This window comes from Streptomyces winkii (assembly GCF_032248595.1).
In the GTDB taxonomy this organism is placed as follows: Bacteria; Actinomycetota; Actinomycetes; order Streptomycetales; family Streptomycetaceae; genus Streptomyces; species Streptomyces winkii.
This window is the reverse complement of sequence record NZ_JASTTH010000002.1, coordinates 402,297-863,669: the sequence shown is the minus strand read 5'-3', so window position 1 is coordinate 863,669 and position 461,373 is coordinate 402,297. Positions and strand designations below refer to the sequence as shown.

The following is a 461,373-nucleotide window of genomic DNA, read 5'->3' as shown; positions in this document are numbered from 1 at the left end:
ACGTCAAGCCGGGCTACGGTGCCACAGGCTTCTACTGGCACTCGGACTTCGAGACCTGGCATGCGGAAGACGGAATTCCGAACATGCGGACCGTCTCGGTCTCCATCGCGCTGACCCGGAACTACGACACCAACGGCGGCTTGATGATCATGCCGGGGTCGCACAAGACCTTCCTCGGCTGCGCGGGCGAGACGCCGAAAGACAACTACAAGAAGTCACTTCAGATGCAGGACGCGGGCACACCGTCCGACGAGTCCCTGGCCAAGTTCGCCGACGCCCACGGCATCAAGCTCTTCAAGGGCGAGGCCGGTTCGGCGACCTGGTTCGACTGCAACTGCATGCACGGGAGCGGTGACAACATCACTCCGTACCCGCGGAGCAACGTGTTCATCGTCTTCAACAGCGTCGAGAACAAGGCCGTCGAGCCCTTCGCGGCGCCTGTCCGCCGTCCCGAGTTCATCGGGGCGCGGGACTTCACGCCGGTGAGGTGACGCGGCACGCCGTCGCGCACTGAGCCCGCTGGAAAAGGGGGGGACGCCGCATGACGGCCTCCCCCCTTTTCCGGCGGCCCCCTTCCGGTGTGCGGCCTCCGCTGTGGTTCTCTGCTGTGGGCGTACGTAGGGCCGTGTCGCGGCCCCGCCGGAACACGGCCCTACGGGAACCCGATTCACAGCGCGAGGGAGGGCACGCACGCCATGGCCGGAACTGCCGCCGCCTATCAGGCCGATGAGGGCGGCCCGCTCGACGTCGACCGCGCCTTCTACGACCGCGTCGCCGCGGACGCCGGCCGTGAACTCGTGGACCGCTTCACGGTGCCCGTACGCTCCGGCCGCGCGTGGGAGGTGCCAGCCGGGCACGTCTGCCGCCTGGTCACGGTGGACGGGCCCCAGGTCGGCGACCTGAACGTATGGAACCGGCACGACCCGCGGGAGCGGCTGTGGGCCTCCCGCACACGGCAGTTGCAGCGTGCGCACGTGAGCCTCTACGACCGGCTGTGGTCCACGCTGCCGTTCCTGCGGCCGCTGCTGACCGTCACCGGCGACACGCTGGCCTCGTACGGGCGCGACGCCGAGGGCGGCAGGGTGCACGACCTCCTCGGCACGCGCTGCGACCCTTACGTCAACCGCATGCTCACCGGCGAGGACTTCGACTTCCACTGCCACTCGAACCTGGTACGGGCCGTACTCCCGTACGGGCTCACCGAGTTCGACGTGCACGACGTGCTGAACGTCTTCCAGTGCACCGGACTCAACGACGACGACCGGTACTTCATGAAGGACTGCCCCGCGCGGCCCGGCGACCACTTCGAGTTCTTCGCCGAACTCGACCTGCTGTGCGCGCTGTCGACGTGCCCGGGCGGCGATCTGTCCGTACCGATGTGGGGACCGGGCTCCGACGTGGACCCGGCGGAGTTCTGCCACCCCATCGGCGTCGAGGTCTACCGCGTCGATCCCGCGCTGCTGACGGACTGGGCACCGCCGGAACCCGCCGCGTACCGCGGTCTGCACGGCATGACTTGCCCCCTCGGCCCCTGAGGGCGTGGGGACCCTCCCCCCCCCCGGCCCCGGAGGGCCCGGCGGACCCCCGGGCCCGAACCTCCCCGCCCGAACCTCCCGCGCGCCCCGAGGAGTTGCGGGAGGCCCGGCCGCGTGAGGCAGGACTCCGTGTTACGCGGCTGTCGTTCAGTTCTCCCTGCGGCCGTCCACGCGGCGCGGCAGCCCCAGCGGGTTCGCGTCACGCAGCTCTGGCGGAAGCAGCGCCTCCGGCGCGTCCTGGAAGGCGACCGGGCGCAGCCAGCGCTCGATGGCCGTGGCCCCGACGGAGGTCGAGGTGGAGGTCGTTGCCGGATACGGCCCACCGTGGTGCTGGGCCGGGGCGACCGCCACCCCCGTGGGCCAGCCGCCCACCAGGATCCGGCCCGCCAGCGGCGTCAGCGCCGCGAGCAGCCGCGCGCCCTGCCCGCCGTCCCCCGCCGCCTCGGCGCCGCTGAGGTGCAGCGTGGCGGTGAGGTTGCCGGGCAGCCGGGAGAGCGCGGCCGTGACCTCGTCCTCGTCCCGGTAGCGCGCGACCACGGTCACGGGGCCGAAGCACTCCTCCAGCAGCAGCTCGTACTCCGGCTGCCCGAGCTTGGCGGCCGGGACGGTGAGGAAGCCGGCGCTGACCGAGTGCTCGTCCTCGCCCGGGCCCGCGGGCACCGGCGCCTCGACACCGTCCAGTCGGGCACGGGCGCCGACGCCCGAGAGGAACGCCTCACGCATTCTGCCGTCCAGCAGCGGGCCCTGGGCGGCCTTGCCGAGGGCGGCCCGCAGCGCCTCCAGGAGCCGGTCGCCGTCCGCGCCCTCAGGGGTGAGGACGAGACCCGGCTTGGTGCAGAACTGGCCGGTGCCCATCGTCATCGACCCCGCGAGCCCTTCGCCGATCTCCTCGGCGCGCTCGGCCGCGGCCGCGCCCGTGACGACCACGGGGTTGAGGGAGCCGAGTTCGCCGTGGAAGGGGATGGGCGTGGGCCGTGCGGCGGCGGCGTCCAAGAGCGCGCGCCCGCCGCGTACGGAACCGGTGAAGCCGGCAGCGGCCACCAGCGGATGCTTGACGAGCTCGACGCCGGCCTCGAAGCCGTGCACGACGCTCAACACATCCTCGGGCAGCCCGACTTCGGCCGCGGCGCGGCGCAGCGCGGCGCCCGTCAGCTCCGAGGTCGCCGGGTGGTCCGGGTGGGCCTTGACGACGACGGGGCAGCCGGCGGCGAGCGCGCTCGCGGTGTCGCCGCCGGGCACGGAGAAGGCGAGCGGGAAGTTGGACGCGGCGTATACGGCCACGACGCCCAGCGGGATCTTGTAGCGGCGCAGGTCGGGGCAGGGCGGCGTCGCGTCCGGGTCCTTGTGGTTGATCGTGACGCCCAGATACGCGCCGTCCTCGATCTCGTCGGCGAAGGCACGCAACTGCGCCTGTGTACGGGCCAGTTCGCCGGGCAGCCGGGGCCGTCCGAGGGCCGTCTCGGCGTCCGCCGTGGCGATGATCTTCTCGCTCGCCGCGTCGAGCTGTCCGGCGGCGGCCCGGAGCAGCGCGGCGCGTACGGTGCGGTCGGAGAGCGGCTCCCTCGCGGCGTGGGCGGCCCGGACGGCCGCATCCACCTCGCCTGCCGTGGCCTCCGTGCCGACCTGTTCGCGCTGCTTTCCGGTCCGGGGGTCGACGCTCCACACTGGTGCTGCTGCCACCGCGATTTCCTCCTGCCGCGTGCTTGTCTCCGCAGAGAAGGCGTTCGATATGCTGAACATCATCTCTGTCAGTGAACCTGCCGGGGAGCCTAGGAGCGGCGCAACAGAGGGGTCAAGGACGATGTCAGCTGGCGAGACGGGAGCATCGCAGGTCAAGTCCGCCGTGCGCACCGTGGAGCTGCTCGAGTTCTTCGCGGGAAGGCCGGGGATGCACTCCCTCGCGGACGTCCAGGAGGCCGTCGGCTACCCAAAGTCCAGTCTCTACATGCTGCTTCGCACGCTCGTCGATCTGGGCTGGGTGGAGACGGACTCCACGGGCACGCGGTACGGCATCGGCGTGCGTGCCCTGCTCGTCGGCACCTCGTACATCGACGGCGACGAGGCCGTGGCGGCGGCCCGCCCGACCCTCGACCGGCTCTCCGACGACACCACGGAGACCATCCACATGGCGCGGCTCGACGGCACGAACGTCGTCTATCTCGCCACCCGCCAGTCCCAGCACTATCTGCGTCCCTTCACGCGGGTGGGGCGGCGACTGCCCGCGCACTCCACGTCGTTGGGCAAGGCGCTGCTGGCGACGTACGAGGACGAGCAGGTGCGCAAGATGCTTCCGGAGACGCTTGCCTCGCTCACCGCGAACACTCTCACCGACCGCGAGGCGCTCATCGAGGAGCTCGCCCTGGTGCGCGAGCAGGGCTACGCGGTCGACCGGGAGGAGAACACGCTGGGGTTGCGCTGCTTCGGCGTCGCCATCCCCTACCGGACGCCGGCGCGGGACGCGATCAGCTGCTCGGTTCCGGTCGCCAGGCTCACGCCCGCGCACGAGCAGATGATCAAGGACGCGCTCTTCGACGCGCGCGACCGGCTCACTCTGGCCACGCGGCGGCTCTGAGGCGGCAGTCCGGGCTCACGCCTGACGTGGAGGACGCGGGCCGGAGCCGCGATCCCGCGGGCTAACGTGGGTGCATGGCTGAGCTGTTGCACATCACGGAGCGCTCCCTGTGGGAGGAAGCCCGCGCGTCCGGCACGTACGAGATGTCCACGCGCGGCCGCACCTTGCAGGAGGTCGGGTTCATCCACTGCTCGCTGCGGCACCAACTGTCGCGGGTCGCCCGGATGTTGTACGGCGGGTGGGACCCGGAGCGGCTGGTGGTGCTCGTCATCGACAGCGAGCGGATCTCCGCGCCGCTGCGCTACGAACCGCCGGAGCCGGGCGAGGTGTGCACGGGCGATGCCGGCGGGACCGCCGCCACTGCCGAAGCGGGCGGGACGGACCGTACGGGCGCGGCGGCGCCGGAGGAATTCCCGCACATCTACGGGCCGTTGCCCGTCTCGGCCGTCGTCGCCGAGGAGCCGTGGCACTGGGACGACGCCCCGGCGGCATGACGCTGAGTTCCGGCCTCACACGTCCTGCGTGACAGCGGGCGGCCCGCGCTCCCACCCGGACGCGGGCCGCCCGTCCCCCGTCCCCCCTCAATGGCCCGTCAGGAGGCCGCGGCTCCGGTCGCCCCCGCCGCTCCCTTGCCCACGGGCTGGACCGCGCACTGGTCGGAGAAGCCCTGACCGGTCAGTCCGAGGGCGGCGTTGATGCGGGAGCGGTGGTTCTCGACGGCGACGATCGCCGTCAGCTCGACGAACGCGCTCTCGCCCAGCCTGCCGATCAGCTCCTCCGCCATCGCGTCCGTCACGGTCGGCTCGGTCTCCGTCAGCGCCTCGGCGAACTCCATGACCAGAAGCTCCAGTTCGCCGAAGCGCTCGCGGTGCTCCCGCCAGGCCGGCACGTACCGGATCTTCTCCATCGGCATGCCCAGGTCCTCGGCCAGCCAGTATCCGAAGTCCACGCACCAGGAGCAGCCGATGCGGGACGCGCTGACCATCTCGGCGAGGTGCTTGAGGCCGGGGTCGAGGGCGCGCCACTTCGCGATGCGGGACTCGTAGAGGGCACCGGCGCGCAGCACCCTCGGGTTGTGCGCGGTGGCCCTGAGCGGGTCCATGACCCTTCCGTACTTGCGGCGCGAGTACCACTCGGCCATGCGCAGGAAGAGGCTGCGCGGCGGATCGAGCGAGATGCGTGCCATGGCTGGCGCTCCTTCGTCCCTTGGTTCGCGGGTGTCCCTGCCGGACCGTGTGCCGTGGTCCGGCTGACACCTCTACGACGGAACGGACCCCCTCGGATGTGACACGCGCCGGTGGGTCACCCGGCCGGATCTCCCGAGACGGGTCCGCGCAGGGCCTCCCGCACGGCCGCGAGGTCGGAGTCCGGGGCCAGCCCGGCGTGGTAGAGGCGCAGCTCGTCGGCGCCCAGGGCACGTGCGTGCGCCGCGTCGGCGGCGAGGGTGCCCGGGGAGCCGCCCATGCCGGAGACGACGGTGAAGTTCGCCGCGACGGTGAAGTCCTCCGGGGCCGTGAACGGTGCGCGTGCGAGCGGTGCGTGCGCGAGCGGTGCGTCCGTGAGCGGTGGGGTGCCCGCGGCCCCGGGCTCCCGCCCGGTGTCCGCCGCGGCCCCGTCGTCCCCCATGGCAGCGGCGGCCGCGGCAGCCGCGAACGGGCCGATGGCAGCCGCGCGTTCGGCGGCACCGCCGCCGCAGGGCACCACCACACCGTCCGCGTCCCGTACGGCCTCGGCGGGAGCGACGCCCGCGTTCGCCCCGAGCCGGTGCGGCGCCGGATCGGCGTGCAGCGTCACCCTGAAGTCCCGCCCGGCGTCCGTACGTTCACGGGCGGCGGCCCGGACGGCGGCCACGGCCTCGCGGCGCAGCCGCCGCGCCGCGTCCGCGCGCCACGCGGCGCACAGGGCGGCCGCGCCGGCGCCGAGCAGCTCGCACACCCCGTCCCACTCCTCGTCCCGGCCCGCGCCCGGGCCCTCCGCCGGACCGGACCCGCCCCAGACCGGCTCCAGGGCCGCCGCGACACGGGCCCGCAGCTCCTCCGGGTCGGCGCCGAGACCGGCGTACCCGGCGCGGCACACCTCGCAGAAGCACAGAGACATCAGGTACTGGGCGGCACCGCTCAGCGGGACGCCTCCTGTCTTGTCGTGCGCGTGCAGATGTGCCAGCCCGTACCAGCCGCACGACTCCAGTTCGGTGCCGTCGGTGAAGGGGCGCACGGCGGCCTCCGCCGCCAGCGTCACGGCGTACTCGCGCACTTCGGGACGGGCGATGCACGGGGCCCAGGGGTAGCGGTCGCCGTACGCGTTGCGGACCGCGATGTGCGGATGCTCCTGGCCCAGGCGGGAGTTGTGCGCCAGCACCACCCAGGAGTGCACCGACAGACCCGCCTCGGCCAGGGCGTGCGCCGCCTCGCCGTACGGGCCGTCCGGGTGGCCGCACTCCACCCACCGCTGCTCGTACGGGCGCAGCTCGCGGCCGCTCCAGCGCTCCGGGGCGGGCGGATAGAGCACCGCGGCGTGCCGTGCCGTGACGATGCGGTGCCGGGGATGGCGCGGCGTGAGGGCGCGCACCGAGTGGTATGCGGAGGCCAGGGTGACCTGGCGGACGCCGAGGGCCGCGAGGCGCTCCGGCGCGGCCGGATCACCGACGACGTCCCAGGGGTAGAGGAACGCCCCGGCCCGCATCAGCGGCTCCCGCCGTCACCCCGCACCGCGGTGCCGCCGACGGGCCCGTCGGCGGCGACCAGCGCGAGCCCGCGCTCGATCAGCCCCTCCAGCTCCTTCACATGGGCCGCCGACGGTTCGCACAGGGGCGGACGCACCTCGCCCACGTCCAGCCCGCGCAGCCGCACGCCCGCCTTCACCAGCGAGACGGCGTATCCCCGGCCGCGGTCGCGCAGTTCGACGAAGGGCCGGAAGAAGCCGTCGAGCAGGCCGATGGCCCGGGCGTCGTCCCCCGTGACGAGCGCGCTGTGAAAGGCGAGCGCGATCTCGGGGGCGAAGCAGAAGACCGCGGAGGAGTAGAGGGTCACGCCCAGGCTCCGGTAGGCGAGGGCGGTCTGCTCGGCGGTGGGCAGCCCGTTGAAGTAGCGGAAGGCGCGGGCCTTTTCGGCCGGCACCTCGGTGCGGACGGTGCTGACGATGCGCTGCATCAGGTCGAGGTCGCCGAGGCCGTCCTTCAGCCCGATGATTCCCGGGGTGCGGGCGAGCCGCGCGACGGTGGACGGGGCGAAGACGGCGTTGTCGCGCTGGTAGACGACGACGTCCAGGCCCGTGGCCCCGGCCAGCGCCGTGTAGTGCTTCAGCAGCCCTTCCTGCGACGGAACGACGAGATAGGGCGGCATCGCCAGCAGGCCGTCCGCTCCGGCCTCCTCGGCGAGCGAGGCGAACTGGCAGGCGAGCGCCGTGCCGTAGCCCGCGCCCGCGACGACGGGCACCCGGCCGCCCGCCTCTTCGACGGCGGCTGCCACGCAGTCGCGGAACTCCTGGGGCGTCAGGGCGTGGAACTCACCGGTGCCGCAGCAGGCGAAGACCGCGCCCGCGCCGGCGTCGATGCCCGCGCGCACGTGCGTGCGGAACGCGTCGAGGTCGAGTGCGCCGTCCTTCCCGAACGCGGTGACGGGGAAGAAGAGCAGGCCTTCGAGGCGCGCGGCGAGCGTGCGGGACCCGGGCGCCGCCGCGCCTTGCGACGATGACGACGAGGGTGACGAGGACGAGGGTGAGGTCATTGCGCGCTCCTGCTTGCGGCGGTACGGAGACGGGCCAGGGCGGCGGAGGTGTCCTCACCCCCGACAGCTGTGCACGTTTCTGATCTGCGTCCACATCTCTGAACATCAGAAACCGTAGGTCAGCCCGCCCGCGCCGGTCAAGCGCACTGATCGCGCCCCGAGTTCGCGATCGACATCACGGCAGTGAGACCGCCACCGCTCCGCCGTTCTTGACCGTACGGGCGGGCGCTCCATAGCGTGTCTCCATATATGAACCTCGTCCATGGACGGAGATCTTGCCGATGCCCGCGCCCCGCACCGTCCTGCTCACCGGCGCCGCAGGGGGCCTCGGCACCCTGATGCGCGGGCTGCTCCCCGGCTACGGCTACGGGCTGCGCCTGTTCGACATCCGTCCCGTCGACGGCGAACCTGACGCCGTCACCGCGGACCTCACCGACGCGGACGCCCTGCGCGAGGCCGTGCGCGGCACCGACGCGATCCTCCATCTCGCGGGGATCTCGCTGGAGGCTCCGTTCGAGAAGATCCTGCACTCCAACATCGAGGGCACGTACCGGCTTTACGAGGCCGCACGCCAAGAGGGCGTGCGCCGCGTGGTGTTCGCCTCCTCCAACCACGCCGTGGGATTCACCCCGCGCCCGCCCGAGTCCGGCCCGCCGATCCCCGTGGAGACTCCGCGCCGCCCGGACACCTACTACGGGCTCTCCAAGTCGTTCGGGGAGGATCTCGCCCAGCTCTACTGGGACCGGCACGGCATCGAGACCGTGTCCGTGCGCATCGGTTCCTGCTTCCCCCGGCCTACGTCGGTGCGCATGCTCTCGCTGTGGCTGAGTCCCGCGGACGGCGCCCGCCTCTTCCACGCGGCGCTGACGGCGCCGGACGTACGGCACACCGTGGTCTACGGCTCCTCCGCCAACACCCGCCTGTGGTGGGACCTTTCGGCCGCCCGCGCGCTGGGCTACGAGCCGCGGGACGACTCCGAGGAGTACGCGGCCGAACTCATCGCAGAGCAGGGGGAACTGGACCCCACTGACCCCGAACACTCCCGCATCGGCGGGCACTTCTGCACACGGCCTCCCACCTGGCCGTACTGAAGCGCGAGTCGGGGGGCATGATGGACCAGAACCGGTCACGCAGTTCGCTCACGGGGAGGGCCCTCCATGTACCTCATCGCAGACACCGATCCGGACTCCGCGCTGTCCGGCCTGGTGGACTCGGGGCTGCTCAGCTGGCTGATCCTCGGTCTGATCGCGGGCACGGTCGCCAAGGTCATCCTCCCGGGCCGCGATCCGGGCGGGCTCCTCGGCACGATCCTCATCGGGATCGCCGGCGCGTTCATCGGCGGCTGGCTCTCCTCCACGTTCCTGCACCGCTCGGTGGACCACGACTTCGTCGACCCCGCCCTGTGGGTCTCGGCCATCGCGGGCTCGCTGGTGCTGCTGATCGGGTACCGGATCTTCTTCGGCCACTCCCGGGAGCGCCGCCGCTGACGGGCGCCCCTCAGCGCGCCAGATCGCCCCACCCCTCCCCCGTACGTTCCTCGAACACGTCGGTGCTGGACGGCAGTACGGGCACATAGCCCGAGTCGATCAGCCGGGGAAGGTAGTCGCGCAGCGCGGCGACGCTCTGCGAACGGTCGCCCCCGCCGTCGTGGGAGAGCAGGATCGCGCCGGGCCGTACGGATTTCATGACGGTCGAGGTGATCTTGCGGGTGCCGGGTTCTTCCCAGTCGCACGTGTCGACCGACCAGCCGAGCGGGCTCATGCCGAGGGACGCCGAAATCTCCAGGGCCCGTCTGTCCCACTCTCCGAAGGGGGCGCGCGCCAGGGCGGGTGCCGTGCCCACCGCCTCGTCGACGACGTCGCTGGTGCGCGCGAGTTGCTCGTGTATCTCCCGGGTGCGCATCCGCGTCAGCAGCGGGTGGCTCCAGGAGTGGTTGGCTATCTCGTGGCCGCCGTCGGCTATCGCGTTCAGCAGCCAGGTGTGTGCGGCGGCGTCCCTGCCTATGACGCAGAAGGTCGCCTGCACGCGGCGCCGTCGCAGCACCTCCAGCACCTGCGGGGTGTAGACGGGGTCCGGGCCGTCGTCGAAGGTGAGGGCTATCTCGCGCCCTTCGGAGCCGAGCGTGTAGGCGACGGATGTGCTGCCGCGCGTCTGAGGGTGCAGCCGGCCCGCCTCCGGCCGCAGCCGGTAGGTCTGGGGACGAGATGCCATCCGCTCGCTGCGGAGCGACTGCCGGGCGGCTCCCTTCGCGTCGGCCCCGCCGTGGGCCCCCGACGAGCCGGAGGAACCGGGTCCGCCACCGACGGCGTGGGCCCGGTTCGCCACACAGGCGCCCGCTATGAGGAGCCCGCCGAGGAAGACGCGTCTGGTGTTCCTGTCGGTGTGCCCGTACCTGTTCGTGCGTGATTCCGAAGTAGTCATGCGTGACGTACTGCCACGCCGCAGAGTAGTCACACGTAATCAGACAGTGACACCACTCGTATGCCGCACTGCTCCTGCCGCCCGGCGGGGACGCCGTCTGCTAAGGCCGCGACCAGCGGCGCACCATCCCTGCCACCTCCTGCCCGCTCCTGTCAGCCCGTGCAGCCCGCCCGGCCCAGGGCATTGCGCGCCATCGAGCGGGCTGCGGCGACCGGCTCGGCCACGACCCGCAGCCCGTTGAGCACGGTTGCCCCCTCGTGCAGGAGCACCAGCTCGTCGGCGAGGCCGTCCGCGTCCTCCGCGCCCGCCTCCACGGCCAGCTCCCGCAGGAACTCCCGCAGCCAGCGCTTCTGTTCCGCGATCACCTTCCGGCCCGGGTGCCGCGGATCGGGCAGCTCCGCCGCCGCGTTGACGAAGCCGCAGCCGCGCGGGTTCTCGCGGCGCATCCACACCTCCAGGGCGTCGAAGGTACGCAGGATGCGCTCTGCCGCGCTCGCGCCTCCGCCCCCTTGGACCTGCCCGGTCAGCCACTCCCGCCAGCGCTCGTCCCGTCCCCGCAAGTACGCCGCCACCAGGGCCTCCTTGGAGCCGAAGCGGTCGTAGAGCGTCTTCTTCGTGACGCCGGCCTCCCTGGCGATCAGGTCGACGCCGACAGCCGTGATGCCGCGCCCGTAGAACAACTCGGAGGCCGCGCCGAGGATCCGGCGGGCCGCCGGCGTGAGCTCCGCCGCCGTCTGCGTCATCGCTCCATCTCCCCGCACCCCTTGCAGTAGACCGATCTGTTTAGTTCACTCTAACCCCGACAGAGTAAACAGATCGGTCTACCTCCGGCGGGCCGCGGAGGACGGGAGCTACGGATGCCGCCTGCGATACGCACGCACCTCATCGGGGCCGGGCTCGTCGTGATGTGGAGCTCCGGCTTCATCGGCGCGGAGCTCGGCACCCGGGAGGCCCCGGCCGACACCCTCCTGCTGTGGCGCTTCATCGCCGCCGCCGCGCTGCTGGGCGCCGCGGGGCTCGTACTGCGTGCGCGTACGTACGGACGACGGCGGCCGGCGGGCACCGCGCGGATGCCGCCGCGCGCCCTGGCCAAACAGGCCGCGATCGGGCTGCTCTCCCAGGGCGTGTACCTCGGAGCGGTCTACTGGGCGGCGGAGTCGGGCGTGCCGGCCGGAACGTCCGCGCTGACAGCGGCACTTCAGCCGCTCGTCGCGGGCGCGCTCGCCGGGCGGCTGCTCGGGGAGACGGTCACCCGGCGCCAGTGGGCCGGGCTCGTGCTCGGCCTGGCGGGGGTCGCCGCCGTGGTGCGGGACGATCTCGCCTCCCCCGCCTCCACGGCACCCCCGCTCGCCTATCTCCTCCCCCTCGTGGGCATGGCGGGCCTGCTCGCCGCGAGCTTCCTGGAGCGCCGTGCCCGGCACCAGCCCGGACCTGCCGAGGCGCTGCCGCTGCACTGCCTGGTGAGCGCGGTGGTCTTCACGGGGCTCGCAGCCGGCACCGGGCATCTGGTCCCGCCGCCCACGGCCGCGTTCTGGATGGCGGTCGCCTGGGTCGTGGTGCTCTCCACGGTCGGGGGCTACGGCTTCTACTGGCTGAGCCTGCGGCACAGCGGCGTCACACGTACCAGCGCGCTGATCTATCTGACGCCGCCCACGACTGTGGTGTGGGCGTACGCGATGTTCGGCGAACGCCCGGGCGCCGTAGCCGTCGCGGGGATGGGCATAGCCGTGGTGGGCGTACTCGTCGCGGTGCGCCCGCAACGCGTCCGCGAGGCGCCTCCGGCAAAGGAACCGCAAAGCGGGGCCGCTCGTTACGACCGGCATGACGGCAATGACACCCGGTTCGAACCTCCCGCTCAGCACGGCTCAGGTGGCGGTGGAGGTGACTGCACCGTCCCGCCTGGACGTCTCAGGACTGCTCATCGCGGAGAACGGAAAGGTCCGCTCCGATGACGACTTCGTCTTCTACAACCAGCCCTCCGCCCCCGGCGTGACGCACAGCAGCGGTGCCGCCGACACCATCACGGTCGACACCGCCAAGGTGCCGGCGGATGTGCAGAAGGTCGTGGTCACCGCGAGTCCCGACGCCCCCGGCGCCACCTTCTCGGGCATGGAGCCGACGGCCACGGTCCGGGACGCCGCCACGCGGGAAGTGATCGCCACCTTCACCCCGCCCGCGCTCGGCGCCGAGACGGCGCTCGTCGTGGTCGAGGTCTACCGGCGCGGCGACGCGTGGAAGGTGCGGGCGGTCGGCCAGGGCTATGCGAACGGACTGGGCGGCATCGCCACCGACTTCGGCGTCAACGTCGAGGAGCCGGCCGCGCCCGCGGCCACCCCCGCACCCGCTCCCACCCCGCAGGCGCCGCCGCCCCAGCCCGCACCGCAGGCGGTCCAGGCCCCCGCGCCCACCCCGGCCGCACCGGCACCGGCGGCCCCGGCACCCGTCGGTGCCGGAAAGATCAACCTCGACAAGGGCAAGGTGAGCCTCCAGAAGAACCAGACGGTCTCGCTCACCAAGGGCGGCCGCCCCATGCTCAGCAGCGTACGGATGGGCCTGGGCTGGGAGCCCGTCTTCCGTGCGGGCCGCCGGGCGAAGGAGATCGACCTGGACGCCTCCGTCATCGCCTACGACGCCCAGCGCAAGAAGGTGGACGCCTGCTACTTCGGCAAGCTGGCCATCCTCAACGGCGTCATCCAGCACTCCGGGGACAATCTGACGGGAGAGGGCGGCGGCGACGACGAATCCATCACCGTCCACCTCGGCGATCTGCCGCCGCACGTCACGGGGCTGGTCTTCACGGTCAACTCCTTCTCGGGGCAGAAGTTCACCGAGGTGGCCAAGGCGTACTGCCGTCTCGTCGACGCGGGCAGCGGCCAGGAACTCGTCCGCTTCGACCTCAGCAACGCCGAGCCGCGCACCGGCGTACTGATGTGCAAGCTCGTGCGGCAGTTCTCGGGCGAGTGGGACATGACGGCGCTCGGTGAGTACGTCGACTCCCGTACGGTCCGCGGCATGGTCAAGCCGGGCGGCGCCGCTCTCTGAGCCTTTAGCGCCGCGAATCCGGGGTACCGCGAAGGCATAGAGACACGAGTGCGCGTACGCCCGCGGGCCTCCGGTCCGCGGTGTCCCGGCCCGTTCCGCGGCGTCCCCAAACCGGACCCGGGGCGTCCGCTCCGGGAGGCGGGCTGCACCGGGGGCCGGGCGGGGTCGTCTCGTACGTGCGCGACGTGCACAGGCACCGAAGCAGCCGAAGGAGGCGCTCACATGGCCATCGCCACGGTGAATCCGGCCACGGGCGAGACCCTGAAGACGTTCGAACCGCTCAACGTCGGCGAGATCGAGGAGCGGCTCTTCAGGGCCGGCCGCGCCTTCCGCGAACACCGCCTCACCAGCTTCGCGCAGCGGTCCGCCCTGATGCACCGGGCGGCGGACCTGCTGGAGGCGGACCAGGACGGCATCGCCCGCACCATGACGACCGAGATGGGCAAGCCGCTGGCCGCGGCCCGCGCCGAGGCGGCCAAGTGCGTCAAGGCGATGCGCTGGTACGCGGAGCACGCCGAGGCACAGCTGGCCGACGAGCACCCTGCGCCCGACGACGTGAAGGACTCGGGCGCGGCCCGCGCGTTCGTGCGCTACCGGCCGATCGGCACGGTGCTCGCCGTGATGCCCTGGAACTTCCCGCTCTGGCAGGTCGTGCGCTTCGCGGCCCCCGCCCTCATGGCCGGAAACACCGGACTGCTCAAGCACGCGTCGAACGTGCCGCAGACAGCGCTGTACATTGAGGAGCTCTTCCGCCGCGCCGGGTTCCCCGAGGGCGCCTTCCAGACCTTGCTCGTCGGCTCGGACGCGATCGCCGGCCTGCTGCGCGACGAGCGGATCGCTGCGGCGACCCTCACCGGGAGCGAGCCCGCGGGCCGCTCGGTCGCCTCGATCGCCGGGGACGAGATCAAGAAGACCGTGCTGGAACTCGGCGGCAGCGACCCGTATCTGGTGCTGCCCTCGGCCGATCTGGACAAGGCCGTACGCACCGCGGTCACCGCCCGCGTGCAGAACGCCGGGCAGTCCTGCATCGCCGCGAAGCGCTTCATCGTGCACACGGACGTCTACGACGCGTTCACGTCCCGGTTCGTTGAGCGCATGTCCGCGCTGAAGGTCGGCGACCCCATGGCCGAGGACACCGACGTCGGCCCGCTCTCCAGCGCACAGGGCCGCTCCGACCTGGAGGAGCTCGTCGACGACGCCACGCGCCGCGGCGCCACCGCCCAGTGCGGCGGCGGGCGCCCGCTGCACCTCCCGGACGGCTGGTACTACGAGCCGACGGTGCTCACCGGCATCACCGAGGACATGCGGATCCACCGCGAGGAGGCCTTCGGGCCCGTCGCGTCCGTCTACCGCGTGGACGGCCTGGACGAGGCGATCGAACTCGCCAACGACACGTCGTTCGGCCTCAGTTCAAACGCCTGGACGCGTGACGCGGGCGAGCAGGAACGGCTCACCCGCGACCTGGAGGCCGGGGGCGTCTTCTTCAACGGCATGACGGCCTCGCACCCGGGCCTGCCCTTCGGCGGGGTCAAGCGCTCCGGTTACGGGCGTGAGCTGGCCGGTCACGGGATCCGGGAGTTCTGCAACGCGACCACGGTGTGGTTCGGGCCCGAGGAGTGACAATGGTCGTGTCCGGCCCGTAGGAGCGCCGGAAGGGGCTCGGGGCCGGCGCCCGCAAGGCCGGGTCCGGCGGGGACCGGACGGGCGGGCCGCATCCCGTTGTAGGGCGGCGTACCGCGGTCCGCTCGCCCGGCCCCCGCCGTGGGGAAGCCGGGCCTGGACGGGACCGCCGCCGTACGGGCAGGTTCGCGTCGACCCGGACGGGCGGGCGCAACGCCGATGGCCGGGCCGTAGGGGCGCAGCCCCTGAGGGGAGCCCCTCGGGCGCTCCCGGACCCGCGGGTAGGGTCGGCACCGCCTCGCGCGCCGCAGGCCCGCGGCGCCCCGGCAGATCCGCCGTCGCATCCGCCCGTCGCAATCCGCCCGTCCCCACCGGAGGTCGAGCCCGCCATGGCCGTACGCACCGAGAGGCAGGGGCCGGTCACCACCGTCGTCCTCTCCCGTCCCGCGGCACGCAACGCCGTCGACGGCGAGACCGCCGCTCAACTCGCCGACGCCTTCCGTGCGTTCGAGGCCGACCCGGAGGCGATGGCCGCGGTCCTGTGGGGCGAAGGCGGCACGTTCTGCGCCGGAGCCGATCTGAAGGCCATCGGAACCGAGCGCGCCAACCGCGTCGAGCCGGACGGCGACGGGCCCATGGGCCCCACGCGACTGCGCCTCTCCAAGCCCGTGATCGCGGCGGTCAGCGGCCACGCGGTCGCCGGGGGCCTCGAACTGGCCCTGTGGTGCGATCTGCGCGTGGCCGAGGAGGACGCGGTCTTCGGCGTCTTCTGCCGCCGCTGGGGCGTCCCGCTGATCGACGGCGGCACGGTGCGCCTTCCCCGGCTGATCGGCACGAGCCGCGCCCTCGACCTCATCCTCACCGGCCGGCCGGTGCCGGCACCCGAGGCGTACGACATGGGGCTCGCCAACCGGCTCGTGCCGCACGGGGAGTCCCGCACCGCGGCCGAGGAGCTCGCCGCACAGCTGGCCCGCTTCCCGCAGACGTGCCTGCGCGGAGACCTCGCCTCCGTACACGAGCAGGAGGGCCTGTCCGAGGAGGACGCGATGGCGCGCGAACTCCGGTACGGGCAGGCCTCGTTGCTGGAGGCCGCGGACGGGGCGGCGCGCTTCGCGGCGGGCGCCGGCCGCCACGGCGACTTCGAGTCCATCTGACGGCCCCCGGGCCCTGCGGCACACGCTTCCCGCCGCGGGGCCCGGAAGGGCCGGAAGCAGCGCGCGGGGCTCCGGTCAGGCCAGCCGGCTGCGGGCCTTGAAGGCCGCCTTGCGCGCGTCCTTGGCCGTCTGCTTGTCGGGGTGCACGCGCCCCATCGCCTCCAGGACATAGCCGGTCGCCGGGTGGTCGACCTTCCACGCCTTGTCGAAGAACCCCGCGTGCTGGTCGACCAACCCCTGTACCAGGCCCTGGAGTTCGGTGGCCTCGCCCGCCGTCGCCAGCTGGGCGGCGATCGTGTCGACCGTCAGCCAGAAGACCATCTCCTCGTCCGGCTGCGGCACGTCCTGCGCACCGTGCTCGACGAGCCACACCCGCGCCAGCCCGCCCAGTTGCCGGTCCTCCAGCACGTCGCGCAGCGCGGGCTCCGCCCCCGCGCCGATGAGGGAGAGGGCCTGCTGGCAGGTGAGGCGGCGGGAGGGCGCGTCCTCGTCGCTGCCCCGGGCGGCGTCGAGCAGTTCGCGGGCCGACTCCAGGGGCGTACGGGCGGCAAGCCAGGATTCGATCTCGGCCTGCGCGTTCTGCTCGGTGTAGGAGGTCAGGGCGCCCAGCAGCCGCTCCGCGTCCGCTCCGGCGAGGTCGCCGACGGCGGGCGCCTCGACGCCCGCCTCGCGCAGCCGCGTGCGCACGCCGTGCACGCCGAGCGGGGTGAGCCGCACCATGCCGTAGCGGGAGACGTCCTCGTCGTCGAGGCTCTCCGGCAGCTCGACGTCCTCGTCGGTCTCCTCGGTCAACGCCTCGTCCACGGGCTGGTATTCGACGAGCCCGGTGGGCGCGAGCATCCGGAACTGCTCGTCGAGCTTCATCATCGCCGACGAGACCTCTTCGAGTACGGCGTCCGTCGGCTCCTCCATGTCGTCCGGGACGATCATCGAGGCGGCGAGCACGGGCAGCGGCACCATCGCGCCCGCGGAGACCGCCTGGTCGGTGGCGGTGAGGACGTAGAGGTTGCCGAGCGCGCCGTCCAGGAAGTCGGCTTCCTTCTCCGGATTCCAGTCCAGGGAGTCGAGGTCGATGGCCTCCGGGTCGATCTGCCCGTCCTCGCCCGTGACTTCCTCGATCCCGCCGACCAGGTCCTCGAAGCTCGGGGTGGCGGCGTCGGCGAGCACGCTCTCGAGGCCGCCCTGCCAGATCTCCAGGACGTCCTCCGGGCTACCGCCGCGGAGTTGGGCCAGCTCCTCGCCGGGGCGTGCCGTGCCCACGGGCTCCTCGGTGAGGGTGACCGCCGGGCGCTGCGCTGCGGCGGGCTCACCTTCCGCACTGGCGTCCGCGCCGCCCGCGCCCTCCGCGCGGTCATCCTCGCCGTCGTCGGCTCCGCTCTCGCCCGCGTCCTCGCCGCCGTCCTCCTCGACCTCCAACAGTCCCGTGTCCACGGCCAGTTGCCACGCCTGGGCCGTGTGCATCTCCCCGTCCTCGTCTTCGGAGAGGCCGAGATGAGCCACCGCCTCCTTCAACTGGGCCGCGAGCAGCTCTCCTCCGGCGCCGACGGGCACCCCGGACGCGCCGCCGTCCTTGGCGCCGCCGTCCGCTCCTCCCGCCCAGTCCGCGAGGCTCGCGGCCCAGGAGAAGAGCGGTGCGGCCAGTGCGTCCCGCGCGAGTTCGGCTTCGGAGGTCAGCCGCACGGGCGGCATGGCGGGACGGTCGCCGCCGGTCGTTTCACCGGACATCAGCGCGTTCATCTCCTACGGGGGCTACTGACTGCGGAAAGGATGCGGCCCCCAGCGTAGACGGGATGTGTCCCGCACTGCCCGAATCGCACGCCCGCCGTTCTCGTGCCTCCCGGTCATGCGAAGGCAACGCTGCGTGTCATCGGACGTCGTCCGGACGGGAGTTGTGTGAGCCGGTGCTCAATGACCCACATCCGCTTGACAAGTGAGATGAGCACGACAGACTTTTACGCGCGTAGAGATTACCCGTCCGTAATGAAGTCCGGACCTGGAGAGAACGCCGTCCGCCACCCCCCTCCGGAGGCACCGTTGTCGTCCCGTCTCGCCCGTACCTCCGCCCTCACCGTCGCGGCGGTGTGCGGCTCAACTCTGCTCGTCATGACCGCGGTCTCCGCGTCAGGGAACACGGTCGAAGAGCCACGTCTCCACGACATCCAGGGCAACACCCGGGTCTCGCCCTTCGCGGGCAAGCAGGTCACGGATGTGCCCGGAGTCGTCACGGCGGTCCGCGGCTTCGGCAAGGCGCGCGGCTTCTGGCTCCAGGACCCGAAGCCGGACGACGATCCCGCCACCAGCGAGGGCATCTTCGTCTACACCGCCGGTGAGACGCCCGACGTCAAGGAGGGCGACTCGATACAGATATCCGGGAAGGTCGACGAGTTCTACCCGGGCGGCGAGAAGGCCGGCGGCCAGTCGGTGACGCAGCTGACGGACGCGAAGTGGAAGGCCGCCTCCAAGAAGAAGCAGAAGCTCCCCAAGGCGGTCGCCCTGAACGCGGAGCGCGTCCCGGACGCGTACGTGCCCGAAGGCAAGGGCGACGACGGGAACATCGAGTCGCTCAAGCTTCAGCCCACCAAGTACGCGCTGGACCTCTACGAGTCCCTCGAAGGCATGCGCGCCGGCCTCAAGGACGCCCCGGTGACCGGCCCGAGCAGCGAGTTCGACGAGCTGTGGGTCACCGCCGACCCCAAGGAGCACCCGACTCCGCGCGGCGGCACCCTCTACGGCGGGTACGACCAGCAGAACGGCGCCCGGATGAAGGTCAGTTCGCTGCTGCCGCGCGAGGAGCACCCCTTCCCGAAGGCCGACGTCGGCGACGCGCTGAGCGGCACCACCGAAGGGCCCCTGGACTACGACAACTTCGGCGGCTACACCGTACGGGCCACGACCATGGGCGAGTTGAAGGACAACAAGCTCAAGCGGGAGAAGACGGCCAAGCAGGGCAAGGACGAACTCTCCGTCGCCACCTACAACGTGGAGAACCTCTCCCCGAAGAGCGAGGCCGCGAAGTTCGACCGGCTCTCCGAGGCCCTGGTGAGCAACCTCTCCTCGCCCGACGTCGTCGCCCTCGAAGAGGTGCAGGACAACTCGGGCCCCAACGACGACGGCACCGTCGCCGCCGACGAGACCCTCAAGAAGCTGACCGCGGCCATCAAGAAGGCGGGAGGCCCCGCGTACGAGTCGCGCCAGATAGAGCCGGAGAACAACGCCGACGGCGGAGAGCCCGGCGGCAACATACGCGTCGCGTTCCTCTTCAACCCGGACCGTGTCTCCTTCGCCGACCGCAAGGGCGGCGACGCGACCACGCCGGTGAAGGTGACCGACGACGGCGGAAAGGCGAAGCTGTCGGCCAACCCGGGCCGCATCGAGCCGCAGGACGAGGCCTGGAAGGACAGCCGCAAGCCGCTGGCCGGTGAGTTCACCTTCAAGGGCCGCCAAGTCTTCGTCGTCGCCAACCACTTCAGCTCCAAGGGCGGCGACCAGCCGATGGAGGGCCGCAACCAGCCGCCCGTGCGCGAGTCCGAGAAGCAGCGCACCGCGCAGGCGAAGCTCGTCAACTCGTTCGCCGAGAAGGTCGAGTCCGTCGACAAGAACGCCGCGATCATCGCGGCCGGCGACTTCAACGACTTCCCCTTCTCCCCCAGCCTCGACGCGATGCGCAAGGGCGGCGTCTTCACCAGCCCCATGGACGATCTGCCCGCCGCGGAGCGCTACGGCTACGTCTTCAACGGCAACTCGCAGGTGCTCGACCACGCGGTGACCAGCCCGGGAACGGGCAAGGTCAAGTACGACATCGTGCACATCAACGCCGAGTTCCACGACCAGGCCAGCGACCACGACCCGTCAGTGATCCGCCTGAAGCCGTAAGCACGCGGGAGCGGGTCCGCCCTGACCACGCGGACCCGCACACCGCCCCGTCGGCGGGCGCCCCCGAGAGTGGGCGCCCGCCGCTCTCTGCGTCCTGCGCGGGACAGCGGTTCCGCCGTGACCGGCCTCCGCCGGGATCGTTCCCGGCCGCTGCCTACCGAGGCGTTCCCCCGCGAGTCCACGGCTCCGGCTGCGGCGTCTTCGGAGCGCTGATCCCACCGGGGCGGGGCACGGTCCCGCTCGTGCCGGGCGTGCCGGTGCCGTAGCGGTCGTCGGGCCCCTCGTCCTCGCCCCGCTCCCCCTCGTCCAGGAGGTCCCGTACGAGCAGCGCGGCACCGGCGACCGCGCCCGGCATCAGCAACACCGCGAGCAGCGGCACAAGGAAGAGCAGCACCAGCGGCACGCCGAAGCCCAGCGCCAGCGCCCTGCGCGTACGCAGAATCCGCAGCCTCTCCCGTACGGGGACGCCCCGGCGCTGCATCGCCACCGAGACCAGTTCCAGGGTGAGGAAGAAGCCCGAGACGCAGAAGCCGAGCGCCGGGACGACGGTCTGGCCGACCACGGGCAGGAAGCCGAGGAGGAAGAGCGGGACGGTGAAGAGCAGCATGCGCCACAGCACGTACAGGCTGTCGCACAGCGAGATCCACACCTCCAGCAGCACCGGACGGCCCGGGCCGGGAGGCGCGCCGCCCTCCGACTCCTCGACCTGCTCAGAGAGCTTCTCGTAGAACGGGTCGCCGATGACCAGCGTGACGGCGGTGAAGGTCAGCACCGAGAGCAGCAGCCCGGCGACCCAGAGGAGCACGGCGAACAGGACGCGCAGGGAGTCGCGCCACAGCTCGTCCCAGCCGTCCGCGAAGGGCGTGGCCCAGGCGGCGATGTCGTCGGCGAAGAAGCCGAGCGCGGTGAGCGCCGCGGCGTAGAGCACGAGGCTCACCAGCGCCGGCAGCAGACCGAAGCCGAACCACCGTCCGTGGCCTGCGACCCACCGCTGCCCACGCCCCAAGTACCGCATCCCCGCGGCCAGATCACGCATGCCCGTAAGCCTATGGCCTACGGGCATGCGCGCCGCAACGGAGTCCGGATCAGCCGTCCGCCGGATGAGCGGGCGGGGTCAGTTGTGGCTGTGGAGCGCCTCGTTCAGCCCGCCCCAGGAGCCGCTGCGCTGGAGGACCTCGACCGTGCCGGTCGTCGAGTTGCGGCGGAAGAGCAGGTTGTCGGCGCCGGAGAGCTCCAGCGCCTTGACGATCTGCCCGTCCGGGAGCGATACGCGCGTCCCCGACGTGACGTACAGCCCCGCCTCGACGACGCAGTCGTCGCCGAGGGAGATGCCGATCCCCGCCTCGGCACCGAGCAGGCAGCGCTCCCCGATGGAGATCGTCTGCTTGCCGCCGCCGGAGAGGGTGCCCATGATCGAGGCTCCGCCGCCGATGTCGGAGCCGTCGCCGACGACGACTCCCGCACTGATGCGGCCCTCGACCATGGACGTGCCGAGGGTGCCCGCGTTGAAGTTGACGAAGCCCTCGTGCATGACCGTGGTGCCCTCGGCCAGATGCGCCCCGAGCCGGGCGCGGTCGGCGTCGGCGAGGCGCACGCCCTTCGGCGCCACGTAGTCCGTCATGCGCGGGAACTTGTCGACGCTGGTGACGCTCAGATGCGAGCCCGCGGCGCGGGCCGCCAGCCGCACCCGCTCCAACCCGTCGACGGCGACGGGCCCGAGGCTCGTCCAGGCGACGTTGGCGAGCAGCCCGAACTGGCCCTCCAGGTTCAGCCCGTGCGGCCGCACGAGGCGGTGGCTGAGCAGATGCAGCCGCAGATACACGTCGTGGGTGTCCGCGGGCTTGTCGTCGAGCGAGCCGATGACCGTACGCACGGCCACGGTCTCGACTCCCCGCACCGGGTCGGTGCCCAGCGCCTTCGGCGCCGCCTCGCCCAGCGCCGCGGCCGCCCGCTCCGGGCTCAGGCGCTCGCTGCCGGCGGGCCCGTCGGGCTCCGCGACGAGTTCGGGGGCGGGGAACCAGGTGTCGAGAACGGTCTCTTCGCCGTCGCTTCCGCGGGAGATCGTGGCGAGCCCGACGGCGACGGCGCCGGTCGTACGGGTCGTGGTGGCTGCGTGCGTCATGCCGGGCACGTTAGCCGCCCGTGTGCGGGCGAGGCCAACCGGTCTCAGCGGGCGGGAGGGCGACGGCGGCGGTCCCGCCGCGCCTCAGGTCTCGCCGGTGACGCGCGCCAGCGCCGCCCGCACCGCGGCGCGGTCGAACGGCCGGTCCGTGAGCAGCAGTTGCAGCAGCAGCCCGTCGATCAGCGCGACGAGGACACTGGCGGTGGCGGTGTCCGCGGTGTGCCGCCCGATGACGTCCACCATGTCGTCCAGCCAGGCCGCGGCGACGGGTTGCAGAGCCGGGCGGCGCAGCGCGGCGAGGTAGAGCTCGTACTCCACGCGCATGCGGCCGCGGTCCCCGCTCGCGTACTGCTCCAGCAGCCGTGTGAGCACGTCGGCGAGGGGCTTGCGGGCCCGCGGCCCGCTCCCCGCGGGCGCAGCCACGCCGCCCGCCTCGGACAGCGCCTCCTCCCAGTCCTTCATGGCGCTGCGCGGACCGCCGCAGACCTCCTCCAGGGCGGCGACGAGCAGATCGTCCAGGCCCGCGAAGTGGTACGTGGTCGACCCGAGCGGCACGCCGGCCTCGGCGGCGACGCTCCGGTGGCTGAGCGCCCCGATGCCCTTGAGCTCGACGATGCGGATGGCGGCCTCGATGATGCGGTCGCGGCGCTCGGGATCGTACCGGCGTGCCATCAGTGAATGCCTCCGAGGTTGAGCACGACGACTCCGGCGATCACGAGCACGATGCCGATCATCTTCGCCAGGGTGACCGACTCGCCGATGAAGGCGATGCCGATCGCCGCGATGGCCGCTGTGCCCACTCCGGCCCAGATGGCATAGGCGGTGCCGACGGCCATCGTCTTGAGTGTCTGCGCGAGGAGTATGAACGCCACGGCATAGCTGACACCGGTGATGAGGGACGGCACGAGCTTGCTGAAGCCGTTGCTGTACTTCATCGCGGTCGTGCCCAGAACTTCCGCCAGGATCGCGCCGGCGAGCGTCACGTAGACCATGTGTACGAGCGTACACAACGATGCGTACGGGTGTACACGACATATCGGGCGACTTGGCCGCCCACTGCCGTCACCGCTGCTCAGGCGGCGGTCAGTCCGGGAACTCCACCGGGCTCCGATGCAAAGAGACGGCCATGCCCCGGGATTCCGGGACATGGCCGTGCTGCACGCGAGTTCGCGTATGGGAGGCGGGGGCCGCTGAAGCGGCCCGGCTCGGGCTCAGACGTTGAAGCCCAGCGCCCGCAGCTGCTCCCTGCCGTCGTCGGTGATCTTGTCCGGGCCCCACGGGGGCATCCAGACCCAGTTGATCTTCAGCTCGTCGACGATGCCCTCCGTCGCGGACTTCGCCTGGTCCTCGATGACGTCCGTCAGCGGACAGGCCGCCGAGGTGAGCGTCATGTCGATCGTGGCGACGTTCGACTCGTCGATGTGGACCCCGTAGATCAGGCCCAGGTTGACGACGTCGATGCCGAGCTCCGGGTCGACCACGTCGAGCAGCGCCTCACGGACCTCGTCCTCGCTCGCGGGCTTCGTGGTGGTCTCGGTCATGCGGTCTTCTCCTTTACCGAGTCCTCGCCCAGCGCCTGGGCGGTGGCGTCCTTCCATGCCATCCAGCTCAGCAGAGCACACTTCACACGCGCCGGGTACTTCGAGACCCCGGCGAAGGCGACGGCGTCCTCCAGCACGTCCTCCATGGCATCGTCCGGCTCGATCCGGCCGCGGGACTGCATGAGCTCCAGGAAGGTCTCCTGGATCGTGCGCGCCTGGCCCAGCTCCTTGCCGACCAGCAGTTCGTTCAGCACCGAGGCGCTGGCCTGGCTGATCGAGCAGCCCTGGCCCTCGTAGCTGACGTCGCTGATCGTCTCGCCGTCGTAGCGCACACGCAGCGTGATCTCGTCACCGCACGTGGGGTTGACGTGGTGCACCTCCGCGTCGCCCTCACGCAGCCCCTTGCCGTGCGGGTTCTTGTAGTGGTCCAGGATCACTTCCTGGTACATGGAGTCCAGCTTCACGAGTCAGTCCGTCCGTCCAGTCCTGCGGCCACGCCTCGTCCTAGGCGAAGAAGTTCCGTACGTGTTCCACGCCCTCGGCCAGGGCATCCACCTCGGCCGGCGTGGAGTACAGATAGAACGACGCCCGCGTGGTCGCAGGAATTCCGTACCGCAGACAGACGGGCCGTGCGCAGTGGTGCCCGACGCGGACGGCGATGCCCAGCTCGTCGAGCACCTGGCCCACGTCGTGCGGGTGGATGTCCCCGAGCGTGAAGGAGATCGCCGCGCCCCTGTCCTCGGCCGTGGTGGGGCCGATGAAGCGCAGGTCCGGGATCTCGCTCAGCCTGCCCACGGCGTACGCGGTCAGGGCGTGCTCGTGCTCCTGGATCCGGTCCATGCCGATGGCGGTGAGATAGTCCACGGCCGCGCCGAGGCCGACCGCCTGCGCGATCGGCGGGGTGCCCGCCTCGAACTTGTGCGGGGCCGGCGCGTACGTCGACGAGTTCATCGTGACGGTCTCGATCATCTCGCCGCCGCCGAGGAACGGCGGCAGGTCGTCCAGCAGCTCCTGCCGCCCCCACAGCACGCCGATGCCCGTCGGACCGCACATCTTGTGCCCGGTGAAGGCCACGAAGTCGGCCTGGATCGCCTGCACGTCGAGCGCCATGTGCGGCGCCGCCTGCGAGGCGTCGACGACGACGAGGGCGCCGACCTCCTGGGCCCGTCGCACGATCGCCTCGACGGGGTTGATCGTGCCCATGATGTTGGAGACGAGCGTGAAGGAGACGACCTTGGTCTTCTCCGTGATGATCTCGTCGACGGCGGACAGGTCGAGCCGGCCGTCGTCGGTGAGGCCGAACCACTTCAGCTTCGCGCCCGTACGCTGCGAAAGCAGCTGCCAGGGAACGATGTTGGAGTGGTGCTCCATCTCCGTGATGACGATCTCGGTGTCGTGCTGCACGCGGTAGGGCTCGTCTGCCCAGCCCAGCATGTTGGCCACGAGGTTGAGCGACTCCGAGGCGTTCTTGGTGAAGACGACCTCGTCGCGGCTGGGCGCGTTGATGAAGGCGGCGACCTTGTCGCGCGCGCCCTCGTACAGCGCGGTGGCCTCCTCGGCGAGGACGTGCACACCGCGGTGGACGTTGGCGTGATGCCGCTCGTAGTAGTCGCTCAGCGCGTCGAGCACCTGGCGCGGCTTCTGCGAGGAGGCCGCGTTGTCCAGGTACACGAGCTTCTGCCCGTCGTGGACCGTGCGGTCCAGGATGGGGAAGTCCTTGCGGATCGCCTCGGTGTCGAGCAGACCCGGAAGCGTCACGTCGCTCACGAGGCGGCGCCTCCCTTCACGTACGCCTCGTAGCCCTCTTCCTCCAGCTTGTCGGCCAGTTCCGGGCCGCCGGACTCGGCGATCCGGCCCTTGGCGAAGACGTGCACGTGGTCGGGCTTGATGTAGCGCAGGATGCGCGTGTAGTGGGTGATCAGCATGGTGCCGACCTGGCCGTTCTCACGGACGCGGTTGACACCCTCGGAGACCACCCGCAGCGCGTCCACGTCGAGGCCGGAGTCGGTCTCGTCGAGGATCGCGATCTTCGGCTTGAGAAGCTCCAGTTGGAGGATCTCGTGCCGCTTCTTCTCACCGCCGGAGAAGCCCTCGTTGACGTTCCGCTCCGCGAAGGACGGGTCGATCTGGAGGCGTTCCATGGCCTCCTTGACCTCCTTCACCCACAGCCGCAGCTTGGGCGCCTCGCCGCGCAGCGCCGTGGCCGACGTACGCAGGAAGTTGGAGACGGAGACGCCGGGCACCTCGACGGGGTACTGCATCGCGAGGAAGACGCCGGCGCGGGCGCGCTCGTCCGGGGTCATCTCCAGGACGTCCTCGCCGTCCAGGGTCACCGAGCCGCCCGTGACGGCGTACTTGGGGTGGCCGGCGAGGGAGTAGGCGAGCGTGGACTTGCCGGAACCGTTCGGCCCCATGATCGCGTGCGTCTCGCCCTGCTTCACGGTCAGGTCGACGCCGCGCAGGATCTCGTTCGGACCGTTCTCGGTTTCGACGGAGACGTGCAGGTCGTTGATCTCAAGCGTTGCCATGGGGACTTCAGGACTCCTGTGTGACGGAGACGAGCACGGCCGCGTCGGGCCCTTCGCCTTCGATTCTGACGGGGTATACGGGGATGGGGCGGGTCGCGGGCAGGCCCGAGGGTTTGCCCGTACGCAGGTCGAAGCTGGAGCCGTGCAGCCAGCACTCGATCTGGCAGTCGTCGACCTCGCCCTCGGACAGCGAGACGTTCGCGTGCGAGCAGATGTCGTTGACCGCGAACACCTCTCCCTCCGTGCGGACGAGCGCGACCGGCACGCCTTCGAGCTCCACCCGCTTGGGGGTGTCCTCCTCCAGCTCGCCGAGCGCCGCCACTCGCACGAAGCCTTCGCCGCTCATACGGACGCCTCCAGCTCCGCCTCGATCTTCTCGATGAGGCGCTGCTCCACGTCCGGCAGGCCGATCTGCTGGACGAGTTCGGCGAAGAAGCCCCGCACGACCAGCCGCCGCGCCTCCTGCTCCGGGATGCCGCGGGCCTGGAGGTAGAAGAGCTGCTCGTCGTCGAAGCGGCCGGTGGCCGAGGCGTGGCCCGCGCCGACGATCTCGCCGGTCTCGATCTCGAGGTTGGGCACCGAGTCGACCCGCGAGCCGTCCGTCAGGACGAGGTTGCGGTTCAGCTCGTACGTGTCGGTGCCGGTGGCGGCGGCGCGGATCAGCACGTCGCCGATCCAGACCGCGTGGGCCTCCTCGCCCTGGAGGGCGCCCTTGTAGACCACGTTGCTGCGGCAGTTGGGCCTGTCGTGGTCGACGAAGAGGCGGTGCTCCTGGTGCTGGCCGTTGTCGGTGAAGTACAGGCCGTAGAACTCCGCCTCACCGCCCGGGCCCGCGTAGTTCACGCGGGGGTGGAGGCGCACGACGTCGCCGCCGAAGGTGACGACGACCGACTTGAAGGTGGCGTCCCGGCCGACCAGCGCGTTGTGCTGGGAGCAGTGAACGGCCGTGTCGTCCCAGTCCTGCACGGAGACCACGGTCAACTTGGCGCCGTCGCCGAGGACGAACTCGACGTTGGCCGCCCGCACGCCGTCGCCGGTGTGGTCGATGACGATGACCGCCTCGGCGAAGTCCTTGACGTCGAAGATCGTGTGCCCGTAGGTGACGCCGCCCTCGCCGTGCAGGGAGACCCGCACCGGCTCCTTCAGCACGGCTTCCTTGGGCACCGTGACGACCGAGGCCTTCTCGAAGGACGAGAACGCCTGCGCGGCGACCCGGTCGACCGGCTTGCCCGCCCGGCCGACGCGGGCGTCGTCGCGCGCCACGGTCTCCACCGTCACGCCCTCCGGCGCGTCGACCTCGACCTTGAGCGAGCCCGACGCCTCGGCCGTGCCGTCGTGCAGCCCCTTCAGCCGCTCGATCGGAGTGAAGCGCCACTCCTCCTCGCGGCCGTGCGGCACGGGGAAGTCCGCCACGTCGAAGGAGGGCGGTGCGCTCATCCGCGTGGCGACGGTGGACTCAGCCGCCACCGCGATGCCGCCCACGGCGGTGGAACCCGCTGGAATCTTCTGAGCCTCGGCCATAACTGTCGTCGTGCTCTCTTTCTGCCTTCGGTCGCCTCGCCCGGCTCTGGGCTGTGTGCGGTGCCGGGATCGGTCCTCCCGGCCCCGCACACTCGGTGACGTGCGGAACGGGTGCGCGCTCGCAGCCCGCGCGCTGGGCGATGGGACGGTGCGTGCCGGTCAGCCGACCGCGCCCTCCATCTGAAGCTCGATGAGCCGGTTGAGCTCGAGTGCGTACTCCATCGGCAGCTCCTTCGCGATGGGCTCGACGAAGCCGCGGACGATCATCGCCATGGCCTCGTCCTCGGACAGCCCCCGGCTCATCAGGTAGAAGAGCTGGTCGTCGCTGACCTTGGAGACGGTGGCCTCGTGGCCCATCGTCACGTCGTCCTCGCGCACGTCGACGTACGGATACGTGTCCGAACGGGAGATCGTGTCCACGAGCAGCGCGTCGCACAGCACGTTGGACTTCGATCCCTCGGCGCCCTCGGCGATCTCGATGAGGCCGCGGTAGGACGTACGGCCGCCGCTGCGGGCGACGGACTTGGAGACGATGTTGGAGGACGTGCGGGGCGCCATGTGCACCATCTTCGCGCCGGCGTCCTGGTGCTGGCCCTCGCCCGCGAAGGCGACCGAGAGCGTCTCGCCCTTGGCGTGCTCGCCCATCAGGTAGACGGCCGGGTACTTCATGGTGACCTTCGAGCCGAGGTTGCCGTCGACCCACTCCATGGTCGCGCCCTCGTAGGCCACCGCACGCTTGGTGACCAGGTTGTAGACGTTGTTCGACCAGTTCTGGATCGTCGTGTAGCGGCAGCGGCCGCCCTTCTTGACGATGATCTCGACGACGGCGGAGTGCAGCGAGTCCGAGTTGTAGATCGGAGCCGTGCAGCCCTCGACGTAGTGCACGTAGGCGTTCTCGTCGACGATGATCAGCGTCCGCTCGAACTGGCCCATGTTCTCGGTGTTGATGCGGAAGTAGGCCTGGAGCGGGATGTCGACGTGCACGCCCGGCGGCACGTAGATGAAGGAACCGCCCGACCACACCGCGGTGTTGAGCGCGGCGAACTTGTTGTCGCCGGGCGGGATGACGGTGCCGAAGTGCTCCTGGAAGATCTCCGGGTGCTCGCGCAGCGCCGTGTCCGTGTCGAGGAAGAGGACGCCCTGCTGCTCCAGGTCCTCACGGATCTGGTGGTAGACGACCTCCGACTCGTACTGCGCGGCGACCCCGGCGACCAGGCGCTGCTTCTCCGCCTCCGGGATGCCGAGCTTGTCGTAGGTGTTCTTGATGTCCTCGGGCAGGTCGTCCCACGTCTGGGCCTGCTGCTCCGTGGAGCGGACGAAGTACTTGATGTTGTCGAAGTCGATGCCGGAGAGATCCGAGCCCCAGTTGGGCATGGGCTTCTTCTGGAAGAGCCGGTGCCCCTTCAGGCGGAGCTTGAGCATCCAGTCCGGCTCGTTCTTCTTCCCCGAGATGTCGCGGACGACCTCATCGGAGAGACCGCGCTTCGCCGCGGCGCCGGCCGCGTCGGAGTCGGCCCAGCCGTACTCGTAGTTGCCCAGCCCTTCGAGTTCGGGGTGAGCAGTCTCCGTAGGTGAGGTCATGCGGGGTTCCTCCCGGCGGTGTTCGCTGGTGCTGTGGTGGCGTTGCTCGCCTTGGTCTCGCTCTTGCCTGTCTTGCTCTTGTCGGTCTTGCTCACATGGGTCCTGCCTGCCTCGTCGCCGGACGCGGCGGTCCTGCCCGGGGCCTCACCGGCGGCGGAGCCGACTGCCTTGCTGCCGGTCTCTGTGACGGTACGGGGCCGCGGCGGGGATCCATCCAGGACTCTCCGCTCCGCGGACACGGCTGATCCCAGGGTCTGCGGCACGAAGGTGGTGCACACCCCGTCGCCGTGGGCGATGGTCGCCAGCCGCTGGACGTGGGTGCCGAGCAGTCGGGAGAAGACCTCCGTCTCCGCCTCGCACAGCTGCGGGAACTGCTCGGCGGTGTGCGCCACCGGGCAGTGGTGCTGGCAGAGCTGCTCTCCCGCGGGGGCACCGGCGGAAGCGGGGGCGCTGCGCGCAGTGGCAGCGTACCCGTCCTTGGTCAGCGCCTCGGCCAGCGCCCGGGTGCGCTCCTCGCGCGGCACCCGCTCCAGCTCGCGTCTGTACTGCTCGGCCTGCGCCGCCACGCGGGCGCGGGCGAAGTCCGCCACCGCCGCGGCGCCGCGCTCGCCGCCGCCGGCGCTCTGCGCTATCCACCGCAGAGCGTCCGCGGCGAGCTTGTCGTAGTCCTGGTCGAAGGCGTCCCGGCCGCAGTCGGTGAGCGCGAAGACCTTGGCGGGGCGGCCGCGGCCCCGGGAGCCGTAGACCCGCTTCTCGCGGGGCTCGACGACTCCCTCGCTCACCAGTGAGTCGAGGTGGCGGCGGACTGCCGCCTGGGTCAGCTCCAGACGCAGCGCCAACTCCGCGGCGGTGGAAGGGCCGTGGTCCAGAATGGAGCGGGCGACCCTGTTGCGCGTGCCATGCTGCTCGTCGTGGCCGGACGCCCCGGACTGACCCGCGGACGCTGCGGACTGACCCTCCGGCCCGGACACCGACGAACCGCCGGCGGCCGCTCCGGCCGCCGATCGCGTCTCGTGCCCCTCAGCCGTCTTTTTCACAACGTCATTGTTGCGTAATTCTCCGGGACGCGGCAAGCCGCGTCCTGACCTGGCTGGATGGCCTGCGTCACGTAAGGGCAGCCTTACCGGCCGCCCACGGCCCGCGCCGCCGCCCGGCACAAGACGTCTGTCACGCATCCCAACCCCGGACCGCGCAAGGCACTTGGGAATCTCTAGACTCCCCCATATGGGAAGCGGTGGGGCTCTCGAGGTCGCGGGCCTGGTGAAGCGGTACGGCAAGAAGACAGCGGTCGACGGAATCGGCCTGTCGGTCCCGTACGGCACGGTCACGGCGGTCCTCGGCCCCAACGGGGCGGGCAAGACCACCACCGTCGAGACCTGCGAGGGCTACCGCAGAGCGGACGGCGGCACCGTACGGGTCCTGGGGCTCGACCCCGTCGCCGACGCCCGCCGGCTCCGTCCCCGCATCGGGGTCATGCTCCAGAGCGGCGGGGTGTACTCGGGCGCCCGCGCCGAGGAGATGCTCGCGCACATGGCCGGCCTGTACGCGAATCCGCTCCCGGTCGACGCGCTCGTCGACACCCTCGGTCTGGGCAGCTGCGGCCGTACGCCCTACCGGCGCCTCTCCGGCGGACAGCAGCAGCGGCTCTCGCTCGCCATGGCCGTCGTCGGACGCCCCGAGCTGGTCTTCCTCGACGAGCCGACCGCCGGTCTCGACCCGCAGGCACGCCGGACCACCTGGGACCTGGTGCGCGCTCTGCGCACCGACGGCGTCACCGTCGTCCTCACGACGCACCACATGGACGAGGCCGAGGAGCTGGCCGACGACGTCGTCATCATCGACCACGGCCGCATCGTCGCCCAGGGCTCGCCGGACGACCTGTGCCGCGGCGGCGCCGAGAACTCGCTGCGCTTCACCGGACGCCCCGGGCTCGACCTGACGTCCCTGCTCAAGGCCCTTCCGGACAAGACCGCCGCGGCAGAGCTCGTCCCCGGCGGCTACCGCGTCACCGGCACCGTCGACCCTCAGCTGCTGGCCACGGTCACCTCGTGGTGCGCGCAGAACGGCGTCATGCCCGACCGGATCTCCGTCGAGCGCCGCACGCTGGAGGACGTCTTCCTCGAACTCACAGGCAAGGAGCTTCGTTCGTGAGCGCCGGCACCTTCACTCCCGCCCCGGCCGCGGCGCCGCTGTGGCGCATGATCGGCGCGCAGGCCGCCCTGGAGACGCGGATGCTGCTGCGCAACGGCGAGCAGCTGCTCCTCACCGTCGTCATCCCGACGCTGCTGCTGGTGCTCTTCAGCGCGGTCGACGTCGTCGATCTGGGCGGCGGCTCCCGCGTCGACTTCCTCACCCCCGGCATCCTCGCGCTGGCCGTGCTCTCCACCGCGTTCACGGGCCAGGCCATCGCCACCGGGTTCGAGCGGCGGTACGGCGTGCTCAAGCGGCTCGGGGTCTCCCCGCTGCCCCGCTGGGGGCTGATGACGGCGAAGACCTGCTCCGTGCTGGTCGTCGAGGCGCTCCAGGTGCTGCTGCTGACCGCGGTCGCGCTCGCCCTGGGCTGGTCGCCGCAGGGCGGGCTGCCGGCGGTGGCGCTGCTGCTGCTCCTCGGGACGGCCGCGTTCTCCGGACTCGGGCTGCTCCTCGCGGGGACGGTGCGGGCCGAGGCCACCCTCGCCGCCGCCAACCTGGTCTTCATCCTGCTGCTCGTGGGCGGCGGCGTCATCGTCCCGCTGGAGCGGTTCCCGGAGGGCGTGCAGGGGGTGCTCGGCCTGCTGCCGATCTCCGCGCTCTCCGACGGTCTGCGCGACGTGCTCCAGCACGGGTCCGGAGTGCCCTGGGGCGGGCTGGGCGTGCTGGCCGCGTGGGCGGTGGCGGGGCTCGGTGCCGCGGCGGCCTTCTTCAAGTGGGAGTGATTCTTCGAGCAGGAGTGAGCGCTTTCCTGGTACGGGAGCCCGAAGAACCGGGAGGGCGCGGCCTCCGGCCGAAGTGAGCGCCCCCGCCCACGAGTCGGGTCGGCCCCACCCCTCGTGAATGCGCGCACAAGCTCGCCCGTACGATGTCTCCCGTGCCTCTCGTGCCGAACCTGCTCGAACTCGTACGCAATCCGATCGCGTACATCGCCAAGCGCTGGACGCCCGACCCGCGCACCGTCCGGCGGGCCGCGCTCTCGGCCCTCGTGATGGGCGTCGTCATCGTCGTGACCGGCGGCGCCGTGCGGCTGACCAGCTCCGGGCTGGGCTGCGACACCTGGCCCAAGTGCAGCGACGACAGCCTCTACGCCACCTCCGAGATGGGCGTGCACGGCGCGATCGAGTTCGGCAACCGGATGCTGACGTACGTGCTGAGCGCCGCCGTCGGCTGGGCCATCGTCGCCTCGCGCGCCGCGAAGCCCCGCCGCCGCGGCCTGAGCCGGCTGGCCTGGTCGCAGTTCTGGCTCGTGATGGGCAACGCCGTCATCGGCGGGGTCACCGTGCTGACCGGGCTCAATCCGTACACGGTCGCGGGGCACTTCCTGCTCGCCACCGGGCTGCTCACCGTCGCCGCCCTGACCTGGCTGCGGGCCGGCGAGGGCGATGCGCCGCCACGCCCGCTGGCCGGCCCGTCGGTACGGAAGCTGGTGCTGGTCCTGACGGCCGCCGCCGGTGCGCTGGTCACCGCGGGCACCGTCGTCACGGGTGCGGGGCCGCACGCGGGCGACAGCAGCAAGGTGCCGCGCATGCCCGTGAACCTGGAGACGGCCGCACAGGTGCATGCCGCCCTGGCCTGGATCGTTGTCGCGCTGACGCTGGCGGTCTGGCTCGTGCTGCGTGCGTTCGACGCACCGGCGGGCCCGCGGCGGAGGGCGGGCGAGCTGCTGATCGTGCTGCTCGCGCAGGGCGTCATCGGTTACGTCCAGTACTTCACGGAGCTGCCCGAAGTCCTGGTCGGGCTGCACCTGCTGGGGTCGGCGCTGGTGTGGATCGCGGTGCTGCGGCTGCTGCTGTCGCTGCGGGAGCGCGGGCCGGTGCCCGGCGCCGCGACGGAGGGCGATGCCGCGACGGGGCGGGAGTCCGGTGCCGCCGTGGCCGCGGCACCGGCCGCGACGCAGGCCCGGGTGCCCGCTCCCGCCACCGGGGACGGCGGGCAGGACAGGTCCGCGGCCGCGCCTCACCGCTCGTAACTCCGGCAGAGGCGGCCGGACTTGGGCCGGACCGGGCGTGCGCCTCAGAGCCCGGTGGCCCGCTCGTGCCGCGGCTCGTACATCCCGACCTCGCCCCCTCCCGGCAGCCGGAACCTCGTCAGGCGGCCCCACCCGGCATCGGTGACCGGCTGCGTGAACTCGACTCCCTTGGCGCTCAGTTCGGCGACGGTCGAGTCGACGTCGTCGCACATGAAGTAGAACTCGTGCGCTTCGGCGCCGTCCGCGGGGTGTACGGCGGCCTCGGCGGGCGGCAGCTTGAAGATCAGCCAGCCGCCTCCCGCGTCCACGTGCGGATACTCCAGCACATCCCTGAAGAAGGCGCGGTCGGCCTCCGCGTCGCGGCTGTAGATGACGACGTGTCCACCATTGATCATGCGGCGACCCTAGGGCCCGCCACTGACAGCGCCGCCTCCCGTGGGAACCCCGCCGCTCGCCGGCGGGCTCGGGCTGCGAGGGTGACGGCCCCGTGTGGTCTCGGTCTCGCGGCCGGGCGGGCCGTGGCCGCGCCGTATACCCGCCGGTAGCATCGTGGCATGGCAGACAGCAGCAAGCGGGCGGCCAAGCTCGCCAAGGAGATCACTGCGTTCGCGCAGCGGCACGGCGGCAGCGCGGAGGGGCAGATCGCGTACGTCGGGCAGACCGGTGCCCGCATCTCCCTCGTCGGCGCCGACGGGAGCTGGGGCGATCTGATGGCCCCCTCGGTGGAGACGGCGCGGCTGGCCACCGAGCGGGCGGGCATCACCGTGCACGAGTCCTTCGCCGGAGAGATGGCCGAGAAGGTGAAGACGGGCCCCTACGAGTGGAACCGCATGGCGGGCATCCAGCTCGGCGGGCAGGCGGCGAGCTCCGCGGGAGCCTGAGCCCGCCCGCTCCGAGCGCTTCGTGCCGGGGCCGGAAGCGGTGAGGGCCCGGACCACCGTCACTGGTCCGGGCCCTCACGCTTGTCCAGTCCGTGTACGGCCCGGCGCCTCGCGCCGAGCCCGCCGCCTCAGCGCAGGAAGGGATCGATCGCGACCGCGACGAACAGCAGCGAGACGTACGTGATCGACCAGTGGAAGAGGCGCATCTCCTTCAGCTTCGCGCCCGTCGCCCCGGACTTGGCCCGCGCCAGCAGCCCGTGCGCCTCCCACAGCCACCAGCCGCCGGACGCAAGGGCGACCGCGGTGTAGAACCAGCCGACGTACCCCAGCGGCCACAGCAGCAGCGAGACCGCGACCATCACCCAGCTGTAGAGCACGATCTGGCGTGCCACCGCGGAGTTGGTCGCGACGACCGGGAGCATCGGCACGCCGACGCGCGCGTAGTCCTCGCGCACCTTCATCGACAGCGGCCAGTAGTGCGGCGGCGTCCAGAAGAACATGACGAGGAAGAGGATGACGGCGGCCCAGCTGACCTCGTTCGTCACCGAGGACCAGCCGATGAGGACGGGCATGCAGCCCGCGATGCCTCCCCACACGATGTTCTGCGAGGTGCGCCGCTTGAGCACCAGCGTGTAGACGAGTACGTAGAAGAGCAGTGCGCCCAGGGAGAGCGCCGCCGAGAGCCAGTTGACGAGCAGTCCGAACCACAGCGTGGAGACGACCGCCAGGCTCAGCCCGAAGACCAGCCCCGCACGCGGGGTGACGGCTCCGGTCACCAGCGGGCGGTTCTCCGTGCGGTGCATGAGCGCGTCGATGTCGCGGTCGGCGTACATGTTCAGGGCGTTGGCGCCGCCCGCCGAGAGATAGCCGCCGACGCACGTGGTCACGACGAGCAAGAGGTCCGGGACGCCCTGCGCGGCGAGGAACATCACCGGAATCGTGGTGATGAGGAGCAGTTCGATGATGCGCGGCTTGGTCAGCGCGACGTACGCCCCGAGCCGGGCTGCGAACGACCGCTCCACGGTGCTGGTCTCGAGCACCCCCGCAGGACGGGATCCGACGGCCGTCACGAACACCCCTGATCACTTCATGAATGCGAGCGCGGACGCTGCACGTGAACGGTGCACATTCCGTAAGGCTCGCGCGTACCACGCCACTTTAGACGGCCCCGTGGTCCGCACCGCGCGGGGGGTCCGGCGGCGCTCCCCGCGCCTCCCCGGACCGGGTGCGGACCCGATGCGGAAGGGGTGCGGACCGGGCCCCCGGTCCGCCCGTATCTGCGGAACAGGCCCCGGTCCCAGGGGAATCGCGCCCCGCGACGAGTTGTTGCCGTAAGTGTCGGTGCGCCGTTGGTGAGCACCCGGAGAGATGGGCGAAGCACAGGGGTACGCTCGACACCGCCGGTGAGCGCAACGGCACCGGACACCGATTCGCGAGAGGAGCCCTGACCCAGGGTGAGCACGAAGCCGACCACAACAGATCTCGAATGGACCGATCTGGACCAGCGGGCTGTCGACACCGTCCGGGTTCTGGCCATGGACTCCGTGCAGAAGGTCGGCAACGGCCACCCGGGCACGGCCATGGCGCTCGCTCCCGCGGCCTACCTGGTCTTCCAGAAGCTGATGCGGCACGACCCGTCCGACCCCGACTGGCCGGGCCGCGACAGGTTCGTCCTCTCCGTCGGCCACTCCAGCCTGACGCTCTACATCCAGCTCTACCTCGCGGGTTACGGCCTGGAGCTGGACGACCTCAAGAGCTTCCGCACCTGGGGGAGCAAGACGCCCGGCCACCCCGAACACGGCCACACCGTGGGCGTCGAGACGACGACCGGTCCGCTGGGCCAGGGCGTCGCCAACGCCGTGGGCATGGCGATGGCGTCGCGTTACGAACGCGGCCTGTACGACCCGGACACGGCCGCCGGACAGTCCCCCTTCGACCACACCATCTGGACGTTCGCGAGCGACGGCGACCTCCAGGAGGGCGTCTCCGGCGAGGCGTCCTCGCTCGCGGGCCACCAGCGGCTCGGCAACCTCGTGGTGATGTGGGACGACAACCACATCTCCATCGAGGGCGACACCGAGACGGCCTTCTCCGAGGACACCGTCAAGCGGTACGAGTCGTACGGCTGGCACGTCCAGCGCGTCGACCCGCTGCCCAACGGCGACCTCGATCCGCGCGCGCTGTACAGGGCGTTCAAGGCGGCGAAGGCCGAGACCTCGCGTCCGTCCTTCATCGCGGTGCGCTCCGTCATCGCCTGGCCCGCGCCGGACGCGCAGAACACCGGGGCGGCGCACGGTGCGGCCCTCGGCGAGGAAGAGGTCGCCAAGACCAAGAAGGTCCTGGGCTTCGACCCCGAGCAGCACTTCCAGATCGGCACGGACGTGCTGGAGCACGCGCGCAAGGCGTGGGACCGCGGCCGCGAGATGCGCGCGGAATGGGAGAAGCACTTCGCGGAGTGGCGTTCGGCGAACCCCGAGCGCGCGGCCGAGTTCGACCGCATCCGCGCGGGCGACCTGCCCGACGGCTGGGAGAAGGCGCTGCCCTCCTTCGAGGCCGGCAAGGACATGGCCACACGCAAGGCCTCCGGTGCCGTGCTCAAGGCTCTCGGCTCGAAGATCCCCGAGCTGTGGGGCGGTTCGGCCGACCTGGCGGGCTCCAACAACACGACGTTCGACGAGAGTTCGTTCCTGCCGGAGGGCAACCCGCTGCCGGGCGCGGACCGTTACGGCCGCACCCTGCACTTCGGCATCCGCGAGCACTCCATGGGCGCGACCATGAACGGCATCGCGCTGCACGGCAACACCCGCGTCTACGGCGGCACCTTCCTCACCTTCTCCGACTACATGCGTCCCGCGGTCCGCCTCGCGGCGCTGATGCAGGCGCCGGTGACGTACGTGTGGACGCACGACTCGATCGGCCTCGGCGAGGACGGTCCGACCCACCAGCCGGTCGAGCACCTGCCCGCGCTGCGCGCCATCCCGGGCCTGAACATCGTCCGTCCCGCCGACGCGAACGAGACGGCGATCGCCTGGGGCGAGGTGCTGCGCCGGCACGCCGACAAGCCCGCACCGCACGGTCTGGCGCTGACCCGGCAGAACGTGCCGACTTACGAGCCGAACCACGAGACCGCCAAGGGCGGTTACGTGAGGTTCGAGGCGGACGGCGGCGAGCCGCAGGTGATCCTCATCGGCACGGGCTCGGAGGTGCAGCTGGCCGTCGAGGCCCGCGATGTCCTCCAGGCGGAGGGTGTGCGTACGCGGGTCGTGTCGATGCCGTCCGTCGAGTGGTTCGAGGAGCAGGACCAGGCGTACAAGGACACCGTGCTGCTGCCGACCGTGCGGGCGCGGGTGGCGGTCGAGGCGGCCGTCGGTCTGACCTGGCACCGGTACGTCGGTGACGCGGGACGGATCGTCTCGCTGGAGCACTACGGCGCGTCCGCCGACTACAAGACGCTCTACCGGGAGTTCGGCCTCACTGCCGAGGCGGTCATCAACGCCGCCCGGGAGTCACTGGAGGCCGCGTCCCGCTGACGCCCCGCCCCCGGCACTACAGCGAAGCTACGACAAGCAGGAGATGCAATTCCCATGACAGACGCTCTCAAGCGCCTCTCCGACGAAGGCGTCGCGATCTGGCTGGATGACCTGTCCCGTCACCGGATCACATCGGGCAACCTGGGCGAACTCATCGACGAGCAGCACGTGGTGGGCGTCACCACGAACCCGACGATCTTCCAGAAGGCGATCTCTTCCGACGACAAGTATGACCAGCAGGTCTCCGACCTCGCCTCGCGCGGCGTCACGGTCGAGGAGGCGCTGCGCATGATCACCACCTCCGACGTGCGGGACGCCGCGGACGTGCTGCGCCCCGTCTTCGACGCCACCGGCGGCAAGGACGGCCGCGTCTCCATCGAGGTCGATCCGCGGCTGGCCCACAAGACCAAGCCGACCGTCGCCGAGGCGCGTCAGCTGGCCTGGCTGGTGGACCGTCCCAACACGTTCATCAAGATCCCCGCGACGAAGGCGGGCCTCCCCGCGATCACCGAGACCATCGGCAAGGGCATCAGCGTCAATGTCACGCTGATCTTCTCGCTGGAGCGGTACCGCGAGGTCATGGACGCCTTCCAGGCCGGGCTGGAGAAGGCCAAGGCCCTCGGCATGGACCTCTCGGCGATCCACTCCGTCGCGTCCTTCTTCGTCTCCCGTGTCGACACGGAGATCGACAAGCGGCTGGACGCGATCGGCACCGACGAGGCCAAGCAGCTCAAGGGCAAGGCCGCCGTCGCCAACGCCCGTCTCGCCTACCAGGCGTACGAGCAGGTCTTCGGCCCCGCCGACGCCTCCGCCGAACCGCCCGAGCGCTGGCGGGTGCTGGAGCGCGCCGGCGCCAACAGCCAGCGCCCGCTGTGGGCCTCGACGGGCGTGAAGGACCCCTCGCTCCCGGACACCCTCTACGTGACCGAACTGGTCGCGCCGAACACGGTCAACACCATGCCGGAGGCCACCTTGAAGGCCGCCGACGACCATGGCGAGATCACCGGCGACTCGGTGCGCGGGAGCTACGCGGACGCCCAGGCGGTGCTCGACGACATCGCCGCACTCGGCATCTCCTACGACGACGTCGTGCAGGTGCTGGAGGACGAGGGCGTCGAGAAGTTCGAGGCGTCCTGGAACGAACTGCTGTCTTCCACCGAGGCGGAGCTCAAGCGCCTCACGCCGAAGGAGGCGTAAGGGAGTTGACCGACGCAGCCAATCCGCTGCGTGACGCTCTGGACCGGCGGCTCCCGCGCATCGCGGGACCGTCCGGACTGGTCATTTTCGGCGTCACGGGTGATTTGTCACGGAAAAAGCTGATGCCTGCCGTCTACGACCTCGCGAACCGCGGCCTGCTCCCGCCGGGTTTCTCCCTCGTCGGCTTCGCCCGCAGGGACTGGGAGCACGAGGACTTCGCGAAGGTCGTGCACGACTCCGTCAAGGAGCACGCGCGCACCCCGTTCCGCGAGGAGGTCTGGAAGCAGCTGTCCCAGGGGATGCGCTTCGTGCCCGGCGTCTTCGACAACGACGACGCCTTCCGCAACCTCAAGTCGACCATCGGGGAGCTGGACAAGTCCCGAGGTACGGGCGGCAACTTCGCCTTCTATCTCTCCGTGCCGCCGAAGTTCTTCCCCACCGTGGTCTCCCAGCTGAAGAAGCACGGCCTCTCGGAGAGCGGCGAGGGCTCGTGGCGGCGCGCCGTCATCGAGAAGCCCTTCGGGCACGACCTGCCGAGCGCCCAGCAGCTGAACGCGGTCGTGCACGACGTCTTCAACCCCGACCAGGTCTTCCGCATCGACCACTACCTGGGCAAGGAGACCGTCCAGAACATCCTGGCGCTGCGCTTCGCCAACACGATGTTCGAGCCGCTGTGGAACCGCAGTTACGTCGACCACGTGCAGATCACCATGGCCGAGGACATCGGCATCGGCGGCCGCGCGGGCTACTACGACGGCATCGGCTCGGCGCGGGACGTCATCCAGAACCACCTGCTCCAGCTCCTCGCCCTCACGGCCATGGAGGAGCCGGCGTCCTTCGGCGCCAGGGCCCTGGTCACCGAGAAGCTCAAGGTGCTCAACGCAGTACGGCTTCCCCGGGAGTTGGGCAAGCACACCGTCCGCGGGCAGTACGCGGCGGGCTGGCAGGGCGGCGAGAAGGTGCGCGGCTATCTGGAGGAGGAGGGCATCGACCCGAAGTCGAACACCGACACCTTCGCGGCGATGCGCCTGGAGATCGACAACCGCCGCTGGGCGGGCGTGCCGTTCTATCTGCGTACGGGCAAGCGCCTCGGCCGCCGCGTCACGGAGATCGCGGTCGTCTTCCAGCGCGCCCCGCACTCGCCGTTCGACGCCACGGACACCCAGGAGCTCGGCCAGAACGCCCTGGTCATCCGCGTCCAGCCGGACGAGGGCATCACCATCCGGTTCGGCTCGAAGGTGCCCGGCACGCAGATGGAGATCCGCGACGTGACCATGGACTTCGCGTACGGCGAGTCCTTCACCGAGTCCAGCCCGGAGGCCTACGAACGCCTCCTGCTCGACGTGCTGCTCGGCGACGCGAACCTCTTCCCGCGCCATCAGGAGGTCGAGAGGTCCTGGGAGATCCTCGACCCCGTCGAGCACTACTGGGACAAGCACGGCAAGCCCGAGCAGTACGCCGCCGGCACTTGGGGCCCCGAGGCCGCCGACGAGATGCTCGCACGCGACGGACGGAGCTGGCGCCGGCCATGAACATCGACCTCACGGACACCACTTCCGGCCAGATCAACACGACCCTCGTCCAGGCCCGCCGTTCGATCGGCTCCCCCGCCGTCGGCATGGTCCTCACGCTGGTCATCGTCACCGACGAGGGCAACCACTACGACGCGCTGAAGGCCGCCAGCGAGGCGTCCAAGGAGCACCCTTCGCGCATCCTCGCCGTCATCCGGCGTCCCGGCCGCTCGCCGCGCGACCGCGCCACGGCGAGGCTCGACGCCGAGGTGCGGGTGGGCAGCGACTCGGGCACCGGGGAGACCGTACTGCTGCGCCTGCACGGCGAGTTGGCCTCGCACGCCTACAGCGTCGTGCTTCCGCTGCTGCTGCCCGACGCGCCCGTCGTGGTGTGGTGGCCCGAGGACGCGCCCGAGAAGCCCTCCGAGGACAAGCTCGGGACTCTCGCCCAGCGGCGCATCACCGACGCCGCCGCCGCGGAGGACCCGATGGAGGCGCTGAGGCTTCGCGGCGAGACGTATGCGCCCGGCGACACCGACCTGTCGTGGACGCGGCTGACGCCGTGGCGGAGCGTCCTCGCCGCGGGCCTCGATCAGCAGTCGCTGAAGGTGCGTTCGGCGGTCGTCGAGGGCGAGGCCCAGAACCCGTCGAGCGAGCTGCTCGCGATGTGGCTGACCGAGCGGCTGAACGTGCCGGTGGAGCGCAAGGTCACCGACGGCCCCGGCATCACCGCCGTACGGATGGGGACGGCCGACGGCGACATCTGCCTGGACCGGGCGGACGGCTCGCTCGCCGAACTGGCCGTCCCTGCCCAGCCCGACCGCCATGTGGCGCTGCACCGGCGCGGCACGGCCGAGCTGATCGCGGAGGAGCTGCGCCGTCTGGACCCGGACGAGGCGTACGCGTCGGCGGTGCAGTTCGGCACGAAGAAGTCCGCCAAGGGCACGGGTTCCGGCAGGGGTTCGGGCTCGGGCGGCGGTAGCGGTACGGGCGGGCGGGGCGGCGGGCCGCCGCGGGGCCGTGCGCAACCCGAGCAGGAGTCGGCGAAGCAGCCCGGCGCGGCGAAGAAGGCGGCCAGGTCGCCCGCGAAGAAGGCGTCGAAGAAGTGACCGCCGCCGCCCAGGTCTTCGTGCACCGCGACAAGGACGAGATGGCCCGGGCGGCCGCCGCGCGGCTCGTCGCGCGCATCGTCGACGCCCAGTCGGCACGCGGAAGCGCTTCGGTCGTGCTGACGGGCGGGCGCAACGGCAACGGCCTCCTGTCCGCCCTCGCCTCCTCGACCGGCCGTGACTCCATCGACTTCTCACGGCTCGAACTGTGGTGGGGCGACGAGCGGTTCCTCCCCGAGGGCGACCCGGAGCGCAACGTCACACAGGCGCGCGAGGCGCTCCTGGACTCCGTGCCGCTCGACCCGGCGCGCGTGCACGTCATGGCGCCGTCGGACGGCGCGTACGGCAACGACGTGGAGGCCGCCGCCGAGGCCTACGAGGCCGAACTGGCGTCCGCCTCCCGCCCGGAGGACCACGCGTCCGTCCCGTCCTTCGACGTGCTGCTGCTGGGCGTGGGCCCCGACACGCACGTGGCCTCGCTCTTCCCCGAGCACCCGGGCGTGCGCGAGACGGAGCGCATGGTCGTCGGCGTCCACGGCGCCCCCAAGCCGCCGCCCGTACGCATCTCGCTGACGCTGCCCGCGATCCGGGCGGCCCGCGAGGTGTGGCTGCTGGCGGCGGGCGAGGACAAGGCGCACGCGGTGGCTCTCGCCCTGTCGGACGCGGGCGAGGTGCAGGCGCCGGCGGCGGGAGCGTACGGACGCAGCCGTACGCTCTGGCTCCTCGACGACGCGGCGGCGGCCAAGCTCCCGAAGGACCTCTACCCGCCGCTGTCCTGACTCCCGTCGGGGACGCCTCTCAGGCCGGGGCGAGCAGGCCGAGGCCCGAACAGCCCGTGCCGTCCGCCGGTCGGGAGTGAACGTCCAGTACAGGAAAGCGAGTTCGGCCGGCAGCGGAACGGGAGCGAGGCAGGCCGCCGCGGCGAGGCGTCCGCGCCCGGTGCCCGTCGTCCGCTCACCGCGTGTCCGCAGACCCCGGGCGGGCATCCAGCACAGCAGCAGCGCTGCGGCGGCACAGGCCGGCGCCGCGCATGCGGTGACGTACATCCGCGGCGAGGGGCCAAGGTATTCGCAGTCCTGGAAGGTGTCCCCTCGTGAGGTCGCCGAAGGCGAGCGGACAAGACGGCGCCCTGCGACCGGGGAGACCGGCCGCAGGGCGGCGTCGTCATCAGAGGGTGGTGAGCGGGATCAGGGCTGGCCGTCGACCGTGTCTTCGGCCGGGCCGGGGTAGTAGGCCGGGAACGCCGCGGCCGGCTGCCTTCCGGTCTCCACGGGAGACTCCGTCAGGTCCGCCGCCTCCGAGAACCCACCGTTCGGCGGGTGCACGACGGCCTCCGTGACGTCCAGGGCGGTACGGTCTACGGCCTCCGGCTCCTCGTCGCCCAGGGTGGACTGCCCCTGCGTCATGTCGGGGAAGAGTTCGCGGAAGGCGACCGCGCCCCCGTACTCGTCGATCATCCGCTGCGAGTTCTCCCTCGCGAACAGGATCCCTTCGGTCCGCACCGACAGCGCGGACCCGTCGGCCCGGCTCATGAGGTCGCGGACCAGCGGGCGGATCTGCTCGGACAGCCGGGTGCACGCGCCGGCGGGGCTGACGACCTCACCGAGGATGACCCACCAAGCACCGGCGGCGGCACCGGTGTTGGCGATGAAGTCGGGAATCACCGTGACCCCTCGCTCCAGGAGACGCTGCTCGGCCTCGGGAGTGGTGGGGACATTGGCCGCCTCCACGACGAGACTCCCCTTGATCCGGTCGCAGTTGGCGGCCGTGATCGTGTGGCCGACGGCGGCCGGAACCAGCACGTCCACGTCCAGGTCCAGCCACTCGTCGCCGGGCCGCTCCACGTCGTCCTCGCGTAGTACGGACCGGTCGATGACGCCGCCCGTGCTCCGCGCGGACAGCAGGAGTTCGACGTCCAGACCCCGCGAGGTGTTGAGGATCAAGCCGTGTGCGTCCGTGATCCCGACGATCTTCACCCCGGCTTGCGCGAGGTAGAGCGCGGTGGATCCGCCCATCGCACCGAAGCCCTGCACGACCGCGCGTGCCGTCGCGGCGGGGACCGACCGGTGCTCCAGGGCCGCCAGAGCGGCCTCCGCGACGCCGAAGCCGCCGATCAGCTCCGACAGCAGCAGGCCCTCCGTCCTTGTGGTGAAGGCCTGTTGGATGCGCGAGCGCGCCTCGGCCGCGTCCGGGGAACGGACGACGGCGGCGTGGAAAGAGGTCTCGTCGATGCCGACCCTGGAAAAGGCCCGGTCGAGCTGCTCCTGCTGCGTACCGAGGTCTCCCGCGGTTACCCAGAACCGTTCGAGAAGCGGCCGGACCGCCTGGAGGAACCGCTCCCGCACCTCGTCGGCTCGCGGGTCCTCGGAGTCGAAATCGATGCCGCCCTTTGCGCCGCCGACGTGAATTCCGAAAGCGCCCATCTTCAGGGTCATCTCACGGGCGAGTTCACTCACCTCACCGATTGTGCATCCCGGCCGCATACGCAGACCGCCGGTGGCGATGCCCGTCACCAGCTCGTCGATCACGACGAAGCCGCGGGCGGGGGTCTGTTTGTCGCGCCATGTGATCTGGAGGTAAGGCTCATGCTCAAGCACCTGCAACGGCGTCTCGACAGCGGTCTGTGTCACTTGGCACTCACCCTTTCCAGTCACTGATAGGCACTTGCTCTCATGTGCGGGACTTTCTGCGGACTCACCTGACAGACCGGCTGCTTCGGCCGGCTCCGTGAATTGCGCAGAATTCTTCCGATCAAGCGAGCTCCTGCCCGTACAGCCGCCGTGAATTGACGGTTGTACGGGCAGGACGAATTACGCTCGCAGGGCGCACTTGTGGCGAGCCCTCAACACGGCGCAATAAGGTTCGGATCGATGTTTTACGCAGAGAACGCATCCTGTTGCGTTGTGCGTAGCGCCCACTGTGAGGTCCCGCTTCACCCCTTGTCAAGGCATGTCTTGGGCCCGGCACCCTGGCGTTTTTCCGCTACCGGTCCGTGAATTCGAACAGGAAAGAAAGGGCGGCTCGGCGCGGCCGCCCTTGCGCAAGAAAAAGGCTGATGGGAAGCCGTCCCCGCCTCGCCGTCGCGTACGAATCCAGCACCCGGGCGCGAAGGCGCAGCGGGCCCGCCTCCCACCGGGCCCCGCACCGCGAACCCAGTGCCGGCGATCAGCGGCCGCGCAGCCTCCGGTAGCGGCCGACGAGCGACGAGGTCGAGGCGTCGAGACCCTCGACGTCCGCACCGCTCGTCAGCGCCGGTTCGAGCCGCTTGGCGAGGACCTTGCCCAGCTCGACGCCCCACTGGTCGAAGCTGTCGATGTCCCACACGGCGCCCTGCACGAAGACCTTGTGCTCGTAGAGCGCGACGAGTTGCCCGAGTACCGACGGGGACGGCTCCTCGGCAAGGATCGTCGTGGTCGGCCGGTTGCCGGGGAAGGTCCGGTGCGGCACCTGCGCCTCGGGGACGCCCTCCGCTCGTACCTCCTCCGCGGTCTTGCCGAAGGCGAGGGCCTGCCCCTGTGCGAAGAGGTTCGCCATCAACAGGTCGTGCTGCCCGGCCAGTTCACCCAGCCCCGGTGCGGGGCGCGCGAAGCCGATGAGATCGGCGGGGATCATCTTGGTGCCCTGGTGCAGCAGTTGGTAGTACGCGTGCTGACCGTTGGTGCCGGGTGTGCCCCATACGACCGGGCCCGTCTGCCAGTTGACGGGACGGCCCTCGCGGTCCGTGGACTTCCCGTCGGACTCCATGTCCAACTGCTGGAGGTAGGCGGTGAACTGCGAGAAGTAGTGGCTGTAGGGCAGCACGGCGTGCGACTGAGCGTCGAAGAAGTTGCCGTACCAGATGCCCAGGAGCCCCATCAGCATCGGTGCGTTGGCCTCGAAGGGCGCCGTGCGGAAGTGCTCGTCGACCAGGTGGAAGCCGCTCAGCATCTCGCCGAAGTGGTCGGCGCCGACGGCGACCATGAGGGAGAGCCCGATGGCCGAGTCGTACGAGTAGCGCCCGCCGACCCAGTCCCAGAACTCGAACATGTTCTCCGTGTCGATGCCGAACTCCGCGACCTTCTCCGCGTTCGTCGAGACCGCGACGAAGTGCGCCGCGACCGCCTCCTGCGCGCCGCCGAGCCCCGCGAGCAGCCACTCGCGGGCCGCCTTGGCGTTGGTGATCGTCTCGATGGTGGTGAAGGTCTTCGACGCGACGATGAAGAGCGTCTCGGCGGGGTCGAGATCCCGGACGGCCTCGTGCAGGTCGGCGCCGTCCACGTTGGAGACGAACCGGAAGTCCAAGTCCCGCTTCGTGTAAGGACGCAGCGCCTCGTACGCCATCTTCGGACCGAGGTCGGAGCCGCCGATTCCGATGTTGACGACGTTGCGGATCCGCTTGCCCGTGTGCCCGGTCCACTCGCCGTCGCGCACCTTGCCCGCGAAGAGCGCCATCCTGCCGAGCACCGCGTGCACGTCGCGCGCCACGTTCTGCCCGTCGACCGTGACCCCGGACGAGACGGGCGCCCGCAGCGCCGTGTGCAGGACGGCCCGGTCCTCGGTGATGTTGATCTTCTCGCCGCGGAACATGGCGTCCCGCAGGTCCGCGACGCCGGTGGCGGCGGCCAGATCCGCCAGCAGCCGGAGGGTGTCGTCGCCGATCAGATGCTTGGAGAAGTCCAGGTGCAGATCGCCCACCTGGAGGCCGTACCGCTCGGGGCGTCGCTCGTCCTCGGCGAAGAGCGTGCGCAGATGTGTGTCGCCGAACTCCTCACGGTGCTTGGCCAGCGCGTGCCACTCGGGCAGCTGATCGAGCCGGGTGCGGCGTGCTGCGTTCATCGGCGGTCGTCACCTTCTCCTCGTCCTGAATACGCCGCACACCAACCTAATTCACGTGCGATCCGGCCTCGCGCACCGCACTGGCGACCGGGATGCGGGCAGCAGAAGACGGCGGACGGCGAAGGACGGAGAGGAGCGAGAGGAGGGACGAGGACCGGGAGTCAGATCTCGCCGCGGAGCTTCGCGAGGGCCTCGGCCAGGATCGCCTCGCCGTCCTCGTCGCTGCGCCGCTCGCGCACGTACGCGAGGTGGGTCTTGTACGGCTCGGTGCGCGGCGGGTCCGGCGGGTTCTCCTCGTCCGTGCCGGCCGGGAAGCCACAGCGGGGGCAGTCCCAGGTCTCGGGGATCTGCGCGTCGCTGGCGAAGCTGGGCTGAGTCTCGTGCCCGTTGGAACACCAGAAGGAGATGCGCAGGCGCGGCGCCGACTCGCCTCGCTCGGCCTCCCCCATAGGCCCCGCCCCGACCCGGCTTCCCCGGATCGCGTTGCCACTTGCCACGGTCGTAACTCCCTGCCTCGCGGTGCCGCGGAACATCGACGATGAGTCCGTCGCGGGCGCCCTAGTGTACGTAGGGCCCAACGCGCGTCCAGTGACCGGAGTTACTGCGTCGGCTCCGGACGCGAGCCTCATGATAGGCCGGGTTCGCGAACTTGCGGCTGTCCTTGCAAGGCCGGAGGCGGGCACCGGGGCGGCGGCAGGGCGCGGCGGCGCGCGAGCCGGCAGGCGGGACGGCCGCATGGCCCGGCAGGACCGTGGCACGGTGCCGGCGCGGGCGAACAGGGCACGGCCCCGCATGCCCGCGCGCGCTGTCAGCTCAGCTCTGGAGCTTCATCAGCAGGCCGAGCACGACGATGATCGCGAACCAGAGCAGCCCGACCACCACGGTCAGCCGGTCCAGGTTGCGCTCGGCGACCGACGAGCCGCCGACGGACGACTGCATGCCGCCGCCGAACATGTCGGAGAGGCCGCCGCCCTTCCCCTTGTGCATCAGAACCAGCAGCGCCAGCAGGAAACTGAAGACGATGAGGGCGATAGAGAACCCCATGATCACGGCTGGACCAACTCTCTCGGACTTCGCGGGAAGACTTCACATCTGCGGGGGCCGGACGGCCCGGCCCCCGACAGCCTACGATGCGGCACGGCCCGCCGTCATACGACGGCCCTTTCGGGCTTGACCGTCACCGGCCTGTGCGGGCCGTGCCACCGGATCACTGGTCGCGGAAGCGGACGATCTTCACGAACTCGTCCGCGTCCAGCGAGGCACCGCCCACCAGCGCCCCGTCGATGTCGGGCTGCGCCATGATCTGGGCGATGTTGCCGGACTTCACCGAGCCGCCGTACTGGATGCGCACGGCGTCGGCGACCTCCTGCCCGTACAGCTCGACGAGGCGGGCGCGGATGGCGCCGCAGACCTCCTGGGCGTCCTCGGCACCGCAGGTCTTGCCGGTGCCGATGGCCCACACCGGCTCGTACGCGATCACGACGGTGGCGGCCTGCTCGGCGGTCACGTCCTTCAGCCCGCCGTCGACCTGGACGAGGGTGTGCTCGACGTGGTTGCCCTCCTCGCGCACCGGGAGCTCCTCGCCGACGCACAGGATCGGCGTCAGGTCGTGCGCGAACGCGGCCTTCACCTTGGCGTTGACGACCGGCTCGTCCTCGCCGTGGTACTGGCGGCGCTCGGAGTGGCCCACGGCGACGTACGAGCAGTTCAGCTTCGCGAGCATCGGGCCGGAGATCTCGCCCGTGTAGGCGCCGGAGGCGTGGGCGGAGACGTCCTGGGCGCCGTACTTGATCTTCAGCTTGTCGCCGTCGACCAGGGTCTGGACGGAGCGCAGATCGGTGAAGGGCGGCAGGACCGCGACCTCGACGGCCGCGAGGTCCTTCTCCGTCAGGGCGAACGCGAGCTTCTGGACGTGGGCGATGGCCTCCAGGTGGTTGAGGTTCATCTTCCAGTTGCCCGCCATCAGCGGGGTGCGGGTCGTCACGGGTCAGTCCTCCATTGTTCGGCAGCGGCTCATGTCACCGGTCGCGGCAGCGGCTCCGTCATCGGCCGCACGTGCGTGGCTCACGAGTCCTCCAAGGCGGCGAGGCCCGGCAGCGTCTTGCCTTCGAGGTATTCGAGGCTGGCGCCGCCGCCCGTCGAGATGTGGCCGAACGCGTTCTCGTCGAAGCCGAGCAGCCGGACGGCGGCGGCGCTGTCGCCGCCGCCGACGACGTTGAAGGAGCCGCTGTCGAGCAGCGCCTGCGCGACCGCCCTGGTGCCCTCGGCGTAGTCCGGGTGCTCGAAGACGCCCATCGGGCCGTTCCAGAAGACGGTCGCGGCGTCGGCGAGCTTCGAGGCGTAGAGCCTGCGTGAGTCCGGCCCGATGTCCAGGCCCATCAGACCGGCGGGGATCGCGTCCACGGTCACGGAGATGGGCGCTGTCGGCGACTTGGTCTTCAGGTCGGGGAAGCTCTCGTCGACGAGGACGTCGACGGGCAGCACGAACTCCACGCCCAGCTTCTCCGCCTGCTCCAGATAGCCCTGGACCGCGGGGAGTTGGTCTTCCTGAAGCAGCGAGGCGCCCACCTCGTGCCCCTGGGCCTTGAGGAAGGTGTACGCCATGCCGCCGCCGATGAGGATGCGGTCGGCCTTCTGGAGCAGGTGCTCGATGACGCCCAGCTTGTCGGAGACCTTCGCCCCGCCGAGCACCACCGCGTACGGACGCTCGACGTCCTCGGTGAGCTTCTTCAGCACGCCCACCTCGGTGGCGATGAGACCGCCCGCGGCGTGCGGGAGGCGGGCCGGAAGGTCGTAGACCGAGGCGTGCTTGCGGTGGACGGCGCCGAAGCCGTCACCGACGTACAGGTCGGCCAGCGCGGCGAGTTCACCGGCGAAGGCCGCGCGCTCCGCGTCGTCCTTGCTGGTCTCGCCCGGGTTGAAGCGCAGGTTCTCCAGCAGCGTCACCTCGCCGTCGGCGCTCGTCTCCACCGCGGCCTTCGCGCTCTCGCCCACGGTGTCGGACGCGAACGTGACGTCCCTGCCGAGGAGTTCGCCGAGCCGCTTCGCGACCGGCGCGAGTGAGAACTGCGGGTCGGGCGCCCCCTTGGGCCGGCCCAGGTGCGAGGCGACGACGACGCGGGCGCCGCTCTCGGCCAGCTTGCGGATGGTGGGTACGGCAGCCCTGATGCGGCCGTCGTCGGTGATGCCCCTCTGTTCAACGGATGCGTCCCCGTCCAGCGGGACGTTCAGGTCGGCGCGGACGAAGACCCGCTTGCCGCCCACTCCCCCGGCGATGAGTTCGTCGATCGTCTTCATGCTTGCTGGTGCTCCCCTTGGAGTTCGGGCCTCGGTGACTCTGGTGCCGCCTCATGGCGCAGGGCTCGCAGGACGCGTCATCGCGCCCTGCGAGCCCTGCCACGGTCTGCCATCTCTCGGCGCTGCTCGGCTGCTCAGCTGCTCCTGCGGGAGCGCTCAGAGCTTGTCGCCGACGAAGGTGGTCAGGTCGACGAGACGGTTGGAGTAGCCCCACTCGTTGTCGTACCAGCCGACGATCTTGGCCTGCTTGCCCTGGACCATCGTCAGCGACGAGTCGAAGGTGCAGGACGCGGGCCAGTTGACGATGTCCGAGGAGACGATCGGGTCCTCGGTGTAGTCCAGGATGCCCTTCAGCTGGCCCTCGGCGGCCTTCTGGAAGGCGGCGTTGATCTCGTCCTTGCTCGCCTCGCGGTCGAGCTCCAGGACCAGGTCGGTGACGGAGCCCGTGGGCACCGGCACCCGCATGGCGATGCCGTCCAGCTTGCCCTTGAGGTGCGGGAGTACGAGCGCGGTGGCCTTCGCGGCGCCGGTCGACGTCGGGATGATGTTCTCGGCGGCGGCGCGGGCGCGGCGCAGGTCCTTGTGCGGGAAGTCCAGGATGCGCTGGTCGTTCGTGTAGGCGTGGACGGTCGTCATCATGCCCTTGACGATGCCGAAGTTCTCGTCCGCGATCTTCGCCATCGGCGCCACGCAGTTCGTCGTACACGAGGCGTTGGAGATGACGTGGTGCTTGGCGGAGTCGTACGCGTCCTCGTTGACGCCCATGACGACGGTGATGTCCTCTTCCTTGGCCGGGGCCGAGATGAGGACCTTCTTCGCGCCGGCGGCCAGGTGCTTGGCCGCGTCCGCACGCTTGGTGAAGATGCCGGTGGACTCCACGACGATGTCGGCGCCGAGCTCGCCCCAGGGCAGCTGGGCCGGGTCGCGCTCCGCCATCGTCTTGAAGGTCTGGCTGCCCACCGTGATCGTGTCGTCGGTGTGGCTGACCTGCTGCTTGAGGCGCCCCAGGATGCTGTCGTACTTCAGCAGGTGCACCAGGGTCGCGTTGTCGGTCAGGTCGTTGACACCGACGATCTCGATGTCCGCCCCCTGCTCGAGCAGTGCGCGGAAGTAGTTGCGACCGATGCGGCCGAAGCCGTTGATGCCTACGCGGATCGTCACGAACCGATCTCCTCGTTGGTACGCCGGTACGGACACCGGCAAAGCTGTATGGGATGTCCCCGACCGCTCCCGACCCTACCGCGCCCCACTCTTCACGGTGACATCGGCCACCCTGCGTCCGAGGGCTGAGACCGCACGCGGACAGAGCGGGGAACGGGGGACGGAAGCGAGCCGGGACCAGGGCCGGATCACCCTCGGGCACGCCAGGGCGTCAGCCCACCATCTCCTCGGTGAGGCTGGTCTCCGTGCCCGGGATGCCGAGGTCCTGTGCGCGCTTGTCCGCCATCGCGAGGAGCCGGCGGATGCGGCCCGCGACGGCGTCCTTCGTCAGCGGCGGATCGGCCAGCGCGCCCAGCTCCTCCAGCGACGCCTGCTTGTGGTCCATGCGCAGCCGGCCGGCGGCGGCGAGGTGTTCGGGCACGTCGTCCGCGAGGATCTCCAGCGCGCGCTGCACGCGTGCGCCCGCCGCGACGGCCGCACGCGCCGAGCGGCGCAGGTTGGCGTCGTCGAAGTTGGCGAGGCGGTTGGCGGTGGCGCGGACCTCGCGGCGCATCCTCCGCTCCTCCCACGCCAGTACGGACTCGTGGGCGCCCAGCCGCGTCAGCAGCGCGCCGATGGCGTCGCCGTCACGGACGACGACGCGGTCCACGCCGCGCACCTCGCGGGCCTTCGCCGCGATCTGGAGCCTGCGTGCCGCGCCGACCAGTGCCAGCGCCGCCTCGGGCCCGGGGCAGGTGACCTCCAGCGAGGAGCTGCGGCCGGGCTCGGTCAGCGATCCGTGCGCGAGGAACGCTCCGCGCCAGGCGGCCTCGGCGTCACAAGTGGCCCCCGAGACCACCTGCGGCGGAAGGCCGCGGATCGGGCGCCCCCGGCTGTCCACCAGCCCGGTCTGGCGTGCGAGCTGGTCGCCTCCGGCCACGACGCGCACGACGTAGCGGCTGCCGCGGCGCAGCCCTCCGGGCGCCATCACCACCAGGTCGGAGCTGTGCCCGAAGATCTCCAGTACGTCCTTGCGCAGGCGCCGCGCCGCGATGCCCGTGTCGAGCTCCGCCTCGATCACGATCCGCCCGCTCACCAGGTGCAGGCCGCCCGCGAACCGCAGGATCGACGAGACCTCGGACTTCCGGCAGCAGGTCCGGGTGACGGGGAGCCGGGAGATCTCGTCCTTCACCGCAGCCGTCATCGCCATGGGCCGATCCTTCCATGCATCCGAAAAATACGGTCGTACGCGGCGGCCAGCAGCTCCGGGTCGTGCCTGGCTGCGTCTCCCCCCGGGCTTTCGCCCTGGGAGACGCCTCCGGCCGCCGCGACCGGTGACAGCTGAGCCGTCGCTCCGAGCCGCTCGGCGGCCTGACACAGGGAATCCTGGTCGGGAACGGCGTCCTCGTCGGCCAGCACCACGTCGAAGGCGAGTTTAGGGGCGTGTCGGGCCAAAACGTCCAAATGACGCTGCGGGGAGAAGCCTTCTGTTTCACCGGGCTGTGGCGCGAGGTTCAGCGAGAGCACCTTGCGGGCCTTGGTCTGCGTCAGCGCGTCCAGCAGTTCCGGGACGAGCAGATGCGGGATCACCGAGGAGAACCAGGAGCCCGGGCCGAGCACGACCCAGTCCGCGTCGAGCACGGCCTTGACGGCTTCGGGGACGGCGGGCGGGTCGTGCGGCACGAGGTGCACCTGCTGCACCTCGCCCCGGGTGAGCGCGACGGTGGCCTGGCCGCGCACCGTCGAGACCTCGTCCGGGCGGTCCTGGTCGTGGCCGCGCACCAGCGCCTGGAGCTCCAGCGGTACGGCGGACATCGGCAGCACCCTGCCGTGCGCGCCGAGCAGCTTGCCGACGAGGTCGAGGGCCTGGACGTGATCGCCGAGCTGCTCCCAGAGCGCGACGATCAGCAGGTTCCCCACCGCGTGGTCGTGCAGGTCCCCGCGGCTGACGAAGCGGTGCTGGACCACCTCGGCCCAGGTGCGGCCCCACTCGTCGTCGCCGCACAGCGCGGCGAGCGCCTTGCGCAGGTCGCCCGGCGGCAGTACGCCCAGCTCGTCGCGGAGCCGGCCGCTGGAGCCTCCGTCGTCGGCGACGGTGACGACGGCCGTGAGGTCCCCGGTGATGCGGCGCAGGGCGGTCAGCGATGCGGACAGGCCCGCGCCGCCGCCGAGTGCGACGACCTTCGGCTGGGTCCCGCGCCGTGCAGCGCGCGAGCCGACCGGACGCCGCAGCCGGATGGTCCTACGAGGCATTCGCGCTTCTCATGTCCTCATTCCCGTCCCATGTCGCGGTGGACGACGACCGTCTCCACGCCCGCTCCGGACAGCCGCCTGGCCAGCTTCTCCGAGACGGCGACACTGCGGTGCTTCCCGCCCGTACAGCCGACGGCGATCGTGACGTAGCGCTTGCCCTCTCTGCGGTACCCGGCGGCGATCAGCTGGAGCAGTTCGGCGTAGCGGTCCAGGAACTCCTTGGCGCCGGGCTGGTCGAAGACGTAGTCCGAGACCTCCTCGCTGGTGCCGTTGTACGGGCGCAGCTCCGGAACCCAGTGCGGGTTGGGGAGGAAGCGGCAGTCGGCGACGAGATCGGCGTCAACGGGGAGCCCGTACTTGTACCCGAAAGACATCACCGTGGCGCGGAGTTCGGGCTCTTCGTCGCCGGCGAACCGGGCGTCGAGTTTGGCCCGCAGCTCGTGGACGTTGAGGCCCGAGGTGTCGATGACCATGTCGGCGTCGCCGCGCAGCTCGCGCAGCAGGTCCCGCTCGGCCGCGATGCCGTCGACGATCCGGCCGTCGCCCTGGAGCGGGTGCGGGCGGCGCACCGACTCGAAGCGGCGCACGAGCGCCTCGTCGCTCGCCTCCAGAAAGACGATGCGGCGCTTGACCTGGCGCTGGGAGAGGTCCGCCAGGGACTCCTTGAGGTTGTCGAAGAAGCTCCGGCCGCGGACGTCGACGACGACGGCGATGCGCGCGACGTTGCCCTGCGAGCGCGCGCCCAGGTCGACCATCGTGGGGATCAGCTCGGGCGGGAGGTTGTCGACCACGAACCAGCCGAGGTCCTCCAGGCACTTGGCAGCGGTGCTGCGGCCCGCGCCGGACATGCCCGAGATGATCACGAGCTCGGGGATCACGGCTTCGCCGGGCGCCTCCGCGACCGGGGGCGCGTCCGTGTCCGTGACCTGGCCCGCGGCGGCGGCAGGTGCCGTGCCCGTACGCGCCGGCTCTCCGGACCCGCCGGCGTCTCTGCGCTGTTCCCGTTCGTCCCGGCTGCTCATGCTGATCGCCCCCCGTCCTCGTGGCTCACTCTTCTTCAACGATCTCACCAGTCGCTGTGTTCACGGCCGGGCCGGGGGACTTCGTGACAAGCGCCGCCGCGACGGACTCCGCCGTCTTGCGGCCCACGCCGGGCACCTCGCAGATCTCCTCGATCGTCGCCTCACGGAGCCGCTTGAGCGAGCCGAAGTGCTTCAGCAGCGCCTGCTTGCGGGAGGCTCCGAGGCCGGGGACGGCGTCGAGCGGGCTCGCCTTCATCGTCCTGGAGCGCTTGCTGCGCTGATATCTGATGGCGAAGCGGTGCGCCTCGTCGCGGACCCGCTGGAGGAGATAGAGGCCCTCGCTCGTACGGGGCAGCACGAGGGGATCCTCCTCACCGGGCAGCCAGACCTCTTCGAGGCGCTTGGCCAGACCGCACACGGCGACGTCGTCGATGCCCAGCTCGTCCATGGCGGTGCGGGCGGCTGCGACCTGCGGGCGGCCGCCGTCCACGACGATCAGCTGGGGCGGGTAGGCGAACTTCTTCGGCCGTCCGTCCTCGTCGCGCGGCCCGGCGGCTGCCCGGTCTCCCCCTTCTCCGTCGCCCCGCTCGGCGGGCGGCGCGTCGGCGGGCTCCGGGCCCTCGCCCTCTGCGGGCACGTCGCCTTCGCCGCCCCACTCGCCCGTGCGGCGCTTCTCCTGGAGATAGCGGCGGAAGCGGCGGCTGACGACCTCGTGCATGGAGCGGACGTCGTCCTGCCCGGCGACGGACTTGATCTGGAAGCGGCGGTACTCGCTCTTGCGGGCGAGGCCGTCCTCGAAGACGACCATGGACGCGACCACGTCGTCGCCCTGGAAGTGGGAGATGTCGAAGCACTCGATGCGCAGCGGCGCCGAGTCGAGACCGAGGCCCTCGGCGATCTCCTCCAGCGCGCGCGAGCGCGTCGTGAGGTCGGAGGCGCGCTTGGTCTTGTGCAGGGCGAGTGCCTCCTGGGCGTTACGCCTGACCGTCTCCATGAGGGCGCGCTTGTCGCCGCGCTGCGGTACGCGCAGGCTGACGGCGCTGCCCCGGCGGTCCCCGAGCCACTGGGCGGCGGGCTCCGCGGGCTCGGGCAGCTCCGGGACGAGGACCTCCTTGGGGACGCCCTCTCCGCTCTCCTCCCCGTACAGCTGCTGGAGCGCGTGCTCGACCAGCTCGGGGGTGCCGATCTCCTCGACCTTGTCGGTGACCCAGCCGCGCTGGCCGCGCACACGGCCGCCGCGTACGTGGAAGATCTGGACCGCGGCCTCCAGCTCGTCCTCGGCGACGGCGATCAGGTCCGCGTCGGTGGCGTCGGTGAGGACGACGGCGCTCTTCTCCATCGCGCGCCTCAGCGCGTCCATGTCGTCGCGCAGCCGCGCCGCCCTCTCGTACTCCATGTCCTCCGACGCCTGGGTCATCTCGCGCTCCAGGCGGCGCAGGTACGAACCCGTGTGCCCGGCGACGAAGTCGCAGAACTCCTCGGCGAGTTGGCGGTGCTCATCCGCGGTGACGCGGCCGACGCAGGGCGCCGAGCACTTGCCGATGTACCCGAGCAGGCAGGGGCGGCCGATCTGGGCGGAGCGCTTGAAGACGCCGGCGGAGCAGGTGCGTACGGGAAAGGCACGCAGCATCAGGTCGACGGTCTCGCGGATCGCCCACGCGTGCGCGTACGGACCGAAGTAGCGCACGCCCTTCTTCTTCGGGCCGCGCATCACCTGGACCCGCGGATACTCCTCGTTGAGGGTGACCGCGAGGGACGGATAGCTCTTGTCGTCGCGGTACTTGACGTTGAACCGGGGCGCGAACTCCTTGATCCAGGAGTATTCGAGCTGGAGCGCCTCGACCTCCGTCGAGACGACGGTCCACTCCACGGAGGCTGCGGTGGTGACCATCGTGCGGGTGCGCACATGCAGACCGGCCAGGTCCTGGAAGTAGTTCGCGAGCCGGTGGCGGAGGCTCTTGGCCTTCCCGACGTAGATCACCCGGCGGTGCTCGTCACGGAACCGGTAGACCCCCGGCGAGTCGGGGATCTCACCCGGTTCGGGGCGGTAGCTGGAGGGGTCTGCCATGCCGCACAGCCTACGTCGGAGCGCTGACGCTCCCCGTGCCCGGAGGCAGGGGCTGCCCCTCCGTGCCAGGCACAGCAGGGGACACCTGCCGTGCCTGACGCCGGGTCCGTGCCCGCAGCTGCCGCCCCGTCAGACGGTCCGCCGGACGGCTCCGTCAGACGCGCGCCGTCACCAGCCGCGCTCGCGCCACTCCTGGAGGTGGGGCCGCTCGGTGCCCAGGGTCGTGTCGCCGCCGTGACCGGGGTAGACCCAGGTCTCGTCCGGGAGTTGGGCGAAGAGCTTGGTCTCGACGTCGTCGATGAGGCTCGCGAAGGCCTCGGGGTCGTCGTGGGTGTTGCCGACGCCGCCCGGGAACAGGCAGTCGCCGGTGAACAGATGCGGATGGCCGTGCGGGTCGTCGTAGACGAGGGCGATGGAGCCGGGCGTGTGGCCGACCAGGTGGCGGGCCGTCAGCCCGACCTCGCCGACGCGCACCGTGTCGCCGTCCTCGACCGCTACGTCCGTGGCGACCGGGATCCCCTCGGCGTCGAAGCGGCCCGCGTACGTGCGTGCGCCCGTGGCCTCGACGACCGGCGCGAGGGCCTGCCAGTGGTCGCCGTGCCGGTGGGTGGTGACGACGGAGGCGATGCCGTCGGAGCCGATGAGTTCGAGCAGTGTCCCGGACTCGTTGGCCGCGTCGATCAGCAGCTGTTCGCCGGTCCTCCGGCAGCGCAGCAGGTAGGCGTTGTTGTTCATGGGGCCGACCGCGACCTTGGAGATCATCAGGTCGGTCAGCTCGTGCACGTCGGCAGGTCCCCCGACCTGCACCTCTCCGGTGTAAGCCATGACGGACAGCCTAGGCGCTGCCCCACGGGCCGGCGCCAGAGCGGTGGCACGGCGGATTCACGTACGGGCGGCGGGCGTCCGCCCCGGCTGCCCGTCCCGGGACTCCGTGTCAGGCGTACTGGAGAGCCGGTTCTCCGGCTCTAGAGAGCCGGGAGGTCGGGGAGCGGGTCGCGCGCCGAGAGCCCCGCGCCGGAGCTGCGCCCGGTGAGCCAGGCGACCAGGGCGGTGGGGCTTCCGGCGACGACGACGGTCTTCCCGTCGCCCTCGTCGGGGGCGCCCGTGTGCCAGCTGACGCCGTCCTCCGTACGGAGCTCGATGGGTGCCGGGACGCCGGGGTGGCCGGAGAACCGCCGCGCCATGTTGGCGAGTTCGCGCTCGATGAAGGTGGCGGGCAGATCGTCCATGGAGTAGCCGATGCCGAGGTCGACGTGGTGGAGTTCGACCTCGATCCAGCGGCGGAACGGCAGGGAATAAGCGTGGTCCGTCACGCCGTTACGCAGTTCTACGGTGCGCTCCCAGTCGGAGTCGCGCTGTGCGGCGAAGGCACCGTCGAGGCGGGCCCCGCTCTCCCGCAGGTCCACCAGGTGCTCGGCGGCGCCGCGGTGGGCGTCGCGCTCGATGTCGCCGTCGCGGGCCTCCGTACTGGCGTACATGGGCCGGCCGGCGAAGACGTTGAGCAGGGCGTCGGCGTTCCGGGCGAGATGGGCCAGGACATGGCCGCGTGTCCAGCCGGGCAGCAGCGAGGGCTTGGACGCGGTGGCGTCGTCGAGCTGCTCGATCTCGGCGAGCAGCCGGTCGGTTGCGCTCCGTACGGCGGCCGCGTCGGCGACCGGGTCGGGAGCGGAGACTGCGGGGTTCGCTGGCGGCGTCATGATCTCCAAGCTAGCCCCGCCACTCCATCGGGTGGAAGACGGCGCAAGCCACGGGACTTCTCTTCTCCCGAGGGGACACAGAATCGAATACACGTGCTATAAGCTCTGAGAGCGGTACCGAAACGGTCCGGGACACACTCGGACGGCACCGCCTCTAGTCTTGAGCGGGGGGCTCCTGCGCAGTCGGGGCACCCTGCTTCTCACACGAAAGGTGCCAACAGGCGTGGCCTCTGACCGTCTCCTTGTCCGTGGCGCTCGCGAGCACAATCTCCGGAATGTCTCGGTCGACCTCCCGCGTGACTCGCTCATCGTCTTCACCGGTCTGTCCGGGTCAGGCAAGTCCTCCCTTGCCTTCGACACGATCTTCGCGGAGGGGCAGCGCCGCTACGTCGAGTCGCTGTCCGCGTACGCCCGGCAGTTCCTCGGCCAGATGGACAAGCCCGATGTGGACTTCATCGAGGGCCTCTCCCCGGCGGTCTCCATCGACCAGAAGTCGACCTCGCGCAACCCGCGCTCGACGGTCGGCACGATCACCGAGGTCTACGACTACCTCCGGCTGCTCTTCGCCCGTATCGGCAAGCCCCACTGCCCGGAGTGCGGCCGGCCCATCGCCCGCCAGTCGCCGCAGGCCATCGTCGACAGGGTGCTGGGCCTGGAGCCGGGCAGCCGCTTCCAGGTGCTGTCGCCGCTGGTGCGCGAGCGCAAGGGCGAGTACGTCGACCTCTTCAACGAGCTTCAGAGCAAGGGCTACAGCAGGGCGCGCGTCGACGGGCAGACGATCCAGCTGTCCGAGCCGCCGAAGCTGAAGAAGCAGGAGAAGCACACGATCGAGGTCGTCGTCGACCGCCTCACCGTCAAGGAGAGCGCGAAGCGGCGGCTGACGGACTCCGTCGAGACGGCGCTCGGCCTCTCCGGCGGCATGGTGATCCTCGACTTCGTCGACCTGGACGAGGACGACCCGCAGCGCGAGCGGATGTTCTCCGAGCACCTCTACTGCCCGTACGACGATCTGTCCTTCGAGGAGCTGGAGCCGCGCACCTTCTCCTTCAACTCCCCCTTCGGCGCCTGTCCCGACTGCACCGGCATCGGCACGCGCATGGAGGTCGATCCGGAGCTGATCGTCCCGGACGAGGAGAAGTCGCTCGACGACGGCGCGCTGCACCCGTGGTCCCACGGGCACACGAGGGACTACTTCGGCCGCCTCATCGGAGCGCTCGCGGACGCGCTCGGCTTCCGTACGGACATCCCCTGGGCCGGGCTGCCGCAGCGCGCCAAGAAGGCGCTGCTGTACGGGCACAGGACGCAGATCGAGGTGCGCTACCGCAACCGGTACGGACGGGAGCGCGCCTACACCACCGCCTTCGAGGGAGTCGTCCCCTTCGTCAAGCGCCGCCACCAGGAGGCGGAGACCGACAGCAGCCGGGAGCGCTTCGAGGGTTACATGCGCGAGGTGCCCTGCCCGACGTGTGAGGGCACGCGGCTGAAGCCGATCGTGCTCGCGGTGACGATGCAGGGGAAGTCGATCGCCGAGATCTCGGCGATGTCGATCAGCGAATGCGCGGACTTCCTGCGGGAGATGACGCTCAGCGACCGGGACAGGAAGATCGCCGAGCGGGTCCTCAAGGAGGTCAACGAGCGGCTGCGCTTCCTCGTCGACGTCGGTCTCGACTATCTGACGCTCAACCGGGCCGCCGGAACTCTCTCCGGCGGCGAGGCACAGCGCATCCGGCTCGCCACGCAGATCGGTTCGGGTCTGGTGGGTGTGCTGTACGTGCTGGACGAGCCCTCGATCGGGCTGCACCAGCGCGACAACCACCGCCTGATCGAGACGCTGGTGCGGCTGCGGGACCTGGGCAACACGCTGATCGTCGTCGAGCACGACGAGGACACCATCAAGGCCGCCGACTGGATCGTCGACATCGGTCCGGGCGCGGGCGAGCACGGCGGCAAGGTCGTGCACAGCGGTCCGCTGAAGGAGCTGCTGGCGACGCCCGAGTCGGTGACCGGCGACTATCTCGCGGGGAAGAAGAGCATCCCGCTGCCCACGGTGCGCAGGCCCGCCGATCCGGAGCGGCAGCTGACGGTTCGCGGTGCCCGCGAGAACAACCTCCGGGACATCGACGTCTCCTTCCCGCTCGGCGTGCTCACGGCGGTCACCGGCGTCTCCGGGTCGGGCAAGTCGACGCTCGTCAACGACATCCTGTACACGCACCTCGCCCGCGAGCTGAACAACGCCAAGTCGGTGCCCGGCCGCCACACGCGGGTCGACGGCGACGATCTGGTGGACAAGGTCGTACACGTCGACCAGTCGCCGATCGGGCGCACGCCGCGCTCCAACCCGGCGACGTACACAGGGGTCTTCGACCACGTGCGCAGGCTCTTCGCGGAGACGACGGAGGCGAAGGTGCGCGGCTACCTGCCGGGGCGCTTCTCCTTCAACGTCAAGGGCGGCCGGTGTGAGAACTGCTCCGGCGACGGCACCATCAAGATCGAGATGAACTTCCTGCCGGACGTGTTCGTGCCGTGCGAGGTGTGCCACGGGGCGCGCTACAACCGGGAGACGCTGGAGGTCCACTACAAGGGCAAGAACATCTCCGAGGTGCTGGAGATGCCCATCGAGCAGGCCATGGACTTCTTCGAGGCGGTGCCCGGCATCGCCCGCCATCTGCGGACGCTCAACGACGTGGGGCTGGGGTACGTACGGCTCGGGCAGCCGGCTCCGACGCTCTCCGGCGGCGAGGCGCAGCGCGTGAAGCTGGCGAGCGAGCTGCAGAAGCGGTCCACGGGCCGCACCGTGTACGTGCTCGACGAGCCCACGACCGGGCTGCACTTCGAGGACATCCGCAAGCTCATCTCGGTGCTGGAGGGCCTGGTCGACAAGGGCAACACGGTCATCGTCATCGAGCACAACCTGGACGTCATCAAGACCGCCGACTGGGTCGTCGACATGGGCCCGGAGGGCGGTTACGCGGGCGGCCTGGTCGTCGCCGAGGGCTCTCCCGAGCAGGTGGCGGCGATTCCGGCGAGCCACACGGGCAAGTTCCTGCGGGACGTGCTGGGCGACCGGGTGAGCGACGCACCGCCGATGACGGCTCGCGGCAGGACGGGGGCGCGGAAGGGCGCCTCGTCGGCGGATGCGGGCGGCAGCGGCGGTGCGCGGAAGCGGGCGCCGAAGGCGAAGCGGTAGGGCGCTTCCCGGCGTTCGGGGCCGGGCGGCACCATCGGCCGCCCGCAGCAAGCGCGTTCACCGGAGGCTCCGTGAAGCGCTTTCGGTGAGGCACCGGTTCACCCCCGGCGGCGGGGAGCCGGCGGAACTTCCGCGGGCTCCCCGCCGCCGCGCGTATGGCCTCCGGCTCCCGTTCCTCCTCCCTCCCTCCTCCCTCCCTCTCGCTCCCTGCTGCGCGGCAACTGGGCCGCGCCGTAAGGGAGTTGGGGGACTTTGTTCGCGTCGAATTTCATCCGGACATCTGGTGCGGACCGGTCACCGCTGAGACCCTTTGCGGCGCTGTGCGCAGAAAGCGCATGGAACACCCGTGTTTACAGGGGATGTTGTGATACGAGTCAACGTACGCAGAAGAGTCCTCGCCCGGTCGCTGCTTCCCGCAGTGACCGCTTTTTCGTTTCTGACGGCCGTTCAGCCGCCGTCGGCGAACGCGGCCCCCTCGGCCGCACCCGTGGCCGCCCCCGCTCCGCCCGCGGCCGCGCGGACCGGCGCACCCCGGCAGACGGCGTCGGCCGCCTCCCCCGCGGGCATCCCCGACGGGGACGGCATGGAGCTGTCCCGTACGAGCCGTCCCGTCGCTCCCGGTGCGCGGCTCACGTCCTTCCAGCGGCTGGAGTCCGACAAGTGGCTGCGCGCCGACGCCCTGAGCGTGAAGCTCGGCGGCGGCAGCGGCCACGGAGACAGCGGCGGCAGCAGCGCAAGCGACCGTGACGGCGGCGGTGGCGGTGGCGGTGCCACCGGCGGCACCCGCGCCGACTACCTCTCCTCCGGGGAGGTCTCCACCCGCAAGCCGCTGAGCGAGCAGGCCGAGGCCCACGACCCGGGTAAGGGCCGCAGCACCGTCGCGGCCATCAACGCCGACTTCTTCGACATCGACGAGACGGGGGCGCCGCTCGGCCCCGGCGTGCGCGACGGGCACGCGACGCACTCGCCCGCCGCCGGCAACAGCGAGTCCCTCGGCTTCGGTCCGGACGCCGCGGGCCGCGTCCTCGGTCTCTACTTCGACGGCACCCTCACCCTGCCCGACGGCAAGCAGCCGCTGACGGCGTACAACGCGGCCAACGTCCCCGAGAACGGCATCGGCGCCTACAACTCCCGCTGGGGCAAGGCCGATCGGGCCCTCACCACTGACCACGACCCCGAGGCCGCCGAGGTGCTGCTGCGGCACGGCCGCGTCACGCGGATCCTCGACGAGCCGGGCACCGGCCCGATAGCGGACGGCACGACCGTCCTGGTCGGGCGTGACGCGGGCGCGAAGACGCTGGACGGGCTGGAGGTGGGCGACCGCGTCTCGCCCGAGTACCACGTCCGTACGGACGACGGCAGCCCCGTACCGCGGACGGCGGTCGGCGGCCGGGGCCTGCTCGTCGTCGACGGCAAGCCGCAGAACTGGGAGGGCAGGCCGAACAACGCGACGGCTCCGCGCACCGCGGTCGGCTTCTCCAAGGACGGCACGACGATGCACGTGATGTCGGTGGACGGACGCCAGGCTGCCTCCGGCGGCGTGACGCTCACCGAACTCGCCCTGATGATGAAGGACTTGGGCGCCTACAACGCCCTCAACCTGGACGGCGGCGGCTCCTCCACCCTCCTCGCGCGCGAACCGGGCGCCGAGCGCCTCCAGTTGGAGAACGCGCCGTCCGACGGGGAGGAGCGCGAGGTGCCCAACGGCCTCGCGCTCACCGCGCCCGAGGGCAGCGGAGCTCTGAAGGACTTCTGGGTGGAGACGGCCGCCGACCCCGCCGCCGCGCCCACCGCCGACAACATGCCCGTGGGGCATCCGGACCGCGTGTTCCCGGGCCTGACACGCAAGTTGACCGCTGCGGGATACGACGAGTCCTACGGCCCGGCCGAGGGCGACCCGCGCTGGACGGCCTCCCGTCCCGGCGTCGGACGGGTCGACGAAGCCGGCGTCTTCCACGCCCGCCGGGCGGGCTCGACGCAGGTCACCGCGTACCAGGGCGACGCACGCGGATCGACGCACCTGTCCGTCGTCGGGGACCTGGACCGCATCAGCCCCACCCGCGAACGGGTCGGGCTGGCGGACGGCGCCGCCGAGGGCTCGTTCGGCGTCGTCGGCTTCGACGCCCGGGGCACGAGCGCGCCCGTCGACCCCGCCGACGCCCGTCTGGAGTACGACCGTTCGCTCTTCTCCATCCGTCCCGACAGCGCGCGCGGCGGCTTCACGGTGACCGCTCGGCCCGGTCAGGAGTCGGCGGCCGGCATCGTCACGGTCCACGTCGCGGGCCGTACCGCGAAGGTCGCCGTGACCGTCGGTCTGCACGACGAGAAGACCGCGGGCTTCGACGACGCCGCGGACTGGAAGTTCAGCGCCGCCCGGGCCGAGGGCTCACTCGCGGCCGACCCGGACGGCAAGGAGGGCACGGGGCTGCGGATGACCTACGACTTCAGCCGGTCCACGGCCACCCGCGCCGCGTACGCGACTCCCCCGGCGGAGGTGCCCGTTCCGGGCCAGCCTCTGAGCTTCACCATGTGGATCAAGAGCGACGGCAAGGGCGCCTGGCCCTCGCTGCATCTGAAGGACGCGGCCGGAACCGACCAGGTGCTGCGCGGCGACCATCTCACCGAGGAAGGCTGGCAGCAGATCACCTTCGAGGTCCCGGAGACCGTCCAGTACCCGCTCCGGCTGCACCGCTTCTATCTCGCCGAGACCAGACCCGCCGAGCAGTACACGGGCGAGGTCGTCCTGGACGAGCTGACGGCGCGCGTCCCGCCCGACGTCGACCTGCCGGAGGTTCCGCGTCCGCACGATCCGCTGATCTCGACGGCGTCCGACGTCGGCGGCCGGGACTGGCGCTTCGCGGTGATGTCGGACGCGCAGTTCGTCGCCCGCGATCCGGACGGCGCCGTCGTACGGCAGGCCCGCCGCACACTGCGTGAGATACGGGCGGCGAAGCCCGACTTCGTCATCGTCGACGGCGATCTCGTCGACGAAGGGTCGAAGGAGGATCTGAGCTTCGCCCGCCGGGTGCTGGAGGAGGAGCTGGGAGACGCCGTCGACTGGTACTACGTGCCGGGCAATCACGAGGTGATGGGAGGCAGCATCGCGAACTTCAACGCCGAATTCGGCCCGGCGCAGCGGACGTTCGACCACAAGGGGACCCGCTTCATCACGCTCGACACCTCGTCGCTGACGGTCCGCGGCGGCGGGTACGGGCAATTCCAGGAGCTGCGGCGGCAGTTGGACGACGCGGCCGGAGACCCGTCGGTCTCGTCGGTGGCGGTCGTGCAGCACGTGCCGCCCCGCGATCCCACCGGGCAGCAGGCGAGTCAGCTGACGGACAGGATGGAGGCCGACCTGATGGAGGACTGGCTGGGCGACTTCCGCGCCCGTACGGGCAAGGGTGCGGCGTTCGTCGGGGCGCACGTGGGCGTCTTCGACGCCTCCCGCGTCGACGGCGTGCCGTACCTGGTCAACGGCAACTCCGGTAAGGCGCCCGCGGCTCCTCCCGGCCGTGGCGGATTCACCGGCTGGTCGCTGCTCGGCGTCGACCAGGACGCTCCTCGGCCCGGGCCCGCCGGTGGAGGCGGTGGCGGGGCGGACGACTGGATCGCCGTCCAGACCCGGCCGCACGTGGACGCCCTCACCCTGGACGCCCCGGTCGAACTGCACGTGGGCGAGCACGGGAAGGCCGCGGCGACCGTCTTCCAGGGCGAAGGCGAGTCCGCACGGAAGGTCCCCGTGGGGTGGCCCGTCAGCGGCGACTGGTCGGGCTCCGGCGGCTTGTGCGTCGAGGACGGGACGGCGTCGGGCCGGCATTCGGCGAGCGGCCGGTGCACCGCCTCGTACGATCCGCGCACCGGCGCGCTGACCGCCCACCGGACCGGCACGGTCGAGCTGCGGGTGGCGGTCAACGGTGAACTGGCGGAGAGGCAGGTGAAGATCACCCGCTGACGCGGCCCCGACTGGGCGGTCCCCGGCCCGGCTCCCGGCCCGGCTGCCGGCTCTCGGCTCTGGGCTCGGGCGGCCGGGCACCGCTCAGACCTCCACGTCCTTCTTGGCGCCGCGCGTGGCGGCCAGGCTCGTGAGGGTGGTGACGACGAGGACGCCGCAGATGACACCGAGCGAGACGGGGATGCTGATCTCCGGCACATGCACACCGGACTCGTGCAGTGCGTGCAGCACCAGCTTGACGCCGATGAAGCCGAGGATGACCGACAGCCCGTACGACAGGTGCACCAGCTTCTGAAGCAGACCGCCGATGAGGAAGTACAGCTGCCGCAGACCCATCAGCGCGAAGGCGTTGGCGGTGAAGACGATGTACGGGTCCTGGGTGAGGCCGAAGATCGCGGGGATGGAGTCCAGCGCGAAGAGGACGTCCGTCGAGCCGATGGCCAGCATCACGATCAGCATCGGCGTCATCAGGCGCCGGCCGTTCTCGACGACGAACATCTTCGTGCCGTGGTACCGGTCGGTCGACGGGAAGCGCCGCTCGATCATCTTAAGGAAGCGGTTCTCCTCGTACGCCTCCTCGTCCTTGTCCTCACGGGCCTCCTGGATGAGCTTCCAGGCCGTCCAGATGAGGAACGCCCCGAAGACGAAGAAGATCCACGAGAAGGCCGAGATCATCGCGGCTCCCGCGGCGATGAACACCGCCCGCAGGACGAGCGCGACCAGGACGCCGACCATCAGCACCCGCTGCTGGTACGCGGCCGGAACCGCGAACTTCGCCATGATCAGGACGAAGACGAAGAGGTTGTCGACGCTGAGGGACTTCTCGGTGAGGTAGCCCGCGACGAACTCGCCGGACGCCTCCGCCGTCCCGAAGGCCCAGAGCCCCAGCCCGAAGAGACCGGCCAGGACGATCCAGACCGTGGTCCACACCCCGGCCTCCTTGAGGGAGACCTCGTGCGGCTTGCGGCCACCGATGAAGAAGTCGGCGGCGATGAGGGCGCAGAGGCCCACGATCGTCAACAGCCAGACGTTCAGGGAGACATCCATGTACGCATCCTCCGGCTCGCGTGCTCGCATCCGCCGGAGGTCTCCTCCACCCGGGGCGCACCGTGGGGCGCTGCGCTGGCCGGGCCGGCGGCCCGGGACCGGTCACGTCCGATCCGTATTGACGGGCACACCGCTGAGGTGCCGGGAGTACTCCCCTCCGCACAAAGGACAGTAAAGCAATACCAAAGAAACGTAAAGAGATGCTGGTCAGGGGCGCGGGCAGCGGGGCGGCTTCACGGTGAGCGACCCGGAGCCGGGCGACACACGGCGGTTGCCGGGCCGCCGGTGGGCGGCCCGGCAAGGCCCGGGTCAGTCGTCAGCCGTCAGTCGTCAGCCGCGGGTGCCCCGCGCCGACGCGACCTGGCTCAGCACCTGCGTCAGGACGCGGCTGCCGTGCGGCACGAGCGGAGGCTCGTACGTCCAGTGGTGGCCCACCCACGGATCGGCGAGATGGTCGTCGGGGACGGGCGTGATGCGCAGCAGGCCGCGCCACAGCGGCGAGAGCACCGGGCCGTACGCGCTGGCGTCCTCGCGGTCGGCGACCATCATGAGGTGCACGCCGACGGACGGCCCCTCGTCGGCGAGATAGCGCAGCTGCGTGACGGCGCGGTCGTCGAACCCGTGCGGGAAGTCGTGCACGACGAGCAGCTGTTCGGCGATGTCGAGGTCGGGAGGCAGGGCGTCGGTGGCCCCGCTGCGGACCGCCATCTGCACCAAATCGACGCGGCGGGTGAGCTGTTCGAGAACGGCGCTCACTCCCGCGGCGCCGGCGGCGGGCGGCTCGGTCAGCACACCGCTCTCGACGAGCGGGGCGAGCCCGGCCGAGGCGGAGCCCGCGGGGTCGATCACGTGGAGCGTGAACTCGCCCGCGGGATGGATCGCCGCGAGGCGCGCGGCGACGGCGGTCGCGGTCTCGGCCGCGAGGCGGCGGAGCTCGTCCGAGCTCACGACGGAGGCCGCAGCCGGACCCGCGGCGGAGGCGCCCGCACGGCCGCCGCGGCCGCTGTCGATCCACAGGCCGCGCTCCAGCGGCAGGCGCACCAGCATGGGAATCCGCAGCCCGGCGCTCTCGGGCAGGGCGAGGTCGCCGAGGCGCATCGCCATCGGCGTCTCGGTGGGCGGCCGGTAGCCGTGCCAGACGGGGTTGTCCCAGCGGGCGTAGGCCGGGGGAAGCGCGGGCTCGACGACGTCGGACTCCGCGCTCAGCTGGCCGAGATCACGGTCGAGCACCTCACGGGCCTGGGCGACGAGCCCGGCCTGCCGGGAGCGCGCCTCGGTGCGCGCCGCGTCCGCGGCCGGGCCCACGCGGGTGCGCGGGTCCGAGAGGACCTTGTCCAGCTCCTGTTCCATCCGGGACTCGGCGAAGTCGACGGCGGAACGGTAGGCCGCGACCGTACGGGCCAGGTCCTCGAACATGTCCCAGACCTGGTTGTAGAGGCGCTCGTCCATCGTCCAGCCGTTGGCGTCGCCCGCGACGGGAACGTGCGGGCCCGCTGCGGCGGGCCCTGCGGACGGCGCCGTCGGTGCGGACTGTGGCGCCGGTGCCGACGCCCCGGGGCTGGGAGCGGCGGACGGGACCGAGGACGTGGTCGAGGACGCGGCCGGGGACGGCGGCGCTTCGGCCCGGCCCGGATGCCGGTAGCTGATACGGCCGTCGCCCTGGGCGGCGGCCGCGCCGCCCTCGGCGGCACCCCTGGCCCCGCCGACGGTGGCCTCGCGGGAGCGGCCCCTTTCCGTACGGGGCGGAGGCGGAGCCACGGAGCGGGCCAGGCCGGCGGCGACCGCTTCGTTGATCGTGGCGGCCAGCTCCTGTGCGCGGTCCAGCCCTTGGTCGGCGAGCATCGCGGAGAGACCGCCCGCGTAGCCCTGCCCGACCGCGCGGACCTTCCAGCTGCCCTGGCGGCGGTAGAGCTCCACGGCCAGAACGGCCGACTCGGCTTCGAGACCGACGAGCGTGCAGCTCGCGATCCCCTCTCCGCCGAGCTCGGTCACGGCCACGAACGGAGGCGCCAGCTCGCCGAAGCGGGCGGGCCCGCCCGTGCCCACGGGCAGCGCGAGCAGCACGTTGACGCGGTGCACGTCGTCGGGGAGGGCGTCGAGGTCCACGGCGAGCCGGTGTTCGGCCGCGGCCTGCCGCGACACCTCCAGACCGGGCAACTGCGGCTGAGCCGGGTGGACTATCCACCCCGCCTCCCGCATCGTGCCGCCCTCGTCGTTGAGCGTCGCACCGGCGATCACCGGCCGCTCCACCGACACCCGGATCTCCAGACGGGGTCCGGGCAAGGGGTGGTTCTGCCCCCGCACCAGCTCGGCCGTCATCCTCGCTCCCCCTTCTCGCCTGACGGCTCTACCTGACCGCGACGACCGCGGTCGCCGCCGTCTTTGCGCGCGCCGCGCCCCTGCTGTCCGTGCCGCTGCCGCGGCTCAGAGGTGGGGCACCATCGCGGGCATCAGATCCTGGAACGTACGTCCGTTGGTCGGCGCCCCGACCGCCGTCATCTGCCAACCGCTGCCCTGGCGGTGCACCTTGGCCATGATCTGCGCGGTGTACTGACCGCCGCCGGTCAGCGTGTAGCGCGCCAGCTCCTGCCCGTTGGTCTCGTCGACGAGACGGCAGAAGGCGTTCTCCACCTCTGCGAAGGTCTGCCCCGTGAAGGAGTTGACGGTGAAGACGATCTGGTCGATGTGGACCGGAACGCGCTGAAGGTCCACCATGATCGCCTCGTCGTCACCGCCCTGCCCGGCGCCGCCGACGAGGTTGTCGCCGGTGTGCCGCACGGAGCCGTCGTCGCTCACGAGGTGACGGAAGAAGACCACGTCCTTGGGCTCCGTGCCCGCGAACAGCACCGCGGAGGCGTCGAGATCGATCTCCTTGCTGCGCTTGCCGAAGAGACCGCGCCGCGGGGCAGCCTTCCAGCCGAGTCCCATCCGCACTGCCGACAGGCTGCCTCCGTCGTCCTTCTGGAGACTGATGGCCTGTCCCTTGGACAAGTTCACGGACACGTACTTACCCCTCTCGACTTTCGCTGCCGTCCGCTCGCGACGGCGGTCACGCTCCGACCCTAGTCATGTACGCGAAGCGCCCGTTCAGGGCCTCCGGCTTTGTGTCGCTCTTGCAACACTCACGAGTCCCGCCGCCCGCCCGCGGCTACTTGAGGCCGGCCTCCCTCATCTGCCGCAGCTCCTTCTTCAGCTCCGAGACCTCGTCGCGCAGCCGGGCCGCCACCTCGAACTGGAGCTCCGCCGCGGCGGCCCGCATCCGCTCGGTCATCTCCTCGATGGTCTCGGCCAGTTCGGCCGCGGGGCGGTCCGTGAGAACCTCGGCGCCGCGCTCCTTGCGGCCCGCGGACTTCGCCGGCGTGGGAGCCTTGCCCCTGCCCGTACGGTCGCCGCCCGGACGCTTGTCCTGCCGGTACCCCGTGCCGAGCAGCTGCTCGGTGTCGACGTCCTCGCGGGCGATGTCGGCGACGATGTCACCGATCTTCTTGCGCAGCGGCTCGGGGTCGATGCCGCGTTCCTTGTTGTACGCGATCTGCTTCTCGCGGCGGCGGTTCGTCTCCTCGATGGCCTTCTCCATGGCGGGAGTCGCCTTGTCCGCGTACATATGCACCTGGCCCGAGACATTGCGCGCCGCGCGGCCGATCGTCTGGATCAGGGACGTGCCGGAGCGGAGGAAGCCCTCCTTGTCCGCGTCGAGGATGGCCACCAGAGACACTTCGGGCAAGTCGAGCCCCTCACGCAGCAGGTTGATGCCCACGAGCACGTCGAACTCGCCGGAGCGCAGCTCCCGCAGCAGCTCGATGCGGCGCAGCGTGTCGACGTCGCTGTGGAGATAGCGGACCTGGATGCCCAACTCCAGGAAGTACTCGGTCAGATCCTCCGCCATCTTCTTGGTGAGGGTCGTGACCAGCACCCGCTCGTCCTTCTCCGCGCGTGTGCGGATCTCGTGCACCAGGTCGTCGATCTGACCCTCGGTGGACTTGACCACCACCTCCGGGTCGACGAGGCCGGTGGGGCGGATCACCTGCTCCACGTGGCCGTCGCTGCGCGAGAGTTCGTACGGCCCCGGCGTCGCCGAGAGGTAGACCGTCTGCCCGATGCGCTCCAGGAACTCCTCCCACTTCAGCGGCCTGTTGTCTATCGCGGACGGCAGCCGGAAGCCGTGCTCGACCAGGGTGCGCTTGCGGGCCGCGTCTCCTTCGTACATCGCGCCGATCTGGGGCACCGTCTGGTGCGACTCGTCGATCACGAGCAGGAAGTCGTCGGGGAAGAAGTCGAGCAGCGTGTGCGGAGCGGTGCCGGGGTCGCGGCCGTCGATGTGGCGCGAGTAGTTCTCGATGCCCGAGCACGTGCCGATCTGGCGCATCATCTCGATGTCGTACGTGGTGCGCATCCGCAGGCGCTGCGCCTCCAGCAGCTTCCCCTGCTTCTCCAGGGACGCCAGCTGTTCCCCCAGCTCCGCCTCGATGCCGGCGATGGCCCGCTCCATGCGCTCCGGGCCGGCGACGTAGTGGGAGGCGGGGAAGACGTAGAGCTGCTCGTCGTCCGAGATGACCTCTCCCGTGACGGGGTGGAGCGTGGAGAGCGCCTCGATCTCGTCCCCGAACATCTCGATGCGGACGGCCAGTTCCTCATAGACCGGGAAGATCTCGATGGTGTCGCCGCGGACCCGGAAGGTGCCGCGCGTGAACGACATGTCGTTGCGCGTGTACTGCACCTCGACGAAGCGGCGCAGCAGTTCGTCCCTGTCCGTCTCCTGGCCGACCCGGAGCGGCACCATGCGGTCGACGTACTCCTGAGGGGTGCCCAGGCCGTAGATGCAGGAGACCGAGGCGACGACGACCACGTCGCGCCGCGTCAGCAGCGAGTTGGTCGAGCTGTGCCGCAGGCGCTCGACCTCCTCGTTGATGGACGAGTCCTTCTCGATGTAGGTGTCCGTCTGCGGGACGTACGCCTCCGGCTGGTAGTAGTCGTAGTACGAGACGAAGTACTCCACCGCATTGTTCGGGAGGAGTTCACGGAACTCGTTCGCCAGCTGTGCGGCCAGGGTCTTGTTCGGCGCCATGACCAGCGTCGGCCGCTGGAGCTTCTCGATCATCCAGGCAGTCGTGGCCGACTTTCCGGTGCCCGTCGCACCGAGCAGCACGACGTCCTTCTCGCCCCCGCCGACGCGCTGCGCCAGCTCGCTGATCGCGGTGGGCTGGTCACCGCTGGGCTGATAGGGGCTGACGACCTCGAAAGGCGCCACCGTACGTTCGATCTGAATCTCCGGCCGCATGTTCCCAACCGTACGACCCGCCACTGACAACGGCCTCACACAGAGGGACGGAAGCGTCGCACCCCGTTCACACCCACGACACTCCGCTTCTGCTTCCGTGTATCGCACAACGGGAAGCCTTTAGCTGACAGTGTTCGCACGAACGCGAGGAGTCCCCGTATGTCGATGCGCCGTGCCGTAGCCGCCGCCACCGGCGTGCTCCTGGGTATGTCAGCCCTCACCCTCACCGCGTCCCCGGCCCACGCGGCCGCCCGCCAGGACACCACGAGCGACCGTGCACCCGTCACGATCGCCCACCGCGGGGCTTCCGGTTACGCACCGGAGAACACGCTCGCGGCGGTCAGCAAGGCCGACAAGCTCGGCTTTGACTGGGTCGAGAACGATGTACAGCGCACAAAGGACGGCGAACTCGTCGTCATGCACGACACCACGCTCGCACGTACGACCAACGTCGAATCCCTCTACCCGAACCGCTCGCCCTGGAACATCTCCGACTTCACGGCCAAGGAGATCTCGCGCCTGGACGCCGGAAGCTGGTTCAGCGACGACTACAAGGGTGAGAAGGTCCCGACCCTCGAGCAGTACCTCAAGCACATCACCAAGAGCGGCCAGAACCTGCTGCTGGAGCTGAAGTCGCCGGAGACGTACCCCGGCATCGAGCTCCAGACGCTCAGAGAGCTGCGCAGCGAGGGCTGGCTGGACCGCTCGCACCTGAAGAACAGGCTGATCGTGCAGAGCTTCAACGCCGACGCGGTCAAGACCACGCACGCCCTCGACCCGCAGGTGAAGACGGGGTTCCTGGGCAATCCCAAGGTCTCGGAGCTGGACTCGTACGCGAAGTTCACCGACCAGATCAACCCGACGCACTCGGCGGCGACGAAGGACTACGTCGACGCCGTGCACGCGCGGAAGGGTCCGCTGGGGAAGCCGATGCAAGTCCTCACGTGGACGGTGAACGACGCGTCGACGGCGCGCTCCGTCGACAAGGCCGGGGTGGACGGGATCATCTCCAACTTCCCGGACGTCGTACGGGACGCGACGCGGGGCTGAGGCAGAACGTTTCGGCGAAGGGGCCGGGTCCGCACCGCTGTTCCCGGCCCTGCCGTGCCCCTTCTTCCGCTTCTTCCGTTCTCTTCCGCTCGTCAGGCCATTGTCAGCGGTGGCCTCTAGGGTTCCCGCATGAGTGAGACAACGGCGAGTACGGCGGTCCGTGCGTCCAGCTGGACGCTGCGGGAGTCCCCTGTCGGCCCCCTGCTGCTCGCCGCGACCGGCGAGGGCCTGGTCAACGTCGTCTTCCACGCCGACGCGGCCACGGCGGACCGGGCCCTCATACGGCTCACCGGCCGGCTGGGGGCGCCGCCGGTCCGGCTGGAGGAGCCCGCGGACCGGGAAGACCCCGCGGGCTCCGGCGCCGAGGTCCTCGAACTCGCCGTGGCGGAGCTCGACTCCTATTTCCGCGGTGAATCCCGCGAGTTCACCGTCGCGCTCGACTGGTCTCTGTCGGGCGGCTTCAACGAGAAGGTGCTCCGGGAGCTGCTGGCCTCCGTGCCCTACGGAGCGACCGCCGGCTATCAGGATCTCGCCGACCGGGTCGGCGAGCCGGGTGCCGCCCGGGCCGTCGGCGCGGCCATGGGGTCGAATCCGCTGCCGGTGGTCGTCCCGTGCCATCGCGTCGTCGAAAGCGGCGGCGGGCTGGGCGGGTTCGGCGGGGGCCTGGAGACCAAGCGCAGACTGCTCGCCCTGGAGGGCCTGCTTCCGGAGCCGCTCTTCTGACCCGTCTTCTGACTGTCCTCTGGCCTGTGCTCTGGCCTGCTGACGCGGGCGTCGGGGCCACTGCCCGAAGCGGGCACCGAGGCGGGAAACCCATAGGCGTGCGCGCCGGAGCCTGCCACACTGCCGGACGTGACCGACACCAACAACAGCGCGGACGCACCTGACATACCTTCCGCTCCGTCCGGCGGCCCTTCCGGCGACCACCCGCTGCCCGGCCAGGCGGAGCTGATCCGGCTGCGCCGCCGTACCGCGGCCGTGCTGGTGGTCAGTCAGATGCTGGGCGGTCTCGGAGTCGCCGTGGCCGTGACGGTGGCGGCGGTGCTGGCGAAGGAGATCAGCGGCTCCGAGGCGCTGTCCGGACTCGCCTCGACCTCGGCCGTCGCCGGGACGGCGCTTCTCTCGCTGCCGCTCGCCTCGCTGATGGCGGCGCGGGGCCGCCGTGCCGGTCTGACCCTCGCGTATCTCATCGGGGCGATCGGGGGCGCCGTCGTCGTCGCCGGAGCCGTGCTCCGCGACTTTCCGCTGGTGCTGCTGGGCACGACCGCCTTCGGGGCGGCCAGTTCGGCCAACCTCCAGGCCCGCTACGCGGCGGCCGACCTCGCCGAACCGGGGCAGCGCGCCCGTGCCATCTCCCTCGTCGTCTGGGCCACCACCCTCGGAGCGGTCCTCGGCCCGAACATCGCCGCACCGGCCGGGGACGCGGTCACGGGGCTGGGCGTACCGGCGACCGCCGGAGGGTTCGTCTGGGGTTCGGCTGTCTTCCTCGTCACCGGCGTACTGATCCATGTGCTGCTGCGCCCCGATCCGCTGCTCACTGCCCGGGCGCTCGCCGAAGCGGCAGACCCGGCCGGGGCGGGCGACGCGGCCGACTCGGCCACGGACGGCACCGGGGCGGTGCGGTCCGCGACGGAGACGAAGCGGTCCCGCCGCGCGGAGCGTTCCCTGCGTGCCGGCCTCGCGGCCGTCGCCGCCTCCGCGCACGCCCGCCTGGCCCTGGTGACGATCGCCGCCGCGCACACCGCGATGGTCTCGATCATGGTGATGACGCCCGTCGACCTCGGCCACCACGGTGCGGGCATCGAGCTGATCGGCCTCGTCATCAGCGCGCACATCGCGGGCATGTACGCGTTCTCCCCGCTGATGGGATGGCTCGCCGACCGCTTCGGACGGCACGCCGTGATCCTGCTCTCCGTCGCGCTGCTGTGCTGCGCCGCCGCGATCGCCGGCACCGCGAACGGTCACCACGCCCAGTCCGGGGCCGGCCTCTTCCTGCTCGGCCTGGGCTGGTCCGCGGGGCTCGTCTCCGGCTCGGCACTGCTGACCGACTCGGTGCCGCAGGCCGCCCGTCCCGCCGTACAAGGGCTTTCGGATCTGACGATGAACGCGGCGGCGGGCACCGGGGGCGCGCTCTCGGGGCTCGTCGTCTCGCAGGCCGGTTACGGGTGGCTCAGCGCGCTGTCGGCGGCGCTGCTGCTGCCCGTCCTCCTACTGGCGCTGCCCGGCTGGAGGCGTCGCGCCGCGGTCACCGCGGATACAGCTCGAAAGTGACGCAGTCGCGGCCGCCGAACCGCTCCGCGCCCAGCCCGACGGCCCATTCGGTGAAGGAGCGCGCGTAGCTCTCCACGGGCTCGTCGCTCAGCGCGGCGATGTACGCGCGATGCCGGGCCAGCGAGGCCACCGCCCGCTCGACGGCCGCCTCCCCCACAGGCACCGCATGCGTCGGTTTCGCCGACCCTGCGACGGCCACCCACCGCACGCCGCCCCAGGGTTCGGTGCCGCCGGGCTCCAGCTGCTCGGTGAAGATCCACCTGTTTCCGGCGTCCCCGACGGCGTCCAGGACGGCACGGCCCACCGCCCGGTGATCCGGGGTGTTCCAGGCCGTACCGCCCCAGGTCTCCCGGTGGTTGAGCGTGATGACGAGTTCGGGGCGCCGCCTGCGCACCACCGCGGCGATGTCCCGCCGCAGCGGCACCCCCTCCTCGATCACGCCGTCCCTGTGGCCGAGGAACTCGACCGAGGCGACGCCCACTTCGCGGGCGCTCGCGTGCTGCTCGGCCTCGCGCACCCGGGCGCTCTCCGCGGGTTCCATGCCGTCGATGCCCGCCTCGCCGCGCGTCACCATGAGATAGGCGACCTCCTTGCCGGCGGCGGTCCATTCGGCGACGGCTGCGGCTGCGCCGTACTCCATGTCGTCGGGGTGCGCGACGACGGCGAGGGCGCGCTGCCAGTCCTCGGGCATCGCCTCCAGTCGCCCGCCTGTGTCCGTTGCCACGTCGGTTCACCTGCCTTCCGGCTCGGCCGGCCCGTGCCGGGGAACGGCCGCCCGGGTCAGCGCTGTTCGAAGGGGACCCATTCCAGCTTCTCGCCGGTGCCCTCGCCGGGACGTGTTCCCCACTTGCGCCGGCCGTCCCGCTCCATCATCGGATCGAGGCTGACGAACAGGGTGATCAGCAGCAACAGCAGCACCGGCCCGATGAGTACGGGCGTGAGCGTGCCCAGGGCCGAGGTGCTGCCCGCCGCACCGTCGTAGCTGTACAGGCGTACCGACATCCCCGCCATGCCCGTGTAGTGCATGCCCACGAAGCCGAACCCCATGATCAGCGCGGCGGCGAGGGAGGCGCCCATGTGCCGCACGCGCGCGCACCACAGCGCCAGGGACGTCACCACGACGGCGACGGCCGCCGAGATCGCCATGATCCGGTCGTCGTAGCGGACCGCGCCCGCGACGCGCATGCCCATCATCCCCACGTAGTGCGTGGAGGCGACTCCGAGCCCGAGAATCAGGCCGCCCCCGAGCACCGCCAGCCACGCATGGCGCCGCCGGGAGACGAGGAAGAGGGCGATGGTGGAGACGACGACGGCGAGCAGGAGGCTTCCGTACGTCGTCAGCATGTCGTAGCCGATCGGCGCCTCGCCCACGCTGAATCCGATCATCGCGACGAAGTGCATGATGAAGATGCCGACTCCGATGGCGATGGAACCCAGGGCCAGCCATGCCGCTCTCTCGCGCCGTTCGGCGCCGGGCGCCCGCATGGCGCATCTGAGTCCGACGGCTGCGCCCAGGCAGGCCGCGGTGTAGGCCAGCAAGGGCGTGACGGGTCCGTACGTGAGAACATCCGGCTGCGCCGCGGCTGTACGGAGCATCGTCCGTCATCCCCATCAGGAAGCGTGAGTGAACGGCCACAGGACCGTCACATGGTCAACACCTGCGCGGTGGACTCATGTTAGGGTCCCGCGCGCTCTTGCGTGCCCCATTCCGCCAAGCCGATGGGAGCGCTTTCTGCCCGTGCTCGCCGCTTCCCTGTCCGCCCCGTTCACCTCCATCCGTATATCTGCTGAAGGCGGTGCACGACGCGGTTGAACCGCGCCCGGTCCAGCGCGCACGCCTCCCGCCGCATCCCCGCCGGGTGTACGCGCAGCACACGCTCCGTGCCGACCCACGAGTCGCGTCCGCTGCGGTCCCACGGCCCTGCTCCGAGCGGCAGCCAGCCGCGCTGCCCGTCGCGTTCGCGCGACGTCAACTGGACGGCGAGCAGCGTGCCTTGGCTCTCGCGCGCCACGATCAGCACGGGACGGTCCTTGCCCCTGCCGTCGTCCTCCTCGTAGGGCACCCACGTCCAGACGATCTCGCCGGGATCGGGGTCGCCGTCCGGGTCCGGGGCGTAGGAGGTGCGCACGCGGCCGACCTCTGACGGCTCGACCTCCTCGGTGGCCGTGGGGCCGCTCCTGCCGGGGTCGCCGGGTGCGTCGTCGCGGATCACGTTGCTTGAATGGCTCATGCCGGGAACCTATCGCCGTCCCGGAAGCGGGCCGACGACGGAAGGGCGGGGCGGGATGGCACGTGCTCTCGTGGTGCAGAACACTCCCAGGGGAGGGCCGGGGCGCCTCGGGCGCTGGCTCGGCGAACAGGGCCTCGCGCTCGACGTCGTACACGCCTACGACGGCGGGCAGTTGCCGCGGAACCTGGCGGAGCACCGGAGCCTGATCGTCCTCGGCGGCGGCTACATGCCCGACGCCGACCAGCGTGCTCCGTGGCTCGGGCCGGTCCGCGGCCTGGCCGAGGAGGCACTGGCATCGGCGGTGCCGGTCCTCGGCATCTGCCTGGGCGCGCAGCTCCTCGCGCACGTCGCCGGCGGCACGGTACGGGCGGAGCACGGGCTGCCGGAGTCGGGCAGCACCGAACTGACGCTGCGGCCCGAGGCGTCGGACGATCCGCTCTTCCGGGGGCTGCCGGCGCGGGTGAGGGCGATCGAGCACCGCGTCGACGCGATCACCAGGCTTCCGCGGGACGCGCAATGGCTCGCGAGCAGTGAACGCTGCCCCGTGCAGGCGTTCCGTCTCGGGCCGTGCGCGTGGGGCGTCCAGTTCCATCCCGAGGCGACGGCGGAGACCGTACGGGGCTGGGACGCCGAGGCCCTGCGCGAACAGGGCTTCGACCGCGAGGAGTTGGTCCGCGAGGCCGAACGCGACGAGGCGGAGGCCGCGGCGAACTGGCACGCGGTCGCCTGCCGCTTCGCCGGCGTCGTCGTGAACGGCGGCTGATCCCCGGCCACTTGGCCGTTGCCCCCATGGCCGCTGCGGGACGTCAGTCCGGCGGCGGAGGCACGCGCCGTGGCGGTCCGCTCCACGCCGGATTCCGCGACCCCGCCGTGCGTACGAAGACATCGGCGGTCTCCTGCGGGGCCACCTCCGCGTCGTAACGGGCGAACGCGGGCAGCTTCCAGCGTTCGTCCGCGGGCGTCTGCCGCTCCAGCGCGGCCTCGGAGAGCCCCATGTGCACGGAGAGGTCGAAGGGGAACCCGCGCCCGAGCAGCAGGGGTCCGTGCAGCAACATCACGCCGCCCGGGGGAATTTGGACGTACGGACTGCGGGTGGGGCGGTCGTCGGCGACGGTGCGCAGATCGGGCAGTACGCGTCCGTCGCCGCCGGCGTCGAGCGGGCCGAAGACCTCGCGCCAGAGGGCTCCGGTGTCGTACCAGATGTCGTAGTACGCGTCGGGGTCGCGCTTGCCGAATTCGAGGCGCAGGGAGGCCGCCCGCACGAAGCCGTCGGCGTCGACGACCAGCGACGGGAGCCCGCGAAGCCGCAGTTCAGCGGCGAGGCGCTCCGCGAGTGCCCCCGGACGCGCGGGCGGGGGGCCGTCGACGGCGACGCGCCGCCACGCGCTGCCGTCACCGGGGGCCGCGGCCTGCTCCGCGACGTGGTCGGCGAGCTCCTCGGTGAGGAGCTCCCAGCTGATCGGTTCGAGTCGCACGTACTCATCGTGACGCGCGCCTCCGCCGGACGGGCGGAGGGGGCAGACGCGTCGGGGGGCAGCCTTCCTGGCGGCGGCTGCGCTCACGGTTGAGTGCGCACAGGTCTCAATTCCATTGACATCTCCACTATTTCATCATTAGTTCTGCCCAAGTCCTCTATAGCGGGGCACACTTGCTGCCTCACTTTCTCAGAGGGGGTCCCGATGTATCCCGGTCCGCCACAGCCCAGTCCGCAGCCGCGTCCCGGCCCGCCCCGCAGACCGGCGTGGGCACGCAAGCGCGTGCTCCTGCCGGGGCTTTTCCTCACCTGGTTCTTCGGCTTCGCGCTGGGCACGGCCGGGGAGTCCGGCTCCGCTGCCCCGGAGGAGAGGGCGGTGGCGTCCGCGACGCCCCGTCCCACGGCCACCGCGACCGTCACCGAGACGGCCGCGCCCGAGGCCGAGCCGGCGCCGACCGTCACCGAGACCGAGAAGGTGAAGGTGCGGACGACGGTCACCGTCACCGCGAAGCCGCACGACAACGGCACGTCCGGGTCGGGATCGGGTTCGGGGTCGGGCGGCTCCGGTTCCGTGCACTACGGAAACTGCTCCGAAGCGCGCGCTGCGGGCGCCGCCCCCGTACACCGGGGAGAGCCGGGTTACGGACGCCATCTGGACCGCGACGGGGACGGCGTCGGCTGCGACGTCTGATCCGCGGGACCGCCTCCGGACACCGGGAGCCCGTACGGATCAACCGGAAACGGCGGGCCGTCGGCGCCCGGCGCGGCTCCCCCCTCGGGTCTCCCGTTCCGGTGGATCACGCGCCCGCAATGTCCCTATCCTGGGTGAGTGATCAACCGGCGTCGACTCGATGACCCACCGGAGGTGTCCGGCCGATGTACCGCAAGCGTGTGATCGTCTCAGGAGCCGTGCAGGGCGTCTTCTTCCGCGACACATGCCGCGCGACGGCCACCGCGCAGGGCGTGCACGGCTGGGTCCGCAACCTCCCGGACGGGAGCGTCGAGGCCGTCTTCGAGGGCGAGACGGGCGCCGTCGAGCAGCTCGTCGACTGGGCGCGCGAGGGCCCGCCGACGGCCCATGTCGAGCAGATGGAGGAGTACGAGGAGCAGCCGGAGGGGCTCACCGGGTTCGAGGTCCGGCCGACGCCGCCGTCCGGCCCGGAGCCCGCTTCCGCTCCTCCGCCCGCCTCCGGCTCATCTCCGCCGCCCCACTACCCGTGAGCGTGACGCCGGCGCACATCCGGCTGCGCTTCGCCGACGGCCTGCTCTTCTTTCTCGCCGCCCGGCACCGCCGTTCCGGCAGCGTCGAGTTGCCGCACGACGGCACATCGACGCTCGGCCATGCCGTCCAGTCGCTCGGCGTCCCGCTCACGGAAGTGGGCGAACTGACCGTCCACGGGCCGGGCGAGGCCACCGGACGCGCGGTCGGCCCCGGGTACCGGCCGCGCGAGGCGGAGACCGCGTACGTCCCAACCGCCCCTCGCCCGCAGGCCGTTCCGGCTCCGGGCCCGCCCCGCTTCGTCCTCGACGTGCATCTGGGCGCGCTGGCCCGGCGGCTTCGCCTGGTCGGCCTCGACGCCGCGTACGGCAACGACGCCTCCGACGACGAGTTGCTCGCCCAGGCGGGGCGCGAGCGCCGCGTGCTGCTCACACAGGACCGGGGGCTGCTGCTGCGCCGTGCGCTGTGGCTCGGCGCGTATGTGCGTGGCGCCCGCCCCGACGATCAACTCCTCGACGTACTGGACCGGTTCGCACCGCCCCTGAAGCCGTGGACGCGCTGCATGGCCTGCAACGGGACGCTGGCGCCGGTCGCCAAGTCGGAGATCGCTCCGCTGCTCCGGCCGGGCACGCGGCGTACGTACGACAGCTTCATGCGCTGCGTCTCGTGCTCCCGGGTGTTCTGGCGGGGCGCGCACAGCGGCAGGCTGGAGTCGCTGGTGGACAGGGCGGTGGGGGCCGCGGCGGAGACCGAGAGGGGGCGGGGCGTCACGGTCGGCGATGCCCCGGCCGACGGCGGTGCGGCGACCGACCGCGGGGCGAAGGCCAACGCTCCTCGCCTCGCAGGCGGTTCGGAACCGGCATAAGGCGCAAAACGCCTTCGACCGACTCCCGGAGACCTCAACACGCGTACAGCGTCCGCCAGTTGCGGCCGTCCGACGAGCACGTCAGGGTGCCCGCAGACGGCGCGCGCCGCGCTCCAGGTCACAGCACCGGACCTATTTTCCGCGGAAGCATCACCCGCGGGGCCGGTGTGCTACACGATGCGGTATGGCCGCGACAGGTGCGGCCCCAACCTCCCACTGGAGCTCGGATGAAAAGACGCGTCATAGCCGCATACGGCGGCGCTGCGGTTGTGCTGGCCGGACTGATAACGGCCATACCGGTGGCGGCGAACGCCGGATCCACCGATGCCGCCGCCGGCAGCAAACTCAAGTGGACCGACTGCGCCACAGAGGACTACCCCAAGCTGGAGTGCTCCAAGGTCCGCGTACCGCTCGACCACGAGAAGCCGGGCGGCAAGAAGATCACCATCGCCCTCTCCCGTGTCGAGCACACCGCCGGGAAGTCCCAAGGGCCGCTGCTGGTCAACCCCGGCGGCCCCGGTGGAAGCGGGCTGACTCTCGCGGGCTTCGTCGCCAAGTCGCTGCCGAAGAAGGTCGCGTCGCAGTACGACGTGATCGGTTTCGACCCTCGCGGAGTCGGCAAGAGTGAGCCCGCACTCGACTGCAAGCCCGGCCACTTCGACCCGGTGCGTCCCAACACCGTGCCGCGAAACTCGAAGGAGGAGCAGGCCAACATCGAGCGGGCCAAGGGCTTCGCCGACGCGTGCGGCAAGAAGCACGGCAAGCTCCTGCGGCACATCAACACGGTCAACGCGGTCAAGGACATGGACAGCATCCGGACCGCGCTCGGCACCAAGAAGATCAACTACTTCGGGTACTCGTACGGCACCTACCTCGGCGCCGTCTACGCCAAGCTGTACCCGGACCGTGTACGCCGCGCAGTGCTGGACAGCATCGTCGACCCCGACGGCGTCTGGTACGAGGACAACATCGACCAGGACTACGCCTTCGACGCCCGCCAGAAGGCCTTCGCCGCATGGGTCGCCAAGCACGACGCGGACTACAAGCTGGGCAAGGACCCGGCGGCCGTCGAGAAGGCCTGGTACAAGATGCGGGACGCGCTGCTGAAGAAGCCCGCGGGCGGCAAGGTCGGCGCCTCCGAACTCGAGGACACCTTCATCCCGGGCGGCTACTTCAACGGCTACTGGCCCGATCTGGCCGCCGCCTTCGCGGCGTTCGTCAACGACAAGGACACCGCCCCGATCGTCGACGCCTACAAGGCGATGGGCGCGGTCGACGCCGAGGGCGACAACGGCTACTCGATCTACACCTCGGTGCAGTGCCGTGACGCGTCCTGGCCGAGGGACTGGGGCACGTGGCACAAGGACACCGAGACGGTGTACAAGAAGGCGCCCTTCATGGCCTGGAACAACGCCTGGTACAACGCTCCTTGTGCGTTCTGGCCCGTGAAGTCCCAGAAGCCGCTGGACGTCTCGAACAAGAAGCTTCCGCCGGTGCTGCTCTTCCAGGCCACCGACGACGCGGCCACCCCGTACGAGGGCGGCGTCAACATGCACCGCAAGCTGGGCGGTTCGAGCCTGGTCGTCGAGGAGGGAGGCGGCAACCACGGCATCACGCTGGGCGGCAGCAAGTGCCTCGACGGCTTCCTCTCGGACTACCTCGCGTCCGGCAAGGTCCCGGAGGGCAAGGGCGGCGGCGACGCCGACGCCACCTGCAAGGCGCTGCCCGACCCGGAGCCGCTGAGCCCGGAGGAGGCCAAGTCCGCCGTGCCGGCACCGTTCGGCTCCACCGGCACCGCCGACCGCGGCGCCGAGCTGCACCATCTGCTCGGAGACCGCGGCTGAGTTCCGGCGGCCGGCGGTCCGCGAGGGCCGCCGGCCGGGGCCGGTTCCACGGATCACCGTGATGAGCGCTCCGGGCGCGGCGGCACGAGCCCCGCTGCCCGGAGCGCTCACGTGATCGGTCCTTCTCCGGTACGGGCACGCGCCCCCGGCCCCCGGCGGACGACGGCCGGTGACTCAGCTGTCCGGCTGCCGTCCCTGGCCGTCTCCGCCTCCGCCTCCGCCGAAGCTGATCGGCCCGGAGAAGTCGCGGCCCTGAATCAGCGGTCCGCTGATGCGGGCGTTCCCGGAGACGGTGTTGTGCACGCCACCGCTGTCGATCCGGAGGCTGTACCCGTGCTCCCGGGCCCAGGATTCCAGGGCCGCGGCGAAGTTCTCGTCCCGCTCGCTCTCCTCGATCACCCTCGTGGTGAGGACGCGGACCTGATCCTCGTCGTCCGCGCCCTCGGGCAGCGCGATCTCGTCTCCCGTACGTCCACCGCCGATGCGGCGGCACAGGGCGAGCAGCGATTCCCAGGCGTGGCGGCCCGCCTCCGTGCCGGCGGAACTCGCCGCGGCGCTGACTGCGGCCGCGATCGCTCCGGCTGAAGCCGTGTCCATGCTTCGTCTCCCCCTCGTACGTAAGTCCGCCTCGTAAGTCCGCCTCGTAAGTCCGCGTGGACGCACGGTACTTGATGCTGACGCACGGTGCTCGATGCTGTCGCCGTGCCGGTCCGGGTGGCGGGCCGCCGGATCGCCGGTGCCGGCCTCGGACCAGGTCGCACCGGGCGTCAGCCCGCCATCAGGGCCGTCAGCGCCGCCGCCGGGTCGCTGTCCGAGGGGCCCTCGGGCCACCAGTCCTCCGTACCCGAGGGGCCCGGCGCCTCGCTGCGGTACGGGTACCAGCGGTTGTCGCGGCCGTAGCGGAGCTGGAAGGTGCGGGTGGGGTCGGTGAGGCGGTTGCGGTCGATGGTCATGCGCGGCAGGTCGGCCGCGGCCAGCGCGCCGCGTGCGCGGTCGAAGTCGCCCGCGGGCGGGTCCCATGCGGACTCCAGCAGCGCCAGCCCCTCGCCTCCCTGCCGCCAGGCCGCGGCGGCGCGGGCGAGTTCGAGCGCGGTGAGACCGCTCTCGCGCGCCAGGCGGGCGAAGCGGGCGGAGAAGGTGCCGCGCCCGGTGAGCCCGGGGTGGGTGGCCGCCAGGCGGATCGCGTCGTCCCGCGGCGGCAGCGGGCCGAGGGCGGCGGGCCCCTTCGTCAGCGCCGCATGGGCGCGTCTCGCCGCGTCGGTGGCGAGGAACGTGAGGGCGACGGGGTCGGGCGCGCCGGGGAGTTCGGGAAGGAGGGGCGGTTCACCGGGCGCCTCGGGCGGGTCGAGGGGTGCGGGCAGCGGCGTACGTACGGACGTGGCCAGTGCGTCGCGGGCCGGAACCCCGGCGGGTGCGGCGGCCTCGCCCGCCGCGGCGGCATCGGCGTGCCCGCCCTCCCCGGTGTCCGCGACGCGCCCCGCCTGCGCCGCCCGCGCGCTCAACTTCGCGTTGCGACGGGCGAGTTCGTCGTCCAGCTCCTCCTCGCCCCGTCCTCGCAGAAGCAGCAGCACAAAGGGATCGGCGTCGAGGAAGCGCGCCGTCTGATAGCACAGGGCGGCCGCGTGCTTGCAGGGACGGCCGGCGTCCGGGCAGGAGCAGCCCGGGTCCAGATCGCCGGGCCCCGGCAGCAGTCGCACTCCCGCCTCGCGAGCCGCGTCCACCAGGGCGTGCGGCATGTCCTTGTCCAACAGGGCCGCGAGATGGGCGGGTTGATCGCAGACCGTGTCGAGGAAGCTGCCCCATTCCCGGTCGGTCAGCGTCCGCATCCGGATCACGGAGCGGTACGGGCGCGGACGGCTGCCGGTCACGGGCGCGGCGATCCGGCCGGGCGTGACCGTGATCGTGCCGACGTGTCCGCCGCGCGCGTATGTACGGCCCCGGGAGAGCCGCCCCGCGTCCAGCGCCGACTCCTCCAGCGCGCGCACCCATGCCTCGCCCCACCGGGTCTCCGCGAAGGGGCCCCGCGCGCCCGGCCGGGCAGGAGCGGGCGGAAGGCTGCGCGTGCGGGCCGTCGCCGTACGCTCCGTCGCATGCGGACCTGCTCCGCCGCCCGCCGGCCCGCCGGTGCCGCTCACGCCGTCCTCCTCAGGGAGACGAGGTCGGCGAGCTCGGCATCGCTCAGTTCGGACAGGGCCGACTCGCCACCGCCCAGCACCGCGTCGGCCAACTCCCGCTTGGCGTCGAGCAGCAGGGCGATCCGCTCCTCGACCGTGCCCTCGGTGATGATGCGGTGCACCTGCACGGGCTGCGTCTGGCCGATGCGGTAGGCGCGGTCGGTGGCCTGCTCCTCCACCGCCGGATTCCACCAGCGGTCGTAGTGGACGACGTGTGCGGCGCGGGTGAGATTGAGGCCCGTCCCGGCGGCCTTCAACGACAGCAGGAAGACCGGGACTTCGCCGTCCTGGAAGCGGCGCACCATCTCCTCCCGCCGTTCGACCGGCGTGCCGCCGTGCAGCAACTGCGCCGCCACGCCCTGCTGTCGCAGGCGGCGCTCGATGAGCCGCGCCATCGCCACGTACTGCGTGAAGACCAGCGCCGACCCGCCCTCGGCGAGGATGACCTCCAGCAACTCCTCCAGCAGCTCCAGCTTTCCGGAGCGGCCCGCGAGCACGGGGCTCGCCTCCCGGCCCGGTGCCGCCGCGGCCTCCTTCAGATACTGGGCCGGGTGGTTGCAGATCTGCTTGAGCGCGGTCAGCAGCTTCATCACCAGGCCGCGGCGCGCCATGCCCTCCGCGGTCTCGATCCGGCCGAGCGTCTCCCGTACGACCGCCTCGTACAGCCCGGCCTGTTCCCGTACGAGCCGCACCGCGTGGTCCGTCTCGGTCTTCCGCGGGAGTTCGGGGGCGATGCCCGGGTCGGACTTGCGGCGCCGCAGCAGGAACGGCCGCACCAGGCGCGCCAGGCGCCGCGTCGCCTCCTCGTCCTCCCCGCTCTCGACGGCGCGCGCGTGCCGGGCGCGGAAGGACTTGAGGGGGCCCAGCAGCCCCGGAGTCGTCCAGTCCAGGATCGCCCACAGCTCGGAGAGGTTGTTCTCGACGGGCGTGCCGGTGAGTGCGACGCGCGCGGAAGCCGGCAAGGTGCGCAGCGCCCTGGCCGTCGCGGAGTGCGGGTTCTTCACATGCTGCGCCTCGTCGGCGACGACCAACCCCCAGCGGTGGGCGGCCAGTTCGGACGCGCCCGCGCGCATCGTGCCGTAAGTGGTGAGGACGAATCCGCCGGTGCCGGAACCAGAGCCGGAGCCGGAATCGGACCCCGGGCCCGGCAGGCTCCGCCGGGAGCCGTGGAAGCGGCGCACCGGCACCTGCGGGGCGAACCGTTCGATCTCTCGCTGCCAGTTGCCCAGCAGCGAGGCCGGACAGACGACGAGGGTGGGCTCGCGCGAGCCCCGCTGCGCGCGGTGCAGATGGAGAGCGATCAGCGTGACGGTCTTGCCGAGCCCCATGTCGTCGGCCAGGCAGCCGCCCAGCCCGAGGGACGTCATCATCTCCAGCCACGCCAGACCGCGCAGCTGGTAGTCGCGGAGTGCGGTGCGCAGCCCCTCCGGCTGTGCGAGCGGCGGCAGTTCGCGGGTCAGCCGTGCGCGCAGCTCCGCCAGCGCCCCCGCCGGCACGGCCTCGACCAGCTCTCCGTCGGCCTCGGCCGCACCGGTCAGCGCGGCGGACAGGGCGTCGGCCGGCTCCAGCAGGCCCAGATTGCGCTTGCGGGCCTTCCGTACGAGCTCGGGGTCGACCAGCACCCACTGGCCCCGCAGCCGGACGACGGGGCGGTGCGCCTCTGCCAGGGCGTCCATCTCCGCCTCGCTGAGCTGCTCGCCGCCCAGCGCCAACTGCCAGCGGAACTGGAGGAGTTCGCCCGCGTCGAAGAAGCCGAAGCCGTCGGAGGCCGACCCCGGAGCGGGACGGATGACGGCCGTCGCGGTCAGTTCGCGGGCCACGTCGCGCGGCCAGTGCACGGCGACCCCGGCGGCGGCCAGCCGGGTCGCGGCCCTGCCGAGCAGATCGCTCACCTCGTCCTCCGCGAGCGGCAGCACATCGGGTACGGGCCGCTCCAGCAGCCGCGCGAGCGGTGGCCACACGCGGGACGCGCGGCGCAGCGCGAGCAGCGTGTCGATACGGGCGCGGGGGCCGAAGTGGTCGGCCCCGGCCCACAGTTGGGCCGCGTCCGCGACGAGCACGGGGTCGGCGAGGCTGTGCACCTGCACGACGGCCGCCGAGCCGGGGCGGATCCGCCCCGCGCCCGCGCCCTCCTCGCCCGCGCCTTCCTCGCGGATGTCCTGGTCGCGGGTGCCCCCGTCCCACAGGTCGCGGGCGGAGAGATCGAGGCGGAGCGAGATCCGCACGCCCACGTCCATGCCCGCGGCGACCTCCGCGGCCCACTCGCGCGCCCCCGGCAGCCGCTGCGGTGCCTGCGCGGCGAAGGGCTCACCCACCGCGTACCGCGCCGCCGGTGTACGGGGCAGGGTGTCGGCCACGGCGTCGAGGAACGACCTCAGCAGGCTCTCGGGAGCGTGCAGCCGCAGTGGTGTGCCGCCGCCCGGAACGGGCACCGGGTGCGCCTCGGCGGGCATGGCCGCGGCGATCGCCCGCACGTGCGCGACGTCCTTTGCGTCGAGCGGCCCGGCACGCCATGCGTCGGCGTCGCCGCTGCCGAGGCCGGGCAGCAGACGGCCGCGCGCCACGAGGTGCAGGGCGTGCAACGCGGCGGCGCCCCAGCAGGCCGCGGCCGGGTCGGCGCCCGGATCCCGCCGCGCGCGGACCAGCACGGGCAGGGCCTCGGCGACGCCCACGCTCAGCGCCGGAACCGTGCGGCCACGGGCGCCCTTTCCATGTCGCCGCGCGACGGTCAGCTCGTGCGGCGCCGCACCGGGAACACCGGCGTCGCCGGGATCGGGCAGCGCCGCACCGTCCGGACGCCAGAAGACGACCCTGCCCGTGCGCGACGGCTCTCCCGGCAGGAAGACCACCGCACACCGGGCGAGCCTGTCACCCGGGGGCACCGCCATCCGCGCCACCGCTTTCGCTCCGACGTGCCGTGCGGACCGTGCGCTCCCCTGTGACGCACGGTCCCCACTCGAACGCGCCTGAGTCTAGGACCCGCCACTGACAACGCCCCGGCGTCTTACGGGCGCCCGGCCGCCCACGTCCTGCCGGGTCCCGCGGGCGCGTGCGCGGAGTACGGCCGTCAAGGAGCGGCGCACGCCGCCAACGGCCGTGTCCTCTCTGCGAGTCGGCGGCCTCCTCGCTCACGGAGCGACCCGCCGAGTACGCGTGGTACGCCGGGCACGCGTGGTACGACACCTCGCCGCGCGGCGGCGCCCGTCACCGCGTCACAGCACCCACATCATGTAGAGGCACAGCGCGACGCCCCCGCCGCCGCCGATGAACAGGTACTTCATCACGGCCGCCGCCCGCGTCCCGCGGATGCGGGTTCCGACGGCGAACGCCTGCCCCGTGCCGGGGAGGATGCCGGTCGCGGCGAACGGCACACCGAGGGCGGCGACGATCCAGCCCAGGAAGAACAGCACGTTCCACCGCCAGATCTCCCGGAAGCCGACGGGCACGAAGCCGTGCCCCGACTGCTGCACCTCGATCGTCTCGCCCCGCGCCACCTTCCGCGTCACCTCGGCGTCGCGCACGGGCCGGGAGCCGTCCTCGGGACGGAACGTGCCCGAACAGACCGTCGTGTCACTGGAGTTGCGGCTGCCCTGCTCGACCCAGCAGGTCTGCGCGGTGATGGTCCCGTGCCGTCCGGCCAGTCCCGAGGCATACGCGGCGCTGTAGACGGAGAAGCACACGCAGGCCAGGGCTCCGAGGAAGAACAGCCCGCCCAGGGCCCTGCCTTTCCAGCTCGGGGCCGGCAGAGCCGCGTACGGACTGGTGAGGCCGAGTTCGGGGTCGGGGCCGGACTGCCCGCCCGCTGCCCCGGTGTTCCCGACGAGTCCCCGTCGACCGGCGTCCGCCATGCGCTCCCCCTGCCCCTGTGCTGCCACCGCCGCGCTGACGGCGCCGCCCGCGACGGTCGCGGACGGCGTGCGGTGGGCACACCCTAGCGGCGGCGCCCGTCAGGACGAGCGCGGAGGGTCGAAGTCCGCGGCCTCGACGAAGTCGGGGCGCGGGTCCAGGGCGGCGGCCAGCCGGAAGTGGCGCCGCGCCTCGTCCTTGCGGTCGGCGCGCTGCAACGTACGGGCGAGTGCGAAGTGCGCGAACGCGTTGTCCGGCTCGCGCTCCAGTACCGTCTGGAACTCCATCTCCGCCGGGCGGAGTTGGGCGCCGAGAAAGAATGCGCGGGCGCGCAGCAACCGCGCCGCCGTGTTCTCCGGGTGGGCCGCGATGACCGTGTCGAGCAGCTTCAACGCGCCACGCGGGTCGCGCGCATTGAGCAGCTGCTCGGCAGCGCGGAACTCGATGACCAGGGTCTCTGGGGTGGCCTCGGACACGGAGCCTGCCTCCTCACCGGTGCCGGTGTGCGGTTACGGGGCACAGGCGCGGGAACGCCTCATCCCCTGTAGCTATTCCCAGTCGCAACCGCAGGCACTCCGCTCCCACCGGAGCGGACTAGGACCGGTGACGACCCGGCGAGCCCCCTTACGCCCGGCGGCGCAGCTCCTGCCACACCTCGCGCACGCGTCCCTCCAGCTCCTCCATCGGGCCGTCGTTGCCGATCACGATGTCGGCCAGCGCGAGCCGCTCCTCGCGTGTCGCCTGCGCCGCCATACGGGCGGCGGCCTCCCCCTCCGTCATGCCGCGCAGCCGCACGAGCCGGTCGAGCTGCGTCTTCGGAGAGGCGTCGACGACGAGGACGAGGTCGTAGAGCGGTGCGAGCCCGTTCTCCGCGAGCAGGGGCACGTCGTGGACGATCACCTCGCCACCGTCCCCGCCTCGCTCGGCTCCGGCCCGTTCGGCCTCGGCCGCTTCCGCCTGACGCTCCAGCTCGGCCGAGCGCTCGCCGACGAGCGGATGGACGATCGCGTTCAGCGCCGCGAGCCGCTCCGTGTCGGCGAAGACGATGGACCCGAGCTTGGCGCGGTCCAGGCTGCCGTCCGGTGCGAGGATTTCTTCGCCGAACTCGGCGACGACGGCCGCCAGCCCCGGAGTGCCGGGCTCCACGACCTCCCGCGCGATCTTGTCGGCGTCGACGATCAGGGCGCCGTACTCGTCGAGCAGCCGCGAGACCTCGCTCTTTCCGGCTCCGATTCCGCCCGTCAGTCCGACCTTCAGCATGACGGTCACGCTATACGGTGCGCTCCGTCCGGCCACGGCCAGGCCGGGCCGGGCCGACCGGTCAGCTCGCGCGGTCTCCGCCCGGCCCGTCGGCGCCGCCGCCACCACTCTCGCCGCCCGTGCCGCTCCCGCCGCCGTCGCCTTCGCGTTCGGCGAGGAAGCGTTCGAAGACCGCTCCGAGCTCGTCGGCCGAGGGCAGTTCGCTCGGCTCCGCGACGAGGCTGCCCCGGGTCTCGGCGCCGGCGACGGCGTCGTACTGCTGCTCCAGGCCCCGCACCACCGCGACGAGATCGTCGTCGCCCTCGGCGAGCTGCCGCTCGATCTCGTTCTGCGTCTTGAGCGCCTCGGTGCGCAGGGCGTGCGCGACGTCCGGCAGCACGAGCCCCGTCGCGGACGTGATGGCCTCGACGATGACGAGGGCCGCGTCCGGATACGGGGACCGCGCGACGTAGTGCGGCACGTGCGCGACGACGCCGAGCACGTCGTGCCCCGACTCCGCGAGGCGCAGCTCGATGAGGCCCGCGGCGCTGCCCGGGATCTCGGCCTCTTCGAAGAGGCCCCGGTGGCCGGGGATCAGATCCGTACGGGTGCCGTGCGGGGTGAGGCCCACCGGACGGGTGTGCGGGACCCCCATCGGGATGCCGTGGAAGTTGACGGACATCCGCACGCCCAGCCGCTCGGTGATCTCGCGGACCGCCGCGGTGAACGCCTCCCACTGCACGTCCGGTTCGGGCCCGGAGAGCAGCAGGAACGGCGCACCGGTCGCGTCGCGCACGAGGCACAGATCGAGCTGCGGCGCCTCGTAGGAGACCCAGCGGTCGCTGCGGAAGGTCATCGTGGGGCGGCGGGCGCGGTAGTCGACGAGGCGGTCGGCGTCGAAGCGCGCGACCGTCACGCAGGGCTGGCTGTCCTTCAGACGCTCGACGATCTGCTCCCCCGCTTCCCCCGCGTCCATGTAGCCCTCGAAGTGGTACAGCATCACCAGACCGGCGCTGTCGGGCTCGCCGTTGACGGCGTCGACGGCTTCGAGCCCGGTCTCGTCCCACGTGTACACGCTCTGCCCACTGTGCGGTTCAAGCACTGCTGGCGCCCCTAACTAGTCGCGTTCATACTGCACAACGGCGCGCAGGGGGCCGGGCATTCCTGCGGCGGGCCAAGTCCCACAGGTGGCGGGGCGCCCGATGCGCGGAACCGGTGCGATGAGGAGGCCGCACACAGAAGAAGCGGGGCCCGCTCCCGAAGGAGCAGGCCCCGCTCTCCGTGCTGTCAGCCGCCGCCCTCAGCGGGCGAAGCGTCAGCTCAGCTCTGGCCGCCCGCGAGCTTCTCGCGGAGCGCCGCCAGCGCCTCGTCCGAGGCGAGGGCACCGGAGTCGTCGTTCGTCTCCGAGGAGTACGAGCCGCCGGACCCGCCGGCCTGGGCACCGCCGCCGCCGGAGTTGCCGCCCTGCTGCGGCTGGGCGCTGCCGCCGCCACCGGAGCCGCCGCCCTCGGCCGCCGCCTGCTCGTCGGCCTCGCGGGACTTGATGACCTGCGCCTGGTGCTGCTCGAAGCGCTGCTGCGCCTCTGCGTACTGGCGCTCCCACTCCTCGCGCTGCTTCTCGTACCCCTCCAGCCAGTCGTTGGCCTCGGGGTCGAAGCCCTCGGGGTAGATGTAGTTGCCCTGGTCGTCGTAGGACGCGGCCATGCCGTAGAGCGTCGGGTCGAAGTCGACCGTGGTGGGGTCGGCGCCGAAGGACTCGTTGGCCTGCTTCAGCGAGAGGCTGATGCGGCGGCGCTCCAGGTCGATGTCGATGACCTTGACGAAGATCTCGTCGTTGACCTGGACGACCTGCTCCGGGATCTCCACGTGGCGCTCGGCCAGCTCGGAGATGTGGACCAGACCCTCGATGCCCTCGTCCACGCGGACGAACGCGCCGAACGGAACCAGCTTCGTGACCTTGCCGGGCACGACCTGACCGATCTGGTGCGTACGGGCGAACTGCTGCCAGGGGTCTTCCTGCGTCGCCTTCAGCGACAGGGAGACGCGCTCGCGGTCCATGTCGACGTCCAGGACCTCGACCGTGACCTCCTGGCCGACCTCGACGACCTCGGAGGGGTGGTCGATGTGCTTCCAGGACAGCTCGGAGACGTGCACCAGACCGTCCACACCGCCCAGGTCGACGAAGGCACCGAAGTTGACGATGGAGGAGACGACGCCGGAGCGCACCTGGCCCTTCTGGAGGGTGGTGAGGAAGGTCTGGCGGACCTCGCTCTGCGTCTGCTCCAGCCAGGCACGGCGGGAGAGAACCACGTTGTTCCGGTTCTTGTCGAGCTCGATGATCTTGGCTTCGAGCTCCTTGCCGACGTACGGCTGAAGGTCGCGGACACGGCGCATCTCGACCAGGGAGGCCGGCAGGAAGCCCCGCAGGCCGATGTCGAGGATGAGGCCGCCCTTGACGACCTCGATGACGGTGCCGGTGACGATGCCGTCCTCTTCCTTGATCTTCTCGATGGTGCCCCAGGCACGCTCGTACTGAGCGCGCTTCTTCGAGAGGATCAGGCGCCCCTCCTTGTCCTCCTTCTGGAGCACAAGGGCTTCGATCTCGTCACCGACGGCGACGACCTCGTTGGGGTCGACGTCGTGCTTGATCGACAGTTCGCGGGACGGGATGACGCCTTCGGTCTTGTAACCGATGTCGAGCAGGACCTCGTCCCGGTCGACCTTCACGATGACGCCGTCGACGATGTCGCCGTCGTTGAAGTACTTGATCGTCTCGTCGATCGCGGCGAGGAAGGCTTCCTCGGAACCGATGTCGTTTACCGCAACCTGCGGAGTGGTGGCGGTGGTCTCGGTGCTGCTCGTCATGTGTGAAAGGGTCTCCGGGTACGGACATGAAGTCGTAGGTCCTGCTACGCCGAGAGCCCGTTATCGCACCGCGCATGCAAGCCAGCCGGACACAGCCTTGAGAGCCACAAACCCGAGGGGATACACCACCGATGCGAGCGCGGCCTGCTCCGTCCGAGGCACGCAGGCCCGCAGCGCAACTTGTAGCATACGGGGGCCGCTGGGCATGGTCAATGCGCGAAAGAGCACAGCTGGGGTGGAACGTCCCATAACCGGCGCGGCCGTCACAGCGTGCACCCCTCGAGGCACCTTGAGCCACTGAACGGCGCCCAGAGCCCCCACAAACGACAAGCTATGAGTGAGAGTACGACGGCGGCCCCGATGATCCAAGACGACCGCGGCGGGAACGGCACGGCGGAGCCGGCCGAGCCGGCAGCCGTACGCAGGCAGGCCACGGACGCAGAGAGCAGCAGCGCGAACCGCGGCTGGTGGGACCGGAACGCCGACGACTACCAGGACGAGCACGGCGCCTTCCTCGGCGACGCCCGCTTCGTGTGGTGCCCGGAGGGCCTGGACGAGGCGAAGGCCCGGCTGCTGGGTCCGGCCTCGGCGCTGCGTGACCGGCGCGTACTGGAGGTGGGTTCCGGAGCCGCGCAATGTTCACGCTGGCTGGCGGCGCAGGGCGCCCTTCCCGTCGCTCTGGACCTCTCGCACCGGCAGCTCCAGCACGCGCTGCGCATCGGGGACGGCCGCGGCGGAGGCGCCGGCTTTCCGCTGGTGGAGGCGGACGCCGGGGCGCTGCCGTTCGCCGACGGCGCGTTCGACATGGCCTGCTCCGCGTTCGGCGCGCTGCCCTTCGTGGCCGATCCGGTGCGGGTGCTGCGGGAGGTGCGGCGCGTGCTCAGGCCGGGCGGGCGCTGGGTCTTCTCCGTGACGCATCCGCTGCGCTGGGCGCTTCCGGACGAGCCGGGGCCGGAGGGGCTGACGGTGCTCAGCTCCTACTTCGACCGGACGCCGTACGTGGAGGAGGACGAGCGCGGCCGCGCCGTCTACGTCGAGCACCACCGCACCATGGGCGACCGGGTGCGGGACGTGGTGAGTGCGGGGTTCCGGCTGCTCGACGTCGTCGAGCCGGAGTGGCCCGACTGGAACACGCAGGAGTGGGGCGGCTGGTCCCCGCTGCGGGGGCGGCTGATCCCCGGGACGGCGATCTTCGTGTGCGAGCGCGACGAGCGCTAGCCGCCGCATGCTCCGTCCGGCACAGCGGCCCGGCGGCGGGCCGCCGGGCCGGCTCGTACCGCTGCGACTGCGGCAAGGGCTATACGGCTACGGCTTGGTGACCGTGAGCGGGATGTCGTACGTGGAGCCGTCCGCGGTGGTGAGGCGGAGGGTGAAGGTGCCGGTGTGGCCGTCCGTGTGGACCGTCGGGAGCTTCAGCACTCCCTTCTCGCCGAGCAGCCCGCCGGTGGACTCGGTGCGGGAGCGGACCTCGTTGCCCAACAGGTCCTTGAAGTAGGGGCCCTTGGTGTTCTCCTCGCCGTCCTTGTCGATCATGGTGGCGGTCACCGGCACGCCCGCGGCGGCCTCCTTCTTGTGCGCGAGCTTGACCTCGATGTCGTCGAACTCCGAGTCCGCCGGGGCCTTCAGCGGCCCGCCGGGGTCCCGGGCGAAGGTGTACTTCGGGGAGACGGTGGCGCTCATCGTCGCCGCACGCAGGTCGCGGCCCACGGCGGTGGCGGTGACCGTGAACTCGCCTGCCTGCTTGCCCGCGCTGATGACGGGTGCGGAGGCGATGCCGTCGCGGCCGGTGGTGGCCGTGGCCTCGGTGGCACTGCCGGGGAAGCGGGCGCCGGTGCGGCCCTTGATCGTGTACTTGACGCGGACGCCGTCGACGGCCTTGCCGGCGCTGTCGGCCACGCGTATGCGGGGGCGCTGCTCGAAGGTCCCGCCCGTGTAGGCGGAGAGCGGGCCGGCGAGTACGGGCTTGATGTCCGCCGGAGTGCCGGGCTTGGGGGCGGGCGAGTGGTCTCCGCCGTCGCCCTTGCCGGGCTTGTGGGAGCCGTGGCCTCGGCCCGGCGCGTCCTTGCCCTTGCCGCCGCGGCCCGCGCCGGCGCCCGGTGAGTCGGGCAGCGATCCGGTGCCGTCGGGGACCTTGTGTGTGCCCTTGCGGTAGAACTCGTACCAGGCCAGCACGGTGCGCAGGTAGGCGCGCGAGTCGTTGTAGCTGAGGACCGCGCGGTGCAGACCGCTCTTGGCCCTCAAGTCCCGCTCGCCCGCGCAGAGATAGCCGGCGGCGGCCAGCGCGGCGTCGTGGACGTTGGCGGGGTCGCGGCTGCCGTCGCCGTTGCCGTCGACGCCCCAGCGGTGCCATGTCGAGGGTATGAACTGCATCGGGCCGACCGCGCGGTCGAAGCGCCGGTCTCCGTCGAGACGCCCGCCGTCGGTGTCGTTGATGCGGGCGAAGCCCGAGCCGTTCAGCACGGGGCCCAGGATCGGCTTGAGGGTGGTGCCCGCCTTGTCGACGGCTCCGCCGCGGGCCTGGCCGGACTCGACCTTGCCGATGGCGGCGAGGAGTTCCCAGCGCAGACCGCAGGCCGGATCGGAGGCGCCGAGGGAGCGTGCGGCCTTCTTGTACGCGGCGAGCACCGACGCCGGAATGCCGGACTCCGAGGGGGTGATGGGCGAACTGCGGGGCGGCGCGGGGGATTCCAGGGGCGGCAGCTCGGTGTGGTACGAGTCGTCGCCGGGCGGGTCGGCCTGGGCGTCGTCCGCGCGCTCCTTGCCGGGCCCGTCGACGCGGTGATCCACTTCCGCGCCCGGAGCCTGCGAGGCGGTGAGCGCCGCCATCGTCGCCGCGGCTATCGCCGTGCCTGTCACTCCGCGGCGGATCGTTCGCCCCCCGCCGCGAAATCCGCGATACCGCGCCATGTGCCGGACCCCCTGCTTCTGCCCAACGGTCGCCAACACGGCGACACTACGGCAACTGCCCCTCCGCGTCTGCGGGTCGGGGGCATTCCCGCGGGGGCCGGCCGGGAGGGGTCAGTGGGCCGCCGATTCCCAGTCGTCGCCGACGCCGACCGACACATCGAGCGGGGCGCGCAGTTGGACGGCGCCGGCCATCTCGCGGCACACCAGCTCCTCGACGGCGTCGCGTTCGCCGGGGGCGACCTCCAGCACGATCTCGTCGTGCACCTGGAGCAGCATCCGGGAGGCGAGCTTCTCCTTGCGCAGCGCTCCGTCGACGCGGAGCATCGCCATCTTGACGATGTCCGCCGCGGTGCCCTGGATCGGCGCGTTGAGCGCCATCCGCTCGGCCATGTCGCGGCGTTGGCGGTTGTCGCTGTTGAGGTCCGGCAGATAGCGACGCCGGCCCATGATGGTCTCGGTGTAGCCGGTGGCGCGGGCCTCGGAGACGGCGCGGTGGAGATAGTCGCGCACCCCGCCGAACCGCTCGAAGTAGTCGTCCATCAGCGTGCGGGCCTCGTCCGGCGTGATGCCGAGCTGCTGGGAGAGGCCGAAGGCCGACAGCCCGTACGCCAGGCCGTAAGACATGGCCTTGATCTTGCGGCGCATCTCCGCGTCGACCTGGTCCTCGGTGACGTCGAAGACCTGGGAGGCGACGGTCGTGTGCAGGTTCTCCCCGGAGGTGATGGCCTCGATGAGCTTCTCGTCGTCGGACATGTGGGCCATGACGCGCAGTTCGATCTGGCTGTAGTCCGCGGTCATCAGGCTCTCGTAGCCCTCGCCGACGCGGAAGGCGCGGCGGATGGCGCGGCCCTCGTCCGTACGGATGGGCACGTTCTGCAAGTTGGGGTCGGTGGAGGAGAGGCGGCCGGTGGCGGCGACGGTCTGGCTGAAGCTGGTGTGGATGCGGCCGTCGGGGGCGATGGTCTTGATCAGGCCCTCGACGGTGGTGCGCAGCTTCTGCTGTTCGCGGTAGCGCAGCATCAGCACCGGCAGTTCGTGCTCGGTCTGTCCCGCGAGCCACGCCAGCGCGTCGGCGTCCGTCGTCCAGCCCGTCTTCGTCTTCTTCGTCTTGGGCAGGCCCAGCTCGCTGAAGAGCACCTCCTGGAGCTGCTTGGGCGAGCCGAGGTTGAACTCGTGCCCGACGGCGGCGTGTGCGTCCTTCACCGCCTGCTGGGCGGCGTCCGCGAACTGCTGCTCCAGGCTCGTCAGCCACTCGCGGTCCGCGCAGATGCCGGAGCGCTCCATCCTCGCCAGGACCGCCGAGGTGGGCAGCTCCACCTCGCGCAGCAGATCGGCCGCGCCGACCTGGGCGAGCCTGTCCTCGAAGACCTCGCCGAGGTCGAGGATCGTGCGGGCCTTGACCATCAGCGCCTGCGCCTCGGCCTGTTCGTCGACGCCGAAGGCGAGCTGCCCGCCGCCGGCGTCGGCCGGGCCGAGCTCGCGGCCGAGATACTCCACCGACAGTGCGTCCATGTCGAAGGAGCGGCGGCCCGGCTTGTCGAGATACGCGGCGAGCGCGGTGTCCATCGTGACGCCCGCGACGCTCCAGCCGTGCTCGGCGAAGACCCGCATGATCGCCTTGGCGTCGTGGACGACCTTGGGACGGGCCTCGTCTGCGATCCAGGCGGAGAAGGCCTGCTCCTCCGCCTCGTCCAGCTGCGCCGGATCGAACCAGGCCGCGGGCCCGGTGGGCGTGGCGAGGGCGATCTCGCTGACACTGCCGGAGCCCAGCTTCCACACGTCGACCGTGGCCAGGCCGAGGGGCGCCGCGGAGTGCTCGTCCAGCCACGCCACCAGCTCCCCGGCGGCGAGCACGGTGCCGTCGATCTCCACGCCGTCCGCCGCCGGTGCGGCCTCTTCCTCCTGAGCGCCGGGATCGACGGCGAACAGCCGCTCCCGGAAGTTCTGATGGCGGAACTCCAGGGCGTCCAGCACCACGTTCAGCGTGTCGCGGTCGTAGGCCACGCGCTCCAAGTCACCCGGGCCGCAGCTGAGTTCGACGTCGCGGACGAGCTCGGTGAGATGCCGGTTGAGCGTGACCGACTCCAGGTGCTCGCGCAGCTTCTCGCCGGCCTTGCCCTTCACCTCGTCGGCGCGGCTTGCCAGTTCGGCGAAGGAGCCGAACTGGCTGATCCACTTCGTGGCCGTCTTCTCACCGACGCCGGGGATGCCCGGGAGGTTGTCGGACGGGTCGCCGCGCAGCGCCGCGAAGTCCGGATACTGCGCGGGCGTCAGCCCGTACTTCTCGAAGACCTTCTCGGGGGTGAAGCGCGTCAACTCGGAGACGCCCTTCGTCGGATAGAGCACCGTGACGTCGTCGCTGACGAGCTGAAGGGCGTCGCGGTCGCCGGTGACGATGGAGACCTTGAAGCCCTCGGCCACCGCCTGCGTGGTGAGGGTGGCGATGACGTCGTCCGCCTCGAAGCCCTCCACGGCGAAGCGGCGCACCCGCATCGCGTCGAGCAGCTCGCCGATCAGCTCCACCTGGCCCTTGAACTCGTCCGGCGCCTTGGAGCGGTTCGCCTTGTAGTCCGCGAACTCCGCGGAGCGCCAGGTCTTGCGGGAGACGTCGAAGGCGACCGCGAAGTGCGTCGGCTCCTCGTCACGCAGAGTGTTGGACAGCATCGAGGTGAAGCCGTAGATCGCGTTGGTCGTCTGGCCCGTGGTGGTGGAGAAGTTCTCCGCGGGCAGTGCGTAGAACGCCCGGTAGGCGAGCGAGTGCCCGTCCATCAGGAGCAGGCGCGGTGCGGTCTTCTTCGATGCCTTCTCAGTCACGTTCCCGATCCTCCCACGGCCCACCGACAACCGGCTCCCACGCCCGCGGTGAGCACGCGTGAGCGCGCAGCGCGGGCACTCGGCACGGGCACTCGGCGCGGCCGGGTCGCACCCGCCGTAACGGCGCGTGGCACCATCGCCGTATGCGAAAACCCCCGGTCGAGGACCCCGTCCAGGACGCTCCGGACGTCTCCGCCCCGCTGGATTCCGCCGCCGGTACGAGGGCGGTGACGCGCTCGCTGCGCACCGCGCAGGAGCAGATGGGCGTGCGCCGGACGGCGCTCACGCTGCTGCGCGTCAACCAGAAGGACGGCTTCGACTGCCCCGGCTGCGCGTGGCCCGAGGAGGACAAGCGGCACACGGCCGAGTTCTGCGAGAACGGCGCGAAGGCCGTCGCCGAGGAGGCGACGCTGCGCCGCGTCACGCCCGACTTCTTCGCGGCGCACCCGGTGGCCGACCTGGCCCGGCGCTCCGGCTACTGGCTGGGGCAGCAGGGCAGGCTCACGCAGCCGATGTATCTGGCGGAGGGAGCCGACTCGTACGAGCCGGTGCCCTGGGAGCGCGCCTTCGACATCGTCGCGGAGGAGCTGGACGCGCTCGGCTCCCCGGACGAGGCGCTCTTCTACACCTCGGGACGCACCAGCAACGAAGCGGCCTTCCTCTACCAGCTCTTCGCCCGCGAGTTCGGCACGAACAACCTGCCCGACTGCTCCAACATGTGCCACGAGTCCTCCGGCGACGCGCTGACGGAGACCCTCGGCGTCGGCAAGGGCAGCGTGCTGCTGGAGGATCTGCACCGGGCGGATCTGATCATCGTCGCCGGGCAGAACCCGGGCACCAACCATCCGCGGATGCTCACCGCGCTGGAGAAGGCCAAGGCCGCCGGAGCGAGGATCATCACCGTCAACCCGCTGCCGGAGGCGGGCATGACGCGGTTCAGGAATCCGCAGACGGCACGCGGCCTGGCCGGTTCCGGCACCGCGCTGACCGATCTCTTCCTCCAGATCCGCCTCGGCGGCGACCAGGCCCTCTTCCGTGCGCTGAGCCGCCTGATCATCGAACGGGGCGGCGTCGACGAGGAGTTCACCACCCGGCACACCCACGGGTACGAGGAGTTCGCCGAGGCCGCCCTGGGCACCGACTGGAACGCCGTGCTGGAGGCCACCGGGCTACGGCGGGACGAGATCGAGCAGGCCCTGGAGATGGTGCTGGCCTCCCGGAACACCATCGTGTGCTGGGCGATGGGCCTCACCCAGCACAAGCACTCGGTGCCCACGATCCGCGAGGTCGTCAACTTCCTGCTGCTGCGCGGGAACGTGGGCCGCCCCGACGACGGCACCTCCGCCGGAGCAGGGGGCGTGTGCCCCGTGCGCGGCCACAGCAACGTGCAGGGCGACCGCACGATGGGCATCACCGAGCGGCCCTCGCCGGACTTCCTTCGGGCGCTGGAGCGGGAGTTCGGCATTACCGCCCCCCGTACACACGGACTGGACGTCGTGCGGTCGATCCAGGCGCTCCGCGACGGCCGCGCCAAGGTCTTCTTCGCCATGGGGGGCAACTTCGTCGCCGCCTCCCCCGACACCGCCGTGACCGAGGACGCGATGCGCCGCGCCCGGCTCACCGTCCACGTCTCCACGAAGCTCAACCGCTCGCACTGCGTCACCGGCGCACGCGCGCTGATCCTGCCGTGCCTCGGCCGCACGGAGCGCGATCTCCAGGGCGGCGGCGAGCAGTTCGTGACGGTGGAGGACTCGATGGGGATGGTGCACGCCTCCCGCGGACGGCTGGACCCGGCGAGCCCCCATCTGCTCTCCGAGCCGGCGATCGTCGCGCGCCTCGCCCGCCGCGTCCTGGGGACCGACTCGCTCACGCCGTGGGAGGACTTCGAGAAGGACTACGCCACGATCAGGGACCGCATCGCCCGCGTCGTCCCGGGATTCGAGGACTTCAACGAACGCGTCGCGGACGGCGCGGGCTTCACGCTCCCGCACGCGCCGCGCGACGAGCGGCGCTTCCCCACCGCGACCGGCAAGGCCAACTTCACCGCCGCGCCGCTCAGCTGGCCCCGCGTCCCGGAAGGGCGGCTGCTGCTCCAGACCCTCCGCTCGCACGACCAGTACAACACCACCGTCTACGGCCTCGACGACCGCTACCGGGGCATCAGGAACGGGCGCCGCGTCGTCCTCGTCAACCCGGACGACGCGGCGGAACTGGGCCTCGACGACGGCTCGTACGCCGACCTGACGAGCGAGTGGACGGACGGCAGCACCCGCACCGCCGAGGGCTTCCGCGTCGTGCACTACCCCACGGCCCGCGGCTGCGCGGCGGCCTACTTTCCCGAGACGAACGTCCTCGTGCCGCTGGACGCCACCGCCGACACCAGCAACACCCCGGCGAGCAAGTCACTGGTGATCCGCATCACTTCGGCATAAGCGCACGCTCAGCGACCTGATAGGACGGTGCCGGACAAGCCGACCGTCGTCGGGCCCGCCGGGGGCCGGTCCGACGAGCGACCAGGGTGATCGGAGCCGCTGCCGATGGGCGAGCACACCAGGACCACGTTCCCGCAGGAGATCCTCGACCAGTGGGCCGGCCTCGGGCTGGACCTGCCCGGCCTCTTCTCCGCCGGGCACCTCGGCGAACGCATGGACCTGCGCATCCTCTACGCCTCGCCCGAGAAGGTCACCGGCACGCTGCCCGTCGAGGGCAACACGCAGCCGTACGGGCTGCTCCACGGCGGCGCCTCCGCGGTGCTGGCCGAGACTCTCGGCTCGGTCGGCGCGATGCTGCACCGCGGGCCCGGCGGGATCGCCGTGGGCGTCGACCTCAACTGCACGCACCACCGCGGCGTCCGCTCCGGTCTCATCACGGGGACGGCCACGCCCGTGCACCTGGGACGCTCCACGGCGACGTACGAGACCGTCGTCACCGGTGAGGACGGCAGGCGCGTGTGCACGGCCCGGCTGACGTGTCTGCTGCGTGACGCCTCCCCCGATGCCGACACCCTGGCCACACCGCCGGAAGGCCGCTAGCTTCCCGCACATGGGAGGCACAGGACGCAGACGGGGCGGGGCCTCGGACGGTCCGCGAAGACCCGGTGGCCGCTTCCGTGGCCCGTCACGATCCGGGCCGCCGCCGCAACAGGGGCCCGGGCAAGGGCCGCAGCAGGGCCCGCAGCCGGGGCCGGGTCCCGTGCCGCGACCGGGACCGGGGTCCGCGCCGGGCCGCGCGCCCATGCCGGGCCGGGGTACGGGGCCGGGTCCGGGGCCGGGTCCGGCGCCATGGCGACGCGCGTGGCAGGACCCGTGGCAGTCACAGGGATCGCCGTACGAGCAGGCGTCGCCGTACGAGCAGGGATCGCCCTACGGGCAAGGGCCGCGGTACGGACAGGGACCGCCGTACGCGCAGAGCCCATGGCAGGGCCCCGTACCGGAGCTGATGCGCGCGCCCGTACGGGAGCTGATGCCGGGGCCGGGACCGGACCCGCGAGGCGATCTGCTGTCCTCGGGGCGGGAGAGCCGCGGCGTCGCCGACCGCTGGTACGGGCTGCCCGTCCGCACGCGCCGCACGGCCGCCGTCGCCGTGTGCCTCGCGGTGCTCGGAGCCGGCGGGTACGCCGTCGCCTCGCAGCCGCACGGCCCCTGGTGGCAGACGCAGCAGCAGCCCGGGCCCGAACCGGACTCGGCCCTGCCCTCCGCGGCGGCCCGGCGCATGCCCTACCCCGCGCAGACCGCCCGCATCACCTTCGACCGCCTCGCCGTCGCCGACCGGGCCCGCCGCACCTTCACCATCGAGCTGGAGGCGCGGTCCACCTCGCCGCTCAGCGTCCTCGACGTCGACCAGGGCTACGAGGCCGTCGATCTGCGGCTCGTGGGGCGGCCGCCCGTACCCGTCGAACCCGGCCGTACCCGGACACTCACCCTGACCGCGAAGGTCACCAACTGTGACCGCGCGCCGCTCCGTGCCCGCTCACCCTTCCTGAACGTCACGCTGCGCAACGACCGTGCACGTCAGGAGTTGAGCGTCATCCCAGGCAAGCGCTATGCCGACGCGCTCACGCTCGCATTCCGGACGCTGTGCCGGCCCGACGCCCCGGCCGGCCCACCCGAACCCTGAACCGATCTGCTGCTTCGTGCTCCCGAAACGTGTCCGCTACACGCGCGTCACACGCCACATCTCCGACAGCGAGCCCGTGCGGACCCACCGTGACCGGACTCAATAACAAGAACGTCACACCTTTGCCTGGCCCTCTGGGCGACTCGTTCCCACGGCCATAGAGTCACCGCCAGTCACCGCGCAGCCGGGTGTGCAGTGAGAACCCTGATCCGTTCCACGCTCAGGGTGCCCGGCGCGCGACACGGCCCTTCATCTCCGAAGGCCGCGCCAGGGGAAAGGACTGATCGTGCGCCACCGTTCATTGCTCATCATCACCACCGCCGCGGTCGCCGCGGGATCACTCACGCTGTCGGCGTGCGGCTCACGCGGCGAGGACAGCGGCAAGAGCGGCGGGGAGAAGACCGTGACAATCGGTCTCGACGCCCCGCTCACAGGTGATCTCTCCGCGCTCGGCCAGGGCATCAAGAACTCCGCGGAACTCGCGGTCAAGACGGCCAACAAGGAAAAGACCGTCGAGGGCGTCAAGTTCAAGCTGGACCCGCAGGACGACGCCGCGCAGCCGTCCGCCGGGCAGCAGAACGCCAACAAGTTCGTCGCGGACGACAAGGTTGTCGGCGCCGTCGGCCCCCTCAACTCCAACGTCGGCCAGTCCATGCAGAAGGTCTTCGACAAGGCGAAGATGGTCGAGGTCTCGCCCGCCAACACCGCGCCCGAGCTGACGCAGGGCACCGCCTGGCGCTCCGGCAAGAAGGAGCGCCCCTTCGAGACGTACTTCCGCATCTGCACCACGGACGCCATCCAGGGCCCGTACGCGGCGCAGTACATGTACAACGAGAAGAAGCTCAAGAAGGTCTTCGTCATCGACGACAAGAAGACCTACGGCAAGGGCCTCGCCGGCACCTTCAAGACGGAGTTCGAAGACCTCGGCGGCAAGGTGGTCGGCACCGACCACGTCGACCCGAAGGAGAAGGACTTCACCGCGGTGGCCAACAAGGTCGCCAAGGCCAAGCCCGACTTCGTCTACTACGGCGGCGAGTACCCGGCCGGCGCACCGCTCGCCGACCAGTCCAAGCAGGCCGGCCTCAAGGGCCCCGTCGTCGGCGGCGACGCCCTCTTCAGCGCCGAGTACATCAAGCTGGCCAAGAAGAACTCCGAGGGCGACATCGCCTCCTCCGTGGGCGCGCCCCTGGAGACCCTCGACAGCGCCAAGGAGTTCGTGAAGAACTACAAGGCCGAGGGCTACAAGCTGCCCTACGAGGCGTACGGCGGCTACGCCTACGACTCCACCTGGGCCATCATCCAGGCCGTCAAGGCCGTGGCCGAGGACAACGACGGCAAGCTGCCCGAGGACATGAACGAGACCCGCGAAAAGGTCGTCGAGGCCATGCAGGGCGTCAAGTTCGACGGCGTCAGCGGCAAGGTCGGCTTCGACAAGTACGGCGACACCACCAACAAGCAGCTCTCGCTGTACGAGGTCAAGAAGGGCGAGCACAAGCCCGTCAAGACCGGCACCTTCCAGGACTGAGCCGGGCAACCGCCCGTTCCGTAAGCCCAACTACGCCGCGGGGGGGGGCCCCCCCCCCCCCCCCCCCGCGGCTGTATCCAGACACCCCACGGAGGCCCCGCGGTGAACGACCTGCCGCAGCAACTGGCCAGTGGACTCATCCTCGGCGCGATGTACGGCCTCATCGCGATCGGCTACACGATGGTCTACGGCATAGTCCAGCTCATCAACTTCGCCCACGGCGAGATCGTCATGATCGGGGCCTTCGGCGGCCTCACCGCATGGCTGATGCTCCCGAAGGGCACCTCGCTCATGTTCGCCCTGCCGCTGATGCTCCTGATGGCGGTGGCAGTGTCCGTGCTCGTCGGCATCGGGGCGGAACGCTTCGCCTACCGGCCGCTGCGCAACGCACCCCGGCTCGCCCCGCTCATCACCGCGATCGGCCTGTCGATCATGCTCCAGCAGCTGATCTGGAGCTTCTACCCGGACGCCAAGAAGGCCCGCAGCTTCCCCCAGTTCCCCGGCGACTCCGTCGGCTTCCTGGGCGCCAACATCCAGCGCGGTGAACTCTTCCTGCTGATAGCGGCACCGATCTGCATGATCGCCCTCGGCTTCTTCGTCGCCAAGACCCGCACCGGCCGCGCCATGCAGGCCACCTCGCAGGACCCCGACACCGCCAAGCTGATGGGCATCAACACCGACCGCATCATCGTCACCGCGTTCGCCATCGGCGCCGCGTTCGGCGGGGTCGCCGCCATCGCCTACGGCCTCAAGTACGGCCAGATCGACTTCAAGATCGGCTTCATCCTCGGACTCAAGGCCTTCACCGCGGCCGTGCTCGGCGGCATCGGCAACATCTACGGAGCCATGGTCGGCGGCATCGTCCTCGGCCTCGCCGAATCACTGGCCACCGCGTACATCGAGAACATCCCCGGCATGGAACTCTTCGGCGGCGGCGCCTGGAAGAACGTATGGGCGTTCGTGCTGCTGATCCTCGTGCTCCTCGTACGACCACAAGGCCTGCTCGGCGAACGCATCGCGGACAGGGCGTGATAGCCATGGCAACCACCAACCCCGAAACGGGCACCACAGCCGCGGACACCGCCCCCGCCGTACCCGCCGGCTCCACCGGCGCACCCGGCACCCTGCCCCTGCCGCCCAAGGCGGCACGCGTCATCACCGCCGCCGGAGCCGCGGCCACCTTCGTGAGCACCCTGCTCGCCTGGACCTGGACCGCCGAATTCCCCGGCGACCTCACGTACTACGGCTCCCCCGTCGACCTCCAGACGCTCACGCTCGTCGGGTCGCTCCTCACCCTCGCCGCACTGCTCGCCGGCAACGGCGTACGCGGACTGCGCTGGCTCACACCCGGCGGCAAGACGGCACCCGTCGTGCTGCTCGCCATCGGCACACTCGGCGTCGCCTGGTTCACCGCCGGAGCCATCGCCGTCGTCCTCGGCGGGCTCGTCAACTTCGAACCGGGCATGTGGGTCGCGGTACTCGCGAGCCTCGTCACCGTCGTGGGCGCCCTCGGCCTCCGCGCCGACCAGCCCCTCGACCCCGCCGACCCCGCACAGCGCGACCCCGGCGCCTGGCAGCGCTTCCGGCACTCCCTCAAGGCACCGGCACCCGCCGGGACCGCGAAGGAGCTCCCCGGCTGGGCCGAACTGCTCATCATCGCCGTCAGCTTCGGAGTCGGCCTGTTCGTCTTCACCTACGGCATCGACACGCCGTACGGCGAACTCTTCGTCGGCTTCATGATCCTCGTCGGCTTCGGCGCCACGGCACTCGCACGGGCGGGACTCAGCCAGCGGCTGTCCAAGCTCACGGGCAAGCACCGCAACGTCACCTTCACGGCGGCATTCGTCGCCGCGGCGTGCTTCCCCTTCACCCAGAGCAGCGACCAGTACACCTCCGTCGCCGCCAACATCCTCATCTTCGCCACCGTCGCACTCGGCCTGAACGTCGTCGTCGGCCTCGCCGGCCTCCTCGACCTCGGATACGTGGCCTTCCTCGGCGTCGGCGCCTACGCGGCGGCACTCGTCTCCGGATCGGACACCTCCGTACTCGGCGTCGAATTCCCCTTCTGGGCCGCCGTCCTGACCGGCGCGGGAGCCTCACTCGTCTTCGGCGTCGTCATCGGCGCCCCCACGCTGCGGCTGCACGGCGACTACCTCGCCATCGTCACCCTCGGCTTCGGCGAGATCTTCCGCATCGGCATGGAGAACCTCGACGGCTCCTCCGGGCCCTCCGTCACCAACGGCGCCAACGGCATCGCCAACATTCCCGACCTGGTGATCCTCGGCTTCGACCTCGGCGAGGACCACACCGTCTTCGGCGTCGAACTCGGCCCGTTCGCCAACTACTACCTGCTCATGCTCGTCTTCACGATCATCATCGTGACGATCTTCCGCCGCGCCGACCGCTCCCGCATCGGCCGCGCCTGGGTCGCCGTACGCGAGGACGAGACCGCCGCACGCGCCATGGGCATCAACGGATTCCGCGTCAAGCTCATCGCCTTCGCACTCGGAGCCACCCTCGCCGGCATGGCCGGCACCGTACAGGCGCACGTCACCTCGTCCGTGACACCGGAGCAGTACCAGTTCGTCGAAGTGGTGCCGCCCAACTCGGCGTTCCTGCTCGCCGCCGTCATCCTCGGCGGCATGGGCACCGTCTCCGGACCGCTCGTCGGCGCCTCACTGCTCTACCTCATCCCGGCCAAGCTCCAGTTCATCGGCGACTACCAGCTCCTCCTCTTCGGACTGGCACTGGTACTGCTGATGCGCTTCCGCCCCGAAGGCCTCCTCGCGGACCGCCGCAAGAAGCTCGAATTCCACGACACCGGCCAGCTCGACGTACCGACCGGCGGCCCCGGCCTCAGCAAAGCGGAGGCATGACGATGACCACCACCACGACAACCGGCGTGCAGGACGCCGCGCCCGCCGGACGCACCGACGTACTGCGGGCCACCGGAGTCACCATGCGCTTCGGCGGCCTCACCGCCGTACGCAACGTCGACCTCAACGTCGACAGCGGCGAGATCGTCGGCCTCATCGGCCCCAACGGCGCGGGCAAGACGACCTTCTTCAACTGCCTCACCGGTCTGTACATACCGACCGAAGGCCAAGTCGCCTACAAGGGAACCGTGCTGCCGCACCGCTCCCACCTGGTCACCAAGGCAGGCATCGCCCGCACCTTCCAGAACATCCGCCTGTTCTCCAACATGACGGTCCTCGAGAACGTCCTCGTCGGCCGCCACACCCGCACCAAGGAAGGCCTGCTCTCCGCGCTCCTGCGCGGCCCCGGCTTCCGCAAGGCCGAACGCACCTCCGAGGAACGCGCCATGGAACTCCTGGAGTTCACCGGCCTCGCCGCCAAGCGCGAACACCTCGCCCGCAACCTCCCGTACGGCGAGCAGCGCAAGCTCGAAATCGCCCGCGCACTCGCCAGCGAGCCGGGACTCCTGCTGCTCGACGAGCCCACCGCCGGCATGACGGCCGGTGAGACCAGCGCCACGCGCGACCTCGTCCTCGCAGTACGGGAGCAGGGCACGGCCGTACTCGTCATCGAGCACGACATGCGCTTCATCTTCAACCTCTGCGACCGCGTCGCCGTCCTCGTACAGGGCGAGAAGCTCGTCGAAGGCTCACCGGAACTCGTCCAGGCCGACGAACGCGTCATCGCCGCCTACCTCGGCACGCCCTTCGAGGGTGAACCGGGCGAGGCCGAGGCCGCCGAAGTCCGCGAGGCGGAGACGCGCGGCGAGGGGACGACGGGGACCGGGGCCGGGACCGACGAGAACCCGAAGGGAGAGCAGCACTGATGCCGCTCCTCGAAGTAGAAGACCTCCGCGTCGCCTACGGCAAGATCGAAGCCGTCAAGGGCATCTCGTTCAGCGTCGAAGCGGGCCAGGTCGTCACCCTCATCGGCACCAACGGCGCCGGGAAGACCACCACGCTGCGCACCCTCTCCGGACTGCTCAAGCCCCTCGCCGGAAAGATCACCTTCGACGGCGAAGTGATCAACGACATGGGCGCACACAAGATCGTCGCCAAGGGGCTCGCACACTCCCCCGAAGGCCGCCGCATCTTCCCGCGCCTCACCATCGCCGAGAACCTCCAACTCGGCGCCTTCCTCCGCAAGGACTCCGCGGGCATCCACCGCGACATGGAACGCGCCTACACCCTGTTCCCCATCCTCGGAGAACGCCGCGGCCAGGCCGCCGGCACCCTCTCCGGAGGCGAACAGCAGATGCTCGCCATGGGCCGCGCGCTGATGTCGCAGCCGAAGCTGCTCATGCTCGACGAGCCCTCCATGGGCCTCTCCCCGATCATGATGCAGAAGATCATGGAGACCATCACCGAACTCAAGGCACAGGGCACGACGATCCTCCTCGTCGAGCAGAACGCCCAGGCCGCGCTCTCCCTCGCCGACCACGGCCACGTCATGGAGATCGGCACCATCGCGCTCTCCGGCACGGGCCAGGAACTCATGCACGACGAGTCGGTACGCAAGGCGTACCTCGGCGAGGACTGAACACGGCAGACGCAGCACACCGCACGAGCACCGCACATGTGAGTGGGGCCGACCCGGAACGGGCGGCCCCACTCACATGCTCAGAACCTCTTCGCCGAACTCAGCGGCTGCTTCCGGTGGTTCTGCTGCTTCAGGTGAATCTGCTGCTTCCCCTGGTACTGCTACTTCCCCCGGTACTCCTACTTCCCCCGGTACTCCTACTTCCCCTGGTTCTGCTGCTTCTGCTGCCTGCGCTCCTCGGCATCCGCGATCACGGCCTCCGCGACCTGCTGCATCGACAACCGCCGGTCCATCGACGTCTTCTGTATCCACCGGAACGCAGCGGGCTCCGTCAGCCCGTACTGCGTCTGAAGCACACTCTTCGCCCGGTCCACGAGCTTCCGCGTCTCCAGCCGCTGAGAGAGGTCCGCGACCTCCTTCTCCAGCGCCCGCAGCTCCGTGAATCGCGACACCGCCATCTCGATCGCGGGCACCACGTCGCTCTTGCTGAACGGCTTCACCAGATACGCCATCGCGCCCGCGTCCCGCGCCCGCTCCACCAGCTCACGCTGCGAGAACGCCGTCAGCATCAGCACCGGCGCGATGCTCTCCTCCGCGACCTGCTCCGCCGCCGAGATCCCGTCCAGCACCGGCATCTTCACATCGAAGATGCACAGATCCGGACGGTGCTCCCGCGCCAGCTCCACCGCGCTCTGCCCGTCACCGGCCTCGCCGACGACGGAGTAACCCTCCTCCTCCAGCATCTCCTTGAGGTCCATCCGGATCAGCGCCTCGTCCTCCGCGATCACCACTCGCGTGGTCAGCGGCGGCACATGCGCGCTCTCCTCCGGGGCACCGGAGGCTTCGGCGCCGGAGGCTTCGGGCTCGGGGATGTCCGCGGTGCTCACTGGGCTCCTCGTTTCCGCACAGGTGGGAGGTACGAGAGTACCGGGGTCCTGTAAGGTGGTTGCACAGCAGGTGCGAACCTTCATTTCGCGCTTCGCCCCGGTAGACCAACGGCAGAGTCGATGGATTCAAAACCCATACAGTGTCGGTTCGAATCCGACCCGGGGCACTTCGTCTTTGATTCCAAGGTTGCCAGCGATATCGCTGATCTTCGCTCGCACGAAGGACCGTGAGCCCGATTCCCTGCACGTCGCACGTGCTCTCGTCAGGCTCGCGTCCATGTACGACGTCACAGTGCGTAAACAGGTCCTCGCCCTCGTCGAGCAGGGACACAGCCTCAATTCGGTGAGCAAGCAGACCGGCATCTCAGGTGCGGCCATCCGGTCCTGGCAGACCAGGCTGACGCCCTTGACCGGCGATCCGGTCCGGTGCGTCAGATGCTCGGCCCCACCGGGGCCACCGGCGGATGCCGCCAACTACGCGTATCTGCTCGGCCTTTACCTCGGTGACGGCTGCGTCAGCCGCCTCGCCCGGACGTACTCGCTGCGCATCGCGTGCTCCGACGCCTGGCCAGGCCTCATCGAAGAATGCGTCCGGGCGGTGAAGGCGATCCGCCCTCACAACAAGGTCTTCCGCGTTCAGGCTCAAGGCTGCGTCGCGGTCAGCGCCTACAACCCGCACTGGCCATGCCTGTTCCCGCAGCACGGGCCCGGCAGGAAGCACGAGCGGCGCATCGAACTCCGGGGCTGGCAGCAGGAGACAGTGGACGCACACCCCTGGCAGTTCATCCGTGGACTCGTCCACTCCGACGGCTGCCGCATCACCAACTGGACGACACGGACAGTCGGCGGCAGACGCAAGCGCTATGAGTATCCCCGGTACTTCTTCACCAACAGGTCCGACGACATCAGAGGGATTTTCACCGACACGCTGCGGAGAGTCGGTGTCGAATGGACGACCCTCGCCCGCGGCAGCGACCCGCTCAACATCTCCATAGCCCGCCGCGCCTCCGTCGCGCTGATGGACGCTCACGTCGGGCCCAAGTACTGAGCCGCGAGGCTCGATTTACCGCGGTGCGGGGCGTCGCCGCGGTGCGGCAGCATTGCCCGCATGTCACCACTGACGCGCGATGAGGCGCAGACGCGAGCCGGGCTCCTCGATGTGGAGCGGTATGTCATCGATCTGGATCTGACGTGCGGCGAGGAGGTGTTCGGGTCCACGACGGCGGTGCGCTTCCGTGTGAAGGAGGGCGGGGGCGGCGCCGATTCGTTCGTGGAGGTGCGGCCCGCCGAATTGCGGGGCGTGGAGCTGGACGGTGTGGCGCTGGATCCGGCGAAGGCTTTCGCGGACGGCCGGTTGTGGCTGCGTGGCCTGGCGGAGGGGGTTCACGAGCTGCGTGTCGAGGCGCGGATGCGGTATTCGCGGGTCGGTGAGGGGATGCACCGGTTCACGGACCCGGCGGACGGGCGCGTGTATCTGTATTCGCAGTGCTTTCTGGACGACGCCCCGCTGGTGTTCGCGTGTTTCGATCAGCCGGATCTGAAGGCGGTCTTCGAGGTGGGGGTGACGGCGCCGGACGAGTGGACGGTGCTGGGGAACGGGGTCGCGCGGAAGGTCCGGCCGGGTCGTTGGGTGTGTGCGCCGACGCGGCGGGTGAGCACGTACATGGTGGCGGTCGTGGCGGGGCCGTATCACTCGGTGCGTACGGAGCACGCGGGGTTGCCGTTCGGGCTTCATGTGCGGCGTTCGCTCGCGGAGTTCCTGGAAGCGGATGCCGAGGAGTTGCTGGACATCACGCGCCGGTGTTTCGACCGGTACCACGAGTTGTTCGATGAGCCGTATCCGTTCGACTCGTACGACCAGGCTTTCGTGCCGGAGTTCAACGCGGGCGCGATGGAGAATCCGGGGCTGGTGACGTTGCGGGACGAGTATGTGTTCCGGTCGGCGGTCACGGAGTTGGACAGGCGTACTCGTGGTGTGACGGTTGCGCACGAGATGGCGCACATGTGGTTCGGGGACATGGTGACGCTGCGGTGGTGGGACGACATCTGGCTGAACGAGTCGTTCGCGGAGTACGTGGGCTATCAGACGCTGCGTGAGGCGACGCGCTTCTCGGGGATGTGGACGGATTTCGCGGCGGCGCGCAAGGGGTGGGGTTATGACGCGGATCAGCGTCCGTCGACTCATCCGGTGGCTCCGGAGCCGGAGTCGGTGCCGGACACCGCTTCCGCGCTGCTGAATTTCGACGGGATCTCGTATGCGAAGGGTGCGTCGGCGCTGCGGCAGCTGGTGGCGTGGCTGGGTGAGAAGGATTTCCTGGCGGGCGTCAACAGGCATTTGACGCGTCATCGTTTCGGCAATGCGACGCTGGCGGATTTCATCGATGCGCTGGCGGGGGCGTCGGATCGTGACGTGCACGGATGGGCGGAGCGCTGGCTGCGTACGACGGGGGTCGACGTGTTGTCGCCGCGGGTGGCGGAGGGCAGCGGACAGTGGTCGGTGGCGCTGCGGCACGAGGGTGGCCGTCCGCACCGGGTGGGGCTGGGCCTCTACGACGTGGCGCCCGCCGATCCGGCGCGTCTGGTGCTGCGGGAGCGTCTTGAGCGTGAGGTGGAGTCGGACGAGGCGGAGTCGGTGGTGGTCGCCGGGGGGCCGCGTCCTGATCTGCTGCTGGTGAACGACGGGGATCTGACGTACGCGAAGGTGCGTCTGGACGAGGTGTCGTGGGCGACGGTGCGTGGTGCGCTGTCGGGGCTTCCGGATGCGTTGTCGCGTGCGGTGGTGTGGAACGCGGCGCGGGACATGGTGCGGGACGGCGAGTTGCCGCCTGGTGAGTTCCTGGAGGCGGTGCGGGTCCATGCTCCGGCGGAGTCGGAGGTGGCGGTGCTGGAGGGCGTGCTGTCGTTCGCGTGCGGGACGGTCGCGGAGCGTTTCGTGCCCGCGGAGCGCCGCGCTGGGGCGCTGGAGTTGCTGGGGGGTGTGTGCCGTGAGGTGCTGGCGGCCACGGTGCCGGGAGCGGTGCCGGAAGCGGGAGGGTCCTCGGTGCCGGGGGCGGGTGCCGCGGCCGGCGAGGGGGCGGCGGGTCTGCGGTTGACGGCGGTGCGCCAGTTCATCGACTGCGCTTCGGACGCCGGGGAGTTGTACGGCTGGTGGGAGGCGGGTTCGGTGCCGGGTGGTCCGGTGCTGGACGCGGAGTTGCGGTGGCGGTTGCTGCTGCGGCTGTCGGTGCTGGGTGCCGTGGGCGGTGCGGAGATCGACGGTGCGCTGGCCGCTGATCCGAGTGCGGCGGGCGAGGAGGGTGCCGCTCGTTGCAGGGCGGCGTTGCCGGATGCCGGGGCGAAGGAGGCGGCGTGGGAGGCGATGTTCGTCTCGGACGAGTTGTCGAACTATCTGCTGCGGGCGACGGCGCAGGGGTTCTGGCAGGCGGAGCAGCGGGAGTTGCTGGACGAGGGCGGCTTCGCGGAGCGGTATTTCTCGGATGCGGTGCCGGTGGCCGCGCGGCGCGGTGCGGCGGTGGCGTCGATCGTGGGGCGGCTGGCGTTTCCCCGTACGGTCGTGGACGAGTCGCTGTTGCGGCGGGGGGCGGACTGTGTCGCGGGCGAGGACGTGACGCCCACGTTGCGGCGGGAGTTGGTGGATCAGCTGGATGATCTGCGGCGTGCTCTGCGGGTCCGGGGCGGGTGATCCGGAGGGTCCCGAGTGGCCGGGTCGGCGGATGGCGGGGCCCAAATGGGCTCCTGAGACGGGGAGTTGGGGCGGAGCCCCCGCCGGTCGTGCCGGCTCGGCCTCCCGTACGCGCCGCGTCGTCGTGTGGGGCTTTTCTCAGGTCTTAACTTTAGCCTTGACCAACGATTGGTCCAGGCCTACGGTCCTCTCACCATCCTGACACTGTCGAGGAGTTGGACCTCCCATGTCCCCCACACCCCGCTCGCCCCACGGCGTCCAGGAGCCCGGCGAGAAGCCGGCCGCCGACGGCGCCCCCGCGGCACAGCCGCGGCCCTTCGTCCGTCGCCGTACGGTGCTGGCGACGCTGGCCGCCGCCGGTCTCGGCGGCATCGGCGTCGCCGCCGCTCCCCGGGCCGCCTCCGCCATCTCCGGCCTGTCCGGCCGGTCGGGCGCCTCCGCCGCCGATCCCGACTTCGGCCCCAACGTCTCCGTCTTCGGCCCGGACACCCCCGCCGAGGAGATCCAGGCGAAGGTCGACTCGGTCTTCAAGAAGCAGGAGAAGGCCCAGTTCGACAAGGCGCGCCATGCGTTCCTCTTCAAGCCGGGCTCGTACGACGTCGATGTGAACGTCGGCTTCTTCACCCAGGTCGCCGGGCTGGGCCTGACGCCCGGCGATGTGAAGGTCGCCGGCGCGGTGCACGCCGAGGCCGACTGGTTCGACGGGAACGCCACGCAGAACTTCTGGCGCTCGGCCGAGGGCATCTCGGTGACGCCGAAGGGCGGCAAGGACCGCTGGGCGGTCTCCCAGGCCGCGCCGTACCGCCGCATGCATGTGAAGGGCGATCTGGAGCTGGACGACGGCGGCTGGTCCAGCGGCGGTCTGATGGCCGACACCGTGGTGGACGGGGAGGTGCGCTCCGGTTCGCAGCAGCAGTGGCTCTCGCGCAACACGGAGTGGAAGAGCTGGAAGGGCTCGAACTGGAACATGGTGTTCGTGGGTGCGAAGAACGCCCCGAGCGGCGACGGCTTCCCCTCTCCCCCGTACACGACCGTGGAGGCGACGCCGAAGGTGCGGGAGAAGCCGTACCTGTACGTCGACAAGGACGGCGGCTACCAGGTGTTCGTGCCCGCGGTGCGCGAGGACTCGACCGGCGCGAGCTGGTCGGGCGGCGCTCCGAAAGGCGATTCCATCCCGCTGGGCGACTTCCACGTCGCGAAGGCCGACGAGTCGGCGTCCACGCTCAACGCGGCGCTGAAGGACGGCAAGCACCTGCTGCTGACGCCGGGGATCTACGAGTTGGACGAGCCGCTGGCGGTGACGGAGAAGAACACCGTCGTGCTGGGGCTGGGCCTGGCGACGCTCATGCCGACGAGCGGCAAGGCGGCTCTGACGGTGGCCGACGTGGACGGCGTCAAGCTCGCCGGGTTCCTCGTCGAGGCGGGCGAGGAGAACTCGCCGACGCTGGTCCAGGTCGGCCCGAAGGGCTCGGACGCGGACCACTCCGCCAACCCGACGTCGCTGCACGATGTGTTCGTGCGCATCGGCGGGGCGGGCGCCGCGAAGTCGGAGACGAGCCTCGTCGTCAACAGCTCCCATGTCATCGCCGACCATCTGTGGCTGTGGCGCGCGGACCACGGCGACGGCGTGGGCTGGGAGACCAACCCCGCCGACACGGGGCTGATCGTCAACGGCGCCGACGTGACCGCGTACGGGCTCTTCGCGGAGCACTACAAGAAGTACCAGGTGATCTGGAACGGCGAGCGCGGCCGGACGTACTTCTTCCAGAACGAGATGCCCTACGACCCGCCGGACCAGGGCTCGTGGATGAACGGTGACACGCGCGGCTACGCGGCCTACAAGGTCGGCGGCTCGGTCACCGACCACCAGGCGTTCGGGCTGGGGAGCTACTGCTTCTTCAACGTCAACAAGTCGGTGGTGGCGGACCGTTCGTTCGAGGTGCCGCGAGCGGAGGGCGTGAAGCTCCATCACCTGACGTCCGTGTCGCTCGGCGGCACGGGCACGATCCAGCACGTCGTCAACGACACGGGCGGGCCCGCGAACGGCGACTCCAACGTGGCGACGGTGACCGCCTACCCGTAGCCGGCGGCGTGCCCCCAGCACGCGGATCCGGTCGCGGACGGCGTGAGGCTCCCCGGGACGAGCGGGTTCCGGGGAGCCTTCGCCGTGAAGATCACCCCTTCGGGCGAACCAGGCCCGTATCGAGATCAACAGCCGCCGTACGCACGTAGGTTAGGGCCACCTCATCACTTCTTCCCGGTCCGGCGGGCACCGCTTGTGTGCCCGCCGGACCGGGGGTTGTGGGATTGCGACGGCGAAGGATTCCGCTCATGCCGCTCCCGCCCGTGTCCGCCCGCGCCGACGGTGCCCGCGCCCCGCTCCTCTCGGGTGGCACCCAAGGGGCAGCCGCGCTGCGTCCGTTGACGAGCGCGGTGCTCGACGCGCTGGAGGAGGGTGCCGCGCGGCGCTGCGGGCCCCTGCCGCGCGGCGGGCCGCGGCGCGTGGCCTCCCGGGTCGGCGCGGTGCTCAGCGGCGGTGTGCTCCCGGAGCGCGGTACGGGCGAGCGGGAGGCGCTGGCCTCGCTGGTGCGGATGGTGGCGGAGGGAGCCGCCGATCCCGCCGATCCGCTGTGCGCGGCGCATCTGCACTGCCCTCCGCTCGCGGTGGCGGCCGCCGCCGACCTCGCGGCGAGCGCCGTCAATCCGTCCCTGGACTCGTGGGATCAGGCGCCTGCCGCTTCGGAGTTGGAGGCGCGGACGTGCCGGGCGCTGGCGCGGCTGGTGTACGGGGAGGCGGGGCGCGGCACCGTGCGGCGGGGCGGCCCGGCGGAGGGAGGAGCGGGCGCGGTTCCGGACGCGCTGGTGACGACGGGCGGCACGGAGTCGAACCAGCTGGGCCTGCTGCTGGCCCGTGAGCGGCTGGGCCGGGACGTCCGCGTGGTGTGCGGCACCGGCGCGCACCACAGCGTGCACCGCGCGGCATGGCTGCTGGGCCTGCCCGAGCCGGTTCGCGTTCCGTCGCCGGGAGGGGTCCTCCGCCCGGCGGCGCTGCGTGCGGCCCTGGCGGCCCAGGAGCCGGGCGCTCCGGTCCTCGTGGTGGCGACGGCGGGCACGACCGATGCGGGTGCGGTCGATCCGCTGGCCGAACTGGCCGCGGTGGCCGGTGAGTTCGGGGCGAGGCTGCATGTGGACGCGGCGTACGGCGGCATGCTGCTCTTCAGCCGGCGGCTGCTCGGACGGCTCGCTGGTCTGGAGCGGGCGGACAGCGTCACTCTCGATCTGCACAAGCTGGGGTGGCAGCCGGTCGCGGCGGGCCTCTTCGTGGTTCCCGACGGGCGGGACCTGTCGCCGCTGGACCACCGCGCCGACTATCTCAACGCCGGCGACGACAGCGACGCGGGCCTTCCGGATCTGCTGGGCCGTTCGCTGCGTACGACGCGCCGTCCCGATGTGCTGAAGATGGCCGTGACGCTGCGGGCATTGGGGCGCAGTGGGCTGGCCGATCTCGTGGAGCGCACGTGTGCGGTGGCGCGTTCGCTGGCCGAACTGGTCGCGGCCGACCAGCGGTTGGAGCTGTTCGCCATGCCGGAGCTGTCGACGGTGCTGTTCCGCCCGGCGGGTGCGGACGGTGCGGCGGTCGCTTCGGTCAGGCGCCGTCTGATGGCGGAGGGGCGGGCCGTCCTGGGCCGGGCCGACATGGGCGGGGGCTCGGGCCTCTGGCTCAAGGCCACGCTGCTCAACCCGTACACGCGCATCGGCGATCTGGAAGCCCTGCTCCAACTCGTGCGCGACGCCGTGCCGTTGCGGGCACGGGCCGCGCCGGCTCCCTCAGCCCGGTCTCCCCGGTCCGCGCCCGTCACGAGCACAGGCGCCACCAGCACAAGCGTCACCGGCATCACCAGCACCACAAGGAGTCACCGGTCATGACGACAGCCGACGAGTCCCGCACCGCCGGACCGGATTCCGCGGCGACGCTGACCTCCACCGTGCCGGGGCAGCGCCGTGTCGACGGGGGCGGCGGCGCTCCGCAGATGCCTCCGCTCGATCTGGTGGGCATCGGCGTCGGCCCGTTCAACCTCTCCCTGGCCGCCCTCGCGCACGGCGTTCCCGGCCTGCGCACCGCGTTCTACGAGGAACAGCCGGGCTTCCACTGGCATCCGGGCATGCTGATCGAGGGTGCGACGCTCCAAGTCCCCTTCCTGGCGGACCTGGTGACGCTCGCCGACCCGGCGAGTCCGTGGTCCTTCCTCAGTTACCTCAAGGCGCACGAGCGCCTCTTCCCGTTCTACGTCGCGGAGCGCTTCCACATCGAGCGCACGGAGTACGACGCGTACTGCCGCTGGGTCTGCGAGGGGCTGGACGGCCTCCACTTCGGCCATCGCGTCGACGCGGTGCGCTGGCATCCCGAACTGCGCCTGTTCGAGGTCGACTTCACGCGGCTGGAGGCGGACGGACCGGCGGCACAGGGCCGTTCGTACGCGCGGAATCTGGTGCTCGGTGTCGGCACCGCTCCGCACGTGCCCGAGCCGCTGCGTTCGCTGACGTCGTCGGTGGGCGCGGGCGCGCCCGTCATCCACTCCTCGGACTATCTCGGCCACCGGGAGCGGCTGCTGGAGGCGGGGCACGTCACGGTCGTCGGGTCCGGCCAGTCGGGTGCGGAGGTCTTCCTGGATCTGCTGCGGCGCCGCCCCGCCGGGCGCGAGCGGCTGCACTGGATCACCCGCAGCGCGGCCTTCGCGCCCATGGAGTACAGCAAGCTGGGCCTGGAGCACTTCACCCCGGACTACACGAGCTACTTCCACGGCCTGCCCGAGTCCGTGCGGGACGAACTGGTCCCGCGCCAGTGGCAGTTGCACAAGGCCGTCGACCACGGCACGCTGGCCGCCGTCCACGACGAGCTGTACCACCGCACGCTGGGCGGCGGCTGGCCGGACGCGGTGCTCACGCCCGGTGTGGCGGTCCGTACGGCCGGGCGCATCGGCGCGACACGGGTCGAGCTGCATCTGGAGCACACCGAGCAGGACGTACGCACGCGGCTGGCGACGGACGCGGTGGTGCTGGCGACGGGCTACCGCGAGCGCCCGCTGGGAGGCGTGCTCGCGTCGCTGGAACCGTGGCTGCGGCGCGACGAGGCGGAGCGCATCCGCGTCGACGAGCACTACCGGCTGGTGACGGACCGGTCGGTCTCGGGCGCGGTCTACGTGCAGAACGCGGAGCGGCACACGCACGGTGTGGGCGCGCCCGATCTGGGGCTGGCGGCGCACCGCAGCGCGGTGATCCTCAACTCCCTGACGGGGCACGAGCGTTACCGGCTCCCGAGGCGCACCGCGTTCACGACGTTCGGTCTGCGCCCCGAGGGCGCCCTGGCCAACGGCTCCCCCGGAATCGCCCGGCACGCCGACCCCCAGCACACCGGCTTCCGCCCTCTGCGCATGACTTGACGCCGGTCCGGCCACTGTCCGGCCATGGAAAAGCCGCCCCGGACCGGCCGGCCGCCAATAGGGCGGAAGCGCTGACAGCGCGCCGCGCGAATGGAAGACTGCCGGGATGTTCGATCACATTTCGATTCAGACAGCGGACCCGGCCGCCGCGGCCGCCTTCTACGACGCCGTGCTGGCGCCTCTCGGAGCGACGCGCGTCCTCGACTTCGGACACGTCGTCGGCTACGGCAGCACCGCACCCGCCTTCTGGCTGGGACCCGCCGACTCGGGGCGCGAGGCCCGCGAGGTGCACATCGCCTTCACCGCGCCGGACCGCGCCACCGTCGACGCCTTCCACGAGGCCGCGATCGAGGCCGGCGGGGAGGTGCTGCACGCGCCGCGGCTGTGGCCCGAGTACCACGAGACGTACTACGGGGCGTTCGTGCGCGACCCCGACGGCAACAACGTCGAGGCGGTCTGCCACCGCCCCGAAGGGCCCGAGTGATCATCGGTGATCCCCGGCGCACGCCGACCCGGCTCTGCGAGAGTGGCCGCATGACGAACGCACCCGGCCACTCCGCAGCCGCCGGCCCCCTCCCCTACGGCACCCCGGACGAGCCGCGGGTGGCCGTACGAGGCGAGGCGAGCCTCGAGTTCGACCCCGAGATCGCCCGCATCACGGTGACGGTCGGCGCGCGCGGCACCGACCGGCGCGAGGCCCTGGAGTCGCTGACGCGCCGCAACTCCGAGGTGCTGGAGCTGATCAAGGGGTACGGCGAGGCCGTGGAGAAGCTGGCGACCGGCACCTTCTCCGTCTCGCCCGAACTGACGGAGAAGGGCCGCCGGGAGCGCGTACGCACATACAACGGCCGCGTTCAGATCTCCGCCACCGTCGCCGACTTCACGGCTCTCGGCGAGATGACCACGCGCCTCGCCGACCTGGAGCTGACGCGCGTCGACGGGCCGTGGTGGGCGCTGCGCAAGGACTCCGCCGCACACCGCGAGGCGCGCCAGCAGGCCGTACGGGAGGCGGTCACGCGCGCCCGTGAGTACGCGGCCGCGCTGGACGCGGAGCTGGTCGCGCTGGTGGAGCTCGCGGACCTCGGCGCGGAGAACAGCACTCCCGCCGCTCCCTCGCTGCCCGGGGCGCGCGCCGCCGGTTACGGGGGCGCGCCGCCCGGGGGCTCGGCCCCGGCGCTGGATCTGGAGCCTCAGCGGCAGCGCGTGCAGGCGCAGGTCAACGCCCGGTTCCTGATGAGCCGGCCCTCGCTGTGAGCAACGTCACGCCGTGAGCGGTTCAGTGGATCCCCGGGCTCGCTCGGAGCGTCTGGGAGCGCCCGCGGTTCCCATGCCCGGGCGCGATGAAGTCCCGAACAACGCGCTCATCGGAGCGTGACCCGTCTCACTTTAGAAGTTGTCAATGGCCGCCTCCGTAAAGGACGTTGACGAATACTCCGGGAGGCGGTCTCTACCTGTGGGTAAGCCGTAGGCTCATGGCATGCGCCGCGCAAGGATCGTCAGCACACTCGGCCCCGCCAGCAACTCGTACGAGCAGATCAAGGCGCTCGTCGACGCCGGAATGGACGTGGCCAGGTTCAACATGAGCCACGGCTCTCACGCCGAACACGAAGAGCGTTACCACCGGGTGCGCAGGGCCTCCGAGGAGGCCGGCCGCGCCGTCGGAGTCCTCGCCGATCTTCAAGGTCCGAAGATCCGCCTCGGGACTTTCCGCGAAGGACCGGTACTGCTTGAACGCGGCGACGAATTCTCCATCACCGTCGAGGAGGTGGAGGGCGACCGCTCCTGTTGCGGCACCACCTACTCCGGCCTCGCCTCGGACGTCACGCGCGGCGAGCGCATCCTCGTCGACGACGGCCGGGTCACGCTGGAGGTGACCGCCGTCGAGGGGCCCGTCGTGCAGACGGTCGTCGTCGAGGGCGGCATGGTCTCCGACCACAAGGGGCTCAACCTCCCCGGCGTCGCCGTCTCCGTGCCCGCCCTGTCCGAGAAGGACGTCGCCGATCTGCGCTGGGCGTTGCGCACCGGCGCCGACGTCATCGCCCTCTCCTTCGTGCGCAGCGGCGACGACGTGAAGGAGGTCCACCGGATCATGGCGGAGGAGGGACGGTACCTCCCCGTCATCGCGAAGCTGGAGAAGCCGCAGGGCGTGACGAACCTGGAGTCCGTCGTCGACGCGTTCGACGGCGTGATGGTGGCCCGCGGCGATCTCGGCGTCGAGATGCCGCTGGAGTCGGTGCCGCTGGTGCAGAAGCGTGCCATCAAGCTGTGCAGGCGCAACGCCAAGCCCGTCATCGTCGCCACGCAGATGCTGGACTCGATGATCGAGGCGTCCCGGCCGACGCGCGCCGAGGTCTCGGACGTCGCGAACGCCGTCATGGACGGCACGGACGCGGTGATGCTCTCCGGCGAGACCAGCGTCGGCAAGCACGCGGCCGAGACGGTCAGGACGATGGGGCGCATCGTCGAGGCCGCCGAGGCGGAGGAGCTCGCCAAGGGCCTGCCGCCCCTGACCGAGCACGGCAAGCCGCGCACCCAGGGCGGCGCCGTCGCGCGGGCCGCCGCGGAGATGGGCGACTTCCTCGGCGCGAAGTATCTGGTGGCCTTCACGCAGTCCGGGGACACCGTGCGCCGCCTCTCCCGCTACCGCTCGCCGGTCCCGGTGCTCGCCTTCACCCCGGACCCGGCCACGCGGGCGCAGCTCAGCCTCACGTGGGGCGTCGAGGCCCTGACCGGTCCCACGGTGCAGAGCACGGACGAGATGGTCGACCAGGTCGACGAGCAGCTGCTGAAGCTGGGGCGCTGCGAAAGGGGCGACCTGGTCATCATCACCGCGGGCTCGCCGCCCGGAGTCCCCGGCTCGACGAACCTCGTGCGCGTCCACCACATCGGCGAGGACGACGCTCCCAGGCCCTGAGCGCGGGGACGTACGGGGGCGGCGCGGGCGAGCGCCCGCGTGACCGCACTTCGCGACCGGCAGTGCGCCACCGGCCGCGGCAGCGCCTCAGCTGCGGGCGATCGTCTCGTGGTGCCGGATCACCTCGGCGATCACGAAGTTGAGCAGCTTCTCCGCGAAGGCCGGATCGAGCTTGGCGCTCACGGCCAGCTCTCTCAGCCGCGCGATCTGACGCGCCTCACGGGCGGGATCGGCGGGCGGCAGATCGTGGTCGGCCTTGAGGCGGCCGACGCGCTGTGTGCACTTGAAACGCTCGGCGAGCATGTGCACCACCGCGGCGTCGATGTTGTCGATGCTGTCGCGCAGCTCGGTCAGCTCGGCGCGCACCGACGCGTCGACGCCCTCGGTGGTGTCGGGGGCCGGGCCGGAACCGGAGCCCGAGCCCGAGGAGCCGGAGCCCGCTCCGGAATCCCGGTCCGTAGCCCTGCCCGTGCCCGTGCCGGTGCCGCTGGTCTCGCCGTGGGTCTTCGCCATGCCTGCCGTTTCCAGGTCGCGGGGATGGTGGCCTGCTCCGACCCTATGCCGACCGCACGGCCGCTCCCGCGCCCGTACAGTGACAGTGACCGAGAGAACTCCGGGGGTGGTGGCCATGACGGCACAGGGCGCACCGACCGGGCCCGCCGCGGACCCTGTCGAGCGCGGGTTCCCGCACCTGACGACCGTGCGGGCCGCGATCACCGCGCTCTACAAGCGCCTCTCGTGGGACACCGTGCGGATCTTCGACGTCAGCGTCCCGCCCAGCGACGTCGCCTTCTCCGACTCCGAGGACCTCTACGCCGGGGTGCAGCGGGTCGCACGCGTCATGGTGCAGCAGTTCCGGCTGCCGGACGCCCGCATGATCGTCAGCTTCCGCGAGATGGAGCACGCGGCGCACGTCGAACTCGCCGCGGGCCCCGAGTACTTCATCGAGCTGAACGCCCGCTTCAAGCGCCACCGCCGCGACATCGGCGCGGCTCTCGCGCACGAGGTGATGCACGTGTATCTGCACCGCCTCGGCCTCGCCTTCCACGGCACCCGCGACAACGAGATCCTCACCGACACCGCGACCACCTACCTCGGCGCGGGCTGGCTCCTGCTGGACGCGTTCCGGCAGGACCAGGTCTCCTCGCAGAAGCTCGGCTACCTCACGCCCGAGGAGTTCGGCTACGTCCTGGCCAAGCGCGCCGCGGCCTTCGGCGAGGGCCCCGAGGTGTGGTTCACCAGCCCGCAGGCGTACGAGGCGTATCTGAGGGGCAGCGGCCTGGCCCGGTCCGACGAGACGCGGCCGCCGCTGGCCGCCTCCGGCTGGGCGGGCCGCCGCCGCTACACGCGGGACCGGCGCCATGCGCTGGCGCGGCCGGGCAGCACCCCGTATCCGCCGGACGCCGACGCCTACTCGTACACCTTCGAGAGCCGCTCGCCGCTGCGGGTCTCCTTCCCCTGCCCCACCTGCCAGCAGCGCATCCGCGTCCCGGTGCGCGGCACGATGCGGGTGCGGTGCGGGCTGTGCCGCTCGGTGCTGGACTGCGACACCTGACGGGACGGCCGGCGAGCGGCCCGGCCAGGACCGCGGACGGGACCTCCGCCCCTCGGCCCCTCAGCCCTCAGCCCTTCCGCGCGCCGCCCGTGTCCACGGCCACCTCGAAGTGCACCGTGCGGCCCGCCTTGCGGCGCAGCAGCACTCGGTGCATGAAGGGCACCAACGCCCCGTGCAGGAAGGGGTACTTGGCACGCAGCACCCTCGCCGCGTGCCGGTCCTCGGCGCCGCCGCGCTCCAACCGCCGCAGCCGCACGGGCAGCCGGCGCCCCGGACGCCTGCCGAGCGTGGTGCACGGCGCGACGAGCGCGCGCGGATCGCGGCCCAGCCGCCGGGTCTTCACGGAGTTGGCGAAGCTGCGGACGTAGGCGTGGTCGCCCTCCACGGCGATGCTCACGGGTGTGCCGCCGCTGCCTCCGTCGCGCCGGTACGTCGTCAGCAGGACGGTCTTCTGCCGTACGTACGGGGCCAGTTCGGCCCGTGCCGCCGTCTCCACGCCTCCGGTCACCCAGCCCAGCTGACGCAGCCGTACGGCGAACGCGGCCGCGGCGGCCAGCCCCGCACCGGCGATCACGGGGATCTCCCAGCCGTGGCCGCCGTGCCCGATGTCGGCGACGTGATTCCCGGCGTGCGCGGCGCTGAGGACGACGAATCCGGCGAGCGCCGTGAGCAGCGCGTCGTACCAGACGCACGCGAGCAGCAGCGCCGCCGCGACGCCGAGCTGGAAGGCGCCGACGTCCTGCACGAAGTGCTCCCCGCTGCCCGCGCCCGCGCCCCCGGCGTGCGCCGACGGCACGGGAAAGCCGACGGCCTCCGCGAAGGAGTGCGGCGCCGCGAGCGCCCACACACCGCCCGCGGCCATGCCCGCCCCCGCGAGCAGCGCCACCGCCACCACGAACCAGCGCCCGCGAGCACCGCCCGCCGCGCCGCCCCCAGCATCCCTGACACCGTCCTGCACCATGTCCGCCTCGCCTTCCTCGACCCGGCGGGCCCGCCCGCGTCCGCCGCACCGCCGCCGGCCCTCACTGAACTAGGACGGCCCGGAGCGGCAGTTCGTGACACGCCGGCGCGCAGTCGGGGCCGGATGACGTACGTTCGGCGTCATGAGCCCTTCCATCGCCACCAACACCCGTGTCGAGCTGGCCGGTCTGCTCGACTTCGTACGTCCCCGCCACCGCGCCGTCCTCATCACCCGCCGCTCCGACGGCGCTCCGCAGGCCTCGCCCCTGACGTGCGGAGTGGACGACTCGGGCAGGATCGTCGTCTCGACCTACCCCGAGCGTGCCAAGACCCGTAACGCCCGCCGCGATCCGCGCGTGAGCGTCCTCGTCTTCTCGGACGAGTGGAACGGTCCGTGGGTGCAGATCGACGGCGACGCCGAGGTCATCGACGTCCCGGACTCCGTGGAGCCGCTCGTCGAGTACTTCCGCAACATCTCCGGCGAGCACCCCGACTGGGACGAGTACCGCTCGGCGATGCTCAAGCAGGGCAAGTCCCTGATCCGCGTGACGCCCCGGCACTGGGGGCCGATTGCGACGGGCGGCTTCCCGGCGCGGCTGGCCGACTGAACGTCCGGTTCCGCCTTCCTGCCAGCACGTATGCGGACGGTGACCGCGCGTCGCCGGGTCCGTGGGGCTTCGGCACCGCGTGCCGGTCTGATCCGTCGGGCTGCGAGGTGCGCCGACGCGGGTCAGAATCGAAGTGCGGGGGGCCTTACGGGAGGCGGTAGCACCCCGGGGCCCGTTGTGCCCGGTTGCCCGCTGCGCCCGAGTCGTACAGGGGAGTTGACGCAGAGATGACCACGACAGTGCCCATGGCCACGGTTGCGCCGTCACGGACGCTGAGTGCACGCACGGCGGGCGAGGACGAGCTGCCACTGCCGCCGGGTGTGTGGCTGGAGGCGCCGCTGTGGCTGCTGGCGGGTGTCGAGAACGAGGAAGAGACCAGCCACGAGCCGAACATCTGGCGGGGCATCGACTGACGGTAACGAGCGCCGGGCGCGGAATGCCGCGCCCGGACCGCTGCCCTGGGGCCCGGCTTCGGCCGCCCCCCCGGCAGCTGACGGGACGGGGCCCTGCGCCCGTCAGGGCTTGCGGGCCGCGCCCGCGTAGATGAAGGCCTCCGCGTCGGTGATCGTGGAGGGCGCGTCGGGCCGCCAGCGGTGCGTCGGCGTCAGGCCGGGCTCGATCATCTCCAGCCCGTCGAAGAAGGCCGCGATCTCCGCAGCGCTGCGGATCTGCACCGCGGTGCCGCCCTCTTCGTAGATCTTCGTCACCTGCTCCAGATGACCTTCGTCGTCGAAGTCGGCCGTGGCGTGCGAGAGGACCAGGAAGCTGCCGGGCGCGAGCCGTCCGAGCATGGCGCGCACGATCTCCCGCGGCCGGTTCCCGTCCGGGACGAAGTGCAGCAGCGCCAGCAGCGACAGCGCGACCGGCCTGTCCAGGTCGAGGGTCTCGCGCACCTCGCGGGTGTCGAGGACCGAATCGTGACGGAAGTCCGCCTGTACGTAGGCGGTGCGGCCCTCGGCGGTGCTGTGCATGAGGGCGTCGGCGTACTCCAGGACCAGCGGATCGTGGTCGGCGTAGACGACGCGGCACTCCGGGGCCGTCTCCTGCGCGACCTGGTGCAGGTTGGGCGAGGTCGGTATGCCGGTGCCGATGTCGAGGAACTGCCGGACGCCGTGCTCCCGGGCGAGGTGGCGCGTGACGCGGTGCATGAAGTCCCGGTTGGCGCGGGCTCCCGTCTCCGCGACGGGGAAGACCTTCTTGACCTGCTCAGCGGCGTCCCTGTCGACCGGGAACCAGTCCTTGCCGCCCAGGTAGTAGTCGTAGAGGCGTGCGGCGTGCGGCCTGCTCGTGTCGATCTCCGAGAAGCCGCTCACCGGTTGAACTCCTTGCGCAGGCGGTCGAGGTAGTCACGCGTGTCCGGCAGGAGTTCGGCCGCGAGGCGCGAGACGCGCGTGTAGGCCTCCAGATGGGCCACCACGTCGGGACGCTGGTCCAGATAGACGGCGCTGGTCAGTCCGACCTCGGTGTAGACGATGTCCTGCAACTCCGGTTCCCGGAAACGGAAGTAGGTCAGATGGCCGCTCGTCCCCGAGTGTGCTCCGGCGGCCAGCGGGAGGATGCGCAAGGTGATGCGGGGATCCTCCGCCGCTTCCATCAGGCGTGCGATCTGTGCGCGCATCACGGCGGGCCCGCCGACCTCGCGCCGCAGCGCCGCCTCCTCCAGCACCACCCACAGGGTCGGCGCCTGCGGCCGGGCGAGCAGCGCCTGTCTGCGCAGCCGCAGATCCACGCGGTGTTCGAGGGCGTCCTCCGACTCGTACGGGAAGCCGGCCCGTATGACGGCCCGTGCGTAGTCGCGGGTCTGCAACAGGCCCGTCATGTAGTGCGGTTCGTAGACCCGGATGACCTCGGCGGCCGTCTCCAGGGAGACGTAGGCGCGGAACCAGTCGGGCAGCGCCGTCTTGTAGTTGTGCCACCAGCCGGGCTCGTTGGCCTGCTCGGCCATGTCCGTGAAGTCCCGGGTCTCCTCGTCGGAGACCTGGTAGTGGCGCAGCAGCTCCCGCACGTACGGGATCTTCAGGCTCACTTGGGCGTTCTCGATGCGGCGGATCGTCAGGTGGCTGACGCTCAGCGCCTTCGCGGCCTCCTCCAGCGATATCCCCCGGCTCTCCCGCAGTTCCTTCAGCCGCTTGCCGAGGACGATACGCAGCACCGTGGGCGCACTCTGGCCGCTCGGCAGTGCCTCGCTCACGCACAGGCTCCTGTCCGCGACGTGCTGCACGGAGGAGCAGACAGATGCTCAAGTTCCCCAGGCCGCCGCGTAGTTGTGATGGTGATCGGAGAAAAGGACGAAGTGGGCCCGAAACTATCAGAGCTGTCCGCACACGTGGCAGGCCCCGCACCACGAGGGAGTGGTGCGGGGCCTGCCTGCCGGGAGCCAACCGGCGGTCTGTGTACGTCAGTTGTGCCAGGCCGCGGGAGGTGCGCGGTTCCCCGTGCGCGTCCCCGGGGCCGTACGGGCTGTCTGACGCCGCGTCAGCCTGTCAGGAGAGGAGCTTCTTCCCCGTCGCCGCGTCGACGACGGTGCGCTTGCCCAGTTCGCTCTTCAGCTCGACCTTCGACTTGTCGGTGACGAGTTGCTTGGTGCAGAAGTCGGCCTTCTTGTCCTCCTTCGACCAGCCCGAGACGATCACGAGCTTGTCGGTCTCGTGCACGTGCGCCCCGTACTTGGTGTCGCAGCCCCCGTGGCCGACGGTCACGGTCAGCGAGGTCTCCTTGCCCTTGACCGGCCGCTGAGCGGCTTCGAGCGGCAGCATGTCCCGGTGCCTGCCCTTGGTCTTGTCCACCTTCGGCCATTCCTGCTCGATCTGCGCGGCGCGCTTCTCGAAGCGGGTCTGCTTCTCCGGGGGCTCGCTGCTGACGGTCTGCTCGCTGCCCCCGCACGCCGTCGCCGTCAGCGCCACGGCGGCCATCGCCGGAGCCAGTACGAGCGCGGCCCTGCGTCGGGTGGTACCTGTCGTGCTGCGTCGCATCTTCGATCTACCTCCTGCTTCACCGCTCTGACGGAAGAGGGGCGCGGGAGGTTCCCCCTGTGGTCATACGAGCTGCCGCGGGTGCGTTCTCGCTGGTCGAAGCGGGTGTGGCCGCACGGCGGGCCGACAGGGCTTGCCGTGCGGCCCCAGCACTGCGTCCGTGCTCCGCTCCCCGCCGCCGTTCCTGCCGGCCGTCGTTAATCCGTCGTGCGCGTCGCGCGGGCGCCGTAGGGTCGATGGGCGTGGCGAGCGACTTCAACGGTCAGCCGCCGGCGCGAGCGGCACAGGCCCGGGATCCAGTATGGGTTCGGCCAGGACCCCGGCCGAATTCGTATGCGCCGGGCCCGCGTTGACGTACTGAGAACGCAGCGGCTGCTGCGGTGGCGGCATCTGCCGGTGTGCCGGGCCGGCAGCACGAACGGCCTTGAGGGAGAGGGAAGGAGGGGATCGCCGTGAGATTCCGAACCTAGCCGCCCGCCCGGAGAGTCCGGGAGCACGGGCGGCGGTTCCGGAAGGAACGCGATGTCCCGTACGGACAAGACGAAGCCGCTGTGGGTCCGCCACGCGGAGCACCGCCCCCGTCCCGTCCACGATCACCGCCACGGCGACTGCGATCTGCCGCCGAAGCCGGCGCGTGAGGAGACGGACACCCGCTGCCGCTGGGAACGCCCCGACGCGCTGCTGTTCACCCACACCTGCTGCTCGGGATGCAGCAGGCGCGGCTGTGTGAAGGAGTGGCAGGACATGGTCAGGGCGAGCAACCGCAGGGAGCGTTACGAGGGGCGGCGTCAGGCTCGCCGCGCCGCCGCCGAAGCGGCCGGAGAGCGCGAGGACTGAGACCGCACCGCTACGCGCGCCTGCCCCGCCTGACGCACCCCCCGACTCGGCCTCCACGGGCACCTGTTGGCACCAGCCACCGGTGCCGCCCGGCCAGGGCGGCGACGCACGGTACGTAAGCACACCACGGCACCCGCCCCGGTCGGGAGGGGCGAGCACCGTGGCCGTGCGGAACCCCCGGCCGCTGGAAGCGGAGGCTGAGGCTCAGACCGCCATCGCGCGGTCCGTCGGGCCGATGGGCGCCGGAAGAGCGCTGGTGCCCATGAGGTAGCGGTCGACTCCCTTGGCCGCCGAGCGGCCCTCGGCGATGGCCCAGACGATCAGGGACTGGCCGCGGCCGGCGTCACCGGCGACGAAGACACCGTCGACGTTCGTGGCGTAGTTGCCGTCACGGGCGACGTTGCCCCGCTGGTCGAGCTCGACGCCGAACTGCTCCACCAGGCCGTTCTCCCGGTCCACACCGGTGAACCCCATGGCCAGGGTGACCAGTTGGGCCGGGATCCGCCGCTCGGTGCCGGGCTTCTGCTCGGGCCTGCCGTCCACCATCTCCACCTCGACCAGGTGCAGCCACTGGACGTTGCCGTCCTCGTCGCCCTCGAAGTGGGTGGTGTTGACGGAGTAGACCCGCTCGCCCCCCTCCTCGTGCGCGGAGGTGACCTTGTAGAGCATCGGGAAGGTCGGCCACGGCTGGTGCGGCGCCCGCTCCTCGCCCGGCTTGGGCATGATCTCCAGCTGCGTGACGGAGGCCGCGCCCTGCCGGTGCGCCGTACCGACGCAGTCGGCGCCGGTGTCGCCGCCGCCGATGACGACGACGTGCTTGCCCTCGGCGCTGATGGGGGAGACCGTCAGGTCGCCCTCCTGCACCTTGTTGGACAGCGGGAGATACTCCATCGCCTGGTGCACGCCGTTCAGTTCGCGGCCGGGCACCGGCAGGTCCCGGGCCGTGGTGGCGCCCGCCGCGATGACGACGGCGTCGTGCCGCTTGCGCAGCTTCTTCGCGTCGATGTCGCGGCCGATCTCGACCTCCGTGCGGAACTTGGTGCCCTCCGCGCGCATCTGCTCGATGCGCCGGTTGATGTGCCGCTTCTCCATCTTGAACTCGGGGATGCCGTAGCGCAGCAGGCCGCCGAGCCGGTCGGCCCGCTCGTAGACGGCGACGGTGTGCCCGGCGCGCGTCAGCTGCTGCGCCGCCGCGAGCCCTGCCGGGCCGGAGCCGACGACCGCGACCGTCTTGCCCGAGAGGCGGTCCGGCGGCTGCGGCGTGACGTGGCCGTTGTCCCACGCCTTGTCGATGATGGTGACCTCGACGTTCTTGATGGTCACCGGCGGCTGGTTGATGCCCAGCACGCACGCCGACTCGCACGGCGCGGGACACAACCGCCCCGTGAACTCGGGGAAGTTGTTCGTCGCGTGCAGCCGCTCTATCGCGGCCCCCCAGTCCTCGCGGTAGGCGTAGTCGTTCCACTCGGGGATCAGATTGCCCAGCGGGCAGCCCTGGTGGCAGAAGGGGATGCCGCAGTCCATGCAGCGCCCGGCCTGCTTGCTGACGATGGGCAGCAGCGAGCCCGGGACGTACACCTCGTTCCAGTCCTTGACCCGCTCCTCGACGGGACGGGACTGCGCGACCTCGCGGTCGGTGTGCAGGAAGCCCTTGGGGTCAGCCATTGGTCGCGGCCTCCATCATCTTCTCGTGCGTCTCGGACTCGCTGAGTCCCGCGCGCTCGGCGGCGTCCTTGGCGGCGAGCACTGCCCTGTACGTGGCGGGGATGACCTTGCCGAAGCGGGTGAGGGCCGCGTCCCAGTCGGCCAGCAGCGCCTCGGCGACGGTCGAGCCCGTCTCCCGGTGATGGCGGCGCACCACGTCGTGCAGCCACTCCTTGTCGACGTCGTCGAGGTGCTCGTGTCCGTAGACGGCGTCCCGCAGGCCCGCGTTGACGTTGTCCTGGTCGAGGTCGATGACGTAGGCGATGCCGCCGGACATGCCGGCGCCGAAGTTGCGTCCCGTCTCCCCCAGTACGACGGCGGCGCCGCCCGTCATGTACTCGCAGCCGTGGTCGCCGACGCCCTCGGAGACCACCAGCGCACCGGAGTTGCGGACGCAGAAGCGCTCGCCCACGCGCCCGCGAAGGAACATCTCGCCGCCCGTCGCGCCGTAGGCGAGGGTGTTGCCGGCGATCGTGGAGTACTCGGCGAGGTGGTCCGCCGACCTGTCGGGGCGCACCACCAGCCGGCCGCCGGAGAGGCCCTTGCCGACGTAGTCGTTGGCGTCGCCCTCCAGCCGCAGCGTCACGCCGCGCGGCAGGAACGCTCCGAAGGACTGGCCCGCGGAGCCGGTGAAGGTGATGTCGATGGTGTCGTCGGGCAGCCCGGCGCCGCCGAACTTCTTCGTCACCTCGTGCCCGAGCATCGTGCCGACGGTCCGGTTGATGTTGCGGATCGCGATCTGGCCGCGTACGGGCTGCGCCTCCTGCGCGGAGTCGGCGGACAGCGCGTCGGCGGACAGCTTGATCAGCTCGTTGTCGAGCGCCTTGGCCAGGCCGTGGTCCTGCTCGGTGGCCTGGTGGCGCACGGCGCCGCCGGGCAGTTCGGGGACGTGCAGCAGCGGCTCCAGGTCCAGGCCCTGGGCCTTCCAGTGGTCCACGGCGCGGCTGACGTCGAGGAGCTCGGCGTGCCCGATGGCCTCGTCGAGGCTGCGGAAGCCCAGCTCGGCGAGGAGTTCGCGGACCTCTTCGGCGATGAACTGGAAGTAGTTCACGACGTATTCGGCCTTGCCGTTGTAGCGCTCGCGCAGCACCGGGTTCTGCGTGGCGATGCCGACCGGGCAGGTGTCCAGGTGGCACACGCGCATCATCACGCACCCGGAGACGACCAGCGGCGCCGTCGCGAAGCCGAACTCCTCGGCACCGAGGAGCGCGGCGACGACCACGTCGCGGCCGGTCTTCAACTGGCCGTCGGTCTGTACGACGATGCGGTCGCGCAGCCCGTTGAGCAGCAGCGTCTGCTGCGTCTCGGCCAGGCCCAGCTCCCAGGGGCCGCCCGCGTGCTTGAGCGAGGTGAGCGGGGAGGCGCCCGTGCCGCCGTCGTGCCCGGAGATGAGCACGACGTCGGCGTGCGCCTTGGAGACGCCCGCGGCCACGGTGCCCACGCCGACCTCGGAGACGAGCTTGACGTGGATGCGGGCCTGCGGGTTGGCGTTCTTCAGGTCGTGGATGAGCTGGGCGAGGTCCTCGATCGAGTAGATGTCGTGGTGCGGCGGCGGCGAGATCAGCCCGACGCCGGGCGTGGAGTGCCGCGTCTTGGCGACCCACGGGTAGACCTTGTGGCCGGGCAGCTGGCCGCCCTCACCGGGCTTGGCGCCCTGGGCCATCTTGATCTGGATGTCGTCGGAGTTGACGAGGTATTCGCTGGTGACGCCGAAGCGGCCGGAGGCGACCTGCTTGATCGCGGAGCGGCGCGCCGGGTCGTACAGGCGCACCGCGTCCTCGCCGCCCTCGCCGGTGTTGGACTTGCCGCCCAGCTGGTTCATGGCGATGGCGAGCGTCTCGTGGGCCTCCTGGGAGATGGAGCCGTAGGACATCGCGCCGGTGGAGAACCGCTTGACGATCTCGGAGACGGGCTCGACCTCCTCGATGGGGATCGAGGGCCGCTCGTCCTTGAGCTGGAAGAGACCGCGCAGCGTCATCAGGCGCTCGGACTGCTCGTCGACGCGCTGCGTGTACTGCTTGAAGATGTCGTAGCGGCGGGCGCGCGTGGAGTGCTGGAGGCGGAAGACCGTGTCCGGGTCGAACAGGTGCGGCTCTCCCTCGCGGCGCCACTGGTACTCGCCGCCGATGTCCAGGGCCCGGTGAGCCGGTGCGATGCCGGTGGCCGGGTACGCCTTGGCGTGCCGGGCGGCGACCTCCTTGGCGATGACGTCCAGGTCGGCGCCGCCGATCTTCGTGGTGGTGCCGTGGAAGTAGGTGTCGACGAAGGACTCGTCCAGCCCGACGGCCTCGAAGACCTGGGCGCCGCGGTAGGAGGCCACCGTGGAGATGCCCATCTTCGACATCACCTTCAGCACGCCCTTGCCGAGCGCCTTGATCAGGTTGCGGATGGCCTCCTCGGCCTCCATGTCGCCGGGCAGGAAGGTTCCGTCACGTACGAGGTCCTCGACGGTCTCCATCGCGAGGTACGGGTTGACGGCCGCCGCTCCGTAGCCGATGAGCAGCGCGACGTGGTGCACCTCGCGCACGTCGCCGGCCTCTATCAGCAGGCCGACCTGGGTGCGCTGCTTCGTACGGATGAGGTGGTGGTGGACGGCGGAGGTCAGCAGCAGCGACGGGATCGGCGCGTGCTCGGCGTCCGAGTGCCGGTCGGAGAGGACGATCAGCCGGGCGCCGGCCTCGATGGCGGCGTCCGCCTCGACGCAGATCTCCTTCAGACGCTCGGCCAGGCCCCTGCCGCCCTCGTGCACGCGGTAGAGACCGGAGAGCGTCGTGGCCTTGAAGCCGGGCAGATCGCCGTCGGCGTTGATGTGGATGAGCTTGGCCAGCTCGTCGTTGTCGATGACCGGGAAGGGCAGGGTCACGCTGCGGCACGACGCGGCGTTCGGCTCCAGCAGGTTGCCCTGCGGCCCGAGCGAGGAGTGCAGGGAAGTGACCAGCTCCTCGCGGATCGCGTCCAGCGGCGGATTGGTGACCTGCGCGAACAGCTGCGTGAAGTAGTCGAAGATCAGCCGCGGACGGTCGGAGAGCGCGGCGATCGGCGAGTCCGTGCCCATGGAGCCGATCGGCTCCGCCGCGGTCTTGGCCATCGGCGCGAGCAGGACGCGCAGCTCCTCCTCGGTGTAGCCGAAGGTCTGCTGACGGCGCGTGACGGACGCGTGCGTGTGCACGATGTGCTCACGCTCGGGCAGATCGGCCAGGTCGATGAGCCCGGCCTCCAGCCACTCCTCGTACGGGTGCTCCCCGGCGAGCTGCTCCTTGATCTCGTCGTCCTCGATGATGCGGTGCTCGGCGGTGTCGACGAGGAACATCCGGCCGGGCTGGAGGCGCCCCTTGCGTACGACGCGGGACGGCTCGATGTCGAGGACGCCGACCTCGGAGCCGAGGACGACCAGCCCGTCGTCGGTGACCCAGTAGCGGCCGGGACGCAGCCCGTTGCGGTCGAGGACGGCGCCGACCTGGGTGCCGTCGGTGAAGGTGACGCACGCGGGGCCGTCCCACGGCTCCATCATCGTGGAGTGGTACTGGTAGAACGCCCTGCGGGCGGGGCTCATCGAGTCGTGGTTCTCCCACGCCTCGGGCACCATCATCAGCACCGAGTGCGGCAGTGACCGCCCGCCCAGGTGCAGCAGCTCCAGCACCTCGTCGAAGGTGGCGGAGTCGGAGGCGCCGGGGGTGTTGACGGGGAAGATCCGCTCCAGGGCCTTGCGCTGCTCGCCCTCGTCGCCGGCGCGCGCGAAGAGCTCGGAGGAGAGCTGCGATTCGCGGGCGCGCATCCAGTTGCGGTTGCCCTGCACCGTGTTGATCTCGCCGTTGTGCGCGACGAAGCGGTACGGGTGCGCCAGCGGCCAGCTCGGGAAGGTGTTGGTGGAGAAGCGCGAGTGCACCAGCGCGATGGCGCTGGCGAAGCGGCGGTCGGACAGGTCGGGGAAGAACGGCTCCAGCTGCCCGGTGGTCAGCATCCCCTTGTAGACGAGGGTGCGGGCCGACAGCGACGGGAAGTAGATCCCGGCCTCGCGCTCGACGCGCTTGCGCAGCACGAAGGCCAGCCGGTCCAGCGCGATGCCCGTGCGCGGGGCGCCGGTGTGCTTGTCCGTGCCCGCGTCCGCCACGAACAGCTGGCGGAAGGACGGCATGGTCTCGCGGGCGCCCGGGCCCAGCAGCTCGGGCGCGACCGGCACCTCGCGCCAGCCGAGGACGGTCAGCCCCTCTTCGGACGCGAGCGTCTCGATCTGCGAGACGGCCTCGGCGGACTCGGCCTCGTCGGCGGGCAGGAAGGCGATGCCCACGGCGTAGCTGCCGGCGTCCGGCAGCGGGAAGCCGGCGGTCTCGCGCAGGAACGCGTCCGGGACCTGGAGCAGCAGGCCGGCGCCGTCGCCGGTCTCGGGGTCGGCTCCGGTGGCGCCGCGGTGCTCCAGGTTCCGCAGTACGGTCAGCCCCTGCTCGACGAGGGCGTGGCTGGGTTCACCGGTCAGGGTCGCCACGAAGCCGACACCGCAGGCGTCGTGCTCGTATCGGGGGTCGTACATGCCCTGCTTGGCAGGGTGAGCGGCCTGAAACGATGCGCGCATCGGCTCTCCCGTCGTCGTCGTGGCTTGCGATCCCCCTGGGGCGCCTCCTGGCGAAGCCAGGGGGGACGACCAGGGGCGGGCTCCCCCGGCAGGCGCCTGGGGGGCTTGGGTCCCCCCGGGTTCGCACCTTCCTGGGGGTGCCTCCCTGGGGGAAAGCCGAGGGGAGGGAGCCAGGGGAAGTGCCAGGGGGAGCCGAGGGACGACGTTGGCCCTCCGTAGGACAAATTTCCGTGAAGATTACATCGTGGACCAGACCCCGAAAAAATGATGCGGCGTCTCGGATCGTGGGCGTGACGACCACATTTCGATACCAGAAGGGTTGGTCCCCAGGACCTGCGGCGGGGGTGCGGGTGGCCCCTGCACAGCAGCGAGGTGCGTGGACCCGTTGCGGGCGTCGTTGCTCGCGGGCCTTCCGGCTTTTGCCCCGCCCGGGGTGGCCTGAAACCGAGAGGTAACAAAGAGATCGTACCGGGACTGCCGCCGAACGGGCCACACGCTCACCTCGCTACCCGAGGGCGACGCCGAAGGCCGCGCCCAGTCCGTACGTCACGGCCGCCGCACCGGCGCCCAGCGCCAGCTGCCGCAGCCCGCTGAACCACCACGCCCGGGCAGTGACCCTCGCCACCATCGCGCCGCAGGCGAAGAGCCCCGCGAGGGCCAGCACCACCGCGTACCACAGCGACTGGGCACCCAGCAGATACGGCAGGACGGGCAGCACCGCGCCCACGGAGAAGGACAGGAACGAGGAGACCGCGGCCGTCGTCGGGGACGGAAGGTCGCCCGGATCGACGCCGAGCTCCTCGCGGGCGTGCGTCTCCAGCGCCTGCTCCGGGTCCTCGTGGAGCTGCCGGGCGACCTCCCTCGCGAGCCCGGGCTCCACGCCGCGCGACTCGTAGACCGCCGCGAGTTCCTTCAGCTCGTCCTCGGGGTGGCGCCGCAGCTCGCGGCGCTCGATCTCCAGCTCGGCCTGGACGAGTTCGCGCTGCGAGGCGACCGAGGTGTACTCGCCCGCCGCCATCGAGAAGGCGCCCGCGACGAGACCCGCCAGGCCGGAGATGACGATGACCCGGTTCGAAGCCGAGCTGCCCGCGACGCCCGCCACCAGGCCGAGGTTGGAGACGAGACCGTCCATCGCACCGAAGACCGCCGGGCGCAGCCAGCCGCCCTGGATGTCCCGGTGGGTGTGGGCCTGCTCCGTACCGCCAGTTTCGTCCCGCTCCATGACCGCCATGTCTGTCCGCTTCCTCCTGCCGCGGCGGAGCCGTGATCGAGCCGGCTCTCGCCCTTCCAGCCCTTCGAAGGTATGCGCGATACGAGCGCCGCCGCCAGCAAGGAAGGCCGAACTTACCTGGTAGGGGCGGGCGTCCGGGCACGGCGGAGAGGGCCCCGCCGAGAACCCTTCCGCAGGGGTTGACGCGAGCTGTCCGTGGCCGCAGGATGCCTGTCCGTGGCTGTAAACGTTTCCAGCACACGCGTTCCCGGGCTCTCCGGCCGTAGGGCTCACGCCCGGTTACGCCGCGTCGGTACGGCGCCGGACGCACCGTTGGCGGCCACGAGCACGAGGTACACAAGGGGCAAAAGGGGCAGAAGCCCGGAAGGGCCGAACGGGGCGAAGCGGCCGAAGGGGCGGGGAGTTGTCGTGACGACAGGCGGGCCTCCGACCGTCGAGACGATCGCCGAGCGGGCCGGTGTCTCCATCGCCTCCGTCTCGCGCGTGCTCAACGGGCACGGGGCGAGGCCGGAGACCGTACGCCGCGTGGAGCGCGCCGCGGCCGAGGTCGGCTACGTGCCCAACGCGGTGGCCCGCTCCCTCAAGGGCGGGCGCACCCGGCAGCTGACCTTCGCGATGCAGGACATCGGCAACCCCGTGTACGTCGAGATGGTCCGCCAGATCCAGACGATCACCAAGGCCCGCGGCTACCGACTGCTGCTGCATTCGACCGACGCCGTCGCCGAGGACGAGCTCGCCGTCGTGCGCAGCCTCGCCGACCGTACGAGCGACGGGCTGATCCTCTGCCCCATCCGCATCACCCCCGAGCACTTGAAGGCGCTGCGCACCGCCGCCCAGCCCGTCGTCGTCATCGGCTCGCTGCCCGACGACGCTCCGGTCGACAGCGTGCGCGCGGACTCCGTCACCGGCGCCGAGCTGGCCGTGAGGCATCTGGTGAGTACGGGGCGCCGCCGCATCGCGTTCGTCAACGGGCCCGCCGACACCGTGCCCGGAAGCAACCGGCTCCGGGGCTATCGCAGGGCCCTCCACGGATGCGGGCTCGACGCCGACCCCGGCCTCGTCGTGACCACGGAGTTCACCGTCGAGGCGGGCGCACGCGCGCTGCACCGGCTGCTGGACACCTGGCCGGACAGGCCGGACGGAGCACAGGGAGAGCGGCCGGAGCGCGGGTCCGCCGCGGGCCCCGGCGTCGACGCCGTCTTCTGCGCCAACGACCAGCTGGCCCTGGGTGCCGCGCAGGCGCTGCACTCCCGCGGGCTGCGCATACCGGAGGACGTCGCTGTCGTGGGCATGGACGACACCGTCCTGTGCGCGGCCGGATGGCCGCCGCTGACCAGCGTCGACCTCGGCTCCGCCGAGCGCGGGCGGATCGCCGCGGAGATGCTGCTGGAGCGGATATCCGGCGGGTCCGGGCAGGAGCCGGTCACGCGCGCGCGGGTGCGGACCGTCGCGCCCCGCCTGGTCGTCCGGGCCTCCTCCGCGCCCGCCGTCCCCTCCGCTCCGCCCGCGCCGGACGCCGGGGAGGCCACCCCGTGAGCCTCACCGCATCCGGCACCCCCGCCCGGCAGGCCAAGGGCGCGGGCACCCCGCCGCCCCGTACGGTCTCTCAGCGCCGAAGGGCCCTCGGCCTCGACCGCGACGCATGGTTCCTGCTGCTGCCCGCCCTGCTGCCGATCCTGCTGCTGAGCGCCGGACCGCTGCTGTACGGGCTGTCGCTGGCCTTCACCGACGCCCAGTCCGGGCGTACGGCGGTCACCGGGTTCACCGGCCTCGCCAACTTCGCGGACCTGCGCCTGGACTCCCTCTTCTGGGACTCCTTCCGGATCGGACTCGTCTGGGCCGTCTGCGTGACGGCGTTGCAGTTCCTGCTGGCGCTCGGGCTGGCCGTCCTGCTGAACCAGAACCTCCGCTTCCGCTGGCTGGCCCGTACGCTCGCGCTCGTTCCGTGGGCGATGCCCGAGGTCGTCGTCGGCGTGATGTGGCGGCTCGTCTACCACCAGGACGCGGGCATCCTCAACGCCACGCTGCGCGACCTGCATCTGATCTCCACGAGCGTCGACTGGCTCGCCGGCGTCTCCCTCGCGCTGCCCGCCGTGATCGTGGTCGGCGTATGGGCGGGCATGCCGCAGACAACAGTCGTGCTGCTGGCGGGACTTCAGAACGTGCCGCTGGAGCTGCACGAGGCGGCCGCGCTGGACGGGGCCGGGCTGTGGCGCCGGTTCCGGACCGTGACGTGGCCCGCGCTGAAGCCCGTCGCGCTGGCGATCACCGCCCTCAACTTCATCTGGAACTTCAACTCCTTCGGCCTGATCTACGTGCTCACCGGGGGCGGGCCCGGCGGCTCGACGCGGCTGCCGATGCTCTTCGCCTACGAAGAGGCCTTCCGCTACGGGCAGTTCGGCTACGCCGCGGCGATGGGCCTGGTGATGGTGGCCGTCGTCGCCGTACTGCTGGCGGTGTTCCTGCGCAACCGTCTGAAGGAGGACGACCGGTGATCACCACGCGATCGGGCGCCGCCACGGCCGGCCGGTATCTGGCCCTGCTCTGCTACCTGGTCTTCCTCGCCTTCCCGCTTCTGTGGCTGGTCTCCACGGCCTTCAAGTCCCCGCAGGAACTGGGCTCGGTGGACCCGTCGTGGCTGCCCCGGCACCCCTCGCTGGACAGCTTCACCGCCGCCTTCGACCAGCAGCCGCTGGCGCGTTCGGCGCTCAACAGCCTCGTCGCGGCGTCCTGCGCGGCGGCCGTGTCGGTGACGATCGCGGTGCCCGCGGCGTACGCGATGGTCAGATACCGCTCGGTGGTCAGCAGGGCGGCGACGGGCTGGATCCTGGTCAGCCAGATGTTCCCGTTCGTGCTGGTCATCATCCCGCTGTTCCTGGTGCTGAAGAGCTTCCACCTCATCGACTCCCTCACGGGCCTGATCCTCGTCTACGTCGTGTGGAACCTGCCGTTCGCGCTGTGGATGCTCCAGGGCTATGTGCGGGCCGTGCCCGCCTCGCTGGAGGAGGCCGCCGCCATCGACGGCTGCGGGCGCCTGCGCACTTTGGTCAGCGTGGTCTTCCCGCTGCTCACCCCGGGCCTGGTGGCGACGGTGATGTTCTCCTTCGTCACCGCCTGGAACGAGTTCTTCTTCGCCCTGGTCCTGCTCAAGTCGCCGGAGAAGCAGACCATGTCCGTGATCCTCACCCACTTCATCGGCGCGGAAGGCGCCGCCGACCTCGGACCGCTGGCGGCGGCCGCGCTCATGGCGACCCTCCCGAGCCTGCTCTTCTTCGCGCTGCTCCAGCGGCGCCTGGTCAGCGGCATCATGAGCGGGGCGGTGAAGGGCTGATGCGCCGCCGCGACTTCCTCACCGCGTCCGCCGCCGCGGCCGGAGCCCCCGCCCTGCTCGGCGGCTGCGCCGGCTCGCCGGAGGACGGCTCGGGTCCCCTGGACTATCTGAGCCTCGCCTGGCAGAAGGAGTCCATCGAGGTCAACAAGGCGCTGGTGGCCGAGTGGAACAAGCGCAACCCCTCGATGCGGGTCCGCTATGTGCAGGGCGCGTGGGAGAGCGTCCACGACCAGCTGCTGACGTCCTTCGAAGGCGGCGAGGCCCCCGACATCATCCACGACGAGGCCAACGACCTCACCGACTTCGCCCACGGCGGGTACCTCGCGGACCTGGGTCCGCTGCTGCCCGAGGGACTCAAGAAGCAGATCTCCAAGGCGAATTGGGACACCGCCACGATCGCGGGCGGCATCTACGGGGTGCCGTTCCTGCACGATCCACGCGTGCTCGTCGCCAACCGGAGGCTGCTGGAGAAGTCCGGACTGCGGATACCGACGGTCCAACGCCCTTGGAGCTGGGGGGAGTTCGAGGACGCCGCGAAGCAACTGACCAGGCCAGGGCGTACGTACGGCGTCGCGTGGTCGATGAAGGAGCCCGTCAACCAGTCCGTGAACCTCGCGATGAGCACGGGCGGCGCCGTCTTCCACCGCGAGCGCGGCAAGGACGTCGTCCGCTTCGACGACGCCGACTCACGCGTCTTCGAGCTGATCCGCCGTCAGGTCAACGAGGACCGTACGGCGGCCAGAAGCGCACTCGGCATGGCCGGCTCCGACACCCTTCCGGGCTTCTTCGCCGGGCGGTACGCGATCGTGCCGCTCAACTTCTCCTTCCGGCAGCAGGTCCAGCAGCAGGCCCCGGACGGCTTCGAATGGGTGACGCTGCCGATGCCCGCCGGGCGCGGCGCGGCAGGCGGGGGACAGCTTCAGGGTGTGAGCCCGCAGACCCTGTCCGTCTCGCAGGACACCTCGCGGAAGAAGGCAGCCATGGCGTTCATCGCGTTCATGACCCGGCCCGGCCACATGGCGCGTCTCGCCCTGGGCGACTGGCTCGTGCCCACCGGACGTGAGGCGCTGCGCGACCCCGCCCTCAACACCGACGAGCACGGCTGGAGCACCGGCCTGCGCATCGCCTCCGACCTGCGCGCCTCGCCCGTGCTCGGCGTGCGCGGCTATCCCGAATGGAAGGACAAGGTCGCCACGCCCGCCCTCCAGGAGTACTACGCGGGCGGCATCGGCCTGCGGGCGCTCCGCGACAAGCTCGTCGTCGACGGCAACCGCATCCTCGCCAGGTACCAGCGCTGAACCGGCCTCTCCGTACTCGTCGCAGCTCACCCGTCGCAACTCGCCCCTCGCAACTCGCAACTCGTCACCCGTACAGCCACAGCACAGATCGGCATCCCGCACCATGAGCGCAGCCCCCGCCTCCTCCTCCGTCTCCCCCGCCGCCTCCGCGCCGGAGTGGCTCCCGGACGCCCCGGTGCCCCCGGCCGCCGCCCTGCCGCCGGCGGCGCTGTGCGACCGGGCGCGCGGCGGGATGCTCGGTCTCGCGGTCGGCGACGCGCTGGGTGCTCCGGCGGAGAACATGAAACCGTCCCGGATCAGGGAACGCTGGGGCCGCATCGAGGGCTTCGTGGAGGAGGAGCCGGCGGGCACGGACGACACCGAGTACGCCATCTTCTCCGGGCTGATGCTCGCCGAGCACGGCTCGGACCTGACCCTCGCTCACGTCGAGGAGGCGTGGCACCGCTGGATCGCCGCCCCCGACGAGGGCTCCTTCCGGGGCGCCGGGTTCAGCGAGCGCGGCACGCTGGAGAACCTGCGCCGCGGCCTGGCCGCTCCCATCTCCGCGCAGCACCGGCACGCCTGGAGCGACGGACTGGCCATGCGTGCCGCGCCGTTCGGGATCTTCGCCGCCGGGCGTCCGGCCGAGGCCGCGCGCCTCGTCGCCCTCGACGGCACCGTCAGCCACGACGGCGAGGGCATCTACGGAGGGCAGGCCGTCGCCGCCGGTGTGGCCGCCGCGATGGTCGGGCGCGGCACCGACGCCGTGATCGCGGCGGCGCTGTCCGTCGTGCCCGAGGACTCCTGGACGGCGCGCTCCCTGCGGCGCGCCGTCGCCACCGCCCAGCGCGCCCGCCACGACCGGGACGCCACCCGGCTCGGACGGGAGCGCGCCGTGCGCTCCGCCGTGGTCATCGGCGGCTACCCGTGGATGGACCTGGCCCCGGAGGCGGTCGGGCTCGCGTTCGGCGCCTTCGCCGTCGCCCAGGGCGACTTCAGGGACTCCGTGCTGACCGCCGTCAACATGGGCCGCGACGCGGACACGACCGCGGCGGTCGCGGGTGCGCTCGCGGGCGCACTCGGCGGTGCCGGGGCCGTGCCCGGGGAGTGGGCGGCGGCGATCGGGCCGGCGCGGGGCAGCTGCCTGCCGTCGATGGCGGGCTACCACGTCCTGGACATCGCGGAGTTGCTCACTCCCGCCCCGTCCCTCCCCCATGGGGTCTCCTGCGGGGACGACCGCCGGGGCCGTGGCCGTGACGGCCTCGACGGTGGCCGTGACCGCCTCGACGGCGAGGGGCGGACGCGGCGATGAGCGCGGCCGGAACCGACGGCAGGGTCGTGAGGGCACGCGAGGTCCACGAGCACCGCGAGGCCGGGGAAGGACAGGAGGACGGCGAGATCGGCGGACGCCACGAGGGCCGCGCCGCCCGGGAGTTCGGCCAGGACCGCGAGCGCGGCAGCGCCGCGGAGGACGCAGGCGGCGACGACGGCGCCGGCGACCCGCGCCGTATCGAGGGGCTGCTCCTCGGCATCGCGGCGGGCGACGCCGCGGGCTGGCCCGCCGCCCGGCACCGCGCCTCGCGGATGCCCGACTGGACGCGGCGCCTCACCCGTGAACTCGACACCTTCGCCGAACAGAACGCCACCACCACGCTCCCCGTGCCCATCGCGCTCAACCAGCCGCCCGAACCGCTGCGACTGGGTCCCTCTGACGACGCCGAATGGGCCGCGTTCACCGCCGAGTCGGTGCTGACCGCCGCCGGGGCGCTCCTGAGCGACCTGGGCCGGGACCGCAGGATGCGAGCCGCCGTCGACCTGGCCTGGAACGAGCTGGCGGCGGAGGTCGCCGCCGCCGCGGGCCGCGCTCCCGAGGTGGAGTCCGCGGTGCTGCCGCTGCGTGCCCGCATCTCCGTACGGGCCGGGCTGGGGAATCTCGCGACGGGCCTGCGGCCCCCGGCGACCGGCCATGACAACCCGCACTACTTCGACGACGCCGCATGCGTGCGCGCGGCCGTACTGGCGACGGTGCACCCCGGAAATCCCACCGCCGCCGCCGACCTCGCCGAGTGCGACGCCCGCTACACGCAGGACGGCGACGGCGTGCACGGGGCCCGGGCCATGGCCGCCGCCGTCGCCGAGGCGCTGGGCGGTTCAAACGCCGAGGCCTGCGTCGCGGCGGCCCTGGAGCAGCTGCCCTCCGGTACGGAGATCCTCCGCAACGCGCGGCACGCCGTGCGGCTCGCCCGCGAGGCCGCGGCCGACCGCCCCGGCCCGGCGGGCAACGCCTTCGCCCTGGTGCCGGTGCTGGAGCACGAGATCGTCGACCACATCTACAGCTACGGCATCGCCGCCGCCGAGACCGTGCCCGTCGCGCTCGCGCTCTCCCTCGCCGCCCGGGGCGCCGTCGCCGAGGCGGTGCCGGCGGCGGCCTGCCTCTCCCGGGTCGCGGACTCCGCTCCCGCGCTGGCCGGCGCGCTGACCGGGGCCATCGGCGGCGGTGCCGCGCTGCCCCGAAGCTGGCGGGAGGCGTGCCGCACGCTCTCCGGATGTGCGCTTCCGAGGCTGGCCGGTACGGACCTCGTCGAGCTCGCCGACCTTCTCGTACGCACCGAACTCACCGCTCCCGAGGGCGCGTTCGGGGGCGTGCCGGAGGAGACACCCGTGGAAGGGATGAACTGCGCATGACGCACACACCCGCGTCCCCACGTACGCACGCACCCCCGAACACGCCCACGCTGGAGGAGCGGGTCACCGGCTGCCTCGTGGGAGCCGCCGTCGGCGACGCGCTGGGCGGCCCCGTCGAGGGCTGGAGCCCGGAGCAGATCGTGGAGCGCCACGGCGGACGCGTGCGGGGCATCGTCGGCCCGTTCCACGAGGACTGGCGCAACGCCCGGCCCATCGCGCCGTACCACAAGGGCGACGGGCACGTCACCGACGACACCCTCATGACGCACGCCCTGGTGCGGGTCTACGAGAAGGTGCGCGACCACCTCGGCGCGTACGACGTCGCGGAGAGACTCGTGCCCGATCTGATGGGCGATCCGCGCTGGATTCCCGAACTCGAGGCCGAGGCCCTGCCGTTGCAGCGCATCTTCCTCGCGGAGAAGTGGATGGTGGCGCGGCTCCACTACGGCCACGTGGATCCGCGGGAGGCCGGGGCCGGAAACATCGTCAACTGCGGTGCGGCGATGTACATGTCGCCGGTGGGCCTGGTCAACGCCGGTAATCCCGCGGCGGCTTACGCCGAGGCGCTGGACGTCGCCGGCGCCCACCAGTCCTCCTACGGGAGGGAGGCCGCCGGGGTGTTCGCCGCGGCCGTGGCCGCCGCCTGCCTGCCCGGCGCGACACCCGAGTCCGTCGTCGAGGACGTGCTGGCGCTGGCCAAGGACGGCACCCGGGACGCGATCACGGCGGTGTGCGAAGTGGCCGCGCGGCACAGCGAGTTCGAGGGCGCGCTGAAGCCGCTGCGGGAGGCCGTCACCCCGTACGACACCGTCGGCCCGGACTACCGCAGCCCGTCGCTCGGTGCGCGCCGCCCCTCCCGGCTGCACTCCATCGAGGAACTCCCCATCGCCCTGGGCATGTTGCTCGTCGGGCGCGGCGACTTCCGCCGTACGGTGCTCGGTTCGGTCAACTACGGCCGGGACTGCGACTCCATCGCGACGATGAGCGGCGCGGTTCTCGGAGCGATGCGGGGTGCGGCGGCCGTGCCGGAGGAGTGGAGCTCGGAGGTCGCCCGCGCCAGCAGGCTCGATCTGCACACCCCGGCGGCGTCGCTCGCGGCGGTCGCCCGCGAGATCTTCGACCGCGACCGCGAGCGCCGCCGGGCACACGAGGCCGCGTTCGAGGCGATCGCGGGACACGGGGCGGAGAACGCGGAGAACGCGGCGAACGCGAGGGACGCGGAGAACGCGGCGAACGCGGCCCGTACGGCCGAGGCCGCGCGTCCGGCCGACCCGGTGGAGACGGGGTCGTGATGCGCCTGACGTGGATCCAGCCCGAGGACCTCGTCGGCCACGAGATGCGTCAGGCCGCCGAGGACGGGCGTGACGCGTCGGCTGTCGCCCGCGTGTGGGCCGACGCGGGCGGCTCACCGGCGCCGGCGCGCGCCGGTGCGTCCGAGACCCCCGCGGACGGGAAGCTGCGGTCCACCGCGCTGCGGCTCCTCGACGAACTCGCCCTCCTCCCCTGCCCGTTGGCCGCCGACGAGCCGACGGAACTCGCCGCGCTCAAGGCGGCCTGCCCCGACTGGCCCGAGCCGCGGGGCCGCGGATCGTCCGGGGAAGCCCACGCGCGCACCGGCCTGCGCGAACGGCTGGAGGCGGCCTGGCTGGGCAGGGCGGCGGGCTGTCTCCTCGGCAAGCCCGTCGAGAAGCTGCCGCTCCACGGCATCCGCGAGATCGCCCGCGCCACCGGCAACTGGCCGCTGGACGACTGGTTCACGCAGACCGGCCTCCCCGCAGACCTCGCCCGGCGCATGCCCTGGAACCGGCGCAGCGCCTCCACCTCGCTCGCCGAGAACATCGACGGCATGCCGGAGGACGACGACCTCAACTACCCGCTTCTGGGGCTGCTGTTGCTCCAGCGCCACGGTCACGGCTTCACCTCCGCGGACGTCGCGTCGCTGTGGCTCGACGAGCTGCCCGCCGGCCGTACGTTCACCGCCGAGCGCATCGCGTACCGCAACCTCCTCGACGGCCTGATCCCCCCGGAGACGGGACGCCGCCACAACCCGTTCCGTGAGTGGATCGGCGCGCTGATCCGCGCCGACGTCTTCGGCTGGACGAACCCCGGCGACCCCGCGACAGCGGCCGAACTGGCCTGGCGGGACGCCACGTTGAGCCACACCGGCAACGGCGTGTACGGAGAGATGTTCGCCGCCGCCGTCATCGCCGAGGCCGCCTCGGGCGACGCGCCGGACGCCCTGGCGTGCCTGCGCACCGGCCTGCGGGTGGTTCCCGCACGCTCGCGCCTCGCGCGCGCCGTCACCTTCGGGATCGAGGCGGCGCTCGCCGAACCGACCGGCACCGCCGCCGGGTTCGAGGCCGTCGTCGACCGCGTCCACGGCGAGTACGGGCACCACCACTGGGTGCACGTACTGCCCAACGCCGCACTGCTCGCGGCCGCACTCACCCACGCCGGCGGCGACTTCACCGGCTCCATCTGCCGTGCCGTCTCCGGCGGTCTGGACACCGACTCCGTCGCCGCGACCGCGGGCTCCGTCGCCGGGCTGCTCGCGGGCTCGCCCGGCGCGCTGCCCTCCCGCTGGACCGGCCCGCTCAAGAACCGCCTCGCCACGGGCGTTTCGGGCTTCGACGGCACGGGCTTCGACGCCCTCGCCCGGCTCACCTGCGATCTCGCACTCCCCCGCCCCGCCACGGACCGACAGGAGACCCCCCTACCGTGACTCCCACGACGCCACCGCCCCCCGGCCCCGACCCCAGCCGGTCCGCACCGTCCATCGCGGTGCTGGGCAGCACCAACATGGATCTCGTCGCCTACGTCGCGACGGCGCCCCGGCGCGGCGAGACCGTCACAGGCCACGCGTTCCGCACCGTCCCGGGCGGAAAGGGCGCCAACCAGGCCGTCGCGGCGGCCCGTTCGGGCGGCTCGGTCTCGATGATCGGCGCCGTCGGGGAGGACGACTTCGGAGTGCGCCTGCGGGCGTCGCTCGACGACGACGGCGTGGACACCCGCGCCCTGCGCACCGTCGAGGGCGAGAGCGGCACCGCGCACATCGTCGTGGACGACGACGGGGGCAACGCCATCGTCGTCGTGCCCGGCGCCAACGGCACCGTCGACGGCCTCGCGCCGGGCGACGAACAGCTCATCCGCGCCGCCGACGCGCTCCTGCTCCAGCTGGAGATCCCGCTCGCGGGCGTTCTCGCGGGCGCCCGCGCCGCGCACGAGCACGGCGTACGCGTCGTCCTCACGCCCGCGCCCGCGCAGCCGCTGCCCGGCGAACTCCTCGCCGTCACCGACCTGTTGGTCCCCAACGAGCACGAAGCGGCCGTGCTCACCGGCAAGTCCGACCCGCACGACGCGGCGTCCGCGCTGCTGGCTCTCGTGCCCGAAGTCGTCGTCACCCTCGGCGAGCGTGGCTCCCTGCACGCCGTACGGGACGCGGAACCGGTGCATGTGCCCGCCCCCCGCGTGAAGGCCGAGGACACGACCGCCGCGGGCGACACCTTCGTCGGCGCGCTCGCCGTCGCCCGCGCCGAGGGCCGGGCCATGCCCGGTGCCCTCGCCTGGGCATCGTCCGCCGCCGCCCTGTCCGTGCAGCGACCGGGCGCCTCCGCGTCCATGCCGTACCGCTCGGAGACCGACGCGCTGGCCGCCACGCTCGACGGCTCCCGGACCCAGCGATGAACGACGCGCACGGCATGCCCGGCGGCACGACCGGCGACATGGCCCACGACATGACCGGTGCTCCGGAGAGAGGCCGCGCGCCGCTGGAGGGCCTCCGCGTCCTCGACCTGGCGACGCTCTTCGCCGGCCCCCTCGCGGCCACCATGCTCGGCGACTTCGGCGCCGACGTGATCAAGGTCGAGCATCCGCGCAGACCCGACCCGTCACGCGGGCACGGGCCCGCCAAGGACGGGGTCGGCCTGTGGTGGAAGCTGCTCGGCCGCAACAAGCGCAACCTCACCCTGGACTTGTCCACGCCCGGCGGCCGCGATGTGCTGCTGCGCCTCGCGGCCCGGTCCGACGTCGTCATCGAGAACTTCCGGCCCGGCACGCTGGAGAAGTGGGACCTGGGCTGGGAGCAGCTCTCGGCCGCCAACCCGCGCCTGGTCCTGGCCCGCGTCACGGGCTTCGGGCAGTTCGGGCCGTACGCGCGCCGCCCCGGCTTCGGCACCCTCGCCGAGGCCATGAGCGGCTTCGCCGCGGTCACGGGCGAGCCGGACGGGCCGCCGACGCTGCCGCCGTTCGGGCTCGCCGACTCGATCGCCGCTCTGGCCACCTCGTACGCCGTGATGGCCGCGCTGCGCAGCCGGGACCGCGACGGCCGGGGCCAGGTCGTCGACATGGCGATCATCGAACCGATGCTGACGGTGCTGGGCCCGCAGCCCCTCTGGTACGACCAGCTCGGCTACGTACAGCCCCGTACCGGAAACCGGTCCGCGAACAACGCCCCCCGCAACACGTACCGCACGGCGGACGGCGCGTGGCTCGCCGTCTCGACCTCGGCGCAGTCCGTCGCCGAGCGGGTGCTGCGCCTGGTGGGGCACCCCGAGTTCCTCGACGAGCCGTGGTTCGCGACGGGCGCCGGGCGCGCGGCGCACGCCGACGAGCTGGACGAGGTGGTCGGCGGCTGGATCGCTCGCCACGAACGCGCCGAGGTCGTGGCCGCCTTCGAGCAGGCCGAGGCGGCCGTCGCGACGGTCAACGACATCCGCGGCGTCATGGACGACGAGCAGTACCGCGCCCTCGGGTCGATCACCGAGGTCGAGGACGAGGAGCTGGGCACGGTCCGCATGCAGAACGTCCTCTTCCGGCTCTCCGAGACGCCCGGTGCGATCAAGTGGGCGGGACGGCCGCACGGGAGCGACACCGACGCCGTCCTCGCCGAACTCGGCCTGAGCGAGCGGGAGATCGCCGCTCTGCGGGACGGCGGCGCGCTGTGAACGGCGGACGCCTGCACCCCGCCGCAACCGGCGGCGCCACGCCGGACGGACGGCCCGAGCCCCTCCCGCTGACCTGGCTCTACGCCCCCGGAGACCGCCCCGACGTCGTGCGCAAGGCCCTCACGTCCGGCGCGGACGCGGTGATCGTCGACCTGGAGGACGCGGTGGCCCCCGAGCGCAAGGCGTACGCGCTGCGTGCCGCGGCCGAACTGCTCGCCGACCCGCGTCCAGGGCCGGTGCCCGTCCATGTCCGGGTCAACGCCCTCGACGGGCCGCTGGCCGCGGCCGAGGTGCGCACGCTCGCCGGGCTGCCGGGGCTGGCAGGGCTGCGGCTGCCGAAGGTCGACGGCGCCGGGGACGTCGTACGGGTCGTCCAGTGGGCGCGGGAGTCCGTGACCTCGCAGAGCACGGCCGACGGGCACGGTCCGGCGCCCTCCACGGAGGACGTCCCGGCGCTCCACGCGCTGCTCGAATCCGCCCTCGGCATCGAGAACGCCTTCGCCGTCGCCACGGCTCACCCCGCCGTGCGCGGTATCGCGCTGGGAGAGGCCGATCTGCGTGCCGTGCTGGGCGTCACCGGGGAGGCGGGGCTCGCATGGCCGCGCAGCCGTGCCGTGGTCGCCGCCCGCGCGGCGGGGCTGGCGCCTCCGCCGCAGTCCGTCTATCCGGACGTCGCCGACACCGAGGGACTCGCGCGCTCCTGCGCCGAGGGCCGGAGCCTGGGCTTCCTGGGGCGTACGGCGATCCACCCGTGCCAGCTGGAGATCATCGAGCGGGCGTATCTGCCCACCCGTCAGGAGATCGAGGCCGCGGAGGAGATCATGAAGGCCGCGTCGACCGGTGCGGGGGCGCTGGCGCTTCCGGACGGACGGTTCGTCGACGCGGCGGTCGTCGCGGGGGCGCGCAGGACGCTGTCGCTCGCGAGGCGCCGGAACTGACGTGGGCGCGCGCCGGGGAACGCCCGGCGCACGCCATGCGTCAGGAGGCTCCGCTGGAACTCTCCGGGGTGGACACCGCGGAGGTGGGACTGCTTCCGTCCCCTTCCGCGTCTCCGTCCGCGTCCTTCTCTCCGGCGCTCTTCGCGGTGGCGGGAGAGGCCGGGGAGGCCTTGGCCCCGGCCTTGTGGGCGCGCCTGCCGGCAGGGGCGGACGGGGAGGACGAGGAGCCGTCGCCGGCGCTCTCCGGCTCGACGGTCTTCTCCCTGCCCGGCCGCAGCCGCGCGGAGATGACGATGCCGGCCACGGCACCCACGAAGACGAGGATCGACGTCCAGTCGTTGAGCCGCAGCCCGGCGATGTGGTGGGCGTCGTCGACGCGCAGGTACTCCACCCAGAAGCGGCCGACGGTGTACGCGGCGACGTACAGCCCCAGGGCGCGGCCGTGCCCGAGCTTGAAGCGGCGGTCGGCCCAGATCACCAGGAAGCCGACGCCCACGCACCACAGGGACTCGTAGAGGAACGTCGGGTGGTAGGTGGCCAGGCTCGGAGTGTCGACGGGCCTGTGCTGGGCGTCGATCTCGACCGCCCAGGGGAGATCCGTGGCCCGCCCGTACAGCTCCTGGTTGAACCAGTTGCCCCAGCGGCCGATGGCCTGCGCGAACGCGACGCCCGGCGCCACCGCGTCTGCGTACGCCGGGAGCGGGATGCCGCGCCTGCGGCAGCCGATCCAGGCGCCCAGGGCACCGAGCGCGACCGCGCCCCAGATGCCGAGCCCGCCGTCCCAGATCTTGAAGGCGTCGACCCAGTTGCGGCCCTCGCCGAAGTAGAGCTGGTAGTCGGTGATCACGTGGTAGAGACGTCCGCCCACCAGGCCGAACGGCACGGCCCACACGGCGATGTCGGCGACCGTGCCCGCACGGCCGCCGCGCTCGATCCAGCGGCGGCCGCCGAGCCACACGGCGACGAAGACGCCGATGATGATGCAGAAGGCGTAGCCGCGCAGCGGAACCGGGCCGAGATGAATCTCGCCGGCCGAGGGACTGGGGATGAATGCAAGGATCTCCATGGCGGTCCCGACGCTACCTTGACGGGACTCGCCATCGGCAATGCACCCTGTGCAACAGCTCCATAACGGCCGATCGGCCGCACGGTCCGCGCGGGCCCGGCGCCCCGACCTCACTGAACAGGGGCCGCAGCCCGGCCGGGCATCGCCCCGGTGAGACCTTCGCCACACACGTCGCCGCGGCCGTGAACGGACGCGCCCCGCCGATCGGTGTGCGGACGGCGCTCGCACACCGGCGGCGGGCGCCCTTGCGACCCGTCCCCGGATGCGCGCGGCCCTGCCGTCGCCGCGCGCCGGGCGAGACTCACGTCACATCGTCCCGTGTCACACCCGGCCGGGCTGCCCCGTCTGTGAGGTGTAACCACCGACAGCGGAACAGGAGTTCACGATGAACGCTCGCTTGAACCTCTTCGGCGCTCCGGGGACGGCCAAGATCCTCAGCAGCCTCACCTCGGCGAACAAGGTGATCTCGGACTCGACGCTGCCGACCGCGACCCAGCATCTGGTCACGCTCCGCGCCAGCCAGATCAACGGCTGCGGCTTCTGCACCGACATGCACACCAAGGACGCCGCGCACGCCGGGGAGTCGTCTCTGCGCATCAACCTCGTCGCGGCCTGGCGGGAGGCCACGGTGTTCACGGACGCCGAGCGGGCCGCCCTGGAGCTGGCGGAGCAGGGCACCCGCATCGCCGACGCGGCGGGCGGCGTCACGGACGAGGCGTGGGCGAACGCCGCCAAGCACTACGACGAGGAGCAGCTCGCCGCCCTGGTGTCCCTCATCGCCCTCATCAACGCCTTCAACCGCATGAACGTCATCGTCCAGCAGCCGGCCGGCGACTACGAGCCGGGCCAGTTCGGATGACCCGGAGCCCGTGACGCGAACGCCGGTCCGGCGCCGGTGTGACGGCAGCGCGCACCCCGGGCACCTCTCGCAGGTGCCCGGGGTGCCGTTCGCGGCCCGCACGGGCCGCTCGTACTAACTCGCCGCCGCCACCTTCTTCTTGAGCGACGCCGGGGTCAGCGGCTCGCCGCGGCCGTAGATGTTCTCCCCGTCGAGCAGCACCGTCGGTGTCGCCTGGTGGCCCGACTTCTTGAACGCGGCGCCCGTCTTCTTCACCCAGCCCTCGTGCGTCCCGGAGTTCACGCACTCGCGGAAGCGCGGGCTCTTCAGCCCGTCGACCTTGCCGGCCAGGGCGATGAGCCGGCTGTCGCTGCCGAACGCGTCGTCCTGCTCCGGGGGTTGGTTCTTGTACAGGACGTCGTGGTACTCGCGGAACCTGCCCTCGTCCCTCGCGCACGCCGCCGCGTTCGCGGCACGCTTCGAGCCCTTGCCGCCCAGGTTGTCGTCGATGATCGTGACGAGGTGGTACTCGGCCTTGAGCCTGCCCTGTTTCTCCAGCCCGCGGATCGTGCCGCGGAACTGCTTCTCGAACTGGCCGCAGGCCGGGCAGCGGAAGTCCTCGTAGACGGTGAGCGTGGCCGGGGCGTCACCCTTGCCCACGGCGATCGGCTTCGCGTCCACCGAGCGGCCCTTGTCCGCGGTCTGCTGGGCGATCATCGCGCCCACTCCCGCGCCGGCCGCGAGCAGGACGACGACGATCCCGCCCGCCTTCAGCTGCCTGCCCCGCTTCCGCACCGTGCGGTCCCGCTCGCGCGCGGCCCGCATGCGCTGCGTCGCGGTGCGCTTCCCCTCGTGGCGTTCCTCGTTCATCTTCTGGCTCTTCACACCGTGAGCCAACGAACGGGAGGCCGGGCCGCCTGCGCGACCGCCCCGCGTTTCGCCCGAAAGAGCGAGACGCGGGGCGGGTGGAGCGCGCGGTGCGCCGGACTACGCCGTGGGCCGCCGCCGTACGCCCGCGGCGAGTTCGGCCGCGAGCGTCCGTACGTCCGCGAGACCGGCAGCGAGATCGTCCGGGTGTGCCAGCAGCCTCTTGACGAAGGCCGAGCCGACGATGACGCCGTCCGCGAACGCGGCGACCTCCTCCGCCTGCGCCGCGTCGGAGACGCCCAGCCCGACGCAGACGGGCAGCCGCGTCGTCGCCCTCGTGCGTGCCACCAGCTGCTGCGCCTCACGCCCCACGGACTCCCTGGTCCCGGTGACGCCCATCAGCGAGGCGGCGTAGACGAAGCCGCTGCCCGCCGCCGTGATCTTCGCGAGCCGCTCGTCCTTGCTGCTCGGCGCGACCACGAACACCGTTGCCAGCCCGTGCTGTTCGGCGGCCTTGCGCCAGCCCTCCGACTCCTCCACCGGCAGGTCGGGCAGGATGCAGCCCGCGCCGCCCGCCGCAGCGAGTTCCGCCGCGAACCGGTCGACGCCGTAGCGGTCCACCGGATTCCAGTACGTCATGCAGAGCACCGGCTTGCCCGTGGCGGCATGAGCGTCGCGCACGGTGCGTACGACATCGGCGATGCGGACGCCGCCGCGCAGCGCGATGTCGTCGGCGGTCTGGATGACCGGACCGTCCAGCACGGGGTCGCTGTGCGGCAGTCCGACCTCGACGATGTCGCAGCCGCTCTCCAGCAGCGCCACACACGCCTCGACGCCGCCGTCCACGGTCGGGAACCCCGCGGGCAGATAGCCGACGAGGGCGGCGCGGTTCTCAGCGCGCGCCCCGGCCAGCACGGACTCCAGCAGTTCGATGCCGCCGGCGGCCGGTCCCGTCTGCGCGGCCGTCTCCGCGACCGCCGCGGTCGTTGCCGCTCCGGTGTCCTTCGCGCTCACTTGTCCGCCCCCTCGTCGTACAGGCCGAAGTACCGCGCGGCGGTGTCCATGTCCTTGTCGCCGCGCCCGGAGAGATTCACCAGGATCAGCCCGTCGGGGCCGGTCTCCCGGCCCAGCTCCAGCGCACCCGCGAGCGCGTGGGCGCTCTCGATCGCCGGGATGATGCCTTCCGTCTCGGACAGCAGACGCAGCGCGCGCATCGCCTCGTCGTCGGTCACGGGGCGGTACTCGCCGCGTCCCGACTGCTTCAGGTACGCGTGCTCCGGGCCGATCCCCGGATAGTCGAGGCCGGCCGAGATCGAGTACGGCTCGGTGATCTGCCCCTCGTCGTCCTGGAGTACGAAGCTGCGCGAGCCGTGGAGGATGCCCGGCTCGCCCACCGACAGCGTCGCGGCGTGCTCGCCGGAGTCGATGCCGTGCCCGGCCGCTTCGAGGCCGACCAGCCGCACGTCCTCGTCGTTCAGGAACGCGTGGAAGAGCCCGATGGCGTTGGACCCGCCGCCGACGCACGCGGCGACGGCGTCCGGCAGCCGCCCGGCGCGCTCCATGATCTGACGGCGCGCCTCGACGCCGATGACCCGGTGGAAGTCCCGCACGAGCTGCGGGAAGGGGTGCGGGCCCGCGACGGTACCGAAGAGGTAGTGGGTGCGGTCGACGTTGGCGACCCAGTCGCGGAACGCCTCGTTGATGGCGTCCTTGAGGGTGCGGCTGCCGGAGGCGACCGGCACGACCTCGGCGCCGAGCATGCGCATCCGCGCCACGTTCAGCGCCTGGCGCCGCGTGTCGATCTCGCCCATGTAGACGGTGCATTCGAGACCGAAGAGCGCGCACGCGGTGGCGGTGGCGACGCCGTGCTGCCCCGCGCCGGTCTCGGCGATGACGCGGGTCTTGCCCATGCGCTTGGTCAGCAGGGCCTGGCCGAGCACGTTGTTGATCTTGTGCGAGCCGGTGTGGTTGAGGTCTTCGCGCTTCAGGAAGACCCGGGCTCCGCCTGCCTGTTCGGCGAAGCGGGACACCTCGGTCAGCGGGCTGGGACGGCCCGTGTAGTTGACCATCAGGTCTTCGAGCTCGGCCGTGAAGGCGGGGTCGGCCTTGGCCTTCTCGTACTCGACGGCCACCTCGTCGACGGCGGCGACGAGCGCCTCCGGAATGAACTTGCCGCCGAAGGCGCCGAAATAGCCTCCGGGATCGGGGACCCGGCCCTCGGGGTCGGGGACAAAGAAGTCGGACATCCGACGTGCTCCTCGTGAATGTGCAGATGTACGGAAGTTGTACGGAAGCAGGGACGGCCTTCACCGTGCGCGTCGGACACCGCGGCATCGCGGCACCGCGCTCCTTGCCCGGGCGCTGTCACACGTGGAGCGGGAAGCGGACGGCGGGCGACCGCTCGGCCGTCCCGTCACGTCCGTCCGTCTGTGCGTGTGCGTCTCTGTTCCGTGGGGTGCGGCTCAGCGGCCCGCCGGGCGGGTCGCGGCCGTCCGCGCGCGTGCGGCCCCGCGCCATCGGCGGCCGTTGATCTGGCCCGGCTCACAGCCGATGTGGTAACGCACCCGCCGTCCGTGCACGCGCCGCGCCGGCGCCCGGCAGCCGCGCGGACGGCAGCCGCGCGCCAGCGAGGCGTACGCGCCGCACTCCGGGCGGAGCTGTTCACAACTGACGGCCGGGCGGGGGGTCATGAGGAGGTCAGCCCCTCCCGTGCCCGTGCCGCAGCGCGGGGTGGGCTCCGGCGGCGACGAGGTCCGCGACGGCCGACCTGGGGTCCTTGCCGGTGACCAGCGACTCGCCGACGAGCACCGCGTCCGCGCCCTCGTTGGCGTAGGCGATCAGATCGTGCGGGCCCCGCACGCCCGACTCTGCGACCTTGACGATGTGCGCGGGGATCTCCGGCGCGATCCGGGCGAAGTTGCCGCGGTCGACCTCGAGCGTCTTGAGATTGCGCGCGTTGATGCCGATGATCCGGGCCCCGGCGTCCACCGCGCGCTGCGTCTCGTCCTCGTCGTGCGCCTCGACCAGTGGGGTCAGCCCGATCGACTCGGCCCGCTCGATCAGCGAGACCAGCGCCTCCTGTTCCAGCGCCGCGACGATCAGCAGCACGATGTCCGCGCCGTGCGCCCGGGCCTCCCACAGCTGGTAGGAGGAGAAGACGAAGTCCTTGCGCAGGACCGGGATGTCGACCTTGGCCCGTACGGCCTCGAGGTCCGCGAGCGAGCCGCCGAAGCGGCGCTTCTCGGTGAGGACGGAGATGACGGAGGCGCCGCCCGTCTCGTAGTCGGCCGCCAGCGCGGCCGGGTCGGCGATCGCGGCCAGCGCGCCCTTGGAGGGGCTGGAGCGCTTGACCTCGCAGATGACCCGGACGTCCTCGCCCTTCAGGGCCGCGATGCCGTCCTTGGCGGGCGGGGCCGCGGCGGCGCGCTCCTTGAGCTCGTCGAGGCCGACGTGCGCCTGCCGCGCGGCAAGGTCCTCACGCACCCCTTCGATGATCTCGTCGAGCACACTCACCGAGCGGCCTCCTTCGGGTCCGGGCCGGTCTCCGCGCGACGGGGCGGAGCAATGGTCAGATCGGGCACTGCGATGCTATCGGGCGGGAGCCGGAGGACTCGCATCCGCCTGGCTGGAATCCCGCATTCCGGACAAACCGTGTTCATGGCCTGCCGGTTGTGCCCGTACGTACCGGAGGAGACGTACGGACGGGACGTACGGACTGGGCCGGACCGGCTCATGGCGCGAGCGCGGCTCCCACCGGGAGGTTCCGTACGACCGTGAAGGCCAGCGCGAGGATGCCCAGGGCCCACCAGTGCCTGGTGCTCAGCGGCACCGTCACCGGCTGGGAGCGCAGCACGCGCACCACCCAGAAGACCATGAAGGCCGCGAAGGCGGCGAAGGCCGCCACGGCGAGGGCGTTCATGCCGAGCGCCGTCGCGAAGTCGCCGTGCACGACGGCGTGGGCGCAGCGCAGGCCGCCGCAGCCGGGGCAGTAGAGGCCGGTGAAGCGCAGCAGCGGGCAGACCGGGTAGTGCCCGGGCTCGCCCGGGTCCACGGTCCCCACGTATGCGAAAGCCGCGCCGACGGCGGCGAGAGTGCCGGCCGGCGCGGCGAGGCGGGACACCGGAACCGTGGTCCGGCGCCCCGCGGGTACGGGTCCGTGCCCGCTCAGGACGACTGCTCCTGCGGCTGGGCCGAGGCGCCGTTGTTCGCCGGCTCCTTCGGCTGGCCGAGGCCGGCGGCCTTCATCAGCAGCCCGACGACACCGCCCGCGACGACCACGACGAGGCCCGCCACGAAGCCGACCGGCTGGGCCAGCACCGTGAAGATGCCGGAGATGCAGAAGCCGACGAAGGTGATCGTCACGCCGGTCCACGCGGCCAGGGTGTGACCGTGGCTGTTGCCCGCCATGTGTGTGCTCCTCGTAGTTCAACCGACTGGGGCGTCTCGCCCGCCATTCTTCCCCCTGCCCCGCGAGGGCGACGACCCAGGGGTGGCACACGCGCCGGCGGCGCGCGGTCAGGCGCTTCCTTCGCGCGCGCCGTCCGCGCGGGCCGGGGCTCCCTCGGTGAGGCCACCGGTCGGGTCCTCGCCGCGGTCCAGCGCCTTCCACAGGTCTTCGGGACGGTCGGGGTCCACCGGCGCCCCGGCGCCACCGCGGGGCCGGCGCGAGGGCCGCTCGGTGCGCTCGTATCGCGTGCTCCCCGACATCGACGGCCAGGCCGGGCCGTAGCGCAGCGCCAGCACGCCCGCGAGCAGCAGCAGTGCTCCGCCGCCCGCGGACACGTACGGCCAGGCGCTGACGTGCACGGCCTCGATGCCGGTACGGGCCAGGCCGCTCGCCTCGGCGGCCTTCTGCTTGAGCGCGTCGGTGCCGTCGGCACCCAGCAGCCCGGCGGCGAGCGTGCCGGTGCCGCAGAGCGCGAGCAGCGCGGCGACGAGGACGCGGCCCGCGCGCCGGACCGCGAACACCGCGACGAGAGCGGCGAGTCCGACGAGCGCGAGGGCGCTGGGCAGGCCGGTGACGTCGCCGCCCTCGGCCTTCACGGGAAGTCCGCCCTGCGCGAAGGACGCCGTGGCGTGACTCCAGACCTGGCCGTCGGCGAGCAGCGCGAGCGCGGCTCCGGCGGCGCCGCACAGCAGAGCCGGCGCGAGGGCGCGGCGGGCGGCGCGGGCACGGGCTCCGTGTGCCTGCGTCCGGGCTTCGCCGGCGGCGGATGCTGAGGGCGCCGGCTGTCCGGCGCGGCCTTCGTCGCCCTGTTCGGGGTCCGAGGAGCGTGCCTGTGGTACGGAAGTCACCCGTCCACGCTACCGCCGAGCCGTTCGGCGGAGGCGACCGCCCTGAGGACGCCCGCCGCCTTGTTCCGGCACTCGGTGTCCTCCGCGACGGGGTCGGAGTCGGCGACGACGCCGGCGCCCGCCTGCACATAGGCGGTGCCCGCGCGGAGCAGCGCGGTGCGGATCGCGATCGCCATGTCGGCGTCCCCGGCGAAGTCGAGGTAGCCGACGCAGCCTCCGTAGACGCCGCGGCGGGTCGGCTCCAGCTCCTCGATGATCTGGAGGGCGCGGGGCTTGGGCGCCCCGGAGAGCGTCCCCGCCGGGAAGCACGCGGTGAGCGCGTCGAAGGCGGCGCGGTCGGGGGCGAGCCGTCCGGTGACGGTGGAGACGATGTGCATGACGTGGCTGTAGTGCTCGACGGACATGAACTCGACGACCTCGACGCTGCCCGGCTCGCACACCTTGCCCAGGTCGTTGCGGCCGAGGTCGACCAGCATCAGGTGCTCCGCCCGCTCCTTGGGGTCGGCGAGCAACTCCTCGGCGAGCGCCGTGTCTTCCTGGGGTGTGCGGCCGCGGGGGCGGGTGCCGGCGATGGGGTGCATCATCGCCTGGCCGTCCTCGACCTTGACGAGCGCTTCGGGGCTCGAACCGACGACGTCGAAGCCTCCCCCTGCGCCTCCGGCGTGGGAGGTGCCCCCGTCACCGTCCGCGAAGCGGAACAGGTACATGTACGGGCTGGGGTTGGTGGCGCGCAGCACCCGGTAGACGTCGAGGGCGCTCGCGGAGCACGCGGTCTCGAACCGCTGCGAGGGGACGACCTGGAACGCCTCGCCCGCGCGGATGCGCTCCTTGATGTCCTCGACCCACGCCTGGTACGTGGCGCCGCCCGAGCGTGCCGTGAACTCCGGCAGTTGGGAGGGAGGCAGGACGGCGGGCGGGGCGGGCGCGGGGCGTGCCAGGTCCGCGGCCATGGTCTCCAGCCGGGAGACCGCGTCCGCGTACGCCTCGTCGACGCCGGTGTCCAGGTCGTTGTGGTTGATCGCGTTGGCGATCAACAGCACAGTGCCGTCACGGTGGTCGAGGACGGCCAGGTCGGAGGCGAGCAGCATCGTCAGCTCGGGCAGGGCGAGGTCGTCGACGGTGGTTGCGCTGTCGCCGACCTTCTCCAGGCGCCGCACGATGTCGTATCCGAGATAGCCGACCATGCCGCCGGTGAAGGGCGGCAGGTCCGAGTCCTCGTGAAGGTCGCGCGGCGTGTGCAGGGCCTCGACCGTCTCCCGCAGCGCGCGCAGCGGGTCGCCCCCGACCGGCACGCCGACGGGCGGCGTGCCCAGCCAGTGCGCCGAGCCGTCGCGCACGGTGAGCGTCGCCGCGCTGCGTACGCCGATGAAGGAGTAGCGGGACCAGGTCCTGTCTCCCCCCACGCCTCCGGCGTGCGAGGAGCCTCCGGGGGCGCTCTCCAGTAGGAAGGTGCCCGGGCGTTCGCCGGTGAGCTTGCGGTAGAGCGCGATGGGGGTGTCGCCGTCGACGAGGAGGCGCCGCGTCACGGGGATGACGCGGCGGTCCTTCGCGAGCGTGCGGAATGTGTCGAGGTCCGGAGTCGTCATGATCGGTGACCTTACTGGCCGTCACCCCTCCTCGGCGGGCTCGCCCACGACCGTGAGCGACCCCGCGTCGAAGCAGGTGCGGTCGCCGGTGTGGCAGGCGCCGCCGACCTGGTCGACCTTGACCAGCACGGTGTCGCCGTCGCAGTCCAGGGCCACGGACCGTACGTGCTGGACGTGGCCGGAGGTGTCGCCCTTGACCCAGTACTCCCGGCGGCTGCGGCTGAAGTAGGTGGCGCGGCCGGTGGTGAGGGTGCGGTGCAGGGCTTCGTCGTCCATCCAGCCGAGCATCAGCACCTCGCCCGTGTCGTGCTGCTGGGCGACGGCGGGGAACAGGCCGTCCGCGTTGCGCTTGAGGCGTGCGGCGATCTCGGGGTCGAGCGAGGTCGCGGAGGATCGTGCGGGCATGGGGACCATTCTCGCGCATGCCGCGCGCGGACGTGCACGTGCCGCAGGTGTCCGCCGCCGGCGGCGATTCCGCCGGGCCCCTATAGAGAGAATCTATGGCGATTCTTGGATTTTTCTATTCGACATGGCGAGCCTCTTTCACTCATTGTGAAGCAGAGACTCCGGCGAGGAAAATCGGGAGGAGTGCGGCAGATGACACCGATGCTGACGCCCGGCGAAGCCGACCCCTGGGCCAAGCCCGTGAAACCACCGCTTCCCCGCAAGGAACTCAAGGGCCTCCAGCGGCGCCGCAACGGCCCGGCACTTCGCTACATGGCCGGGCATCTGGCGGTCGGCGCGGTCACCACGGGCCTGATCGCCTGGAGTTGGGGGACCTGGTGGATGCTCCCCGCCATGTTCGCACAGGGGATCGTGGTGGTTTTCCTGTTCGCACCGATGCACGAGTGCACGCATGGCACGGCTTTCCGTACGCGCCGGCTGAACAGCACCGTGGCGACTTTCTGCGGCGTGCTGATGATGCGGCCCGCGCTTTATTTCCGTTATCGCCACGCCGCACACCATTCCTACACACAGGACCCCGAGCGAGATCCGGACCAGGTGCCGATGCCCGACGGCATTTCCGGTTATCTGGGCGAGGTTTTCGGAATGGAATTCTGGCCCAAGGTGGTGGGCACGCTGTACCGCGGCTGCACCGGGCGCTTCAACGACCGCGAGCGCTTCTTCCTGCCGGAGTCCGAGCGTCCCCGGGTGATCTGGGAGGCCCGGCTGATGGTCGGCCTGTACGTGCTGGTCGCGGCCGTGTGCGCCGTCACCGGGACGTGGCCCGCGCTGCTGGCGTTCTGGCTGCTCCCCCGTGTCGCCGCCGAGCCCACGCTCCGTCTCGTACGCATGGCCGAGCACACCGGCATGGCGGAGGGCGCGGACCCGCTGACCAACACCCGGACCACGCTGACCAATCCGGTGATCCGGTTCCTGTACTGGAACATGCCGTACCACGCGGAGCACCATCTCGCGCCCTCCGTCCCGTTCCACAACCTGCCCCGGCTGCACCAGGCGCTTCCCGAGGCGCCCGCCAAGCGGCAGTACGTCGTGAGCAAGGGGTACGTCCGGGCCCACCGCGACATCGTCGGCAACCTCGGGAACGGATCCGGTTCGACGGTGCCCACGAGTACGTCCGCGGCGGTGGCCGGCTGAACCGGCCCCCGCGCGCGGGCACTTCACGCGGCGCGGCGGCCAGGCCTCGCCGCCGCGCCGCTTCCCCCTCCCCTCCGCTTCTCCGATCCCCGCAAGGAGCTTCCGTTGTCCGGACACCTCTCGCTCGGCATCGACATCGGCACCACCAACGTCAAGGCGTGCATCCTCGACACCGCGGACGGCAAGGTCGTCGCCTCCGCCGCCGCGGAGCACCCGCTGCACCACCCGCATCCGGGGTGGGCCGAGCAGGATCCGGACGACTACTGGCGTGCGGTCTCCTCCTGCATCTCCCGCTGTCTGAGCGACTATCCGGGTCCGGCCTCCGACGTGGCGGGGGTCTCGATCTCGGGACTGGTCGGCGTCACGCTCCCCGTCGACCGTGACGGGCGGCCGCTGCGGCGCGCGATGATCTGGATGGACAGCCGCTCGCAGCGCGAGTGCGAGGAGATACGCGAGCAGGTCGGCGAGAACCGGATCAAGGCGGTCAACGGCAACCGCGTCGCGTCCTGGTTCATCGAGCCGAAGGCGATGTGGCTGCGGCGGCACGAACCGGACGTCTTCGCCGCGATCCACAAGCTCCTCTCCCCCGCCGGCTACTGCACGATGCGGCTGACCGGCGAATACAGCATGAACCACGGCGACGCCGGGCTCTTCTACCCGTACGAGCACCGTCACGCCCGCTGGGACCACTCGCTCACCGAGGCGCTCGGCCTCTCCCCCGGCATCTATCCGGACATCCACACCTCCGACACGGTCATCGGCACCGTCACGCCGCAGGCCGCCCGCGAGACGGGCCTGCACGAGGGCACGGCCGTGGTGGCCGGCGGCACCGACATCGGCGCCGCCGCGCTGGGGGCGGGAGCCACCGAGGCCGGGCAGGCGTACTACTCGATGGGCACCGGCTCCAATCTCGGCGTCCTCGTGCCGCGGGACGAGCTGCCCGAGGAGTACCGCATCCTCAAGTGGCCCCACGTGCTGGACGGGATGACGCTGTTCGACGCGCCGATGGCCTTCACCGGGGCCTCCCTGAAGTGGTTCCGCGACAAGTTCGCCGACCCGGAGAGCGCGCTGGCGGAGCGCATGGGCCGCAACGTCTTCGACCTCGTCACCGCACAGGCCGAGCGCATCACACCGGGCGCGGACGGGCTCATGTACCTGCCGTATCTTGGCAATTCGCTCTCGCCGCGCTGGGACGGGCAGGCGTGCGGCGTCTTCTTCGGGATCCAGCCGTTCACCGGTCGCGCGCACGTCATCAGGGCGCTGATCGAGGGCGTCGCCTTCGATCTGTACTCCAACGTGCGCATCGCGGAGGACGGCGGCGCCGACTTCCCCGAACTCGTGCTCAACGGAGGCCCGACGAAGAGCCCGCTGTGGAACCAGATCACCGCCAACGTCACCAACCGCCGGCTGCTGATACCCGACGTGGACGAGGCCGCGCCACTGGGCGACGCCGTGATCGCGGCATCCGGCGCCGGGCTCTACGAGGACATGCGTGAGCCCATGAAGGACCTCGCGCCCGTGCGCGGCGTCGTCGAACCCGATCCCGAACTGCACGCCATGTACGTCGACTTCTTCGAGCTGTGGTCGCAGCTGTACGACGACCTCAAGTCGAGCATGAGCCGCCACAACGCGCTCGTGAACCGCTACAGCGACCCGGAGCCCAGCGCCATCAGCGGTGCGGGCGGGAGCAGTTGACGCCGGGCGGGCAGAGGGATCAGGCCGGACAGGAGGGGACCGGCGGCCCGAAGGCGGGCCGCCGGCCGGCGAGTTGCGAGGAGCGAGCGAGATGAGCGACCCCGAAGAGGGCTGGGGCTGGTGCGCCCTGACGGAGGCGTCCGAGGTGGAGGAGGAGGACGTCGTCTGCGTCACGGTGCACGGTCACGCGTACGCCGTCTTCAACATCGGCGGCGACTACTACGTCACCGACGACTGCTGCACGCACCAGGAGGCTTCACTGTCCGAGGGTTACGTGCAGGACGACACCGTCGAATGCCCGCGCCACCAGGGGGTGTTCCACATTCCGACGGGCAAGGCCATGGGCCCTCCGCTGACGCGGCCCTTGCGCGTGTATCCGGCGCGGGTCGACGATGGCCGGGTCTGGATCCGCGTGCCTGGGCAGGGGTGACACAGCAGATGGCCGACGTCCTGTCCGACGCCCTGGCCGCCGCGGCGGCCCGTACGGACGGGCCGCAGGCCCCGGCGCTCCTCAAGGCCGGTTACGGCGGCGGGACCGGTGCGACGGGTGCGAACGGCGCTGAAAGTACGGCCGATTCCAGCGATTCCAGCGATTCCGGCGGCACGGCGCCGGCGGGCGCCGCGCGCCCCAACGCGCTGCCGTACGTGAGCTTCAACCAGCTGCGCTCCTTCCACGCCGTGGCCGTCGCCGGAAGCATCACGGCGGCGGCCACGCTGCTGCACGTCAGCCAGCCGACGGTGACGATCCAGCTGCGTCAGCTCGAAGCGCACTACGGCGTCGAACTGGTGCGCCGCACACCGCGCAGCGTGCGCCTCACCGAACTCGGCGAATCGCTGTTCACCATCACCAAGCAGCTCTTCGCCCTGGAGGGCGAGGCCGTCGAGCTGCTCAACTCGGCGGGCAGCACCCTGCGCGGCAGGCTCCGGGTGGGCGGAGTGGCGCCGTACTTCGTGATGCGGCTGCTGTCCGCGTTCAACAAGGCCCATCCCGGGGTGACCCTGTCGCTGCTGCTCGACAACTCGGCCACCGTGATGCGGCGGCTCATCGAGCAGGAGATCGACGTCGGCATCGTCGGCCAGACCACGCTCGACAGCCGCCTGCACGCCCTGCCGTACAGCCGCCAGGACGTGGTGCTCTTCTGCCGCGACGACCATCCATGGGCCGGGCGCGAGGGAGTGGAGCTCGCCGAACTCGCCGATGCGGCACTGGTGTTGCGCGAGAAGGGCTCGACCTGCCGGCTCACCCTGGAACAGGCGCTCCAGGAGCGCGGCATCGTCCCGCGGGTCACGCTGGAGGTGTGCCGCGAAGGGGTACGGGAAGCGGTCGTCTCCGGGTTCGGCGTGGGCATCACGACCGACGTCGAGTACGTGCCGGACCGCCGCACGCGCATGCTGCGCATCCTCGACGCCGAGATCTTCACGGAGGCCTTCGCCGTGTGCCTGCGCGAGCGCCGTACGGTCTCGGTGACCCGCGCCTTCATGACGACGGCGGAGGAGTTCTTCGACCGCGGCCGCCAATGCCGTTGACCCCGGTACGCCGCGCCTACGGCACGGCCGCCTTCCAGTACGGCGACCTGTACCGGGCAGCCGGGCAGGACCGTTCCCGGGACGTGATCGCCGTACTGCACGGCGGCTTCTGGCGCCCCCACCGCGGCCTGGAGACGACGGCTCCGCTGTGCGCGTACCTGTCGCAGCGGGGCATGGACGTGTGGAACGTCGAGTACCGGCGCGTGGGGCAGGGCGTGTGGTCGGACACCCTCCACGACTGCGCTGCGGGCGTCGCTCATCTCGACGTGCTCGCCGAGGAGTTCGGCCTCGGCCTCGACCGCGTGCACCTCGTGGGGCACTCGGCGGGCGGGCAGCTCGCGGTACGTACCGCGGCCCGCGGCGGCGGCACGGCGGCCCGCGTGCGCAGCGTCGTCTCCCTCGCGGGCGTACTCGACCTCGGCCACGCGGCACGTATGCGGGTCGGCGACGACGCGGTGTCCGGGTTCCTCGGCGGGCCACCGGAGGAATTCCCGGAGCGCTACGCGTCCGCCGATCCGGTCGCCTGCCCCGTGCCCCGTGCGAAGGTCTGGTGCGTCCACAGCGAGACGGACACGAGGGTCCCCTTCGAGCAGAGCGAGCGCTACGTGGAGGACGCGCGAGCCCGCGGCGGTGACGTGCGGCTCGTCACCGTGCCCGGCGCGCACTCCGATCTCATAGACCCCCGCAGCACGGCCTGGCGCACGGCGGCGCGCCACTTCGACTTCTAGGAGGAGTTCGTGATCTCGTCCCCCGCCGCGGTCCTGCACGCGCCAGGAGAGCAGCTCTCGGTCGAGACCATCGAGGTCGAACCGCCGCGTGCGGGCGAAGTCCTGGTCGAGATCGCGGCAAGCGGCCTGTGCCACACGGACACCACGGCCTTCGACGGCTCGAACCCCAGCTGCGTGTACCCGGCCGTCCTGGGCCACGAGGGCGCGGGCCGTGTCGTCGAGGTCGGGCGGGACGTCACCACACTCGAGGCGGGGGACCACGTGATCCCGTTGTACGGGCCGGAGTGCGGCAGTTGCCGGATGTGCCGCAGCGGCCGTACGAACCTGTGCTGGACCATCAAGAAGACGAGGGACCAGGGCGTGATGCCGGACGGGACGCCTCGCTTCCGCCTGGGGGGCACGCCGGTGCACCACTTCATGGGCACCTCGACGTTCTCGCGCTGCTCGGTCGTGCCCGAGATCGCCCTGGCACGCATCCGTGCCGACGCCCCGCTGGGGTCCGTCTGCCTCCTCGGCTGCGGTGTGACCACGGGCGTGGGCGCGGCACTCGACGACGTGCGCGCGGGAGACCAGGTGGTGGTGTTCGGCCTGGGCGGCATCGGCATGAACGTCGTACAGGGAGCGCGGCTCGCGAGCGCCGGCCGCATCATCGGCGTCGACCTCTCACCCTCGAAGAAGCCGCTGGCGGAAAGCCTCGGCATGACGGACTTCGTCGACGCGAGCGCGTGCGCCGGCGGCTCCGAAGTCGTGGCGGCTGTCAAGGACTTGACGGACGGCGGCGTCGATGTCGCCTTCGAGTGCGCCGGCTCCGTCGAGGTCATGCGCCAGGCCCTCGACTGCTGCCACGCCGGATGGGGCACGTGCGTGCTCCTGGGCGTGGAGCCGAAGGACGCCGAACTCTCCTTCCCGCCCGTGCTCGCCCGGTACGGACGCACCGTCAAGGGCAGTTACTTCGGCGGCGTCAAGGGGCGCAGCGGCCTGAACCGCTTCGTCGACCTGTACCTCGACGGCCGGCTGGAGATCGATTCCCTCATCACCCACCGCATGCCGATCTCGGGGATCAACCAGGGCTTCGAGATGATGCTCACCGGCCAAGCGCTGCGCTCAGTGGTCGAATTCGAGTGACTGCCGGCCGCACACGGCCGGCAAATGACCGCCGCGCCGTACGGCCCGCCGTACCCTTGGCCGCATGTCGACCCATGCCAAGCGTGAACGTCTCATTCTGGCGGATCTGTTGGAGAGCGGCGGGCCGGAGGCCCCCACTCTGTGCGAAGGCTGGAGGGCCCGCGACCTCGCCGCGCACGTGGTGGTGCGGGAGCGCCGCGCGGACGCCGCCGGAGGTCTCCTGCTCAAGTCGCTCGCGGCCCGACTCGACCGTGTGCAGGGCGAGTTCACGGCCAAGCCGTACGAGGAGCTGATCCAGCTCATCCGTACGGGGCCGCCGCGGATGTCCCCGTACGCGCTCAAGCAGGTCGACGAGGCCGCGAACACCGTCGAGTTCTACATCCACGCCGAGGACCTGCGCCGCGCCGCGCCCGACTGGACGCCGCGCGAGCTGGACTCCGTCTTCCAGGACGCGCTGTGGAAGCGGCTGGAGAGCATGGCGCGGGTCTTCGGCCGCAAGTCGCCGGTCGGGCTGGTCCTCCGCCGCGCCAACGGCCAGACGGTCGTCGCCCGCAAGGGCACGCCGGTCGTGACGGTCACGGGCGAGCCGAACGAGCTCGTGCTGTACGTCTCGGGGCGCCAGCGTGTCGCGCGCGTCGAGGAGGAGGGCGAGAAGGAGGTCGTCGCACGGGCTCACGACGCGGACCTGGGCATCTGAGACGCGGCAGTGCGGTGCGGCCGCGGTCCGTCAGACCGCGGCCGTGCCGATGAGTCCCTCGCGCGTGACGAGCTGTGCGAGCTCCTCCTCGGTCAACTCCTCCGTGCCCGCGGGGCGTTGCGGGAGGACCAGATAGCGGCTCTCGGCGCTGGAGTCCCAGACCGTGACCTCACGTCCGGGCGGAAGGTCCAGCCCGAACTCGGCGAGTACGGCCCGCGGTTCGCGCACCACACGGGAGCGGTAGGCCTCGCTCTTATACCAGGACGGCGACGGCCCGAGCAGCGCCACCGGATAGCACGAACACAGCGTGCAGACCAGCACGTTGTGGCGTTCCGGTGTGTTCGCAACGACCTTCAGACGCTGCTCCTGAAGCCCGCCCGCCATGGACAGCCCGACCTCGGGCAGGGCCGCGTTGGCGTCGGCCAGCAGCCGCTCGCGGAAGCCCGCGTCGCACCAGGCGCGGGCGACGATGCGGGCGCCGTTGAGCGGTGACGCGCCGTCCAGGACCGCGGTGAGGACGGCGTCCAACTCGCCGTCGCTCACTCGCCCTTCCGCGATGAGCCGCTCCTCCAGGCGGCGCACACGCGCCGCGACCGGATTGCCGGTGTGCGTTCCGCTCATGGCGCTGCCTCCTCGTACGGCTCCAGATACGACTGCCACAGGTCGAGTGTCACTTCGTGGTCGCCGTCGCCCCACAGGTCGCGGGCCGCGAACGCCACGGTGTAGACCGGCTCGACACGAGGCTCGGCACGGCGCCGCGCCACGTCGTCGGCGAGCGGCCAGCTGCCGGTGACCTCGACGATCCGCCCCGTACGGCCGCGCGCGTAGCGCGGCAGCCGGGTATGCCGGTCGGGGTCGGCGGCGAACGTACGGACGGCGTCGCCCGGCGCGAAGAGCGCCGCCGGGGGCTCACTCATCGCCGCTCCGCCCGCCGGTGAGCTGCTCGATGGCGTGGAGCCAGCGCTCGTAGTACGAGGCGGCCAAGTACTCCTGCGGAGGCATGCGTTCGATCGCGTCCCGGAACTCGTCCAGGGTGTAGGCGCCGCGCCGCACGAGCGCGACGTTCAGCGCGTAGACCCGCGCCTCCCAGTCCGCGTGGAAGGCGGGCTCGTCCTGCTCCGTCACGACGGGCCCGAAGCCCGTCTGCCCACCGACGTCGTTGACCCTGCTCATGGCCGCAGCCTAGGCGCACAAGCCCCCTCCGGAAACCGCCCCGCACCTCCGGGCGCGCCCGGTCAGCCCTGACCACCGCGGCTCCGACCGCCATCCGGCCCGGGCCCGGCCCGCGCACGTGACCCACCTCGAATCGCCAACTCGGCGGAGCGCGTCGGCATTCGGCCACCGGCCGGTCACCGGTTCCGTCGCAGACCTGGTCAACTTCTCCTGCCAATCGTCTTGAATTCGAAGACTGCTGACGTATCTTGACTAACCACCCTGACCACCTGCCCTCCTGCGGACCGGCTCGTGAAGTGCGTGCTTAACCTCTCCCGACCGGCGAACTCGCTCCTGCCTGCTCCTGCTTGAGGTTTCGATGAAGCACATATCGGACGTGGCCGTCTGGCTCGTGCCGTTTCTGGCGGCGGTCGCGATCGCGGCCGGGACCGTGGCGATCCGCCACCGCAGGGAAGCGGCGCGGAACGCGCAGCGGGTTCGCGTCCTCGAGAAGCAACTCCGCGTGCTGGAGGAGGAGACGCTGCACCTCGTCCAGCACCGCCTTCAGGCGATGGCGGACGCCCAGTGGCGCGGTCCCCGCACCGGTGTCCCCGGCCCGCTGCACGACAGCCTGGCCGGTACGGACTTCGCGAACGCCCACGACTCCGTGCTGGAGATGTTCAGCCACGCGTGCGAGAGCGCCGAACAGGCCTCGCAGAGCCTGCTGTTGGCCGTCGCCCGGAAGCTGCAAGGGCTCGCGAACGGGCAGCAGCTCAAGATCAACGAGATGACGGAGCGCCATGACGACTCCGCCTTCCTCGAAGACCTGATGCAGCTCGACCACACGAACGCGCAGATCCTCCGCCGGGCCGTCGGCATGGCCGTGGTCTGCCGGGCGTGGCCGGGCCGGCAGCACAACGCGACGTCGCTCCACGACATCGTCCGCGGCGCCATCGGCCGGATTCTCGACTACAAGCGCGTCCACATCGTGCGTATCGGGGACACCCGGGCCGTGACGGGCCGCGTCGTCGAGCCGCTGGTCATGACGATCGCGGAGCTGCTGGAGAACGCGACCCGCTCCTCGCACCCGCGGACCCCCGTACAGGTGCACGTCCAACTCACGCACAGCGGGCTGGCGTTCGTGATCGAGGACGCCGGCGTGGGGCTCAACGCCGCGGAGCAGGAGAAGGCCACGCGCCTGCTCAACGACGACTCCCTGGGCATCGCGAAGCTGGGCGACCCGCCGCGCTTCGGGCTGGCCGCGTGCGGTGCCCTCGCCCGGCGCTACGGCTTCACGGTGTCGGTCGACACCGCCTCGGCGTTCGGCGGCGTACGTGCCGTGGTGAACCTTCCCCGGACGCTGCTGACGGACCCCGTGGAACCGCCCGCGTCGCCTGCCGTCGCCACGGCCGCGCCCCGCGCCGAGGCGGACTCGACGGAGGCCGCGCCCGTACGCGGCGACGGGGAGGCCGCGAGGCCGAGCGCCACCACCGCGCACGGGCTGCCCAAGCGGACGCGGAGGACGGCGGCCCCCAGCGCGCAGAACACCGCGGAGCGGTCCGCAGCCCCTGACGCCGCGCCTCGCACGCCGAGCCAGGCGGCCGCGGTGATCGGCGCGTTCCAGCGCGCAGGCAAGGCGGCGGCCGACCGCCTCGGCCCGTCCACGGAAGGGACTCCCGAGCCATGACCAAGAACCCGGACGCCTGGATGCTCAACCAGGTGCTGGACCAGCCCGAGGTGCACGACGCGATCCTCATCACCGCCGACGGCCTGGTGAAGGCGTTCTCCCCGGGCCTGGACCAGGACCAGGCCGACAGCATCGCGGCCGCCCTCGCCGGTGTGCAGTCCACCAGCAGCGCCACCGCGATGTTCTGCCGCGCCCCGGCCGACTCGTGGCGGCAGAGCCTCGTCGAGTTCGACGGGGGATTCGTGGTCACCATCCGCGCGCACGACTCGACGTTCCTGTCCGTGGCGACCTCCGGGGCGGCGGACGTCGGGCAGGTCGCGTACCGGATGCACGAGGTCGTCGCCCAGCTCGGACGGGAGATGGGCACAGCACTCCGCCAGGACGTCGGCAGCGGCACATGACCCACAGGCACAGGCATGATCTGGTGAGGTCGTTCGTGCTGACCGGCGGGCGGGCTCAGCCCACCGGCACCGCCGACGAACTCGACATGCTGACGATGGTGACCGCGGTCTCCGGCGCGTCCCGGGCAGGGTTGCAGCCGGAACATCTGCGGGTGATCGACCTGTGCCGCGGCGGCAGCCTCTCCGTCGTCGAGGTCGCCGGCCACCTCGGTCAGCCGCTGACCATCACCCGCATCCTGCTCGGCGATCTCATCGACGCCGGTCTGCTGGAGGTCAAGTCGGGCCTGAAGCACTCCGGAACCCGCTCGGCCGACGGCACGCCCGCCGACCCCGACCGTCTGCGCACCCTGGAGAGGATGCTCCATGGCCTCCAGGCTCTCTGACGGCGTCTACGTCCGCGACACCGTCCAGATCACCGCCAAGCTGATGGTGGTCGGTCCCTTCGGCGTCGGCAAGACGACGCTGATCGGGGCCGTCAGCGAGATCGAGCCGCTGCGCACGGAGGAGCTCATGACGCAGAGCGGCGCCGCTGTGGACGACCTGGCCGGTGTGCCGGCGAAGGAATCCACCACCGTCGCCCTCGACTTCGGGCGGCTCACGCTCGCCGACGACCTCGCCCTGTATCTGTTCGGCACGCCCGGCCAGCAGCGCTTCACGGGGATCTGGGAGGACCTCTCCCGCGGCGCCTACGGGGCGCTCGTACTCGCCGACTCACGGTTCCTGGACCAGTCGTTCGAGGCACTGAGTCTCGTGGAGAAGAGCGCGCTGCCGTACATCGTCGCTCTCAACACCTTTCCCGACAGCCCGGACTACCCCGGCGCTGAACTGCGCGAGGCGCTCGACCTCGACCCCGGCACACCCCTGATCTCGTGCGACGCGCGGGAACGCCGGTCCGCCAAGAACGCGCTCGTCACACTCGTCCAGCATCTGTACGAAGGCCACCAGGAGTCGTCGTGACCCCGCCGTCCTCGCCGGCGTCCCCTTCCGAGCCCGGCCGTCCGGCGGCGGCTCCGGGATGCCCGGCACACGCAACGCCCGCCGCTGCCGCCCAGCCGTCCGCTGCCGCCCAGCCGTCCGGGGCAGCTCAGGTGTCCGGTGCGGCTCAGCCGTCCGGGCTGCCGAAGCTGTACGACGACGCCTTCGCCGCCGATCCCAACGCGACCTATGCGCGGCTGCGTTCGCAGGGCGGCCCCGCGCAGTGGGTCGAACTCGCGCCGGGCGTGGAGTCCGTGCTCGTCACCGGCTACCAGGCGGCCCTGGAGGTGCTCCGCAGCCCCTACTTCAGCAAGGACGCCAACCGCTGGACGGCGCTCGCCGACGGACGCGTTCCCAGCGACAGCCCGATCCTCCCGATCATGGGACCCCGCAAGAGCCTGTGGTTCGCCGACGGCCAGGAGCATCTGCGGCTGCGCACCCCCGTCGACCGCGCCCTGGGCGGAATCGACCCGCACAAGCTGAGGTCCTGCGTGCAGCGCAGCGCCACCCGGCTGATCGACGAGTTCGCGGCGGACGGCACCGCCGACCTCGTCTCCCAGTACGCGGCGCGGATCCCCGTCATGGTCCTCACGCAGCTCTTCGGCTGCCCCGACCATCTCAACGGCCGCATCTCCACCGCCTTCCTCCAGATGGTCAACGCCGTCGAACCCGCCGCCGCGCAGGAAGGCCTGCGGGACCTGGTGGCCTGCCTGACCGAACTGATCGAGATCAAGCGCCGTACGCCCGGCGACGACGTGACGACGCGGCTGTTGCAGCACTCCTCCGACGTCACCCAGGAAGAGCTCATCGACCAGCTCGTGGTGATCACCGGAGCCGGCCAGGTGCCCGGCACCGCCTGGATCTCCACCGCCACGATGATGCTGCTCTCCGACGACCGCTTCGCGGGCGACCTGACGGGCGGAAGCCTCACCGTCACCGACGCCCTCAACGAGGTGCTGTGGCTCCACGCGCCGCACTCGAACTACTCGTTCGTGTACGCCATCGAGGACTACACGCTGCGCGACCCCGACACCGGCGAGGAGACCCTCATCCCGTCCGGCGTGCCCGTGACGATCAGCCACGCCGCCGCCAACCTGGACCCGTCGCTGCCCACGAGCCAGGCCCAGCGGGCCGTGAACACCGCGCATCTCGCCTTCAGCGCGGGCCCGCACGCGTGCCCCGCGCAGGACACCGCGGGCGTCATCGCCGAGGTCGCCGTCGACACGCTTCTCGACCGGCTGCCCGAGATGGAACTCGCCGTCCCCGCGGACCAACTCGCCTGGCGTCCCGGCCCGTTCATCCGCGCCCTCACCGAACTGCCCGTACGGTTCACGGCCGTCGGCGCGGCGGGGAGCACGCCGTCCGGTACGGGAGCGGAGTCCGCGGCGCCGATGCCGCCCGGTCAGCGCACCGGGCAGGGGCCCGGCCCGGCACCGGAGCCGCCCGCCCCCGCGGAGACGGCCGCACCCCCGAAGCGCCGGAGGGGCCTGCTGGCACGGCGCGGGCGCTGACCGGCGGCCGGCGCGCGCACCCTCGCCGGGCGCTTCACCGCACGGGCGAACCCGCCTCGCGCAGCGCGTCCTTGACCTGATCGATCCGCAGATCGCCGAAGTGGAAGACGGAGGCCGCCAGCACGGCGTCCGCGCCCGCGGCGACCGCGGCGGGAAAGTGCTCCAGTCGGCCCGCGCCGCCCGACGCGATGACGGGCACGGAGACGTGCCTGCCCACGGCCTCGATCATCTCCGTGTCGTAGCCGTCCTTGGTGCCGTCCGCGTCCATGGAGTTCAGCAGGATCTCTCCCGCGCCCAACTCCGCGGCCTGCCGCGCCCATTCGACGGCGTCGAGGCCCGTGCCGCGCCGCCCGCCGTGCGTGGTGACCTCGAACCCGGAGGGTGTGGAGGCGTCCTCGCCGCAGCGCCGCGCGTCCACCGACAGCACCAGCACCTGGCTGCCGAAGCGCCGGGCGATCTCCCGGATCAGCTCGGGCCGTGCGATCGCCGCGGTGTTCACGCCGACCTTGTCCGCTCCGGCGCGCAGCAACCTGTCCACGTCGTCGCCGCTGCGGACGCCGCCGCCGACGGTCAGCGGGATGAAGACCTGCTCGGCGGTGCGCCGCACCACGTCGTACGTCGTCTCGCGGTCCGCGGAGGAGGCGGTGATGTCGAGAAAGGTCAGCTCGTCGGCGCCCTCCTCGTCGTAGATCTTCGCCATCTCGACGGGGTCGCCCGCGTCCCGCAGGTTCTTGAAGTTCACGCCCTTGACGACGCGTCCGGCGTCCACGTCCAGGCAGGGGATGACTCGTACGGCCACGGACATTGCTGTGCTGACTCCTTGCGGGATCGGTGCGCCGGCGAAGCGGACGCCGGTGAAGTCGGGTGCGGGAAGGGCTCCTTCAGGCGGAGTCGCCGCGGAAGGCCTCCATCTCCACCTCCACCAGGACCCGCGAGTCCACGAAGCCGGAGACGACGACGAGGGTCGCGGCGGGCGGGGTGTCGCCGAAGATCTCGCGGTGGGCACGCCCCACGTCCTCCACGTCCCGCGCGTGCGTGAGGTACATCCGCGTGCGGATCACCGACGACGCGTCGAGGCCGAAGGTCTCCAGCGCCTCCAGCGCCTTGCCGAAGGCCGCCTTGGTCTGCTCGTACGGGGAGCCCTCCCCGAGCAGCTTCCCGTCGGCGAGCGGCAGCGTCCCCGCCACCAGCACCCGGTCTCCCGCCGCGACGGCGCGCGCGAAGCCGATCGTCTCCTCCCAGGTGCTCCCGGAGCGGTCGCGCTGCACGTCGAGGTCACGCCGTTCGGACGGGCTCATGACGACACGGCCTCCAAAGCCTCTTCAAGTGTGAACGCCCCGGCATAGAGGGCCTTCCCCACGATGGCGCCCTCGACGCCCTCGGGTACCAGCGTGGCGATCGCGCGCAGATCGTCAAGGGAGGAGACCCCGCCCGACGCGACGACGGGACGGTCCGTCACAGCGCAGACGTTTCGCAGCAGTTCGAGGTTGGGGCCCTTGAGAGTGCCGTCCTTGTTGATGTCGGTGACGACGTAGCGGGCGCAGCCCTCCGAGTCGAGCCGGGCCAGGGTCTCGTAGAGGTCGCCGCCGTCCCGCGTCCAGCCGCGACCGCGCAGCGTCGTGCCCCGTACGTCCAGGCCCACCGCGATCTTGTCGCCGTGCTCGGCGATGACCTTGGCGACCCATTCCTGGGTCTCCAGCGCCGCCGTGCCCAGGTTGACGCGACGGCAGCCGGTGGCGAGCGCGGCGGCGAGGCTCGGATCGTCGCGGATGCCGCCGGACAGCTCGACGTCGATGTCCATCGCGCCGGCCACCTCGGAGATGAGGGCGCGGTTGTCGCCCGTGCCGAAGGCCGCGTCGAGGTCGACCAGGTGCAGCCAGCGGGCGCCCGCGCGCTGCCAGTTGAGGGCGGCTTCGAGCGGGTCGCCGTAGGCGGTCTCGGAGCCGGACTCGCCGTGCACGAGGCGCACGGCCTGTCCGTCGCGTACATCGACGGCGGGCAGAAGTTCCAGCGTGGGCGCGGACGAAGGCGTGGACACGGGGGCGCTCCCGGCTTGTGTGGTTGGGCGGGGTGGTCGGATCGGAGAGGTCGGAGGGGCCGGCGGGCTTGGTTCGGGGCTCGGGGACTCAGATTCCGGGATTCAGGCTCCGGGATTCAGGCTCCCGGGATTCACAGGGACGCGGCCCAGTTGGACAGCAGCCGGGCGCCGGCGTCCCCGGACTTCTCCGGGTGGAACTGGGTCGCCCACAGCGGGCCGTTCTCCACGGCGGCGACGAACGGCGCGCCGTGCTCGGACCAGCTGACCTTGGGCGGGGTCATCGCCGCGCTCGTGACGGTCAGTTCCCAGTCGTGGACGGCGTAGGAGTGGACGAAGTAGTAGCGCTCGGTGCCGGGCAGCCCGTCGAAGAGACGTGAGCCCTCGGCGGGCGTGACGGTGTTCCAGCCCATGTGCGGCACGGCGTGGTCGGCGTCCGCCTTCAACGGGCCCACGGTGCCCGGCCATTCACCCATGCCCTCGGCCTCGACGCCGTGCTCGATGCCGCGCGAGAAGAGGATCTGCATGCCGACGCAGATGCCCAGCACGGGACGCCCGCCCGCGAGCCGCCGCTCGATGATCCAGTCGCCGCGGGCCTCGCGCAGCCCCTCCATGCACGCGGCGAAGGCACCGACGCCAGGCACCAGCAGCCCGTCCGCCGACATGGCCGCGTCGTAGTCCCGGGTGATCTCCACGTCCGCGCCCGCCCGTGCGAGGGCGCGCTCTGCCGAACGCACGTTGCCGAAGCCGTAGTCGAAGACGACGACCTTCTTGCGCTCTCCCCCGCGCTCCGGGCTCACGACCACACCCCCAGCCGCAGGATCCCGGCGAGCAGCGCCAGCGCGGATCCCGCGCCGAGCACCGCGACGACGCCCTTGGGCAGCTTCTGCTTCCAGAAGGAGATCGCCCCGCCGAGCAGGAAGAGCCCGACGAAGATGAGAACCGCCGACAGGCCCGTCACAGCGCGCCCTTCGTCGACGGAATCCCGCTCTGCCGCGGGTCGATCTCGCTGGCGTGACGCAGCGCGCGGGCCAGGGCCTTGAACTGGCACTCGACGATGTGGTGCGCGTTGCGCCCGTACGGCACGTGCACGTGCAGGGCGACCTGCGCCTGCGCCACGAAGGACTCCAGGATGTGCCGCGTCATCGTCGTGTCGTACTCGCCGATCATCGGCGCCATGCCCTCGGGTTCGCTGTGCACGAGGTACGGGCGGCCCGACAGGTCGACCGTCACGTGCGCCAGCGACTCGTCGAGCGGCACGGACGCGTTGGCGAAGCGCACGATGCCGCTCTTGTCGCCAAGGGCCTGCTTGAAGGCGGCGCCGAGCGCGAGCGAGGTGTCCTCGATGGTGTGGTGGCTGTCGATGTGCAGATCGCCCTCGGTCTTGACCGACAGATCGAAGAGGCCGTGGCGGCCGAGCTGGTCGAGCATGTGGTCGTAGAAGCCGACGCCGGTGGAGACGTCGGCCTTGCCGGTGCCGTCGAGGTTGATCTCGACGACGACCGAGGTCTCCTTCGTGGTGCGCTCCGCGCGGCCCACGCGAGCCAGAGTCATCGAGGGGTCTCCTTTGTCACTGCGCGTACCGCGTCGAGGAACGCGTCGTTCTCTTCGGGGGTGCCCGCGGTCACCCGCAGCCGGCCCGGCACTCCGTTGTCGCGCACGAGCACGCCGTGCTCCAGCAGGGACTGCCAGAAGGCATGGGCGTCCTCGAACCGGCCGAACTGGACGAAGTTGGCGTCGGATTCGGTGACTTCGAGCCCCATGGCGCGCAGCTCCCGCACCAGCCGGTCCCGCTCCTCCTTGAGCCGCTCGACGTAGCCGAGCAGCGTGTCGGTGTGTTCGAGCGCGGCCAGCGCGGTCGCCTGCGTGACCGCCGAGAGGTGGTACGGCAGGCGCACCAGCTGCACGGCGTCGACGACGGCGGGGTCGGCCGCGAGATAGCCGAGCCGCAGCCCCGCGGCCCCGAAGGCCTTCGACATCGTACGCGTGACCACGAGGTTCGGGCGGCCCTCGATCAGCGGCAGCAGCGACGGGCGGTGCGAGAACTCCCCGTACGCCTCGTCCACGATCACCATCGACGGCCGTGCCGCCTGCGCCGCCTCGTACAGCGCCACGACCGTGTCGCGCTCGACGGCCGTGCCCGTGGGGTTGTTGGGCGAGCACACGAAGACGATCTCGGGCCGGTGCTCCGCGATCGCGCGCACCGCCGCCTCCGTGTCGACGGTGAAGTCCTCGCGGCGGGGCCCGGACAGCCAACCGGTGCCCGTGCCACGGGAGATCAGACCGTGCATCGAGTACGAGGGCTCGAAGCCGACGGCCGTGCGGCCAGGCCCGCCGAAGGTCTGGAGCAGCTGCTGGATCACCTCGTTGGAACCGTTCGCCGCCCAGATCTGGGAGCGGGTGACCGGGTGGCCCGCGGTACGGGTCAGATACCCGGCCAGCGCGGAGCGCAGCGCGAGCGCGTCCCGGTCCGGGTAGCGGTTCAGGGTGCGGGCGGCGTCGGTGACGCGCTCCGCGATCCGCTGGACCAGCGCCTCGGGCAGCGGGTAAGGGTTCTCGTTCGTGTTCAGCCGTACGGGCACGTCGAGCTGCGGGGCGCCGTACGGGGTCTTACCGCGCAACTCGTCCCGGATGGGGAGCTGTTCGATGCCGGTCACTTGCTCTGCGGCACCCTTCCCTCGGATCCCTCGGATCCCTCGAATCTTGCCTTGAGTGCCGCCCCGTGCGCGGGCAGGTCCTCCGCCTCCGCGAGCGTGACGACGTGGTGCGTGACCTCGGCGAGGGCCTCGCGCGAGTAGTCCACGACGTGGATGCCGCGGAGGAAGGACTGCACGGACAGGCCGGAGGAGTGGCACGCGCAACCTCCCGTCGGCAGCACGTGGTTGGAGCCCGCGCAGTAGTCACCCAGCGAGACGGGGGCGTACGGGCCGACGAAGACCGCGCCGGCGTTGCGCACCCGGGCCGCCCACTCCGCCGCGTCGGCGGTCTGGATCTCCAGGTGCTCCGGGGCGTAGGCGTCGACGACCGCGAGGCCGTCCTCCAGGGAGTCGACGAGCACGATGCCCGACTGCCGCCCGGCCAGCGCCTCCGTGATCCGCTCCCGGTGCCGCGCGACGGCGACCTGCTTCTTCAGCTCGCTCTCGACCGCCTCGGCCAGCCCGGCGGACGGGGTCACCAGCACCGCGGCGGCGACCGTGTCGTGCTCGGCCTGGCTGACGAGGTCGGCGGCGACGTGCGCCGGGTCGGCGGTGTCGTCGGCGAGTACGGCGATCTCGGTGGGCCCCGCCTCGGAGTCGATTCCGATGCGGCCCTTGAGCAGGCGCTTCGCGGCGGCGACATAGATGTTGCCGGGCCCCGTCACCAGCTGCGCGGGCGCGCACTCGTCGGTGCCGTGGGCGAACATGGCGACGGCCTGCGCGCCACCGGCCGCGTACACCTCGTACACCCCGAGCAGCGCGCACGCCGCGAGCACCGTCGGGTGCGGGAGGCCGCCGAACTCGGGCTGCGGCGGCGAGGTGACGGCGAGGGAGCCCACTCCGGCCTCCTGGGCGGGCACCACGTTCATCACGACCGACGACGGATACACGGCACGGCCGCCCGGCACATACAGGCCGACCCGCTCGACCGGCACCCACCGCTCGGTGACCGTGCCGCCGGGCACGACGGTCACGGTGGAGTCGCTGCGCCGCTGCGCGCGGTGGACGATGCGGGCACGGCGCACGGACTCCTCCAGCGCCTCCCGCACCTGCGGATCAAGCTCCGCCAGCGCCTCGTCCAGGGCCTCCCGGGGGACGCGGACGCGCTCCAGCGTCACGCCGTCGAACCGCCGCGCGTAATCCAGGAGCGCCGCCGTGCCGCGATGCCGGACGTCCTCGCAGATCGGCCGCACCTTCTCCAGGGCGGCCTCGACGTCGAGCTCGGCGCGTGGCAGCAGATCACGGTCGATTCCGCCGCCGGCGAGGACGGCGGAACCGCGCAGGTCGATTCGGGAGATCACGGGTCCAGTCTCTCAGACGGCGTCCGGCCACCGGTCGCGCGTATCAGTGAGTGATACACACCCCTGGAGACGATCGTCGCCTCTGGAGTTCATACAGTCACTCAGCGGGAAAGAAGCGGACGGACCCCGGGCACCGCCGCCCGGGGGCACTGACGAGACGGGCGGGACCGGCCCGCGAGCCGACGACGAGGGGGAAGTGGACCAGTGAGCGAGCCGGTGGACTCCAGAGAGCCGCCATCCTGGCTGACGAGGGCCGAGTGGGGCATGTGGCAGGCCTTCCTCAACGGCAGCGAGTACGACCTGCGCAGCGGCGAAGCGGAGCTCGACGACCCCAACGGCGACCACGACTGGGGTCCGGAGCGGACGGTGCGCGCCCGCGTCATCGCGCTGCTGCTGCTCCACGGTCCGCCGCCGCTGCTGGGCCGCGTCGCCTCGCTGCACATCTACGGCGCCCGCATCACGGACGTGCTCGATCTCTCCGGCGGCATCATCGAGCCGTACTTCGAGATGCGGCAGTGCCGCTTCGAGTGCGAGGTGCGGATGTCGGAGGCGCGGATGCACACCGCGCGCCTCGTCGACTGCTACATACCGCGCCTGGAGGCGGCCCGGCTCAACACCGACGGCGATCTGCACCTGCCGCGCTGCTCGATACCCGAGGGCATCAAGCTCACCGACGCCACCATCGGCACCGACCTGATGCTCAACGAGGCGACGATCGGCAGCGGCCGGCGCATCCGCGCCGTCGCCGCCGACGGCATCACCGTCTCCCAGGAGCTCCAGGCGAGCTTGCTGGTGACCGACGGCGAGGTGAGCCTGCGCGGCGCGACGGTCGGCAGCTCACTGCACATGTTCGGGACGGTCCTGCGCAACACCAAGGGCCGCTACGCCCTGCACGCCCCGCAGATGACCGTCGAGCACGTCGCGAGCTTCGCCGACGCCAACCGGGGCCGCTCCGCGCAGCTCCAGGGCAGTTCCACGACGCCCGCCTCCGGCACCCCGGTGCCGTTCGCCTCCGACGGCGGCGGCCGCTGGCGTACGAAGCACTTCGAGTGCACGGGCGGAGTGGTGCTGGACGACGGGCGGTTCGGCTCCTCGCTCGTCATCGAGAACGCCCGCTTCGAGCTCAAACGCGACCAGGAGCTCTCCCTGCGCCGCATCCAGACGCCGGAGTTGAACTTCACGCCGCGCGCACCGGAGCGCGGCCTGATCGTCCTCTCCGGCGCCACCGTCGAGAAACTGCTGGACAGGGTGGGCAGCTGGCCGCGCGACCAGCGGCTGTGGATGGCCGGCTTCACCTACCAGCAGGCGATCCCGAAAGAGGGCCACTTCAACGTCCGCGAGCGGCTGCGGTGGCTGGCCGCCGCCACGCCGGAGTACTCGCCGCTGCCGTACGAGCAGTTGGCGCTGATGTACCGCAACAGCGGCGAGGACACCAACGCCCGTGCCGTACTGCTGGCCAAGCAGCGCCGCCGCCGGGAGACCCTCCCCCTGGTCGGGAAGGTCTGGGGCTATTTACAGGACTGGACGGTCGCCTACGGATACCGCCCGGCGCAGGCCGCGCTGTGGATGGCGGTGCTGTGGGCGGCGAGCGCCATGTACTTCGGGGCGCACCAGCCGGCTCCGCTCAAGGACAGCGAGTCGCCGCACTGGAACGCCGCGCTGTACGCGCTCGATCTGCTGCTTCCCGTCATCACCCTCGGACAGGACGGCGCATGGGACCCGAAGGGCGGACCGCAGTGGGTCGCGGCCGGGCTGATACTCCTCGGCTGGATCCTCGCGACGACCGTGGCGACCGGCGCGACGCGGCTGCTTCGCCGTCAGTGAGACGGCCACCCCGAAGCGCGTGCCCGGCCGCGGCAGCACTCGTGATCGATCGGGAGCACCCTGCACGCCCTGAAGGCTTTAGGCTTACTCGTTGTGACAACCGCGCTTCCGCTCTTCCCGCTCAACTCGGTGCTGTTCCCTGGCCTGGTGCTGCCGTTGAACATCTTCGAGCGGCGTTATCGCGCGCTGATGCGGGACCTGTTGAAGATTCCGGAGGACACGCCCCGCCGCTTCGGCGTCGTCGCCATCCGCGACGGCCGGGAGGTCGCACAGACCTCCACCGGGCTGCCGGACGGGGCGCCGCCGCCGGGCGCCGAGCCGACGGCCGGATTCGGGCCCGACCCGATGGCGTCCTTCTACTCCGTCGGCTGTGTCGCCGACGCCTCGACGATCCGCGAACGTGCGGGCGCGGCGGGCGGGCTCGCTTCGGGCGGTCCCGCCGGGGGTGGCTCCGGTACGGCAGGCAGTACGGACGACGCCTCCGTGGAGGAGGACGAGGCGTCCGCGGACGGCCCGGGTTACGAGGTCCTGGCCACCGGCACCACCCGCTTCCGGCTGCACTCGGTGGACACCAGCGGCCCGTATCTCATGGGCGAGGTCGAGGAGTTGCCGGAAGAGGAGGGCGACGGGGCGGGGGCGCTCGCCTCCGGAGTGCTGCGCGCCTTCCGCGGCTACCAGAAGCGGCTGGCGAGCGCGCGGGAGCGGACGCTGGCCGCCGGGCAGGAGCTGCCCGAGGACCCGTCGGTCGTCTCGTACCTGGTGGCCGCCGCGACGATCCTGGACACCCCGACGAAGCAGCGTCTGCTCCAGGCCCCGGACACTGCGACGCGGCTCGCGGACGAGCTGAAGCTCCTGCGGCGCGAGACCGCGGTGATCGGGAAGCTGCCCTCGCTCCCGGCGGCCGACCTCACCCGCGACCCGACCAGCCCGAACTGAGCGGACGTCAGAAGGCCCCGGCGGATGCGCCGGACGGCACGGAGCAGACGGGCAGCGCGACGGCGAAGAAGAACGCGATGGCGAAGAAGAGACAGAAGCAGAAGCAGGCGGCGGCGACTCCGGCGACGCTCGCCGCCGCACGCGCGGGCATCGACTTCGCCACGCACTCCTACGAGCACGACCCGTCCGCCGCCTCCTACGGTGCGGAGGCCGCCGAGGCGCTGGGCGTCGAGCCCGAACGCGTCTTCAAGACCCTCGTCGCCGAGGTCGACGGAGCCATGACGGTCGCGATCGTGCCGGTCTCCGCATCCCTCGACCTGAAGGCGCTCGCGGCAGCGGCCGACGGCAAGCGGGCCGTCATGGCCGACCCCGCGGCCGTCGAGCGCAGTACGGGCTATGTGCTGGGCGGGATCTCGCCGTTGGGCCAGCGCAGGCGGCTGCCCACGGTGCTCGACAGCTCCGCGGCGGCGCACGCGACCGTCTGCGTCTCGGCGGGGCGCCGCGGTCTGGAGATCGAGCTCGCACCCGCCGACCTGGCCGCCCTCACCGGTGCGGCGAGCGCGGCCATCGCCCGTACGAGTGGTGTGACCTGAGCGGACCGGAGGGCCGAATCGAGCGGGCGTCACCGCCCGTGACACCGCACCCCTGACACCGCACCCCTGACATCGCCCCCTCGACCCGGCACCTCCGACGTCAGAGCCCGCGACGGCCCGCGATCACCAGTGCTGCTGTGGTTCGCCGTCCTTGGGAGGCAGCGGTGCGGCGGGCTCCGGATCGCGGTGCCCGAAGACGCCCGTGAGCACCAGATGCGTCGCGAGCGTGATGAACGGCCAGACCAGCAGGGCGCCCTTGGCCTGGAGCTTCAGAGGTCCGTCGAACGTCTTGTTCTCACCCGCCGCCTTCGCCGACGCCGCCAGGTCACTCGACGGCCCGAGCCACACGCCCAGCTGCCAGGCCAGCACCGACCCCAGCAGCGCCCCGACCGCGAGCCCGACGACGACCCCGATCCCGCCCCCGCGGCCGCGCAGGAAAGCCACCACGCCTGTCACCAGGCCGAAGGCGACGGCCAGCAGCACGAACGTGCCGTCCGCCCCGATCGCCTCCTCGCCCTCCGGATCCTTGAGGAACACGCCGTTGTCGACGCTGACGAGCGGCACGCGCGGCGCCAGCCACAGCCACAGCAGCCCGAGCCCCACCCCGAGCACGATCAGGATCAGCACGCACAGCGACCCCGTCCGGACCTCGCGGCGCATGTCGGGCCGCTCCTCGACGCCGGGATCCTCGGGGTGGACCGGCCCGTAGGCCCCGTCGGACGCGTACGCCGCGGTGTAGCCGTAGCCCCGCGGGGCGCTCGGATAGCCGGGCACGCCGGCGGAACCGGAGGCGTCGGGGGCATCGGAAGCGCCGTACGGATAGGCGCGGTGATCACCGTCCGCGGGGTCGCCGCGCCGGTGCGATCCGGGCTGGCCGCCGCCGTACCGGCCGCCGTGGCCGTGGTACGAGGGGGACGAGCGACGCGAGTGGTCGGGGTCGGGTGAGGAAGGCGTTGGTGCGGTCACGACGCCATCGTGCCAGTCCCGGGCACCAGTTCGGGCGCCGGGCGCCAGATGGCCCGCTCTGCGTGCCTTGCGGCTCGCGAGCGGGGCTGCTGCGCGCTTCGGTTCCGCGGAGCCACGTACACCCGCGGCGCACGCCCGAACTGCGCCTCCGCCCGGCGACACCCGCCACGGCGGAAACCGGGCTCAGCGGACCGCCGCGCGCCGGTACGCCCACGTCGCCAGCGCCAGCGACACCACCCCGACCGCGGCGCAGACGCCCAGATCCAGCGCCGCGTGACCCCAGTCCGGCCGTGCCTCGAAGGCGCGGGCCAGCGCCTCGACCCCGTAAGTCGAGGGCAGCAGATCCCGGAGCAGTCCCACCGGCTGCGGCAGCCGCCCGCCGGGAAGGACGCCCAGCAGCAGCGCGGCGGACATGCCCAGCTGACCGCAGAGCGTGGCGATCTCCGGCTTGGGCGCGAGCAGCCCGAGCGCCGCGCCGAGTCCCGCCAGTGCGGCGCCCGCCAGCGGCACGACCGCGACGAGCACCCACAGGCCGCTCAGCGGGAGCTGATACAGGACCCCGCCCGCGACGGCGGTGACGACGACGCCCGGCACCGTGAACGACGCGTACGCGCCCGCGGCGCCCAGGACCACGGCGGCGGCGGGCACCGGCAGCGTCGCGTAGTGGTCGAGGCCGCCGCCCGCGCGCAGCTGCCCGAAGTACTGGGCCAGCAGGTTCAGCGCCACGAACGCCACGACCAGGACGGCCGACCCGGCGACCACGGCCCGCGACTCGGCGCCGCCGTCGACGACGCCCCTCATCAGCACCATGATCCCTAGCGACTGGAACGTGGCGACGAACAGCAGCGGGATACGGGCGACGCGTGCGCGCGAGAGCTGCGCACGGTAGACGGCGGCCAGTGCGGATCCGAGGCGTGCGCGGGGAGCGAGAGGGGCGGGAGGTGCGAAGGGAACGGACGGCGAGCCGTCGCCGCCGACGGACCCGGTCCCGGTTCCGGCGCCCGGACCGCGGTCCGTGCCCTGCGCCTCCCGCACGGCCCGGTCGCCCTCGCCTCTCTGCCCCGACCGCGCCGCGTGCGCGGCGTGCGCTGAAGCGGCCGTACTCACACCTTCACCAGACCCTTTCCGCTGCCGCCCAGCGCCAGATACACGTCCTCCAGGCTGGGCGTGGCCAGCGAGAAGTCGTCGAGCGCCGCGAAGGCCCGCCCGGTGGTGACGACGTCGACAGCGGCGCGGGCCTCGTCCGGTGGCAGGCGCAACGTCCAGCGGCGGCCCGAGACGCTCGCGCGCCCGGCGAGACCGGCGACCCGCGGCACGTCGAGCGGCGCACGGTCGCGCCAGACCAGTTCGAGCCGTACGTCCCCGCCGACGAGGGCCTTCAGTCCGCCGGGGGTGTCGCAGGCGATGACGCGGCCCCGGTCCAGGACGGCGACCCGGTCGAGCACGGTCTCGGCCTCCAGGACGTTGTGCGTCACCAGCACCACCGTCGCCCCGCGCTGCGCGCGCCTGCGCTCGACTGCCGTCCACACCGCGCGCCGCGCGAGCGGGTCCATGCCGGTCGTCGGCTCGTCGAGTACGAGCAGGGGCCGCTCCCCCACCAGCGCCGAAGCGACGCACGCCAGCCGCCGCTGCCCGCCGGAGAGCTTCCTGAGCGGACGGCCCGCGAGGGAGGCGAGGCCCAGCTCGTCCAGGACGTCGTCACGCTCGCGGCGGGCCGCCGCGGCGTCCAGCCCCCGCAGCCGGCCGGTGGTCTCCGCGGCCAGGGCGACAGTCAGTTCGTCGAGCGCACCGGACTCCTGCCCGAGGTGGGCGAGGATCCGCGCGGCCCGCTCGGGATGCCGCACCAGGTCGTGCCCGAGGACCTCGACGGTGCCGGAGTCGGGCCGCATCAGACCCGTCAACTGCCGTACGACGGTGGACTTGCCGGCCCCGTTGGGGCCGAGCAGCCCGAAGATCTCGCCCTGCCGCACCTCGAAGCCGACCCCGTCGCATGCCCGTACGGCCCCTTCCCGGACGGACGGGTCGTGCGGGGCCGAGGGCCCGGTGCGCAGGAGGTTCCGGGGAAAGGCACCGCGCCGGCGCCTGCTCGCCGGATAGGTCTTGACGAGGCCGGCTATGCGCACGGCGGCCCGCGTCGGCGTCCGTACGCTCTCCGCCGTCTGCTGCCGTGTGCCGGTTCCCACGAGCGACGAGCCTACGCTCCGGTGGCCGCGGCGTTTCCGGAAGGGTCGTTCCGGGCGGATGGGGCCAGAGCCGCCAGGGCTTCTAGCGCTCCGCGGGGGACGTGTCCTCGTCGGGGGCGGTCTGCCCGGCCTGCCCGTTCTGCCCGGCCGCGGGGGCGTCGACCTCGCGCCAGAAACCCGCCCGGATCGCGTACCGGTCGTGCTCGTCGATCTGGTCGTCCTTGTGCGCGAGCAGCCCGAAGCGCGCCGCGTACCGGAGCAGCTCCCCGTCGATGCGGTGCGGGATGCGCGGATACTCGCGGGCCAGGGTCTGCACGTGTCCGGACGACGAGAGCCGCTCCAGCCACCGCCGGGCGAAGACCTGGCCGACCTCGAAGGGGTCGCCGCTGACCGCGGTGATGTCCTCCTCGCGGTCCGCCCAGCGCTGCTCGGCCGTGGTCAGCTGGGCCAGCATCGGCAGCGCGGCGACCTCCGCGGACTCCCCCGGCGTACCGCGCTCGACCCAGCCGCGCTCGGAGGACCAGCGCAGCGTCGCCCCGGGCGGGGTGCCCTGCCCCTGACCGGGCTGCGGCGGCGCGGGACGGCCCAGCCCCGCGAGGTCCTTGGGGGTCGGCACCCCCGTGGCGCCTCTGCCGGCGTCGGCCGCCTCCCCCTCGTCGCTCTCCGCCGGTGCCGCCGCCTCGGTGGACGCGTCGCCGGGCATGGCCGGCGCCTCGGGCGCATGGCCGGAGGGCGGCGCTACGGGAGACGGATGCCCCGGCGCCACGGGGGACACGGGCGGTACGGGCGCGCTTCCGTTCTTCGCCGACTCGGGCAGCGGCGCGGAGAGAATCGCGGCGATCTCCGGGCGGGACGCCGACTGGGGGTGGTAGGCGCCGGCCGACGGCTCCGTGGCGCGTACGGCCTCCGTGATCCAGCTGCGGTCCAGAACGCGGCGCTCGTCGGCCTCCGCCACCAGGTCCTCGGACTGGTTGTAATCGCCGTCCGCCGCCTGCACGGCCCACAGATGCACGGCGACGCCGTGTTCCTTGGCCGACATCAGCCCCGGGAGGAGATCGCCGTCCCCCGTGACGAGGACGATGTCCGAACACGCGCGGTTACGGGCCAGCTCGGTGAGCTCGGCGTGCATGGCCGCGTCGACGCCCTTCTGCGCCCAGCGGCCGTCGCTTCTTGTCAGCGCGCCGAGCCGGACGGTGACCCGCGGCATCACGCGGAGTCTGCGGTGCTCGGGCTGCGGCACGCGGTCGGGGGCGCCGTCGAACCAATAGATGCGGAGCAGGTCGCATCCGGTGTCGGCCTCGGCCCGCTCCCGCAGTCCGCGGATCAGGGCCGCGTGATCCACGCTGATCTGGGAGCGCATGGGCTCTCCCGCCAGCAGACTCGCGGCGGCGCCCAACAGATATCCGGCATCCACCAGAACGACGCAGCGGTCCACGATCCACCCACTCTCGGTCACCGACCCCGGCCGTGGCCGTGGTCGTGTGTTTCGCCTTCGAGTCTGCCCGACCGTACAGGGCTTATCGGCCGTGCACGGTCATCGGCGTGGCGGCACAGATGAGGTGGGGACGCAACAGCGCGAAGAACCGCCTCACTCACGGTGATTGTCCGACATGCGCGCTTCATACCCCCATGCCAGGCTGATTTCGGCCCAAAGTTCAACGGTCCCCAGGAGGCGATCATGGCCAAGGGCAGGAATCAGGAACGCAGTCAGAAGAAAGCCGGCAGCGGCGAGCGCGACGAGAACAGGAGCGAGAGCGGCCCCGCGGAGGGTCAGCCGTCGCGCCCGTCGTCGGGCAGAAACGTCAGCCCTGCCGACGTCGCCCGCAAGCACCAGCGGCGCTTCGGACACAACTGACCCTGCCTGGCGCAGAGGTCGACAACAATCCGTTTGATTCACCTGTGCCCTTGGGCACCGCACGTCGGCTCGTACGAAGAGAAGGGCGGCCCCAGCCCCGGGGCCGCCCTTTTCCATGCCGTCATGGCCCGCCCTTGCCGGGCTCACCGGACGGGCGCCGGACGGGAGTTGGCGGCGGACAGCGGGAAGAGCCCGCGTCCCGCCGCCGTACTGCCCGGCAGCCGCGCCTCCGACCGCCCGGCCTCAGCCGGCCATGCAGGAGGGGCCGAGCAGTTCCTTGAGGTCTCCGAAGAGAGCCGGCGCGGGCGTGACCCGGTGCTTGTCCAGCCGCAGCACGGTGGTCTTGCGCGCGCCTTGCAGCCGCACCCGCACCTCGCTCGAACCGCGGTGGTGGGTGAGGACTTCGCCGAGCTTCTCCACCAGCGGCGGTGTGATCTTCACGGAGGGGATGGTGATGGTCACGGGCGCGCTCGCCGACGCCTCGCTCAGGTCGGGGATCATCAGCTCCATCGCGACCAGACGCGGCACGTCCTCCCGCTTGTCCAGCCGCCCCTTGACGAACACGACGGCGTCCTCGACGAGTTGGGTGGAGACGAGCTGGTAGGTCGCGGGGAAGAACATGCAGTCGATGGAGCCCGCCAGATCCTCCACGGTGGCGATCGCCCACGCGTTGCCCTGCTTGGTCATCTTGCGTTGCAGCCCGGAGATGATGCCGCCGATGGTGACGATCGCGCCGTCGGAGTGCTCACCGCCGGTGAGCTGGGAGATGGCCGCGTCCGCCTTCTCGTTCAGCACGTGCTCCAGGCCGAAGAGCGGGTGGTCGGAGACGTAGAGGCCGAGCATCTCCCGCTCCTGAGCGAGGAGATACGTCTTCTCCCACTCCTCCTCCGAGAAGGTCACGTCGAGGCCGAAGCCCGGTGCGTCCTCCCCCTCGTCGCCGCCGAGGTCTCCGAAGAGGTCGAACTGGCCCTCGGCCTCCTTGCGTTTGACCTGCACGACGTTGTCGATCATCGGCTCGAACTGCGCGGTCAGGCCCTTGCGCGTGTGCCCCATCTCGTCGAACGCGCCCGCTTTGATGAGGGATTCGACGGTGCGCTTGTTGCACACGACCGCCTCGACCTTGTCGAGGAAGTCCGGGAAGGAGGTGTACTTGCCCTTCGCCCTGCGGCACTTGACGATCGAGTCCACCACGTTCTGGCCGACGTTCCGCACGGCCGTGAGGCCGAAGACGATGGTCTTGTCGTCCCGAGAGGTGAAGTTCGCCTCCGACTCGTTGACGTCCGGCGGCAGCACCCTGATGCCCATCTTGCGGCACTCGTTGAGATACACCGCCGACTTGTCCTTGTCGTCGCGCACCGAGGTGAGCAGCGCCGACATGTACTCCGCGGGGTAGTTGGCCTTCAGATACGCCGTCCAGTACGTCACCAGGCCGTACGCCGAGGAGTGCGCCTTGTTGAAGGCGTAGCCCGCGAAGGGCACCAGAACGTCCCAGACGGCCTGGATGGCGTCGTCCGAGAAGTTCTTGTCGCGCATGCCCTTCTGGAAGTTGACGAACTCCTTGTCCAGGACCTCCTTCTTCTTCTTGCCCATCGCGCGGCGCAGCAGGTCGGCCTGGCCGAGCGAGTAGCCCGCGAGCACCTGGGCGGCCTTCTGCACCTGCTCCTGGTAGACGATGAGGCCGTAGGTGACGTCCAGGACCTCCTTGAGCGGCTCCTCCAGCTCGGGGTGGATCGGGGTGATCTCCTGCTGGCCGTTCTTGCGCAGGGCGTAGTTGATGTGGCTGTTCATGCCCATCGGGCCCGGGCGGTAGAGGGCAGAGACGGCGGAGATGTCCTCGAAGTTGTCGGGCTTCATCATGCGCAGCAGTGAGCGCATGGGGCCGCCGTCGAACTGGAAGACGCCCAACGTGTCGCCGCGGCAGAGCAGTTCGAAGGTCTTGGGATCGTCCAGCGGCAGATCCAGCAGCCTGAGGTCGACGCCCTTGTTGTTGCGGATCATCTTGACGGCGTCGTCCATGATCGTGAGGTTGCGCAGGCCGAGGAAGTCCATCTTCAGCAGGCCCAGCGCCTCGCAGCTCGGGTAGTCCCACTGCGTGACGACGACGCCGTCGTTCTTCGGCGAGAAGACCGGCACGTGGTCGATCAGCCGCTCGCTGGACATGATCACGCCCGCGGCGTGCACGCCCATCTGCCGCACCAGGCCCTCGATGCCCCGTGCGGCGTCGATGACCTTGGTGACGTCCGGCTCGTTCTCGTACATCGCGCGGATCTCGCCCGCCTCGCTGTAGCGCGGGTGATCCTTGTCGGTGATGCCGGAGAGCGGGATGCCCTTGCCCAGCACGTCGGCGGGCATCGCCTTGGTGATCCGGTCGCCCATCGCGTACGGGTAACCCAGCACGCGGGCCGAGTCCTTGATCGCGTTCTTCGCCTTGATCGTGCCGTAGGTGCCGATCATGGCGACCTTGTCCGCGCCGTACTTCTCCGTCACGTAACGGATCACGTCGCCGCGCCTGCGCTCGTCGAAGTCGATGTCGACGTCCGGCATGGTGACGCGCTCGGGGTTGAGGAACCGCTCGAAGATCAGCCCGTGGGTGACCGGGTCGAGGTCGGTGATGCCCATCGCGTACGAGACGATCGAGCCGGCGGCCGAGCCGCGGCCGGGGCCGACCGCGATGCCGTTGTCCTTGGCCCAGTTGATGAAGTCGGCGACGACGAGGAAGTAGCCGGGGAAGCCCATCGAGATGATGACGTCCATCTCGTAGTCGGCGAGCTCCTGCCGGTCCTGGGGGACGCCGCCGGGGTAGCGGGTGGCCATCCCCCGCTTGACCTCCTCCTTGAACCAGGACACCTCGTCGTACCCCTCGGGCACGTCGAACCGGGGCATCAGGTTCTGCGTCTCGAACATGCCCGTGGTGTCGATGCGTTCGGCGATCAGCAGCTGCGTGTTGCGGCAGCCCTGCTGCCAGGGGTCCGAGGAGTCGATCGCATACATCTCCTCGGCCGACTTGATGTAGTAGCCCGCGCCGTCGAAGCTGAAGCGGTCGGGATCGGAGAGGTTGCTGCCGGTCTGGATGCACAGCAGGGTGTCGTGCGCCGCGGACTCGTGTTCGTAGGTGTAGTGCGAGTCGTTGGTGACGACGAACGGGGCGTCGATCTTCTTGGCGACCTCTTCCAGGCCCGCACGCGCGCGCTTGTCGATGTCGATGCCGTGGTCCATCAGCTCGACGAAGAAGTTCTCCTTGCCGAAGATGTCCTGGAACTCTCCGGCGGCCTTGATCGCCTCCTCCGTCTGCCCGAGGCGGATCTTCGTGCTGACCTCGCCGGAGGGGCAGCCGGTGGTGGCCATCATCCCCTTCGCGTACTCGGCGAGCAGCTCCCGGTCCATGCGGGGCTTGCGGAAGAAGCCCTCCAGCCCGGCACGGGACTGGGCGCGGTAGAGGTTGTGCAGCCCCTCCCGGTCGCGCGCCCACATCGTCATGTGCGTGTACGCGCCGTTACCGGAGACGTCGTCGCGCTTCTGGTGCGGCGTGCCCCACTTGACCGGTCGCATGTTGCGGCGGTGGTCCGGGGCGACGTACGCCTCGATGCCCATGATCGGGGTGATGCCCGCGTCCGTGGCCTGGTGGAAGAAGTCGTAAGCGCCGTGCAGATTGCCGTGGTCCGTCATCGCGATGTGCGACATGCCCATCGCGTCACAGGCCTTGAACATGTCCTTCAGCCGCGCCGCGCCGTCCAGCAGCGAATACTGAGTGTGCACATGCAGATGTGTGAACGGCTTGTCTGTCACGGCGCGGGACACCTCCGGGCACGGATGTTGCTGGACGGGTCCGGAGTCTACGACCCGCCACCGACAACCGGAGCCGGCGCCCGCTCGGCCCCAACTCCCCAGCGCCGCCGAGCCGTACGGGCCGCCGCCGCGGCACCGCCTGCCCCTCCCCCGCGGGCGCCCGCGGGGGCACATGCGAGAGGATCCCGGTGCACCTGCCCGTCAACATCTGTACGTCGGCACCCCCGGAAGGACGGCACTCCATGGCAACGCAGCAGACCGGCACGGCGGACGCCCGCGCCGAGCGGATCCTCGAGGTCTTCGACACCGCCTTCGGAGAGCTGCTGGCCGCCGATCCGGCCGCCTTCCAGGTCAAGTTCCGCAAGATGGCGGCCTCCGCGTTCGCCTTCTACCGCGGCACCGCCTGCCTGTTCTACGCGGACGCCACCGACGGCGACCCGGACGGCGCGGGCCGCACCGGCCCGTTCCTCGACGAGCAGACCGGCAGGGTCTGGATCCACGGCGATCTGCACGCCGAGAACTTCGGTACGTACATGGACGCCAACGGGCGGCTCGTCTTCAACGTCAACGACTTCGACGAGGCGTTCGTCGGGCCCTTCACCTGGGACCTGAAGCGCTTCGCCGCCTCCGTCGCGCTGCTCGGCTACAGCAAGGCGCTCAGCGACCAGCAGATCACCGGGCTGGTGCACGCGTACGCGCACGCCTACCGCGAGCGCATCCGCGCCCTCGCCGGGGGCGCGGGCAGCGCCGCCGCGGCGCCCTCGCTCACCCTCGACACGGCACAGGGCCCGGTGCTGGGCGCGCTCCGCTCGGCGCGCGCCAACACCCGCTTCGGACTGCTGGAGAGCATGACCGAGATCCGCGACTGGGAACGGCGCTTCTCGCCCGGGGGCGGCGCCATCGAGCTGGACGGAGCGGTCCGTACCGAGGTGCTGGACGCCTTCGACGCGTACATCGCGACGCTGCCCGGCACGACCCGCTTCCGGTCGGACGCCTACCGCGTCAAGGACGTCGTCGGACGCCGCGGCATCGGCATCGGCAGCGCGGGCCTGCCGTCGTACAACATCCTCCTCGAAGGCCACAGCGACGCCCTCGAGAACGACCTGGTGATCTACATGAAGCAGGCGCAGACCCCGGCCGTCGCCCGCCACATCACCGATCCCGCGATCCACGGCTACTTCCGGCACGAGGGGCACCGCACGGTGATCTCGCAGCGCGCCCTCCAGGCGCACGCCGACCCGTGGCTGGGCTGGACCGAGCTGCGCGGCACGGGCCAGCTGGTCGCCGAGGTCTCGCCGTACGCCGTCGACCTGGACTGGTCGGATCTGGACGACCTCGACGAGATCACTCAGGTCGTCGGCGACCTCGGCCGCGCCACCGCCGCGATGCACGCCGCGGCCGACGACGAGAGCGGCCACTCCCTGGTGCCGTTCTCCACGGAGCGCGCCATCGACGCCGCCATAGCGAAGGACGAGGAGGGCTTCCGGGAGATGCTGGCCGACTTCGCGCACGACTACGGCACCGGGACGCGGCGCGACCACCAGATCTTCGTCGACCTCTTCCGCAACGGCCGCATCCCCGGCCTGTAGGCGCGGGGGCGCACGGCAAGCCCCGGGAGCCCTCGGGCACCGGCCGGCGCGTCGGCGGGAGTGTCAATTCACCGCCGACATTTAGAGACCCCTTACGCCTCCGCATGGCACACTTCCGGCGATGGACATGGATGCGGCAGGCATACGGACAGTGCGGGCGGTGGTCTTCACCGTACTGTGCGTCACGCTGTCCGCCGGCTCCCACGTCCTGCTCTCCGGAGTGCCCCTCCCGCTCGGGCCGCTGCTGGCCGTCACCGGCGTGATCTTCCTGCTGGCCTTTGCGCTCGCCGACCGCGAGCGCGGCTACGGACGCATCGCCTCCGTCCTGATCCCGCTGGAGCTGCTGGCGGACACCGTCTTCACCACCGGTCAGCACACCTGTTACGGGCAGGTGGGCGGCCCCGTCACCGGACCGCTGCGCACCGTCGGCGTCGATCTGCTCTGCGGCGGAGGCGGCGTCGGCACCCCGCTGGCGCACGCCGCCGCGCAGAACGGCGGACACGGCGCCGCCGAAGCGCTCGCCCGGGGCTCCCAATCGGGCGGTGCGCTGGGGCAGTTCGGCTCGTCCGGCCCGCTCGGGCCGCTGGAGGCCACGCCGTCGGCCACGCCGTTCCTGCTGCTCGCCGCGCACGTCACCGTCGGGCTGATCGCCGCCGCCTGGCTCCGCCGCGGTGAGGCCGCGCTGGCCGGGCTGCTGCGCGCCGCCTCGGTGACCGCGTTCCGGCCGCTGCGGCTGGCGTTCGCCGCCGGGCGCCGTACGTACGAACACCGGGGCAGCGTGCCGGCCCTGCGGTCCCTGCCGGTGCTGGGCCCGCGCACGCTCCCCCTGCTCACCCACTCCGTGCACCGACGAGGACCGCCGCCGCTCGCGCTCGCCGCCTGAGTCCAGCCGCAGAGCCTGACGGACCAGGCAGCGCGCCGAGCCGCCTTGAAGCAGTCCACCGTCGACCCCACGCATATCGCGTACGCAACCACGGAGAAGGAACCCATGAGCAAGCGCAACAGCCAGGAAGCCAAGCGCGCCGCCCGCGATCGGCTGCGCGCGGAGCGCGAACGGCAGGCCAAGAAGGACAAGATGCGCCGGCAGGCGCTCGTCGGCGTCGCGGTCGTCGGCGTCCTCGCCATCGCCGGCGGCATCTTCTTCGCCGTCACCAAACTGACGGCACCCTCGGGCTGGGAGGCGGCCAAGGAGCAGAAGCTCGTCAAGCCGGCGAACGCCTCGGGCAAGAACGGGGACTTCATCCTCGTCGGCGGTGGGAGCGCGAAGAAGACCGTCGACATCTACGAGGACCTGCGCTGCCCCGCCTGCGCGCAGTTCGAACAGGGCGCGGGCAAGATCCTCGTCAAGGGCGCCGACGAGAACAAGTACAAGCTCAAGGTGCACCTGGGCGACCTGATCGACGGCAACCTCGGCGGCGACGGCTCCAAGAACGCCATCAGCGCGCTGGGGGCCGCGCTCAATGTCGACAAGGACGCCTTCGTCGAATACAAGGACAAGCTGTACTCACCGCAGTTCCACCCGGAGGAGACCCAGGACAAGTTCGCCGACGACGACTACCTCCTCAAGGTCGCCGACAGCGTCCCGGCGCTGAAGAGCGACGCGGGCTTCAAGAAGGCGGTCAAGGACGGCACTTACGACAAGTGGGCGCTCGGCATGGTCGCGGACTTCAAGAAGGGCAAGGTCCAGGCGACGCCCACGATCCGTATCGACGGCAAGGACGTCGACCAGCGGCAGCTCCCGGCCGAGCTCCAGAAGCTGGGTGTGAAGCTCACATCGGGCGGCTCGGGCGACCAGACGCAGAAGCAGTAGCAGAAGCAGAAGCGGAAGCGAACGCGGCGCCACCGGAGGCGATCGACCGGGCGCCCCGACTCCCCTGTGGCCAGGGACGGTTGGGGCGCCGGTGCGCTTCGCCCTCCCCGTCACGCGGTGGAACGCGCCCCGACGGGCAGTTGAACTCTTGCGAGCGGCCTGCCCGTTGGGGCTACTTGTGCGTAACATCAAGGTTCGTGACGAACACACATAGTGAACCCCCCACTTCGGCTCCGGCCGGGAGACCCCCGTCCGGACGCCCCAGACGCCGCACGGTCGTTGCGGCCACCGCCGCCTCCGCGGCCCTGCTCCCCCTCGCCGGCGGCACGGCCAGCGCGCGAGCCGCCGAAGCCCCCGCCTTCCTGCACGGCGTCGCATCCGGCGACCCGCTGCCCGACGGCGTCCTGCTGTGGACGCGCGTGACCCCCTCGCCGGAGGCCGTGCCCGGATCGGGCAAGGGTGCCCCGGTCGCGGTGGACTGGGAGGTCGCGGTGGACGAGGACTTCCGCAAGGTCGCGGCACACGGCACCGCGAAGGCCGAGGCTTCCGCCGACCACACCGTCAAGGCGGACGTGCGGGGGCTCGCCGCCGACACCGCCTACTTCTTCCGCTTCACCGCCGGCGGCGTGCACTCCCCCGCCGGCCGCACCCGCACCGCTCCCGCCGAGACGTCCGAGGCCGGCAACCTCCGCTTCGGGGTCGTCTCGTGCGCGCACTACGAGGCCGGCTACTTCGCCTCGTACCGGCATCTGGCCGCGCGCGACGACCTGGCCGCGGTCCTGCATCTGGGCGACTACATCTACGAGTACGGACACGAGGAGTACCCGCTGAAGGCGGAGACCGTCCGCACCGTCCAGCCGCTGCACGAGACGATCACGCTCGCCGACTACCGCGTCCGCCACGCACACCACAAGCTCGACCCCGATCTCCAGGCCATGCACGCGGCCCATCCGCTCGTCGCCATCTGGGACGACCACGAGTTCGCCAACGACGCCTGGTCCGGCGGCGCCGAGAACCACACGGAGGGCCCGGGCGGAGAGGGAGCCTGGGCGGACCGTCAACGCGCCGCCAAGCAGGCCTACTTCGAATGGATGCCGGTGCGCCCCTCCACCGAGGGCACCACCTACCGCCGCCTGCGCTTCGGCCGCCTCGCCGATCTGCACCTGCTCGACCTGCGCTCGTTCCGCGACCAGCAGGCGAGCATCGGCGACGGCGACGTGATCGACGACCCCGACCGCACCATCACGGGACGCAAGCAGCTGGACTGGCTCAAGTCGGGGCTCTCCTCCTCGACGGCTCGCTGGCGCATGGTCGGCACCTCGGTGATGATCGCCCCGATGGCCTTCGGCTCCGTCCCGGCCCATCTGCTGGGCCCGCTCGCGGAGTTGCTCGGCATCCCGAAGGAGGGCCTGGCCCTCAACGTCGACCAGTGGGACGGCTACACGGACGACCGGCGGGAGCTGCTGGAGCACCTGCGCGACCAGCGCATCGACAACACCGTGTTCCTCACCGGCGACATCCACATGGCGTTCGCCAACGACGTGCCGGTCAAGGCGGCGACGTATCCCGAAGACGCCCCTGTGGCAACGGAGTTCGTGGTCACGTCCGTCACGTCCGACAACCTCGACGACGTCATCCACGTCGCGCCCGACACCGTCTCGTCGGTCGCCGAGGCGGCGATCAAGGCCGCCAACGGCCATGTGCGGTGGCTCGACATGGACTCGCACGGCTACGGCGTCCTCGACGTCGACGCCGAGCGGGCGCACATGGACTACTTCGTCCTCTCCGACAAGGAGGACAAGGGCGCCACGAGCGAGGTCCGCCGCTCCTACCGCACCCTCTCGGGCACGCAGCGCATGGAGGAGGCGGACGGGCCGCTGGGCGGATAGCGCCCGCCGCCCGCTCGACGCCGGACGCCGACGAGACGCCGGCCGGGTCCCGCCGCCGCACCGCCCGCCCGCGGGGCCCGGCCCGGCGCCCGTCAGCCCACGCTGTCGAGGAACCCGAGCGCCGCCCGCCAGGTGCGCTCCGCGGCGTCAGCGTCGAAGTCGTCCAGGTCCTCGTCCGTGAAGAGGTGTCCGGCCCCCGGGTACCGGAAGATCTCGACGTCCGCCCCGGCCCGCCGCATGCGCAGATACCAGGCGTTCAGCCAGTCGTGCGGCTCGAAGGCGTCCGGGTCGGCGACGTGCAGCTGTACGGGGAGATCGTCCACGGCCGCGTCCTCGGGAAGGTCCGACGTCCCGTGCAGGAGCAGCAGCCCCCGCGCGCGCTCGTCGGCGAGGGCGAGGTTCTGGGCGACCGAGCCGCCGAGCGAGAAGCCCGCGTAGACCAGGCCGCGCTCGGAGAGCGGCGCCGTGACGGTGACGGCGCGCATCAGCAGCTCGTCCCTGCCGATCTCGTCCTTGAGCTCCGCGCCCTCCTCGACCGTGGCCGCCGTGCGCCCCTCGAACAGATCGGGCGTGTGCACCTCGTGGCCCGCGGCCCGCAGCCGGTCCGCCGCCTTGTGCACGGCGGGTCGCAGCCCGTAGACGGAGTGGAACAGCACGACGGTGGCCAAAATGTCACTTCCCTCACATAGCGCCGGGTGGACCGACCGGGGCGGGTCCACCGCACATCGTGGCAGGTACGGTCGGCAGTGCCCGTCAACCCCCGAGGAGTCATCGCGTCATGGAGAACGTGCTCCGGCCGCTCATCGTGTTCGGCGGTGCGATCGTGCTCGCGTTCGCCGTCGCCTGGGCCGTCGACCGGCTGCTGCGCCGCATCGACGCGCGCCGTCCCGAGACGCCGATGTGGGGGCTGCTGCGCCGGGCCCGCGTGCCGCTCCAGGCCGTCGTCTTCGTGGCGCTGCTCAACGGTTTCTACGACCAGGCGGGCATCGCGTACGACCACCAGCCGACCGTCAATCTGTGGCTGCACATCATCCTCATCGCGGCGACGTCGTGGCTCGTCCTGCGGGTTCTGGCCGCCGTCGTGGAGACGACCACCGCGCGCTACGCGGGCGTGGCACACGACCCGGCGCGCGCCCGCCGCGTCAAGACGCAGCTCACGCTCATCCAGCGCCTGGTCACCACGGTCGTCGTGGTCATCGCCGCATCGGCGATCCTGTTGCAGTTCCCCGCGATGAGGACGCTGGGCACCTCGATGCTCGCGTCGGCGGGCGTGCTGGGAATCGTCGCCGGCATCGCCGCGCAGGCCACCCTGGGCAACCTCTTCGCGGGGCTGTCGATCGCCTTCGGCGACATGGTGCGCATCGGCGACGAGGTCGTCGTCGACGGGGAGTTCGGCACGGTCGACGAGATCACGGTCTCCTATCTGGTGCTGCGGACATGGGACGAGCGGCGCGTGACGATGCCCGTCTCGTACTTCACGAGCAAGCCCTTCGAGAACTGGTCCCGCGGGGGCTCGCAGATGAGCGGCACCGTCTATCTCCAGCTCGACCACTCCGCGCCGGTCACGGAGCTGCGCAAGCGCACGGAGGAGCTCGTACGCGCCAACGACTACTGGGACGGGCGCAATTGGAGCCTCGTCGTCACCGACAGCACGCCCACCACCATCGAGGTGCGCGCCGTCGTCTCGGCCCGTACGTCCGACGACCTGTGGACTCTCCGCTGCGATCTGCGCGAGCAGCTGCTGGACTGGCTCCAGCGTGAGCATCCGTACGCGCTGCCCGGCGTCCGCGTCCTGCCGGCGGGCGACCGTCAGAGCGCGTACGCGAACGGATACGCGGAGAGCCGCGACCGGGACGGGAGCCGGCTCCACTGAGCGCGTGCGCCGCGGCAGTTCACCCTGCCTTCACGCTGCCCGCGGCCCGCCTCACACCCGGAAGCTGCGCAGATCGAGCTGGTGCAGCACCCGGTCGCAGACCTCGGGGTCGACGCCCGCCTCGCCGCGCGCGGAGAGGATCTCGTGCCGCGCGGCCGAGAGCAGCTCGTTGTTGAGCCGGTGGATCTTCTTCATCCGCGAGATCCGCCGCGAGTGCGCCTCGCGCCGCTCCTCGTCGACGATGTCCGGCGAGATGCGCGCGCCGACGTCGTGCGCCCGCCGCAGCAGCGCCTCGGAGACCTCCTCGGAGAGGTCCTCGTCCACTTCGATCTCCTTCAGCCGCCGCCGGGCCGCCTTCGCGCACCGCAGCGCGAGCTGCCGCTCCAGCTCCCGCTCGGCGGCGCTGTCCGCCCGTACGCGCAGCCTCCGCACCAGCCACGGCAGCGTCAGCCCCTGAAGCAGGAGCGTCGCGAGTACGACGGCGAAGGCGATGAAGAGTATGGCGTCCCGCTCGGGGAAGCTCCCGCCGCCCTCGACGGTCAGCGGCACGGCGAGCGCGAGCGCCACCGAGGCCACTCCGCGCATCCCGGCCCACCAGACGACCGTCGTCTCACGCCAGTTGAGCGGGATGTCCTCGTCGAGGTCCTTGCGCCGGTGCAGCCGCTTGGCCAGCCACGCCGCCGGGAGCAGCCATATGAGCCGCACGACGACCACCGCGGCGATCACGGCGAGCGCCGCCGGGAGCAGTTCGTTCCAGCGCCCGCTCACGGGGCCGACGACCACGGCCAGTTCGAGCCCGATGAGGCCGAAGGCGACTCCGGTGACGAGCATGTCGACGATCGACCAGAAGCTCTGCCCGACCAGCCGCCCCTGCACGTCGTCCGCGTCCACGGCCCGCCCGGAGGAGAGATAGAGCGCCGTCATCAGCACGGCCAGCACGCCGGAACCTTTCAGCTCCTCGGCCAGCACGTACGACGCGAACGGAACCAGCAGCGTGAGCCCGGTCTGCAACGTCGCGTCCGACAGGAACCCCGCGAGCTTGTTCGCCGCCCACCCCAGCGCCAGCCCGACGGCGACCGCGACGACCGCGGAGAGGAACAGCTCCCCCACGGCCCCACCGGCCGAGAACGTGCCCGTGACGGCCGCCGCCACGGCGACGTGGTACAGCGTGATCGCCGTGACGTCGTTGAAGAGGCCCTCGCCCTCCAGGATGGACACCAGCCGCCGCGGCAGTCCCAGCTGCCCGGCGACGGTCGTCGCGGCGACGGGATCGGGCGGCGCCACGAGCGCACCCAGGACGACGGCCCCGGCTATGCCGAGCCCCGGCACCAGCGCGTGCGCCACGCCCGCGACCACCGCCGTCGTCACGAAGACGAGCGCCACCGCCAGCAGGAAGATCGGCCGCTTGTTCGCCGCGAACTGTCGCCACGACGTACGGTGCACCGCCGCGTACAGCAGCGGCGGCAGCACCAGCGGCAGGATGAACTCCGGCGGCACCTGTACGTCGGGCACGAACGGCAGCAGCGCCAGCACACCGCCGAGCAGCGTCATCAGCACGGGCGCGGGCACGCCCATCCGGTCTCCGAGCGGGACGGTCAGAACGGCGCCCAGCAGCAGGGCGAAGAGCAGAGCGAGCTGATCCACGCCTAGGCGCTCTCCGCCCGGATCCGGTCCAGCGCCTGCTGAAGATCGTCCGGGTATGCGCTCTCATACCCGACCCGGCGCCCGTCCGACGGGTGCTCGAAGGAGAGCCGCACGGCGTGCAGCCACTGCCGCTCCAGGCGCAGCCGCTTGGCCAGCGTCGGGTCGGCCCCGTAGGTGAGGTCGCCGACGCACGGGTGCCGGTGCGCGGACATGTGCACGCGGATCTGGTGCGTGCGCCCGGTCTCCAGCTTGATGTCGAGCAGGCTGGCCGCGCGGAAGGCCTCGATGAGGTCGTAGTGCGTGACGGACGGCTTGCCCTCTGCGGTGACGGCCCACTTGTAGTCGTGCTGCGGGTGCCGCCCGACGGGTGCGTCGATCGTCCCGCTGAGCGGGTCCGGATGCCCCTGTACGAGCGCGTGGTACCGCTTGTCGACGGTCCGCTCCCGGAACTGCTGCTTGAGCAGCGTGTACGCGCGCTCCGACTTCGCGACCACCATCAGCCCGGACGTGCCGACGTCCAGCCGGTGCACGATCCCCTGCCGCTCGGCGGCGCCCGACGTGGACACCGCGTAGCCGGCGGCCGCGAGCCCGCCGATCACGGTCGGGCCGCTCCAGCCGGGGCTCGGGTGCGCGGCGACGCCCACCGGCTTGTCGACCACGACGATGTCGGCGTCGTCGTGAACGACCGTCATGCCCTCCACGGGCTCGGCCACGACCCGAACGGGCTCGGGCGGAGGCGGCAGTTCGACCTCCAGCCACGCCCCTCCGGAGACCCGGTCGGACTTGCCGGCCGCGGCTCCGTCCAGCAACACCTTGCCGTCGGCGGCCAGTTCGGCGGCCTTCGTACGGGAGAAGCCGAACATCCGGGCGATGGCGGCGTCGACGCGCTCGCCCTCAAGGCCGTCCGGCACGGGCAGGGTGCGGATTTCGGGGATGGTGCTCACTCGATCGAGTATGCCGGACGAACCCGTGCGCCCCGTCATCGCGTACTGCTGCCGGGACGGGCAGAGGGAGGGGACGCGGCACGTGCCGGAGGCTTGCCGCGGGTCAGTCGCGGTGGACTGTCCCGTCCGGGTCGAGGCCGCGGAAGGAGAGGATCACGATCAGAATGCCCCCGCACACGATCGCCGAGTCCGCAAGATTGAAGACCGCGAAGTGCGTGGGGGCGATGAAGTCGACGACGGCGCCCTGGAAGACCCCGGGCGACCGGAAGACGCGGTCGGTGAGATTCCCGAACGCGCCACCGAGCAGCAGCCCGAGCGCGATCGCCCACGGAGCGCTGTAGAGCCGTCTCGCGATCCGCGCGATCACGACGATCACGACGGCGGCGATCAAGGTCAGCACGATGGTGAGGGCCTCGCCGATGCCGAAGGCCGCTCCCCGGTTCCGTACGACGTCGAGCTGGAGCACCGTGCCGATCACCTGGATCGGCGCGTGATGTTCCAGGCCGGCCACCACGATCAGCTTGGTGATCAGGTCCAGCGCATAGGCGAGAGCGGCCACCGAGATCAGCACGCCGACCCGGCGCGGACCGCGGGAAGCGGTCCCTTGATCGTCGCCGCGAGCACCGTCCGCGGGCTCGCCCCTGGTCTCGTCAGGAGTACCGATTGTCCGCTCCACCTCTGTCACCCGACGAGGGTACGACACATGGGGTCGGTCGCGGCGCCCTTCACCCCCCTCCCGCCCTTCGCGCGGCACCTAGCGCCGCTCCTGCTGCTGCTTGCACTCCACGCACAGAGTCGCTCGCGGGAACGCCTGCATCCGGGCCTTGCCGATCGGATTGCCGCAGTTCTCGCAGAGCCCGTACGTACCGGCGTCGAGCCGCTCGATGGCCCGCTCGGTCTGGTAGAGCATCTCGCGGGCGTTGGCCGCGAGAGCCATCTCGTGCTCACGGGTGATGTTCTTGGTGCCGGTGTCGGCGTCGTCGTCGCCCGCACCGTCGCCGGAGTCGCGCATCAGACCGTCCAGCGCCTCCCCCGAGGCCACGAGCTCGTCGCGCAGCCGCTGGGCCTCGCTCTGGAGTTCGCCGCGGGCGTCCTCGACCTCTTGCGGCGTCCACGGCTCCTCACCGGCCCGGACGGCGAGCTCGCCCGGTTCCGCGGGGGCGGCGACCGCCCGCGCCGTGGGAACCTTCTCGGCCTTCGCCACCGGAGTCTTCTTCGCAGCCACCTTGTCGGCTCCTGTCGTCTGCTTCTTCGCCGTGGTCTTGTGGGCGGCGCGCTCGGGCGCCGCCGCCTTCTTCGCCGCCGTCTTCCTCGGGGCCGTCTTCCTGGCGGCGGCCTTCTTGGGCGCCGCCTTCTTCGGCGCCGTCTTCGTGGGTGCGGCCTTCTTGGCCGTGGTCTTCTTCGGCGTGGTCTTCTTCGGCGTGGTCTTCTTCGGCGTGGTCTTCTTCGGCGTGGTCTTCGCCGCCGTCTTCTTCGCGGACCCCTCCCCCTCCGCCGCGGTCCTTCCGGCCTTTCCGGATGTGGCCTTCCCCGCGGCCGTCGTCTTCTTACCCGCCGTGCTCTTCTTCGCCGCCGTCGTCCCGGATGCGGCCTTCTTCGCTGCGGTCTTCGTCGCCGCCTTCTTCGCGGCCGTCTTCTTCGGTGCGGTCCTGCCGGCCGCAGAGGTCTTCTTCGGTGCCGCGGCCTTCTTCGTGGACTTGTCAGCAGCTGCCGGGGTACTCGCGGCAGATCCTTTCGCCACCATGGCCGTGGCCCCTTCACATATTGTGATCTTGCTCGCGAAACGTGACCGGAACGATAAATCGACTCCGAACGCTCGACAACGGGGGCACGCCGGTCTTCAAATCGTTGTGCCCCGCCCGGCCCTGCGAAAACCGCCCCGACACAGCGCGCGGAGCCCCGTACACTGGGCGGAGCGACAGGCGATGAAGGGGACGAGTAGCGTCCGTTCGCAGCCGAGAGCGACCTGGGGACGGTGTGAGCCCAGGGGCCTGCACGGCGTGAAGATCACCCCGGAGCCGCCGGAAGAAAGCGCGGGACTGAGACCGGCGCGAGTAGAACCGGCAGCGCACCCCAATGAGGGGGCAGTGGGCCCGGCCCGCTGCCAAGGAGGGTGGTACCGCGGGTCCGCCGCCGTTCAGGCCGGCGCTCTCGTCCCTCCGACGGAAGCTGAGATGTCCGCCGGAGGAAGTTCCGATGCCGCAGTACCGCCAGGTGCCAGCCCAAGTAGACCTGCCCGCCCTTGAGCACGCCGTGCTCGACTTCTGGCAGGAGAACAAGGTCTTCGCCCGCACCCTCGAACAGTCCGAGGGGCGGCCCGAGTGGGTCTTCTACGAGGGCCCGCCGACCGCCAACGGGATGCCGGGCGCCCACCACATCGAGGCCCGCGTCTTCAAGGACGTCTTCCCCCGCTTCCGCACGATGCGCGGATACCACGTGGCGCGCAAGGCCGGCTGGGACTGCCACGGGCTCCCCGTCGAGCTGGCCGTCGAGCGCGAGCTCGGCTTCAACGGCAAGCAGGACATCGAGGACTACGGCATCGCGGAGTTCAACGCCCGCTGCCGCGAGTCCGTCACCCGGCACACGGACGCCTTCGCCGAGCTGACGACGCGCATGGGCTACTGGGTCGACATGGACGACGCCTACCGCACCATGAACCCGGAGTACGTGCAGTCGGTCTGGTGGTCCCTGAAGCAGATCTTCGAGAAGGGCCTGCTCGTCCAGGACCACCGCGTCGCGCCCTGGTGCCCGCGGTGCGGCACGGGCCTGTCCGACCACGAACTGGCCCAGGGATACGAGACGGTGGTCGACCCGTCCGTCTACGTGCGCTTCCCGCTGACCTCGGGCCCCCTCGCGGGCGCGGCGTCCCTCCTGGTGTGGACGACCACGCCCTGGACGCTCGTCTCCAACACCGCGGTCGCGGCGCACCCGGACGTCACCTACGTCGTCGCGACGAACGGCTTCGAGAAGGTCGTCGTCGCCGAGCCGCTCCTGGAGAAGGCGCTGGGTGAGGACTTCGAGGCGACCGGAGAGCGCTTCACGGGCGCCGAGATGGAGCGCTGGAGCTACGAACGCCCCTTCAACATCGTGGAGATGGAGGGCGCTCACTTCGTCGTCAACGCCGAGTACGTCACGACGGAGGACGGCACCGGCCTGGTCCACCAGTCCCCCGCCTTCGGCGAGGACGACATGCGCACCTGCCGGGCGTACGGCCTGCCGGTGGTCAACCCCGTCCGTCCCGACGGCACCTTCGAGGAGGGACTGCACCTGGTGGAGGGGCAGTTCTTCAAGAAGGCGGACGAGGCGCTCGTCGCCGACCTCGACGCGCGCAACCTGCTGCTGCGCCATGTCCCGTACGAGCACAGCTATCCGCACTGCTGGCGCTGCCACACGGCGCTGCTGTACTACGCGCAGCCGTCCTGGTACATCCGCACCACCCGGATCAAGGACGCCCTGCTGGAGCAGAACGAACTCACCAACTGGTATCCGGAGTCGGTCAAGCACGGCCGCTACGGCGACTGGCTCGACAACAACATCGACTGGGCACTCAGCCGCAACCGCTACTGGGGCACCCCGCTGCCCATCTGGCGTTGCGGCGAAGGGCACTTGACGTGCGTCGGCTCGCTCGCCGAGCTCACGGAGCTGACCGGCGCCGACCAGTCGTCGCTCGACCCGCACCGCCCGTACATCGACGAGGTGACCTTCGACTGCCCGGCCGAGGGCTGCTCGCTGGAGGCCGAGCGCGTCCCGGAAGTCATCGACGCCTGGTACGACTCGGGGGCCATGCCCTTCGCGCAGTGGGGATACCCGTACAGGAACAAGGAGCTGTTCGAGAAGCGCTACCCCGCGCAGTTCATCTCGGAGGCCATCGACCAGACCCGCGGCTGGTTCTACACGCTGATGGCCGTCGGCACGCTCGTCTTCGAGAAGTCCTCGTACGAGAACGTGGTCTGCCTCGGCCACATCCTCGCCGAGGACGGCCGCAAGATGTCCAAGCACCTCGGCAACATCCTGGAGCCGATCCCGCTCATGGATCAGCACGGGGCGGACGCGGTGCGCTGGTTCATGGCCGCGGGCGGCTCGCCGTGGGCGGCACGGCGCGTGGGGCACGGCACGATCCAGGAGGTCGTCCGCAAGACGCTGCTGACGTTCTGGAACACGGTGGCCTTCCAGGCGCTCTACGCCCGCACTTCGGGCTGGGCCCCGTCCGAGTCGGACCCGGTGCCCGACGCCAGGCCGCTGCTGGACCGCTGGCTGCTGAGCGAACTGCACGCTCTGGTGGACCAGGTGACGGTGGCCCTGGAGGGCTACGACACCCAGCGCGCCGGCAAGCTGCTCTCGACCTTCGTCGACGACCTCTCCAACTGGTACGTCCGCCGGTCCCGGCGCCGCTTCTGGCAGGGCGACCCGGCGGCGATGCGCACGCTGCACGACACCCTGGAGACGGTGACGCGTCTGATGGCCCCCATCGTGCCGTTCGTCACCGAGCGCGTGTGGCAGGACCTGGTCGTGCCGGTCACGCCGGGCGCGCCGGACTCGGTCCACCTGGCCGACTGGCCCGAGGCGGACCTGGAGAAGGTGGACCCGGAGCTGTCCCAGGACATGCTTCTGGTGCGCCGCCTGGTCGAGTTGGGGCGTGCGACGCGTGCCGAGTCCGGCGTCAAGACCCGTCAGCCCCTCTCCCGCGCGCTCGTCGCGGCGCACGGCTTCGAGACCCTCTCCCCGGACCTGCGCAACCAGATCACCGAGGAGCTCAACGTCACGGCGCTCGCCTCCCTTTCGGAGGTCGGCGGCTCGCTGGTCGACACCACGGCCAAGGCCAACTTCCGTGCCCTGGGCCGCCGTTTCGGCAAGGGCACGCAGGCTGTGGCCAAGGCGATCGCCGACGCGGACGCGGCCGCCCTCTCCGCCGCCCTCCGCGAGGGCACGGCCGCAGTCGAGGTGGACGGAGAGCAGGTGTCGCTCTCCCCGGAGGAAGTCATCATCACCGAGACCCCGCGCGAGGGCTGGTCCGTCGCGTCCGACTCGGGGGCCACCGTCGCCCTCGATCTGGAGATCACCCCCGAGCTGCGCCGTGCGGGCCTCGCGCGTGACGCGATCCGCCTCGTCCAGGAGGCGCGTAAGAACTCGGGGCTCGACGTGGCGGACCGCATCGCGCTGCGCTGGTCGACGAGCGACGAAGAGGTCGGCCAGGCGCTCGCGGACCACTCCGGGTTGATCTCCGACGAGGTGCTCGCCGACGAGTTCGTCCGGGCAGACGCCGAAGACGTCGCCGCCGCCGGGGAGTTGGGCTTCGGCCCCTCTTTCGAGGACGAGTCGCTCTCCCTCACCTTCCGCCTCCGCAAGGTCTGACGGGAGCGAGTCGCACACGGGCCGACAGGGCCGCCGCGAGGCCCCGGGAGCCGTGCCCTACCGCACGGTCTCCGGGGCCTTGTCGGCGCTTCGCCGCGGTCGTACGGCACACCCGCGACCGCGGAGCCGCCACAAAGCTTCTCAGCGTCCGGCTGACGGAGTGAGAGCCGCTTGCGGCCTCCCGGGGCCCGAGGTCCCGAACAGGCGGCGTACGAGCGTCTGAGGGCGCTGTGCGCGCTCACGTCGTGCAAGCGCCGGGCGGAGGGGCCCAGGGCTACCCGCGCACGGCAAGGGCCCGGGCCCGGAAGCCTGTCGCTTCCGGGCCCGGGCCCTTGCCTTCGTGCCGGCGAGTACCGCCGTCAGACGCTCAGTTGTCGTCCTCGTCGATCAGGAAGCCCCGCATCGGTGACGGAGCCTGCTGCGGCGCGGGGCCGCCCTGCGGACGTACGGGAGCCATCGGCTGCGTCATGGCCGGGGACATCTGCTGCTGCCCACCGCCGTAGCTCGGGCCGCCCTGGCTGTGGCCGCCGGGACCGCCCATGCTGTGCCCGTTGCCCCCCATCGACTGGTGACCGCCCATGGTGCCCACTCCGGCACCGGCAGGCGCGCCGGCCATCGACGGGGACGGCGGCAGGGAGGGCGCGGCAGGTGCGCGCGGAGGAGCCAGCGAGTCGTCCGCCTGGTTCTCCAGCTGACGCAGCTGGCTCTCCAGGTACGACTTCAGGCGCGTCCGGTACTCGCGCTCGAAGCCCCGCAGGTCCTCGACCTTGCGCTCGAGGGTCGCCCTCGCGGACTCCAGCGAGCCCATCGCGACGCGGTGCTTCTCCTGCGCATCCCGCTCCAGGGCGTCGGCCTTGGCGCGGGCGTCCCGCTCCAGACCCTCGGCACGGCTGCGCGCCTCACCGACGATCTTGTTCGCCTCGGAACGGGCTTCCGCAATGGCCTGGTCGGCGGTCTGCTGCGCAAGCGACAGCACGCGAGCGGCGCTGTCGTTGTTCTGCCCGCCACCCGGCATCTGCGGGCCGCCGGGACCCATCGGGCCACCGGGACCACCCTGAGGACCGCCCGGACCCATGGGTCCGCCGGGACCACCCTGAGGACCGCCGGGACCGGCAGGAAGCTGCGGCTGCCCACCGGGAAGCTGGGGCGGACCGCCCATTCCCTGCTGCGGGCCGTGCTGGCCAGGACCGCCAGGGCCGTGCTGACCGGGGTGCTGCCCAGGACCGCCGGGACCGTGCTGACCCGGCGGCACCGGCTGCGGACCTGATATGGCGGCGGGCACGGGACCCCCGCCTTGCCGGTCCTGCGGCTCCGGCTTACGCATCCCGCCCTGCTGCTGGTTCTGCGCGGCGGCACGGGTCGCTGCGGCGAGCTTCGCTCGCAGGTCCTCGTTCTCACGCAATAGGCGCGTCAGCTCGGCTTCGACCTCATCGAGAAAGGCATCGACCTCGTCCTCGTCGTAGCCTTCTCGGAGGCGGACGGTCGTGAACTGCTTGTTCCGCACGTCCTCGGGGGTCAGTGGCATCTCTTCACCTCAACGTAACTCGTCGGCATGTCGGCAAGACCATTTAGATCGTTCACAACCCGGCCACGACTTGGATCAGGATGTAGACGATGATCATCAATACGAAGAAGGACAGGTCGAGCGCCACGCCCCCGAAGCGCAACGGCGGAATGAACCGCCGGAGCAGCTTGAGTGGCGGATCAGTGACAGTGTAGGTCGCTTCGAGAACGACCACCATCGCCTTGCCGGGCTGCCATGAGCGGGCGAACTGGAAGACGTAGTCCATCACCAGTCGGAAGATCAACACGAGCAGGAAGCAGTACAGCGCGACTTGGACCACTTCGAGTGCGGTACTCACTGCGCTTCCCTCTCCCCTCGCCACGTTGGGCGCTCTCGTGCGACCTTACGGCCCGTTCCGTTGATCCTTGCGTCTTCAGCTCTGGTTGAAGAACCCGCCCTCTGCGATGCGGGCCTTGTCCTCCGCCGTGACATCGACGTTAGCAGGAGACAGTAGGAACACCTTCTGCGTCACTCTTTCAATACTCCCGTGCAAACCGAAGACCAGACCGGCAGCGAAGTCGACAAGTCTCTTCGCGTCCGTATCGTCCATCTCCGTCAAGTTCATGATCACGGGGGTACCCTCGCGGAAGTGTTCCCCGATGGTACGGGCCTCGTTGTAGGTCCGGGGGTGCAACGTGGTGATCCGGTACGGCTCCCGCTCGGAGACTACTTTTGGCATGATCACCGGGGCGCTCTTCTCCAGACTTTGGCGTTCAGGTGTGATGGATGACACGGGGGCAATTCTCCCGGATCGTCCATTTTCGATGACCGCCGGGGAAGACGGCTGCTCCCTCTCGCGCTGCGCGGGAGGGTGCATCACGCGGACCGGCTCGGCCGGTTCGTCCTTCTGCAGGGAGTCGTGCGGCTGAAGCGGCTCGTGCCGCCGGCGGTCCCGTTCCGGCTCCGGTTCGGGTTCGAACTCGTCGTCGGGGTCGAAACCCGGGCCGTCGTACCCATCGTCCTCCACGAGGCCGAGGTAGACCGCCATCTTGCGCATAGCGCCGGCCATTCTCTGCGTCCTCCGCTCTGTGGTGGGCCCCTGCCTTCGGCGGGGAAGCCCATGGCTCCGTCACCTGTGGTTGGATCCCCGCGGCCTTGTCCGTCTGTCGCTTCCGACGGAAATGACCATATTTTGTGCCGTGGTCCGACTTGCTTGGCGACGTTACCGGAGCCGGGGTCGCTCTCCGAGTACCGCACTGCCGACGCGCACATGTGTCGCACCGGCAGCGACCGCCTCTTCGAGATCCGAGCTCATCCCTGCTGACACCATGGTTGCAGCAGGATGCCTTGTACACAGGCTGGTTGAGATTTCCCGCAGCCGTTCGAAGGCGGCGGACGGCCGTCCCGCGTACGGACCGGTGAGCGGTGCGACGGTCATCACGCCTGCCAGGCGCAGCCCTTGGGCCGCTTCGATCGCGTCGCCGAGTGCGGCGACGGACTCCGGAGCCGCACCACCCCGTCCCCCGGCGGATTCTGACTCCGCGTCGAGTGCGACCTGGACGAGGCACTCCAGCCGCCGGTCGAGAAGTACGGCCGCGCTGCTCAGGGCGTTGACGAGCCGGGGGCGGTCGACGGAGTGGACCACATCGGCGTAACCCGCAACGGAGCGCGCCTTGTTGGTCTGGAGCTGACCCACGAAGTGCCACGTCACAGGGACGTTGCCGCACTCGGCGGCCTTCGCCGCCGCCTCCTGGTCCCGGTTCTCCGCGACATGCCGCACGCCCAGCTCCGCCAACAGCCGTACGTCCCGGGCGGGATAGGTCTTCGTGACGACGATCAGCGTGACGTCTTCACGACTGCGCCCCGCCGCGACACAAGCGCCTTCGATGCGCTCCTCCACCCGTGCGAGTTTCTCGGCGAGCTCGGCCTGACGGGCCGTGAGGTCCGTCACGGTTCAGTTCACCTCCAACCAGACATAACTCGCAAGACGGCCGGTCGTCTTTTCACGTCGGTACGAAAAGTGATCAGCAGACTCCAGAGTGCACACGGTGGACTGTTCCAGAGTTGTGACACCGGACGCCTTCAACTGCGCCCGTACGCCCGCCGCCATGTCGACCGACGGCGTGTCCCAACTCGTCGTGGCGTACGCCTCGGGGACCGCCGCGGCGACCGTCTCGCGCATCTCCTCCGGCACCTCGTAGCAACGGCCGCACACGGCGGGCCCGGTGCGGGCCACGATCCGCTCCGGGACCGCACCGCGACCGCGCATCGCCTCGACGAGCGCGGGCACCACTCCGGCGACGAGACCCGGCCGTCCGGCGTGCGCCGCTCCCGCGACGCGTGCGACGGGATCGGCCAGCAGCACGGGAGTGCAGTCCGCGGTGAGCACCGCGAGGGCGAGCGAGGGGCGCCGGGTGACGATGCCGTCGAGCGGAGGCGCGTCGTCGCCGAACGGCCCGTCCACGAGCGCGACATCGCGCCCGTGCACCTGGTGCATCCATACGACGTCGCCCGGGTCGAGCCCGAGCGACGTGGCGGCACGGGAGCGGTTCTCGCGTACGTGCGCGGGGTCGTCGCCGACCCTGCCGCCGAGGTTGAGGGACTCATAAGGAGCGGCGCTCACCCCGCCCCACCTGTCGGTGAAGGCGAAGTGCGCGCCGCTCACGGAGTCGTGCGTGTGTATCACTTCAGGAAATCCGGCACATCCAGTTCCTCGGCCTGGCTGTCCTGGTACGGACGCGCCGGCGGGACCGTCGGAGGCAGCGAGTCGCGGCCGGCGCCCGGCGATTCGCCCACCGGCTCCGGGTCGCTCTCGCGCGGGGTGACGCTGCCGAGGCCGCCGAATGACGGACGGTCGGCGTCGGGGTCGGTACCGGCGAGGGAGCCCGTCGAGGACGGATCGTCCTTGGGAGCGTGCGAACCGAGGGCCTTGTCACGGTTCTTGGACGGCGGCTGCCCGCCGTCGAAGCCCGCCGCGATGACCGTGACCCGCACCTCGTCGCCGAGGGCGTCGTCGATCACCGCACCGAAGATGATGTTGGCTTCGGGATGCGCGGCCTCGCTGACGAGTTGCGCAGCCTCGTTGATCTCGAACAGGCCGAGGTCCGAACCGCCCGAGATCGACAGCAGCACGCCCCTGGCACCGTCGATCGACGCCTCCAGCAGCGGCGAGGAGATCGCCATCTCCGCGGCGGCCACCGCACGGTCGTCACCGCGGGCCGAGCCGATGCCCATCAGCGCCGAACCCGCCTCCGACATCACGGACTTGACGTCCGCGAAGTCGAGGTTGATCAGCCCGGGCGTGGTGATGAGGTCGGTGATGCCCTGGACACCGGAAAGCAGCACCTGGTCCGCCGACTTGAACGCGTCGAGCACGCTCACCTGGCGGTCCGAGATGGACAGCAGACGGTCGTTGGGGATGACGATGAGGGTGTCGACCTCGTCGCGCAGACCGGCGATGCCGTCCTCGGCCTGGTTCGCGCGGCGGCGGCCCTCGAAGGTGAAGGGGCGGGTGACGACGCCGATCGTCAGCGCGCCGAGCGAGCGGGCGATGTTGGCGACGACGGGAGCGCCGCCGGTGCCGGTGCCGCCTCCCTCGCCGGCCGTGACGAAGACCATGTCGGCCCCCTTGAGGACCTCCTCGATCTCCTCACGGTGGTCCTCGGCGGCCTTGCGGCCGACATCGGGGTTGGCGCCTGCTCCCAGACCGCGTGTCAGTTCACGGCCCACATCGAGCTTGACGTCGGCATCGCTCATCAACAGGGCCTGCGCGTCGGTGTTGATCGCGATGAACTCGACGCCCTTGAGACCGACCTCGATCATCCGGTTGATGGCGTTCACGCCACCGCCGCCAATGCCGACGACCTTGATGACTGCGAGGTAGTTCTGCGGTGCTGCCACGTCGAAGGCCTCTCGCCTCGAGTTACGTATCCCTGTCGGGCGGTCCACGTCGACCCGAACCCTAAGCGTGAAGTTTAGGGTTACCGGTGTCTGTCTTCCCTGGAGTCTTGGGAACGGACACTAAGTCGACAAGTGGTGGGTGTTCAACGAACACGCCGAACCTCCCGTTTTTCTTTTCACCCTATGTGATCAGGCCCAGGGGTGGTCATCCAGGGTGCTGGCCTGCGGTGACGCCCGTCAACTCCCCGACGACGCAGGGGCGCTGGGAACACTGACATCGAAGTGCCGTGCGCCCTTGGACGCTTTCATCAGCGCGGTCAGTGACTCGGCCTTGGCGATCCCCTGTTCACCACTGCCCCACAGCACCGTACGGCCTCCCGTCAACTCCAGTGTGATGGAGTCGTAGGAACGCAACCGGACAGTGCGGGTGTCACGCGCCACGGAATCGGGAAGCGCGGTGACGACGCGGACGGCTTCGCGCCGCAGCCGTTCCTTGCCGAAGTGTCTCAGACCCGCGGAGCGCTGAACTTCCATCACCAGAAGCGGAACGCCCTTCGGTTGCTCCGGAACTACGTCGAAACGCACGCCTTCAACGTCCACTTCGACGAATTTCTCCTCATGTCTCATGGCCAGTTCCGGCTTCCGTTCGGACACTTCGATACCGATTCCGTGGGGCCAGGCCCGTACGACGCGCACCTCGTCGAGGCGGGGAAGCGCGGACTTGAGACGGCGCTCCGCCGCGCTCCTGTCGACGGACAGCAACGGGGTGCCAACCGGAATACGGGCCGCGTCGCGTACCTGTTTCTCGGTGAGCACCTGGGTGCCGCTGACGGAGACCCGTTCGACGAGTACCCAGTTCGATCCGTACAGGGCCCACGCGCCGAATCCCGTGAGCGCGAGCGCCAGCGCGAAGAGGACGAGCAGGGCACGCAGCCGGGCCCTCCGCGCCCCCGCCCGCGTCCGCGCGCCGCGCGAACCGGACGGTGGCGGGCCGGAGTCGGCCTCCGCCGCCGGGCGGGCCGCCGAATTCCTTCCGCGCCCCTCGGCGCTCTTCGTCGGCCCCGTGGATCCGGCCACGCTTCCCTGCCTTCTCTCACGCCCCTCGGCGTGCCGCGATCGCCTCGTACACCATGCCGACCAGAAGCTCGTCGGCGTCCGGCCGGCCGAACTCCGCCGCGGCGCGCGCCATGTCGTGCAGCCGGTGCGGATCGGTGAGGACCGGAAGCACGTTGCCCAGGATCCACTCCGGGGTCAGCTCGGCGTCGTCGACGAGCAGTCCGCCCCCGGCCTTGACGACCGGCTGTGCGTTCAGCCGCTGTTCGCCGTTGCCGATAGGCAGCGGTACGTACGCGGCCGGCAGGCCGACCGCCGACAGCTCCGCGACGGTCATCGCGCCCGCCCGGCAGAGCATCATGTCGGCCGCGGCGTACGCGAGATCCATCCGGTCCACATACGGTACCGGGACATACGGCGGCATTCCGGGCATGTTGTCCGGCTGCGGCAGTTCGTTCTTCGGGCCGACCGCGTGCAGCGTCTGGATGCCCGCGCGCTGAAGGTGCGGTACGGCGTGCTGCACGACCTCGTTGAGCCGGCGCGCGCCCTGCGAGCCGCCCGTGACGAGCAGCGTCGGCAGATTCGCGGCCAGGCCGAACGACGCGCGCGCCTGCGGCCTGGCGGCGGCGCGGTCCAGCGTCGCGATGGCGCGGCGCAGCGGGATGCCGATGTAACGGGCGTTGCGCAGCTTGCTGTCGGGGGTGGAGACCGCCACGTGGCGCGTGTAACGCGAGCCGATCTTGTTCGCGAGGCCCGGCCGTGCGTTGGCCTCGTGGATGACGATGGGCACGCCGAGCCGCTTGGCGGCGAGATAGGCGGGCAGCGCCACATAGCCGCCGAATCCGGCGACGCAGTCGGCCTTGGTGCTCTCCAGGATCTGCTCGGCGGCCTTGATGGTGCCGCGCAGCCGCCCCGGGACGGTGATCAGTTCGGGCGTGGGTTTGCGCGGCAGCGGTACGGCCGGGATGAGTTCGAGCTGATAGCCGCGTTCGGGCACGAGGCGGGTCTCAAGGCCGCGTTCGGTTCCGAGCGCCGTGATTCCCACGGTCGGATCCTGCCTGCGCAGAGCATCCGCGAGGGCGAGCGCGGGCTCGATATGGCCGGCGGTGCCACCGCCGGCGAGTACGACGTGCACTCTGATTCACCGCTCTCCGGACGGCCGCCGATCCGCGCGCCGTCTCATCGTGTTCGTTCTCACCCCTGCCAGCCTTCTCCGCAGGCGCTGCCGCAGAGCAGGCTGCCGCATGGCCAGAGCCGCTCTGGCCGCGGGGTCGCTCCGCGCGAACGCGATGAGCAACCCGATGGCGAACATCGTCGGCAGCAGGGCGGAACCCCCGTAGGAGAACAGCGGGAGCGGGACACCTGCGATCGGCAGCAGACCGAGCACCGCACCGATGTTGACCACGGCCTGGGCCGTGATCCAGGTGGTCACGCCTCCCGCGGCATACCTGACGAAGGGTTCCTCCGTGCGTCCGGCCACGCGGATACCCGCATAGCCTAGAGCCGCGAAGAGGGCGAGCACCGACAGCGTCCCCGCGAGACCGAGTTCCTCCCCGGTCACGGCGAAGATGAAGTCGGTGTGCGGTTCGGGGAGTTGGCCCCATTTTTCCACGCTGGCACCCAGCCCCGAACCGAACCATCCGCCCGATGCGAGCGCGTAGATCCCGTGCACGGCCTGCCAGCACTGGTCGTCCGTGCCGGGATCGGTCGCGCCGATGCAGGCAAGCCGGGCCATCCTGTTCGGGCTGGTCATGATGAGGAACGCGCCGATGAGGAAGGCGACCGCCATGACTCCGGCGAAGAGCCGGGTCGGCGCGCCCGCGAGCCAGAGCAGCCCGAAGAGGACGGCCGTGAGGATGATCGCGGTCCCCATGTCGCCGCCGAGCATGATGAGTCCGAGCAGCAGCAGCCCGGCGGGCACGAGCGGGATGAGCATGTGCTTCCACTGGTTCAGCAGCCGCCGGGACCGCTTGCGGGCGAGCAGGTCGGCGCCCCACAGCACGAGGGCCAGCTTGGCGAATTCGCTGGGCTGGAGCTGGAACGGGCCGCCCAGATAGATCCAGTTGCGGTTGCCGTTCACGGCGTGCCCCAGTCCCGGCACCTGGACCAGGCACATCAGGACGACGGATACGGCGAGCAGCGGGTACGCCAGCGCCCGGTGGAGTCTGATCGGCATGCGGGAGGCGGCCAGCAGCAGTACGGCGCCCACGATCGCGGCGATCAGCTGCTTGCGGAAGAAGTACGTGGAGGGCAGCCCCGATTGGAGCGCCTCGATCTGCGACGCGGAGAAGACCATCACCAGCCCGAGCACGGTGAGCAGCAGGCTGCCGCCGAGGATCAGGTAGTACGCGGTGAGCGGCCGGTCCCAGGCGCGCCTGGCCTTCGCGAACAGCGCCGGCGTACCGCGGCCCCCGCCGGGACGGGTGGGGCGCCGCGCGGGACGCCGCGGCCGCAGCGGACGTCCCGGAGGTGCCGACGAAGTGCCCTTGCCCGGACGGGACTTGGCGGGGCGTGAGCGCTGGACCTCACGCGCGAGGAGAGCCCCGGAGGCGTCGTGCGGCGCGGCGGAGCCCGGAAGCGCGGCGAGCGAGCGCGGCGCGGGACCCGCCGGCAGAGCCGGAACAGCCGCAAGTCGCGGAGAAGCAGGGAACGCAGGGAAGACCGGGAACGCAGGGAAGACCGGGAACGCGGGGAAGGCCGGGAACGCAGCGCGAAGGGAAAGGGACGGGAGAGCGGGGAGAGTGCGAGAACCGCGAACCGGCGCGGGCGTCGGCGCGGCGCCCCGGAGCGCTTTCGGCGCCCTCAGAGCCCGGCGCAGCCTCCCGCGCAACGCCCCTGCGGTGCGGCGGCTCATGGCGCGTACGGTGTGCCGCCGCCTGCCGGACTCTCCCGGAGGTCCGGCGGCCGGAGTGCCGACGGCCGCGGTGCCGCTGTCGGGCGTCATCTGTCGCTTCCCCTCCGTCTGCTCCCGCGACACGGTCCGCGGGACCGGCGGGTTACTCCACCTCGTGCGTGCCGGCCGCTGCCAGCGCGCGCACGGCGTCGGTGAATGCGTCACCGCGCGCGTTGTAATTGACGAACATGTCCATCGAGGCGCAGGCCGGTGCCATCAGCACCGTATCCCCGCGGCGGGCGAGCCGCGCCGCTTCCCGGACCGCCTCGGCCATCGCCCCAGTGTCGGTCCGTGCCAGGTCCACCACCGGGACATCCGGGGCGTGTCGCGTGAGGGCTTCGTGGATGAGGTGGCGGTCCGCGCCGATGAGGACGGCGCCGCGCAGGTGCGGCGCGGACTCCCGTACGAGTTCGTCGAATGTGGCGCCCTTCGCGAGACCGCCCGCGATCCACACGATCGAGTCGTACGCGGCCAGCGACGCCTGCGTGGCATGGGTGTTGGTCGCCTTGGAGTCGTCGACGTACGCGACTCCGTCGACGTCCGCGACGTGTGCGATGCGGTGGGCGTCGGGACGGAAGGCGCGCAGCCCGTCGCGTACGGCCGCGGGCGGCACGCCGTAGGCGCGCGCGAGGGCCGCGGCGGCAAGGGCGTTGGCGATGTTGTGCGGCGCGGCCGGCGTGATGTCCGAGACCTCGGCGAGCTCCTGCGCCTGCTCGCGGCGGTTCTCGATGAAGGCGCGGTCCACCAGGATGCCGTCCACGACGCCGAGTTCGGACGGGCCGGGGGTGCCGAGGGTGAAGCCGACGGCCCTGCACCCCTCGACCACGTCCGCCTTGCGCACGAGCGCCTCGGTCGCGGGATCGGCGCAGTTGTAGACGCAGGCGACCCGATTGCCCTCGTAGACGCGGCCCTTGTCGGCGGCGTACGCGTCCATGGAGCCGTGCCAGTCGAGGTGGTCCGGCGCGAGGTTGAGCACGGCGGCGGAGTGCGCGCGCAGGCTCGGCGCCCAGTGCAGCTGGTAGCTGGAGAGCTCCACCGCGAGCACGTCGGAGGGTTCGTCGGCCAGGACGACGTCGATCAGCGGGGTGCCGATGTTGCCCACGGCGGGCGCCCGCAGCCCGGCGGCGCCCAGGATGGAGGCGAGCATCTGCACCGTCGTCGTCTTGCCGTTGGTGCCGGTGACGGCGAGCCAGGGCGCGGGCCCGCCGGGCCGGCCGGACGGGCCTTCGTACGGAGTTCCGCGCAGCCGCCACGCCAACTCGACGTCGCCCCATACGGGTACGCCCGCGGCGCCGGCCTCGGTGAAGAGCGGGCTCTGCGGTTTCCAGCCCGGTGATGTGACGATCAGGTCGACGTCCGGGGGCAGGGTCTCGGCGTCCGCGAGCCGCACCGTCACGTCCTGGTCGCGGAGTTCGGCGGCACGCGCGCGGTGCGTCTCGCCGTCGCCGCCGTCGACGACGGTCACCCGCGCACCGATGCGCTTCAGGGCGCGTGCCGCGCTGACGCCGCTGACGCCGATGCCGGCCACCGTCACGTGCTTCCCCGCGAGATCGGGGGCGTCCGCGGTGCCCAACGGGTCGTGCCGGTCGTTCACTTGCTGGCCGCCCACCCTGCGTAGAAGATCCCGACGCCGAGGATCGCGCACATGCCCTGGATGATCCAGAAACGGACGACGACCAGGACCTCGGACCAGCCCTTCAGTTCGAAGTGGTGTTGGAGCGGCGCCATCTTGAAGACCCGCTTGCCCGTGAGCCGGAACGAGCCGACCTGGATGACGACGGACATGGTGATGAGGACGAAGAGCCCGCCGAGGATGGCGAGCAGCAGCTCCGTACGGGAGCAGATGGCGAGCCCCGCGAGGGCGCCGCCCAGCGCGAGCGAACCGGTGTCGCCCATGAAGATCTTGGCGGGCGAGGTGTTCCACCACAGGAAGCCGAAGCAGGCTCCCATCAGCGCCGCCGCGACGACCGCCAGATCGAGCGGGTCGCGCACCTCGTAACACCCCGGGCCCGCGGTGAAGGGGTTGGCGCAGGACTCCTGGTACTCCCAGACGCAGATGAAGACGTACGCGCCGAAGACCATCACGGACGCGCCGGTGGCCAGGCCGTCCAGACCGTCCGTCAGATTCACGCCGTTGGACATGGCGAGGATCATGAACAGCGCCCAGATCACGAAGATGACCGGGCCCATCGACCAGCCGAAGTCCTGCGTGAAGGAGAGCTTGGTCGAAGCGGGCGTCAGCAGGCGCAGGTTGGCGAAGTTCAGCGAGAGCACCGCGAACGCCGTGCCGACGATGAGCTGTCCGGCCATCTTGGCCTTGGCCCGCAAGCCGAGGCTGCGCTGCTTGACGATCTTGATGTAGTCGTCGAGGAAGCCGACCAGGCCCATGCCCGCGAAGAGGAAGAGCACGAGCACGCCGGAGAAGCTCGGCTGACTGCCCGTCAGCAGCTTCGTGAGTGCGTACGCCGCGACCGTCGCCAGGATGAAGGCGATGCCGCCCATCGTCGGCGTTCCGCGCTTGCTGTGGTGGTTCTGCGGCCCGTCGTCACGGATGAACTGTCCGTAACCCCGGCTCGCGAGCAGCTTGATCAGCAGTGGCGTCCCGATCAGGGACAGGAAGAGTCCGGCGACTCCCGAGTAGAGGATCTGGCTCATACCCATCGGGCGGCGACCTCACCCTCGTTGGTCCCGGGCTCCACGAGCGCGTCCGCGACGCGCTCCAGACCCACCGAACGGGAAGCCTTCACCAGTACGACATCCCCCGGGCGCAGTTCGCTCCGCAAGAGCTCGACCGCCGCCTCAGCGTCGGACACGTGCACCGACTCCTCACCCCACGAACCCTCGTTCTTCGCGCCCATGTCCAGCCAGACGGCCTCCTGGCCACCCACCGCCACGAGCTTGCTGACGTTGAGCCGGACGGCGAGCCGCCCGACCGCGTCGTGCTCGGCAAGCGAATCGTCGCCGAGCTCGGCCATCTCACCGAGCACCGCCCAGGTCCGCCGGCCCCTCCCCATCGCGGCCAGCGCACGGAGCGCGGCCCGAGTCGACTCGGGGTTGGCGTTGTAGGCGTCATTGACGACCGTGACCCCATCGGCGCGCTCGGTGACCTCCATCCGCCAACGCGAGAGCGTGCTCGCGGCGGAGAGCGCGGTGGCGATGTCCCCGGCGGGCATGCCCAGTTCGTGGGCGACGGCCGCCGCGGCGAGCGCGTTCGACACGTGGTGCTCACCGTACAGGCGCATGGTCACGTCACCGCACCCGGTTGGTGTTCGTAGCGTGAAAGCGGGCTGCCCCTGGTCGGTGAGCCGGACATTCTCGGCACGTACGTGAGCATCCTCGGCCTCGCCGAAGAGCAGGACGCGCGCGCTCGTGCGCTCGCGCATGGCCCGTACGAGAGGATCGTCGGCGTTGAGCACGGCGACGCCGCCGCCGGGTTCGCCGTCGGCCGCCGCCTCCGGCAGCGCCTCGACCAACTCGCCCTTCGCCAGGGCGATCTGCTCCCGGCCGCCGAACTCGCCGATGTGCGCCGTCCCGACGTTGAGGACGACGCCGATGCGCGGCGGCGTCAGCTGCGCGAGGTAGCGGATGTGGCCGATGCCGCGTGCCCCCATCTCCAGTACGAGATGGCGGGTGCCGGCCTCGGCCCGCAGCGCGGTGAGCGGCAGGCCGATCTCGTTGTTGAGCGAGCCCGGCGTCCACACCGTGGGGCCGAGGCGCTCCAGCAGCTGGGCGATGAGGTCCTTGGTGCTGGTCTTCCCGGCGGAGCCGGTCAGCGCGACGACCTGGGTGCCCAGCCGCTCGACCGCGTGCCGGGCGAGGGCCCCCAGGGCGCGGGTGACGTCGTCGACGACGAGGGCCGGCACGCCGACCGGCCGGGTGGCGAGCACGGCCACGGCTCCGGCTTCGACCGCGCTGCGGGCGAAGTCGTGGCCGTCGGCGCGTTCACCGGCGAAGGCTGCGAAGAGACTGCCGTGGGCCACTTCCCGTGAATCGATGACAACGGGTCCTGTGACCTGGGCGTCGGGGTCCGGTATGTCGCTCTGCTGCCCGTCGACGACAGCGGCGATCTCGGCGAGAGATAGGGGGATCATCGGTCTTCGGCGTCTGTCCCTTGGGTCGTCGTGCTGCTGTTCACCGCGGCCGGCAAGGCAGCCGCGGGAGACGGGGCAGCCGGCGCGGCCGCCGCTTCCGCCTCCCGTTTGTGCCGGATGGCCTCGCGCAGCACGAGGGTGTCGTCGAACGGTCTTACGACTCCCGCGATGTCCTGCCCCTGCTCGTGTCCCTTGCCGAGGACGATCACGGTGTCTCCGGGCTCGGCGCGGTCGACCGCGAGACGGATCGCGGCGGCTCTGTCCTCCTCCAGCAGTACGGTGCCGCGGTCGTACGCGGGCACTTCCGCGGCGCCCGCGAGCATGGTGGCGAGGATCGCGAGAGGGTCCTCGGTGCGGGGGTTGTCCGAGGTCAGCACCGCGGTGTCGGACAGCCGCGCGAGCGCGGAGCCCATGGCGGGGCGCTTGTGCGGGTCGCGGTCGCCGCCGCAGCCCAGCACGGCGTGCACGCGGCCCTCGGTGACCTTGCGGATCGCGAAGAGCACGGACTCGACGGCGTCGGGCTTGTGCGCATAGTCGACGATCGCGAGGTAGTCCTGTCCGGCGTCGACGCGCTCCAGGCGGCCCGGCACACCCGGTACGGTCGCGATGCCGTCGGCGGCGGTCTGCGGATCGATGCCCGCGGCGACGAGGGCGGTCAGCGCTGCCAGGGCGTTCGCGACGTTGAAGGGCCCGGCGATCGGCGCGGCCGCCCGTACCGCCTCGTCCTTGGGGCCCACGGCGGTGAACGTCGAGCCGAGCGGCCCCACTTCGACCTCCTCGGCCCGCCAGTCGGCGTCGGGGTGCCCCTCGGCGGAGAACGTGGTGACGGGCACCTCGGACTCGGTGATCAGGCGCTGCCCGTACTCGTCGTCGAAGTTGACCACGCCCGCGCGCGAGCGCGCGCGTGTGAAGAGCTGCCGCTTCGCCCGGAAGTAGTCCTCCATGTCCGGGTGGAAGTCCAGGTGTTCGGGGCTGAGGTTGTTGAAGACCGCGACGTCGAAGACGCAGCCGTCCACGCGGCCCAGCACCAGCGCGTGGCTGGAGACCTCCATGGCCACCGACGTCACGCCGCGTTCGCGCATGACGGCGAAGAGCGCCTGGAGGTCCGTGGCCTCGGGGGTGGTCCGCTCGGAGCGCAGCCGCTCGTCCCCGATGCGGGACTCGACGGTGCCGATCAGCCCCGTCAGCTCGCCGGCCTCACCGGCGGCCTTGCGGAGGCCGCCCTCCACCAGATAGGCGGTGGTCGTCTTGCCGGATGTACCGGTGATGCCGATCTGGAGCAGGTCCCTGCCGGGCTCGCCGTAGATCGCCGCGGCCAGCGCGCCCATGCGGCCGCGTGGGTCGGGCACGGTCAGCACGGGCAGCCCCGTGTCCGCGGAGCGCTGCGTGCCCGCGGGGTCGGTGAGCACGGCGACGGCGCCGAGGCTCGCGGCCTGCGAGGCGAAGTCGGCGCCGTGGAACCGGGCGCCGGGCAGCGCCGCGTAGACGTCCCCGGGGCGCACGGCACGCGAGTCGTGGGTGATGCCGGTGGCCGAGGCCTCCTCCGAGCCCTGCGGGGCGGCCGTGTTCAGCCCGCGTGCCAGCTCCGTGAGCGGAACGGGCCGTACGTGCGCGGGCCGGGGCGGCCCCGAGGTGACGTCCGTCGTCGACCCGGGAGCCGTCTCCGCAGAGACTGGGCGGCCCTCCGCCGAGGGCGAGAGGGAGTTCTGATCAGCTTGTGGCACGGCGGTGAGCGTACCGGGCGGGAGGGCTGTGCCGCGAAGCGAGGGGCTTCACGGAGGGGCGGCTTCCGGCCGGTCGTACGGGCCACCGGCGTGATCGGTGACGCGGTGCGCGGACTGCCGACGGGCGGTGTTTCCGGCTCATCAGCCCTTCTTCGAGCGGTCCTTCTCGGCGCTGACGGGCAGCGGGTGCGCCTTTGCGCCGGTCGGGGGGATCTGGAGGGACTTCAAGGCGAACTTCATGACCTTCTTGTAGACGGGGCCGCACACGTCGCTGCCGAAGTAGCTGCCCTTCTTCGGGTTCTGCACGGCGCAGTAGACCGTCACGCGGGGCTTGTCGGCGGGGGCGAAGCCGGCGAAGGACGAGGTGTACCCGTCGTAGCGGCCGGTGTCGGGATCTACCCGGTTGGCCGTACCGGTCTTGCCCGCGACGCGGTAGCCCGGGATCTTCGCCGTGGTGCCGGTGCCCTCCATATCGCTGACGACCGACTCCAGCATCCTGGAGAGGGTCTTCGCGGTCTTCTCGCTCACCACACGGCGCTTGCCCGGCTCGGGCGCGGCCGTGAAGCCCCCGTCGGGGCCGGTGGTTCCCCGTACGAGCGAAGGCACGTTCCGCACGCCGCCGTTGGCGATCGTGGAGTAGATCGACGCGGCCTGTACGGCGTTGAGCGAGAGGCCCTGCCCGAACGGGATCGTGTACTGCTGCGAGGCGCTCCACTTGCCGGGCTTCTCCAGGATTCCGGAGGTCGCGCCGGGCAGGCCGAGGCCGGTGGGGCGGCCGATCCCGAACCTGCTCATGTACCGGTAGAGGACCTTGTTGGCCTGCTTCTGCTCCTCTCCCAGCTGCTCGGTGGCGAGGATCGTGCCGATGTTGCTGGACTTGGCGAGCACGCCGTTGAGCGTCAGATGCCACGTCTCGTGGTCGACGTCGTCGGCGAAGGAACGGTCGGCGCGCTTGAGCCGGTTGGGGACGGTCACCTCGGTGAGGGGCGTGGCCTTGCCCTCTTCGAGCACGGCGGCCATCGACATCACCTTGCTGGTCGAGCCGGGCTCGTAGACGTCCTGCGCGGCGGCGTTGCCGAGCGCCTGCGGATCGGCCCGGGAGATGTCGTTCGGGTCGAAGTCGGGTGCGCTGGCCATGGAGAGGAGTTCGCCGGTGCGGGTGTCCTGCACGACCACGTAGCCGCTGTCCGCGTCGGAGTCGGCGACCTGTTCGCGGATGGCCTGCTGCGCGGCCCACTGGATGTCGCGGTCGAGGGTGAGCTGCACGTCCGCACCGGGGCGGGCCGGGTGCTCCCGTACGCCCGCGGTGGGAACCTGGCGGCCCCCGGACTGCGCATATGTGATCTTGCCGTCCTCGCCCGCGAGCTTCTCGTTCAGCAGGGCCTCGACGCCGGCGCCGCCCTTGCCCTCGGAGTTGACGAAGCCGAGTACGGACGACGCCAGCTCCCGGTTGGGGTAGACGCGCTTGGGGTGCTTCTCGCGGTAGACGCCCGCGAGCACGTCCGCCGCTTCGCCCTTGCCGCCGTCCGCGGACTTCGCCGAGCGGGCCGCCGTACTGGCCGAGCCCGCGGGCCTGCCCGCCTCGGCCGCCTTCTCGGCGACCTGCTTCTTCAGCTTCTTGATCCGCGTCCACGTGCGCGGCGACTGCTGGCGGGCGAGGAGGACGTAGCGGGTGTCCTTCTTCGCCAGCTTCTGCGTGAGCACCTGCTCGTCCTCGTGGAGTACGGGGGCGAGGAGAGCGGCGGCGCGTTCCGGGGCGTCCGGGACGCCGGTCTGCTTGCGCGTGAACAGGTACGGGTCGGCCGTCACGTCGTAGGCGTCGACCGTCGTGGCCAGTGCCGCGCCGTCGCGCGAGGAGATCGTGCCGCGCTCGGCGGCGAGCGGCACCGTGATGTAGCGGTTGACGGCCGCCTTGTCGGCGAAGGCGCTCGCGTCGACGGCCTGCACCTGGAGCAGCCGGGCGGTGAACGCCAGCATGATCAGCGTGAGGCCGAAGGCAATCAGCCGCAGTCGCGGTCTGGCGCGGGCGAGGCGCAGCCGTCCTCCGCCCTGGGCGGGCACGGGGGGCCGCCCGCCCCCGGACGGCGCGGTGGTCCTCGCGGCCTTCACGGACTTCGCGGGCTTGGCGGGGTTGGCCGACCTGCCGGGCGTCGAAGGCCGGACCGTCTTCGCAGACTTGGACGCCTTGGCGGACTTGGAGGACTTGGCCGACGCGGCGGGCCTGTTGGGCGCCGCGGGCCTCGCCGGCCTCTCAGGCCTCCCTGCCTTCCCCGGATCGCCGCCGTCGCCGTTCCCTTCGCGCGCCCCCCGGGGAGCCGGCCCGCCGGAGCGGCGCCCGTCGCCGCCCTCGCGGCGCGGGTCACGAGGACGTTCGCTCACCGCTCCTCCTGCTGCGGGTCGCCGGTGGCCGGCTGCGGCTTCCCCTTGACGGTGCCGTCGGGCGCCAGGAAGGCGGGCGTGCCACCGGGCACGAGGCCCAGCCCGCGGGCGCGCTTCTCCAGCGCCCCGGGTGCGGAGTACGAGTCGACCTCCTGCTGGAGCGACTGCTGCTCGTCCGTGAGTTCGTCGGTCTGCTTCTCCAGCTTGCTCAGCCGGAACGAGCCCTGGTTGACGGCGGCGTTGAGCAGCAGCAGACCGAGCAGCCCCGCGCCCAGTATCAGCACGACGAGCAGTACGAACGGGGTACGGGCAGCCGTCGAGGACCCGGCCGGCACGAGACGGGCGAGCCGGGAAAGCCGCTGCTGTGCACTCATGAGGTGTGCGCCTCCCTGATGCGCTCCGCGCCGCGCAGCCGGGCCGGTGCGGCACGGCGGTTCTCGGCGATCTCGTCCTCGGTGGGGAGTTCGGCGCCGCGGGTCAGCAGCCTGAGCCGCGGCTGGTACTGCTCGGGAACGACCGGCAGCCCCGGCGGCGCGGTGTTCCCGGCGCCCGCTGCCAGCACGCGCTTGACGAGCCGGTCCTCCAGCGAGTGGTACGACAGGACGGCGATGCGGCCGCCGACCGCGAGCGCGTCGACGGCCGCCGGCACCGCGCGCTCCAGCACGTCGAGTTCGCCGTTGACCTCGATCCGCAGGGCCTGGAAGGTCCGCTTCGCGGGGTTGCCCCCGGTGCGCTTGGCCGCCTGCGGCAGAGCGTCCCGGATCAGCTCCACGAGCCTCGCGCTGTGGCTGAACGGTTCCTTCTCCCGCTCCCGTACGACCGCCTCGACGATGCGCCGGGCCTGCTTCTCCTCGCCGTAGGCGCGCAGCACGCGCACCAGGTCGCCGGGCGGGTAGGTGTTGAGCACGTCGGCGGCGCTCATGCCGCGCGTCTGGTCCATGCGCATGTCGAGCGGGGCGTCCTGCGCGTAGGCGAAGCCGCGCTCCGCCTCGTCCAACTGCATGGAGGAGACGCCGAGATCGAACAGGACGCCCTGCACGCGCGGGACGTCCAGGCGGCCGAGCACGTCCGGCAGTTCGTCGTAGACGGCGTGTACGAGAGTGGCGCGCTCGGCGTACGGAGCGAGGCGCTCGCCCGCGAGCCGCAGCGCCTCCCGGTCGCGGTCGAGCGCGATCAGCCGCGCCGCGGGGAAGGTGGCGAGCAAGGCCTCGCTGTGCCCGCCGAGTCCGAGGGTGCAGTCGACGACGGTGGCGCCGGGCTCGGCGAGAGCGGGGGCCAGCAGATCGAGGCAGCGGCGCAGCATCACCGGACGGTGCCGCTCGCCGGGAGACTCCTGGGAGTGGCCGCGGGGATCGCGGGGACCGCCGAGGCCGCTGAAGGAGCCGCCCTCGGCGGGTTCCTGACCCGCTGCCACTTCCGCGCCGTCTGCGGGCTCTTCGCGGGCGGGCTGCTCTTCGGTCGTCATGCGCCCTTCCTGCCCACGTGCTGCTTGGTCCCCGCCCGCTCGAAGGGAAGCGGCCTGCCGGAGCCGGGGAAGAGGACACCGACGGCCATGAGCGGGAGGAGGCCGAGCCGCACGTACGCCCCTGCGCACTCGGGGAAAACCGGACCCCCGGAAGCGTCCCGCCTCCCACTTCGCGCCACTTTAGTCCACTCGTCCCTTCGGTCAACCAGCGCCGAGCCGCGTTGACCCGCAGGTGCGAGCGCCTGTGGAGCGCCTCACAGAGGCGGCGGAAAGTCCGATTGATCCTCACCCGAAGGGGGCTCTCCCGGGCGGCGCGGTCTAACGTCGTCACATGTCGACGTCACAGCGGAACCCTCAGCCGCACTCCGAGTCCACCGCCGACGACCAGCTCCGTCACGGCACCGTCACCGACCGCCTCGTGGAGGCCAACCAGCGCTACGCCGCGGGATTCGCCGATCCGGGCATGGACGCCCGCCCCGTACTGAACGTCGCGGTCGTCGCCTGCATGGACGCCCGGCTCGACCTGCACGAGGCACTGGGCCTCGAACTCGGCGACTGCCACACGATCCGGAACGCCGGCGGGGTGGTCACCGACGACATCATCCGCTCTCTGACGATCAGCCAGCGCGCCCTGGGCACGCGATCGGTGGTCCTCATCCACCACACCGGCTGCGGGATGCTCAACTTGACCGAGAACTTCCGGCACGAGCTGGAACTGGAAGTGGGGCAGCGGCCGTCCTGGGCGGTCGAGGCGTTCCCGGACCTGGACCAGGACGTCCGCCAGTCCATGGAACGTGTGCGTACTTCGCCCTTCCTCCTGCACACGGACGACGTGCGTGGTTTCGTCTTCGATGTGAGGACGGGGCTGCTCCGCGAGATCGACCCGGAGATCGCCCCGGAACCGTGACGCGAGAGCACGTGGGCGTGAAGAATGCGTGTACAGGCAGCAGATGAGAGCAGCGGCAACATATGGGGACGGGCCGAGGAGGGCCGGGTGACGACCTATGACGAGCGAGCAGACCTCAGCGATCTGAGCAGCACCGCGGATCGGGTGCGCCGCTCGATGGAGTCGGTGATCGAGGGCAAGCCCGACGTCGTACGGCTGTCGCTGACCGTGCTGCTCGCCGAGGGGCACCTCCTCATCGAGGACGTGCCGGGCGTAGGCAAGACCATGCTGGCCAAGGCCCTCGCCAGATCCGTGGACTGCTCCGTGCGGCGCATCCAGTTCACCCCGGACCTGCTGCCGTCCGACATCACCGGGGTGAGCGTCTACGACCAGCAGCGGCAGGACTTCGAGTTCAAGCCGGGCGCGGTCTTCGCCCAGATCGTCATCGGCGACGAGATCAACCGCGCATCCCCCAAGACCCAGTCGGCGCTGCTGGAGTCCATGGAGGAGCGCCACGTGACGATCGACGGCCAGACGTACGAACTGCCGTCGCCCTTCATGGTCGTGGCGACGCAGAACCCCGTCGAGATGGAGGGCACCTACCCGCTGCCCGAGGCGCAGCGCGACCGCTTCATGGTGCGGGTCTCCATCGGCTATCCGAGCCCGGCCGCGGAGCTGGAGATGATCGACGTGCACGGCGGTGCGTCGCCGCTGGAGGACCTCCAGCCGGTCGCCCACGCGCACGAGATCAGCAAGCTGATCGACGCGGTGCGCGGCGTCCATGTCGCCGACCAGGTGCGGCGTTACGCGGTGGATCTCGTCGCCGCGACGCGGTCGCACCCCGAACTGCGGCTGGGCGCCTCGCCGCGGGCCACGCTGCACCTGCTGCGCGCCGCGCGGGCGGGCGCGGCTCTCGCGGGCCGCGACTTCGTACTTCCGGACGACGTGCAGTCGCTGGCCGTGCCCGTACTGGCGCACCGCCTGCTGCCCACGTCCCAGGCGCAGTTGAGCAGACGGACCGCCGAGCAGGTGGTCGCGGAGATCCTTCAGCGCGTGCCCGTACCGACGGCGGCTCCGGGTGCCGCGAACGTTCCGCCTCGCCCGGACGGTTACGGACAGCAGCCGCCGCGGGGTTACTGATGTCCGGGAGTCCCGCGCCGGGCGCGGGGCCCGCGGAGCAGTCCGTCCGGAACGCCGGCTACGGCAGAGCCGGTCCCCGGCGGGAGCGGGGCGGCGGGCACGGCCCGGACGGCGGCGACGGCGGTGACGGCGGTGACGCCAAGAAGCAGCGCGGCACGCTGCGCACGGCGCTCGGCGGGCTCACGACCCGCGGCCGTTCCTTCCTGGCGGCGGGCATGGCGGCGGCGGTCTGCGCGTACGTACTCGGCCAGAGCGACCTGCTGCGGGTCGGCATGCTGCTGGCGGTGCTGCCCCTGGTGTGCGTGCTGGTGCTGTACCGGACGCGCTACCGGGTCGCCGGCTCCCGCAGGCTCGCGCCGGCGCGGGTCACCGTCCGCTCGGAGGCGCGGGTGCATCTCCGGATGGACAACGTCTCGCGGCTGCCGACGGGGCTGCTGATGCTGGAGGACCGGGTGCCCTACGTGCTCGGGCCGCGCCCGCGCTTCGTGCTGGACCGGGTCGAGCCGGGCGGGCAGCGGGAGGTGTCGTACCGGGTGCGTTCGGACATGCGCGGCAGCTTTCCGCTGGGGCCGTTGCAGCTGCGGCTGACCGACCCGTTCGGGATGTGCGAGCTGACGCGCTCCTTCAGTACGTACGACACGCTCACCGTGGTGCCGCAGACCGTGCCGCTGCCGCAGGTGCGGCTCACCGGCGACGCCACCGGTTACGGGGACGGGCGGCACCGCTCTCTCGCGCTCGCCGGCGAGGACGACGTGATTCCGCGCGGCTACCGGCACGGCGACGACCTGCGCCGCGTCCACTGGCGCTCCACCGCCCGCTACGGCGAGCTGATGGTGCGCCGCGAGGAGCAGCCGCAGAAGGCGCGCTGCACCGTACTGCTCGACACGCGCCGCGGCGCGTACTCCGGTTCGGGGCCGGACTCGGCCTTCGAGTGGGCCGTCTCGGGCGCCGCCTCGGTCTGCATGCATCTGCTCGAACGGGGCTATGCCGTACGGCTGTTGACGGACACCGGGACGATGGTGCCGGGTCCCGAGGGGATCGGCTTCGCCGGTGACTCCTCGGACACCGCCGGGCTGCTGCTCGACACGCTCGCCCTGCTCGAACACTCCGACCAGGAGGACATGTCGTACGCCTACGACATGCTGCGCGGAGCCGCCGGAGGCCAGGAGGGGCTGCTCGTCGCGTTCCTCGGCGACCTCGACGAGGAGCAGGCGGTCACGGTGGCGCGCATGCGGCAGCGTACGAACAAGGCGGTGGCCTTCTGCTCGGCGGGCGGTTTCGCGGCCGGGCCCGGCGGCGGTGACGTACCCCAAGGCCCGGGCGCCGGGGGCGAGTCGGGGGCGGTCGGCGCCGTCGCCGCGGACGGTCCCGGCGGCCCGGCGGACTCCGGCCCAGGCGCACCCGGCGGCGAGCAGGGGACCGCCACCATGGCGCCGCCCTCCACCTCCGCCGCATCGGCCGCCGCCGTCAGCGACGAGGAGCCCCTGCGCGTGCTCCGCGAAGCGGGCTGGACGGCGCTCAGGGGCGGCCCCGGCCAGGCCATGCCCGCCCTGTGGCAGGAGGCCGACGACGCCACCGTGAGGGGGATGGACCCATGAGCGGACGGGGACGGCTCGCGCTGTGCGCCACGCTCGCCACGCTGGCCGCGGCGTCGGCGCTGCTGCCGCTGGTGCAGCCGGCGACCTGGCTTCTCCAGGCGGCGCTGCTGCTCGGCGTGCAGACGCTGGTCGGTGCCCTGACGCGCCGGGTGCCGCTGGCCCGGCCGCTGACCCCGGCGGTCCAGGCAGTGGTGACGCTGCTGCTGCTGACGTTCTTCTTCGTACGCGACGAGGCGGTCGCCGGGCTGCTTCCGGGCCCCGCCGCCTTCACGGAGTTCGGGCAGCTGCTCGCCCAGGGGGGCCACGACGTGGGCCGGTACGCCATACCGGCTCCGGTGACGGACGGCATACGGCTCATGCTGGTCGGCGGCGTCGTCGTGATCGGCCTGCTGGTCGACTCGCTGGCGGTGACGTTCCGCAGCGCGGCGCCCGCCGGACTCCCGCTGCTGGCGCTCTACTCGGTGGCCGCCGGGCTCGCACCCGACGGCGCCGGCTGGCCGTGGTTCCTGTGCGCGGCGGGCGGCTATCTGCTGCTCCTGCTCGCGGAGGGCCGTGAGCGGCTCTCCCAGTGGGGCCGCGTCTTCACCGACCGCGGACGGCCGGGCTCCCCCGCGTACGAACCCGGCGGCGTGGAAGGCCCCGCGACCGCGCCCGTGCGCACGGGGCGCAGGATCGGTGCGCTCACGCTCGGCCTCGCCCTGATCGTGCCCGCCCTGATGCCGTCGCTGGGCAGCGGCCTGCTGGACGCCGCACGCTCCGGGAGCGGCGGAGTCGGGCCGAACGGCGGCACCGTCTCCGCGGTCAACCCGCTGGTGGCTCTTCAGGACAGCCTCAACCAGGCCGAGGACCGCACCGCGCTGACGTACACCACCAACACCCGCAACACACAGGAGATGTATCTGCGGATCGTCGCCCTGGACCAGTTCGACGGCTCCTCCTGGAAGCCTTCGGAGCGCCGCATAGACGCCGTGCCCGACCCCCTGCCCGCGCCGCAGGGGCTCTCACCGGACGTACGGACCGAGAAGGTCCGCAGCAACGTGATCGCCGCCGACTGGTATGCGCAGAACTGGCTGCCGATGCCCTATCCGGCCGACCGCGTGCGCCTGGACGGGCGTTGGCGATTCGAGCCGGAGGGCCGCACCCTCGTGGGCGACCGCGGACAGACGACGCGGGGCGCGCGCTACCAGGTGGAGAGCCTCCTCGTGGAGCCGACGGCGCGTCAGCTGCGGCGGGCTCCCGAGCCGGCGCGGGCGGTGCGCCAGGAGTACACGAAGGTGCCGCAGTCGCTGCCGTCGGTGGTCGAGCGGACGGCCCGGCGCGTCACCCGCAACGCGTCCGACGACTACGAGCGCGCGGTGCGCCTCCAGGACTGGTTCGCCTCCGACGGCGGCTTCACCTACGACACGCGCGTACGGGCCGGAAGCGGCACCGCCGCGATCGTCAACTTCCTTGAGCAGAAGGAGGGTTTCTGCGTCCACTTCGCCTTCTCCATGGCGGCGATGGCCCGCACCCTCGACATTCCGGCCCGGGTGGCGGTCGGCTTCACACCCGGCACCGCGGACGCGGACGGACGGATGAACGTCGGCCTCAAAGACGCCCACGCATGGCCGGAGTTGTACTTCGAGGGCGTCGGCTGGACGAGGTTCGAGCCGACCCCGACGCGCGGCTCCCCGCCTCCCTACGCGCAGCCGAACACCCCCGACCCCAGCGAGAATCCCGCGGAGCAGCTTCCGGACCGCGGGCAGAGCGCCGAGCCGACCCCCGTGCCCTCGGAGTCCGAGAGCTGCGGCACGGAGGCGAAGCGGCTCGACCCGCAGTGCGGGCAGTCGGCACCGGCACCGGACGGCGGAGGCGGAGACGGCGGTTCCGCGGCGGGCGACGTCGCGGGGGTGGCGGCCCTGTCGCTGCTGGGGCTGGGGCTGTTGATGCTGCCGATGCTGTGGCGCATCCGTACGAGAGCGAGACGGATCGGACTGCGGGGCAGGCGCCCGGCGGCCGGGAGCGATCCGGCGGTCGTCGTGCTGGACGCCTGGCGTGAACTGGTCGACAGCGGCTGGGACTACGGGGTGGTCCCGGACGAGTCGGCGACGCCGCGGAAGGCCGCGGAGCGCATCGTCCGGATCGGCGATCTGGGACCGGAGGCGGCCGAGGCGGCGTTCCGGGTGGCTCTGGAGGTGGAGCAGGTGCTGTACGCGCCGAAGCCGCGTCCGGGGGCCGGTGTGCGGGACGACGTGCGGCGGGTGCGGGAGGCGCTGCGGCAGGCCGCGCCGCGCAGTCTGCGGCTCCGTGCGCTGCTGCTGCCGCCTTCGGCCGTACGGGTGATGTGGACGGTCATGCGGGGCGTGACAGCGGTCCGTGACCGGTGGCTGACCGCGCTGCGGGTCCGCTTCGCGAAGTAGCGCGGACGGCGAGCGGCGAGGCCGCGACCTGGAGAGACGCGGTCGGGGCGGGCGTGCGGGGCAGAGAGCGCCGCGGGCCCACCGTGGGCGCCGTCCACGAGCGGCGGCGTGCGGCCCCGTCGCGGACCGGCTGCCGGCCGGGTGCAGAGACGGCTGTGGGGCTGTCTTCCGGAGTCCGGAGGACAGCCCCACAGCCGTCGGCAGGAGGACGCCGCATGGGCGCTGGTGCTGCGTTCTGTAGCTAGTGACCCTCGTCGCGGCGGCGCTGCCAGCGCTCCTCGATGCGGTTCATCATCGACCGGCGGGAGCGCGGCTGGCGGCGCGTGGGCGCCGAGCTGCCTCCGCTGCTGCTGCCCTGTTGCCCGCTCCCCTGGCCCTGTTGCTGCTGTTCGCCGTTCTTAGGGCCCTTGCGCCAGCCGGTGACCGCGAGGACGGCGCACCCGAGCATGACGAGGAAACCCACAACGCTGATCCAGATCTGCTGCGCGACCATTCCGGCCATGAGCAGGGCGATGCCCACCAGAAAGCCTGCGACCGCCTGGTAGACCCGCCTGCGGGTGTACCTGCGCAGCTCACTTCCCTCGAGCGCTGTCGCGAACTTGGGATCTTCGGCGTACAGCGCTCGCTCCATCTGCTCGAGCATGCGCTGCTCGTGCTCAGAGAGCGGCACGGAGTCCTCCTACTCGTCGGTCGCGGGGGCGACCGGGTGCGACCATCCAAGGATAGGCAGGGAATCGCCCCCGTGAAACCCGCCCCTCTGCGCCATTACCTCCCACCAGGGCCGAGACGGCGGACGTCGGCGCGGGACCGTTCAATCCGTGCATTCCCGCACCGCCTTTCCGCCATGCCGAACGGTGTGCCTCGATCATACGGCGGTCAACAGCTGATCGGGTGAGGTACGGACCACTGCGGTACCGATCGGTCACGTCCGCCCCGCCGACCTGCTCCGCACCGACCGAACCGGCTGTCCGGCCGGGTTTACCGGTCGGGGTACCGCGCCTCGGCGAGGACATGCAGCTGACTGGCGACCGCCTGGAACGCGGGCAGTTCGGAGGCGGCGCTCTCCAGCCGTACGAGCGCCTCCTCGGCGTCCGGCTCGGTGTCGACGAGTGCGCCGGGCACCAGATCGGCGAAGACGCGGACACCGTGCACAGCCGTGACGGCCAGGCCCGTGGCGTCGACCAGGGCGGTCAGTTGCTCGGCGGTGAAGCGCCGCGGCATCGGATCGCTGTCGCCCCAGCGGCCCTCGGGCGCGGTGAGCGCGTGCCGTGCCTCCGTGAAGTGGCCCGCGAGGGCGCGCCCGAGCACGGCGCCGCCCAGGCCCGCGGCGAGGAGGCTGAGGGTGCCGCCCTCGGGACGCAGCGCGGCGACGACGTTGCCCAGGCCCTCGGCGGGATCGTCCACGTGCTCCAGCACGCCGTGGCACAGGACCACGTCGTATCCGCCGCGCTCCACGACGTCGAAGAGGCCGTGTGCGTCGCCCTGAACGCCGCGGACCCGGTCTTCCACTCCGGCCTCGGCGGCGCGGTGTTCGAGCCCGAAGAGCGCGTTGGGACTCGGGTCGACGACCGTGACGTTGTGCCCCAATTCCGCGACGGGAACGGCGAAGTGGCCTGTGCCGCCTCCCGTGTCGAGGACTTCGAGGGACTCCTTGCCGCTGGCCTTGACCCGTTGGTCGAGGGCGCCTCGCAGTACCTCCCAGACCACGGCTGTACGGCGGGATGCGCTGGGGCGGGGCATGACGTGCTCCTCGGCTCAGGGGCGTGCAGGCACCACCCTATTGCCTCCGCGTCCAGGGTGTTTCCTCGCTGCCCCGCCGCCTGTCCTGCGTCTCCTCCGGCGGCGGTCCACTCATCCCGCACGGGGCCGCCGGTGGTCCGTTCGCATGCTCGGCGGGCGTATTCGGGCGGTGTGCGGTGCGGCGGGTGCGGCCGGCGCCGCTAACGGGGCCTGGGCGACGAGCTCTTCGTCGGACTGGGCCACCCGCGGCTGCGGCAGCGCGGGCTGGGAGACCAGCATCCGCTCGACCAGTCGCAGGAAGACCCCGGTGTCGCGCACGAGGTCGTCGGCTTCGCGCCAGGTGGCCGCGCCCTGGATACCCGCCTCGGCGCGGGCGCGCTTGCGCGCACCGGAGGCGAACAGGACGCTCCACTCGGCCAGTTCGGGTGCGGCCTCCGGCAGCACCTCCCATGCGCTGCGGATGGACCGCCTGCGCCGCTCGCTGCTCTCCGGGCGCCCGCGCACCGCGAGGACCGCGGCAGCCGTGCGCAGCGCAGCCAGATGTGCGGTGGCGAAGCGTTCGTTGGCCGTCTCCATGGCTGCGGCCTCGTCCAGGCCGTGCTGCGCCTGGGCGAGCAGATCGAGGGCGGCGGGCGGGGCGGCCGCGCGGCGCAGGACGGGGTGGACGTCGTTTGCCGGCGGGGAGTTCGGGGGCGTTCCCCGAGAGGGTCGCTGCACGGGAACCAACCTCCTGTCGTCTTCCGACTTCCGAATGAACCGGCGCATGTACACATCGTGAAGCACCCCACTGACAATCGCTCTGACCTGCATGAACGACCGTGCTCCGAGGGCAGGGTCGCGGCGCCGCGGGCCTTCCCCGGCGCCCGCGGTTGGACATGGCCTCGCGATGCGGCGTACTTTTAGACTGACCAGTCAGTGCAAAAGTGGGGGTGGAAGCGTGACCGGCGACGGCTCGGCACACGACTCCGGCGGAACCGAAAGCACAGGCCCCGGCGCGGAGTCGGGCCCGGAGACGACCGCGGAGGAGGCCGCAACGGACTCCGCCTCGGAGGCAGCAGAGGCAGCCGAGCCCGCCCGCGCGGGTGCCGGCGTACGCGCCGAGGACTTCGCCCTCGACGGCCCGCGCGGCCGGGTCTTCGCCGGTGTCCGCTTCGACGCGCCGCCCGGCTCGCTCGTCGCGCTGGAGGGCCCCTCGGGTTCGGGACGCACCTGTCTGCTGCTCTCGCTCACGGGACGCATGAAGGCGACCGGAGGCCACGCCGTGGTGGGCGGGCTGCGGCTGCCCCAACAGCCCGCGGCCGTGCGGCGGATCAGCGCCCTGGCGGCCGTGCCGGGCGTCACCGATCTCGAACCGTCGCTGTCCGCCGCCGAGCACCTGCGTGAACGCGTGCTGCTGCAAAGGCGGTTCGGCGGTTCCCTGCGCGCGCTGCTCCGGCCGCGCGCCGAGCGGGCCGCGGCGTCGCGCGCCCGTATCGACGCCGCTCTGGCCGCCGCCGGTCTCGACCTCGACGCGCTGCCGAAGGGGCCCCGCACCCGAGTACGCGACCTGGAGCGGCTGGAGGCACTCAGGCTCTCCGTCGCGCTCGCGCTGCTCGGCGAGCCCCGGCTGCTCGCCGTCGACGACGTGGACTTCAAGCTCTCCGGCCGCGAACGCGAGCAGGCGTGGTCGCTGCTGCGCTCCGTCGCGGCGTCCGGCGTCACGGTGCTCGCCGTGTGCAGCGAGGCACCGCGTGGAGCGGTGGTCGTACGCACCGGGACGCAGGCCACGCATCAACAACCCGCCGAGACCGGCGAGTCCGGCGTCACGAGCGAGAAGGAGGCGGCGGATGCGCTCGCCGAGACTGGCCGCGCTTGAGCTCAAGCGGTTCGGGAGGGGACGGCTGCCGCGCGCGGCGATGGCGGCGATGCTGCTGCTGCCGCTGCTCTACGGCGCCCTGTACCTCTGGTCGTTCTGGAATCCGTACGGGCGGCTCGACAAGGTCCCCGTCGCCCTCGTCAACGAGGACAAGGGAGCACACGCGGACGGCAAGCGGATCGCCGCGGGCGACTCCGTCACCGAAGGGCTGCACGAGAGCGACACGTTCGACTGGCACGAGACGGACGCGGCCGACGCGCGCAAGGGGGTCGAGGACGGGCGCTACTACCTGTCGCTGACCGTGCCGTCCGACTTCAGCGCGCGCATCGCCTCAAGTTCGGGCGACGACCCGCAGACCGGCGCGCTGAAGGTGCGCACGAACGACGCCAACAACTACGTCGTGGGGCAGATGTCCCGCACCGTCTTCTCCGAGGTGCGCGCCGCCGCCTCCAGCAAGGCCTCCCGCGGCTTCTACGACCGGATCTTCGTCTCCTTCTCGACTCTCCACGACCGCACGGCGCAGGCCGCGGGCGGCGCGGACAAGCTCGGCGACGGCATCGGACGCGCGAAGAAGGGAACCGGCGAGCTGAGGAGCGGGCTGGGCGAGGCCGGGCACGGCAGCGGCGAACTCAAGGACGGCACCGCGCAACTGCACTCCGGCGCGGGCAGGTTGGAGCGGGGCTCGAAGCAGGTCGCCGACGGTACGCAGAAGTTGTCCGACAAGGTCGACAAGGCGTCCGCCAAGCTGGGCCCGTTCCTGGACGAGCATGAGGACGAGATCGGCACCGCCGCCCGCGACGTGGCCCGTACGAGCAAGACGCTCAAGGAGAACCTCCGCGAACTGCCGGACGCGGCGCAGAAGGCCGAGACCGACTCCCGCAGAGCCGCCGACACCCTGCGCACGCTCTACCGTGTGCGCTGCCAGGGCCCGGTCGAACTGGACACGTCCTGCCCGCAGTTGAAGAAGGCCGTGGACGCCGCGGACAACGCGGCCGACGTCGCGAAGGACGTCAACGACGTCATCAAGAAGCAGGGCGGCCTCACCCGGCTCGGTGAAAGTCTCGACGAACTGCGCGCCCACGCGGACGCGCTCGCGGACCGCGCTCCCCGCCTCGGCGAGGACCTCGACAAGGCCGTCGCACAGATCCACGCGCTCAACAAGGGCGCACACAAGGTCCACGACGGTGCGGGCCGCCTCAACGGCGGCCTCGGCAGCGCCGAGAGCGGAGCTGCGGCTCTCGACGCGGGCGTCGGCAAGCTCACGAAGGGCGCGGGAGCGCTCGACGGCGGCATGTACAAGCTCGCGGACGGCTCGTCGCAGCTGTCGGGCGGACTGCACGACGGCGTGAAGAAGATCCCCGACTACGGCAAGAACGAACGCGAGGACCGCAGCGGCGTGATGGCCGACCCCGTCGGTCTCTCCTCCGCGAACGCACATGCCGCGCCCAACTACGGCACGGGTTTCGCACCGTATTTCATCCCGCTCGCGCTCTGGGTCGGTGCGATGATCGCGTACATGCTGCTCCAGCCGCTCAACAGACGCGCATTGGCCGCGGGCGCGCCCGCGACACGCATCACGCTCGCAGGATGGCTGCCGGTCGCCGGGATAGGGGCGCTTCAGGCCGGGGCGCTGCTGGGCGTGCTGCACTGGGGGCTGGGGCTCCAACTCGCCCGCGGCGCGGGCACGGTGGGCTTCCTGCTGCTGGTGACGCTCTGCTTCACGGCGATCGTGCAGTTCCTCGGCGCACGGTTCGGGCCGGCGGGACGCGTCCTCGTACTGGCGATGCTGATGCTCCAGCTGACGTCGGCGGGCGGCACGTATCCGATACAGACCAGTCCGGGCTTCTTCAACGCCATCCACCCCTTCCTGCCGATGAGTTACGTGGTGGACGGGCTGCGGCACCTGATCACCGGCGGCGAGGCGTGGCCGGTGTGGCGTGCCTGCGCGGTGCTCCTCGCGTTCACCGCGGGCGCTCTCGCGCTCACGGCCCTCACCGCGCGCCGCAGGCAGATGTGGACCGTGGACCGGCTGCACCCGGAGATCGCGCTGTGAGCCGGCTCCCCACCCGCGAGAGGCTCTTCCAGGCCGCTGTGACGCTCATCGCCGAGCAGGGCTTCTCCGCGACCACGGTGGACGAGATCGCCGAGCACGCGGGCGTCGCGAAGGGAACCGTCTACTACAACTTCGCCAGCAAGAGCGAGCTGTTCGAGGAACTGCTGCGGCACGGGGTGGAGTTGCTGACGGCGGATCTGCGCGAGGCGGCGGCGTCCACGGCGAGTTCGGGCGGCGGCCACGTCGACGCGCTCGACGCGATGGTCCGCGCCGGGCTCGTGTTCATCGACCGCTATCCTGCCTTCACGCGGCTCTACGTCGCCGAGCTCTGGCGCACCAACAGGGCGTGGAACTCGACGCTGCTGGTGGTACGGAGAGAGGCCGTCGCCGTCGTGGAGGAGGAGTTGCGGGCCGGCGTGGCGGAGGGCGAGCTGAGCGGCGACATCGACGTCACGCTGACCGCCGCCGCACTGGTCGGCATGGTGCTGGTCGCCGCACTGGACTGGAAGGCGTTCCAGCCGGAGCGGTCACTCGACGATGTGCACGGCGCCCTGTCGCTGCTGCTGCAAGGACGCGTCGGGGGGTGTGCGCAGCCCCGGTAGCCACCGGGACCACCCGGTCCTGGGGCTGCGCACGCCTTCCCCCGATATCCCCCGACCCCCGTTATGAACGCGGGGCCCCCGTGCCCCCGCGTCCCCCTGCAAGGGAGCCGCTCCGTTCCGCCGCCCCGTGTCGGCGGTGCCGGAGCCGCGCTCCCTTGCCACGTGCATCACTCTGCCGTCAGCGGGGGCCTTCTCCCATCCGCTGTGCTACTCAACCGTGCGGCTAGGTAGCCGTACTCAGCCATGGGGGCTGTCCCCCGGGCGGTACCGCTCAGGCCGCGCCGGGCGCCTCCGTCCGGCGCTCCCGCCCGCGTGCCGTGCCTGTGTGCCTGTGTGCCCTGTGCGGGGCCGCCCGCCGCGGAGGGCCCGGCGAGCCCCGGCTAAAGTCCCCCGTCATGGCACGGATTGCGGTGATCGGCGCCGGGCTGGGCGCCATGGCGGCGTCCGCACGGCTCGCCGCGGCGGGGCACCGGGTGACGGTGTACGAGCGTGCGGAGACATACGGCGGCGGGGTCCGGCGCCACGAGCGGGACGGCTTCCGCTTCGACACCGGGCCCGGAATTCTGCACCTTCCGGCGGTCTACCGCGACCTCTTCGTCAAGACCGGCCGGGAATCGCTGGAGAGCCGCGTCGAGCTCGTCCGGCTCGATCCGGCGATCCGGCACGTCTTCGCGGACGGCACCGCGGTCTCGCTGCCGTCCGGCTCCCGCGCGGGAGTCCTCGCGGCGCTCGACGCGGCTCTCGGCGCGGGCGCGGGCGAGCGCTGGACGGACATGCTCGGCCGGGCCCGTACCGTCTGGGACGCCACGAGACGGCCGCTCCTCGAAGAGCCGCTGACCGCGGGCCGCGTCGGCGAGCTGCGGGAGGTCCTCGCCCGCGACCCCTATCCCGCGCTGCGCGGCAAGGGGCTGCTGCGCCGCCGCCCTCCCACGCTCGCCGAGGCCGCCGGGAGCGAGCTGCGCGACCCGCGGCTGGCGGCGATGCTGAGCGCCTGCGCGTACGCCCACGGGCTGCACCCGCGAGAGGCCCCGGCGGGTGCTGCGGTGCTCGCGTACATGGAGCACACCTTCGGGAGTTGGTACGTGCGCGGCGGGATGCGGGTCCTCGCGGAGGCCCTGCACACGCGCTGCCGGGAACGCGGCGTGGACTTCCGCTTCGGCTGCGAGGTCGTGGACGTGGTCGAGGAGGACGGCAGAGCCGTGGGCGTGACACCGGCCGGGGCGCCGGACGTCCCCGCGGACGCCGTGGTCGTGGGCGGCTTCCGGGTACCGGGGACGGCCGAGGAGACGGACCCGGCGGCGGTGCCCGCCCTGTCGCGTCTGACGGTGCTGCTCGCGCTGCGCGGGGCGCGGCCGGAGGGGACGGCTCACCGCACGGTGGTGCACCGCGCCGACGCTCCAGCGCAGCCGCTGACGGTGCTGCGCCCGGACGATCCCTCCCTGTGCCCGGACGAAGCCCACGAGACCGCCGTGCTGTCGGTCGCCGTCCGGCCGGACGAGGTGCGCGGCGAGGACGACGCGTCACGGCTCGCGGACCGGCTGACCGCCGCGGCCGACGCCGCCGGACTCGGACTGGGCGCCCGTGTGCTGTGGCGCGAGGTGCGCACGCCCCGGGACGTCGAGGCGGAGACAGGGGCGCCCGGCGGTCTCGTGCCTGCCCCGGTGCTGGCCGGGACGCGCGGGCGCGGACGCGCCGGGCGCGAGGCGATGGATGTGCGTCCGCCCAACGGGACGGCGGTGAAGGGGCTTTACCGCGCCGGCGGCTGGGCGCATCCGGGCGGAGGCGCCGCGCACGCGGGGATGTCCGGGGCTCTGGTGGCCGGGCTGATCGTGGAGGGCGACGACTGGCGCGGCTCGTACTGACTCACGCCAACTCGCGTGGAGAGCCGGACAGTTGGACGGGGCGAACGGAACGACGAGGGGTCAGTAGTAGTAACCGTTCCCGGACCCGTACCCGTTGCCCCCGCCGTATCCATTGCCCTGCGTTCCGTACCCGTTGCCCTGCGTGCCGTAGCCGTACGGATCGCCGTTCTGGTACTGGTACGCCTGCTGCTGCTCGTATTGCATCTGGTCGTACTGCATCTGCTCATTGGGGTCGCGCTGCTGCGGCACCCAGGCGCCCGCGCCGCCGGTCGGCGCCTGCGGGAAGTAGGCCTGCCCGTCGGCGTAGGTCTCGCCGTTGCCGTACATGGAACCGTAGGCGTCCGCGCCGGAACCGCCCGCTCCGAGGCCGCCGCCACCGCCGAAGGTGTCGGAGATCCCGTACGGGGACTGCTGGGGACCGTACCCCTGCTGGTCGCCGAGGCCGCCGCCGTAGCCGCCGTACCCCCCGCCGTAGGTGTCGTATCCGCCGCCGTAGGTGTCGTACGAAGGGGCCGCGGGTGCGCCGCCGTTGCCGTTCGCTTCGAATGCCGCGTACGGATCGGAGTACGCGGCGTACTGCTGCTGGCCGGTCCCGTCCTGGTATATCCCGGCTTCCTGGTATCTCCCGGACTGCTGCCCCGGGGCCGGGTATCCGTAGCCGCCGTAGCCGCCGATCCCGAACTCGCCTGTCTCGTCCGGCATCGGGCCGGGCTGGTAGACGGGAACCTGCTGCTGGCCGGGCTCCTGCGGGCCGTAGCCGCCGACCGAGGGGAAGCCCCCGGTCTGGTAGCCGTCGGTCTCGGGGCTGAACGGACTGCTGAACGCCTGTGTCGAATCGAAGCCACCCGGGGCGGGGGGCCCGGGAGCCGCGAAGGCGTCGGCGGTGGAGAAGGCGGAGGTGTCGTAGCCGTTGCCGTTCGTCCCGTTGAAGCCGTTCGGCGCGCTCATCGGGTCGACGGCGGCGAAGCCCCCCGTGTCGTACCGGTTCTGGCCGTTGAAGCCGTTCGGCGCGCTCATCGGGTCGACGGCGGCGAAGGCGGCCGTCTCGTAGCCGTTGGACTCGAAGGAGTTCGGCTGAAGGGCGTTGGGCTGGAGAGCGTTGGGCTGGAACGCGTCCGACCCGTAGCCGCCCGACGCGGTCAGCGCCGGGACGGGCTCGGGCGCCTCCACGGCGTCGAACTGCGGAGGCATGTCGAACTCGGGCTCGGGCTCCGGCTCCTCGCGGCGGCGGCTGACGCCGGGCACCCCGGTGAGTGCCCAGCCCGCCACGAACCCGCGCCGGTACGAGAGCGTCACGAAGGTCTGGCCGGTGGCGAAGGCGGCGATCCCGATCCCGATCACGACGACCGAGGGGATGATCGCCCCCGCCACGACGCACAGGAAGCCGGTGAAGGCCAGCACGCGCCAGCGCAGTCGCGCCTTGTACTGAAGCAGCACCTCGCCCAACAGCCACAGCGCGACGATGCCGAACGCGATGTAGAGGACTGTCCAGCCCATGTGCGCCCCCTTCTCACTGCCTCGGCCGGCTACTTCGGCTCAGGATCGGTTGTGGAGTCCAAGATTCTGATGGATTTCCAACGTTGCCGTGGAGTTGTTGAGCGTAATGAAGTGAAGTCCGGGGACATCCTCGGCCATCAGCGTCGCACACATCTCCGTCGCGTACTCGATCCCGACCGAGCGTACCGCCGCGGGATCGTCTTCGACCGCCCGGAGTCGGTCCGCCAGTTCGCCGGGAATCGTCGCATTGCTGAGCTGTGCGAACGTCTCGATCTGCTTCACGTTGGTGACCGGGATGATCTCCGGGATGATCGGGGTCTCGCAACCCGCGGCCACCGCGCTGTCCCGCAGCCGCAGGTAGTCCTCGACGCGGAAGAACATCTGCGTGATCGCGTAGTCGGCCCCGGCACGGCACTTGGCGACGAAGTGGCGCACGTCGGTGTCCCAGTCGTCGGAGCGCGGGTGCATCTCCGGGAAGGCCGCGACGCCCACGCAGAAGTCGCCGGACTCCTTGATCAGTTCGACGAGTTCGGACGCGTACTCGAGGCCCTCGGGGTGCTTGACCCACTCGCCCATCGGGTCACCGGGAGGGTCGCCGCGGATCGCCAGCACGTTGCGGATGCCCGCGTCCGCGTACTGGCCGATGACGTTGCGCAGTTCCGACCTGGAGTGGTTGACGGCGGTGAGGTGCGCGACCGGGGTGAGCGTGGTCTCGTTGGCGATCCGCTCGGTGTTCCGTACGGTCCCCTCGCGCGAGGACCCGCCCGCTCCGTACGTCACGGAGACGAAGGTCGGTGAGACGGCTTCGATCCGCCGCAGGGCGTTCCACAGCGAGCGTTCGCCCTTCTCGGTCTTGGGCGCGAAGAACTCGAACGAGTACGAGCGCTGTCCCGTTGCGAGAAGGTCACGCACTGTCGCCGTGCTGTCTGTCCTGGTAGCTGAGATACCGATGGCCATGCCTTGCAGGCTATCGGCCTTGGCTAGGGGGCGACGGGGCGTGAAAAGCGCTTACGTCCGTTCCGTCCGCCCTTGTCGGCGTGGCATTTCCCGTGGTGTTCACGCTGGATACGCTCCCGGAACACGGCGCGCGGCGGGTGCGGGCAAGCGATTTCGGGTCCGCGTGGCCTGCGCCGGGCCGGGTTCGGGTCGGCGCCGGTGGACTGTCCGGCCCTGCCGGAGCGGGCTCAGCGCCGGGCGGCCGTCTCGTCGTCCGCCGCCCGTTCCCGCAGGCGCCCGGCGAGGTCCGCCGCGGCGGCCTCCGGGTCGTCCGCGCCGGTCAGGACGCGTACGACGACGACGCGCCTGGCCCCGGCGTCCAGCACCTCGTCGAGGTTAGAGGCGTCGATCCCGCCGATGGCGAACCAGGGACGGCCGGTGCCCAGCGAGGCCGTGTACCGCACCAGATCCAGACCCGGGGCGTGGCGGCCCGGCTTGGTGGGAGTCGGCCAGCAAGGACCGGTGCAGAAATAGTCCACGCCGGGCTCGGCCGCCGCCGCGGCGGCCTCCCGCTCGGCGTGCGTGGAGCGGCCGATGACGATGTCCTCGCCGAGCACGGCGCGGGCGGCGGGGACGGGAAGGTCGCCCTGGCCGAGGTGGAGCACGTCAGAGCCGCAGGCGTGCGCGACGTCCGCGCGGTCGTTGACGGCGAGCAGCTTTCCGTGGCGCCGGCAGGCGTCCGCGAAGACCGAGAGGTGTTCGAGCTCCTCGGCGGCCTCCATCGTCTTGTCGCGCAGCTGGACGATGTCGACGCCGCCGCGCAGCACGGCGTCGAGGAACTCCGGAAGATCGCCCTGCTCCTTGCGCGCGTCGGTGCACAGATACAGCCGGGCACCGGCGAGCAACCGGCGGGCGGTGGTGGCGCTCATGCGGGAGGTCCCCCCGGACGGGGGCGTGCGGACCGGACGCGGCAGCGCCGCGCCTGGCCCGCACGCCGATGGATGTGTGCGGTGTGACGCGTCTCCGGACGGTGGTGGCGCGTCGAGGCGGGAAGCGGTGAGGCCGTCAGGCGGTGAAGCACCGAGTGGTGCGGCGGTGAGCAAGCGCTGAAGCGGTGAGCCGGAATCTCGTGCTTCGTGGCCGTGCCCGCGCCTCGTACTCCGTACCTGGTGGCTTCGTGCTCCGCTGTGTGCCGGAAATCACACGGCGAGTGCCTGGGCGCGCCGTTTCACCTCTGTCCCGCGGTTCTCACGCAGGGCCTGGGCGGGGGTGCCGGGCAGGCTCTCGTCCTCGGTGAAGAGCCACTCCAGCATCTCCTCGTCGCTGAAGCCGTCGTCCTTGAGGAGCGTGATCGTGCCGACCAGGCCCTTCACGATGCGGCCCGATCCGATGAAGTCCGCGGGGACCTGCAAGGTCCGCTCCTCCCCTCTGCGAACCGCGATCAGCTGGCCCTCCTTGACCAGCTGGCGGGCGCGAGTCACCGGGATGTCCAGCTTTTCGGCGACGTCGGGCAGGGTGAGCCAGGCAGGGACGAGAGCATCGGTCTTTGCATCAATCTCTGTCACGCCACCAGCGTGCCATCCCGCTGAGACAGTCACTACTGTGTGGCCGCCGCCACTACGCCGCCGGTACGCCCGCGTGCACTCCCGCCGGTGGGGCCTCTGCCCTGGCGGTACGGCCCGTTCCACCGCCGTCTCCCCGCCCGGCCGGCCCGTGACGGAGCCGGTGAGCCCCGGCGGGCACCGTCAGAGAACGGCCTTCTTCAACGCCACCGCGGCGTCGGCCAAGCGCTCCGCGTCGAGCGGCGTACCGCGCTCGATGAGCCTTCTGCCCTGCGCCAGATCCCGGGGGCGGCCGACCGCGAGCAGTGCAACGAGCGCGCCCTCGCGCAGCCAGCACACGGACCAGGCGGCCTCGCGCGGGTCGCCGCGCCACACCAGCTCGTCCGCGCCCCCGTGGTGCCCCGCGTACTGGATGAAGCGGCCGAACTGCTCCGACCAGAAGTAGGGCACCGGATCGTAGACGGCGCGCTCCGCCTCGCCGTCCGGGAGCGTCCCGGCGATGATGTTGGCGGCCACGACCCGCGGTCCCTGGAGCGCGTTGTCCCAGTGGTGGACGAGCAGGCGCCGGCCGTACCGGGCCGAGGGGAAGGACGCGCAGTCGCCCACCGCGTACACGTGCGGGGCGGAGGCGCGCAGCTCCTCGTCCGCGACCACTCCGCCGTCGCCGCCCAGCTCGATGCCCGAACCGGCGAGCCAGCCCGTCGCGGGGCGGGAGCCGATGCCCACGACGACGGCGTCGGCCGGCAGCCGTGTGCCGTCCGCGAGCAGCACCCCGTCGGCGTCGACCGAGCGCACGGCGACGCCCGTGCGCAGCGCCGCACCGCTCTGCTCGTACCAGTCCCGCATGTGCACCGCGACCTCCGCGGGCAGCGCGCCCGGCAGAGGCTGTCCCGCCGCCTCCACGACGGTCACGGCGCAGCCCGCCTCGCGTGCCGCGGTGGTGAACTCCGCGCCGATCCAGCCCGCACCCACGACCACGACCTCACCGCGGGCGGCGAGTACGGGGCGCAGCCGGGCGGCGTCGTCCAGCGTGCGCAGCAGATGGACGCCGGGGACGTCCTCGGTTCCCGGCAGCGCGACGGGCTCGGCGCCGGTGGCGATGACGAGATGGTCGTAGGCCAGGGCTCCGGCGGCCGTCTCCACCAGGCTCTCGGCGGTGCGCAGGCCGGTCACCTCCCGGCCGAGCTCCAAGTCGACGCCGATGGAGCCGAAGTCGACGTCGAACGTCGCGTCGTCGGCCTTGCCGAGCAGCACCGCCTTCGACAACGGCGGCCTGTCGTACGGCTGATGGGGTTCGCCGCCGATCAGCCGGATGCCGCCCGGCCATCCCTGCTCACGCAGTTGTACGGCTGTCTGCACGCCGGCCATTCCCGCTCCGACGACGACGATCCGCTGCTCGCTCCGGCTGTCGCTCACACGATCAATCCTAGGACGGCGACGGCGCCCTCCGGGGCGGTCACCGCGGCGGCCGCCGGTCACACGACGGGAACGGCGCAGTAGGCTTGCGCAGGCAGGCATGTCACAACAGCGGCTCCGCGGCGGCCCGTACACGCTGCGGCCGGGCAGTACGAACCGTCCCGCCCCCGGCGGTGAGCCGCACGGCTGGCACGGCTGCGCGAGAGACTCGACACTCGGCAGACACAGCAGATACGCGGGAGTCCGGCGCACCGGACTGAGAGGGAGGCTGCGGCCTCCGACCGTACGAACCTGATCCGGGTCATTCCGGCGAAGGGAGAAGCAGCTTCCATGCGTCGCACCGGCACATCCCCGGCCGCCGTCGTACGGCGGGAGTCCGGCGAGCGGGCACGGCCCGACGTCGCCGTCGTCGGCGGCGGCATCATCGGCCTCGTCACCGCCTGGCGGGCGGCCCAGCGCGGACTGGACACCGCGGTCGTCGACCCCGAACCGGGCGGCGGCGCCGCGCGGGTGGCGGCCGGGATGCTCGCGGCCGTCACCGAACTCCACTACGGCGAGGAGTCCCTGCTCGCGCTCAACCTCGCCTCCGCGGCCCGCTATCCGGACTTCACGGCGGAGCTGGAGGAGGCCTGCGGGCACGAGATCGGCTACCGCCCGTGCGGCACGCTGGCGGTCGCCCTCGACGCCGACGACCGGGCGCACCTGCGTGAACTCCACGCGCTCCAGCGGCGTTGCGGGCTCGAGTCGCAGTGGCTCACGGGCCGCGAGTGCCGCCGCCTCGAACCGATGCTCGCGCCGTCCGTACGCGGCGGGCTGCGGGTCGACGGCGACCACCAGGCGGACCCGCGCCGCCTCGCCACCGCGCTGCTGCTGGCCTGCGAGCGCGCGGGGGTGCGCTTCCTGCGCGCGGCGGCACGGCGGCTCACGGTCACCGCCGGACGGGCCACGGGTGTGACGCTCGACGACGGCACCGGCGTCGAGGCCGGGCAGACCGTGCTGGCGACCGGCTCGTGGGCGTCCCGTCTGGAGGGCCTGCCGGGCGAACTCCTGCCCCCCGTAAGGCCGGTCAAGGGCCAGGTGCTACGGCTGCGCATGCCGCCGTCCTCGTCGTACGGGCCCTTCCTCTCCCGTACGGTCCGGGCGATCGTGCGCGGCGGGTCCGTCTATCTCGTGCCGCGCGCCAACGGCGAGCTGGTCGTGGGCGCGACGAGCGAGGAGCTGGGCTGGGACACGACGGTCACGGCGGGCGGGGTCTACGAACTGCTGCGTGACGCACACGAACTCACCCCGGGCGTCACCGAGTTGCCGCTGACCGAGACCTCCGCGGGCCTGCGCCCCGCCTCGCCCGACAACGCGCCGCTGCTGGGTCCCACGGCGCTGCCCGGCCTGCATGTGGCCACCGGGCACTACCGCAACGGCGTGCTCCTCACGCCCGTCACGGGCGACTCGATGGGCGAGCTGCTGGCGGAGGGCGAACTTCCCGAGCAGGCCCGCCCGTTCACGCCCGCGCGGTTCGGCGGTCCGGCCGCCGGGGCCGCCGGCGTCCTCTCCTCGAGCGAGCCGCAGGAGCGTTCAGCATGACGACACTCCCCCCGGGCGCCGCGACGGTCACCGTCTCCGTGAACGGCGCCTCCCGCGAGGTCCGTTCGGGCTCCACGCTCGACGAGGTCGTGGCGGAGCTCACGTCCGCACCTTCGGGCGTCGCCGCCGCCGTCAACGAGACGGTCGTGCCGCGCGGCCAGTGGCCGCGCACGCGGCTGGCGGACGGCGACCGCGTCGAGGTACTGACCGCAGTCCAAGGAGGCTGACCCATGACCGGAACCGCGGTCCACGCCACACCGCACCCCGAGTCCCACGCGTCCGCGTCGTCCTCCCCCGGGCCGGACCCGCTGGTCATCGGCGACCGCGCCTTCGGCTCGCGCCTGATCATGGGTACGGGCGGGGCGCCCAGCCTCGACGTCATGGAACGCTCACTCGTGGCGTCGGGAACGGAGCTGACGACGGTCGCGATGCGCCGCCTCGACCCGACGGTCCAGGGCTCCGTGCTGTCCGTACTGGAGAAGCACGGCATCGGAGTGCTGCCGAACACGGCGGGCTGCTACACGGCGGGCGAGGCGGTGCTCACCGCCCGGCTCGCCCGGGAGGCGCTCGGCACTGACTGGGTCAAGCTCGAAGTCATCGCCGACGAGCGGACGTTGCTGCCCGATCCCGTCGAACTCCTCGACGCCGCCGAGACGTTGGTCGACGACGGCTTCACCGTCCTGCCGTACACGAACGACGACCCCGTCCTCGCACGGAAGCTGGAGGACGCCGGCTGCGCCGCGGTCATGCCGCTGGGCTCCCCCATCGGCTCGGGGCTCGGCATCCGCAACCCGCACAACTTCCAGCTGATCACCGAGCGCGCCGGCGTTCCCGTCGTCCTCGACGCGGGCGCCGGTACGGCGTCGGACGTGGCCCTCGCCATGGAGCTGGGCTGCGCGGCCGTGATGCTCGCCTCGGCCGTGACGAGGGCGCAGGAGCCGGTGCTCATGGCCCGTGCGATGCGCCACGCGGTGGAGGCGGGCCGCCTCGCCGGGCGTGCGGGGCGCATCCCGCGCCGGCACTTCGCGGAGGCCTCCTCTCCGTCCGAGGGCGTGGCCGCGCTCGACCCGGAGCGCCCCGCCTTCGGCTGAGCGGGCGGAGCGGGCGAAGGTCCCTGGAGAGGAAGGGGACGAAAGTCCCGGGACGGAATTCGGCTCGGCCCCGACGAAAGGCGCTGCCGGAAAGGAGAGAGGGGAAGGCACGGAGACGCCGCCCGGAACCGGCGGAGCCGGAGAATTCCGCGTCCCGCCGGAGCGCCGTCGGACGTCCGTTCCGACCAAAGTCCCGAAAAGGACAAAAAGGGGCGATACGGATGATTCTCCTCGCCATTCGGCCCCATCGTCCGCTGCGTGGCGCATCACGGATTTCCGTCGCCGGGATGACTCGTAGACTCTGCGTCGATGGATACGAGCCTTCAGGACTCCTCCTCCGGCCCCGCCGGGGAGACGCCGCCGATCGGCCAGGTGCTCGACGGCCGGTACCGCGTCGTGTCGCGCATCGCCGTCGGCGGCATGGCGACCGTCTACCGCGCCGTCGACACCCGCCTCGACCGCGAGCTCGCCCTGAAGGTCATGCACCCCTCGCTCGCGGGCGACAGCGCCTTCGTGGCCCGCTTCATCCGCGAGGCCAAGTCCGTCGCCCGCCTCGCCCACCCCAACGTGGTCGGCGTCTACGACCAGGGCACGGACGGCACGTATGTGTACCTGGCGATGGAGTACGTCTCCGGGTGCACCCTGAGAGACGTCCTGCGCGACCGCGGCGCGCTGCGCCCCCGCGTCGCCCTCGACATCCTGGAGCCGATGCTGGCGGCGCTCGGCGCCGCGCACCACGCGGGCATGGTGCACCGCGACATGAAGCCGGAGAACGTGCTGATCGGTGACGACGGCCGGGTCAAGGTCGCCGACTTCGGTCTCGTACGGGCCGTGGACAGCCAGACGTCCGTGGGGTCGGACACGATCCTCGGCACCGTCTCCTATCTCGCCCCCGAGCAGATCGAGCAGGGCACGGCGGACACCCGCACGGACCTCTACGCGTGTGGCGTGATGCTCTACGAGATGCTCACCGGCGAGAAGCCGCACGCGGGCGGCACACCGGCGCAGGTGCTCTACCAGCATCTGCACGAGGACATGCCCGCCCCGTCCGCGTCCGTGCCCGGCCTCGCCCCCGAGCTGGACGCGCTGGTCGCGCGGGCCACGGCGCGCGCGGCGGACGGCCGCCCCCAGGACGCGGGCGCGATGCTCTCCGAGACCCGCGGCGTCCGCGGCCGCCTCACCGCCGCGCAGCTGGACGCCGTACCGCCGCGGGCGAAGGAGCCGCAGCCCGGGCTCGCCGAGGTCCTCGCGGCGGACACCGCGCTCGGCGAGGCGCGCCTGCGCTCCGCCCCCGGCCCGGGAGCGCCGCCGGGCACTCCCGGGACGTCCGGGTTCGAAGAGCAAACGAGCGTCCTGCCCCGCCCCGTCGCCGCCTCGTACGAGTACGGCCACGGGGACGGCGACGACATCGACCGCACGGCCCGCTTCGCCGCCCCGCCGCGCGGCGGCGGCCCCGACCGGCGACGGCGGCGCGGCGGCGGCCGGGTCTTCATCGGAGTGCTGGCGGCGATGCTGGTGCTGCTGGTGGGCACGGGCGTCTGGTACATCAACTCCGGGCAGTTCACGAAGACCCCCGCCGTGCTGGACAAGACCGAGTCCGACGCCAGGAAGATCCTCGGCGACTCCGGGCTCGAGGTGAGCGTCACCCGCGAGCACAGCGAGCGCGTCGAGCGCGGCCACGTCATCGACTCCAACCCGGACCCGGGCGAGCGCATCCGCAGGACCGGCAGCGTCACGCTCGTCGTCTCCAGCGGACCGGAGATCGTCAAGGTGCCCGACCTCGCGGGTACGCCGCTGACCGACGCCCGGCGCAAGCTCAAGGACGCGGGCCTGGAGGCCGGTGTCGTGAAGCACAAGTTCAGCGAGGAGACGGCCCGCGGCTCGGTGATCGCCAGCGATCCGGAGGCCGGCAGCAAGCGCCGCCCGGGCTCCCCCGTCGCGCTGACGGTCTCCAGGGGCGCGCCGGTCGACGTCCCGGACGTCGTCGGCGACGACGAGGACTCGGCGACGGACGATCTGCGCGAGGAGGGCCTGAAGGTCCGCATCGCCCCCCAGCGCGTCTTCTCCGAGGAGGACGAGGGCAGCGTCGCCCGCCAGACCCCGGCCGAGGGCAGCCCGGCGGCCGAGGGCGACACGGTGACGCTCACCATCTCCAAGGGCCAGGACACGGTGGACGTCCCGGACGTGGAGGGCCTGAAGCAGAAGCAGGCGGTCAAGAAGCTCAAGGACGCGGGCTTCGACGTCACCGTGCGCAGGATCTTCTTCGGCAACAAGGTGTTCTCGCAGTCGCCGGGCGGCGATGACGAGGCGCCCCGGGGTTCCAGCGTCACGATCTGGCTGCGCTGAGGCCCAGAACCCGGCCGGGCGCCGTGGTTACCGCGCACCCCTGAGCCGCCCCGAACTGCCCCCGGAAGGCACCCCCGTGAGCCCCGCCGATCGCTGACATGGCGCTCATACGCCCTCACCTGCCGTGAGACCGGCCGCTTCCGGTGTGACTCCCGACATAGGACCCATATCACTTACGACGGCGGTTAGTGCGCGGCGCTACCCCCGGTCCGCGGGGCGAAACGTGGTCGCACCGCTCTCCGCCCGCCCCCTCACGGCTCCCGAATAACGAGCCGGGATAGTACGTCACACTTTTGGGCTGTGTTTTCGGAGCCTTTAACAATTGCTCTCGGTCGCACGCGCCGGGGATTCGGAACTCGGCGTAAACCGCCTTTCCGGCCTCTGCGACGCAAGCAATGTTGAAAGGTTCGCTCAAATGCCCAGGATTCCCGGCTACGTCCGCAACCCCAAGTTCGCGCGTATCTCCGCCGCAGGCATATCGGCCGCCGGTGCGGCAGCGATCGCACTGACGGTTCTCCCCGGCACCGCCGACGCAGGCGACCAGAGCCAGTCCAGCGCCAAGAAGGTCAGCGCCTCGACGGCGGCCGCCGAGAGTACGAAGAGCTCCGGCTCCCCCAAGGTCGAGCTCCTCGGCGCCAAGCAGGGCACCCTGGACTCCGACGTCCAGCGCGCGAACGACGCCGTCGCCGCCCAGAAGGAGGCGGTCGCCAAGCAGAAGGCCGTCGCCGCCGAGCGCGCAGCGGCCGTCAAGGCGAAGGCCGCCAAGGCCCAGGCCGCGAAGAAGGCCGCCCAGGAGCGCAAGGCCGAGGCCGCCGCCAAGGCGTCCCGCGCCGCCGAGCGCCCCGCTGCCAAGACCTACCCCGACAACCTCGACGGCTGGATCCGCGAGGCCCGCGACGTCATGGCGAAGCACAACATCCCCGGCTCGTACGACGGCATCAAGCGGAACATCATCCGCGAGTCCGGCGGCAACCCGAACGCCGTGAACAACTGGGACATCAACGCCCAGAAGGGCACCCCGTCCAAGGGCCTGCTCCAGACCATCCAGCCGACCTTCGACGCGTACCACGTCAAGGGCACGCCCCACAAGATCACGGACCCGGTCGCCAACATCGTGGCCGCCTGCAACTACGCGGCGGACAAGTACGGTTCGATGGACAACGTCAACTCGGCATACTGATGGTGTGACGACCAAGCGAGAGCGCAACGCCATTGGCGGCCACGTCCCCGTAGCAGGGGGGCTGGCCGCCACTGGCATTTCCTACGCCGAAGACATCGGCGCCGAGGCCGTTCAGGTCTTCGTCGCCAATCCCCGCGGCTGGGCGACGAGTTCCGGTTCCCCGCAACAGGACGAGGAATTCCGTACGGCGTGCAGGGAGCGTGAACTCCCCGCATTCGTACACGCCCCCTATCTCATCAATTTCGGCTCCCACACCGAGGCCACCGCCGCCAACTCCGTTTCCTCGCTGCGCCATTCGCTCCGCAGAGGTCGCGAGATCGGTGCGTCCGGCGTCGTCGTCCACACGGGTTCGGCGACCGGCGGCCGCGACAGCGCGACCGCCCTGGCCCAGGTGGGGTCGCTGCTGCGGCCCCTGCTGGACGAACTCACTCACGACGACGATCCGTGGCTGCTGCTGGAGCCCACCGCCGGGCAGGGATACTCGCTCTGCTCGCGCGTGGAGGACCTCGCGGCGTACTTCGAGATCCTCGGCCGGCACCCCAGGCTCGGCGTCTGCCTCGACACCTGTCACGTCTTCGCCGCCGGGCACGATCTCGCGGCCCCGGGAGGGGTCAAGCGGACGCTGGACGAGCTGGAGTCGGTGACCGGTCCCGGACGGCTCAGGCTCATCCACGCCAACGACTCCAAGGATGTCGTCGGCGCCCACAAGGACCGCCATGCCAACATCGGCTCCGGCCACATCGGGCCCGGCCCGTTCGCCGAACTGATGACGCACCCGGCGACCGAGGGCGTGCCGCTCGTGATCGAGACCCCAGGCCGCAAGGAAGGCCACGCGGCGGACGTGGCACGGCTGAAGGCACTGAGGGAAGGCGCGGGCTGAGCACGCAGGAGGAGCACGGGCAGCACGGTCCGGCACCCTGGCCGGCCCTCGACGCACAACTGGCGGACCTGCTGCTCTGGGTCTCTCTGGCCTTGGCGTTTCGCCGTCGCCTTCGTCGTCACGACTCCCGTGAACCGGTGGATGATCGGCCGGGGCGGGGGCCACGCGGTGCTCCACGCCTGCCACTGACCGTCACGTACCACCTGTCGCCATCCGCCGTCGGCGGTCCGGCGGCTACAGCTCCGGCCCCTCGCCGGGCTCCTCCTGGTACGAGTAGCGCTGTTCCTTCCACGGGTCGCCGACGTTGTGGTAGCCGCGCTCCTCCCAGAAGCCGCGGCGGTCCGTCGTCATGTACTCGACGCCGCGCACCCACTTCGGGCCCTTCCACGCGTACAGCTGCGGCACCACCAGCCGCAGCGGGAAACCGTGTTCGGCGGTGAGCAGTTCGCCCGCGCGATGGGTGGCGAAGAGGGTGGTCTCGGCGGCGAAATCCGGCAGCCGCAGGTTGGAGCTGAATCCGTACTCGGCCCAGACCATGACGTGCGTGACGTCGTCGGCGGGAGGGGCCAGGCGAAGCACCGTACGGGCGAGGACACCTCCCCATTCGGCGCCCAGCATGCTGAACTTGGTGACGCAGTGAAGATCGCCGACGACGGTCTCATAGGGCAGCGCCGTGAACTCCTCGTGGTTCCACGAGTGCTTCTCCCCGTCCGCGGTCGCCCCGAAGACCCGGAAATCCCAACGTTCGGGCTTGAACTTCGGCACCGGCCCGTAATGCGTGACCGGCCAGCCGCGCTGGAGCCGTTGCCCTGGCGGAAGCGGTTGCTGCTCCCCCTCAGGACTCTGCGGCTGACCCATCTCTCCATGGTGACAGACCCCCCTGATGCCGCTTACCGGCACCCCGTGCACGGGGAGTTCGGGGGCTTTCCGCTCGCCAATTCGGGCGATTTCGGTAAGCCTTCGCTTACTGGACCGGGTGCCGACACGGTGCGAAGATGCGCGGGCGTCGCGCGCACGCACCTGGCACTTTTCCTTTCCTGGAAGGAGCCCGCAGCCATGCAGGGCGATCCCGAGGTCATCGAATTCCTCAACGAGCAGCTGACGGCCGAGCTCACCGCCATCAACCAGTACTTCCTGCACGCCAAAATGCAGGAGCACTTCGGCTGGCCGAAGCTCGCCCGCTACACACGGGCGGAGTCCTTCGACGAGATGCGTCACGCCGAACGGCTCACCGACCGGATTCTGTTTCTCGAAGGCCTCCCCAACTACCAGCGCCTCTTCCACGTCAACGTCGGCCAGACGCTGACCGAGATGTTCAGGGCGGACCGGCAGATCGAGGTGGAGGCGATCGACCGGCTTCGGCGCGGAGTGGAGGTCATGCGCGCCAAGGGCGACATCACCTCGGCGAACATCTTCGAGGACATCCTGGCCGACGAGGAACACCACATCGACTACCTGGACACGCAGCTGGACCTGGTCGAGAAGCTGGGCGAGCCGCTCTACATCGCGCAGCTCGTGGAACAGGAAGCCCCCTCGGACAACTGACCCCGGACGGCCGGGTCTCAGGCGGCTTCGGCGACCGACGGGACGGGCGCGGGTGCCTGGACGGGCGCGGACGCGGGAGTCTGTGCGGGCTCCTCGACGGCGGTCTCGACCTGACGCTTCGGGCACGCCCCGCGCCCGAGGATCCCCTGGATTCGGCGCACGCACGAGCCGCAGTCCGTCCCGGCCTTGCTGACCGAGGCGATCTGGCGCGGCGTACAGGCCCCGGCCTCTTGGTGCTCGCGGACTTGCCGGTCCGTGATGCCGAAGCAGGAGCAGATGTACACGCGGTCCTCCTTGGCGGGGCTCGTCGGCTCGTGCACCGGGTCTCGTTCACCGGGCGGCGGTCTCGGCAACGCAACGCTCAGCGCTCGGCACTGATGAGGTTAACCTAACCTTGGTAAAGCTAACCTTACCCGGCGCCCGGCGTCCACAACAGAGAGATGGGGCCCGCATCGCTGTGATGCGGGCCCCATTTCCGTTCGCGCCCCATCAGGCCCGCGGGCCTTGGGGGTTGAGCCGGCGGCTCACTGGTCGCGGTACATCTCCGCGACCAGGAAGGCCAGATCGAGCGACTGGCTGCGGTTGAGGCGCGGGTCGCACGCCGTCTCGTAGCGCTGGTGCAGGTCGCCGACGAAGATCTCGTCGCCGCCGCCGACGCACTCGGTGACGTCGTCCCCGGTCAGCTCGACGTGGATGCCGCCGGGGTGCGTGCCCGCGCCCTTGTGCACCTCGAAGAAGCCCTTGACCTCGTCCAGTACGTCGTCGAACCGCCTGGTCTTGTGACCGCTCGCGGCCTCGAAGGTGTTGCCGTGCATCGGGTCGCAGACCCACACCACCTGGGCGCCCGAGGCGCTGACCTTCTCCACCAGCGTGGGCAGCCGGTCCCGTACGGTGCCCGCTCCCATGCGAGTGATGAAGGTGAGCCGGCCCGGCTCCCTGTCGGGGTCGAGCCTGTCGATCAGCGTCAGGGCCTCTTCGGGCGTCGTGGACGGGCCCAGCTTCACGCCGATCGGGTTGCGCACCTGCGAGGCGAACTCGATGTGGGCGCCGTCCAGTTGGCGGGTGCGCTCGCCGATCCAGACCATGTGCCCGGAGACGTCGTACAGCTTGCCGCTGCGCGAGTCCGTACGGGTCATCGCCGACTCGTAGTCCAGCAGGAGCGCTTCGTGCGAGGAGAAGAACTCGACGGTCTTGAGCTCTTCCGGGTCCGTGCCGCACGCGTGCATGAACTTCAGCGCCTGGTCGATCTCGCGCGCCAGCGCCTCGTAACGCTGCCCGGAGGGCGAGCGCTTCACGAAGTCCTGGTTCCAGGCGTGCACCTGGCGCAGATCGGCGTAGCCGCCGGTGGTGAACGCGCGGACCAGGTTCAGCGTCGACGCGGACGCCTGGTACATCCGCTTCAGCCGCTCCGGGTCGGGCGTGCGGGCGGCCTCCGTGAACTCGAAGCCGTTGACCGAGTCGCCGCGGTACGACGGGAGAGTCACACCGTCCCTGGTCTCGGTCGGCTTGGAGCGCGGCTTGCTGTACTGGCCGGCGATCCGGCCGACCTTGACGACCGGCACGGACCCGGCGTACGTCAGCACGGCGCCCATCTGAAGCAGCGTCTTGAGCTTGTTCCGGATGTGTTCGGCGCTGACCTGGTCGAACGCCTCCGCGCAGTCTCCGCCCTGGAGCAGGAACGCCTGGCCCCGCGCGACGGCGCCCAGCCGGGCACGCAGCTGGTCGCACTCGCCGGCGAAGACGAGGGGCGGATAGGACTCCAGCTCGGCGACGGCCTCGCGCAGAGCCTCCTTGTCCGGCCAGTCGGGCTGCTGCGCCGCGGGCAGGTCTCGCCAGGTGCGGGCACCGGCGTCGGGGTTGGCGTTCACACTCACGCGCCCCAGGTTACGGGGTCGCGCCCGCCGTCCTTCGCCGTGCCCGGGTGCTGAGACGGAAACCACCCGCGCGCCCACCGCTGGGGTAGGCTCCCGCCATGTTCGCGCAGCGCACCGGCAACTGGTGGTGGACCGCTCACCCGGCGGCCCACTGACTGCGCGCGCACCACAGACAGCGACAGACGCGAAGGCCGCCCGAGGGGCGGCCTTCGGCGTGTGCACGGCCGTTCCCTCCTCGCGTGACCAGCGCATTCCACGGAAGGACCGCCGATGCACCAGGAACAGCACCAGCACCGATCCCGGCCCTCCGGGCTCTCCGTCCCGGCGCTCGTACGGAGGCTGCTGCGCGACGACGCACCGCCCTTCGCGCTGCTGCGCCGACGAGCGCCCGGGCGCCCGCACGACACCGTCGAGGTCCTGATCGGGCCGGTGCACGAGGCCGCCCGCCTCGCGGACATCCCGGACGGCGAGCACGGCGCCCTCGCGCTCGTACCGTTCCGGCAGATCCGGGAACGGGGCTTCGGCGTGCGAGACGACGGCACGCCGCTGGCCGTCCTCGTGCCGCGCGAGGTGTACGAGCTGCCGCTGGAGGACGTCGCCGAGCAGCTGCCCGCGCACCGCGTCCGGGTCGAGGACGGCGCTTTCGACGTCTCCGACGAGGAGTACGCAGGGACCGTGCGCCGCGTCGTCGAGGACGAGATCGGGAACGGCGAGGGCGCCAACTTCGTGGTGCGGCGCACCTTCGAGGGCCGCATCCCGGGGTTCGGCCGCGCCGACGCCCTCGCCCTGTTCCGGAGGCTGCTGCACGGGGAGCGGGGCGCGTACTGGACCTTCGTCGTGCACACCTGCGAGCGGGTCCTGGCCGGGGCCAGCCCCGAGGTGCATGTGCGGATGTCGGGCGGAACGGTCGTGATGAACCCCATCAGCGGCACGTACCGCTATCCGCCCGGCGGGCCCTCCGCCGAGGGGCTGCTGGACTTCCTCGCCGACCGCAAGGAGAGCGAGGAGCTGTCGATGGTCGTCGACGAAGAGCTGAAGATGATGTGCACCGTCGGCGACATGGGCGGCGTAGTGATCGGGCCACGGCTCAAGGAGATGGCGCATCTCGCGCACACCGAGTACGAGCTGCGCGGGCGGAGCACACTCGACGTCCGGGAGGTGCTGCGGGAGACGATGTTCGCCGCGACGGTCACCGGCTCGCCCGTCGAGAACGCCTGCCGCGTCATCGAGCGCCACGAGCACGGCGGACGCGGCTACTACGCGGGCGCGCTCGCGCTGATCGGCCGCGACGCCGGAGGCGCCCAGACCCTCGACTCGCCGATCCTCATCAGGACCGCGGACGTGGACGCGGCGAGCGGACGCCTCCGCGTCGGGGTCGGCGCCACGCTGGTGAGGGCCTCGCGGCCCGCGGACGAGGTAGGCGAGACGCACGCGAAGGCGGCGGGCGTGCTGACGGCGCTGGGCGTGCGCGAGGCGCCCGTAGGCCGCGAGCACACCGGGCAGGGGCCACGGCTGGCGGACGACCGCCGGGTACGCGCGGCGCTCTCCGACCGGCGGGCCGGCCTGGCGCCGTTCTGGCTGCGGATGCGGACCGGCGGTGAGCGGCCCGCGCCGGCCGCGGGGCACGGGCGGATTCTGGTGGTGGACGGCGAGGACACCTTCACCTCGATGCTCGCGTATCTGCTGCGTGCCACGGGCGCCGAGGTGGACGTGCGGCGCTTCGACGAGCCGGGCCTGCCGGAGGCGGCGATCGCGCACGAGGGCCCGGTCGTGCTGGGGCCCGGCCCCGGAGATCCGCGCGACGGAGCCGATCCCAAGATCCGCCTGCTCCGCGGGCTGGCCGGCCGCCTGCTGCGCGAGCACCGGCACGGGCTGCTCGGGGTCTGCCTGGGGCACGAACTGCTCGCCGCGGAGCTGGGGTTGGAGATCGTGCGGAAGGCACGGCCGTACCAGGGCGCGCAGGAGGACGTTCCGGTCTTCGGGCGTACGGAGACCGTCGGCTTCTACAACTCCTACGCGGTGCGCTGCGGCCCGGACCGGGCGCACGAGTGGGACCGGGCGCCGGCGCCGTACCGCATCGAGGTCAGCCGGGACGCCGGGACCGGTGAGGTGCACGCGCTGCGCGGCGCGACGTTCGCGAGCGTGCAGTTCCACCCGGAGTCGGTGCTGACCCTGAACGGCCCTGAGATCGTCGGGGAGTTGCTGGCGACGGTAGCGGCCGCCGCCGGCACGTCGAGCTGACGCACGCGTGGGCCCGGACCCCGCCGGGTCCGGGCCCACGCACCTGCCGCCCTCCGGGTCCGCCGCGGGGCGGCGGGCCGGGGACGGCGGCGGTGCTCAGCCGAAGAAGACCTCCGCCTCCTCGTACATCTCCGGATCGACCGTCTTCAGCGTGGAGGTGGCCTCCGAGATGGGCACCCGGATGATCTTCGTGCCCTGGAGCGCGACCATCTTCCCCCAGTCCTGGTCCCGTACGGCGTCGATCGCGTGCAGCCCGAAGCGGGTGGCCAGCCAGCGGTCGAAGGGCGTGGGGGTGCCGCCGCGCTGGATGTGCCCGAGCACCGTCGTGCGGGCCTCCTTGCCGGTGCGCCTCTCGATCTCCTTCGACAGCCACTCGCCGACGCCGGAGAGCCGCACATGCCCGAAGGAGTCGTGCGAGTCGTCCTTGAGCACCATCTCGCCGTCCTTGGGCATGGCGCCCTCGGCGACGACGACGATCGGCGCGTAGCTCGCCTTGAAGCGGGACTCGACGTAGCCGCACACCTCGTCGACGTCGAAGCGCCGCTCCGGGATGAGGATGCAGTTGGCGCCGCCGGCCAGACCGGAGTGCAGGGCGATCCAGCCCGCGTGCCGTCCCATCACCTCCACGACGAGGACGCGCATGTGGGACTCGGCCGTCGTGTGGAGCCGGTCGATGGCGTCGGTGGCGACGTTGACGGCCGTGTCGAAGCCGAAGGTGTAATCGGTGGCGGACAGATCGTTGTCGATCGTCTTGGGCACCCCGACGCACTTCACGCCGAACTCGTCGGTGAGCCGGGCGGCGACGCCGAGGGTGTCCTCGCCGCCGATCGCGATCAGGGCGTCGACGTCGAGCTTGACAAGGTTGTCCTTAATGCGCTGTACGCCGTTCTCCTCCTTGAAGGGGTTCGTGCGCGACGAGCCGAGAATCGTGCCGCCGCGAGGCAGCGTGCCGCGCACGGCGGGGATGTCGAGCTGAGTCGTGGAGCCCTCGAGCGGCCCCCGCCAGCCGTCCCGGAACCCGACGAAGTCGTAGTCGTACCGCTGGACGCCCTTCCGCACGACGGCCCGCATCACCGCGTTGAGTCCGGGGCAGTCGCCGCCACCGGTCAGCACTCCGACCCGCATGGGATCTCCCTTCTCACATCGCCGCGCGCGCTGTGCACTGCGCGGCCTTTCGCAACTGCCGCCACGCTAGCGGTGATCCACATCACGAGGGACAGGGCACGGATACGTTTTCCGATCAGTTACGGCACGGGGCGGCCCCGGACGTCGAGCCGCCGCCGGTCACTCCTCGTCGAGGCCGCGCCGGATCGCGTACCGCACCAGCTCCACACGGTTGTGGAGCTGGAGTTTGCCCAGCGTGTTCTGCACGTGGTTCTGCACAGTACGGTGCGAGATCACCAGGCGTTCGGCGATCTGACGGTAGCTGAGCCCCTTCGCGACGAGCCGGAGCACCTCGGTCTCGCGCTCGGTGAGCTGCGGCGCCGCGGGCTCCCCGGAACCTGCCGCGGGCTCGGGATCGGCGGCGAGCCTGCGGTACTCGCCCAGTACGAGACCCGCCAGGCCCGGGGTGAAGACCGGGTCGCCCAGCGCCGTACGCCGCACGGCGTCCTGCAACTCCTCCATGCTCGCCGACTTCACGAGATAGCCCGTCGCCCCGGACTTCACCGCCTCCAGCACGTCGGCGTGCTCGCCGCTCGCGGAGAGCACCAGCACGCGCAGCCCGGAGCCGGCGCCGACCAGCTGCCGGCACACCTCCACGCCGGGCATGCCGGGCAGGTTCAGATCGAGGACGAGCACGTCGGGCGCAGCGGCACGGGCACGGCGCACGGCCTGCGGGCCGTCGCCCGCCGTGGCCACCACGTCGAACCCGGCCTCGCCCAGGTCGCGGGCGACCGCGTCCCGCCACATCGGGTGATCGTCGACGACCATGACCTTCACCGGGGATCCGGGGCCCTCCGCGCCGCCCGTGCTCCCGGCCGTGTGCGGCGCGTCGTGCGGCGCCGCGTCTGATTCTTTGTCCGCGGCGTTGTCCGCGCCGCTGTCCGTCGCGTCGTGCGCCGTGCCGTCCGTCGTCCCGTCCGTCGCCTCGTCCGCGGCGTCGTCGTGGCCGCCGCTGTCCGCAGCGCCGCGCTGCGCGCCGTCCGCCGTGTCCCTCATCGCCCCCGCCGTCTTCTCCGTCACTTCCCGCGCGTCCGTCACTTCCCGCGAGTCCCTCTCTGCTTCGGCACCCGCAGCTCCACCTCCGTGCCCTGGCCGGGAACCGAGACCAGTTCGGCGTCGCCGCCCAGGTCGCGAAGCCGCCCCCGTATCGAGAGCGCGACTCCCATCCTGCCCTCGGCCTCCGCGTCGGCGAGGCGGCCCTCCTCCAGCCCCGGGCCGTCGTCCCGCACGGTGACGAGCACGGCGTCCGGCTCTTCCTCCAACAGGATCCACGCGTGGGCCGGTTCGCCGTCCTCTCCGCGTGCGTGCTGCCGCACATTGTCCAGGGCGGCACTGACAGCCGAGGCCACCTCCCGGGCGGCCGCAGGCGACAGCGGGACGGGCGCGCCCGGCTCGACGAACGTCACGCGCGCACCCGCGTACGGCGAGAGCAGCGCGCGCAGATCGCACTCGGAAGCGGCGGCGGTTCCTTCGCCGGACGCCGTGGACGCACCCCCACCCGCAGCCGCCGCACCCGCGTTCGCGCTCGTGCGCCGGCCCCGGCGGTCCGCCGCGCTCTTCCCCCCGCCCGTTCCGCCGCCCCTTCCGCTCCCTGATGGAGCCGGAGCGCTCTGCGCCGGGGCGGTCTCGCGCGATACGAGGCTGCGCAGCGCCACCTCCTGCTCTCCCGCCATCCTGCCGAGCTCGGCCGCCTCGCCGCCGATCGCGGTTCCCCGGCGCTGCACCATGGCCAGGACCTGGAGCACGCTGTCGTGCATGTCGCGGGCCAGGCGCTCCCGTTCACGCGTCGCCGCCTCGATCTGAAGGGCGTGCTCAAGGGTCCGCTCGCTGGCCCTCGCCACCTCGATGACGTAGCCGATGCCGATGCTCGCCACGCACACCAGCAGCACGTTGTGCAGCGTGGGCCGGCTGACCGCGCCCTGTTCGAGGATGTTGGCGGCCCCGACCACCGCCGCGGCCACGGCGCCCCAGCGCCAGCCGCCCTTGATCGCGAAGGCCAGCACGGGTCCCGCGACCCAGATGGACGGGAGGGTGGGGCCGATGCGGCCGTGCGCGTCCACGTACACCGAGCCGAGGATGCCGGCGACGGCGATGGTGATGTCGGCGGCGAGGAAGGCGTTCGTGCAGCGCCGCGCGGAGAGGACCCTCGGGATGGTCGCCAGCGTCCAGACCGTCAGCAGACCGAGATACACGGCGCCGGGCAGCGGATGGGCGAGGCGCCCGTACGCCCACACGAAGACCGCGAGCGCGTAGCCGAGCGCCAGCAGGCGGTAGCCGGTCAGTGCCCGCCACAGCGGACGTTCCACGGACATTCTCAGGACCATCTGCGCCGGCCCGCCCCCCTGGCTGTGCTGACTCTGCTGCTGTTGTCGTGTCTGTCTGCCGGGTGCGCGGCGTCTGCGTCCGCGCCGCCCGCCCGGCTACGGCCGGCGCCCTACGCCGCCCGGTCGCGCTCCTGCCGCCTGCGCCGCGCCGCCGCGAGCCTCGCGGCCGGCCCGTGCGGCCTCGGCCCGGAGGAGTGCGCGCGCCCGGCGTCGCCTCCCGGATTCTCCCCCGCCTTCCTCGCGGCTTCCTTCTCCGCCTCCCGCTCGGCCTCCTTGGCGGCCTTCTCCGCCTCGGCCTTGCGCTTGGCCTCCTCGGCGATCCGGCGCTTGGCCGCGGTGGCGTACATGTCGACGTACTCCTGGCCGGAGAGCCTCAGGATCTCGTACATGACCTCGTCCGTGAGGGCCCGTTGGATGAAGCGGTCGTTCTCCATGCCCTGATAGCGGCTGAAGTCCATGGGCTTGCCGATCCGGATGCCCGGACGCATCAGCTTCGGCACGACCTGACCGGGTGGCTGGATCTTTTCGGTGTCGACCATCGCGACGGGCAGGACCGGCGCACCGGAGCGGAGCGCGACCCGCGCGAGACCGCCCGGCTTGCCGCGGTAGAGACGGCCGTCGGGCGAACGGGTGCCCTCCGGGTAGATGCCGAACAGCTCGCCACGGGCGAGCACTTCGAGGCCGCTGCGGATCGCCGCCTCGCCCGCGCCGCGCGCGCCCGAGCGGTCCACCGGCAGCTGCCCGACCCCCTTGAAGAAGGCGGCCGTGAGTTTCCCCTTCACGCCGGGCGACGTGAAGTACTCGGCCTTGGCGATGAATGTGACCTTGCGGTCGAGCACCGCGGGAAGGAAGAAGGAGTCCGAGAAGGACAGATGGTTGCTGGCGAGAATCGCCGGACCCTCATCGGGCACATGCTCAAGACCCTCGACCCAGGGCCGGAAGGCAAGCTTGAGCCCGTTGCCGACCGACAGCTTCATCGCTCCGTAGAACAACCGAGGACCTCCTGATTCCGACATGGCGACCCTATCTCGCCATCACGGAAGCAGCGCTCGTGCGTCGGGCAGTGCTGAACTACCCGGCGTCCAGCCCCCACGCGTAGGCTGGCACTCGCCCGCCCGTGAGCGGGCGCCGCGGAAGCCAGCACCACCTTCACGACGCCGACCGACTCGAGACGACCGGCTGGAGGCCGACGTGTCCATCCTTCCCGGGGCCGAGCCCATGCACCACGACGGATCGGAGACGGGCGTCCTCGTGTGCCACGGATTCACCGGCTCCCCCCAGTCCGTACGTCCATGGGCGGACCATCTCGCGTCGAAGGGGCTGACGGTCTCCCTCCCGCTGCTGCCGGGGCACGGCACCCGCTGGGAGGACCTGGCCGTGACCGGATGGCAGGACTGGTACGCGACGGTGGACCGTGAGCTGCGTGCCCTCACCGCCCGCTGCGAGCAGGTCTTCGTGTGCGGCCTGTCGATGGGCGGCGCGCTCGCGCTGCGGCTGGCGGCACGGCACGGTGACGCGGTGAGCGGCATCTCCGTGGTCAACCCCGCTGTGACGTTCCCGCGGTGGCAGGGGTACGCGCTGCCGCTGGGCCGCTTCCTCGTCCGGTCCGCGAAGGGCATCGCGAGCGACATCGCCAAACCCGGCTCCGCGGAGGTGGGTTACGAGCGGGTGCCGACCCAGGCCGCCTACTCGGCCCGCGACTTCTTCCGCCGTGTGCGCGGCGAACTGCCGCAGGTGACACAGCCGCTGCTGGTCATGCACAGCCGGGTCGACCACGTGGTGCCGCCGGCCGACTCGGCGATCGTGCTCAGCACGGTCTCCTCCACCGACGTCACGGAGACGGTCCTCGAGGACAGCTACCACGTGGCCACGCTGGACCACGACGCGGAGCGCATCTTCGCGGACTCGTACGGATTCATCACCCGGCTCGCAGCGAGGAAGACGGAGACGGCAGGCGATGGAGCGTAATTCCGGCGCGGAGGATCACGGCCACGGAGAGGACGACCCGGCACACCCGGAACACGGCGGCGAGGAGCGCGCTTCCGGCGGACCGGGCCGCGAGGACGAGGCCGCGGACGACGGTGTCCCGCCGCTGCCCCTCGACGAGAACGCCGCCTGGGAGCAGATCGTCGCCGCGTACGGGGACCACCCGAAGGCCGAGGAGATGGAGACGGCGGCGGAGCCGGGCGGCGACGCACGTACCGGCACCGCGGCGCGGCCCGCTCCCGGCCCGCGGCCGGACGGCGACGGTGAGGGCGACGAAGGCGGCACGTCGGTGCGCAGCTTCACGGTCTACTCGGCCGGTTCGGGTCCGCGCGACTGGAGCCTGCCGTCCCCGGCCGACGACGAGCCCGGCAGCACGGGCGAGGAGGACGAGGGCCACTTCGTGCCTCCCGAGCCGCCGCCGCTGCCGCAGTCCGACACGACCTCGAAGTTCGCGTGGCTCGCGGTCCTGGGCGGGCCGCTGCTGCTGATCTTCTGCGTGCTCTTCCAGCAGGAACTGACGTGGTGGATCGCGACGCTGGGCGTCGGCGGCTTCCTGGGCGGCTTCGCCACTCTGGTCGCGCGGATGCGCGACGGTCGCGACGAGGACGACTGGGACGATCCGGGGCGCGGCGCGGTGGTGTGAGGGCCGCGGCGTGAGGGCCGCGGGCTGAGCCCGGGCGGGCTCCGCTCCACTTCCGGCCGGTCCCGCCGGTCCCGGCCGGTCCCGCCGTCCCGCCCGCCTGACCCGGCCGTCCGGTCGTGTCAACTGCCGCTTCAGCGAAGGCCGGTTGGGCAGATCAGTCCGGCCGGTCCGGCGGCACCCGCAGCACCGCCAGTACGGGCAGATGGTCCGTCGCCGCGCGCAGATCCTCCGGTGAGACGCCCTCCAGCCCGTCCGGTACGCCGCAGCCGAGCACCTCCACGCCCTCGGAGGCCAGCACCGCGTCGATGCGCTGGTGCGGGCTCCTCGCCGTGGACGTGTGCTCACCGCCCCACGGCGCGACGGCCCACCCGTCCTGGAGCGCGGCGGCGAGCCTGCGGAACGTACGGCCCCCGGGACGCTCGTTGAGGTCTCCCGCCGCCACCGTGTGCCGCGTGCCCAGGGCCGCCAGACGCTCCAGGAGCATGCGGCCCTGGGCCTGCCGCTCGTCGGTCTGGAGGCTCAGATGGCAGCTGAGCACGCCGAGCCGCGCCGCCGGGCCGAAGCCCAGTACCGCCGTGGCGAACCCCCGCCGGTGCAGGCCGGGGGTGTGCGGGAGCAGCACGTCCTCGGTGCGTACGACGGTGGCCCGCAGCGTCGCGAGGATCATGGGCCCCGTCGCGGGCGCGCCGCCCGTCACGTACACCAGCCCGCACTCGCGCGCGAGCCACGCGGCGTGCTTACGCCAGCGGAAGAAGCGCGGGGCCTCCTGCACGCACACCACATCGGGGGCGCACGCCCGGACGACCCGGGCGAGCGCTCTCCGATCGTCCCGCATGGAGCGGATGTTGTAGCTGAGCAGACGGACGACGGCAGAACCGTCCGGCTCCGTACGTCCTGCGGGCAGATCCGCGAGCGTCATCGGCGCGGCTCACACTCACATTCCTCGTCGGTCCACCGCGCCCGCCGGACGGGCGCGCCGTCGGCGCCTTCGCGGCCCGCGCTCAGCCCTGCCGGGCGAGGTCGGCGACACCCACCATGCCCGCCTTGCCGCCCAGTTGGGCCGCGAGCACCTCGGCGTGCGGACGCCAGCGGCTGCCGACGAGCCAGCGCCGGTAGGACTTGCGGATCGGGTCGAGCACGAGGTCGCCCTCGTCCGAGACGCCGCCGCCCACGATGAAGGCCCCCGGGTCGAAGAGCGAGGCGAGGTCGGCGAGCCCGGCGCCCGCCCAGCGCGCCAGCTCGCGGAAGGAGTCCACGGCGACGGGACAGCCGCGCCGGGCCGCCTCGCTGATGTGCTTACCCTCGACGCCCTCCGGGGTGCCGTCGCCGAGACCGAGCAGGATCGTGGCGTTCTCGGGCGTGGCCGTGGCGCGCTGCTGTGCGTACCGCACGAGCGCGCTGCCCGAGGCGTACTGCTCCCAGCAGCCCTGGTTGCCGCAGCCGCAGAGGAGGCCGTCCGGCACCATCCGGATGTGGCCGAACTCGGCCGCGACGCCGAAGCGTCCGCGGTGCAGCCTGCCGCCGATGATCACGCCGCCGCCGAGGCCCGTGCCGATGGTGATGCAGACGACGTCCTCGTGGCCGGTCCCGACGCCGAACTTGTACTCGCCCCACGCGGCGGCGTTGGCGTCGTTCTCGATCACGACCGGAAGATCGATGCGCTGCTCGACCTTGTCCTTCAGCGCCTCGTGCCGCCAGGTCAGATTGGGAGTGAAGAGTACGGTCGCCCGCTTGTCGTCGACGTAGCCGGGCGCACCGATGCCGACGGCGTCCACCTCGTGCTCGCGGCTGGCGTCCCGTACCGCGTCGGCGATGGCGTCGATCACGCCGTCCGCTGTGGGCGGGGTGGGCACGGTGCTGGTCTCCAGGATGTCGCCGTGCTCATCGACCACGCCGGCCGCGATCTTCGTGCCGCCGATGTCGACGCCGATAGTGAGTCCCATGTGTCCCTCGGTTTTCCGGTCCTACCCCGCTGCGCAACACCGTACCGGAGGGGCCGTGCCGCCCGATCGCTCGCGGTGACACGGGGCTTGGCGGTCAGGACGGGTTCTGGCCGTCGCTCCCAGCGCCGGGCGCGTCCGGCTCGTCGGCCTCCGCCGGGCCGGAGTCCCGGCCGGCCTCGCCGATCTCCCCCGGGGCCTTGCTCTCCCCTGGGCTCTCCCCCGGGTTCTCCCCCGGCTCCTTGTCGAGGTCGATCCGCTCGATGCTCGCGGACGCGCCCGATGTGCCGGACGGACGGAACGGGCCGGGTGTGACGCTCCCGCTGCTCTCGGCGGGTCCGCCCGCGCCGGAGCCACCGGCGGACCCGGACGTCCAGCGCCCTTCCGCCTCCGTCACGGCCGCGCGGTAGGCGGCGAGCAGTTCGCCGCCGGCGGCGGCGAGGTGGTCGAAGAACTGCGGGTTCCGCTCGACGACCGGCTCGATGGCGGCCTTCGCCTGCGCGATCAGCTGCTGTGCGACGCCCTGGGCGGCGACGGACGCCATCGTCACGCCGAGGGGCTTGCCCAGCTCGGACACCTTCTCGGAGACGGCGTCCGCGAGACGCCTCAGCTCCTCGGCGGCGCTGCCGTACTGCGGTCCGTACTCGGCGCGACGGCGGGCCTTCTCGGCGGCGAGGTCCTCCTCGCAGGCGGTGGCCCAGGCGTCGGCGTCCGGCACGTCCTGCGCGTCCTGCGCGTCGGGCTCGGCTTCGGCGGCATCGCTCATGGCGGCGCTCCTACGGCGGAAAGGGAGGGCTGTCGACTCCCGACCGACGTTACCGGAACGGCCGGGGCACCGAGAGGCCGCGGCGGACCCGCGAAGGGCTCGGGTACGGGCCCGGCACGGGCCGTACGGCCGAAGGGCCTTCACACCTTGCGGGTTCGCGGCCGCTCGGGCCCGTCGTCAGCGCCCCGTGCCCTCCGGCCACAGCGCCGGATCGGGCTCGCAGCGCACCCGCAGCTCGCCCCGTTCCAGCGAGGCCCCGACGACCCGGCACCGGCGCAGCGCCGAGGGCAGCGCGAACACCCGCCGGTACGGGCCGACGCCGAGCATCAGCTCGTCCCCGCGCCGTACGAGCTCCAGCTCCTCCTTGCGCACCGACGGCAGCGCCAGCCGCCAGACCAGGAGGCCGTCGCGGGCCAGCCGGTCCTCGACGGCGCCGTCCGTGCCGGGGGCGGCTCCGGTCCGCCCGTTCCCGGGTGCGGGCTCCGCGGCGGCGAGGCGCAGCAGGTCGCCCGCGCCGCGCGGTTCGCTTCCCAGGTGCGGGACTTCGCGGACGGGCACGCCCGCCGGTTCGTACTCCTCGCGCCACGCCTTGAGCACGGTCTGCTGCTGCCCGGACAGCGAGGCCGTCCAGGGGTCCCGACTCCCGGACGGGAACACCCTGTTGGCGACGACCGCCTCCAACCTCAGCCCGTACAGGCCGAGTCCGGCGCGGCCGAGGCGCACCGCCTCCGCGGCGAGCGGGCCGGGCTCGGCGACAAGGCGCACGACCGTGTCGGGAGACTCCAGCAGGCCCTGTACGTCGGCGAGTTCGCCCTCCCAGCGGGCGGTCGTCTCATACAGCGCGTCCGTGGGCATCGGCACGCCCGCGAGTTGTGCCAGCGCGGGACGCAGGGCTCGCGCCGCCTGCCGCTCGGCCGGGAGCAGCCTGCGCAGATACCGGCGCAGCTGCGCGGGCAGTGCCAGCGTGCGCAGCGCGGTGGGCGTGTGCGGCAGATCGACGACGAGGGTGTCCCAGCTCCCCGCGGCGTGCGCGGCACGCACCGCGCTCAGCAGCGCGAAGGCGGCGGCGCCCGGCAGTTCGGTCACCTCGTCCTCGTCCAGCGGGTCCGAGCCGAGCAGGTCCAGCACCTTCCGGCCGCGCTCCTGGAGGGCGACGGCGGCGGTGCGGAAGTGCTCCGCGGAGTCGGTACGGGCGGCGTGCAGAAGCCCGTCCGTGCCCGGCACCGCACTGCCCGTCCCACCCGATCCGCCCGGTCCGCCCGCTCCGTTCAGGGCTCCGGCGGGCATGCCCAGCACGGCCTCCAGGGTCGCGGGTCGCTCGCCGCTCAGGAGAAGTGTCCGCCTGCCGCGCATCGCCGCGGCGACGGCGCTCGCGGCGGCGACGGTCGTACGTCCCGCACCGCCCGCGCCTGTGATCAGCAGCGTCCGCGTGGCCCGCCGCCCGGCGCCGGGACCTGCGCCCGGCTCAGGTGCTCCGCGCTCCCGCGGCTCTCCCGTGCCGTCCGGCGCGGTTGCGTTCCCCGGCGCGCTCCGCGGTTCCGGAACGCGGCGGCGCTCCTCCTCGGGCCCCGGCACTCGCGCGTCAGCCTTTGGCGGCGTCCGCGCCCTTGCCGGCGCCACCGCCCGACTCGACCCGCTTCTTCAGGCCCGACAGCGCACGGTCGATGATGACCTTCTCCGCCTTGCGCTTGATCATCCCGAGCATCGGGATCTTGACGTCGACGGTCAACTGGTAGGTGACCTCGGTACGTTCACCGCCCTCGACCGGCGCCAGCCGGTAGACGCCGTCCAGTTCGCGCAGCATCTGCGACTTCACCAGCGACCAGCGGACCTCGTTCTCGCCGATCCACTCGTAGGCCAGGGTGTGTTCGTCCTTGATGGCGCCCGCGTCCAGCAGCAGCCGCACCTGCTCGGCCCGCCCCTGGGAGTCCTCGGAGAGCACCTCGGCCTCCTTCACCTCGCCGGTCCACTCCGGGTAGCGGGCGAAGTCGGCGATCACCCCCATCACCGCCGCGGGCGCCGCATCGATGGTGATGTTCGAGCTCGTGTGTTCCGCCATCGCCGTGGCTCCTCCATATGCTGGGCGCGACCCCCGATTGCCGCTGGCAGGCTACCGCGCGTGCCCGGCTCCGGGCGTACCCGGCCTCGGTCCGCGTACGGGCGGCCACGGCGCGTTCACCACTCCAGCACCCAGGGCGTCCCGGTCGCGTTGAAGTGCCCCACGTTCACGCACTCGGTGGGCCCGATCCGCATCCGCTGCACCAGCGGCTGGTGCACGTGCCCGAAGAGGTGGAAGCGCGGCCGTACGGAGCGGATCGCGCGCAGCAGGGCCTCGCTGCCGCGCTCGAAGCGGCGGGCGACGGTGTCGTAGCACAACTCCGGTACCTCGGGCGGGATATGGGAACAGAGCACGTCGACCTCGCCGAGCGCCTCGACCTTCGCCGCGTACGTCTCGTCGTCGATCTCGTACGGCGTGCGCATGGGCGTCTTCAGTCCCCCGCCCACGAAGCCGAAGCGCAGGCCCCCGATGTCGGCCGTCTCGCCGTCGAGGACGGTGGTGCCCTCTGCCGCGTACTCGGGCCACAGAGGCGGCATGTCGACATTGCCGTAGGTCGCGTACGTAGGCGCGGGGAAGGCGGCGAACAGCTCGGCGTACTGCTTGCGGACGGCCCGCTCCGTGGCCGCCGCCCTGTCCACGCCGGCCCACAGGCTGCGGGAGAACTCCCGTGCCTCGGCGAAGCGGCGCGCTGTGCGCAACTCCACTATGTGGTCCGCGCTTTCGACCCCGAACAGCTCGGGGAAGATGCCGCGCGAGTGGTCGGCGTAGTCGAGGAAGAGGATGAGATCTCCCAGGCAGACGAGGGCGTCGGCGCCGTCGCCGGCCGTCGCGAGGTCGCGGCTGTTGCCGTGCACATCGCTGACCACGTGGACTCGCATGGCCTCACCCTAGATCCGAGGGCTTCCGCGCGGCACCCCCGCTCCGGGCCCTCCCCACCTGCGGTAACTTCCCCGACACGGGCTACGTGGACTAGGCTTTCGCGACGCGCCCGAGTCGTGTGACGCATCAGACATCTCAGTGTTACCCCCTACCCCCATGACCCTACCGATGGGTAACGTCCGGGCCGTCAGACAACCGGGGGGCTCCCCACGCCCCCGGATCCGAGCCATCGGAGGCCGCCCCCCACGGCCGCCATCCTCCGGCGCGACCCGAGGAGCAAGAATCTTGCGCGAGTTCAGCCTTCCGGCCCTCTACGAGGTGCCGGCCGACGGCAATCTGACGGATCTCATTCGCCGCAACGCGGCTCAGCATCCCGATGTCGCCGTCGTCGCACGCAAGCAGGGAGAAGAGTGGGCAGACGTCAGCGCCGCCGACTTCCTCGCCGAAGTGCAGGCTGCCGCAAAGGGGTTGATCGCCTCCGGTGTCCAGCCGGGCGACCGGGTGGCCCTGATGTCGCGCACTCGCTACGAGTGGACGCTGCTCGACTTCGCGATCTGGAGCGCCGGCGCCGTCACCGTGCCGGTGTACGAGACGAGTTCGCCGGAGCAGATCGCCTGGATCCTCGGCGACTCGGGCTCGGTCGCGTGTCTCGTCGAGACGCCGGAGCACACGCGGGCCGTCGAGTCGGTGCGTGACCGGCTGCCCGCCCTCGCCCACGTCTGGCAGATCGAGCCCGAGCAGGCCGGCTCCGGAACGGGCGCCGTCGGTCAACTCACGGCGGCGGGCGCCGGGGTGGACGACGCGACGGTCGAGTCACGCTCCTCCAGCGCGCACGCCGACTCCCCCGCCACCATCGTCTACACCTCCGGCACCACGGGCCGGCCCAAGGGCTGCGTCCTCACCCACCGCAGCTTCTTCGCCGAGTGCGGAAACGTCGTGGAGCGGCTGCGGCCCATGTTCCGCACGGGCGAGTCCTCAGTGCTGCTCTTCCTGCCCGTCGCCCACGTCTTCGGCCGGCTCGTGCAGGTGGCGGCCGTGATGGCGCCCATCAAACTGGGCCACGTCCCCGACACCAAGACGCTCACGGACGAACTGGCCGCGTTCCGGCCGACGATGATCCTCGGTGTGCCCCGCGTCTTCGAGAAGGTCTTCAACTCCGCGCGGGCGCAGGCCCAGGCGGGCGGCAAGGGCAAGATCTTCGACAAGGCAGCCGAGACCGCGATGGCCTACAGCCGCGCGCTGGACGATCCCTCGGGCCCTTCGCTCGGGCTGAAGCTTCGGCACAAGCTCTTCGACGTGCTCGTCTACAGCAAGCTGCGCTCGGTGCTCGGCGGGCTCGCGACCCACGCCATCTCGGGCGGAGCACCGCTGGGCGAACGGCTCGGGCACTTCTACCGGGGCATCGGCTTCACGGTGCTGGAGGGTTACGGCCTCACGGAGTCGTGCGCCGCGACGGCCTTCAATCCGTACGACCGCCAGAAGATCGGCACCGTCGGCCAGCCGCTGCCCGGCTCCGTCGTGCGCATCGCGGACGACGGAGAGGTCCTGCTGCACGGCGAACACCTCTTCACCGGCTACTGGAACAACGAGCAGGCCACCCAAGAGGCCCTCGCCGACGGCTGGTTCCACACCGGCGACCTGGGCACGCTCGACGCGGACGGCTTCCTCGCCATCACCGGGCGGAAGAAGGAGATCCTGGTGACCGCGGGCGGCAAGAACATCGCGCCGTCGGTCATAGAGGACGGCATCCGCGGGCACGCGCTGGTCGCCGAGTGCATGGTCGTCGGCGACGGCCGTCCCTTCGCGGGCGCCCTGCTCACCGTCGACGAGGAGTTCCTGCCGCGGTGGGCCCAGGAGCACGGCAAGGCGGCGCTCTCCAACGAGGAGCTGCTGCACGACGAGGAGCTGCTGGCTGAGCTCCAGCGCGCCGTGGACGGGGGCAACGCCCTGGTCTCGCGCGCCGAGTCCGTGCGCAAGTTCCGTGTCCTGAGCACCCAGTTCACGGAGGAGTCGGGGCACATCACACCGTCGCTGAAGCTCAAGCGGGGCGTGGTGGCGAAGGACTTCGCGGACGAGATCGAGGCGCTGTACGTCTGAACACCGGGTGGGCGGGGCCCGTCCGGCGCTCAGGGCCCGGCATCTCAGGGGGCCTGCCCGTCCCGGAACCTGCCCGTCCCCGAACCGTCTCAGGGGGCCTCAGGGCGTCTCACAGCAGTGTCTTGAGGCGCTCCGCGAGCAGGTCCCAGCGCCAGCGTTCGACGACCCACTCCCGGCCCTTCTCCCCCATGGCGGCGCGCAGTTCGGGGTCCTTCAGCAGTGCGATGAGGCGGTCGGCGGCCTCCTCCGGGGCGCCGCCCCGCACCACCCAGCCCGTCTCCCCCTCCAGAACGGCGTCGGGTGCGCCGCCCGAGTCGCCCGCGACGACGGGCAGTCCGGTGGCCGAGGCCTCCAGATAGACGATGCCGAGGCCCTCCACGTCCAGTCCGCCCCTGCGGGTGCGGCACGGCATCGCGAAGACGTCACCGGCGCCGTAGTGCGCGGGCAGCTCCTCCCACGGGACCGCCCCGGTGAAGCGCACGGCGCGCTCCACGCCCGTCGCCGCCGCCAGCTTCTCCAGGTCGCCGCGGTACGGGCCGCCGCCGACCACCAGCAGTACCGCGTCCGGCACTTGGTCCAGGACGCGGGGCATAGCCCGGATCAGCGTGTCCTGCCCCTTGCGCGGCACCAGCCGTGAGACGCACACGACCACCGGCCGGCCGCCGAGCCCGAGCCTGTCGCGCACCGAGTCGCCGCCGGAGCCGGGGTGGAAGGTCTTCTCGTCGACTCCGGGCGGCAGTTGGACCATCCTGGCCGCCGCCTCGGGGGTGAGGGCGCTCGCGATCCTCGACCGTGTGTACTCGCCGAGATACGTGAGGGTGTCCGTACCCTCGCCGATGCGGCGCAACAGGCTCCGGGCGACGGGCAGTCGGGCCCACGCCGCCTCGTGCCCGTGCGTCGTCGCCACGAGGCGCCGCGCGCCCGCACGGCGCAGTGCGGGCGCCATCAGCCCGAGCGGCGCCGCCGCCCCGAACCAGACCGACTCGCAGCCGTGTTCACGCAGCAGCCCCACCGCACGCCGCGTCACCCGCGGCGTCGGCAGCAGCATGGTGCTGCGGTCCCGTACGACGGTGAAGGGCTGCTCCGCGTCGAACCGTGCGGTCTCCTCGGCGCCTTCACGGCTTCGCTTGAACGTGGAGGCGTAGACGACCACGCGGGAAGGATCCAGACGCAGCGCCATGCTGTGCAGGAACGCCTGGATGCCACCGGGCCGCGGCGGGAAGTCGTTGGTGACGACCAAGGTCTTGTGCATCGCCGTCGACAGTATCGTCCGGGTGACCGCACCGCCCCTGGACCGGCCGTGGCATGCGGCCGCCCGTGCCGGCGGGCATGATGGCGCGCGGGCAACCCAGCGAGGCAACGCGGCGAGGCAACACGGCGAGCGGGTAAGGCGGTTGGAGCGACCGCCGGGGCGAGCCCCGGCGGCAAGGGCAGCGGACGAGCAGCAGTCGACGGCAAGGTGGGTATGACGGAGAGCACGGCGGCGCCGCCCCCACGGGAGGACGAGGCGGAAGCGCCGCGGAAGGCAGAGTCGGAAGCGCCGCGCGACGGGCACGCCGGACGGCCCCAGAGCCGCGGCGGCCACAGGCGGCGCCAGGGTTCCCGCGGTGCGCTCGCCGCGCCCCTCCTGGTCTGGGCCGTCACGCGTGCCGTGCTGCTGCTGTGCACCTTCAAGGTCCTCACCGTGCCCGGCCCGGACTACACGAGCGACATCCACGTCATCTACCGGGGCTGGTCCGAGGTGTTGCGGTCCGGGCTCTTCCCGGAGAGCGACGTCACCTGGCAGTACCCTCCCGCCGCCGCCCTGGCGGTTCTCTCCCCCGCACTGCTGCCCTTCCTCGACTACGCCGCGGCCTTCTACCTGCTGGCCTGCGCCGCCGACGCCGCCGTCCTCGGTCTGCTGCTCGGCGCGTCGAGGCGGCCCGGGCGGCGCCGTGCCGGTGTGTGGAGCTGGGTCGCGGGGGTGGCGCTGCTGGGCCCCACCGCGTATGCGCGCTACGACCTGATGGTGACCGCCGTCGCCGTCGGCGCGCTCCTCGCGGGCGTCTCCCGTCCGCGTACGGCCGGGGCCCTCGCCGCGTTCGGCGCGACGCTGAAGATCTGGCCCGCGCTGCTGCTGCTCGGAGCGCCGCGCGGCCGTCCGACGCGCACCATGTGGACTGCCGCCCTGATCGCGGGAGTCGCCGTCATGGGGTTCTTCGCGGCGACGATGCCGGGCGCGCTCGCCTTCGTGGGATTCCAGCAGAGCCGGGGCACGGAGGTGGAGTCGCTCGGGGCGCTGGTCTTCCATGTGGCACGGCAGTTCGGCTGGGAGGGGCAGGTGCTGCTCAACTACGGCTCGATGGAGTTCGTCGGCCCGTATGTGAATCTCGTCAGCGACGCCGCGCTGGTGCTGACCGTCCTCGCCTTCGCCTGGCTGCTGCTGTGGCGGCTGCGCGCCCGTACGTGGACGCCTTCGACGCCGGCCGACGCCGCGCTGACCGCGGTGCTGCTGTTCACCACCACCAGCCGTGTCCTCAGCCCGCAGTACATGATCTGGCTGGTGGGTCTCGCGGCCGTCTGCCTGACGCTGCGCACGACCTGTCAGACGCTGCCCGCGCTGCTGGTGCTGGGGGCCACGGCCATGACGCTGCTGGAGTTCCCGCCGGGCTTCGCCCATGTCGTCGCCAGCGACTGGCTGGGCCTGCTGCTGCTGACCGTGCGCAACGGCCTTCTCGTGGCCGCGTCGCTGCTGGCGTGCGTGCGGCTGTGGCGCTCGACGCGGGCCGAGGCGGATCCGGACCCGGACGTCACGACAGCTCCTTCCGTACGTACGAGCGCCACTTCTCCGTGAACTCCGCGGTGTCCAGGCCCAGTTCGCTCTGCATGGCCTCGTCGACGGCGGTGCCCTGGCTCTTCTGCGCCGAACCGAGCCGCAGATAGAGCCCGATCAGCTTTTCCTTGCCCCACTCGTCCGCGATGAGGCGGCATGCGAGCCAGCCGCTCTCGTACGCACGCCCAAGTTCGTCCGCCTCACGGCCGAAGCGGAAGTCGCGGTCCGCGGGCAGCTCGCGGGGCAGCTTCCCCGCCTGGGCGGCTCGTACGAGCTCCGCCGCGGCCTCCTCGGGCTTGCGGTCGGTGGCGCCGTAGCCGACCCAGTCGGCGAAGCCCTCGGAGAGCCACAGCGGCGTGGCGCCGCTGGTGTGGGTGCGGGTGGCGACGTGCACGGTCTCGTGCGTGAGGACGACCTGACGGCCCTCGCCGCTCAGCTCCCCGTACGCGTCGGGGTTGACCACGATCCTGTCCGCGGGCGCGTCCGTGTGCTCCCCGGCCTCGCCCGTGGTGACGGCGGCGATGCCCTCGTAGGAGGAGGCGGGAGCGTCCAGCAGCCGCGCCATGTCCCGCAGCGAGGACGGCGATTCGACGACGACCCTGTGCGGCCAGGAGCGCGGCCAGGCACGGTCGACCTCGGACACCGCCTGGTCCGCCTTGCGGGCGAGCTCCTGGAGCGCCCCGCGATCGCGGTCCGCCCCGAGCACGAGGCTGTTCTCACCGTGCACCACGGTGACCTCGCCCTGCTCCCACAGCTGCCGCTCGCTGCCCGGGAGTTCGGCACTGACATACCACTTGCCGCGGCGTTCGGTGAACGCGAGGCGTTCGGTGGCGGAGACGGGAGCCTGGTCGTCGCCGCGCAGCTTGTAGCGCAGGCGCACGTCGGCCTGGAGGCGGCCGCCGCCGGTGTCCCCTCGTACGTCACCCACCCGATAGGACCACTGGGTCAGCGGCAGGCGGTGCAGGTTCCCGAACACCCGCCGCTGTGCGGCGCGGTAGTCCTTCTCGCGGCTGTCGACGGCGGCCAGAAAGCCGCTCTCGCTCCCGTCACGCACCGCCGCCGCCTGCCGGTCCAGCGCGCGCTGCAACGCGGTACGAGCACGGCTCTCGGGGCTCGGCTCGGTCCCCGCGCCGCAGCCGGACGCCGCGGTCAGCACCGCCGCCGCCAGCCCCGCGTTCAGCGCCCGGCGGACCGCGGCGCTCCGCGCCTCACACCACTTCCCAGGTCCCACCACGCGCACGATCGTACGGGCGCGCCCGCGGGTGGGCTCACGGACGGGTCACGGAGGACACCGGCATCATGCCCACCGGGTCGTAGCGCACGGGCGCGCCGGGATGCGGCGCGTGCACCACCTGGCCGCCGCCCACGTACATCCCGACGTGGCTCGCGTCGTCGCGGTAGACCACCAGATCGCCGGGGCGCGCCTGGCTCATCGGCACCTGCGTGCCGGCGCCGCGCTGCTCCTGCGAGGTGCGCGGAATGGACACCCCGGCCTTCCCGTACGCCCACTGCGTCAGGCCGGAACAGTCGAAGGAGCCGGGCCCGGCCGCGCCCCACACATACGGCTTGCCGACGGCGGACCGTGCGGCGGCGACGGCGGCCGCGGCCCGCTGCGACGACGCCTCGGCGCCGGCCCCCGGCAGGAACGAGCCGCCGCGCCCGCCCGCGCGCGAGGCGCGCTCACGCTCCGCCCGCTCGGCCGGGGAGAGTTCGTGCAGCAGCTCGCGCGCGGCGGCGAGCCTCTTCAGTACGGCCTTCTTCTGCCGCTTCCGCTCCGCGCGCTCGCGCTCCAGCATGCGCAGCTTGGCGCCGGCCTCGGTGCGCTGCTGGTTCAGGGAGCGCTGGGCGCTCTTGAGCCGTTGCAGCCGGTCCTGCTGGCGGCTGCCGATGCGGTCGAGGGTCGTGGCCTTGTCCAGGTAGCCGTCCGGGTCTTCGGTGAGCATCAGGGCGAGGGACGGGTCGATGCCGCCGGAGCGGTACTGCGCGCCGGCGAACGAAGCGAGCGCGGAGCGCAGGGCGTTGACGCTCTGCTGCTTCCTGGCGGCGCTCTCCTGTGCGTACTCGACCTGCCGTTGCAGCTCCCGCGCGCGCTCGGCCGCCGCGTTGTACTTCTCCGTGGCGGCCTCGGCCTGCTCGTAGAGCCTGTCGATGCGGGAGCCCGCCGTACGCTCCGTGGCGGCGCCGTGGTCGGCGGGACGGGCGCCGGCCGGTGCGGCCGGGGACAGCGCCGCGGCGGCGCCGGCCACCGCCGTCAGCACGGCGATCCGGCCGGGCCAACTTCGGCCACGCTGGGCGGGTTTTCGATGAGTCCGGTGAGAGACCACTGCGGACGCGCTCCTTCCGTTACGGCGCGGCGAATCTAGCCGCACCGTCAGGAAGGTTCCACGCACCGCGCGCGGCGCGGTAGCCCGGACAAATGCGCGAGCCCCGCCGATCGACGCAGGTCAACGGCGGGGCCGGGGATCATTCCGGCGTGCTCGCTTTCACCCGGACGAACGACGGCGCCCCGTACGCGAGATGACGCCCGTGTTGCCGGAGTTGCCCACGTTGCGCCGGAGTCCGCACTGGCGCGCACCGCCTCAGCGATCGGAGCCGTTCGGGCAAGAGGAAGAAGGCAGGAAGAAGTAAGCCGAGGGAACGGAGGCTCAGCCGATCCGCACGCCGAACTGGAACGGCATGTTGTTGATCGACTCGTAGCGCACACCGGCACCGGGCTTCGGGGCGTGCAGGATCTGGCCGTTGCCCGCGTAGAAGCCGACGTGGTGCTGGTCGCCGTAGAAGATGACGAGGTCGCCGGGGGCGAGTTCGCCGCGCCCCACCTGCGTGCCGGCACCGGCCTGGGCCTGGGAGGTGCGCGGAAGCGAGACGCCGGCCTGCTGGTAAGCCCAGGAGGTGAGGCCGGAGCAGTCGAAGGAGCTGGGGCCGGTGGCGCCCCACACGTACGGCGAACCTATCTTGCTCTTGGCAGCGGAAAGCGCGGCCGCGGCACGTTGCGAGGCGGAGGCGTCGCTGCCGAGGTCCACGCGGGAGGCGGAGGCGCGGTCGGCTCTCGCCTGCTGGGCTGCGAGCTTCGCGCGCTCGTCCGCGGTCAGGGAGTTGAGGATCGACCGGGCCTTGGAGAGCTTGGCCTGGATGTCCTTCTTCTTCTCGCCGAGCTCCTTGCGGGTGTCGTCGAGGTCCTTCAGCTTGTCCGAGGCCTCCTGGCGCTGCTGCGCCAGGTTGCGCTGCTTGCTCTGGATCTTCTTCAGCGCCTCGGCCTGCTTGCTGCTCAACTGGTCGAGCGTGGAGGCCTTGTCGAGGTAGCTGTCCGGGTCCGAGGAGAGGAAGAGCTGCACGGACGGGTCCACACCGCCGGTGCGGTACTGCGCTGTGGCCATCGAACCGAGGCCGTTGCGCATGTCGTTGAGGTCGTCCTGCCCGCGCGCCACGCTGTCCTGGAGGTTCGCGACCTCCTTCTCCAGCTTGTGCTGCTTCTCCTTGGCGCCGTTGTACTTCTCGGTCGCGCCTTCGGCGTCCTCGTAGAGCTTGTCGACCTTCTCCTTGACCTCCTTCTTGGAGGCCTTGGGCTCGGCTTGCGCCGCCTGGGAGGTCAGGGCGACGGCCGCGGCGGCGGTCGCCGTGAGCACGGTGACGCGGCGAGTGCGGCTGGGCTGCTTGGGTCGACGGTGGGACGCCACTGGGGCGAGCTCCTTCTTCCTCAGCCGCCTGCCGGACTGACACTCCGGCTCCACTTCGCGTCGGTCGGTGGCTCCGTGGAACGAGGCGGTCCTCCGCCGCCGCCCCGGATGGACGGCCAACCTTGCGGAGGTTCGGGGCCAGACATTAGCCACGGGTAATCGTCGGATCAAATCACTCTGAGAAAAAACCCGTCACAGGAGAGGATTCTTTACCCAGCTCGCACAGGGAGCGATGAGTGCGTTACGCAGAGGCGTGAACGAGACGCCTGTGCACGAGTGTTGAGCGAGTATGCCCATTACGGGACGGGACGGCTGCGCGCGGACGCCGTCCAACGGCTCTGCGCAGTACGTATGTCGGCGCTCCCACCCGGAACGCATCCGGCCGGCGGCTCGGCGAACGGCCCGAGAAGGTCCGCAGCAACGTGGTCGCCGCCCTGAGCCGTGACCACGGATCACCTCACGTTGTGGAACCGGTCACCTTCACGTGCGTCCGAGGCGGCGCAGCAGGAGAGCCGAGGAGACGGGGCGGGCACCGGCAGCAGCGCAGCCGTCCGCGACCTCGCGGTCCGAGGAGACGACCACGACGGCGCGGCCAGCGGGCTCCGCCCGTACGAGCTGGCGGATGAGTTCGTCCGCGGTCTGCCCCGGTTTGCTGAAGAGCACCCTCACCCCGCGCGGCGGCGCCAGCAGCACGGGCGCGGCGAGTTCGGCCCCGTCGAAGACGCAGGTGACCTCGGCGCCCGACTGTGCCGCGAGACCGGCCAGTCCGCCCAGCAGCCGCAGCCGTTGCTTGTCCAGCGGCATCGTGGGATAGCCGGTCTTGGTGACGTTGTAGCCGTCGACGACCAGATGTGACTGCGGCAGCGCGAGCAGCTGGTCGAGGAGTTCCGGATCGGTCTCCGAGAGCGCACGCGCGGCGATGTCACGGGGGGTCAACTGCCCCGGCTCGACGGCGTCGACGGTGTCGGCCGGACGGCTCGTCGTCGGCGGCAGCGCCAGCTCCCGGCGCAGGCCCTGCGCCGCGTCCAGCACGGTGTCCAGCAGCAGCCGCACCCGCATGTCCTGGACGCTGCGCCCCTCGCGCGCGGCCCGGCGCCCGGCCTCGAGCGCGGATTCCGCTTCCGAGAGCCGCGTACGGAGCCGGCGGCTCTCGCTCTCCGCGGAGGACTTCTCCGCGGCCGCGGAGGACCGCAGCTCCTCCAGGTCGGCGCGGAGCTTGCGGGCCTCCGCCTCGCCGCGTTTCACATCGCTCTGGGCGCTGCGCAACTTCCGCTGGGTGACCTCCAGTTCCTTGCGCAGGGACTCCAGTTCGCCGCGTCCGCGCTCGGCGTCCGTACGGGCGGCGGTGCGCGCGTCCGCCAGTTCGGCGCGGAGCCGGGCCAGTTCGCGCTGCGCCTGGTCACCGGCGCGCTCGGCCTGTGCGCGCTGGGCCTCTTCGCCGGCCGCGGCCACGAGCTTCGGCCAGTCCACGGGACGCAGTACGTACGCCACAGCCGCCACGTCGACGGGGTCGGCCGCGGGCGGGGGCGTGCCCGAGGTGAGCGCCTCGGTGAGTTCGGGGAATCGTTCGCGCAGCTGCTCGGCGATGCGCTCGCGGAAGGCGGGCTCACCCTCCAGCGCGGCGGCCATCGCGTTGGCGCCGAACTTGATGCGGCGCTGCGGGGTGAAGCGCGCGTACTGACGCAGCAGTGCGGGGAGTTCGCCGACGGTCAGGCCGCCGAGCGCGTCCCCTGTGAGGGCCACCACGCGGCGGCGCACCTTCTCGGGCAGCGGCCTGTCGAACGGCTCGGCTTCCTCGGAGCGCGGCGGACCGGCGGGCCCGGGCTCGCCACCGCCCTCACCGGGAACCGGCTCTGTGCCCGGCTCCGGCTGCGGCTCGGCGCCCGGTGCCGACGGCTCGCGCCCGGAGCCGCCGGCAGTACCATCCACCACCGTTCACACCTGCCGTTTCTCAGACCTGAGCGCCCGGCCGGTCCACGAGCTCGACCTGGTCGGCGGCGTCGCACCACCGGCAGCGCACGGATTCGATGCTCTCACTGAGCACCTCCTGCTCCTCGATCCGCGGCTCACCGGCCAGGTCCAGGTGGACGTACTCGACGACCTTGCTGGAGCGCGTCACGTCGAAGCGCGTCAGATTGCCGCAGAGCGTGCAGCGCCACCGGGTTCCGGCAGTGGGCTTGGGGACCGTCATGGTCTCGACCTCATTCCTTCGAGCGTTCACGGGCTTCGGGGCGGTGCGACCGCGTGTGCGCGCGGTAACCGGACGGAAGCGCAGCATCGCCTGCCGTAACCCTAAGACCTGCCGCACACCGCTTGTCCCGAGGAGCCTGCCCAGTGGCCGAGCTGTCATGAACCGCACCGAGCCGAAGCTTCCCGTTGTGACCTGTGCGCTCATCCTCCTGTGCACCGTGATCTTCCTCACCGGCCCGGCCTCGGGCTTCCTGCCGGGTTACGGCACCGGCTCCGCGCTGCACCGCGCGCAGGCCGCGTACTTCCACCACTGGGGCGTCGTCCCGCGCACCATGTGGAGCGGCGCCGTGCGTCCGTTCCTCACGCCGCTGACCGCGCTCTTCCTGCACGCGGGCTGGCTGCACCTGGTGGGCAACGTGCTGTTTCTCCACGTGTTCGGCGGCCCGGTCGAGACGCGCATGGGCCGCCTCCGCTTCGCCGTCCTCTACGTGAGCGTCGGCTACATCGCCATGCTCTGCTACGCGGCGGCGCACCACCAGTCGGCGGAGACCCTGGTCGGGGCGTCCGGCGCGGTATCCGCCGTGCTGGGCGCGTTCCTCTATCTCCATCCCACGGCACGGGTCACGAGCCTCTTCCCGTTCCTGTACTTCGCGCCGCTGCGCTTCCCGGCCTGGCTGGTGCTGATCTTCTGGCTCGTCCTCCAGTGGATCGCGGCGCGTGGCGACTCCGACGGGCCGGGCGTGGCCTACCTCGCCCATGTGGCCGGATTCACGCTCGGCTTCCTCTACGCCTGGGCGCGTTTCCGCCGTTTCCGTACGGCTACAGTGGGCACGCCCGCTCCGGCGACCCAGGGAGAGTCGACACCGTGATCACCTCGATCGTGCTCATCAAGACCAGCACCGAACGCATCCCGGAGATCGCCGAGCAGATCGCGGCGCTCGAGGGCGTCAGCGAGGTCTACTCGGTCACGGGTGCGCACGATCTGATCGCGATGGTGCGGGTGGCGCGGCACGACGACCTGGCGGACGTCATCCCCGGCCGGATCAGCAAGGTGCCCGGGGTGCTCTCCACCGAGACCCACATCGCCTTCCGCACCTACTCGCAGCACGATCTGGAGTCGGCGTTCGCGATCGGCCTGGACGCCTGACAGAGAGGCCCGGCCCGTGCCGGGCTCCTCCCCGGCAGCCGGGCCGATTCCCGCCTCGCCGCTCCGCTCGGGCCTCGGGCCGCTCGGGTCAGGGGGTGAGCGCGGGCGCGGCGGAGCCCGTGAACCCTCCGGGTTCCGGTACGCAGCGCCCGTCCTCCGTGCGGTAGCGCCACCGCGCGCCGTCGCGGACCAGTTCGCGAACAGCCCGCAGGAACCTCTCCACGTGCTCGTCGGGCGTGCCCGCGCCGATGCTCACCCGTACGGCGTTCAGCGACCGGCCTTCGGGGGCGCCGCACTCGCCCGCGGCCTCGCCGCCGTCTCCGAGCAGGGCGCCGACCAGAGGGTGGGCGCAGAAGAGGCCGTCCCGTACGCCGATGCCGTACTCGGCGGAGAGGGCCGCGGCCAGGTGCGAGCTGTTCCAGCCCTCGACGACGAAGGAGACGACGCCGACCCTGGCTTCGGCTTCGGCTTCGGCATCGGCTTCGGCAGCGGCAGCGGCCTCGGCCTCGGTAGCGTCCGTGCCGCCGTCCGTACCGAAGAGCGAGAGCACCTTCACCTCCGGCACCTCCCTCAGCCCCGCCAGCAGCCTCCCGGTCAACGCCCCCTCGCGAGCGGCCAGTTCGGGGAACCCCGCACCGGTGAGCGCGCGGCAGGCCGAGGCGATCGCGTACGCGCCGATCACGTTCGGCGATCCGGCCTCGTGCCGCGCCGGTCCGGTCTGCCACTCCACCGCCACACCGCCGTCCGCGTCCCGTGCGACCTTGCGGCTGGCGCCGCCGCCCGCCAGATAGGGCTCGGCCGCGCGCAGCCAGTCGGTGCGCCCCGCCAGCACGCCCGCCCCGAAGGGGGCGTACAGCTTGTGCCCGGAGAACGCGACCCAGTCGACGTCCAGTTCACCGATGTGCACGGGCCGGTGCGGGGCGAGCTGCGCCGCGTCCAGCACGATGCGGGCGCCGTGCCGGTGCGCCGCGGCGGCGAGCCGGCGTACGGGCCAGATCTCGCCCGTGACGTTCGACGCCCCTGTCACGCACACCAGTTTCGGGCCGTCGGGCGCCGCGCTCAGCGCGCTCTCCAGAGTCTCGACGGCCTGCCGCGGTGAGCGCGGCGCGTCCAGGAAGACGGTCGTCGTACCGGCGCCGCGCCACGGCAGCAGCGACGCGTGGTGTTCCGTCTCGAAGACGAACACGCGCGTGCCCTCCGGCAGCGCCGACGCCAGCAGGTTGAGGGAGTCGGTCGTGGAACGGGTGAAGACGACCTCGTCCGTCTCGCGGCAGCCGAGGAAGCGCGCAACGGTGACCCTGCTGCGCTCGAAGAGCGCGGTCGAGTGCTGCGAGAGGTAGCCGGCGCCGCGGTGCACGCTGCCGTAGTACGGGGCGTAGGAGGCGACGTCCTCCCACACGCTGCGCAGTACGGGCGCGCTCGCCGCGTAGTCCAGTGCGGCGTACGGGAGTTCACCACCCGTCACGAGCGGCGCGCGCACGTCCAGGCCCAGCACCGGCAGCGGCCCGGGGACGGCAGGGACGGTAGGGACGGCAGCGGGCACAGCGGGCACAGCGGCTGGAACGGCGGCCGAACAGCCCTCGGAGACGGACTCGTCGGCGGGCTCGGACACGGACTCATAGGCGCGCTCGGAGACGGGCCCGGAACGGCCGGCGGCGGACGTGACGAGCAGGCTCATGCGATGACTCCCTCGATACCGGGGACCCCCGGCCATACCGGCCGCCCCGGCAGGTTGGGGCCTCCCCGCCGGAGGCAGGGTGAGAGGGATCCGTGCTTGCCGCACGACCCTGCTGTCGAGCGGCCCGGTCATCACCCGGGGCACCCCACCACGGAAGGAGGGTTGCCGGACAGCGGGCCGGGGCCTTGATCGCTGTCGCTCGTGACCTGGCGGGGAGTATGGCACACGGTTCCGGCGGCGCCGGCCGCCGTCCGTATCCCGGACAGGCCTCCCGGACAGGCATCCCGGACAAGCACAGCCCGGGGCCCGGGGAGCGTGCCCCACGAGGGAGCACGGCGGCCGGCCGGCGCGGCCGGTGTCACATATGGCTGGCCGCCACCCAGCGCTCCAGCGCCGCACGCGCGGCGCCGCTGTCGACGGCCTCGGCGGCCCGGTCCATCGCCGCGCGGATCTGCTCGGCCAGCGGGGCGTCGCGCGGTTCGAGAGCGACGAGAGCGGCCGCCGCGTTGAGCAGCACGGCGTCCCGCACCGGACCGCCCTCACCCTCCAGCAGGCGACGGGCCACATCGGCGTTATAGGCGGCGTCGGCGCCCCGCAGCGCCTCGACGGGCACGATGTCGAGCCCGACGTCACGCGGGTCGAAGGACTCCTGCCGCACCGCCCCGTCGCGTACGACCCACACCGTGGAGGTGGCGGTCGTCGTCAGCTCGTCCAGCCCGTCGTCGCCGCGGAAGACGAGTGCCGAGGAGCCCCGTTCGGCCAGCACGCCCGCCATGATGGGCGCCATGCGGGCGTTGGCGACGCCCGTCGCCTGCGCCTGCACCCGGGCCGGGTTCGTGAGCGGGCCGAGGAAGTTGAACGAGGTGGGGATGCCCAGCTCGCCCCGCGCGTTGGCCACATGACGCAGCGACGGGTGGAACTTCACCGCGAAGCAGAAGGTGATCCCGGCCTCCGAGGCCACCTCGGCGACGCGCTGCGGGCTCAACTCCAGGTTGACGCCCAGCTTTTCCAGTACGTCCGTGGCGCCGCTCGCACTCGACGCCGCGCGGTTGCCGTGCTTGACGACCTTCGCGCCGCACCCGGCGACGACGATCGCGGACATCGTGGAGATGTTGACCGTACGGGCCCTGTCGCCGCCCGTGCCGACGATGTCGACCGTCGGGCCGGGCACCTCGATCACGTTCGCGTGCGCGTACATCGCCCGTACGAGACCGGTGATCTCCCCGACCGTCTCGCCCTTGGCGCGCAGCGCCACCGCGAAGCCGGCGATCTGGGCGTCGGTCGCCTCGCCGCTCATGATGTGGTCCATCGCCCACGCCGTGGCGTCGGCGCTCAGGTCCTCGCCGGCGAGCAGCGACGTCAGTACGTCGGGCCAGGTGTGCGGACCCCCAGAAGGAGAGCCGGCAGACGGAACGGCGCTCATGATCCCTCCTGAGGTCGTCGGTTCGGCGCTGAGCCCTCGCGCCGGCGTCCCTGCCGGAGCGGCGGCGCGCCAGGAGACGGCCGCGGGAGGACGGCGTGGTGGCGGCGGGCCTCCGGGCCCGGCCAGCCACCACCCTAGCGGCACACGCACCGCCCGGGACACGCGTATTCCTGCGGGTCGGGACGATCGGCCCCGGGCGCCCCCGCGGACGTACGAAGGGCCGGGCTCCCGCTCGGGAAGCCCGGCCCTCGTACGTGGCGTACTCGGCCCGCTGCGGCGCCGCCGCGGCGGCTCAGTGGTGCCCGTGGCCGCTCGTGAGCTCCTTGTACTCGTCGGCGGTCGGCTTGGGGATCTGCGCCTGCTCGCCGTAGTAGCCCTTGGAGAGGCGGGCGCGCAGTTTCTGCCCCCGGCCGACCTTCCGCCGGACGCCGTTCTCGTCGACCTCCGGGCCGGCCTCGTACGGCTTGTGCTGCACGTGCGAGGTGAGCGTGTGCAGCTGCTCCTGCGAGAGCTGCTCGTGCACCTCGATGAACTCGCCGTGCGGGAGCCGCTTGATGATGCCGGACTCGCGCCCGTGCAGCACTTTCTCCCTGTCCCGTCGTTGCAGGCCCAGACAGGCCCGCCTGGTGACGAAGAAGACGATCACCGGCACCACGAAGAAGGCGATCCGCACGAACCATGTGATCGAGTTGATCGACAGGTCGAAGTGCGTGGCCACCAGGTCGTTGCCGCCGCCGATCAGCATCACCGTGTACCAGGCGATCCAGGCCGCGCCGAAGCCCGTACGGGTGGGCGCGTTCCGCGGGCGGTCGGCGATGTGATGCTCACGTTTGTCGCCCGTCACCCACGACTCGATGAAGGGATAGACGGCGATCGCCGCGAGCACCAGTGGGAAGACCATGAGCGGGATGAACACGCCCATCACAAGCGTGTGCCCCCACAAGTGGATCTCCCAGCCGGGCATGATGCGGATCAGCCCCTCCGAGAAGCCCATGTACCAGTCGGGCTGCGCGTTGGTCGACACCTGATCCGGCCGGTACGGGCCCAGCGCCCAGATCGGGTTGACGGTGAAGGTCGCCGCGATGACGGAGATCACGCCGAAGACGAGGAAGAAGAAGCCACCCGCCTTGGCCATGTAGACCGGAAGCAGCGGCATGCCGACGACGTTCTTGTTCGTACGGCCGGGCCCGGCGAACTGGGTGTGCTTGTGGTAGAAGACCAGGATCAGGTGCGCCACCAGCAGCCCCAGCATGATCCCCGGCAGCAGCAGCACGTGGATCGAGAAGAACCGCGCGACGAAGTCGTGCCCCGGGAACTCCCCGCCGAAGAGGAACATCGACATGTACGTGCCGATGATCGGCATGGAGAGGATCGCGCCCTCCATGAACCGCACGCCGGTGCCGGAGAGCAGGTCGTCCGGCAGCGAGTAGCCGGTGAAGCCGGTGAACATGCCCAGCACGAACAGCAGGAAGCCGAACAGCCAGTTGATCTCGCGCGGCTTGCGGAAGGCGCCGGTGAAGAAGACGCGCATCATGTGCACGAACATCGCGCCGAGGAAGATCAGCGCCGCCCAGTGGTGGATCTGCCGCACGAGCAGGCCGCCGCGTACGTCGAAGCTGATGTCCAGCGTGGAGGCGAAGGCCTCCGACATGCGCACGCCCTGCATCGGCACGTAACTGCCGTGGTACTCCACCTCGTTCATCGACGGGTGGAAGAACAGCGTCAGATAGACGCCGGTCAGGATGATGATGATGAAGCTGTAGAGCGCGACCTCACCCAGCATGAAGGACCAGTGGTCCGGGAAGATCTTGCGCATGTTGGCCTTGGCCAGGGTGTAGATGCCCAGGCGGCCGTCGGCCCAGTCCGCGACCCGCTCGCCGGCGGGTGCCTTGCGCTTCGGGGCGGTGGTCTCGGTTGCTGTACTCATGCTCGACGCTCCCAGTAGGCCGGGCCCACGGGTTCCGCGAAGTCGCCCTGCGCCTCGAGGAATCCGTCGTTGTTGACGCTGATCTTCAGCTGCGGCAGCGCGTGGCCGGCCGGGCCGAAGAGCACCCGTGCACCGTCCGACAGGTCGAAGGTCGACTGGTGGCACGGGCAGAGCACGTGGTGCGTCTGCTGCTCATAGAGGCTGACAGGACAGCCGACGTGGGTGCAGATCTTGGAGTAGGCGACGATCCCCTCGTGGGACCAGTCCAACTCCCGCTTGTCCTTGATGTCTCCGGGTTCGAGGCGTACGAGCATCAGGGCCGCCTTGGCGATCTGCTGCTGGAAGTCCTCGTCCTCCTCCTTCAGCCCCTCGGGCATGGCGAAGGTCAGCGAGCCGACGCTGATGTCCTCGGGGCGCAGCGGCTCCTGGGTGTTCTCGTTGACCAGGAGCTTGCCCTTGGTCCACAGCGTGTGCTCCAACTTGTCCTCGGGCAGCGGCCCGAGGTCGCGCAGCAGGACGACGCCGGAGAGCGGCACCAGGGTCAGCGCCCCGAACATGGTCTTGCGGATCAGCGAACGGCGCCCGAGAGCCGACTCCTTGGCGCCCTGGGCGAAGTCCTCCATGACCTTCGAGCGCGTCTCCGGCTCGGCGGAGACGGCGTGCCGCTCGTCGATGAGCTCGTGGTCGGACATCAGGGTGCGCGCCCAGTGGACGGCGCCCGCGCCGATGCAGAAGAGCGCGACGCCGAGCGTCATCCCGAGGGCGAAGTTCAGCCCGCCGATGCGCCCCGCCGGCCAGACGTAGATGATCTTGTCGACGGGGATGAGCACGAAGCTCGCGATGAAGCCCAGCGTGGCCAGCATCGACGCGGTGAAGAGCATGGCCACGACGCGCTCGGAGCGCTTGGCGGCACGCTCGTCGATGTCCTGGATCCGTGGCTCGTGCGGCGGCAGGCCCGGGTCGGCGAACGGATCGTCCGCGACGGCTACCGCACCGTTGGCGTTTTCCTGCTCGCTCGGCAGGTGCTTCTCTGACACGTTCTCGTGTGATCCAGTCTCGCTCATGACTTCTTCGCCTTCGCCGTCCGCGCTGCGACCCAGATGGCGACGAGGATGAGGACGCCGAGGCCGAAGATCCAGGCGAAGAGGCCTTCGATGACGGGGCCCAGGCCGCCCAGCTTGTAGCCGCCGGGGTTGTCGGACTCCTTGCTGTTCACCGCCTTCAAGTAGGCGGCGACGTCCCGCTTGTCCTGCTCGGGCATCACCTTGTCGGGGAAGGACGGCATCTGCTGCGGCCCTGTCTGCATCGCCTCGTAGACGTGCTTCGGGTCCACATCGCTGAGGCTCGGCGCGTACTTGCCGTGCGTCAGGGCCCCGCCCTCACCGGTGAAATTGTGGCACTGCGCGCAGTTGGTGCGGAAGAGCTCGCCGCCCCTGGCGACATCGGCGCCGCTCGGGTCGTACTGGCTCTTGGTCGGCTTGACGGGACCGGAGCCCAACGAGGCGACGTACGCGGCGAGCTGGTCGATCTCGTGCTCGCTGTAGATCCTCTTCTTCTTCGGCACCTGGGCACCCGGCTGCTGCGCGGGCATGCGGCCGGTTCCGACCTGGAAGTCCACGGCGGCGGAGCCGACGCCGACGAGGCTCGGACCGTCGCTGCTGCCCTGGCCGCCCGTTCCGTGGCAGCTTGAACAGCCCACGTCGTAGAGCCTCTTGCCCTCCTCGATGGCGAGGGACTGGCTCGAGCCAGGGTCGGCCTTGGCTTCACCGGCGGGAGCGAACGCGGCGTACAGCCCCCCGGTGGCCGCCAGCGCGAAGATGAGAACGACGAGCGCCGCCAGCGGATGGCGCCGTCGTGCGGAGAGCTTTTTCACGGATTACCCCGGTGTCAGGATCTTCTGCGTCGATGCTTCTGCTTGTGTCTGTCACTGCCCGGCGCCCGCTCGCGCGCGCACCGGCGCCCGATCATTTACTTGATCAGGTAGATCGTGGCGAAGAGGCCGATCCAGACGACATCGACGAAGTGCCAGTAGTAGGACACGACGATGGCCGCAGTGGCCTGCTGATGGGTGAAGCGCTTGGCCGCGTACGTCCTGCCGAGCAGGAGCAGGAACGCGATCAGACCACCCGTGACGTGCATCCCGTGGAAGCCGGTGGTCAGGTAGAACACCGAGCCGTAGGGATCAGAGGAGAGCGAGATGCCGTCCCTCTCCACCAGCTCCGTGTACTCGAAGATCTGGCCGCCGATGAAGATCGCGCCCATGACGAAGGTGATGATGAACCAGCCCCGGAGCTTCTTCACATCACCGCGCTCCGCCGCGAACACGCCGAGCTGGCAGGTGAGCGAGGAGAGCACGAGGATCGTGGTGTTCGCCGCCGAGAAAGGCACGTTCAGCGCGTCGGCGTGCTCCTTCCAGAAGTCCGCACCCGTCACGGACCGCAGGGTGAAGTACATCGCGAAGAGGGCCGCGAAGAACATCAACTCGGAACTCAGCCAGATGATCGTTCCGACGCTGGTGAGGTTCGGCCTGTTGACCGACGGGTGCGCGTGCCCGGTTTCTACTGCTGTTGCTGTCGCCACGACCGACATTATGTCGGTCGCTCATACGGCCCTTACTGCCGGGGTGCCGTTCGGTGTGTCCAGCACGTGTGTCCAGCTCAAACAGGCCTCCGCAGCCCATACGAACCGGTGTTGGGGAACGGTGCGAGGGAGTAACATCCGCGCTGCGGCTCCATGCCGAAATGTGTTCACGTGCGAGACGTACAGCGGAGGAACGATGCAGCCGACCGCCACGGTGCTGGTCTACAGCGACAACGCCAACACCCGCGAGCAGGTCCGGCTGGCCGCCGGGCGCCGTCCCGCCGCCGACGTGCCGCCCGTCGAGTACGTGGAGTGCGCGACCCTCCCCGCGGTGCTCTCCACGCTGGAGAAGCACCGCATCGACGTGTGCGTCCTGGACGGGGAGACCGCACCGGCCGGGGGCATGGGCGTGTGCCGGCAGATCAAGGACGAGATCTTCGACAGCCCGCCCGTACTGCTGCTCATCGGACGCCCCCAGGACGCCTGGCTGGCGTCCTGGAGCCGCGCGGAGGCCGCCGTCTCGCACCCGGTCGACCCGGTCGCCCTCGCGAGCGCCCTCGCGGGGCTTCTCCGTGAGAACGACGGGACGTCTGCGCAGGTGCAGCCTCTCTGAGGAGTCTGGATCAGTGGGGCTCTGGATCTGTGAGGGCTCTGGCTCAGTGAGGGCTCTGGCTCAGTGAGGGTCTGTGAGGGTTCTGGATCTGAAGCGTCTGGGTCGGGAGGTTGCGGATCGCTGAGGGGTCCGGCCCGGCTCGCCCTTCGGCCGGGCCCGGTGGTCAGACCTGCGGGCGGAGCCTGCTGACTCCCGTGGCGGACCCGGCGGCGTCCTGGTCCTGGGTACCGCGCTGCACGGCGCTGCCTTCCTTCCACTTCGCCCAGGACAGGTTCCAGTCGCCGAAGCCGTTGCCGAAGGCCGGCATGGTGTCGCCGTCGGAGTTGACGTACTTGACGGGGACGCCGTTCCGTACGTGCTCGAAGAACCACTGGGCGTTCTCCGTGCTCATGCCGGTGCAGCCGTGGCTGCTGTTCGAGACGCCGTGGGAGCCGGACGACCACGGGGCTGCGTGAACGTACTCGCCGCTCCAGGTGAGCCGCGAGGCCCAGTGGACGCCGAGGTCGTAGGACTCGCCGCCGCCGATCCCGACGCTGCCGCTGCGCATCCGTACGAAGGACTCGCGGCCCAGGATCACCTTCGTCCCGTTGCGGGTCTCGAACCCGGCCTTGCCGGTGGTGATCGGCATCTCCTTGATGACCTTGCCGTTCTTGCTGAACTTCATGGACAGGCCCGAGGCGTCCGCGAGCGCCTCCACCCGGTCGCCGGTCTTCAGCTTGACGGGCTCGGCCTTGTCGCCGTAGAGGCCGTCGCGCACCTTCAGGCCGTTCAGACGGGAGCGGACGCTGATGGTGGAGTGCGCGGGCCAGTACTCCTTCGGGCGGTAGTGGAGCTCCTTGCCGTCCACCCAGTGCCAGGAGCCCTCGACGTGGGGCGAGGACTTGACGATGAGGCCGCCCTCGACGAGCTTGCGCTGCTTGGCGCCCTTGATCTTGTGGCTCAGCTCGGCGGTGATGGGCTGGCCGACGCCGTACGTGCCGCTGTCGGGCCCGAAGGTGACGCCGAGCCTCTTCGCGTGTGCGGGCTTGGTCTGGAAGTTCAGGGTCCGGCGCCCCTGCTCGCCGGAGCCGTTCTCGGTGCTGATGCGGACGGTGTAGCGCACACCGGCCGCGAGCGGCGTGGTGCTCTGCCAGCGCTTGCCGTCCTCCGAGAGCTTGCCGCTCAGGAAGCGTCCCGCCGTGTCGACGGCGGTGACGTCGGCTATTCGTCCTTCGTCTCCGGTGGCGGTCACTTTGAGGGGGCGGGAGGGGTCGACCACGGCTCCCTCCTCGCCCGCGCTGACGGATATCTGGTTGCTCGCGTCGTACGGGGCGCCCGCCAGGGGATTCCCGCCGCTGCCGACGCTGCACGAGGCCAGGCCCACTGCGAGGGGCGCGAGGGTGAGGGCACAGCCGGCTGAGATCCGGCGCTTCGTCCTGTTCGAAGAGTGATTCATAGGCCCAAGGTAGGAAGTGACGCCGTCGTGGGCCTGTTGGGCGCAGGCAAACGGGTCGGCCCCCGGTGATCACCGGGGGCCGACCCGTTTGCGGACTGCCTCTGCCGCGAGCCTCACCTGGCGCGAGGCCCGCCCTGGAGCCTTACTGGGTGCGATTCTCGCCGTGGTAGTACTCGAAGACCCAGCCGAAGAGGCCGACGAAGAGCAGCGGCGCGGAGACGAACACCAGCCACCATCCGAAGGCCACGCCCAGGAAGCCGAAGGCGGCGCCCAGCCCGAGGGCCAGCGGCTGCCAGCTGTGCGGGCTGAAGAACCCGATCTCGCCGGCGTCGTCCGCTACCTCGGCCTCCTTGTTGTCCTGCGCGCCGGCGTCCACGCGGCGGGCGGTGAAGGCGAGGTAGTAGCCGATCATCACGGCGAGACCGAAGGCGAGGAACAGCCCGGTGGTGCCGACGGGCTCCTTCGACCAGGCGCCGTAGATGATCGCCGTGGCGAGCAGGAAGACCGCCAGGCCGAGGAACATCTTGCCCTGGATCTTCACTTCGACTTCTCCTTACCGCCGGCGAGCGTCCGGGTGTCCGCGGTCCGCTGCTCGCCGAGCTGGTCGAGAGCGGCCACCTCGGGATAGTGCAGGTCGAAGGCCGGGGACTCGGAGCGGATGCGCGGCAGCTGGAGGAAGTTGTGCCGCGGCGGCGGACAGGTCGTGGCCCACTCGAGAGAGCGGCCGTAGCCCCACGGGTCGTCGGTCTCGACCTTCTTGCCGTACTTCGCCGTCTTCCAGATGTTGTAGAGGAACGGCAGGACCGACAGGCCCAGTACGAACGAGCTGATCGTCGAGACCGTGTTGAGGGCGGTGAAGCCGTCGGCGGCCAGATAGTCCGCGTACCGGCGAGGCATGCCCTCGGCGCCCAGCCAGTGCTGGACGAGGAAGGTGCCGTGGAAGCCGGTGAACAGCGTCCAGAAGGTGATCTTGCCGAGCCGCTCGTCGAGGATCTTCCCGGTGAACTTCGGCCACCAGAAGTGGAATCCGGCGAACATCGCGAAGACGACCGTTCCGAACACGACGTAGTGGAAGTGCGCCACCACGAAGTACGAGTCGGAGACGTGGAAGTCCATCGGCGGGGAGGCCAGGATGACGCCCGTCAGACCGCCGAAGAGGAACGTGACGAGGAATCCGATCGACCAGAGCATCGGTGTCTCGAAGGACAGCGAGCCCTTCCACATCGTGCCGATCCAGTTGAAGAACTTCACACCTGTCGGCACCGCGATCAGGAACGTCATGAAGGCGAAGAACGGCAGGAGCACGCCGCCCGTCACGTACATGTGGTGCGCCCAGACCGTCACCGAGAGGCCCGCGATCGCGATGGTCGCGCCGATGAGGCTGATGTAGCCGAACATCGGCTTGCGGCTGAAGACCGGGATGACCTCGGAGATGATGCCGAAGAACGGCAACGCGATGATGTAGACCTCCGGATGGCCGAAGAACCAGAACAAGTGCTGCCATAGCAACGCCCCGCCGTTCGCGGCGTCGAAGACATGCGCCCCGAACTTGCGGTCGGCCTCCAGCGCGAGAAGCGCCGCGGCGAGCACCGGGAAGGCCAGCAGCACCAGCACACCGGTGAGCAGCACGTTCCAGGTGAAGATCGGCATCCGGAACATCGTCATGCCGGGTGCGCGCATGCAGATGATCGTGGTGATGAAGTTGACGGAGCCGAGGATGGTTCCGAAGCCGGAGAGGGCCAGACCCATGATCCACAGGTCGGCGCCGATGCCCGGCGAGCGGACCGCGTCGGAGAGCGGCGAGTAGGCGAACCATCCGAAGTCCGCGGCACCGGACGGCGTGAGGAAGCCGCCGACGGCGATGAGCGAACCGAAGAGGTAGAGCCAGTACGCCAGCATGTTCAGGCGCGGGAACGCCACGTCCGGCGAGCCGATCTGGAGCGGCATGATCCAGTTCGCGAAGCCCGCGAAGAGCGGGGTCGCGAACATCAGCAGCATGATCGTGCCGTGCATGGTGAACGCCTGGTTGAACTGCTCGCTCGACATGACCTGGATGCCGGGACGGGCGAGTTCGGCGCGCATGAACAGCGCCATGACGCCGCCGAGGAGGAAGAAGGCGAAGGACGTGACGAAGTACAGCGTCCCGATCTTCTTGTGGTCGGTCGTCGTGGCCCAGTCGACCACCATGGCGCCGGGCGTCTTCTGCCGTACGGGCGGTGCTGCCTCGGGCGTCGCGGCGGCACCCTTGGGTTCGTTGAGGATGCTCACGGGTTATTCGTCTCCGCATTCCTGGCGTCGCCGGTGGTGGCGGTGCCCGACGGGATGTAGCCGGTCTGGCCCTTCTCGGCCAGGTCCTTCAGATGCTTCTGGTACCGCTCCGGGGACACGACCTTCACGTTGAAGAGCATCCGGGCGTGGTCGACGCCGCACAGTTCGGCGCACTTGCCCAAGTAGGTGCCCTCCTTGGTGGGGGTCACCTCGAAGCGGTTGACGTGACCGGGGATGACGTCCTGCTTCATCAGGAACGGCACCGGCCAGAAGGAGTGGATGACGTCGCGGGAGGTGAGGATGAACTGCACCTTCTCGCCCTTGGGCAGCCAGAGCGTCGGACCCGGGTTCTTGGTCTGCGGGTTGCGCTCGGACGGTGTCCCGACGGTGTACACGCCGTCGGCGCCCTTGGGGAAGGTCGTCCTCATCCGGTCCGGGATCGCGGAGAGTTCCTTGTCGCCGGTGTTGGTGGTGGAGGCCTTGCCGTCCACGTCCTCGATGTAGTTGAAGCCCCAGCTCCACTGGAAGCCCACCACGTTGACGACATGTTGGGGCTTCTTCGTCGTCGCCAGGAGCTTCGTCTCGTCCCGCGCGGTGAAGTAGAAGAGCACCGCGACGATGATGATGGGAACCACCGTGTACAGGGCCTCGATGGGCATGTTGTACCGGGTCTGCGGTGGGACCTCGACCTTGGTCCTGGAACGGCGGTGGAAGACCACGCTCCACAGGATCAGGCCCCAGACCAGGACGCCCACGGCGAGCGCTGCCGCCCACGACCCCTGCCACAGGGAGAGGATCCGCGGAGCCTCGTCCGTGACCGGGGTGGGCATGCCGAGGCGGGGAAAGTCCTTGTAGGTGCAACCGGTGGCGGTCGCCAGGACCAGGCCCGCGGCTAGCGCCTGCCGCAGCGTGCGCCGCATCGGGCGCCGCGGCATGGGGATACCGCCCACGCCCTTGGGGCGGTGGGGGAGGTCGGAGCCGTTGGGACTCACGTAGCGCCTTCCCGAGAGTCTCGCCCGCCCATGCCGGCTCGGCCTTTTGCTGGTCGGGCGCGGGCCCTGGCGCGGGCAGGGGTTTGGATGTTTATGCGGGGCAAACCTTACTGGACCGTTCCGGGGGCCTCGCGGGGAGGGTCCCCAACGCGCCGCGCACCCCTCAACAGGCGCTCTGTGACGCCTCGTCGGGGGTTGCGGGGGCCCGCGGAGCGGGTGCTCGGAGCGCTCGCGGGACCGCAGCGCGAAGCCCGGCGGAACCGGTTCGCAAAGGGTGCCGGGAGCGGAGCGCGGTGCCGGGGCCGGAGCGCAGGAGCCCCGCGCGGCCGGAGCGCGTTAGCGTTCCGGTGTGCCCTATTTCGACGCCGCGTCGTCCGTACCCCTGCATCCCGTAGCCCGCGAGGCCCTCGTCGCCGCCCTCGACGAGGGGTGGGCGGACCCCGCGCGCCTGCACCGCGAGGGACGCCGGGCGCGGATGCTGCTGGACGCCGCGCGGGAGACCGCCGCGGAGGCCGTCGGATGCCGTGCCGACGAGCTCTTCTTCACCCCATCGGGTACGCGTGCCCTGCACACCGGCATCGCGGGTTCGCTCGCGGGGCGGCGCCGCGCGGGACGGCGGCTGGTCGTCTCCGCCGTGGAGCACTCCGCCGTGCTGCACGCCGCCCACGCCCACGAGGCCGAGGGCGGCAGCGTGATCCGGGTGCCCGTGGACCGTACGGGCCGGGTCGCCGCGGAGGACTTCCGGGCGGCGCTCGGCGAGGACGCGGCGCTGGCCTGCCTTCAGACCGCCAACCACGAGGTGGGCACCGAACAGCCGGTGACGGAGGTGGCCGGGGTGTGCGCCGAGGCCGGTGTGCCCCTCCTGGTCGACGCGGCGCAGTCGCTGGCCTGGGGCAGGCCGGGCGCCGGCTGGTCGCTGCTCGCGGGCAGCGCGCACAAGTGGGGTGGCCCGCCGGGTGTCGGGCTGCTGGCCGTGCGGAAGGGCGTGCGCTTCGCGTCCCAGCAGCCCACGGACGAGCGGGAGTCGGGGCGTTCCCCCGGCTTCGAGAACATCCCGGCGATCGTGGCCGCGGCGGCGTCACTGCGCGCCGTGCGCGCCGAGGCGGAGGCCTCCGCGGACAGGCTGCGCGAGCTGGTCGACCGGGTGCGGGCCCGGGTGCCGGAGCTGGTCCCGGACGTCGAGGTCGTCGGCGATCCCGTGCGGCGCCTGCCGAACCTGGTGACCTTCTCCTGTCTGTACGTGGACGGGGAGGCGCTGCTGCACGCGCTGGACGCCCGGGGCTTCTCCGTCTCCTCCGGCTCGTCGTGCACGTCGAGCACGCTGACGCCGAGCCATGTGCTGCGGGCGATGGGCGTGCTCTCGGAGGGCAACATCCGGCTGTCGCTGCCGCCTACGGCGGGCAGTTCGGCCGCGAGTTCGGCGGAGGAGGACGTGGAGCGCTTCCTGGAGGTCCTCCCTGCGGCGGTGAGCGAGGTGCGCGGGAAGCTGGACGCCCCCGGCGGACCGGCGGCCGGGCAGCGTAAGGAACCGGAGCCGGAACCAAAGAGGGAGACGGCAGCGGAGGCAGGGACCGAGACGGCCGCCGGGCCGGGGCAGCCCGCGGGCGAGCCCTCCGCGATGACGGTGGACGCCCTCGGTTCGCTCTGCCCGCTGCCGGTCATCGAGCTGGCGAAGGTGATCGGGGATGTGCCGGTGGGCGGCGTGATCACGGTCCTCGCGGACGACGAGGCCGCACGTGTCGACATCCCGGCCTGGTGCGAGATGCGCGGCCAGGAGTATCTGGGCGCCGACGGCACCGAGTTCAGGGTGCGCCGGCTCAACTGACCCCGTACGGGCGGGACTCCATACGGGCGGACGGTGCGCGTTCACGGTCGTACGGCGGCGGGGCGGCTCCGGGCTCGACGCCCGCGGCCGCCCCGCCGTACACAGAACCGGGTGGATCAGCGCAGGTGCGCGGCGACCTCGGCGGCGGCCTCCTCGCCGTACTGCGTCGTGAAGCGCTCCATGAAGTGGGCGCGCTTCAGCTCGTATTCCTGCGTGCCGACCGTCTCGATGACGAGCGTGGCCACCATGCAGCCCACCTGGGCGGCGCGTTCGAGGCTCACGCCCCATGCGAGGCCCGAGAGGAATCCGGCGCGGAAGGCGTCACCGACGCCGGTGGGGTCGGCCTTGGCCTCCTCCTTGGGCACGCCGACGACGATGGGCTCCTCGCCCTCGCGCTCGATGCGGACGCCCTTCGCGCCCAGCGTGACGACCCGCGTCCCGACCTTGGCGAGTATCTCCTTGTCGCTCCAGCCGGTCTTGGTCTCGATGAGCTCCTTCTCGTACTCGTTGGAGAAGAGGTAGGTGGCGCCCTCCATGAGGGTGCGGATGTCCTCGCCCTCCATGCGCGCGATCTGCTGCGAGAAGTCCGCGGCGAAGGGGATGCCGCGCTTGCGGCACTCCTCGGTGTGCCGGGTCATCGCCTCGGGGTCGTCCGCGCTGATGCAGACGAGGTCCAGGCCGCCGACGCGCTCCGCGACGGTCTGGAGCTCGATCAGGCGGGCCTCGCTCATGGCCCCGGTGTAGAAGGAGCCGATCTGGTTGTGCGCCTCGTCGGTGGTGCAGACGAAGCGGGCGGTGTGCCGCAGCTCGGAGATGTGGACGGACTCGGTGTCCACGCCGTGCCTTTCGAGCCAGGCGCGGTACTCCTCGAAATCCTCGCCCGCGGCGCCGACCAGGATCGGGTTCGCTCCCAGCTGCCCCATGCCGAAGGCGATGTTGGCCCCCACGCCGCCGCGCCTGATCTCAAGCGTGTCGACGAGGAAGGAGAGCGAGACGGTGTGCAACTGGTCGGCGACCAACTGGTCGGCGAACCGACCGGGGAACGTCATCAGGTGGTCGTTCGCGATGGAGCCGGTGACTGCGATACGCACGGCGAAATCTGCTCCTGTCGGAGGACGCGGTCGGATGGCACCATCACGCTACCTGCTCCCTCCGCGGAACCGAACAGGACGGAACTACCAGATAGTAGGGCCTTCCAGGCGCCTCACCTGCTGCGTAGCGTCGACTCCATGCGGAATCTCGCGCGGCGCACGGTCGCGGAACCCGAATCGCTGGACCAACTGCTGGGCGACTGCGCCCGCATGGCACCGCACTGGCGGGTCCCCGTCTGCGACCTGCCCGTTCCCGCCGGCCCCGGTGTCCCCGGCGTCCCGGCGGCCTCCTCGGCGTCGTACGAGAAGCTGCACGGGGTGCGCGTTCCCGCGGCCTCGGAGCGTGTGCTGGAGGGCATGTCCGAGTACGGCCTCTGGTGACCGTACGGACGGGGTGACGAACAGGGGCTCGGCTCGTGTGCCGTCGGCCGGGGTTCCGTCAACGGCCGCCGTGCGCCGCTGAAATCACCGGGAACCTTCCGCACTTCCGCTCCGTCACAGGTGTGTCCGTCGCCGCCCTCTCACCGGCAGGGGTGTGGGGTGACGCGGCGGGCGGAGCCGAAGGAGCAATGCCGTGAGCACCGAACCGTCCCACGCCCCGGGTGATGGGGAGGCGCCTTCCGTGCAGGCCGTACGGCAGCGCCGGCACCGGCTGCCCGTGATCACGGTGGCGGCCGCCGTACTGGTGGCCGGCGGAGGAGGAGCCTGGTGGGCCTCGACCGCGAGCGGCGGCCCGGGAGGGCCGGAGAGCACCTCCGAGCCGCCAAGCCTCGCGCTGGACGGCCTCGTCTCCGGCGAGCAGAGCGGTGCGGACGGAGGCGGGCAGCCGGGCATCGCGCCGGGCGAGCCGCACCCGCAGGTCTATCTCGCCGACGGCGAGCTGCCGGACGGCCCGGACACGGCCCCCGTGTATCGCAATCCGGCCACGATCGATCAGGCCTCCGTCTCCGCGCTGGCCGAGAAGCTCGGCGTCACGGGGAAGCCGGAGAAGAAGGACCGCCGCTGGGTCGTCGGAGAGGACGGGAAGTCCCCGGGCGGCGCGGCGCTCACCGTGAACGACGACCGCATGGCCGGCAACTGGACGTACCAGTCCGGGGACCGGCCCGGAATGCGCTGCGGCAGGCCGCTGCCGACGGTGCCGGGCGCCGGCATCGTGCCGCCCGAGCGGGGCGACGTCCCGGATTCGTGCCCGGCCATGCCGGACTCCGGCAAGGGCGACCCCGTATCGGAGAAGAAGGCGAAGAGCGCCGTACGGCCGCTGCTGAAGACGCTCGAACTCGACGGCGCCCGGCTCGACGCCGGCGTGACGACGGGCTCGCTGCGGATGGTCACCGCGACCCCGGAGATCGGCGGCCTGACCGCGCAGGACTGGAACAGCACCTTCACGGTCGACGAGGACGGCAAGGTCGTACGAGGGCACGGCAACCTCGGCGAGCTGAGGAAGGGCGCCTCCTACCCGGTGATGTCGGCGGAGGAGACGCTGAAGCACCTCAACAAGCAAGGCTCGGCGGGCACTCGGGCCGGAGGCGGCACGGTGCGCGAGCCGTGGGCGGAGGGCGCCGTCCCACCCGGGAAGGCCCGGCCCGGAAAGCCCGGATCCGGAACGGCGGAGCCCGCGAAGCCCCACGCCGGGAAGCCCGAGCCCGGGAAGATCGCCCCGCGCAAGCCCCTGAAGGTGACCGGGGCCCAGTTCGGCCTCGTCACGCGCTACTCGGTGGGCAGGCCCGTGCTCGTACCGTCGTGGATCTACGAGGTGAAGCTGGGCGGCGACCACACCGCGAGCGTCGCCCACCCCGCGGTGGAGCCGGAGTACCTCAAGCCGGCACGGCCCGCGCAGCCCGGCACGGACCCGGGCGACGGCTCAGGCTCCAGCTCCGGCCCGGCTCCCGGCACAGGATCGGGCTCGGGCTCGGGCTCGGGCTCGGGCCAGGCTGAGCAGCCCGGATCGGGACCCTCGCAGGCCGTCAACTCCTATGAGGCGGACGGCCGCACGGTGAAGCTGACCTTCTGGGGCGGCGTCTGCGACGGCTACACGGCGAGCGCGGAGGAATCCGCGAAGACGGTGAAGGTAAGCGTTCGCGCAAAGGAGACCGACGGGAAGAAGGTGTGCGTCAAGATGGCCAAGCGCCAGACCGTGGAGGTCCGGCTGGACAAGCCTCTCGGCGACCGCGAGGTCGTGGACACGACCGACGGAGAAGGACTGCCGCGCAAGTGAAGCGGCGCGCACTGGGTAGAGATAGCTGAACGCGTCCGGCGGCACGACCGCCGGGAAGCGGCACAACGGCAAGGCACCGGGACGGCAGGACAGGCAAGTCCACACGACCGGCAGAACGACGGGACCTGGAGAGCACGGGGGCGAAGACGACGAAGGCGGCGGACCCCTGGTGGGGGGAGTCCGCCGCCTTCGTCCTCTACTTCGTCCCGTTCAGCCGGCCGGGCCCGGCGTCCTTCTCAGTTGAAGGAGTCGCCGCAGGCGCAGGAGCCCGTCGCATTCGGGTTGTCGATCGTGAAGCCCTGCTTCTCGATGGTGTCGACGAAGTCGATGGAGGCGCCGCCCAGATACGGCGCGCTCATCCGGTCGGTGACGACCTTCACACCGTCGAAGTCCTTGACGACGTCGCCGTCGAGCGAACGCTCGTCGAAGAAGAGCTGGTACCGAAGGCCGGAACAGCCACCGGGCTGGACGGCGACCCGCAGCGCCAGGTCGTCACGGCCCTCCTGCTCGAGCAGGCTCTTGACCTTCGCCGCGGCGGCGTCGGACAGGATGATGCCCTCGCTCACAGCGGTGTCGTCCGATACGGACATCTGCTTCTCTCCCGGGTTGTTCGGACTGCTCTGCCGCCGGGTGCAACCGGCTGCGTCCCGGATTCATTCCCGCGGGACACGGTCGTTTCTATGTCGTTCTCCTCAGCCATGCTCGCACACGCGGAGCGCGCGCAGGAATGCGTCACATCGACGCGAACGCCATCGTCAAAGTGACGTGAAGCGGTTATGATTCATAGCGTCAATTAGACGAAAAGCCGCTTGCGGCCATGGAGAAAAGGGAGGGTGGGTGCCGTGACCGCCCCACTGGATGTAGAGCCGACTCCGCTGGCGCTGATGCTCCTCGGCCGCGAGTCCGACCCCAGGAGTGAACGCGGCGTCGACTGCCCCGGGGATCTCCCCGCTCCCTCGGACCCGGATCTGGTGGAGCGTGCGCGCGCGGCCAAGGCGAAGCTCGGCGAGCGCGTCTTCGTGCTGGGCCACCACTACCAGCGCGACGAGGTCATCGAATTCGCCGACGTCACCGGTGACTCCTTCAAGCTGGCGCGGGACGCGGCGGCCAGGCCCGAGGCGGAGTACATCGTCTTCTGCGGCGTGCACTTCATGGCCGAGTCGGCCGACATCCTCACCTCCGGCCGCCAGCAGGTCGTCCTCCCCGACCTGGCCGCGGGCTGCTCCATGGCGGACATGGCCACCGCAGAACAGGTCGCCGAGTGCTGGGACGTGCTGACCGAGGCCGGGGTCGCGGAGGTGACGGTGCCCGTCTCGTACATGAACTCCTCGGCCGACATCAAGGCGTTCACGGGCAGGCACGGCGGCACCATCTGCACGTCGTCCAACGCACGGCGTGCCCTGGAGTGGGCCTTCGGGGAGGCGGAGGGCACGCCGGGCTCGCAGGGCCGGAGCAAGGTGCTCTTCCTGCCGGACCAGCACCTCGGACGCAACACCGCCGTCCGGGAGTTGGGCATGTCACTGGACGACTGCGTCGTCTACAACCCGCACAAGCCGAACGGCGGGCTGACCGCCCAGCAGCTGCGGGACGCGAGGATGATCCTCTGGCGCGGCCACTGCTCGGTGCACGGGCGCTTCTCCCTGGACTCCGTACGGGACGTGCGCGAGCGCATCCCGGACGTCAACGTCCTCGTACACCCGGAGTGCAAGCACGAGGTGGTGAACGCGGCCGACCAGGTCGGCTCGACCGAGCACATCATCAAGGCGCTGGAGGCCGCGCCGTCCGGTTCGAAGTGGGCCGTCGGCACCGAACTCAACCTCGTACGGAGGCTGGCCGAACGCCACGCGCCGGACAAGGAAGTGGTCTTCCTCGACCGCACCGTCTGCTTCTGCTCGACGATGAACCGCATCGATCTGCCGCACCTGGTCTGGGCGTTGGAGTCGCTGGTGGACGGCAAGGTCGTCAACAGGATCGAAGTCGACGCGGAGACCGAGAAGTTCGCGAAGCTCGCCCTGGAGCGGATGCTGGCCCTGCCGTAATCTGCGGCGGATGCTGCTGCGACCGGTGCAGGACACCGAGGAGGACGCCGAGGCCGTGCGGCAGGTGGCCGAGGCGTCCTTCGCCGCGTCGCACGAGCCGGAGGGCGGCCGTGCGGCACCGCCTCCGTCGGCGGACCCGCCCGCGGAGGGCGAACTGCCCGCCGTACCGCTCGACCCCGACCCGCCGCGCAGCCGGGAGCGCATCCGCCATCTGGCGCGTACGGACCCGGGCGGCAGCTGGGTCGCCGCGGACGCGGTAGGGCGCCCGGTCGGCGCGGCCCAGTCGCTGATACGGGAGGGCACCTGGGCCCTGGCGCTGCTCGTTGTACTTCCCGAGGCGCAGGGGCAGGGAGTGGGAACGGCGCTGCTGGAGCGGTCGATGCGGTACGGAAGAGCGTGTCTGCGCGGACTGATCTCCTGCACGCCGCACCCGGCGGCCGCCCGCACGTACCGCAAGGGGGGCTTCGAGCTGCATCCGGCGATGCGCCTGCACGGCGCCGTCGACGCCGCCCGGCTCGCCGCTCCCGACGGCCCCGTCGTCGTGGGCTCCGCGGCGCAGCGAGACCTGATGGACTCCGTCGACCGGCGGCTGCGCGGCGGCGCGCACGGCGTGGACCACGAGTTCCTGCTGCGCCACCACCGCCTCTTCGTCGCCGACGACCTCGCCGGCAGCGGCTACTGCTATCTGCGCGAGAACGGCCGGGTGGAGCTCCTCGCCGCCACGTCGCGCCGGCTGGCCACCCGGCTGCTGACCGCGGCGCTGCTGAGCGTCCCCGAGGGCGCACCCGTGTCCGTACGGGCCCTGACGGCGGAGCAGCAGTGGGCGCTGGACGTCGGGCTCGCGGCGGGGCTGGAGATCAGCACCGGCGGCTATGTCTGCGTCCGCGGGATGCGGCCGCCGACGCCGTACATCCCGTCGGGCGGCTTCCTGTAGGGGCACTCGGCGGCGAGGGCCTGCGAGCTTCGGCGAGTGCCGTCAGTGGGCGCCGGGCCGCACCAGACCGTTCTCGTACGCGGCGACCACCAGCTGCGCCCGGTCGCGCGCCCCCAGCTTCGACATCGTGCGGTTCACGTGCGTCTTGACCGTGAGCGGACTGACCGCGAGCCGCTCCGCGATCTCGTCGTTGTTGAGGCCGCCTCCCACCAGCGTCAGCACCTCGCGCTCCCGGCTCGTGAGCGCGTCGACCGGGCGCCCCGCCTCCCCGTCCCCGTGGCCCTCCTCGCCGGCGGTGTCCATCGTGGCGTACGGGCCTCCCTGCGCCAGGAAGGAGGCGATCAGGCCCTTGGTGGCGGCGGGCGAGAGCAGGGCGTCGCCCTTCACGGCCGTACGGATCGCGGCGAGCAGCTCCTCGGGCTCCGCGCCCTTGCCGAGGAAGCCGCAGGCACCCGCGCGGAGCGCCTGCACCACGTACTCGTCCACCTCGAACGTGGTGAGTATGACGACCCGGACCTCCGAGAGCGCCGGGTCGGCGCTGATGGCGCGCGTGGCGGCGAGGCCGTCGGTGCCGGGCATGCGGATGTCCATCAGCACCACGTCGGCGTCCGACGCGCGTACGGCGTCGACGGCTTCGGCTCCGTCGGACGCCTCCGCGACGACCGCCATGTCCGGCTCGGAGTCGACGAGCACGCGGAACGCGCTGCGCAGCAGTGTCTGGTCGTCCGCCAGCACCACGCGGATCGTCATGCGGAAGCGCCTTCCTCGGCTCGGGGCTCGCGGTGGCCGCCGCTCCCGTCACCGCCTTCGGTACGGGCCGCGGGGCCGTGGTGGCGGCCCAAGTCCCGCTCGGGATCCCGGCGCTGGAGGGGCAGTCGCACGTGGACGCGGAAGCCGCCGTCGGGCAGCGGCCCCGTCTCGCACACTCCGTGCAGCGCGGCGGCTCGTTCCCGCATTCCCATCAGGCCGTGGCCGCCGCCCGTCTCGGAGGCGGCAGGCTCGGAGGCGCCCGACTCGGCGGCCCGCGCGGAGGGCGCGCGTCCGTCCGGCGGCTCGGCGGCGGACGGAGGCTGAGCGAAGGGGCCGGTGGCCGCGGGCGCCTCGCCGGAGGTGCCGCCGCCGTCCCCGCCGCCTTCGTCCTGCGGGTCCCCGTCTCCGTCCCCGTCGCCTTCGCCGTCCCCGTCGCCGTCCCCGTCGTCGATGACCGTGACCTCCAAGGCGTCCGGCCGTGTGACGATCCCCACCTGGACGTGCGCACCGGTGCCCACGTGCTTCTGCACGTTCGTCAGGGCCTCCTGGACGACGCGGTAGGCGGTGAGGTCCACGGCGGACGGCAGCGCTTGACCGGTTTCCGCGGTCTCGCCCGCCGGGCCGGATTCGGAGGTCATGTCGACCGTGACGGCGAGCCCGGCCCGGGTGAAGCCGTCGACCAGCTCGTCCAGGACTCCGAGCCCCGGTGCCGGTTCCGTCGGCGCGGTGCTCTCCCCGGACTGCCGCAGCAGGCCGACCGTGGCCTGCAACTCGTTGAGGGCGTGCCGGCTCGCCTCCCGTACGTGCGCCAGCGCCTCCTTGGCCTGGTCAGGACGCTGGTCCATGACGTGCGAGGCGACCCCCGCCTGGACGTTGACCAGCGCGATGTGGTGAGCGACGACGTCGTGCAGCTCGCGGGCGATGCGCATGCGCTCCTCGGCGACGCGGCGCCTCGCCTCCTCCTCCCGCGTGCGCTCGGCACGCTCGGCGCGCTCGCGTATGGCGTCCACGAAGGCGCGGCGGCTGCGCACCGCCTCGCCCGCCGCGGCGGCCAGACCGGACCACGCGAAGGTGGCGAGATTGTCCTGCGCGTACCAGGGGCGGCTGCCGAGGAGCATGCCCGCGGCGGTGAGCACCCCCACGGTCACCACGCCCACGCGGACGCTGGTGACGCGGTCGGTGCGGTTGGAGACCGTGTACAGCGCGATGATCGCGGCGATGACGAGAGGCGTGCGGTGCCCCTCGTCGGGAGCGCCTCCCCGGGGGTCGACGACGAGCCCCACGACCGTGACCAGGCTCGTCATGCACAGCACGGGCATCGGCGCCCTGCGGCGCAGCACCAGCACCGCACAGGCGAGCGCCGCCAGCAGGGCCGTCCCCGGAGCGACTTCGCGGTGTCCGAAGCGCGGGCTGATCTCATGCCCCGCGGAGTCGGCGGCGGCCCCGATCATGATCGCGACAAAGGCGCCCAGGGCGATGAGGGCGTCCACGGCATACGGATGCGCGCGCATCCACTGCCGCACATCGGTCAGGGGGCCTGCTGCGGGCTTCGCCGTCATGATCGGGTGTGTGCCGGTCGGGCCTGCCGGACGCCGGAGGGCCCGGAAGGCTCAGTCGGGGATGCTCAGTTGGGGATGAGGCCGTCGTCGGTGAGCATCTCCCGTACCTCTTCGAGGGATGCGTCCGGCGCGGGCAGGATCAGCTCGGACGGCTCCAGCGCGTCGTCGGGGAGCGAGGTGCCCATGCTCCGCACGGCATTCAGGAGCGCCGTCAGCGTGCGGCGGAAGCCCTCGTCGTCTCCCGTCTCCATCTCGGAGAGCAGCTCGTCGTCCAGCTTGTTCAGCTCGGCGAAGTGGCTGTCGTCCAGCTTCACCTGGCCTTCCCCCATGATCCGTACGATCATGTCGCTCTCCTTCTGGCGCCGGGACCTCGGCTTCAGCTGCTACTCGGTGTCACTGCTCGTCGGGACCGGGGAGTCCGCGTCGCCGCGGCGCTCCCCCGCGCTGCCCGCCTGCCGCTACTTCTCGAACCTCGGTGTGTCCTGGGACTGCTGCCCCTGGCTCTGGGACTGGTCCTGGCCCTGGGACTGCCCGGTGCCGCTGCCGCCCTCGATGGCCTGCTGCCCGCCGCTCTCGCCGCCGGCCAGCTCGGCCTTCATCCGCTGGAGCTCCATCTCGACGTCCGTACCACCGGAGAGCCTGTCGAGCTCGGCGGTGATGTCGTCCTTGGCCATGCCGGACTGGTCGTCGAGGGCGCCGGAGGCCAGCAGCTCGTCGATGGCGCCGGAGCGCGCCTGGAGCTGCGCCGTCTTGTCCTCGGCGCGCTGAATGGCCATGCCGACGTCGCCCATCTCCTCGGAGATGCCGGAGAACGCCTCGCCGATCCGCGTCTGGGCCTGAGCGGCGGTGTAGGTGGCCTTGATCGTCTCCTTCTTCGTACGGAAGGCGTCGACCTTGGCCTGAAGACGCTGGGAGGCGAGCGTGAGCTTCTCCTCCTCGCCCTGGAGCGTCTGGTGCTGGGACTCCAGGTCTGTGACCTGCTGCTGGAGCGCGGCACGGCGGGAGAGCGCCTCTCGCGCCAGATCCTCGCGGCCGAGCGCCAGCGCCTTCTTGCCCTGCTCCTCCAGCTTGGAGGACTGACCCTGTAGCTGGCTCATCTGCAACTCCAGGCGCTTGCGCGACGTCGCCACGTCGGCGACTCCGCGGCGCACCTTCTGGAGCAGCTCCAGCTGCTTCTGGTACGAGTAATCGAGCGTCTCGCGCGGATCCTCGGCCCGGTCCAGGGCCTTGTTGGCCTTCGCGCGGAAGATCATCCCCATACGCTTCATGACACCGCTCATGGGCCTCGCGCGCCCCCTTCGTAACGGACTGAGCCTCAGCAGCACACCTTCAAGACCCAAGACTACGGGCCCTGGTTCCATTACCGCACTGTTCGGCGTCGGATGCGCTCCTCCTGAAGGACGATCGGGGCCCGGCGCCTCCGGCGCAGGGAGTAGGTGCGCCTCCGGTTTCCCGGCCGCGGGCGGACGATACGGGCCGGTCCCGGGGGTCGCGGAGCGGTCTCCCGTCCGCGGGCGGATCCCCGCGGACGCGGGACGCAAGGGCCCGGAGACTCCGCGGTGTTGCGAGATCGTTCCCGCCGGGGCCTGGGGGCATCAGTGCCGGGCACCGTAGGCTTGGGGCCGTGTTCCGAAGCCGTTCGAAGGACGGGCAGGCCGCTCCCGCCAGCAAGGCGACCGCCGCCGAGCCCCAGCAGACCCGTGACCCGCAGGCCCCCAAGGGCAGGCCGACGCCCAAGCGCAGCGAGGCGCAGTCGCAGCGCCGCACGCTCGCCAAGGCCCCTGCCAACCGCAAGGAGGCCGCCAAGCGGCAGCGCGAGGCACGGCGGTCCGACATGGCGCGGCAGCGGCAGGCGCTGGCGAGCGGCGACGAGCGGTACCTGCCGGCGCGCGACAAGGGCCCCGTGCGGCGCTTCGCCCGCGACTACGTGGACTCCCGGTGGTCCGTCGCGGAGTTCTTCCTTCCGCTCGCGGTGATCATCCTGATCCTGAGCATGATGCCGTCGCTCCAGCTGAAGAACATCTCGCTGCTGCTCTGGCTCTTCGTGATCGTGATGATCGTGCTCGACTCGATCGGGCTGGGCTTCCGGCTCAGGAGGGACCTCCAGGCGCGCTTCCCGGACGAGTCCAGGCGCGGCGCGATCGCCTACGCCCTGATGCGTACGCTCCAGCTGCGCCGGATGCGCCTGCCCAAGCCGCAGGTCGCGCGCGGCGAGAAGCCCTGAACGGGCGGCGGCGGAGGTCCGGGCGTCAGCTCCCGGGCCCCTTCACGTACGCCTTCCCGAACCCCGGCGTCCCGCGCCCCGGCGCGGAGACCGCCGTGAGGCCCGCCCCCGGGTTCTCCGTGGCGGCGGCGTGGACGTGAACGATCCCGGGCGGCTGGGGCAGCGCCTCCTCGCGCGCCAGCTCGACGAGCAGCTGTCGGCGGCGTTCGGTGCCGGGCAGAAGCTGCGGGTGCTCGACGTCGGCCTCGGCCGCGGCGTCCAGGCCCTGCGGCTCGCACGCGCGGGCCACACGGTGACCGGCCTCCAGTCGGACCCCGACCTCCGCGAGCTCTTCGAGAAGGAGCTCGCCGACGAGGACGGGGAGGTCCGTGGGCGAATACGGCTCCACGAGGGCGGCAGCGAGGACACCGGCGCCCACTTCCTGCCCGGCACCTTCGATGTCGTGCTGTGCCACGCCGGGCTGTCCCAGGCGCGCGATCCGGGCACCACGCTCGCCGGTCTCGCCCGGGTCCTGGGCGCGGGCGGTCTGCTGTCACTGCTGATACGCAACGACGCGGCGCTCGCCATGCGCCCGGGCCGCTCCGGCGACTGGGACGCCGCTCTGGCCGCGATCGGCTTCCCGGAGCGGACGGGAAGCGCCCTTCGTCTGGAGACGCTGAGCCGAAGCCTCGCGGGGATCGGCACACCGCTCCGGCAGTGGTACGGGGTCGGGGTGTTCGGCCACCACGACGTTCCGGACGACGAGACGAAGGCCGAGAAGATGCTCGACGCGGAGGAGCTCGCGGGACGCAGCGACCCGTACCGCTCGGTGGCGGCGATGCTGCACATCTGCGGAGTGCGGGGCGGCGCGGGCGGCGACGCGGCCGCGCCCACCGGCGGAACCGGTGGGCGCCGGGACTCCGCGCCGGGCGGTCAGACGTTCTCGCCCTCGTAGCCCTCCGGGGCGTGCAGGCTCATCGGGCCGTAGACCTTGCTGCCGTCGTCCAGCAGCGTCACCTGGTCGGTGCCGCCGTCCAGCAGCTCCTTCCAGACCTCGCCGATCCAGGACTCGGCGTCGCCCTGGGTGGGGAACTCCTCGGGCGCTACGGCAGGTTCGGTCTCCGATCCGTCGGCCTTCTCGAACCGCCACGTCCACGCCATGTATGCCTCCAGAGATCGACAGTTGCTGCCCGCAGACTAATCCTGAGTAGGCGGGCGCCGACCGGTCACGAGACGATCGGGGTGTGGAACTCACACTGCTCGGCACCGGAGCCCCCACGGGACTCCCCCGGCCCGACTGCCCGTGCGCCGTGTGCGCGGCGTGCGTCAGGGGCCGTACACACGCGCGCGCCGCCACCGCGGTCCTCGTCGACGGCACCGTGCTGCTCGACCTCACGCCCGGCCCCGCCTTCGCCGCCGCGCGCGCCGGCCGCTCGCTGCACGGCGTACGGCAGGTGCTGCTCTCGCACCCGCACGACGGCCCGGCGATGGAGTTCCCGGCGGGACTGCCCGCACCGGTGCGCGTCTCCGAGCGGCAGGACCTCGCCCTCATCAGCGGCCACCGCATACGCGCCGTCGCCCTCGATTCGCCCGGCACCGGCTACCAGGTGACGGGGCCCGCCGGCGAACGTCTCCTCTATCTGCCGCCCGGAGCGGCCCCCGCCGGTCTCGAAGAAGGACGCGAACCGGCCGCCTCCCCCTACGACATGGTGCTCCTCGACGTGCTCGGCCGCCCCGAGGCGCTCGCCCGCCTCCGCGGGGCCGGAGCGATCGGCCCGGCGACCGACGTCGTCGCCGTCCACATCGACCACGACGTGGTCCCCGGCCCCGAGCTGCGCCGTCGCCTCGCGGCGGCCGGAGCCCACACGGAGCCGGACGGCACGACCCTCGTCGTCGGCGACTATCCGGACGTCCCCGAGATTCCGCGCCGCACGCTCGTGCTCGGCGGAGCGCGGTCCGGGAAGTCCGCCGAGGCGGAGCAGCGGCTGGCCTCGTTCCCCGGGGTCGTGTACGTGGCCACCGGCGGCAGCCGCGCCGGAGATCCGGACTGGGCGGCCCGGATCAGCGCGCACAAGGAGCGCCGGCCCGCGTCCTGGCGCACCGAGGAGACCTGCGACGTCGTCCCGCTGCTGGACGAGCCGGGCCCTCCGCTGCTGCTGGACTGCCTCGCCCTGTGGCTGACCGACGCGATGGACTCGGTCGGAGCCTGGGACGACGAGCGCTGGACGACGGTCGGTTCGCGGATGCTGCGGGAGCGGATCGGCGAGCTGGTGGCGGCGCTGCGCAGGACGCGGCGCACGGTGGTCGCGGTGAGCAACGAGGTCGGCTCGGGCATCGTCCCCGAGACGTCGTCGGGGCGCCGCTTCCGGGACGAACTGGGCCGTCTGAACGCGGAGTTCGCGGCGGAGTGCGAACACGTGCTGCTCGTCACGGCGGGCATCGCGCAGCCGCTGCGCGGCTGACCGGACCACGGGGCGTGTCCGCAGGCCACCGCACCCCCGTACGCGGCGGGCCCGTACCGTACGCTTCGCCAACATGACTGACCGCACCCTGGACCTGGACGACTTCTCCGATCTCATCGAGCGCCCGCACGGGGCGCTGCGCCGGGACGCCGAGGAGCGGCGGGCGCGGACCGGCCTGCCGCCCGAAGCGCTGGGCAGGCTCGACGAGTTGGGCGAGTGGCTGACGGCGGCTCAGGGCCGGCTGCCGGTCCGGCCGTTGCGGCAGCCGCGTCTGGTGGTCTTCGCGGGCGATCACGGTGTGGCTTCGCTGGACGTCTCCTCCCGTCCCGCCGGCACCGCGCACGCGCTCGTACGGGAGACGCTGGACGGCGTCTCTCCGGCAGCGATCCTCGCCCGCCGCCTCGAAGTCCCGGTCAGGGTGGTCGACATGGGGCTCGACTGCGATCCGTCCCAGTTCCCGGACGAGGTGAGCCGGCACCGGGTGCGCCGCTCCTCGGGCCGCCTCGACATCGAGGACACGCTGACGGCCGAGGAGGCGGAGGCCGCCTTCCGGGCCGGGATGGCCGTCGCGGACGAGGAGGCGGACGCGGGCACGGACCTCGTGGTGCTCGGGGATCTGTCCGTCGGCGGCACGACGGCGGCCGGGACGCTGATCGCGGCGCTCTGCGGCACGGACGCCTCCGTCGTCACCGGCAGGGGCGGCGCGGAGATCGACGACCTCACGTGGATGCGCAAGTGCGCGGCGATCAGGGACGGTCTGCGGCGCGCCCGGCCCGTGCTGGGCGACCAGTTGGAGCTTCTGGCCGCGGTCGCGGGTGCCGACCTCACGGCGATGACCGGCTTCCTCCTCCAGTCCGCGGTACGGCGCACGCCGGTGGTACTGGACGGCGTCGTCTCCGCGGCGTGCGCGCTCGTCGCACAGCGGGTCGCGTTCCGTGCGCCGGACTGGTGGGTGGCGGGACACGCGGGCAGCGAGCCCGCGCAGGCGAAGGCGCTCGACCGCATGGCGCTCGACCCGCTGCTGGAGCAGCGCGTCGAGGTCGGCGGCGGAACCGGCGCGCTGCTGGCCCTGCCGCTGGTGCAGGCGGCGGCCGAACTCGCGGCGGAGCTGCCCGTACGGGAGGACGAGGCCGCGGAGGAGAAGGACGACGGGGAGGCGGACGGGGGCGGCGACGGCACGGCGGGCTCCCCGGCGGTCGACGCGACGTAGGCGACGTACGCGACATAGGCCTCCGGCCCTTCACCGAGCGTGCGGGTTGGGCCGTCGGTATCGCGCCGGACTCGAGGCGTCGTGGTCGACCGCCGTCTCGGCGGGCCCCATGGGCGGAATCCGGCGGAAGGCGCCGGGCGTGCACGAGCGGTGCCGTTGCGGACGGTGAGGCGCTAGCCTGCGCCTCGATGAACGCCACTCCACCGGACGGACCCGAAGAGGCCGGCGGACCGGACGCCTCCGGTCAGACCGCCGGCGGCTCCGGCGAGCCCGGAGCGACCGGGCAGGCCGCGGACCCCGGACAGGGCGTGGTACCGGAACAGGCCGCGGACTCCGGGCAGTTCGCGGAGCCCAGCGGGGCCGCGCCCGACGACAGGTCCCACTCCGGCGAAGGGTCCGTACACGCCGCCTCCGCCGAGGACGGCGAACTCGGGGACCCGGACCCGGGACCAGACCCGGACCCGGATGGGAACGGAGACCAGGACCAGGACCGGGATCGTGACCGCACCGGCCAGGACTCCGGCGGCCCGCAGGCCGCAGGCGCGGACGAAGCGCCGACCGCCACGACCGCAAAGGCCGACGGGGCCGCCGGGGCCGCCGTCTCCGCCGAGGACGGCATCCGCTTCGCCCTCGGCACGCTCACCGTCCTGCCGGTCCACGTCCCGCGCTGGGACCGCGATTCCGCGCGACGCGGCATGGAGTGGGCGCCGTTCGCGGGTCTGCTCGTGGGGCTGGCGGCCGCGGCCGCGGGCCTGCTGGCGCTGCTGCTCGGCACCTCGTCGCTCGTCGCCGCCGTCGTCTCGGTGGCGGTTCCGGCCGTGCTCACGCGCGGACTTCATCTGGACGGGCTCGCGGACGTCGCCGACGGCCTGGGCAGCGCCAAGCCCGCCGAGGGCGCGCTGCGCGTCATGAAGCGTTCGGACATCGGCCCGTTCGGGGTGCTCACGCTCGTCTTCGTACTGCTGGCGCAGGTCGCCGTCGTCAACGAGCTGTACGGCCAAGGGGGTTGGCCGCACGGCGCGCTCGCCGTCATCGTCTCCGCCGTCACGGCGCGCACCGCGCTCACCCTCGCAGCTCGTTCGGGTGTTCCTGCCGCACGCACCGACGGGCTGGGTTCTCTCGTCGCGGGCACGGTTCCCGTACGTACGTCGGTGGCGGTCGGCGCGGGCGTCGCGGTGGCGAGCGCGGTCGCCGGAGCGGTCGTCGGCTGGTGGAACCCGCTCTTCGGCGCCGTCTCGTACCTCTTCGCCGTGATCCTCGGACTCGCCGCCGCGGAGCTGCTGTTGCGTCACTGCCGGCGCCGGTTCGGCGGCGTCACCGGCGACGTGTTCGGTGCGCTCGCGGAGTGCGCGGCCACCGTGGCGCTCGTCGTGCTCGCGTTCGGCTGACCGCTCCCACGGCCGACCCACGGCCGACCCACGGCCGACCCACGACCGTCCCACGCGGCGCCGGTCCTGGGCCGGCCGACCGCGCCGCCGCCGTGCTCCGGGGCGTCAGCACCGGCCACAGCGCCGGGGGTTGGTGGCGCTGCGTGAGCGTATGGTCTCCCGCATACGACGTATTGCGCGGGCATACGATGCCCGATGTGCCGGAACCCCTTCACCTGTATCCGGCGATCCGCTGTTCCGGCGTCCGAAAAGGAAGAAGGTCCCTCTCACCGTGTCTGCTCTGACTCTCAGCACCTCGTCCGCCACGACTCAGCGCGCGGACGTCGTCGTGATCGGCGTCGCCAAGGGCGCCAAGGGCCCCGTGGTCGCCCTCGGCGGCGAAGCCGTGGACAAGGCGTACGGCGGGAAGCTCGCCGCGACCCTCGACGCGCTCGGCGCAGGCGGCAGCGAGGGCGAGACCACCAAGCTCCCGGCGCCGTCCGCCGGGGTCAAGGCGCCGGTGGTGCTGGCCGTGGGTCTGGGCGAGGCACCCGGGAAGCACGAGTCCTACGACCTGGAGACGCTGCGCCGCGCCGCGGGCACGGCGGCCCGTGCGCTGGCGGGCACGAAGAAGGCCGCGTTCGCGCTGCCCGTCGAGGACGCGACCTCGGTGGCGGCGGTGGCGGAGGGCGCACTGCTCGGCGCGTACGCCTTCACGTCCTACCGCAGTTCCGGCGACGGCGGCGCCAACGGCCGGAAGGGCGGCGCCGGAAGGGCCGCCGGCAGGAACGAGAAGAAGGACAAGGACGGCGCGAGCGCCCCGCTCGCCGAGATCACCGTCGTCGGCGCGAAGCCGCGGGACAAGGCGCACAAGGCCGCGGCGGAGCGCGCCGAGGTGCTCGCCGCCGAGGTCGCGCGCGCACGCGACCTCATCAACACCCCGTCCAACGACCTGACTCCGGCCGTCTTCGCCGACCGCGCGCGGGACGTCGCGAAGCAGCACAGCCTGGACATCGAGGTGCTGGACGAGGGTTCGCTCGCCAAGGGCGGGTACGGCGGCATCCTCGGCGTCGGCAAGGGCTCCGGCAACCCGCCCCGGCTGGTGCGGATCTCGCACACCCACCCCAAGGCGAAGAAGTCGCTCGCGCTCGTGGGCAAGGGCATCACGTACGACTCGGGCGGCATCTCGCTCAAGCCCGTCGGCCACAACGAGACGATGAAGTGCGACATGAGCGGCGCCGCCGCCGTCCTTTCCGCCGTCGTCTCCGCGGCCCGGCTCGGCCTGCGCGTCAACGTGACGGGCTGGCTGGCTCTCGCCGAGAACATGCCCTCCGGCACGGCCACTCGTCCGGGTGACGTGCTCAGCATGTACAGCGGCAAGACGGTGGAGGTCCTCAACACAGACGCCGAGGGGCGGCTGGTGCTCGCGGACGCGCTGACGCGTGCGTGCGAGGAGTCGCCCGACGCCGTCGTCGACGTGGCCACCCTCACCGGCGCGATGGTGCTGGCCCTGGGCAACCGCACGTTCGGAGTGCTCAGCAACGACGACGACTTCCGCAGCACCGTGCACGAACTGGCCGAGGACGCGGGCGAGGCGTCCTGGCCGATGCCGATGCCGACGCATCTGCGCAAGGGCATGGAGTCGCCGGTCGCCGACATCTCCAACATCGGCGAGCGGCCGGGCGGCGGTCTCGTGGCGGGCCTGTTCCTCAAGGAGTTCGTCGACGAGAACGTGCTCTGGGCCCATCTCGACATCGCGGGCCCGGCGTTCAACGACTCGGGCCCGTTCGGCTACACGCCCAAGGGCGGCACGGGCTCCGGGGTGCGCACCCTGGTGCGTCTCGCCGAGCGCGCGGCGGCGGGCGAGCTTCCCTGAGCCCGCCGGCTCGCGTGGGCCGGAGCCGCCGGGCTCCGGACCGGCGTGAGCAGCGTCACACTTTCCGTCCCTGATGAGGAGTACGACGGGCGGTCGCCCAGCGGTAAGGCCGAGTTCGCCGACAGCGATCGTGGCCGTACCGCTGGGTACACGGCCCCGCGTCCCGCTGTCCGCCGACAAGTGCGAAGATGGGTGCCCGGCAGGACAGGGCCCCGGCACGGCTTCACCAAGCCGAGTCCAGGGCCGAGCAGAACAGCGGCCGCAATACAGCCGCCCGGTCTGAAGGAGACCGGCTCCGGCGTACCCATGCATGGAGGACGTGACGTGGCGAACGACGCCAGCACCGTTTTCGACCTAGTGATCCTCGGAGGCGGTAGCGGCGGCTATGCCGCTGCCCTGCGCGGGGCGCAGCTGGGTCTGGACGTCGCACTGATCGAGAAGGACAAGCTGGGCGGCACCTGTCTGCACCGGGGCTGCATCCCCACCAAGGCCCTGCTGCACGCGGGCGAACTGGCCGACCAGGCGCGCGAGGGCGCGAAGTTCGGCGTGAAGAGCACCTTCGACGGCATCGACATGGCCGGGGTGCACAAGTACAAGGACGGCGTGGTCTCCGGGCTGTACAAGGGCCTCCAGGGGCTCGTCGCCTCCCGCAAGATCACCTATGTCGAGGGCGAGGGGCGGCTCTCCTCCCCCACGTCCGTCGACGTCAACGGCCAGCGCTACGAGGGGCGTCACATCCTCCTGGCGACGGGCTCGGTGCCCAAGACGCTGCCCGGCCTGGAGATCGACGGCAACCGCATCATCTCGTCCGACCACGGCCTGCTTCTCGACCGGGTTCCCGAGTCCGCCGTCATCCTGGGCGGCGGCGTCATCGGCGTCGAATTCGCCTCCGCCTGGAAGTCGTTCGGCACGGACGTGACGATCGTGGAGGGCCTGCCCCACCTGGTCCCGGCCGAGGACGAGAACAGCTCGAAGCTGCTGGAGCGCGCCTTCCGCAAGCGCGGCATCGCCTTCTCCCTCGGCTCGTTCTTCGAGAAGGCCGAGTACACGAACGACGGTGTGAAGGTCAGCCTCGCCAACGGCAAGGAGTACGAGGCGGAGGTGCTGCTCGTCGCGATCGGCCGCGGCCCGGTCTCGCAGGGCCTGGGCTACGAGGAGGCCGGGGTCGCCATGGACCGCGGCTTCGTCCTCGCCGACGAGTACTGCCGTACGAACGTGGAGACGATCTCCGCGGTGGGCGACCTCATCCCGACGCTGCAACTCGCGCACGTCGGCTTCGCCGAGGGCATCCTCGTCGCGGAGCGGCTGGCCGGGCTGAACCCGGTCCCGGTGGACTACGACGGCGTTCCGCGCGTGACGTACTGCCACCCGGAGGTCGCCTCCGTCGGCGTCACGGAGGAGCAGGCCAAGGAGGTCTACGGCGCGGACAAGGTCGTCACCCTCAAGTACAACCTCGCCGGAAACGGCAGGAGCAAGATCCTCAACACCACGGGCGAGATCAAGCTGGTCCAGGTCCGAGATGGTGCCGTGGTGGGCGTCCACATGGTCGGTGACCGGATGGGCGAGCAGGTGGGCGAGGCTCAGCTCATCTACAACTGGGAGGCGCTGCCGGCCGAGGTCGCGCAGCTCATCCACGCACACCCGACGCAGAGCGAGGCACTCGGCGAGGCCCACCTGGCCCTCGCCGGCAAGCCGCTGCACTCCCACGACTAGCCGTCTTCCCTGTGGGTCCCCCTGGGGGTCCTCCTGGCGGCACCTCCCGGCGAAGCCAGGGGGACCGGCCGGGCGGAGAAGCCAAGGGGAAGAGACCGCAGGGGAAGAGTCCGGGCGCTACCCGCATCCGCACCATTCCGTTAGGAGCAACCGAAACCATGGCGGTTTCCGTAACCCTGCCGGCGCTCGGCGAGAGCGTCACCGAGGGCACCGTCACCCGCTGGCTGAAAGCCGAGGGTGAGCAAGTGGAGGCCGACGAGCCGCTGCTCGAGGTCTCCACCGACAAGGTCGACACCGAGATCCCCGCGCCCGCCGCCGGGACGCTCTCCTCCATCAAGGTCGCCGAGGACGAGACAGTGGAGGTCGGCGCCGAGCTGGCCGTCATCGAGGACACGGCGGGGGGCGGCGCCCAGGCACCCGCCGAGGCCGCGGCACCGGCCGCCCAGCCGGAGCCCGAGCCCGCGCCCGCCCAGGAGGCACCGCAGCCGGAGCCCGCAGCCGCTCCCGCGGGCGGAGGCGGCGGCTCGGCCGAGGGCACGGACGTCGTGCTTCCCGCACTGGGCGAGTCCGTCACCGAGGGCACCGTCACGCGCTGGCTCAAGCAGGTCGGCGAGGACGTCCAGGCGGACGAGCCGCTGCTCGAGGTCTCCACGGACAAGGTCGACACCGAGATCCCCGCACCGGCCGCCGGCACGCTGCTGGAGATCGTCGTGGGTGAGGACGAGACCGCCGAGGTCGGCGCGAAGCTCGCCGTCATCGGGGCGGCGGGGGCGGCTCCCGCGGCCGCGGCCGCGCCGGCGCCGGCCCAGCCCGAGGCTCAGCCCGCGCCTGCGCCCGAGCCCCAGCCCGCACCGGCCGCGCCGTCTCCCGCGCCGCAGGCGCAGGCCGCCCCGGCCCCTGCCCCGGCTCCCGCTCCGGCGGCGCCGAAGCCCGCACCGGCTCCGGCTCCCACTCCGGTTCCGGCCGCGCCCGCCGCACCGGCGACCCCGGCCACGACCGAGGCCGACGGCGCGTACGTCACCCCGCTCGTCCGCAAGCTCGCCAACGAGCAGGGCGTGGACCTGAGTACGGTCAAGGGCACGGGCGTGGGCGGCCGCATCCGCAAGCAGGACGTCACCGCCGCGGCGGAGGCGGCCAGGGCCGCGGCGACCGCCCAGGCTCCCGCGGCCGCAGGTGCGACGGCCCCCAAGTCGCCCAAGCTGGAGCCCTCTCCGCTGCGCGGCCAGACGGTGAAGATGCCGCGTATCCGCAAGGTGATCGCGGAGAACATGATGAAGGCGCTGCACAACCAGGCGCAGTTGTCGACGGTGGTCGAGGTCGACGTCACGCGCGTGATGCGACTGCGGGCCCGCGCGAAGGACTCCTTCGCGGCGCGCGAGGGCGTCAAGCTCTCGCCGATGCCGTTCTTCGTCCAGGCCGCGGCGGAGGCGCTCAAGGCGCACCCGTCCGTCAACGCACGGCTCAACGACGACGGCACGATCACGTACCACGACGTCGAGAACATCGGCATCGCGGTGGACTCCGAGAAGGGCCTGATGGTCCCGGTCATCAAGGAGGCCGGGAACCTCAACCTCGCGGGCATCGCCCGCAAGACGGCCGACCTGGCGAAGAAGGTCCGCGAGGGCGGCCTGGGCCCGGACGACATGTCGGGCGGCACGTTCACCATCAGCAACACCGGTTCGCGCGGTGCGCTGTTCGACACCGTCATCGTGAACTACCCCCAGGTCGCGGAGCTCGGCATCGGCGCGACGGTCCGCCGTCCGATGGTCGTCGAGCACCCTGAGCTGGGCGAGACGATCGCCATCCGCGACATGGTCTACCTGACGCTCTCCTACGACCACCAGCTGGTCGACGGGGCGGACGCCGCCCGCTACCTCGGCGACGTCAAGGCCCGCCTGGAAGCAGGGGAGTTCGAGGGCGAGCTGGGCCTGTGACGGCCCACGGCTGAGCCGCCGGACGGCCACGCGGCGGCCCCGCACGGACAGCTCCGGCTGCTCCGTGCGGGGCCGCCGTCGCGGCAGCGGACCGAACCCCGCGGCGGCGCGCGGACCTCTGCGCGTACGATCGGAGCCCGGCAGAGACACCGGAGAACTCCGCATGCTGCGCATCCACTTCACCGGTACCGACCTCGCGCGCACGCACATCGCCGAGGGCCCCGATCCGCTCTGGGAGACGGTCTTCAGCCTGCACATGCTGCGCGCCCGTTACGGCCGTCTGCCGTTCGCGGAGTGGCGGCGCGAGGCGAGGGCCGAACTGCGCCGCCACGCATGCGCGGACGACGTGCGCCAGCTGCTGCCGCTCGTGCCCGACGCCAGCTACTTCCCCGACTTCCTCACGCCGCCCGAGGGCCTGCTGGGTCTGGAGGAGGGGGTCGAGGCCGTCGTCGCCACTCCGCGCGAGCGCATCTCGTACGAACTGGGCATCCTGCACGAGCGCGTGGGCGCGCCGAGCTGGGCGCAGGACCTCACCGACCGCTCCCCGCACACCCGCCGGCGCCTCGGGGAGATGATCTCCGGCTACCACGAGCGGGCGCTGACCCCGTACTGGCCCGCGATCCGGCGTCGTGCCGCGGCGGACCGTGCGGTGCGCGTCCGGGCCCTGCACACGGGCGGAGTGGGCGGCGCGCAGGGCCTGTTGGCGAGCTTCCGTCCCGCGATGCGCTGGCGTCCGCCCGTACTGGAGATACCCACGCACCCGGTGGACCGCGAACTGCACCTGGCGGGGCGCGGACTGCTGCTGGTGCCGTCCCAGTTCCTCTGGCACCGTCCGGTGCCGCTGGCCGATCCCGAACTCCCGCCCACGCTCCTGTATCCGCTCGACCGCGATCCGCGGTGGATGTCCGCCGGTTCGTACGGCACGGGGGAACCGGCCGCCTCGGGTGACGCGCTCGCCCGGCTGCTGGGCGGCACGCGGGCCGCGGTGCTGCGGGCGACGGCGACCGTGCCGAACACCACCGAACTCGCGCGGCGCGCGGGCATCTCACCCTCCGCGGCCAGCCAGCACGCGGCGGTGCTGCGCGACGCGGGCCTCATCGTCAGCCACCGGCACGCCAACAGCGTCTTCCACCAGCTCAGTCCGGCGGGCGGCGCGCTGCTGCGACGGCGGACCGAAGGCGACGCGGACCGCTGACCGCGCGCGGGCGGCAGAGCCCCCGCCTGCGGTTGCGGAGCAGGCGGGGCGCCCTTCGGGCGGCCGCGGGCCGGAGTTGCTTGCCGTTCCCGGCCGACGGCCGCCCCGGCAACAGGGACGGCCGGATCGCGGTCCCTGGCCGTCCTGCTGCCTCCCCCGGTAAACAGGACGGAGGTACGCCCTGTACGCGAAGGACTCTGACCGAGGAGCCCCCGCTGCGGCCAGCGTGATGAAGCCGAGGACACAACACGCAGGTCAGGACGGTGAGTTGGGGCGCCCGGCGCCCTTCGCCGATGCCCGGCCGATGCCCGGAGGCGGCGTTGTCAGTGCCGGATGCGAGCATGCCGTTCCAATGGAGGAGGCAGGATCATGTCCGATTCCCTGGAACGGTTCCGCTGGCTGGACGCCGACGAGAACGAGTGCCCGCTGGGCGGGATCTTCAGCGTGTCCTTCTTCCGCGGCCTCGACCCCGGCGAGGTGCTGCGCCGCTTCGGCGCCGTGTCTCCCAGGAGGCGGCGGCGGATGAGCTTCGGTGAACTCCGCGACAGGGTCGCGGGGTTCCTCTCGGAGAGCGACGGCGGAGACGGAGGGGGCTACGTCGCCGTCCGCAAGGAGGGCGAGTGGAGTGTGGCGCTGGAACTGTGGGGCTGGGAGGCCACGCTGCCCGACGTGACGGACGGGCTCTCGCTCGGCTGCGAGATGGTCGCCGTCACGCGCCACGACTACGCGGAGCACAGCTTCGTCCACGCGGTCGACGGGAACATCGTCACGGGCTTCAACCCGCACGTCCCGAGCTACCGGCACGGCAGCGACCCGGACGGGCTGAACTCCCTGATACGGGAGATCGGCTTCGATCCGGAGCACGAGGAGATGTGCCTCGACGAGCCCATGGCGATGACGTTCGCGCTGGCGGCCGGGATCACGGGTGTGCCGTTCACGCCCGGCACGCTGGAGCGGCCGATGCTCGTCGGCGATGTGAGGGACGTCTGGGACGTGAGGGACGTGTGGGCCGCGACGGCCTGAGCCGGGCAACGCCCCCGGAGGCCGGGCGCAGCCGGCCCGTACCGGCGGAGGTGCTCCTCATCGGTGGCCGCGCCGGGGCCGGCAAGTCGGCCGTGGGGTGGGAGGTTTCGGCGCAGCTGCGTGCGGCAGACGTCGCACACGCCATCGTCGAGGGCGACTTCATGGGGCAGGTCCATCCCGCGCCGGAGGGCGACCCGGACCGTACGGGCATCGTCGAGCGCAACCTCACCGCGCTGTGGGCCAACTACGCGGAGCTCGGATACAGCCGCCTGATCTACACCAACACCCTCAGCGTCATGCCCGAGACGGAGCCCGTCTTCCGGCGCGCGATGGGCGAGGACGTACGGATCGTCCGCGTCCTGCTGACCGCGTCCGACGGCACGGCCCGCGAGCGGCTCACGGAGCGCGAGCGCGGCTCGGAGCTGGCGGACGGGCTGCGCAGCAGCATCCGCAAGGCGCGGCTGCTGGACGAGCAGGCGCCCGCGGACACGGTGCGGGTGCGGACCGACGGCCGGTCCGTGGTGGACATAGCCCGCGAGGTGGTGGCCGCCACCGGCTGGGCCGGGTAGCGGCGCCCGCGGCGGGGACCTCGATCGCGGCTTCGCCGGGCTGTCACCGCCCTCGGGACGCGGCCGTAACCTGCGGGGCCGTATCGTCGGAGTCACCGTCCCCGAGCGGTCCGAGCCCCCGACCAAGGATGCCGCGCCTGTGACTTCACCTTCCTCCCCGACACCCTCCCCGGCCCCTTCCCGGGCCCCCTCCAGGCCTGCCGCCCCGGCCCCCTCCCCGTCGCGGCCGCCGCTGGCCCACTCGCTGCGCGAGCAGATCCGCGAGCACATCGTGGACGGCATCGTTAGCGGCCGCTGGAAGCCCGGGGAGCGGATCGTGGAGCGGCGGATCGCCGTGGAGCTGGAGGTCAGCCAGACGCCGGTGCGGGAGGCGCTGCGGGAGCTGGAGGCGCTGCGGCTGATCGAGTCGGCGACGAACAAGGGCGTACGGGTACGGGAGTTGTCGGCGGCGGACCTGGAGGAGATCTACCCGGTGCGCGCCGGGCTGGAGCAGATCGCGGCGGAGCTGGCCGCACCGCGGCTGGCGGGCGACGCGTCGGCGCTGCGGCCGCACGTGGCGGCGCTGTACGAGGCGGACCGCGCGGGCGACGGCGAGGCGCAGGTGCGGCACACGGTCGCCTTCCACCGGGAGCTGGTGCGGGCCTCGGGCAACAGCGTGCTGCTGCACACCTGGGAGTCGCTGGGCATCGAGGTCTGGACGGCCCTGTCGATCCGCTGGCTGGGCACGGTCCAGCAGTCGTACGCGGAGGAGCACGAGGCGGTCATGGAGGCCTTCGGCCGCCGCGATCCCCGCATCGCCGAACTGGTCAAGGCCCACGTCCTGGGCTGCGCGCCCGCCCCCCGCAGCGACGGCGGAGCCGGGGCCGCGGCCGGAGCCTGAGCCCCGGCCACCTAGCGCACGTAGCTCTTCAGGATCTCCGTATCCAGCTCGATGCCGACAGGCTCGGGGACCTTCACCTTCTCACCGAAGCGAGAGGTGTGGACGTCCCGGTAGCGAGCCCCTTCCCGGTCCGGTCCGCTGTGCACGATGACCGTGCAGGAGTCGCGATCGATCAGCAGATAGACCGGGATTCCCGCGGCCGCATAGGCCGACGGCTTCTCGAAGGGGTCCCGGCGGTCTGTGTCCTCGTCATAGGAGGTCACCTCCACCACCATCAGGACGCCGCTCGGATCCGCCCATTCCCCCTGGCCGGCCAAGTGAGCCACCGGAGCAAGAACACCGTCGGCCCGGGCGCGGCCCTTGCGGTACGGCCCGACCTTCAGGCCCTGTTCCGGGTGCAGGTCCAGATCGGGCCGGGCCTGGATGCACTGCCGGATCAACCACATAGTGATCGTCGCGTGGTCCCCGTCCGGCATACGCTTGACCCCGATCCGTCCGTCGATGAACTCCAACATGACGGTCTCGGGTGCTTTGGAGGCGATCTCCTCGAACTCCTCGACCTGCATCTGAGACGTGTGCTCGGCCATAACCGTCATGGTGTACCCCCTTTCAGGCGGAGGCCAGTATCAGCGGGAACGGAACGGGCCGGTGCCCCGTCCCGAAGGGATCACTCAGGCGAGTGACCGCTCTCGTCGGCCGCGAGCGGCTGTGTGATTCACGTGAGCGGCAGGACGTCCAGTACGTCGTCGGCGAGGCGGGCCGCGACCGGCTCGTAGGTGCGGGCCAGCGTGCGGAAGCAGGTCTCCGCCCTGATCGCGGGCCAGTCCGGCGGCAGTTGTTCCGCCGGAAGGTGCGGGTCCTGGCGGACGAGCCCGAGCCAGTCGGTGTGCAGCATCAGTTGCCGGGCCAGGTCGTCGGGCGCGGACGGCAGCGGGGACCGGGGCGCGGTGTCCCAGCGGCGGAGGAAGTCCCGGTATCCGTCGGCGATTCCGGACGTGTCGAAGGCCTTGCGTACGAGGTCGGCGGCCTCGGTCGGCTTGAACGCCTGTGCCTTCAGCACGGTGACGTGCTTCTCCAGGCCGAGCGGCGCGAGGATCGCGGCGGCGTCCTTCTCGCCCGGCGCTATCCACAGTCCGCTCTGCAGCGGTCCGAAGCCTTCCCATATGAGCCGTGAGCGCAGGTCGTGCCGCTCGCGGCGGCGGCTGTCGGGCAGGGAGAAGCCGACGAGTGTCCAGGTGCCGTCCCAGTCGCGGTTGACGGCGCCTTTCTCCCAGATGCGGCGGTGCCCGTCCTGGAGCACCTCCTCGGCGTGCGGGCTGAGGCCGAAGTAGACCTTCCGTCCCCGGCGGTGGCGCACCAACAGCTGCCGCTTGGCCATGCGGGCGAGCGTCGAGCGCACGGCCTCCTCGCCGACGCCGGCGCGGGCGAAGACGTCGATGATGCTGCCGGAGTAGACGCCCGCGCCGCGTCCGAGGACGTGGATGCCGAAGAAGCTGAGCATGAGGGACTGCGGACGGGCCGAGCCTCCGCGGGCCGTCTCCCGGGCCGGGCCATGCTCCTGCTCCTGCTCCTGCTCCTGCTCCTGCTCCCGGTCCCGGTCCCGGTCCCGGTCCCGGTCCCGGTCCGCCGTGTCTACAGGGTCGTCGCTGCTGCGTGTCACGCGGACGAGACTAGCTCCTGGAAGCCAATGTTGTGCACATTATTGACGGACGTCTCAGAACAGCCGTACTTTCCTTGCCGAACGGACGCAGTCACCGTGACGCGATCGTCAAGTCGCAATCAGCAAGTTGCGACCACCGAGCCGCGATCGCCGTGACGCAATCACCGAGAAGGGCACGTGCATGGACCTGTCCGGGAAAGCAGCCGTCGTGACCGGCAGCGGCCGGGGCCTCGGCCTCGCCTACGCGGAGGCGCTGGCCGCCGCGGGAGCGTCCGTCGTGGTCAACGACGTCGACGCCGCTGCCGCCGAAGCGGCCGTCGAGAAGATCACGCGTGCGGGCGGCCGTGCGGTGTCCGTGGTCGCGGCGGTGGGCGGGACGGCGGCCGCGGACGCACTCGTCGGCAAGGCCGTCGCGGAGTTCGGGCGGCTCGACGTGATGGTCACCAACGCCGGCGTCCTGCGGGACAAGGTGCTGTGGAAGATGTCGGACGAGGACTTCGACGCCGTCGTGGACGTGCATCTGCGCGGCACCTTCACCTGCGCCCGCGCCGCCGCCGTACAGATGCGGGAGCAGGGCGGCGGCGGGCGGCTGATCCTGGTCTCCTCCCCCGCCGGGCAGCGCGGCAACTTCGGGCAGACCAACTACGCGGCAGCCAAGGCGGGCATCGTCGCCATGGCCCGTACATGGGCGATGGAGCTGGCGCGCGCGGGCATCACGGCGAACGCGGTCGTGCCCGTCGCCGCCACGGAGATGACGAAGACGATCCCCGCCTTCGCGCCCGTCATCGAGGAGGCCGAGAGGACCGGGGCCCCGCTGCCCGAATGGCTCCGCAGGGACGAGGGGTTCGGGACGGTGGAGGACGCCGCGCCGCTCGTCGTCTTCCTCGCCTCCGACGCGGCGCGAGACGTGACGGGCCAGGCGATCGGCATCGGCGGCGACCGGCTCGCGCTGTGGTCGCACCCGCAGGAGAAGGCCGCGGCCTACGCCGACGGCGGCTGGAGCGCGGACGCGATCGCCGGCTCATGGGCGTCGGGAATCGGCTCCCGGCCGGAGACGTACGGCATCCCCGCACCCCAGGTACCTCAGGAGCGAGCGTGAGCGGCGCCTACGAACTCACCATCGACAGCGACGCGTTGACGGCCATCGACGTGCACACCCATGCCGAGGTCTCGGCCGGCGGCCACGGCTCGCTCAGCCCCGAACTCTTCGGTGCCTCCGCCGAATACTTCAAGTCGCACACCGAACGGCAGCCCACCATCGACGAGATGGCGGACTACTACCGCGAACGGCAGATGGCCGCCGTGGTCTTCACCGTCGACGCGGAACACGCCACCGGGCACCCCCGCATCTCCAACGAGGAGATCGCCGAGACCTGCGCCCGGCACTCCGACGTCCTGATTCCCTTCGCCAGCGTGGACCCCTGGAAGGGCAGGGCGGGAGTACGGGAGGCGCGCAGGCTCGTCACCGAATACGGCGTGCGGGGCTTCAAGTTCCACCCCAGCATCCAGGGGTTCGCCCCGGACGACCGGATGGCCTACCCGCTCTACGAGGCGATCGAGGAGTCGGGCCTCCCCGCCCTCTTCCACACCGGCCAGACCGGCATCGGCGCCGGCGTCCCGGGCGGCGGCGGAATCCGGCTGAAGTACAGCAACCCGATGCTGATCGACGAAGTCGCCGTGGATTTCCCGGAGTTGCGCATCATCCTCGCCCACCCTTCCTTCCCGTGGCAGGACGAGGCGCTGTCCGTCGCCACGCACAAGCCGTACGTGCACATCGATCTGTCCGGCTGGTCGCCCAAGTACTTCCCGCCCCAACTCGTGCGCTACGCCAACAGCCTGCTCAAGGACAAGGTCCTCTTCGGCTCGGACTACCCGGTCATCACGCCGGACCGCTGGCTCTCCGACTTCGACAAGCTCGAGATCAAGCCCGAAGTCCGCCCCAAGATCCTCAAGGAGAACGCGGCACGGCTGCTCGGGCTCACCAAGCAGGCGCCCGCCGGCACGACCGAAGGAGAGAGCGAGTGACCACCACAGTTCACGGAGTGGAGGAGCTGAAGGCCCTCAGCGGCAGGGACTTGGGCAGCAGCGACTGGCTGGAGATCACACAGGACCGGGTCGGCACGTTCGCCGACGCGACCGACGACCACCAGTGGATCCACGTCGATCCGGCGGCCGCCGCGGCCGGCCCGTTCGGCGGCACCATCGCGCACGGATATCTGACGCTGTCCCTCGTCATCCCGCTCTTCACACAGCTGCTGGAGATCAGCGGCGTCTCGATGAGCGTCAACTACGGGCTGGGCAAGGTGCGTTTCCCCAGCCCCGTACCCGTCGGCAGCAGGATCCGCCTGACGGGCAAGGTCGGCTCCGTGGTGGAGGTGTCCGGAGGCGGGGTCCAGATGGAGCTCGACTTCACCGTCGAGAACGACGGTTCGGACAAGCCCGCGTGTGTGGGCCAGGCCCTCTACCGGCACTACCCCTGAGCCACGGGCTCACGCTCCCCCGCAACTCACCGACACGGGAGGCCAGTCATGGCCGGCACCGCATCAGCACACACCCGATCCCCCGGCGGCGGCACCCAGTTGCGCCGCGCGGTCACCTCCAGCTTCCTCGGCAGCGTGATCGAGTACTACGACTTCCTCCTGTACGCCACGGCCTCCGCCGTCGTCTTCAGCAAGGTCTTCTTCACCGACCTGGACCCGCTGGCCGGCACGGTCGCCAGCTTCGGCACCTTCGCCGCCGGATATCTGGCCCGTCCCCTCGGCGGCGTCGTGTTCGGGCACTTCGGGGACCGGCTCGGCCGCAAGCGCATGCTCGTGATGACGATGACCTTGATGGGCACCGTCAGCTTCCTCATCGGGGTGCTCCCGACGTACGAGCAGGTGGGCAGCTGGGCGGCGGTCATGCTCGTGCTGCTCCGCGTCCTCCAGGGCGTCGCGGTCGGCGGCGAGTGGGGCGGCGCGGTGCTGATGTCCGCCGAGCACGCCACGTCGCGGCGCGGGCTGTGGACGAGCTTCACCAACGCCGGTGCGCCCTCCGGGATGGTCCTGTCCACCGCGGCGCTGACCGGGACCGGTGCCGTCGTCGGCGAGGAGGCCTTCCTGGCCTGGGGATGGCGCATCCCGTTCCTGCTGAGCATCGTGCTGCTGGCCGTCGGCCTGTTCGTACGGCTGCGGGTCGAGGAGACGCCCGTCTTCGCGGCGTCACGCGCGGAGCGCGACGGCGGAGCGCCCCTTCTCCGCGTCCTGCGGCACCATCCGCGCAGCCTGCTGCTCGCCGTCGCGGTCGGGCTCTCGGCGTTCGTCGCGCAGGGGACGCTCACGACGTTCCTCATCGCCTACGGCGTCCAGGGCGGCCACCCCCGGCAGACGGTGCTCAACGCGCTCACCCTCTCCTCCGCGCTCGCCGTTCCCGCGATCGTCGGCTGGTCGGCGCTCTCCGACCGGGTGGGCCGGCGGCCCGTCGTCCTTGCCGGGGCGGCCCTCATGGGCGTCTTCGCCTTCGCCCTCTTCCCGATGGTGGACGCGGGCAGCGCACTGCTGCTGACGACCGCGCTGATTCTGGGGCAGTCCGTGATCCACCCGATGATGTACGGGCCGCTCGCGGCGCTGTACGCCGAGCTGTTCAGCACCCGCAGCCGCTACACCGGCGCCTCGCTGGGCTACCAGCTCGCCGGGCTCGGCGCGGGCCTGGCCCCGCTGCTCTTCGCCGAGATGCAGCGCGCGGCCGGCGGCGGTGGAACCCTCCCGGTCTCCGTGGTCGTCGCCGCCTGCTGCGCGCTGACCGTCGCGGGCGTCCTGCTGCTGTCCGAGACCCGCGACCAGGACCTCGCCGAGAAGTCCCGTCCCCTGGCGAGGAGTTGAGGAATGCAGAACCAGGGCATCGGATCGTGGCCATTGCGCAGGGCCCAACTCTCGCCCGGCCGCACGGCGTTCGTCCACGAGGGCACGCACCTCACCTATGCCGGGGTGTACGAGCGCAGCACCCGGCTGGCGTCACAGCTGCGGGACGCGGGCGTGCAGCCGGGCGACCGGGTCGCCTATCTCGGCCCGAACCACCCGTCTTTCGCCGAGACGATGTTCGCCACGCACATGCTCGGCGGCGTCTTCGTGCCCCTCAACTTCCGTCTGGCGGGCCCCGAACTCGACTACGTCCTGGGCCACTCGGGGGCGTCCGTGCTCGTCGACGCCACCGGCGCGGCCCCGGCGAGGCCCCGTACCGTCGTGGCACTCGACGACTACGACGCATGGCTCGCCGCCGGCGACCCGTCCCGCGTCGACACCCCCGTTTCGCGTGACGACCCCGCCTTCATCCTCTACACCTCGGGGACCACGGGCAGGCCCAAGGGCGCCGTGCTCACACACGCCAACGTCATCTGGAACACCCTCAATCTGATGGTCGGCCTCGACATCGCCTCGGACGAGGTGACGCTGATCAACGCCCCCCTCTTCCACGTCGCCGCGCTCAACCAGACCCTCCTGCCGACGTTCCTCAAGGGCGGCCGCAGCGTGATCATGCCGAAGTGGGACGTCGACGCCTGCTACGACCTCATCGCGGAGCACCGCATCACCTGGATGTTCGGCGTGACGACGATGTTCGCCGCCTTCGCCCAGTCCCCGCGCTGGGCGGGCGCCGACCTCTCGTCGTTGCGCACCCTCATGTCCGGCGGCGCGCCGATTCCCGAGACCCTGATCCGTACGTACCAGGAACGGGGGCTGGTCTTCTGCCAGGGCTACGGGCTCACCGAGACCTCGCCGGGTGCGACGTGGCTCGAAACCGCCGAGAGCGTCGAGCGGGCAGGCTCGGCGGGCCTGCCGGTCTTCTTCGCCGATGTGCGCCTCGTACGGCCCGACTTGACGGACGTCGAACCGGGCGAGAGGGGCGAGGTCCTCATCCAGGGCCCCAACGTCACGCCCGGCTACTGGAACGACCCCGAGGCGACGGCCGCCGCCTTCTCCGAGGGCGGATGGTTCCACTCCGGGGACATCGCGACGCGCGACGAGGACGGTTACGTCACCATCGTCGACCGGGTCAAGGACATGTACATCTCGGGCGGCGAGAACGTCTACCCGGCCGAGATCGAGGCCGTCCTCTTCGAACACCCCGCGGTCGCGGGCTGTGCCGTCGTCGGCGTGCCGCACGAGAAGTGGGGCCAGGTGGGCCGCGCGTTCTTCACCCTCCGCCCCGGCGCGCACACCTCCCCCGACGCCCTGCGCTCGTTCCTCGCCGGCCGCCTCGCGAAGTACAAGATCCCCGCCCACTTCGACGAAGTGGACTCGCTGCCGCGCACGGGCTCGGGAAAGGTGCAGAAGCAGAAGCTGCGCGACCTGCCCCTCCCGTGATCTCCTGTCCGGCGAGTGCCCGGGACGACAAGGAGGTGAGCATGCCCGCACCGGACGTGGCGGCGTTCCGCGAGAAGCTGGGCCTGGAGTCCCTCATCGATGTCCACACCCACTTCATGCCGCAGCGCGTACTGGCCAAGGTATGGGCGTACTTCGACGCGGGCGGCCCGCTCCTCGGGCGGCCCTGGCCGATCGAGTACCGGCACGAGGAGGAGCAACGCCTCCGGCTGCTGCGGGAGTTCGGCGTCAGGGCGTTCACGTCCATGCTGTATCCGCACAAGCCGGGCATGGCGCGTTGGCTCAACGACTGGGCGGCCGACTTCGCCGCCCGCACCCCGGACTGCCTGCACACGGCGACGTTCTTCGCCGAGCCCTCCGCTGCGGACGACGTACGCAGGGCGCTCGACCAGGGCGCCCGGGTCTTCAAGAGCCACCTCCAGGTCGGCGCCTACGACCCCAACGACCCGGCGCTCAAGGAGGTCTGGGGTCTCCTCGCCGAGGCGGACGTGCCCGTCGTGACGCACTGCGGCTCGGGTCCCGCCCCCGGGCCCTTCACCGGGCCCGGGCCGATCGCGACGCTGCTCGCCCGCAATCCTCAACTGCCGTTGATCGTCGCGCACTTGGGCATGCCGGAGTACGAGGACTTCCTCGGCCTCGCCGAACGGTACGAGAAGGTCATGCTGGACACGACCATGGCCTTCACGCCGTTCGTCGAGGCCTCGTCCCCCTTCCCGCGCCGCGCGCTGCCGCGCCTGGCGGCTCTCCAGGACCGCGTCCTGCTCGGCACGGACTTCCCGAACATCCCGTACACGTACGCGGACGCGCTCCAGGCGCTCGACTCGACGGGCCTGGGGCCGGACTGGCTCCGGGCGGTCTGCCACGACAACGCGGCGCGGCTGTTCGGGATTTGAGCGATGCGCGGCCCCCGGGGCGCGGGGCGCGTGCGCTGGGTGGCCTGACCGGGGCGGGGCCTCCGGCGCGGCCGCGTGTCCGTGTCCGCCGGGACGGGGCCTCCGGCGCGGCCGCTCCGGGACGGCATGATTTACGGCCGTCGCCCCTGGAGCAGTCTTCGAACCCTCTGCGGAGCGGGCCGCAAATCACGCTTGAGTGTCCCGTCACAACCGCGCCTCCGGCCCCGCCCCTCCCCCTCGTCGGCGTCTGCGCCCCGTCTCCCCGTCCCTGCCGAAGGACGACAACATACGGAAGCGACCCGTGAAACGACGGCGCGGCAGCCGGGGACGGTGGGAGGGGGTGGGGTCGGAGGGGTGGCCGATCCCCGGACACTCAAGCGTGATTTGCGGCCCACGCAGAGCTCGACGAGTCCGCTCGGTGCGGCGGCGGCCGTAAATCATGCCGTCCGGGGCGGTCACCCCGCAGGCCCCGCCCCCGGAGCGGCCACGCACCCGAACCCGGATCCGATCCGCCGCCTGCGAGCGACACCGCGTGCCGACTTCCGAGGCACGGAATGCCAATTTCAAGGGAGGCTTTGATCGATCATCGATCGCAGGCGTACAGTCGAACCGCTGGGCCGACCCTGTCCTGCCATTCAGGAGAGACCCGCACCCGCAGGGCCCCGCGCGGGAGGCCGGCTCATCGCGTCCCGCGGAGGCCCTGCACCCGGGACGCCCCCGCGTCCCGGCCCGGAACCACCGCGTTCCATCCCCTCCGTCGCACCGCCTTCCCGTCCGTCCCGTCCGTCCCGTCCGTCCCGTCCGGAAGGTGGCCACCATGCCCCGTCCCGTACGCAACCGTCCGAGCGAGCTCGACCAGCTCCTGGACCGCGACCCGCAGGAGACCGCCGAGTGGCGGGAGTCCCTGGACGCCGTCATCGCGCATGCCGGCCCCGAGCGCGCCGCATACCTCATGCGGCGGGCCCTGGATCACCTTCCCGACGGCGGCCTGCGCCCGCTGGAGACGGACTACGTCAACACCGTCCCGACCGCCGCCGAGCCGGACTTCCCGGGCGACCTGGAGATGGAGTCCCGCATCACCGCCTGGAACCGCTGGAACGCCGCCGCGATGGTGACCCGCGGCAGCCGCTACGGCCTCGGCGGCCACATAGCGACGTTCGCCAGCGCCGCGTGGCTCTACGAGACGGGCTTCCAGCACTTCTTCCGCGGCAAGGAGGACCCCGCCTCGGGCGGCTCCGGCGACCAGCTCTACATCCAGGGCCACGCCTCACCCGGCATCTACGCCCGCGCCTTCCTCGACGGCCGCCTCACCGAGGCCGACCTCGACCGCTTCCGCCAGGAGACCGGAGGAGCCCCAGGCGAGGGCCGCGGCCTTCCCTCCTACCCGCACCCGCGCCGCCTCCCCTGGCTGTGGGAGTTCCCCACCGTCTCCATGGGCATCGGCCCCATCAACGCCGTCTACCAGGCGCGCTTCAACCGCTACCTGACGAACCGCGGCATCAAGGACACCTCCGCCTCCCACGTGTGGGCCTTCCTCGGGGACGGCGAGATGGACGAGCCGGAGTCGACGGCCGCCCTCGCCCTCGCGGGCCGCGAGCAGCTCGACAACCTCACGTTCGTCGTGAACTGCAACCTCCAGCGGCTGGACGGCCCCGTACGGGCCAACTTCAAGATCGTGCAGGAGCTGGAGGCCCAGTTCCGGGCCGCAGGCTGGAACGTGGTCAAGTCGCTGTGGGGCGCCGCCTGGGACGAGCTGTTCCAGCTCGACGTCACCGGTGCCCTGGTGCGGCGGCTTCGCGAGGTGCCGGACGCGCAGTTCCAGACGTACGCGACCCGCGACGCCGCCTACATCCGCGACCACTTCTTCGGCGCCGACCCGGCCCTGCGCGAGATGGCGAAGCTGCTGCCGGACGAGAAGATCGCCGCCTGCTTCCAGACCTCCCGCGCGGGCCACGAGCCGCGCAAGGTGTACGCCGCGTACAAGGCCGCCGTCGAGCACAAGGGCGCGCCGACCGTGATCCTGGCGCAGACGGTGAAGGGCTGGACGCTGGGCCCGGGCTTCGAGTCCCGCAACGCCAACCACCAGATGAAGAAGCTGACCGGCAAGGAGTTCCGCGCGATGCGCGACCTCCTCCGACTCCCCATCCCGGACAGCACGTTGGACGACGAGCTGGTGCCGTACGTGCACCCGGGCGAGGACTCCCCCGAGGTGCGCTACCTCCAGGAGCGCCGCGCCGCCCTCGGCGGTCCGGCACCGGCCCGCAAGGTGCACCCCGTCGCCCTGCCCGAGCCGTCGGCGAAGCCCTTCGAGACGCTGAAGAAGGGCTCCGGCAGCCAGGAGATCGCCACGACCATGGCGTTCGTACGGCTGGTCAAGGACCTGATGCGGGAGAAGGAGACCGGCAGGCGGTGGGTGCCGGTGGTGCCCGACGAGGCACGCACGTTCGGGATGGAGTCCCTCTTCCCGTCGGCCGGCATCTACTCACCGCTCGGCCAGAACTACGACCCCGTCGACCGCGACCAGCTCCTGTACTACAAGGAGGCGTCGGACGGTCAGATCCTCAACGAGGGCATCACGGAGGCCGGTTCGCTCGCCGACTTCACCGCGGCGGCGACGTCGTACGCGACGCACGGCGAGCCCATGATCCCCTTCTACATCTTCTACTCGATGTTCGGCTTCCAGCGCACCGGCGACCAGTTCTGGTCGCTGGCCGACCAGTTGGGCCGCGGCTTCGTCATCGGCGCCACCGCGGGCCGTACGACGATGACCGGCGAGGGGCTCCAGCACGCCGACGGCCACTCGCCGCTGCTGGCCTCCACCAACCCGGCCGTCGTCACCTACGACCCGGCGTTCGCCTACGAGGTCGGCGCCATCGTCAAGGAGGGGCTGCGCCGCATGTACGGCCCGGACCCGTCCCGTAACGAGGACGTCTTCTACTACCTCACCGTCTACAACGAGCCGAAGGCGCAGCCTCCGCAGCCCGCGGGCGACGGCGTCGAGGAGGGCATCCTCAAGGGCCTCTACCGCTTCAGTGAGGGCGAAGGCCCGAGTTCCCCGGCCGGAGACCCGGGCGGAGAGAGCGAGGCCGGAACGCCCCGTATCCAGCTGCTCGCCAGCGGCACGGCCATCCACTGGGCACTGGACGCGCAGCGGATGCTGGCCGAGGAGTGGGGCGTCACCGCGGACGTCTGGTCGGCGACGTCCTGGAGCGAGCTGCGCCGGGACGCCCTGGAGTGCGACGCCGCGCAGCTGCGCGGCGAGGAGCGCGTCCCGTATGTGACACGCGTGCTGGAGGACGCGCCCGGGCCGGTGCTCGCGGTCAGCGACTGGATGCGGGCCGTCCCGGACCAGATCAGCCAGTGGGTGCCGCAGGACTGGACGTCGCTCGGCACGGACGGCTTCGGGCTCTCCGGCACCCGTGAGGCGGTGCGCCGCCACTTCGGGGTCGACGCCGAGTCGGTGGTCGTCGCGGCGCTCGCGCAGCTGGCGCGGCGGGGCGAGGTCAAGCACGAGACGGTGCGGCGGGCGGCGGAGGCCTACGGGCTCGGCTGACCGCCCGCCGGAGGCCGGTCCGCCGTGGCGGTGCGCCACAGTGGTTCACCGCCGTACCGGCGCGGCGGCAGAATGCCGGCATGCGCGCGGCCCGGCTGATCAAGATGGTGCTTCTGCTCCAGACGCGCCGTGCCATGACCGGGGCCGAGCTCGCGGCTGAGCTGGAGGTCTCCGAACGTACGGTCACCCGTGACGTGCTGGCCCTGTCGGAGGCCGGGGTGCCCGTGTACGCGGACCGCGGACGCAGCGGCGGCTACCGCCTCGTCGGCGGATACCGCACGCGGCTGACCGGGATCGGCCGCAGCGAGGCGGAGGCGCTGTTCCTGTCCGGAGTGCCGCGTGCGCTACAGGACATGGGCCTCGCGGACGCCGCGTCGGCGGCCCGGCTGAAGGTCTCCGCGGCGCTGCTGCCCGAGCTGAGCGACGCCCACCGCTCGGCGGCGCAGCGCTTCCACCTCGACGCGCCCGGCTGGTGGCATCCCCCGGAGGAACCGCCGGAGCAGCTGCCCGCGCTGGCGGAGGCGGTATGGGACGACCGTACGGTGCGGATGCGCTACCGGCGCCCGGGGGCGGAGGTTGGGGGTACCTCCCGGGCCGCAAGGCCCAGGGAGAGGGAGTTGGAGCCGTACGGCCTCGTACTCAAGGCGGGCGTCTGGTACTTGGCGGCCCGCGTCGTCGACGGCGGCGACCGGCGGGTGTACCGGGTCGACAGGGTCACCGGCGTCGAGGAGACGGGTGAACGCTTCGTGCGGGACGAGGAGTTCGACCTGCCGGCCTTCTGGGAGGAGCGCTCGGCGGCGTTCGCGCAGTCGATCCTGCGGGACGAGGTGGTGCTGCGGCTGACACCGGCGGGAGCGCGGAGGCTGCGGCACGCGACCGACCGCCGGGCCGCGGAGGAGGCGCTGGCAAAGGCCAGTCCGCCGGACGCGGGCGGCGCCGGCGGCGAAGGCCGTGAGGAGGCGCGGCCCGACGGCGGGGACGACCGCGTCACCGTCGTCCTCGCCGTCGAGTCACTCGACGTCGCCTACAGCCAGCTCCTCTCCCTCGGCCCCGAGTGCGAAGTGCTCCAACCGGCCGCGCTGCGCGCCCGGTTCGCGGACGCGGCGCGCCGCATGGCGTCCCGCTACGGACCCGGCGGTGCGGAGGACGCGCCTCAGCGGTAACCGGTCACGTCGGCGGGCTTGCCCGCCTCCTCGACCTCGGTGATGTACCGCCACGCGTCGGGGGACGAGCCGTCGGTGTCGGTGAAGCCGTACTCCTGCGCGAGTCCGCCGCTGGAGAGCGAGCGCCCGTTGAACCGGCTCACGTCCGGGTCGGCGGCGAGAGCCGTGACGGCGCGCCCGACGAAGACGGGCGACTCGGAGATCGCGAAGTGCGGGTTCTGGGCGGTGCCTTCGAGCCAGTTCTCCTCGGTGACCTTGAACGCCGTGTCGAGCATGAACTCGGAGCGCAGCCAGCCCGGGGTGAGGCACACTGCGCTCGCGCCGTACTCCGGCAGCTCCTCGGCCAGTGCGCGCGCCATGCGCAGCGGGCCGTACTTGGCCAGGTCGTAGTAGAAGGGCTTGCGGTACCGCGGGCCGTTGAACTCCTCGGTCCCGTCCGTGACTTCGACGACCAGCCCGCCGGGGCTGCGGATGAGGAGCGGGATCGCGTACCGGCTGGTGACGATGTGGCTCTCCACCCCCAGCCGGAGGACGCGCAGGCCCTGCTCCAGGTCGTGCTCCCACATCTTCTTGTCCCACTGGACGAGGTGGTCGCCGCCCCAGATGTCGTTGACGAGGACGTCCAGGCGGCCCTGTTCTCTGTCGATCCGCTCGACCAGATCGCGTACCTGCTCCGGCTCCAAGTGGTCGGTGGGCACGGCGATTCCCTCGCCGCCCGCCTCGCCGACGAGTTCGGCGGTGCCCTCGACGGTCTCGCTCGTGCGCCCGATCTCGCTGGCTCGCTCGCGCGTGGTGCGGCCCGTCACATAGACGGTGGCGCCGGCTCTTCCCAGCTCCACGGCCATGGCCCGGCCCGCTCCGCGCGTCGCTCCGGCGACCAGCACCACCTTGCCCGCCAGTGCCCCTGCTGTGCTCACGCTGTCTCCCTCCGTACCGCTCGCTGCCGCCGCCCGGGTGCCGGCGTACGCGGAGCACGCTCGCACGGATACCGGACATCCCTTGTCGGGCTTTCCGTGGGTTCGCGCATGCGGTCGCCGAGTGCGATCGCCACGGGTGATACATGGGATGGTCACAGCAACCGCACATTGAGACCTTGACGCGCCCCGGTAACGACAAGGCGGCATCCGAGGGAGTCCGCGTGCGTCTGGCGGGTACAAGGCGGATGCTGTGTTCGTGATGGACGAGACCGAGTTCTGGGCGCTGATCGATTCGACCCGCGAGGACGCCGAGGGCGACCCCGAGGAGCAGGCCGACCTGCTCATCGAGCGGCTGACGCGGCTCGATCCGGACGCCGTGACGTTCTTCGCCCGGCACTTCGAGTCCCGCTACAACCGCGCCAACCAGTGGGACTTGTGGGCCGCGGCGTGGATTCTGCTGGACGGCGTGAGCGACGACGCGTTCGACGCGTTCCGCTGCTGGCTGATCGGTCAGGGCCGCGAGGTCTTCGAGAGCGCGGCGCACGACGCCGACTCGCTCGCCGACGTGCTGGAGGGCTTCGACGAGGAACTGGACGGCGACGCCGAGGATCTCGGCTACGCCGCCGACGAGGCGTACGAGCAGCTCACCGGCACCGTGATGCCCGACCTCGGCCTGCCCGAGCCGCCCGAGGACCCGGTCGGCGTGTCCCTCAACCTGGAGGACGACGCCGCCCTCGCCGAGCGTCTCCCCAAGCTCTGGGACCGCTTCCGCGGCTGAGTCCCTCCGCCGCTCCTCCTCCGTCCTCGGCCGGCGGCGCCCCAACATCCATGACGCGCGCGGCGCTTCAGCAGCGCCTCCGCAGACGGCAGGATGGCCCCATGCGTATCGCGGTCTCCGGTTCCTCCGGCCTCATCGGCACGGCTCTCACCCGCTCCCTGCGCGCGGACGGCCACGACATCGTCCGTCTCGTGCGGCGGGCCTCGCAGGACGCGCGGCGCTACGAGAGCGCGGGCCGCGCCCCGGCGCCCGGCGGCCCGCCGCCCTCGGAGGTGGTGTGGGACCCGAAGGGCCAGTACGTGCAGACCGCGGGTCTCGAAGGCTGCGAGGCCGTCGTCCACCTCGCGGGCGCGGGCGTCGGGGACCGGCGCTGGACGCCCGCGTACAAGAAGGAGATCCGCGACAGCCGTGTGCTGGGCACTGCCGCCGTCGCCGACGCGCTCGCCTCGCTCGACGAGCCGCCCCGCGTCCTGATCGTCGGCACCGCCGTCGGCTACTACGGCGACACCGGCGCCCGTGCCGTCGACGAGAGCGCCCCGCCCGGCGACGACTTCCTCGCGAACCTCTGCGTGGAGTGGGAGGAGGCGGCGGCCGCGGCGTCGGAGGCCGGCATCCGTACGGTCTTCGCCCGCACCGGCCTGGTCGTCGCCCGTGAGGGCGGCGCGTGGGGCCCCTTGTTCCGCATCTTCAAGGCGGGCCTCGGCGGGCGGCTGGGCAGCGGCGACCAGTACTGGAGCCATATCGCGCTGCACGACCACATCGCCGCGCTGCGTCATCTCCTGGACCGGGACGATCTGTCGGGCCCGTTCAACCTCACCGCCCCCGAGCCGGTCACCAACCGGGAGGCCGCCGCGGCGATGGGCCGCGTCCTGCACCGGCCGGCGCTGCTGCCCGTACCGGCGCCGGTGCTGCGCGCCGCGCTGGGCGAGTTCTCCAAGGACGTGCTGGGCAGCCAGCGCGTCCTGCCCACGCGGCTTCTGGAGTCGGGCTTCAGCTTCGCGTTTCCCGGCGTCGAAGACGCGGTACGCGCCGCATTGCGCTGACGGGACGGCCGGGCCTTAGGGCCTGCCCGGGTGCGTGCCGCCCGGGAACGGCCCGCGTGCCGTGCCGCCGGCCCGATCGAGAGCGGTGTGCGACCGCTGTGCGACCGTGCTCTGCCCGTGTGCCACTGACCGCAACCGGGCAGCTGCGTAGAGTCCGGATCCTCACGGTTCACCAGCGCCGGTCCGGGCAGTACGGAGGCAGGACGGCCCTGCACCGCGCGCCGACCACGGGAGGCATCGTGCGCTCCAGCGAGACAGCACGCTCCGGCCCCATACACACCCCCGACGCCGACGTCGTCGTCATCGGCGCGGGCCTCGCGGGCCTCGCCGCCGCACACCACCTCACGGACGCGGGCCTGCGCGTCACCGTGCTGGAGACGACCTCGCGGGTGGGCGGCCGGATGGCCACGGAGGAGGTCGACGGCTATCTGCTGGACCGCTCTGGGCGGCTGCTCTGCCCCGACTGGCCCGAGTTCCGTCGGCTTCCCGCGCTCGCCGCGCTGGAGCTGCATCCCTTCGCTCCGGGCGCGCTGCTGCGCGCCGACGGCCGTACGCACCGGATAGGCGACCTGCGCCGCACCATGGGACGCCTCCCCCTGGGCCTCGCCTCCCGGCCGGCGCCGCCGGGCGTCCCGCGGCCCCCTCATGCGGAGGCAGCGTCACGCACCGTACGCACCGACCGCATCGACCGGCGCACGAGGAGCGCACTCACCACGGCGCGCGCTCTCACCAGCGCCCGCAGCCGTGCCGCCCGCGGCGTCTCCCGCCAGGAGCCGAGCCGGGTCGTCGCCGGGAGAAGGCAGGGCAGGACCGGCGCCCTCGACCTCGCGCGGCTCCGCAGCGCGCTGGCCCGCTTCGCGGCCGTACCGTCCGACCGGCTGCTCACCCGCACCGAACTGCCCGCCGCCCAGGCCCTGTCGGCGCGCGGGCTGCCCGCACGCACCGTGGGTTCGCTCGTACGTCCGCTGCTGTCGGCGCTGCTCTCCGACCCCGCGCTGACGACGTCCAGCCGCGTCGCCGATCTCACGCTGCGCGGGTTCATACGGGGCGGCTGCTGTCTGCCGGCCGACGGCATGGTGTCCGTGCCGGAGCAGCTCGCCGCCACGCTGCCGGAGGGCACCGTCCGTACGGACGTCACCGCCGAGTCCGTCACGACGAACGCCGTGACCACCCGCGACCACGGCACCCTGGCATGCCGCGCCGTCGTCGTCGCCACGGGCGCGGCCGACGCGGGCGAGCTGCTTCCCGGGCTGCGGGTGCCGGACTTCCACCCCTTGACCGTCCTGCACCACGCGGTCGAGGAGACGCAGCCGCTGTCGCCCTCGCTACTGGTCGACGGGGACGCGGCCCGGCAGGGCCCCGTGTCGCACTCGTGGGCGGCCTCGGCGATCGATCCCGGGCGGGCACGGCCCGGGCGCGCGGGCCTCGTCACGTCCGTCGTGCTGGGCGCGGCGGCGGGTGAGCCCCTCGCCGAGCTGGAGGCCGCCTCCCGCGCGCAGTTGGCCACGCTGCACGGGGTGCCGGCCGGGCGCTGGAGCCTGCTCGCCGCACACCACGACGCGCAGGCCGTGCCGGCGATGCCGGCTCCGCACGATCTGCGGCGCCCGGTGCGGGTGCTCCAGGGTCTGTACGTGTGCGGCGAGCACCGCGACACCAGTACGGCTCAGGGCGCGCTCGTCTCGGGACGGCGGGCCGCACACGAGGTGCTGCGCGACTTCGGGCTGCCGCTGCCCACGGCCGGAGGACCGCTCACGACGGCCGCCTGAAGGGCGCGATCGGGGCTCACACCGGCAGCCGTACGGTGAAGTGCGCGCCGCCCTCGGGCGCGTGGGCCGCGGCGATCGTGCCGCCGAGACGCTCCACGAGCTGCGCCGCCAGGGCGAGTCCGAGTCCGGTGCCCACGGGACGGCTGCCGTGGTAGCGGCGGTGGAGCCTGCCGCGTTCGAAGGCCACGAGCAGATCCTCGTCCGACAGACCGGGGCCGCCGTCGCGCACCGAGAGGGCGAAGTGCCCGCGGGGGACCGCCGTCCCGGGCGGGCCCGCGTCACCGGCGGCACCGCCGGAACCCGCGGAACCCCCAGAACCCGCGGCGTCGCCGGACGGGGCGAGTGCGACCACCAGCGGCGCTCCCGGCGCCACCCGTCCCGCGTTCTCCACCAGGATGTCGAGGACCTGCCGCAGCCGTCCCGGGTCGGTGCGCGCCAGGAGCGGCCCCGGCGGCAGCTCCGTCTCCAGCCGCGTGCCGGACCGTTCGAGCGAGGGGCGCCACGCGGTCACCGCTCCGGACACCAGCGCCCTGACGTCGACCTCCTCCACGTCGAGCGTGAAGTCGTCGGCCTGCAACCGTGCGAGCGCCAGCAGATCGGACACCAGGCGGTCGAGGCGCCCGGCCTCGGTCAGGATGGTGCGGCCGGCGTCCCGCGCGACGTCCTCCCCGGCGGTCAGCACGCCGTCGGCGAGGGCCTCCGCGTAGCCGCTGATCGTCGTCAGCGGTGTGCGCAGTTCGTGCGAGACGGACATCAGGAAGTCCCGCTGCCGCCGTTCGCTCAGCTCCAGCGCCGCGGTCAACTCGTTGAGCGCGCTGGAGAGTTCGCGTACCTCGTCGGGCGGGTCGAGCGGCATCCGGCAGCCGCGGTCACCCCGGCGGATGCGGTCCGCGGTGCGCGCGGCCTGCCGCAGCGGCCGGGCGAGGCGGCGGGAGAGCAGGACGCCCGCGAGGGTTCCCGCGGTCGCTCCGGCCGAGAGCGCGAGCGCGAGCCCCACCCCGACCGTCTCACCGCGCGCCTCCTCCAGCGGCTGGGCGAGCACGACACCGCCGGCCACTCCGACGGGGCGCGCCTCGATCAGCACCTCACCGCCGTCCCTGCCCGTGAAGCGGGTGTGCGCGGGCTTACCCTCCGCGAGCCGCCGCGCGGTCGCGGCCGGGACCCAGTCGCGGTCCGGGGTGTGGGCGCGTACGAGGGAGAAGCGGATGCCGTTGCCGCGCATCAGATGCGCCAACTGCCGTACGCGGTCCGGGCGTCCGGTGCGCGCGGCGAGCATCGTCGCCGCGAGGTCCGCCTGATCGCGCAGCGACTCCCGCGCCTGCGCCGTCGCGGCCTGCCGTACGAGCGGCACGGCCGCCGCCGCGGTCGCGAGCACCGACACGAGCGCGACGAGCAGCGTGACGAGCACCGTGCGGGACGTCATGCGCCCGGCGCGGCCGCGCAGCAGCCTCAGTGTCGCGGCCGAACCGGCCGACCCGGCCGACGCGGCCGAACCGGCCTGTCCGCCGGGTGGGACCGGCCCGCCCGGTCCGCCCGACTCGCCCGCCCCCGCGGCCGGTTCACTCTTCGACGCTGTATCCGACACCGCGTATCGTCCGGATCGTTCCCGCTCCGCGCCCCAGCTTGGCCCGCAGCTGTGCGATGTGCACGTCGACCGTGCGCGCGCCCGCGTCGGAGCGATGGCCCCAGACGGCCGCCAGCAGATCGCTGCGCGTGCAGACACGCCCCGGCCGCGCCATCAGATGGGCCAGCAGGTCGAATTCGGTGGCCGTGAGCTCGACGAGCTCCTCCTCCACCGAGGCCTTCCGGCGCGGCACGTCGACCTTGAGGGGACCGACGCACCGCACGGATTCGGCGACGGCACCAGAGGTGCGCCGCAGCACCACGCGCACGCGGGCCACCAACTCCCGCGGGCTGAACGGCTTGGTGATGTAGTCGTCGCCGCCGAGCTCCAGGCCGAGCAGCCGGTCCACCTCCTCGTCGCGCGCGGTGAGGAACAGCACGGGCGTCCAGTTCTGCTCGCTCCGCAGCCGTCTGCACACCTCGGTGCCCTCCATGTCGGGCAGCATGATGTCGAGGATCAGCGCGACGGGGCGGTGCCGGCGGGCGGCGGCCAGCGCCGACTCGCCCGTCGACTCCGTCATCACCGTGAAGCCCTCGCGTACGAGATACGTGCGGACCAGTGCGGCGATGGCGGGTTCGTCCTCGACGACCAGTACGAGGCCGCGGTTCTGCCCTGCCAGGGTCCTCCTCCTCCGTACTGCGGCGCCGCAGTCCTTCGCCCGACTGCGGCGCCACGGCGGGTCGTTCGGCCGCGCCGCGTTCAGCCGGGTGCGGGCGCCCGCGGAATCTCCTCGCGGCACTCCGCTCCCGCACACCCTTGCAGGTCGTCGAGGCGGGCGTCGAGGAAAGCGCGCACCTTCCCGTACTCGGGGTCGGCGTGGCGCGAGGTCAGCTCGTGCGGGTCCTCGGCCAGGTCGTACAGCTCCCTCCCGCCCCGGACGTAGCGGATGTAGAGATAGCGGTCCGTGCGGATCGCCTCGTAGGCCGCGGAGCTCTGGCCTCGGCGCCGATCGCCGTTCTTCTCCGGCACCGGAGGCGACGCCTCGCCGTCCTGGTCCAGGTCCCCGGCGCCCGCCGCCCTGCCGGCGGAGGAGTCGTCGTGGGGCGGCGCACCGGCCCCCGCCGAACTCCCGCCGCCCGTACGGTCCTTCACCGGCGAGCGACGTGCGCCTTCCGCGATCTCCTGAAGCACCGGCCGTCCGCTGCGCTTGCCCGGATCGCGCCCGTACGGCAGCAGGGAGCGGCCGTCGAGGGAGAGGTCCGGGTCGGCTCCGCCGATGTCCGCGATGGTGGCGGCCAGATCGGCGTTCTCGGTCAGCTCCTCCGAGTGCGCGCCGCCGTCGAGGCCGGGACCGCGCATCAGCATCGGCACCTGCCCCGACGCCCCGTGCGCGAGGAACTTCCCCGTCGGGACGCGGTGCTGGCCGAAGAAGAAGCCGTTGTCCGAGGTGAACAGCACGTATGTGTTGTCCAGTTGGCCGGTGGCCTTGAGGGTGTCCATCAGCTTCTGCACGGCCTCGTCCACGGCGAGCAGCGACTCCAGCCGCCCTCGGTAGCTCTCCGTGATCTTCCGCGTGGTCCCGGCGTCGAGGTCGGGGCGCTCCTGGAGGAAGGCGGGCTTGTCCCGCATGTCGTCCTCGCCGTACGCGGGGTCGTCGGGCAGCTTCTCGTCGGCGAACTCGCCCTTGTGGCGCGGCGCGGGACGCGGGGCCTCGCCCACGTTCGGCCCGTCGCCCTTCTTCTCGCGCGGCTTGCCGGACTTCTCCGGGGCGGGTCCCTTGGGCGCCGCCTTCTTGCCCTCGGAGTGCGGTGCGAGGAAGGCGAGGCTGAGGAAGAAGGGCTTGTCCTCCTTGGCCTTGCGCTCGATGAAGTCGACGCCTTTGTCGCGGTACACGTCCGTCTGGTAGAGGTCCGGGTCCTCCTCGTCGAACTTCCCGTAGGTGTGCAGCTTGCCGTTCTCGTTGAGCCGGTAGCCCCACATCCTGTACGTCGACGCGCTCACCGCGCCGCGCCACTCGTCCCACCCCGGCGGCACGTGCGTGGGGTCCTTGTCGCCGTAGCCGTTGGGGTACTTGCCGATGTGCGAGGTGACGTATCCGGCCTTCTGCATCCACACCGGCAGCGTCTTCTTCTCGTCGAGCTTGTCGTAGCCGCCCTGCGGCGCCTTGTTGTGCCGTACGCCGTTGTTGTGCGCGAACTGCCCGCTCAGATACGTCGATCGCGAGGGGCAGCACAGCGGCGTCGACGGGTGGTAGCGGTCGAAGGTCACGCCCTTCTCGCCGAGCAGCTGCCGGGTGTGGGTCATGATCCGCATCGACTCCAGCCACTGGTCGTCGGTCATCACCATCAGCACGTTGGGCTTCTTCTTGCCGTCTCCCGCGTCCGCCTCCGCGCTGCACCCGGCCATCGCGGGAAGCAGCAGAAGCAGGGCGATCACGCCTGCCAGCACACGTTGCGTGGAGCTGCGCCGCATCGCCGTCCCCCTCTCCTCGTGGTCCTTGTCGGGGGCCAGCATCGGCAAGCGATGTTCGAGGAGTGTGAAGACGGCGTACGGGGACCGTCAGCACCATGACGCACTCCCCCAACATCCCTTGCGACCAGGGACGTTGGCGGCGGCGTTGTCAGTGCCCGGCGGTATTCTGGGAACCAGAACCCGATGCGCGGTCCACACCCGTTCACCGGGTCGGCACACACACGCGGCGCGTGGCACACCTGCCCGCGCGGCACGTCAGCACGGCCGACAAGTCAGCACGTCAGCACCTCACCCACGGCACGACGTCCCGGAGGTCGCCGATGACCGCAGCCACAGCCCGCCCCCTGACGCCCCCTCTGCCGCTCGCCTTCCCCGCCTCGTCCACCGGCCGCCCGCCGAAGAAGCGGCTTCCGGCCGGCCGCCCGCGGGAGTGGTATGTCTCGCACAACCGGCAGCTGAAGGCGATGCGCATAGCCATCGCCCTGCTCGACTCCGGTGTGTACGCGCCGAGTCAGGCAGGTGACCGCACGATCCGCCGTACAGCGGCCCGCATCGGCGTGCATCCGCCGTCCGACACGACGTGCGAGCTGGTGCGCTCGCTGCTGCCGTAGACCGCGTCCCGGGCGATCAGCCCGGCGTACGTCGGCCGCGGCCGTCTCACGAGGCGGCATCGGCCTCGTCGGGCTGATCGTCCGCTGTCCGCCGCCGTCAGGCGCCGGAGCCGGGGCCCGGGCCGCTCTCTTCGCCGTCCCCGCGGCCCCGGCCCTCGCGCCACTCCTCGACGACCCGGTCCACGTCGTACGGGGTCAGATTCAGCGGCGGGCCGGACATCGGCCGGCGGAAGGCCTCGCGGATCTTGTCGTTGACCGCGTTCACGATCCGCCGCACCTCCGCCTCCGACTGTGCGCGGGAGGCGGCCCTGAGCGCGTCCTCGGCCTCCTTGCGGAGCGCGAGGGTCGGCGGCAGCTGCGTCACGCCCTCGTCGCGCAGCTTCCGCTTCAGCCACCAGTTCTCGTCGTACGGCGCGTCCCCGTCCCGGAGGGGCTCGCCCGCGCCCGGGAGGTCCTCGAAGGCACCGCGCTCCTCCGCCTCGCGGATCTGCCTGTCCACCCACGATTCGAAGCTGATTCCCGGCGGCTTCCGTTCGGTCATGTCTCCATTCTCCGGCATCTCGCCCAGGATCTGACGGCGGGCTGACGCTGACGTCGTGGGTCTGCTCGGTCCCGTCGGTCGGGCAGAGGACCCGTGCCGTCGGCGCCGTGCGTGCCGCGACGAGAGCCGTCCGCCGGAGCGGACGTTCCGTCCTTCCCTCGTCCGCGGCCCGCCGAACCGGTCCTCACCTGGTTCCCCGGCCGCCCAACCTCGTTCTCCGGCAGTACAGTTGACACAGCGTGCGGCCGGTCGAACGCTGCGTCCCGGACCAGGAGGGGAAGTCTGTGAGCAGTCTCAACAAGGGTCTCGAAAAGGTCGAGGTGAAGCTGAAGTGGGACCCGAGTCCCATGGGGGCGCCCGTGCACGATCTGGACATCGTCGCCGCCACGTACACCGGCGACGATCCGTACGGTGACCCGGATTATCTCGTCCACTTCGACCAGCGCGCCCCGGACGGCACGATCACGCTCAACCGGGACAGCCGCACCGGCCAGGGGTTCGGCCCCGACGAGGCCATGACGCTGGAGCTGGAGCGGCTCGCGCCGACGTACACGCGCGTCGTCGTGGGCGTGGCCATCCAGCAGGGCGGGGGCCGGATGACGTTCGGCGACGTGTCGAACACCCTCGTGCAGATCAGCGAGGGGTACACGAAGCTGGCGGAGAACGACTTCGCGGGTATCCCCGCCTCCACCGCGGCGACCGTCGCCGAGTTCGTCCGCGGGGAGGACGGCGCCTGGGAGCTCCACGACGGGGTCACCGGCTTCGACACCGAGCCGGCGTCCTTCGCGCAGGAGATGGGCCGCAGGCCCGCCTGACGCCGCGGGCCGTCCGCGTCCGCCACGCCGCCCGGCGTGCGGCGACGTGCGACGTGCGACGTGCGACGTGCGACGTGCGACGAGGCGCGGCGACAGGCGGCGACGCACGCCCGGGGCCGCTGTGCGAAGACAGGCGCTCCCTGGGAGAGACTTGGCGCATGACCGATTCGCCGGGGTCTTCCCGAAGTGAACTGACCGGGCGGACCCCGTGGGCCAGCCTGCACGGGCCGCTGCGCCGCTTCCTGCGCACGGAGACGGGCAGCGCGGCGGTTCTGCTCTCGGCCACGCTCGCCGCGCTGGTCTGGGCGAACATCGACTTCGCCTCGTACGAGCGGCTGTGGTCGACGCGGCTGTTCATCGGCGTCTCCGACGAGCGGATCTCGCTGGATCTGCACGACTGGGTCAACAGCGGGCTCATGACGTTCTTCTTCTTCGTCGTGGGGCTGGAGGCACGCCGCGAGTTCGACATGGGCGATCTGCGCGAGCGCCGCCGGGTGACCCTGCCCGCGCTCGCGGGGGTCGGCGGCATGATCGTGCCCGTCGCGATCTATCTCGCGCTCAACACCGGCCATGCGTCCGCACAGGGCTGGGGAGCGGCCATGTCGACGGACACGGCCTTCGCGCTCGGCATGCTCGCCCTGGTGGGCCCGCGGTTCCCGCGGCGGCTGCGTGCCTTCATGCTCACCTTCACCGTCGTCGACGACGTCATCGCGCTGGCCGTGATCGCCTTCGTCTACTCCGAACACGTCGCCGCCGTACCGCTGTTGACGGCGTGCGGCCTCCTCGTCGTGGTGCTGGTGCTGCGGTACGCGGAGATCTCCTCCGGGTTCGCCTACGCCCTGCTCGGCATCGTCATGTGGGTGGCGATGCTCAAGTCGGGGGTCGACCCCGTCGTCACGGGCCTCGTGCTGGGGCTCCTGACATACGCGTATCCGGCGGCCCGCGACGACCTGGAGCGCGCCAGCGGGCTCTTCCGGCTCTTCCGCGAGCAGCCGACGGGAGAGCTCGCGCGCACGGCACGCGTCGGCCTGGCGGCGGCCATCTCCCCCAACGACCGCCTCCAGAACCTCTTCCACCCGTGGACGAGCTATGTGATCGTGCCGCTCTTCGCCCTCGCCAACACGGGCGTGCCGATCACGGGCGAGCTCCTCTCCCGCTCGTTCGCCTCGCCGATCACGCTCGGCATCCTCATCGGCTTCGTCGTGGGCAAGCCGATCGGCATCGTCGGCGTCTCGTGGCTGGTGACGCGCCTGAGCGGCGGCCGGCTGCGTCCGCCGGTGGGCTGGGCCGCGGCCGTCGGCGGCGGGACGATCGCCGGCATCGGCTTCACCGTCTCCCTTCTCATCGCCGGACTCGCCTTCCACGGCGCGCAGTTGGACGAGGCGAAGATCGGCGTGCTCAGCGCGGCGCTGTGCGCCTCCGCCGCGACGTGGCTGGTCTCGCGCGCCACTGCGCTGCTGCCGCACCACATCAAGGGCCGCGCGCTGCTCGGCACGTCCGCACCCATCCTGGACCTGACCACCGAGGTCGACGACGAGCGCGACCACGTGCGCGGGCCGGCCGACGCCGCCGTCACGCTCGTCGAGTACGGCGACCACGAGTGCCCGTACTGCGCCGGCGCTGAACCCGTCATCCGCGCGCTCCTCGGCGGCCGGGACGACGTGCGCCACGTGTGGCGCCACCTGCCGCTGACCGACGTCCATCCGAACGCGCAGCTGCGGGCGGAGGCGGCCGAAGCGGCGGCACAGCAGGGCGCCTTCTGGGAGATGCACGACTGGCTGCTGACCAATCAGGAGGAGACGAGCGTCCCCATGCTGGTGCGGCAGGCGAAGGTGCTCGGCCTGGACGTCGACCGCTTCCGTGAGGACCTGCGCGAGCGCGTCGGGGCGACGCGGATCGCCGAGGACGTCGAGTCGGCCGACGACAGCGGGGTGTCGGGCACACCCACGTTCTTCGTCAACGGCCGCCGCCACCACGGCTCGTACGACAGCGCGAGCCTGCACGCGGCCGTACGGGCGGCGCGGGTGCGGGTCGATATCGGCGGGTAGCGCGTGTTACTGCGACGGCGTGCCCGAAACCGTCCATACCCTGCGAGAACATCGAACCGAAGCAGGGAGAGACCGGACACATGCGACGCGAAGACCTGCCCACGCCCGACACGGGCATCCTCCTGACCCACTTCCTGACCGTGCGGGACGTGGCACGCTCCCGCGCGTTCTACTCGGACGTCCTCGGCGGCACGGTGGTGCTGGAGGAGAACCCGTGCATCGTCAGGCTCGCCAACGGCTGGATCATCATGAACCCTGGCGGGGGGCCCACCCCCGACAAGCCCGACGTGACGCTGCGGCCGCCCGAGGACCCGGACACCACATCGAGCTTCCTCAACATCCGCGTGGCCGACATCCAGGAGTGCTACCGCGAATGGGGCGCCAAGGGCGCCGAGTTCCTCACCCCTCCCATCGACCGCAAGGTCGAACTGCGCTGCTACGTACGCGATCCCGACGGCTACCTCATCGAGGTGGGGCAGGCGACGGGGCTGCGGGAGGGCGTCCTCGCGGACCCGCCCGCGGGAAGGGGCTAGGCGTGTCCGCAAAGTAGCGCCGTCCGGCCGGAGGCCGGGGCTGTCGGCACCCGGTGCGTGCTGGGGCACCTCCCAGACCGGAGTCTGGGGGAGGGACTTCGCGGACACGTCCTAGAACGCGCCGGGAAGAGATCAGGGCACGACGAGGGCCGTGCCCGCGCGGAGGTTCCAGCGGCCGGACCGGCCGCTGAACTCCGTCGCCGTCAGCGGTGCGACGTCCACGCGCCACAGCCCCGAGGCGGGCGCACCCAGGGCGAACACCACCGCGGCCCGCACGACGTCGGGCTCCACGACCGCCAGTACGCGGCCGGGCAGCCGGGCGAGCTCCGTCAGCCACTCCCCTGTCCTGGCGCAGAGCCGCACGACGGACTCGCCGCCGTGCGGCGCGCTCGCGGGGTCCGCCAACCACTGTGCGACGGCGTCCGGTTCGGCGGCGCTCACCTCCTCCAGCGTCCTGCCGCGCCAGCGGCCCGCCGAACAGCCGGCCAGCCGCTCGTCGGTGAGTCCGGACGCGCCGGGAACGCCCAGCTCCTCGGCGGTCTGCACACAACGGGCAGACGGTGAGACGGCGTTGCACCCGGCCGCGGACAGCAGCGCGGCGGCGGCGGTCCGCGCGGCCCCGGTCTCCCGCACTCCGGCGTCGCTCAGCGGCCGCCCGTCGTCGAAGCGGAACTCCTCTGAGGACTCGCTGCGCGCGGGCGAGATCAAAGTCACTCGCGTGGTCATCTGCCTCTCCTCGCCCGTGAACGGCCGCTCTCCGTACGGGAGTCGACGGCACCGGGGCCGGCTGCCCGGGATGTGCGGCCTTGGCCGGACACGTGGTGTCGGGGTACCTTCCGCTCGTATCGATCGACGACGGCAGGGCGGAAGCCGGTGAGATTCCGGCGCGGTCGCGCCACTGTATGCCCCTTCCGGTCCGCTGCCGTGCGCAGCGTACGGGCGGGGGCGAGCCAGACCCGCTGTGCCGTCACGAGCTCCACCGACAGGGACGCGAGTTCCCAACAGGAGGTCTTGCCATGGCACAGTCCATCGCCCCGCCCAGTTCCGCGACTCCCGCCTCCGGCGCCGCCGTTCCGACGACGCTGCCGGCCAAGGCGATCCTTCCGTGGGCTGTCTTCTTCGGTCTGCTGATGCTCGTCCTGCTGTACTTCGTCGGCGCCGAGCAGGGGGCGACGTCCCTCATCTCCGGCACGGGCGTGCACGAGTGGGTCCACGACGGACGCCACCTTCTCGGCTTCCCCTGCCACTGAGCGGGGAGGAGCACGATGAACTCCGCCACAGTGAGGACTCTCCTTGTGCGCGGCATGCTCGCCGGTCTCGTCGCGGGCCTGTTCGCCCTGGTGACGGCCTCGTTCCTGGGCGAGCCCCAGGTGGACGCGGCCATCGCCTTCGAGGAGGCCCACGCGCATTCGCACGAGCACGGTGCGGAAATCGTCAGCCGCGGCATGCAGTCCACCGCGGGCCTCGCCACGGCAGTCCTGGTCTACGGCGTGGCTCTGGGCGGCATCGCCTCGCTGGCCTTCAGCTTCGCGCTGGGGCGCGTGGGCCGCTTCGGCCCGCGCGCGACGGCGGTGCTGCTGTCGGGCGCCGCGTTCGTGTGCGTGTATCTGGTGCCGTTCCTGAAGTACCCGGCCAACCCGCCTTCCGTGGGCGACCCGGCGAGCCTCGACAAGCGCACGGCTCTGTACTTCCTGATGGTGCTGCTGAGCGTGCTGCTGGCCGTCGGGGCGACGATCCTCGGCAAGCGCCTGGCACCGCGCCTGGGCAACTGGTACGCGACGGTGGCGGCCGTGCTCGGCTTCGCCGTCGCCGTCGGGCTCGCCTATGCGTTCCTGCCGTCCCTCAGCGAGCTTCCCGAGCACTTCCCCGCCCTGCTGCTGTGGCGGTTCCGGGTCTCGGCGCTCGCCGTTCAGCTGGTGCTGTGGGCGGCCTTCGGGCTGACGTTCGGTCATCTCGCCGAGCGTGCCCTGGGGTTCGCCGCACGCCGTCACAAGGAGGCGCCGGCCGCGGCGGCCACCGCCGCGAACTGAGCCGGGCGGACCGGGACTTGGTTCCGGCACGGGCCGGTTCACCTCGGTCTCTTCCGGTCCGCCGTCCACCGGTACGGGGCGGGCTGTGCGGTACGGCACGGGTGCCGTACCGCACAGCCCGCTCTCACGCCTCACCCGCCGGCCGCGACCTCCGCACGTACGGTCCGGGCCGCCTCGGCCATGTGCTCCAGCGCCTCGCGCACCTCGGGCCAGCCGCGGGTCTTCAGACCGCAGTCCGGGTTGACCCACAGCCGCTCCGGCGGGATCGCGCCGAGGCCCTTGCGCAGCAGCGACGCCATCTCCTCCGTGTCCGGCACCCGCGGCGAGTGGATGTCGTAGACGCCGGGGCCGACCTCGTTCGGGTAGCCGGCGGTGGCGAGTTCGTCCGCGACCTGCATATGGGAACGGGCCGCCTCCAGGCTGATGACGTCGGCGTCGAGATCCGCGATGGCGGAGACGATGTCACCGAACTCCGCGTAGCACATGTGCGTGTGGATCTGCGTGTCCGCGCGTACGGCGCTCGTCGCGAGCCGGAAGGACTCCGTCGCCCACGCCAGGTAGGCGGGGCGCCCAGCGGCCCGCAGCGGCAGCGTCTCGCGCAGCGCGGGCTCGTCGACCTGGATGACGGACGTGCCCGCGGCCTCCAGATCGGCGACCTCGTCGCGCAGCGCGAGGGCGACCTGGCGCGCGGTCTCGGCCTGCGGCTGATCGTCCCGTACGAACGACCACGCGAGCATGGTGACCGGCCCGGTGAGCATGCCCTTGACGGGGCGTGCGGTCTGCGACTGGGCGTAGCGCGTCCACTCCACCGTCATCGGCTCGGGACGTGAGACGTCGCCGGCGAGGATCGGCGGCCGGACGTAGCGGGTGCCGTAGGACTGCACCCAGCCGTGCTGCGTCGCGATGTATCCGCTCAGGCGCTCCGCGAAGTACTGGACCATGTCGTTGCGTTCGGGCTCACCGTGTACCAGGACGTCCAGCCCGGCCCGCTCCTGGAAGGCGAGCACGTCGCGGATCTCCGCGGCGATGCGCCTGTCGTAGCCGTCCGCGTCGAGGCGGCCCGCCCTCAAGTCGGCGCGTGCGGTGCGCAGTTCGCCGGTCTGGGGGAAGGACCCGATGGTGGTGGTGGACAGCGGCGGCAGGTTCAGCCGCGTGCGCTGCGCGGCGGCGCGCTCCGGATAGGGCTGCGGACGACGGCCGTCGGCGTCGGTGACGGCCTCGCTGCGGGCCCGTACCGCGGGGTCCCGGGTCAGCGCGGCGGACGAACGGGAGGCCAGCGCCGCGGAGTTGGCGTGCAGCAGCGCCGCGATGGCGTCGGTGCCCTCGCTCAGCCCCTGCGCCAGGGCGACGGCCTCCTCCGCCTTCTGCCGCGCGAAGGCCAGCCAGCGCGCGACCTGCGGGTCCACGTCGCGCTCGACGGCGGCGTCGAGCGGTACGTGCAGCAGCGAGCAGGACGGTGCGACGTCGACCCGGTCGGCGAAGCCGAGCAGCGAGGCCAGCGTGGACAGCGACCGCTTCAGATCGTTGATCCACACGTTCCGTCCGTCCACCACGCCCGCGACCAGCCGCTTGCCGGGCAGCCCGCCCGCGCGCGCCAGATCCTCCAGGTTGGCGGCGGCCGGTCCCGTGAAGTCCATGGCCAGCCCCTCGACGGGCGACTTGGCCAGTACGGGGAGCGCGTCGCCGAGCCGGTCGAAGTAGGAGGCGACCAGCAGCCGGGGCCGGTCCGTGAGTTCGCCGAGCTCCCGGCAGGCGCGCGCCGCGGCGTTCAGCTCCGCGGACGTACGGTCCGCCACCAGCGCGGGCTCGTCCAGCTGCACCCAGCCGGCACCGGCCGCGCGCAGGTCGGCCAGCACCTCGGCGTAGACGGGAAGCAGCCGGTCCAGCAGGGTCAGCGGTTCGAAGTCCGCGGCGACCCCGGGCGCGGGCTTGGCGAGCAGCAGATACGTGACGGGCCCCACGAGCACGGGCCTGGCCTCGTGGCCCTGGGCGAGGGCCTCCGACACCTCGCCGGTCTGCTTGGCCGAGTCCGCCGTGAAGACGGTGCCGGGCCCCAACTCCGGGACGAGGTAGTGGTAGTTCGTGTCGAACCACTTCGTCATCTCCAGCGGCGCGACGTCCTGCGTGCCGCGCGCCATGGCGAAGTAGCCGTCGAGCGCGTCCGCTTCGAGGGCAGTCCGGTGCCGCTCGGGTACGGCGCCCACCATGACGGTGGTGTCCAGCACGTGGTCGTAGAGGGAGAAGTCTCCCGTGGGCACTTCGTGCACCCCGGCGTCTCCGAGCTGCCGCCAGTTGTCCCGGCGCAGCCCCGCCGCAGTCTCCCGCAGGGCTTCGGCGGAGACGCGGCCCTTCCAGTAGCCCTCGACGGCCTTCTTCAGCTCACGTCCCGGGCCCTGGCGCGGGTAGCCGTGGACTGTGGCGCGCCACGTCCTCGGCGTGCCGGACGCGGACGTCCCTTGACGTGACGCGGGTGACGAGGCTGACGAGGACGCATTCGATGCGCCCGCTGCGGAATTCGGTGTCACTCAACTCTCCTTCGCGAGTCCCGCGGTGACCCGGAGGTACGGGGAGGAGGAGAGGCGACGGCGGCACACACACCACCGCGTGCTGCTCGCCTGTACCGCCGACCCGCCCTCGAGGTCACCGAGATCGCCGCACACGATCCGTGTGCGGGCAGTGGCAGGTCTTCGGACTCGCGGGCTCGCCGTGTCCGTGATCCACGGACCGGCTCCTACTGGCCGTCGCTTCCCGGGCCGCTCGGGCCCAGTGCGTATGACGGCGTTCGTTCCCACTCACCGCTGCGGGGCAGTTCCGGAGTCGCACCGGATTCCCTCTTGCGACGCGCCTGCCTGGCGGACAGGCCGAACCGACTGCTTCTCCAGCGTACGGGGGTGTGTGCCGTACCGGCAAAGGATCGGGACGCGGGGCAGATCATGCGCCGCTGCGGTTCAGGAAGGCCGAGCGGGGCCCGAGGGGGCCGTCGCGGAAGCGGGAGTCGGGACCCTGTCCGGCTCCGCCGGGCGCCCTCTCGCAGGGCCGTCCGGGTCGCGGCGGTGTGGCGCGGGCCGTGGAGCGGCCCGCCGGTTCCAAGCTGCTGCCGGAGACTCGGCGCCCCGCCGGTACGCAGGCCCGCGGGGCGGTCCCCTCCACGAACGCGACTGGAAACGACTGGAGAAGATGACCATGCCACCCCGCACCGCGCCCGCATCCACGGAAGCCCCTGAAGTCCCGGAAGCCGCGGCCGCACCCGACGCCTCCACTCCCGCTGAGACCCCGGCCGAGACCACCGCCGACGCGGCCCAGCTGCCGCCGGAGGCGAACCCCGCCGACCCGCACTTCTGGCAGCTGCCGCACTCCCAGCGGCACGAGGTCTTCGCCATGCTGCGCGAGCGGGAGGCGCCCACGTACTTCGCATATCCGCAGCACGCTCTGCGCAAGCGGCAGCAGCCGGGCTTCTACGCGCTCGTCAGACACGAGCACGTGCAGGAAGCCAGCCGCAACGCGGCGGTGTTCGGGAGCGCGCCGGGCGTCACCACTCCGCATCCCGCGCGCTGGGTCAAGGCCCTCTTCGGGGAGTCCATGGTCAATCTCGACGGCAAGGACCACGCCAGGCTGCGGAAGATCATCTCGCGTGCGTTCAGCCCCCGGCTGCTCGCGGGCGCCGAGAAGGACATCGAGGAGGTCGCCGCCACCGTGGTGGGCGACGCGCTGCGCAAGGACTCCCGCGAGTTCGTGACGGCCGTGGCCTCGCTGGTGCCGTTCGAGGTGGTCTGCAACATGATGGGCATCCCGCAGCGCCACCGGCCCCGCATCCTCGCGCAGCTCAACGACGCGTCGGAGAACATCGGCGTACGTCGCGGAGCCGGCGCCAGGTTCCGCATCCCCGGCAAGGGGCTCCGCGCGCTGGCACGTATGCACGTCATGATCGCCATGCTCGCGCGGGAGCGGCGCCGTAACCCCACCGACGATCTGATCTCGGCCCTCGTGACCGCCGACGTCGACGGGCAGTGCCTGGGCAACCGTCAACTCGGCGCGTTCTTCACGCTGTTGATGGTCGCCGGGGTGGAGACCACGCGGAACGCGATCTCGCACGGGCTCGCGCTGCTCAGCGAGAACCCGGAGCAACGGGAGCTGTGGGAGAGCGACTTCGAGAAGTACGCGGACACCGCGGTGGACGAGATCGTGCGCTGCTCGACGCCCATCATCCAGTTCCGCCGCACGCTGCGTACCGACCACGTCATGGGCGGCCGTACGCTGCGCAAGGGCGACACGGTGGCGCTCTACTACGCCTCCGCCAACCGCGACGAGGCCGTCTTCCCCGACGCGGGCACCTTCGACATCACCCGGGACCCCAACCCCCACCTCGGTTACGGCGGAGGGGGACCCCACTACTGCCTCGGCGCGCACCTCGCCCGCCAGGAACTCAAGGCGCTCTTCCGGCTGTTGCTCACCGACTCCGTCGGCATGCGCGCGGTCGGGCTGCCGGATCTCGTCCCCTCCAGCTTCGACAACCGCATCCGGTCGCTGACGTTCGAGGCCGCCGGTACGGACGGTGCATGACACCCGGCCCGGCCCTGCATGAACGGAGCGAGGCTCCTCGGCCGTCGCCGCGGTGATGTACACCGGGGCGAACGGCCGGGAGCCTCGCAGCGGTCGGGGATGAAGCCGGTCGCCCGGCTCATCCGGCTGGATCAGACGTAGGCGTAGGCCGCCGTCCCTGTACCGAGCCCGCTCGGCGTCACGACCAGCACGTCGGCCGGACCGACCGAACCCGCGGGCGTCACCGCCGTGATCGTCGTGTCATTCACCACCACCAGGCTTGTGGCAGGCGCCCCGTCGAACGTCACCAGGAGCGTCCCGGTGAACCCGGTACCGGTGATCGTCACAGGCGTGCCGCCGGCCGCCGGACCCGACGCGGGAGCCACGGAGATCACCGTCGGCGCCGCCGCGTAGGTGTAGACACCCACGCCGGTACCCGTGCCGCTCGGCGTCGTGACCACGACGTCCGCCGGACCGGGCAACCCCGCCGGAGTCTCCACCGTGATCGTCGTGTCGTTGACGACGACCAAGTCCATCGCCGGCGCCCCGTCGAACGTCACCAGGAGCGCCCCGGTGAACCCGGTACCGGTGATCGTCACGAACTGGCCGCCGCTCAGCGGACCGGACGAGGGAGAGACCGAGACCACCGCCGGCGCCGCCGCGTAGGTGTAGGCACCCACGCCGGTGCCCGTACCGCTCGGCGTCGTCACCGCGACATCCGCCGGACCGGCCGAACCAGCAGGCGTCAGGGCCGTGATCGACGTGTCACTCACCACCACCACACTCGTGGCAGCAGCACCGTCGAACGTCACCGACGTCGCACCCGTGAACCCGGTGCCCGTGATCGTCACCGGCTGACCGCCGGCCACGGGACCCGACGCGGGAGAGACCGAAGTCACCGTCGGCCCCGCCGCATAGGTGTAGACACCCGGGCCGGTGCCCGTACCGCTCGGCGTCGTCACCGCGACATCCGCCGGACCGGCCGAACCAGCAGGCGTCACCGCCGTGATGGTGGTGTCGTTCACCGTGACCACGCTTGTGGCAGCGGCACCGTCGAACGTCACCGACGACACGTTGACGAACCCGGTACCCGTGATCGTCACCGGCTGACCGCCACCCAGCGGACCCGACGACGGAGAGACCGAGACCACCGTCGGCGCCGCCACGTAGGTGTAGACACCCGTCCCGGTACCGGTTCCGCTCGGCGTGGTCACTGCCACGTCCGCCGGACCGGCCACACCCGCAGGCGTCACCGCCGTGATGGTGGTGTCGTTCACCGTGACCACGCTCGTCGCCGCGAGACCGTCGAACGTCACCGACGACACATTGACGAACCCCGTACCCGTGATCGTCACCGGCTGACCACCGCCCAGCGGACCCGACGACGGAGAGACCGAGACCACCGTCGGCGCCGCCACGTAGGTGTAGACACCCACGCCGGTACCCGTACCGCCCGGAGTGGTCACCGCGACATCCGCCGGACCGGCCGAACCCGCAGGCGTCACCGCCGTGATCGTCGTGTCGTTCACCACCGAGACGCCCGTAGCAGGCGCCCCGTCGAACGTCACCGCCGACGCATCGGTGAACCCGGTACCGGTGATCGTCACCGCCTGACCGCCGGCCAGCAGACCGGAGGACGGAGACACCGACGTCACCGTCGGCGCCGCCACGTAGGTGAAAACACCCGTCCCGATGCCCGTGCCGCTCGGCGTCGTGACAGCCACATCCGCGGGACCGGCCGTCCCGGCGGGAGTCACCGCCGTGATCGTGGTGTCGTTCACGACGGTCACGCTCGTGGCAGGTGCACCGTCGAACGTCACCGCCGACACGTTGACGAACCCGGTACCCGTGATCGTCACCGCCAGACCGCCACCCAGCGGACCTGACGGCGGAGAGACCGACGTCACGGTGGGCGCCGCCACATACGTGTACACACCCACGCCGGCACCCGTACCGCTCGGCGTCGTCACCGCGACATCCGCCGGACCGGCCGAACCCGCAGGCGTCACCGCCGTGATCGTCGTGGGGTTCACCACCACCACACTCGTGGCCGCGCCACCGTCGAACATCACCGACGACACGTTGACGAACCCCGTACCCGTGATCGTCACCATCTGGCCGCCGCCCAGCGGACCCGACGACGGAGACACCGACGCCACCGTCGGCGCCGCCACATAGGTGTAGACGCCCGTCCCGGTGCCCGTACCGCCCGGAGTGGTCACCGCGACATCCGCCGGACCGGCCGAACCCGCAGGCGTCACCGCCGTGATCGTCGTGGCATTCACCACCACCACACTGGTCGCGGCAGCACCGTCGAACGTCACCGACGTCGCACCCGTGAACCCCGTGCCCGTGATCGTCACCGACTGACCACCGGCCAGCAGACCGGAGGACGGAGACACCGACGTCACCGTCGGCACCGCCACGTAGGTGTAGACACCCGTCCCGGTGCCGGTGCCGCCCGGCGTGGTCACCGCCACATTCGCGGGACCAAGCGTCCCGACCGGAGTCACCGCCGTGATCGTCGCGTCATTCACCACCACGACACTTGTGGCCGCAAGACCGTTGAAGGTCACCGCCGTCGCACCCGTGAACCCGCTACCCGTGATCGTCACCGACTGCCCACCGGCCAGCGGACCTGTCGGCGGCGAGACCGAGACCACCGTGGGAATCGGCGCGTACGTGTACACACCCGGGCCGGTGCCCGTACCGCTCGGGGTCGTGACCGCGACATCCGCCGGACCGGCCGACCCCGCAGGCGTCACCGCCGTGATCGACGTGTCACTCACCACCACGACGCTCGTCGCAGCAACGCCGTCGAAGGTCACCGACGACACGTTGACGAACCCGGTACCCGTGATCGTCACCGACTGACCACCGGCCACGGGACCCGACGCGGGGGACACAGAGGTCACCGTCGGGACGCCGACGTACGTGTAGACGCCCGTCCCGGTGCCGGTGCCGCCCGGCGTGGTCACCGCGACATCCGCCGGACCGGCCGAACCCGCAGGTGTCACCGCCGTGATCGTCGTGGCATTCACCACCACGACGCCGGTTGCCGCGGCGCCGTCGAACGTCACCGACGTCGCACCCGTGAACCCGGTGCCCGTGATCGTCACCGGCTGACCGCCGCCCAGCGGACCGGACGAGGGCGCGACCGACGTCACCGTCGGCGCCACCACGTATGTGTACACACCCGTCCCGGTGCCGGTGCCGCCCGGTGTGGTCACCGCGACATCCGCGGGACCGACTGTCCCGGCAGGCGTCACCGCTGTGATCGACGTGTCATTCACCACCACCACACTCGTGGCCGCGGCACCGTCGAACGTCACCGCCGTCGCACCCGTGAACCCGGTGCCCGTGATCGTCACCGCCTGGCCGCCGCCCAGCGGGCCCGACGCGGGAGAGACCGACGTCACCGTCGGGACCGGCACGTAGGTGTAGACACCCACGCCGGTACCGGTGCCGCTCGGGGTCGTGACCGCGACATCCGCAGGACCGACCGCGCCGGCGGGAGTCACCGCCGTGATCGACGTGTCACTCACCACCACCACACTCGTGGCAGCAGCGCCGTCGAACGTCACCGACGACACGTTGACGAACCCGGTACCGGTGATCGTCACCGCCTGACCACCCGTCAGCGGGCCCGACGCGGGAGAGACCGACGTCACCGTCGGGACCCCGACGTAGGTGTAGACGCCCGTCCCGGTGCCCGTACCGCCTGGGGTCGTCACCGCCACATCCGCCGGACCGGCCGAACCCGCGGGCGTCGCCGCCGTGATCGTCGTGGCATTCACCACCACGACGCCGGTGGCCGCGGCGCCGTCGAACGTCACCGACGTCGCGCCCGTGAACCCGGTACCTGTGATCGTCACCGCCTGACCGCCGCCCAGCGGACCCGAGGACGGAGACACCGACGTCACCGTGGGGATCGGCGCGTACGTGTACACACCCACGCCGGTACCGGTGCCGCCCGGAGTGGTCACCGCGACATCCGCCGGACCGGCCGAACCCGCGGGCGTCACCGCCGTGATCGTCGTGGCATTCACCACCACCACACTGGTCGCGGCGGCACCGTCGAACGTCACCGACGTCGCGCCCGTGAACCCGGTACCTGTGATCGTCACCGCCTGACCGCCGGCCAGCGGACCCGAGGACGGAGACACAGACGTCACCGTGGGAACGGGCGCATAGGTGTACACACCCACGCCGGTGCCCGTACCGCTCGGCGTCGTGACCGCCACATCAGCCGGACCGGCCGTCCCGGCAGGTGTCACCGCCGTGATCGTCGTGGCGTTCACCACGACGACGCCTGTGGCAGCAACGCCGTCGAACGTCACCGACGACACGTTGACGAATCCGGTACCGGTGATCGTCACCGACTGACCACCGGTCAGCGGGCCCGCGGAGGGCGAGACCGAGACCACTGTCGGCGCCGCCACGTAGGTGTAGACACCCGTCCCGGTGCCCGTACCGCCCGGAGTCGTGACCGCCACATCAGCCGGACCGGCCGAACCCGCAGGCGTCACCGCCGTGATCGTCGTGGCATTCACCACCACCACGCTCGTCGCCGCGACGCCGTCGAACGTCACCGACGTCGCACCCGTGAACCCGGTACCTGTGATCGTCACCGACTGACCGCCGCCCAGCGGACCGGACGACGGAGAAACCGACGTCACCGTCGGCGCCACCACGTACGTGTACACACCGACCCCGGTGCCCGTACCGCCCGGAGTGGTCACGGCGACATCCGCCGGACCGACTGTCCCGGCGGGCGTCACCGCCGTGATCGTCGTGGCATTCACCACCACCACGCTCGTCGCCGCAGCGCCGTCGAACGTCACCGACGTGGCACCCGTGAACCCCGTGCCCGTGATCGTCACCGACTGACCGCCGCCCAGCGGACCCGACGAGGGAGAAACCGACGTCACCGTCGGCGCCACCACATAGGTGTACACACCGACCCCGGTGCCCGTACCGCTGGGCGTCGTGACCGCGACATCCGCCGGACCGGTTGAACCCGCGGGCGTCACCGCCGTGATCTGCGTGGACGAAACCACCACCACGCTCGTGGCCGCGGCACCGTCGAACGTCACCGACGACACGTTGACGAACCCGGTACCCGTGATCGTCACCGCCTGACCACCGCCCACCGGTCCGGACGGCGGCGAAACCGAGGTCACCGTCGGCAGTGGCACGTACGTGTAGACACCCACGCCGGTACCGGTGCCGCTCGGAGTCGTGACCGCGACATCCGCAGGACCGGCCGAACCCGCGGGCGTCACCGCCGTGATGGTGGTGTCGTTCACCACGACCACGCTCGTGGCCGCGGCGCCGTCGAACGTCACCGCGGTCGCGCCCGTGAACCCGGTGCCCGTGATCGTCACCGACTGACCACCGGCCAGCGGACCCGACGAGGGAGAAACCGATGCCACCGTCGGCGCCACCACGTACGTGTACACACCGACCCCGGTGCCCGTACCGCCCGGAGTGGTCACCGCGACATCCGCGGGACCGGCCGACCCGGCGGGCGTCACCGCCGTGATCGTCGTGGCATTCACCACCACGACACCCGTCGCAGGCGCCCCGTCGAACGTCACCGCCGTCGCGCCCGTGAACCCCGTGCCCGTGATCGTCACCGACTGACCACCGGCCACCGGACCGGACGACGGAGAAACCGACGTCACCGTCGGCACCGCCGCATACGTGTACACACCCACGCCGGTGCCCGTACCGCCCGGAGTGGTCACCGCGACGTTCGCCGGACCGACCGAACCCGCAGGCGTCACCGCCGTGATGGTGGTGTCGTTCACCACGACCACGCTCGTGGCCGCGGCACCGTCGAACGTCACCGACGTCGCACCCGTGAACCCCGTGCCCGTGATCGTCACCGACTGACCACCGGCCAGCGGGCCCGACGACGGAGAAACCGACGTCACCGTCGGCACCGGGAAGTACTGGTACGCGATGCCGTTGCTTGTGCCGCTGGGCGCCACAACGGTCACCAGCACCGAACCGGTCCCCGGCGGAGCCACGGCATCGATCGTCCTGTCAGTGAGCACGGTGAAACTGGTGGCGTTGGTGCTGCCGAACTTCACAGCCGTGGCACCGGTGAAACCGACGCCGGTGATCCTTACCGTCGTGCCGCCCGAACTAGGTCCGGCCGTCGGGGAGATGGTCTGGATGACCGGCCCCGCCGGCGACCCCGCGTATGTAAAGGCCTTGCCGTTGCTGGTGCCGCTGGGATTCACCACCGTGACCAGGACCGAACCGGTCCCGGGCGGAACGGTGGCGTTGATCACTCCGTCGGTGATCACAGTGAAAGTGGCGCTGGTGCTGCCGAAGTTCACGGCAGTCGCACCCGTGAAACCGGAACCGATGATCCTTACGAGGGCACCGGGAGATGCAGTGGAGGGCTGGATGAGATTGATCGTTGGTGCTGGCACTTGCAGCCTCCTCCGAAGGGAAGATTCCAGGCCGGAGGCTCCACTCGCCCGGACCCGCCCCGTCAACTCGCCGCCCGTGCCCGGGTGGTGCACGGCAGGAGAGGGGCGTCTGGACAGTTGAGTCAGTTGAGTCGGGTGGAGCCCACTACCTCTTGCCGCAATAGAAACGAACGGGAGACACACCCCGAAAGGAGTGAAATCGGGTAGATGATGCATACGTGGTGAATACGACAATCCCACGAAGGATCGAGTGCATCAGTTCACGCCGGAGTACGCCCCTGCACCAGCTCTTGCCGCTTCCCCCAAGTGCCCCCGCTCGCAAGGCAGTTCGGGACGCGGGTACGTGAAGGACCCCAGGAACCGCCTCACCGCGCGGCACATCCGGTCGCCGTCGACTCCCGCCCGTCGAGGCGCCGTTCGGGCCGACGGCGCGCCCGTCGCCGTTCAGCGGGGACCGGGCACCGCTTCCGCAACGGGTGCCTGAAGGCTCCCCCGGCGGCCTTCGAAAAATTCACGCCGGGCCGCTTCACGGGCCCGGCGTGGCCGTGTTCACTGACGTATGTCCCTCATCAGATCCATGTCCTTCATCCGTTTCATGTCCCTCATGTCTTCATCGCGTTCTTCGTGTACGAGTCACCAGGTTCCGTTCCGCCATTTCGTGCCGAACACGGTAAGCGGTCGCTCGTCAACGGCGACTCACGAGTAGATTTTTTGCTTCGCATTGCGGCACAACCGTTTTCCAGCGGTACCGACTGCACTACGTTGTCAGGCGCGTACACCCCGCGAACCGGTCGGGTCAGACCAGCCCGTCTGACGGTTCTCCCGTTACGGGTCAGATCTGCGCCGTGAGCGATGCCCGTACGGAGGGCAGCCCGCGCTCACTGGAGACGCCCGCCCGAAAGCTTCGACTTCGCGTGGCGACGGACAGTTGAACAGCGAGCTCAAGCACCGCCCAGGACCAGGCGCCACTGCTCACCGCTCCTGACCGCCGGCGGCTGCTCCGCGACAGCACTTCCGGCTCCACTGCGAATTGGTGGATCGGCGACTTCAGCACCCGCGTTAGCTGCCTTGAAAGAGAAATCATGAAAAGACCTCGCATTGCGGTATCCCCCCTCGCGGCCGTCGCGTGCGCGCTCGCCATTACGGCGACCGCGTGCAACGGCCTGAACAGCGCGTCCGGCGAACAGGAGTTCAGCGGCAAGACCCTCACGGTCGCCGGCTCCTGGGCGGGCGCCGAGGGCAAGAACTTCAAAAAGGTGCTCAACGGCTTCTCCAAGAAGACCGGCGCCAAGGTGAAGTTCCTCTCCAGCCGCGCGCAAGGCCGTGACGATTTCGCCTTGTTCATCCGCGATCTGCGCAAGAGCGGCAAAACGCCCGACGTGGCGATGGTGCCGCAGGTGGGCGTGCTCCAGCAGTTCGCGCAGAAGGGTTGGCTGGAGCCGCTGCCGCCGAACGTCGAGCTGGAGGCGGCCCGCAACTTCGCGCTGGTGTGGCAGAACTACGGCAGCGTGCGACGGATCTTCTACGGTCTCTACTTCAAGGCATCGCACAAGTCGACCGTCTGGTACGACCCGAAGGCCTTCAAGAAGGCCGGCATCGAGCCCCCGAAGGACTACACGGAGATGGTCGACAGCGGGGCGAAGCTCGCACAGCAGCAGGGCACCTCGGCCTTCTCGGTGGCGGGCAAGGACGCCTGGCCGCTGACCGACTGGTTCGAGAACATCTACCTCGCCCAGGCCGGGCCCGCGAACTACGCGAAGCTGGCGACGAACGAGATCGGCTGGACCGACCCCACCGTCATCAAGGCCCTGAAGACCTTCGGCAAGCTCTTCAAGGACAAGGACATGGTCGCCGGCGGCGGAACCGAGGCGCTGCGCACCGACCTCAACGAGTCCGTCGGCGCCGTCTACGGCAAGGACCCCAAGGCCGCGATGGTCTACGAGGGCGACTTCGTGGCCGGGATCATATCCGGCGCGTTCAAGCGGAAGGTCGACGAGGACGCCGACTTCTTCTCCTTCCCGCCGGCTTCCAAGGGCAAGCAGCCGCCCGTGATCAGCGGCGGTGACGCGGCGGTCGCCATGAAGGAGGGCAAGAACAAGGACATGGCCATGTCCTTCATCGAGTACCTGGCCAGCCCGAAGGCGGCGGAGATCTGGGCCAAGGAGGGCGGGTTCCTCTCCCCCAACATCAACCTGAACCTCAACGCCTACCCGGACGAGACGACCCGCAAGGTCGCCAAGTCCCTTGTGGACGCGGGCGAGGCCGTGCAGTTCGACATGTCCGACCAGGCGCCCGGCGACTTCGGCGGCAAGCCCGGGGCGGGCGAGTGGCAGCTCCTCCAGGAGTTCATCCGCGATCCGTCCAACCCGAAGGCGACGGCCGAGAAGCTCGACCAGGCGGCAGCAAAGGCTTACCTGGACGCATCGGCCACGGGCACTACGGGCTGACGTCCGGGCACCGCCACGCTCAGACCGTCACGCCGCCGCTGCCGGCACGGCGGCGGCTCCTCGCCGCGCGCTCGCGAGCACCGCCATGTGACGACCGTGTGACGTGTCACAGACAACGCATGCCTGTGTGTGGGAGCTTCAACTCCGTTACTCATCAGTAGAGTTGGTGAGATTCCGAGGGTGAGGTCCGGTCGGGATGCGGACCACACCGGCAGCCGCCGCGACTCCCGCGGCCGTACGCCGGGTGGTACCGCGGGTGCGGCCCGGACATCGGGCTCGGGACGGCCGGACCGCGGCGGGAGAGGAACGGATGAGCACTTCGGAAGCCACCACACTGGAGGAGCTGGTCGACACCGACCGGTATCCCCTCATGGACCTCGACAGCGCCGGAGGACGCGCCGTCCTCTCCCGGGCCAGGAACGACCTCCTGGCCGAAGGCTGCACCGTCCTGCCGGACTTCATCCGCCCGTCCTTGCAGGAGACGCTCCAGCAGGAGGGCGCCCACATGGCGCCGCGGGCGCACTTCGACGTCGCGACGGTCAACGTCTACAACATGGCCGTCGGCCCGGACCTCCCCGAGGACCACCCGGGGCGCATGGCCTTCGAGCGCGGCAACGCCTTCGTCCCGCGCGACCGCATCCCCTCCGGCTCCCTCATCAGCCGCCTCTACGCCGACGAGGTGTTCCAGCGCTTCGTCGCCCGCTGCTTCGAACTCGACGAGCTGCACGAGCTGGCGGACCCGCTCTCCGGGCTCGTGCTCAACGTCGTCGAGCCGGGCATGGAGCACCCCTGGCACTTCGACACCAACGAGTTCACCGTCAGCATGCTCACTCAGGAGGCGCAGGAGGGCGGCGTCTTCGAGTACTGCCCGAACATCCGCTCCGCGCAGGACGAGAACTTCGACGGCGTACGGGACGTACTCCACGGCAGGGGCGGCGAGTCGACGCGGCGCCTGACCCTGCGGCCCGGCGATCTCCAGCTCTTCAAGGGCCGCTTCTCCCTGCACCGCGTCAGCCCCGTGCGCGGCGCGCTCGCGCGCCACTCGGCGATCTTCGCGTACAGCGAGCGCCCCGGGGTGGTGGGAAGCGTGTCACGGACCCGGCAGCTCTTCGGACGGGTGCTGCCGGCGCATCTGGAGGCCGAGGGCCGCGCGGTGCGCGGCGACCGGCTCCTCGACTAGGCGTGTCCGCAGGCCCGGCGAACGAGAGTTGACGCCCGTCGCGGCGGAGGGCCGCCCGGCCGCGCGGGCCCCTCCACGCCGTGCCGGGGACCCTGTGAGCCCTCCTCGGCGCTGCGCCGGGGACTCCCAGCGCCCTCAGCCCCGCACCCGCACCCGCCGCGAATCCTCCCCGCCACCCCACAGGAGCAGATCCGTGCGCTTCGACGCCACCGGAAAAGTCACGCTCGACCACATCTACAACCAGCCCGATCCCCGTGCGTACTTCAGGGAGTTGCGCAAGCTCGACTACTGCGTGCCGCAGCAGGCCAAGCCGTACTTCGCGAAGCTCATCGAGGAGTACCGCGACGCGGCGCAGGTGGCGGTGCCCAAGGTGCTGGACATCGGCTGCTCGTACGGCATCAACGCCGCACTGCTCAAGTACGACGTGACCATGGACGCGCTCTACGCCCGCTACTGCGACGAACACCTCGGCACCGGCGGGCAGTCCGGCGGCGGCCGGCGCGCCGAGGAGACCCCCGAGGCGCTGCTGGCCCGCGACCGCAAGCTGGCCCGCGCGCACAGACCGGCGCGCCCCGTCAGCTTCGTGGGCCTGGACACCTCGGGCAGCGCGCTCGCGTACGCGCTGGAGGCGGGCTTCCTCGACGACATCGTGCACGCCGATCTGGAGCAGGACGACCCGTCGCCGCGGCAGCGCGCGCGGTTCGCCGGCACGGATCTGGTGATCTCGACGGGGTGCATCGGTTATGTCACCGAGCGCACTCTTACGCGTATCGTCCGCTCCATGGGCGGCCACCGGCCGTGGATGGCGCACTTCGTGCTGCGCATGTTCCCGTTCGACCCCGTCGAGCGGGCGCTGGAGGAGCTGGGATACAGCACCGTATGCGTCGACGACGTCTTCCGGCAGCGCCGGTTCGCCTCGCCGCAGGAGCAGACGCAGGTGCTGGAGACCATGAAGGAAGCCGGAGTGGACGCCGACGGCCTGGAGGCGGACGGCTGGCTCCACGCGCGGCTGTATCTTTCCCGTCCGTCCGGCACCGCCGGATGGCCCTGGTCCCCGGAACGCCTCGCGCGGGAAAGCGCGTCCGCACTGGAGAGGCGGGCCGGCGCACCGGCCACACCACCCACCGACGAACCGAAGTGAGAGCGGAATTGAACACCAGTCAGGGAAGCGCGAACAGGACGAGCGCGACGACCAACCCCACCTTCGCGCAGGAGGACTCCCTGCCGCGCGTGCCGCTGCCCACGCTGGAGGCCAGCTGCGAGAGGCTCATCGCCTGGTGCGCCCCGCTGCTCTCCCCGGACGAACTGGCCGCGACGGAGGCGGAGGTGGCCGCCTTCCTCTCCCCCGAGGGGCCGGGCCGTACGCTGCACGCGGCGCTGGAGGAGTACGACTCCTCGGAGGGCGTGCACAGTTGGCTCGACACCTTCTGGCCGTACCGCTATCTGGGGCGGCGTGACCGCATCGCGCTCAACGCCAACTTCTTCTTCCTCTTCAGGGATTCGGACGAGGCGCAGGTGGAGCGGGCCGCCGGACTCGTCGCGGGCGCCCTCGACTTCAAGCGGCAGATCGACGAGGAGCTGATCCCGCCCGTCGTGCAGCGGGGGAAGCCGCAGTCGATGGAGCAGCTGAAGTACCTCTTCTCCAGCACCCGGATTCCCGGGGCCGAGCAGGACACCTCCCGCACGCCGTACTCGCAGGAGCGGCCCGGTCCCTCGCGGGCGCGGCACATCCTGGTCTTCTACCGGGGCAACACCTTCCGCATGGACGTCATCGGCGAGGACGGTGCGCCGCACAGCCTGGAGGACCTGGAGGCGGGGCTGCGCGAGGTGATGAAGGCCGGCGCCGAACCGGCCGCGGACGGCTCACGGGTGGGTCATCTGACCACCATGGCCCGCGCGGAGTGGGCGCGGGCGCGGGCGTCGCTCCTGGACTGCGCCCCGGGCAACGCGGAGGCGCTGCGTACCGTCGAGGACGCGCTGTTCTGCGTCTGCCTGGAGGACTTCGCCCCCTCGGGCGTCCAGGAGGCGTGCGACGAGCTGCTGTACGGCGACCGCGGCAACCGCTGGTTCGACAAGGCCGTCTCCTTCGTCGTCTTCGAGGACGGCCGTGCCGGGCTGAACGTGGAGCACTGCCAGCTGGACGGCACCACCATCCTCAGCTTCGTCGACGCGCTGCTGCCCGTGCCGGCGGCGGTGCACTCCGAGCAGTCCGGCGCGCGCACGCAGGGCCCGCCGGCCGCGGAGCCGGTGGAGTTCGAGCTGGACGACGCCCTCCGGGACCAAGTCCGGTCCGCCGCCGAGGCGTTCGCGGAGTACGGGCGGAGCACCGCCACGCGCACCGTCTCCTTCGGCGACTTCGGCAGCAACCACGCGAAGGCGCTCGGCGTCTCGCCGGACGCCTTCGTGCAGGCCGCGTACCAGCTGGCCCACAAGCGCGCCAAGGGTCATCTGGGCGCCACGTACGAGTCGATCGCCACGCGGCAGTACAAGCACGGCCGTACGGAGGCGATGCGGGTCGTGACCCCGGAGATGGTCGCGTTCGTGGAGGCGATGGAGGACCCGGAGGCGGACGAGGCGACGCGGCGTGCCGCGCTGCGCGCCGCCGCGGCCGCGCACGTCGAGCGTGCCAAGGAGTGCCAGGCCGTCGAGGCGCCCGAACAGCACCTGTGGGAGCTGGAGTTGATCCAGCGACGGCGCGGTGCGGAGCTGGGCGTGCGGGAGCAGCCGTCGCTCTTCCGCAGCGCGGGCTGGCTGACGATGCGGGACGACTACCTGAGCACCAGCTCGGCGCCGTCCACCAACATCCAGTTCTTCGGGTTCGGTTCGACGAGCAGCCGCTGCATCGGCGTCGCGTACGTGCTGCTGCCGGAGCGCTTCAACCTCTATCTGAGCACGCCGCTCACCGTGGCGGACCAGATGCACGCGTTCGCCGGGGAGTTGCGTGAGGCGGTGACCGAACTGCGGGAGCTGCTCGCCGAGTAGCGCACCGCGGGAGGGCGCTCACGCCGGGCCGGTACGGGCAATTCCCGTACCGGCCCGGTCTCGTGCGGCTCGTGCCGGGCCCGGCGTCGTGCCGCCCGGGAGAGGGAGAGCCTCAGCTGCGCGGGCCCCGCGTCGCGGTCCCGGTCCCGGAGCCCGGGCCCGAGCGCCCCGACGTCAGCGACGCGTGGAGCGGTTCGAGCCCCGCGAGGAGGCTGTCCAGGGCGAGTTCGAAGCTGTCGCTGTCGATCTCCTCGGCGTGGGCGGGGATCAGATGGGCCTGCACGAGGTTGGGGTAGCGCTCCAGATATACGCGGGTGTCGTCGGCGAAGCCGCTGGCGAAGGGCGTGGTGGCGGCCCCGATGACGAGGTACTTCACGGAGGCGGCGATCATCGTCGCGTGGCGCGGGGGCCAGCCGTCGCCGACGAGCCCGCCGTGCACGGCGTCGGCCATGGCCAGGAAGTCCTCGCGCCTGCCCGTGCCGGCGGCCACCACGGGGGCGGCGTTGGGGTGCCCGCTGAGGGCCGCGTGGTACGACCTGCCCCATGTCTCCAGGCCCGCGCGCCAGCCGCGCTCGAAGGCGGAGGTGTCGACCTGGCGCGTGAGCAGGTTGGCGACGGCGTCCAGTACGGCGTCCTTGTTCGGGTAGTGGCTGTAGAGCGAGGCCGCCCGCACATCGAGCCTCAGCGCCAGGTTGCGCATCGAGAGGGAGCCGATGCCCTCGGCGTCGATCAGCTCCAGCGCGGCGTCGCGGATGCGCTCCCGGCTGAGCAGGGGGGACTTCGGGCGTGGCATCGGAGGGCTCCTTGTGAAAACTAACGCCGTAAGGTTAGCGTGCGCGTACGAGGAAACCTAACGCTGTTCGCGAGGACGAGGAGAGCTCCGTGCCGCCCGTGACGCCCCAGACCCCGCTCGGACTCTTCGGCACCGAGGCCCTGATCGGCGAGGAGGACCGTGCGATCCGGGACACCGTCCGGCAGTACGTCACGGAGAAGGTGAAGCCGAAGCTCACCGACTGGTACGAGGCCGGTTCGCTCCCGGCACGCGAACTGGCCGGGGAACTCGGCTCGTTGGGCGTCCTCGGCATGCACCTCGACGGATACGGCTGCGCCGGCACGTCCGCCACCGCCTACGGGCTGGCCTGCATGGAGCTGGAGGCGGGCGACTCGGGGCTGCGCTCGCTCGTCTCCGTGCAGGGCTCGCTGGCGATGTTCGCCATCTGGAAGTACGGCAGCGAGGAGCAGAAGCAGCAGTGGCTCCCGGACATGGCGGCGGGCCGGGCCATCGGCTGCTTCGGCCTGACCGAACCGGACTTCGGCTCCAACCCGGCGGGCATGCGCACCCGTGCGGTGCGCGACGGCTCCGGCTGGGTGCTCGACGGCACGAAGATGTGGATCACCAACGGGTCGGTCGCGGACGTCGCGGTGGTCTGGGCGAGGACGGAGGACCCGGAGACGCCGGGCAACAAGGTCCGCGGATTCCTCGTGCCCGCCGGCACCCCGGGATTCTCGGCACCCGAGATCAAGAAGAAGATGTCGCTGCGCGCGTCCGTGACGTCCGAACTCGTCCTGGACGGCGTCCGGTTGCCGGGGTCGGCGATGCTCCCGGAGGCGGCCGGGCTCTCCGGGCCCCTCTCCTGCCTCAACGAGGCCCGCTACGGCATCGTCTTCGGAGCGCTCGGCGCCGCACGCGACTGTCTGGAGGCGACCCTCGAATACGCGGCGCAGCGCGAGATCTTCGACAAGCCGCTCTCCGCCTACCAGCTCTCCCAGGCCAAACTCGCCGACATGTCACTGGAGTTGGGCAAGGGCATGCTGCTGGCTCTGCATCTGGCGGCGCTGAAGGACGGCGGCACGCTGCGGCCCGAGCAGGTCAGCCTCGGCAAGCTCAACAGCGTCCGCGAGGCGATCGCCATCGCCCGGGAGTGCCGCACGATGCTCGGCGCGGCCGGGATCACCCTGGAGTACCCGGTGATGCGGCACGCCAACAACCTGGAGTCCGTGCTGACTTACGAGGGCACCTCCGAGGTGCACCAGCTGGTGATCGGTCAGGCGCTCACGGGCGAGGCGGCGTTCCGCTGACGTCGGCGGCGTCGGCGGCGTCGGCGGCGTCCGTGCGGCGCGCGATCACCTGGACGCTGCGGGTGGTCTCCCCCCGGTGCAGCGTGGCGGTCGCGGTCGAGCGCTCCTCGACGATGTCGAAGCCGTGCGCGTGCAGCAACTCCCTCAGCTCCTCGGGCCGGTGGTGCCGGAAGAGCCCGCCGTCGGGCGTGGAGAAGACTCCGTAGGGACGGAGCGGGTCCGCGGCCGACGCCTCCTCGTAGCGCCGCACATGGTGCTCGTCGTTCTGCAACGGTACGTCGCTGAGGTAGAGCACCCCCGACGGCCGTACGAGACGGGCCAGTTCGGAGAGGAGCGCCTTCTGGTCCGCGTCGCCGGTGACGACCCCGAGGATGACGAAGAGCAGCGCGGCGTCGAAGCTGCCGTCCTCGAACGGCAGGGGCAGCGCGTCGAACCGTACGAGCGGCAGCTCCGGGTGCTCGTTCCTCCCTCGCTCGATCAGCGCCCGCGACGGGTCCACGCCGTGGACGTCCCGGTAGCCGAGCCGTGCCAGCTCCGCCGTCAGCCGGCCGTAGCCGCACCCGTAGTCGAGAATCCTCGCGTCCCGTGGCACGTACCGCTCCAGCAGCGCGCGGTCGAGCGGGTGGGTGAAGGTCTTCGTCGCGCCGGTTCCCTCCCAGAATCCGTGCACGGCGGGACGGGCGGATCGCTCGGATCGGGACATGCCGGAAGGCTACCGGGGCGGCTCGCCGCTCCGACGCGCGAAATCCGGCCTCGGCCGCCTCGGTCGTCGTCTCGGCCGCCTCGGCCCGTCCAGGGTGCGCCCCGCCGCAACTGCCGCGGGCCGCACCGCCGTTGACGGAGGGCGCGGCCCGCGGCGTCACTCGGCCCCGGCGGGACCACGGCTCAATGGAGCACCGGCTCAGCCGAGGACCGACAGCGCCTGGTTGAAGGTCTTCGACGGACGCATGACCGCCGACGCCTTCGCCTCGTCCGGCCAGTAGTAGCCGCCGATGTCGGCGGGCGAGCCCTGCACCGCGATCAACTCGTCCACGATGACCTGCTCCTGCTCGCCCAGCGTGCGGGCGAGCGTGGCGAACGCCTCCGCGAGCTCCTTGTCCTCGCTCTGCTCCGCCAGCTCCTGCGCCCAGTACAGGGCGAGATAGAAGTGGCTGCCGCGGTTGTCGAGCCCGCCGAGCCTGCGCGTCGGGGACTTGTTCTCCGCCAGGAACGTCGCCGTGGCCCGGTCCAGGGTGTCGGCGAGGATCTGCGCGCGTGCGTTGCCGGTCGTCTGCGCGAGGTGCTCGAAGCTCACCGCGAGCGCGAGGAACTCGCCCAGGCTGTCCCAGCGCAGGTAGTTCTCCTTGACGAGCTGCTGCACGTGCTTGGGCGCGGAGCCGCCGGCGCCCGTCTCGAAGAGCCCGCCGCCGTTGATCAGCGGGACGACCGAGAGCATCTTCGCGCTGGTGCCCAGCTCCAGGATGGGGAAGAGGTCGGTCAGGTAGTCGCGCAGCACGTTGCCGGTGACGGAGATGGTGTTCTCGCCGCGGCGGATGCGCTCCAGCGAGAAGGCGATCGCGTCCACGGGCGACATGATCTCGATGCGCAGGCCCTCCGTGTCGTGCTCGGGGAGGTACTGCCTGACCTTCGCGATGAGGTTCGCGTCGTGCGCGCGGCCCTCGTCCAGCCAGAACACCGCGGGGTCGCCGGTCGCACGGGCACGGGTGACGGCGAGCTTGACCCAGTCCCGTACGGGCACGTCCTTGGTCTGGCACATGCGGAAGATGTCGCCGGTGCCGACGGCCTGCTCCAGCACGGCGTTGCCGTCGCCGTCGAGGACCCGGACGGTGCCGGTCGCGGGGATCTCGAAGGTCTTGTCGTGGCTGCCGTACTCCTCAGCCTTCTGCGCCATCAGGCCGACGTTGGGCACCGAGCCCATCGTGGACGGGTCGTACGCGCCGTTGGCCCGGCAGTCGTCGATCACCGCCTGGTAGATCCCGGCGTAGCTGCTGTCGGGGATGACGGCGAGGGCGTCCTGCTCCTGGTCGTCCTTGTTCCACATGTGGCCCGAGGTGCGGATCATCGCGGGCATGGACGCGTCGACGATGACGTCGCTCGGGACGTGCAGATTGGTGATGCCACGGTGGGAGTCGACCATCGCCAGATCGGGGCCGGCCGCCAGCTCCGCCTCGAAGGACTCCTTGATCTTCGCGCCCTCGGGCAGCGACTCCAGGCCCTTGAAGATGCCGCCGAGGCCGTCGTTCGGGGTGAGGCCGGCCGCGGCGAGCGTCGCACCGTACTCGGCGAACGTCTTCGGGAAGAACGCGCGGACGACATGGCCGAAGATGATCGGGTCCGAGACCTTCATCATCGTGGCCTTCAGGTGCACCGAGAACAGCACGCCCTCGGCCTTCGCGCGGGCGACCTGCGCCGTGAGGAACTCGCGCAGCGCCGCGACGCGCATCACCGCGGCGTCCACGATCTCGCCGGCCAGCACGGGCACGGACTCGCGCAGGACGGTGGTGCTGCCGTCGTCGCCGGCCAGCTCGATGCGCAGGCTGCCGTCCTCGGGGACGATCGCGGACTTCTCGGTGGAGCGGAAGTCGTCGTCGTCCATGTGCGCGACGTTGGTCTTCGACTCCGGCGACCAGACGCCCATGCGGTGCGGGTTGGACCGTGCGTAGTTCTTCACGGAGGCGGGCGCGCGGCGGTCGGAATTGCCCTCGCGGAGCACCGGGTTGACGGCGCTGCCCTTGACCTTGTCGTAGCGGGCGCGGATGTCGCGCTCCTCGTCGGTCTTCGGCTCGTCCGGGTAGTCGGGCAGCGCGAAGCCCTTCTCCTGGAGCTCGGCGACGGCCGCCTTCAGCTGCGGGATCGAGGCCGAGATGTTCGGCAGCTTGATGATGTTGGCCTGCGGCGTCTTCGCCAGCTCACCGAGGTTGGCGAGGGCGTCCTCGACGCGCTGCTCCGGTGCCAGCCACTCGGGGAACTGGGCGATGATCCGCCCGGCCAGGGAGATGTCGCGGCTCTCGACACCGACCCCTGCCGTCGAGGCGTACGCCCTGACCACGGGCAGGAACGAATACGTCGCCAGGGCCGGGGCCTCGTCGGTGTCCGTATAGATGATGGTCGAGTCAGTCACCGGTACTCCGCTCCACGTGCTCCATGTCTACATCGTCTCGATATCAAGATATCTCGTCTCCGCACCCGCCCGGACACCCGCCCCCGCGGTACGCGATGCGGGGAGCGACGGTGCCGGCGCCGGTGCCGTCGCCGGTGAGGCCCGCAACAATCTGCTGCCTCTGATCCGGCAGGTCAACGAGACCGCTCCCCCGCTCCCGGCGACCCGGCATCCGTCCGGTTCCGCCGCCCGGTGCGGTGCCCGTGCGGTGCGGCCGACTCCCTTGCCGGGGCGGGCAGTTCGGCGAACGGCCCCCCGATGCCGGGCAGTTGACCGTCGGCGGCGGAGTCACGCGACGGAGAGATCACCGTGACCGTCCGAGTGCCGGGCCCGAGTGCGTTCCCCAAGTACCGCCGCGCGCACAGGAGTCGCGGCCCCGGCGTCACACCCCGACCAGGGACGATGCGACGGCGGCGGTACGGCGGGAGGTCCTCACGGGGCGCCCGGGACGCGGCACGGCTCAGCCGAAACATCACCGCTCGCAAGTTGACAACTATCGCAGTTGTGACCGAAGGCGGGGCTACGTTGGTACTGACCTGCCAGACGTGCGCCCTGAGGCGCGCCGACGGTATCGCGAGGGAACAAACGTCGCGACGGATTCCACTGAGGGGGCCGGCGATGGCAGCTTTGAGGTGCTCCAAGTGCGGAGCACGCATCCAGGTGGACGGCACGTCGTCATGCACGTGCGCGCCCATCATCGCCGGTGAGGTGAAACCGGCAACCTTCCAGGCGTTCCGGCCGAGGCTGAACGAGGCCGAGCCCGCGCGCACCGAGATCGGCCCGCCCGTCTCGTCGCGCGACGAGCCGGGCCGCAGGGGCCGGAGCCGCAAGAGCGTCGTCGTGGGACTGGCCGCGGCCATGACACTGGGGACGGTGGCGTTCAGCGTGGACGCCATGAGCGATTCGGGCCACGAGGACCAAGGCAGCGGCAGACCGGCCGTCCAGGTCTCGCCCGACCCGGACATCGTCGCGCGGGAGGCCTTGCAGGACAACGCGCCCACGCCCGACCAGCCGCAGTCCGGCGGCCCCTCGCAGGGCGAGGACAAGGGCATGGGGCAGCACGGGGGCGGGGCCGAGCCGGGACGCCCCGGCTCACAGCCCCCCGGGCAGCATGACGAGGACCCCGCGCCGTCACCGCCGGGAGACGCGTCGGGCGGTGCCTCACAGGGCGGCGGTTCGGCCGACGGCGGCTCCGCGGACGGGGGTTCGGCGGACGGCGGCGCGACGGGCGGCGGCTCCACCGGCGACCCGGGAGGCGGCGACCCGTCCAACGGCGGCGCACAGGGCGGCGGAGGAGACGACGGCGGCGGAGACGACGGCGGCTCCGGCGGGCTGCTGGGCGGCATCCTCGGCGCCCTCGGCGGGCTGTTCGGCGGCGGCGACGGCGGCCACGACGACCACGGCGGCGGGTACGGCGGACACGGCTACCCCGGCGGCGGACATCACGGCGGCGGGTACGGCGGCCACCACGGCGGCGGGTACGGCGGCCACCACAGCGGCGGGTACGGCGGTCACCACTGAGGTCTGTCGGGGCTGATCTCCCCTGGCTGCGCCGGGGGAACCCCGGAACACGGCTTGGACCGGCACCGCCCGTCCGCACCATCGGGCCGCCAACACCCGGGCCCACGGCCCCGGTTGGCCATCGGCCGCCAACACCCGGGGCCGGGCCGCGCCCGCGGGAAGTCCCGGCCGCATACCGGCATGCGACTGCGCACTGCTGACAACCTGAGGACCGACCGCGATCGGCCCCGGGCGCCTCTGGCCAAGTGGGCGCGCGTACATGATCCTTGGCCCGTACGCCCGTTCCCGCCGGGACGGGCACTGCCCGAACGAGCCGTCCGCCGCCCGGAGTCCGCATGACCTACGACATCGATCTGTTCCGCGCGCAGTTCCCCGCCCTCGCCACCGGAGCGGCGTTCTTCGACGGCCCCGGCGGGACGCAGACCCCCCGCGCGGTCATCGAAGCCATCGCCGGTGCGCTCGCCGGGCCGCTCTCCAACCGCGGCCACGGCAACCCGGCGGAGCGCAACGCCGAGGCGATCGTCGGCGAGGCGCGGCAGGCGCTGGGCGATCTGCTGGGCGCGGATCCGTCCGGCGTCGTCTTCGGCCGCAGCGCCACGCAACTCGCGTACGACTTCTCCCGTACGCTCGCCAAGACCTGGTCGCCCGGCGACGAGGTGGTCGTGACGGACCTCGATCACGACTCCAACGTCCGTCCCTGGATCCAGGCCGCGGAGCAGGCGGGAGCCACCGTGCGGTGGGCCGGATTCGACCCCGCCGACGGGGAGTTGACGGCCGGCGCGGTCGGCGCGGCGCTCTCCGGCCGTACCCGGCTCGTCGCCGTCACCGGCGCCTCGAACCTGATCGGTACGCGTCCGCCCGTCCAGGAGATCGCCCGCGTGGTCCACGAGGCGGGGGCGCTGCTGTACGTCGACGGGGTACACCTCGCCGCGCACTCCCTCGTCGATCTCGGCTCCTCGGGCGCGGACTTCTTCGCCTGCTCCCCCTACAAGTTCCTCGGCCCGCACATGGGCGTGCTCGCCGCCCGCCCGGCGCTGCTGGAGACTCTGGCGCCGGATAAGCTGCTGGCGTCGACGAACGCCGTGCCGGAGCGCTTCGAGTACGGCACGCTGCCCTACGAACTCCTCGCCGGCGCCCGCGCCGCGGTCGACGTCCTGGCCGCTCCCGGTGCCCACCCGGAGCGCGACCGCCGCGAGCAACTCGCCGCCGCCTTCGGGCTGTTGGAGAAGCACGAGGACGCGCTGCTGCGCCGCATCGAGGACGGGCTCTCGCGCCTTCCGGGCGTGAACGTCCACTCGCGTGCCGCCGTGCGGACCCCGACGCTGCTGCTGACCTTCGACGGTCACGACACCCGTGACGCCGCACGCCACTTGGCGGAGCGCGGCGTCAACGCGCCGTCCGGCTCCTTCTACGCGATCGAGGCCTCCCGCCGGCTCGGCCTGGGCGACGACGGCGGGCTCCGTGTCGGCCTGGCCCCGTACAACAACGCGGAGGACGTGGACCGGCTGCTGGACGGGCTGGCGGACTTCCTGCACTGAGCACGCGAAGGCACATAACCGCCGAAAAGCGGCAAAGGCAAAGGAATACGACATCCCGGCGCGCACGGCCGCCCGGAGCCAAAGCCTGCGTCCGACCCGTCGCAATGCGCCCCGCGAGCTGCGAGGCTCCTGCCATGAGCAGATTCACACCCCCCACGGGCGGCAGACCCGGCCTCCGGCTCTCCTGGTCACGGACCCGTACGCGCATCACCGCCGTGGCGGCCGGGCTCGCCCTCGTGCTCGGCACCGGCGGCGCGGCGGGAGCCCGTACGGCCGCGCCGGCGCCGGCGCCCACATGGCAGAAGGCCGTCGACCGGATCCTGGCCGGCAAGCCGCTGAAGGGCGCCAGCGCCGGCGTCGTGGTCGCCGACGCACGCAGCGGCAAGACGCTCTACCGCCACAACTCGGGCAAGCGGCTGCTCCCCGCGTCCAACACCAAGCTCCTCACGTCCGCCGCCGCCATGGACGTGCTCGGCCCCGGCTACCGCTACCGCACCGACGTCCTCGCGCACGGCGACCGGGACGGCGGGCGGCTCGACGGCGACCTGTACGTGCGCGGCACCGGCGACCCGACGCTGCTGGCGAAGGACTACGACGCGCTGGCGGCCGATGTGGCCTCCTCCGGGATCAAGGAGGTGACGGGCAGCCTCGTCGCCGACGACACCCGCTTCGACTCGCAGCGGCTCGGGCGCTCATGGGCGGCCGACGACGAGTCCTCGTACTACTCGTCGCAGATCTCCGCGCTCAGCCTCGCTCCCGACACCGACTACGACACGGGCTGCGTGTACCTGGAGGTCGTCCCGGGCTCGACGTCGGGCGAGAAGCCGAAGGTGAAGGTCACGCCCGGCAACGACTACGTCGACGTCGAGGTCGCCGCCACCACCGTGGCCGGGAACGGCGAGAACACGCTCTCCGTCGAGCGCGAGCACGGCGGCAACAAGATCACGGTGAGCGGCGGCATCCCCGTCGGCGCGGACCCGTACGAGTCGTGGACGAGCGTGTGGGAACCCACCGGCTACGCGGCGTCGGTGTTCGCCGACGCGCTGCGCAAGCACGGCGTCCGGGTCGAGGGCGATGCGGAGCTGGGCAAGGCCACACCGGACGGCGCCGACCGCGTCGCCCGCCATACGTCGATGCCGCTGAAGGAGCTGAGCGTCCCCTTCCTGAAGCTGTCCAACAACAACCACGCCGAGGTCCTCACCAAGACCATGGGCGACGAGACCGCGGGCGAGGGGACCTGGAGCGCGGGCCTGAAGGCGGTGCGGGGCTATCTGAAGAAGGAGGGCGTCGACACCGGCACGCTGCGCCAGGTCGACGGCTCGGGCCTGTCCCGCATGGACTACGTCTCGCCGGATCACTTCGCCGCGCTGCTCTACGCGGTCCGGAAGGAGCCGTGGTTCAAGCAGTGGTACGACGCCCTGCCCATCGCCTGCGAACCGGACCGGCTGACGGGCGGCACGCTGCGCTCCCGCATGTGCGACACACCGGCCGAGGGCAACGCGCACGCCAAGACGGGCTCACTGACGGGGGCTTCATCCCTGTCGGGCTACGTCACCGACGCGGACGGGCGCCAGCTCACGTTCAGCATCGTCCTCAACAACTACCTGGCCGACTCCGTGAAGGACGTCGAGGACTCGATCGTCGTGGCGCTCGCCTCGTACGGCCGCGACGGCAAGATCCCGGAGAAGCGGGACGGAGACGACGGCGCGGACCGCACCCCGAGGCCCACGTTCGGCCTGGAGTGCGCCTGGACGAAGCCGGCCCGCTGCTGAGGCCGCGGAGGCTGCCAGGTGCCGCGCCACGGGCACGGGTTCGGGCGCGGCTCCCGGCAGCGGTCTGACGCCGGGACAGCCGTTCCGGCACCGGCACCGGCACCGGTCATGGCGCCGCGACGGCCTGGCCCCCACGGCGCACCGGCTCCCGTCGCGCGGGCGAGGAGTTCACGGGCTGCCCCGTACTCAGTCCGTGAACTCCTCGGTGAACTGGCCCGCCCGCTTGCCCACGCCCGAACAGGCCGCCTGCGCCTTGGAGTCCGGGCCTCCCGGGCAGGGCTTGTCGCGGGTGGCCGACCACATCGACAGGCCACCCATCTCCTTCTCCTCGGCGAACTTCCGCAGCCGCGCCGCGTCGTCGGGCTGGAAGACCTCGCCCTTGACGTCGTTCACGCCGATCATCGGCGTGACCGCGACCGTGTCCCAGGCCTCCTTCTCGTCGCGAATGCCCAAGGCCGGCTGGATCTGCTTGTGGGCGGCGGTGGCGGCCTTCACGGCGTACTCGCCCATGTCGCCGCGGTAGCCGGTTCCGTAGTCCATGGCCATGATGTTCACCCTGTTGATCCGCGCACCGTTCTTCTGTGCGTTCTTCAGCACCGCGAGGGCGTCCCTGCTGAGGCCCGAGGGCATCACGGGGAGGGTGAAGGAGACGTTCAGATTGGGCCGTTGCCGCTGGAGCCGGACGATCGCCTGGCTGCGGAGCTGGTGCGCCTTCGTGTCCGTCAGCGCGGGGCCCTCCAGGTCGAAGTCGAGCTTCGTTAAGCCGTAGGCGTCGACGACCTTGCTGTAGGCGTTCGCCAGCTCGTCCACCGAGCGGCAGACGCGGGCCAGTTCCTTGCCGCTCTGCCCGCCGAAGGAGACCCGTACGTCGCCGCCCTCGTCGCGCAGCCGGTCCACCTGCGCGGCCACCGGGTTGTCGCCGAGCTTCTGCCTGCCGCCCCACTTGGGCACGCAGCCGCCTCCCGGTGAGACGAAGGCCAGGTTGTACTCCTTCACACCGGTCTTCCCGGCGTTCTCGAGGAGGTCGTACGAGGGCCGCAGCGACGTGTCGACGTACGGCGCGAAGTCACCGGCCGCCGGCAGCGGGTCCTCGGTCTGCGAAGGGGTCAGGGGCGGCGGGCCCGTGGGCCCGGGGTCCTGCTCGCCCGTCGAGCAGCCCGTGAGAAGCCCGGCGAGAAGCGGGGCCGCAACCGCCGCCGCGGCCACGGAGGTTGCGGTGGGCTTCACCTTGCGGCGCGTCCGGAGGGCCGTCGCTTCCCCGCGGTTCGGCATCGTCGGGCTGTCTCCTTCGGCGAGAGGGCGTGATCTCGGGCCTGCGTCAACGCTAGCGAGCGCGGCGCGGACAAACAGCAGGTTGAGGGCCTCGACGGAGGGACTTAGGCCACAGTTAAGGATGGGGAAAGGCCCCGATCAGGGAAGCGCCGGCGAACGGGCGGCTCCCCCGCGGCGGCGGGCCCCGGCACCGGGGGCGGCGGAGGCCGCCGCCACGGCCGGTGTCCGGGGGCCGCGCGGGCTCACAGGAGCCCGAAGTGCCCCAGATCTGCGAGGTACTTGGCGATGAGCGACGGCGTGAGGGCGGGGATGCCGCCGTCCGTGCCCGCGCCCGCGTCGCGCACGGCCGCGCGGAACCGCTCCACGGGGACGCCCGCTCCGGGGATCGGCCGCCACGGCTCGCGGAAGGCGTCCAGCAGCGGCAGCAGGGAGTGCCGGCGCTGCCGTTCCGGCAGGCCGCGCAGCGCGGTCTCGAAGCGCGCGCACCACTCGCCGTAGTCGTCGATGTGCTGGACGCGGCGGCCGCCCGCGATCAGCCAGTCCACGAAGACGTCGAGGGAGACGCCGTCGTCGTGCGGATTGACGACGTTGTACGTCTGGAATCCGTCCGCGGTGCGGGCGCCTATCGCGGTGACGGCCTCGGCGGTGAAGTCGGCGGGCAGCCCGTAGAAGTGCGCCCGCGGCCGGTCGCCGCCGGAGCCCGTGGTGATGCCGCCGTCGGCGTCGCTGCGGTAGAAGGAGCGCGGCGCGACCCCCGTCGCGGCGACGCTGAGCATCAGGCGGGTGAAGAGGTCGGGCACGTTCAGCTGCCCGCGGTACCGGCTGTGCGCGAGGATCATGTCCGAGCGGAAGACCGCGCACGGCAGCCCGCACCGGTCGTGGGCCTCCCGGAGCAGCACCTCGCCCGCCCACTTGCTCGCGCCGTAGCCGCCGGCGTACGCCGTGTCGAGGCGGCGCACCGGGACGACGGTTCGGACGTCGCCGTCCTCCGTGAGGGCACCTCCCGTAAGTCCCTGGAGTCCCGCGAGTTGGGTGCCCACGGCCACGCTGGAGAGGAAGACGAAGGGCTTGATCCGCTCGGTGAGCGCCAGCCGGATCAGCTCCGCCGTGCCCGCCACATTTGGCCCGAACAGCTGGCCGTAGGGCAGCAGGTGGTTGACCAGGGCGGCCGGGTGCACGACGAGGTCGACGTCGGCCGCGAGCCGGTCCCAAGTCCCCTGATCCAGGCCCAGGTTCGGCTCGCCGATGTCGGCCGCGAGCACCTCCAGGCGCCCGGAGCCCGCCGACTGCCTGTAGTGCGCGAGGAGTTCGCCGTCGCCGCTGTCGAACGCCGCGTCGAGGCGCTCGCGTGCCGCCTCGTCGCTGCTGCCGCGTACGAGGCAGATCAGGGTGCCGCCGGTCTCCGCCAGCCGCTGAAGCCATTCGAGGCACATGAAGCGGCCGAGGTAGCCGTTGGCGCCGGTCAGCAGGACCGTGCGCGGAGTGCCCTCCGGCCGCGGCAGCCCCTTGGCGTCGTCGAGGACGCCGGTGTCGATGAACGCGTCGAGGCTGAGATCCTCGGCGCGTATCTCCGTGGCGTCCGGTCCGTGCACGCCGGCGAAGCTGGCGAAGGCGGGGCGCTCGGAGCCGGACGCGGTGCGGGTCTCGATGTGGTGCGCGAGCCGGCGCAGGTCGGCGGCGGGCCCGGTGACGAGCGCGACCGGCACGTCCACGTCGTAGATCTCGTTGAGGAGCCGGGAGAAGGACAGCGCGGAGAGCGAGTCGCCGCCCAGGTCGGCGAAGCGGGCCTCCGGATCGAGATCGGCGGCCGGGCAGCCGAGCAGGCTCCGCGCCGCCCGGCCGACCGTCTCCAGCACGGGCCGCTCCCGGCCGTCGCGGCGCAGCGCACGCAGCTCCTCGGCCTGCTCCGAGGCGAGATCCGCGTACAGCCGCTCCAGGCGCTCGCCGTAGCGCTCCCTCGCCCTGGGCCGGGCGAGCTTGCCGGCATCGGTGAGCAGGCCGTTCTCCACCGAGAAGGGCTCGGTCTCCACGACGAACTCACGTGGAATCTCGTACGACTTGAGGCCCGCCGCCTTCGCCGCCTGCCGGAACGCGGCGCTCAGCGACGACTTGAGCGCGCCTTCGCTGCCGTCCGCACGCGCGATCGCCTCCGGGGTGGGCACGACGACGGCGAGGAGGTAGCTGCGCTCGCTGCTTCCGTGGACGAAGATCTGCCGGATCAGCGGGCTGCCTGCGAAGACGGTCTCCAGTCGTGAGACCGCCACCAACTCGCCCTGGGAGAGCTTCAGTACGTTCTTGGTGCGGTCCACGTAGACGAGCTCGTCCGGGCCCGTCTGGGCCATGATGTCGCCGGTCTTGTAGAAGCCCTCCTCGTCGAACGCCTCGGCCGTGGCCTCGGGCCGCCTGTAGTAGCCCGCCATGATCATTTCCGTCTTGACCCGCAACTCGCCCCGCGGATACGGCGTATCGGTACGGAAGTAGCCCAGCTCGGGCACGTCGACGAGCTTGTAGTCGATCACCGGAGGCGCCGGCTTGTGCCCGGTGGTGATCATCCCGGCCTCGGTCGCGCCGTAGCCGTTCAGCGGCTTCAGCTCCAGGCACGACTCGAGGAACGCTCCGGTCTCGGCGTCCAGCGGCGCGCTTCCGCTCATGACGCGCACGATCCGGCCGCCGAGGACGTCCTCCCGCATCCGTGTCAGCGACTCGGCCTCCGCGGCGGCCTGTTCGCGGCCGGCGGCCATGCGGCGGTCCACCTCACTCCGGTACTGCTGGAAGATCATCTCGGAGACCCGCGGCACCAGCATCAGATCGGTGGGACGGGCGAGCGACATGTCCTCGAACAGCAGCGACAGATCGCTCCTCGCGGTGAAGTGGACGATGCCGCCCGCGCTGAGAGTGCTGAACAGCATGTAGCGCCCGGCGAGATGGCTCATCGGCAGGAAGTCGAGGGTGATCACGGGCGTGTCGGTCGTACGCCACGAGGCGCCCCAGAGATAGGTGGCCAGCCGCTGTGTGTACATGGCCCCCTTGGGCGCGCCGGTGCTTCCTGAGGTGTAGAGGAGCGAACTCAGCGACTCCGCGTCGGTGTCGGTGCGCAGCGGGGCGGGCGGCAGCGTGCCTCCGCGTTCGAGCATCGCGGTCAGTGCGTCGAGCGCGACCCCGGAGCCGGCGGCCGCCAGCCGCTCGCCCGCCGCCTCGAAGCGCTCGCGCTGCTCGTCCACGCGCAGGTCGCAGTCGAAGACGACCAGACGCCGCAGCGACGTGCTGCGCAGCGCCAACTCGACGGCGGTGTCCAGGAGTTCCGCACTGCTGGCGAGTACGGCGGGGCCCGACTCCGCGACGACCGGCTCGAGTTCGGCGACGGTGGCGCCGGCGTGCAACGGCACGGAGACCAGCCCCAGGTAGACGCACGCAAGGTCGACGGTCGCGTAGTCGCCGCTGGTGAAGCCGAGCGTACAGACGAAGTCCCCGGCGGATACCGGGGACTTCGGGTGGCCGGCTAACTCGCTCGCGAGCGCCTGGATCCTCCCCCACACTTCCCGGTAGCGGACAGTCTCGAACTCCGGGAGCAGTTCGGCGCTCGTACGACCGGTTCGCTCATCCTTCACCAGGCGCTTCGCACGTTCGCCGAAGGCGGGGCGGTCGGCGTAGCCCTCCATGACCGTCGCCATGATCCGGGCGAGCCCGATGCCCGGTTCGCGGACGGCGGCGGTGACCGCGTCCAGCGGCTTGGCGTCCCTGAACTGCCGGTCGACGGCGTACAGTTCGGCGGTGCGACGATCCGCCGGGGGCGAGGCCGCCGCCCCGGCGTCGTCCTCGCGGTCGGACTGTGCGTTCACTGTCATTCCGTCTCCTGTTCGGCGTCTCGGGGGGCGTCGGACAACGCGGAGACCCTATGCACACCGTCGCGCGCTGTGGCCGGGGCAGTTACCGACGTGCGTAGTCGGCGGACGGGGCCGCGGCCTGCGGCACGTGGCGGGCCAGGGCGCGGCCCGTGGGAGTCGCCCGGTCGGTGCAGCCGGCGACGTGCCCCTCGTACAGGACGGCCCCGCCGTGTCTGCCGGGCCCCGGGCCCAGGTCGATCAACCAGTCGGCGTGGCGGACGACGTCGAGGTTGTGCTCGATGACGACGGCCGTGTGCCCCTGCTCGACGAGGCCGTCGAGGACGTGCAGGAGCGTGTCGATGTCGTTCATGTGCAGCCCGGTCGTCGGCTCGTCGAGGACGTACGTGGTGGGTCGCTCCGTCCGGTGCAACTCCCTTGCGATCTTGGCCCGTTGGCACTCTCCCCCGGACAGCGTGCTCAGGGACTGCCCGAGGCGCAGGTATCCCAGGCCGACGGCGGAGAGCCGTCCCAGGGCGCGGGAGATCCCCTCGTCGGGGAGGCGGTCGACGGCCTCGTCGACGGTGAGGCCGTCGATGTCCGCGATCGACAGTCCGTCCACGGTGTGGGCGAGGACGGCGGGGGTGAAGCGGCTGCCCTGGCAGGTCTCGCAGACCGTCTCCTGACCCTCCATGAAGGCGAGGTCGGTGTGGACGGCTCCGAGCCCGCGGCAGTCCGGGCAGGCGCCCTCGGAGTTGGCGCTGAAGAGACCGGCGGCGACGCCGTTGCGCCGGGCGAACAGCCTCCGCACGGCGGGGGCGATGCCGGTGTAAGTGATGGGCGTGGAACGGCGGTTGGTGCCGACCGGCTTCTGGTCGATCACGGTCGCGCCGTGCTGGTCCACCAACTCCGCGGCCAGGCTGGACTTTCCGGAGCCCGCGACGCCCGTGAGCACGGTCATCACCCCCGTGGGGAACCGCACGGTCAGGTTCCTCAGGTTGTTGCGATCGGCCCCGGCGACGGTGAACTCGCCGGCGGCGGCACGCGGATCGGCCTTGACCGGCCGCTGCCGTGCCAGTGCCAGTCCGGTCGGGGTGCCGGCGTCCCGGAGCCGGTCGAAGGTGCCCTGAAACACCAGCCGTCCGCCGGCGGCGCCGGCGCCGGGCCCGATCTCGATGATCTGGTCGGCGTGCGCCATGACCGCCGGGTCGTGCTCGACGACGAGGACGTTGCCGCCGCTGTCGCGGAGCCGTTCCAGGAGCTCGATCATGGACTCCACGTCGGTGGGATGCAGTCCCACGGTCGGCTCGTCGACGACATAGGTCATCCCGGTGAGGCTGGACCCGAGGTGCTTGACCGTCTTGATCCGCTGCGACTCCCCGCCGGAGAGGGTCGTGGTCGCCCGGGAGAGCGTGAGGTAGCCGAGCCCGATCGTGATCATCGCCTCCAGCCGGGCGGTCAGCGCCGCGACGGCGGGCGCGACCCCGGCGGAGGTGATCTCCCGTACGGCGTCCACGAGTTCGGTGATCTCCAGGCGGGCCATCTCGCCGATGGTGCGGCCGTGCAGGGTGGCCGTCCGGGCGGCCTCGTTGAGGCGGTCGCCGTCGCACTCCGGACAGGTCTCGGCCCGGGTGAAGCGGCGGATGGTCTCCTGCTTGCGCTCCGAGAGGTTGTCGGAGGTGTGCAGATGGATCCGCTCGAACCGCTCGACGACCCCTTCGTAGCCCTTCGGAGGCGTGCGGCCCAGCTCGGCCGCGGCCCGGCCGCCGTACAGCAGCGCCTCTCGCTCCTCCGGGGTCCACTGCCCGAGCGGGGTGCCGGCGTCGAAGGTGCCGATGCCGGCGTACTGGGAGTACCAGTAGCCGCCGTATCCGAACCCGGGGAGCCGGATCCCGCCGTCGGCGAGGGACTTGTCCAGGTCCAGGAAGCGCTCGACCGCGCTGACCACGACCTCGCCGAGGCCGGAGCAGGTCGGGCACATGCCGGCGGGCTCGTTGAAGGAGAAGTGGTTCGACTCGCCGACGTGCGGGTGGCCGAGCCGGGAGAACAGCAGCCGCAGATACGTCCAGGCGTCCGTGATCGTGCCGACGGTCGAGCGGGCGTTGCCGCCGATCCGGCGCTGGTCGATGACGGCCACCGGGGTCAGGCCCGTGATGTGCTCGGCGTCCGGACGGGTCCACTTCGGCAGCCGGTTCCGCGCGAACGGCGGGAAGATCTCGTTGAGTTGGTGCCCCGCCTCGGCGGCGATCGTGTCGAAGACCAGCGACGACTTGCCCGATCCGGACACCCCGACGAAGACGACCAGACGGTTGTGCGGCACGTCGACGTCCACGTCGGCCAGGTTGTTCGTACGGACCCGGCGGAGGCTGATGGTTCCCTCTGTCATGGCTCGGAGGCTAGGAGGGGATGCGGCCGCATCCTGGCCGCGATTGCTGCGAGGATCGGGACATGGCGGACGTCACCGAACGCATGCTGGCCCTGCTGTCGACGTTGCAGACGGGCCGGTCGTTCAGTGGAGACGAACTGACCCGGCGCCTGGGCGTCAGCCCGCGGACCCTGCGACGGGACGTCGGCCGGCTGCGCGGATACGGCTACCCCGTCGAGACCCGGCCGGGACCAGGCGGCCACTACCGGCTCGCCGCGGGACGCACGATGCCGCCGCTCGTCCTGGACGACGACGAGGCGGTGGCCACCCTGCTGGCCCTGGCCTCGCTCGCCGCCACGGAGCCGCCCGCCGGGGACGGGCCGCCGGCCGCGGGAGGCATCGACGACGCCGCGGCGCGCGCGTACGGCAAGCTCGACCAGTTCCTCCCCGCCCGGCTGCGCCCCCGCGTGGCCTCGATCCGGTCGAGTCTGGAGACGAGTCCCCAGCGGGCTCCGACCGTGACCGCCCGGCAGTTCGGCATTGCCGCCGAGGCCATCGCGCACCGGGAGACGATGACCTTCTCGTACACGGACGCGCGCGGCGAACGGACGGACCGGCGCGTGGAGCCCTACCGGCAGGTCCACCACCTGCTGCGCTGGTATCTGCTGGCCTGGGACCTCGACCGTGAGGACTGGCGCGTGTTCCGGCTGGACCGGGTCGCCGACCCGCGGCGGACCGGCGAGGGCTATGCGCCGCGGCCGCTGCCCGCCGAGTCGGCGGCGCGGTATCTGCGGCAGGGCCTCGACAGGAACAAGCAGTCGGTGGGCGTACGGATCGACGCCCCGGCCGCGGACGTCGCCGACGCCCTGAAGTTCCAGGACGCCGAGATCCGCTCCGGGGGCGACCGGCGAACCGACGTACGGCTGGCGCTGGACACCTGGCAGTGGCTGATCCTCAACCTGGCGTTCCTGGACGCGGAGTTCCGGATCAGCGCGGGACCGGAGTTCACGGAGGCCTGCCGCACCTTCGCGGAACGCCTCCTGGCGGCGACGGCGGACGTCGGGCCCTGAGCCGCCCTGCGCGAGGTCAGCCCCGGCTGACGGCGGTCAGGATCTCCGGGAGCCGGCCCGCCACCCGCGGCGCCGCGCCCCGTAGCGCGAGTGCGGGCGCGGAGACCCCGTAGAGGAGTCCGACCGGCAGCAGGGTCCACAGCCACGCGTGACCTCCGGAGAGGTGCAGCCAGATCGTCAGCGCGATCAGCGGTGAGCACAGCAGGGCGCCGATGCCCATGCCGCCGAGGATGCTGAGGTAGGCGAGGGATCCCTGGCCGGGGGCGACGTTCTTGTAGCCGTTGTCCTGCGGGATGGAGTACGGGAAGCGGTAGGAGGTGAAGACGCCCGTGGCCAGCAGCACGCCGAGCAACCCCAGTGCCAGGCCGAGCACTTCGGGAACCGCGTGCCACTTCCCCAGCACCGCGGAGTAGACCACCACGACCGCCGAGACGTACGGCACCGCGATGAGCGCGACGGCCAGCATCCGGGCGCGCATCTCGACGTACGCGTCGCGCGGCGAGGAGATCGTCGAGGCCACCAGCCAGAAGGCCGAGTGGTCCTGCCCGAACTGGTTGTACATCTGGATGCCGAGCAGCCCCGCCACCCAGCAGACGTTGTACACGCTGCCGTTGCCCTGCGCGGCGAAGACGGCGGGCAGCAGCACGCCCACGCCGAGCGAGGACGCCCACCCCACCTTCGTCTTCGGGTCCCGCCAGGCGTAGCGCAGCGTACGGAGCATCACCGCGCCCGTGCGGCCCTGCGGCAGCAGGCCGGCGAGGCCGGCGCCGCCGGTGCGTCCGCGGTTCCTCTCCGGCGCGGTGACGGCCTGGACCGTCGAGGCGTCCGGCGAGGTCATCAGCCGCTCCAGGCTCCGGTACCACCACCACAGCAGCGCGGCCAGCGCCCCACCGGACAGGGCGAGTTGGGCCAGCGCCACGATGGGCGCGCCCTCGGCCGCCGACTGCACGGCGGACACGGCCGAGGCGGGCGGAACCCAGGCGAGCACGTCCGCCACGGGCTGGAGCGCCGAGAGCCCGCCGGGCCTGCCCAGCCGCTGGACGCCCAGGTTGAGCAGCTGCACTCCGACCGCGATGACGAGGCCGCTCAGCAGCGCCAGGTCCCGGCCGCGACGGCTGGAGAGCAGGCGGACGTTGACCGCGGCCACCGCGCGCGCCAGCGCCACGCACACGAGGACGAGCAGCGGCATGGCGACCACCGCGGCGGCGATCCCCGCGCCGCCGTGCGCCAGGGCGAGGACCGCGCCGAGCGCCACGAGGACGGTGAACAGCGGGCCGATGCCGATCAGGGAGGCGATCAGCAGCGCCGGCATGAGCCGCCGGGCCCGCAGCGGAAGCATGACCAGCCGGGCCGGATCGAGGGTCTCGTCGCCGCTGGGGAAGAACAGCGGCATCACGGCCCAGCCGAGGGCCGTCAAGGCGGCCAGCGGCACGACGACCTCGGCGGCGTACTCGTTGCCGCGCAGCAGGATCAGCCCCAGCAGCTGGCTCGCGGCGAGCAGCAGCACGAGCACGATGGAGATGACGAAGGCGGCCGTACGGCCCGCGGACTGGCGCAGGCCGTTGCGCAGCAGGGACAGCTTGATGCGGGTGAACGTCCAGGTGACGGAGTGCGGTGCGCTCACTTGGCACCGTCCGGCCGGCCGCCGCCACCGCCCAGCCAGTCGAGGCTGTTCCCGGCGGCCGCGCGGTCGTGGGCCCCGACGAGTTGCAGGAACGCCTCGTGCAGCGAGTCCGCCGAGCCCTTGACGTCCGCGAGCGGGCCGTGGGCGCGGATGCTGCCGGAGGCCATGACGGCGATCCAGTCGCACAGCGACTCCACCAGCTCCATCACATGGCTGGAGAAGACGACCGTCGCACCGGAGCCGGTGTAGCGCTCCAGCACGCCGCGGATCGTCTGCGCGGAGACCGGGTCGACGCCCTCGAACGGCTCGTCCAGGAAGAGCACTTCGGGGTTGTGCAGCAGCGCCGCGGCCAGCCCGATCTTCTTCCGCATGCCCGTCGAGTAGTCGACGATCAGCTTGTGCTGTGCGCCGACGAGGTCGAGCGTGTCGAGCAGTTGGGCCGTGCGCCGGTCCGCCTCCTCGCGGGGGAACCCGCGCAGGGCGCCGAGGTGGCTGAGGAACTCACGCCCGGTCAGCCGCTCGAACAGCCGCAGCCCCTCGGGCAGCACCCCGATACGGGACTTCACGTCGACCGGGTCGCGCCACACGTCGCGCCCGCCGATCTCGACGGTGCCGGAGTCCGGACGCAGCAAACCGGTGATCATGGAGAGGGTGGTGGTCTTGCCCGCCCCGTTCGGCCCGACCAGGCCGACGAACTGCCCCGCCGGGATGTCGAGATCGACGCCCCCGACGGCGATCTGCTCGCCGAACTGCTTCCACAGCCCCCTCACCCGCACCGCCACGGCGGGCGTTCCCGAGGCCCCCGGCGAGGTGACGGAGTGGTCGGTGCCGTCGAGTTGCTGCCGTGGATCGTGAACTGTCACACCCATTGCCTCTCTTCGCTCTCCGCGGACGCTACAGCGAGTACCGCCCGGCGGCTTCCCCCGGCCCCGGTTCCCGGCCCGTCAGCCGAACGGGATCCGGACGAGCGAGGTGTCACCGGTGGCCACGGTGCTGCCGCCGGCGCCGATGGCGTCCCACACCTCGACCTTGATCCTGCCGTCCGCCAGGTCACCCAACGACCCCGACGCCCCCGTGGCGCCCGGGGTCAGGCCACGCGCCTCGGTGTAGTGCTCGTAGCCGGGCGCGTTGTCGCTCTCGTAGTAGCCGTACGTCTCCACCCGGTCCCAGCTGCCGTTGCCGGTCAGGTCGTACGAGACGCGCAGCTGCTGCCCGTTGCCGATCGACGTCCCGGCGTCGACGAGCAGATCGAACCGCGTGGCGCCGCCCCGGTATTCGCCGGTGACGCCCGAGAGGACGAAGGTCTCCGGCTCGTGCGGCTTCCCGTCGTGGTTGCCCGTCGTACGGGCCAGGGTGACGGCGCCGGAGCGCGCCTGCGGTTCGCCGAGCGTCCCGTCGGAGCGCAGGTGGAGGGGGACGAACCCGCCCTGGCTGTCCGGGAGTCCGGCCGTCCCGCCAGAGGGTCCGTCCGACGCGGAGGGCTTGGATGTGGGCGTCGACGTGACGGTCGGCCCGTCCTTGATGACCGTCTCCGGGGGCTTGCTGACCACTTGCAGCGGAGGCGAGCCCTGGCGGTCGTCGTCGGTGAACGACGTCAGCGGAGTCAGGTAGACGATGAGCCCGACCGCGGCGACGACGGACCCGGCGAGCGCGGCCGCCGGTATCGACAAGCCCTTGACCCTGCGCCACCACACGGGGCTCTTTTTCGCCGGTGCGGCGCCGTCCGCGTCGTCGTCCTTGCTCGTCCCCGCCTCGGCGAGCCGTGTCGCGACGTATGCGGAACCGCCCCACAGCAGCACCCCGGCGGGGAGCATCGTGCCCAACCGCTGGTCGAGGCCGTTCAGTTCGGCCAGTGCGCCGCGGCAGCGCGTGCAGTCCCGGAGGTGGTGGTCGAGGTCGTCGCTGTTGGCGCGCCGCCCGGCGCCGCGTGCCGCGGCTTCGAGGAGGGACCCGTAGCCGCCGCACTCGCCCGCGCGGGAGCCTTGCTCGCGGTGAGCGGCGACGTAGGCCTCACGCAGCCCGTCGCCCGCGCGGGACGCCAGTGTCGCGACGCTGCCCGGGACGACCCCGAGAAGTGCGGCGACCTTGCCGGCCGGCTCCCCCTCGACGGCGGTATGCCACAGAACCGTCTGCCAACGCTCGGGCAGCGAGCGGAACGCCTGGAGGATCGCGCTGTCCGCCTCCAGCCGGAGCATGGGTTCCCCGCCGCCGCCCTCCAGCTCTCCGGTCGCGTGGTCGTACCACTGCACGAAGTCGGGGGAGAGCTCGCCGCGGCGGTCCGTTCCCGCCCAGTCGGCGGCCGTGCGGCGTACGGAGACGAGGAGGTGGGGGCGCCAGGCGGTGGCGGGGCTGCCGTCGGAGCGAACTGCCCGCACGCTGCGGGTGAATGCCTCCGCCGTGAGGGCCTCGGCGGACTTGGTGTCGCGGCAGCAGGCGAGGGCGTAGGAGAAGACTGCGGAATGGTGCCGCCGGAACAGCTCGTCGACCGCGGTGTCCTCCCCCGGCTCGTCGTGTTCCCGGCGCTCCCCGTGCTCCGGGGACCCGGCCCGCTTGGCGGACTCGGCCCACTTGGGGCGCCGGGGGCGGCGCCCACGGCCACCGCGGTGACTGTGGCCACCGTGACCGTGGTCGGCGTCGGTACGGGGCTCGGTCGCCGATTCGGTCAGTACGGCACCCGCCCTCAGAGAGACCTCGCGCTTGTCCGGCATACGTCACCCAGGCCTTCCCCTTGCCAAGTGAGCGAGAGACGCATTCTCTTCGATGCGTGATTCTCTTCCATGCGCGCCCCCTCGGGAAGAGAAGAACCGGCCGGGACCTGGGGCGATGCACAGTTGAAACGCGCCGGGCCGCGCGGCGGGGACGGGCCTGCGGGGGTGTTCAGGGGGAATTCGGGCGCAGTTCAGCGCCGGTCCCGTCCGGGAGTCGTCCACGGACGGGACCGCTGACGGGTCCGCGGAGCGGTCCGCGGAGTGGTCCGCGGAGCGGTCCGCGGAGTGGTCCGCGGAGCGGTCCGCGGAGTGGTCCGCGCGGGTCACTCTCCGGGAAAGGGCGTCCCCAGCTGGAGGCGGATCTCGTCGAGGGTGCGCATGACGCGCAGCGTCTCGTCGAGCGGCATCAGGCCGGATTCCAGGCGGCCTTCGTGCACGCAGCGGGCGACCTCCGCGGCCTCGAAGGCCAGGCCGCCGTCGAGCCGGGACGGCGTGTACGCGTCCAGCAGTTCGCCGTCCCGCGCGATGAGCCGGACCGTGGCCGGGGCGTAGAACTCGCCGTCGACTTCGAGGCGGGCGAGCGTGCCGGAGACGGTCGCCGTCGTGGGCGTCCGTGCGAACAGGGTGGTGCTGATCAGGCCGTGCGCACCGTCGCCGTTCGTGACGACGACGGAGGCCTGCCCGTCGACGCCGGTGAACGCCTTGGTGCCGACGGCGGAGACGGTGGCGAAGTCGCCGAGCACCATCGACGCGAACGAGACGGGGTAGACGCCGAGGTCGAGCAGCGCGCCGCCCGCGAGTTCCGGCGCGTACAGACGGTGCGCGGCGTCCGGCACCATGAACTGGCCGTGGTCGGCGACGAGAGTCTGTATCTCGCCGAGCATCCCGGAGTCGAGGGTCTGCCGCACCACGTCGATGTGCGGCAGACAGCGCGTCCACATCGCCTCCATGAGGAACACGCCGCGCTCCCGCGCCGCGGCGACGAGCCGCTCCGCCTCGCCCGCGTTGCGGGTGAAGGCCTTCTCCACCAGGACGTGCTTGCCCGCCTCGATCGCGAGCAGCGCCTGGCCGAAGTGCTCGGAGTGCGGGGACGCCACGTACACGACGTCGACGCGGCGGTCCGCGAGGAGGTCGGCGTAACTGCCGTACGCGGCCGGTACGTCGAAGCGCGAGGCGAACGCGCGGGCCCGGTCCGCGCTGCGCGAGGCCACGGCGACGATGTTCTGCTGCGTGTGCGCGCGCACTGCCGCGGCGAACGTCGAGGCGATGCCGCCCGGAGCGACGACGCCCCAGTTCAGCGCCGGGGCCTCGCGCGGGTCCGGGGTGCGGGGCTGCGGGAGGCGGTCTCCCTGCCGTCCGCCGTCCTCTTGTGCGCCGGTCACGAGAGCACCTGCCATGGGGCCACCTCCGGAGTGGGAGAAGTCGCAAGGAGCGCCGTGCGGTTGGCCGCGCGGGCGAGGTGGGGGCGCCGTCGCGGTCGTCTCCGTCGTCGTCGACGGGTGGTGCGTCCCGGGCAACGGCCGGATCAGTGGGGGGATCAGAGATGTGCGCCACGGCCACGCTGCCGCGGAGGCGCCGGCGGGTGGCCGGCGACGACGTTCACCCAACCCGACCGTCCTCGTGCCGCGCAAGAGATTTCCGCCGCCTGCCAGGGCGGACGCCCGGCGACCGTCGCCGGGCGGCGCGATGCCGGACGCGCATCTGTACGCTCCGCCCCATGGGGTCAGGGGACATGCGCTACGGCCGCTGCGGCGCCTGCGGTTCGGACGAGGTGTACCAGGGAGAGGTCGCCGGGCAGATCGGCATCCGGCGCTCGGGCAAGGGACTGGGCAAGCAGACCGCCTTCCACGCGTACTTCTGCGCCTGGTGCGGGCACATGCAGTGGCATCTCGCCCTGGACGAGAAGCGGCGCAGCTGGATCCGCAAGCTCGACCGGGTCCCGCCGTCGAATCCCTGGCAGCAGCAGTGAGACGCCGCCCGGGGCGGGCGGACACACGACCGGCAGCGGCTTCCCGAACGACTCGGCGAGCGCGGACAGTTCGGGCCGCCCGCCGAACGACGGCGGTGTGATCGCGAACAACCCGTCCCGGCGCGATCGCGTCAGACGGGGCATGCCCCTCAAGGAGAGCGACATCGTCACCGGCGTCCTCGTCGGCGCCGCGCCGGCCGTCGTGCTCGTCCCGCGCGGCATCGCGGTCCTGCGCGACCGGATACCTCAACTGCGGGTCGGGGCCCACCAGTCGGCGCCGGACGTGGAGCCTCCGCGCCGGCGGATCCGGTGAGGTCCGTCCCGCGGGGCCCGGGCACGCCACCGATCCGCATCGTCCTCGCGTCCGCAGGGCGCCGACCGTAGATTCGGGTCCGCCTGCGCCGTCTCGACGACCGGCTCCCGCCCGCTGATCGCACGCGGCTGCCGAGCCCATCGCGGGCGTACTCGTCCGGGCCGTCCGGCTCGCCGACGAGCACGACGGCAATCCAACTCCGAGGAAGGGAACGGGAAGTGAGCACAGGCGTGAACGCCCTGTCGCCGACGCCGATCGCCGTCGAGGAACGGGTTCTGGAGGATCTGCGGTCGCGGCTGCGGGCCACGGTCTGGCCGGAGGACGCGGGGAACGAGGACGGCCGGTACGGCGTCCCCCGGGCCCTGCTCCAGGAGCTGGCGCAGTACTGGGCCGAGGAGTACGACTGGCGCGCCGCCGAGCGAGCGATGAACGCCTACGAGCACTACCTGGTCGAAGTGTCCGGCACACGCGTGCACTTCATGCGCAAGCCGGGCGCCGGGCCCGATCCCACCCCGCTGATCCTCAGCCACGGCTGGCCCTGGACCTTCTGGCACTGGTCGAAGGTGATCGACCGGCTCGCGGACCCGGCCGCGTTCGGCGGCGACCCGGCGGACGCCTTCGAGGTGATCGTCCCGTCCCTGCCGGGCTTCGGGTATTCCACACCCACCCTGCCGGACATGAACTTCTGGAAGATCGCGGACGTCTGGCACGAGCTGATGACCGGGACGCTCGGCCACTCCCGGTACGCCGCGGCAGGCTGCGACGTCGGTGCCCTCGTCACGGGGCAGCTCGGTCACAAGTACGCCGGCGAGCTGTACGGCATCCACATCGGATCAGCCCTGAAACTCGACCTGTTCACCGGCGACCGCGCCTGGGACTTCTCCGGTGGCAGGCCCATCCCGCCCGGACTGCCCGACGACCAGCGGCAGAGACTGATCGAGATCGACCGGCGGTTCGCCGTGCACCTCGCCGCACACCTGCTCGCCCCGAGCACGCTCGGATACGCGCTGGCCGACTCCCCGGTCGGCATGCTCGCCTGGATCCTCGAACGATGGATGAAGTGGTCCGACAACGGTGGGGACATCTACACCGTCTTCAGCCGCGACGACCTCCTCACCCACGCCACGATCTACTGGACCGGCAACGCCATCGCCAGCTCGATCCGCACCTACGCCAACAACAACCGCTACCCGTGGGCTCCCTCGCACGACCGGACGCCGGTCGTGGAGGCACCGACGGGGATCACCTTCGTCGACTACGAGAACCCGCCGGGAGTCAACAGCCCGCAGGAGCGCATCGATTCGTTCCTGGCAAGCGACCGCGCCCCTTGGTACAACCACGTCAACATCACCGCCCACCCCACCGGCGGCCACTTCATCCCCTGGGAGATCCCGGAACAGTGGACCGCCGACCTGGTCCGCACGTTCAGGTCGCAGCTCGCCCCACCGTCGGCGTGAACACGCCCGCCTGCGTGCGGGCCTCCGAGAATGCGTCGGGAATTCTTGACGCGTCGGAGTTTTCCGACGCATACTCTCCTCATGCCTGCCGACGTGTTCGGCGTGCTGGCCAACCCGGTGCGTCGCAAACTGCTCGAAAGCCTGCGAGAAGGTCCGCGTTCCACTGGGGAGTTGGCGGGGCTGTTCGAACTCGGGAGGCCCGCGGTCTCCGAGCACCTGGCGGTGCTCCGTACCGCCGGACTGGTGCGCGAGGAACCACGCGGCCGGCACCGCTTCTACCACCTCGAACCGGCACGGCTGGCCGAGGTGAGTGAGTGGCTGCATCCGTTCGAGCACTACTGGAAGCAGCGCCTGGATGCGCTGTCCGATCTCCTGGACGAGGACGACGAGACATGACCGAGAACAACACGATCACCTGCGAGAAGTTCCTGCCCCACCCGCCGTCGGCGGTGTGGAAGGCCCTGACCGACCCGGACCTCCACGCCCGCTGGTGGGCGGCCGGCGACGTGAAGCCCGTCGCCGGGCACCGCTTCTCCCTCGACATGGGCAAGTTCGGCAGCCAGCCCTGCGAGGTGACCGAGGTGGACGACGAGCGGCTGCTGGCCTACCGGTTCGCCGAGGGCTCGCTCGACACGACCATCACCTGGACCCTCCACCCGGAGGGCCACGGCACCCGTCTCGTCCTCACCCACGCGGGCTTCGACCTCGACTCCCCCATGGGCAGACAGGCTTACGACGGCATGGGCAAGGGCTGGCCCGGACTCCTGAAGCGTCTCGGCACCGTCCTGGGCGAGGCCGCCTGACAGGGAAGGCGGCCTCGCCACCGCGGCATCCCGTCCTTCGACCACGGACCTGAAGCCCCCTGGGCCGATGGACGGGACGCGACCGGAGCCTCCCTCACGTCACGCCGAAGTCGCCCGGGGCCTCGGCGGATCGGACTGCCGCGGCGTGATCGGCGTCAGATCCCTGCCACGCGTCTCCGGCAGCGCGGCCACGGCCACGAGGTCGGCCAGCGCGACACCCGTCATGGTCAGAGCCAGCAGCACGGGCGAGCCACCGCCGACCGAGACCAGGCCGACGGCTATCACGGGAGCCGGTCCGGCGAGCAGGGCACCGGGCACCTCCCTTCCGAGCGCGAATCCGCTGAACCGGTAGGCGGCCGGGAACAGTTCGGCGTAGAACGCGGCCTGCGCCCCGAACATCGCGAGGCGAGCTCGACGGCCAGGACCACATCGGCACCTTGGCCGCAACGGATCTGATCGCGCCTCAACTGACCGCGGCGCTGGGCAAAGGCGGTTGGGCTTCGTCATCCGCACGTCGCGCACGCCAGCGATCACGCCAACCGAGACGGCCTCTGAGGACTCCTCACGGAAAGGCTCCCGCGGCAGGGCCGGTCCAGTAGGCGAAGGATGCGGCCGATCCTGGCCGTGAGCAGGGCCCGTACTCATGCGCCAGGCCGGGCATCGGCCTCGTACTGCTCAGGGCCCGGTGCCCGGACGAGTCCGGGATCGTCGAGCGGGGACGGCGTTGGGGCGGGCGAGCGGCGGGACAGCAGGCATCCGGTCAGTGCGGCGGCGAGAGCGGCCAGCCCGGCCGCCGCGAAGCCGCCCGCCGGCACGGAGACGTCGATCGCCGCACCGGCCATCGGGGATCCGAGCGCGAAACCCGCGGTCTGCGCCGAGGATTGGAGGCCCGTCGCCTCACCTCGCACGCCGGCGGGCGCGAGCCGGATCACCGCGTCGGCCACCGTGGAAAGGGTCGGCGCTGTGAGCAGCCCGGTGCCGATCACGGCCACGCACAACCAGGGCCAGTCGTGGGCGAGCCCGGCGGGAATCGTCACGAGCCCGAACAGGCCGAGCAGCAGCCAAGTGGGCAGCGACCGCGGCAGCGCGCCGTAGATCAGCCCGCCGGCGACGGAGGTCACGCCGAACACGGCTACGACTACAGCGGACCAGGACACCTGACCCGCGTCTTCCAAAGTGGCGACGATCGCGAGGTCGACGCCGCTGAGCAGCGTCGTGGTACCGGCCGCCATCGTCAGTACGGCGATCATGCCGACGCCCAGCCATTTCCGGCGCGGGGGCCGTCCGGCCGCGCCGGCAGCGGCCTCGTCCTCGGCACGCAGCGGCGGGTTGAGCAGGGCGATCCCGGTTCCGCCGGCCACGATCGCGGCGCCGACTCCCCACGCCACCACGCCAGGAGACATCGTCGCCGCACAAAGGATCACGATCGGCGGGCCCACCATGTACGACAGCTCGCCCTGCACCGATTCCAGCGCGAACGCGGCCCGGCGCTGTCCCGGCGTCGTCATCGCGGCGATCGCCTGCCTGGTCACCGACTGAGCCGGCACCATCAGCAGGCCCCCTGCGAAGGCGGCGCCCAGCAGGATTCCGTACGGCAGGACCGGCACGCTCAGCCAGAACACGACCTGTGCCATGGAAGTCGCCAGCAGCACGGTACGCGGGCCCCGCCAGTCGATCACGCGGCCGAGCAGCGGCCCACCCAGCGCGATCCCGGCGGTAAGCGCCGCCGCGACACCGCCCGCTGCCGCGTAGCTCATATCCAGGTCCAGCACGACATGCATCATCAGCACCATCGCGTCAGCCGTGATCGCGGTACGGGCGAGCAGTGAAACGCCCAGCAGCGATGCCATCCCCGGCACGGCGAGTACCTGTCGATATCTGGTCACGCGCGTGACGCTAGGTCGTCCGTCCATGCCATAGGAAGCCGTTAAATCGTTGGGGCTGGCATTCTCAATACTTATGGCCAGAGAACTTGAGACCACGTTGCTGCGGTCGTTCATCACCGCCGTGCGCGCCGGCAGCATCAGCCGCGCCGCGACCGCGCTCGGTCAAACCCAGCCCGCGCTCAGCCAGCAGCTGCGGAAGCTTGAGAGCGCCGTCGGCCGTCCGCTGCTTCATCGATCGCCGTCCGGCGTCACGCCGACCCGGGCGGGTGAGGAGCTCCTGCCGTACGCCCAACGCATACTCTCGCTGTGCGCGCAGGCACTCACCGAAACCGGGCGGGCGCTCACCGGCCACTGTCGTGTCGGTCTGCTCGAAGACCTCGCCGCGTCCCAACTTCCGCAGGCGCTCGCCGACTTGGCCAGGCTGCACCCCGACGCGACGCTGGAAGTGCTCGACTTGTCCAGCGCCGCGATGCGGCAGGCCTACGACGCGGGCAGCGTCCAGCTCGTGCTCGACCACGTGCTGGACGTTCCCGGGCCGCCGCGCTGGACGGTGCGCCGCCCGCTGGTCTGGGCGGTCGGCCAGGGTGTGGACGTGGCTGCCGATCCGCTGCCGGTCGTGCTGTTCTCCAACCCCTGCTTCTGGCGTACTTCAGTGCTGGAAACGCTCGAACGTGCAGACCGGCGCTGGCGGACAGCCTTCGAAAGCAACAGTCTCGTCGGCGTACTCGCCGCGGTACGGGCCGGGCTCGGCGTGGCCGCGCTCATGCCCGCGAACCTCGAACCGGCCATGGCCTGCCACGACATGGACGCTCTGCCCACCCTGCCGGACGTCGAGCTCGGCCTCGCACGACACCCGCGGACCGAAGCCGATCCACTGATCGATGCCGTGGAGACCGCACTACGACGCACGATCTAGCACTCACCGCCGGCCGGTGCGCCTGACTCCGTTCAGCCAGGCGCCCCGATGAAGCCGCCCGCCAAGACACCGAGCGGGCTGAACGGAGCGCCGCGGCCCAACGGGGGCCTCGGGGGGCGACTGCGGCAACTTCTCTCGCAGCACGCCCTAGCGCGGGCCTCCGCCACCGCCACCCTGCTGACCGCCACCAGCCTGCGGGCCACCGCCACCTTGCTGACCGCCACCAGCCTGCGGGCCACCGCCTTGCTGGCCACCGCCGCCCTGCTGGCCACCGCCGCCCTGCGGGCCACCGCCACCTTGCTGACCGCCACCGGCCTGCTGACCGCCGCCACCCTGCTGACCGCCACCGGCCTGCTGACCGCCACCACCTTGCTGACCGCCACCACCAAAGCCGCCGCCGCCTTGCTGACCGCCACCGGCCTGCTGGCCACCGCCACCCTGCTGACCGCCACCGGCCTGCTGGCCACCGCCACCCTGCTGACCACCACCGCCCTGCTGACCGCCACCACCTTGCTGGCCGCCGCCACCAAAGCCGCCGCCGCCCTGCTGACCGCCACCGGCCTGCTGGCCACCGCCGCCCTGCTGACCACCGCCACCTTGCTGAGCGCCACCGCCTTGCTGGCCACCGCCGCCCTGCTGACCAGCGCCGCCCTGCGGGCCACCGCCACCAAAGCCGCCGCCGCCCTGCTGACCGCCACCGGCCTGCTGGCCACCGCCGCCCTGCTGACCGCCACCGGCCTGCGGGCCACCGCCGCCCTGCTGACCGCCACCACCAAAGCCACCGCCCTGGTGAGCGCCACCGCCTTGCTGGCCACCGCCGCCCTGCTGACCGCCGCCACCAAAGCCGCCACCGTGCTGACCGCCACCACCCTGGTGACCGCCACCGCCAAAGCCGCCGCCCTGGTGGCCACCGCCACCAAAGCCACCGCCCTGGTGAGCGCCACCACCATGCTGGCCGCCACCACCAAAGCCGCCGCCCTGGTGGCCACCGCCACCAAAGCCGCCACCGTGCTGACCGCCACCACCAAAGCCACCACCCTGGTGGCCACCGCCACCAAAGCCACCGCCCTGGTGACCGCCACCACCATGCTGGCCACCACCGCGGCCGTCGAGCATGCCGCCGACTTTGCCCAGCAGCCTGTCCAATCCGTGGCCCTTGCTCGACGAGCTGCCTCCGCCGTTGTCCGGCGGTGCACCTCCACCGCCATCGCTCGGCGGAGCACCACCACCGCCATCGCTCGGCGGAGCACCACCACCACCGTCACTCGGCGGAGCACCACCACCACCGTCACTCGGCGGAGCACCACCACCGCCATCGCTCGGCGGAGCACCACCACCACCGTCACTCGGCGGAGCACCACCACCACCGTCACTCGGCGGAGCACCACCACCACCACCACCGTCACTCGGCGGAATACCACCACCGCCATCGCTCGGCGGAATACCTCCACCATCGTCGGACGAGGGCGGCGGTGGGGGATCATCGTTGTGCCGTCTGGGGGGCGGCATTTCAGGGTGCAACCCACCGTCGTCGGAGCCGACTTGGTCGGACCTGCCAGGCTGCGAGGAACCAGCGCCGTCCCCAGCGGGCGGGCGTTCGTCAGCACCCGGGTCAGTGCCCTCGTCGGGTGGGATCAAGAGGGGCGGCGCGCCGCCGCTCTCGTAGTTCCTTCCGCCGTCATTCAACCCTTGCATGCCGAACGCCACTGTCCCGAACGCCGCAGCCGCTGCGATGGCCATGAGAACGGTCTTGCCACGTCGGCCCTGACGCGAGCCGTCTGTGCCCTCGGAGGCAGACGCAGGCGGTGCCGTGGGCTTGGGCGGGACGGGATTCCACTTGTACCGGAAGCTCTCGAAGGCCCGATCGACTTCTGCTGCGGCCATAAGCACGCACAGACAGGGCGATGTGCCGTCGATCCGGATAAGTGCCCCACATGTTGAGCACGTTAGCGCTGCCACCCTCAGCCTCCTCAACGGATCCGCATGTCGCGTTCCTCCGCGGCACTGTTCGCGCGCCGAGCACGGCGCACAGTCCGCAGGCTGGTTCGACGTTAAAGGGGATTGCAATAACAGGACCGATAGTGCTCTGCATATGAGCAGACTCGGCACGGATGAACCGTGCTGCACCAGACAACACGGCCGAAATCCTGAGGCACCAGCGACCTCTCCTCGCACAAGCCGCGGGCACATGAATTGGCCCGGTTGATCACGGAGTTGCGCGCATCGGCCGTGAACCACGCCATGCGAAACGGATGTTGCGTCATTACGGATGTTGCGTCATTACGTCCACGACGAGCTGGTTCGGGCCTGTTGTCGAGGAGTTGATCCACAATCGGACCTTCTCCGGGTCCGGGTCCGCCCCGAAAGAGACGGCGACCCGCGGAGACCGGCCGAAGGCGCCTCCGCGGATCACCAGTACCCGTACCGCCGGGGTCAGTTCACACCGTGGAGCCATCCAGCGCGCCAAGGACGCCGAGGGATTCCTCGCGCTCTTCCACCCGGACGCCGTCTGGACGGCCGCCCACGGCAAGGTCCTGATCGGCTTCGACGCGATCGCCGAATTCACCGGCACCGTCCTGCCGAAGGCGAACTGGGACGGCGAGGTCACAACCGGGCGGTGCACACGCAGTTGTTGCGCTCCGACGTGATCGCTCATAACGACGAATGATTTGACCGGTAGGCCGCTCCCTCCAACGCAGCCGGTTCAGGTCATGACGGGTCAGCTGGGCGAGGACGACGCAGCTTGGACCGGCCGGAGCGCGAGTGCTGGAGTCTGAGTGTGGCTAGTTGGTTCCGGCGGTGAGTTCACTGAACAGCTTGTTCGCTGCGTTCGAGGTGAACTGGCGCTGCAGTTCGGCGCGGGCGACTTGCCTGCGGAACTCGCCTTCGTAGCCCGGGAAGCCGGCGTTGTGCATGGTGTCGGTGATCCAGGTCGCGAACGCCTGGTAGTTCCAGATGTGCGGCAGGCAGGTCTCGGAGTAGCTGCCGAGGAGGCTGGGATCGCCTTCCTTGACCTGACGGATGACGGCACGGGCGAAGACCTCGGTGTCGTGGAGGGCGAGGTGGATGCCCTTGGCGCTCATCGGCGGAACGATGTGAGCCGCGTCGCCGAGGAGGAACAGCTTGCCGTAGCTCATCGGGTCGAACACCACGCTGCGCAGCGGCACGATCTGCTTGGCGACGATCCTGCCGCTCGACACGGGGCAGCCGAAGCGGGCCTCCAGTTCGCTCCAGATGCGCTCGTCCGGCCACTGCTCGGGGGTGTCGTCGATCGAGCACTGCAGGTAGATGCGGCTGGCCTGCGGGCCCCGGGGAATCATGCCCGCCAGGCCCAGTTCGTGGATTGCCATGCCGGACGGATTCGTCGGCACTGCAGCCAGGACGCTGAGCCAGGAGTATCCGTACTCGTGGGAGTACTCGGTCAGTGCAGAGCGGGGGATCGTCCGGCGGCTCACTCCGTGGAAGCCGTCGCAGCCCGCGACGAAGTCGCAGTCGATGGCTTTGGCTGAACCATCGGCGTTCTGGTAGCGCACGACGGGGCGCTCGCCAGTGACATCCTCGAAGGAGACGTCGGCGGCTTCGTAGCGGAGGTCTCCACCGTCGCGCAAGAAGACGTTCGTAAGGTTGCGCACGATGACCTGCTGGGGACAGTAGAGGCTCTCGTTGTTGTCGTCGTCCACGTCGATCGGCATCGCTTCACCGTCGATGTAGAAGCCGCCCTCGCTGTGCGGAATGGGGTCGCCTGCCAGGACCTCCTCCAGACCCCAGTTCCGGAACATCCGCACCCCGAAGGTGTCGATGGTCCCGGCGCGCTGACGCTGCTCGACATAGGAGCGGGAATGCTTCTCCAGCACGATGCAGTCGATGCCGTTGCGCAGCAGGAAGTTGCCGAGCGCCAAGCCGGCGACGCCGCCCCCGACGATTACGACGGCCGTGTTGTCGCGTGTCTGGGTCATGTGTGTGCGAGCCTCCGTGCTCAAAGCGGTGTCCGATCCCGCCGGCGGCGCGATCGACGAAGCCGCCCGGGTGGTGCGGCGTACGGTCACCACTCTCGAACCCACACCATTCAGTCCACCACCGGTGAATGGGCAGCAGATGCTGAAAAGCCGCCAACCTCTGGGAGCGCGCGGCACGCGGCGTTTCTTGAGCACCGTAAGCGGGTTCGGCTACTTGCTGTCGTTGCGTAGGTCTGCCTGGTAGCGGCCCGGAGTTTGGCCGACGACCTCGGTGAAAGCGTCGATGAAACTTGAGGGGTTGGACCAGCCGCACGCCACCGCGGTCTCGGTGACGGACATGCCATCGGCGAGATGTGCCAGGGCGTGGTGTATGCGCAGGGTGGTGCGCCAGCGGTGGAAGCTCATGCTCAGTTCGGCATGGAACAGGCGGCTCAGGGTGCGCTCGCTGGCCCCCACCATTCGCCCCAGCTCCGCCAGGGTGGCGGGCCGCGAAGGATCTTCACGCAGCAGATCGGTAGCGGAACGCAGCCGGTCATCGCTGGCTTCGGGCAGATTCAGGGACTGCTCGGCGGCTTCGGCGAGCTCATCCACGATCACGGTGAGCAGTCTCCTGTGTGCACCGGGGCCCCTCTCCGGCCGGTCGGTGAATGCAAGGAGCGCCTCGCGCAAGAGGGGGCTCACTGTGAAGACGCTTGGATGGTCCACGAGCTGCCCGCACAGGTCGAGCGGGACGGCGAGGAGACGGACGTCGGTCCGGCCGTAGAAGCGGTGGGAATGTGCGAAGTGTGGCGGTGTCCACGTAACACGGTTCGCCGGGGCGACCCAGGTCCCGCGCTCCGTCGCGGTGGCCACCGTGCCGGCAGCCGCGTACACGATCTGCCCCTGGGGGTGGGAGTGCGGATCGAGCTGGTAACCGTGAGGTAGCCACGCTCCCCCTTGCGGCGTCGCCTCTTCGGGTTCCGCGGGCGCTGTCGAGGGCTGGCGGGCTTTCGGCATGAGACGTCAGTTTACCGGTGGTCTGACGGTCATGCTCTAGCCGACAGTGGGCGCATGAGCATTGAGATCCGCGTCCGCCGCCGTGAGAGCTGCTTGCGATGACTCCCCGAATCCAGCGCCCGCACAGGCGGCGGATGCTGTCGCTGACCGTTCAGGGCAGCGAGCAGATCAGCCCTCATTTCATGTCCATCACGCTGGGTGGTGACGACGTCCAGCACCTCGATCAGTCGGGGTTCGACCAGTCCGGTCGCCTCTTCTTCGCCGATCCTGACGATGACGACGTCTTCCTGCCGAGCAGTGAGCGGTGGATTCTCCAGCTCACCCTGCAAAGCTCCGCCAAGCGGCGACCGCGGGTCAGGATCTACTCGATCCGGCGTTTCAGGCCGGAGGCGTCGGCGTTCGACATCGAGATCTCGCTCCACGAAAGCAACGGCTCCCACAAGCCCGCTGCCCCCGGGGCCCGGTGGGCGCTGGCTGCCGAGCCCGGCGTGAAGGTGGCCTTCTTGGACGAGGGACACAGCTACGCGCCCACCGCTGGCGCCGCTTGGCAGCTTCTTGTAGGTGACGAGAGCGCACTGCCGGCGATCCTCGCCATCCTGGAACGCTCCGCCGAGACCCCCGAGTCGCTGCCGACCGAGGTGTTCCTCGAGGTCCCGACCCCCGAGGACGTCCGGAGTGAGATCACTGCGCCCCCGGGCACTGCCGTCCACTGGCTGCCGCGCAGTGATCCCTCCGCGAAGCCCGGCGCCCTGGCCCTTGAGGCGGTGAAGCAGGCCCAGCTTCCCGACGGCCCCTTCTACGTCTGGGCAGCGGGCGAATCCTCGCTGGCGACCGGCGTTCGTCGGCATCTCGTCGGCGACCGCCACATCCCCAAGTCCGACATCTCCTTCCGCGGCTACTTCAGCCACGGCCGAGCCAGCCTCTGCCCCCCCCCCCCCCGCGTCAGCCGGTCGAAACCGATCGCCGGGACGCTCTGTCAACGACGCCCGTGGTCAATACAGCTAGGTGACCGTGGCCGTTGCCTTGGGCGCGACGGCCAGCCGCGGGCCGATCCCCACGAGGGCCCAGCCGAGGCGCGTACGGACGTCACGGGGCCGGACCAGTCTGGCGCGGCGGTACGTGTCGGCTTCGGCACGGAGTTCAGCGGCCCGCGCATGGTGCAGGTCGAGGCGGAACTCGGGATGCATCGGCGGCCTTTCAGCCCGTGCGGACGGGGATGACGTGCGAGTGGACACGAACCTGCTCGGTGTCTGCGATGCCTTCACCATCGGCCAGTGCGCGGTAGCCCTCGACGAGGTCGTGCATTTCGCCGACGAGTTTCAGGGCAAGCTCGGGTGTGAGTCTCAGCGTCCAGTCGCTGATGTCCGAAGAGCGGTTCCACTCCTCGGGCCAGTCGTCGCGGCTACCGAGCCGGCCGGACAGCTCTCGGGCGTGGTGGTTCGCGACTTCGTGGATGAACAGGTCGGCGGCCCCGCGCACTTCGGGATCGGGATCTTTCAAGGGCCTCGCCCCATCGCACGCCCATGTGGACCGCTTTCCACCACCACTCCCGGCCCTTGCCGTGCTCCGGGGCGTCCTCGACGAAGCCGTGTGCGGCTAGCCTTGCAAAGGATCCTTTGCAAGGCTTTCTTTGCAACAACTCCTCGGCACAACAGCGGACAGCGACAGGCCAAGTACGGCCAACTACCTTGATGTCGGGTTACGTTGCCGCGGCCACCGCCGACCGCCTGCAACCTGCAACCTGCAACCCGCACCGTCGGTCTTGCGGCTCAGGGCTTCTTCGCTTGCCCCCCGACGTCGAGGAAGGTTCGACACCGCGGGGGCGCCGCGCCGAGGGCGCATCAGCGGGAGCGTGGGGACGTGTCGTCCAGGCGCGCGAGATGCGCGGTCACATCGTCGACAAGCTGCCCCAGCAAGCGGCTCAGATCGCTGCGGTCCTGGTCCGACCATTCGGCAATGGCCTCGGTGAACCAGCCGATCAGCGCCCCCGCGTAGCGCTCAGCGGCTTCCGATCCCTCCGTGGTCGGCTCGATGACACTGGCCCGCCGGTCGTGCGGGTCGCTGACGCGACGGACCAGGCCCTTGCGCTCCAATCCCTGCACCTGCCGGGTGACATGGGGGCCGACGACCTGCATCTGCTCGGCGATCTCGCCGACCCGCATCGGCTTGCCCGCCATGTGCAGAGCCATGAGTACTCCCACGGCGGGACGGTCCAGCGCGAGGCCGGTGGCCTCGACGGCCCGCTCGGCCAGGCGGCCGCGACTGACGGCGTTGCTGAGCTCAGCCAGCCGAGGCATGACGGTCCGTACATCCGCCGACGACTGCCGGCCGGCTCCCGGCGTACTCGATGGCCGCGCGTTCATCTCGACTCCATTTGGATACCTAAGTTAGGTATGTATACCCTGTAGACGACGCTACCCCTCCGGGGCTCTGCGCCCACAAAAAGGATACCTAAGGTACGCATCTTTGGTGAATGCCCGTCCTCCGGAAGGAACCCCTCCCATGAACCACTCCGCCCACCGCACGGTCCTCATTTCCGGCGCCAGTATCGCCGGCCCGGCCCTGGCCTACTGGCTCGACCGCTACGGCTTCGACGTCACCGTCGTCGAGAAGGCATCCGCGATCCGCGGAGGCGGCTACGCGGTCGACATCCGCGGCACGGCCCGCGAGGTCGTCGACCGGATGGGGATGACGGCCCAGCTGCGCAAGGCCCACGTCGACACCCGCAAGATCTCGTTCGTCGACGTCGACGGCGAACTGATCGCCTCCATCCGCCCCGAGTCCATCACCGGCGGAACAGAGGGCTTCGACCTCGAAGTGCGGCGCGGCGACCTGGCGGACGCTCTCTACGCTCCGATCCGCGACAAGATCGAGTTCGTCTTCGACGACTCCATCGCCACCCTGGACGACCGCGGCGACCGCGTCGACGTCACCTTCGACAGCGGCACCCATCGCACCTTCGACCTGGTCATCGGCGCAGACGGGCTGCACTCCAACACCCGCCGGCTGGTCTTCGGCCCTGAAGAGGCGTTCCACCGCTATCTCGGCAAAGTCTTCGCCGGCTTCAGCATGAACAACGACTTCGGTCTCGAGCACGAGGGTGTCCTCTGGAACGAGCCCGGGCGGGCTGCCGTCATGTACGCCCACGAACCCGGCGACCGCCTGCACGGCTTCCTCTCTTTCGCTCAGGAGGAGCCGCCTTTCGACGCCTTCCGTGCCCCGGAGGCCCAGCGCGACCTCGTGGCCTCCCGATTCCCCGAGCAGAGCTGGCACATCCCTCTGCTGGTGGCGGCCATGCGCGAAGCCGACGACCTCTTCTTCGACGTCGTCAGCCAGATCCACATGCCCACCTGGTCCCGTGGCCGCGTCGCCCTGGTAGGCGACGCCGCCCACGCCACGTCGTTCCTGTCCGGCCAGGGCTCCAGCGTGTCCCTCATCGGCGCATACGTCCTCGCCGGGGAACTGGCCGGCCACGCTGACCACACCAAGGCATTCACGGCCTACGAGCAGCGGATTCGGGACTTCGTGGAGAAGAACCAGGCCTTGGCCACCCCAGGCGGCAGCGTCGTCACCCCAGGCACGCGGGAGGAGCTGGACGCCCGCAACGATGCCCTCCGTGATCCGGCGAGCGAGATGGGAGCCGAGGGCCGGGCCGCCAACAGCGGCCTGATCCTGCCGAATTACCACCACGCCGAGTGAGAGCGGCCACGACCGAAGCCGTCGCCCTGTCAAAGTTCCACTCCCTTGCGGAAGTCGACCGCGTTCGCGGCACCGCCGCGGTCAGTCACCGGACACCCCCATCCGGCGGGTGCGGCCCCCGCACGGGCCGAACTGCGGCGCGACGCCGCGCGGTTCCACGACAACCCCATGGGTGGTTCAGGTGAGGGTCGTGGCTGCTGCGACCGCCAGACCCAGTGCGGCGCAGACTCCGAGGGTGCACAGGACGCTCCAGCGCAGCTTGAAGATCATCAGGAGGGCCGCGGCCGTGATGGCGACGGCGGTCGGGCGAACAGTGGTGAGGTCCGGGAGTTGGAGCTTCAGCGGTCCCCAACTGCCTGCGTCGACATCGGCGAAGAGGGTGTGCAGCGCGAAATAGAGGCCCAGGTTCGCGATGACGCCGACCACGGCGCCCGTGATGCCGGTCAGCGCCGCGGAGATGGAGCGGTTGCCGCGCAGGCGCTCGATGTAAGGGGCGCCGAGGAAGATGAACAGGAAGCAGGGCACGAAGGTGACCCAGGTGGTCAGCAGCGCGCCGAGCAGGGCGGCGGCCCAGGGGTCGAGGCCGCCGGGGTCGCGGTAGGCGCCGAGGAAGGCGACGAACTGCACCACCATGATCAGCGGCCCGGGGGTGGTCTCGGCCAGGCCCAGGCCGCGGACCATCTCCCCGGGGGCGAGCCAGCCGTACGTGGTCACGGCCTGCTGGGCGACGTAGGCCAGGACGGCGTACGCGCCTCCGAACGTGACCAGGGCCGTGCCGGAGAAGAAGACGCCCTGGGTGGTGAAGACGCTGCCCGTGCCCGTGAGTAGGGCGACCGCGACGAGCGGTGTCCCCCACAGCAGCAGGCCGGTCCCCAGGATGCGTATGAGGCGGCGACGGCTGGGTGCCTCCGTGTGCAGCGCATCGTCCGGAATCAGGGGCGCCGGGCCGCCGTCGGCGCTGTGTTCGGCGGACGGGCGGAAGGCGCGGGGCCGGTAGCGTGCGAGCAGCCATCCGGCCAGTCCCGCTGCCGCGATGACCAGGGGGAAGGGGAGGGCGAACAGGGCGAGCGCGGCGAAGGAGAGCACCGCGAGGGTGACGAGAGCGGGGTGGGTCAGGGAGCGGCGGCCCACCCGCCACACGGCCTGGGCGACGACGGCGACGACGGCCGGGGCCAGTCCTGCGAAGAGTCCCGTGACGGCGGCCGTTCCGCCGAAGGCGACGTAGAGCGCGGAGAGTGCGAGCAGTGCGAGCACGCCGGGTAGGACGAAGAGGGTGCCGGCGGCCAGGCCGCCGCGGGTGCCGCCCAGCAACCAGCCGGTGTAGATGGCCAGTTGCTGTGCCTCGGGGCCGGGCAGCACCATGCAGTAGCTCAGCGCGTGGTTGAACCGATGCTGGCCTATCCAGCGCTTGTCCTCGACCAGTGCGCGCTGCATCACCGCGATCTGCCCGGCCGGGCCGCCGAACGTCTGCCACGAGATCGCGAACCACGTACGCAGCGCCGTATGGAACGGCACCACCTCGTGATGGAGCCCGGCGGGAGGCCCTGAGGGCTCCGACTGGGCTTCCCGCGAGGAGTCGGTGCTCATGCGGGCTCCCGTCCGATCAGGGTGGCGCGGCGGTAGTACTCGTAGAGTCCGTCGAACAGGGGCCCTGAGAGTTCGAGGATCCGCTCGTCGTCACAGGTCATCGACAGCCCGCGCAGCACCGCGTCGAGGCCGGGAGCCTCAGGGGCGTCGTAGCGCTCGTCGTCCAGGTCGGCCTCGTGCACGATCTCCGCGAGCTTCCACAGCACCGGATCCATCAGCCCGTACCGGCGCAGGATCGTCTCGAAGGAGCAGTCATCGCCGTGATGGCCGAGCTCAACCCCGCGCATGTCGAAGGGTGTTGCGTCTTCGGGTACTTGGGCGGGATCGGTGACGAAGACGAACTCGGCGTCCTGGTCGATGTGCCTGCGGATCAGCCAGGCACAGGCGGCCCGGTCGATGTGGATCCGAGCCCGGGTTGCCCACTTCACGCCTGCTCCTTCTCGGGACGTCCTGCCCCGGCGGCGGTCGCGCCCGGCGGGGTGATCTCATCGGTCAGGGTCCGTACGGCCGCGTGTGCGCGCTCGCGCTCAGGGGGCGGAAAGAAGTCGCGCCGCCCGATGCGCCGCAACTCCGCGCGCAGCCTGCGCACCAGCCCCGCCGTGCCACTCCCCGCCGCGGTGGCCTCACGGGCCGCCTCGATGACCGCCCGGTACTCGGCGGCGCGGGCGTCCGCCATCGACTGCGCGAGCTCGCGCTCCTGAGCGAGCGTCGAAGGCCGGGCCAACCAGATCGCACCGGCGCCCCCGGCCTCGATCGCCTCGTCCGCGATCCACTCCAGCTGCTCCTGGGTCCGGGCGTCTGCCGGAAGCGCCACCAAACCGTCCGAGATCTGGGCGACCCCCAGCCGCTTGAGCTTGCGCCATATGGCGATCCGCGGCGTCGACGGCTCACGCGGAACCCGGTAGCACAGCAAGACCCAATCACCCGGGCCCCCTGCCGCACGATGCCGCTGCCGATCTCCGGACACAGAAACCTCCTTCAAAGGTCGATGTAACCACGGTTACATCGACCTGAGGGGAGAGCGTCCGCCATGCGGACGGTCTCCCCTCAGCCGGGGCGCGCTCTCTCAGCCCGAAGGGGGATTCCAGGCGAAGGCGGCCCCGGTCGCCCCCGTCAGCAGGGGGGTGGGAATGACGGAGGCGATGGAGTCGCGCACGGCGGCTGCGGTGCGGCTGCGGGTCTGCAGGATGCGGCCGAGCCGACCGGACGTACGGGCCATCCGCTGGGTACGGGGGCGGCGGACGGCGTCGTAGACGCTCAAGCCATCATCGACTCCCGATCGTTCGACGGCGGCCGCAAGGGTCACGGCGTCCTCGATCGCGAGGCAGGCTCCTTGGCCGATGTCGGGTGTGACCGCGTGGGCGGCGTCGCCGAGCAGGGCCACGCGGCCGTGGACGAAGGTGGGCAGCCTGGCGTGCAGGTAGTACACGTCGTGACGCAGCAGGCTCTCCTCCGGGGTGGCGGCGAGCAGTTCGTGGATGGGGGCGTGCCAGTCCCGGAAGCGGCCGGCCACCTTGTCCAAGTCGTGTTCGAGGGCGGCGTGTTCGGGGACGCTTTCGCCGGCGAACCAGTAGATCTGACCGTCGTTGATCGCGGCGACGCCGAAGCGGGCGCCGCGTCCCCACGTCTCCGTGAGGATCGGCGCGATACCCAGGGAAGCGGCTCTCCGGGCGGGGACGATCCCGCGCCAGACCGTGTAACCGGCATAGTCAGCCCCTTGACAGCCGGGCAGCAGTGCCGCGCGAAGCGCGCTGCCCACGCCGTCCGCAGCCACGACCAGATCGGCCGTCTCTGTGACCGGGCCTTGCGCCGTGTCGAAGGTGACCGAGGCTGTTTCGGACGCGGTGGTGACGCTCGCGGCGCGATGACCGGTGTGCAGGTCCGAGGCGTCGAGACCCGTCATGAGCAGACGGTGCATCTCGGCACGATGCAGCGCGTAGAAGGGCGCACCATAGCGACGCTCGATACCGGCGGCTGGAATCCGTGCCACGCGCCTGCCCCCTCGCAGCCGGATCTCCAGCCCGTCCTGACGCAGACCGCGATCACGCAGAGCCGCTCCCAGGCCGAGATGATCCAGCGCCTTGACGGCATTCGGCGCGATGCCCAGACCCGCACCGACCGGCCCGATGAATGGTGCCTGCTCATAGAGCGCGACGTGCCACCCGATGCGCCGCAACGCCTGGGCCGCCGTCAGGCCGCCGATTCCCGCGCCGACGACAAGTGCCGTGCTCGGGCTCATAGTTGCCACCTCTCCCGAACTCAATCAGTCGTTTCAAACGACCACTTTAATCGAGTGTTATAGCATGTGGCCCTGACCGGCGACACAAGGAGGTGCGGTGGCCGGATCCGACCAGGTGCCCGCCGTGCGACAGCGGGCGTCCACGCGAGAGCGGCTGATCGACGCGGCGGTTCGGCTGTGCGGTGAGCGCGGGATCGAGGCGACCTCGCTACGGGCACTGACCGAAGCGGCCGGAAGCAATATCGCCGCGGTCAACTACCACTTCGGGTCCAAGGAAGGGCTCCTGCGCGCGGTCATCGACCAGACGATGCGAGCCGTCAACGAGGAGCGCCGCGTCCGGCTGGAACAGCTCGAAGCAGCACCTCAACCGCCGTCCGTAGCCGCCCTGGTGCGTGCCTTCGTCGAACCGGGCGTCGGCCTGGCGGAGACCCACGGCAGCCGTGGACCCGACGTCGCACGCTTCATCGGCCGCGTGATGGGCGAGCCGAACGCCCGGGTCCGGGAGATCTTCGCGCAACAGGTCGAGCCGGTCGAAGGGCGCTACCTGACGGCGCTGCGCCACGCCCTTCCCGAACTCGACGAGCGCGGTGTCCAGTTCGCGTACGCCGGCATGGTAGGACTGCTCGGCGTCTACCAGTCCGGGACGTTCGCCACACTGGGATGGGCACCGGAGACGGACGACGGCACGCCGGCAAGCGCGTCCGGAGCCGCCGACCACGAGCGGCTCGTCGCATTCATCACGGCCGGGATTCTCGCCCCCCTTCCGGCCAAGGCCACCGACGGGTGAAGCGGAAGCCTGCGGATGTGACGGGTGCGCAGCGGACGTCGCATCCGCAGGCGTCATGCCGGCGCGACGACGAGAACGGTGAAGCCGGACAGGACTGACAGCCAGTCAGCCAAGCCTGTGCCGGTGGACAACGGGTGCATGTGGCGCGTGACGCCGGGGACTGCGGGCCGCGGGGCCAAGGGGCTCAAGTCGCCCCGCCGGTGGTGCCGTTGACAGCACCGGTCTTCGCCTCCCCGCGAGCACGTGCCGGCTTGGCTTCCCCTCCCGAGGGGGCGGTCCGGCGGGTCGCCGGCACTGGGCCGAGTGTGACGGAGGTGCCGCGCGGGCCCCGCTCACTTCCCGCTGTGCAACAGCCCCGTAACCGATGGCTGCGTCATGCAACAACTCGCCTACGCGGGCCTGTGCTCACGCCCGGCGCTGTGCAATTGCTCGAATGACGACCAACTACCAAGCCCCCCACCGCGGTTCGGGCCGTCTGCGACGTCTCCTGCTGGCCCTGAACTACGAACCCCCTCGCCCCGAGACGCGCCGTCTGCGACGCCTCCTGCTGGCCCTCGCCGTCGTGGCGGGAACGGCCGCCGCCTTCGGGTACTACTGGACGTACGTGCACAGCGAGGCGAAACCCGTGTTCCCCGCCTCCGACGCCGTCGAGAAGGCGGAGCAGGAGAACGCCGACCTCAACGGCGACGGTTTCCCCGACGTCGTCTTCACGTGCGTTCCGAGCGGGCTCCCCCACGAGTCGAGCGCCTTCCTGGCCGTGGTGTACGGCTCGAAGAACGGCCCCGACCCCGACAAGCGCGCCGTGTTCAAGGACAAGGACCTCGACATGGGCTCCCTCAAAGGCAAGGTGCCCTCCGACCGCTACGACGACGACGGCTCCGACCCGGACGACGACAGCCCGCTCGGGGGCGCGGGTCAGCCGACCGTCGCCGACCTGGACGGCGACGGCAACTCCGACATCCTCTTGGGCGGCCACGGCGTGGTGCTCTGGGGGAGCCCGAAGGGCCCGCAGCCGGGCAAGCCCGGCGAACTCGGCCTGGTGAAGCGTCCCGACGCCGGCGAGGAGTACGCGACGACCTCCCAGCCCGTCGCGGGCGACTTCGACGGCGACGGCCACGACGACCTGGCCACGTACGACGCGAGCGCCGACGGGCTCTCGACCTCCCTCGCCGTCCTGAAGGGCCCGTTCAAGCGCGACGGTTCACCCGCGGCGACCGTCGAACGGAGCAACCCCCTGGAGAATACGGAAGAGGGCTTCCTGACCACCGGCGACGTCAACGGCGACAAGGCCACTGACCTGGTCGTCCACGAGATGGCCGAGGAGGACGCGTCCTCCGTGCTGCTCACCGGCGGCGCCAGAACCGAGACGGGGCTGAGCAACAACGACCGCGAGCTCCCGGAGGGCAACGAGGTCGTGTTCGGCGACTTCGACGGTGACAAGCGCCGCGATATCGCCATCGGCAACTCCGGCATCCCGGACGACGAGGACGTGGACGCCCCCTCGGTCAGGGGCTGGGTCGACGTGATCTACGGCAAGGCCCCCGACAGGGCGAAGAAGATCGTGGGCGGCAAGGTCGGTGAGGGATTCGGCTACGGCCTGGCCACGGCGGACGCCGACGGCGACGGCATCGACGACCTGGCCGTGCAGCTCTCCACCCCCAATCCGCAGAAGTCGAGATTCCAGGTGCTGCACGGCAGCGCCGACGGCCTGGGCAGCAAGCCCTGGCGCACCACGGAACGGAAGACGAAGTCGGGCAAGTACAGCGCTTCCGAGATCTTCGAGGCGAGGAACTACGACACCGACGAGAACACCGAGATCGCGCTGGTCAAGAACCTGACGGGCGCTCCGGAGAGCCACTGGTGGTTCACCGACGGCACGGACCGGAACGAACTCTCCTTCACGATGGGCGACTTCGCCTGAGCGGCGACGGGAAGACGGAAGGGCGGACGGAACCGCCCGGTGCGCACCAGGGTGGAAACAGGCGGTGGCCCGCGGAGCCGCCGAAGGCGTTTCCGCGGGCCAGTTGAGCCACGCACCGTCGCGAAGACCGGATCGCCCGGCCCTGCTCTCAGATGTCGAAGTACAGCTGCGTAGGAGCCCTGACCTGAACAGAAGCAGGACGTTCGGTGGGCCGGTGCACAACGGGTGCACACCATGAGCCAAATTGGATGCGTTACCGAAATGCGATTGCGACTTGTCGAAACCTTTCGAGTACTCGGCAAGCCGGTGAGGGTGGCTTCACTGGTAGGGAAACCACCCTCGCTGGAGGCTCAAGAATTGCGTGGGTGAGTGGCCCAGGCGTGGTTGCCGTGGTCCAGTGTGTACACGGCACGTTCGTCCACGCCGATGGCTCGCATCAGCTCGACGGTGGGCACTCGATATCGGCTGCCGATCCGCAGGACCTTGCAAGGGAAGGCGTCCCGTCGGGCCAACCGATACGCAGTGGTCAGACAGATGCCCAGAGCTCGGGCCGCGGTAGGAACGTCCACTGTGACCGGAAGGTCGAACGCCTCCACGAAGCTCAGCGGGACGTGCTTCCCGGTACTCATCGGCGCCCCGTAGCGCGGCGTCGTGATTCGCTGATGACGCGGTGCCCACGACCCGTGTCCCGCGTCCGGCAGACGGCTCCCCCGCGTTCGGTCGTCTCCGCCAGCGCAGTCAGGGCCCGCCGGCCCAAGCTCTCGGAAGACACGGTGAAGCGCAGTTGGGCCCGCAACCCGTCGGGCCGCTCGTGTCGGGTGACTTCGACCCGATGCGACCGGACCTGCTCGGTGTTCTCCGGCTCGTCGTACGGCACAGAGCGGCTGTCCGAGAGGCATTCCAGCGTGTCGTCGGCGAATTCACGCGCCCCGGCCCGCGCGAGACGCCACGCCCGACTGCGCACTGACTTGAGTAAGGGTTCCACCGAATCCGCCGACGACTCCGCGCAGCGCTGCAGACCTTCCAGCAGGGCCAAAACCATCTCCGCCTCCACATCGGCCCGATCGGCGCGCAGTCGGCGGCAGACGCGGGCGACGGTTCCGATGAGTCTCGGCAGGGCCAGCCAGACCAGCAGCAGCCGCCAGGTCTCGGCGGACCCGTGCTCCGCCGCCGCGGCCCGCACGACCGCCTGCCAGATCGGGGCGGCCAGGGCAGGGTCGTGGTCCGGCGCGTAAAGGGCGTCCCGTGCTTGGGCCGGCGTCAACAGAACGGGTCCCCCGTCGTCCGCGACGACGTTCAGCCGGACCATCTCCGCCACCCGGGGATTGTCGAAGTGCCGTGCTACGGCAGCGAACACGCTGCTAGTGCTGGCAACGGTCAATGTGCAGTCCTCTCTTGCCGCCCGCCTGAACGCGGAACTGTCAGTGAGTGGTATCGCGTGCCATCCAGTGGTCAAGCGCTGCGGCCCATGAACTCGGCGGGCCTGAGCGGTAGAAGGACGAAACGTCCTCCCAGGGGGGTGCCCACCCGCAGATGGGCACCCCGATACGTTCTGCACCGGGGGTCTCAGACCTCCGGCGGCGACGGATTGTCCGGGGTGGCGTCGAGCGCGGTTGCCGACGTCGACGGCAGGTCCTTCCTGCGCGTCCGGCGCTTGAAGCTCGGCGGAAAACCGCCGGAGGTCCGCTTGACGCGTCCTCCTCGGCGCCCGCGCAGACGGTTGCTCATGATCACGTCCTTCCTCGTCCTGGTATCTCCTGGATCGTCGTCGCCGTGTCCGGCGAGCGACTGACGCCATGGTGCCCAGCGAGCCAAGAGCCCGACGGGAGCGGAACTGAGGAATTTCTGAGTCGAACCTGAGGGGGCGCGAAGTAGCGCGGCGGTGTAAAGCGAGGCTTGGATACGCACAGATCTCTGTGGTGTCACAGCTTTGGCCCAGGTCGCCGTGAACGCGGAGGGATCGAACATGGATGGACGGGTGCTCGGGGTGGTCACTGTCGGGCCGTCAGATTCTTCTGACGGTCCGACAGTGACGGGAACCACGAAGTCGGCCGCTCTGTTCGCCTTGCTAGTGACCTCACGGGAGGGCAAGTGTCCCGTGCACGAGGTGTTCCGCTGCCTCTGGCCTGGTGAGGAGTTCTCGCGGAATCGCCTTGACCAGGTGATGCGGGTGTTGCGGAAGGCGCTGGGAAATCGGGACTTCCTGAGCACGGAATCGGGAGTCTGTTCCCTGCGCCTGCCAAGGGAGCAGGTCGATCTCTACCGTTTCCGCGACCTGCTGCGGAGCGCGGAGTCGCTGCTCGGGAAAGACAAATTTGGCGCTGTCTCCACAGCACTGGCCGAGTGGCCGGAGGACCTGGTCCCGCTCAGCGGACTGCCGCACCAGTGGGCCGTGGAACGCCGGGAGGACCTACGGCGGGAACGGCTGGAGGCACTGCGGGCCCAGTTCGAGGCCGCGGTGCGGGCCGACTTGGACGAGTGGCTGCGAGTCGAGTCGGACCGTTGGTACCACGACTTGCCCGAGGAGCCCTGGCCGTTCCAGTTCTACCTGATGCGACACGGAGGCAAATTGTCGCCGCCGAGACTGGAGAAAGCGATCAAAAACTGGATCAAGCGCTTCGGGCGGCCGGACGACGCATTGCAAGCCGTCATCGACCGACTGCGCGGGAAGCCACCCAGCTCGCGTGTCATCTCCCTCGCCCATGTTCCCAATCAGCTGCCGCTCCTCGAACGCCCAGCTCTGGGACGGGAATCGGAGCTCCAGGAGGTGGTGGAGACGGTGCGGCAGCGGCAGGAATCCGGCCGTCCCACCGTAGTGGTGATCAGCGGCATGCCCGGCATCGGGAAGAGCCTGGTGGCGAATCGGGCCGCGCACCAGTTGCGGGAAGCGTTCCCAGGCGGAGTACTTTTCGCCGAACTCGGTGGATTCGCAGGGGAGGAGACTCGGCACTCTGATCCGGAGAGTGTCATCGACGGGTTCTTGGCGGAGTTCCCGGTCCCCTCCTCGCCGGTCGGGCTGGCGCAGAAAAGCATGGCGCTGCGGTCGGTGTTGGCGAACCGGTCCGTGCTCATCGTGCTCGACGACGCATGGGACGACCAGCAGGTCCTGCCACTGCTCCCCGGAACAGGGCCGAGCGCGGCGCTGATCACCAGCCGTCGTCGCCTGGAGGTGCTCCGGGCCCGCCATCAGGTGAAAGAAGTGCGCTTGGGAGTGCTGGACGACGAGACCGCCACGGAGTTGTTGCAGGAGCACATCCCGCAGGCCGACCGAGGAAAGACCGAACAGGAGGTCAAGGCCCTCGTCCGGTTCTGTGACGGTAACCCGTTGGCCCTCTCAGTGACCGTTCGGCGGTTCGCCGGCCACCCGTTCGTGGCCATCCACCATCTGCACCGACAGCTCAAACTCGAGGAGAAACGCCTCGACGCCTTGGACCTCCAGCAGTCCCAGCTGTCCGTCGCGGCAGCGCTGGCCTGCTCGGTGGACGCCCTGTCCGAGCAAGCGCGCTGCCTGCTCTGGCAGCTCGCAGTGCATCCGGGACCCACGATCAGCTGGTCGGCGGTGCTGGACCTCGGCTTCGCAGCTGAGGAGATGCATGCCGACCGGGCACTGGAGGAACTTTTTGCAGCGAATCTGGTGGAGCTGCGGTCAGGGCGCTACCGCGTGCACGAACTGGTGCGGACGTTCGCCCGTCAGCGGGTGCGTCCCGAGGCCTTGGCCTCGGGCGCCGACTTCGAGGAGGCGACCGTCCAGCAGATCCTGGAACACCAGCTGCAGAACGCCTGGGCCTGCGACCAGTGGCTCGACGGCCAGCGGTCGCTGCCGATCGGCGCCCCACAGGAGATCACGGTGGTCCGGCCCGAGGGGCTGGAGCACGCTCTAGTCCTGCTTGCTGAGGAGTATGAAACGGTCATCCACGGCATCGAGTTGTCCATGGAACGTCGCAGCCGACGCCACACCTGGCTGCTGCCGATGACTCTGGTCACCTACCAGTGGCGCCGCCGCCGATTGAAGGATGCCGAACGGCTCCTCGTCCCGGCTGCTGAAGCCGCGGAGGAGAGCGGGGCGCCGCCCGTGGAGCAGGCCATGATCCACCGGATGCTGGCGGGGACCTACTGGCACCAGGGGAACTTCGACCGGGCGGCCAATCAGCTGAGCCGAGCTGTGCGGTTGAGCGAGCGGGACGATAGTCCACGCGGCCGACTGAGTCTTGCGCGGTCGCGCCACACCTTGGCGCTCACCCGCCGTAAGCAGGGGCGTGAAGCGGAGGCGGAACAGTCCCACCGGTCGGCGCTAGAGCTGTACCGGGAACTGTCCGATGCTGCGGGGGCAGCGGCAGCGCTGAACGGGTTGGGGACGATCCACCACGACCGTGGGGAGCACGAGGAAGCTCTGAGGCTGTGCACCCAGGCGCTCGGCCTGCTCCGTGAGACGACGGATCGCAGGGGCTTGGCGGACGTGGAGCGCACCCTGGCGGGCGTCCAATTCGCCCTGGGTGACGTGGAGTCGGCGCTTCAGCTGTTTCGGCAGAGCGTGGTGATCTACCGAGAGCTGGGCTCGTGGATCGAGGAGGACCGCGCGCTGTGCCTGGAGACCGACGCCCTGGTGGCGGCGGGCAGGACGACCGAAGCGGTGGCTGCCCTGGAACGAGTTGTGGCTCTGCGTGAATTGATGGGAGGGGAGGATATCGCCGGGGTGCGCGACCGGCTGGAATCACTGCGGTGAGAGCCGTCTCACCACCTGGGTGGACAGGTGCGGTAATGCTCCGTCGGGTCAGTGGGCCGCAGTGGCTTCACCGGCCGGGGCGCCCCCACCGAGGGCAGGTGGGGGCGGATGCGATCGAAGACCGCGCGCACCGAGCCAGGACGCTTCTCGGCTGCGAGTTCGACCATGGACAGGGCGAGTGGCGCGAACGGGCCCGGCACCAGCGCGAGTTGGTGTGCGGGCAAGACCACTGGAACCTCGGCAAGGAGCCCGGCTCTCGACCCGTCGTAGGGAAGCCGCATGACGGTCAACTCCAGGAGCAGACAGCCGAGGGCGAAGATATCGGCCCGTGCCGTCACCCCGTCGGGGTTCGCGTCGAGCTGCTCGGGCGGTGCGTATCCGATCGTGCCGCACCCGAACCGGGTGCCTTGGCCAGCCCGTATGGCGAGTCCGAGGTCGAGCAGCCGCACCCGCCCGGAGTGCTCCACCATGATGTTCTCGGGCTTCAGGTCACGGTGGACGAATTCCTTGCGGTGGATTTCGTCCAGGATTTCGCAGAGCTGACCGACGATCGAGGCCACGGTGGCCACATCCTTGAGCGGTCGGAATTTTTTCATCAGGTCGTACAGCAGGACGCCCTCGACGTATTCCAGAACGATGCAGCGCCGGCCGCGGTAGTCACCCAACCCGAACAACTTCAGCGTTCCGCTGCGGCCCTCGGAAATCAGGTGGCTGTAGACCCCTTCTCGGGTGAGTTCTCGCGCCAGGTCTGCAAAGCACCGCTCCGATTCGAACTCCCGCTCCCGCTGCATCTTGATGGCCACTTGTTCTTCGGTCCTCAGGCCCCGGCCGAGGTAGAGGTCCCCTTGGGCGCCTCCGCCGATGTGCTCGATCAATTCGTAGTGGGCCTCGATGTTGCCGAACCTCTTGATCCGCTGCGCCACGGCGCCTTCCTCCCGTTGTCGTCCTCACCCCACCTGACATCGGAACGTGTCAGCGAGAGGCCGGTCTCTGCAGATACGGAGTCATAATGTCCAACTCGTGGCTTCCCCCGAACGGGGTCCGCCGAGTCTCCAGCGTCGTCAAAGTGTCGGTCGGCATGTTCAAGGGAGGAGACTTCCGCTGTCCGGCGGCCGATGCGCTCAAAGCGCGCGGCTACCAGCCGGTGAGTGGCGGCCGCCGACGCCAGGAACGGTTGGAGCAGTTCGCCTTCGGTCCCTTCATGGCCGCCTGTGACGCCCGCTACCAGGCTGGAGATGAATTCACGGAGAAACCTCGGCCCGAGAAGCCGATGCATGACGGCCTGCGCCAATGGACGGCGCACGCGATGGAGAGCTACGCCGCCGCTTTCCCGGACGACCCGGATCTCTTGCTGTCAGAGGTGAAAACTCCCTGGCGTTACAGCCACTTGGTGACCGCCCCGGGGTCCCGCGCCGGGGACGAGTACCACCTGACGGTCTGGGGCCGGTGCTTGCAGTCCCGTGACGGTACGGTGCGCGAACTTCGCCTGCCGGTCAACCGATTGGGACGGCAGCCGCCACCGGACAGTTTCGTCGCAGCGGCAGCTCTGGTGCTTGCGGAGGGCTCCCCGGGTCCACGACCGGAACGGGTGCGGATCATCGAGTTCGCATTGCTGGACGGTAAGGTCCGCCGGGTCTTCGACGGCACCCGGGAGGAGGCGCTGGTCGCCTACCGGAGGCACGGTCGCGCCGCGCTGACCGCGCTGCTGCACGGCCAGGAGTACCGCCCGGGTGCCAACTGCGCGGACTGCGTCTACGCATCCGTCTGCCCAGTGCTACGGCGCGCACCCGGGCTGCTGGGGATCGATGAGCCGGGACGGACCAGACGCTGGTGGTCCGTCACCAACGGCCGCAACTACAAGGCTTGTCCAGCTCGTGACCAGATGCGCCGACTACATCTTCCGGCCGCGGACGACGTCGAGCACGCGGCGGCGGTTGATCGCGGTCGCGCCGTGCACGCCTACCTCGCCGAGCGTCACGGATCTGGCTCGCCGCGGCCGTGCACGGTGAAGGTTCCCGAGCAATGGGTTCCCGAAGGGTTCGAACTGCCAGAGCCAGAGCGTGCACTAGGCGCGAAGCTGCTGCGCGGCCACGCCGCCGTGTGCCCAATGCGCCTGGTTCGGGACGCCACCGATGTCCGCAACGAGCCGCGAGTGGTGCGCCACGACACGGCGGCCGACGTGGTGGTGATCGCCAGGCCCGATTTGCTCTACCGAGAAGGCGGCGCCTGGGTGTGGCGCGAGACGAAGACGGCTGCCCGCGACAGGCCGTTCGAACGCCCGCTGTTGAAGCACTTCCCGCAGTTGGCCCTGGCCGTGTTGCTGCTTGCCCGGGGAGATCTAGGCGGCACGCCGGGCCGTGCCCGGATCGAGTTCGAGGTGCTGCGGCCGGGCGGGGCCGACCTGGAGATCCTGGACCCGTTCGTCCCAGAAGTGCAGGCCACGGCCGGGAGGGTTGTGCGCGAACTCGTCGACCGCTGGATTCACGACGAGGACTACGCACCACGCCCCGGGCCGACCTGCGACCGCTGCGAAACAGCGCGCTGGTGTACAAGCGGCCCCGCGCTCCAGGCGGCCCGATGACCTCGGAAGGGATTATCCGAGTCCGTGAACTCGCCAATGTACTGGTTGAGTTGGGAGAGGAGGCCGGTCTCAGGTCTTTTCTGCTGCCCTACCCGTCCGCCGCACAGCGAGCGCTGGACCGAATGGTTCTGCACTGTCTCGGTCACGGTCAAGTACCCCCCAAGGGGCTGCCTGAGCTCTTCGAGTGGTGCCGCCACCGGTCAGTCAGCGACCGGACATTTGAGATCCCGCCCGCACTGATCTTCCCGGAGGCGACCCTAGTTCACCCCGTGGGGCTGCTGCCCACCCGCACCTGCTTGGAGCTGGCCTCCGCAGGAACGGACGGCGGCCCCGAGGAGGCCGCTCGCGACTTGCTGACCGAACTGGCGGGCCGGTGCGGATCGGAGGAGCGGTTTCACCGCAGCCGACAGTTTCTGGCGCTCAATCCGGTGGTGTGCCAAGGGGACCGCTTCGCGCGTGGTCCTGGCAAGAGAAGCTGGAGCAAGGAGATCTGGTCCCGGGTCAAGGACCTTTACCGTCCTCTGCCGAAGGCTCTGACCGCCGAAGGCACCCTGCTGCGCTGCGGTACCTGCCGGCTGCCGGCCCTGCTGAGCGGCCGCCGCGTACCGGATCGGAGGACGGCGGTGTCCGGACCGGAGACCTGGTGCGAGGGCGAGACCTGCCCCTCCGGGATACCGATGGACCTGATCCGTACGACGGACGGCGTCCAGCTTCTGGTCAAGCCGCTACGGAACTTCCTTTCGCTTCCTTTCCGGTTGGAGCAAGCGGTGCTGGCCGATCTGGATCGTGCGGCCATCGGCCACCAGGCCCTGCCGGGCGAACTGAGCGCGTACCAACTCCAAGGCATCGGATTGTCGTTCCGCCGGCTGCACATCCACGACCGCGTCCAACCCGCGCTTCTGGCCGATCGGTTCGGGAGGTTCGGCGACGCCACATCCCCGGTCGCGGTGGTGGTACCGGAAGAGCTTGCGCGATCCGCCCGATACCGGGCGGCTTTCTTTCAGGCGCTGCCCGACCCGGACCAGGTCCTGCTGACCGGGCCGGTCGATCTGGTCGCCCGGCTCCGCGGTGAACACGCCCTCAGCGAATGTGCCCTAGACGAAACTGGGATGAGAGGAGAAGGCGGTGCGCAGTCTGACACCGGTCCTGCATGAGACGGTCCGCGACCTCCAGAGATACACGCGATCACAACTGCCGGGACCTACCGCGGAGTTCCTCTGCCAGGTCGAACTCGGCCTGTACCTTCAGCATCGGCTGATGCCTGACGCCCCGGCCTCCCAAGCGTGGGTGTTGTTCAGCGGATACGGATTCGCCAGGGCCTATCAGGTGCCTCTGCCGCCGGACGCCGACCGCACCCTCAAGGTCGCCAGGTACTCGCTCTGGACACTGGCACGGCGCAGAGCCTGGCGGGAGGCGTTGGAGCGCTACCAGCGGCTGGACCCGGCGCTACGGGGCTACGACGTGGCGCACGCCGATACCGAGGCAGTCCGCCGGGAGGTCTCGGTGAGTACGGAGCGATGGCGGGCCTACGACCAACTCCTCTTGAAGGCACCGCCGTTGGCGGGTCGGAGGCTTCAGGCCGCCGGTTCGGGGCCGCACGCCTTCACAGTCGGCCGTTCGCTGGCGATGGTCGACCTCCCGGAGGTCTCCCCGGCCCCCTTGGTGGCCCATGATGTGGATCTGGTCCCGGCCGGCAAGGGCGAGCCGTTGACCTTCCGACTGAAGGACCTGGAGGCTACCGCGGCCACGATGGACTCCGTGGACCGGCGTCATGGCAAGACGAAGGACATGAGCTGGGTGGGACGGCTGCGGGCATTCGAGATGTCCACGCCGCAGCTCGGCGTCTTCCGGCGGTCCGACGAGTTCACCGTGGAGGGGATACAGCACCTGCTCGGCATCGTCGGCGCGGGCAAAAGCACACTGCGGGACATCATTGCTGTCCACCTGGCCAGGCGCCAGAGGCGGATCACCGTCGTAGTCTCCGACGTGGCCGAGGTCCTGAAACTGGTGGAGCTCTACGACCGGTACACCGATGGCGCGGCTGCCCCGGTGCTCGGCTCGTCCGGCCGGGAACGCCACACCCAGCGGCTCCACCGCCGCCTGGCAGGGCGCGGCGAACACCGGCTGCTGGCACATGACGACCCGGCCTTCGCCTACCTGGGGACATCCTGCGTGCTCAACCTCAAGCTGCGCGGCGGCAACGGCGAACCGCTCGCCTTCGGTGAATCGCCGTGCACCCGGCTGCGCCCACCAGCCGATCCGCGGCGGCGCACCAAGCGGGCCCGAACCTCGGATTGGCAGAAGCAGAGCCTGGCCTGCCCGTACTGGTCCGCCTGTCCTCGACACCACGGTTCACGGGCCCTGGTCGGGGCTGCCATCTGGGTTGCCACGCTGCCCAGCCTGATCGACTCCGCGCCACCGCACTCACAGAACGGGGAACGCATCCGCTACCTCGAACTTGCGTGCCGACGCAGCGATCTGGTGATCGTCGACGAAGCCGATCGGGGCCAGATGCAACTCGACCAGATCTTCGCCCCCGCGGTGCTGCTAGCCGCGGACGAGGAGCGGGGACTGATCGACTGGTTGAGCCGGCACAAGATCCGTGAACTCGCCGTGAGCGGTCGCACCCAGCTGTCCGACCGGGACGTGGCGATCTTCTCCGCGGCGCTGAACACCGTAGTGGCGGCGACCGACCGGCTGCACGCCATGCTGGTGACCCAGTACCCGTTGCGCCGCTGGGTGGGGCGTAGCTACTTCAGCGCCTGGAAACTCCAGCTGGACATTCTCAGCGAGCGCTTTCCCCTGCCCGAGGACGCTGCGGCGGACCACCCCCATCGCGCCTCGCTGGAAGAGCTGCAGAAGTTGCTCGAGGCCTTTCGCGACAATCCGTTCGGCGATCGGGCCCGGCGCACCGAGATGGATTTCTCGCACCTCACGGAGCTACTCAACGAACTGCTGCACACCGGGAATCCGGAACGAACCCGGGACCGGTTGCTGTCTGCCGTGACGTGCCTTCTCCAGCTCGACGAAAACTTCATGGCGGGGAAAGAGAAGGAGTACCAGGAACGGCTCGCCGTCTGGCAGTCGAAAACGGAGGCGCGGCGACGCCGCGGCAAGCAGGACGGCGATGAGATCCCACCGCCACAGACTCCCGCGCAGTGGCGCGACAGCATGGCCGACCGGTTCGAACTCACCCTCCTGCTCAGTGCCTTGGAACCACGCCTGGCCCTGATCAACGCCATGTGGCCGCGGGTCGAGGCCGCACTCAGTCTGGGCTTCAGCGAGATGTACCGGCGGCCGAACGACTACGGTCCGATGGTACCCGAGGCACCGATGGGCAACGTGCTCGGCTTCCAGTTCGTGGTGCACGGTGAGGACGGCGTAGGGATTCGCAGCGGAGAGCTGACCTTCTTCCGGTGCAGCGGAGTAGGTCGTGAACTGCTGAGGACAATGCCCGGTTTGGCCACGGTGGACGATCGGCCCGGCGCCCATGTGCTGCTCATGTCCGGCAGCAGCTGGGCGGGGAAATCCAGCCGCTACCACATTCAGATTCCGGTCGGTGTGGTGATCGAGCCACCGCCGAAGGTGATGAAACGGATCGCCGCCGAGAGCGAGATGCGCTTCGAGTTCATCGACGACGGGCAGGGAAAGCTGCGGCTATCCGGCAGTGACCCGGACGAGCGGCCGGCCAAACTGCGCCACATCGCGACCCGGCTCGGCGCCGGCGCGGACGACATCGAGGACGGCGGCCCCCTGGAGCAGGAGCTCCTGTCGCTGCCGACAGGACGTGACCAGATCCTCCTGCTGGTGGGCAGTTACCAGGAGGCGCGCCTGGTGGCGGACACCCTGCACAACCTCAACAAGCGGTGGCGAGACAAGGTGCTCTGCCTAGTCTCGGACGACGAGGAGATCGAAGAAGAGGAAACCCCGTCCACGCAGCGGGCCCGGACGCTGCGTCGCAGCGACGTCGAACGCCTGCAGCATCTCGAGGCGGACATTCTGGTGGCCCCGCTACTGTCAGTGGAGCGCGGGCACAACATCCTCAACCGCCAGGACGAGGCGGCAATCGGGACGGTCTACTTCCTCGCCCGCCCGAACCCGCATCCCGACGATCTGTCACTGGCGGTACATGCCGTCAACGACTGGATCGTACGGGCCGGCGAGGACGGCGGGGGGTTCGAGGACTGGGTCCGTAGCGGGGACACCCTGGAGGCAGGCGCGGAGGCCGTCCGCCGGGAGGCGAGGTCGTGCTGGTACAGGGTGCTGCAACGGTCCATGGCATGGAGCCACCTCGCCGAGGACCGCGAACAGGTCACCTGGGACCTCCTGGTGCTGATGTGGCAGGTCATCGGTCGACTCGTGCGCGGCGGAGTTCCGGCCCGGGTGGTCTTCGTGGACGCCGCGTTCGCCCCGAACCGTGCGTCGTGTCCGCCGACCGCGGACACCGCGCAGTCCAGCCTCCTGCACAGCATCCTCACGGTCCTCGACCCGTACTTCCAGGACGGTGCGACCCCCATCGAACACGAATTCATCGTCCGCGCCCTCTACCAGCCGCTGTGGCGCATGCTCGGCCACTGCCTGGCACAACCGCTCCCAGCGCCTTGAGACGGCGATAACCGCCGAGCCGATTCCCTCTCCCCTGGAGTACGCCATGTACCACGCCATCCGTACCGTAGCCTTCGAGCCGGACCCCGAACACGGCCCCTGGCCAGAAGATCTGCACGTTCTGCGACTCGGCGAGGACCTACATCACGAGTTGACGCGCCGCCAGGAGCGATCCCGCAGGGGACGGCCGTACCTCCCCATGGGCCGGCTCCACTCACTGCTGCGTGCCTGGGCGCCGGGAGTGCTGGCCACCGACCGTAACGCCGGTGCGGACGGTCAACTGCCTTGGCTCTACGCACGAGAGCCCGTCCCGCGCAGGGTCCTCGCCCCGCTCATCGGCACCTGGGCTGCCGCTCTCACCGCCGACCAGGATGAACTGGACGACCTAGAAGAGGAGTTGTGGTCCGAGGACGAAGCGGCGCGGCTGTGCCTGCCCACGTGGGAGACCGAGCGGATCGACCTCACCGAGACGTCCCTGTCTCCTGGCGGCACCGGCGAACCGCCTCGCAGGCTCTACCGCCTGCTCCCTGAAGCGGTTGCCTTCCGCCTGGCCAGCACGCCGTGCCGCACCGAAGGCGGCATTCTCCGCTTCCGTGTCGTGAGTTCCGGAACCGGCGGGGTCGACCTGGTCTCCTGGCCGCCCCTGCGGTACGAACAGCGCAAACAGACCTGGTACTACTCGGCCCGCCTGACCGTCACCGTCCATACGGTGCCGTTCGCCCCGCGGTTCCGGGTCCATGTGGCCACCGGAGTGCGCCGCTGGGCCACCCTCCTGGACATCCCCCGGTGGAAGCTGGGTGGGGCGACCGTACTGCTCGACGCCCCGCTGCCGTGGCCGGAAGGGCCGGACCAAGACTACCGGCTGATGGTCAACACCCTTGGGTACGACTGGAGTTCCAAGGAGATCACCTGGAAGCGGCGCAGCCCTGCTCTGCTCCTTCCTGACCTGGACATCACTCGCCGGTTCCCGGAGCCGGAGGAGCTGTTCACCTCGCCCGAGAAGTGGCTCAACGGACGCCAGGAGGTCGCTGCGGGGATCGTCTACCACCCGGTACTCGGACCACACGAGGTGGGCGCCGGACTGATGCCGCGTGAGCGGGCTGGACTGGACACGTGGATCGAACAGAGACTCAGCCCCGTCCTGCGGCGGGTGGCGGACCTGGGCCGGGTCACGCGGCGGAACACCCCTTCCCTGCTCCCCCGCTCTGCGAAGCAGAGCGAGCCCGGCAGCAGGGAAGCCCAGCGGGCTCTCGCACGCCAAGCTGCCTTGAGGCGCGCCCTCGACGGACGCCCCCTGGACGTCGAGATCCTCTGGCAGTCACCGCAGACCAGGGACGCCCTCCTCGCCGCCCTTCCGAAGGTGATCGGTCTCGCGCCGGGGAGCAGGACCGACGTGGACGGCGTGACCAGCTGGACCGCTGACGGCGTCCGGATCGCGGTCCGGACTCGGCCTGCCGGAGAACTGGCGAGCGCCCTGCGGCTCTCCCCCGACCGCAAGCGCCGCCCCGCCGTCCGCCTGGCGGACGCCATGACGCAGCGCTGTGCGCTGGTGGCAGAGGCGGATGGCAGCACACACCGCGGCGTCGGTTTGGTGATCGCTGAGATTGCCGGGAAGGCGCACTTCGCTTCGGTGCCCGACTCCGACCCCAAGCACGCGCTGCGCCTGGCCCACGGGCGGCAAGGGAGGCTCACCCAGTTCATCAATCTGCCCGAGACCGGGACAGCGGCGCTGGAGCACCGGGCCGACTGGGCCTGGCTGGACGCCTTTCGGCAACTCGGCGCGATCAGGCCGCCCGCCCACCGGGCCGGTGCCGACATCCCGGGGGATCTGCAGTACGCCGCACTCTGGCTGGTGCGCTACTCGAAGGACGGCCCCACTCGGAACCCGGCCCGCCGCTTGGTGGCGGTGCGGGTCCGGGCCGACAGCGGCTCGGGGACTGTCGAGGGCTGGGACGCGGGGCGGACCGAGTGGGTGCCCTACCCCGACATGCTGCTGTCCTTGACGGAGGCCAGCAGCATGGCCTCCACAGACCTGGAGCGCGAGATTCGGATTGTGCTGTTCCAACTCCGCGACCGACCCACCTTGTTGCTGGTGAACTCGGGAAACATGCGGCAATGCTGGCCGCGCCTTCGCAACGGAGCGCTGACACGGGACATGCTCGCGTTCGGCACTGATCCGCAGCAGCACCTCACCGCCTACGGGAACGACTTGCGGATGGTCTTGGTGCGTGACGAGAACGGGCGGGGCGAAGTACCCGAGTGGTACGCCCATGACGCGTCGGCCAGGATCGGCTTCTCCGAAGGCATCTGGGCGCTCCCGGACGACCCTCACAACCGAGTCTTCGCCAGCACGGCCGGCACCCCGCCCACTGCGGCGAGGCCGAAGGGGCTGATGAAACTCGCCCCGGCCCCAGAAAGCCGGACCGCCCCCAGGACGACGGCCTGGAACCCCCGGCTCCTCGAAGTCACGGTGCTCGGCTGTCGTTCTTCGGAACGATCAGCTGATCACCCCGTCGACTGGGCTACCCTGACCCACCAACTCCGGTACCACGACGACTACCCGCCGCTGGCTTACCCTCTCCCACTGCATCTCGCACAACTAGCGAAGGAGTATGTCCTCCCGCTTGCCCTGCGGACGGACCGGCGGGCAGAGTCCGGTGAGTCTGCGTCGGACGTTGTGTCGTAGTGAGCGGTGCTGGGCGCTTCTCCAGTGGCCGGGGCACTTCGATAGGACGAGCAGATTCTGCATATTGTGAGGCTTTCTTCCTCGGCCACTGAACTCCTGGATCACCACCGCGACCGCTCTCCAGTGTTCCGAGATGCACCTCGGGAAGCCGCCCTTGGCGTGGGGGCACGTGCGGTTCGTTCCACTTTGAGGGTTCGATCCCGCTCAGTCGAGGATCGTTGCGGTACCGCTCGGTATGTACGCCCAGCCGGGATGCCCTGGCCCTCTCGCTTCGCTTGGGATACGAGTACCTAACGATTGGCGAACCAGTGACCGACCTCGTTGCGCTTTGAGCACGGCAGCAGGTGCAGCAACGAAGTCAGCAACCTTGCCGACCGTCGGCGGCCGGCCGCAGGCCCCCTGTAGCCGTCACTCGAGCGACTGCTGCAATCTCTCCACAGTTGTTCAGTGTCAGAGTCCCGCGGACAGCCATACCTGACTACCTGTGAGCCCTCCGACGCCCGGTGCAAATCTGGTGCAAATGAGGATGGAAACAGGCGGTGGCCCGCGGAGCCGCCGAAGGCGTTTCCGCGGGCCACCTGAGCCACGCACCGTCGCGAAGACCGGTCCGCCCGGCCCTGCTCTCAGATGTCGAAGTACAGCTGCGAAGGAGCCCTGACCTGCACAGAGAGAGAAGTTTCAGTGGGCCGGTGCACAACGGGTGCACACCGTTCACCGGCCGGGGCAGGAGGCTGCCCTCTTCCGGCGTACCTCTGGACAAGGCCTGCCGGGTCAGGCAGCGGCTGTTGTGGCCTGGACACGATGGGCTGGTGATGGTGGGTCAGGTGCCAGGCGAGGGCGTCGGGACCGGCGTCCAGGCCCTGTTCCGTCGGCTGCCTGCGGAGCCCGACGATCAGTTCGACGGTCTCGTGCCGAGCGCGGTCGGTGAGGTCTTCGCCGCCTGGACCGCGGCTCGAAGGCCGCCTCGCCGTCGGCACGGTAGCGGGGAGAGCAGCTTGGAGACCCAGCCCTTGGAGACCGTGCGGGCGCGAGCGACTTCGGCCTGGGAGCGTTCCCCGACGACAACAGCGGTGACGATCAGTCTGGCCTTCGGCACACCGGTCAGGCTCTTGAACGCTTCCTGTCTCTGGAGACACCCGTTTCCTATGACCTGAGCGAGCGCACCGCCAGGGGCACATAGACCGGCTGTGTGGTGGCTATTCCTTGCGAGTGTGTTCGGCGGCGGCTACCCAGGTGACCACGTGTGCTCGGGTCTGCAGGTTCAGTCTGATCTTCACGGCTTCAAGATGGCTCGCGGCGGTACGTGGGGAGATGTGCAGACGTGCCGCGATCTGCTGGTTCGTCAGGCCCTGTGCGACGAGTTCGGCCACCTGCCACTGGCGGGAGGTGAGAACCGATTCGGGGTGGTCGCAGCGGCCCGGCGGCCAGGCGTTGTGCAGGGCGTAGCGGACGGCCTCGTCATGGCTGAGCTCCGCCCCGTCCGCCAGCGCGGCGGCGGCACGGGCCGGGGGCAGATCCTGGCTCGCTCGCTCCATGGCCTTGTGCACCATGTCCTTCCACCATGCGTCAGCGACCAGATGTGATTTCTCCCGGATCGTCTTCGCGCTGGAGAGCAGGCGCAGCCCGCGTTCGGGCTGGCCGTCGGTCATGGCGACGAGCGCCAGTCCTTCGAGGTTGTACAGCTTGCCCTCGGCGTCGACGGACTGCATGGTGAGCGCCATCGTGAAGTACTGTGCGGCCTCTTCGAATTGCTGCCGGGTGATGGAGACGCCGGCGGCGGTGTGCAGGGTCGCGCTGAGCGCCTCGGGCGCGTTGTCGCCGTCAAGGAACGACAGCGCCTCTTCGATGTGCCCGGTCGCCTCGTCGGCCCGGCCGATCATCAGCAGCTTCCAGGCGAGGCGGTTCAGGACCATCGCGAGGAGTGTGGGCTGGTCCAGTGTGCGGAGCAGCTCCACCTGCCGCTGATATATCTCGAGCGCCACGTCGTGCTCGCCCAGGCAGCTACGTACTCTGCTGAGCGCACCGAGCGCGCGGACGATGAGCGTGGGATGCTCTCGGCTCTGGGCGATGCCAAGAGCTTCCTCCGCGGGGGCGACGGCGTCCGCGTGGTGCCCTCGTCGGCAGAGTGCGTCCGACAGCACGGTGGACAGGCAGGCGCGTCCTACCGAGGGGGACGGGTGGGCTGCGAGCAGCCTCTCCGCGAGCCTCTCGGCCTGGCGGGGAACGCCGCGCCTGTTCCAGCAGGACGTGAGCGCGGCGGCGAGGAGAGGTGTTCGCGGATCGCCGAGACGTTCAGCGGTGGTGACGGCGTAGTGCAGGTTGTGGCGTTCCCGGTCGAGTTGTCCGGCGAGGTCGACGGCGGGGTTGCCGGTCCACAGCAACAGCCTCTCCGAGAAATCCGTCATCCAGGCCAGCAGCCGCTCGTGCACTTCTTCGGACTCGTCTGCCGCGTCGAGGCGTTCCCCGCCGAAGACCCGCAGTGACTCCAGCATGCGGAATCGACCCGTGGCTGCCTGGTCACTCACCAGCAGGGACTTGTCGGCCAGGGCGGTCAGCAGTGACCAGACACGGTGTCCGGACAGTCCGACACCGGCGCACAGAGCCGTCGCCATTGGCTCCTCGAAGCCGCCTGGGAGCACTGACAGCCGACGGAACATCTGCTGCTGCTCCGCGTCGAGCAGGTCGTAACTCCAGCTTATTGCGGATCGCAGGCTCTGGTGGCGGTGCGGGGCGGTGCGCAGGCCGCCCACCAGCAGGTCGAGCCGCCGGTCGGCGTCCTCCAGCAGACGGGTGGGAGAGAGGAACGCCGTCTGCCGCGCGGCCAGTTCGATGGCGAGTGGGATGCCGTCGAGACGCATGCACACCTCCGCGACGGTTTCGGCCATCGTGTCCGTGAGGGCGAAGGATGGTTGCACCGAGCGCGCCCGGTGTACGAACAGTTGGACGGCGGCGCCGGAGCGGGCCGCGGTGCCCCTGCCAGATCCGGGTACGGGCAGGGGTGTGACGGGGAAGACGGTCTCACCGGTGATCTGCAGAGCCTCGCGGCTCGTCGCCAGCACGCTGAGCCGGGGACATCGCTCCAGTAGCGGTTCGACGAGTGCAGCGCAACTCTCGATCACATGCTCGCAGTTGTCCAGCACGATGAGGGCGGACCGGGAGCCGCAGCCGTCCGCGACGGCATCCTCGACAGAACCGGTCGGAATGGATCCGCCAAGGACGGCCGACGCGACCGTGGGCGCGACCAGCGAGCCATCCGACAGGGGCGCGAGGTTCACCCACCGCACACCACCACCGTAAGAAGCGCGGATCTTCGCGAGGCATTCCAGCGCCAGCCGCGTCTTGCCCACGCCACCCGGACCGGTCAGGGTGATCAGGCGGCTCTTGGCGAGTAACGGACGCAGGTCCGCGAGTTCGCGTTCCCGCCCCACGAGCTGGTCCAGTACGGCCGGGGGATCGCCGTCCTGCTGGCGTGGCGGCGCTCCTGGGGAGGTGGCCGGGGCGTCGGCGAACGTGGGCTGTCCGGCCGCGTCCGCCGGTCGTTCTCCCGTCTCCGTGTTCGTCTCCGTGGAGGCCGGGCCGCCGCGGTGCTGTCCGATCGCGAAGACACCGTGTCCGGAGTTGAACTGCCGGTGCAGCGTCATCGCCGGCATGTCGAGTGTGACGGCGAGCTGACGCCAGGTCGCTCCCCGCTGCCGGGCACGTGCCACAGCGGCTCGCAGGGCCCAGCCACTGGTTCTCTGCAGTTCGGCCAGTACCGAGGCCTGATCCTTCCCGCTTTCGCCATTCGGAGATGTCCGCGCCATTACCTCCAGGCGCACCAGGCTGCGCACAAGAGTGCGGAGGGAAGCGGAAGCATCCTGCTCATGACTCACCACCTCATCGTGCATGTGGCCGCGAAGTGGGCGGAGTTCATGGTGCTGGTGTGACAAGAACCAGGACGGGCTCTGTGTGAGAAGTCGAGTGGTCTTTGATTCCGATCTTTTGCGTTCCGTTCTGCTTGTGTGGGGGTGCTATCCGTCATGCGGTCTCCGTACCGGATCGGTACACCCCCGGCGTCCGGTAACGGCCGGCCAGGTCGTGCGGGTGCGGATTCGTACCCCCTCATCGCTGCACGATCTGCCGATGCACACTCAGTCAGCAGCCGGTGAGGATCGAAAGACAGGTGATGGGGCAGATCACTTTGGCGCGTAGTCCACACACTTCGGGCCGAAGAAAATGACTGTAGAACCCAGAGATGACTGCGATGAGCCAGACCATTCAGATCCACGGCGCAGAGGACACACAAGCGCGGCAAGCGGGTCGAAGGCGGTCGGCGTCACCGGACTGGGGGCAGACCTCCAGCTGCCGAAGACAGCCCACCTGAAACGCTGCCACAGATTCTGTGAACCTCGATATCGACCGGGCTGGTCGCGTCGGGCAGTACCCGACGCACGGGCGCACGGGCCCACGAGCAGTGCGAGCCGCGTGCCTTCCACCAAGACCACCGGGGTCACTTACCAACTCCCACGAGAGTTCACGTACAGCCGACACCGGTGAGCGGTGTGGCCTGTCCACGTGAACCTGCCCCTGAATGAGGAGCTCTGAGTCCAACTCCCATGCGTGATGTGCTTCTCAGTGTCCCTGCTCCCACGCCACCGCGTCGTCCGTCGCGCATCAGAGCAGGTCGTCAGCCCCAGCCGGCCCAAGAGCAACGTGGGCGCGGGTTGGATACCAATGCGATGGCGGTGCTCGGTGTGAGCGCGGTCGAAGAGAAGGTCTACCGGTACTTCCTCCGCAAGCCGAACACCCCTGTTGAGGAGATCCACGCGGAGCTGAACCTCGGCAAGGAGTCAGTACCGGACTGTGTCGACAGGCTGCTGGACCTGGGCTTGCTGCGCATCATCGGCGGATGTCGCATGATCCCTACCGATCCGGACATCGCCATCGCGCGGCTCGCGGACCAGCGACTGGGAGCGCTGCACAGCGAACTCCAGCGGGTCACCGGGTGTCGGCAGATCGCCGATTCGCTGCGTACCGAGCAGAGTTCACGGACTACCGCCTCGTGTGACGTCGAACAGCTCACGGATCTGGCGGAGATGCGCAACCGGATTGACGACCTCGCCTTCTTCGCGCGGGAGGAAGTGCTCTCGGTCGAGCCTTACGAGGAATTGCAGCCGGAGAGCATCGAATACGCCCGCCGCCTGGACCTGCGCTGTCTGCGCAGGGGAATCCGGCTGCACATGATCGTGCTGCGCGCCGCGCTCGATCATCCCCCAACAGCCACCTATCTGCGCGAACTGGCGGGCCAAGGAGCACAAATCCGGGTGGTCGACGAGACCACGGAACGCATCCTGGCCTACGACCGGAACGTCGCCGTGGTGCCCGTGGATCCCGCGGAAACGTCACGCGGAGCGTTGATAGCCCACGAGAGCGGGTTGGTCTCCAGCATCGTCGCCCTCTTCTGGCGGATCTGGGAACAGGCCGGGGAACTCCCGGCCAGAGACGAGGAGTCAGCCGACGAAGCGCTGATCGCCGCGACCAAGCGGGAGGTTCTCATGGCAATGTGTTCGGGCGACAAGGACGAGGCCGCCGCACGGAGCATCGGCGTATCGGTGCGTACGTTCCGGCGCAAAGTCGCAGCCGTAATGAAGCACTTGGGGGCTGACAACAGGGCACAAGCGGCACTGTTGGCCCGCGAACGGGGCTGGATCTGAACCCGGGTCAGCCCATGCCCTCCGCCACAGTCGGCTCGGGTGCCAGTGAGGGCGTGGTGGTTGTGCCGAAGCGTGTGCGCAGTGCGGATTGTGCGGCCAGGTAGCCGGACATGCCGTGGACGCTGGGTCCTGGTGGGGTGGCGGCGGAGCATAGGAAGAGGCCGGGTAGCGGGGTGCGGTAGGGGTCGATGCTGAGGGTGGGGCGGGCGAGGGACTGGGTCAGGGTCATGGCGCCGCAGCCGATGTCGCCGCCGACGTAGTTGGGGTTGTAGGTCTCGTAGCCGGCGCCGGTGACGGAGCGGTGGGCGAGGATGGTGTCGGTGAAGCCGGGGGCGTAGTGCTCGATGCGGGAGCGCACGAGTTCCGCGGGGTCTCTGGGGTCGCCGTTGGGGACGTGGGCGTAGGCCCATACCGGGCGTTTGCCGGGGCGTGCGCGGCCGGGGTCGGTGACGGCTGGGTCGACCAGCAGCACGAAGGGTTCCTGGGTGGGTATGCCGCGGGCGGTCAGGGTCTCCTGGTGGGTCATCTGGGCGTGGGTGCCGCCGAGGTGCACGGTTCCGGCTCTCCCGACGGTTGGGTTGGCCCAGGGGATGGGTTCGGTGACCAGGAAGTCGACCTTGGCGGCGGCCGGGCCGTAGCGGTATCGCTTGAGGCGGCGGGTGTAGCGCGGTGGCAGTCGGTCCTCGGCGAGGGTCAGTAGTCCTTTGACGCTGGTGTCCAGCAGGATCGTGTGGGCGCTGGTGAGCTGGTCCAGGCTGGTGACGGGGCAGTTGGTGTGGAAGGTGCCGCCGTGCGCGGTGATGTCGGCGGCCATGGCCCGGGCGATGCGGGCGCTGCCGCCGCGTGGCAGTGGCCAGCCGGTGCCGTGGGCGAGGTGGCCCAGCAGCATCGTGACGGCTGCGGAGGCGAGGCTGGGGAGTTTGCCCATGGCGTGTGCGGCGACACCGGTGAGCAGGGCGGCTGCTTCTTCGGTGGCGAAGCGGGCGGCGCCGAGACGGCTGGCGTGTACCGGTATCCGGGTGGCCAGTGCCAGTGCGGCGGCCGGGTCGTGGGGCAGGGTGCGCTGGCCGGAGAGGATCAGGTCCACCACGCCCTGGCTGTGGTTCAGCAGGGGCTGCATCAGTGTCCGCCAGCGTTCGCCGTCCGGGCCGAGTTCCGTGCAGGTGGCGGCCAGGCCGTGGTGGGCGAGTCCGGCCCGGCCGCCTTCCAGCGGGTGCGCGTAGGAGATTTCCGGGTGCAGGAGTTCCACGCCGCGGGTGGCGAGGTCGAACTCGCGGAAGAAGCGCGAGGCGGCGGCCATGGGGTGGACGGCGGCGCAGATGTCGTGGGTCACGTCGTGCTCGAAGAGCGGCTGGGTGCGCAGTCCGCCGCCGATGGTGTCGGCCGCCTCGTATAGCTCCACCCTCAATCCCGCCCGGGCCAGAGTCACCCCCGCCGCCAACCCGTTGGGCCCAGTTCCCACAACCGCCACGTCGGCGGAGGTCATACGGTGCCGCCCACCGGTTCCGGGAACTGCTGACCGGCCTGGACGTCCGACGTGCCCTCGGCACTCTGCGGCTGGAACGCGTCCGCATCCGGCCTCAGTTGCTGCGGCGGGGGCTCGAACGCCTCGTAGGCCGCGTGCTGCTGCCCCAGTCGCGGACTGACCGGCTCGCCCACGGGCCCTGACTCGGCGTGTAGCTGGGAGCCGGCGAGACGGCGGTAGAGGTCGTCCCGCTCCATCAGATCGTCGTGGACTCCGGTGGCACGGACCCTGCCGTTCTCCAGCACGACGATCTGGTCCGCGTCGATCACCGTGGAGATGCGGTGCGCGATCGCGACGACCGCGCAGTGCCGGGAAATCCGCTGGAGCACATGTCGGAAGTCCCGCTCCGAGTCGGAGTCCAGATGGGAGGTGGCCTCGTCCAAGAGCATGATCGCGGGCTTCTGCAGGAGCGTGCGGGCAATGCACAGCCGCTGCCGCTGACCGCCGGAGAGCCCGCTGCCCTGATCGCCCAGATCGGTGTCGAGTCCTTGCGGCAGACCTCGGACGACATCCGAGAGACCGGCCATCTCCACGGCCTCGCGGATGTCGGCCTCCGCGGCCTCCGGGTTGGCGTAGGTGAGGTTCTCCCGGATGGTGCCGCGCATCGTCGCGCTGTCCTGCTGTACGTAGCCCACCAGTCCGCGGACGGTGTCCAGGGGCAGTGCTTCGATGTTCTGGCCGCCGAGCAGGATCCTGCCGCCGTCCAGCCGGTAGAAGCGCTCGATGAGCTGGAACAGGGTCGTCTTGCCCGCTCCGGACGGGCCGACGATCGCGGTCAGCCCGCGCGTCGGCACGTGGAAGGACACGCCTGCCAGCGCGTGCGCCTCCGTGCTCTGTCCGTCGTACCCGAACCGGACGTTGTGGAACTCGATCGCGCCCCGGTCCTGGATCAGCGACCCGACGAGGGCGGGCTGCTGCTGGACCCGTTCCTCCTGCCCCTCCTGGGGCAGTACGGCCAGCCCGTCCACCCGCTGTACCGCGGCGCGCCCCTGTACGAACTGGCCGATCGCCATGAAGAACAGCACCAGCGGCGACACCAGGTGGAAGAGGTACATCACAAAGGCGGTCAGGTCAGCGATCGACATCGCTCCGCCGGCCACGCGGGTCATCCCGACGCCGACCACGATGGCCAGCGCCGCCTGGGTACCGACGTTCATGGACGGCATCAGCAGCGCGTTGTACGCGTTGACCCGGATTCCCGACGTACGGGCGAGGTGGGCCTGTTGGCCGATCCGCAGCAACTCGCGGTCCTCCGCACGGGAGGCCTTGACCGTGGGCAGCGCCGAGAGCACGCGCTGCACATCGGTGCCGAACACACCGGTGTCCTCGCGGTTCTGCACGGCTACCTGCCGGAGTTTGCGGGCGAGGCCGATGGACACCAGGCTGGCCACTGCCAGACAGGCCAGCGTGATCAGCATGAGCCAGATGTCGATGGCGAACATCAGGGCGACACCGCCGATGATCGTCGCCCCGTTGATGACGAGCTGCGCCAGGCTCTGCGAAAGCGCGATCCTCACCAGGGAGGTGTCGGTCACCGTCCGGGTGAGGATGTCGCCCTGTGGCTGCTTGTTGACCGACGACAGTTTGGCCCGCAGCAGCCGCTCGATCAGTATCCGGCGGACGTCGAAGACGATGTTCTCCCCGGTTCGTCCGATGGCGTAGGCCTGGAGTGAGGAGAAGGCGGCGTCCGCACAGAAGAGTACGACGAGCAGAGCGATCGGCCCTGCGAGCGACTGGTCCAGCTCGGCAGTCTGGATCAGCTTGCCGATGGCGTAGGGCTGGGCGAGCGAGGCGACCACACCGAGTAGTCCCAGCAGCATGCCCGTGATCAGCAGCGCCCGGTGCTGAAGAGAGACCGTCCAGACCGATTCCGGCTTGCCGCAGGTCGCCTCCCAGGTGGTGCGGTCGGTCTTGCGGCTGTGCCGTCCGCGGCCCCGCCGACGATCGGTGTACCGCGTGGCTGTCATTGCGGGCTCCTCCCGGAGTTGGTGGTCGTGCTTCGGTGGCTGCTGGATTCCGCGCCGGGCTCGACGGCCGTCTCACCATCCCGTCAGGGCACCTCGTAGACGGCGATGTACATCGCGCCGCGCTCGTCGTATGCCGTGCCCTGCCAGTCCGACCAGCGGTGAACCAGTTCCAGCCCGCACACGGTGGCGTAGCGGTCGACCTCCTCCGGCGGGATGAGCCGGTTGACGTCGGAGGCGATGCGGAAGCTGTTGTCCTCGAACCAGACGTGGGACGACTGCCACAGACCCGTGTCCTTCTCGACCGACCAGGAGGTGAGCAGCCCGGTGTTGGGGTCGGGGTAAGGAGCGAAGGAGGTGAAGTGCCCGCTGTCCTGGCTCATCGCGAGGATTCCCGGGGTGTTGAAGTTCTCGATGACCAGGCGGCCGCCCGGTGCGACGCGGTGTGCGGCCCTGGCGACGGCCTGCCGCTGCTGCTCCGGTTCGAGCACCATCGAGAGGGTCCCGCACACCAGGTAGACGAGGGGATAACTGCACTCGTCCTCGTAAGTGCGCAGGTCGCCGTGGACGGCCTGGACCGGAGCGCCGGCGCGTTCCACGTCGCGGCGCAGTTCATCGAGCATCTCCGGGGAGGAGTCGACGCCGATCACAGCGCCGATGCGTTGCGCGAGCGGTATGGCGATCCGCCCGGTGCCCACGCCCAGTTCCAGGGCGGGACCGCCATCGGCCATGGCGGCGAGAGCCTCGGCAATCCCCTCCGCACCGGCGTTCTTGGGGAAGAGCTTGTCGTAGAAGTCGGCGAACCTGCGGCCGTAGCCGGGGTCGTCGACCTGCGGCGCGGCCTCGCTCTTCGTCATGCTGCGTGCTCCAATTGGTCTGCGTGACCAGCGTGATCGGCGTCGTCGGCGTGGTCCGCGGGGTCTGGCTCGGGCAGCCGGATGAAGGGCGAGATGAAGGAGTACTGCGGGTCCTCGGAGTCGTCGTGGCCGCTGTAGAGCACCACCAGGAACTGGAAGCCGGTGAGCGGGACCCGTCGCGGGCCGGACTCGTCGAGGTGCCGGATGACGAAGTCGCGAAGCAGCCGGTACGCCGCACTGTCGGCGACCTTCACATCCTTACGCCCGGTCAACCGGCCCAGTTCGCCGCACAGGTCGAAGACGGCCTTCTCCTGACGGCGTCCGGGGAACCAGACGGCGTGGGCCCATTTCCGTTTGTTGATCTGTGATGCCGACTGCCAGGCGGACTGCTCACCGTCGGCATCCAGCGTCCGGTACAGCAGGTGGTAGTCGTGCTGGGCCGGAGTCGGGGCGAAGAACCGCCAGTTGGGTATGAGCAGCCCGACCTTGTCGGCCAGCCGAAGCCGATCGAAGGCGGTGTTCGGGTGCTGGCTCAGCATCGTGATCGTCAGCCAGCTCGCGAAACCGAGCTCAACCGCCCGCCTTACCGCTTCGCTCGTGGTCCTGGGCAGCAACATCAGCGCACCTCCGGCGCGTCGGGTGTCGGGCGGTGCCCGCTCGTGCGGAGCCCGCCCGTGCGGAGTCCGATGGTGAACTCCCGGATCAGCTCTGCTACTTGGGCCGCGGGCTGTTCGTTCATCACGAGCTCGTCGTGCCTGGCGTCCTCGATCAGGCACAGGTCGCCGTCGGGCGACGTGCCAACGAGCTCCCGGTGCAGCTCGGCGTGGATCGGGTCCCTGGCGTGCGTGGTGGCCGCGGCCACCAGCCGGAGCGGTACACCGACCTTCGGCAGCACGCCGTCGTGGTTGAGGAACTCGGCGTGGGTCGCGCGCCATTCACGAACGGTGGCCTTCCACAGCTTCCAGTCGCGGAACTGGTCCAGAATCAGCGGCCGCATATCCTCCGGCAGCCACCGCAGCCAGGGAGGCGCGGCGAGCAGGCTGCCCAGACCGAGCCGGGCGGACTCCGGCATGAGCGCCAGAGCGGAGGTCAACACGTTGGCGCCGTCGGCCTGCACGCGCGACCGCAGCAGTTCGGCGGGGTGGCTGGGGTCCAGCAGCACAACGCCGGTCACCAGGTCGCGCAGCGGCTCGATCGCCCGTAGCGCGAGATGGCCGCCGAGCGAGTGTCCGACGAGTACCACCGGCCTGGAGGCGCAGACCCCACGGACCAGGTCGCGCAGGTCGGCGACGGCCGCGGCAAGGGAGAAGGGCTCCCCCAGCCGGTACTCACTTCGTCCGTACCCGGCCCTGTTGTACGCCAGAACCGGGTGGTCGCAGCCGAGCATGCGGCGTAGCCAGGTCCAGTGCTCCACGGTGGAGGCCAGGCCGGTCTCGCAGACCAGGACCGGCGACGAATCCGGTCCTTCGGCCTCGGTGAGCTGATAGGCGAGTACGTTGCCCGTGGACGTCTCGAAGAACGACTCGTCGCCCTGGCCACGCAGCACCCTGCGGTGGCGAAGCTGCTGGACGGTCAGCCCGGTCGCGACGACAGCGCTCAGTAGGCCGCCGGCGATGCGAGGGAGCGCGTCGTTGCGTACGGGGTGCATCGTGATCCTCGTGGTTGCGGTCATCGGCTGCCTCCGCCGTGCCTCGTGGAGTCGCGGCTCTGGGTGACGTAGAGGATCGCGGGGTAGGTCGCCAGGAAGGCCCACACGAAACGGCTCAGACCCATCACCCGGGCGTTGACCACGTGGAACGAGCCGAGTCCGGCGAGCATCGCTGGGGTGAGGCGTCCATTGGCGAGGAACACCGCGGGGAAGGCGCACTCCATGGCGAGTACCGCGTGCGCCAGCTTCCGGGATGCCTTGGGATAGCGCCTCATCAGGTCGTAGACCTTGCCGTCGCCGTAGGTCTCGGTGCGCATGATGCCCGGCAGGGCCTCGCCGGAGCGCCAGACGGGACTGGCGATCTTCACATAGCCCGAAGTGGCGTACGAGAGCGTGGCCTGGAGCGCCACGTACCACAGGCAGCTGTCGACGAGTGCGGGCTGCCGCCCGCCGATTCGGGCGACCATGGCCGCGGACTGCACGAGAAAGGAGAGTTGGTCCGATCCGTCGGTGCCGTAGTGGTGCCTCGGGTAGACGGCGACCGAGGTGAGGGCGAGGAAGCCGTTCGCGGCAGCGCGGTGGTGTCGACTGGTGCCCGGTACGAGCAGCGAGGCGCTTGCGAGTGCGCGGGCCATGTGGATCCACCGGGTGACGTCCGGCCTGGCGAGGAAGTCGAGCGCCTCGCGCACCTTCGGCGGTGCCCACGTGTAATTGTCCCGGGCCAGATCCCAGTTGTTCAAACCGCCTTTCTGGCGGTCACGTTCGGCTGCCAGTATTTCCAGGCTGCTCATGAGATATGCGGTCGCGCTGAGCTGTTCCGCGGCGGTCAGTGCGCGCTCCCGGCCTATGACCGGGGAGGAGAGTAATCTCCGTGCCGCAGAGGAGATGTTCATTTTTGCTTTTCCCTTTCCCTTCCCCGGCCATAGGAGTTGTGTGCCGCCTCTCACCGGCGTGGGTCTGGCAGGTGGTTATCGAGAGGCGGCATCGCGCGAGGTGGATCAGCCGCCCGCGGCCTGCCCGGCGGCGTTTCCGACCGCGATGCCGGCAGCTCCCGCACCGGCGACGGCGCATGCGGCGGCCAGCCCGGCGCCGACCGCGGCAGGAGTGGCGAGGACCGGAGACATCCGGCCGTTCCACTCGTTCTCACCGGCGTCGATCGAGACACCGTTGAGTTCCTGGCTCGCGTTGACCTTGGTGGAGATTGCAGTCACGTTTACTCCTTGAGCGACGGTTGGATTCTGCTTACGGCGCTGATGTGGCGGTTGTCAGCCGGCCTGGGCCTGGGTGACCCCGAGCCCGACGCCGGCTCCGAACGCACCCGCGGTGACCAGGGCGCCGCCGGCAACGGCAGCCGGGGTGGACAGGACGGGCTCGGCCGGCGACAGGTCCTCCACGTTCGCGGCATCCTTCAGTACGGTGTCCAGCAGGTGGCTGCTGTTGACCTTCTCAAGCAACATGAGTGTGTCTCCTTCTTTCTCGTGCTTTTCGTGGTTTCTCGTGCACCGGACTCGGGAGCCGAGAGCGCGGAAATCACGACTGGAATCCCGTCATCAGGATGGTGATCGGATTCCTCGGCTGGTCGCTTCCGGCATCACACACGATGGCATGTGTCAATCTCCGAACGAAGAGGTTTTGGTGTCATCTTGCTGCCTCGCATGCGGCAGCATCGGGCCTCCATTAGGCCGCCGTCCGTGTGGGAGCGTTGTGCGTATGCGAATGACACTAGATGAGCAGGTAATTCTGCTCTCCATTGACGCTCGGGGGCGCTTTCCCGAGCCGTGGCGGACAGATTGCGCCGCCGCCGGAGCTGTCCTTTTTGAACTGGCTTTGGCAGGGCGGCTCGACGTGGACAACCAAAAGGTCGTCGTAGCCGACCGGACACCTGTGGGCTCTGCCGTACTGGACGACGTGCTTGCGGTGCTGGCGGCACACGAGAAGCCGGCCACCGCCCAGAGCTGGGTGCGTGAGCTCCGTAAGAGCGCTCGCGGTAAGGCACTGGACCGGCTTCGGGAAAGGGGGACGGTGCGCGAGGAGGTGAGCAGGACGCTGGGACTGTTCACCACACGTCGCTATCCCACGCTCGACAGCTCCGTCGAGGTCGCGCTCCGCGATCGGTTGGCCGGTGTGGTGCTACGGGGCGAGACACCGGACGAACGCACCGTCGGCTTGGCGATCGTGCTGAGTGCTGCCGGTTTGTACGAGCGCGCCTTCCCCGGAATCCCGGCCCGGGACGTCGAACGGCGCACGGCGAAGCTGGCGCATGACAACTGGGCCGCTCCCGCGGTACGTAGGGCCCTGGAGGCGATGCAGTACGAACTCGTCGCCGTCGTGGGCGCCGCGACCGTGGGCGCCGCCGTCGCCGGCACCGGCTAGTACTCCGGCGCTAGTTCGCTGTCGTCGCTGGAGCGAGGGGGTGTTGCCGAGAATGAGATCGGAGGCCTTCTCGGCGAGCATCGCCGTTCACGAACGTACGCAGAGACGCTTTCCGCCACAGCTCAAGCGCGGTTGCCAACGCTGGTCAACGAGGGCGTACGCGGCTCTGAGCAGTACAAACAGACTTCGAAGGGCCGTCCGTTCTTGGAATCGGCCTATTCGATCTTCGTGTCCAACGCTCTTCTTCTCTGGGGATTTCAACGCCCCCGATGGAAGCCACGGAGTGGGTCACACCTCACCACCCGTCAGCCAATCCGGCGCCCGGTGCACATCCGGTGCATTGTGAGGGTGGAAACAGACGGTGGCCCGCGGAAGACGCCGGAAGGCGTTTCCGCGGGCCACCGAAGGTCGCACCGTCAGAGGCCAGTCGTGAACCGGCCTCCGCCTTTAGATGTCGAAGTACAGCTCGAACTCGTGCGGGTGCGGCCGCAGTTGCATCGGAGCGATCTCGTTCTCCCGCTTGTACTCGACCCAGGTGTCGATCAGGTCGGCCGTGAAGACGCCGCCCGCCTGGAGGTACTCGTTGTCCGCCTCCAGGGCGTCGAGGACCGCGGGGAGGGAGGTCGGGACCTGCGGGACGCCCGCGTGCTCCTCGGGGGCCAGCTCGTACAGGTCCTTGTCGATCGGCTCGGCCGGCTCGATCTTGTTCTTGACGCCGTCGAGGCCCGCCATCAGCAGCGCCGAGAAGGCCAGGTACGGGTTCGAGGACGGGTCCGGGGCGCGGAACTCCACGCGCTTGGCCTTCGGGTTGGAGCCCGTGATCGGGATGCGCATCGCCGCGGAGCGGTTGCGCTGCGAGTAGACCAGGTTGACCGGTGCCTCGAAGCCCGGGACCAGGCGGTGGTAGGAGTTCACCGTCGGGTTGGTGAAGGCCAGGAGCGACGGGGCGTGCCTGAGGATGCCGCCGATGTAGTAGCGGGCGGTGTCGGAGAGGCCCGCGTAGCCCTGCTCGTCGTAGAAGAGCGGGGAGCCCTCGTTCCACAGGGACTGGTGTACGTGCATGCCGGAACCGTTGTCGCCGAAGATCGGCTTGGGCATGAACGTGGCGGTCTTGCCGTTGCGCCAAGCGGTGTTCTTCACGATGTACTTGAAGAGCATCAGGTCGTCGGCGGCAGCGAGCAGGGTGTTGAACTTGTAGTTGATCTCGGCCTGCCCGGCGGTGCCCACCTCGTGGTGCTGGCGCTCGACCTGGAGGCCCGCCTTGTTCAGTTCGAGGGTGATCTCGGCGCGCAGGTCGGCGAAGTGGTCGACGGGCGGGGCCGGGAAGTAGCCGCCCTTGTAGCGGACCTTGTAGCCGCGGTTGCCGCCGTCCTCGATGGCGCCGGTGTTCCAGGCGCCGGCCTCCGAGTCGATGTGGTAGTACGAGCCGTTCGCCTTGGTCTCGAAGCGCGCCTCGTCGAAGATGTAGAACTCCGCCTCCGGACCGAAGAAGGCGGTGTCGGCGATGCCGGAGGAGGCGAGGTAGGCCTCGGCCTTCTTCGCCACGTTCCGCGGGTCACGGCTGTACTGCTCGCCGGTGATCGGGTCGTGGATGAAGAAGTTGATGTTGAGGTGCTTCTCGCTGCGGAAGGCGTCAAGCCGGGCCGTGCTCAGGTCGGGGACGAGCGCCATGTCCGACTCGTGGATGGCCTGGAAGCCGCGGATCGAGGAACCGTCGAACATCAGGTTCCCCTCCGGGTCGAAGGACTCGGCCGGGACCGTGAAGTGCTGCATGATTCCCGGAAGATCGCAGAAACGGACGTCGATGAACTTGACGTCGTTGTCCGCGATGAATTTCTTGGCCTCGGCGGCGTTCTGGAACATCCATTTCCTCCTAGTCCCGCCGCGGAGGGACGGGAATTGCTCGGGGCGCAGGCCAGTGCGGGTGGGCATGCGGTGCGGCCGACGATAGGCAGGCACGATTTCTCAAGCGTGACCCAGCTGTTTCGCTGATGTTAACCAGGGTCCGGCCGATACCCGGTGACCTGCGGTCAAGGTCGTTTTCGTGAGCGGTACGGTTGCGGTGTGAACAACAGGGATGCGTTCGGGTCGTGGCTGTCGGGCCCCCGCGCCGCCGCGGAGGACATGGGTGCCGACTTCGGGCCCCGGGGCGAGCGGCTGGGGTTGCCTGCGGAAGGGCCCGGTGCCGTCGCGCCGGTCGGGCGCCGTCTGGGTGCGCTCTTCGCCGACTGGGCGATCTCGGTGCTCATCGCGTACGGGCTGCTCGCGGGCGGCGACCTGCGCAGCACGGACAACTGGGCGCTGGCCGTCTTCCTCGTGATGAGCCTGCTGACGGTCGGCACCGTCGGGAGCACCCCGGGCAAGCGGCTGCTGCGGCTGCGAGTGGTGGCCGTGGACGGGCTGGGCCGTCTGACGCTGTGGCGGGTGGCCGTGCGCACCGTGCTGCTGGGGCTGGCGATTCCGGCACTGATCTGGGACCGGGACGGGCGGGGGCTGCACGACCGGCTCTCGGGCGCGGTCCAGGTCCGTACGTAGCGGTCCGGATCCGTACGCAGGTGTGGCGGAACGGCCGTTCCGCGCCGGGCAGTTACGCGGTCTTCGCAGTCACGCGGTCTTCTCCGCGGCCCGGACGGCTCGGTCGAATCGCGTGGCGAGCGTCAGATACTCCGCGCCCCACCCGCTGCTCAGCGAGACCTCTTGCAGCGGACCGGTCGGCAGGAACAGCGACTTCAGCTGCGCCAGCCGGCTGAAGTCCTCCCGGCGAAGCCTGGCCAGGTGGTCGCGCAGCTCGGCGGTCATCTCCTCGGAGGTGGCCCACCTCGCCGTCCAGTCGACGTTCTGCTCGTGTGCGCCGAGCACGCGCAGCACGTCCTCCACGACATCCGCGAGCACGCTGTCACGCAGGCCCGTACGGGGCGGCGGCGGAGGTGCGGCCGGGCGTCATCCCCGCGGCATCCGGCCACCGCCGCCGCGCATGCCGCGCCCCGGGACCGGGCCCTTCGGGATGGGCATGTTGCTCATCAAGTCGCCCATCGCGCGCAGCCGGTCGTTGACCTGCGTGGTCTGCGGGCCCGTCAGCACGCGCGGCAGCTTCAGCAGCTTCGTGCGGAGCTTCTTCAGCTCCACCTGCCCCTCATCGTCGCCCACGACGAAGTCGTGCACGGGGACGTCCGAGACGACGCGGGCCATGCGCTTCTTCTCCGACGCCAGCAGGGTGCGCAGCCGGTTCGGGTTGCCCTCCGCGACGAGGACGATGCCCGCCCGGCCGACGGCGCGGTGCACGACGTCCTGGCTGCGGTTCATCGCAACGGCGGGCGTGATCGTCCAGCCCCGGCCGACGTTCTCCAGCACGGCCGCCGCGGCGCCCGGCTGTCCTTCCATCTGGCCGAACGCGGCGCGCTCCGCCCGGCGTCCGAAGATGATCGCCATCGCCAGCAGGGCCAGCATCACGCCCAGGACGCCCGCGTAGACCGGATGTCCGATCAGGAAGCCGACGGCGAGGAGGACACCGAAGGTGACAAGCCCCACACCGGCCAGGATCAGGCCGATCTTCCGGTCGGCACGCCGGGTCATCTTGTACGTCAGAGCGATCTGCTTGAGCCGCCCAGGGTTGTTCTCGGTGTCTGCCTTCCTCGCCATGCGGGGAAGTTTACGTGGCGGCCGGCCTCCGGTCGGCCGCGGCCTCCAGTACCCGCTGAGCCTCGGTACGCGCCACAGCCCGGCGGCGGTCCTCGAGCACCGCTGCCCAGGCGTTTCGGCGTGCTGTCTGGTGGCCCCTGCGCATCAGCAGGGTCTCGAAGGTTTCCAGCGCGCGCAGCGTGGTCCGCAAGACGGTTCCCCTCCGGTGATGTCGCGTGGCTGCGATGGGCGGCCTTGAACGGTACGTGCAGCCATCGTCACCGTTAGGTGTTACCAGCGGATGACCAGCGGGTCAAAGCCTGCGAACGCCGATGCGGCCAACGTCACGCCGGGCCCCTTCATACGGCGAGTTCATACGGCGAGCACGCGCCCCTCGTACGGAGTGGCCCCGGTCACGCCGCCCGTGCGTCGCGCGCCTCGACCGCCTGCTTGTACAGACGGCCCGCGCGGTACGAAGAGCGGACCAGGGGCCCGGACATGACGCCCGCGAATCCGATCTCCTCGGCCTCCTGCTGGAGTTCGACGAACTCCTGCGGCTTCACCCAGCGCTCGACGGGGTGATGGCGGGCGGAGGGCCTCAAGTACTGCGTGATCGTGATGAGTTCGCAACCGGCACCGTGCAGGTCGCGCAGCGCCTCGCTGACCTCTTCGCGCGTCTCGCCCATCCCGAGGATCAGGTTGGACTTGGTGACCAGGCCGTCCTCGCGGGCGCGGGTGAGCACGTCGAGGGAGCGCTCGTAGCGGAAGGCGGGGCGGATGCGCTTGAAGATGCGGGGCACGGTCTCGACGTTGTGCGCCAGGACCTCGGGGCGCGAGGAGAAGACCTCGGCGAGCTGCTCCGGTACGGCGTTGAAGTCGGGGATGAGCAGCTCGACGCCGGTGCCGGGCATCAACTGGTGGATCTGGCGCACCGTTTCGGCGTAGAGCCAGGCGCCGCCGTCGTCCAGGTCGTCGCGGGCGACGCCGGTGATCGTCGCGTACCGCAGCTCCATCTGCTGGACGGACTCCGCGACGCGGCGCGGCTCGTCGCGGTCGAGCTCCGCGGGCCTGCCGGTGTCGATCTGGCAGAAGTCGCAGCGCCTGGTGCACTGTTCGCCGCCGATGAGGAAGGTGGCCTCGCGGTCCTCCCAGCACTCGAAGATGTTGGGGCAGCCGGCCTCCTGGCACACCGTGTGCAGGCCCTCGCGCTTGACCAGGTCCTGGAGCGCGTTGTACTCGGGGCCCATCTTCGCCCGTGTCTTGATCCACTCGGGCTTGCGCTCGATGGGCGTCTGGCTGTTGCGGACTTCAAGGCGGAGCATTTTGCGACCGTCGGGTGCGACAGCGGACACGTCCGGCTCCCTACGTACTTTCGATTCCTCGGCGAACTTCAGGGTACGCCCACCGCTCTTCCGTCTCCCACCGGCCGGTGGCCTCGCAGACGCAGGGCCCGGAGGACCTGGAGGCCCCGGAGGCCCCGAAGTGGGCGGAGGCCGGGAGCCTCACACCGCGCGGGGCAGCGGCTCCGAGGACTCCAGCACCGCACGCAGATGCTTCTCCAGTACGGGCAGTACGTCGGCGACCGTGACGCTGCGGCCCAGCTCGTCCGAGAGCGACGTCACGCCCGCGTCGCGGATGCCGCACGGCACGATGCGGTCGAACCAGGTGTTGTCGGGGTCGCAGTTGAGCGCGAAGCCGTGCATGGTCACGCCCTTGGCGACGCGGACGCCGATCGCGCCGACCTTGCGGTCCTCGCCGCGCTGGCCCGCGTTGGAGGGCGCGTACTCGGGGCCGCGCAGCCGGGCGTCGTACTCGTCGTCGTCGTCCTCGTCCTCGCCGGCGCTCTTCGCGGCGAAGTCCAGGGAGAGACCGCCGAGTTCGGGGCCATGCCTGCCCGCCGCGTCGCCGAGGACCCAGGCGCCGCTGCGGCCCTCGATCCGCGTGGTCTCCAGGCCGAACTCCGCGCACGTGCGGATCATGGCCTCTTCCAGCCGCCGTACGTGCGCGATCACGTCGACCGGGCGCGGCAGCTTCAGGATGGGGTAGCCGACGAGCTGACCGGGGCCGTGCCAGGTGATCTTCCCGCCGCGGTCGACGTCGACGACGGGCGTGCCGTCCACGGGGCGCTCGGCGGGCAGGGTGCGGCGGCCCGCGGTGAAGACGGGGGTGTGCTCCAGCAGCAGACAGGTGTCGGGGATCTCGTCCGCGAGGCGGGCCGCGTGCACGCGGCGCTGCTCCAGCCATGCCGCCTCGTAGTCGACGGCTTCGGCGCCGAAGCCCAGACGGACGTAGCGCAGCTCGCTCACGGCTCCTCCTCTGCTCTGCCGGGCCCGAGCGGGGTCTGCCGCCGGTGCCGGGACGGGCCGACGGGGCCGGTCCCGCAGAAAACTGTACGGCTGCGGCGGCCGGTTCCGGCAGCCGGGCACCTCCTCACACGTATGGATGAAAAGGACAGCGAAGCGGGCGAGCGGCCTCGGCGGGCGGCTAAATTCGCGCCGTTCCGCAGGGTGCCACGGCGCCTGGCGCAAGCCGAAGCTCAGGAGCCCGTAAAGCTGATGACCATCGAACGTTCCGGGGACTCGGCCGCCCCGTCCCCCCATTCCTCCGGCGGGTCCACCTCGTCCTCCGGCGGGTCCCCCGCGCCGTCCTCGCAGGCCGCGTCGTCTGCGTCGTCTGCGTCGTCCCCCTCAGCGTCCTCATCCGTGTCCGAGTCGTCCGGGCAGTCGCAGGCCTCGGCGCAGCGCGTGCCGAACCGTCAACTGGCCGCGCTCATCGCGGAGGCCGGTTTCTCCAACGCCGGACTGGCCCGGCGCGTCGACCAGTTGGGACTGGAGCACGGTCTCGATCTGCGCTACGACAAGACGTCCGTCACGCGCTGGCTGCGCGGGCAGCAGCCGCGCGGCACGACTCCCGCGCTGATCGCCGAGGTCTTCACGCGCCGGCTCGGCAGGCGGCTGACCGCACAGGACCTGGGGCTGGACGCGTGCGCTCCGGTCTACGCGGGGCTGGAGTTCGCGGCGACGCCCTCGGAGGCGGTGGACATCGTCAGCGGGCTGTGGCGCAAGGACTCGGGCAGCCACGCGGAGCTCCGCAAGATCGCCTTCACTCCGGCCGGGCTGGTCGTGCCGAGCCGTGACTGGCTGATCGGGCGGCCCGACGAGCAGGTGGCGCGGGGCGTCGGGCCGGAGTCGGGGCCGGGTGCGCCGGGCGGGGGCGCCGGTCTCGACGGTGCCCACGGCCACGGCGGCGGACTGCGTCCCGGAGCCGGCCGGCCCGGCGCCGCGGGCGCGGCCTCACGGCACGGCGTGGGCGGCACCCGGGTGCCGCCCCAGATGCGCGGGGCCGGTCACGTGCCGGGAGGGGCCCGTGCGGGCGCGGGCGGAGCCATGGCCGCCGGGGCCCTGGCGCGCACCGCCGGCGGCGTCCCCGGAGCGGTGCGTGCGGAGCGTCCGGACCCTACGGAGCGCGGCCCCGGCCAGCGGGTCTCCATCGGCGACGTCAACGCGCTGCGCTCGGTGGGCGAGCTCTTCCGCGCCCTCGACCAGGCGTACGGCGGCGGCCACGCCCGCCAGGCTCTCGTCCGGTATCTGGAGCACGAGGCGGAGCCCATGCTGCGCGGGGTGTACGGGGAGCAGCTGGGGCGGCGTCTCTTCGGCGCGGCCGCCGATCTGACACGGCTCGCTGGCTGGACGTCGTACGACATCGCGGCGCACGGGCTGGCACAGCGCTACTTCGTGCAGGCGCTGCGGCTGGCGCAGGCGGCGGGCGACCGCGCCTACGGCAGCTACGTGCTGGTGACGATGAGCAGGCAGGCGGTGTATCTGGGGCACGGCCGCGAGGCGGTGCAGCTGGCGCGCGTCGCGCAGCAGGGCGTGGGGACCGCCGCGCCGCCGCTCGTGCAGGCTCTGCTGCACGCCGCGGAGGCGCGCGGGCACGGGGTGCTCGGCGAGGTGCGCGCCTGCACGTCGTCGCTGGCGCGTGCCGAGCGGGCGCTGGAGGCGGCGAAGTCCGGTGAGGACGTGCCGCCTTGGGCGCGCTTCTTCGACGAGGCACAGCTCGCGGACGAGAGCGGGCACTGCCACCGCGACCTCCAGCAGTACCGGGCGGCGGCGCAGCACGCCGAACGCTCCCTGCAACTGCGCGGCTCGGGCTTCGCGCGCAGCCGCCTCTTCTGCCGGGTCGTGCTGGCGACGGCACGGCTGGGCCTGGGCGAGGTCGAGCAGGCGTGCGCGCTGGCCGCCGAAGCGGCGCAGCAGGCGGCGGAGATGCGGTCGGTGCGCGCGCACGAGTACGTACGGGACTTCGAGCGGCGGCTGGAGCCCTACCGGGACGCGGCGCCCGTGCGCGGGTATCGCGAGCGGGTGGCGGCGCTGAACTGAGCGGCGTCGAGCCGGGCGGCGCCGAACGGGACGACGCTGAGCCGTACCGAACCCGGGCCGCGCGGACCGGGCCGCGCGGAACCGAGCGCCGTGGCGCGCGCCCGCACGGGGTTCGCCCGGCTCACTCGCCGGTGCGGCCGTCGATGTGCTCGCGCACCAGATCGGCGTGGCCGTTGTGCCGGGCGTACTCCTCCGTCATGTAGAGGAACAGGCAGCGCAGATCGGCGAGTTCGCCCTTCGGGCGGTGGAAGGTCTCGTTGAGCGAGCGCCCGGCGACGGCGTCGCGGGCCGCGGCGACCTCCCGGTGGTATATCTCGAAGTCGCCGGGGGCGCTCTCCGGCGTGCCGTCCTCGAAGTCGCCCTCCATGTTGTCCTCCGTGAAGAAGACCCACGGCAGGTCGGCCTCGCCCGCGAAGTGGTTCCGGAACCACCAGCGTTCGACGCCCGCCAGGTGCCGGAGCAGCCCCAGCAGGGACAGCGTGGACCTGCCGACCGGCCGCAGCGTGAGCTGCTCGCCGGTCAGGCCGCCGCACTTGAACAGGAAAGTGGCCCGCTGGTAGTCCAGCGCGGCCTCCAGGGCCGTTCTCTCATCCGCCTTGTACGTACGGGCGGGACGCCTCACCTCGGGTGTCGTCCAGGTCATGCGCTCACGCTACGGCGCACCACTGACAACGGCTCCAGAGCGGAGCGAACCGCAGGCACGGCCCGTTCAGCCCGCCCGCCCGGGCCGCCCGTTCACCCTGCCCTCAGCCCAGCCACCGCAGCCCCGCCGCCGTCGGCGCGAAGCCGCAGCGCGCGTAGAAGCCGGTCAGGTGCTCCTCGTAGTCGACGTGCAGCCACCGCGCGCCCGCGCGCCGCGCCTCGTCGGCCGCGCGGCGCACCAGCCGCACCCCGAGCCCCTGCCCCCGGGCCGCCGGATGCACGGTCGTGTCGAGCACGAAGGCGTGGACGCCGCCGTCGCCGACGACGTTGACGAACCCCACGAGCCCGTCGTCCCGGAAGGCCGCGACCCACAGCAGGCTGCGCTCCAGACGGGCGCGGAAGTCGGCGTGTTCGTGCACCGGCCAGGACGCGGCGAAGAGGGCGTTCAGCTCGTCGTCGCCGAGCGGAGGACGCACCTCCAGCCTGGCCTGGCGCAGGTGCGGGCCCCTCACCGGCGCCGGACCGGCTCGCAGGGGATCTCCATCGTCACCATCGTCGGACCGCCCGGCGGGCTGCTGACCGCGAGCAGTCCGTCGAACTGGCCCAGCCGCCGCTCGACGCCCGTCATCCCCGAGCCCTTCGCCGGGTCGGCGCCGCCCCTGCCGTCGTCGGTGACGGCGATGCGCAGCATGCCCTCGCCCGTAGGGGCCACGGCCTCGCTGTAGTGGACGTCGAGCCAGACGCGCTCGGCGCGCGCGTGCTTGGCGGCGTTGGTGAGCACCTCGCTGATCGCGAAGTACGCGGCGGACTCGACCGGTTCGGGGAACCGCCCCTCCACTTCGACGTCCGTCTCCACGGGGATCTGCATGCGCAGCGACAGGGCTCTCACGGCGTCCCCCAGCCCCCGCTCGGCGAGGACCGGCGGGTGGATACCCCGTACGAGATCGCGCAGTTCGGTGAGCGCCTCGGCGGAGTTCTGCCGTGCCTGCGCGATGAGCTTCTTCGCCTGTGCCGGGTCCTTCTCGACGAGGGCCTCGATCGTGCCGAGGCTCATGCCCATGGAGACCAGGCGCGCCTGTGCGCCGTCGTGCAAGTCGCGTTCGATGCGCCGCAGTTCGGCTGCGGAGGAGTCGACGGCGTCGTGGCGCGTCTCGTACAGCCTCTCCACGCGCTGCTCCAGCTGCGCCCCGCGGCTCGGGGAGATCATGCCCTTGACGATGAGGAAGTGGCCCCGGATGAAGTACGGGTTGACCATCGCCGCGAGCACGACCAGCAGCGCCCCGAGGCCCGCGCACAGCGTCGCCGTGCCGAAGCCCTCGACGGGGATGAAGGCGTACCAGTAGTTGTGCTGCACGGCCCGCCAGACGCCCGCGAAGATGACGAAGCCCTCGATGCCGTACGCGACCAGAGCGGCCGGGAAGAGCGCGGTGACGAACCCGGCGACGGCATCCGTCAGCAGCCAGGCCAGGTCCCGCCACGTCGCCGGGTCCCGCAGCAGCCGCATGCAGCGCCGGACGGTGCCGCCCGCGCCGGTCGCCGGCGGGAGGGGCCGGTAGGGCGACGGGACGGCGAGGCCCGCCCAGTCGTGAGCGAGGTACCGCCGCTGGTTGGCGTGCATGCGTACGAGGTGCATCACCGCCGGAGTCGTGAAGAGGCCGACGCCGAGAAGGATGAACGCGAGGGACAGCACGCCGGCGATGAAGAGCGCCAGCGAGACGCCGAGCGACAGCATGCACAGAGCCAGGCCCCGCACCGCCGCGGTCAGGGCGGCGCGGACGCGTTCCCGCGTCTCCGGTGACCCCGGCCTGGCCGGTGGGAGCCCCATGTCGAGGATCCCTTCTCCCGCTGCTGGTCGCTCCACCGCCGCCGCTCCTTCGTCTGCCCCGTCGTCTGCCGGGTCGCGTGTACGCCCGTCCCGGCCGCGCTCCCCCGCCGCCGCTCTCGCCTGCCCCGCTGCCCGTACGCCGGGCACTGCTCCAGTCTGCGCCTGCGTCGGCCGCTGAGGCAGGGGGACCGGCACCCGTACGACGGTGTACCTGACGACACCCCCGCACTGGTCCCGCCCCCTCCACGAACAGGGGGCTTCGGCGGCTGTGGGCGCCGGACGCCGCTTTCTAGCGTCGAGACGACCGATCACCCGCCCCGGACTCGACCGGGGCCAGACGACGGGGAGTCCGCCGATGCTCGAGACGCCGAGGCAGCAGGCAGCGCCTCACAGACACCAGGCGCAGCACCACCGCCGGCGGCAGCGAGGCCCCGGCCTGGCCGCACGGCTCGGCGGCTGGAGCACGCGGCACCGCAGGACGGCGGTCTTCGGCTGGCTCCTCTTCGTCGTGCTGGCGTCGGTGCTCGGCGGCCTCACGGGCGTCGCCGAGATGAACGAGTCCGAGAGCATGACGGGCGACTCCGCGCGCGCCCAGCGCATCCTGGAGGACGCCGGAATCGACGCGCCCGCGGGCGAGATGGTCATGGTCACCGGTGAGAGCCGGGACGGCTGGCGGCAGGCCGCCGGCGAGGTGGCCAGGGCGGTGGAGGCCACGGGCGAGACCGGCCGGCCGCAGCGGCCGGTCCCGTCGGAGGACGGCACGGCGGGCCTGCTCCGGTTCCAGATGAAGGGCGACGCGGAGACCGCCGGCGACCGCGTGCAGCCGGTCGTCGACGCCGTGCAGAAGGTGCGCGCGGCGCACCACGGCGACGGCGTCACCATCCACCAGTACGGGCAGGCGAGCGCCGACAAGTGGCTGGGCGAGATGCTCGGCGACGACTTCGCCAAGGCCGAATGGACGGCCGTGCCACTGGCGTTGGGCATCCTGCTCGTCGCGTTCGGGGCGCTCGTCGCGGCGCTGCTGCCGGTGGCGCTGGCCGTCACCGCGTTCATCGCGGCGAACGGTCTGCTGGCCGTGGCCAGCCACCAGTTGCACATCTTCGACACCACCAGCTCCGTGATGCTGCTGATGGGCCTCGCCGTCGGCATCGACTACTGCCTGTTCTATCTGCGCCGGGAACGCGACGAGCGCGAGGCCGGACGGGACGCCGAGACCGCGCTGCGCGTGGCCGCCGCCACCAGCGGGCGCGCCGTGCTCGTCTCGGGGCTGACGGTGATGGTGGCGATGGCGGGCCTGTTCCTGTCGGGCCTGCTGATGTTCAAGGGCTTCGCGGTGGCGACGATCCTGGTCGTCTTCATCGCGATGCTGGGCTCGGTGACGATCCTGCCCGCGCTGCTCTCCTGGCTGGGCGACCGGGTCGAGCGGGGCAGGCTCCCCTGGCGGCGCCGCACGCTCGCCGCATCCGGCGAGGCCCGGCAGCGCGGCAAGGCCCGGAAGAGCGGACGGATCTCCTCCGCGGTGCTGCGTCCCGTACTGGCGGCGCCGGGGGTGTTCGCTGTGCTGGCGGCCGTGGCGATGCTCGCGCTGGCCGCGCCGACGCTCGGCATGAAGACCGAACAGCTCACCCTGGACCAGCAGATGCCCTCGGGCTCGCCGCTGCGGACCGCCTCGGAGGCGATCAACAAGACGTTCCCCGGCGGGCCCGAGCCCGCCAGGGTCGTGCTCAAGGCCGAGGACGTCGAGGCGCCCCGCGTACGCGCCGCGCTCGCGGACTTCGCCGAACGGGCCCGCACCGACGGGCACTTCCGCACGGGCGTCGAGACGACGGTGCACCGCTCGGCGGACGTCGCCGAGATCGCCGTGCCGCTGCGGGGCGACGGCACGGGAGAGACGTCCAAGGAGGCCGTGGAACAGCTGCGCAGCACGCTCGTGCCGCAGACGCTGACGCCGGTGGCGAAGGGCGGCCAGGCCTACGTGGGCGGCGAGCTGGCGAGTTCGATGGACTTCAACGACCAGCTGCGCCGCGGCATCGTGCCCGTCCTCGCCTTCATCACGGCCGTCACGTTCCTGCTGATGCTGGTCTGCTTCCGCTCGCTGCCCGTAGCGATCGCGTCGGTCGTACTCAACCTGCTGTCGGTCGGGGCGGCGTACGGCGTGATGACGGCCGTCTTCCAGCACGGCTGGGGCGCCTCGCTGCTGGGCACGGAGGCGGTCGGTGCGATCGAGGGCTGGATGCCGCTGTTCGTGCTGGTGGTCCTCTTCGGGCTGTCGATGGACTACCACGTCTTCGTGGTCTCGCGTATCCGCGAGGCGCACGAGCGGGGCGTGGCGACCCGCGAGGCGATCCGTGAGGGCGTGCGCGCGACGGCCGGTGCGGTCACCGGCGCCGCGGTGATCATGGTGGCGGTGTTCGCGGTGTTCGGCACGCTGTCGATGCAGGACATGCAGCAGATGGGCGTCGGTCTCGCGGTGGCCGTGCTGCTGGACGCGACGCTCGTACGGATGGTGCTGCTGCCCGCGGTGATGACGCTGCTCGGCGAGCGCAACTGGTATCTGCCGCGGATGCTGCGCGGGCTGCCGGATCTGTCGCACGGCGATCCCGCGGTGGGCGCAGCCGGTTCCGGAAGCCGACACGACAACGGCGGCGGCAGCACCGGAACCGACGCCGCCTCCGGCGCCGCGAACGCGGGCTCCGGGCCCGCCGATCCGGCTCTCACCTCGAACTCCCGCTGACAGGGGGCAGCCGGGAGCACGGGACGCGTCCCGGGCAGGCGCCGCACACACACACGCGCGCGCGCTCGCCCGGGACGCGCTCCACCCCCGAAGTGCCTTCCGCCGCGCGGCACTTCCCCACGTTCGCGCAGGTCAGAGCGCCCGCACGGACGGACCGCCGCGGGCCGCTCCGCACGTGGCCCGATCCGGCGAGCTTCTCTCGTGGGGCACAGCACCACCCCGTACGCTGCCCCCATGCCGCACATCACTGTCGACTACTCCGATGCCCTCGCCGAGACGTTCGACCGCCGCGGCTTCGGGCTCGCCCTGCACCCCCTGCTCGCGCGCACCGTGGTGGGCTCGGTCGCGGGCTGCAAGACCCGCTTCCGCCAGATCGAGGAGTGCTTGATCGCGGACGGCACGGACGAGGTCGCGATGCTCCACGTCGAGGTGGCGCTGCTCTCCGGCCGTACGCCGGAGGCCAAGGCCGAACTCTCCCGCGCCGTCCTGGGGCTCGCACGCGACCACGTCAAGCCGACGCCGGGCGTCACGCTGCACACCTCCGTCGACGTCTGCGACCTCTCGCGCGGCAGCTACGCCAGTCACACGGAAGAGGACCACGCATGAGATTCGGACTGCTCGGCACCGGCCCGTGGGCGCAGAAGACGCACGGACCCGCCCTCGCCGCGCACAAGGACGCGGAGCTGACGGGCGTTTGGGGCCGCCGATCCGAGGCGGCCCGCGAGCTGGCCGAGGACCTCGGCACCCGCGCCTACGACGACGTCGACGCGCTGCTGACCGACTGCGACGCGGTCGCGGTGGCCCTGCCGCCCGACGTCCAGGCTCCGCTGGCGGTGCGCGCGGCCGAGGCGGGCTGCCATCTGCTGCTGGACAAGCCGGTCGCGACGACGCCCGAGTCCGCGCGGCAGGTCACGGCGGCGGCGGGGGCCGCGGGCGTCGCGTCGGTCGTCTTCTTCACGCTGCGCTTCTGCGGCTCCACCGGCGCGTGGATCGAGGAACAGGCCGCCGTGGACGGGTGGCTGACGGGCCGCGCCGAGTGGCTCTCCCCCGTCTTCGGCGGCGCCGACTCCCCGTACACGGCGTCGCCGTGGCGCCGTGAGAGGGGCGCGCTGTGGGACGTCGGCCCGCACGCGCTCTCCGTGCTGCTGCCCCTCCTCGGCGAGGTCGCCGATCTGTCCTCGGTACGGGCGGGGCGCGGCGTCGGCGACACCGTGCACCTGGTCCTGCGGCACGAGCAGGGCGCCTCCAGCGTCTGCACGCTCAGCCACTCCGTGCCGCCCGCGGCCGCCGGCGTCACCGCCGAGGTCAGGGGCCCCGCCGGTACGGCGACGCTGCCCGAGCGCGACGAGTCGCCGGTGGACGCCTTCGCGCGCGCCGTGGACGCGCTGACCGAGTCGGCTCGTACGGGCGAGGCGCACGCCTGCGACGTCCGCTTCGCACAGAAGGTCACGGAGATCCTCGCGAGCGCGGAGGCGGCGCTGTCGCAGTGACCGGGGCGCGGCGGGCGGGGTCTCGGAGGCCCTCCCCGCGCACGCTCCCCGGAGGCGCCCCCGGCCCGGCCGGTAGATTCGGTGCATCCGAGCTTCCCGCCACCGTGGAGACCCCGTGCGCGTCCTCATCGCCGAAGACCTGTTCCTGCTGCGTGACGGCCTGGTCCGGATGCTGGAGGCGTTCGGCTTCGAGATCGCGGCCGCCGTGGACAACGGGCCGGAGCTGAGCAGGGCGCTGAAGGAGCTGGACCCCGACGTCGCCGTCGTCGACGTGCGGCTGCCGCCGTCCTTCACCGACGAGGGGCTCCAGTGCGCGCTGGAGGCGCGCCGCAGACGCCCGGGGCTGCCGGTGCTGGTCCTCTCCCAGCACGTCGAGCAGCTGTACGCGCGGGAGCTGCTCGCCGACGGCACCGGCGGCGTCGGCTATCTCCTCAAGGACCGGGTCTTCGACGCGGACCAGTTCGTGGACGCGGTGCGCCGCGTCGCCGCCGGCGGCACCGCGATGGACCCGCAGGTGATCCAGCAGCTGCTCTCGCGGCGTTCCCGAGAGGCTCCGATGGCGAAACTCACGAGCCGCGAGCGAGAAGTGATGGAACTCATGGCGCAGGGTCGTTCCAACGCCGCGATCGCCACTCAGCTCGTCGTCACGGAGAGGGCCGTGGCGAAGCACACGTCAAATATCTTCGGGAAGTTGGGGCTTCCGCCGTCCGACGACGACAACCGCCGGGTGCTCGCGGTGCTGGCGTATCTGGACGGGTCCGACCGGGGCTGACCAGCACCATCTTGCCGCGCCCTCTCGTATGAGCACACAAACCTCCATTAGCGTGCCCACCACATCTGTCAGCGGTGACCGCGATGTTTCGGAGAAGTGGAGCACGCCGTGGAGGACATCAACAGACGCACACTTCTGGGCACGGCAGGAGCACTCGGCGCGGGTGCGGCGCTCGGCCCCAGCGCCGGCCCGGCGGCCGCACAGGCCCCGGCCGTGCCCGGCTTCCACACGGCGGCCGGCGACATGAAGCACGCGGAGGCCGCCGCGCGGCGTCTCCTCCCCGACCACGGCGACCAGATCGCCTTCACCGCGCTCACCGGCGGCGACGAACGGTTCAAGGTCTCCGGAAGCGCGGGCAAGATCGAGATCGCCGGCACATCCCCGGCCGTCGCGCTGACCGGGCTGCACTGGTACCTGAAGTACACGTGCGCCGCCCACATCTCGTGGGCCGGCAGCCAGACCGCTCTGCCCGCGCAGCTTCCCGCGCCGGGCAGCCAGTACGAGCGCAGCGCGACCGTGCCGCACCGCTTCATGCTCAACGACACCCACGACGGCTACACCGACCCGTACGCGGACTGGGACCACTGGGAGCGCTTCATCGACGTGATGGCGCTGCACGGCTGCAACGAGGTGCTGGTGACGACCGGTTCGGAGGCCGTCTACCACCGGCTGCTGAAGGACTTCGGCTACTCCGGCGAGGAGGCACGCCAGTGGATCCCCGCGCCCTCGCACCAGCCGTGGTGGCTGCTCCAGAACCTCTCCGAGTACGGCGGCCCCATCTCCGAGGCCGTGCTCCAGAAGCGCGAGGACCTGGGCCGCCGCATCGTGACGCGGCTGCGCGAACTGGGCATGCACGCCGTGCTGCCCGGCTACTTCGGCACGGTCCCCGACGACTTCTCGGAGCGGAATCCGGGCGGCAGGACCGTCCCGCAGGGCGACTGGAACGGCCTCACCCGGCCCGCGTGGCTGGATCCGCGCACGGCCGTCTTCCGCAAGGTCGCCGCCGCGTACTACAAGCACCAGAAGGCCGTCTTCGGCGAGATCCGCCACGTCAAGATGGATCTGCTGCACGAGGGCGGCAAGGCCGGGGACGTGCCCGTCCCGGACGCGGCGCAGGCCGTGGAGAAGGCGCTCCAGACCGCTCTGCCCGGTGCGACCTGGGTGATCCTCGGCTGGCAGAAGAACCCGCGCCGCGAGCTGCTCGACTCGCTCCAGCAGAAGAACCGCGCGCTCGTCGTCGACGGCCTGTCGGATCTGGAGAAGATCACGAGCCGCGAGACCGACTGGGGCGGGGTTCCGTACGCCTTCGGCACGATCCCCAACTTCGGCGGCCGCACCACGATGGGCGCCAAGACCCATATGTGGACGGAACGTTTCACTCAGTGGCGCGACAAGTCGGGCAGCAAGCTGACCGGCACCGCCTACATGCCGGAGGCCACCCACCGCGACCCGCTCGCCTTCGAGCTCTTCAGCGAACTGGCATGGCGTGAGGAGGCCATCGACCGGAAGCAGTGGTTCGCCAACTACGCGCGGCTGCGCTACGGCGGCGACGACGAGAAGGCACGCGCGGCGCTCTCGGCGCTACGCGGTACCGCGTACGAGATCAGCAGCACCGACGGCCGCCCGCACGACAGCATCTTCGCCGCACGGCCGAGCCTCGACGCCCGCTCCGGCGCCCACTACGCCACGCACACACCGGCGTTCGACCTCGCCGACTTCGACGCCGCGCTGACGGCGCTGCTGGACGTACGAGAGTCGCTGCGCGGCAGCGACGCCTACCGCTACGACCTCACCGACACCGCACGCCAGGCCCTCGCCAACCGCTCGTGGCTGCTGATCGGCAAGCTGAAGGCGGCGTACGAGCGCGAGGACGCGGACGCCTTCCGCAAGCTCAGCAATCTGTGGCTGTCGCTGATGCAGCTGAGCGACGAGGTCGCCGGCGCGCACGCCTCATTCCTGCTCGGACCGTGGCTGGCCGGGGCGCGCAGGTTCGCCGGGGACGAGGCGGACGAGCAGGACAAGCTCGAACTCAGCGCGCGGACGCTGATCACGGCGTGGGCGGACCGCCCCGCGGCCGACAAGGGCATGCTCGCCAACTACGCCAACCGCGACTGGCAGGGCCTCATCGCCGACTTCCACCAGCCGCAGTGGCGAAGCTATCTGGAGGAGCTGGAGGACGCCCTCGCGGACGGCAGGACGCCCAAGACCTTCGACTGGTATGAGGTCGAGGAAGCCTGGACGCGAGAGCGCAAGACGTATGCGCAGCGTCCCACCCAGGACGCCTACCGCACCGCGCAGCGCGTGCAGACCGCGCTGGCCAAGGCGCCGTTCCAGGGAAGCCTCACCGTCACATCCGATCCGGCGACGCTGACTCCGGGATCGTCGAGTCGGTTCAAGGCCGTCTTCCGCAACGAGAGCGGGCTGCGTCCCACCGGCACCGTCGACTTCTCCCTCACCGGCCTCCAGGACGCCGAGCCGCAGGGGTCCACCTCGGTGCTCCGCGTCGAGCAGGGCAGCCGCGCCACCGTGTGCTGGCGGGTGCGGGCGCCGAAGGACGAGCTGAAGCACCCGCTGAAGCCCATGGACTACGAACTCGCGGTGGAGTACGGCCCCGAGGGCGAGCGCCGCGTGAAAATGCCCCAGTCCGGCAAGCTCTACGTCGCGGGGCCGCTCGACGACGAGCTGTCCACGTACAGCACCAACGACGCCGTCTTCGGCCAGCTCGGCGACCGCTTCGCCATCAACGGCGCGGGCGACGACATGTGGAAGGGCACGTCGCACTTCGGCGCCGTCTACCGCGAGGGAGCCCTGCGCGACGGCGTCTCCGCGACCGTCCGCGTCACCTCGCAGGAGGTGACGGGCCCGTGGGCGCGCGCGGGGATCGTCGCCCGCAACGACCTGCCCGGCGAGGCCTCGCCGGGTTTCGTCAGCCTGTCGGTGACTCCGGGGAACGGCGCGGTGCTCTCGTACGACTCCGACGGCGACGGCACCCTCGACCGCTACGAGCGCGTCACCGGCGTCGACGCTCCCGTGACGCTGCGGCTCAGCCGCGACGGACGCTCCTTCCACGGCGAGCTGTCCACGGACGACGGCGCGAACTGGCGCTCCGTGGGCACCGTCACCGTGCCGGGTGTGGTCTCACGGCAGGACGTGGGGATGTTCATGTCCGCGACGAACGGCGGCACGGGAGCCCGGGGCACCGTGGAGTTCGGCGGCTGGGACGTGCGCTGAGCCCAGCGCGGCGCTGCGCGTCCGGAGGGGCGCGGCTCCCGGCCGCCGGGCGTCAGGTGACCAAGCCAACGGTCGTTCGTTCTCGTGGACGTGGCCCTTTCGGAAGCGACTTCGCAGCATTCACGGACACCGTCCGGATCCGTCGACGTGGAGCAGGCTCAGGCCGCGCTCGTCGAGCACTACCCGCGGCTGGTGCGGCTGGCCTATCTGGTGCTGCCGCCCTCGCTCGCCCGGCACCGGCGGGTGCTGACGGCGCATTCGCTCGTGCAGCGCGCGCTGCCGCGCGGCCGTGGCACCGCCGAGGTGACGCCCCTGCCGGCGCAGCGGCACGGCGGCGGGACGGGCACCCACGCAGACTCCGGTGCCGGTGCCGGTGCCGGATCGGGCTCCGGCTCCGGCGACCGGGGCGCCCCCGGCGCCGATGCTCCGCGCGGAGGTGCGTACGCCTATCTCACGACGCGCGTGCTGCGGGCGGCGCTCTGCGGTGAACGGCGCCGCCGCTTCGGACCGTTGCCGCTGCCCGCGCTCCCCGTGCGGCCCGGCCTCTTCCCGCTCGTCCTCGGGCTCCGGCTGTTCCCGCGCTCCGGCGGCGCGTACGAACTCGCCCTGGAGAAGGCCCTGTCGGAGGTTTCGGGTGCGGCACGCGCGGCCTGCGCGCTGCGGTGCTGGGAGGGCATGACGGACGACGAGGTGCGGCGCACGCTGGAGGCGGCGGAGGCGCCGGACCCGGACGGGGCGCTCGCCGAGGCCGCGGGCATCCGGCTGCCGGCGGGCAGTCAGGACCGCCCCGTGCTGGGCCCCTCGGAGTTCGACCCGTGTTCGTTGCAGGCACGGCCGACGGATCTGCTGCGCCGGCGTCAGCATCTGCGGGCAGCGCTCGCCGCGGTGGCGGCGGTCGTGGTGTGCGGCGGCCTGCTGGGGCTGCCCGGCGGGTCCTGGGGTCCGGACGGTGCGGCGGCGCCGCCCTACGCCCGCAACCCCGCGGCCGAAAAGGCCCTGGATCCGGGCGCGTTGACACGCGTCCCCGCCGGTGCCTGGAAGGAGGCCTCGCGCACCGACTTCTCGGCGTGGCCCGCGCGCGGCGACCTCACCCGGGACCGGGAGCTGCTGCGCCGGGCGCTCGCCGTATGGGCGCGTCCGGGCGGCAAGGTGCGGGTGTCCGTGACGCGGGGCACCGCCGCCGGGCCGCCCTCCGCTCCGCCCCAACTGCTGTACGCGGGGCGGGTGGACGGCACGCGGGTCGTCCTGCTGCACGACGGACTGCGGGTGGTCCGGTACGCCGAGCCCGAAGGCGCGGACAGCGGCGGCGCGGTGCTCGACATCGCCCGTACGGACGGGGCGGACACGGCGGAGTCCGGCGCCCTGGTGATCTCGCGCAGCGACTCCAACGTCCGCTATCTGACGGCGCCTTGGGTCTCGAAGGCCGCCGAGGTGGATCTCCTCCAGCCCGACGGCGACGGCCGGCGGCTCAGCCGGGAGGACGACGGTGTGCTCACCTCGCTGACGGGCCCCGCCCGCGATCCCCGCGACTGCCACCGCTGGCCCGGGCTGATGCTCTCCACGTCCGGTCACTCGACGCGCCATCTCTACACGGATCTGGGCGAGTTGACGGCCGTACGGATCACGTCCGGAAACCCCGGCGGGACGGTGCGCGACGCGACGGGCGCCGCGGCGCGGTCGAGGCTCGCACACACGGCCTGCGGGCTCCGCTCGATGGTCGGGACCGGCATGCGCACGGTCAACTCCTGGAAGTTCGCGACCCAGCCGCTGCCGGACGGCACGCACTCCGCGACATGGACGTGCACCCGTGGTGAGACATGGCGGGGCAGCGGCTCACGGATCTTCACGGCCTTCCGGCGGTCGGGCACCGAGCCGGACGAGCAGGCGGTCTTCACCTCGCGTGGGGTGGACACCCCGCTGTGCGGGCCCCGCCGGCCGCACGCGCTGGCCGGAACGCTGTGGAGGTCGGGCACGGGCGAGCGGTACCTGGTGGCGGCGGGCAGCCGGAAGGTGACCGGCATCCGCGCGACCGGCAAGTCCGGGGGTCCGAGCGGCACTTCGCAGGGACGCAGGCTGGCGCTGCCCGCCGAAAAGGGCGCGAAGGCGAAGCTCAGCGCGTGGCTGTCGAACGGCGAGAAGCTCTCCGGGTCCCGCTGAGGCGTACATACGGCGGCCGCGCCGGGAGCCGATCCGGCGAGGACCGGCGCACCGCGCACCGACGCGGGCCCGCCAGGCATCGCTGAGGACCGGCCCGACCGGCCGGGCGCGTGCGGCCCGCGGGGCTGCGGGCCACCGGCCGGCCGGACCGGAGAGTGCGGCCGGGCACCGAGCGGAGCGGGGGCGGCGCGGGCGCGGGCGGGGCGCCGCCCCCTCGGTCATCCGCTCAGTGCCCGGGATCTGTCCCCCGCGTGTGCCGGCGCCTGCCCCGTGGAGCCTCGTACGACCAGCTCCGGCTGGAAGACGAACTCCGTGTTGGGCACGGGGTTTCCGCGGATCTCCTCCAGCAGCGTGTGCACCGCCGCGTTCGCCATGGCGCGCACGGGCTGACGGACGGTCGTCAGCGGCGGATCGGTGAAGGCGTTCAGCTCCGAGTCGTCGTATCCGACGACCGAGACGTCGCGCGGCACGTCGAGTCCGCGCTGGCGAGCGGCGCGCACCACGCCGAGCGCCATCAGGTCGCTGCCGCAGACGATGCCCGTGCAGCCCTCGTCCAGCAGTGGGCCCGCCGCGGCGTGACCGCCCTCCACCGTGAACAGCGTGTGCCGTACGAGGCCGGAGGCCGCTCCCGGCCCGTCCTCGCCCAGCTCCTCGGCGAAGCCCTGCGCCTTGCGGCGCACCGGCACGAACCGGTCCGGTCCCACGGCGAGCCCGATCCGCTCGTGCCCCAGTGCGCGCAGGTGCCGTACGGCGATGCGGGCGGCGGCCCTGTCGTCCGGCGAGACGAAGGGCGCGGTGATGCGGGCGTTGTAGCCGTTGATGAGAACGAACGGCACGCCGCGGCCCCCGAGTCGGGCGTAGCGGGCGGGATCGGCGGTCAGGTCCGCGTGCAGCCCCGAGAGGAAGATGATGCCGGTGACGGCGCGCTCGACGAACTGGTCGACGAGCTCGTCCTCAGTGGCTCCGCCGGGCATCTGGGTGCCGAGCACCGGCGTGTAGCCGTATCCGGTCAGGGACTGCTCGATGACCTGCGCGAAGGCGGGGAATATCGGGTTGGTCAGCTCGGGGATGACGAGGCCGACGAGTCCGGCGCTGCGTGGCCGCAGGCGTACGGGCCGCTCGTACCCGAGCACGTCGAGCGCGGCGAGCACCCGCTGCCGCGTCGAATCGGCCACGCCCGCCTTGCCGTTGAGCACGCGGCTGACGGTGGCTTCGCTGACCCTCGCCTGCCCGGCGACGTCGGCGAGCCGGGCGGCGGGCAGCGGCGAGGCCGGAGCCGTCATGCGCCGGACCCGGTCGCCGCCCCGGCTGCGGACCCGGTTGCGCTCCCGGTGACCGTCCCGGTTCCCGAGCCCGAGCCGCCGGCCGCGCTCCACCAGGCGGTCGTGTCGGCGGGCAAGGGCCCCTCGCCGTCGTACGGTCCGCTGGCGAGCAGCAAC

At 71.3% G+C, this 461,373-nt stretch carries 384 protein-coding genes, 1 tRNA gene, 5 pseudogenes and 3 riboswitches (2 of these 393 running past the window's edge); of the genes and pseudogenes, 182 read left to right on the top strand and 208 right to left on the bottom strand.

Annotation, left to right across the window (positions count from 1 at the left end; genetic code table 11):
• Positions 1 to 491, top strand: the 3' portion of a protein-coding gene (gene thpD / locus QQM67_RS08060; protein WP_314172901.1) for an ectoine hydroxylase. Its footprint begins 409 nt before the window's first position; only the last 491 of its 900 coding nucleotides appear in the window; the start codon falls outside the window, past its left edge; the stop codon is at positions 489 to 491.
• Positions 492 to 695: 204 nt separating this feature from the next.
• On the top strand, positions 696 to 1,535 hold the full coding sequence (locus QQM67_RS08055) for an urea carboxylase-associated family protein (protein ID WP_314172900.1): 840 nt from the start codon (positions 696 to 698) through the stop codon (positions 1,533 to 1,535).
• Positions 1,536 to 1,682: 147 nt separating this feature from the next.
• Here QQM67_RS08055 and QQM67_RS08050 read toward each other — a convergent pair whose 3' ends face one another.
• Complete coding sequence (locus QQM67_RS08050) at positions 1,683 to 3,215, bottom strand: aldehyde dehydrogenase (NADP(+)) (protein ID WP_314172899.1); 1,533 nt, start codon at positions 3,213 to 3,215, stop codon at positions 1,683 to 1,685.
• A gap of 121 nt (positions 3,216 to 3,336) precedes the next feature.
• On the opposite strand from QQM67_RS08050, the gene QQM67_RS08045 reads away from it, so the two are divergent.
• Together QQM67_RS08045 and QQM67_RS08040 are read left to right on the top strand one after the other, a co-directional pair.
• Entirely contained in the window at positions 3,337 to 4,107 is a 771-nt protein-coding gene (locus QQM67_RS08045; protein ID WP_314172898.1) for an IclR family transcriptional regulator, read from the top strand.
• 74 nt (positions 4,108 to 4,181) lie between these two features.
• Complete coding sequence (locus QQM67_RS08040) at positions 4,182 to 4,601, top strand: DUF952 domain-containing protein (protein WP_314172897.1); 420 nt, start codon at positions 4,182 to 4,184, stop codon at positions 4,599 to 4,601.
• A gap of 98 nt (positions 4,602 to 4,699) precedes the next feature.
• On the opposite strand, the gene QQM67_RS08035 is transcribed toward QQM67_RS08040, so the two are convergent.
• The 3 genes from QQM67_RS08035 to QQM67_RS08025 all read right to left on the bottom strand — a co-directional run bounded on the left by QQM67_RS08035 (position 4,700) and on the right by QQM67_RS08025 (position 7,832).
• Entirely contained in the window at positions 4,700 to 5,293 is a 594-nt protein-coding gene (locus tag QQM67_RS08035; protein ID WP_314172896.1) for a carboxymuconolactone decarboxylase family protein, read from the bottom strand.
• A 116-nt stretch (positions 5,294 to 5,409) separates the two neighbouring features.
• Complete coding sequence (locus QQM67_RS08030; RefSeq protein WP_314172895.1) at positions 5,410 to 6,789, bottom strand: hypothetical protein; 1,380 nt, start codon at positions 6,787 to 6,789, stop codon at positions 5,410 to 5,412.
• Positions 6,789 to 7,832 (bottom strand): 5-dehydro-4-deoxyglucarate dehydratase, encoded by a 1,044-nt coding sequence (locus QQM67_RS08025; protein WP_314172894.1) that lies wholly within the window; start codon positions 7,830 to 7,832, stop codon positions 6,789 to 6,791. Before QQM67_RS08025 ends, QQM67_RS08030 begins: the two co-directional genes overlap by 1 nt.
• 281 nt (positions 7,833 to 8,113) lie before the next feature.
• On the opposite strand from QQM67_RS08025, the gene QQM67_RS08020 reads away from it, so the two are divergent.
• Positions 8,114 to 8,923: an NAD-dependent epimerase/dehydratase family protein gene (locus tag QQM67_RS08020; protein ID WP_314172893.1), complete on the top strand. Its 810-nt coding sequence runs from the start codon at positions 8,114 to 8,116 to the stop codon at positions 8,921 to 8,923.
• Between the two features lie 66 nt (positions 8,924 to 8,989).
• Positions 8,990 to 9,319 (top strand): GlsB/YeaQ/YmgE family stress response membrane protein, encoded by a 330-nt coding sequence (locus QQM67_RS08015; protein ID WP_314172892.1) that lies wholly within the window; start codon positions 8,990 to 8,992, stop codon positions 9,317 to 9,319.
• A gap of 10 nt (positions 9,320 to 9,329) precedes the next feature.
• On the opposite strand, the gene QQM67_RS08010 is transcribed toward QQM67_RS08015, so the two are convergent.
• Entirely contained in the window at positions 9,330 to 10,253 is a 924-nt protein-coding gene (locus QQM67_RS08010; RefSeq protein WP_314172891.1) for a polysaccharide deacetylase family protein, read from the bottom strand.
• 152 nt (positions 10,254 to 10,405) lie between these two features.
• The gene (locus tag QQM67_RS08005) at positions 10,406 to 10,996 is read right to left on the bottom strand and encodes a TetR/AcrR family transcriptional regulator (RefSeq protein WP_314172890.1); all 591 of its coding nucleotides are present in this window, start codon (positions 10,994 to 10,996) and stop codon (positions 10,406 to 10,408) included.
• A 114-nt stretch (positions 10,997 to 11,110) separates the two neighbouring features.
• On the opposite strand from QQM67_RS08005, the gene QQM67_RS08000 reads away from it, so the two are divergent.
• The 4 genes from QQM67_RS08000 to QQM67_RS07985 all read left to right on the top strand — a co-directional run bounded on the left by QQM67_RS08000 (position 11,111) and on the right by QQM67_RS07985 (position 16,069).
• A complete protein-coding gene (locus tag QQM67_RS08000; RefSeq protein WP_314172889.1) occupies positions 11,111 to 12,205 on the top strand; it encodes a DMT family transporter in 1,095 nt (364 codons plus the stop codon).
• On the top strand, positions 12,135 to 13,295 hold the full coding sequence (locus QQM67_RS07995) for a TerD family protein (protein ID WP_314172888.1): 1,161 nt from the start codon (positions 12,135 to 12,137) through the stop codon (positions 13,293 to 13,295). Before QQM67_RS08000 ends, QQM67_RS07995 begins: the two co-directional genes overlap by 71 nt.
• A 222-nt stretch (positions 13,296 to 13,517) precedes the next feature.
• On the top strand, positions 13,518 to 14,915 hold the full coding sequence (locus QQM67_RS07990) for an NADP-dependent succinic semialdehyde dehydrogenase (RefSeq protein ID WP_314172887.1): 1,398 nt from the start codon (positions 13,518 to 13,520) through the stop codon (positions 14,913 to 14,915).
• A gap of 389 nt (positions 14,916 to 15,304) precedes the next feature.
• Positions 15,305 to 16,069, top strand: a complete 765-nt coding sequence (locus QQM67_RS07985; protein WP_314172886.1) for a crotonase/enoyl-CoA hydratase family protein — start codon at positions 15,305 to 15,307, stop codon at positions 16,067 to 16,069.
• A 75-nt stretch (positions 16,070 to 16,144) separates the two neighbouring features.
• Here QQM67_RS07985 and QQM67_RS07980 read toward each other — a convergent pair whose 3' ends face one another.
• The gene (locus tag QQM67_RS07980; protein WP_314172885.1) at positions 16,145 to 17,794 is read right to left on the bottom strand and encodes a hypothetical protein; all 1,650 of its coding nucleotides are present in this window, start codon (positions 17,792 to 17,794) and stop codon (positions 16,145 to 16,147) included.
• A gap of 255 nt (positions 17,795 to 18,049) precedes the next feature.
• Here QQM67_RS07980 and QQM67_RS07975 point away from each other — a divergent pair, with 255 nt between their 5' ends.
• Entirely contained in the window at positions 18,050 to 19,942 is a 1,893-nt protein-coding gene (locus QQM67_RS07975) for an endonuclease/exonuclease/phosphatase family protein (protein WP_399065712.1), read from the top strand.
• Positions 19,943 to 20,096: 154 nt separating this feature from the next.
• Here the strand turns inward: QQM67_RS07975 and QQM67_RS07970 are convergent, their stop codons facing one another.
• The 12 genes from QQM67_RS07970 to QQM67_RS07915 form a co-directional block, all read right to left on the bottom strand.
• Positions 20,097 to 20,978 (bottom strand): EI24 domain-containing protein, encoded by an 882-nt coding sequence (locus QQM67_RS07970; RefSeq protein ID WP_314172883.1) that lies wholly within the window; start codon positions 20,976 to 20,978, stop codon positions 20,097 to 20,099.
• Positions 20,979 to 21,056: 78 nt separating this feature from the next.
• The gene (gene dapD / locus QQM67_RS07965) at positions 21,057 to 22,064 is read right to left on the bottom strand and encodes a 2,3,4,5-tetrahydropyridine-2,6-dicarboxylate N-succinyltransferase (RefSeq protein ID WP_314172882.1); all 1,008 of its coding nucleotides are present in this window, start codon (positions 22,062 to 22,064) and stop codon (positions 21,057 to 21,059) included.
• An 84-nt stretch (positions 22,065 to 22,148) separates the two neighbouring features.
• Complete coding sequence (locus QQM67_RS07960; protein WP_314172881.1) at positions 22,149 to 22,736, bottom strand: TetR/AcrR family transcriptional regulator; 588 nt, start codon at positions 22,734 to 22,736, stop codon at positions 22,149 to 22,151.
• Positions 22,736 to 23,056, bottom strand: coding sequence for a DMT family transporter (locus tag QQM67_RS07955; protein ID WP_314172880.1), 321 nt, complete (start codon positions 23,054 to 23,056; stop codon positions 22,736 to 22,738). The genes QQM67_RS07960 and QQM67_RS07955 overlap by 1 nt, the downstream gene beginning before the upstream one ends.
• A gap of 219 nt (positions 23,057 to 23,275) precedes the next feature.
• The gene (locus QQM67_RS07950; protein ID WP_314172879.1) at positions 23,276 to 23,605 is read right to left on the bottom strand and encodes a metal-sulfur cluster assembly factor; all 330 of its coding nucleotides are present in this window, start codon (positions 23,603 to 23,605) and stop codon (positions 23,276 to 23,278) included.
• Positions 23,602 to 24,069, bottom strand: coding sequence for a Fe-S cluster assembly sulfur transfer protein SufU (sufU, locus tag QQM67_RS07945; RefSeq protein ID WP_314172878.1), 468 nt, complete (start codon positions 24,067 to 24,069; stop codon positions 23,602 to 23,604). The genes QQM67_RS07950 and sufU overlap by 4 nt, the downstream gene beginning before the upstream one ends.
• Before the next feature lie 40 nt (positions 24,070 to 24,109).
• Positions 24,110 to 25,363 carry a cysteine desulfurase gene (locus QQM67_RS07940; RefSeq protein WP_314173039.1) on the bottom strand — a complete coding sequence of 418 codons (1,254 nt, stop codon included), beginning with the start codon at positions 25,361 to 25,363 and terminating at the stop codon, positions 24,110 to 24,112.
• A gap of 5 nt (positions 25,364 to 25,368) precedes the next feature.
• Positions 25,369 to 26,133, bottom strand: coding sequence for a Fe-S cluster assembly ATPase SufC (gene sufC, locus QQM67_RS07935; protein WP_314172877.1), 765 nt, complete (start codon positions 26,131 to 26,133; stop codon positions 25,369 to 25,371).
• Positions 26,134 to 26,140: 7 nt separating this feature from the next.
• Positions 26,141 to 26,479: a non-heme iron oxygenase ferredoxin subunit gene (locus tag QQM67_RS07930; RefSeq protein WP_314172876.1), complete on the bottom strand. Its 339-nt coding sequence runs from the start codon at positions 26,477 to 26,479 to the stop codon at positions 26,141 to 26,143.
• Complete coding sequence (gene sufD / locus QQM67_RS07925; protein ID WP_314172875.1) at positions 26,476 to 27,654, bottom strand: Fe-S cluster assembly protein SufD; 1,179 nt, start codon at positions 27,652 to 27,654, stop codon at positions 26,476 to 26,478. The genes QQM67_RS07930 and sufD overlap by 4 nt, the downstream gene beginning before the upstream one ends.
• A gap of 159 nt (positions 27,655 to 27,813) precedes the next feature.
• Positions 27,814 to 29,235 (bottom strand): Fe-S cluster assembly protein SufB, encoded by a 1,422-nt coding sequence (gene sufB, locus QQM67_RS07920; protein ID WP_314172874.1) that lies wholly within the window; start codon positions 29,233 to 29,235, stop codon positions 27,814 to 27,816.
• The gene (locus QQM67_RS07915; protein WP_399065703.1) at positions 29,232 to 30,272 is read right to left on the bottom strand and encodes an ArsR family transcriptional regulator; all 1,041 of its coding nucleotides are present in this window, start codon (positions 30,270 to 30,272) and stop codon (positions 29,232 to 29,234) included. Before QQM67_RS07915 ends, sufB begins: the two co-directional genes overlap by 4 nt.
• A gap of 187 nt (positions 30,273 to 30,459) precedes the next feature.
• On the opposite strand from QQM67_RS07915, the gene QQM67_RS07910 reads away from it, so the two are divergent.
• The 3 genes from QQM67_RS07910 to QQM67_RS07900 all read left to right on the top strand — a co-directional run bounded on the left by QQM67_RS07910 (position 30,460) and on the right by QQM67_RS07900 (position 33,397).
• The gene (locus QQM67_RS07910; protein WP_314172873.1) at positions 30,460 to 31,386 is read left to right on the top strand and encodes an ABC transporter ATP-binding protein; all 927 of its coding nucleotides are present in this window, start codon (positions 30,460 to 30,462) and stop codon (positions 31,384 to 31,386) included.
• Positions 31,383 to 32,150, top strand: coding sequence for an ABC transporter permease (locus QQM67_RS07905; RefSeq protein WP_314172872.1), 768 nt, complete (start codon positions 31,383 to 31,385; stop codon positions 32,148 to 32,150). The genes QQM67_RS07910 and QQM67_RS07905 overlap by 4 nt, the downstream gene beginning before the upstream one ends.
• A gap of 143 nt (positions 32,151 to 32,293) precedes the next feature.
• Positions 32,294 to 33,397 (top strand): COX15/CtaA family protein, encoded by a 1,104-nt coding sequence (locus QQM67_RS07900; protein WP_314172871.1) that lies wholly within the window; start codon positions 32,294 to 32,296, stop codon positions 33,395 to 33,397.
• A gap of 44 nt (positions 33,398 to 33,441) precedes the next feature.
• On the opposite strand, the gene QQM67_RS07895 is transcribed toward QQM67_RS07900, so the two are convergent.
• Positions 33,442 to 33,792, bottom strand: a complete 351-nt coding sequence (locus tag QQM67_RS07895) for a VOC family protein (RefSeq protein ID WP_314172870.1) — start codon at positions 33,790 to 33,792, stop codon at positions 33,442 to 33,444.
• A 159-nt stretch (positions 33,793 to 33,951) separates the two neighbouring features.
• Here QQM67_RS07895 and QQM67_RS07890 point away from each other — a divergent pair, with 159 nt between their 5' ends.
• The gene (locus tag QQM67_RS07890; RefSeq protein ID WP_314172869.1) at positions 33,952 to 34,278 is read left to right on the top strand and encodes a hypothetical protein; all 327 of its coding nucleotides are present in this window, start codon (positions 33,952 to 33,954) and stop codon (positions 34,276 to 34,278) included.
• A gap of 128 nt (positions 34,279 to 34,406) precedes the next feature.
• Here the strand turns inward: QQM67_RS07890 and QQM67_RS07885 are convergent, their stop codons facing one another.
• Positions 34,407 to 35,348, bottom strand: coding sequence for a heme o synthase (locus QQM67_RS07885; protein WP_314172868.1), 942 nt, complete (start codon positions 35,346 to 35,348; stop codon positions 34,407 to 34,409).
• Between the two features lie 384 nt (positions 35,349 to 35,732).
• Here QQM67_RS07885 and tkt point away from each other — a divergent pair, with 384 nt between their 5' ends.
• The 5 genes from tkt to pgl are packed head-to-tail and all read left to right on the top strand — an operon-like array spanning position 35,733 to position 42,404.
• A complete protein-coding gene (gene tkt, locus QQM67_RS07880; protein ID WP_314172867.1) occupies positions 35,733 to 37,808 on the top strand; it encodes a transketolase in 2,076 nt (691 codons plus the stop codon).
• Positions 37,809 to 37,862: 54 nt separating this feature from the next.
• Positions 37,863 to 39,005, top strand: a complete 1,143-nt coding sequence (gene tal / locus QQM67_RS07875) for a transaldolase (RefSeq protein WP_314172866.1) — start codon at positions 37,863 to 37,865, stop codon at positions 39,003 to 39,005.
• A gap of 5 nt (positions 39,006 to 39,010) precedes the next feature.
• Positions 39,011 to 40,537: a glucose-6-phosphate dehydrogenase gene (gene zwf / locus QQM67_RS07870; RefSeq protein ID WP_314172865.1), complete on the top strand. Its 1,527-nt coding sequence runs from the start codon at positions 39,011 to 39,013 to the stop codon at positions 40,535 to 40,537.
• Positions 40,534 to 41,625, top strand: a complete 1,092-nt coding sequence (gene opcA, locus QQM67_RS07865; RefSeq protein ID WP_314172864.1) for a glucose-6-phosphate dehydrogenase assembly protein OpcA — start codon at positions 40,534 to 40,536, stop codon at positions 41,623 to 41,625. The genes zwf and opcA overlap by 4 nt, the downstream gene beginning before the upstream one ends.
• Entirely contained in the window at positions 41,622 to 42,404 is a 783-nt protein-coding gene (pgl, locus tag QQM67_RS07860; protein ID WP_314172863.1) for a 6-phosphogluconolactonase, read from the top strand. Before opcA ends, pgl begins: the two co-directional genes overlap by 4 nt.
• Before the next feature lie 408 nt (positions 42,405 to 42,812).
• Here the strand turns inward: pgl and QQM67_RS07855 are convergent, their stop codons facing one another.
• The 13 genes from QQM67_RS07855 to QQM67_RS07795 all read right to left on the bottom strand — a co-directional run bounded on the left by QQM67_RS07855 (position 42,813) and on the right by QQM67_RS07795 (position 57,917).
• Positions 42,813 to 44,255 carry a Glu/Leu/Phe/Val dehydrogenase dimerization domain-containing protein gene (locus tag QQM67_RS07855; protein ID WP_314172862.1) on the bottom strand — a complete coding sequence of 481 codons (1,443 nt, stop codon included), beginning with the start codon at positions 44,253 to 44,255 and terminating at the stop codon, positions 42,813 to 42,815.
• A gap of 535 nt (positions 44,256 to 44,790) precedes the next feature.
• Positions 44,791 to 46,440 (bottom strand): glucose-6-phosphate isomerase, encoded by a 1,650-nt coding sequence (gene pgi / locus QQM67_RS07850; protein WP_314172861.1) that lies wholly within the window; start codon positions 46,438 to 46,440, stop codon positions 44,791 to 44,793.
• Positions 46,441 to 46,601: 161 nt separating this feature from the next.
• The gene (locus QQM67_RS07845; RefSeq protein WP_314172860.1) at positions 46,602 to 46,937 is read right to left on the bottom strand and encodes an RNA polymerase-binding protein RbpA; all 336 of its coding nucleotides are present in this window, start codon (positions 46,935 to 46,937) and stop codon (positions 46,602 to 46,604) included.
• A 316-nt stretch (positions 46,938 to 47,253) separates the two neighbouring features.
• A complete protein-coding gene (gene secG, locus QQM67_RS07840; protein WP_314172859.1) occupies positions 47,254 to 47,484 on the bottom strand; it encodes a preprotein translocase subunit SecG in 231 nt (76 codons plus the stop codon).
• 163 nt (positions 47,485 to 47,647) lie between these two features.
• Positions 47,648 to 48,424, bottom strand: a complete 777-nt coding sequence (gene tpiA / locus QQM67_RS07835) for a triose-phosphate isomerase (RefSeq protein WP_314172858.1) — start codon at positions 48,422 to 48,424, stop codon at positions 47,648 to 47,650.
• 80 nt (positions 48,425 to 48,504) lie between these two features.
• Positions 48,505 to 49,737, bottom strand: coding sequence for a phosphoglycerate kinase (locus QQM67_RS07830; protein ID WP_314172857.1), 1,233 nt, complete (start codon positions 49,735 to 49,737; stop codon positions 48,505 to 48,507).
• A gap of 156 nt (positions 49,738 to 49,893) precedes the next feature.
• Entirely contained in the window at positions 49,894 to 50,898 is a 1,005-nt protein-coding gene (gene gap / locus QQM67_RS07825; protein WP_314172856.1) for a type I glyceraldehyde-3-phosphate dehydrogenase, read from the bottom strand.
• A gap of 211 nt (positions 50,899 to 51,109) precedes the next feature.
• Positions 51,110 to 52,087 carry a DNA-binding protein WhiA gene (gene whiA, locus QQM67_RS07820; RefSeq protein WP_045864271.1) on the bottom strand — a complete coding sequence of 326 codons (978 nt, stop codon included), beginning with the start codon at positions 52,085 to 52,087 and terminating at the stop codon, positions 51,110 to 51,112.
• A complete protein-coding gene (locus tag QQM67_RS07815; RefSeq protein WP_314172855.1) occupies positions 52,078 to 53,130 on the bottom strand; it encodes a gluconeogenesis factor YvcK family protein in 1,053 nt (350 codons plus the stop codon). The genes whiA and QQM67_RS07815 overlap by 10 nt, the downstream gene beginning before the upstream one ends.
• 17 nt (positions 53,131 to 53,147) lie before the next feature.
• Positions 53,148 to 54,152 (bottom strand): RNase adapter RapZ, encoded by a 1,005-nt coding sequence (rapZ, locus tag QQM67_RS07810; protein WP_314172854.1) that lies wholly within the window; start codon positions 54,150 to 54,152, stop codon positions 53,148 to 53,150.
• Positions 54,153 to 54,177: 25 nt separating this feature from the next.
• Positions 54,178 to 56,220: an excinuclease ABC subunit UvrC gene (gene uvrC / locus QQM67_RS07805; protein WP_314172853.1), complete on the bottom strand. Its 2,043-nt coding sequence runs from the start codon at positions 56,218 to 56,220 to the stop codon at positions 54,178 to 54,180.
• A 168-nt stretch (positions 56,221 to 56,388) separates the two neighbouring features.
• The gene (locus QQM67_RS07800) at positions 56,389 to 57,045 is read right to left on the bottom strand and encodes an MBL fold metallo-hydrolase (protein WP_314172852.1); all 657 of its coding nucleotides are present in this window, start codon (positions 57,043 to 57,045) and stop codon (positions 56,389 to 56,391) included.
• 140 nt (positions 57,046 to 57,185) lie between these two features.
• Positions 57,186 to 57,917, bottom strand: a complete 732-nt coding sequence (locus QQM67_RS07795) for a maleylpyruvate isomerase family mycothiol-dependent enzyme (RefSeq protein ID WP_314172851.1) — start codon at positions 57,915 to 57,917, stop codon at positions 57,186 to 57,188.
• 223 nt (positions 57,918 to 58,140) lie between these two features.
• Between QQM67_RS07795 and uvrA the strand changes: the two genes are divergently transcribed.
• On the top strand, positions 58,141 to 61,104 hold the full coding sequence (gene uvrA / locus QQM67_RS07790; RefSeq protein ID WP_314172850.1) for an excinuclease ABC subunit UvrA: 2,964 nt from the start codon (positions 58,141 to 58,143) through the stop codon (positions 61,102 to 61,104).
• A 583-nt stretch (positions 61,105 to 61,687) separates the two neighbouring features.
• Positions 61,688 to 65,056, top strand: a complete 3,369-nt coding sequence (locus QQM67_RS07785; RefSeq protein ID WP_314173037.1) for a phosphodiester glycosidase family protein — start codon at positions 61,688 to 61,690, stop codon at positions 65,054 to 65,056.
• An 84-nt stretch (positions 65,057 to 65,140) separates the two neighbouring features.
• On the opposite strand, the gene QQM67_RS07780 is transcribed toward QQM67_RS07785, so the two are convergent.
• From QQM67_RS07780 to uvrB, 4 genes are all read right to left on the bottom strand, one after another.
• Positions 65,141 to 66,103: a TerC family protein gene (locus QQM67_RS07780; RefSeq protein ID WP_314172849.1), complete on the bottom strand. Its 963-nt coding sequence runs from the start codon at positions 66,101 to 66,103 to the stop codon at positions 65,141 to 65,143.
• 330 nt (positions 66,104 to 66,433) lie between these two features.
• Positions 66,434 to 68,422: a TerD family protein gene (locus QQM67_RS07775; RefSeq protein WP_314172848.1), complete on the bottom strand. Its 1,989-nt coding sequence runs from the start codon at positions 68,420 to 68,422 to the stop codon at positions 66,434 to 66,436.
• A 105-nt stretch (positions 68,423 to 68,527) separates the two neighbouring features.
• Positions 68,528 to 69,106 carry a TerD family protein gene (locus QQM67_RS07770; protein ID WP_314172847.1) on the bottom strand — a complete coding sequence of 193 codons (579 nt, stop codon included), beginning with the start codon at positions 69,104 to 69,106 and terminating at the stop codon, positions 68,528 to 68,530.
• 145 nt (positions 69,107 to 69,251) lie between these two features.
• Positions 69,252 to 71,381, bottom strand: coding sequence for an excinuclease ABC subunit UvrB (gene uvrB, locus QQM67_RS07765; protein ID WP_314172846.1), 2,130 nt, complete (start codon positions 71,379 to 71,381; stop codon positions 69,252 to 69,254).
• A gap of 159 nt (positions 71,382 to 71,540) precedes the next feature.
• Here uvrB and QQM67_RS07760 point away from each other — a divergent pair, with 159 nt between their 5' ends.
• The 3 genes from QQM67_RS07760 (at position 71,541) to QQM67_RS07750 (ending at position 74,702) form a co-directional block, all read left to right on the top strand.
• Positions 71,541 to 72,431, top strand: a complete 891-nt coding sequence (locus QQM67_RS07760; protein ID WP_314172845.1) for a glycerophosphodiester phosphodiesterase — start codon at positions 71,541 to 71,543, stop codon at positions 72,429 to 72,431.
• A 129-nt stretch (positions 72,432 to 72,560) separates the two neighbouring features.
• Positions 72,561 to 73,154, top strand: a complete 594-nt coding sequence (locus QQM67_RS07755) for a methylated-DNA--[protein]-cysteine S-methyltransferase (protein ID WP_314172844.1) — start codon at positions 72,561 to 72,563, stop codon at positions 73,152 to 73,154.
• A 165-nt stretch (positions 73,155 to 73,319) separates the two neighbouring features.
• On the top strand, positions 73,320 to 74,702 hold the full coding sequence (locus QQM67_RS07750) for an MFS transporter (RefSeq protein WP_399065834.1): 1,383 nt from the start codon (positions 73,320 to 73,322) through the stop codon (positions 74,700 to 74,702).
• Here QQM67_RS07750 and QQM67_RS07745 read toward each other — a convergent pair.
• The 3 genes from QQM67_RS07745 to QQM67_RS07735 form a co-directional block, all read right to left on the bottom strand.
• Positions 74,677 to 75,393, bottom strand: coding sequence for a PIG-L deacetylase family protein (locus QQM67_RS07745; protein WP_314173035.1), 717 nt, complete (start codon positions 75,391 to 75,393; stop codon positions 74,677 to 74,679). The two genes, QQM67_RS07750 and QQM67_RS07745, sit on opposite strands and share 26 nt — an antisense overlap.
• Before the next feature lie 89 nt (positions 75,394 to 75,482).
• Positions 75,483 to 76,298 (bottom strand): MHYT domain-containing protein, encoded by an 816-nt coding sequence (locus QQM67_RS07740; protein WP_314172843.1) that lies wholly within the window; start codon positions 76,296 to 76,298, stop codon positions 75,483 to 75,485.
• A 170-nt stretch (positions 76,299 to 76,468) separates the two neighbouring features.
• Positions 76,469 to 76,933, bottom strand: a complete 465-nt coding sequence (locus QQM67_RS07735; protein WP_314172842.1) for a type II toxin-antitoxin system PemK/MazF family toxin — start codon at positions 76,931 to 76,933, stop codon at positions 76,469 to 76,471.
• A gap of 55 nt (positions 76,934 to 76,988) precedes the next feature.
• On the opposite strand from QQM67_RS07735, the gene QQM67_RS07730 reads away from it, so the two are divergent.
• A complete protein-coding gene (locus QQM67_RS07730) occupies positions 76,989 to 77,696 on the top strand; it encodes a type 1 glutamine amidotransferase (protein ID WP_314172841.1) in 708 nt (235 codons plus the stop codon).
• A gap of 43 nt (positions 77,697 to 77,739) precedes the next feature.
• Here the strand turns inward: QQM67_RS07730 and QQM67_RS07725 are convergent, their stop codons facing one another.
• Entirely contained in the window at positions 77,740 to 78,408 is a 669-nt protein-coding gene (locus QQM67_RS07725) for a nucleoside/nucleotide kinase family protein (protein WP_314172840.1), read from the bottom strand.
• A 204-nt stretch (positions 78,409 to 78,612) separates the two neighbouring features.
• Between QQM67_RS07725 and QQM67_RS07720 the strand changes: the two genes are divergently transcribed.
• The 4 genes from QQM67_RS07720 to QQM67_RS07705 all read left to right on the top strand — a co-directional run bounded on the left by QQM67_RS07720 (position 78,613) and on the right by QQM67_RS07705 (position 82,335).
• Positions 78,613 to 79,098 (top strand): excalibur calcium-binding domain-containing protein, encoded by a 486-nt coding sequence (locus tag QQM67_RS07720; RefSeq protein WP_314172839.1) that lies wholly within the window; start codon positions 78,613 to 78,615, stop codon positions 79,096 to 79,098.
• Between the two features lie 185 nt (positions 79,099 to 79,283).
• Positions 79,284 to 79,628 (top strand): acylphosphatase, encoded by a 345-nt coding sequence (locus QQM67_RS07715; RefSeq protein WP_314172838.1) that lies wholly within the window; start codon positions 79,284 to 79,286, stop codon positions 79,626 to 79,628.
• 2 nt (positions 79,629 to 79,630) lie between these two features.
• The gene (locus QQM67_RS07710; RefSeq protein WP_314173034.1) at positions 79,631 to 80,491 is read left to right on the top strand and encodes a Mut7-C RNAse domain-containing protein; all 861 of its coding nucleotides are present in this window, start codon (positions 79,631 to 79,633) and stop codon (positions 80,489 to 80,491) included.
• A gap of 227 nt (positions 80,492 to 80,718) precedes the next feature.
• A complete protein-coding gene (locus tag QQM67_RS07705; RefSeq protein WP_314172837.1) occupies positions 80,719 to 82,335 on the top strand; it encodes an alpha/beta hydrolase in 1,617 nt (538 codons plus the stop codon).
• 174 nt (positions 82,336 to 82,509) lie between these two features.
• Here the strand turns inward: QQM67_RS07705 and QQM67_RS07700 are convergent, their stop codons facing one another.
• The 8 genes from QQM67_RS07700 to rpsA form a co-directional block, all read right to left on the bottom strand.
• The gene (locus QQM67_RS07700) at positions 82,510 to 82,932 is read right to left on the bottom strand and encodes a hypothetical protein (RefSeq protein WP_314172836.1); all 423 of its coding nucleotides are present in this window, start codon (positions 82,930 to 82,932) and stop codon (positions 82,510 to 82,512) included.
• A gap of 170 nt (positions 82,933 to 83,102) precedes the next feature.
• The gene (locus tag QQM67_RS07695) at positions 83,103 to 84,470 is read right to left on the bottom strand and encodes an SWIM zinc finger family protein (RefSeq protein WP_314172835.1); all 1,368 of its coding nucleotides are present in this window, start codon (positions 84,468 to 84,470) and stop codon (positions 83,103 to 83,105) included.
• Positions 84,467 to 87,397, bottom strand: coding sequence for a DEAD/DEAH box helicase (locus tag QQM67_RS07690; protein ID WP_314172834.1), 2,931 nt, complete (start codon positions 87,395 to 87,397; stop codon positions 84,467 to 84,469). The genes QQM67_RS07695 and QQM67_RS07690 overlap by 4 nt, the downstream gene beginning before the upstream one ends.
• A gap of 324 nt (positions 87,398 to 87,721) precedes the next feature.
• Positions 87,722 to 88,357 (bottom strand): hypothetical protein, encoded by a 636-nt coding sequence (locus QQM67_RS07685; RefSeq protein ID WP_314172833.1) that lies wholly within the window; start codon positions 88,355 to 88,357, stop codon positions 87,722 to 87,724.
• A gap of 99 nt (positions 88,358 to 88,456) precedes the next feature.
• Positions 88,457 to 88,831: a tetratricopeptide repeat protein gene (locus QQM67_RS07680; protein WP_314172832.1), complete on the bottom strand. Its 375-nt coding sequence runs from the start codon at positions 88,829 to 88,831 to the stop codon at positions 88,457 to 88,459.
• A 148-nt stretch (positions 88,832 to 88,979) separates the two neighbouring features.
• Positions 88,980 to 89,615, bottom strand: coding sequence for a dephospho-CoA kinase (gene coaE / locus QQM67_RS07675; protein ID WP_314172831.1), 636 nt, complete (start codon positions 89,613 to 89,615; stop codon positions 88,980 to 88,982).
• 61 nt (positions 89,616 to 89,676) lie between these two features.
• Positions 89,677 to 90,669: a proteasome assembly chaperone family protein gene (locus QQM67_RS07670; protein ID WP_399065671.1), complete on the bottom strand. Its 993-nt coding sequence runs from the start codon at positions 90,667 to 90,669 to the stop codon at positions 89,677 to 89,679.
• Between the two features lie 245 nt (positions 90,670 to 90,914).
• Entirely contained in the window at positions 90,915 to 92,459 is a 1,545-nt protein-coding gene (gene rpsA, locus QQM67_RS07665) for a 30S ribosomal protein S1 (protein ID WP_314172829.1), read from the bottom strand.
• Between the two features lie 360 nt (positions 92,460 to 92,819).
• Between rpsA and QQM67_RS07660 the strand changes: the two genes are divergently transcribed.
• On the top strand, positions 92,820 to 93,677 hold the full coding sequence (locus QQM67_RS07660; protein WP_314173033.1) for a class I SAM-dependent methyltransferase: 858 nt from the start codon (positions 92,820 to 92,822) through the stop codon (positions 93,675 to 93,677).
• An 87-nt stretch (positions 93,678 to 93,764) separates the two neighbouring features.
• On the opposite strand, the gene QQM67_RS07655 is transcribed toward QQM67_RS07660, so the two are convergent.
• Together QQM67_RS07655 and polA are read right to left on the bottom strand one after the other, a co-directional pair.
• The gene (locus tag QQM67_RS07655; protein WP_314172828.1) at positions 93,765 to 95,315 is read right to left on the bottom strand and encodes a lytic transglycosylase domain-containing protein; all 1,551 of its coding nucleotides are present in this window, start codon (positions 95,313 to 95,315) and stop codon (positions 93,765 to 93,767) included.
• Between the two features lie 162 nt (positions 95,316 to 95,477).
• Complete coding sequence (gene polA, locus QQM67_RS07650; RefSeq protein ID WP_314173032.1) at positions 95,478 to 98,135, bottom strand: DNA polymerase I; 2,658 nt, start codon at positions 98,133 to 98,135, stop codon at positions 95,478 to 95,480.
• Between the two features lie 188 nt (positions 98,136 to 98,323).
• Between polA and QQM67_RS07645 the strand changes: the two genes are divergently transcribed.
• The 8 genes from QQM67_RS07645 (at position 98,324) to QQM67_RS07610 (ending at position 108,336) form a co-directional block, all read left to right on the top strand.
• Positions 98,324 to 100,612 (top strand): FdhF/YdeP family oxidoreductase, encoded by a 2,289-nt coding sequence (locus QQM67_RS07645; protein WP_314172827.1) that lies wholly within the window; start codon positions 98,324 to 98,326, stop codon positions 100,610 to 100,612.
• A gap of 105 nt (positions 100,613 to 100,717) precedes the next feature.
• Positions 100,718 to 101,212 (top strand): PaaI family thioesterase, encoded by a 495-nt coding sequence (locus QQM67_RS07640; RefSeq protein ID WP_314172826.1) that lies wholly within the window; start codon positions 100,718 to 100,720, stop codon positions 101,210 to 101,212.
• 406 nt (positions 101,213 to 101,618) lie between these two features.
• A complete protein-coding gene (locus QQM67_RS07635) occupies positions 101,619 to 102,296 on the top strand; it encodes a hypothetical protein (protein WP_314172825.1) in 678 nt (225 codons plus the stop codon).
• Positions 102,297 to 102,582: 286 nt separating this feature from the next.
• Entirely contained in the window at positions 102,583 to 103,821 is a 1,239-nt protein-coding gene (locus QQM67_RS07630; RefSeq protein ID WP_314172824.1) for a branched-chain amino acid ABC transporter substrate-binding protein, read from the top strand.
• A gap of 102 nt (positions 103,822 to 103,923) precedes the next feature.
• Positions 103,924 to 104,853 (top strand): branched-chain amino acid ABC transporter permease, encoded by a 930-nt coding sequence (locus QQM67_RS07625; RefSeq protein WP_314172823.1) that lies wholly within the window; start codon positions 103,924 to 103,926, stop codon positions 104,851 to 104,853.
• A gap of 5 nt (positions 104,854 to 104,858) precedes the next feature.
• Positions 104,859 to 106,697, top strand: coding sequence for a branched-chain amino acid ABC transporter permease (locus tag QQM67_RS07620; protein ID WP_314172822.1), 1,839 nt, complete (start codon positions 104,859 to 104,861; stop codon positions 106,695 to 106,697).
• 2 nt (positions 106,698 to 106,699) lie between these two features.
• The gene (locus tag QQM67_RS07615; protein ID WP_314172821.1) at positions 106,700 to 107,623 is read left to right on the top strand and encodes an ABC transporter ATP-binding protein; all 924 of its coding nucleotides are present in this window, start codon (positions 106,700 to 106,702) and stop codon (positions 107,621 to 107,623) included.
• Positions 107,620 to 108,336, top strand: a complete 717-nt coding sequence (locus QQM67_RS07610) for an ABC transporter ATP-binding protein (protein ID WP_314173031.1) — start codon at positions 107,620 to 107,622, stop codon at positions 108,334 to 108,336. Before QQM67_RS07615 ends, QQM67_RS07610 begins: the two co-directional genes overlap by 4 nt.
• 197 nt (positions 108,337 to 108,533) lie before the next feature.
• Here the strand turns inward: QQM67_RS07610 and QQM67_RS07605 are convergent, their stop codons facing one another.
• Positions 108,534 to 109,223, bottom strand: coding sequence for an ANTAR domain-containing response regulator (locus tag QQM67_RS07605; protein ID WP_314172820.1), 690 nt, complete (start codon positions 109,221 to 109,223; stop codon positions 108,534 to 108,536).
• Positions 109,224 to 109,317: 94 nt separating this feature from the next.
• Here QQM67_RS07605 and QQM67_RS07600 point away from each other — a divergent pair.
• The 9 genes from QQM67_RS07600 (at position 109,318) to pyk (ending at position 121,260) form a co-directional block, all read left to right on the top strand.
• A tRNA-Leu gene (locus QQM67_RS07600) sits at positions 109,318 to 109,390 on the top strand.
• A 110-nt stretch (positions 109,391 to 109,500) separates the two neighbouring features.
• Positions 109,501 to 110,271 (top strand): transcriptional regulator, encoded by a 771-nt coding sequence (locus tag QQM67_RS07595; RefSeq protein WP_314172819.1) that lies wholly within the window; start codon positions 109,501 to 109,503, stop codon positions 110,269 to 110,271.
• Between the two features lie 60 nt (positions 110,272 to 110,331).
• Positions 110,332 to 112,905, top strand: coding sequence for an aminopeptidase N (pepN, locus tag QQM67_RS07590; RefSeq protein ID WP_314172818.1), 2,574 nt, complete (start codon positions 110,332 to 110,334; stop codon positions 112,903 to 112,905).
• A gap of 226 nt (positions 112,906 to 113,131) precedes the next feature.
• Positions 113,132 to 114,988 carry a coagulation factor 5/8 type domain-containing protein gene (locus QQM67_RS07585; RefSeq protein WP_314172817.1) on the top strand — a complete coding sequence of 619 codons (1,857 nt, stop codon included), beginning with the start codon at positions 113,132 to 113,134 and terminating at the stop codon, positions 114,986 to 114,988.
• A gap of 248 nt (positions 114,989 to 115,236) precedes the next feature.
• Entirely contained in the window at positions 115,237 to 116,832 is a 1,596-nt protein-coding gene (locus QQM67_RS07580; RefSeq protein WP_314172816.1) for a pyridoxal phosphate-dependent decarboxylase family protein, read from the top strand.
• Positions 116,833 to 116,936: 104 nt separating this feature from the next.
• Entirely contained in the window at positions 116,937 to 118,346 is a 1,410-nt protein-coding gene (locus QQM67_RS07575) for a lysine N(6)-hydroxylase/L-ornithine N(5)-oxygenase family protein (RefSeq protein ID WP_314173030.1), read from the top strand.
• Positions 118,347 to 118,452: 106 nt separating this feature from the next.
• Positions 118,453 to 118,830 (top strand): VOC family protein, encoded by a 378-nt coding sequence (locus QQM67_RS07570; RefSeq protein WP_314172815.1) that lies wholly within the window; start codon positions 118,453 to 118,455, stop codon positions 118,828 to 118,830.
• 50 nt (positions 118,831 to 118,880) lie between these two features.
• On the top strand, positions 118,881 to 119,600 hold the full coding sequence (locus tag QQM67_RS07565) for an SIMPL domain-containing protein (RefSeq protein ID WP_314172814.1): 720 nt from the start codon (positions 118,881 to 118,883) through the stop codon (positions 119,598 to 119,600).
• Between the two features lie 223 nt (positions 119,601 to 119,823).
• Complete coding sequence (gene pyk / locus QQM67_RS07560) at positions 119,824 to 121,260, top strand: pyruvate kinase (RefSeq protein WP_314172813.1); 1,437 nt, start codon at positions 119,824 to 119,826, stop codon at positions 121,258 to 121,260.
• 87 nt (positions 121,261 to 121,347) lie between these two features.
• On the opposite strand, the gene QQM67_RS07555 is transcribed toward pyk, so the two are convergent.
• Positions 121,348 to 121,773 carry a chorismate mutase gene (locus QQM67_RS07555; RefSeq protein ID WP_399065658.1) on the bottom strand — a complete coding sequence of 142 codons (426 nt, stop codon included), beginning with the start codon at positions 121,771 to 121,773 and terminating at the stop codon, positions 121,348 to 121,350.
• Positions 121,774 to 121,888: 115 nt separating this feature from the next.
• On the opposite strand from QQM67_RS07555, the gene QQM67_RS07550 reads away from it, so the two are divergent.
• Positions 121,889 to 122,815 (top strand): hypothetical protein, encoded by a 927-nt coding sequence (locus tag QQM67_RS07550; protein ID WP_314173028.1) that lies wholly within the window; start codon positions 121,889 to 121,891, stop codon positions 122,813 to 122,815.
• Between the two features lie 67 nt (positions 122,816 to 122,882).
• Here QQM67_RS07550 and QQM67_RS07545 read toward each other — a convergent pair whose 3' ends face one another.
• The gene (locus tag QQM67_RS07545; RefSeq protein WP_314172812.1) at positions 122,883 to 123,776 is read right to left on the bottom strand and encodes a PPOX class F420-dependent oxidoreductase; all 894 of its coding nucleotides are present in this window, start codon (positions 123,774 to 123,776) and stop codon (positions 122,883 to 122,885) included.
• 142 nt (positions 123,777 to 123,918) lie between these two features.
• Here QQM67_RS07545 and QQM67_RS07540 point away from each other — a divergent pair, with 142 nt between their 5' ends.
• Positions 123,919 to 124,383, top strand: coding sequence for a PPOX class F420-dependent oxidoreductase (locus QQM67_RS07540; protein ID WP_314172811.1), 465 nt, complete (start codon positions 123,919 to 123,921; stop codon positions 124,381 to 124,383).
• A 227-nt stretch (positions 124,384 to 124,610) separates the two neighbouring features.
• Positions 124,611 to 124,796, top strand: coding sequence for a hypothetical protein (locus QQM67_RS07535; protein ID WP_314172810.1), 186 nt, complete (start codon positions 124,611 to 124,613; stop codon positions 124,794 to 124,796).
• A 102-nt stretch (positions 124,797 to 124,898) separates the two neighbouring features.
• Here QQM67_RS07535 and QQM67_RS07530 read toward each other — a convergent pair whose 3' ends face one another.
• From QQM67_RS07530 to QQM67_RS07520, 3 genes are all read right to left on the bottom strand, one after another.
• Complete coding sequence (locus QQM67_RS07530; RefSeq protein WP_314172809.1) at positions 124,899 to 125,696, bottom strand: SAM-dependent methyltransferase; 798 nt, start codon at positions 125,694 to 125,696, stop codon at positions 124,899 to 124,901.
• On the bottom strand, positions 125,693 to 126,574 hold the full coding sequence (locus tag QQM67_RS07525; protein WP_314172808.1) for a helix-turn-helix domain-containing protein: 882 nt from the start codon (positions 126,572 to 126,574) through the stop codon (positions 125,693 to 125,695). Before QQM67_RS07525 ends, QQM67_RS07530 begins: the two co-directional genes overlap by 4 nt.
• Before the next feature lie 292 nt (positions 126,575 to 126,866).
• The gene (locus QQM67_RS07520; protein ID WP_314172807.1) at positions 126,867 to 127,355 is read right to left on the bottom strand and encodes a hypothetical protein; all 489 of its coding nucleotides are present in this window, start codon (positions 127,353 to 127,355) and stop codon (positions 126,867 to 126,869) included.
• A gap of 522 nt (positions 127,356 to 127,877) precedes the next feature.
• Here QQM67_RS07520 and QQM67_RS07515 point away from each other — a divergent pair.
• Positions 127,878 to 128,192, top strand: a complete 315-nt coding sequence (locus QQM67_RS07515; RefSeq protein ID WP_314172806.1) for a hypothetical protein — start codon at positions 127,878 to 127,880, stop codon at positions 128,190 to 128,192.
• A gap of 204 nt (positions 128,193 to 128,396) precedes the next feature.
• On the opposite strand, the gene QQM67_RS07510 is transcribed toward QQM67_RS07515, so the two are convergent.
• From QQM67_RS07510 to QQM67_RS07500, 3 genes are all read right to left on the bottom strand, one after another.
• Entirely contained in the window at positions 128,397 to 129,857 is a 1,461-nt protein-coding gene (locus QQM67_RS07510; protein WP_314172805.1) for a glutamate synthase subunit beta, read from the bottom strand.
• Entirely contained in the window at positions 129,850 to 134,466 is a 4,617-nt protein-coding gene (gene gltB / locus QQM67_RS07505; protein ID WP_314172804.1) for a glutamate synthase large subunit, read from the bottom strand. Before gltB ends, QQM67_RS07510 begins: the two co-directional genes overlap by 8 nt.
• Positions 134,467 to 134,971: 505 nt before the next feature.
• Positions 134,972 to 135,697: a VIT1/CCC1 transporter family protein gene (locus QQM67_RS07500; protein ID WP_314172803.1), complete on the bottom strand. Its 726-nt coding sequence runs from the start codon at positions 135,695 to 135,697 to the stop codon at positions 134,972 to 134,974.
• A gap of 408 nt (positions 135,698 to 136,105) precedes the next feature.
• Between QQM67_RS07500 and QQM67_RS07495 the strand changes: the two genes are divergently transcribed.
• From QQM67_RS07495 to QQM67_RS07445, 11 genes are all read left to right on the top strand, one after another.
• Positions 136,106 to 137,233, top strand: a complete 1,128-nt coding sequence (locus tag QQM67_RS07495; RefSeq protein WP_314172802.1) for a LacI family DNA-binding transcriptional regulator — start codon at positions 136,106 to 136,108, stop codon at positions 137,231 to 137,233.
• Complete coding sequence (locus QQM67_RS07490) at positions 137,230 to 138,192, top strand: carbohydrate ABC transporter permease (protein WP_314172801.1); 963 nt, start codon at positions 137,230 to 137,232, stop codon at positions 138,190 to 138,192. Before QQM67_RS07495 ends, QQM67_RS07490 begins: the two co-directional genes overlap by 4 nt.
• Positions 138,192 to 139,028 carry a carbohydrate ABC transporter permease gene (locus QQM67_RS07485; RefSeq protein WP_314173027.1) on the top strand — a complete coding sequence of 279 codons (837 nt, stop codon included), beginning with the start codon at positions 138,192 to 138,194 and terminating at the stop codon, positions 139,026 to 139,028. Before QQM67_RS07490 ends, QQM67_RS07485 begins: the two co-directional genes overlap by 1 nt.
• Positions 139,028 to 140,326, top strand: coding sequence for an ABC transporter substrate-binding protein (locus tag QQM67_RS07480; RefSeq protein ID WP_314172800.1), 1,299 nt, complete (start codon positions 139,028 to 139,030; stop codon positions 140,324 to 140,326). The genes QQM67_RS07485 and QQM67_RS07480 overlap by 1 nt, the downstream gene beginning before the upstream one ends.
• 103 nt (positions 140,327 to 140,429) lie before the next feature.
• Positions 140,430 to 141,617, top strand: a complete 1,188-nt coding sequence (locus QQM67_RS07475) for an ADP-ribosylglycohydrolase family protein (protein ID WP_399065648.1) — start codon at positions 140,430 to 140,432, stop codon at positions 141,615 to 141,617.
• The gene (locus QQM67_RS07470; protein ID WP_314172799.1) at positions 141,614 to 142,990 is read left to right on the top strand and encodes an ADP-ribosylglycohydrolase family protein; all 1,377 of its coding nucleotides are present in this window, start codon (positions 141,614 to 141,616) and stop codon (positions 142,988 to 142,990) included. Before QQM67_RS07475 ends, QQM67_RS07470 begins: the two co-directional genes overlap by 4 nt.
• The gene (locus QQM67_RS07465; protein WP_314172798.1) at positions 142,987 to 144,282 is read left to right on the top strand and encodes an ADP-ribosylglycohydrolase family protein; all 1,296 of its coding nucleotides are present in this window, start codon (positions 142,987 to 142,989) and stop codon (positions 144,280 to 144,282) included. The genes QQM67_RS07470 and QQM67_RS07465 overlap by 4 nt, the downstream gene beginning before the upstream one ends.
• Entirely contained in the window at positions 144,282 to 145,712 is a 1,431-nt protein-coding gene (locus QQM67_RS07460; protein ID WP_314173025.1) for an ADP-ribosylglycohydrolase family protein, read from the top strand. The genes QQM67_RS07465 and QQM67_RS07460 overlap by 1 nt, the downstream gene beginning before the upstream one ends.
• Positions 145,713 to 145,789: 77 nt before the next feature.
• Positions 145,790 to 146,674 (top strand): PfkB family carbohydrate kinase, encoded by an 885-nt coding sequence (locus QQM67_RS07455; RefSeq protein WP_399065827.1) that lies wholly within the window; start codon positions 145,790 to 145,792, stop codon positions 146,672 to 146,674.
• A 38-nt stretch (positions 146,675 to 146,712) separates the two neighbouring features.
• On the top strand, positions 146,713 to 147,933 hold the full coding sequence (locus QQM67_RS07450) for a CaiB/BaiF CoA transferase family protein (protein ID WP_314173024.1): 1,221 nt from the start codon (positions 146,713 to 146,715) through the stop codon (positions 147,931 to 147,933).
• Between the two features lie 11 nt (positions 147,934 to 147,944).
• The gene (locus QQM67_RS07445) at positions 147,945 to 148,871 is read left to right on the top strand and encodes an HpcH/HpaI aldolase/citrate lyase family protein (protein WP_314173023.1); all 927 of its coding nucleotides are present in this window, start codon (positions 147,945 to 147,947) and stop codon (positions 148,869 to 148,871) included.
• 40 nt (positions 148,872 to 148,911) lie between these two features.
• Here QQM67_RS07445 and lgt read toward each other — a convergent pair whose 3' ends face one another.
• Positions 148,912 to 149,937, bottom strand: a complete 1,026-nt coding sequence (gene lgt / locus QQM67_RS07440) for a prolipoprotein diacylglyceryl transferase (RefSeq protein WP_314172796.1) — start codon at positions 149,935 to 149,937, stop codon at positions 148,912 to 148,914.
• 385 nt (positions 149,938 to 150,322) lie between these two features.
• On the opposite strand from lgt, the gene QQM67_RS07435 reads away from it, so the two are divergent.
• The gene (locus QQM67_RS07435; protein WP_314172795.1) at positions 150,323 to 150,796 is read left to right on the top strand and encodes a carboxymuconolactone decarboxylase family protein; all 474 of its coding nucleotides are present in this window, start codon (positions 150,323 to 150,325) and stop codon (positions 150,794 to 150,796) included.
• Between the two features lie 114 nt (positions 150,797 to 150,910).
• Here the strand turns inward: QQM67_RS07435 and QQM67_RS07430 are convergent, their stop codons facing one another.
• From QQM67_RS07430 to hisI, 10 genes are all read right to left on the bottom strand, one after another.
• Positions 150,911 to 151,660 (bottom strand): DsbA family protein, encoded by a 750-nt coding sequence (locus tag QQM67_RS07430; protein ID WP_314172794.1) that lies wholly within the window; start codon positions 151,658 to 151,660, stop codon positions 150,911 to 150,913.
• A gap of 102 nt (positions 151,661 to 151,762) precedes the next feature.
• Positions 151,763 to 152,575 (bottom strand): tryptophan synthase subunit alpha, encoded by an 813-nt coding sequence (gene trpA / locus QQM67_RS07425; RefSeq protein ID WP_314173022.1) that lies wholly within the window; start codon positions 152,573 to 152,575, stop codon positions 151,763 to 151,765.
• Positions 152,576 to 152,652: 77 nt separating this feature from the next.
• The gene (gene trpB, locus QQM67_RS07420) at positions 152,653 to 153,888 is read right to left on the bottom strand and encodes a tryptophan synthase subunit beta (protein ID WP_314172793.1); all 1,236 of its coding nucleotides are present in this window, start codon (positions 153,886 to 153,888) and stop codon (positions 152,653 to 152,655) included.
• A 216-nt stretch (positions 153,889 to 154,104) separates the two neighbouring features.
• Entirely contained in the window at positions 154,105 to 154,332 is a 228-nt protein-coding gene (gene trpM, locus QQM67_RS30615; protein ID WP_399065642.1) for a tryptophan biosynthesis modulator TrpM, read from the bottom strand.
• Positions 154,333 to 154,339: 7 nt separating this feature from the next.
• The gene (gene trpC / locus QQM67_RS07415) at positions 154,340 to 155,155 is read right to left on the bottom strand and encodes an indole-3-glycerol phosphate synthase TrpC (protein WP_314172792.1); all 816 of its coding nucleotides are present in this window, start codon (positions 155,153 to 155,155) and stop codon (positions 154,340 to 154,342) included.
• A gap of 217 nt (positions 155,156 to 155,372) precedes the next feature.
• Positions 155,373 to 155,762 carry a DUF2752 domain-containing protein gene (locus QQM67_RS07410; RefSeq protein WP_314172791.1) on the bottom strand — a complete coding sequence of 130 codons (390 nt, stop codon included), beginning with the start codon at positions 155,760 to 155,762 and terminating at the stop codon, positions 155,373 to 155,375.
• Between the two features lie 44 nt (positions 155,763 to 155,806).
• Positions 155,807 to 156,049 carry an HGxxPAAW family protein gene (locus QQM67_RS07405; RefSeq protein WP_314172790.1) on the bottom strand — a complete coding sequence of 81 codons (243 nt, stop codon included), beginning with the start codon at positions 156,047 to 156,049 and terminating at the stop codon, positions 155,807 to 155,809.
• A gap of 108 nt (positions 156,050 to 156,157) precedes the next feature.
• On the bottom strand, positions 156,158 to 156,937 hold the full coding sequence (locus tag QQM67_RS07400; RefSeq protein ID WP_314172789.1) for a TIGR02234 family membrane protein: 780 nt from the start codon (positions 156,935 to 156,937) through the stop codon (positions 156,158 to 156,160).
• A complete protein-coding gene (locus QQM67_RS07395) occupies positions 156,934 to 158,523 on the bottom strand; it encodes an anthranilate synthase component I (RefSeq protein ID WP_314172788.1) in 1,590 nt (529 codons plus the stop codon). The genes QQM67_RS07400 and QQM67_RS07395 overlap by 4 nt, the downstream gene beginning before the upstream one ends.
• A gap of 21 nt (positions 158,524 to 158,544) precedes the next feature.
• A complete protein-coding gene (gene hisI, locus QQM67_RS07390; RefSeq protein WP_314172787.1) occupies positions 158,545 to 158,928 on the bottom strand; it encodes a phosphoribosyl-AMP cyclohydrolase in 384 nt (127 codons plus the stop codon).
• A 192-nt stretch (positions 158,929 to 159,120) separates the two neighbouring features.
• Here hisI and QQM67_RS07385 point away from each other — a divergent pair, with 192 nt between their 5' ends.
• The 7 genes from QQM67_RS07385 to QQM67_RS07355 all read left to right on the top strand — a co-directional run bounded on the left by QQM67_RS07385 (position 159,121) and on the right by QQM67_RS07355 (position 165,894).
• The gene (locus tag QQM67_RS07385) at positions 159,121 to 160,122 is read left to right on the top strand and encodes a fatty acid desaturase (RefSeq protein WP_314172786.1); all 1,002 of its coding nucleotides are present in this window, start codon (positions 159,121 to 159,123) and stop codon (positions 160,120 to 160,122) included.
• A gap of 105 nt (positions 160,123 to 160,227) precedes the next feature.
• A complete protein-coding gene (locus QQM67_RS07380) occupies positions 160,228 to 161,817 on the top strand; it encodes a xylulokinase (RefSeq protein ID WP_314172785.1) in 1,590 nt (529 codons plus the stop codon).
• 91 nt (positions 161,818 to 161,908) lie between these two features.
• Positions 161,909 to 162,247: a non-heme iron oxygenase ferredoxin subunit gene (locus QQM67_RS07375; RefSeq protein WP_314172784.1), complete on the top strand. Its 339-nt coding sequence runs from the start codon at positions 161,909 to 161,911 to the stop codon at positions 162,245 to 162,247.
• Positions 162,248 to 162,255: 8 nt separating this feature from the next.
• Positions 162,256 to 163,344 (top strand): LysR substrate-binding domain-containing protein, encoded by a 1,089-nt coding sequence (locus tag QQM67_RS07370; RefSeq protein ID WP_314172783.1) that lies wholly within the window; start codon positions 162,256 to 162,258, stop codon positions 163,342 to 163,344.
• The gene (locus QQM67_RS07365) at positions 163,335 to 164,072 is read left to right on the top strand and encodes an alpha/beta hydrolase (protein ID WP_314172782.1); all 738 of its coding nucleotides are present in this window, start codon (positions 163,335 to 163,337) and stop codon (positions 164,070 to 164,072) included. The genes QQM67_RS07370 and QQM67_RS07365 overlap by 10 nt, the downstream gene beginning before the upstream one ends.
• A gap of 9 nt (positions 164,073 to 164,081) precedes the next feature.
• Entirely contained in the window at positions 164,082 to 165,197 is a 1,116-nt protein-coding gene (locus QQM67_RS07360) for a zinc-binding dehydrogenase (protein WP_314172781.1), read from the top strand.
• A 64-nt stretch (positions 165,198 to 165,261) separates the two neighbouring features.
• Positions 165,262 to 165,894, top strand: a complete 633-nt coding sequence (locus QQM67_RS07355; RefSeq protein WP_314172780.1) for a TIGR03085 family metal-binding protein — start codon at positions 165,262 to 165,264, stop codon at positions 165,892 to 165,894.
• Between the two features lie 30 nt (positions 165,895 to 165,924).
• Here the strand turns inward: QQM67_RS07355 and QQM67_RS07350 are convergent, their stop codons facing one another.
• Genes QQM67_RS07350 through QQM67_RS30605 form a run of 3 tightly spaced genes read right to left on the bottom strand, consistent with a single transcriptional unit; the run spans position 165,925 to position 167,067 of the window.
• Positions 165,925 to 166,515: a nitrile hydratase subunit alpha gene (locus QQM67_RS07350; protein ID WP_314172779.1), complete on the bottom strand. Its 591-nt coding sequence runs from the start codon at positions 166,513 to 166,515 to the stop codon at positions 165,925 to 165,927.
• Positions 166,512 to 166,811, bottom strand: a complete 300-nt coding sequence (locus QQM67_RS30610) for an SH3-like domain-containing protein (protein WP_399065630.1) — start codon at positions 166,809 to 166,811, stop codon at positions 166,512 to 166,514. The genes QQM67_RS07350 and QQM67_RS30610 overlap by 4 nt, the downstream gene beginning before the upstream one ends.
• On the bottom strand, positions 166,804 to 167,067 hold the full coding sequence (locus QQM67_RS30605) for a hypothetical protein (protein WP_399065627.1): 264 nt from the start codon (positions 167,065 to 167,067) through the stop codon (positions 166,804 to 166,806). Before QQM67_RS30605 ends, QQM67_RS30610 begins: the two co-directional genes overlap by 8 nt.
• A 358-nt stretch (positions 167,068 to 167,425) precedes the next feature.
• Between QQM67_RS30605 and QQM67_RS07340 the strand changes: the two genes are divergently transcribed.
• The 5 genes from QQM67_RS07340 (at position 167,426) to QQM67_RS07320 (ending at position 171,620) form a co-directional block, all read left to right on the top strand.
• Entirely contained in the window at positions 167,426 to 168,733 is a 1,308-nt protein-coding gene (locus QQM67_RS07340) for an ATP-binding protein (protein ID WP_314172778.1), read from the top strand.
• A complete protein-coding gene (locus tag QQM67_RS07335) occupies positions 168,730 to 169,134 on the top strand; it encodes a roadblock/LC7 domain-containing protein (protein WP_314172777.1) in 405 nt (134 codons plus the stop codon). Before QQM67_RS07340 ends, QQM67_RS07335 begins: the two co-directional genes overlap by 4 nt.
• Positions 169,131 to 169,517, top strand: a complete 387-nt coding sequence (locus QQM67_RS07330) for a DUF742 domain-containing protein (protein ID WP_314172776.1) — start codon at positions 169,131 to 169,133, stop codon at positions 169,515 to 169,517. The genes QQM67_RS07335 and QQM67_RS07330 overlap by 4 nt, the downstream gene beginning before the upstream one ends.
• Positions 169,498 to 170,091 carry a GTP-binding protein gene (locus QQM67_RS07325; protein ID WP_314172775.1) on the top strand — a complete coding sequence of 198 codons (594 nt, stop codon included), beginning with the start codon at positions 169,498 to 169,500 and terminating at the stop codon, positions 170,089 to 170,091. Before QQM67_RS07330 ends, QQM67_RS07325 begins: the two co-directional genes overlap by 20 nt.
• 131 nt (positions 170,092 to 170,222) lie before the next feature.
• Positions 170,223 to 171,620 (top strand): cytochrome P450 family protein, encoded by a 1,398-nt coding sequence (locus QQM67_RS07320; RefSeq protein WP_314172774.1) that lies wholly within the window; start codon positions 170,223 to 170,225, stop codon positions 171,618 to 171,620.
• Positions 171,621 to 171,654: 34 nt separating this feature from the next.
• Here the strand turns inward: QQM67_RS07320 and hisF are convergent, their stop codons facing one another.
• From hisF to hisD, 8 genes are all read right to left on the bottom strand, one after another.
• On the bottom strand, positions 171,655 to 172,425 hold the full coding sequence (hisF, locus tag QQM67_RS07315) for an imidazole glycerol phosphate synthase subunit HisF (RefSeq protein ID WP_314172773.1): 771 nt from the start codon (positions 172,423 to 172,425) through the stop codon (positions 171,655 to 171,657).
• Positions 172,426 to 172,501: 76 nt separating this feature from the next.
• Entirely contained in the window at positions 172,502 to 172,918 is a 417-nt protein-coding gene (locus tag QQM67_RS07310; protein ID WP_314172772.1) for a RidA family protein, read from the bottom strand.
• On the bottom strand, positions 172,915 to 173,658 hold the full coding sequence (priA, locus tag QQM67_RS07305; protein WP_314172771.1) for a bifunctional 1-(5-phosphoribosyl)-5-((5-phosphoribosylamino)methylideneamino)imidazole-4-carboxamide isomerase/phosphoribosylanthranilate isomerase PriA: 744 nt from the start codon (positions 173,656 to 173,658) through the stop codon (positions 172,915 to 172,917). Before priA ends, QQM67_RS07310 begins: the two co-directional genes overlap by 4 nt.
• 131 nt (positions 173,659 to 173,789) lie before the next feature.
• The gene (hisH, locus tag QQM67_RS07300; RefSeq protein WP_399065620.1) at positions 173,790 to 174,461 is read right to left on the bottom strand and encodes an imidazole glycerol phosphate synthase subunit HisH; all 672 of its coding nucleotides are present in this window, start codon (positions 174,459 to 174,461) and stop codon (positions 173,790 to 173,792) included.
• On the bottom strand, positions 174,452 to 174,616 hold the full coding sequence (locus QQM67_RS07295) for a hypothetical protein (protein WP_314172769.1): 165 nt from the start codon (positions 174,614 to 174,616) through the stop codon (positions 174,452 to 174,454). Before QQM67_RS07295 ends, hisH begins: the two co-directional genes overlap by 10 nt.
• Positions 174,613 to 175,203: an imidazoleglycerol-phosphate dehydratase HisB gene (gene hisB, locus QQM67_RS07290; RefSeq protein ID WP_314173021.1), complete on the bottom strand. Its 591-nt coding sequence runs from the start codon at positions 175,201 to 175,203 to the stop codon at positions 174,613 to 174,615. Before hisB ends, QQM67_RS07295 begins: the two co-directional genes overlap by 4 nt.
• 2 nt (positions 175,204 to 175,205) lie before the next feature.
• Positions 175,206 to 176,312 carry a histidinol-phosphate transaminase gene (locus tag QQM67_RS07285; protein WP_314172768.1) on the bottom strand — a complete coding sequence of 369 codons (1,107 nt, stop codon included), beginning with the start codon at positions 176,310 to 176,312 and terminating at the stop codon, positions 175,206 to 175,208.
• Positions 176,309 to 177,652, bottom strand: a complete 1,344-nt coding sequence (gene hisD, locus QQM67_RS07280; RefSeq protein WP_314172767.1) for a histidinol dehydrogenase — start codon at positions 177,650 to 177,652, stop codon at positions 176,309 to 176,311. Before hisD ends, QQM67_RS07285 begins: the two co-directional genes overlap by 4 nt.
• A gap of 264 nt (positions 177,653 to 177,916) precedes the next feature.
• Between hisD and QQM67_RS07275 the strand changes: the two genes are divergently transcribed.
• The 3 genes from QQM67_RS07275 (at position 177,917) to ybaK (ending at position 181,005) form a co-directional block, all read left to right on the top strand.
• Entirely contained in the window at positions 177,917 to 179,476 is a 1,560-nt protein-coding gene (locus tag QQM67_RS07275; RefSeq protein ID WP_314173020.1) for an oxidoreductase, read from the top strand.
• Positions 179,477 to 179,569: 93 nt separating this feature from the next.
• The gene (locus QQM67_RS07270) at positions 179,570 to 180,412 is read left to right on the top strand and encodes an LON peptidase substrate-binding domain-containing protein (RefSeq protein ID WP_314172766.1); all 843 of its coding nucleotides are present in this window, start codon (positions 179,570 to 179,572) and stop codon (positions 180,410 to 180,412) included.
• A gap of 77 nt (positions 180,413 to 180,489) precedes the next feature.
• Positions 180,490 to 181,005, top strand: coding sequence for a Cys-tRNA(Pro) deacylase (ybaK, locus tag QQM67_RS07265; RefSeq protein WP_314172765.1), 516 nt, complete (start codon positions 180,490 to 180,492; stop codon positions 181,003 to 181,005).
• Between the two features lie 123 nt (positions 181,006 to 181,128).
• Here ybaK and QQM67_RS07260 read toward each other — a convergent pair whose 3' ends face one another.
• The 4 genes from QQM67_RS07260 to QQM67_RS07245 form a co-directional block, all read right to left on the bottom strand.
• Complete coding sequence (locus QQM67_RS07260; protein ID WP_314172764.1) at positions 181,129 to 181,971, bottom strand: hypothetical protein; 843 nt, start codon at positions 181,969 to 181,971, stop codon at positions 181,129 to 181,131.
• Between the two features lie 183 nt (positions 181,972 to 182,154).
• Positions 182,155 to 182,871: an ABC transporter permease gene (locus QQM67_RS07255; RefSeq protein WP_399065821.1), complete on the bottom strand. Its 717-nt coding sequence runs from the start codon at positions 182,869 to 182,871 to the stop codon at positions 182,155 to 182,157.
• Between the two features lie 203 nt (positions 182,872 to 183,074).
• Positions 183,075 to 184,154 carry an ATP-binding cassette domain-containing protein gene (locus QQM67_RS07250; protein WP_399065613.1) on the bottom strand — a complete coding sequence of 360 codons (1,080 nt, stop codon included), beginning with the start codon at positions 184,152 to 184,154 and terminating at the stop codon, positions 183,075 to 183,077.
• An 82-nt stretch (positions 184,155 to 184,236) separates the two neighbouring features.
• Complete coding sequence (locus QQM67_RS07245; protein WP_314173018.1) at positions 184,237 to 185,589, bottom strand: NYN domain-containing protein; 1,353 nt, start codon at positions 185,587 to 185,589, stop codon at positions 184,237 to 184,239.
• Between the two features lie 243 nt (positions 185,590 to 185,832).
• Here QQM67_RS07245 and QQM67_RS07240 point away from each other — a divergent pair, with 243 nt between their 5' ends.
• Positions 185,833 to 186,009 carry a hypothetical protein gene (locus tag QQM67_RS07240; RefSeq protein ID WP_314172762.1) on the top strand — a complete coding sequence of 59 codons (177 nt, stop codon included), beginning with the start codon at positions 185,833 to 185,835 and terminating at the stop codon, positions 186,007 to 186,009.
• A gap of 243 nt (positions 186,010 to 186,252) precedes the next feature.
• On the opposite strand, the gene dnaE is transcribed toward QQM67_RS07240, so the two are convergent.
• Positions 186,253 to 189,795 carry a DNA polymerase III subunit alpha gene (dnaE, locus tag QQM67_RS07235; RefSeq protein WP_314172761.1) on the bottom strand — a complete coding sequence of 1,181 codons (3,543 nt, stop codon included), beginning with the start codon at positions 189,793 to 189,795 and terminating at the stop codon, positions 186,253 to 186,255.
• Between the two features lie 242 nt (positions 189,796 to 190,037).
• Here dnaE and QQM67_RS07230 point away from each other — a divergent pair, with 242 nt between their 5' ends.
• The 4 genes from QQM67_RS07230 (at position 190,038) to QQM67_RS07215 (ending at position 195,083) form a co-directional block, all read left to right on the top strand.
• Positions 190,038 to 191,384, top strand: coding sequence for a DUF2252 domain-containing protein (locus QQM67_RS07230; protein ID WP_314172760.1), 1,347 nt, complete (start codon positions 190,038 to 190,040; stop codon positions 191,382 to 191,384).
• A 121-nt stretch (positions 191,385 to 191,505) separates the two neighbouring features.
• Positions 191,506 to 192,267, top strand: coding sequence for a hypothetical protein (locus QQM67_RS07225; protein WP_314172759.1), 762 nt, complete (start codon positions 191,506 to 191,508; stop codon positions 192,265 to 192,267).
• A gap of 105 nt (positions 192,268 to 192,372) precedes the next feature.
• A complete protein-coding gene (locus QQM67_RS07220) occupies positions 192,373 to 193,194 on the top strand; it encodes a thioredoxin domain-containing protein (protein ID WP_314172758.1) in 822 nt (273 codons plus the stop codon).
• 197 nt (positions 193,195 to 193,391) lie between these two features.
• A complete protein-coding gene (locus QQM67_RS07215) occupies positions 193,392 to 195,083 on the top strand; it encodes an alkaline phosphatase D family protein (RefSeq protein ID WP_399065607.1) in 1,692 nt (563 codons plus the stop codon).
• A gap of 92 nt (positions 195,084 to 195,175) precedes the next feature.
• Here the strand turns inward: QQM67_RS07215 and QQM67_RS07210 are convergent, their stop codons facing one another.
• Positions 195,176 to 195,751, bottom strand: coding sequence for a dienelactone hydrolase family protein (locus QQM67_RS07210; RefSeq protein ID WP_314172757.1), 576 nt, complete (start codon positions 195,749 to 195,751; stop codon positions 195,176 to 195,178).
• 110 nt (positions 195,752 to 195,861) lie between these two features.
• Here QQM67_RS07210 and QQM67_RS07205 point away from each other — a divergent pair, with 110 nt between their 5' ends.
• Positions 195,862 to 196,956, top strand: a complete 1,095-nt coding sequence (locus QQM67_RS07205) for a mechanosensitive ion channel family protein (protein WP_314172756.1) — start codon at positions 195,862 to 195,864, stop codon at positions 196,954 to 196,956.
• Positions 196,957 to 197,007: 51 nt separating this feature from the next.
• On the opposite strand, the gene QQM67_RS07200 is transcribed toward QQM67_RS07205, so the two are convergent.
• The 4 genes from QQM67_RS07200 to QQM67_RS07185 all read right to left on the bottom strand — a co-directional run bounded on the left by QQM67_RS07200 (position 197,008) and on the right by QQM67_RS07185 (position 201,288).
• Positions 197,008 to 198,600 carry a Na+/H+ antiporter gene (locus tag QQM67_RS07200; protein ID WP_314172755.1) on the bottom strand — a complete coding sequence of 531 codons (1,593 nt, stop codon included), beginning with the start codon at positions 198,598 to 198,600 and terminating at the stop codon, positions 197,008 to 197,010.
• A 2-nt stretch (positions 198,601 to 198,602) separates the two neighbouring features.
• Positions 198,603 to 199,544 (bottom strand): RluA family pseudouridine synthase, encoded by a 942-nt coding sequence (locus tag QQM67_RS07195; RefSeq protein ID WP_314172754.1) that lies wholly within the window; start codon positions 199,542 to 199,544, stop codon positions 198,603 to 198,605.
• Positions 199,545 to 199,647: 103 nt separating this feature from the next.
• Positions 199,648 to 200,229 carry a signal peptidase II gene (gene lspA / locus QQM67_RS07190; RefSeq protein WP_314172753.1) on the bottom strand — a complete coding sequence of 194 codons (582 nt, stop codon included), beginning with the start codon at positions 200,227 to 200,229 and terminating at the stop codon, positions 199,648 to 199,650.
• A 69-nt stretch (positions 200,230 to 200,298) separates the two neighbouring features.
• Positions 200,299 to 201,288 carry a TraR/DksA family transcriptional regulator gene (locus QQM67_RS07185; protein WP_314172752.1) on the bottom strand — a complete coding sequence of 330 codons (990 nt, stop codon included), beginning with the start codon at positions 201,286 to 201,288 and terminating at the stop codon, positions 200,299 to 200,301.
• Between the two features lie 452 nt (positions 201,289 to 201,740).
• Here QQM67_RS07185 and ileS point away from each other — a divergent pair, with 452 nt between their 5' ends.
• Positions 201,741 to 204,896, top strand: a complete 3,156-nt coding sequence (gene ileS, locus QQM67_RS07180) for an isoleucine--tRNA ligase (protein WP_314172751.1) — start codon at positions 201,741 to 201,743, stop codon at positions 204,894 to 204,896.
• 367 nt (positions 204,897 to 205,263) lie between these two features.
• Here ileS and QQM67_RS07175 read toward each other — a convergent pair whose 3' ends face one another.
• The 16 genes from QQM67_RS07175 to rsmH form a co-directional block, all read right to left on the bottom strand.
• Entirely contained in the window at positions 205,264 to 206,421 is a 1,158-nt protein-coding gene (locus tag QQM67_RS07175; RefSeq protein ID WP_314172750.1) for a DivIVA domain-containing protein, read from the bottom strand.
• A 52-nt stretch (positions 206,422 to 206,473) separates the two neighbouring features.
• Positions 206,474 to 206,758 carry a YggT family protein gene (locus QQM67_RS07170; protein WP_314172749.1) on the bottom strand — a complete coding sequence of 95 codons (285 nt, stop codon included), beginning with the start codon at positions 206,756 to 206,758 and terminating at the stop codon, positions 206,474 to 206,476.
• A 75-nt stretch (positions 206,759 to 206,833) separates the two neighbouring features.
• Complete coding sequence (locus tag QQM67_RS07165) at positions 206,834 to 207,469, bottom strand: cell division protein SepF (RefSeq protein ID WP_314172748.1); 636 nt, start codon at positions 207,467 to 207,469, stop codon at positions 206,834 to 206,836.
• 153 nt (positions 207,470 to 207,622) lie between these two features.
• Positions 207,623 to 208,351: a YggS family pyridoxal phosphate-dependent enzyme gene (locus QQM67_RS07160; RefSeq protein ID WP_314172747.1), complete on the bottom strand. Its 729-nt coding sequence runs from the start codon at positions 208,349 to 208,351 to the stop codon at positions 207,623 to 207,625.
• A 3-nt stretch (positions 208,352 to 208,354) separates the two neighbouring features.
• Positions 208,355 to 209,065 carry a peptidoglycan editing factor PgeF gene (gene pgeF / locus QQM67_RS07155; RefSeq protein WP_314172746.1) on the bottom strand — a complete coding sequence of 237 codons (711 nt, stop codon included), beginning with the start codon at positions 209,063 to 209,065 and terminating at the stop codon, positions 208,355 to 208,357.
• A 17-nt stretch (positions 209,066 to 209,082) separates the two neighbouring features.
• Complete coding sequence (gene ftsZ, locus QQM67_RS07150) at positions 209,083 to 210,300, bottom strand: cell division protein FtsZ (protein WP_314172745.1); 1,218 nt, start codon at positions 210,298 to 210,300, stop codon at positions 209,083 to 209,085.
• A 237-nt stretch (positions 210,301 to 210,537) separates the two neighbouring features.
• Complete coding sequence (locus tag QQM67_RS07145) at positions 210,538 to 211,377, bottom strand: cell division protein FtsQ/DivIB (protein WP_314172744.1); 840 nt, start codon at positions 211,375 to 211,377, stop codon at positions 210,538 to 210,540.
• Between the two features lie 16 nt (positions 211,378 to 211,393).
• The gene (murG, locus tag QQM67_RS07140; protein WP_314172743.1) at positions 211,394 to 212,488 is read right to left on the bottom strand and encodes an undecaprenyldiphospho-muramoylpentapeptide beta-N-acetylglucosaminyltransferase; all 1,095 of its coding nucleotides are present in this window, start codon (positions 212,486 to 212,488) and stop codon (positions 211,394 to 211,396) included.
• 6 nt (positions 212,489 to 212,494) lie between these two features.
• Positions 212,495 to 213,808 (bottom strand): putative lipid II flippase FtsW, encoded by a 1,314-nt coding sequence (ftsW, locus tag QQM67_RS07135; protein WP_399065817.1) that lies wholly within the window; start codon positions 213,806 to 213,808, stop codon positions 212,495 to 212,497.
• 541 nt (positions 213,809 to 214,349) lie between these two features.
• A complete protein-coding gene (gene murD, locus QQM67_RS07130) occupies positions 214,350 to 215,819 on the bottom strand; it encodes a UDP-N-acetylmuramoyl-L-alanine--D-glutamate ligase (RefSeq protein WP_314173015.1) in 1,470 nt (489 codons plus the stop codon).
• Between the two features lie 17 nt (positions 215,820 to 215,836).
• Positions 215,837 to 216,901: a phospho-N-acetylmuramoyl-pentapeptide-transferase gene (mraY, locus tag QQM67_RS07125; RefSeq protein WP_314173014.1), complete on the bottom strand. Its 1,065-nt coding sequence runs from the start codon at positions 216,899 to 216,901 to the stop codon at positions 215,837 to 215,839.
• Complete coding sequence (locus QQM67_RS07120) at positions 216,898 to 218,337, bottom strand: UDP-N-acetylmuramoyl-tripeptide--D-alanyl-D-alanine ligase (RefSeq protein ID WP_314172742.1); 1,440 nt, start codon at positions 218,335 to 218,337, stop codon at positions 216,898 to 216,900. Before QQM67_RS07120 ends, mraY begins: the two co-directional genes overlap by 4 nt.
• Positions 218,334 to 219,920, bottom strand: coding sequence for a UDP-N-acetylmuramoyl-L-alanyl-D-glutamate--2,6-diaminopimelate ligase (locus tag QQM67_RS07115; protein ID WP_314173013.1), 1,587 nt, complete (start codon positions 219,918 to 219,920; stop codon positions 218,334 to 218,336). Before QQM67_RS07115 ends, QQM67_RS07120 begins: the two co-directional genes overlap by 4 nt.
• Before the next feature lie 282 nt (positions 219,921 to 220,202).
• Positions 220,203 to 222,170 (bottom strand): penicillin-binding transpeptidase domain-containing protein, encoded by a 1,968-nt coding sequence (locus tag QQM67_RS07110; protein ID WP_399065812.1) that lies wholly within the window; start codon positions 222,168 to 222,170, stop codon positions 220,203 to 220,205.
• A gap of 266 nt (positions 222,171 to 222,436) precedes the next feature.
• A complete protein-coding gene (locus QQM67_RS07105) occupies positions 222,437 to 222,814 on the bottom strand; it encodes an FtsB/FtsL family cell division protein (RefSeq protein WP_314172740.1) in 378 nt (125 codons plus the stop codon).
• Positions 222,811 to 223,743 (bottom strand): 16S rRNA (cytosine(1402)-N(4))-methyltransferase RsmH, encoded by a 933-nt coding sequence (gene rsmH, locus QQM67_RS07100; protein WP_314173012.1) that lies wholly within the window; start codon positions 223,741 to 223,743, stop codon positions 222,811 to 222,813. Before rsmH ends, QQM67_RS07105 begins: the two co-directional genes overlap by 4 nt.
• A 493-nt stretch (positions 223,744 to 224,236) precedes the next feature.
• Here rsmH and QQM67_RS07095 point away from each other — a divergent pair, with 493 nt between their 5' ends.
• The 4 genes from QQM67_RS07095 to QQM67_RS07080 all read left to right on the top strand — a co-directional run bounded on the left by QQM67_RS07095 (position 224,237) and on the right by QQM67_RS07080 (position 229,928).
• A complete protein-coding gene (locus QQM67_RS07095) occupies positions 224,237 to 224,812 on the top strand; it encodes a beta-class carbonic anhydrase (RefSeq protein ID WP_314172739.1) in 576 nt (191 codons plus the stop codon).
• Between the two features lie 87 nt (positions 224,813 to 224,899).
• Positions 224,900 to 225,931 carry an AAA family ATPase gene (locus QQM67_RS07090; RefSeq protein ID WP_314172738.1) on the top strand — a complete coding sequence of 344 codons (1,032 nt, stop codon included), beginning with the start codon at positions 224,900 to 224,902 and terminating at the stop codon, positions 225,929 to 225,931.
• Positions 225,931 to 227,529, top strand: a complete 1,599-nt coding sequence (locus tag QQM67_RS07085; RefSeq protein WP_314172737.1) for a DUF58 domain-containing protein — start codon at positions 225,931 to 225,933, stop codon at positions 227,527 to 227,529. The genes QQM67_RS07090 and QQM67_RS07085 overlap by 1 nt, the downstream gene beginning before the upstream one ends.
• Entirely contained in the window at positions 227,526 to 229,928 is a 2,403-nt protein-coding gene (locus QQM67_RS07080) for a transglutaminase TgpA family protein (RefSeq protein ID WP_314172736.1), read from the top strand. The genes QQM67_RS07085 and QQM67_RS07080 overlap by 4 nt, the downstream gene beginning before the upstream one ends.
• Before the next feature lie 241 nt (positions 229,929 to 230,169).
• Here QQM67_RS07080 and QQM67_RS07075 read toward each other — a convergent pair whose 3' ends face one another.
• The 3 genes from QQM67_RS07075 to QQM67_RS07065 form a co-directional block, all read right to left on the bottom strand.
• Positions 230,170 to 230,598 (bottom strand): DUF3040 domain-containing protein, encoded by a 429-nt coding sequence (locus tag QQM67_RS07075; protein ID WP_314172735.1) that lies wholly within the window; start codon positions 230,596 to 230,598, stop codon positions 230,170 to 230,172.
• Between the two features lie 308 nt (positions 230,599 to 230,906).
• On the bottom strand, positions 230,907 to 231,668 hold the full coding sequence (locus QQM67_RS07070) for a methyltransferase domain-containing protein (RefSeq protein WP_314172734.1): 762 nt from the start codon (positions 231,666 to 231,668) through the stop codon (positions 230,907 to 230,909).
• A 111-nt stretch (positions 231,669 to 231,779) separates the two neighbouring features.
• Positions 231,780 to 232,451: an SAV_6107 family HEPN domain-containing protein gene (locus QQM67_RS07065; RefSeq protein ID WP_399065591.1), complete on the bottom strand. Its 672-nt coding sequence runs from the start codon at positions 232,449 to 232,451 to the stop codon at positions 231,780 to 231,782.
• Positions 232,452 to 232,605: 154 nt separating this feature from the next.
• On the opposite strand from QQM67_RS07065, the gene QQM67_RS07060 reads away from it, so the two are divergent.
• The 4 genes from QQM67_RS07060 to QQM67_RS07045 all read left to right on the top strand — a co-directional run bounded on the left by QQM67_RS07060 (position 232,606) and on the right by QQM67_RS07045 (position 238,040).
• Complete coding sequence (locus tag QQM67_RS07060; protein ID WP_314172732.1) at positions 232,606 to 233,523, top strand: ATP-binding cassette domain-containing protein; 918 nt, start codon at positions 232,606 to 232,608, stop codon at positions 233,521 to 233,523.
• A complete protein-coding gene (locus QQM67_RS07055; protein ID WP_314172731.1) occupies positions 233,495 to 235,576 on the top strand; it encodes a YhgE/Pip domain-containing protein in 2,082 nt (693 codons plus the stop codon). The genes QQM67_RS07060 and QQM67_RS07055 overlap by 29 nt, the downstream gene beginning before the upstream one ends.
• Positions 235,573 to 236,178, top strand: coding sequence for a TetR/AcrR family transcriptional regulator (locus QQM67_RS07050; protein ID WP_314172730.1), 606 nt, complete (start codon positions 235,573 to 235,575; stop codon positions 236,176 to 236,178). The genes QQM67_RS07055 and QQM67_RS07050 overlap by 4 nt, the downstream gene beginning before the upstream one ends.
• A 395-nt stretch (positions 236,179 to 236,573) precedes the next feature.
• On the top strand, positions 236,574 to 238,040 hold the full coding sequence (locus QQM67_RS07045; protein ID WP_314172729.1) for a phytoene desaturase family protein: 1,467 nt from the start codon (positions 236,574 to 236,576) through the stop codon (positions 238,038 to 238,040).
• Positions 238,041 to 239,264: 1,224 nt separating this feature from the next.
• Here QQM67_RS07045 and QQM67_RS30765 read toward each other — a convergent pair.
• The 5 genes and pseudogenes from QQM67_RS30765 to QQM67_RS07020 all read right to left on the bottom strand — a co-directional run.
• Positions 239,265 to 239,537 (bottom strand): annotated as a pseudogene (locus QQM67_RS30765) (hypothetical protein); the annotation flags it as partial.
• Between the two features lie 39 nt (positions 239,538 to 239,576).
• Positions 239,577 to 240,494: a methylenetetrahydrofolate reductase [NAD(P)H] gene (metF, locus tag QQM67_RS07035; RefSeq protein WP_314172727.1), complete on the bottom strand. Its 918-nt coding sequence runs from the start codon at positions 240,492 to 240,494 to the stop codon at positions 239,577 to 239,579.
• Between the two features lie 227 nt (positions 240,495 to 240,721).
• Entirely contained in the window at positions 240,722 to 241,402 is a 681-nt protein-coding gene (thiE, locus tag QQM67_RS07030; RefSeq protein ID WP_314172726.1) for a thiamine phosphate synthase, read from the bottom strand.
• 270 nt (positions 241,403 to 241,672) lie between these two features.
• On the bottom strand, positions 241,673 to 242,038 hold the full coding sequence (locus QQM67_RS07025; protein WP_197353091.1) for an Rv2175c family DNA-binding protein: 366 nt from the start codon (positions 242,036 to 242,038) through the stop codon (positions 241,673 to 241,675).
• 180 nt (positions 242,039 to 242,218) lie between these two features.
• Positions 242,219 to 243,460: an NAD(P)/FAD-dependent oxidoreductase gene (locus QQM67_RS07020; RefSeq protein ID WP_314173011.1), complete on the bottom strand. Its 1,242-nt coding sequence runs from the start codon at positions 243,458 to 243,460 to the stop codon at positions 242,219 to 242,221.
• Between the two features lie 216 nt (positions 243,461 to 243,676).
• Positions 243,677 to 243,786, top strand: a riboswitch (TPP riboswitch).
• Here QQM67_RS07020 and thiO point away from each other — a divergent pair.
• From thiO to QQM67_RS06985, 7 genes and pseudogenes are all read left to right on the top strand, one after another.
• Positions 243,782 to 245,032, top strand: a complete 1,251-nt coding sequence (gene thiO / locus QQM67_RS07015) for a glycine oxidase ThiO (RefSeq protein WP_314172725.1) — start codon at positions 243,782 to 243,784, stop codon at positions 245,030 to 245,032. It overlaps the preceding riboswitch by 5 nt.
• Positions 245,029 to 245,259: a sulfur carrier protein ThiS gene (gene thiS / locus QQM67_RS07010; RefSeq protein WP_314172724.1), complete on the top strand. Its 231-nt coding sequence runs from the start codon at positions 245,029 to 245,031 to the stop codon at positions 245,257 to 245,259. Before thiO ends, thiS begins: the two co-directional genes overlap by 4 nt.
• A 120-nt stretch (positions 245,260 to 245,379) precedes the next feature.
• Positions 245,380 to 246,123 carry a thiazole synthase gene (locus QQM67_RS07005; protein WP_314173010.1) on the top strand — a complete coding sequence of 248 codons (744 nt, stop codon included), beginning with the start codon at positions 245,380 to 245,382 and terminating at the stop codon, positions 246,121 to 246,123.
• Positions 246,124 to 246,432: 309 nt separating this feature from the next.
• Positions 246,433 to 248,469, top strand: a complete 2,037-nt coding sequence (gene pknB / locus QQM67_RS07000; RefSeq protein ID WP_314172723.1) for a Stk1 family PASTA domain-containing Ser/Thr kinase — start codon at positions 246,433 to 246,435, stop codon at positions 248,467 to 248,469.
• 415 nt (positions 248,470 to 248,884) lie between these two features.
• The gene (locus tag QQM67_RS06995; protein ID WP_314172722.1) at positions 248,885 to 249,649 is read left to right on the top strand and encodes a transglycosylase SLT domain-containing protein; all 765 of its coding nucleotides are present in this window, start codon (positions 248,885 to 248,887) and stop codon (positions 249,647 to 249,649) included.
• Between the two features lie 4 nt (positions 249,650 to 249,653).
• Positions 249,654 to 250,529: a deoxyribonuclease IV gene (locus tag QQM67_RS06990; protein ID WP_314172721.1), complete on the top strand. Its 876-nt coding sequence runs from the start codon at positions 249,654 to 249,656 to the stop codon at positions 250,527 to 250,529.
• Between the two features lie 44 nt (positions 250,530 to 250,573).
• A pseudogene (locus QQM67_RS06985) lies at positions 250,574 to 250,718 on the top strand (DUF4396 domain-containing protein); the annotation flags it as partial.
• A gap of 45 nt (positions 250,719 to 250,763) precedes the next feature.
• Here the strand turns inward: QQM67_RS06985 and QQM67_RS06980 are convergent.
• Positions 250,764 to 251,387 carry a sulfite oxidase-like oxidoreductase gene (locus QQM67_RS06980; RefSeq protein ID WP_314172720.1) on the bottom strand — a complete coding sequence of 208 codons (624 nt, stop codon included), beginning with the start codon at positions 251,385 to 251,387 and terminating at the stop codon, positions 250,764 to 250,766.
• Positions 251,388 to 251,585: 198 nt separating this feature from the next.
• Here QQM67_RS06980 and bfr point away from each other — a divergent pair, with 198 nt between their 5' ends.
• Positions 251,586 to 252,074, top strand: a complete 489-nt coding sequence (gene bfr, locus QQM67_RS06975; RefSeq protein ID WP_314172719.1) for a bacterioferritin — start codon at positions 251,586 to 251,588, stop codon at positions 252,072 to 252,074.
• A 17-nt stretch (positions 252,075 to 252,091) separates the two neighbouring features.
• On the opposite strand, the gene QQM67_RS06970 is transcribed toward bfr, so the two are convergent.
• Positions 252,092 to 252,358 (bottom strand): (2Fe-2S)-binding protein, encoded by a 267-nt coding sequence (locus tag QQM67_RS06970; protein WP_314173009.1) that lies wholly within the window; start codon positions 252,356 to 252,358, stop codon positions 252,092 to 252,094.
• A gap of 240 nt (positions 252,359 to 252,598) precedes the next feature.
• The gene (locus tag QQM67_RS06965; RefSeq protein WP_314172718.1) at positions 252,599 to 253,948 is read right to left on the bottom strand and encodes a class II 3-deoxy-7-phosphoheptulonate synthase; all 1,350 of its coding nucleotides are present in this window, start codon (positions 253,946 to 253,948) and stop codon (positions 252,599 to 252,601) included.
• Between the two features lie 98 nt (positions 253,949 to 254,046).
• On the opposite strand from QQM67_RS06965, the gene QQM67_RS30600 reads away from it, so the two are divergent.
• Together QQM67_RS30600 and QQM67_RS06960 are read left to right on the top strand one after the other, a co-directional pair.
• Positions 254,047 to 254,103, top strand: coding sequence for a trp operon leader peptide (locus QQM67_RS30600; RefSeq protein ID WP_399065806.1), 57 nt, complete (start codon positions 254,047 to 254,049; stop codon positions 254,101 to 254,103).
• Between the two features lie 115 nt (positions 254,104 to 254,218).
• The gene (locus QQM67_RS06960; RefSeq protein ID WP_314172717.1) at positions 254,219 to 256,189 is read left to right on the top strand and encodes an anthranilate synthase family protein; all 1,971 of its coding nucleotides are present in this window, start codon (positions 254,219 to 254,221) and stop codon (positions 256,187 to 256,189) included.
• A 96-nt stretch (positions 256,190 to 256,285) separates the two neighbouring features.
• On the opposite strand, the gene QQM67_RS06955 is transcribed toward QQM67_RS06960, so the two are convergent.
• The 4 genes from QQM67_RS06955 to QQM67_RS06940 all read right to left on the bottom strand — a co-directional run bounded on the left by QQM67_RS06955 (position 256,286) and on the right by QQM67_RS06940 (position 260,669).
• Positions 256,286 to 257,314: a 6-phosphofructokinase gene (locus QQM67_RS06955; RefSeq protein WP_314172716.1), complete on the bottom strand. Its 1,029-nt coding sequence runs from the start codon at positions 257,312 to 257,314 to the stop codon at positions 256,286 to 256,288.
• A 159-nt stretch (positions 257,315 to 257,473) separates the two neighbouring features.
• Entirely contained in the window at positions 257,474 to 258,121 is a 648-nt protein-coding gene (locus tag QQM67_RS06950) for a response regulator transcription factor (protein WP_314173008.1), read from the bottom strand.
• A gap of 266 nt (positions 258,122 to 258,387) precedes the next feature.
• Positions 258,388 to 259,665 (bottom strand): MacS family sensor histidine kinase, encoded by a 1,278-nt coding sequence (gene macS / locus QQM67_RS06945; RefSeq protein ID WP_314172715.1) that lies wholly within the window; start codon positions 259,663 to 259,665, stop codon positions 258,388 to 258,390.
• A gap of 122 nt (positions 259,666 to 259,787) precedes the next feature.
• Complete coding sequence (locus tag QQM67_RS06940) at positions 259,788 to 260,669, bottom strand: 1-acyl-sn-glycerol-3-phosphate acyltransferase (protein WP_399065576.1); 882 nt, start codon at positions 260,667 to 260,669, stop codon at positions 259,788 to 259,790.
• A 199-nt stretch (positions 260,670 to 260,868) separates the two neighbouring features.
• Here QQM67_RS06940 and QQM67_RS06935 point away from each other — a divergent pair, with 199 nt between their 5' ends.
• Positions 260,869 to 261,645: an alpha/beta hydrolase gene (locus QQM67_RS06935; protein WP_314172714.1), complete on the top strand. Its 777-nt coding sequence runs from the start codon at positions 260,869 to 260,871 to the stop codon at positions 261,643 to 261,645.
• A complete protein-coding gene (locus QQM67_RS06930) occupies positions 261,635 to 262,306 on the top strand; it encodes a hypothetical protein (RefSeq protein ID WP_314172713.1) in 672 nt (223 codons plus the stop codon). The genes QQM67_RS06935 and QQM67_RS06930 overlap by 11 nt, the downstream gene beginning before the upstream one ends.
• A 154-nt stretch (positions 262,307 to 262,460) precedes the next feature.
• Here QQM67_RS06930 and QQM67_RS06925 read toward each other — a convergent pair whose 3' ends face one another.
• The 6 genes and pseudogenes from QQM67_RS06925 to QQM67_RS06900 all read right to left on the bottom strand — a co-directional run bounded on the left by QQM67_RS06925 (position 262,461) and on the right by QQM67_RS06900 (position 267,949).
• Entirely contained in the window at positions 262,461 to 263,225 is a 765-nt protein-coding gene (locus QQM67_RS06925; RefSeq protein ID WP_314172712.1) for an endonuclease/exonuclease/phosphatase family protein, read from the bottom strand.
• A gap of 82 nt (positions 263,226 to 263,307) precedes the next feature.
• Positions 263,308 to 264,249 carry an ROK family glucokinase gene (locus tag QQM67_RS06920; RefSeq protein ID WP_314172711.1) on the bottom strand — a complete coding sequence of 314 codons (942 nt, stop codon included), beginning with the start codon at positions 264,247 to 264,249 and terminating at the stop codon, positions 263,308 to 263,310.
• 241 nt (positions 264,250 to 264,490) lie between these two features.
• A pseudogene (locus tag QQM67_RS06915) lies at positions 264,491 to 265,012 on the bottom strand (DUF5304 domain-containing protein); the annotation flags it as partial.
• A 177-nt stretch (positions 265,013 to 265,189) separates the two neighbouring features.
• Positions 265,190 to 266,587, bottom strand: coding sequence for an ArsA-related P-loop ATPase (locus QQM67_RS06910; protein ID WP_399065571.1), 1,398 nt, complete (start codon positions 266,585 to 266,587; stop codon positions 265,190 to 265,192).
• Between the two features lie 7 nt (positions 266,588 to 266,594).
• Positions 266,595 to 267,071 carry an SRPBCC family protein gene (locus QQM67_RS06905; RefSeq protein WP_314172709.1) on the bottom strand — a complete coding sequence of 159 codons (477 nt, stop codon included), beginning with the start codon at positions 267,069 to 267,071 and terminating at the stop codon, positions 266,595 to 266,597.
• A gap of 116 nt (positions 267,072 to 267,187) precedes the next feature.
• Positions 267,188 to 267,949 (bottom strand): metallophosphoesterase family protein, encoded by a 762-nt coding sequence (locus QQM67_RS06900; RefSeq protein ID WP_314172708.1) that lies wholly within the window; start codon positions 267,947 to 267,949, stop codon positions 267,188 to 267,190.
• 286 nt (positions 267,950 to 268,235) lie between these two features.
• Between QQM67_RS06900 and QQM67_RS06895 the strand changes: the two genes are divergently transcribed.
• The gene (locus QQM67_RS06895) at positions 268,236 to 270,047 is read left to right on the top strand and encodes an AMP-dependent synthetase/ligase (RefSeq protein ID WP_314172707.1); all 1,812 of its coding nucleotides are present in this window, start codon (positions 268,236 to 268,238) and stop codon (positions 270,045 to 270,047) included.
• A gap of 109 nt (positions 270,048 to 270,156) precedes the next feature.
• On the opposite strand, the gene QQM67_RS06890 is transcribed toward QQM67_RS06895, so the two are convergent.
• On the bottom strand, positions 270,157 to 271,299 hold the full coding sequence (locus tag QQM67_RS06890; RefSeq protein WP_314172706.1) for a glycosyltransferase family 4 protein: 1,143 nt from the start codon (positions 271,297 to 271,299) through the stop codon (positions 270,157 to 270,159).
• Positions 271,300 to 271,512: 213 nt separating this feature from the next.
• Between QQM67_RS06890 and QQM67_RS06885 the strand changes: the two genes are divergently transcribed.
• Complete coding sequence (locus tag QQM67_RS06885; RefSeq protein ID WP_314172705.1) at positions 271,513 to 272,880, top strand: glycosyltransferase family 87 protein; 1,368 nt, start codon at positions 271,513 to 271,515, stop codon at positions 272,878 to 272,880.
• On the opposite strand, the gene QQM67_RS06880 is transcribed toward QQM67_RS06885, so the two are convergent.
• The 5 genes from QQM67_RS06880 to QQM67_RS06860 all read right to left on the bottom strand — a co-directional run bounded on the left by QQM67_RS06880 (position 272,837) and on the right by QQM67_RS06860 (position 278,727).
• Positions 272,837 to 274,093 (bottom strand): hypothetical protein, encoded by a 1,257-nt coding sequence (locus QQM67_RS06880; protein WP_314172704.1) that lies wholly within the window; start codon positions 274,091 to 274,093, stop codon positions 272,837 to 272,839. The two genes, QQM67_RS06885 and QQM67_RS06880, sit on opposite strands and share 44 nt — an antisense overlap.
• 34 nt (positions 274,094 to 274,127) lie before the next feature.
• Positions 274,128 to 275,117: a C40 family peptidase gene (locus QQM67_RS06875; RefSeq protein ID WP_314172703.1), complete on the bottom strand. Its 990-nt coding sequence runs from the start codon at positions 275,115 to 275,117 to the stop codon at positions 274,128 to 274,130.
• A gap of 387 nt (positions 275,118 to 275,504) precedes the next feature.
• Positions 275,505 to 276,536, bottom strand: a complete 1,032-nt coding sequence (locus tag QQM67_RS06870; protein ID WP_314172702.1) for a C40 family peptidase — start codon at positions 276,534 to 276,536, stop codon at positions 275,505 to 275,507.
• 480 nt (positions 276,537 to 277,016) lie between these two features.
• The gene (locus QQM67_RS06865) at positions 277,017 to 278,294 is read right to left on the bottom strand and encodes an NYN domain-containing protein (RefSeq protein ID WP_399065803.1); all 1,278 of its coding nucleotides are present in this window, start codon (positions 278,292 to 278,294) and stop codon (positions 277,017 to 277,019) included.
• A 193-nt stretch (positions 278,295 to 278,487) separates the two neighbouring features.
• Positions 278,488 to 278,727, bottom strand: a complete 240-nt coding sequence (locus QQM67_RS06860) for a hypothetical protein (RefSeq protein WP_314172701.1) — start codon at positions 278,725 to 278,727, stop codon at positions 278,488 to 278,490.
• Positions 278,728 to 278,884: 157 nt separating this feature from the next.
• On the opposite strand from QQM67_RS06860, the gene QQM67_RS06855 reads away from it, so the two are divergent.
• Both QQM67_RS06855 and QQM67_RS06850 read left to right on the top strand, forming a co-directional pair.
• Positions 278,885 to 279,595 (top strand): rhomboid family intramembrane serine protease, encoded by a 711-nt coding sequence (locus QQM67_RS06855; protein ID WP_314172700.1) that lies wholly within the window; start codon positions 278,885 to 278,887, stop codon positions 279,593 to 279,595.
• On the top strand, positions 279,592 to 279,873 hold the full coding sequence (locus QQM67_RS06850) for an Lrp/AsnC family transcriptional regulator (protein ID WP_070011961.1): 282 nt from the start codon (positions 279,592 to 279,594) through the stop codon (positions 279,871 to 279,873). Before QQM67_RS06855 ends, QQM67_RS06850 begins: the two co-directional genes overlap by 4 nt.
• Before the next feature lie 88 nt (positions 279,874 to 279,961).
• On the opposite strand, the gene QQM67_RS06845 is transcribed toward QQM67_RS06850, so the two are convergent.
• The 6 genes from QQM67_RS06845 to ctaE all read right to left on the bottom strand — a co-directional run bounded on the left by QQM67_RS06845 (position 279,962) and on the right by ctaE (position 287,490).
• A complete protein-coding gene (locus QQM67_RS06845) occupies positions 279,962 to 281,551 on the bottom strand; it encodes an aminotransferase class V-fold PLP-dependent enzyme (RefSeq protein ID WP_314172699.1) in 1,590 nt (529 codons plus the stop codon).
• A gap of 87 nt (positions 281,552 to 281,638) precedes the next feature.
• A riboswitch (SAM riboswitch) is annotated at positions 281,639 to 281,758 on the bottom strand.
• Between the two features lie 151 nt (positions 281,759 to 281,909).
• A complete protein-coding gene (trpD, locus tag QQM67_RS06840) occupies positions 281,910 to 282,974 on the bottom strand; it encodes an anthranilate phosphoribosyltransferase (RefSeq protein ID WP_314172698.1) in 1,065 nt (354 codons plus the stop codon).
• Between the two features lie 292 nt (positions 282,975 to 283,266).
• The gene (gene qcrB, locus QQM67_RS06835) at positions 283,267 to 284,901 is read right to left on the bottom strand and encodes a cytochrome bc1 complex cytochrome b subunit (RefSeq protein ID WP_314172697.1); all 1,635 of its coding nucleotides are present in this window, start codon (positions 284,899 to 284,901) and stop codon (positions 283,267 to 283,269) included.
• A complete protein-coding gene (gene qcrA, locus QQM67_RS06830; protein ID WP_314172696.1) occupies positions 284,898 to 285,965 on the bottom strand; it encodes a cytochrome bc1 complex Rieske iron-sulfur subunit in 1,068 nt (355 codons plus the stop codon). The genes qcrB and qcrA overlap by 4 nt, the downstream gene beginning before the upstream one ends.
• A complete protein-coding gene (qcrC, locus tag QQM67_RS06825; protein WP_314172695.1) occupies positions 285,962 to 286,774 on the bottom strand; it encodes a cytochrome bc1 complex diheme cytochrome c subunit in 813 nt (270 codons plus the stop codon). Before qcrC ends, qcrA begins: the two co-directional genes overlap by 4 nt.
• 95 nt (positions 286,775 to 286,869) lie before the next feature.
• Complete coding sequence (ctaE, locus tag QQM67_RS06820) at positions 286,870 to 287,490, bottom strand: aa3-type cytochrome oxidase subunit III (RefSeq protein WP_314172694.1); 621 nt, start codon at positions 287,488 to 287,490, stop codon at positions 286,870 to 286,872.
• Positions 287,491 to 287,677: 187 nt separating this feature from the next.
• Here ctaE and QQM67_RS06815 point away from each other — a divergent pair, with 187 nt between their 5' ends.
• The gene (locus QQM67_RS06815; RefSeq protein WP_314172693.1) at positions 287,678 to 288,094 is read left to right on the top strand and encodes a hypothetical protein; all 417 of its coding nucleotides are present in this window, start codon (positions 287,678 to 287,680) and stop codon (positions 288,092 to 288,094) included.
• Positions 288,095 to 288,257: 163 nt separating this feature from the next.
• Here the strand turns inward: QQM67_RS06815 and QQM67_RS06810 are convergent, their stop codons facing one another.
• The 4 genes from QQM67_RS06810 to ctaC form a co-directional block, all read right to left on the bottom strand.
• Positions 288,258 to 289,529, bottom strand: a complete 1,272-nt coding sequence (locus QQM67_RS06810) for a L,D-transpeptidase (protein ID WP_314172692.1) — start codon at positions 289,527 to 289,529, stop codon at positions 288,258 to 288,260.
• Positions 289,530 to 289,671: 142 nt separating this feature from the next.
• Positions 289,672 to 290,070: a cytochrome c oxidase subunit 4 gene (locus tag QQM67_RS06805; RefSeq protein WP_314172691.1), complete on the bottom strand. Its 399-nt coding sequence runs from the start codon at positions 290,068 to 290,070 to the stop codon at positions 289,672 to 289,674.
• The gene (ctaD, locus tag QQM67_RS06800) at positions 290,067 to 291,797 is read right to left on the bottom strand and encodes an aa3-type cytochrome oxidase subunit I (RefSeq protein WP_314172690.1); all 1,731 of its coding nucleotides are present in this window, start codon (positions 291,795 to 291,797) and stop codon (positions 290,067 to 290,069) included. Before ctaD ends, QQM67_RS06805 begins: the two co-directional genes overlap by 4 nt.
• Entirely contained in the window at positions 291,794 to 292,789 is a 996-nt protein-coding gene (gene ctaC, locus QQM67_RS06795; protein ID WP_399065555.1) for an aa3-type cytochrome oxidase subunit II, read from the bottom strand. The genes ctaD and ctaC overlap by 4 nt, the downstream gene beginning before the upstream one ends.
• Positions 292,790 to 293,138: 349 nt before the next feature.
• Here ctaC and QQM67_RS06790 point away from each other — a divergent pair, with 349 nt between their 5' ends.
• Positions 293,139 to 294,614, top strand: coding sequence for a cysteine desulfurase/sulfurtransferase TusA family protein (locus tag QQM67_RS06790; RefSeq protein WP_314172689.1), 1,476 nt, complete (start codon positions 293,139 to 293,141; stop codon positions 294,612 to 294,614).
• A gap of 116 nt (positions 294,615 to 294,730) precedes the next feature.
• Here the strand turns inward: QQM67_RS06790 and QQM67_RS06785 are convergent, their stop codons facing one another.
• A complete protein-coding gene (locus QQM67_RS06785; RefSeq protein ID WP_314172688.1) occupies positions 294,731 to 295,705 on the bottom strand; it encodes a carbohydrate kinase family protein in 975 nt (324 codons plus the stop codon).
• 138 nt (positions 295,706 to 295,843) lie between these two features.
• On the opposite strand from QQM67_RS06785, the gene QQM67_RS06780 reads away from it, so the two are divergent.
• Positions 295,844 to 296,086, top strand: coding sequence for a hypothetical protein (locus tag QQM67_RS06780; RefSeq protein WP_314172687.1), 243 nt, complete (start codon positions 295,844 to 295,846; stop codon positions 296,084 to 296,086).
• Positions 296,087 to 296,279: 193 nt separating this feature from the next.
• Complete coding sequence (locus tag QQM67_RS06775) at positions 296,280 to 297,920, top strand: hypothetical protein (protein WP_314172686.1); 1,641 nt, start codon at positions 296,280 to 296,282, stop codon at positions 297,918 to 297,920.
• A gap of 236 nt (positions 297,921 to 298,156) precedes the next feature.
• Here QQM67_RS06775 and QQM67_RS06770 read toward each other — a convergent pair whose 3' ends face one another.
• Complete coding sequence (locus tag QQM67_RS06770) at positions 298,157 to 298,510, bottom strand: HesB/IscA family protein (protein WP_241057820.1); 354 nt, start codon at positions 298,508 to 298,510, stop codon at positions 298,157 to 298,159.
• Positions 298,511 to 298,762: 252 nt separating this feature from the next.
• On the opposite strand from QQM67_RS06770, the gene nadA reads away from it, so the two are divergent.
• On the top strand, positions 298,763 to 299,959 hold the full coding sequence (nadA, locus tag QQM67_RS06765; RefSeq protein WP_314172685.1) for a quinolinate synthase NadA: 1,197 nt from the start codon (positions 298,763 to 298,765) through the stop codon (positions 299,957 to 299,959).
• Between the two features lie 10 nt (positions 299,960 to 299,969).
• Positions 299,970 to 300,893: a GNAT family N-acetyltransferase gene (locus QQM67_RS06760; RefSeq protein WP_314172684.1), complete on the top strand. Its 924-nt coding sequence runs from the start codon at positions 299,970 to 299,972 to the stop codon at positions 300,891 to 300,893.
• A 42-nt stretch (positions 300,894 to 300,935) separates the two neighbouring features.
• On the opposite strand, the gene QQM67_RS06755 is transcribed toward QQM67_RS06760, so the two are convergent.
• The 4 genes from QQM67_RS06755 to QQM67_RS06740 form a co-directional block, all read right to left on the bottom strand.
• Positions 300,936 to 301,643, bottom strand: coding sequence for a response regulator transcription factor (locus QQM67_RS06755; protein WP_314172683.1), 708 nt, complete (start codon positions 301,641 to 301,643; stop codon positions 300,936 to 300,938).
• The gene (locus tag QQM67_RS06750; protein ID WP_314172682.1) at positions 301,640 to 303,202 is read right to left on the bottom strand and encodes a sensor histidine kinase; all 1,563 of its coding nucleotides are present in this window, start codon (positions 303,200 to 303,202) and stop codon (positions 301,640 to 301,642) included. The genes QQM67_RS06755 and QQM67_RS06750 overlap by 4 nt, the downstream gene beginning before the upstream one ends.
• A 65-nt stretch (positions 303,203 to 303,267) precedes the next feature.
• On the bottom strand, positions 303,268 to 303,546 hold the full coding sequence (gene pspAA, locus QQM67_RS06745; RefSeq protein WP_314172681.1) for a PspA-associated protein PspAA: 279 nt from the start codon (positions 303,544 to 303,546) through the stop codon (positions 303,268 to 303,270).
• A 114-nt stretch (positions 303,547 to 303,660) separates the two neighbouring features.
• Positions 303,661 to 304,470, bottom strand: a complete 810-nt coding sequence (locus QQM67_RS06740; protein ID WP_314172680.1) for a PspA/IM30 family protein — start codon at positions 304,468 to 304,470, stop codon at positions 303,661 to 303,663.
• A gap of 356 nt (positions 304,471 to 304,826) precedes the next feature.
• Between QQM67_RS06740 and QQM67_RS06735 the strand changes: the two genes are divergently transcribed.
• Positions 304,827 to 305,426, top strand: a complete 600-nt coding sequence (locus tag QQM67_RS06735; RefSeq protein ID WP_399065546.1) for a DUF3043 domain-containing protein — start codon at positions 304,827 to 304,829, stop codon at positions 305,424 to 305,426.
• Between the two features lie 130 nt (positions 305,427 to 305,556).
• Positions 305,557 to 306,360: a class I SAM-dependent methyltransferase gene (locus QQM67_RS06730; protein ID WP_314172679.1), complete on the top strand. Its 804-nt coding sequence runs from the start codon at positions 305,557 to 305,559 to the stop codon at positions 306,358 to 306,360.
• Here the strand turns inward: QQM67_RS06730 and QQM67_RS06725 are convergent.
• Positions 306,339 to 306,566 (bottom strand): hypothetical protein, encoded by a 228-nt coding sequence (locus tag QQM67_RS06725; protein ID WP_314172678.1) that lies wholly within the window; start codon positions 306,564 to 306,566, stop codon positions 306,339 to 306,341. The two genes, QQM67_RS06730 and QQM67_RS06725, sit on opposite strands and share 22 nt — an antisense overlap.
• 83 nt (positions 306,567 to 306,649) lie before the next feature.
• On the opposite strand from QQM67_RS06725, the gene QQM67_RS06720 reads away from it, so the two are divergent.
• From QQM67_RS06720 to QQM67_RS06675, 10 genes are all read left to right on the top strand, one after another.
• Positions 306,650 to 307,867 carry a bifunctional adenosylcobinamide kinase/adenosylcobinamide-phosphate guanylyltransferase gene (locus tag QQM67_RS06720; protein ID WP_314172677.1) on the top strand — a complete coding sequence of 406 codons (1,218 nt, stop codon included), beginning with the start codon at positions 306,650 to 306,652 and terminating at the stop codon, positions 307,865 to 307,867.
• Between the two features lie 73 nt (positions 307,868 to 307,940).
• The gene (locus tag QQM67_RS06715; protein ID WP_314172676.1) at positions 307,941 to 309,077 is read left to right on the top strand and encodes a nicotinate-nucleotide--dimethylbenzimidazole phosphoribosyltransferase; all 1,137 of its coding nucleotides are present in this window, start codon (positions 307,941 to 307,943) and stop codon (positions 309,075 to 309,077) included.
• Between the two features lie 617 nt (positions 309,078 to 309,694).
• Complete coding sequence (cobS, locus tag QQM67_RS06710; RefSeq protein WP_314173002.1) at positions 309,695 to 310,465, top strand: adenosylcobinamide-GDP ribazoletransferase; 771 nt, start codon at positions 309,695 to 309,697, stop codon at positions 310,463 to 310,465.
• A gap of 271 nt (positions 310,466 to 310,736) precedes the next feature.
• Entirely contained in the window at positions 310,737 to 312,320 is a 1,584-nt protein-coding gene (locus QQM67_RS06705; RefSeq protein ID WP_314172675.1) for a leucyl aminopeptidase, read from the top strand.
• 324 nt (positions 312,321 to 312,644) lie between these two features.
• A complete protein-coding gene (gene lpdA, locus QQM67_RS06700; protein ID WP_314172674.1) occupies positions 312,645 to 314,033 on the top strand; it encodes a dihydrolipoyl dehydrogenase in 1,389 nt (462 codons plus the stop codon).
• A 158-nt stretch (positions 314,034 to 314,191) separates the two neighbouring features.
• The gene (sucB, locus tag QQM67_RS06695) at positions 314,192 to 315,967 is read left to right on the top strand and encodes a 2-oxoglutarate dehydrogenase, E2 component, dihydrolipoamide succinyltransferase (protein WP_314172673.1); all 1,776 of its coding nucleotides are present in this window, start codon (positions 314,192 to 314,194) and stop codon (positions 315,965 to 315,967) included.
• 163 nt (positions 315,968 to 316,130) lie between these two features.
• Positions 316,131 to 317,162 (top strand): ArsR/SmtB family transcription factor, encoded by a 1,032-nt coding sequence (locus tag QQM67_RS06690; protein WP_314172672.1) that lies wholly within the window; start codon positions 316,131 to 316,133, stop codon positions 317,160 to 317,162.
• 369 nt (positions 317,163 to 317,531) lie between these two features.
• A complete protein-coding gene (locus QQM67_RS06685; protein WP_314172671.1) occupies positions 317,532 to 318,185 on the top strand; it encodes a DUF6461 domain-containing protein in 654 nt (217 codons plus the stop codon).
• A gap of 50 nt (positions 318,186 to 318,235) precedes the next feature.
• Complete coding sequence (locus tag QQM67_RS06680) at positions 318,236 to 318,754, top strand: AAA family ATPase (protein WP_314173001.1); 519 nt, start codon at positions 318,236 to 318,238, stop codon at positions 318,752 to 318,754.
• Between the two features lie 232 nt (positions 318,755 to 318,986).
• On the top strand, positions 318,987 to 319,634 hold the full coding sequence (locus QQM67_RS06675) for a GntR family transcriptional regulator (RefSeq protein WP_314173000.1): 648 nt from the start codon (positions 318,987 to 318,989) through the stop codon (positions 319,632 to 319,634).
• Positions 319,635 to 319,645: 11 nt separating this feature from the next.
• Here QQM67_RS06675 and QQM67_RS06670 read toward each other — a convergent pair whose 3' ends face one another.
• Together QQM67_RS06670 and QQM67_RS06665 are read right to left on the bottom strand one after the other, a co-directional pair.
• Positions 319,646 to 320,230, bottom strand: coding sequence for a Uma2 family endonuclease (locus tag QQM67_RS06670; RefSeq protein ID WP_314172670.1), 585 nt, complete (start codon positions 320,228 to 320,230; stop codon positions 319,646 to 319,648).
• A gap of 119 nt (positions 320,231 to 320,349) precedes the next feature.
• A complete protein-coding gene (locus tag QQM67_RS06665; protein ID WP_314172669.1) occupies positions 320,350 to 321,294 on the bottom strand; it encodes a PaaX family transcriptional regulator in 945 nt (314 codons plus the stop codon).
• A 181-nt stretch (positions 321,295 to 321,475) separates the two neighbouring features.
• Between QQM67_RS06665 and QQM67_RS06660 the strand changes: the two genes are divergently transcribed.
• From QQM67_RS06660 to QQM67_RS06625, 8 genes are all read left to right on the top strand, one after another.
• Entirely contained in the window at positions 321,476 to 322,393 is a 918-nt protein-coding gene (locus QQM67_RS06660; protein WP_314172668.1) for an SDR family oxidoreductase, read from the top strand.
• Positions 322,394 to 322,413: 20 nt separating this feature from the next.
• Entirely contained in the window at positions 322,414 to 323,319 is a 906-nt protein-coding gene (locus QQM67_RS06655; protein WP_314172999.1) for an amidohydrolase family protein, read from the top strand.
• Positions 323,316 to 323,774 (top strand): MaoC family dehydratase, encoded by a 459-nt coding sequence (locus tag QQM67_RS06650; protein ID WP_314172667.1) that lies wholly within the window; start codon positions 323,316 to 323,318, stop codon positions 323,772 to 323,774. Before QQM67_RS06655 ends, QQM67_RS06650 begins: the two co-directional genes overlap by 4 nt.
• 48 nt (positions 323,775 to 323,822) lie before the next feature.
• Positions 323,823 to 325,154 (top strand): MFS transporter, encoded by a 1,332-nt coding sequence (locus QQM67_RS06645; protein WP_314172666.1) that lies wholly within the window; start codon positions 323,823 to 323,825, stop codon positions 325,152 to 325,154.
• A gap of 3 nt (positions 325,155 to 325,157) precedes the next feature.
• Positions 325,158 to 326,633, top strand: a complete 1,476-nt coding sequence (locus QQM67_RS06640) for an acyl-CoA synthetase (RefSeq protein WP_314172665.1) — start codon at positions 325,158 to 325,160, stop codon at positions 326,631 to 326,633.
• A gap of 41 nt (positions 326,634 to 326,674) precedes the next feature.
• Positions 326,675 to 327,544: an amidohydrolase family protein gene (locus QQM67_RS06635; protein ID WP_314172664.1), complete on the top strand. Its 870-nt coding sequence runs from the start codon at positions 326,675 to 326,677 to the stop codon at positions 327,542 to 327,544.
• An 817-nt stretch (positions 327,545 to 328,361) separates the two neighbouring features.
• The gene (aceE, locus tag QQM67_RS06630; RefSeq protein ID WP_314172663.1) at positions 328,362 to 331,097 is read left to right on the top strand and encodes a pyruvate dehydrogenase (acetyl-transferring), homodimeric type; all 2,736 of its coding nucleotides are present in this window, start codon (positions 328,362 to 328,364) and stop codon (positions 331,095 to 331,097) included.
• 80 nt (positions 331,098 to 331,177) lie between these two features.
• Complete coding sequence (locus QQM67_RS06625) at positions 331,178 to 332,260, top strand: helix-turn-helix transcriptional regulator (RefSeq protein WP_314172662.1); 1,083 nt, start codon at positions 331,178 to 331,180, stop codon at positions 332,258 to 332,260.
• Here the strand turns inward: QQM67_RS06625 and QQM67_RS06620 are convergent.
• Positions 332,251 to 333,177 (bottom strand): SDR family oxidoreductase, encoded by a 927-nt coding sequence (locus tag QQM67_RS06620; RefSeq protein WP_314172661.1) that lies wholly within the window; start codon positions 333,175 to 333,177, stop codon positions 332,251 to 332,253. The two genes, QQM67_RS06625 and QQM67_RS06620, sit on opposite strands and share 10 nt — an antisense overlap.
• Before the next feature lie 259 nt (positions 333,178 to 333,436).
• Between QQM67_RS06620 and QQM67_RS06615 the strand changes: the two genes are divergently transcribed.
• From QQM67_RS06615 to QQM67_RS06605, 3 genes are all read left to right on the top strand, one after another.
• Positions 333,437 to 333,955, top strand: coding sequence for a DUF4240 domain-containing protein (locus QQM67_RS06615; protein WP_314172998.1), 519 nt, complete (start codon positions 333,437 to 333,439; stop codon positions 333,953 to 333,955).
• A 101-nt stretch (positions 333,956 to 334,056) separates the two neighbouring features.
• Positions 334,057 to 334,998 (top strand): TIGR01777 family oxidoreductase, encoded by a 942-nt coding sequence (locus QQM67_RS06610; protein ID WP_314172660.1) that lies wholly within the window; start codon positions 334,057 to 334,059, stop codon positions 334,996 to 334,998.
• A gap of 119 nt (positions 334,999 to 335,117) precedes the next feature.
• Positions 335,118 to 336,764 (top strand): FAD-dependent oxidoreductase, encoded by a 1,647-nt coding sequence (locus tag QQM67_RS06605; RefSeq protein ID WP_314172659.1) that lies wholly within the window; start codon positions 335,118 to 335,120, stop codon positions 336,762 to 336,764.
• Between the two features lie 16 nt (positions 336,765 to 336,780).
• Here the strand turns inward: QQM67_RS06605 and QQM67_RS06600 are convergent, their stop codons facing one another.
• From QQM67_RS06600 to QQM67_RS06590, 3 genes are read right to left on the bottom strand one after another with little or no spacing between them, the layout of a single operon-like run.
• Entirely contained in the window at positions 336,781 to 338,349 is a 1,569-nt protein-coding gene (locus tag QQM67_RS06600) for a HAMP domain-containing sensor histidine kinase (protein ID WP_314172658.1), read from the bottom strand.
• On the bottom strand, positions 338,324 to 339,127 hold the full coding sequence (locus QQM67_RS06595; protein ID WP_314172657.1) for a response regulator transcription factor: 804 nt from the start codon (positions 339,125 to 339,127) through the stop codon (positions 338,324 to 338,326). Before QQM67_RS06595 ends, QQM67_RS06600 begins: the two co-directional genes overlap by 26 nt.
• Positions 339,088 to 340,842 carry a sulfatase family protein gene (locus QQM67_RS06590; RefSeq protein WP_314172656.1) on the bottom strand — a complete coding sequence of 585 codons (1,755 nt, stop codon included), beginning with the start codon at positions 340,840 to 340,842 and terminating at the stop codon, positions 339,088 to 339,090. The genes QQM67_RS06595 and QQM67_RS06590 overlap by 40 nt, the downstream gene beginning before the upstream one ends.
• 278 nt (positions 340,843 to 341,120) lie before the next feature.
• Here QQM67_RS06590 and QQM67_RS06585 point away from each other — a divergent pair, with 278 nt between their 5' ends.
• Entirely contained in the window at positions 341,121 to 341,411 is a 291-nt protein-coding gene (locus tag QQM67_RS06585; RefSeq protein ID WP_314172655.1) for a hypothetical protein, read from the top strand.
• A gap of 97 nt (positions 341,412 to 341,508) precedes the next feature.
• Here the strand turns inward: QQM67_RS06585 and QQM67_RS06580 are convergent, their stop codons facing one another.
• Positions 341,509 to 341,952, bottom strand: a complete 444-nt coding sequence (locus QQM67_RS06580) for a DnaJ family domain-containing protein (protein WP_314172654.1) — start codon at positions 341,950 to 341,952, stop codon at positions 341,509 to 341,511.
• 284 nt (positions 341,953 to 342,236) lie between these two features.
• Here QQM67_RS06580 and QQM67_RS06575 point away from each other — a divergent pair, with 284 nt between their 5' ends.
• From QQM67_RS06575 to QQM67_RS06565, 3 genes are all read left to right on the top strand, one after another.
• Entirely contained in the window at positions 342,237 to 342,767 is a 531-nt protein-coding gene (locus QQM67_RS06575; RefSeq protein ID WP_314172653.1) for a TerD family protein, read from the top strand.
• Positions 342,768 to 342,925: 158 nt separating this feature from the next.
• Positions 342,926 to 344,815, top strand: a complete 1,890-nt coding sequence (nhaA, locus tag QQM67_RS06570) for a Na+/H+ antiporter NhaA (protein ID WP_314172652.1) — start codon at positions 342,926 to 342,928, stop codon at positions 344,813 to 344,815.
• An 80-nt stretch (positions 344,816 to 344,895) separates the two neighbouring features.
• On the top strand, positions 344,896 to 345,348 hold the full coding sequence (locus QQM67_RS06565) for a VOC family protein (protein ID WP_314172651.1): 453 nt from the start codon (positions 344,896 to 344,898) through the stop codon (positions 345,346 to 345,348).
• Between the two features lie 132 nt (positions 345,349 to 345,480).
• Here QQM67_RS06565 and QQM67_RS06560 read toward each other — a convergent pair whose 3' ends face one another.
• Positions 345,481 to 346,074 (bottom strand): histidine phosphatase family protein, encoded by a 594-nt coding sequence (locus QQM67_RS06560; protein WP_314172650.1) that lies wholly within the window; start codon positions 346,072 to 346,074, stop codon positions 345,481 to 345,483.
• A gap of 290 nt (positions 346,075 to 346,364) precedes the next feature.
• On the opposite strand from QQM67_RS06560, the gene QQM67_RS06555 reads away from it, so the two are divergent.
• A complete protein-coding gene (locus QQM67_RS06555; protein ID WP_314172649.1) occupies positions 346,365 to 346,598 on the top strand; it encodes a CbtB domain-containing protein in 234 nt (77 codons plus the stop codon).
• 15 nt (positions 346,599 to 346,613) lie between these two features.
• On the top strand, positions 346,614 to 347,378 hold the full coding sequence (locus tag QQM67_RS06550; RefSeq protein ID WP_314172648.1) for a CbtA family protein: 765 nt from the start codon (positions 346,614 to 346,616) through the stop codon (positions 347,376 to 347,378).
• A gap of 131 nt (positions 347,379 to 347,509) precedes the next feature.
• Here QQM67_RS06550 and metE read toward each other — a convergent pair whose 3' ends face one another.
• Positions 347,510 to 349,903 (bottom strand): 5-methyltetrahydropteroyltriglutamate--homocysteine S-methyltransferase, encoded by a 2,394-nt coding sequence (gene metE, locus QQM67_RS06545; RefSeq protein ID WP_314172647.1) that lies wholly within the window; start codon positions 349,901 to 349,903, stop codon positions 347,510 to 347,512.
• 136 nt (positions 349,904 to 350,039) lie between these two features.
• A riboswitch (cobalamin riboswitch) is annotated at positions 350,040 to 350,265 on the bottom strand.
• Positions 350,266 to 350,555: 290 nt separating this feature from the next.
• On the opposite strand from metE, the gene QQM67_RS06540 reads away from it, so the two are divergent.
• The gene (locus QQM67_RS06540; RefSeq protein WP_314172646.1) at positions 350,556 to 351,938 is read left to right on the top strand and encodes a cytochrome P450; all 1,383 of its coding nucleotides are present in this window, start codon (positions 350,556 to 350,558) and stop codon (positions 351,936 to 351,938) included.
• Positions 351,939 to 352,069: 131 nt separating this feature from the next.
• Here the strand turns inward: QQM67_RS06540 and QQM67_RS06535 are convergent, their stop codons facing one another.
• Positions 352,070 to 358,579, bottom strand: a complete 6,510-nt coding sequence (locus tag QQM67_RS06535) for an IPT/TIG domain-containing protein (RefSeq protein ID WP_314172645.1) — start codon at positions 358,577 to 358,579, stop codon at positions 352,070 to 352,072.
• A gap of 866 nt (positions 358,580 to 359,445) precedes the next feature.
• On the opposite strand from QQM67_RS06535, the gene QQM67_RS06530 reads away from it, so the two are divergent.
• The 4 genes from QQM67_RS06530 to QQM67_RS06515 all read left to right on the top strand — a co-directional run bounded on the left by QQM67_RS06530 (position 359,446) and on the right by QQM67_RS06515 (position 364,972).
• Positions 359,446 to 360,810 (top strand): ABC transporter substrate-binding protein, encoded by a 1,365-nt coding sequence (locus QQM67_RS06530; protein ID WP_314172644.1) that lies wholly within the window; start codon positions 359,446 to 359,448, stop codon positions 360,808 to 360,810.
• Between the two features lie 310 nt (positions 360,811 to 361,120).
• A complete protein-coding gene (locus QQM67_RS06525; protein WP_314172643.1) occupies positions 361,121 to 361,990 on the top strand; it encodes a HalD/BesD family halogenase in 870 nt (289 codons plus the stop codon).
• Positions 361,991 to 362,183: 193 nt separating this feature from the next.
• Positions 362,184 to 363,131: a class I SAM-dependent methyltransferase gene (locus tag QQM67_RS06520; protein ID WP_314172642.1), complete on the top strand. Its 948-nt coding sequence runs from the start codon at positions 362,184 to 362,186 to the stop codon at positions 363,129 to 363,131.
• 8 nt (positions 363,132 to 363,139) lie between these two features.
• Positions 363,140 to 364,972 (top strand): choline/carnitine O-acyltransferase, encoded by a 1,833-nt coding sequence (locus tag QQM67_RS06515; protein WP_314172641.1) that lies wholly within the window; start codon positions 363,140 to 363,142, stop codon positions 364,970 to 364,972.
• A gap of 112 nt (positions 364,973 to 365,084) precedes the next feature.
• Here QQM67_RS06515 and QQM67_RS06510 read toward each other — a convergent pair whose 3' ends face one another.
• Entirely contained in the window at positions 365,085 to 365,765 is a 681-nt protein-coding gene (locus QQM67_RS06510) for a TetR/AcrR family transcriptional regulator (protein WP_314172640.1), read from the bottom strand.
• 89 nt (positions 365,766 to 365,854) lie between these two features.
• On the opposite strand from QQM67_RS06510, the gene QQM67_RS06505 reads away from it, so the two are divergent.
• The gene (locus QQM67_RS06505; protein ID WP_314172639.1) at positions 365,855 to 367,051 is read left to right on the top strand and encodes an acyl-CoA dehydrogenase family protein; all 1,197 of its coding nucleotides are present in this window, start codon (positions 365,855 to 365,857) and stop codon (positions 367,049 to 367,051) included.
• Here QQM67_RS06505 and QQM67_RS06500 read toward each other — a convergent pair.
• Positions 367,026 to 367,754 carry a class I SAM-dependent methyltransferase gene (locus QQM67_RS06500; RefSeq protein WP_314172638.1) on the bottom strand — a complete coding sequence of 243 codons (729 nt, stop codon included), beginning with the start codon at positions 367,752 to 367,754 and terminating at the stop codon, positions 367,026 to 367,028. The two genes, QQM67_RS06505 and QQM67_RS06500, sit on opposite strands and share 26 nt — an antisense overlap.
• Before the next feature lie 198 nt (positions 367,755 to 367,952).
• A complete protein-coding gene (locus QQM67_RS06495; RefSeq protein WP_314172637.1) occupies positions 367,953 to 370,172 on the bottom strand; it encodes an NADP-dependent isocitrate dehydrogenase in 2,220 nt (739 codons plus the stop codon).
• A gap of 657 nt (positions 370,173 to 370,829) precedes the next feature.
• Between QQM67_RS06495 and QQM67_RS06490 the strand changes: the two genes are divergently transcribed.
• The 3 genes from QQM67_RS06490 (at position 370,830) to dacB (ending at position 375,042) form a co-directional block, all read left to right on the top strand.
• Positions 370,830 to 371,732, top strand: a complete 903-nt coding sequence (locus tag QQM67_RS06490; RefSeq protein WP_314172636.1) for a hypothetical protein — start codon at positions 370,830 to 370,832, stop codon at positions 371,730 to 371,732.
• A gap of 335 nt (positions 371,733 to 372,067) precedes the next feature.
• Positions 372,068 to 373,270, top strand: coding sequence for a cysteine desulfurase-like protein (locus QQM67_RS06485; protein ID WP_314172635.1), 1,203 nt, complete (start codon positions 372,068 to 372,070; stop codon positions 373,268 to 373,270).
• Positions 373,271 to 373,404: 134 nt separating this feature from the next.
• On the top strand, positions 373,405 to 375,042 hold the full coding sequence (gene dacB / locus QQM67_RS06480) for a D-alanyl-D-alanine carboxypeptidase/D-alanyl-D-alanine endopeptidase (RefSeq protein WP_314172634.1): 1,638 nt from the start codon (positions 373,405 to 373,407) through the stop codon (positions 375,040 to 375,042).
• Positions 375,043 to 375,228: 186 nt separating this feature from the next.
• Here dacB and QQM67_RS06475 read toward each other — a convergent pair whose 3' ends face one another.
• The 3 genes from QQM67_RS06475 to QQM67_RS06465 form a co-directional block, all read right to left on the bottom strand.
• Positions 375,229 to 376,314 carry a chitinase gene (locus tag QQM67_RS06475; RefSeq protein ID WP_314172633.1) on the bottom strand — a complete coding sequence of 362 codons (1,086 nt, stop codon included), beginning with the start codon at positions 376,312 to 376,314 and terminating at the stop codon, positions 375,229 to 375,231.
• A gap of 242 nt (positions 376,315 to 376,556) precedes the next feature.
• On the bottom strand, positions 376,557 to 380,159 hold the full coding sequence (gene car, locus QQM67_RS06470; RefSeq protein ID WP_314172632.1) for a carboxylic acid reductase: 3,603 nt from the start codon (positions 380,157 to 380,159) through the stop codon (positions 376,557 to 376,559).
• 82 nt (positions 380,160 to 380,241) lie between these two features.
• Positions 380,242 to 382,521: an ATP-binding cassette domain-containing protein gene (locus QQM67_RS06465; protein ID WP_314172631.1), complete on the bottom strand. Its 2,280-nt coding sequence runs from the start codon at positions 382,519 to 382,521 to the stop codon at positions 380,242 to 380,244.
• Between the two features lie 62 nt (positions 382,522 to 382,583).
• Between QQM67_RS06465 and QQM67_RS06460 the strand changes: the two genes are divergently transcribed.
• A complete protein-coding gene (locus QQM67_RS06460; RefSeq protein WP_314172630.1) occupies positions 382,584 to 383,570 on the top strand; it encodes a helix-turn-helix transcriptional regulator in 987 nt (328 codons plus the stop codon).
• A 16-nt stretch (positions 383,571 to 383,586) separates the two neighbouring features.
• Here QQM67_RS06460 and QQM67_RS06455 read toward each other — a convergent pair whose 3' ends face one another.
• The 4 genes from QQM67_RS06455 to QQM67_RS06440 form a co-directional block, all read right to left on the bottom strand.
• Entirely contained in the window at positions 383,587 to 385,194 is a 1,608-nt protein-coding gene (locus QQM67_RS06455; RefSeq protein WP_314172629.1) for a transporter, read from the bottom strand.
• A complete protein-coding gene (locus QQM67_RS06450) occupies positions 385,191 to 386,063 on the bottom strand; it encodes an ABC transporter ATP-binding protein (protein ID WP_314172628.1) in 873 nt (290 codons plus the stop codon). Before QQM67_RS06450 ends, QQM67_RS06455 begins: the two co-directional genes overlap by 4 nt.
• A gap of 75 nt (positions 386,064 to 386,138) precedes the next feature.
• On the bottom strand, positions 386,139 to 387,902 hold the full coding sequence (locus QQM67_RS06445) for an RNA polymerase sigma factor (RefSeq protein WP_314172627.1): 1,764 nt from the start codon (positions 387,900 to 387,902) through the stop codon (positions 386,139 to 386,141).
• Between the two features lie 323 nt (positions 387,903 to 388,225).
• Entirely contained in the window at positions 388,226 to 389,299 is a 1,074-nt protein-coding gene (locus QQM67_RS06440) for a Gfo/Idh/MocA family protein (RefSeq protein ID WP_314172626.1), read from the bottom strand.
• A 320-nt stretch (positions 389,300 to 389,619) separates the two neighbouring features.
• On the opposite strand from QQM67_RS06440, the gene QQM67_RS06435 reads away from it, so the two are divergent.
• The 5 genes from QQM67_RS06435 (at position 389,620) to QQM67_RS06415 (ending at position 392,444) form a co-directional block, all read left to right on the top strand.
• Positions 389,620 to 389,871 (top strand): hypothetical protein, encoded by a 252-nt coding sequence (locus tag QQM67_RS06435; protein ID WP_314172625.1) that lies wholly within the window; start codon positions 389,620 to 389,622, stop codon positions 389,869 to 389,871.
• Between the two features lie 97 nt (positions 389,872 to 389,968).
• Positions 389,969 to 390,184 (top strand): hypothetical protein, encoded by a 216-nt coding sequence (locus QQM67_RS06430; protein WP_314172624.1) that lies wholly within the window; start codon positions 389,969 to 389,971, stop codon positions 390,182 to 390,184.
• A 218-nt stretch (positions 390,185 to 390,402) separates the two neighbouring features.
• Entirely contained in the window at positions 390,403 to 391,641 is a 1,239-nt protein-coding gene (locus QQM67_RS06425; protein ID WP_314172623.1) for an epoxide hydrolase family protein, read from the top strand.
• 81 nt (positions 391,642 to 391,722) lie between these two features.
• Positions 391,723 to 392,037, top strand: a complete 315-nt coding sequence (locus tag QQM67_RS06420; protein ID WP_314172621.1) for an ArsR/SmtB family transcription factor — start codon at positions 391,723 to 391,725, stop codon at positions 392,035 to 392,037.
• The gene (locus QQM67_RS06415) at positions 392,034 to 392,444 is read left to right on the top strand and encodes an SRPBCC family protein (RefSeq protein WP_314172620.1); all 411 of its coding nucleotides are present in this window, start codon (positions 392,034 to 392,036) and stop codon (positions 392,442 to 392,444) included. Before QQM67_RS06420 ends, QQM67_RS06415 begins: the two co-directional genes overlap by 4 nt.
• Positions 392,445 to 392,543: 99 nt before the next feature.
• On the opposite strand, the gene QQM67_RS06410 is transcribed toward QQM67_RS06415, so the two are convergent.
• Positions 392,544 to 392,843: a hypothetical protein gene (locus tag QQM67_RS06410; protein WP_314172618.1), complete on the bottom strand. Its 300-nt coding sequence runs from the start codon at positions 392,841 to 392,843 to the stop codon at positions 392,544 to 392,546.
• Positions 392,844 to 393,085: 242 nt separating this feature from the next.
• Complete coding sequence (locus tag QQM67_RS06405; protein WP_314172617.1) at positions 393,086 to 394,468, bottom strand: MFS transporter; 1,383 nt, start codon at positions 394,466 to 394,468, stop codon at positions 393,086 to 393,088.
• Between QQM67_RS06405 and QQM67_RS06400 the strand changes: the two genes are divergently transcribed.
• The 3 genes and pseudogenes from QQM67_RS06400 to QQM67_RS30595 all read left to right on the top strand — a co-directional run.
• Complete coding sequence (locus tag QQM67_RS06400; RefSeq protein WP_314172616.1) at positions 394,452 to 395,246, top strand: LysR family transcriptional regulator; 795 nt, start codon at positions 394,452 to 394,454, stop codon at positions 395,244 to 395,246. The genes QQM67_RS06405 and QQM67_RS06400 overlap by 17 nt on opposite strands.
• A 48-nt stretch (positions 395,247 to 395,294) precedes the next feature.
• On the top strand, positions 395,295 to 397,187 hold the full coding sequence (locus QQM67_RS06395) for a hypothetical protein (protein ID WP_314172614.1): 1,893 nt from the start codon (positions 395,295 to 395,297) through the stop codon (positions 397,185 to 397,187).
• 467 nt (positions 397,188 to 397,654) lie between these two features.
• Positions 397,655 to 397,899, top strand: a pseudogene (locus tag QQM67_RS30595) (SgcJ/EcaC family oxidoreductase); the annotation flags it as partial.
• Here the strand turns inward: QQM67_RS30595 and QQM67_RS30590 are convergent.
• The 3 genes and pseudogenes from QQM67_RS30590 to QQM67_RS06380 all read right to left on the bottom strand — a co-directional run.
• Positions 397,892 to 397,993: pseudogene (locus QQM67_RS30590) on the bottom strand (IS481 family transposase); the annotation flags it as partial. The pseudogenes QQM67_RS30595 and QQM67_RS30590 overlap by 8 nt on opposite strands.
• A 36-nt stretch (positions 397,994 to 398,029) precedes the next feature.
• Positions 398,030 to 399,202, bottom strand: coding sequence for a 4-hydroxybenzoate 3-monooxygenase (locus QQM67_RS06385; protein WP_314172612.1), 1,173 nt, complete (start codon positions 399,200 to 399,202; stop codon positions 398,030 to 398,032).
• 210 nt (positions 399,203 to 399,412) lie between these two features.
• Entirely contained in the window at positions 399,413 to 400,198 is a 786-nt protein-coding gene (locus tag QQM67_RS06380) for a helix-turn-helix domain-containing protein (RefSeq protein ID WP_314172611.1), read from the bottom strand.
• Positions 400,199 to 400,332: 134 nt separating this feature from the next.
• On the opposite strand from QQM67_RS06380, the gene QQM67_RS06375 reads away from it, so the two are divergent.
• A complete protein-coding gene (locus QQM67_RS06375; protein WP_399065503.1) occupies positions 400,333 to 401,418 on the top strand; it encodes an SIP domain-containing protein in 1,086 nt (361 codons plus the stop codon).
• On the opposite strand, the gene QQM67_RS06365 is transcribed toward QQM67_RS06375, so the two are convergent.
• Both QQM67_RS06365 and QQM67_RS06360 read right to left on the bottom strand, forming a co-directional pair.
• The gene (locus QQM67_RS06365; protein WP_314172610.1) at positions 401,396 to 401,698 is read right to left on the bottom strand and encodes a hypothetical protein; all 303 of its coding nucleotides are present in this window, start codon (positions 401,696 to 401,698) and stop codon (positions 401,396 to 401,398) included. The genes QQM67_RS06375 and QQM67_RS06365 overlap by 23 nt on opposite strands.
• A gap of 341 nt (positions 401,699 to 402,039) precedes the next feature.
• Positions 402,040 to 402,495, bottom strand: coding sequence for a MarR family winged helix-turn-helix transcriptional regulator (locus QQM67_RS06360; protein ID WP_314172609.1), 456 nt, complete (start codon positions 402,493 to 402,495; stop codon positions 402,040 to 402,042).
• A gap of 205 nt (positions 402,496 to 402,700) precedes the next feature.
• Here QQM67_RS06360 and QQM67_RS06355 point away from each other — a divergent pair, with 205 nt between their 5' ends.
• Positions 402,701 to 403,897 carry an FAD-dependent monooxygenase gene (locus QQM67_RS06355; RefSeq protein WP_314172608.1) on the top strand — a complete coding sequence of 399 codons (1,197 nt, stop codon included), beginning with the start codon at positions 402,701 to 402,703 and terminating at the stop codon, positions 403,895 to 403,897.
• Positions 403,898 to 404,074: 177 nt separating this feature from the next.
• On the opposite strand, the gene chrA is transcribed toward QQM67_RS06355, so the two are convergent.
• The 4 genes from chrA to QQM67_RS06335 form a co-directional block, all read right to left on the bottom strand.
• A complete protein-coding gene (gene chrA / locus QQM67_RS06350) occupies positions 404,075 to 405,484 on the bottom strand; it encodes a chromate efflux transporter (RefSeq protein ID WP_314172607.1) in 1,410 nt (469 codons plus the stop codon).
• On the bottom strand, positions 405,481 to 405,912 hold the full coding sequence (locus QQM67_RS06345) for a chromate resistance protein ChrB domain-containing protein (protein WP_314172605.1): 432 nt from the start codon (positions 405,910 to 405,912) through the stop codon (positions 405,481 to 405,483). Before QQM67_RS06345 ends, chrA begins: the two co-directional genes overlap by 4 nt.
• Complete coding sequence (locus tag QQM67_RS06340) at positions 405,909 to 406,397, bottom strand: Chromate resistance protein ChrB (protein WP_314172604.1); 489 nt, start codon at positions 406,395 to 406,397, stop codon at positions 405,909 to 405,911. Before QQM67_RS06340 ends, QQM67_RS06345 begins: the two co-directional genes overlap by 4 nt.
• 153 nt (positions 406,398 to 406,550) lie before the next feature.
• The gene (locus QQM67_RS06335) at positions 406,551 to 407,723 is read right to left on the bottom strand and encodes an FAD-dependent monooxygenase (protein WP_314172603.1); all 1,173 of its coding nucleotides are present in this window, start codon (positions 407,721 to 407,723) and stop codon (positions 406,551 to 406,553) included.
• Positions 407,724 to 407,820: 97 nt separating this feature from the next.
• Here QQM67_RS06335 and QQM67_RS06330 point away from each other — a divergent pair, with 97 nt between their 5' ends.
• The gene (locus QQM67_RS06330; protein ID WP_314172602.1) at positions 407,821 to 408,510 is read left to right on the top strand and encodes a TetR/AcrR family transcriptional regulator; all 690 of its coding nucleotides are present in this window, start codon (positions 407,821 to 407,823) and stop codon (positions 408,508 to 408,510) included.
• Between the two features lie 433 nt (positions 408,511 to 408,943).
• Complete coding sequence (locus tag QQM67_RS06325) at positions 408,944 to 410,431, top strand: VCBS repeat-containing protein (protein WP_314172601.1); 1,488 nt, start codon at positions 408,944 to 408,946, stop codon at positions 410,429 to 410,431.
• A 350-nt stretch (positions 410,432 to 410,781) separates the two neighbouring features.
• Here QQM67_RS06325 and QQM67_RS06320 read toward each other — a convergent pair whose 3' ends face one another.
• The 3 genes from QQM67_RS06320 to QQM67_RS06310 all read right to left on the bottom strand — a co-directional run bounded on the left by QQM67_RS06320 (position 410,782) and on the right by QQM67_RS06310 (position 412,159).
• Complete coding sequence (locus tag QQM67_RS06320) at positions 410,782 to 411,060, bottom strand: helix-turn-helix domain-containing protein (RefSeq protein WP_314172600.1); 279 nt, start codon at positions 411,058 to 411,060, stop codon at positions 410,782 to 410,784.
• Complete coding sequence (locus QQM67_RS06315; RefSeq protein WP_314172599.1) at positions 411,057 to 411,749, bottom strand: hypothetical protein; 693 nt, start codon at positions 411,747 to 411,749, stop codon at positions 411,057 to 411,059. Before QQM67_RS06315 ends, QQM67_RS06320 begins: the two co-directional genes overlap by 4 nt.
• A gap of 248 nt (positions 411,750 to 411,997) precedes the next feature.
• A complete protein-coding gene (locus QQM67_RS06310; RefSeq protein WP_314172598.1) occupies positions 411,998 to 412,159 on the bottom strand; it encodes a hypothetical protein in 162 nt (53 codons plus the stop codon).
• Positions 412,160 to 412,460: 301 nt separating this feature from the next.
• On the opposite strand from QQM67_RS06310, the gene QQM67_RS06305 reads away from it, so the two are divergent.
• Positions 412,461 to 415,154, top strand: coding sequence for a tetratricopeptide repeat protein (locus QQM67_RS06305; protein WP_314172597.1), 2,694 nt, complete (start codon positions 412,461 to 412,463; stop codon positions 415,152 to 415,154).
• An 8-nt stretch (positions 415,155 to 415,162) separates the two neighbouring features.
• Here QQM67_RS06305 and QQM67_RS06300 read toward each other — a convergent pair whose 3' ends face one another.
• The gene (locus tag QQM67_RS06300; RefSeq protein WP_314172596.1) at positions 415,163 to 416,077 is read right to left on the bottom strand and encodes a serine/threonine-protein kinase; all 915 of its coding nucleotides are present in this window, start codon (positions 416,075 to 416,077) and stop codon (positions 415,163 to 415,165) included.
• 86 nt (positions 416,078 to 416,163) lie between these two features.
• Between QQM67_RS06300 and QQM67_RS06295 the strand changes: the two genes are divergently transcribed.
• The 4 genes from QQM67_RS06295 to QQM67_RS06280 are packed head-to-tail and all read left to right on the top strand — an operon-like array spanning position 416,164 to position 425,026.
• Positions 416,164 to 417,735 carry a PD-(D/E)XK nuclease family protein gene (locus QQM67_RS06295; protein ID WP_314172595.1) on the top strand — a complete coding sequence of 524 codons (1,572 nt, stop codon included), beginning with the start codon at positions 416,164 to 416,166 and terminating at the stop codon, positions 417,733 to 417,735.
• The gene (locus QQM67_RS06290; RefSeq protein WP_314172594.1) at positions 417,732 to 418,889 is read left to right on the top strand and encodes a pPIWI_RE_Y domain-containing protein; all 1,158 of its coding nucleotides are present in this window, start codon (positions 417,732 to 417,734) and stop codon (positions 418,887 to 418,889) included. The genes QQM67_RS06295 and QQM67_RS06290 overlap by 4 nt, the downstream gene beginning before the upstream one ends.
• Positions 418,861 to 422,340 carry a pPIWI_RE_Z domain-containing protein gene (locus QQM67_RS06285; protein ID WP_314172592.1) on the top strand — a complete coding sequence of 1,160 codons (3,480 nt, stop codon included), beginning with the start codon at positions 418,861 to 418,863 and terminating at the stop codon, positions 422,338 to 422,340. Before QQM67_RS06290 ends, QQM67_RS06285 begins: the two co-directional genes overlap by 29 nt.
• Before the next feature lie 46 nt (positions 422,341 to 422,386).
• Positions 422,387 to 425,026 carry a pPIWI_RE module domain-containing protein gene (locus QQM67_RS06280; RefSeq protein WP_314172591.1) on the top strand — a complete coding sequence of 880 codons (2,640 nt, stop codon included), beginning with the start codon at positions 422,387 to 422,389 and terminating at the stop codon, positions 425,024 to 425,026.
• Positions 425,027 to 425,918: 892 nt separating this feature from the next.
• Here the strand turns inward: QQM67_RS06280 and QQM67_RS06275 are convergent.
• The gene (locus QQM67_RS06275; RefSeq protein ID WP_314172590.1) at positions 425,919 to 426,122 is read right to left on the bottom strand and encodes a hypothetical protein; all 204 of its coding nucleotides are present in this window, start codon (positions 426,120 to 426,122) and stop codon (positions 425,919 to 425,921) included.
• Positions 426,123 to 426,222: 100 nt separating this feature from the next.
• Positions 426,223 to 428,676 (bottom strand): ATP-binding protein, encoded by a 2,454-nt coding sequence (locus QQM67_RS06270; protein WP_314172589.1) that lies wholly within the window; start codon positions 428,674 to 428,676, stop codon positions 426,223 to 426,225.
• Between the two features lie 1,053 nt (positions 428,677 to 429,729).
• Between QQM67_RS06270 and QQM67_RS06265 the strand changes: the two genes are divergently transcribed.
• The gene (locus QQM67_RS06265) at positions 429,730 to 430,719 is read left to right on the top strand and encodes a helix-turn-helix transcriptional regulator (RefSeq protein WP_314172588.1); all 990 of its coding nucleotides are present in this window, start codon (positions 429,730 to 429,732) and stop codon (positions 430,717 to 430,719) included.
• Between the two features lie 7 nt (positions 430,720 to 430,726).
• Here the strand turns inward: QQM67_RS06265 and QQM67_RS06260 are convergent, their stop codons facing one another.
• From QQM67_RS06260 to QQM67_RS06225, 8 genes are all read right to left on the bottom strand, one after another.
• Positions 430,727 to 432,205: a phytoene desaturase family protein gene (locus tag QQM67_RS06260; protein ID WP_314172587.1), complete on the bottom strand. Its 1,479-nt coding sequence runs from the start codon at positions 432,203 to 432,205 to the stop codon at positions 430,727 to 430,729.
• Complete coding sequence (locus QQM67_RS06255; RefSeq protein WP_314172586.1) at positions 432,202 to 434,211, bottom strand: ABC transporter ATP-binding protein; 2,010 nt, start codon at positions 434,209 to 434,211, stop codon at positions 432,202 to 432,204. The genes QQM67_RS06260 and QQM67_RS06255 overlap by 4 nt, the downstream gene beginning before the upstream one ends.
• Positions 434,212 to 434,294: 83 nt before the next feature.
• Positions 434,295 to 435,065 (bottom strand): class I SAM-dependent methyltransferase, encoded by a 771-nt coding sequence (locus QQM67_RS06250; RefSeq protein ID WP_314172585.1) that lies wholly within the window; start codon positions 435,063 to 435,065, stop codon positions 434,295 to 434,297.
• Positions 435,062 to 435,682, bottom strand: a complete 621-nt coding sequence (locus QQM67_RS06245; RefSeq protein WP_314172584.1) for a hypothetical protein — start codon at positions 435,680 to 435,682, stop codon at positions 435,062 to 435,064. The genes QQM67_RS06250 and QQM67_RS06245 overlap by 4 nt, the downstream gene beginning before the upstream one ends.
• Positions 435,682 to 436,737, bottom strand: coding sequence for an alpha/beta hydrolase (locus QQM67_RS06240; protein ID WP_314172583.1), 1,056 nt, complete (start codon positions 436,735 to 436,737; stop codon positions 435,682 to 435,684). Before QQM67_RS06240 ends, QQM67_RS06245 begins: the two co-directional genes overlap by 1 nt.
• Positions 436,734 to 437,606, bottom strand: a complete 873-nt coding sequence (locus QQM67_RS06235) for a hypothetical protein (RefSeq protein ID WP_314172582.1) — start codon at positions 437,604 to 437,606, stop codon at positions 436,734 to 436,736. Before QQM67_RS06235 ends, QQM67_RS06240 begins: the two co-directional genes overlap by 4 nt.
• A 105-nt stretch (positions 437,607 to 437,711) precedes the next feature.
• Positions 437,712 to 437,924, bottom strand: coding sequence for a hypothetical protein (locus tag QQM67_RS06230; RefSeq protein WP_314172581.1), 213 nt, complete (start codon positions 437,922 to 437,924; stop codon positions 437,712 to 437,714).
• A 54-nt stretch (positions 437,925 to 437,978) separates the two neighbouring features.
• A complete protein-coding gene (locus QQM67_RS06225) occupies positions 437,979 to 438,170 on the bottom strand; it encodes a hypothetical protein (protein WP_314172580.1) in 192 nt (63 codons plus the stop codon).
• On the opposite strand from QQM67_RS06225, the gene QQM67_RS06220 reads away from it, so the two are divergent.
• Positions 438,169 to 439,086 (top strand): GOLPH3/VPS74 family protein, encoded by a 918-nt coding sequence (locus tag QQM67_RS06220; RefSeq protein WP_314172579.1) that lies wholly within the window; start codon positions 438,169 to 438,171, stop codon positions 439,084 to 439,086. The genes QQM67_RS06225 and QQM67_RS06220 overlap by 2 nt on opposite strands.
• 447 nt (positions 439,087 to 439,533) lie before the next feature.
• Here the strand turns inward: QQM67_RS06220 and glnA are convergent, their stop codons facing one another.
• The gene (gene glnA, locus QQM67_RS06215; protein WP_314172577.1) at positions 439,534 to 440,949 is read right to left on the bottom strand and encodes a type I glutamate--ammonia ligase; all 1,416 of its coding nucleotides are present in this window, start codon (positions 440,947 to 440,949) and stop codon (positions 439,534 to 439,536) included.
• Between the two features lie 201 nt (positions 440,950 to 441,150).
• On the opposite strand from glnA, the gene QQM67_RS06210 reads away from it, so the two are divergent.
• Complete coding sequence (locus QQM67_RS06210; protein WP_314172576.1) at positions 441,151 to 441,621, top strand: RDD family protein; 471 nt, start codon at positions 441,151 to 441,153, stop codon at positions 441,619 to 441,621.
• A gap of 69 nt (positions 441,622 to 441,690) precedes the next feature.
• Here the strand turns inward: QQM67_RS06210 and QQM67_RS06205 are convergent, their stop codons facing one another.
• From QQM67_RS06205 to lipB, 4 genes are all read right to left on the bottom strand, one after another.
• Positions 441,691 to 441,978 (bottom strand): hypothetical protein, encoded by a 288-nt coding sequence (locus QQM67_RS06205; protein WP_314172575.1) that lies wholly within the window; start codon positions 441,976 to 441,978, stop codon positions 441,691 to 441,693.
• Positions 441,979 to 442,026: 48 nt separating this feature from the next.
• Positions 442,027 to 442,725 (bottom strand): DUF4191 domain-containing protein, encoded by a 699-nt coding sequence (locus QQM67_RS06200; RefSeq protein WP_314172573.1) that lies wholly within the window; start codon positions 442,723 to 442,725, stop codon positions 442,027 to 442,029.
• Positions 442,726 to 443,117: 392 nt separating this feature from the next.
• Entirely contained in the window at positions 443,118 to 444,056 is a 939-nt protein-coding gene (gene lipA / locus QQM67_RS06190; RefSeq protein ID WP_314172571.1) for a lipoyl synthase, read from the bottom strand.
• A 150-nt stretch (positions 444,057 to 444,206) separates the two neighbouring features.
• Entirely contained in the window at positions 444,207 to 445,010 is an 804-nt protein-coding gene (gene lipB / locus QQM67_RS06185) for a lipoyl(octanoyl) transferase LipB (protein ID WP_314172570.1), read from the bottom strand.
• A gap of 396 nt (positions 445,011 to 445,406) precedes the next feature.
• Here lipB and QQM67_RS06180 point away from each other — a divergent pair, with 396 nt between their 5' ends.
• Entirely contained in the window at positions 445,407 to 447,083 is a 1,677-nt protein-coding gene (locus tag QQM67_RS06180; RefSeq protein WP_314172569.1) for a regulator, read from the top strand.
• Between the two features lie 121 nt (positions 447,084 to 447,204).
• Here QQM67_RS06180 and QQM67_RS06175 read toward each other — a convergent pair whose 3' ends face one another.
• The 3 genes from QQM67_RS06175 to QQM67_RS06165 form a co-directional block, all read right to left on the bottom strand.
• Complete coding sequence (locus tag QQM67_RS06175) at positions 447,205 to 447,726, bottom strand: mycothiol transferase (RefSeq protein ID WP_314172568.1); 522 nt, start codon at positions 447,724 to 447,726, stop codon at positions 447,205 to 447,207.
• Between the two features lie 103 nt (positions 447,727 to 447,829).
• A complete protein-coding gene (locus tag QQM67_RS06170; protein WP_314172567.1) occupies positions 447,830 to 448,237 on the bottom strand; it encodes a GNAT family N-acetyltransferase in 408 nt (135 codons plus the stop codon).
• On the bottom strand, positions 448,234 to 449,550 hold the full coding sequence (locus QQM67_RS06165) for a sensor histidine kinase (protein ID WP_314172996.1): 1,317 nt from the start codon (positions 449,548 to 449,550) through the stop codon (positions 448,234 to 448,236). Before QQM67_RS06165 ends, QQM67_RS06170 begins: the two co-directional genes overlap by 4 nt.
• 355 nt (positions 449,551 to 449,905) lie before the next feature.
• Here QQM67_RS06165 and QQM67_RS06160 point away from each other — a divergent pair, with 355 nt between their 5' ends.
• The 6 genes from QQM67_RS06160 (at position 449,906) to QQM67_RS06135 (ending at position 459,934) form a co-directional block, all read left to right on the top strand.
• Positions 449,906 to 452,284, top strand: a complete 2,379-nt coding sequence (locus QQM67_RS06160) for an MMPL family transporter (RefSeq protein ID WP_314172566.1) — start codon at positions 449,906 to 449,908, stop codon at positions 452,282 to 452,284.
• 234 nt (positions 452,285 to 452,518) lie between these two features.
• Positions 452,519 to 452,890: a 5-carboxymethyl-2-hydroxymuconate Delta-isomerase gene (locus tag QQM67_RS06155; RefSeq protein ID WP_314172565.1), complete on the top strand. Its 372-nt coding sequence runs from the start codon at positions 452,519 to 452,521 to the stop codon at positions 452,888 to 452,890.
• Positions 452,887 to 453,774 (top strand): Gfo/Idh/MocA family protein, encoded by an 888-nt coding sequence (locus QQM67_RS06150; protein WP_314172564.1) that lies wholly within the window; start codon positions 452,887 to 452,889, stop codon positions 453,772 to 453,774. Before QQM67_RS06155 ends, QQM67_RS06150 begins: the two co-directional genes overlap by 4 nt.
• A 115-nt stretch (positions 453,775 to 453,889) precedes the next feature.
• Positions 453,890 to 454,546: a response regulator transcription factor gene (locus QQM67_RS06145; RefSeq protein WP_314172563.1), complete on the top strand. Its 657-nt coding sequence runs from the start codon at positions 453,890 to 453,892 to the stop codon at positions 454,544 to 454,546.
• A gap of 108 nt (positions 454,547 to 454,654) precedes the next feature.
• Positions 454,655 to 457,777, top strand: coding sequence for an alpha-N-acetylglucosaminidase (locus tag QQM67_RS06140; protein ID WP_314172562.1), 3,123 nt, complete (start codon positions 454,655 to 454,657; stop codon positions 457,775 to 457,777).
• Positions 457,778 to 457,924: 147 nt separating this feature from the next.
• Complete coding sequence (locus QQM67_RS06135) at positions 457,925 to 459,934, top strand: hypothetical protein (RefSeq protein ID WP_314172561.1); 2,010 nt, start codon at positions 457,925 to 457,927, stop codon at positions 459,932 to 459,934.
• Positions 459,935 to 460,152: 218 nt separating this feature from the next.
• Here the strand turns inward: QQM67_RS06135 and QQM67_RS06130 are convergent, their stop codons facing one another.
• A complete protein-coding gene (locus QQM67_RS06130) occupies positions 460,153 to 461,217 on the bottom strand; it encodes a LacI family DNA-binding transcriptional regulator (protein ID WP_314172560.1) in 1,065 nt (354 codons plus the stop codon).
• Positions 461,214 to 461,373, bottom strand: the end of a protein-coding gene (locus QQM67_RS06125) for a glycoside hydrolase family 13 protein (RefSeq protein WP_314172559.1). It continues 1,556 nt past the right edge of the window; the window shows 160 of its 1,716 coding nt (coding positions 1,557–1,716); its start codon lies beyond the right edge, outside the window — the gene reads right to left on this strand; the stop codon is at positions 461,214 to 461,216. Before QQM67_RS06125 ends, QQM67_RS06130 begins: the two co-directional genes overlap by 4 nt.

Bases quoted from the DNA above. Each gene is read 5' to 3' on its own strand.
- QQM67_RS08055 (WP_314172900.1), top strand. From the start codon at position 696: ATGGCCGGAACTGCCGCCGCCTATCAGGCCGATGAGGGCGGCCCGCTC.
- QQM67_RS08045 (WP_314172898.1), top strand. From the start codon at position 3,337: ATGTCAGCTGGCGAGACGGGAGCATCGCAGGTCAAGTCCGCCGTGCGC.
- QQM67_RS08040 (WP_314172897.1), top strand. From the start codon at position 4,182: ATGGCTGAGCTGTTGCACATCACGGAGCGCTCCCTGTGGGAGGAAGCC.
- QQM67_RS08035 (WP_314172896.1), bottom strand. From the start codon at position 5,293: ATGGCACGCATCTCGCTCGATCCGCCGCGCAGCCTCTTCCTGCGCATG.
- QQM67_RS08030 (WP_314172895.1), bottom strand. From the start codon at position 6,789: ATGCGGGCCGGGGCGTTCCTCTACCCCTGGGACGTCGTCGGTGATCCG.
- QQM67_RS08025 (WP_314172894.1), bottom strand. From the start codon at position 7,832: ATGACCTCACCCTCGTCCTCGTCACCCTCGTCGTCATCGTCGCAAGGC.
- QQM67_RS08020 (WP_314172893.1), top strand. From the start codon at position 8,114: ATGCCCGCGCCCCGCACCGTCCTGCTCACCGGCGCCGCAGGGGGCCTC.
- QQM67_RS08015 (WP_314172892.1), top strand. From the start codon at position 8,990: ATGTACCTCATCGCAGACACCGATCCGGACTCCGCGCTGTCCGGCCTG.
- QQM67_RS08010 (WP_314172891.1), bottom strand. From the start codon at position 10,253: ATGACTACTTCGGAATCACGCACGAACAGGTACGGGCACACCGACAGG.
- QQM67_RS08005 (WP_314172890.1), bottom strand. From the start codon at position 10,996: ATGACGCAGACGGCGGCGGAGCTCACGCCGGCGGCCCGCCGGATCCTC.
- QQM67_RS08000 (WP_314172889.1), top strand. From the start codon at position 11,111: ATGCCGCCTGCGATACGCACGCACCTCATCGGGGCCGGGCTCGTCGTG.
- QQM67_RS07990 (WP_314172887.1), top strand. From the start codon at position 13,518: ATGGCCATCGCCACGGTGAATCCGGCCACGGGCGAGACCCTGAAGACG.
- QQM67_RS07985 (WP_314172886.1), top strand. From the start codon at position 15,305: ATGGCCGTACGCACCGAGAGGCAGGGGCCGGTCACCACCGTCGTCCTC.
- QQM67_RS07980 (WP_314172885.1), bottom strand. From the start codon at position 17,794: ATGTCCGGTGAAACGACCGGCGGCGACCGTCCCGCCATGCCGCCCGTG.
- QQM67_RS07975 (WP_399065712.1), top strand. From the start codon at position 18,050: ATGAAGTCCGGACCTGGAGAGAACGCCGTCCGCCACCCCCCTCCGGAG.
- QQM67_RS07970 (WP_314172883.1), bottom strand. From the start codon at position 20,978: ATGCGTGATCTGGCCGCGGGGATGCGGTACTTGGGGCGTGGGCAGCGG.
- dapD (WP_314172882.1), bottom strand. From the start codon at position 22,064: ATGACGCACGCAGCCACCACGACCCGTACGACCGGCGCCGTCGCCGTC.
- QQM67_RS07960 (WP_314172881.1), bottom strand. From the start codon at position 22,736: ATGGCACGCCGGTACGATCCCGAGCGCCGCGACCGCATCATCGAGGCC.
- QQM67_RS07955 (WP_314172880.1), bottom strand. From the start codon at position 23,056: ATGGTCTACGTGACGCTCGCCGGCGCGATCCTGGCGGAAGTTCTGGGC.
- QQM67_RS07950 (WP_314172879.1), bottom strand. From the start codon at position 23,605: ATGACCGAGACCACCACGAAGCCCGCGAGCGAGGACGAGGTCCGTGAG.
- sufC (WP_314172877.1), bottom strand. From the start codon at position 26,133: ATGGCAACGCTTGAGATCAACGACCTGCACGTCTCCGTCGAAACCGAG.
- QQM67_RS07930 (WP_314172876.1), bottom strand. From the start codon at position 26,479: ATGAGCGGCGAAGGCTTCGTGCGAGTGGCGGCGCTCGGCGAGCTGGAG.
- sufD (WP_314172875.1), bottom strand. From the start codon at position 27,654: ATGGCCGAGGCTCAGAAGATTCCAGCGGGTTCCACCGCCGTGGGCGGC.
- sufB (WP_314172874.1), bottom strand. From the start codon at position 29,235: ATGACCTCACCTACGGAGACTGCTCACCCCGAACTCGAAGGGCTGGGC.
- QQM67_RS07910 (WP_314172873.1), top strand. From the start codon at position 30,460: ATGGGAAGCGGTGGGGCTCTCGAGGTCGCGGGCCTGGTGAAGCGGTAC.
- QQM67_RS07900 (WP_314172871.1), top strand. From the start codon at position 32,294: ATGTCTCCCGTGCCTCTCGTGCCGAACCTGCTCGAACTCGTACGCAAT.
- QQM67_RS07895 (WP_314172870.1), bottom strand. From the start codon at position 33,792: ATGATCAATGGTGGACACGTCGTCATCTACAGCCGCGACGCGGAGGCC.
- QQM67_RS07890 (WP_314172869.1), top strand. From the start codon at position 33,952: ATGGCAGACAGCAGCAAGCGGGCGGCCAAGCTCGCCAAGGAGATCACT.
- tal (WP_314172866.1), top strand. From the start codon at position 37,863: ATGACAGACGCTCTCAAGCGCCTCTCCGACGAAGGCGTCGCGATCTGG.
- opcA (WP_314172864.1), top strand. From the start codon at position 40,534: ATGAACATCGACCTCACGGACACCACTTCCGGCCAGATCAACACGACC.
- pgi (WP_314172861.1), bottom strand. From the start codon at position 46,440: ATGAACGCAGCACGCCGCACCCGGCTCGATCAGCTGCCCGAGTGGCAC.
- secG (WP_314172859.1), bottom strand. From the start codon at position 47,484: ATGGGGTTCTCTATCGCCCTCATCGTCTTCAGTTTCCTGCTGGCGCTG.
- QQM67_RS07830 (WP_314172857.1), bottom strand. From the start codon at position 49,737: ATGAAGACGATCGACGAACTCATCGCCGGGGGAGTGGGCGGCAAGCGG.
- whiA (WP_045864271.1), bottom strand. From the start codon at position 52,087: ATGGCGATGACGGCTGCGGTGAAGGACGAGATCTCCCGGCTCCCCGTC.
- QQM67_RS07815 (WP_314172855.1), bottom strand. From the start codon at position 53,130: ATGCCTCGTAGGACCATCCGGCTGCGGCGTCCGGTCGGCTCGCGCGCT.
- rapZ (WP_314172854.1), bottom strand. From the start codon at position 54,152: ATGAGCAGCCGGGACGAACGGGAACAGCGCAGAGACGCCGGCGGGTCC.
- uvrC (WP_314172853.1), bottom strand. From the start codon at position 56,220: ATGGCAGACCCCTCCAGCTACCGCCCCGAACCGGGTGAGATCCCCGAC.
- QQM67_RS07800 (WP_314172852.1), bottom strand. From the start codon at position 57,045: ATGGCTTACACCGGAGAGGTGCAGGTCGGGGGACCTGCCGACGTGCAC.
- QQM67_RS07795 (WP_314172851.1), bottom strand. From the start codon at position 57,917: ATGACGCCGCCAGCGAACCCCGCAGTCTCCGCTCCCGACCCGGTCGCC.
- QQM67_RS07785 (WP_314173037.1), top strand. From the start codon at position 61,688: ATGGAGCTGTCCCGTACGAGCCGTCCCGTCGCTCCCGGTGCGCGGCTC.
- QQM67_RS07780 (WP_314172849.1), bottom strand. From the start codon at position 66,103: ATGGATGTCTCCCTGAACGTCTGGCTGTTGACGATCGTGGGCCTCTGC.
- QQM67_RS07775 (WP_314172848.1), bottom strand. From the start codon at position 68,422: ATGACGGCCGAGCTGGTGCGGGGGCAGAACCACCCCTTGCCCGGACCC.
- uvrB (WP_314172846.1), bottom strand. From the start codon at position 71,381: ATGCGGCCGGAGATTCAGATCGAACGTACGGTGGCGCCTTTCGAGGTC.
- QQM67_RS07760 (WP_314172845.1), top strand. From the start codon at position 71,541: ATGTCGATGCGCCGTGCCGTAGCCGCCGCCACCGGCGTGCTCCTGGGT.
- QQM67_RS07755 (WP_314172844.1), top strand. From the start codon at position 72,561: ATGAGTGAGACAACGGCGAGTACGGCGGTCCGTGCGTCCAGCTGGACG.
- QQM67_RS07745 (WP_314173035.1), bottom strand. From the start codon at position 75,393: ATGCCCGAGGACTGGCAGCGCGCCCTCGCCGTCGTCGCGCACCCCGAC.
- QQM67_RS07740 (WP_314172843.1), bottom strand. From the start codon at position 76,298: ATGCTCCGTACAGCCGCGGCGCAGCCGGATGTTCTCACGTACGGACCC.
- QQM67_RS07735 (WP_314172842.1), bottom strand. From the start codon at position 76,933: ATGAGCCATTCAAGCAACGTGATCCGCGACGACGCACCCGGCGACCCC.
- QQM67_RS07730 (WP_314172841.1), top strand. From the start codon at position 76,989: ATGGCACGTGCTCTCGTGGTGCAGAACACTCCCAGGGGAGGGCCGGGG.
- QQM67_RS07720 (WP_314172839.1), top strand. From the start codon at position 78,613: ATGTATCCCGGTCCGCCACAGCCCAGTCCGCAGCCGCGTCCCGGCCCG.
- QQM67_RS07715 (WP_314172838.1), top strand. From the start codon at position 79,284: ATGTACCGCAAGCGTGTGATCGTCTCAGGAGCCGTGCAGGGCGTCTTC.
- QQM67_RS07705 (WP_314172837.1), top strand. From the start codon at position 80,719: ATGAAAAGACGCGTCATAGCCGCATACGGCGGCGCTGCGGTTGTGCTG.
- QQM67_RS07700 (WP_314172836.1), bottom strand. From the start codon at position 82,932: ATGGACACGGCTTCAGCCGGAGCGATCGCGGCCGCAGTCAGCGCCGCG.
- QQM67_RS07690 (WP_314172834.1), bottom strand. From the start codon at position 87,397: ATGGCGGTGCCCCCGGGTGACAGGCTCGCCCGGTGTGCGGTGGTCTTC.
- QQM67_RS07685 (WP_314172833.1), bottom strand. From the start codon at position 88,357: ATGGCGGACGCCGGTCGACGGGGACTCGTCGGGAACACCGGGGCAGCG.
- coaE (WP_314172831.1), bottom strand. From the start codon at position 89,615: ATGCTGAAGGTCGGACTGACGGGCGGAATCGGAGCCGGAAAGAGCGAG.
- rpsA (WP_314172829.1), bottom strand. From the start codon at position 92,459: ATGACGAGCAGCACCGAGACCACCGCCACCACTCCGCAGGTTGCGGTA.
- QQM67_RS07660 (WP_314173033.1), top strand. From the start codon at position 92,820: ATGATCCAAGACGACCGCGGCGGGAACGGCACGGCGGAGCCGGCCGAG.
- polA (WP_314173032.1), bottom strand. From the start codon at position 98,135: ATGGACGGGCACTCGCTCGCCTACCGGGCGTTCTACGCACTGCCCGCG.
- QQM67_RS07645 (WP_314172827.1), top strand. From the start codon at position 98,324: ATGCGAAAACCCCCGGTCGAGGACCCCGTCCAGGACGCTCCGGACGTC.
- QQM67_RS07640 (WP_314172826.1), top strand. From the start codon at position 100,718: ATGGGCGAGCACACCAGGACCACGTTCCCGCAGGAGATCCTCGACCAG.
- QQM67_RS07635 (WP_314172825.1), top strand. From the start codon at position 101,619: ATGCGCGCGCCCGTACGGGAGCTGATGCCGGGGCCGGGACCGGACCCG.
- QQM67_RS07620 (WP_314172822.1), top strand. From the start codon at position 104,859: ATGGCAACCACCAACCCCGAAACGGGCACCACAGCCGCGGACACCGCC.
- QQM67_RS07615 (WP_314172821.1), top strand. From the start codon at position 106,700: ATGACCACCACCACGACAACCGGCGTGCAGGACGCCGCGCCCGCCGGA.
- QQM67_RS07595 (WP_314172819.1), top strand. From the start codon at position 109,501: ATGTACGACGTCACAGTGCGTAAACAGGTCCTCGCCCTCGTCGAGCAG.
- pepN (WP_314172818.1), top strand. From the start codon at position 110,332: ATGTCACCACTGACGCGCGATGAGGCGCAGACGCGAGCCGGGCTCCTC.
- QQM67_RS07585 (WP_314172817.1), top strand. From the start codon at position 113,132: ATGTCCCCCACACCCCGCTCGCCCCACGGCGTCCAGGAGCCCGGCGAG.
- QQM67_RS07580 (WP_314172816.1), top strand. From the start codon at position 115,237: ATGCCGCTCCCGCCCGTGTCCGCCCGCGCCGACGGTGCCCGCGCCCCG.
- QQM67_RS07575 (WP_314173030.1), top strand. From the start codon at position 116,937: ATGCCTCCGCTCGATCTGGTGGGCATCGGCGTCGGCCCGTTCAACCTC.
- QQM67_RS07570 (WP_314172815.1), top strand. From the start codon at position 118,453: ATGTTCGATCACATTTCGATTCAGACAGCGGACCCGGCCGCCGCGGCC.
- QQM67_RS07565 (WP_314172814.1), top strand. From the start codon at position 118,881: ATGACGAACGCACCCGGCCACTCCGCAGCCGCCGGCCCCCTCCCCTAC.
- pyk (WP_314172813.1), top strand. From the start codon at position 119,824: ATGCGCCGCGCAAGGATCGTCAGCACACTCGGCCCCGCCAGCAACTCG.
- QQM67_RS07555 (WP_399065658.1), bottom strand. From the start codon at position 121,773: ATGGCGAAGACCCACGGCGAGACCAGCGGCACCGGCACGGGCACGGGC.
- QQM67_RS07550 (WP_314173028.1), top strand. From the start codon at position 121,889: ATGACGGCACAGGGCGCACCGACCGGGCCCGCCGCGGACCCTGTCGAG.
- QQM67_RS07545 (WP_314172812.1), bottom strand. From the start codon at position 123,776: ATGGTGCAGGACGGTGTCAGGGATGCTGGGGGCGGCGCGGCGGGCGGT.
- QQM67_RS07540 (WP_314172811.1), top strand. From the start codon at position 123,919: ATGAGCCCTTCCATCGCCACCAACACCCGTGTCGAGCTGGCCGGTCTG.
- QQM67_RS07535 (WP_314172810.1), top strand. From the start codon at position 124,611: ATGACCACGACAGTGCCCATGGCCACGGTTGCGCCGTCACGGACGCTG.
- QQM67_RS07520 (WP_314172807.1), bottom strand. From the start codon at position 127,355: ATGCGACGCAGCACGACAGGTACCACCCGACGCAGGGCCGCGCTCGTA.
- QQM67_RS07515 (WP_314172806.1), top strand. From the start codon at position 127,878: ATGTCCCGTACGGACAAGACGAAGCCGCTGTGGGTCCGCCACGCGGAG.
- QQM67_RS07510 (WP_314172805.1), bottom strand. From the start codon at position 129,857: ATGGCTGACCCCAAGGGCTTCCTGCACACCGACCGCGAGGTCGCGCAG.
- gltB (WP_314172804.1), bottom strand. From the start codon at position 134,466: ATGCGCGCATCGTTTCAGGCCGCTCACCCTGCCAAGCAGGGCATGTAC.
- QQM67_RS07500 (WP_314172803.1), bottom strand. From the start codon at position 135,697: ATGGCGGTCATGGAGCGGGACGAAACTGGCGGTACGGAGCAGGCCCAC.
- QQM67_RS07480 (WP_314172800.1), top strand. From the start codon at position 139,028: ATGCGCCGCCGCGACTTCCTCACCGCGTCCGCCGCCGCGGCCGGAGCC.
- QQM67_RS07475 (WP_399065648.1), top strand. From the start codon at position 140,430: ATGAGCGCAGCCCCCGCCTCCTCCTCCGTCTCCCCCGCCGCCTCCGCG.
- QQM67_RS07470 (WP_314172799.1), top strand. From the start codon at position 141,614: ATGAGCGCGGCCGGAACCGACGGCAGGGTCGTGAGGGCACGCGAGGTC.
- QQM67_RS07465 (WP_314172798.1), top strand. From the start codon at position 142,987: ATGACGCACACACCCGCGTCCCCACGTACGCACGCACCCCCGAACACG.
- QQM67_RS07460 (WP_314173025.1), top strand. From the start codon at position 144,282: ATGCGCCTGACGTGGATCCAGCCCGAGGACCTCGTCGGCCACGAGATG.
- QQM67_RS07455 (WP_399065827.1), top strand. From the start codon at position 145,790: ATGGATCTCGTCGCCTACGTCGCGACGGCGCCCCGGCGCGGCGAGACC.
- QQM67_RS07450 (WP_314173024.1), top strand. From the start codon at position 146,713: ATGGCCCACGACATGACCGGTGCTCCGGAGAGAGGCCGCGCGCCGCTG.
- lgt (WP_314172796.1), bottom strand. From the start codon at position 149,937: ATGGAGATCCTTGCATTCATCCCCAGTCCCTCGGCCGGCGAGATTCAT.
- QQM67_RS07435 (WP_314172795.1), top strand. From the start codon at position 150,323: ATGAACGCTCGCTTGAACCTCTTCGGCGCTCCGGGGACGGCCAAGATC.
- trpB (WP_314172793.1), bottom strand. From the start codon at position 153,888: ATGTCCGACTTCTTTGTCCCCGACCCCGAGGGCCGGGTCCCCGATCCC.
- trpM (WP_399065642.1), bottom strand. From the start codon at position 154,332: ATGACCCCCCGCCCGGCCGTCAGTTGTGAACAGCTCCGCCCGGAGTGC.
- QQM67_RS07405 (WP_314172790.1), bottom strand. From the start codon at position 156,049: ATGGCGGGCAACAGCCACGGTCACACCCTGGCCGCGTGGACCGGCGTG.
- QQM67_RS07395 (WP_314172788.1), bottom strand. From the start codon at position 158,523: ATGACGACTCCGGACCTCGACACATTCCGCACGCTCGCGAAGGACCGC.
- hisI (WP_314172787.1), bottom strand. From the start codon at position 158,928: ATGCCCGCACGATCCTCCGCGACCTCGCTCGACCCCGAGATCGCCGCA.
- QQM67_RS07385 (WP_314172786.1), top strand. From the start codon at position 159,121: ATGACACCGATGCTGACGCCCGGCGAAGCCGACCCCTGGGCCAAGCCC.
- QQM67_RS07375 (WP_314172784.1), top strand. From the start codon at position 161,909: ATGAGCGACCCCGAAGAGGGCTGGGGCTGGTGCGCCCTGACGGAGGCG.
- QQM67_RS07370 (WP_314172783.1), top strand. From the start codon at position 162,256: ATGGCCGACGTCCTGTCCGACGCCCTGGCCGCCGCGGCGGCCCGTACG.
- QQM67_RS07365 (WP_314172782.1), top strand. From the start codon at position 163,335: ATGCCGTTGACCCCGGTACGCCGCGCCTACGGCACGGCCGCCTTCCAG.
- QQM67_RS07355 (WP_314172780.1), top strand. From the start codon at position 165,262: ATGTCGACCCATGCCAAGCGTGAACGTCTCATTCTGGCGGATCTGTTG.
- QQM67_RS07350 (WP_314172779.1), bottom strand. From the start codon at position 166,515: ATGAGCGGAACGCACACCGGCAATCCGGTCGCGGCGCGTGTGCGCCGC.
- QQM67_RS30610 (WP_399065630.1), bottom strand. From the start codon at position 166,811: ATGAGTGAGCCCCCGGCGGCGCTCTTCGCGCCGGGCGACGCCGTCCGT.
- QQM67_RS30605 (WP_399065627.1), bottom strand. From the start codon at position 167,067: ATGAGCAGGGTCAACGACGTCGGTGGGCAGACGGGCTTCGGGCCCGTC.
- QQM67_RS07340 (WP_314172778.1), top strand. From the start codon at position 167,426: ATGAAGCACATATCGGACGTGGCCGTCTGGCTCGTGCCGTTTCTGGCG.
- QQM67_RS07335 (WP_314172777.1), top strand. From the start codon at position 168,730: ATGACCAAGAACCCGGACGCCTGGATGCTCAACCAGGTGCTGGACCAG.
- QQM67_RS07330 (WP_314172776.1), top strand. From the start codon at position 169,131: ATGACCCACAGGCACAGGCATGATCTGGTGAGGTCGTTCGTGCTGACC.
- QQM67_RS07325 (WP_314172775.1), top strand. From the start codon at position 169,498: ATGGCCTCCAGGCTCTCTGACGGCGTCTACGTCCGCGACACCGTCCAG.
- hisF (WP_314172773.1), bottom strand. From the start codon at position 172,425: ATGTCCGTGGCCGTACGAGTCATCCCCTGCCTGGACGTGGACGCCGGA.
- QQM67_RS07310 (WP_314172772.1), bottom strand. From the start codon at position 172,918: ATGAGCCCGTCCGAACGGCGTGACCTCGACGTGCAGCGCGACCGCTCC.
- QQM67_RS07275 (WP_314173020.1), top strand. From the start codon at position 177,917: ATGTGGCAGGCCTTCCTCAACGGCAGCGAGTACGACCTGCGCAGCGGC.
- ybaK (WP_314172765.1), top strand. From the start codon at position 180,490: ATGGCGAAGAAGAGACAGAAGCAGAAGCAGGCGGCGGCGACTCCGGCG.
- QQM67_RS07240 (WP_314172762.1), top strand. From the start codon at position 185,833: ATGGCCAAGGGCAGGAATCAGGAACGCAGTCAGAAGAAAGCCGGCAGC.
- QQM67_RS07230 (WP_314172760.1), top strand. From the start codon at position 190,038: ATGGCAACGCAGCAGACCGGCACGGCGGACGCCCGCGCCGAGCGGATC.
- QQM67_RS07225 (WP_314172759.1), top strand. From the start codon at position 191,506: ATGGACATGGATGCGGCAGGCATACGGACAGTGCGGGCGGTGGTCTTC.
- QQM67_RS07220 (WP_314172758.1), top strand. From the start codon at position 192,373: ATGAGCAAGCGCAACAGCCAGGAAGCCAAGCGCGCCGCCCGCGATCGG.
- QQM67_RS07205 (WP_314172756.1), top strand. From the start codon at position 195,862: ATGGAGAACGTGCTCCGGCCGCTCATCGTGTTCGGCGGTGCGATCGTG.
- QQM67_RS07185 (WP_314172752.1), bottom strand. From the start codon at position 201,288: ATGGTGGCGAAAGGATCTGCCGCGAGTACCCCGGCAGCTGCTGACAAG.
- ileS (WP_314172751.1), top strand. From the start codon at position 201,741: ATGCCGCAGTACCGCCAGGTGCCAGCCCAAGTAGACCTGCCCGCCCTT.
- QQM67_RS07175 (WP_314172750.1), bottom strand. From the start codon at position 206,421: ATGCCACTGACCCCCGAGGACGTGCGGAACAAGCAGTTCACGACCGTC.
- QQM67_RS07165 (WP_314172748.1), bottom strand. From the start codon at position 207,469: ATGGCCGGCGCTATGCGCAAGATGGCGGTCTACCTCGGCCTCGTGGAG.
- mraY (WP_314173014.1), bottom strand. From the start codon at position 216,901: ATGAGCCAGATCCTCTACTCGGGAGTCGCCGGACTCTTCCTGTCCCTG.
- QQM67_RS07120 (WP_314172742.1), bottom strand. From the start codon at position 218,337: ATGATCCCCCTATCTCTCGCCGAGATCGCCGCTGTCGTCGACGGGCAG.
- QQM67_RS07105 (WP_314172740.1), bottom strand. From the start codon at position 222,814: ATGAGTGCACAGCAGCGGCTTTCCCGGCTCGCCCGTCTCGTGCCGGCC.
- rsmH (WP_314173012.1), bottom strand. From the start codon at position 223,743: ATGCTGCGCCGCTGCCTCGATCTGCTGGCCCCCGCTCTCGCCGAGCCC.
- QQM67_RS07095 (WP_314172739.1), top strand. From the start codon at position 224,237: ATGTCGACGTCACAGCGGAACCCTCAGCCGCACTCCGAGTCCACCGCC.
- QQM67_RS07085 (WP_314172737.1), top strand. From the start codon at position 225,931: ATGTCCGGGAGTCCCGCGCCGGGCGCGGGGCCCGCGGAGCAGTCCGTC.
- QQM67_RS07080 (WP_314172736.1), top strand. From the start codon at position 227,526: ATGAGCGGACGGGGACGGCTCGCGCTGTGCGCCACGCTCGCCACGCTG.
- QQM67_RS07070 (WP_314172734.1), bottom strand. From the start codon at position 231,668: ATGCCCCGCCCCAGCGCATCCCGCCGTACAGCCGTGGTCTGGGAGGTA.
- QQM67_RS07055 (WP_314172731.1), top strand. From the start codon at position 233,495: ATGCGCTCGCCGAGACTGGCCGCGCTTGAGCTCAAGCGGTTCGGGAGG.
- QQM67_RS07045 (WP_314172729.1), top strand. From the start codon at position 236,574: ATGGCACGGATTGCGGTGATCGGCGCCGGGCTGGGCGCCATGGCGGCG.
- metF (WP_314172727.1), bottom strand. From the start codon at position 240,494: ATGGCCATCGGTATCTCAGCTACCAGGACAGACAGCACGGCGACAGTG.
- thiE (WP_314172726.1), bottom strand. From the start codon at position 241,402: ATGAGCGCCACCACCGCCCGCCGGTTGCTCGCCGGTGCCCGGCTGTAT.
- thiO (WP_314172725.1), top strand. From the start codon at position 243,782: ATGCGTCGCACCGGCACATCCCCGGCCGCCGTCGTACGGCGGGAGTCC.
- thiS (WP_314172724.1), top strand. From the start codon at position 245,029: ATGACGACACTCCCCCCGGGCGCCGCGACGGTCACCGTCTCCGTGAAC.
- QQM67_RS07005 (WP_314173010.1), top strand. From the start codon at position 245,380: ATGGGTACGGGCGGGGCGCCCAGCCTCGACGTCATGGAACGCTCACTC.
- pknB (WP_314172723.1), top strand. From the start codon at position 246,433: ATGGATACGAGCCTTCAGGACTCCTCCTCCGGCCCCGCCGGGGAGACG.
- QQM67_RS06995 (WP_314172722.1), top strand. From the start codon at position 248,885: ATGCCCAGGATTCCCGGCTACGTCCGCAACCCCAAGTTCGCGCGTATC.
- QQM67_RS06980 (WP_314172720.1), bottom strand. From the start codon at position 251,387: ATGGGTCAGCCGCAGAGTCCTGAGGGGGAGCAGCAACCGCTTCCGCCA.
- bfr (WP_314172719.1), top strand. From the start codon at position 251,586: ATGCAGGGCGATCCCGAGGTCATCGAATTCCTCAACGAGCAGCTGACG.
- QQM67_RS06960 (WP_314172717.1), top strand. From the start codon at position 254,219: ATGCACCAGGAACAGCACCAGCACCGATCCCGGCCCTCCGGGCTCTCC.
- QQM67_RS06955 (WP_314172716.1), bottom strand. From the start codon at position 257,314: ATGCGGGTCGGAGTGCTGACCGGTGGCGGCGACTGCCCCGGACTCAAC.
- QQM67_RS06950 (WP_314173008.1), bottom strand. From the start codon at position 258,121: ATGGTCGTCGACGATCACCCGATGTGGCGGGACGCGGTCGCCCGCGAC.
- macS (WP_314172715.1), bottom strand. From the start codon at position 259,665: ATGTCCGTGGAACGTCCGCTGTGGCGGGCACTGACCGGCTACCGCCTG.
- QQM67_RS06930 (WP_314172713.1), top strand. From the start codon at position 261,635: ATGGAGCGTAATTCCGGCGCGGAGGATCACGGCCACGGAGAGGACGAC.
- QQM67_RS06925 (WP_314172712.1), bottom strand. From the start codon at position 263,225: ATGACGCTCGCGGATCTGCCCGCAGGACGTACGGAGCCGGACGGTTCT.
- QQM67_RS06920 (WP_314172711.1), bottom strand. From the start codon at position 264,249: ATGGGACTCACTATCGGCGTCGACATCGGCGGCACGAAGATCGCGGCC.
- QQM67_RS06905 (WP_314172709.1), bottom strand. From the start codon at position 267,071: ATGGCGGAACACACGAGCTCGAACATCACCATCGATGCGGCGCCCGCG.
- QQM67_RS06900 (WP_314172708.1), bottom strand. From the start codon at position 267,949: ATGCGAGTCCACGTGGTCAGCGATGTGCACGGCAACAGCCGCGACCTC.
- QQM67_RS06890 (WP_314172706.1), bottom strand. From the start codon at position 271,299: ATGCACAAGACCTTGGTCGTCACCAACGACTTCCCGCCGCGGCCCGGT.
- QQM67_RS06885 (WP_314172705.1), top strand. From the start codon at position 271,513: ATGACGGAGAGCACGGCGGCGCCGCCCCCACGGGAGGACGAGGCGGAA.
- QQM67_RS06860 (WP_314172701.1), bottom strand. From the start codon at position 278,727: ATGACGGTCCCCAAGCCCACTGCCGGAACCCGGTGGCGCTGCACGCTC.
- QQM67_RS06855 (WP_314172700.1), top strand. From the start codon at position 278,885: ATGAACCGCACCGAGCCGAAGCTTCCCGTTGTGACCTGTGCGCTCATC.
- QQM67_RS06845 (WP_314172699.1), bottom strand. From the start codon at position 281,551: ATGAGCCTGCTCGTCACGTCCGCCGCCGGCCGTTCCGGGCCCGTCTCC.
- trpD (WP_314172698.1), bottom strand. From the start codon at position 282,974: ATGAGCGCCGTTCCGTCTGCCGGCTCTCCTTCTGGGGGTCCGCACACC.
- qcrB (WP_314172697.1), bottom strand. From the start codon at position 284,901: ATGAGTACAGCAACCGAGACCACCGCCCCGAAGCGCAAGGCACCCGCC.
- qcrA (WP_314172696.1), bottom strand. From the start codon at position 285,965: ATGAGCGAGACTGGATCACACGAGAACGTGTCAGAGAAGCACCTGCCG.
- ctaE (WP_314172694.1), bottom strand. From the start codon at position 287,490: ATGTCGGTCGTGGCGACAGCAACAGCAGTAGAAACCGGGCACGCGCAC.
- QQM67_RS06815 (WP_314172693.1), top strand. From the start codon at position 287,678: ATGCAGCCGACCGCCACGGTGCTGGTCTACAGCGACAACGCCAACACC.
- QQM67_RS06810 (WP_314172692.1), bottom strand. From the start codon at position 289,529: ATGAATCACTCTTCGAACAGGACGAAGCGCCGGATCTCAGCCGGCTGT.
- QQM67_RS06780 (WP_314172687.1), top strand. From the start codon at position 295,844: ATGCGGAATCTCGCGCGGCGCACGGTCGCGGAACCCGAATCGCTGGAC.
- QQM67_RS06770 (WP_241057820.1), bottom strand. From the start codon at position 298,510: ATGTCCGTATCGGACGACACCGCTGTGAGCGAGGGCATCATCCTGTCC.
- QQM67_RS06760 (WP_314172684.1), top strand. From the start codon at position 299,970: ATGCTGCTGCGACCGGTGCAGGACACCGAGGAGGACGCCGAGGCCGTG.
- QQM67_RS06755 (WP_314172683.1), bottom strand. From the start codon at position 301,643: ATGACGATCCGCGTGGTGCTGGCGGACGACCAGACACTGCTGCGCAGC.
- QQM67_RS06750 (WP_314172682.1), bottom strand. From the start codon at position 303,202: ATGACGGCGAAGCCCGCAGCAGGCCCCCTGACCGATGTGCGGCAGTGG.
- pspAA (WP_314172681.1), bottom strand. From the start codon at position 303,546: ATGATCGTACGGATCATGGGGGAAGGCCAGGTGAAGCTGGACGACAGC.
- QQM67_RS06740 (WP_314172680.1), bottom strand. From the start codon at position 304,470: ATGAAGCGTATGGGGATGATCTTCCGCGCGAAGGCCAACAAGGCCCTG.
- QQM67_RS06725 (WP_314172678.1), bottom strand. From the start codon at position 306,566: ATGGCGTGGACGTGGCGGTTCGAGAAGGCCGACGGATCGGAGACCGAA.
- QQM67_RS06715 (WP_314172676.1), top strand. From the start codon at position 307,941: ATGACTGACCGCACCCTGGACCTGGACGACTTCTCCGATCTCATCGAG.
- sucB (WP_314172673.1), top strand. From the start codon at position 314,192: ATGGCGGTTTCCGTAACCCTGCCGGCGCTCGGCGAGAGCGTCACCGAG.
- QQM67_RS06690 (WP_314172672.1), top strand. From the start codon at position 316,131: ATGCTGCGCATCCACTTCACCGGTACCGACCTCGCGCGCACGCACATC.
- QQM67_RS06685 (WP_314172671.1), top strand. From the start codon at position 317,532: ATGTCCGATTCCCTGGAACGGTTCCGCTGGCTGGACGCCGACGAGAAC.
- QQM67_RS06670 (WP_314172670.1), bottom strand. From the start codon at position 320,230: ATGACGGTTATGGCCGAGCACACGTCTCAGATGCAGGTCGAGGAGTTC.
- QQM67_RS06660 (WP_314172668.1), top strand. From the start codon at position 321,476: ATGGACCTGTCCGGGAAAGCAGCCGTCGTGACCGGCAGCGGCCGGGGC.
- QQM67_RS06645 (WP_314172666.1), top strand. From the start codon at position 323,823: ATGGCCGGCACCGCATCAGCACACACCCGATCCCCCGGCGGCGGCACC.
- QQM67_RS06640 (WP_314172665.1), top strand. From the start codon at position 325,158: ATGCAGAACCAGGGCATCGGATCGTGGCCATTGCGCAGGGCCCAACTC.
- QQM67_RS06635 (WP_314172664.1), top strand. From the start codon at position 326,675: ATGCCCGCACCGGACGTGGCGGCGTTCCGCGAGAAGCTGGGCCTGGAG.
- aceE (WP_314172663.1), top strand. From the start codon at position 328,362: ATGCCCCGTCCCGTACGCAACCGTCCGAGCGAGCTCGACCAGCTCCTG.
- QQM67_RS06625 (WP_314172662.1), top strand. From the start codon at position 331,178: ATGCGCGCGGCCCGGCTGATCAAGATGGTGCTTCTGCTCCAGACGCGC.
- QQM67_RS06615 (WP_314172998.1), top strand. From the start codon at position 333,437: ATGGACGAGACCGAGTTCTGGGCGCTGATCGATTCGACCCGCGAGGAC.
- QQM67_RS06610 (WP_314172660.1), top strand. From the start codon at position 334,057: ATGCGTATCGCGGTCTCCGGTTCCTCCGGCCTCATCGGCACGGCTCTC.
- QQM67_RS06590 (WP_314172656.1), bottom strand. From the start codon at position 340,842: ATGCTGGCCCCCGACAAGGACCACGAGGAGAGGGGGACGGCGATGCGG.
- QQM67_RS06585 (WP_314172655.1), top strand. From the start codon at position 341,121: ATGACCGCAGCCACAGCCCGCCCCCTGACGCCCCCTCTGCCGCTCGCC.
- QQM67_RS06580 (WP_314172654.1), bottom strand. From the start codon at position 341,952: ATGACCGAACGGAAGCCGCCGGGAATCAGCTTCGAATCGTGGGTGGAC.
- nhaA (WP_314172652.1), top strand. From the start codon at position 342,926: ATGACCGATTCGCCGGGGTCTTCCCGAAGTGAACTGACCGGGCGGACC.
- QQM67_RS06565 (WP_314172651.1), top strand. From the start codon at position 344,896: ATGCGACGCGAAGACCTGCCCACGCCCGACACGGGCATCCTCCTGACC.
- QQM67_RS06560 (WP_314172650.1), bottom strand. From the start codon at position 346,074: ATGACCACGCGAGTGACTTTGATCTCGCCCGCGCGCAGCGAGTCCTCA.
- QQM67_RS06555 (WP_314172649.1), top strand. From the start codon at position 346,365: ATGGCACAGTCCATCGCCCCGCCCAGTTCCGCGACTCCCGCCTCCGGC.
- QQM67_RS06550 (WP_314172648.1), top strand. From the start codon at position 346,614: ATGAACTCCGCCACAGTGAGGACTCTCCTTGTGCGCGGCATGCTCGCC.
- QQM67_RS06540 (WP_314172646.1), top strand. From the start codon at position 350,556: ATGACCATGCCACCCCGCACCGCGCCCGCATCCACGGAAGCCCCTGAA.
- QQM67_RS06535 (WP_314172645.1), bottom strand. From the start codon at position 358,579: ATGCATCATCTACCCGATTTCACTCCTTTCGGGGTGTGTCTCCCGTTC.
- QQM67_RS06530 (WP_314172644.1), top strand. From the start codon at position 359,446: ATGAAAAGACCTCGCATTGCGGTATCCCCCCTCGCGGCCGTCGCGTGC.
- QQM67_RS06525 (WP_314172643.1), top strand. From the start codon at position 361,121: ATGAGCACTTCGGAAGCCACCACACTGGAGGAGCTGGTCGACACCGAC.
- QQM67_RS06510 (WP_314172640.1), bottom strand. From the start codon at position 365,765: ATGCCACGCCCGAAGTCCCCCCTGCTCAGCCGGGAGCGCATCCGCGAC.
- QQM67_RS06500 (WP_314172638.1), bottom strand. From the start codon at position 367,754: ATGTCCCGATCCGAGCGATCCGCCCGTCCCGCCGTGCACGGATTCTGG.
- QQM67_RS06490 (WP_314172636.1), top strand. From the start codon at position 370,830: ATGGCAGCTTTGAGGTGCTCCAAGTGCGGAGCACGCATCCAGGTGGAC.
- QQM67_RS06485 (WP_314172635.1), top strand. From the start codon at position 372,068: ATGACCTACGACATCGATCTGTTCCGCGCGCAGTTCCCCGCCCTCGCC.
- dacB (WP_314172634.1), top strand. From the start codon at position 373,405: ATGAGCAGATTCACACCCCCCACGGGCGGCAGACCCGGCCTCCGGCTC.
- QQM67_RS06475 (WP_314172633.1), bottom strand. From the start codon at position 376,314: ATGCCGAACCGCGGGGAAGCGACGGCCCTCCGGACGCGCCGCAAGGTG.
- car (WP_314172632.1), bottom strand. From the start codon at position 380,159: ATGACAGTGAACGCACAGTCCGACCGCGAGGACGACGCCGGGGCGGCG.
- QQM67_RS06465 (WP_314172631.1), bottom strand. From the start codon at position 382,521: ATGACAGAGGGAACCATCAGCCTCCGCCGGGTCCGTACGAACAACCTG.
- QQM67_RS06460 (WP_314172630.1), top strand. From the start codon at position 382,584: ATGGCGGACGTCACCGAACGCATGCTGGCCCTGCTGTCGACGTTGCAG.
- QQM67_RS06450 (WP_314172628.1), bottom strand. From the start codon at position 386,063: ATGGGTGTGACAGTTCACGATCCACGGCAGCAACTCGACGGCACCGAC.
- QQM67_RS06445 (WP_314172627.1), bottom strand. From the start codon at position 387,902: ATGCCGGACAAGCGCGAGGTCTCTCTGAGGGCGGGTGCCGTACTGACC.
- QQM67_RS06440 (WP_314172626.1), bottom strand. From the start codon at position 389,299: ATGGCAGGTGCTCTCGTGACCGGCGCACAAGAGGACGGCGGACGGCAG.
- QQM67_RS06435 (WP_314172625.1), top strand. From the start codon at position 389,620: ATGGGGTCAGGGGACATGCGCTACGGCCGCTGCGGCGCCTGCGGTTCG.
- QQM67_RS06420 (WP_314172621.1), top strand. From the start codon at position 391,723: ATGCCTGCCGACGTGTTCGGCGTGCTGGCCAACCCGGTGCGTCGCAAA.
- QQM67_RS06415 (WP_314172620.1), top strand. From the start codon at position 392,034: ATGACCGAGAACAACACGATCACCTGCGAGAAGTTCCTGCCCCACCCG.
- QQM67_RS06410 (WP_314172618.1), bottom strand. From the start codon at position 392,843: ATGTTCGGGGCGCAGGCCGCGTTCTACGCCGAACTGTTCCCGGCCGCC.
- QQM67_RS06405 (WP_314172617.1), bottom strand. From the start codon at position 394,468: ATGCTGCCGGCGCGCACGGCGGTGATGAACGACCGCAGCAACGTGGTC.
- QQM67_RS06395 (WP_314172614.1), top strand. From the start codon at position 395,295: ATGAAGCCGCCCGCCAAGACACCGAGCGGGCTGAACGGAGCGCCGCGG.
- QQM67_RS06385 (WP_314172612.1), bottom strand. From the start codon at position 399,202: ATGACCCAGACACGCGACAACACGGCCGTCGTAATCGTCGGGGGCGGC.
- QQM67_RS06380 (WP_314172611.1), bottom strand. From the start codon at position 400,198: ATGCCGAAAGCCCGCCAGCCCTCGACAGCGCCCGCGGAACCCGAAGAG.
- QQM67_RS06375 (WP_399065503.1), top strand. From the start codon at position 400,333: ATGCTGTCGCTGACCGTTCAGGGCAGCGAGCAGATCAGCCCTCATTTC.
- QQM67_RS06360 (WP_314172609.1), bottom strand. From the start codon at position 402,495: ATGCCTCGGCTGGCTGAGCTCAGCAACGCCGTCAGTCGCGGCCGCCTG.
- QQM67_RS06355 (WP_314172608.1), top strand. From the start codon at position 402,701: ATGAACCACTCCGCCCACCGCACGGTCCTCATTTCCGGCGCCAGTATC.
- chrA (WP_314172607.1), bottom strand. From the start codon at position 405,484: ATGAGCACCGACTCCTCGCGGGAAGCCCAGTCGGAGCCCTCAGGGCCT.
- QQM67_RS06335 (WP_314172603.1), bottom strand. From the start codon at position 407,723: ATGAGCCCGAGCACGGCACTTGTCGTCGGCGCGGGAATCGGCGGCCTG.
- QQM67_RS06325 (WP_314172601.1), top strand. From the start codon at position 408,944: ATGACGACCAACTACCAAGCCCCCCACCGCGGTTCGGGCCGTCTGCGA.
- QQM67_RS06320 (WP_314172600.1), bottom strand. From the start codon at position 411,060: ATGAGTACCGGGAAGCACGTCCCGCTGAGCTTCGTGGAGGCGTTCGAC.
- QQM67_RS06310 (WP_314172598.1), bottom strand. From the start codon at position 412,159: ATGAGCAACCGTCTGCGCGGGCGCCGAGGAGGACGCGTCAAGCGGACC.
- QQM67_RS06295 (WP_314172595.1), top strand. From the start codon at position 416,164: ATGTCCAACTCGTGGCTTCCCCCGAACGGGGTCCGCCGAGTCTCCAGC.
- QQM67_RS06290 (WP_314172594.1), top strand. From the start codon at position 417,732: ATGACCTCGGAAGGGATTATCCGAGTCCGTGAACTCGCCAATGTACTG.
- QQM67_RS06280 (WP_314172591.1), top strand. From the start codon at position 422,387: ATGTACCACGCCATCCGTACCGTAGCCTTCGAGCCGGACCCCGAACAC.
- QQM67_RS06270 (WP_314172589.1), bottom strand. From the start codon at position 428,676: ATGCCGGCGATGACGCTGCACCGGCAGTTCAACTCCGGACACGGTGTC.
- QQM67_RS06260 (WP_314172587.1), bottom strand. From the start codon at position 432,205: ATGACCTCCGCCGACGTGGCGGTTGTGGGAACTGGGCCCAACGGGTTG.
- QQM67_RS06255 (WP_314172586.1), bottom strand. From the start codon at position 434,211: ATGACAGCCACGCGGTACACCGATCGTCGGCGGGGCCGCGGACGGCAC.
- QQM67_RS06250 (WP_314172585.1), bottom strand. From the start codon at position 435,065: ATGACGAAGAGCGAGGCCGCGCCGCAGGTCGACGACCCCGGCTACGGC.
- QQM67_RS06245 (WP_314172584.1), bottom strand. From the start codon at position 435,682: ATGTTGCTGCCCAGGACCACGAGCGAAGCGGTAAGGCGGGCGGTTGAG.
- QQM67_RS06240 (WP_314172583.1), bottom strand. From the start codon at position 436,737: ATGACCGCAACCACGAGGATCACGATGCACCCCGTACGCAACGACGCG.
- QQM67_RS06235 (WP_314172582.1), bottom strand. From the start codon at position 437,606: ATGAACATCTCCTCTGCGGCACGGAGATTACTCTCCTCCCCGGTCATA.
- QQM67_RS06220 (WP_314172579.1), top strand. From the start codon at position 438,169: ATGAGTGTGTCTCCTTCTTTCTCGTGCTTTTCGTGGTTTCTCGTGCAC.
- QQM67_RS06225 (WP_314172580.1), bottom strand. From the start codon at position 438,170: ATGTTGCTTGAGAAGGTCAACAGCAGCCACCTGCTGGACACCGTACTG.
- glnA (WP_314172577.1), bottom strand. From the start codon at position 440,949: ATGTTCCAGAACGCCGCCGAGGCCAAGAAATTCATCGCGGACAACGAC.
- QQM67_RS06200 (WP_314172573.1), bottom strand. From the start codon at position 442,725: ATGGCGAGGAAGGCAGACACCGAGAACAACCCTGGGCGGCTCAAGCAG.
- QQM67_RS06175 (WP_314172568.1), bottom strand. From the start codon at position 447,726: ATGACCTGGACGACACCCGAGGTGAGGCGTCCCGCCCGTACGTACAAG.
- QQM67_RS06165 (WP_314172996.1), bottom strand. From the start codon at position 449,550: ATGGGGCTCCCACCGGCCAGGCCGGGGTCACCGGAGACGCGGGAACGC.
- QQM67_RS06160 (WP_314172566.1), top strand. From the start codon at position 449,906: ATGCTCGAGACGCCGAGGCAGCAGGCAGCGCCTCACAGACACCAGGCG.
- QQM67_RS06155 (WP_314172565.1), top strand. From the start codon at position 452,519: ATGCCGCACATCACTGTCGACTACTCCGATGCCCTCGCCGAGACGTTC.
- QQM67_RS06150 (WP_314172564.1), top strand. From the start codon at position 452,887: ATGAGATTCGGACTGCTCGGCACCGGCCCGTGGGCGCAGAAGACGCAC.
- QQM67_RS06130 (WP_314172560.1), bottom strand. From the start codon at position 461,217: ATGACGGCTCCGGCCTCGCCGCTGCCCGCCGCCCGGCTCGCCGACGTC.